This window comes from Draconibacterium halophilum (assembly GCF_010448835.1).
GTDB classification, from domain to species: Bacteria; Bacteroidota; Bacteroidia; order Bacteroidales; family Prolixibacteraceae; genus Draconibacterium; species Draconibacterium halophilum.
Window position 1 is genome coordinate 1,367,672 of sequence record NZ_CP048409.1, and the last position, 461,373, is coordinate 1,829,044.

A 461,373-nucleotide genomic window follows, 5' to 3' on the forward strand; every position below is an offset into this window, starting at 1 on the left:
GCAGTTAAAAGTACTAAATATTTTATGCAGAACAATAAAAATACCAGCACTCCGCATTTATTTTATAATCTATTAAGAATTAGCAACTCTATTCTTTTTTTGTGCTTTCCCCGTAGATGTAAAGCGTGTGGTGTGATAGTTTAAAATCGTTTTTGATACAGGCATCTTCAATTATTTCGCGGATTCGCGGATCATAAAATTCTACAACCGTTCCGTTGCTTGTGTCGATCAGGTGATCGTGCTGAAGTGTTGCAAATGCCTTTTCAAACTGTGCTATGTTTTTACCAAACTGATGTTTAACCACCAGCTTGCAATCAAGCAACAGATCGATAGTGTTATAGAGTGTTGCACGACTTACCCGGTAATTATTATTCTTCATTGAGATGTATAACGACTCAATATCAAAATGCCCCTCGCGACAATAAATCTCGTCAAGAATAGCAAACCTTTCGGGTGTTTTCCGATGTCCGTTCTTTTCAAGATACTCCGTAAACATGTTGCGCACCGTTTCTCTGGTCTTCTGGTTATTCATAATTAAACCAATTTTAAATAGGCCAAAAATAGAAATTTTTTTTATTCTTTTAGAATGAATATAAATTAATCCTCGAGGTTTTCTACACGATTTACGCTATCGATCCCTTTAATCGTTTTTAGTTTGTTGATTAAGTTGTTTAAATCGTTGGTGTTGTGGATGTATAAGAAGAGATCGCCCGTGAATATTCCATCGTGTGTTTCAAATTTTACTGAGCGCATGTTGATGTTATGCCCTTTTGAAATGAGCGTTGTTACTTCGTTTACAATTCCCATGCGATCGAATCCCTGCAAATTTAAGCGGGTAAGGTACGATTGGCGTTTGAATTTTGTCCACTCGGCCTGAATGATTTTTTCGCCCTGGTTGGCAATAAATTTCTCCAGCTCGCGGCATTTTACTTTATGAATAATGACATGGTCATCACTGGTAAGATAACCAACAACGGGTTCTCCCGGAATAGGATTGCAGCATTTGGCGAGCGAAAATTTGATGTTGTCTTGGTTTTCTTTTAAAAGAAATGGCTTTTTCTTATCGATCTTTTGGTTGGCAGGAGTTTCTTCATCTTTGTTTTTGTTGCCCGATCTAAAAGTAATATTCCAGTATTTTACCAGCTTGCTTTCCGATTTTTTCCCGATAATATCTTTTACCTCATTCAATTCCAAAAATCCCATACCTATTTCGGAATACAACTGTTCTTTGTTGTTTAGGTTAAAGTGAGCCGTTAATTTTTTCAGGTTGTTCGATGTTAGTGGTGCATTTATTTCCTTAAAAAGCGTTTCAATAATTTCTTTGCCTTTGTCGGTATGTTTGCTTTTCTCCAGCCTGAAAACATTTTTAATTTTTCCTCTTGCTTTTGGCGATGCTGAGAATTTCAGCCACTCCAGTTTCGGTGTTTGGTTTTCTGAAGTCAGGATCTCTATTTGATCACCATTTTCAAGTATGTGACTGATGGGGACGAGCTTGGTGTTGATTTTTGCACCGATGCATTTATTGCCTAACTCGGTGTGAATTTCGTAGGCAAAATCGACTACCGTTGAACCCAACGGCAACGAGAACATATCTCCTTTTGGCGTAAATACATTTATTTCCGAAGAAAACAGGTTGAGCTTAAAATCGTCGAGAAATTCAAAAGCATCAGAATCGGGACTTTGCAACAACTCGCGTATTCGTTCAATCCACGGATCCAGTTCATTTTCATAGTTCCGAATATCTTTGTAACGATAGTGAGCAGCAAAACCGTGTTCGGCAACATCATCCATTCTGTCTGTTCGGATTTGAATTTCTACCCAATTTCCCTGAGGTCCCATTACGGTAACATGTAACGATTCGTAACCATTCGCTTTAGGCATAGTAATCCAGTCGCGAATCCGGTCGGGTTTGGGTTTATAAATGTCGGTAACTATCGAAAGCACATCAAAACATTGTCGTTTTTCAGATATTCCTTTTTTCGAGTTAACAATTATCCGAATGGCCAAAATATCGTAAACCTCGTTAAAAGCCACCGCCTTTTTTTGCATCTTTTGCCAAATGGAATAGCTGGTTTTCAATCGGTGCGTTACCTTACAATCAATCCCTTCTTCCTTTAGTTGATCGATTATGGGCTTGGTGAATTCATTTATCAGGTAGTTTCGTTTTTCTTCCTGATTGTGCAACAGGTATTGAATTTGCTCGTACTCTTCGGGGTGTTTGTGCTTAAAACTCAGGTCTTCCAGATCGCTTTTTATGGCATGTAAACCCAGCCGGTGGGCCAGTGGGACATAAAGGAAAAGTGTTTCGCCTGCAATTTTAATTTTTTTGTGCGCCGGCATCGAATCCAGTGTTCGCATGTTGTGCAAACGATCGGCTATTTTTATCAGAATAACCCTAACATCGTCTGAAAGGGTCATCAACATTTTCTTTAGCGTCAGTGCATGTTTGGTATCAAAGTCGCCTGAAAGTTTTGTGAGCCCGTCAACGATTCTGGCAGCCCGTATTCCAAACATGTTTTCAATGTCCGATAAGCGATAGTCGGTATCTTCAACAACATCGTGTAACAAGGCAGCAACAATTGATGTGGCTCCAAGGCCCAAATCTACTGCAACAATACGCGCAACAGCAATTGGGTGAATAATAAAAGGTTCGCCCGATTTGCGTTTTATGCCATGGTGCGCTGCATTCGAGAATCGAAATGCTTTCTCGATACGTGCCAGCCGCCCTTCATCAAACTTATCTTTAATGACCTTTAGAAAATCCTGGTAGCGGTCTTCAATATGCCTTATTTCTGCTTTTGTAAAATGTTGCACTTTGCCTTTGTCTGATCTTTAATCTAAACCTGTCTGTAATAAGTTTTGAATATATAAATTCTTTCCTATCCCTGCTTTCTCTCCAGCTAAAATATCTCTTTTTTTGTCTCCTATCAACACTGAGTTAACAGGATCGATATTAAATTCACGAATGGCCTGTAAAATCATTCCCGGTTCAGGTTTTCTACAATTGCAGTTTCCTGTAATTTCAGGATGATGAGGACAGTGATAAACTTTTGTAATTTCTATTCCCTGATACTTAAATTGCTGTACCATCCAATTGTTTAAACGAATGAAATCCTCTCCGGTATAATATTTTCGTGCAATTCCACTCTGATTGGTAACTATGAATAGCATAAAACCCTTGTCGTAATACTTTTTCAGAAGTTCGAAAATGCCCGGAATAAATTCAAAATCTTCAATCCTGAACACATAGTTCTTTTCTACATTAATGGTGCCATCGCGGTCAAGAAAAAGGGCTTTATTTTTTCTGCGACTAGTCATTTTCGAACAACGATTGCTCAACTTTTTCGCAGATGATATGGCCAATTAGCAGATGCATTTCCTGAATTCGAGGTACATTTTCTGATGGTACTTTAAAAATCAGGTCGCTCAAATCGTTTAAATCGCCACCATTTTCTCCGGTTAAAGCAACGGTTGTTAGTCCTTTTCTCCGAGCTGCATGAAAAGCGTTTACAATATTTTTGGAAGTTCCTGAAGTTGATAAACCAATCAGAATATCGCCTTGCTGCCCAAAGCCTTCGATATAGCGACTGTAAACTTTTGTAAAGTCGTAATCGTTTGAAACCGCTGTAACAAATGAAGAGTTAACGTGGCATGCTTCAGCAGGAATAGCTTTGCGCTCCAGCTTAAACCGGCCAGACAATTCGGCTGCCAGGTGTTGTGCTTCTGCCGAGCTCCCTCCGTTGCCGCAAAAAAATGTTTTGTTCCCGTTTATATAAGCTTTTATAATCGTGTTGGCTATGTTGTCGATAACCTGAATAAGTTGTGCGTTTTGCTCAACCTGATTGCAAATTGCCGAAAGTTCTTTAATTTGCTGTAGCGTGTTACTCATTAAAAATTGCTTTTAATTTATTCAGAACAAATTTATCAATTGGGAAAGTAATATCGTCTACTTTTAGGTCTTTTATTTTTGCCCAACGAAAGCTTTGTGTTTGGCCGGCGTCAATTTTAAAGTCAAATGCATACTCCGAGATTATAAATTTTAACGGCGGTTTCAGGTCTGCCAAATAGTAAATGCTTATCAATTGGGCATCATCGTAAAACAGTGCTTTTTGGTAAAAGTCGGTGGTGTAAAAATGTTTTACGTTTTCAATTTGTTGCCCATTACATTCTTCTTCAAACTCTCGTTTTAACCCATTAATCAAGCCTTCTCCAAACTCCAGACCACCGCCCGGGAACTTTGTCATTTTTGTATTCAATTCAAATTCATCAGAAATCAGTAACTCATTCTTTTTGTTGATAACCAACCCGTAAACGCGAATAATAAACTGTCCCATTTCAATTGATTTGTGATTCAAGCCAGGCAATAATTTGTTCCGTTTCGCTAGGTTTAAACCACTTCACTGTTTCATCGCGACGAAACCATGTAATTTGCTTGCGCGCATAACGCCGCGAGTTACGTTTTATGAGCTCAACGGCTTTTTCGCGCGAAATCTCACCATCAAAAAAAGCGAATAGTTCCCGGTAACCAACGGTATTTAAAGAGTTTAAATGTTTTTTGTGATATACACTTTGAGCTTCTGCTTCCAGTCCGGCCTCCATCATTTTATCTACTCTTAAATTTATTCGCTTGTGAAGTATTTCACGATCGCAGTTTAAAGCAATTTTTATAATGTTAAAAGGTCGTTCTTTTGGTGTGTCGGATCGAAACGAAGAATAAGGTTTGCCGGTTTGGATGCTAATTTCCAGGGCGTGAATTATTCGGTTGGGATTTTTCAGATCTACTTTTTTATAGTATTCCGGGTCGAGCGTTTTTAGCTGCAGGCGCAGACTTTCTAATCCTTCTTTTTCCAGTTGTTTTTTTAGCGACGCACGAATTTCCGGATCGGCATCGGGCATAATGTCTATTCCTTTACAAATGGCATCTATATACAACATTGATCCGCCCACCATCAAAAGAACATCATTTTGTTGAAAAAGCTCGCTGATTAGTTTTAGCGCTTCCGTTTCATATCGGCTGGCATTGTAGTTTTCTTCAACCGAGTGGCTTTGTATAAAATGATGCGGAACGGCAGCTAGTTCTTCATTCGAAGGAACGGCGGTTCCGATACACAATTCTTTAAAAATCTGTCGGGAGTCGGCCGATACTATTTCGGAATTAAATTGCTGGGCAACTTTAATGCTCACTTCCGTTTTTCCAATTCCGGTAGGGCCGGTAATTACAACAAGCGTTTTTGGCATGAATGCATGATTTTTGGCAAATTAATGACAAAAAAAAGACTGTTCAAAATAATGAACAGTCTTGGAATTTTTTTAAACATGGATTAAACAGTCGTCTTTCGTGATCAGAAATCGTCCATTTCGCCAAAGATTTCAGTGTAATCTTCGAGTTCTCCAAAATCCATATAAACTTCTTCTTCCTGGATTGACCCAGTTTCAAGTTCAAATTTTTCTTCTCCTAAAACCTGAACGGGGGAATCGCCTTGTTTTAAAGCGACTAATGGCTCATTAAGATTTTTTTCCATAATTATTCCACTTAGTTCTATAAAAAAAGACCTGTCGTTCAAAAAATCGAATGTATAAATGAGATTTTGTCCCTTATTTTGCAGCAAGTCGCTTAACTTTGTTTTTTGCATAATGTAAAATGCTGCTCCATTTATACCTAAGTCTAACATCGAAATCTCAACCAGCTTTCTCCAGCGCTTATTCGACAAGAAGAATGATGCCAGTTGGTGTGACTCAAAACCAACACTTTTCTGTATAATACTATGAAAATCGAAAAATGAATGTTTTTCATCCAGAGCAACTTCCAAACGGAAGTTTTGGGCCTCTTGTGAAACGATTTGAAACTGATATATCATAAATTTCACCTTGAATGAAGTTCAAATTTTACAGGAATTTTTACAAAATCCAAAGTTTTGGAATCAGAATAAATTGAAATTATCTATGAAAAAGGTCTTATTCTGACATTTGGATATTTCTTAACAAAATGTCAAAAGGTTGATATTTAACCTTTTTAGAGGTGTTTTCCGACAAAAAATTGACAATTATGCGAAAGTGAATATCGTGAAATTAAAAAATGTTAAAAAATATTAAGTTAGGAAAAATCGAACATTCGTGTTTGTTGTTCGTCTTATCAAATAAATAGGAATAATGTTGTTTAATGGGCAGTAGTTCAGTTATTTGCAGATGTGAAGCTGACTGAAAGTTTAATATTTTTTCATTATGGCCGTGTTGCCCGAAGCATGTGTCTTTTTCCCGGAGGACCAGGAAGTCGTTCGGAAATATAGCCCGATCGTTGCATTCTTCGACGAATCTCGCCTTTGGAGGTATAAGTAATAAGGTTTGCCTTAGAGTTGCTTATTTCAAAAATTTTCCTGAAAATTTCTTCGTTCCACATCTCTGGTTGTTTGTCAGGTCCAAATGCATCAAAATAGATTACATCAAGCGGTGGAATTTTTTCAAAAGAAAATTGGGTGAGGTCGGTTTTTAGTTTTAGTAAATCGAAATACGGCGAAATGTTTATTTTACGGTTCCACTCACATTGGTGTAAAGCTGAAAAAAGTTCCTCTGCTCGCTCCGAAATCATATTTCCATAGTTCAGTTGTTGTATTTCTGCTGATTCCAGCGGATATTTTTCCAACGAAATAAAAGTAGTTTTCCGCTTTTTGTTTTCTGCTTCAATAGCTGTTAGCAGTGCATTTAACCCTGTTCCAAAACCAATTTCCAGAATTACCGGCTCGGGTGCTTTATTGTGCCGGTATCCTTTTTCAAGGTAAACGTATTCCGATTCGGTAATAGCACCATTAACCGAGTGGTATTGTTCATCCATTTGGGGAATAAACAGGGTTTTTGATCCATCACCGGTGTTTATAATCTTTCTTTCCATGACTTGTAGCTGCCCTAAATTATTATGCTGTAATTGAGTATTAAGCTAAAAAGCAACAGAAATGCAGCTTATATAACTTAAAAAACTAATTTTATCGACCAAAAATAGGAAAAACTATGTTGTTGCGCTTATACAATGAAAATCCAAATCCCCGCGATGTTCGAAAAGTTGTAGATGTTTTACGTGGTGGCGGAGTTATTGTGTACCCAACCGATACGGTTTATGGTATTGGCTGCGACATTACCAACCAAAAGGCGGTTGAAAAGGTGGCTCGTTTTAAAGGAATTCAGGTGGAGAAAAACAATTTCTCGTTTATTTGTAGCGATTTTAGCCATTTGTCGGACTACACCAAACCAATACCCAGCCACATTTTTAAACTTATTCGCAAAAATCTGCCCGGTCCGTTTACCTTTATCCTGAATGCTAATAATAAAGTACCCCGGTATTTTAAAGGGAAAAAAAAGACCGTGGGAATCCGTATTCCTGATAATAATATCATTCGCGAAATCGTTCGCGAGTTGGGAAACCCAATTCTTTCATCGTCGGTACACGATGATGATGAGATTCGTGAATATACAACTGATCCGGAATTGATACATGAAAAATTTGCGGAACTGGCTGAAATTGTTGTTGATGGTGGTTTTGGAGAGTTAATTCCTTCAACAATTGTTGATTGCACATCAGACGAACCAACTTTGGTACGGCAGGGTAAAGGTGAATTGGAATTTTAAATTCTTTTATTCTTTCCAGAATGATGGCGAGAAAAGTACCAAAACAGTAAACAGCTCCAGGCGGCCAAGCAGCATCAGAAATGATAAAAACCATTTCCCGATTGGTTTGATGTGGTAGAAATTTTCTGCTGGTCCAACTGTTCCTAGGCCAGGTCCGATATTTCCTAAGCAGGTAGCAACGGCACCCATCGACGATTCCATATCGGGTTCAATTAATGTGAAAACAACCGTGCTGATTGCAAATATTACAAAGTAGATCATAAAGAATGCCAGCACGTTAGTTACGATTTTCGGGTCGACAGAATGTTTGTTAAACCGAACGGGAATAATGGCATTGGGGTGAACCAAACGTTTTAGTTCGTAGTAGCCGTTTTTCAGCAAAACAACAATTCGCATAATCTTTATTCCTCCACCGGTTGATCCTGCAGAACCTCCAAAAAAGAAGAGTACAAAGATGAGCATGGTTAAAACCGGAGGCCATGTAAGATAATCAGCCGTGGCGTATCCGGTAGTTGTTATTATTGTGAGTACCTGGAATAATGAATCGCGAAATGCTTTTTCAACGCCAAATTCAGTAGAAATTAATAAGCCAATAAAAATAAGGGCTGTAAATCCAAGTGTGAAAAAGCTGTAATATTTAAACTCTTCATCCTTAAAAGCCACCGAAAATTTGCCTTTTATAGCAAAATAAGAGAGGGTGAAGTTGGTTCCGGCAAGGAACATAAAAAGAATAATTACATACTGAATAAATGGTGATGGCCAGTGAGCAATACTTGCCTGTTTTGTTGAGAATCCTCCGGTAGCCATGGTGGTAAACGAATGACAAATGGAGTCGAAAAATGTCATTCCTCCGACCCATAATAACAGCGTTTCGGCCACCGTAAATGCCAGATAAATTACCCAAAGTGTTTTTGCCGTTTGTTTAATTCTGGGGCTGATTTTGTCGGGTGTTGGCCCCGGAACTTCAGCCATAAATAACTGCATGCCACCGATTCCAAATACCGGCAAAATAGCCAGCGATAAAACAATAATTCCCATGCCTCCCAGCCATTGGGTGATACTTCTCCAGAACAATATGCCATGGGGAAGCGCCTCAATATCGTTTAAAATGGATGAGCCTGTTGTTGTAAAACCGGAAATGGTTTCGAAAAATGCATCGGTAAAATTGGGAATGGAACCACTTATTAAATAAGGTAAGCTTCCAAAAAATGAAAACACAATCCAAACCATTGATACGATTATAAATCCTTCGCGTTTGCCAATGTCTTTTTTGGCTTTTGAGGTACCGGCAACAATTAGTCCTCCAATTGCCAGGCTTATTCCGGCAGAAATTAAGAATGCTGTGACATCGGGCTCACCATAAATCAGAGCAACCAGAAGAGCAATGCCCATGGCAATCCCCTCAACAAATAATAAAAACCCAAGTACTCTGAATATGATTTTAAGATTCATTCTCTGGTAGTTTGTCCTTATTTAAAGAATTTCTCCAGCTTTTTTATGCCTGAAGGCAGGGTGAATACAACGACTTTATCGCCTTCCTGAATTTGAGTATAGCCGTGTGCGATGTAGCCCATGTTTCCACGAATCACTCCTCCAATTTTTGCTTCCTCCGGGAAGTCAAGATCTTTTATGGATTTTTGTGTGATTTTAGCACCCGGTTTAGCAATGAACTCAAAAACTTCGGCATCGGAAGCCGTTAAGCATTTTACTTTCGAGATCTCGGCATTAAGTGTAAAACGGTAGATATAACCGGCAGCAATAAGTTTTTTATTAAAAATACTACCAATATCCATATTGTCGGCAAGGTTCATATAGGCTAAGTTTTCAACCTCGGCAACAGTTCTGCGAACACCGTATGTTTTTGCCAGGTGACAGCCTAGAATATTGGTTTCTGAATTTCCGGTGGTTGCCACAAAAGCATCCATTTTTTCAATTCCTTCTTCCCGCAACAAATTCAGGTTTCGGCCATCGCCATTAATTACCAGCACGTTTTCATATTTGTCAGCAATTTTTTCACATTTTTTACGGTCGCCTTCAATAATTTTTATCCGGTAGTTTTCTCCCAGTTTTTCAATTGCTTTTTGGGCAATTCGGCTACCTCCTAAAAACATAATGTTTTTAACCTCAAAAAGTTTTTTGCCGGTTAATTCGTAAACATTGTTTTGCTCGGCCGGAGTGGTAACAAAAAATACAATGTCACCATTTTTTACAAAATCAGTACCATTTGGGATGATGGTTTCGTTGTCGCGGTTAATTGCCACCACTAATAAATGCTGGTTTTCTTGCGATAACTCTTCAAAAGTTTTATTGAGAATGGGTGCATTTTCGCGCACTTTAATTCCCATCATGATGAGTTTTCCGTTTGAAAACTCGATTAACTGACGAGTAGCTGTTTGTTTTACCGATGCAACAATTTCTTTTGCTGCCAGACTTTCAGGGTAAATCAGTTCGTTAATTCCCAGGTTGCTAAGCTTTGCCCTATATCTTTCCTGAAGGTATTCCGAGTTGTTTATTCGTGCAATTGTACGGTTTACGCCCAGGTACGATGCCATTGAACAGGCAAGAACGTTCCGCTCCTCAAATGGGGTAACTGCTATAAATAAATCGGATTTTGCCAGGTCTGTACTTTTTAAATCCTGAAAGGAATGAGCCGATCCCGGAATTGTCATCAGGTCTACCTCACCACTTATCTTCGCTAGTTTCTCAGGAGAATCATCCAGTAAGGTGATGTCATGGTTTTCATTGGTTAACATTCTCGCCAAATGTGTTCCTACTTCACCTGCACCTGCTATAACAACTTTCATCTGATTATAATTGTTAATTATCAAAAGTATTCGATGGAACTCGCTTCTAAATGTCTATTCTCTATGCAAAAAAAATGCATGCGCGTTTCACCTGTCTGTATTATTTAATGAAGCAAAATAATGCATTCTGTTCTTAAACTCCACGGAAAACTCTTTATTATTTCTCGCTTCCACCATTAAATTAACATTCTAAATTACAAAATGCGTACAGTAAATTGTAAGAATTATCCAAATTCTTTTTCAACTCAAATACAGCGAAAGAAAGGCTGTTTTGATCTGGATTGTACGTCTACCAAGCGGTAGTAAATGCTCCTTGAACTGAAAGAATGTGTTGGTTTTTATTGAGAGAAGACATATCCCGGTCGGGATAGTATTTTATATAGCAGCAATCTTCAGGAACTAATTCTTTGCCAATATTTGTTCGACTACTAACGATTATGTCTGGCACTATCTTGTTTGTAGCTGGAATATTATGGGGTTTTAATAAAATATTTTTCCCTTCAAATATAGCTAGTCCTTTGTCGATCAAAAGAAAATCATCGCGGTATGTGGCTCCAGCGGTTAAATAAATGGCGTCTGCTAAACGTTTCTGACGTTTTATGTCTTGCACTGAGCTAAAGTTGTAATCATCAACCGAAAGAGTGTCTTCTGAAATTACATACATTTTGTTTGCTGCAATAAAACAAGCCACTGGTTCTTTTGAGTTTAGCACAATTATTTCGTGCTGATTTATTTGTTTATACCCTGAAAACAGAATTAACGAAGCCAGTAGCACTCCAAACGAAATGGCTGACTTTAGAAACAAGGCTCGCCGAGAATTCAGAAATAAGAAGATGGAAAACAGAATGGCGGATACAAGAAGCAGCTCAGGCATATGCAGCACAACGTCGGGTGTTGATATTGGAAATGATTCGATAGACGATAGCACAAAGTATACTCCTTTTATAATCCATTTTACTGCGGCTGAAATAAGATTAGCCAATAGAGGTATTTGTGAAAAGGCCAACAAACCCAGCCCAAGAGGGATGAGTAGCATGGCTGCCGGAATAACAACAATATTGCTTAATAAAAAGTAGGTTGGAAATTGGTTAAAATAATAGGCAGATAGCGGAAATGTGGCTATTTGGGCCGCAATTGAAACGGTAATCAAATTCCAGAAAAATAAACCAACTTTATTTTTTATGTGCCATAGTCCGGCAATTCGTGGTTGCAGAAAAACAATACCAAAAACGGCCGTGTAAGAAAGTTGAAAGCCTACCTCGAAAAGATTATTCGGATTTACCAATAAAAGTAAACATGCTGAAGCAGCAAGCGTGTTGTAGATGTTGGCTCTTCGGTTAATATTGCCGGCAATAATTATCAGGCTGAACATGGTGCATGCCCGCAAAACGGAAGGTGACAAGCCGGTTATAAAAGCGTAGCACCACAAAAAACCAATGGAAAGTAATACGTAAATAAACCGGCCAGTTCTGTGTTTTTGCAGGAACCCAAAGCAGAATGAAAAAGTAAAGAAAAGTATACCGACATGCAATCCTGAAACGGCCAGTACATGCATGGCTCCAGCTGAAGAGAATACACGTTTTGTCTCCCGGTCAAGCTGGCGTTTGTAGCCAAGTGTAAGCGCCGAAAGAATCTCAGTTTCCTGCGTTCCGATTTCCTGATCGCGGTATATTTTTAGTAGTTTGTTACGAATTGTTTCGGCCCATATAAGAGGAGCGTTGTTTATGTACCCGGTTAAATTCCAGTTTTCAGTTTTTAAATAAACCTGTCGGAAAATGTGTTTCTTCTCCAGGTATTTTTTGTAATCAAATTCGTGGGGATTTCCCCGGTTTTCAATCAGCTCGGGCGATTGCTCAAAAATAATCTGGCTACCCGGTTTCAATTGTTTAATGTTTTCAGCTTTTTCAAAATAAACCAGTATCTTTTCTCGTGTGCCAATCAGTGTATCTTCTGTTTTTATTGAATGTAAAAGGAGTAGGCTTTTGTAAGAGTTGGTTTTTTCCTGAGGTGTTTCCAGTACAGTAGCAGCCATCAACCCGTTTGTTTGCGGAGTAGAAACGTTGTTGTATTGTTCGTAAGTGATGGCTCCTGATAACGCGATCAGCATAAAGGCTATTATCCCAAAAAGCGGAGAAAGATAATAGTTATAGTATTTGTGAATCAGAACCAAACATCCGGTTATACCAAACGCTAAATAAATTAGAACGGTAGCATTTAAGGCTAATACGGAAGCAAGATAAATGCCTGTGGCAAAAGCGACTGTAATTCGTAAGAAGGGTATGTTTTTAAATGTATTTTCCAAAACCTATGCTTGAAGAATTAGCCTTTAAACGAAGGTTTTTTTGAAAAGGTTACATTTATTTTGGAACTTTTATCCGGTAATGTGGCCGAACTTTTCCTTTTGAAATGGCAATTAGCCTGCTTTTTAATAAGCGTTTGCGTAAAGGCGACAAATAATCGACGAACAGAATTCCCTCCAAATGATCGTACTCATGCTGGATTACACGCCCGGCAAATCCTTTGTGCGTTTCAATGTGTTCAACAAAATTTTCGTCCTGGTATTTAATTGTCACCTCATCGGGACGTTCAACATCTTCTCTGATTTCAGGCAAGCTCAAACATCCTTCGTTCATTGTCCATTCTTCGCCTTTGGTTTCAATAATCTCCGGATTGATAAAAACTTTTTTAAAACCCTCCAGTTCCGGTTCTTCGTCGGCACCCGATGATGCATCGATTACAAACATACGAATCGACATTCCAACCTGAGGAGCTGCCAGGCCAACACCATCAGAGAAGTACATGGTTTCCCACATATTCTCAATTATTTCATCAAGTTTGGGATGATCCTTTTTAATTGTTTTGGCCTTCTTTCTCAATAAAGGGTCGCCATATACTGTTACCGGGTATTTCATCTTATTATAATTGTTTATCCATTAAGGTATAAGAAGGAATTCCCACGATATGAATTGTGTGCGTATGTGGCAAAACTCTTGTCGTGGTAGTTTCATTCGTTATTCTTTTATCTTCAATTGCAACTCGCCTCACTGCGTAACAATCTTCTCATTCTTTGAGCATAGATTAAACAGGCTCGTTTCATAATCTAGAGTTGCGTTTTTGTTCTAAATAATTCTGTAAAATAATGGTTGCGCTTATCGCATCAACCAACGCTTTGTCTTGCCGTTTTTGTTTTTTTAGTCCGCCATCAATCATTGTCTGAAAAGCAATTTTCGATGTAAAACGTTCGTCGTAAATCTCCAGCTTCATATCAGGATATATTTGCTGAAACTTTTTTAAAAACGGATTGATAAATCTAACAGACTCAGACGCCTGGTTGTTCATTTGTTTGGGATATCCCACAACCACCGACTCCACCTCTTCCGTTTCGAAATAATCTTTCAGAAAATCCCAAATGGTGTGTGTTGGAATTGTGGTTAAACGACTGGCAATAATCTGCCCCGGATCGGTAACTGCCAATCCTATTCGTTTTTTTCCGTAATCTATTGATAATATGCGCGGCATAGTTTAAATAAAAATCGCGGCAAAAGTAGAGAGAATTGCTTAGAAAAAAAAGTGCTTAAAAGCCTGTCGTTTAGGTGTTGTAACTTTTGTTCTTTCTGCATGCTGCTTTTTTGGCACAGGCTTTGCAATTACAAAGGCAGATATCGATTTTTATTTTGGCGCCAACAGAGCATCGCAAACAAATTGTTGAATTTTAAAATTTATTGTCATGAAAACAACGACATTCAGATTGTTTGCCACGATTATTACTCTGGCGGCAATTACACTAATTACAATAGTTCCGGCCCAGGCTCAGCGCAGGGGAACACAACGAGGAACAGAAAAAAGGGAAGCTCCGAGAAGGAACAGCAGGACAGAGGTGAAAACAAAAAGTGCCTCTAAAACTTATCGGCAGTCAACACCAAAAAGCTCTGATAGAGCTGTACGATCAACGCCTAAAACAACTACGCGCCGTAACAGTGCCAATGTTCGTTCAGGCAACAGGAAATTTAACGATTCAAGATCGGTAAATCGCGATGTTCAGCGTAAACGTAGTTCGAATAGCAATTATAAATCGCAACAAAAATCGTCCAGGTCTTCAAGTAACGTTTACAGAAAAAGCCAACCCCAAAGGGCAAACAAAACCAGAAATGGAAATGTAAACAGACAATCATCGAGAGCGAAGATAAATACAAATAAATCGGGGCCGGCGGTTTCATCCGGAAGACGAACTTCGGGAAACAGGGTTGAAAAAGCTCGCCGTTATTACAATGTAGATACAAAAGACAAACGGTATAGACCGAATAATAGTTATCGGGGGAAAAACCAGAAGTGGAGTAGTCGAAACCGCTCAAAAGCAATGAACTACAACCACCGCGACCGGAAGTATTATTCAAATTACAACTACCGTAATAAAAACCATTGGGATCGTAGTTGGGAGCACTATCGTTGGAACCACAACAGCTGGAGCGATTATTACGGAGGATACCACCCGTACTCATATCGCTATCACAAGCATTATTATTACAATAACCATTACGGTCATGTAATTCGTAAGTTTGTTTATCGTCCCACAGTGTTTATGCACAACCATAATCGGTACTATTGCTACGATGGTCACTTTTTCCGTCACCAAAGAGGAATAGGTTATGTGTTGGTTAATCTGCCATTTGGGTTCACATTTGAACGATTGCCATATGGTTACGAGCAAGTTCATATAAATGGTTACTTATATTTCAGAGTTGGAAACTTGTTCTTTGAATCTTCGGCATATGGTTTTAACCTGGTGCATTACCCCGACCGGTATTACGCATACGACGACAATTATTACAATCAGGGCTACGATAACGATTATTATTATGAGCCTTACTAAGGAGACTAGACCTTGATTTAATACTGTTTTTACAGCACTGCCCGCCATCTATTATTTGGCGGGCAGTTTTTTTGTTGCCAGGCAAAGAAGGTTTTTGACATTTCTATTTTGAGAATATGTTATTGAATCTGTTTTTTTGTCAAACATTTTGTCTATTTTTAATCATCCAAATACAATGGTTATGGCTATTAAATTAAAACGAGATCAACTCCCGGCTAAAAAAGCAGAAAACTGGAAAAATAATTTTAAAGAAGAGTCAGAAAAAACCTTTAACTTGAAGCTGTCTCCAATCATCCTGCAAAAAGAAACCTATAAATCATTGATAGGAGATAATGAAAACCGCCTGCGGGTTTACCTGGGGCTGGAAACTGATAAGGATGGTGATAGATATGTACTTTGTGCTTTTGCTGTTTCTGCATTTCTTCTTGGTAGTGGAGATGTTTATGCCGATTACGAAACCCCTGTTTTTAAACTCAATAAAGTAAACGAGGACTTCACAAATAATACAGATGCTGTTATAAAAAGCGTTCGATTATATCGTCAATGGCGAGCCGGAGAATTAGATGAAACGCATGAAGGAGCAGCTTTTCGGCAATACATTTATCCAAAGGCTTACTTGCTTACCAAATTCGAACTGCACGAACTTTTTAATACGCAAAACCGAGATAAGGTGAAAATTGAATTGGGCATTAAAAAGACCATGGATGTGATGGTAAGTGCGGATTCTAATCAGATGCCAAAATCGGTGGAAGATGGTGGTGGAGACGATGATATTGAAGAGTATAATAGTTCAGGTATTTGTCCTCCATTTTGCGACGAGCGAAGTATTTATAATTCATAACAGTGAAGTTTTGAAATACATAATGATTAATTGGGTATCTATTTTGATACCTTTTTTTATTGGCATTTATCGCTTTAGTCATTTCAACAAGGCTTTACGGTTGGTTTTCTATTTTGTAGTATTTGGTACAATTACAGAAATTGTTACTCGTATATTCATTTATTTGGGAGTTACCAACACAATGCCTGTAATACTCTTGTATTTAATGGTTGTGTTTTTTATACTTGGGCTTTTCTATTCGCTCATATTAGAAGATATTCTTCGTAAACGCTTGGTGATTATTTTGATTATTCTTTTCGAACTTTATTGCTTGGTCAATACCATATTCTTACAATCAATTTATGAGTATCCTGCATTGCCACAGTCCATTAGTAAAATTATTCTTGTTGGCTTTTCTATTTTGTTTTTTTATAAGGTGATGACCGAAGCCCGTATCCCAAATTTATGGAAAGAACCATTGATTTATATAAATCTTGCTATTTTAATTTATTATGCAGGCAACCTGTTTTACTCTTTGCTGTTCAACTTAATTCTTGATTATTCAAGGGAATTTTCAAAGATAACGGTGTACTATTCTGATTTGCTGATGACATTGTTTTATGTTTTAATTGCCATTGGTTTTTGGAAAGCCGATCGCAAGCTGGATCCTATTTAATGGAGAGTATATGTTGTTGCCATAACCGCAAGTCCGAATATTGACTAAATTTTACAGAAAGTTCAATTTTGTTAACTAATTTAGCATTTGTTAAAATATGAATCGTGGAAGGAACCGGGAATTCAGAGTTATTATTCGTGTACTTAATTGGTACAATTGGAATGCTTTTATTAGCAGGCGGTATCTTTTTCTTTTTTATTGCATACCAGAAGCGCTTGCTAAATAAACAGCTCGAGTTAAATCGGGTAGTTCGCAATCAGCAAGAAGAAATTATTAAAAATACCATTCAGGCTCAGGAAAATGAGCGTAAACGTATTGCCCGCGATTTGCACGATGAGGTTGGGGCCATGCTTTCGGTGGTAAAATTAACTGTGGGAAGAATTGAAAAAAAAGCAGAAGCAGAGAGGACAAAAGAATTGGCGAACGAAACCAAAGCCTACCTCGACGATGTAATACTTCAGGTACGTCGCATTTCTCGTTCATTATTACCTCCTTCACTTGAAAAACTGGGATTGTACTTTGCATTAGAAGAGTTGGCAAACTGGGTAAATAAATCAGACCAATTAGTTATTGAATGCTGGAAAAGCGGAGAGCAATTTCGTTTTGAAAGTAAGCAGGAATTGGCTGTTTTTCGTATTGTTCAGGAATTGGTTAATAATGCCATTAAACACGCAGAAGCAGGTCGAATTGCAATTAATATTCGTTTTTCACAACAAAATGTAGCTCTTGTAGTTGAAGATGATGGTAAAGGGTTTTTTATGGAAGAGAAAATGCAAACGGGATTAGGATTAAGAAATCTGGAAAGTCGCTCTGAAATGGCACACGCAAAATTTAAAATGAAATCATTTCCGGGAAAAGGAACCCGGGCAATTATAGCTCTGCAAGTTGATGAATGATACAAAAGTTGATATCGTAGTTACGGATGACCATAAGCTTTTCAGAAAAGGTATGGTCGCCTTGTTAGACGATTTTGAAATTGTCGGGAATATCTATGAGGCCGGAAACGGAAACGAGTTGTTGGAGTTGCTTGAGAAACTGGAAAAAGAACCCGAGTTGGTACTACTCGATATTAATATGCCCGAAATGGATGGTGTTGAAGTAACCGGACATTTGCGGAAAAATTATCCTGATATACGAATTTTAATACTCAGTATGGAGGACACCCCACAACTGGTTGCTCATCTTGTTGGCGAAGGAGTAAATGGTTATTTATTAAAAAATGCAGAGCCCGATGAGTTAGAACTGGCGATAAAAAAAGTAATGAAAAACGATTTCTTCTTTTCGGGCAGTCTGTCGGGAGCCGTTTTGCAGGGATTTAAAAAAGATGTACCAACAGATTCCGGGTTAAAACTAAAACTCACAAAAAGAGAAAATCAGGTTTTAAAGTTGATTTGTGAAGAGTTAACGGCTACGGAGATTGGTGAAAACCTTAGTCTTAGTGCACGCACTATTGAAGGCCATAAATATAATCTACTTGAAAAAACCAATACCAAAAATATTGCAGGACTAGTCATCTTTGCCATAAAAAACAATCTTTATAAAATATAACAAGGAGCACAATTTGTGCTCCTTGTTGGATCCCATCTTCTTACTTTTTATCACCGTGACTCAGGGAAAAGAGACAGTGTTTATTGTAGAACTGTGTTGAAAGTTAGAGGATAAAAAATAATAGAAAAGAAAAGAGAAAACGGATAAAAGCGTTAGGAATGTGAATGTGTCTAACGAATGTGAATTTATTTTACGCTTTATTTCCATTGATGGTATCCTTTAGTTGTTATGACAAAGTTCGGAAAGAAAAATCAAAAAAAATAGCGTAGAATTACTCGATTTTAACCAGGTAATTCTACTTGGTTTTTCTTTTAGATCAAAAAAAAGAGCCACTCCGAAGAGCAGCTCTTTATAATCTTATCAATAATTTTTATTTCAAGTTAGCCTGAGCAGCAGCTACACGTGCAATCGGTACACGATATGGAGAACAACTTACGTAGTCCATTCCAACGCTGTCGCAGAACATTACTGATGAAGGTTCGCCACCATGCTCACCACAAATACCAACTTTAAGATCTGGTTTTGTGCTTCGGCCTTTCTCAACACCAATTTTAACCACTTGTCCAACACCTTCCTGGTCGAGTACCTGGAAAGGATCGTTTTTCAAAATGCCTTTTTCGATGTAGATTGGTAAGAATTTACCGGCATCGTCGCGCGAATAACCAAAAGTCATTTGCGTAAGGTCGTTTGTTCCGAATGAGAAGAATTCAGCATGTTCGGCAACCAAATCAGCGGTCATTGCAGCACGAGGAATTTCAATCATCGTTCCCACCATATAATCGCATTTAGCACCTTTTTCTTCGAATACCTTCTTAGCAGTAGCATGTATAATGTCAGCCTGTAGTTTAAATTCTTTAACAGTACCAATTAGCGGAACCATAATCTCAGGGCGGGCATCAACACCTTTTTGCGTCAGATTAACAGCAGCTTCAATAATGGCGCGTGCCTGCATCTCTGTAATCTCAGGATAAGTATTTCCCAAACGACATCCACGGTGACCTAGCATTGGATTGAATTCGTGAAGATCATCAACAAGTGCTTTTACATCTTCAACGCTAATGCCCATTTCTTTGGCCATATCTTTTTGGTTGGCTTCTTCATGAGGAACAAACTCGTGTAATGGTGGATCAAGTAAACGAATAGTTACTCCGTATCCGGCCATTGCTTCCAAAATCCCTTCAAAATCTTCACGTTGGTAAGGCAATAGTTTATCCAAAGCTTTACGACGATCAACTTCTGTTTTTGCCAATATCATTTCGCGCATTGCCTTAATTCTTTCTCCTTCAAAGAACATGTGTTCTGTCCGGCAAAGACCAATTCCTTGTGCACCAAAGTCGCGGGCAACTTGTGCATCGGCAGGAGAGTCTGCATTGGTGCGAACGGACATGCGTGTAAATTTTTGAGCAAGATCCATTATTTTTGCAAAGTTTCCGCTCATTTCAGGATCCATAGTTGAAACTTTTCCTTCATAAACTTCACCGGTACTTCCGTTTAACGAAATCCAATCACCTTCGTGGTATTCTTTTCCATCAATGGTCATTACACGGGTTTTGTAGTTTATTTTTACAGCTCCTGCACCCGATACACAGCATTTACCCATTCCGCGGGCAACAACAGCTGCATGAGAGGTCATTCCTCCACGAGCCGTTAATATCCCTTTGGCAATGTTCATTCCTTCCAAATCTTCAGGCGAAGTCTCGGTACGAACTAATACCGATTCCGGATAACTTGCAGCTTCGTCGGCGAAGAATACAATCTGTCCTGTTGCCGCACCCGGAGATGCTGGTAATCCTTTTGCCAAAACAGTTGCCGATTTCATGGCAGCAGTATCAAATACCGGGTGAAGCAATTCATCCAGTTTAGCCGCTTCAATTCTTTTTAAAGCCGTTTTTTCGTCAATACGGCCTTCTTCCAACATGTCAACAGCCATTTTTACCATTGCCGCCCCGGTACGTTTGCCGTTACGGGTTTGTAACAACCACAATTTCCCTTCCTGAATAGTAAATTCAAGATCTTGCATATCACTGTAGTGGTCTTCCAGCTTTTGCTGTGTATCATTTAGTTGACGGTACATTTCGGGCATTGCTTCTTCCAGTGACGGATATTTTGAAGCTCTTTCTTCTTCGCTAATGCCTTGAAGTTTTGCCCATCTTTTAGAGCCTTCAAGTGTAATTTCCTGTGGAGTACGAATTCCGGCAACAACATCTTCGCCCTGTGCATCAATTAAATATTCACCGTTAAAAATGTCTTCACCTGTTCCGGCGTCGCGTGTAAATGCAACTCCAGTACCTGAGTTGGATCCCATGTTTCCGAAGACCATTGCCTGACAGTTCACCGCGGTTCCCCATTCGTCAGGAATTTGTTCCATTCTGCGGTAATAAATTGCACGGTCGTTATTCCAGCTTCCAAAAACTGCAGCAACTGCACCCCAAAGCTGCTCCCACGGATCAGTTGGGAAATCTTTTCCAGTAACTTTTTTAACTGCTGCTTTAAAACGTGCAACCAATTCTTTTAAATCGTCAGTCGAGAATTCAGTATCCAACTGAATGCCTTTTTCCTCTTTTAGTTCTTCAATAATTTCTTCAAAAGGATCGATTTCTTCTTTGCTGGCTGGCTTCATGTCCATAACAACATCGCCATACATTTGTACAAATCTACGGTATGAATCCCAGGCAAAACGAGAGTTGCCTGATTTTTTAGTGATACCCTCAACGGCATCATCATTCATTCCCAAATTTAAAACGGTATCCATCATTCCCGGCATAGAAGCCCTGGCACCTGAGCGTACCGACATTAAACATGGATTTTCTTTGCTTCCAAATTCTGTTTCGGTAAGTTGCTCAACCAACGCAACTGCCGCTTCAACTTCTGGCTTTATGAGGTCGAATGTAGCTTGCTGACCTTGTTCGTTGTACATGGTACAAACTTCTGTTGTAATCGTAAATCCGGGAGGTACAGGAACACCAATAAGGTTCATTTCTGCAAGGTTTGCACCTTTTCCTCCAAGAAGGTTTTTCATGTTTGCTTTACCTTCAGCCTGTCCGGCTCCGAAAGTATATACATGTTTTGTCATAAAATTGTAATTTTAGTTATAATATTAGAATTAAAATCATTATTGAAATGGATCGCTAAAGTAACGTTATTTTTCCAATTTAGAAAGTTTTTAAACTGCTTTAAAGCCTGTTTTTGAGGCATGTATCATAATGTATTTAGGTAGAGACCTATTTGTATATGTCTCTTGTGCTTTAGTAGCATTTTGTTTAAATAGGGTCTGTTTCTATTGCTAATGTTTATTTGGTTTGTTATCACCTTCGTTCTTCCGAATTTATAAAAATGCTGGCTTGAAACATAACAAGCAGCAGGTTTAGTTCCTGAGCAACAACTGTTAACATTCTTTAACTTCCGTTGATACGAGTTAACTAAAATCTGCCTTATTTTTGTAATATAGAATTTGAATAGTTTAAGTGTTTTTTCATAGAGAATAGATTTGGTTAGGTTAGGAAACAGAGATGATATTAAACATCTCTGTTTTTTTATGTCCTGTTTTATCAGGATCATACATTCGTCTTTCCTGTAATGATAATGCTGATAAATACACCATCCGGAAGTTATAACATTCTTTAACTTCCGTTGATACGCATTAACAAAAATCTGCCGTATTTTTGTAGCATAGAATTTGAATAGTTTAAGTGTTTTTTCATAGAAATAGATTTGGTTAGGTTAGAAAACAGAGGTGGTGGTTCATCTCTGTTTTTTTATGTCTGCAACTGCCATTTTTTCATACAAAATTCTACTTTCCTGAAATTGTTTCTATATTTTTCTGAGTTGTCGTGACATTCTGTCTGTCAAAGGGTTGTGGTCTGCAAGTTGGTGTAGCCGAGATGCATTTAAAAACATAAAGCCATGAACTTTAATAATTTTACTATAAAATCGCAGGAAGCTATTCAACAAGCTTTTCAAATTGCACAGGGAAACAACCAGCAAGCAATTGAAACCGGGCATCTTCTTCGGGGATTACTTCATTCTGCCGAGAACGTTACCGAGTTTTTACTTAAAAAACTAGATGTAAACGCCACCATTTTTAAACAGGCTCTCGATCAGATAATTCAATCCTATCCAAAAGTTTCCGGTGGAGAACAATATCTTTCTTCTGGTGCGAATCAGGCTTTGCAAAAAGCACTCGCATTGGCACAGGAAATGGGCGACCAATATGTTTCGGTGGAGCACATTTTAATGGCTTTGCTCGATGTAAAAGACAATACCAGCCGTTTAATGAAAGACAATGGTATTTCAAAGAAAGAATTGAAACTGGCCATTGAAGAATTACGAAAAGGATCGAAAGTTGACAGCCAAACAGCAGAAGACAAGTTTAACTCGTTAAATCGTTTTGCCGTAAACCTTAACGAGCGTGCCCGATCTGGGAAACTGGATCCTGTAATTGGTCGCGATGATGAGATCCGGCGGATTTTACAGATACTTTCGCGCCGCACAAAAAACAACCCTATTTTACTTGGTGAGCCGGGTACCGGAAAAACGGCAATTGCCGAAGGATTGGCGCACCGTATTGTGCGTGGCGACGTACCTGAAAATCTGAAATCAAAACAGGTATTTTCGCTTGATATGGGAGCTTTGGTTGCCGGGGCAAAATACAAAGGCGAATTTGAAGAACGTTTGAAAGCTGTTGTAAACGAGGTTATACAGTCTAATAATGAGGTGATTTTGTTTATTGATGAGATACATACCCTGGTGGGAGCCGGGAAAAGTGAAGGAGCAATGGACGCGGCCAACATTTTAAAACCGGCACTTGCCCGGGGCGAACTGCGTGCCGTTGGTGCAACCACCTTGGCCGAGTACCAGAAATATTTTGAGAAAGATAAAGCGCTTGAACGTCGTTTTCAGATTGTCCATGTAAATGAACCGGATACCTTGAATGCCATTTCTATTTTGCGTGGTATTAAAGAAAAGTATGAGAGTCACCATAAAGTGCAAATAAAAGACGATGCAATTATTGCGTCGGTTGAATTATCCCAACGTTATATATCTGATCGTTTTTTGCCCGATAAAGCTATTGACTTAATGGATGAAGCCGCGGCGAAACTACGTTTGGAAATTGATTCTGTTCCGGAAGAACTGGATGAAATTCAACGACGGGTAAAACAGCTGGAGATTGAACGCGAGGCGATTAAACGCGAAAATGATACAAAAAAGCTGAATTCATTAAATGAGGAGATTTCAAATTTAAAAGAAGACCAATCGCGCTTACGAGCTAAATGGCAATCGGAGAAATCGGTGATCGAAAAGATTCAGAAAAACAAAGAAGAAATTGAAACCTACAAGTTTGAAGCGGAGCAAGCCGAGCGACAAGGTGATTATGGCCGTGTTGCAGAATTGCGCTACGGGAAAGTAAAAGAAGTAGAAGCTGAGATTGAAAAGTATCAGGCTGAATTGGAGGAAATGAAAAAAGGAGAAACTCTGATTAAAGAAGAAGTTGATACAGAGGATATTGCTGAGGTTGTGGCTCGCTGGACTGGTATTCCGGTTTCGAAAATGTTACAAAGTGAACGCGAAAAGTTACTTCACATGGAAGACGAATTGCACAATCGGGTAATTGGTCAGGATGAGGCGATAGTTGCCATTTCGGATGCAGTGCGCCGTAGCCGTGCAGGTTTACAAGACGAAAAAAGGCCAATCGGGTCGTTCATTTTTTTGGGAACAACCGGAGTTGGAAAAACTGAGCTGGCAAAAGCTTTGGCTGAATACTTGTTTAACGACGAAAATATGATAACACGGATCGACATGTCGGAGTACCAGGAGAAGTTCTCGGTAACCCGTTTAATCGGTTCGCCTCCGGGATATGTTGGTTACGATGAAGGAGGCCAGTTGACAGAAGCTGTGCGCCACAAACCTTATTCTGTAGTCCTTTTCGACGAAATTGAAAAAGCACACCCCGATGTTTATAATGTATTGCTGCAGGTACTGGACGATGGCCGTTTAACCGATAACAAAGGTCGTACAGTAAACTTCAAGAATACAATTATTATAATGACTTCGAACCTGGGATCGCACATCATTCAGGAGAATTACGAAACGATGAATGACTCCAATGAATTTCAGGTGTTGGAGAAAACGCGGAGCCAGTTATTGGAAATGTTACGGAAAACAATACGACCTGAGTTCCTGAACCGTATTGATGAAACTATCGTATTCACTCCGCTATCGAAAGCAGCCATTAAGGAAATAGTTCGCGTACAGTTTGAGCAAATCGTAAAACGTTTATCGGCAAGCGATCTGAAAATTGAGTTAAGCGAAAAAGCAAACGATTGGTTATCGGGTATTGGATACGATCCGCATTTTGGTGCACGACCGGTAAAACGTGTGCTCCAAAAGTTTGTATTGAATGAATTGTCGAAACGGATACTTTCCGGCAATGTTGATAAGACAAAGCCGATTGTAATCGATTTTGAAAATGAATCCTTGGTTTTTAGAAATTAAGCTGTATTAAAAGAATTCTGCAGGACGGCTCTCGTAAGGGAGTCGTTTTCTTTTTAAAGTAATTCCTTCAACTCGGGAATTGCAGCCTGTAATTGATTAATGGCATCTTCAACCATTTTCGGAACATCGTTCAGATTATTGGCTTCGCACTCCAATTGAATGTTCTTCAGTAAGGTTCCGGTGTTGTCCATTCCAAATGTCATTGCCGACGATTTTGCGGTATGTGCTTCGCGTGCCAGCTTTTCCCAGTCCTCTGCTTTAAGGAATGAACTCATGTTCGTCACAAATTCATCAATCTGTTCCAGAAAAATTTCTGCCATATCCTTTATAAACTCGTTGTCGCCACCTGCAAGTGTTTCAAGCTGAGACGTATTGATGTGTTGAAAAGTATTGCTCATTTTTTGTTTTTGATTGTGGTCAGCAATTTAGCAAAATAATTCAGAAAGCTTTTTGTGCTGTTGCTGATAAAATTCATATTTGTGCTGTTTTTGAATACATAGATTTGCTCAACATTATCTTATAATGGCAGACGGTTTATGAACTATATCCGTTAACAATTGAAAAATAAATATGAAAACAACTGCATTTAATTCGATACACAAAAAAAAGGGCGGCAAATTGGTTGAGTTTGCCGGATACGAAATGCCTATTGAGTACAGTGGCATTAGAGATGAACACATGACAGTGCGCGAGGGCGTAGGCGTTTTTGATGTATCGCACATGGGCGAATTCTGGGTGAAAGGACCGAAAGCTTTGGATTTGGTAGCCAAAATTACATCAAACGATCCGCGAATTCTTACACAAGGGCAGGCCCAGTATAGTTGTTTGCCAAACGGAAAAGGAGGTATTGTTGACGACCTCTTGGTTTATTATTACGAACCTGAAAAATATATGTTGGTAGTTAATGCCGCCAACATTGAAAAAGACTGGAACTGGATTGTTCTTCAAAATGAAGAAGTTGGAGCAGAGCTGGAAAATGCTTCCGACCATATTAGCCAGTTGGCCATTCAGGGGCCTAAAGCAACTGAGGTGCTTCAAAAATTAACCGATGTAAATCTTTCAGAAATAAAATTTTACACCTTCGTAACCGATAAATTTGCCGGTGTTGATGATGTGATTATTTCAGCAACAGGATACACCGGAGCAGGTGGTTTCGAGTTGTATTTCAGAAATGATGTAGCAGAAACGATCTGGAATGCCATTTTTGAGGCCGGTGCAGAAGCAGGCATCAAACCAATTGGTTTGGCAGCCCGCGATACACTGCGTTTAGAAATGGGTTATTGCCTTTACGGAAACGATATTGACGATACAACATCGCCATTGGAAGCCGGTTTGGGATGGATTACAAAATTCAATAACGGGCGTAAATTTATCGATCGCGAATTTTTAACCATGCAAAAAACCGAAGGAATATCACGCAGGTTGCGCGGTTTTGAACTTACTGGAAGAGGAATTCCGCGTAAAGGTTACGAATTGGTAAACTCAGTAGGTGAAACAATTGGTAGCGTAACATCAGGAACCATGTCTCCGGTTTTAAATAAAGGAATTGGAATGGGATACGTTGCCAAAGAATACTCCGCTTTTGGAACCGAAATTTTTGTGAAGATCCGAAATAAAGTAATTCCTGCAGAAATAGTTAAAATGCCTTTTATCTAACCAATAAAACATATTAAAACTAAACTTCGCCGTCTGTTTATTACAGGCGGCTTTTTTTATCCCTCAAGTTTTGGCCGGTTCTATTTAAATTCTTTTTAAATATTACGCCGAAAAAATCATTTATTCTGTAAAACATGGTATTGTTGCTCGGAATAAGATATTTTTGTATGAAACGAGCATGTATAGTCTTTACACACAGGGAAATGATTAATGTACGAGTTGCATACGATGCAATATTAATTAACTATTTTAATCGTATGAAATAACAGATTGATACCGACAATGTTAACAACAAAGAGAGAGGGGAAATGATATCTGTCACCTGTTTTTGTGTTGTTAATCAATGTTTTAAAACTCATAAAAATAAAAATAAACTTGATTTTTCTCATCGGATAAACAATCACTATTTAAGAACTTTATGGTGGTGTTTAAAAGATTAAAAATTTAATTACTCACCTTAATTGTTGTATTATATGAAGAAGCACAATTTTTACGCAGGACCTTCAATTCTGCCCGAATTTACAAAGGAAAAAACTGCTGAGGCCGCTATGAACTTTGCCGGAACCGGACTTTCTGTAATGGAAGTTTCGCACCGTAGCAAAGAATTTGTTGCTGTTATGGATGAGGCAGTTGCTTTGGTAAAAAAATTACTAAAAGTACCGGAGGGTTATTCGGTTCTTTTCTTGCAAGGTGGTGCCAGCACTCAGTTTTTAATGGCTCCATACAACTTAATGGATAAAAAGTCAGCATATTTAAATACAGGTGCATGGTCGAAAAAGGCCATAAAAGAAGCTAAATTTTTTGGCGAAATTGTAGAAGTAGCATCATCGGCTGACACTATTTATAATTATATCCCAAAAGGATACGAAGTGCCATCCGATGCAAGTTATTTCCATTATACATCAAATAATACTATTTACGGCACACAAATTCCAACACCGGATGTTGATGTGCCATTAGTTGCAGATATGTCATCCGATATTTTCAGCCGCCCGATAGATGTATCAAAATATGATTTGATTTATGCTGGTGCACAGAAAAACCTTGGACCATCAGGTGCTACACTGGTAATTGTAAAAGATGATGCGTTAGGTAAGGTTGATCGTCCAATTCCAACGATGTTGGATTATTCTACACATATTAAAGCGGGCTCAATGTTCAATACGCCTTCAACACTTCCGGTATTTGCCTGTTTGCAAACCTTAATTTGGTTGAAAGAAAACGGTGGAGTAGAAGCCATGGAACAAACGAACATTGAAAAAGCGAAAGTTCTTTATGATGAAATCGATCGCAATAAATTGTTCCAGTGCACGGTGCTGGCCGAAGAAGATCGCTCATTAATGAATGTTACTTTTGTAATGACGCCGGAGTTCGCTGAATTTGAGAAGGAGTTTTTGGAATTTGCAACAGCGAAAGGAATGTTGGGAATAAAAGGACACCGCTCAGTTGGCGGATTCAGGGCTTCAATTTACAATGCAATGCCTGTTGAAAGTATTCAGGCTTTGGTAGATGCCATGCAGGAGTTTGAAAAAATGAAGTAAACAAACAATAAACAGATGAAATGCAGGGCAAACGTCCTGCATTTTTTTCACCTACGGTTTTCAAGTTCCGGAGGTGAACCTAAATTTTATGAGTAATGAGAAAAATCTTAATAGCCACAGTTAAACCGTTTGCCCCGGTTGCTGTAAAAAAAATCAGAAAAATTTTTGAGAAAGCAGGTTACGAGCTTCAATTGCTTGAAAAGTACAATGACAAACAAGAACTTCTTCAAGCCATTGCCAATGTTGATGCAGCAATTATCCGTAGCGATAAGTTTGATGAGGAAGTGCTTAAAGCAGGTAAGAAATTGAAGATTGTTGTGCGCGCAGGTGCCGGTTACGACAATGTTGATATTGAAACCGCATCAGCCAGTAACATTGTTGTAATGAATACGCCCGGGCAAAATTCAAATGCAGTAGCCGAATTAGCCATTGGCTTGGCAATAATGGGATTGCGCGAGCAATTTTCAGGTAAGCCCGGTGGCGAAATGCGTGGACGTACTCTCGGACTTCATGGTTTTGGGTACGTTGCCCGAAACGTTTTTCGCATTGCACGGGCCATGGGAATGAATGTAATTGTATACACCCGTTACAGTAAAGGTGATGCCGCTGCAATAGGATTGAAGGTTACAAAATCACTGGAAGATCTTTACGAAAAAAGCGATATCGTTTCTATTCATGTTCCGGCACGTGGCGAGCACATAAAATCGGTAAGCGCCGAAGTGCTTTCGCATTTACAAGATGGCAGTATTTTAGTGAACACTGGCAGAAAAGAAGTCATTAACGAGCCCGACCTGGTAAAATGTATGGAAGAAAAACCGGGCATAAAATACATGTCGGACCTTACGCCGGATTGTGAAGCTGAATTTGAAGAAAAATTCCCCGGAAGATTTTTCTTCACACCTAAAAAAGCCGGAGCACAAACGGCTGAGGCCAATTTAAATGCAGGCTTGGCAGCTGCCCGGCAAATCGTCGATTTTTTTGAGAATGACGACACTACACATCAGGTGAATAAATAGCTTGTTTTGTGGCACTTCCAGAATCTTAGTGCATTCTTTGTGCAACTTAGTGGTTAAAACTTATTGAGCAGAACGCTACGTTAACTCAAAGTTGCACAAAGAATTATTTCTTAAAATAATGTATTAAATAGAGACCGGATTTATATTTTTGGCAATCTAAAATCTGGTTGTCTATAAATTTAAAATCAAAATAATGGCAATTATAAAACCATTCAAAGGACTTCGTCCGCAAAAAGAAATTGTTGAAGAACTGGCATGTCTTCCATACGACGTTATGAATTCGGAAGAAGCCGCTGCAATGGCAGAAGGAAAAGAGAAATCCTTGCTTCGTATCACAAAAGCCGAAATTGAATGCCCGGAAGTGGATGATATTCACTCTGAAACGGTTTACAACAAAGCAGTTGAGAATTTTAAAGCATTCCAGGAAAAAGGCTGGCTGAAAGATGACGCGGATGCCAAATATTATATATATGCACAAACCATGAATGGTGTTACCCAATATGGAATTGTTGGAGCAGCTGCCTGTGCCGATTATGAAAATGGCATTATTAAAAAGCACGAACTTACCCGCCCGGAGAAAGAAGAAGACCGCATGGTTTTAACGCGTTATTTGAACGCCAATATCGAGCCGGTATTTTTTGCATACAAAGCTGTGGCCGAGATCGATATGATAGTGGAGAACATTGTAAAAAGCAAAGCTGCCGATTACGATTTTACTGCTGAAGACGGATTTGGGCACCATTTCTGGGCCATCGACGATGCTGCCACCAACACTAAACTGGAACAACTTTTCGAAGAAAAAGTGCCGTTTACCTATGTGGCCGATGGTCATCATCGAACTGCTGCAGCTGCACGCATTGGTGCTGAAAAAACTTCTCAGAATTCGAATCATACCGGGAATGAGGAGTACAATTACTTTATGGCGGTTCATTTTCCCGATAACCAATTGCAGATTATTGATTACAACCGCGTAGTAAAAGATTTGAATGGCTTATCGGAAATTGATTTTCTTGCTGAACTTTCCAACGGTTTTGATGTGGAAAATATGGGAGCCGATATTTTTAAACCAGCGGCATTGCACGAATTTGGTTTGTATATGGCCGGAAGCTGGTATAAATTAACTGCCAAAGAGGGAACCTACGATGACAACGACCCGATTGGAATTTTGGATGTAACGATTCTTTCTAACCAGGTGCTCGATCCAATTTTGGATATTAAAGATTTACGTACTTCAAAACGTATCGATTTTATAGGCGGTATCCGAGGTCTGGAAGAACTAAAGCGCCGTGTTGATTCGGGCGAAATGAAAGCCGCTTTTGCGCTGTATCCTGTTTCTATGCAACAATTGATAAACATTGCCGACAGCGGAAATATTATGCCACCCAAAACCACTTGGTTCGAACCAAAATTGCGTTCGGGGTTGGTAATTCATAAATTAGATTAAACTTTTTAGGTCATCTGCTCACTATGTGTTGCATTAAACAGTGAGCTGATTACGATATACGCATAAAGTAGTCGTCACCCCGCTAAAATATTTTTGAGATAGCGTGGTGACGACTTTTCATAAAATCCCGATCCGTCATCTGATAGATCGGGATTTTTTATGTCCTTAATTCTTCAAAATCCAAAAAATACCTAACTTCAAAAGCTAAACAAGATCAGCAATGGACATCGACAACATATCTCTATCTACCATTTACAAAAAGCGGAAAAACGACCGCGATATTTTCCAGGAATTAATGCCTACCAAAGTAAAAGAAGTGCTGCTGGTGGCTACGCTTTACGATTCCTATTCCATCGTTCGCGAAGGACAGTTTAGCGACAAGATTTTTGGAGAATACCTTCAACTAAACCTATATGCAGCACCACGTTTTACCAGTGTGCATAATAAGGAAGAGGCAGAGCTGATCCTGAAACATCGCGATTTCGATCTGATTATTGTGATGGCAGGAATGGACAAACATACACCGGTAGAAACAGCACGAGCTATTCGTAATCAACGTCCGAGTATTTCAATGTTGTTGTTGGTAAATAATAATGCCGATTTGCGTTTCTTCCAAAACGAGCGTCGGAAACTTGATTTTATTGATCGCATTTTTGTTTGGAACGGAAACTCAAACGTTTTCATGGCTATGATAAAGTATATCGAGGATAAAAGCAATGTGGCCCGCGATACACAGAATGGTAGCGTGCGGGTTATTTTGCTTGTTGAAGACAGCATTCAATATTATTCGCGGTATTTACCAATGCTTTATACAACGGTAATGACCCAAACACAGGTTTTGGTAGAAGAAGACGCGATAGATGAACTGCATAAAATCTTACGAATGCGAGCCCGGCCAAAAGTAATTTTGGTGGATAATTACGAGGAGGCAGTAAAATTTATAAACAGTTATCGCCGCTACATGCTTTGTGTTATTTCTGATGTGAAATTTGAAAAAAACGGAGTAGAGGATGAAGATGCAGGAATTGAGTTGCTTCAGTTTACAAAGAATACGCGCAAATTTCCGATTCCTTTGTTGTTGCAATCGCACGACATTTCAAACGCTAAACGAGCCAAAAGTGTTGGTGCCGATTTTATCAATAAAAACTCCGAAAGCCTCTCGATGGACATTTTTAATTTCCTGTATCGACGGCTGGGATTTGGCGATTTCATTTTTAAAGGTCTCGATGGACTGCCTATAGCCGAGGCTAAAAATATGGAGGATTTTCAGGAAAAGTTTCGTGAAATCCCCGAAGAGTCGCTGCAGTATCACGGTAGTCGTAACTCCTTTTCAACCTGGTTAATGGCACGTGGCGAAATAAATCTTGCTGAGCTTTTGATGCCTATACAGCTTTCCGATTTTAATTCGCCCGAAGAACTGCGGAAGTTTTGTCTCGATAGTTTCAAAAAAGTACGCTTTGAGCGTTTGCGTGGAACCATCGTTAATTTCGATTCCGAGTTTGTTTCGTCCAGCCGTTTTATTGTGCGCATGGCAAAAGGCTCACTTGGAGGGAAGGGAAGAGGAATTGCATTTATCTGCAATTTTATTGAGAACATCGACCTCGCAAAATTTATCACAGAAATGAATATTCGGATTCCGTCAACATCGGTTATTGGCGCACTGGAGTTTGATAAGTTTATCGAGACCAATAACCTTTACGATGATATTTACTCGTTTAACGATTATAGCGCCATTCGAAAACATTTCCTTGAATCGGAGTTTGATGATAAGATTAGGAAAAGGCTGATGGAGTACCTAAAAAAGATAAAAAGACCTTTGGCGGTGCGCTCGTCGGGTTTGTTTGAAGACTCGTTGCTGCAACCCTTCTCGGGTGTTTATGCAACCTATCTCATTCCTAATAATCATACCGATTTGAAGGTGCGATATCAACAGTTAGAAACAGCCATCAAGTTGGTTTACTCCAGTATTTTTACCGAGTCGGCACAGGCATACTTCGATGCTGTAAATTATAAAATTGAAGAGGAAAAAATGGCGGTGGTCATTCAGGAAGTAATTGGACACGAGTACAACGATAAATATTATCCAACACTTTCGGGAGTAGCGCAATCCTACAATTATTATCCAATTGCCTACATGGAGCCCGAAGATGGTTTTTCAGTAGCCGCCGTGGGGCTTGGAATGTACGTAGTTGGAGGAGAGAATTCATTCCGCTTCTGTCCGAAATATCCAAACCTTAATGCTTCTTCGTTAAAAGATCAGTTGCGCGATACGCAGAAACAGTTTTATGCCATCGATCTTTCAAATCCTGATTTTGATTTAGTGAAAGACGGCGAAGATGCAGCAATTAAAAAATACCGGATAAAAGAAGCCGAAAAAGATGGAACGCTTGAGCATTCGGCATCCACATACATTATTGAAAATGACGATTTGATACCGGGAATTCAAGGACCGGGGCCAAAGGTTGTGGATTTTGCCAATATCTTAAAATACAGTCACTTGCCACTGGCCGACGTGTTGCAGTTGTTGCTGAAACTGTTTAAAGAAGCCATGGGATCGCCGGTTGAAATTGAATATGCCATCGACCTTGAACCAGCCGAAAACGGCAAGCCTACGCTTTATTTGTTGCAGATAAAACCATTGATTCGCACGGAAGAGCAGGTGGAAGTTGATATTGAAATGGTGGAAGACGATAAAGTTTTTATGTATGCCGAGCAGGGAATGGGCAATGGCAAAATTGAAGAAATTCGCGATGTGGTTTATGTCGATCCTGATAAATTTGATAAGATGAAAACCAAACAAATGGCACAAGAGATCAGCAAACTGAATGAGTGGTTCGAAAAACAAGATCGCCCATATATTCTCATTGGCCCGGGGCGCTGGGGGTCACGCGATCCGTATACCGGTATTCCGGTGCTTTGGGCACATATTTCAAAAGCCAGGATAATTGTTGAAATGGGCTTGCCCGATTTTCCTCTCGATGCTTCACTGGGATCACATTTTTTCCACAACGTAACATCAATGAATGTAGGCTATTTTTCGGTGCCACACCATTCGCGAAAAACCAAGCTAAGAATGGATGCTTTGAAAAACCAACAGGTACTTCGCGAAACCGAATTTATAAAACATGTGAAGTTTGATAAACCACTTACTATTTTAATGAATGGGCGAGACAGGCGAGCTTTAATACATTGTTGATGTCGGAGAGTACACAAAAATCACAAGGTTAGTTTGTATTAATATATAAGAGGTTGCAAGTCAGTTAACATTATTTTAACCCCAATTAATAGATCTAATATTTTTATTCAATAAGAATAAGTGGATTAATTGCTTGATATAGTGACCTGTATGGATTTGTTTTTGTGTTTTTTACATGAAATCGAGCTAAAAGAATCATCCCCGTTAACGTTAACGGAAAATATTTAAAACTTATATTTGCCCCCTCAATAGAAAAAATCAAGTACTAATTATACCTGAAAAAATAGGTCATAGATTTTAATAGGATGAAGAAATTAAATCGTACGAATGCAACTGAAACCAGCAGTTATCCAACACGCATACTTCAGTTTGGAGAAGGAAATTTTTTACGTGCTTTTACCGACTGGATCGTTGATAAAATGAACAAAGAGATCGGTTTTAACGCCGGTGTTGATGTGGTTCAGCCACTGCCAAACGGTATGGTTGACATGCTGAACGATCAGGACGGGCTTTTCCACGTTTACCTGAAGGGGATTAAAAACGGGACGCCGGTAACCGAATTTTCGCTGATCGACTGTATCAATAAAGGCATTAATCCATACACCGAGTTCGAATCGTACAAAGAAAGTATACTGAATCCCGATCTTCGTTTTGTGTTTTCGAATACTACCGAAGCCGGTATTAGCTGGGAAGAAAACGACACGCTGGATATGACTCCTCAAACGTCGTTTCCGGCAAAAGTGGCCGCATTGTTATACATGCGCTACAAAGAATTTGGTGGCGACAAATCAAAAGGTTTGATCTTTTTCGCCTGCGAGCTGATCGACAGAAACGGAGATATCCTTAAGAAATTCGTATTGCAACATGCCGAAAAATGGAACCTTGGCAACGATTTTATCAGCTGGGTGAACGAGGCCTGTTGTTTCTGCAGCACGCTGGTTGACCGTATAGTTCCGGGATTCCCAAAGGATGAGATCAAAGAAATTCAGGAGGAACTGGGTTACGAAGATAACCTGGTTGTGGTTGGCGAATATTTCCACCTGTGGGTGATTGAAGCGCCGGAGTGGGTGCAGGATGAGTTTCCTGCTGAAAAAGCCGGTTTGGAAGTGAAGTTTGTAAAAGACATGAAACGTTTCCGCGAGCAAAAAGTACAGGTGCTGAATGGTTGCCACACCGGAAGTTACGCCGTGTCGTACCTGAGCGGAATTGAAACCGTTCGCGATGCCTACGAAAACCTCGAGGTGGGTAGTTTTATGAAAGAACTGGTTTACGATGAGGTATTAACGGTTCTGGATGGAACAGAAAAGGAACTGAAGAAATTTGCCAACAAAATTCTGGAGCGTTTTGCCAATCCTTTTATTCGTCACCAATGGCAAAGTATTGCCTTAAACGCCATGTCGAAATGGGAAACACGTAACCTGCCATCGCTGATCAACTTCGAACAAAAACACGGCATGTTGCCACAAAAGCTGGTGTTCTCGCTGGCGGCAATGATCGCGTATTTTAAAGGCGAGGCCAATGGCGAAGCCTACAACGTTCAGGACGATGAGTGGATCGTTGATTTCTACAAAGAAGCCTGGGCAGAATGCGATGGCCGACCAATTTCGATTTACAATTTGTGCGAAAAAGTATTGAGCCTTGATAAAGTTTGGAAACAAAACCTGAATGATATTCCAAACCTGACGATTACCGTTAGTCACTACCTGTTCCTGATTACGCAGGTGGGTATGAAAAAAGCGGTGAAAGCGGTACTAAGCGAAGACAATCCGCTGATGCAGATTACCATCGATAAAATGAGCAATTAGACAATGTTTTTTTCGCAGATAGCGTTTACGTTAAACAATTGTTTCAGCGAAATCCGCGTCATCTGCGAGAAACTTTTAAGAAAACAGAAATGGCAGACTTTATAAAAATAAATCCAACCGACAATGTGATCATCGCCTTAAAAGATTTTACGGCCGGTGAATCGATTGTCGTTGATGAGCAGGAGCTGGCAATTAAAAATGATGTTCCGAAAGGGCACAAAATTGCACTTACTGCTATTGCCGAAAACGAGGATATTATTAAATATGGTGCGCCGATTGGTCATGCTACACAAGCCATCGAAACCGGAGAACACATACATGTTCAGAATCTGAAAACAAATCTTTCGGGCACCATCAATTATTCGTTCGATCAGAAATTAAACGAAATGGCCGTTGCTGAACGAGAGCTTACTTTTCAGGGTTACAAGCGTAGCAATGGCAAGGTTGGAATCCGTAACGAGCTGTGGATTGTGCCAACAGTTGGTTGTGTGAACGGACAGGCGCAGCAGATCATCGATCTGTTTAAGCAGGAAGTAAATCCTACCGATATTGATGCGGTAGAAGTATTTAAACACAGCTATGGTTGCTCGCAGTTGGGCGACGACCATGTAAATACCCAAAAAGCATTGGCTGATGTGATCAATCACCCGAATGCCGGTGGTGTTTTTGTGTTGGGGCTGGGTTGCGAAAATAACCAGATCGACCACCTGAAAAAGTTCATTGGCGATTTTGATGAAAGCCGTGTGCGCTTTTTAGCGTCGCAGGATGTGGAAGATGAGGTGGAAACCGGACTGGAGATTTTGAAGGAGATCTACGAAGTGATGCACACCGATAAACGTGAGGCTGTTCCAGTGTCGGAACTGAATATCGGTTTAAAATGTGGTGGCTCGGATGGTTTTTCAGGAATTACTGCCAATCCACTGGTAGGTGCTTTCTCCGATTTTCTTGTGGCGCAGGGCGGAACAACCATTCTTACCGAAGTACCTGAAATGTTTGGTGCCGAAACTTTGCTGATGGAGCGTGCTCAAAACAAAGAAGTTTTTGATAAAACGGTGAGTCTGATCAATGATTTTAAGGATTATTACCTGCAACATAATTTGCCGGTTTACGAAAATCCGTCGCCGGGAAATAAAAAGGGTGGTATTTCAACCCTCGAAGATAAATCGCTGGGATGTACCCAAAAAGGTGGTACTGCAACGGTGGTCGACGTGTTAAAATATGCCGAGCCGCTGAAAACAAAAGGCCTGAATTTATTGTCGGCACCCGGAAACGATTTGGTGGCTGCATCGGCACTCGGATTTAGCGGTTGCCAGATGGTACTGTTTACCACAGGTCGCGGAACACCGTTTGGCAGTTTTGTGCCTACCATGAAAATCTCTACCAATTCTGATTTATTCAACAAAAAGAAAAACTGGATAGATTTTAACGCCGGCACTTTGCTCGAAGGCAAAACCATGGACGAGCTTTTGGAAGACTTTGTACAGTATATAATTGAAGTAGCCAGCGGCAAACAATTAAACCACGAAAAAACCGGGTTTAAAGAAATTGCCATTTTTAAAACAGGCGTAACGCTTTAGCAACCATAATTGAGAAGTATTATTTTAAGTCCCTGCAGCCGTTGGTTGCGGGGATTTTTTATTCAGTGAAACCCAAATTACAGGAGAGAAACGAACTGTAATTTGATGGTTGAACTAATCCCGATAGCGGAGCGTATCGGGAATACTGAATTATACTTCGACGCTTGATATTAAACTAAATTACTATTGATACCTCGTTCGCTTGCTAAGAGGTAGTTCATTCTGCCTCCTCAAGTTCCAGCACCTGTCCCGCAGCTTCCAGTTTTGTTTTTATTTCCGCATACTGAAGTTTGTGAATAGGAGTTTCTTCCTCCAGGGCCATTGCAGCAATCAGCGCAGCACTTTGCCCAAGTATCATAAAAACGGGTTCCATTCGAATGGAGCCAAATGCAATGTGCGAACTTGAAACAGCAACCGGAACCAGTAAATTTTCGCATTCATTTTGTTTCGGAAGAATCGATCCTAATGCAATTTGATAAGGCTGATGCGGGTGAACACCAATGTCGCCTTCGTTTTGCACAAAGCCTTCGGGTGTAATGTATCGTTGTGTGTTGTGTGAGTCCATCGTGTACGAGCCCATCCCAATAGAGTGGGGAATCGGTGATTTTCCCAGCACTTCATTCTCTGTCATTACAAATTCGCCAATCATTCGCCGGGCCTCGCGTACATAAATCTGGTGGGGCCAGTTTCCGTTATCGATGGATTCATCTTTAGCCAAACCCCATTGTTTCATTTCATTTTGTATTTCATCAGGTATTCGTGGATCGGTGGCATAAAAATAAAGCAGCCCTTTCTGGTAGTTTTCGTGTTCGCGAATAATCTCTGCCCGCCGCTCGTAACTGGCCTCGGGTAGTCGTAGTTCATGCCAATATTATCGAAACTAAATGGCCCGTGATTGTTTACATCAGTCTTGTGGTTCGGAATCGGATCGAATTTATTAAATGTCTCGCGCCAGCCGTGGTTTAACACCCTAACCAGCAGTTCGTATTGTGCGGGATCGTAATTCTCCGGCTGCTCAAAAGGAACACTGTTGTCGGACACTTTTGTCAGGCACATCCTGAAACAATAGGCCTGGATACGTTTGTCGCCATCGCCTTTTTTACCCGGATCGTCGCTTGAAATATGGGGCAAAACACCACTTGCCGGATCACCGGGTACAACATAAGGACTAATATTCATGTTGCCAAAGTGGTGTCCGTGATGAAGTACCCCCGTTTGTATTCCGTTCCATTGCTCGTTGTACACATCGTTTGCTTCGCGTCCAAGGTGGTAATTCACGCCGGCAGCCGCCATTAAATCACCCTCGTAGGTGGCATCAATAAAAATTTTTGCTTTGTATTTTTCGTCGTTCAGCATGGTTATTGAAACAATACGACCATTTTGTTTTTCCACTCCATTTTCACGGTCGAGCCAACGATCCCGAAAAACACTGATGTTGTTCCCGCTGATAAAATCCTCAAAAACCTGCTCGGCCACATGAGGTTCAAAAATCCACATGGTGCGTTTGTCGCCGTCAATTGCCGGTGTGCCTTGTCCGGTGTTGCCATATTCTTCGCGCTTTTCCCACTGCCAGGCTTCATCGGTTTGGTAATGCGAATACACACGCTGGTAAAATTCTCTGGCAAGTCCGCCAATCACAACTTTATTTCCGGTGTCGGTAAATCCAAGTCCGCTTGATGTTAGTCCGCCCAAATGTTTATCAGGGCAAACAATTACAACCGATTTATTCATTTTTGTAAGTTGAACAGCAGCTGTAACTGCCGCCGAAGTTCCACCATATATTACTACATCGGTAGTTGTCAGCTTTGCATTCTGTTTAGGATTACAAGCGAAAAACAAAAAAATTATGCTAAAGACGAAGGGATGAGCTGTTTAGTTTTCATTGATATTTAGGTTTAGTTAAAAGTAAACGGATGTATCTCGTTAATCTTTGGTAAAGCAATCCGTTCACAGGTTGAATTTAAGTTTTGATTTTGAGGGAACAAAATGTTTACAATAAAATATGAAATAGTCTGAAAATCCTGATGTTAAAAAATTTTCAACCTGTTGTCAAATACATAAGCTAAAATTCCTCATCTCGTTTAGAAATTTATCTTTGTCTATTGCAAAAACTTTTTTTTGTAAAACCGGACTAGAAACCAGAAGAAGAACAAATTTCAATTTAATACTAAACCGTAGCCAAAAGCTACACTAAAATTTATCAATTTATGAGCAGTATATTTTTGATAGTGCCAATTGCCTCGATATTGGCATTGGTATTTGCCTGGATATTCTTCAAATCGATGATGAAGAATTCAGAAGGTACTGACAGGATGAAAGAAATTGCACAATACGTTCGTGAAGGTGCAATGGCTTATCTGAAAAGACAGTATAAAGTGGTAGGAATTGTTTTTGTAATACTCTTTATCCTACTAACAATTATGGCATATTTTGGCGTTCAAAATCCATTTGTGCCCATCGCATTTTTAACTGGTGGTTTTTTCTCAGGCCTTTGTGGATTTTTGGGAATGAAAACTGCAACATTTGCTTCAGCGCGTACAGCACACGGAGCATCTAAATCGTTGAACAAAGGTTTACAGGTGGCTTTCCGTAGTGGTGCTGTAATGGGCTTAATCGTTGTAGGATTTGCCTTATTAGATATTGCAGCCTGGTATTGGTTTTTAAGCGAAGTGGTATTTACACCCGAGCACATGGCGAATGGTGCTAAATTCTTAGGGCTTCATTTTGTTCACGGAAGTGCAGATTATGTAACTAATGGTGTAATCAACGATGCAGGCCAACGAGTAAAATTAATTGAGATAACAGTTACCATGTTAACCTTTGGTATGGGTGCTTCTACACAAGCATTATTTGCTCGTGTTGGAGGAGGTATTTATACAAAAGCTGCTGATGTAGGTGCTGACCTTGTAGGTAAAGTAGAAGCAGGTATTCCTGAAGACGATCCGCGTAACCCTGCAACTATTGCCGATAACGTTGGTGATAATGTTGGTGATGTTGCCGGTATGGGAGCCGACCTTTACGAATCGTATGCAGGCTCTATTCTGGCAACCGCTGCTCTTGGTGCCGCTCTTCCTGTAATAGTTCTTTCTGATACTGGTATCGATCCTATTAAAGCTGTTACAGCTCCTATGATTGTTGCTGCTATTGGAATTATTCTTTCCATCGTGGGAATCTTCATGGTTCGCACCAAAGAATCTGCTACACAGAAAAATTTATTAAATGCGCTATTGATTGGTACCGGAGGAAGTTCATTTCTGATTCTTCTTGCAATGGCCGGAATGGCTTACCTTGGTTGGGTAACCTGGGGAGTTTTCTTTGCTGTTATTATTGGATTGGCTGCCGGTGTTATTATCGGGCAGGCTACTGAATATTATACTTCTGATGAATATAAACCAACAAAAGGAATTGCTGAACAGGCGCAACAAGGACCTGCAACTACTATTATTGACGGTTTAGCTGTTGGTATGTACTCAACCTGGATTCCGGTTGTAACCATCGTTCTTGGAATTATGGGATCTTTCTGGGCTGCAGGTGGTGCAGAACATTTTGCAATGGGTGTTTACGGAATTGGTTTTGCTGCAGTAGGTATGTTATCTACACTGGGTATTACATTGGCTACCGATGCATTCGGACCTATTGCTGATAATGCCGGTGGTAACGCTGAAATGGCTGAACTTCCGCCAGAAGTACGTGAAAGAACAGATGCTTTAGATATGCTGGGAAATACAACTGCTGCAACCGGTAAAGGATTTGCAATTGGTTCGGCCGCATTAACTGCAATGGCGCTAATTTCTGCTTATATGGAAGAAATTAGATTGTGGTTTGGAAAAATAGCAAAAGCCGGCGAAGGATTTGTTACCAAAGGATCATATATATTCTACGAGGATGTCGCTCCGGCTGTGCAGGACGGAATGCAGGCTGTTAAGATTTCCACTGCTTCGGTAAAAGATTTTACAGCTGCTTACGATGTTACGCTTTTTAATCCATTGTTTTTAGGGGGCTTTTCTTAGGTTCAATGATGGCATTTTTGTTTAGTGCGATGACCATGAAAGCTGTAGGTCGTGCAGCAGGTGCAATGGTTGACGAAGTTCGCCGCCAGTTTCGCGACATTCCTGGTATTTTGGAAGGTAAAGCTACACCTGAATATGCAAAATGTGTTGAAATTTCAACCAAAGGAGCACAGAAAGAAATGTTGGTACCTTCATTAGTAGCCATAATTGTTCCGGTTATTGTTGGAGCTACAATGGGTGTTGCTGGTGTTATTGGTCTTTTAGCTGGTGGTTTAACTGCCGGTTTTACGTTAGCCGTGTTTATGAACAATGCAGGTGGTGCGTGGGATAACGCTAAAAAATACATCGAAAAAGGAAACTACGGTGGAAAAGGTAGCGAAGCACATCACGCAGGTGTTGTTGGCGATACCGTTGGTGATCCTTTTAAAGATACTTCAGGACCTTCACTGAACATCTTGATTAAACTGATGACTATGGTTTCGGTTGTAATGGCCGGTTTAACTGTAACATTAAGTTTGCTGTAAGAAACAAGTGAATATAAAATACAAAACCATCTGTTGAAAGGCAGGTGGTTTTTTTATGGGCTTAAGTCAGATCAATTCAGTCGTCGTTCGTATTTTTTTGTAATAACCTCCGTTCAAAACAGAAAACTGTTATTTCGAAAGAGAGCAACGACTGAGAGAGCTTTCTCGAAATGTTTCATTGTGAGTTTGTTGTGGCAAAGAGTTAGTGTGTTACAGAAAAAAAGAAGCAACTGTTTTCTGAATACGGCTAATTTCTTTCGACGGTGACTGCAGCTAAAAACTTTCTTTTGCTTCCTTACGATTTCGCACTTTCTCTATCGCCCATCAAAAAAAATATTTTCATTCTTGAACAAAATATTTCTATATTTAGTTACACTTAAAAAACAAATAGTAAAATCACTAAAAAAACTATAATTATGGCAGATTTATCAACAACCTACATGGGTATCAAATTAAAAAACCCGTTAATTCTTGGAGCAAGCAATTTGGTATCGAAACCCGATGTTATAAAGCAAATTGAAGAAGCAGGAATTGGTGCAATTGTTTACCGCTCGTTATTTGAAGAGCAAGTTCAGCTAGAAAGTCTCCAGCTGGATGAAGAGTTGAGCGAATATGAAGAGCGTAATGCTGAAATGACTGATATTTTTCCGGGATTGAAACATGCCGGACCAAAAGAGCATTTATATAATCTGGAAAAGCTGGTGAAAAATGTTGATGTGCCTGTTTTTGCAAGTCTGAATGCCATTTACGAGCCTACCTGGGTTGAATATGCGAAGGAGTTGGAAAAAACAGGCGTAGCAGGTTTGGAAATTAATCTTTACGCGGTACCCGGATATTTTGAGGTAACCGGCGAATCGATTGAGGAAAAACAGGTGCAAATTGTTAAAGCCGTAAAAAAAGCAGTTAAAATTCCGGTAAGTGTAAAAATGAGTTTGTTTTACACCAATCCCTTGAATTTTATTAAGAAGGTGGACGAAGCTGGTGCTGATGGTTATGTGCTTTTTAATCGCTTTTTTCAACCTGAAATTGATATTGAGAAAGAAGAATATTTCTACCCCTGGGAGTTAAGTAACCCGAAAGATCATATGGTAGGTTTGCGTTATGCAGGCTTGTTGCACGGTAATGTTGAGGGAAGTGTGTGTATTAGTCGTGGTATTTACGATGCCAACGATGTAATAAAAATGCTGCTTGCCGGTGCCGATGTGATACAGATGGTAAGTGCTATTTACCGTAACTCGCCAACAGTAGTTTCAGATATTTTAATGGATATTAATAAGTGGATGGACGATAAAGGATACAAAACGCTTGATGATTTCCGTGGAAAACTTTCGCGTAAAAACATGAAAGATCCATTTGCTTATCAGCGTGCACAATATGTTGATATACTAACAAAATCGGAAGAGATTTTTAAAAAATATCCGATGGTGTAATAATACATTTTTCGTAGCATAAAAAACAGGAGCCCAATGGTTCCTGTTTTTTTGTGCCAGTACCAGGTGTCGTCAATGCGGAATGACAGGTTCTGAGAATTATCAACCGGCTATGGATAGATATTGAAGAATTTGATGTAAGTCTGGATTAGGGACAGTGTAAAAAAACGCTATTTATTATCTGGAGTTATTTAACTAATTCGTAAATAAGTTAAATAGATACTAATGCGTTTAATTCCTATAAATCTTATTCATCAAGTATTTTGCTTTAGGATTTAAGGGTATGATATTTAATATATTGCTGCCCTGTAATTTCCCTTCGGTATTGTACATAAAAGTTGCGATGCTGCTCCTTAAATTGATCAACGATTGGATTTTTATTGCACCATATGAGGATGATTGTAATAAAAATTATCTTAAAAGCAATTCTTTTGTTGAGATTTATTAGCATTAATGATGTTGGTATTTGTAATGTGTGTAGTATGAGCTATATATACATTTTTTGAGACATATATTAGGTAAAATGCTGAGTGAACAATCAGCAATCTTGTAGGTGAAATCAGTAAATATTTTGATTAATAGCTTTAGTTTTTTTGTAAGATTTATGCTATCGGGACGTAGATGATTTTTTCAGTAGAAATGAATTAGTTCAATCTGCCGAAAAGTAAAAAAGCAAACCACAAAAAGTCAATTATGAAGAATGTTTACAAAGTTATTTCAAAACCACATTGTGTCAGGTATTTGAAGTTGTTTCACCAGTATTTATGATACCCTCAATTAAAAATCTGTTTTTTAGATTTTTATGACGAATATTTCTACCAGACTTGCAGTAATTTACAAGGTTTAGGTGTAATAACGACCTATTCCAAAAAGCTATTTAAAGCCAGTATAAGTTGCTGTTAATTAGATCAAAATATTCGACAAGTATTTTTTCTGCAATAAATGAAGTTTAACCTAACTAAAGAATACATACGATGCTTTATGCTGACACAAAAGTTAAGAAACTAAAGAAACAAGTAGTATTGGCAGTTCTTGCCATTGCAGTTGTTTTATTTTCATCAAATGGCACAAAAGCCCAGTCTTTAACAACGAATCCTTCTGGAAATTATGAAGCAGCGTCGAGTAGCGCTGCAGTTAATATAGGTGCAACGGTAACGGTTGGTACCGGATCAGCTCAGTTAAATGCTGCCACTGTAGCTATTTCTGCTAATTATAGTAGTAGCATCCTTTTAAAAATTAATAGCTCAACAAGTAGCCCCTATTTTGATCTTTACAATAAAGCTCAACAGCGAAACTTTCGGTGGGGCTAAATTAATTATGGATGAAAACCAGAGGGGAAGAATTAAAATTGAATAAAACATAATGAAAAAAAATCTACTTCTATTTTGCATTATCAGTTTAAGCCTGTCGTTGCAGGCACAAACGCTAACCATCTCATTGGGTGGGCAAACAGGTACTTCAGGTACAAACTGGACCTCAAGTGGAAGTGATCCTGTAACGATTGAAACAACTTCTGGAGATGCAGTAATTTCTCCTTCTGTAATTGAAAATTTATTAAATGCTGGAAGTAGTGTTGTCGTGCTTTCTTCGCTGGATATCAGGCTATCTGACGCGATAACTAAAACAGGGGGAGGAGCAGCTCTCCTTGAATTTAGAGCAGGGCGAGATCTGTTTATTCAGGCTGATATTACAAGCAGTAATAGTGCATTGAACCTGAAGTTGGATTCGGATAACGACGGAGATAATATTGGGGCAATAACCAACTCTTCAAGTCTGACCACAAACAGTGGATTTATAAACTTTCTTGATGATGTAAGTTTTAATGGAACAAGTGCACAAACCATAAATTCAGGAGCACAATACATAATTTGTGGAGGGGAGGTTATGCTAAGCAATAATAATGGTGTGACGTTTCAAACAGCAGACAATAATGTAACATTTTCGGGAGCTGTCAATTCGGGCAACAGTTATTCGCTTGATGCGACCAGTAGAACCTGGAATGCGGCTCATTCGTTATATAATTCTGATTCGGATTATTTGGCAACCATCACATCTAAAATGGAATTAACCGCTGCAATGGCAGTTGTTCCCTCTGGAGGTGCATGGTTGGGTGGATCGGATAAGGATACAGAAGGGACTTGGAAGTGGGTAACCGGTCCTGAAGCTGGAACAGTATTTTGGACTACCGCACTATCACAAGGAATTAAAGGATATGTTGGAACTAATGGGCATTATGTAAATTGGAATACTGGTGAGCCAAATGATTCGGGCGGAGATGAGGATGCTTTGCAAATACGTAATAACACAGATGGATATTGGAATGATTTACCTACTACTGTGAATGATTTAGCATCTGTTGTTGAGCACGAATTATCGCCTTCTCCGCTTATCGTTGATGCTGGTGACGGTAATGTTATATTTCAAAATTCGGTTGGTGCCGGGAAAGTATTGAAAAGCGTTGATATTACAGCAGCCAACACTATTATTAATGGCGGAGGAATTACCACTGAAAGTGAATCGTCTGAAGGACAACTTTTTTCAGGAAACCTAATTATCGGAGGTGCTGAGGTTGTGCTCGAAATGCTAAATACTTCGTCCTCATTTATTTTGAATTCTGGAAAAACAATTACCAACTCAAACACTGGAGAATCTACTCTGACGATTAAAAATCCCAATAATATCCAGTTTATTTCTTCTAATTCAGTTTCTTCTGCAGACTATCCTTTTAATCTTGTTCTTTGGGCTGATACTGATGGAGACGGAGCCGGTAACATTTCTATAGGAACAAATGGAAGTATATCCACTAACGAAGGCCATCTATGGATGGGCGGCGGTTCTGGTTCTACTACGTGGAATAACCTTACTGTTGGCGATGGTTATGCCACAGGAATTACAGGAACAGGCATTTTGCTGGATGATGTTACTATTAACGCAGATGCAGGAGATATTTCTATTTCTGGTAAAAGTACATCGACGAACGCTGCTTCTCACGGTATTCATTTAAAATATACTGGTTCGTCAACTTTAACTACCAATAGTGGTACAATTACATTACAGGGCGTTGGTGGGCAAAGCACGGCAGCCGAGGCTGCAAATTGTGATGGAATACGCATTGAAGGTACCTTGCAAACAACAAGCGGAACTATTGACTTAACTGGGCTATCAACCGCAGAAGATCAGTCGGAAGGTATTGCTATTGAGTCAACAGGTAGTTTGGCCAGCACAAGTGGCAATATTTTGTTACAAGCCGACAATATTTATTTTTCCGGTGATGCGCGAGCTGCCAGTGCAGGAGAGTTGGCACTTTCGCCGGTAACATCAACGGCAACAATAGGTATTGCCGGTGCGACCGGAACCTTGTCATTACCATCTTCTCGTTTTACTTCAAATTTTACCGATGGCTTTAGCCTGATAACAATAGGTAATGGAGCTCAAAGCGGAAATATCAATCTTAATACGGTGAGTTTTCGCGATAATATGCGTTTGCAAACCTCAGGAACGGTAATCATAGATGCTGCACAAACAGTGACGACTGAAAATATAAAACTACAAATAGATAATAATTTGGATATGGGGACTGGTTCAAAAATAATCAGGTAATCCTTATACAAAACAATATAGTTTGAATATGAAAAAATTGACCACCATTCTTTTGGTTTTATTTAAATGCACAAATCCAACGATATGAAAAAATATTTACTTTTAATTCTTTTCACTTGCTTCTTCGCCTTTGCGCAGGCTCAACCATTTGGTTCATCAGCCTTGTGGTTTGACGACCTTAACGATTACGTTTCTGCAAATTCAGTAAGTGCAGCAATGTCGTCGCAAGGGGCTATGACTCTTGAAGCCTGGATTTATCCTGAAAGTTTTGAGACCCAGGATTTTGTTCTTACGTTCCATGCCGCCGCCCCAGACTATGACAATAGAATATTGTTAGGATTAAAAAGCGGAGTGCTAGTTGCCGGATATAAAACCCCGTCATCATTAGATATAAGTAGTTACGGGACTAATACTTTACCATTAAATCAATGGTCGCATATTGCATGGACCATTGCCGCTAATGGTTCATCTGTAGTATATCTAAATGGTGTAATCGAAATTGATACGTTTACTGTTGATGTTGGAGCCTGGCCTGAATCAGAGGGTACTTTTTCTATTGGACAGGATTATGACGGAGAAAATACTACCGACCATTTCCATGGTCTAATTGATGAGGTTCGCGTTTGGAATGTAGTACGCACACAAACCGAAATACAAAATAACAGGAGTGATGTTCTGTCAAATCCAACTGGTGAAACGAATCTTGTTGCTTATTTTACTTTCGATGATACCAGCAGCGGAACATTAACTGATGAATCAGTAAATAGTAACACCGGGACCTTGCATTTTTACGATGGTGGAGATGGTACTCCCGAAAACGCATACCAAATTGCTTCGGTTACCGACCTTGTTTATTTATCGCAACACACTGGCGACTGGAACAAAAACTTTTTGCAAACCGCCAATATTGATTTTGGAAGCGATGAAACTGTTGTGGACTGGAATGGTGATGGCATCGTTGGTGATGCTGCTGATGCAAATGGTTTTTTCCCCTTAGGTAGTAGCTATCCATCAACCTCAAAATTTACAGGCAATTATGATGGACAAGAATATTCCATTTCAAATTTATATGTCAATAGGACCGGGAGTTACAATGGGTTGTTCGGCTATAATGATGGAGCAACTCTAAAAAGGATTATACTTCTTAATGCACTTGTGAATGGAGGAGATTATACAGCTCTTCTTGTGGGGAACGATATCAATGGAATAATTGAATCATGTTTGGTTTCAGGTACCATAAACGGGAGCAATTATATAGGAGGTCTCGTTGGACAGGCAAATAATGTTTCCTACAATCGATGTGCTGCTAATAACATAACAATTAACGCTGTTAGTTATATTGGAGGGCTAATTGGGAATGTTAATAATACTGCTTCTAATATAACGAATTCCTATGCAACAGGTATTATTAATTCTGGAGTCAGTTATGTCGGAGGACTAATTGGAAACTTTTGGAGTCCATCTGCAGTTACAGTTAATAAATGTTATGCAAGTGTTTCATCTGGTAATAAGGGATTCATAGGTTTTGCCTCAGATTATAATAATGTCTCAAATAGTTATTGGGATGTTGAAGTCGATGGTATTAATGGAAATTCTTCAGGTGATACTAACTATGGAGCAATAGGCAAAAATACAGCCGAAATGAAAAATGCTTCAACCTTTACTAGCTGGGATTTTACAGAAGAAACAGGTGATTGGCAAATCGAAAACGATTACTACATCTCCTATCCTTATTTACAGGCTTTTACTTATGATGCACCGGGGGCGAGTCCGGAAATAAATCCAATACCGGGCTTAGCAACAACACCGGTAACCTGGACCGGAGCAACAGATTCGGACTGGAACACCGCTTCTAACTGGAATCCTGCAGTTGTACCAACAGCAAATGTTGATGCAACAATTCCGGCAAGCGGAGTTACAAATTTCCCGGTGGTGAATTCTGCAACTACTGCAGCCGTTAAAAATCTTACGAATAACTCAACAACAAATAATGCTATAACCGTTCAGGCAGGCGGAAAGCTAACCGTTAATGGGGTATACACTGCTGTTAATGGTGCCAAAATTAAGGTTACAGGAGCACAATAAGTTACTTATCCATTATGACAAACAATAAACATAAAATAAACACTCTATGAAAAAGATTTACAAACTACAACTTCTGAAAAAAGCGTTGCTTCAGGCAGCCTTGTTTTTAGGAGTATTGCTATGTGGGGGAATATCCTCATTCGCACAAACGTACGACCTCCCAATTCAGGGTGGCGACGCTGTTAGGTGTGGAGCTGGCGAATTAACACTGGAGGTTGATTGGTCGGGAGAAACACTGAATCCTGATAATGTAAAATGGTACACCGTACCGTTTTACGGAACGCCTGTTACAACTGGTTTAAGTTATAGTACCGGTTACATTGAGTTTACAAAAACTTATTATGTTGATTATGTTGGTGATGATGGCTGCAGCCAATGCGACCGTTTAATGATTCGGGCAGTAATTAACGATCAGTCCATCGACCCGCAGATTTCGTATAGTAATCTGGTAGTCTGCAATAATCTGGATAAAAATTTTCTTCCTACTATTGTTGGAGCCAGTAATGGTACTTTTACTGTTGATCCATCAACAGGACTTTCAGTTAATGGTACAACCGGAGTATTTAATCCCAATGGTGCAACAGCAGGAAGTTATACCATTACCTTCGATCCGGTAGATGTAATAGGATGCAACACAGCAGCTGTAAGTACCATTGTAACCATTACCGAGGCGTTGGAAGTTCCGGTTATCAGTTATGGTGAATCCGCTGTTTTTTGTTCAACAGAAGAGCCGGTTAGCGTAACTAAAACAGCCGGTGCCGATGGTGGAACATATTCTGCTTATCCCTCAGGCTTAACGATAGATCCTTCAACCGGAACCATTACACCAGAGACCAGTGCTACCGGTAATTATACCGTTTCGTATACTGTTGCCGGTAACGGAGGCTGTTCTCCTGTTGCAGGAATTGCTTCAGTCAGCATCATGCAATTACCGGTGATTACCGCCTTTTCGTATAATACTCCATTTTGTGGATCAACTACAGTTTCCGAAACACCAACTTTAACTATAGAAAATGATTATACTCCGGGTGCGAATCCTTTCAGTTATACTCCGGCAACAGAAGGTGCAACACTTGCCCTGAACACTTCATCGGGAGCAATTGATCCATCAAATAGTGATGCCGGAACCTATACAATTACTTATACTATTCCGGCAGCTACACCTTGTGGCGAAGTTACGGAAACAACAAATGTTGAAGTTTATCCTGTGTCAGCAGCTACAATTTCAACCGATAAAACAACTGAGTTTGTTGGAGAAGCTGCACCGGTAGTAACCATTACCGGTAGTGTTGGGCCAGCTCCATATACATTTACCGGAAGATTAGACATTGGAAGTGGCGAGGATATTATTACAGGAACCGAATTTGAAATGACAACAGCTGATGCCGAAACAGTTTCGGTCGATATTACGCAATCAACTGAAGTGGCTCAGGTTTATACCTATCACTTACTTACTGTAACCGATGCCAATGGCTGTACAGTTGATATTTCAAACGAAACAGTTGTTGTCACAATCAACGATATCCCAAATGTTGATTTTGCTTATGAAGGTTCGCCTTATTGCACCGATGGAGGTATCGCGACACCATCAGGAAGTACCTCAGGTACTTTTAGTTGTACAGATAATAATCTTACTCTGGATACAGAAACAGGGGTAATAACATTGGCAAGCAGTACTGCAGGAACTTATACAGTAACACAAACTTTAAATGGCTATTCTTCTGCAGCCGAAGTAGTTATTACACGTTTGCCGAATGCAAGTTTTGCATATAGTGCAAGCGAGTATTGCCCCACTGCCGGAGAAGTTGCTCCAAGCACAACCAACGATATTGGAATATTTACGGCCAGTGATGCTGTGGTTGTATTTGCCGAAGGAGATGGAGTTGCTCCTGGAACGGTAAACACTCTGTTTACCCCAGCCGGAACTTACGAAATATACAATACCATTCAGGCAGGTAATGGCTGCGATGAGGTAGCAGATACTACAGAAATTACCATAAACGCTTCTCCTAATTATACTGGAAACCGTGCCTATTTTATTTGCAGTGGAGAAACAACATCGATTACGCATGATGCAGATATTGAAGGAGCCTCTTTCTCATGGACCGTTGGAACAATAACTGGTAGCATTACCGGAGCTTCTGATGGTTCTGGTTCATCTATTGAACAGACTTTATTAAATCCATCAAATACAGCTGCCGGAACTGTTGAATACATTGTCACACCATCGGATGCAAGTGGGTGTGGAGATGGCGTACCAACAACAATTGTTGTTACTGTAAATCCGTTACCAGCAACACCAACGGCGGTTGATAATACGGTGACTTACGATGGTATGGAAAAAGTTGCAGGTGCTTCATCTACCGTTTTTGTAGGTGCCGAAAGCGAAGCCGCTGTGATTAACTGGTTTACTTCAGAAACCGGAACAACAACTACTACCTCACCAACCGGAACAGATGCAGGTACCTATACTGCCTGGGCTGAAGCAGAGTTCGAATCTACCGGCTGTATTAGCGCAGGAAGAACATTGGTTACATTAGAAATTACTCCAAGGCCATTAACAGCATCAAGCACAATTGGTGATAAAATTTATAATGGTTCTTCGGTTACCGGAACAGTTAACCTTGGATCTGTTAGTAACCTGGTTTTAGGAGAAGATTTGAACATTATAGCCAGTGCTACAGATTATGCCAATGCGAATGTAGAAAACGGTAAAAGTACAACAATATCCTACTCACTATCAAATGGCACAACGGGCGATGCTTCAAATTACAGTATGGTCGATTTGGCATCAACAGGTAATATTCTTAAGAAAGAATTAACTGTAACGGCAGATGCAAAAACTAAGGTTTACGGAGAGTCGAATCCAGCTTTAACATACCAATATTCAGGTTTTGTTAACAGCGAGACTTCAGTTGTACTGGCTACTAACCCAACAGCAACAACTACAGTTGATGCTACCACTGATGTAGGTACCCAAACCGATGTAATTACTATAAGTGGTGGGGTAGATGATAACTACAGTTTTACTTATGTGGCCAACGACTTCACAGTTACTAAAGCTGAACTAACAGTTACCGCAAATAATATTATTCGTGGGGTTGGAGAAACAACTCCGGCTTATAGTTATACCATGACTGGTTTTAAAAACGCCGAAACTGAAGCAGGTTTGCGATCAGCAACCAACCTTTCGGGAGCGGTTACCTTTACTGATAATACCAGTGGCTCAACAGCAGCAGGAAGCTATACGGTTACTCCTGTCGTTTCAGCCTTATCAGCAACGAATTACACGTTTGCTGCTGCCAACGGAACTTTAACAATATCGAATGTTGTTGTTGAAGCAACCGGTGGTACATCACGCGCTGGGTATGCCTCACTGGATGCAGCTTATAATGCCATTAATGCTGGTACGCATACCGACGTTATTGTTATTCATGTATATACTGATATTTCCGAAGCTACAACTGTTACGCTAAATTCCAGCGGAACAGGGCGGCTAGTTACACTTCGGTAACAATAGTTGCCGAAAACGACGTAACAATTTCCAGTACTTCAAGCCCATTAATGATTTTGGGGAATTAATTGAAAATGTATAACAGCAAAAAATAAATATCATGTATAAAAATATTATCAAAATAACTTTTATTAGCTTCTTGTTGATTTTTATGTTTTCAATAAAGGGCTATTCACAGGCAACAACAGATTTTGTGTTTGTAGAATCGACTGTTGAAGATATTCAGACTTTACAACAGCAGTTTGCCAATAATTCGCAGGTTTATTTTAACTCCAATCCAAAACCTGCTTTGTATGTGTGCGGTCAGATGACAGACGGCCAAACAGTAAATCACTTATTTATCTATGTGCCCACAGAGCCGGGTGTTTTAAAGTTCGGCTCAGGAGATGTCACTTCATCAAACCTTAATGAGCATGCCAACGATCTTGCCTTTTTGGCTGAACATGTTAATGGAAGCATCATTATTCGTAGCGGAGATGTTTTTAGCGGTTCGGCAGGTGAATCATTTAAAGGAAAGCTGGAGGCACTAACCGGGCTTTCAATTTTTATGGAAGAAAATCCGCAACCATTCAGCAAATAATTAGTGATCGTTAAAAATGAATATTATGAAAAGATTATACAAAATGCGTCACTTTTTAAAAGACGAAGTTAGCTTTAAAAGACTTATGCTGCTACTCCTTTTCAGCATAGGAACTTTGAGTAGCGTATTGGCCGGAACAATAAATTTCTCGGCTACATTATCATCAAATCAGCTTTTCTACAGGCCACGGCCCGGATCATCGGTTTGTGGTGGCTATTATGGTACTTTTACCAGTATTAGTGCCAATAGCACCACGCAATATGCTTATGCTACTCAGTCGTTTACAGTTAGTACTGCAGGAAACTATTCAATTACTGTAACAAGTACTACTGCAAGCGACCCCATGTTGTTAATATACAACAGTTTTAGTCCTTCCTCTCCAAATTCTGATTTTAAAGTTGGTGATGATGACAGCGGAAGTGGTTTAAACTCAAGCATTAGTGGATGTAATAATTATTTTGCTGCCGGTACTTATACAATTGTAGTAACCAGTTACAGTTCCTATACACGATCAGGAACGGTTTATTTCAGTATTTCGGGAGATGGAGTTAGTGCCGCATCTGTTAAGCTATTGCCAACAGTAAGTACTAATTCTGCTTCATCAATTTCTTCAACGGGAGCTACTCTGGGAGGTAATGTAACGAATGATGGTGGTGCTACTGTAGCAGCAAGAGGTGTTGCTTATGGAACATCTTCGAATCCAACTACTGGAGCTGGGGTTACTGGTACAACGGGTTCTTTTAGTACAAGTGTTACAGGCCTTACTCCAGGAACAACCTATTATGCCCGCGCATACGCAACCAACAGCGTTGGTACAGCTTATGGTCCGCAAATTTCGTTTACTACACAGAGTTATACTCCACCAAGTGTTACAACTAATACTACAACAAGTATTGGTGAAACTACGGCATCCTTTAATGGTAATGTAACCAATACGGGCGGGCAAAATGTTACCCGGGGCTTTCAATATAGCACCAGTTCATCGTTTAGTGGAGCAACAACCAGAACACTATCCGGAACTCAAGGAACTGGTTCTTTTTTGTATAGCCAAACGGGGCTTGCAGGTTCAACTCGTTACTATGTAAGGGCGTGGGCTAGCAACGATGGCGGAACGACATATGGAAGCTCAACAAGTTTTTATACCGATCATACTGTAACTTATACTGCCGGAAGTAATGGTAGTTTAAGTGGTACAACTACGCAGATTGTAGATCATGGAGGAACAACAAGTTCAGTATCGGCTATTCCTGATGCCGGGTATCATTTTGTTCAATGGAGTGATTACAGCACGAGTAATCCGCGAAGCGATGCAAACGTAACATCAAGTTTTACCCGAACAGCTTCGTTTGCTGTAAACAGTTTTAGGTTTGCGGTGCAACCGACGAACCGTGTAGCTGGAGTTGGCAATACTTTTACAGTTGAAGCCATCGATAATTTGGGTAACCGGGTAATTAATTCCGACCGTGCCATATCTGTGGCAGTTAAGAAGGCCGATGGAACAACCGTTCAAACTTTATCGGGAACTTTATCAAGTGGTGTGGTTACCATCGCCGAACCTACAATTACTTTGACAGGAAATTATTATTTAACTGTAAGTGATGCTGGTGGCGGTACTAACGGAACTTTTAGTGCCCTTAATTCTGCAACATTTACCATTACACCAGCAGCAATTAATTATTTCACTGTTGCAGGAATCACCGATCCGCATGAAGCCGGAGAAACCACAAGTCCTACTGTTACGGCTTACGATGAGTATGATAACGTGAAGTATGATTATACTGGTACAATTACGTTTAGTTCTGATAATGTTAGCCCAAATGTGAATAAACCAACTGTTTTACCTTCTGATTATACTTTTACTTCAATTGATGGAGGTATTCATACATTTACAAATGGCGTTAGTCTTAAAGAATATGGCAGCACTTACTATGTGAAAGTAAATGATATTACCACTACTACGGCTGAAGGCCAACAGGATGATATCTCTGTATACACTGCTGAATTAAATTATTATCAGCTAAAAGCGCTTTCAAACACGGCTACATATCCATCGGATAATAATGTGATTGTGGGAAGCGACTTTTCGGTATTGGCGGAATTATATGATGAATTTGGCAACAAAAAGGTAGACTTTACAGGAGACCTGGATGTTACTTTTTCTACCAATGCTTCGCCATCGCCACTGGGTAATACCATTGTAAAACCTGCAACCGGGGCTAAGACCTTTACTGCAGGTGAAGCAATCATTTCGGGTTTTACATTGTACAATGCTCAGGAAACACCAACCATTACTATTAATGAAACTTTAACGGGGAGTGAAGGATCGACTTCTGTTATTACTGTATGGCCTGAGGAGCTGGATAATTTCCTCATACAGGAATCTCCTACCCAAAATAACGATATTGGCGGTGTTCGACAAACGGCAACCCTACCTTTTAGTGTTACTGTTACTGCACGCGACCAGTACAATAATATTAAGCGTGATTACGAGGGATCTATCAAGTTTAAAGCATCTAATGATTTTATTGTTGATTATCCTACTGGCTTACAGGAATATGATGTAACTGATGGTGGTATTGTAACCTATACTAATTCCATTACTATCCCAACTATCGGTGCCTATTGGTTACGCGTAGGTGATTCATCTGACCCAACAAAAACAGGAGAACTACAAAACATTATTGTTGGGCCATATACGCAAGATGCCAGTTCTTCTGAATTGATATTTGCTAACTATCCTACAGTAACTACTTATCCGTCAACACCAGTAGTAGTAGCCGGAGATTATATTCCGGTAACTATTACTCCGCGCGATGCAGGAAATAACCTTCTATGCGATTGCCAAAACGTTAGCATATTGCTGAACGGAGTGGATGAACATCACGACGGAACAGTAGAAAATGGTGTTCCTGCATTAGTAACTATTCCGGTTGTTGATAATCACGATGGTACCTACAGTGCTTCTGTACGTGTAACCGATATGTCGCAAACCAATGAGATTACTGCTATTGTAAACGGAACCACTTTGTCGACAACGCTAAGTGTTGAAGTTGCAGAACCGGATGTTCCTTCATTGGAAGTGTCAACAATAACACCTGCTGTAAACAGTATTACTACCGATGAAAATACTGTGGTTACTTTGCAGCTGAAAGACCAGTTTGGCAACAACCGAACTACCAATGATGGTAACATAACTTTTAGCACAACTGAAGGTGGTTTTGAAACCAATAATGGCGATGCTACTGACTATGAAGCTACTTATGCCGTCAACGGTGCTTATACTGCTACATTGTATGCCAGTTATGATGCAACAACGCATGGTGTTGGTACTGCAACAATTTCGGCTGAAGCTGACTTTACAGATGATGTAAATCATACAGATGGTGATTTTACGGCGCAACCAACTGTAGATATAACTGAAGGGTTACCCGATTTAACTACAAGTACCATATTAGCCAGTGATGATCAGATTTCTACCGATGAAACTTCTGATATCACAGTTCAGTTAGAAGATCATTTAGGAAACTTAATACAAAACGACCGGGGTACAGTTATTTTGTATACTACACTGGGAACACTGGGAAGTAGTTCCGGAAGTCAAAGTCTGGAAACAACTTATACCAGTGGCGGTGCTTATACTGCAACATTATATGGAACCCAGAATTTACCCGTAAATGGTGTAGGAACAGCCGACTTAACAGCTGAGTTTACAGGCGATGCTTCTGCTCTCTCTGTTTCAGGCACTCTGAATGATGGTGCTTCAACACCATCCAATACAATAGAGCAGGTAGTAATATTTGAAGGTTTGCCAGATGTGACTACTATCGACATCAGCGTGGCTGATGCCGAAATTACTGCCGACGATTCTACAACGGTTACCGTTCAGTTGAAAGACCAGTTTGGGAATTTAATTGTAAACGACCGGGGAACGGTTACTTTATCAACCAGCCTAATTGGTGTAATTGATAATGGAACTTCACAAGGAGCAACAACTATTGAAGCAACATACGATGCGGTTGGCGACAGCGGAACGTACATTGCCACCTTTAAATTGGCTGATGCCGGAACAGGATTAGCGACAATTACAGGAGCAATAACATATAATAATGGAGCAGGCGATGTTACCGAAAATATCGATGATAATGCAACCGTTAATGTTTTGCCAGGTTTGGCTACTCAACTGGCCATTGAAACACAACCGGCACATTCAACTACTGAGGCTATTGCCGGAGTGGCATTTAGTACACAACCTCAGGTAAGTGTGCAAGACCAGTGGGGAAATATTGTTGTTGCCGACGATACAACAACTATTCATGCAGCAACTGGCTCAACCGGCTCTGATGAATTGTTCGGTACTTTATCGGCTACCGTAGTTGATGGTATTGCAACCTTTAGCGGTTTAAATTATGAGGTTGACGAAGACATGAACATCGAATTTACTTCGGGTTCATTAACAGCTGTTACATCAAATACCTTAACCGTAGTTCATAATGTGCCGGACTATATGGTAATAACCGGAACCGGATCGCAAATTGCAGGTACTTCACAGGAAATTACAATTACGGTTTATGACGAATACGACAACGTTGCAACCCGTTTTGATGGAGCAAAATCATTGACATTTAGCGGAGCTACTGGTTCGCCATCTCCTGAATATGTTCCAACTGCTGAAGGAACCGAGTTTGGTTCTGCTACAAGTTTAACATTTGCCGACGGTGTAGCAACTACAGCGATGGTGTTGTATAAAGAAGAAGAGGCTTATATTCAGGCAAACCACTCAGCTGATTTCGTGGATGGTTCTTATACCGGAACTAATTCAATAAGCATTGATGCTACCAATGGAGAAGGATTTGACGATGGGCTTGATGTAAACGTTTCGCAAGCAGGTGCTGCTTATTTGGCGGTAACCGGTAGTGCTACACAAACAGCCGGTGTTGCTCAGGATATTACTATCACCGCCTACGATGCATTTAATAATGTTGCTACTAACTATACTGGAGAAAAGAGCTTAACCTTTAGCGGTGCAGCTTCTTCTGATGGAACACCTTCAGTGAATCCAACAGTTGCCGCAACCGATTTTGGAACTGCAACCAGTGCTACTTTTACTGATGGTACAGTTACGCTGTCAATGATACTTTATAAGGACGAAGCGATTAATGTAGATGTTAATGACGGAAGCATTGATTCGGAGTTTACACACAATTCAACAGGATACGACTACGGATTGGATGTAGATGTAGACAATGCAACTGCTGCATATCTTGCATTAGACAATGGCGACGGAACAGGTTGGACTGAAGGCGCAATTACTGCCGGAGCGGATGTTTCAGTAGGCATTACTGCTTATGACCAATACAATAACGTTGCATTAGATTATGATGGTACTAAATCATTAACATTTGCCGATTCGGGTGACCCAATTAGTCAGCCGTTCTACTTTGTTACTCCAGAAATGGATAACACACAATTTGGAACAGCTACCGATATAACCTTCAGCAATGGAGAGGCAACAGCAACGCTGAACTTATTTACAGTTCGTAATGATAATATTACAGTAAGCGATGGAACAATTAATAGTGAAATTACTATTGTTGAAACGGACTATGATTACTCTTTGGATGCAACAGTAAATCATGCTGCTGAAGACCGACTTTCAGTTCGTTTGGAAACAGCTTCGTCGCCGCTTACAGCAGGCGATGCGAATACTATTGTTGTTACTGCTTACGATGCTTATAACAACATTGCAACCGGATATACCGGAACAACTATTCGCTTTAGCGGAGCATTAAATTCTGTAGATTCCGATGTCCCTGAAGTTGATGCTGTTGATTTTGGCTCGGATACACCACTTGACTTTACTAATGGTATTGCTACAGCAAGCATGACACTTTACGCCGCCGAAGCAGGTATTACAATTGCTGCTGCAGACTGGACCAGTGGTTCGGAGGGAATAAAATCAGAATCTCTTGTTTTTGATAGTAATACTTATGAATATTGTTTGGCTTTAGATGTTGACCACAATAATGCTACTCAATTAAGAATTGATACAGAGCCATCGACTTATGTTCGTGCCGGAGATGCTTTAGCAACACAACCGGTTATCAGTATTCGCGATGCGTATGGTAATATTACCACTGCCGACGATACAACTATAGTTGTGGCAACTATTAATACCGGAACAAGCGAATTGGTAGGTACGGATACAATTACTGCATCGAATGGTACGGTTACGTATACCAACCTGAGTTATGAGGTAATGGAAACAATTTCCATCGACTTTGATGCAAATCCGGAATTAACTACGGTTAATTCGAATAATATTACAGTTGATCACAACGCGACTGATTATTACGTTTACACTTCTACACCTAATTATATTTATGCGGGAGGACAACGCGGTGCTTTTACCGTGAAACGTTTTGATGCATTCGATAATGAGGTGAATAATCTGGTTCTAAGCAACGGCGATGATAGTTCAGATCCTGAAATCGTATATTTATATTCAAGTAGTAGCGATGCCAGCTCTACATTCTTTAATGTAGAAACTGGTGATTCTGCTCTCGATACAATTCGATTTACTGATGGCAGTATTTCTAAAAACTTCTGGTATTTCTCTCAGGATGAGGGAGTACACACAATTTCGGCTTCTGATAATACAACAATTGCTGATGGCGACACAGGAATAGATGATGCCGTATATAACCTGGAGGTGAAGCCAGCTGCTTTGAAAGAATTTATTGTTACCGGGGTAGGAACAGAGGTAGGTGAAGGTTGGACTGAACATTACTATGGAGATCGACAATCTGTTACCGTTGAAGCAATTGATTTTTATGGAAACCGTAAAATTAATTATACAGGTACAATCACCTTTAGTTTAACCGATGCAGAAGCAAGTGAGTATGAAGATGCAGGTTACAACTATCCACACGATTATACATTTACTGCTGCCGATAGCGGAATTCATACTTTCACGGATGCAATTCTTTTTGAACGCCCAACTTTCGAACATCCTCAATATCCTGAAATTGAAGAATGGTGGGTTACTGTGATTGATCAGGATCAACCTACCAAGAATGGTTCTCAGCATAAGATAAAGGTTTTGGCAAGGCCAATTATTATTACAGCTCACAACCAAACCAAACAATATTATGGCGATTTCTATGACTTAGGTAATACCGAGTTTACGGTAACGAGTGGAATAACCAGCTACGTTGATCCAAATATTTATGCTGGAGATGAACAAATCACAAGTGTTACACTAACAAGTTCCGGAACCGCAGAGACTGCAGTTGTTGACGATTATGATATCGTTCCGGACGATGCAACTGGAATAAACGGAATCGATACCAGTTATTATGACATTACCTATGTAAATGGTACACTTACTGTTGAACCACGACCAATTACCATAACAGTTGATGCCGGACAAAATAAAGTGTATAGCAATGATAGTAATACTGACCCAACGTTTACATTCAGTACAGTTTACACCGGCGATGCTTCTAAAGATTCGTTAGTAAACGGCGATGAATTTACAGGAGTACTTACCCGTGAATCTGGCGAAGATGTTGGTTTCTATGATATCTTACAATCCGGACTTGTAATAAGCGATGGTACAGATAAAACTGCCAACTACGCTATTACTTATGAGAAGGATAGTTTGGAAATTACAAGATATCCGTTAACACTTAGCAATTTTGTTGTTGATAATAAAGTTTACGATGCAACTGATACAGCTTATATCAGTTCGTTTGAAACTGACTTAATAAGTGGTGATGAGCTAACTTTTGATACAACAGCTAATTTTGTTAGTCGCCATGTAAACTGGGATGGAAATAGTGGAGTTGATACAACAGTAATCTACGAAGTCACAATTTCGGGAGGTGCCGACGCCGGCAACTATCTATTTGCTACTGATGGCGAAAACGATGGAAGTGCCACAATCTGGATGGACTCTACTATGGCTACCATAAGTCAATATCCGATAAATGTGACTGCTGTTACCGATACGAAAACTTATGATGGAACTAATTCGTCAGACGAAACACCTGTGGTGGACGCCCTCTTGGGCGACGATCTTGTAACAAGTGAAGGATCGCAGGTATACGACAATGAGAACGTGGGCACAGGTAAAACACTTTCTGCTTCAGGTGCTGTAATTAATGACGGAAACAGTGGCGACAACTATGCTATTAGCTATGTTGATGATAATACAGGAGAGATTTCGAAACGTGCGTTGACGGTTTCAGTAGATACCGATCAGAGTAAAACTTACGGTGATATTGATCCTGGTTCATATACTTATTCTATAGCATCAGGTAGCTTGGCAAGCGGTGATTCCTTTACAGGAGAACTTTCCCGCGATGCCGGTGAAACTGTAGCTAGCTATACGGTTAATAAGAATACATTAACGATTGTTAATGGAAGTAGCGTAAACACCGAGTCGAACTACGAGGTAACTTTTGATAATGCCAATACTTTCGATATTGAACAATTAACCGTAACCGTTACAGCTACTGCTAAGTCAAAAGTTTACGGCGAAACAGATCCTGTTTTAACATTTACTTCAACTCCGGCAGTTAACTATGTGTTGGCTAATGACTCAATAGTTGAGTTTACCGGGGCACTCGCTCGTGTATCCGGCGAAGATGTTGGTTTTTATCATATAAATCAGGGAAGTCTGGATAATTCAAACTACAATATTACTTATGAGTTAGACAGTTTGGAAATTCAGCAACTTGATGTAACGGTAACAGCCAATGCCAATCAAGTGAAAACTTATGGAGATCTTGATCCGGCATTAACATACACTTCGAGTCCTGAGGTAGAAACAACACTTGCAAATAGTGAGAGCATTGTTTTCTCCGGAACACTCGACCGTGTTGCTGGTGAAAATGTTGGTTTCTATCACATCGGGCAGGGAAGTCTCGACAACTCGAACTACAACATCACTTATGAATTGGATAGTTTGGAGATCACTCAACTGGATGTAACGGTAACAGCCGATGCAGACCAAAGCAAAATCTACGGTGAAGTGGACCCTGAATTTACATTCGTTTCAAGTCCTGCTGTAGGAGCACAACTTGCCAACGCTGAAGTAATTGGTTTCAGTGGATCACTGGACCGTGCAGCTGGCGAAGATGTAGGTTTCTACCACATCGGACAGGGAAGTTTGGACAACTCGAACTACAACATCACCTACGAATTGGATAGTTTGGAAATCACTCAGTTGGATGTAACGATAACTGCCGATGCAGACCAAAGCAAAACCTACGGGGAAGATGATCCTGAATATACATGGACTTCATATCCGGAAGTTGATTCCGTACTGGCCAATAATTCTGTAATTGGATTTACAGGAGACTTGGATCGTGTGGTAGGTGAAGATGTTGGAGGTTACGCCTATACTTTAGGAACTTTATCAAATACAAACTATAATATTACTTTAACTAGTGCAGAGTTTGAAATTACAGAACGTGCCATTACTCTTGTAGCCAACAACCAGACCAAGACCTATGGAAATGGTCCGGACGCAGGTGCTGGACATACTGATTACTGGACGCTAGGTACTATTGAGTTTACAGTTAGCACAACCGAAGGTGACGGAATGGCCATTGGTGAAACTATTGATGGCGTTACATTTACAAGTGCCGGTGAGGCTCGTTTAGCTGATATTGGAACTTACACCATCTCGATTGATGCAGATAGTGAAAGTGGAAGTGGAGGATTTAAACTTTCAAACTATGATGTAGGCTATGATGATGCTACTCTTACTGTAGAAAAACGGATTCTTCACCTTAGCAACTTTGCAGCTGATAACAAGTTGTATGACGGAACTACCGTTGCAACAGGATTAGGGTTTGATGATGACCGTGTGCCGGGAGATAACCTGTCATTCCAGCGCGATGCTGATTTTGAAGATGCATCAGTAGGTACAGAAAAAGTGGTTATTTACAATAGCGTAAATATTACAGGTGGAGCAGATATGAATAACTATGTACTTGAGGCTAGTAGAGACCACTGGAAAACCGGACCAAACCGTGTTATTTCTGCGGCACCAATAACTGTAACCATTGTAGCTGAAGATAAAGAATACGATGGAAATATAGATGCAACAGTTACTTTATCAGGGAACTTCCGTGGCGGCGACGATGTCCAGTTAACATATGTAAGTGCACTGTTTGAAGATGCTGAAATAGGTGACAATAAAAATGTAACAGTTACGGGAATTGCTCTTGCGGGCTCAGATGCCGAACAATATACATTGGTTTCAACAAGCGGCTCTGCTACAGCAAGTATCGTATCTCTGCAACGGGAGCAAAATCTTGATCTTACTGCAGGATGGAACATAATTTCGGTGGGTATCAAACCGAACGGATCAACTAAATTGATTGATGTCCTTCAGCCACTTATTGATGCAGGAACTCTTCTGAAGGTGATGGACGAGCAGGGAAGAACCATTGAAAACCTTGGTGGAGACACCTGGTTCGAAAGCATCGGTGATCTGTTGTTTACTGAAGGTTACCAACTGAAGGTAAGTGAAAATACATCACTGAATGTTCAGGGACTTCCAGTTGATTTACCAATGGACATTGAATTGGTTCAGGGGTGGAATATGGTTTCCTTCCCTTCCTTAAATGAACAGAACGCAAAAGATGTTCTTCAGGCATTGATTGACGATGGATATCTGTTGAAAGCCATGGACGAGAGAGGTAGTGCTATTGAAGAATTAGCGGGTAGCTGGTATAACTTCATTGGTAATTTTGTACCTGGAAAAGGATATAAGGTTAAGGTTTCGCAAGCTTGTACACTTACTATTAATGAGGTGGGAACAAAATCATTAACAACAGTGCCTGACCTGCTTGCTTCTACAAGCTTTAAGCCTGTATTCTCGGGTAATGGTTTCAATCATATGAATGTTGTACTGACCGAACTGTATGAGACTGGATTTAGAACTGGCGATCAGATTGGAATATTTGATGGCGACGTTTGTGTGGGAGCAGTAACACTTGATGATTACAGTTATTTGAATAACATGATTAGTATCCCGGTTTCATCAAACGATGGAATGGAGCGCGAAGCAAATGGTTTCGTTGGCGGTAATAAATATTCAGTAAGTGTACTGCGCGGTAACCAGAAGCAGGTAGTAGAATTCGACGTAATCGGTGGCCCTGAGCAGTTTGTAATAGGAGCAACATCTGTTATTGCACTGTCTGGAGAATTGGAGATTAACGAGGTGGACGAGCGGAATTCAAATGTTTACGGAGTGAAATTATATCCGAATCCGTTTACCACAATGATGGTGATTGAAGTTGTACAGCCTGAGGGTGATGATCTGGATATTGATATTTATGATATTCAGGGACGAAAAGTAAGAACGATCGATTATGGTATGTCAACCGGACATGATAAGGTTCGCTGGGATGGTAAAAATCAGACTGGAGTATCCGTTAAACCAGGCTTGTATTATATCCGTGTAAATGGAAAATACAGTGGTAATGTTTTAAAACAATAACAAGATATAAATAGTAGAAACCGAAGCAGAAACATTTACGAAGTAAGCTTCGGTTTCATCACACAAAAAAAGAAAAATGATGAAGAAGTTTTTAATAGTTACAGCACTTGTTTGGGCATGCTTACCTTTGTTTGCTCAACATTTTACAGTAGATTATACTTCTCAGCCTCAAACCTACATGAATGTTTATGTTTTTGAAGCACAAATCGGAGGAGTTGACTTGGGTAGTGGCGATGAAATTGCTGTTTTCGACGGCAATATTTGTTGCGGTGTTTTTCAGCTAAACGGAACTTTCTCGGGGCCTGAGCAAATTGCTGCTGCAAAAGCCGACGGAGCTGGCACCGGGTATACCGTAGGGCACGATATCGGTATAAAAATTTGGGATTCCAGCACAGGAACGGAGTACAATGCTACAATTGAATTTACAAGTAACTCGCCTTATAATGTTTTCACCGATAACGAATCGGCATATACAAATATTAGTGTGAAGCTGCAACGTACTATTAATCTTACGGCAGAAGACAAACAATATGATGCCACTTCTGATGCCGTTGTTGGCTACACTGTTAGCGGCGGTAGCGTAGATGGAGATATTACAATTACTGCAGGCAATGGACAGTTTGCTAACAAGAATGTTGGAACCGGCAAAACAGTTACAGGAGATATTACCATCAGTGGCTCTGATGCTGGAAGCTACGAATTTACAAAGGTTGAAACAATAACAGCATCAATCAGTAAAAAGAATCTAACGGTTTCCAATGCAAGTGCATCGAATAAGGTATACGATGGAACAACAAGTGCTTCTATAACAGGTGCAAGTCTTGTTGGTGCCATAAGTGGCGACAATGTTTCAATTGGAAATGCAGTTGGTAATTTTAGCCAGAAAAATGTAGGTACAAACATCTCCGTTACCGCAGCAATTACTTTATCCGGAACAAGCAGAGGTAATTACAGTTTAACACAGCCAACTGGGTTAAGTGCCAATATCACCAAAAAGACCGTTACTGTTAATGCAAACGACCGCAGTAAAGATTGTAACCAAAATGATCCGTCACTTACTTACTCAGTTTCTCCCGGTTTAGTTTCAGGTGATTCTTTCTCCGGACATCTTACTCGTGAGTCTGGCGAAGATTTGGGTGAATACGATATCTTACAGGGAACACTTAGTTTAAATTCAAACTATACCTTGGTGTTTCATGGAGCAACATTTACGATTCGCGACGAGGCTCCCTATTGGACAACGAATTCTTCTGCTTTAAATCGTACAATAGCTTACAGCGATCTGGTAGCTATTGATGAAGCACAGAGTCTTGCTCCGGTTGCTGATGACAACTGTGATTCTGATGTTTCTGATATCGAAAAAACCTCAGGTGTGTTTGTTGCTGATGCCGGTTGTAGTGAGGTAGGAACTTACACAAATACGTGGATAGTAACGGACAATTCGGGAAATGTTAGCACAAAATATACACAGGTAATAACCCTGATTGATGATATTGCGCCGGTTATTCAGGCCGTAGAAGATTTTGATGTTGTAATTCCTGCGGGCAGCTGTGAAACAACAGTTAACTATCCTGAAATTTTGGTAGATGAAGCTTGTATTGCTTCACTTGAATTGTTATCAGGGCGAGGCGCGGAAGCCAGTTATGCAACAGGCGATTGGGAAGAAACATGGGTGGCAATTGATGAAGCCGGGAACTCAGATACGATGACATTCACTATATCAGTAGTATCGGAAAATGAAAACCCGGTGATTGATGCCGTGGAGAATATGCATATAACCACTACAACTCATGACGTTAATACAGTATTAACCGGAATTTATGGAAACGCATGCGCCGCAGGCGAATTATCACTTAGTGCAGTTGCAGATAATGATAATTTGGTATCGTATGTAAATGTTATTTATTGTGGAAACATTTCAAAAGCAATTCTTGAAATCGGGCTTGTAGCCGGAGTTGAAGGTTCTTCGCAAATAGCAATTGCTGTGGAAGACGATCAACAGCGCAAAACAGAAGAGACATTTACTTTATTTGTTGGTGCTACTAATAATGCGCCCTTTTTGGTAACAGGTATCGAAGATGTTGAAGTGAATGCAGATAAAACGGAAAGTATTTATTTAAGTTCAGTTCTGGGTGAGTATTTTGACGATAGCGATAGCGAAGAGTTGAGTTTTTCTGCTTATGAAGAAGGAACAGACGAGTTGCCGGTGTGGGCTGGTTTTTCAAACGATTCGCTGACATTTCAGCCAGCTATTGCTGATACTGGGTGTGTTAATATTGTTATAAAAGCAGTTGATTCGGAAGGACTTTATGCTACCGATACTATTTCTGTTTGTGTTTTAGACTATGTGTTAGGTGCAAACGAAAACGAAGAGAAATCAGCTAATATTACTATCTATCCCAATCCGGCAAACACTCAGTTAACTGTTGATTTGGGAGGTTTTAACGAGAAGTCGGATTTATTTTTATTTGATATTGGTGGAAAGATGCTCATGCAAGAAACATTTCGTTACACTGATAAAATTAAATTAGATATATCGAATTTTGAAGCTGGAATATACTTGGTTAAAACAGTGATAGATGGTGTGAGTGATACACAAAAGCTTGTTGTAAAGCAATAAGCGTATTTAGTTATTATAAAATAAAAGAGCCGTTCTGAAAATTACAGAACGGCTCTTTTTTTTATAGTGTTGCTTTTACAATCCACTAAAATCAACATCGTTGAAGAGAATCGATGGTGTGCGCCACGAAGAGTCATCCCGCACATCGTTACCAATTTCTCCAATGTTTGCCCACAAGGTTTTCATGTTTCCGGTAATGTTCATTTCGGTAACCGGTTTTACAATCTCGCCATTCTCCACTAAAAATCCTTCTATACCATACGAGAAATCACCGGTTGATCCGTTGCTGTTACCTCCGTTAAACCCTGTAACAAAAATTCCCCTTTTTACCGATGCAATTAATGCGTCAAGGTCTTTATTGCCTGTTTCAAAAACAAGGTTTGTTGTTGATCCGCTGTTGGGTTCCATTTCCAGTTTTTTGCCGTAGTAGGTGTCGATGTAATACGTTTTTAAAACCCCTTTTTCAAAAACCGTACGTTTTTTCGTGGCAATTCCTTCGCCGTCAAACAAGCGCGAACCGCGTCCTCCAATAATAAAAGGATCATCAGTTAAGGTTAATTTTTCCGAAGCTACTTTCTCTCCCAATTTATCGATAAGGAAGGAGTTTTTTTGCTGAATTGCAGAGCCGTTTAGTGCATTAATGAGCGGACTGAAAATCCTGCCAACCATACGGTTTTCAACGATCATTGGCATGGTTCCCGACTCAATTTTTTCAGCACCGATTTTATCCAATGCTCTTTTTAGTGCTGTTGTTCCGGTTCCTGTTTTGGTCAGGTCATTGTATTTTATGGCGGTTTCGCTCCAGCCAAATTCGGGACGAGCATCGCCATCGCCTTTTACCGAAACGTTAGTATGTAGGCCAAAATACGAGTTGGCTGTATCGCCCTCAAATCCGTTGCTGTTTACCATTACCCGCGAGTTTAATCCATCGTAATAACTACTGGAAACAGATATGATGCGCTCGTTACTTCCTAAAATTTCCTTCTCGGCAGCAAAGGCAAGCTGTATTTTTTCTTCCGGATCAACGTTCCCAAAATTTTTGTCTAACGAGCCCAAGTCTTGGCCGTTTCCTTTATAATAAAGTTCCGGGTCGGGAAGTGTTCTGAACTCATCTTCCGAAAGGTATTTTGTGCCTTCAATTGCTTCTTCAATAAATCGTGACAGATCTTCTTTGTTTAATCGGCTGGTTGAATGTGATGAGTATTTTTTGTCGACAAATAAACGTATGGAAAGATTGTTTTGGATAGCTTGTTCCAGTTTGTCGATCTTTTCTTCGCGTACCTCAACGCTGCTGCTTTGGCTGTTTGCTATGCTTACGCTTACTTCTTGGGCTCCATTTTCAAGTGCATGATTCATAGCCCATTTTGCCAATGTATATTTTTCTTCTTTTGTCATAATTTGAAAATTAGACGGAAGACTGAAGACAGAAGACCGAAGAATTTTTGTCTTTTTGTTGTCTTGTTGTCATCCTGTGTAAAATTTTAATTCATAATATAAAAGATCATCTTAGCTGCCAGGTTATTCTAAACTGAATACTAAGACTGTCAGCTAAGACTGAACTATGCATTTGTTCCTCCAACAGTCATTTTTTTCACTAAAACAGTTGGCAGACCAAGTGTTACTGGAACCGATTGTCCGTCTTTTCCACAGGTCCAGGTGCCACTGTCGTTTTTGTAGTCGTTGGCAGCCATCGAAATATCGGCCAAAGCCTGCGGTCCGTTACCAACAATATTAATGTCTTTAATAGGAGTGGTGAGTTTTCCGTTTTCGATAATGTAACCCGATTTCACAAAGAATGTGAAGTCGCCGGCACCGATCTTAACTTCGCCGTTGCTGAAATTATCGACATAAACACCATAGTCAACCGCTGCAAAAATTTCTTCGATGGTGTGCGGGCCGTTTTCCATGTAAGTAGAACGCATACGCGGCAGCGGCATGTGGCGGAACGATTCGCGACGACCATTACCGGTTGGTTCAACACCATAATACTTGGCACTAATACGGTCGTGCAGGTAGCTGTTCAACATCCCGTCTTTTACCAGGTAAGTTTTTTGTACGTCGTTACCTTCATCGTCAATGTTTATGGCGCCACGGTCGTTTGGCAGTGTCCCATCATCTATGATGTTTATAAAATTCTCAGCCACTTTTTTATTCAGTTTATCGCTAAAAATAGATGTGCCTTTTCGGTTAAAATCCGCTTCAAATGTATGTCCGATCGCCTCATGCAACAGAATGCCCGAACCTCCGGCACCTAAAACTACGGGCATTTCGCCTGCTTTTGGTTTTCCGGCTTTAAACAACAGGTTGGTTTTATCAACAGCTTCGTTGGCCAGCTCGTCAATCAAATCATCGGTGAGCCATTCGAAACCTTTGCGAACAGAGCGTGCAGAATAAGCATTTTCAATTTGTTCACCTTCTTGCATAACACAAACTGCATAAAAGCTGATCATCGGCCGGTAGTCGTAAGTTAAGCGTCCTTCCGAGTTATAAAACATTACGTAACTGCTTTCATCACTCATTCCGGCATTTACTTTTATAACCTTTTCATCGAGGCCAAATATTTTATCGTTTACCTTTTGTACAAAAGGCACTTTGTCTTTCACCGAAACATCTTCCCACTTTTTCGAAATTTTATAGTAGTTGGCAGGCAGTTTTTCGTTGTATTCGGCAGCAGTAAAATTGGCACTGCTGTTGGCAATATTGGCAGCCATCTTTGCCGCATTGAGCATGTCGTCAATAGCGATATTCTCTGAATAGGCAAAACCGGTTTGGTCGCCTTTTAACACACGGATACCAACTCCAAAATCAATATTGGAATACGCCCGGTTTACTTTCCCGTCTTCAAGAGCTAAGCTGTTGGTAATTTTATGCTCGAAAAACAGATCGGCATAATCGCCGCCTTTATTCATGGCCGTTGCAATAACTTTTTGCAACATCTCGGGAGTCACTTCAAAATGGTCTAAATAACTTTTCACGTCAGCTGAAATTTGTACGTTTTGGCACGATTGCACAAGCGGAGGTAAAACAATACTTCCTGCTGCAAACATACCACTTGTTTATTAAAATTACGTCTGTCAACTTTCATAGTGCATGTATTTGATTTTAATTTTTAATTGTTGTTAAGGCTATATCTCATCAATTAGTAAAAACTCTGAATAAAAAATTACAGAAAGCCCGGTTAACTTCAATTTCCATTTTCAGGATAGTGCTATTATTTTACATAGAATGGGGGGCGATGCGTTTTTTGGGGGTGTAGTATTAAAAAATACAAATAATTGAGTGGGTGTTGGTTGTTTTTAATAGCTTTTAACGTAAAATAAAGATAATATTTCGGGGGGTGTCGTTAATTTTGGGGTGTTTGACAAAAATCTATATTCAATGTAAATTTTGCATTAATTTATTACAATTTGTTAGCAAAATGGTTTTAAAAGTTTCATTTGCTCCTATTTTTGTGATCGACAGATAGAAAAAATCTACATTTAAATAAAATTTATTACATCATGAAATCAAAATTGGAATACATTTGGTTGGATGGTACTGTGCCAACTCAACAATTAAGAGCTAAAACTCGTGTAGCTGAAAACTTTAGCGGGAAATTGGAAGACTGTCCAGTATGGTCATTCGATGGATCTTCTACAAATCAAGCCGGTGGCGAAGCTTCAGACCTTCTTTTGAAACCAGTGTTTATTTGTCCTGATCCGGATCGTAAAAATGCTTACCTGGTACTAACAGAAGTGTTAAATCCTGACGGATCTGCGCACGAAACTAACGGTCGCGCACACATTGAAGAAGAAGATGAAGATTTCTGGTTCGGTTACGAGCAGGAATATTTCTTGTACGATCCGCAAACCCGTCTTCCATTAGGTTTCCCAGCAGGAGGTTTCCCTGAACCACAAGGACCTTACTATTGTGGTGTAGGTGGTTCAAAAGCTTTCGGTCGTGCAATTGTTGAAGAGCATTTCGACCTTTGTTTAGAAGCAGGTTTAAATGTTGAAGGTATTAACGCTGAGGTTGCTGCCGGACAGTGGGAATTCCAGATTTTTGCTAAAGGTGCACACGATGCCGGAGACCAAATTTGGATGGCTCGTTTCATTTTGGAGCGCACGGCTGAAAAATATGGTGTTGATGTTGAATGGCATCCAAAACCACTTGGAAAAGACCTTGACTGGAACGGTTCGGGTATGCACGCCAACTTCTCTAACGGTTTAATGAGAACTTGTGGCGACGAAAAAGTATTTACTGCAATTTGCGAAGAATTCGGTAAAAACATTAAAGAGCATATTGATGTTTACGGAGCATACAACGATCAGCGTTTGACTGGTTTGCACGAAACACAATCAATTCTTGAGTTTAGCTATGGTGTTTCGGACCGTGGTGCTTCTATTCGTATTCCTGTTGGAACTGTAGAAGATGGTTGGAAAGGTCGTTTGGAAGACCGTCGTCCTTCATCAAATGGTGATCCTTACAAAATTGGCGCAAGAATTATAAAAACTGTTCATGCTGCAAAAGTTTAAGACAAAGAAATAATTGCATAATAAAAAGAAACTGTCCTTATTGTGGGGCAGTTTTTTTTGATCAAATTTGTCGTCGCAAAAATTTTTAGCCGATGGAAAAGAAACAAATCGAAATAAAAAGTTACCTGTTTAACGAAACTTCGCACTCGCCATCGTTGATTGATATTATTGGTGAAGATCAATTAAATGATGTGGTGGATTTTTGTTTCATTGAAAATCCCTACTTCCCCGACGAGCAATTACTACGTAAACTGCAGGAGAAATTACCGGAGGTAATTAAAGCTTATCCATCGAGTAATCCGAAGCTAGCCCAACAGGATTTGGCAGCCGTTGTGCACGTAAAACCTGAATACCTTGTTTTGGGAAACGGTGCAACTGAGCTGATTACGATCATCCAAAATAATTTGGTTGAGGAAATGGGAATTCCTATTCCAACTTTTAGCGAATACATCGATAAAATTCAAAACCTTGATAAGGTGAAGCTGTTTCAGCTGCCCGCCAATAATAAATATCAGTTGGATTTGGAAGAATACGCTGATTGGTTGGTGGAAGAAAAACGGTCGTCGGCACTAATTATCAATCCGGGAAATCCTACCGGACAACTCATTTCGATTGAAAAACTTACCGACTTTTTAACCCGGATGAAACATTTAAAACTGGTGTTGCTTGATGAATCGTTTATTGATTTTGCCGACGAAGAAATTCCAAGCCTGATGTCTCAGGTTGAACAGTTTCAGAACCTGATTATCGTGCGCAGTATGAGTAAACATTGTGGTGTTCCGGGATTGCGTTTGGGGTACTGCTGCACCGCCAACGAATATTACCTGAGGCAAATTAGAAATGCTTTGCCCGTTTGGAATATAAATACGTTGGCGGAGTATTTTTTAACGCAGTTAAAAGAGACTGATGTTGAATACCACAAAGCCCGAAAGCATGTTATTACCGATGTTCGTGAATTGCATGAAGCGTTGTGTAAAATCGACGGATACGAAGTTTACCCATCGAACAGTAATTTTATTTTGCTGAAGATAAAATTTGAAATGAGTGCTTACGATTTGCAAATGAAACTACTGCAGGATTTTGGCGTTTATGTGCGCGATTGTTCTAACAAAATTGGGCTCGACGATAAACACATCCGAATTGCTTCAAAAGGCCGTGATAAAGACCAACTGCTTATTCATGCACTAACAGAGGTGGCTGCAACTGTTCAATAAACTAATTCCTGTTTTATTTTTTTACAACTGAATAACTGCCGATTCGCAAACATAAGTTGGAATAATTCCCGAACTGCTGATCTTTATTTTTGCATTGTCGGGCAGCGTATTTCCCGAAAGAACAAGTGCCGTGTCCAGTCCAAATTTATTTCCTCCAATAATATCGGTAAACAGCGTGTCGCCAACCATTAATATTTCTTTTCGTTGGATATCCGGTACATCAACCATTGCACGTTCGTATGCCAGTAGAAACATTTGGGCATCGGGTTTGCCGAAGCGGATGAATTTTTTGCCAAGAATTTGCTCCACCAGATCGGCTAATCCACCAACAGCCACCGAAATGTTGTTTTTGTTAACCGGATAATTTTTATCGGTATTGGCAACAATTACGGTCATGTTTTTATGGCGAAGCAGGTTTATGGTTTTGTCAATATCTTTGTTCCAGTCAAAACCTTCGTCGTCCAAAAAGGCAAAAGATTTAATGTGTTCAAGATCATTCAAATCTACATCGCTAATGGCAATTGTATTTTGTCCGGCTATTTCAAGGTAATGTGCTGATTTTTTTGTTCCTAAATAGGCTACCACTTTGCCGTTAGCCAATTTGGTTTTAAAAAACTCCATCGCCAACATCCCCGACGAGAGAATTTTATCTGTAGTAATATTCGGCATTCCTCTATCCTGATACCACTTTGCCAGCTCATCGGGACTTCGTGACGAGTCGTTGGTTAATACGTAATATGGAATACCTTTCTTTTCCAGGTATGTAAAGGTCTGTTCAATTCCCGGAATAAGGCCTGAATGGTTTTTTAATACACCAAAGGCATCAAAAAACACGGCCCGGTAGTTTCTAACTACACTTCTAAAACTTTTTGTTCTCATATTATTGCAGCATCAGAGTTTTAATGTTTTTAAAATTTTCTCCACCCTGTAATTGGCATCCATGGCAGGGAAGTAAGAATCGTAGGCTTCCTTAATTAGTTTTGTGGAATAATATTTCCTGAAAAAGTAAGGCCCGTCTTTAATTACATAGTTCAGAATAAAAAAGCGATAAACTTCTTTAATTAATTGCACTTCTGGTGGTGTGAGCGGGAATACTTTGTGATATTCTTTGAGAAAAAGCATAAAACGGTCTTCCATTAAGGTGTCAACCATGTAACTAAATACTGTGCGGTCGCCACCATCGGAAACTACGCGGCTGAAAAAATAAAAATCCATTACCCTCGACGACATTCTGAACCAGTCGTAATCCCAGCGCGAATAAAATTTACCGTCGCCGGTTACCGAAAAATTACCAATATTCCAGTCAACCAAAACGGGTATTGTTTCAATTTCGGTGTTGTAATTCACCCGGTCGGCATTTTCAAGAAAATGATCGGCATGACGCAAAATCAGATCCTTGTGCGACTCGTACATTTTTATTTCATCTTTATGAATGGAGCGTTTTAGCCGCTGAATATCGGTTATTACATTTTTTGAAGAGTGCGGTAATTGGTTTGAAACGTTGGTGCAGGCTTTGTGAAATAGAGCCAGCTCTCGTCCCAGTTTTTTAATGTGCTTTGTTTCCAATCTTCGTGGCAATTTATTTCGTATCTGAATGGGGTTGTAAAAAACCACCCAGGCACTGCGCTCTCGTTCGTGGTAACGATAAATAAACAGGTCATTACGTTTTACCAGCGATTGCGCCAGAAACATTTGATAAGGAAACTCGAGATTGTTAGCCAGGTTGTTAATGATGATGTGATCTTCCCGAAAGTCTTCGAAATTACCGTACTCCGAAATTTTCGCAAAAACAGGTTCTCGTTTATAAAACGATAATTTGTAAACATGATTGGTTGAAACCATGGCGCTTACATTAAAAACACCTTTTATTTCGTAGCGGTCGTTGTCAAATTCTTTCCACGCAAGTTTTATTATCTCTCCATAATCCAGTCTCTGCATCATTTCCTTCTTGTTTTTTTCAAAGTTAATCGGTTTTGCATGGCAGTGTTCTTGTTATTTTAAATTATTTCAAAATACCTTTTTAATTCCCACTGTGGATCGTTGTTATCAATCTGCTGACATTCCCATTCGCGTGTAAGGGTGAAATGTTTTACAAATGCCTGGCCAAACAATTCGTTGGCAATTTCCGAATTGGCCATAAGTTTTGTGGCTTTTTCAAGCGAATCAGGTAATACTCCATTTCTCATTTCCAAATAGCCATTTCCTTTGGTGGGAGGGTTTTTTAGCGGTAGTTTATTTTTTACTCCATAAAGTCCGGCCGCCAATGAAGCGCCAAGTGCCAGGTAGGCATTGGTGTCCGAGCCTGGAACTCGTAATTCGATGCGTGTAGATTTTTCACTTCCGGGAATGGCGCGTATCGCACAAGTACGGTTATCAATTCCCCAAGTAAGTGTACGAGGTGCCCAATCGCCGCCGCTCAGGCGTTTGTAACTGTTTGGGTTGGGCGCAAACATGGGCAGTATTTCAGGAAGACATTTTAAAAGTCCGGCAATGTAATGTTGCATGGTTGAACTCATCCCTTCTGTTGATTCTGAATCAAAAAATATATTTTTATTTTTATCTAAATCCCACAAACTTTGGTGAATATGGCCACCACAACCCGGTAGTTTTTCATTCCATTTGGCCATAAATGTGGCCACGAAATTGTGTTGATAAGCAATCTCTTTTACGGCTGATTTTAGTAGCAAGGCTTTGTCGGCAGCTGGTAAAATGTCGTCGTGAATAATAGTTGCTTCTAAAACTCCAGGCCCCGTTTCGGTGTGCAATCCTTCAATTGGTATTTCGAACTTATTTAAAAGTTCAAATAAGTCGTTAAAATAGGGCTGATGGAGAGAACTTCGCAAAATGGAATATCCAAACATCCCCGGCGAAATTGGTTTCAGTTCGGTAAAGTTTGAATCAGAGATTTCAGTTGGTGTTCCCTGAAAATTAAACCACTCAAATTCTTGCGAAAAGACAGGTTTAAAACCCATTTCTTCACTTTGGTGCGCAATGCGTTTTAATAAACTACGCGAACAGGCTGCTTCGGCATATTTCTTATCGCTACTAAAATCACCCAAAAGAAAAGGCGTATTGTTTTCCCACGGAATCTGACGATAAGTTTCAGGGGCAACGCTGGCTTTTGCATCGGGATATCCCGTGTGCCAGCCGGTAATTTTGCTGTTCTCGTAACATTTGTCGTTGCAATCCCAGCCAAATATCACATCGCAAAATCCCAGCCCGTTATCCAGTGCATTCAGAAACTTGTTTTTGTGAATGTATTTGCCACGCAAAATCCCGTCTATATCGGCTACGGCAAACTTTATTTTCGTATAATCTTTTTCCTTTATTTTGGTCAGTATTTCTTGCTTATCCATGGCGTGCATCAAATTTAATTTAACCAGTATTAATGATTAAATATGAATTAAATAAAAAAGGGGCTGACAAATAATTGTCATACAATTATTTGTCAGGGTTAACCTTGACATTGAAAATCATGAAACAAATTTAAGTAAACACGTATCAAACAGATTTTCAATCGTCAACACTTCGTGTGAAAAATTTTGTAAATTTTTCAGGTTAAAATAAACGATGTTTGAGGAAATAACAAATATTGGCATTATAACATTTTAAATTGGAGTTATATTATTTATGTGCTGTTTGGCTAAAAAAGTGAAAAAATTCCAGAATTACCCCTGTTGATTTAAGGCTGCAGTAAACATTTTCTTAAAAAACGTGTATTAAGCATGATAAATGTCAGTAGCGAGTGTGGAAAATGTTATTTTTGAGGACAGACAAAAAAACAACAGACTTAAATAAAATTAATCATGGCACAATTTAGATTTAAAGCACTTGATGAAGTGCTTAACCGTAAGCCGATAGAAATCGAACGCGAGAATAATCTGGTTTCGGATTACTATGGTATGTTGGTATTCGATCAGGCAAAAATGAAAAAATATCTGTCGCGCGAAGCCTACAAAGCGGTTACCGATGCGGTTGAACGCGGAACAATAATTGATCGAAAAATGGCCGACCAGGTGGCGCAGGGAATGAAAGCCTGGGCAATTGAAAACGGCGCCACCCACTACACGCACTGGTTTCATCCTTTAACCGATGGAACTGCCGAAAAACACGATGCATTTATTGTTCATGGTGCCGACGGAAGTGTAATTGAATCATTCTCCGGTACACTTTTAGCACAACAAGAACCGGATGCTTCGTCCTTTCCGAGTGGTGGAATCCGCCAAACTTTCGAGGCCAGAGGTTACACGGCCTGGGACCCTTCGTCTCCGGCATTTATAAGCGAAACAACACTGACAATTCCTACCATATTTATTTCCTATACCGGTGAGGCACTCGATTATAAAACCCCTTTGCTGCGTGCCTTAAATACAATTGACAAAGCTGCTACCGGAGTGTGCCAGTATTTTGATAAAAACGTGTCGCGTGTAACAGCTAACCTCGGGTGGGAGCAGGAATATTTCTTAATTGATGAGGCATTGTACATGGCTCGTCCTGACCTGATGTTAACTGGCCGGACTTTAATGGGGCATGCATCATCAAAAGATCAGCAGCTCGATGATCACTATTTTTCATCAATCCCAACGCGTGTAAATAAATTTATGCAGGATGTTGAGAATGAAGCTTACAAGCTGGGTATTCCGGTAAAAACCCGTCATAATGAGGTTGCTCCCAACCAATTTGAGTTAGCTCCGATTTACGAAGAGGCCAATCTGGCTAACGATCATAACCAGTTGTGCATGGATATTATGCAGAAAATAGCCCGTCGCCATAAATTCCGCATTCTTTTTCACGAAAAGCCTTTTGCCGGAATTAACGGATCGGGAAAACACAACAACTGGTCGTTATCGACCAATACGGGTGTGAATTTGTATTCGCCGGGGAAAAATCCAAAATCGAATCTGCAGTTCTTAACCTTTGTAATCAATACTTTAAAAGCCGTTTTTGATAATCAGGATTTGCTGCGTGCAAGTATTTTAACATCATCAAACCAACACCGTCTGGGAGCCAATGAGGCGCCTCCATCTATAATTTCAGTTTTTCTGGGAACAGAAGTTTCGGCAATGCTGGATCTGATGGAAGAAGCGGTGGTTGACCGTAAAATGACTCCGGATGAAAAAACTGCTTTAAAACTGAATATTGGTCGCATTCCTGAGATTATTCTCGACAATACCGACCGAAACCGTACATCGCCATTTGCCTTTACCGGAAACCGTTTTGAATTTCGCGCTGTGGGGTCGATGGCGAATAATGCTTCTGCTCTGATTGTGTTGAATACGGCAGTTGCCGATCAGCTTAAAAAATTCAAAGCGGAGGTTGATGCACATATCGAAAAAGGAGTGAAAAAAGATGAGGCGATTTTCCAGGTGCTGAAAACCTTGATTATTGATACAAAACCAATTCGATTTAATGGCGATGGTTACAGTGTTGACTGGGTGAAGGAGGCTGAAAAAAGAGGTTTGTCGAATATCGGGAATGTACCGGATTCGCTGGCCGCCTATCTGCGTGAGGATTACATCGATCTGTTCAAACGAAATGGTATTTTCAATAAAACCGAAATTGAAGGAAGGGTAGAGGTTGAATACGAGAAATTTATTATGAAAGTGCAGATTGAATCGCGTGTTCTTGCCGATATTGCCATTAATCATATTGTACCAACGGCAGTTGAGTATCAAACTATGTTGCTCGAAAATGTGAAAAATCTGAAAGAAGTATTTCCGGAAGAGGAGTTTCTGTCGTTGGCAGGTGGCAGGTTAGATCTGATTAGGGAAGTTGGCAGTCATATTTCAGCGATTAAAGCAAAACGTAAGGAAATGATTGCTGCCCGTTCCAAAGCAAATAAAGTGGAAGACGTGATTGATAGGTCAAAAGAATATGATAAAGAGGTGCGTCCGTTTCTGGATGATATTCGCGATCATATCGACCGACTTGAACTAATTGTTGACAATGAGAAATGGCCGTTGCCAAAGTACCGCGAGCTGCTTTTTATTCGATAAAAGAACTATACGAGGATATACAAAGGACTTTCCGTTTTTCGGGAAGTCTTTTTTTATTTCCGTATACTTAAGCAACTAATAATTCGTTAAATAAAAGACGAAATAATTTTATTGGAAATAGTCGGTAAAAAAATTTTACTTTTACTCCCCGAAATTGAATGGGTATGAAGCAGGTTAAACTAGCTGTTTTTGTTATTATAATAGTCTTTTTAAGTGGTTGTGGATCGGCCAGACACGGGCGCGATGCTTTACTTTCGCAAGATATTGGTGAATATTATAAAGCCATTGAAAAGTACCGTAAGGCCAGGAAAAAAGAAAAGAACCGGCAAAAAAGGATCGAATATGCTTATCAATTGGCAGAATGTTACCGGGCCATCGGTCGCTACGATTATGCAGCCCAAAACTACAAGTTTGCCATCCGCTTGGGATATGACGATACCGAAGCACTGTTGCATTATGCCGATATGTTGCGCATAACACAAAAATACGAAGAGGCTTACGAAACTTACCGAACCTACCTCGATTCGGTTCCGGGCGACCAGCGTGCGTTAGATGGTGTTGAGGCCATGCAAAAAACGCAGGAATGGGTAGCCAATCCAACACGTCATATTATAAACCCGATAAAAGAGATTAACTCGCGCGAAAGTGATTTTGCCCCTGTTTTTGTTGGTGGTCGCGACAACGAGATTTATTTTACTTCATCGCGACAAGCATCCACTGGTAAAAAAGAAAGCATGATAACCGGACAAAAATACACCGATATATATCGTGCTACTTTTGGTATACAACGCCAAAAATGGGAAAAGCCAAAGTTATTGGACGAGAACATGATCATTAATACCGGTGAAGAAGAAGGAGCTGTTACATTAAGCTCAACCGGTGAAGAAATGATATTTACACGATGCCGATACGATAAATCGGAACCTTTGGGTGCCGAACTGTATTCCACTTCGCAGTCGCGCGGATCGTGGTCAGGGCCAATAAGACTACAAATTGTTGGCGATAGTATTATTGCTGCACACCCTGCACTGAGTGCCGATGGAATGGAGATTTACTTTGTTTCGGATATGTTAGGAGGCCAGGGAGGAAAAGATATTTGGAAAGCAACGGTTGACGGTGGTAGTTTTGGAAAACCGGTAAATCTTGGCCCGATTATAAATACCGCCGGCGACGAAATGTTCCCTTTTGTGCGCGATAACGGAGAACTTTATTTTGCCTCGAATGGGCACATTGGGCAAGGAGGTTTTGATTTGTTTCAGGCACACCGAAACGAAGATGGAATTTGGGTGGTTGAAAATATGGGATCGCCAATGAATTCGCCCGCCGACGATTTTGGAATTGCATTTGTAACCGGCGAAAACAAAGGGATGTTTACATCAAACCGCAAAGGTTCGCGGGCGATGATATTTACTCGTTTCTTGTTCCGCCAAAAGTGTATCAGATCGAAATTGACGTTTTCAACAAGGAAACAGCGTCGCATCTTGGTGGATCAACCATGCGTATTATCGGAACTGATGGTACAAACTTAAAAGTACGCGCCCGTGGCGGCCGGTTTAAAATGAAATTGAAGCCCGAAACAGAATATGTTTTTGCAGCCTTTAAAGATGGTTTTCTGCGCGACAAAGCTGCAGTGAATACTATTGGCATGGAGGACAGCAAAGATTTTCGTTTTACAATGAATCTTACCCCAACCGATGCACCGATAAAAGTTGATAATATTAATTACGAATTTGGCAGCTGGGAATTACTCGAAAGTTCGAAAGTAGCTTTAGATACGTTGGTTGAGATATTGGTTTTTAACCCAACTATTACCATCGAGCTAATGGCACATACCGACTACGTAGGTAGCGATCAGTTTAACTTCGATCTGTCGCAAAAACGTGCACAAAGTGTAGTGGATTATCTTATTGAAAAGGGAATAAATCCTGACCGACTGGTTGCTAAGGGATATGGCGAAACCTGGCCAAAAACAGTAACCCGAAAATTGGCAAATCAGTACGACTTCTTGAAACGTGGGGATGAATTAACCGAGGAGTTTATTCTGCAATTGCCAGAGGCGCAGCGGGAAATTGCCAGTGGTATAAACCGTAGAACAGAGTTTAGAGTGCTGTCTACCGACTTTATCGAGCGATTTGATGCCGAACCGGAAGGTTAATGGCTCTTCTCGGGTTTCGTTACTGTATCGGATTCCGTTTCAAAGGGTGGTTTTTTTACTTTTCGCGTTGAATAATAATCTGTTTCGTATAGTTTACGCCTTTTTCTTTTTTGTACTGCTTTATCAATTAATTTTAGCGGAACACCTAAAATTGGTAAAAAACTTACAGAACTGGCCTTTGTTCGCATAAGCCGGTTGTGTTCGGTCATTATTGTAGTTGTAGGGTCGCTTTCCGGTTCCATTTTATTGTACTTGCGAGGTTTGTAGTCGTCTAAAAAATCTAGGTTTTTTTGGGCGCGTTTTTGATCGGTCATTTGTCCGGGACTAACCACTACCTCGGGTATTTTTACATCTTCTGACTCTAACATAACCACCGGGCTTTGCAGTAGCTTATACACCTGAATTGAAATACGAAAGTACGAGATGTGAGAAAAGATCAGCGAGTCTCCAGGACTTACAGTTAATTTGAAAATTCCATTGCCTCTCGTAATATCTTTTTCTAATGTTCGCGGATTGATTACATAAACATCGGCAATTGGTTGACCTTTAGTGTCAATTGTTTTTCCTTCGATAATAAAAGTGGAATCTTGTGCGTAGGTATTTATACAACACGTGATGGCTAACAGAATGGTTAATGTTTTCATTTTTGTTTAGTTTTCAGCGTAAAGATCGTGATTACTTGTTTTAAGGTTGCTAAAAAAAAACTAAACTATGTTAATGGGAATTATCAGAAGAAATTCAGTTTAACGAGAAGCAGGAGAATAGGGTATACGAAAATTAAATGTTGATCCTTTTCCAATTGCAGAAGAAAATCCAATGTCTCCTTTTAACAGTTTAACGTTGCCATAGCAAATAGAAAGTCCCAGACCAACACCATCATAAGTCTCTTTTTGTTCGTCATGTGCTTTCTGAAAGCGTTGAAAAATGAATGCTTTTTTATCAGGCGAAATGCCAATGCCAGAATCTTCAACCGCAAATTTTAGCATTTCATCCTCAAGTACATAGCTCAGCTTAATACTGCCTGAAGCTGTATATTTATTGGCATTACTCAGCAAATTCATAATTACCTGGCGTAGTTTGCCGGCATCAGTAATGATGTAACTTTTGTCATCACTAAGTCCTTTCTTTACCTCAAATTTTATCGATTCTTTTACCAGGGGAGAAAAGGCTGCATTAATTTCGTCAATCATAGAATTCAGCGTAAAAGAGTTATCGTACACCTTTACATTACCCGACTCGATCATTGAAATATCCAGCAGCTGGTTGACGATATAAAGCAGCTGGTTCGAACTATTTCTGATGATAGCAAGAAACTGATTTGCTTCTTTTTCGTTAAATTTTTGGGAGTTCAGAATGTCGGAAAAACCAATGATACTGTTCATTGGAGTTCTTATCTCGTGAGAAATATTTTGTAGAAACGATGTTTTTAATTCATTGCTTTTTTTTGCTTCTGATTCGGCTTTGCGTAATTTTTTAAGGTGCGATTTTAACAACAAAAACAAAAGAACTGAGGTGGTTGCCACATAAAACCAGCCTTTATAAGTTTGTAGTTCCGTTAGTAATTCCTGGTCGCTGGAAATAGTCAATAAAAACTTATCGGAGAAAATAATCCAAAGTCCTCCAATCAACAGGTAAAGCAAAGTAATACGATATTCAAATTTTATCTTTTTCATTCCTGCGCAGGTTATTGATGGATTACAGCTTGTTGGTTTATTTAGCTACTTCGCTTTCCATCACTTCTTTCAAACGTTTTATTTGGGCCGGATTTCCCAAAACAAAAAGCTGATCGTTGCGCGAAAGTATCATTTGCGGATCGGGATTAAAAACGTAACGCGCGCCACTTATTTTTATACCAATAATGTTGGCACCTGTTGTTTCGCGCACTTTTAGCTCGGCAATTGATTTGCTCACAAAACGTTGCGCGAGGTTTTTACAGGATACTTCCTCAAGGGTAACATCCTGCGATTTTTGCAGCAGTATATACTCGATAAACTCAACAACATCGGGTTGGTGCACCAGTTTTGCCATTCGCTGCCCTCCAATGCGTTCAGGCATAATTACATTGGTGGCGCCGGCTCGTTTCAATTTCATTTGGCTTTCCAATTCCGATGCGCGACTAATAACGGTTAGTCCCGGGTTCATACTACGAGCAGTCAACACCACAAAAACATTGTCGGCATCGGTTGGGGTGGTGGCAATTAAAGCCCTGGCCCTTTGAATACCGGCTTGTTCCAGCGTATCTTCGTGTGTTGCGTCGCCTTTTATGTATAATATGTTCGGATTTTGGCGTATCCTCGTAATAACGTTATCGCGTTTGTCGAGAACAACAAACTTAACATTGTTTTCTTCCAGTTCCATGGCTGCCTGTTCGCCATTTCTGCCGTAGCCCACAATAATAACGTGGTCTTTTAATTTTGCAATTTTCTTATCCACCCTGTACGTTTTTATATAGTTAGCTAACTCTCCATCGAATATAAATCGTGCCATATTTGAGCCAACATACGCCAAACTACCCAAACTAAAAATAATGAGAATAATGGTAAACAGCATTCCCGTTTCGGTTGGTTCGTGGCCAACATGCTTAAAACCAACAGTTGATATGGTAATAACTGTCATGTACAAACTTTCAAGCAAAGTAAGGTCTTCGATGTAGTAGTAACCGGCGGTCCCAAATAAAAGAATCGAGACCAGCAAGGTAATACCAGCCTTAAGCGTACGGCTCGATACGGCTTGAAATTTATTATACTGTAGATTACTTGTAGGCATGTTAGTCGTCCTGATTTTGTATTGATGAAACCAATTTCACCCCTAAATGGCAATTTAAACATTTTTTTGATTCGCAGTAATAGTTTTTTAGCTGAAGTAAAGCTTGCGAATCAAAAGCTGAACGCGCCTGAATGCCCATATCCGCCCATTTTGAAATGATAGAATTGCTTTCGGCGGGCAGATTTTCCAGAATCTCGAGCGCCCGGTTTTTTAATTCGTGTTTGTTTTGATTTTCGCCGTACACAAACAAAAAAGGAACAATTACATTGATAATCAGGATATGGGCAGCCGTATCGCCCAATTCCTTTGCTTGGGGTTTTTTCGATGTTTTGTTGAAGTTGTAATGTGTATCCCAGTATTCCGAGGCTTTTACTTTAAACAATTTTTTAAGTTCTTCCATGGATTCAATTTCCAGAATCCTGGAAAATAGTCCTTCCGAATGATAAATAAGTGCTGCCAATTGCGAGATTCGAATGGTAGGGAAGTTGGGTGGCCGTAGCCGCATAAATTTCCACAAATGTCCTTCAATTCCTTTCAGTTTGTATTTTTTGTACAAGAAAGAATACTCATCACGTAGGTGGATATAATAATCGTCGCCCAGCAATTGCTGATTCAATAATCCTGAATTTCCAAACAGCAGTGCTTCCAACTGAAAAAGGCTGTTTTTATGTTTTAACAGCGTTTGTATGGAAAGCGATTTTGCCAGCAATTCAAAAGGCACTGCATTAACTTTAAACCCAAACATCTGCGCCAGCACCTGAAAAAATGTTTCTTCCCAATTGTTGTTATTTTGCCTCAGTTGCTCAACTATTGCTTGTGTTTTTGTTTCCAGGCGTTCAATCATCAGCCGGTTAAAACCCAGTTGCAGCACTATCGGATCAACTTTATGAAACTGTTTTTCGCAGGCGATCCATGTCTGGGCATTAATCAACTTCTCGTAATTGTGTTTCAGTTGTTCGGGGTAGTTCAGAATTAGAGTTGGAATAATTTCTCCATTATTTCGGGCGATTGTTGTGTCAGCAGTTTCAACCACATGTAAAATAACATTGTCGTACGCTTTGTCGTTGGTGTGTTCGTGTTTTTGCCAGTCGGATGCTTTTTTATGGATCTCGATATTGCCGGCCCATGTCGTTTCGTTTAGTTTGATCTTTGCATTAAAGAAATCAGGACCGGAGTCGGAATTTTTTCGTCCCTGATCGATAATTTCCAGCTGGTCGCCATCAATGGTTTGTAACTGATTGGTCGTGAAAAGCCTGTTTTGCCAAATGTATTGCAGAAATTCTTCGGGCATATTTTGTGGGTCAGCCATTTGGGAATATTTTTGTTTTCCTTAAAAATAAGGAAAATGTTTGAAATATTTAAAAGTGATGGGGTTTGACTCCAAGTCAGGCTAACACTTTTATTTAATCTTCTGGAAAATATCCCACAAAACAATTCCGGCACTTACCGAAATATTAAAAGAATGTTTGGTACCGTATTGCGGTATTTCAATGCTTCCGTTGCAAAGATCTACTACACTTTGTTTTACACCTTTTACTTCGTTCCCAAAAACCAGCGCTACTTTTTCGCTTTTAGCAGGTTGGAAATCGGGCAACATAATACTGTTTTCAACTTGTTCAATGGCATAAACTTTAAATCCTTTTTGCTGTAGCCTTTTAACTACTTCTTCAGAATGTTCAAAATATTCCCAGTCAACCGATTTTTCAGCGTCAAGAGCCGTTTTTCTGATTTCGTTATTGGGAGGTGTGGCAGTAATTCCACAGAGGTAAATTGTATTAATGAGTAAAGCATCGGATGTGCGGAATACCGAGCCAATGTTGTTGCAGCTTCGGATGTTATCGAGCACCACAACAATAGGAGTTTTTGTCGATTGTTTGTATTCCTCAACGCTTAAACGGCCAAGTTCTATATTTCTGAGTTTACGCATAAATCTGTTTTTTTCAATGTCATCTCGAGGAGAAACCGCTGAAACTACCAATTCACCGGTCCTCTTCTGAAGGGTTGCGACATACACCGGGCACCACCACCACCGCGTGCTAATTCTGATCCGGCAATGGTAACTACACATTTTTTGTAATCATCCACATTTGCTTTTCCGGTTATAATATCGGTGGCAGAAACAACGTCGTAACCGTTGTTGTTCAACTCATCGATGGTGTGCACATTGCGTTGGTAACCGATTATTTTTCCCGGGGCAAAGGCCAAAAAGTTAGCGCCGCTGTGCCATTGTTCGCGTTCCTGAATCCACGGATCGCTGTTGCCGCCGCAGGAAATTGGTTTTAAATCCATGCCCAGTTTTTTCAATGCTTTCGGAAGGTTTGGCATTTCTTCAATGCGGCTTACATTGCCATTATCTATTTCAATGTGAATAGTTTTAAAACGGCTCATTCCAAAAATTACAGGTGGATAAACCATACACTCATCGGTGTTCAGAAATGTAAAAACCATGTCGAGATGAATAAACGACTCGGGCGTTTCTGGCAATTCCTGAACGATAATATGTTGTTTCCTCTTTTTCTGCTTTTTTATATTTTCGATAATGAAGTCAATCCCTTGCGTGCTTGTTCTTACTCCGGTACCGATAACAAAAATATCGTCGCGGGCAATTTGTACGTCGCCGCCTTCTACCATCGATTTTCGGTTAACCATAATTCCCGGTTCAGGATTCCCGGGGGTCAAGACCTGGCTTTTAACGGCAGGATGGTATTTGTATATGGCCTCCATTATAACCGATTCTCTTTCGCGCACGGGATTGGCCATTTTGCCAATTAGCATATTGTCGTTCATCGCCATTGCCGAATCGCGCGTGAAAAACAGGTTGTGCAAAGGGCGGAGTAAAAAGCGCTCGTTGCTCAGGTAGTTGGTGAGGTTGGTTTTCTCCAGCACCACCCCTTCAATTAACATTGCTGCCAGTTGTTTCGAATCAGTATCAAGCATTTGCTGGCACGAGTCGATGTATTCGGTCATGCAGATCTCGTTCAGCAATTCTTTTTTTACTTCGTTGATGGCCAAAATGTCGGCCAGCAGATCCTTCACCTGGTATACCTGCGATACCTTTTTTAGTACCCCTTCAAACTGGGCATATTCGGTCGAGGCTATCGATAGATTTAAAATGTCGCTGTATAAAGCACGTTCGGCATTTGCCGGTGTCATATTTTCAACTTCCGAACCCGGTGTGTGGATAATAACGCCTTCCAGTTGGCCAATTTCTGAATGAACCGATGTTTGCATAATTGCGTATAAACTTTTGTTTTCGGGCTCAAAGATATAAACTTTGCATGGTCCGTAATTGATTAACGAATATTTCATCTGTTTATAATTGTTTATTTTTATGGTAACAGACGTAGCTCGCAGTATTATAATCATGCCGTTGTGTGAAAAATTATCTCAGATTATGCGTATTCGCGCAGACTTTTTGTTATACTCGTTTCGTTCTACTTTTATGTTGTTAAAAATATTTTGGTGAAGAGGCTTTTATTTATATTGATTTTTTTGTTGGGAACCTGGCTTGCCGGAGCGCAGGAAAACGATACCTCTGATGTTTATATTGGTTATGTTGAGGATGGCGACACCATTATTTTTAAGAACATCAAAGAGATACCTGTTTTCCCTGATCGAGAGTTTAAAAACAAGCGGCAATACCGGCGCTATACCCGCTATGTGCGTAAAGTAAAAAAGGTGTATCCTCTGGCAGTGAAAGCACGTGAACTGCTAAAGAAATACGAGCCGGAATATAATGCTCTTGAAACGGGAAAGGAACGACGGAAGCTCATGAAAAAACTTGAAAAAGAATTATTGGCAGAGCACAAAGATGAGCTCAAAAGATGGTCGATTTCGGATGGTCGTATTTTGTTAAAACTGATTAACCGCGAAACGGAGCGAACACCCTACGGGCTGATAAAAGATTTCAGGGGAGGATTTAGTGCTACTTTCTGGCAGGGGATTGCTAAGCTTTTCAGAAACGACTTAAAAGCCGGGTACGATCCTGCCGAAGAAGATCAAGTGCTGGAGGAGATCGTAACTCTGATAGAATTAGGATATTATTAAAATGCGTGAACACATCAGAACTTTTATTGCCTTAAAAATAGCTCCAAATCAGAAAGTGCTGGAATTATTGCAGCATTTTAAAAACCTTTTTCCGAACGACCGGATTAAATGGGTTGACACCGATAATTTTCATCTCACCCTGCGGTTTATTGGCAATACAACACGCGAGCAACTGTATGAATTGGTTGATCGTTTGGAGCTTTTATTTTCTGATCAATCAAAATTTCAGATTACTTTAAAAGGAACCGACTATTTTAAAAGCAAAAACCATCCACGCGTTTTGTTTATAAAACTATGTGAATCGGAAGAATTATTTAAATTGGTTTCGGAGATTGAGTCACAGGTGGTTGCCAGTGGTTTTAAAGAAGAGAAAAAAACATTCACCCCGCATTTAACATTGGGGCGTATAAAATTGGTGGAAAACAGAAATCGTTTTTTTTCGCTATTAGATGAATGGCCAACAATTGAATATCAGAAAATAGAGGTTGCGGAACTAATTTTGTTTCAGAGTATATTAAAACAAACCGGCCCGGAGTACAGGCCAATAAAGACATTCCCGTTAAAATGATTGCAAATACACCAAATCCGCCTTATTATGCGGTTATTTTTACCACACTGCGCAACAACATTGATGACGGTTATGTTGAAATGGCCCGACGAATGGTGGAATTGGCCAAACAACAACCTGGTTTTTTAGGTGAAGAATCAGCTCGCGACGAATTGGGAATAACCGTTTCGTACTGGGAGAGCCTGGAAGCGATGAAAGAATGGAAGCAAAACATTGACCATTTGCAGGCTCAAAAGTTGGGAAAAGAAAAGTGGTATAAAAAATACAAATTAAGAGTTGTCCATGTGGTGCGTGATGCGGAATTTGGATTCTGATCCGGTTTATTTTCCGTTGCCTTTAACGCTAACCATAATGGTGTAAATCAGTATTTTAAAATCGATGTATAACGAAATATTCTTCAGGTACATCATGTCGTAGGTTAATCGTTCCAGCATTTCTTCAACATTCGATGCATAACCATATTTTACTTGTCCCCACGAGGTTATTCCCGGACGCAGTTTGTGCAAGTGTGTATAATGCGGTGCACGTTCAATAATTTGTTTAATGTAAAATTCCCGCTCGGGGCGCGGCCCTACCAGCGACATGGTTCCCATAATTACATTAAAAAACTGTGGAATTTCATCGAGGTGTGTTTTTCGCAAAAAACGGCCAATAGATGTAATTCGTGAATCGTTTTCCGACGATAGTGCCGGGGAGCCATTTTCGGCACCGGCTACCATACTCCGCAGTTTATATATATAGAACGGTTTTCCGTAACGTCCTATTCTTTGTTGTTTGTAAATAATTGGCCCTTTTGATGTTGTTTTTATGATAATTGCCAGCACAATAAAAACAGGGAAAAACAGAATAAGTGCGATAATGGAGAAAAGCACATCCAGCAAACGTTTCATGTTTTCCTGCCAGCCGGGCATTAATCCGTTGCTAATTTTTATTAGTGGACTCCCGAAAATGGTGTTGGTTTTTGTCATTCCGGAAAGCAAATCGTACAAATCGGGAATACCCCAAATGGTGATTTGCCTGTTTTCAATTATCGTGAGTATTTCACTTAGTTGATCGTGCTCGCGTGTTTCCAGAGCCAGAATAACTTCTTCAATATTCTCCTTGTCCAGAATGTCGATAATGTCTGTTATGTGTCCAAGCATTGGCAATTGCTCGCTTAAAACAGAATTGCTGTTCTCATCAAGTTCGATAAAACCAACAAATTTATTCCCCGCCGGCCTCACCTGGCTCGACATTTCGTTGAAAACCTTCAGCGCTTTTTCGTTACTACCGATGATGAGCGTGTTAAAACCAATCTTGCGTTTGTGTATATTGTGAATGGTTTGTGTGGTTAGTACCAGTCGAAAAATATAGGTGAGCGAGAAATGTAATCCAAACAGTGTGAAAATTAAATTGTAGTAATTCTTATACGATCCAATCCAGTCGTCTAATAAAAATGCAAAGAAAATTACAACCACACCAACTGCCGATGTGGAAAAAGTTTGCCCAAGTTCCAGCAGTCGCGACCTACGGTAAATATTGTTATAAAACCCAACAATGTAATAAAATGTAATCCAAAAAGCAGGGATGATCAGTAATCCCAAATAAAATTGCGGAGTGAGCTCAAATGGGACATCCCAGCCATTAAAGTATTGGGGTTCAATAATTTCTTTTCGATATACAAAAAAAGCAGCCCAGGCAAGTGCTGCGGCAAAAAAATCGAAAAATAAATATTTGGCTGTTTGCCACGATTTATTCATGAAAAAGCGATTAAGTCAGGTCGTTTTTGTAATCAGTGTTTAAACGCCCTGTAATGCAAAATATTGCGGCAAAAGTAGTTTTTTGCAGTTAATGAATGGAAAATTGCGAGATCTTTTTATTGATTTTTTGCGCCACGTGCATGGCAATTAAATAATCATCAAGAGTAGATGTTTTTTTGATCTTTCCTTCTATGGCTTGAATAAAAATATCCAGCTCGTCTACTACACAATCTTCATCAAACTCAATAGCTTTATTATCGGAAAGGAATTTTTCTTTGCTGAAATTAAAAGTTGCAAACTGGTTGTCGGAATAAATTCTGACCTTGAAATTCTTCAGCGATTCCAGTTTTCCAAAATTCAGGTTAACAACCGAGGCATCGCTAAACTCAAGACGTACGTTCGTAAATTTAGAGTTGTTATATCCTGGAAAAGTTACGGCGCCAATTTTTTTTGGAGAAATGCCCGTAACACCCAGAAGCATAAGTAACATGGAGTATAGCGATTTCTTTTCTGTAACATCGTTTTCAAAATTGGAATAATCGATAAATGCCGGTGTTTTGATGTTTTTGTTTACCCACTGAATGGCCGGTGAGAAAAAATAAGGATTGGTAACCTGCACTACCGAACGCGACTCATTAATCAGTTTATTCAGCTCGCTGCACTCGTCGATGGTGAGATCCGGATATTCAGCACAAAATATATGCTTTGATTTTTTTACAATATCACGCATAAAATTAAACGGCATAGGCGTTGAATTGTCCATTATAATCACATCGGCGCGTTCAATTAACTCAACCCGGTTAAATTCAGGAATGGAATAATGAAAACCGTTCATTTCTTCGCTCGATCCAACAGATGCTTTCCCAATAATATTGATTTGGGTATTTTTCTTGATTTCCATTACAAATGGTTCAAGAATTCCAGTATTTCCGATTAATCCAACATTCAGCATATTGTGCTATTTAAATGATTTCTATGCAAATATAGAATACAGCCTAACATCTTTTAAAAGTGCCGGTGTTAATTTATCAACGTTAAATGTTAATATTCATTATGTGTAGCTACTGTTGTTGGTAACTATATTCGATTAATTTTGTGATTGAAACCTGAGTTCGATTTTAAATCTTCCCTCAGTTTAAATAAATTTTTAGTAGAAATTGAGTCAGATTTTTGAAGGACTATCGGGATAATTCAAAAAAAATATGAATCGATTTATACAAAAATAAGGAAAATCCGAAGGAAAATACAGAAATGCGCAAGATTTGAACTCAAAATATCTTAAAATAGCCCGCTATTCTTGCGATATTTTCAATCCAAATCTTGCACATTTCTGTATTTCTGAGACAAATATTTAAAACCAAACTCAAGTTTATAGTAACGTAAAAAATGATAAACGAAACATCGCGACATAAAGGCTTGCGCAAGCGTTTGGTCGAAGGCTTGAAAGTAAAAGGTATTCGAAAAGCTTCTGTTTTGGAAGCTATAGGCAATGTTCCGCGCCATTTGTTTATGGATAGTAGTTTTATAAATTTTGCCTATAAAGATCAGGCATTTCCAATTGGTGCCGGTCAAACCATTTCGCAACCGTATACAGTAGGTTTTCAAACTCAGCTGCTTGATGTGCAAAAAGGCGAAAAAGTACTCGAAGTTGGAACCGGTTCTGGCTACCAGGCAGCAGTTTTAGTTGAAATGGGTGCAAAGGTTTTTACTATTGAGCGACAAAAAGAGTTGTATACAAAAACGCATCGATTTCTGCCATCCATTGGGTATAAACCGGCTTGTTTTTTTGGCGACGGCTATAAAGGCCTGCCCGATTTTGCGCCATTCGATAAGATTTTGGTTACTGCAGGAGCTCCATCGGTTCCGCCAGAATTAAAAATGCAGCTTAAAATAGGAGGTAAACTTGTGATTCCGGTGGGCAACGATAAACACCAGGATATGTGTGAGATTATTCGAACCGATGAAAATGATTTCACCATGAAAAAACATGGAGGCTTTATTTTTGTTCCTCTCTTAAAAGGAACCGTAAATTTCTGATATGATAAAAGTTGAAAAATTTGTTGTAAACCCATTGGGTGAAAATAGTTTTGTGTTGAGTGACGACACAAAGGAATGTGTAATTATAGATCCCGGGTTTTATTATGGAGAAGAGCAGGATGAATTAAAATATTACATCGAACGGAACGAGTTGAAACCGGTAAAAATAATCAATACGCATTGCCATTTTGATCATATTATGGGCGTTGATTTCATTCGTGATGAATATAAAATTCCGTTTTGTGCGCATGCCGATGATGCCTTTTGGGTTGATCGCGCTGTTGATCAGGGGAAAATGTATAATTTTGAAATGAACCCGGTAAAACCTATCGACACATTTATTGAGGAGGGGCAGACAATTGAGTTTGGTGAATCTAAATTGGAAGTTATTCATGTTCCCGGTCATGCACCCGGCCACGTTGTTTTTTACAGCAAGAATGATAAGCTTTTAATTGCCGGCGATGTATTGTTTTATGGCAGCATTGGCCGAACCGACTTGCCCGGTGGCGATTTTGATACGTTAATCAGTAACATAAAAGGGAAACTTTTTGCGCTGCCCGACGAGACAAAAGTGTATTGTGGCCACGGCCCGGAAACCACATTGGGATTTGAAAAGGGCAATAATCCGTTTTTAACCTGAATTCCGGTGAGCGCATTCCCCGATGGCTATGCCTGGGGGAAAGCGAACGAGACAATAAAAAAGTCCTTAACGGAATCGGATTCCTGGTCAGATTTGCTGCGAGGAGTTTCATTGTAAATGCGTTAAAATGGTTTAAAATCATTTTTTAAAATCCGTTCAGTTTATATACTTGCACAAAAATTCACACTAAAATAAAAATATCGAATGTCTCAGGATAGATTTGTCACCCGCCATAATGGCCCACGAGGTTTGGAAGTTTCCGAAATGCTTGAATCTGTTGGTGTTTCATCGATGGAGGAGTTGCTTGAGCAAACTGTACCAGCCAATATAAGGTTAAAGCAGCCTTTAAAAATGAATGAAGGATTGTCGGAACGGAAATACTTCCGACGGATTCTTGATCTGGCATCAAAAAATAAAGTATTCAATACGTACATCGGAATGGGGTATTACGACACGATTACTCCGGCAGTGGTTTTGCGTAATGTGCTTGAAAATCCGGTTTGGTACACTTCTTACACGCCTTATCAGGCCGAGATTTCGCAAGGTCGACTAGAGGCCTTGTTGAATTTTCAGACCATGGTTTGTGGTTTAACCGGAATGGACATTGCCAATGCATCGTTGCTCGACGAGGCTACTGCAGCTGCCGAGGCAATGGTGATGATGGCAAATCTTCGCTCGCGAAAAATGGTTAAAGCGGGTGTAACTACCATTTTGGTGGATGATAAAATGTGGCCACAAACCCACGATGTGTTAAAAACCCGTGCACTGCCTTTGGGGTTTGAATTAAAAATTCAGCCAAAAGACGAATTTGTATTCGACGAGAGTGTGTTTGGCGCAATCGTTCAATATCCAAATGCTGATGGCGAAATTCTTGATTATGCCGGGCTGGTTGAAAAAGCGCACGAAAAAGATATAAAAGTAGCTGTTGCTGCTGATTTGATGTCGCTGGCAATTCTCACTCCTCCGGGAGAGTGGGGCGCCGATATTGTTTTTGGTAACTCGCAACGATTTGGAGTTCCGATGGGATACGGCGGTCCGCATGCAGCATTCTTTGCTGCCAGTGAAGCTTTCAAGCGAAATATGCCGGGACGTATTATTGGCGTAACCAAAGATATACATGGCAACAGGGCACTTCGTATGGCGCTACAAACGCGCGAGCAGCACATTAAACGCGAAAAAGCAACCTCAAACATTTGTACGGCACAGGCGCTGTTGGCTATTATGGCCGGGTTCTTTGGTGTTTATCATGGCCCTGAAGGAGTTGTTGGCATTGCCGAGCGCATTCATAATATTGCAGGTTTCCTTGCAGCTGAAATTGAAAAACTTGGATATACTCAGATTAATAAGAATTACTTCGATACCATCCGTTTTGCACTGCCAAAACATGTAATGCGCGAAGATATTGAGTGGTTGTCGCACGAGTTGGAAATGAACTTCCGCTATTTCGAAAATGGCGATGTTGGTATTAGTATCGACGAAACAACCAACCCGCAAGATATTGGCTGGATAATTGAAGTATTCGCAAAAGCCGCCAATAAAAAATGGCAGGTTGCCGAAGAATATCCTGAAGGATTTGAAATTGATGCCGCGTTTAAAAGAACATCGGAATTTATGACCGAAGAGGTGTTTAATAAATACCGCTCGGAAACGGAGATGGTTCGTTACATTAAGCGACTGGCAAAAAAAGATATTTCGTTAACGCAATCGATGATCTCGCTGGGATCGTGCACCATGAAACTGAACGCAGCTACAGAAATGTTGCCGTTGAGCTGGATTGAGTTTAATGGTTTGCATCCGTTTGTTCCTAAAAACCAGGCACGCGGTTACCAGGAAATGATGGAAGAACTGCGGCGTGATTTAGCAGAAATTACCGGAATGGCTGATGTGAGTTTGCAGCCAAACTCAGGTGCCGCCGGCGAGTATGCCGGTTTAATGGTTATTCAGGAGTACCACAAAAGCCGTGGCGAAGGACAACGCGATGTGGTGATCATTCCTTCATCAGCACACGGAACCAACCCTGCAAGTGCGGTTATGGCCGGTACAAAAGTGGTTGTGGTAAAATGCGACGATAAAGGAAATGTTGACATGGGCGATCTGCGGGCTAAAGCTGAAGCGCACAAGGACAATCTCTCTGCGTTTATGGTAACTTATCCATCAACGCATGGTGTTTTCGAGGCGTCGATTATTGAAATGTGCGAAGTAATTCATCAAAATGGCGGCCAGGTTTATATGGACGGTGCCAACATGAATGCACAGGTTGGATTAACAAATCCGCGAATCATTGGAGCCGATGTGTGTCACCTGAACTTACATAAAACATTTGCCATTCCACACGGTGGTGGTGGCCCTGGTGTTGGCCCAATTGGTGTTGCCAGTCATTTGGTAGAATTCCTGCCATCGCACCCAATTATGAATAACGGGCACGTGGGAATAACGGCTGTTTCTGCAGCTCCATGGGGAAGCGCGTCGGTGTTGCCAATTACTTATGGTTACATAAAAATGATGGGTGCTGAAGGATTGACAGAAGCTACAAAACTCGCTATTCTGAATGCCAATTATATTGCCACAGCATTAAAAGATAATTACGGAATTTTATACACCGGCGAAAATGGGCGTGTCGCACACGAACTGATTTTGGAATGCCGCCACCTGAAAGCTTCAGCAGGTATTACTGAAGAAGATATTGCCAAGCGTTTAATGGATTATGGTTTCCACGCGCCAACGCTGTCGTTCCCTGTTCATGGAACGCTAATGATCGAACCAACCGAAAGTGAATCGAAAGATGAACTGGATCGTTTTATTAGTGCGTTAAACTCCATTTTCGAAGAAGTGAAAGAAGTAGAGAACGGTATTGCCGATAAAGCTGACAACGTGCTTAAAAATGCACCTCATACAGCTCAGAGCGTTTGTGCTGATGAATGGACACACGCGTATGGTCGCGAGAAAGCTGCTTATCCGCTCGATTGGGTGCGCGAAAACAAATATTGGGTGCCCGTTGGCCGTGTTGATAATGCCTGGGGAGATCGTAACCTGATTTGTACTTGTGGTTCGCCGGAAGAGTACGAAGCTTTTTCGGACTAAAAAAAATAATTTTATATAAATCGAGGAAGCCGTCTGAATTTTCAGGCGGCTTTTTTATTTTTGCTGTATGATCACATTTCCGAATGCTAAAATAAATATCGGGCTCAATGTTGTTGAGAAACGACCAGATGGTTACCACAACCTGGAAACCATTTTTTACCCGGTAAAATTATCGGATGCTTTGGAGGTGATCGAAGCTGAAACAACAAGCTTTTCTTCTTCCGGAATTAAAATTGATGCTGAACCGGAAAATAACCTCGTTTACAAAGCATATTCCTTGCTTACTGAGGATTTTAATATGCCGCCGATAAAAATGCATTTACACAAAGTAATTCCGTTTGGTGCGGGACTTGGAGGTGGTTCTGCTGATGCGGCTTTCGCATTAAAAATGCTGAACGATTATTTTGGGTTGAGTTTATCTATCGATCAGTTGAAACAATACGCTGCCCGAATTGGAGCCGATTGTCCGTTCTTCATTAATAACAAACCAACATTTGCCCATGGTATTGGCGATCAGTTTAAGTCGGTAAATATTGATTTGTCGAGGTATGAGATTGTAATTATAAAACCTCCGTTTTCGGTTAGTACACCACAAGCTTATAAAAATATAGTACCGGCAAAGCCTCATTTTAATCTGCTTGAAATTGCACAACTTCCGATCGAAGACTGGAAAACGGTAGTAAAAAATGACTTTGAAAAAAGTGTATTTCCGCAATTCCCCGAAGTTGAAAATCTAAAGAATAAGCTCTACGAAGCGGGCGCAGTCTACGCGTCGATGTCGGGAAGTGGCTCGGCGGTATTTGGTATATTTCGCCATTCACCGACAGATTTAGATAGTTTCATACCTGGGGGTATTTTTATTTACCGATAAGCCCGTACGTTTACCGACCCTAAGAACTCATTAACATTTTTTCTATTCTTTTTAACAAAACAAGATGTAACCTTTGTACTCATTAATAGTCATATTAATTGAAAACAAGAAAACAAAAAAGTCCTTTACGAAGGCATTTTGAAAACAAACAATTAGTGAGAAAACAACAAAAAACAGAGAACATGAAAACTAGAAATTATTTAAAAACAGTTGCACTTATAATAGCCGTAATATTTACAGTAGTAACCGCTAATGCAACAGAGAAAGTAACAAAAGCCTCAAGCCATGAGAACATTGTTGAAACATCGTTGAACATTGAAAACTGGATGACCAACGAAGCTATCTGGAATACTTCCGATGTGTGCAATTTTGTTGAAGCACAAGAAGAAACGCTTAATCTGGAAAACTGGATGACCAACAGCGATGTATGGTCTACTTCAACCGACTGGGCAGTTGAAACAACAGAAGCCAACCTTGAGTTGGAAGGCTGGATGACTAACGATTTTGACTGGAAAGTAGAGCCAACTGCAACAGTAGAAACAGAAACTGAAGGAAATTTAAGCCTTGAAGACTGGATGATTAACGAACGAGTTTGGAATATGTAATAAATAGAAAACGCGATTAGTTTTATTTGGATTTTTAAGAGTTGCCGCTTAGTTGAGGCAACTCTTTTTTGTATAAAAAAACCGCACAAATAATTGCGCGGTTTCAGTATGTCTAAACTCGTTTCGAGTTATTTAGTCGGCTTAATTTCCAACATCAGATGACGGTTAGGAATAGTCTGACCTTTTTTGATGTGGATTTTCACGATCTCTCCGTTAAAAGGCATTCTTACCTGGTTTTCCATTTTCATTGCCTCAAGCAATAAAAGTGTTTCGCCTTCTTTCACCTTTTGTTTGGGTTTTATAAAAATATCGATAATGGTTCCCGGAATGAATGAATAAATTTCATTCGGGTCGGGAGATATATAATTCAACCTATTCTCAAATTTCTTTGTATAGGTTGTTTTGTATACAGCTCCCTGAATAACAAGATTTTTAAACTCTTTTTCTTCTGCCATAATAATACAATTTTTTTAGTGGTTTAAAACGGAGGAATTCCATGTTTCTTAGCTGGCATAGAAGAACTCTTGTTTTCAGAAACCTGCAAGGCATGTAATATGCGTGAACGTGTTTCGCTAGGCTCGATTACTTCGTCGATATAGCCCTGTGCAGCAGCAACATAAGGATTGGCAAATTTTTGTTTGTACTCCAGAATTTTTTGCTGACGCATTTCTTCAGGATTCTCAGCTTCTGAAATTTCTTTACGGAATACGATGTTCGCTGCACCTTCTGGCCCCATAACTGCAATTTCGGCTGTTGGCCATGCAAATACAAAGTCGGCACGCAAGTGACGCGAGTTCATAGCAATATAACCACCACCATATGCTTTTCTTACAATTACCGTAATTTTTGGTACGGTAGCTTCACTGTACGCATAAAGAATTTTTGCTCCGTGACGAATCACACCGGCATGCTCCTGGTCAACTCCCGGCAAGTATCCCGGCAGGTCTTCCATGGTAACAATAGGAATATTAAACGAGTCGCAGTAGCGAATAAAACGACCTGCTTTATCCGAGCTGTCGCAGTCCAGTACTCCGGCAAGAACCATTGGCTGGTTGGCAACAAAACCTACTGTTTCGCCGTTCATTCTTCCGAAACCAATAATAATATTTGGCGCAAAATCTTCCATTACCTCAAGGAATTCGGATCCATCAGTGATTCTTTTGATCACCTCTCTCATATCGTAAGGAATTCTTGGATCTGAAGGAACAATGTCTTCCACCTTGGCACCTTTTAATGGCGATTTTGGTTTGTGAGCCAATGCTTTTCTTGAGTTGTTACGTGGAATATAACTGATAAGTGTTTTTATCTGCTCGAAACATTCCAACTCGGTTTGTGCATAAAAATGTGCGTTACCGGTAATTTCGGCATGAACACGGGCACCCCCCAGCTCTTCCATCGAGATCTCTTCGCCAAGTACTGATTTAATTACACTTGGCCCAGTAATAAACATTTTCGAGATGTTCTCAACCACAAATACAAAGTCGGTTAACGCCGGAGAATAAACAGCTCCACCGGCACAAGGGCCAAGTATTACCGAAATTTGTGGAATAACACCAGAAGCCAGTGTATTACGGAAGAAAATTTCTCCGTAACCGGCCAATGAGTTAACTCCTTCCTGGATACGAGCACCTCCCGAGTCGTTGATACCAATTAAAGGAACGCGCATTTTCAGTGCGTGGTCCATAATTTTTGTGATCTTGCGGGCATGCATTAATCCCAGCGAACCTCCTGCAACAGTAAAGTCCTGGGCGAAAACGCAAACCGGCTTATCGTAAATAGTACCGGTACCAATGATTACACCATCTCCGTGTAGTTTTTTGCCTTCCATGCCGAAATCTTTGGCAGCATGCTCAACAAATAAGTCGTATTCGTGAAATGAGTTTTTATCCAACAGGGCCAGGATACGTTCACGGGCTGTGAGTTTTCCCATTTTTACCTGTTTCTCAATGGCTTTATCTCCACCACCTTTTTGTACTTCTTTCTTTCTTTTACGAAGATCGAGTACGTTACTTCTTAGTGACATAAAGTATTTTTTTAGTTATAAATTACCCGGTAGTCGACCGGTGTTATTTTTATTAAGCGTGGGCAAAATTATAATTTTTTTTTATTGCCGTGGGCTTATGTATTGCAGTACTACGGAAATTAAGCAACATAGGTTCAATCACTTCGAATTATTGTATTATATGTTTGAAAAATTGCAGGAATTCAGCCCAATCAAGTATCGTTTGACATGTATAACGATATTACTGATTTTAACGGGCAGCCCAACGGTAAACAAATAATGCCAATATTGCATAGGATATATTTGGGAGCCAAATGGCCAGAATAATAGGAACTGTTCCACTAACGGCAAATACCGTTGAAATTTGCATAAATAATATGTAGGAGAAAGCCAGTAGCAATCCAAGTCCAATGTGCAATCCAAGTCCTCCTTTTACTTTTCGCGATGCAAGTGCAGCACCAATTAATGTTAGAATAAAAGCTGAAAACGGGTTCGCAATTCGTTTATGTTTTTCAATTTCCCATTCAATATAATTTACACCACGCATTTTCATCAACTTAATTTCCTTGAGCAGTGCCGGCGTAGGATAGGTTTCCATCTCATTTCTTAACTGTTGAAAATCTCCTGGTGCCATGTTTAGTGTGGTATCCATTCGGTAACCTTTCTCGAAGGTTTCGTGATCTTCAAAAATATTACGTTTCCAGTAGGAGTTAATTACCCACTTTTCTGTTTCGTCATCCCAGCGAATATTTCGTGCCGTAAGTTTCTCTTTTAATTCAGAGTCTTCAAAACGCTCTAATGTAAAACGCATTCCTACATTGTTGGCATTAAAGCTTTGCATGTAAATATAGGTGCCGGGTTCAATCTGGCGGTGTATATTCCGAGTGGTACCAATGCTGCGGTCTTTAATATACTTGTGCCTAAAATTGATCATTGTTTTATTGGCCGGCGGAATAATATAATTGCCCAGCACAAAAGAGAACAGGGCAATGATGAAAGCGGATACCAGGTAGGGACGCATTAACCGTGCATAAGAAACGCCGTTACTCAGTATGGCAATAATCTCGGTGTTATATGTCATTTTTGAGGTAAAATAAATTACCGCAATAAATGTAAACAGCGGACTGAAAAGGTTGGCAAAATAGGGGATAAAGTTCATGTAGTAGTCAAAAACAATATCCTTAAGCGGAATATCTTTTGAGAGGAATTCATCGAGGTTTTCAGAAATATCGAAAACAATGGCAATACTCAAAATCAAACCAATGGCATAAAAGAAAGTTCCTAAAAACTTTTTCGAGATGTAAAAGTCTATTGTTTTATACCACTTCATGTTTAACTACAGTCTTTCTTTCAGTTTAATAACCATTTCGTTTTTCCAGCCAACAAAATCGCCACTTTGTATTTTTTGGCGGGCTGTTTTTACCAGCCACAGGTAAAATGCCAGGTTATGCTGACTCGCAATTTGCGCGCCAAGCATTTCGTTCGAAATTATTAGGTGGCGAAGATAAGCTTTTGAATACTGGTCGACAAACGATGTTCCATTTTCATCGATGGGAGCGTGGTCGTTTGCCCATTTTTTATTGCGAATGTTTATAATGCCTTCGCTTGTAAATAACATTCCGTTGCGTCCGTTTCGGGTGGGCATTACACAATCGAACATATCAATTCCGCGATGAATACCTTCCAGGATATTTACCGGCGTTCCAACTCCCATTAGGTAGCGCGGTTTATTTTCAGGAAGATCGGCGGTGCAAACTTCCGTCATTTCATACATTTCCTGTTCTGTTTCGCCAACCGACAGCCCTCCGATTGCATAACCATCGGCATCAAAAGTTTTTACGTTGGCCACGGCAGCTTTTCGCAAATCAGTAAATGTATTTCCCTGAACAATGGGGAACAAGGTTTGCGAATAACCGTATTTCGGCTCGGTGCTGTTGAATTGTTTAAAACAGCGTTCAAGCCAACGTTGCGTCAATTCCAACGATCGTTTGGCGTACTCGTAATCAGCATCGCCCGGTGTACATTCATCAAAAGCCATTATAATATCGGCCCCGATGGTGCGCTGAATATCCATCACATTTTCAGGTGTGAATAGGTGGTAGGAGCCGTCGATATGCGATTGGAACCGTGCTCCCTCGTCACTCAATTTTCGGATATCGCCAAGCGAAAATACCTGGAAACCTCCACTGTCGGTTAAAATGGGCCGATCCCAGCGATTGAATTTGTGCAGGCCTCCTGCCTTTTCAATAATATCAATTCCAGGACGCAAATACAGATGATATGTATTCCCTAAGATTATCTGGGCATTGATGTCGTCTTTTATATCGCGGGTGTGAATCCCTTTTACCGATCCGGCTGTGCCAACCGGCATAAATATTGGCGTTTCTATCGCTCCGTGGTCGGTTGTAATTACCCCGGCCCGGGCACGCGAGTTTTCTGCTGTTTTCTGTAATTCGAATTGCATTTGTATAAAATTGCGTGGCAAATATAGCTATTTCACCCGAATTGAACTTGTTTTAAACCCGACTCAGGCTGTTAATAAAAACTAATTACTGTAAACAATTTCAAACTTCTAAAACAAAATGGTACCGGTAATTTTGCTACTATTGCTTAGTTTTTTAATACCGAATTTTCTTCTCTAAATGATTCAGATCTTGTTAGATACTTTTAACGCCTTAACTGCTACACAGTTGGTGGTGCTGATAATAGCTGCTTTATTGTGGCTGTTGCGGCTTTTGTATTTGCTTTTTTTCCCGCTACGTATGCTTGTTAAAATAAACAAAGCTTCGGTTGCAACCGGGAAAGCACCACTTTCCGTGTTGATGGTGGTACGAAACGAAGAAGAAAATTGCCGGGAAACGCTGCCTAGAATGCTGAGTTTGAAAAAAACCGATATGGAGGTAGTGGTTGTTGATGATTTTTCGCAGGATAATACCTTGTCGGTGTTGGGGGTATTAAAGCAACGCTATCAAAAATTGAAAATCTCATCGCTAAGTCAGGAAACACGACATTCCGAAAAGTTATCGCAAAATATTGCACTAAAATCGGCCGAAAAGGATTGGGTATTAGTGTATCCGGTAAGCGCACAAAGTCCCTCGCAAGACTGGCTGGACGAAATGGATAAGTTAACACCAGAACAAGTGCTTTTTAAAGTGGCTTACACAACTGTTGAAGGAAACAAAAACTGGTTCAATAAACTTTACCGGATTGAAAATTTCTTTCAGCAGGTACGAAGTGCTTCTTACTCGCTAAATGGCTTGGCGTTTATTTACAACGAGGAAAATGTGGCGTTTAAAAAAGCTGAATATTTTAAGCGAGGAGGTTATGGAGCAAAAATACAGGAGCCTTATGCCAACCTTGAACTGGTGATCAATCCTTTTATTCGGAAGAAACACGTAGAGTTCTGTTTAAAAGAAAAAAGTATTCTTCAAAAACAGGTTGCAGTTGGTCGTTTAGAGTTTAAAGATTTGGTTCGTAAAAGCATTCGTATTGAGCGTCACCTGAATAATTTAAAGCGTTTTGTATTGCTTGCGGACAGGTTGACACAAACCTTGTATCCACTATTGATTGCATTACTGTTATTAGTCGTATTTCAGCTGTGGCCCGTTGTTGTTGCATTTGTTGTCGTTCATGCACTGGTTTTTATGGTTATCATAAAAATGTTGCAGAATCGTTTGAATGAAAGCAAATTATTCATAACTTCGTTAGTGTTCAGTTTTATAATGCCTTTTTATAAACTTTTTTTCAGGTGGCATTTTAATCGGCAAAATCAAATTCATAAATGGAAAAAAAAGGTGTGATACTATCGGATAAAGCAAGGCAGGACTACGAGCTTGTTAAAGCAGCGTTGGCTGGCGACGATAAAGCTTTTGCCCGATTATTAAACCGTTACAAAGATGCCATTTATTTTATGCTGCTAAAAATGGTGAATAACCGCAGCGATGCCGAAGACCTGACATTGGAGGCATTTGGAAAGGCTTTTAAAAGCCTACATCAGTACTCGCCAACTTACGCCTTTAGCACGTGGTTATTTAAAATTGCATCGAACAATTGCATCGATTTTTTACGAAAGAAAAAAGGTGTGCATGTACCCATTGAAAACAACGGGCAGGATGATAACAGCGAAACGATAAAACTGCGTTCAAAAGAACCCGATCCCGAAGAAAAACTGATTCGTCAGCAAAAGGCCATTTTGTTGCGGCGCGTTGTACGTAAGTTAAAGCCGCGTTATCAAATTCTGGTGGAGCTGCGATATTTCAGGGAGTTTTCGTACGAAGAAATTGCAAAAGAGTTAGATTTGCCGCTCGGAACAGTAAAAGCACAGCTTTTCAGAGCTCGCGAAATGCTGTTTAAAATGATTGAAAGCACCGAGATTGGACGAAAAGATTAACTTTTGTATGGATTTAATTCTAAAGTATTTTCCCCACTTAACCGAAACCCAAATTGAACAGTTTCAACAATTGGAACCTTTGTATGCTGATTGGAATGCAAAAATAAATGTGATCTCACGAAAAGATTTCCCGGAGTTTTACGAACGTCATGTGTTGCATTCGCTGGGTATTGCCCGGTTTATTCGTTTTAACGCAAAAACAAAAATACTCGATGTTGGAACTGGCGGAGGTTTTCCCGGAATTCCACTAGCCATTCTTTTTCCCGAGGTGCAGTTTCACATGGTTGACTCGATAGGAAAGAAAATAAAAGTGGTGAATGGAGTTGCCCAATCGCTGGGATTAAAAAATGTCCGTGCCGAGCAAATTCGTGCTGAAGAGTTAAAAGAAAAGTACGATTTTGTAGTGAGCCGTGCAGTTACCCGTTTGCCCGATTTTGTAAAATGGGTCAGGAACAACATTTCCAAGAAACAACAAAATGCACTGCCAAACGGTGTAATTTATTTAAAAGGTGGTGATCTAACCGAAGAGGTAAAACCATTTGGGAAACGCATATTTTTGCAAGATCTGTCGCAATACTTTGAAGAACCTTTTTTCGAAACCAAAAAAGTCTTGCACTTACCACTATAAGAGGAAAGCCGGTTTGTTAATTCAAACCGGCTTTCTTTTTATTTTTTTAAATTTCTGAATATCGAATGATGATTAACGAATAAAGAATATCGAAGTGAATTTCATGCGATCTAAAATCTAAAATCGTTAATCGAAATTCATCATTCATTAAGTTTTCCTAAAGGTACTCATCGCCAAACGACACGCCCATTTTTCGTGCTTTTTCAATCAATCCAAAATCGGGTTCTACCAAACGTAATTTTCCACCAACTTCAGCCAGTGGCACGGTGGTGAGCTCGTTGGCTTTTACGGCTACCATAGTTCCAAAATTTTCTTCGGCGATACAACGTGCTGCAAAAGCCCCGTAGCGTGTGGCCAAAATCCGATCCATTGGTGTTGGCGAACCACCACGCTGAATGTATCCCAAAACAGTTTCGCGGGTTTCAATATCGGTGTACATTTCAATGGCTTTAGCCACGTGCGACGCTGCCGATTCTCCTTTAGGATGATCGATTCCTTCGGCAACCACAACAATGGAGTAAGGTTTTTTACTCTCGAAACGGCTTTCAATTTTCTTACAAACCGATCGGATATTATACTCCAGTTCGGGCAGCAATATAATATCGCCACCACCGGCAAGCCCCGAATATAGCGCCAGCCAACCGGCATGGTGCCCCATAATTTCGATAATCATTACCCGTTGGTGCGAATTGGCAGTAGTGTGTAAGCGGTCGATGGCATCGGTGGCAATTTGCACCGCCGAATCGAAGCCAAAAGTTACATCGGTTCCCCAAACATCGTTGTCAATGGTTTTTGGTATGCCAACTACATTCATTCCCTCTTGTGCCAGCAGGTTGGCGGTTTTCATGGTGCCGTTACCTCCTATACAAACAATAGCATCGAGGCCCAGTTTTTTGTAGTTTTCTTTTATCTTATGAGGTTTGTCATCGACATCTTTACTGTTTTTCTTGCCTTTGTAGGGTTTCTCGCGCGAGGTGCCCAGTATGGTTCCTCCAAGTGTTAGAATACCGGAGAGCGCCGATTCTTTTAGCTCAATGTAATCGCCGTTTATTAACCCCGAATAGCCGGCGTTAAAACCCAACACTTCCATTTTGTATTCAACTATTGCTGTTTTTCCCACGCCTCTGATTGCTGCATTTAGTCCGGGGCAATCGCCCCCTGCAGTCAAAATGCCAATTCTTTTTGGCTTTGTTGAAGTACTCATAGTATCTAATTTTTTGTGGAAGATGTGTAACGTTGATCTGAAAAACTGTAAGCAACACGTTAATTTCATTGACTTCTGCGAATTTTTCTTCCAAAGCTACAGCTATGCAATAAAAATGGAGCTTTGCCATTGAAAATCAATAAGTCACTCTCTGAATTTTCAGTTAATTTTAAACATCTTCATCCTGTATTTTCTAATTATCTATCGAAATTACAAAAGAACTTTTTAAAAACGGCGCTTATAGCCGGCTAAATCCCTTATTTCATGTTTTCTTTTTTTATGCGAGATAAAAAAACCGTTAACAATTTTTGTACATTCGCATGTCGTTTGAAAAAATGGCATTTTAATCTTTAACCAATTAAATGTAGTAAGAATGAAAAAGTTTTTTTCAATTTTAATGGCTACTGCCTTTGTGTTTTCAATCTCGTGTAAGAGTACAAAAACGGGTAGTTCGGCCGGTTTAAATCAATTATCAAAACAAGAAAAAGAAGAAGGTTGGGTATTGCTGTTTGATGGCAAAACCAGCGAAGGATGGAGAGGTAACAACAAAGATCATTTCCCAACAGGATGGGAAATTGTTGATGGAACGTTGCATTGTAAATCATCGGGACAAGGCGAAGCCGGAGCACGCGATGGTGGTGATATTATTACCACCAAAGAATATTCTAACTTTCACCTGAAAATTGAATGGAAAATTGCAGAGGGAGGAAACTCTGGTATTTTCTATTTAGGAAAAGAGCACGAAGGATGGCCAATTTACAAAACGGCTCCTGAATTGCAGGTGCTGGACAACGAGCGTCACCCGGATGCTTTGTTAGGAAAAGACGGTAACCGCAAAGCCGGTTCGTTATACGACCTGATTCCTGCAAAACCACAGAATGCAAATCCTGCAGGCGAATGGAATACGGTAGAAGTAATTTGCTACGATGGTACTGTAGTTCACAAGCAAAATGGCGAAACGGTTGTTGAATACCACTTGTGGACTGACGACTGGAAAGAGCTGGTAGCCGGATCGAAATTCCCGGGATTAAATCCTGACTGGGCAGATGTTGCAAAAGAAGGTGTTATTGCATTGCAAGACCATGGCGACGATGTTTGGTTCCGCAATATCAAAATTAAAGAGATGAATTATTAAGCATTGCAAAGCTTATAGTTAAAAGCCTGGTAGTTTTCTGCCGGGCTTTTTTTGTTTTTTGGAATTTCATGTTCGCAGTAAATTTCATCTCGACGAGGAAACAGGAGATATCTGTTACATCCTTCGACTTCGCTCAGGATGACTGAGAACTGCGACTGAAAACTGTCAACTGTTATTCCGGATTATACCCCGAATCATTCAATATCTGCTGAAAATCGTAATTCGCCATTAATTCCGGTAAAGTTACTTCGGGATGTTTTTTCATGTATTGCCGCACAATTTGCCAACCAATCCACACCCCGGTTCGTCCGGGCGAGTCGAGCGGAAAACCACTTGTTGATGGCGCGGGATTGATGTAACGGATAATATCCATGCGTTTGGTAGTGTAAAGCATTTCGTGCTCAATAAGGTAAGTCCACATTTGTGGTTCGTTCATTTGGCACCATTCCAGTTGCTGCGTGGTGTAGCCAATTTTCAGCGAGTCTTCCATTTCGGGTAGCATGGCATCAACCAGATACATCAGCTTCCCTTTTTCAACCATATTGCCCAGCAGGTTGGTTGCGCGCTCTTCGTGTTCAAATTCGGTAATGCCCCATGCCAGCGCCACATCCGACAGAATTTTGTCTTTGTGCATGTTTTGAATCTTGTAATGTGGTATGGTGCGTAACTGTCGGTAGTAAAGGCAGTCGCGCCCCAGGTATTTATCCAGGCTAATGCCAATACTATTTTCGGCCGTAACCACCGATTGGTTAAATCCCGAAATGTATGTGTAAATAGTAGGCAACTCTTTCTCGGGAAAATGGTAGCTGTAATATTTAAACGCTTTTGTCAACTTTTTTTCCAACTTTTTTAGGTTGGGAAACACCGAGTCGGTTTTTAGTTTCACCTCACTAATCAGGCTGTCGGTTAAAAACAGGCTCATCATATTCTTAAAATCCTCGTCGCCAATGCCGCCCACCTGAATTACGCGGTAGGTGTACAAGTTGAAAAAATCGGGGTGGGCGTTGCTCAGCTCCGTTAGTGTTTCCAGCGTATCTTTTCCCTCAAGGTTTAAAAGTTGCTCACCAAACCGAACTACTTCCACCTCTGCCTCAACATCCGAAATATTTACTTTTAATGGATTTCGTTTACATGAAAAAAAAATCAGGGCAATTGCACCCATAAAAACCACTGCTTTTGTCCACTTCATTTTACAAGAAATTTAAATCATTACTAAGCGCTATTCCTGGTGTGAACTATTACACCAAGTCTCGTTCTTTTAAGTTTTCTCTTCAAAATAAAAAGATTCACTTAGCTAGGGCTAGGCTCATTTTTTCTTTTTTCGGTAAAACGTTAAAATAACTTCAACTTTTATATCATTTCACACCAGGAATAACACTATCGAAACAATATTATTGCAAAACTGAACTAAAAATTGGAGATTTGCAATCATTACAATGAAAACAAACTTCGGTCTTCGGTCTTCCGACTTCCGTCTAATTTTGAATCATGAAAGTTGCACTGGCCCAATTAAATTATACCATCGGCGATTTTGAAGGAAATGCGTCGAAGATTATTGCCGAGATCAATCGTTTGAAACAAGCGGAAGTTGATTTGGTTGTTTTTTCCGAACTGTCGGTAACGGGTTATTACCCGCACGATTTGTTGGAGAAAAAAGAGTTTATTGCCAAAGCTGATGATGCGGTTGCCAAAATAGCAAAGCACTGCCACGGTATTGCTGCTTTGGTTGGTGCGCCGCGCATTAACCAACAGGAACGGGGTAAACAGCTATTTAACTCGGCTCTATTTCTTGCTGATGGCGAAATAAAAAGCAGCCACAACAAAACGCTGTTGCCTACTTACGATATTTTTGATGAGTACCGCCATTTCGAGCCCAACCGCGAATTTAGTCTGGTAGAATACAAAGGCGAAAAAATTGCGGTTACCATTTGCGAAGATTTATGGGACGAGCAACCAACGGCCAACGAGTTTGGAAAAGACAAGCTTTATTCTACATCGCCAATGGAGGAGTTGGCAAAACTGAAACCCGATTTTGTGGTAAACCTTTCGGCATCGCCATTTTCATACAACCAGGAAGGCTGGCGAAAGAATGTGCTCATTAGAAAAGCCAAAAATTATGGCATACCTATTTTATATTGCAACCAGGTTGGTGCACAAACCGAGTTGGTTTTTGATGGCGGATCGGTATACATCGACTCCACCGGAGAGATTGTAAAAGAGCTGAAATATTTTGAGGAGGACTCTTTGGTCCTCGATACTAAGTCGCTGGGCGAAAAAGAGCTTCAGCAAAAGGTCGACTACATAGAAAAAATACACGATGCGCTGGTGCTCGGCATTCGCGACTATTTTAAAAAGATGGGCTTCAGGCAGGCTACGCTGGGATTGTCGGGCGGAATTGATTCGGCAGTAACAGTGGTTCTTGCCGTTCGTGCTTTAGGTGCCGGGAATGTGCGCGTGCTGTTAATGCCATCAAAATATTCGTCGGACCACAGTGTAAACGATGCCCGCGAACTTGCCGAGAATTTGGGTATTCGTTACGATGTGGTGAATATTCAATCGGCAGTCGACCAGTTTGAGCATGCTCTTACCCCGCTATTCGAAGGCCGCTCGCCCGATGTTGCCGAGGAAAATATCCAGGCTCGTGCCCGTGGAATTTATATGATGGCAATTTCTAATAAGTTTGGTCACATTCTGTTAAATACCACCAATAAAAGTGAGTGCGCCGTTGGTTACGGTACTTTATATGGCGACATGAACGGCGGTATTGCTGTGCTTGGCGATGTGTATAAAATGGATGTTTTTAAACTGTCGCGGTTTATGAATAAAGACGGAGAAGTGATTCCGGAGAATACCATTGTAAAACCACCGTCGGCAGAGTTAAGACCCGATCAGAAAGATACCGATTCGTTGCCGGAGTACGAAGATTTGGATAAAATGCTTTTCAACTATATTGAACTGAATAAATCGCCAAAAGAAATAGCAGCTTTGGGCTATGATGAGGCAGTAGTGCGGAGAGTGATTAGAATGGTGAACATGAATGAGTATAAACGATTTCAGGCAGCACCTATTTTAAGAGTAAGTTCAAAAGCTTTTGGCTTCGGACGAAAAATGCCGCTCGTTGCCCGTTATTAGTTGTGTTATTTTCTTATCAACAGTTTTATAGCATTTTGTTGATGATATTATTTTAAACGGACGTAAAATAAGTGTTAAAAAAGAATCAAATTTAACAATTTTTTTAGCTTTGATGCTGTAAAACATACAGACGGGTATATGTTAAATTCAGATATTGGACTTAGGGATCTGGTTGATAATCAGAAATCAATATTTTATTTGTTGGGGCAGGAAGATAAAGACGATCTGCAACATCATATTTCTCTTTCGCAGTACAAGAAAAATGAATTTATTTACAAAGAAGGAGATAAACCCAATGGGTTTTTGGTACTGATTGATGGCAAGGTTAAGATTTTTAAAGAAGGTGTAGGAGGAAGAGAGCAGATAATTCGCATGACCAAACCTTTGGGGCTGATTGGTTATCGCGCCCTACTTGCCGACGAAACTCACAATGGTTCGGCAGTTACGCTTGAAGAATCGCTTGTTTGTACTATCGACCCTGACTTTATTTTTAATCGTGCCTTAAAAAACTCCGATTTTTCGTTCCGTATAATTAGTAAACTCTCGAAAGAACTCGGTTTCTCCAATGCCCGAACGGTTACTTTAACACAAAAGCATATTCGTGGTCGGTTGGCCGAATCGCTGATTTTACTGAAAGATAAATACGGTTTCGAAAATGATGGCACAACTTTAAAGGCATTCCTGTCGCGCGAGGATATTGCCAATTTGTCGAATATGACTACATCAAATGCCATTCGTACACTATCAACTTTTGCCAGCGAAAAAGTAATTGCTATCGATGGCAGAAAGATTCGGATTTTGGATGCCATCCGCCTGGAGCGCATCAGTAAATTAGGTTAATCGTTTCAACAAAAGTATTCGGAGATGAGGCTATTGCAATAGTCCTTGTTTCGTCATCCTGAACTTGTTTCAGGATCTTATATTGTTAGTGATCTGTTAGCAGATTCTGAAATGAATTTAGAATGACGTTCTTTTCGACTTTTTATACAACCTTACATTTATTCCTGCAAATATACACGTTTAACGCGTTGCGAAATGCCTGTTAGGATTTCATAAGGAATCGTTTCGAGTAGTTGAGCCAACTTTGAAATAGAAATATCTGGCCCAAAAATTTCAACCTTGTCTCCCGGGCTAACTTTCAGGTTGGTAACGTCGAGCATCAGCATATCCATACATATATTTCCGATCATCCTTGCTTCTTGTCCGTTCACAAAAGCACTGCCCAAGCCATTGCCTAATCTTCGGTTAATCCCGTCGGCATAACCCATTGGCACGACGGCTACCCGGCTTTGTTGCCTAGTTTTTCCTTTACGGTTGTATCCAACGGTTTCGCCTGCATTAACAGTTTTAACTTGCGAGACTGTGGTCTTCAGCGTGCTGATTTGTTGTAGCTGTAATCCGGTTTGCGAAATGCCGTAAAGTCCAATACCTAGTCGAACCATATCCATTTGATGATCGGTAAATCGTTCAATTCCTGCCGAGTTAAGAATATGCTTGTCTACTTTATAATCAAAAGCTGTCTCAATTTGTTTGGATAAATGTGCAAATCTTGTAAACTGTTCATGCGTAAAATCATCCAGCTCCGGATCGTCGCTTCCGGCGAGGTGTGAAAAAACCGACTGTATTTTTAAATGCTTGTTGCTTTTTACGAACGAGATCAACTCATCAATTTCTTTTTCCGTTTTCAGACCAAGCCGGTTCATGCCCGTATCAATTTTTACGTGAATGGGGAAGTTGCATAACCCGAACTCTGCAACAACCTTTGCAAATTGATGTAAAAGTTGTGTGCTGTAAATATTGGGTTCCAGATTAAAATCGATAATATTTTGAAAGCTATCGTGTTCAGGATTCATTACAACAATTGGAATGGTAATGCCTGCATTACGCAGCTGAACCCCTTCGTCGGCCACAGCAACTGCCAGGTAATCTACATTTTGATGTTGTAAGAGTCGTGCAATCTCAACATCGCCATTTCCATACGAAAAAGCCTTCACCATTACCATAATTTTTGTTTCCGGGCGCAGCAGTTTTCGAAAAGAATTTAGATTATGTATCAGCGCATTCAAATTAATTTCGAGTACCGTTTGATGTGCCTTTTGTTGCAATAGTGCTGATATCTGCTCAAACGCAAATTGCCGTGCTCCTTTTAACAAAATTGCTGATGATGAATAGTTGCTGCGAATAAAATGTTTTTCAAACTCGTTACGGTCTGAATAAAATTCGCTTTCCATCTGAAAAATATATTGGTGTTTGTACAGCGCTTCGCCAATTCCGGTGAGTTTGTTAATTCCCCATTCCTGCAAAAGCTGGTTTACTTTTGAATACAATTCTGCCGTTTCAATACCTGTTTGATGAATATCGGATAAGATTACATGCTTGTGCAAATGGCTTTGGGCAGCTTGTTGTTTTAGTACCGACAACGCAATGCCCAGCGAGTTCAAATCAGAATTGTAATAATCGTTAATGAGCAAACAGTTGTTAATACCCTGTTTAATTTCAAGGCGCATAGCAATTGGTTCCAGCTTGCTAAATCTTTCCAAAAACACATCCGGAATTTTCTCCAGTGCAACTATTGTAGCAAAACAATGGCAGGCATTTTCCAGTGCTGATTCGTCGGTAAATGGAATTTGAAAGGAGTAGCTTTTATTTCTGGTTTTTGCTTCAATTTTTGTATGGTTTGCCGCTGCTTTGCTTTTAAATTGAATAGTTGCCTCGTCGTTTTCAAACGACCAGTTTATTGGCTCAATATTGTTTCCCAAACAGAATTTTGCAATTGGTTTTGAATAGGGACGATCGAGGCAAAATACTAGTTTTTTTGCATCAACAAAAAGCTGAAGTTTCTCGTTTAGTTTTTCTTTCTTCGATTGGAAATTCTCCTGGTGCGCATCGCCAATGTTAGATAGAATACCAATATTGGGTTGAACAATGGGGGCAAGCTTTTGCATTTCTCCCGGCTCTGAAATTCCTGCTTCTAATAGGGCAAGTTCGTATTGTGCATCCAACAGTAATGCCGATAAAGGAACGCCTACCTGTGAGTTGTAACTCTTCGGGCTTCGTACAATTTTTAATTCAGCCGAAAGCAGATCGTACAACCATTCTTTAACAATTGTTTTTCCGTTGCTTCCGGTAATTCCAATAACGGGCTGTGAAAACTGATTTCGGTTATAAGTTGCAAGTTGCTGTAATGCCAGACCGGTGTCTTTTACTAAGATATAGTTGGCCTTATCATCAATAAAATTCTTATCGGAAATGATAAAAAGTTGCACGCCTTTTTTGCGAAGTTGTGCAATGTAGTTGTGTCCGTTAAAAACAGGGCCGGTTAAAGCAAAAAAAGCAACGTTTTGTCCGCCAAAGAAAGTCCGGCTGTCGGTAATAACTTCTGAAACAGTAAAATCCTGAAACGATGAGGAAGCGAAAAGCTCACCATTTACTACGGCACATATTTGTTTTGCCGTCAGGTTGATCATTATTCTTTATGTGCTTTGTTGTAACAGCTTCGGCAAAGTGGTTCGTAAATGTCTTTTTCGCCCAGCAGAACCACCTGTTCTTTTTCCGAGAGACGATGAGAGAATTGTGCGATACTTCCGCATCGAACACAAATAGCGTGCACTTTGGTAATGTAGTCGGCAACAGCCATTAGTCCGGGAATCGGTCCAAAAGGTGCGCCTTTAAAGTCCATGTCGAGGCCGGCAACAATAACGCGAATCCCCATGTTCGCCAACTGGGTTACCACGTTAATCAGACCTTTATCAAAAAACTGGGCTTCGTCAATTCCAATTACGTCAACTTCGCCGGCCAGCAAAAGAATATTGGCCGAGTTCTCAACCGGAGTAGAGTGGATGGCATTTTCATCGTGCGAAACCACCTCCGTTTCCGAGTAACGTATGTCAACCATCGGTTTGTAAATTTCCACCTTTTGTTTGGCAATTTTGGCACGTTTTAACCGTCTGATCAATTCTTCGGTTTTCCCTGAAAACATTGATCCGGCAACAACTTCAATGGTGCCAACTTTTTTATGGCCGTTTACATCTCTTTCAATAAACATTTATCGTTACTCTTTTTGGTAAGAAGTTTTCTTACAGGGTATTTTTATTTACTACTTTTACAAAAATAAAATTTACAGCCTTTTTTGGGCACTGTGAAGCACGATTAATTTACCAACATCGCGTTAAAAGCTTGGATGAATGGACAATAAAACCTTATTTAAATTTCTGTTTAAAGATATTTCTGAGATAGAAGAACTGTTTGCCGAAAAGGGCACCGAAGGATTTGATGAACTGGAAATGGAATTTATCCGCACTCGTTTTAGCGGGGCAAAACACATTATTCAGTTATTGAGTGAAAAAGATGGGCCTGCGAAAAGAATGGTTGTAACGGAGCCTGTTGTAACAAAAGTAGCCGAAGAACCAGTTGCCACGAAAGTGAAGGAAACCATTGAGCCACAAGCTCCACTTTCGGATAAAGAACAGGAAAGTTTAGCCGCTTTGTCGGATTTTGAAGAAAAGTTAAAACAAGAAGAAAGTAAGCCGGAACCCGTTGCCGAAAAAGAAGCACCGGTAGCGCCTCAAAAAGAAGCTGAAATTGTCGAGGATTCTTCATCGGAAAAAGAAACAGGTATCGATGAAAAAGAAGATGTGGAGCAGATAGCTGATGCGGAAGTAGAAGAACTCAAACAGGAAGAACCAGAAGTTGAAGAAGAGCCTGTTAATGAAGAAGAACCAAAAAAAGAAAGAGAATCAGAAGAAGAACCAGAATCGAGTGTGGCAAATAACCGGATTGGCGATCGTCTTATAAAAGATAAATCAGTTAACGATTTGCTTAGTGGCAACGATGATAAAAAGCTGGAATATAAAATCTCGAATAGTCCGGTAAAAAGTATTCAGGCTGCAATTGGAATAAACGACCGCTATCAATACATCCGCGAACTGTTTAACGGTAGTGCCGAATCTTTTGCAAAAACAGTTGTCGATATTGATAAACTTGACGATATACAACAGGCAGTTGCTTATTTGCAGGAAAACTTTAAATGGAAAAAGAACGAAACCAGCCTGAAATTTGTAAACCTTGTAAAACGCCGATTCCCAAATGGATAACGAAGCAAGATTAATATTGGTTCCAACACCTATTGGTAATCTGCGGGATATCACCTTGCGGGCAGTTGAGGTTTTGAAAGAGGCCGATATTATTTTGGCCGAAGATACACGGGTATCGTCAAAGCTTTTAAAGCACCTTGAAATTGAAAAGAAGCTTTTTGCGCATCACAAGTTTAACGAGCATAAAACCAGCAGTTCAATTGTTTCAAAAATAGAGCAAGGGAATACTGTGGCTTTAATTTCTGATGCTGGTACGCCGGCCATTTCCGATCCTGGGTTTTTATTGGTGAGAGCTTGTGTTGAAAAAGATATAACAGTGGAATGTTTGCCCGGGCCAACCGCGTTAATTCCGGCTTTGGCAGTGTCGGGTTTGCCTACCGAAAAGTTTGTCTTCGAAGGTTTTTTGCCGCAAAAAAAAGGCCGACAAACGCGTCTGAAAATATTAGCTGAGGAGCCTCGAACTATGGTTTTTTACGAATCGCCATACCGCTTGGTAAAAGCGTTGGGGCAATTTGCCGAATTTTTTGGCCCCGAACGAAAAGCATGTGTTTGCCGCGAGCTCAGTAAAATGTTTGAAGAAGTGAAGCGGGGAACAGTTACAGAACTTGCAGAATACTATACGGCACATCCTCCGAAAGGAGAAATTGTTATTGTGGTGGAAGGAAGAGCAAAATAAATAATGGGTGCAAACAAATTTGTGCCCCTTGTTTTTATAGGTATGAAGAAAAAATATACACACATATTTTTCGATTTAGACAATACCTTGTGGGATTTTAAAACGAACTCTAAGTTGGCGATGGAGTTAACTTTTTCTCATTTTAACCTGGAACTTAAAGGGGTGGTGTTTGAGCACTTTTTTGACGTTTACACTGAGCATAATGCTAAACTTTGGGCGGCTTATCGTATGAAGGAAATAGCGAAAAAGGATCTTACGCGACAACGATTTCTACTTACTTTAAAGGCTTTTAAGTTAAACGGTGTGGATCCGGATAAAATGAATACCTTCTACCTAAATGAAATGCCAAAACAAAAAATGTTGATGCCGGGAGCCATTGAACTGCTCGATTTTTTAAAGAAAAAAAAAGTCAAGCTGTTTATTATAACCAACGGCTTTAAAGAAGTACAACATAGAAAAATGCAGCGTTCGGGTTTAGCACCATATTTCGATAAAGTATTTATTTCGGAAGAAGTAAAATGCCCGAAGCCAGGGAAACAAATATTCGAACATGCTATAAAGTCGGCCAATGCAAAAAAAACAAACAGTTTAATGGTTGGCGACGATTGGGATAGTGATATTCGTGGCGCCCTTAACTTTGGCATCGATGCCGTCTATTATAATCCTTTAAAACAGCCGGTTGATATTATAATTGGTGGTGTTAAAATCATTAATTCATTATCGGAGTTACGTTTGGAGTGCCGATAGTCCCGGTATTTTAAAGAACTGGTCGGAATGGAGACGTTTGGATTATCCAGAATTGACACCGGTAACTGAGGCAACCGAACGATGGTCTTTTAAGCAGTTTATTAAAGAGCAGCTGATTAATATTCGTAATTGCATTTTTTTTACCTGGCATGACAAATATCATGCTTCTGGCAAAGTGATCATAGGATTAAAATGAATACTTTTAAATGCCTGATATTCATTGCGGTGTGAAAAAAGTGACTTTTGTCACATGTGTAAAACCCAAGTGGTGTGTTATCTATTTGTCAGTAATACGCAAAAAAAACTTACACTTTCTTTAAAAAATCAAAACTTCTTTTAATATTTGTAATCGTTAAAGAACATTAATACTGTTCTTTTTTAGTTATAGGGTAATGCTGAGTTAAGGGTTTGGGGGAATCCTTTCAGAAATTACAAAAATAAATGCTGTTTAATTATTACTTAAAATTGTTTCTATGAAGGGGGAAATTTTTCAAGTGAAGTTTTATCAATTATCAATTTTTCAATCAATCTGTTTAAAACGGATTGCAATCTGACTGTTATAAACAGATCTGTATCTAGATACCATTGTTATCCAAAGTAGTTTTATGTTGCCGGCTTTTAGTGCGACTATTTTGTGCTATTTTGAGTAACTGTTAAAAAAATTAACAATCAAGAGGCTATTTCAGATCTAACAGACTTTAAAAAACGACTGTAACAAAATATTATTACTGTTTTATTAAATAACTGTTTCTGTGATTGGTAGCGTAAATAATCGAATTAACTTAAGTAAACTCTTGAACAACTATTCAACGAGTTTGACAATAAGATATTGCCGGGAGGTGCTCACTCTACATTTACTCACAATTACCCTTCGTAGAAACTTAAATCCTCCCGGTTTTCTTTTAAATAAAATAAGAATGCTTAATACAATTTTTATAGCGCTTTAATTAAAAACTTAAAATTATTTCTATGAAAAAAATTGCGATTTTTTTATCGATTCTCCTTTTCATGGGTAATTTGGTTGCCTTTGCTCAAACGAAGACATTAACCGGTACGGTTACTTCGGCTGAGGATGATATGCCAATACCCGGGGTTTCGGTATCTGTGAAAGGAACTACCCTTGGTACTATTACCAACATGGATGGTGGATTCGAGTTAAAAGCACCGGATGATGCCAGTACTTTAATTTTTAGCTTCATTGGGATGCGTATACAGGAAGTTGAAATTGGTTCGCAAACCAGTTTCTCTGTAGCAATGCAATCAGATGTAATTGGTATCGACGAGGTGGTCGTAACTGCACTAGGTATTAGCCGCGAAAAGAAAACATTGCCTTATGCTGCACAGGATGTAAAAGCTGAGCAGTTAAACGTATCAGGTGATGCCAACATTAAAAATGCTATTGTTGGTAAAGTAGCCGGTGTACAAATGGTAGGTCAGGCCGGTTCAAAACTTGGACAATCAGGTAAGATTCGTATCAGGGGAGCTATTTCGTTAACTTCTGACTCTGATCCTTTATACGTTGTTGACGGTATTCCTGTTGGCGATCCAAACGTTGTTGATATGAACGACGTTGAATCAGTTAACGTACTGAAAGGGCCTAACGCGACTGCACTTTACGGTCAGCGTGCTGAATATGGTGTAATCATGATCACCACCAAAAAAGCAAAAGCCGGTGGTATTAGTGTTGAAATTAACAGCAATACTACTTTTGATAAAGTAGCTTACTTGCCGGAATACCAAAACCTTTATGGTGGTGGTTACGACGGTGCTGACGAATGGACTACATTGGACTACAATGCCGGTTTTGCAGGAAATGCTTATCCGGAAGAGTGGTCGATTTTTGATGGACGTCGTTTTATCTACAGTGGATATGCTGATGAGAGTTGGGGACCTGCATTCGATGGCGAACCTTATACTCCGTGGTATGCTATGTGGCCTGAAAGCCCATACTATGGCGAAACTACGCCTTATGTAGCACAGCCTGATAACATTAAGGATTTCTACGATACTGGTGTTACCACTAAAAACTCAATCGCAATTAGCGGAGCGGGTGATGGTTACACTGCACGTTTATCTCTAACGAACCTGGATCAGAACGGTATTATTCCGGAATCGGAGTATAAGAAAAATACCATTAGTGGGTCATTTGATTTTGATGCAACCGATAAGCTAAGTGTTGGTGCTAATTTTAACTTCTCAAAATCGTATGTTCAGGGTGATTTCGACGATGGTTATTCAAATCAGGTAACAGGTTCTTTTAACTCATGGTTTGCTCGTAACGTCGACATGGATAAAATGAGAGAGTTAAAAGATTTACAAACAACCGGAGGATACCATGCATCATGGAACTACTGGGGACCTTTCTACTCCACCTACTTTGGTACTGAAAAAGCGGCTTTTTGGTTTAACCCATACTGGTATTTGGGAGAATATCAGAATGAACGCGACAGAATTCGTTTAATTGGTGATATTCATGCAACATACAATGTGAACGAGAATTTGAATGTGAAAGTAAATGCATCTACAAACATTTACAACTACAAACAATTCTGGAAAGTTCCTTACTCGATTGAAGCTGCTGCTGATCCTGCTTTTTATAATGTTTGGAACTCAGGTTTTGGAAACACCAGACAGATGGAGATCGAGAATAACTACAATGGTATGGTAAACTATGCCAACGATTTTGGTGATTTTGATGTTGATGGTACTGCCGGTATCTCATACAGAACAAACTCATACGATCGTTTCAGAGCTAATATGCCAACTGGTAGTAAAACACAAGGTTTAGTATTACCTGATGTATACACCTACAGTAACACTAAACTTCCTGTAACTGCTCAAACTTATAAGTATGAAAAAGAAGTAATGAGTATGTACGCTCGTGTCTCACTGGGTTGGAGAGAAATGTTATATTTAGATGGATCGTATCGTCAGGACTGGAGTTCGGCACTTCCTGAAGAGAAGAACGGATATGGATATCCCTCTATCGGTTCTTCATTCATATTTACTGAACTGATTGAAGATAACTCAATTCTATCTTTCGGTAAACTGCGTGCCGGTTGGGCACAGGTGGGTACCGACCTTGCAGCAATGCGCTTGAATCAGGTTTACCCATTGTCTGGAAGTCCTTATTTGGGAAGTCCTCAGATGTATACCAACAACCAGTTGGTTGACCCGGCTATTGAGCCTGCAATAAACACTTCAATGGAATTTGGTTTCGATCTTAAATTCCTGAACAACAGAGCAGGATTAACTTTCACTTATTTCAACGAAATTCGTGAAAAAGAAATCATCCCAATTACCATGTCTCAAGCAACAGGAAAAACTTCATTCCTAACCAATGCCGGTAAATCGAAACGTGATGGTATCGAGTTGGTATTAGACGGGACACCTGTTCAAACCAATAACTTTGTATGGAATATTGGTGTAAACTTTGCAACAAGTAATCCGGTTGTTGAAGAACTTCCTGGCGACCTTCAGTCGATAAACGCTCCTGGTGGAAACGATGATTGGGGTTTTGTATATGTAGTTCATAAATTAGGTGAAGAATGGGGCCAGTTAAGAGGTCGTGCTATTCGAATTGATGAAGAAACCGGTCAGCAGGTAGTTAATGCTGCAACCGGAACCTTTGCTTATGATACCGACCAGTACCTGGGATCAGTTCTTCCCGATTTTACAGGTGGTATCTTCAACCAGTTTACTATTATGAATTTGGTTAATGTGTCTGCATCAATCGATTTCCAAAAAGGTGGTAAGTTTTTCTCACTTTCTGAAATGTGGGGACAGTACTCAGGATTGTTAGAAGAAACTGCCGGAATTAACGACCAGGGAAATAACGTACGCGATGCTATTGATGATGGTGGTGGTGTTCACGTTGTTGGTGTTGATACCGATGGAAATTCTTACGATCAATATGTAGACTCATACACTTACTTCAGCCAGTTTAACTCTAACACTATTGCATCACCATACGTACACGATGCAAGTTACATGAAACTGCGTGACGTTAGTGTTTCAGTAAACTTACCAAAAAAGTGGTTAAACAGTACTTTCCTGAAAACTGCAACTGTTGGTTTTGTAGGAAGAAACTTATGGATGATCTCTCTTGCTGAAGATAATATACACAACTGGGATCCATCAGAAATGTCGCAAACCTATGGTGAAAATGCCGGTTTACCTGGTACCAGAAGTTATGGGTTCGATGTTAAATTAACCTTTTAATAGATGATAAACATGAAAAAGATATTTATAGCATTATTAAGTATTGTATTGCTGGGTACCGGGTGTGACAACATCGACTTTGGCGATACGAACAAAAACGTGAATGGCCCGGCGGAGGTGAATACTGCTGCCATGCTATCAGGAGCAATGACCAATTTTGGTGACGACAGGGGAAGACCTTACCGTATTACCCCGGCTTTATATACCCAATACCTGGTTCAGTATGTATATAACGACGAAATGTTGTATGCCGACGGTGCAGGTTCTTGGTCGAACTACTATGTTCAGGAACTTTCAAACGTTCAGGAAGTAATCAATGTATTGTCAGATCCTGAGAGTGCGGCAAGCCCTACTGTTTTGGCAAACGGATCGATTGAAAACCAGATGGCTGTTGCCTTGATCTGGAAATCGGTTATTTTTAAACGGGTTACCGATTTATTCGGGAATGTGCCTTATTCTGAAGGATTAAACCCCGATATTCTTACTCCGGTTTACGATTCGCAGCAAGCCATTTACAACGGAATGATTGCCGATGTAAAAGCAGCTCGCGATATGATCGATGCTTCGGCAGCCGGTGCTACCGGAGATGTTATTTACGGTGGTGATATGGAAATGTGGCAGAAATTTGCCAACTCGTTCCTTGTAAACCTGGGTATGCAGTTAACAAAAGCTGACGCTTCGTTGGCACAATCTACCGTAACTGAAGCACTAAGCAGTTCGTTAGGAGTTTTGGAAAGTGCTTCGGAGGATGCATTGTATACTTACGATGTACCGAACGGATTTACCAATCCCTGGAACTGGATGCGTCCTGCCGACTACGGTGTAGCGGCTGAATTTATCAGCGCACTGAAAGGAACTGGTTTCACTTCGAATACAATGATGGACGATAGGATTGAGTATGTTACTGATAATACTTCGGTACCGGGACACGCTTACGGTTTAAGAGATTATCCGGATACTGAAAATACCGCTCCTGTTGCAACAATTGTTATCGATCCTGCAACTCAGCTGCCAATTTTAACTTCTGCTTACACCTACCTGCAGCGTGCTGAAGCTGCTGCTCGTGGCTGGACAAGCGAAGATGCTGGTGAGATGCTGAAAGCTGGTATCATGAGCTCATACGAGCGTGGTGCTGCTCTTTACGGTGTTGAAATTGGCGATGGTGCTGCTTATGCTGATGCACGTATTGCGGATATGGCTACTGCCGGTGATCTTACAGTTATTGCTGAGGAAAAATGGGTAGACCTTTTCCCTCTGGGATACGATTCATGGTCGGAATGGAGAAGAACAGGTATTCCTGCTTTTACTCCTGCTGCTGATGCAGTTAACGATGGTCAGATTCCAAGAAGATATAACTATCCTAACAACGAGCCTTCATTAAACAATGCTGGTTATAGCAGCGGTGTTAGTGCATTGTCTCCTTCTACCGATAACAATACTTCTCGTTTCTGGTGGGATCAATAATCGAAAAAAACGATTAATACGATATGGAAAGAGGTGGCCTTTGGGTCACCTCTTTTTTTGTCTTCCCATTCCAGGTGCGGTTAGAATGAGTTTTAAAGCTTAACAGGGATCACCCGCAAAATCCGGTGGATTATTTTATAGACAGCAAGAGAAGAACTGTAACTTTCTGCCTGCCGGCGGCTTTCATCTTTGCCCCCGACGAAATGTCGGGATTTCTGCTTTGCTCCAACTTGAAGCAAAGACGAAACACGAGGAAGGCATTTCCGAGCCAAGGCTGCTTCTGCTTCTTCCCTTACGTTTTCATAAAACCTAAGTTCAGACGGATGATCTCCTCGCCCACTCGGAGCTTCCCGTTCTCACTAAGGTTTCATTTATCTCATTATAATTGTTAATTTTTAAGGCATTCGATTTAACTCGCAAAATGATTGCCTTACATACAATGCAAGTTTTTGCTTTGCTCGTTTCAACTCCGGGCAACGACCAAAAGAGGCCGTTCCACTGATGCAACGTCAGCTACATCAGAGCGTGGCCTCGTCCGGTGAGCCGGAAAACAAGCGGTGTCGGCGTTCAAAAATTACTGGTGCCCGCCTGCCGGCCGGCCGGTTTGAGGAGGAACGACTGCCTGTCCCGATCGTAGCATCGGGAAGTTTCAGGAATTTTAGACGGCATCGCGTACCTGCCTGCCGGTAGGCAGGGCTTTTCCGAGTGAAGCGGGCGCAGCCTTGAGTTTTGTGTTTACTATTTGGATCAAGCCAAATAGTAAAATCCATCCGATACCTTAACAGCTTCCACACGGTGCAAAAAAACAAGCAAAAAAAGGAGACGCGCACCAGGCAACGTCCCCTCGTTCAACTGTCCCAAAATCAAACCGACCCAATCAGAATGACTCAATTATCTTGTAACCCGAAACCCTCGCAGGGGAAGTCGGTTTTATTCCTCGGCATCATCTTTATTCCAGCGTTTACGAACGGTCTCGTTGTTATCCGCAATAATTTTGGCAACGGTGGCAGCAAATGCGCCGTAGGTTTCGGCCTGGAAACGTTCGGCCGCGCGCAGAAATACGACCAGATCGTCGTTTATCAGGGCAACCACTTCTTTTTTCAGTTCGGTGGCCGTTGGCAGATTGTCTTCAGCGGCCAGTTCTTTAGCATAGCCGGTTTGTGTGTTTTCAAAATCGTCTTGAGCAGCTTGCAGGCTGGCAATGTTCTCGGCAACTCCCGGAAGCAGTGCAATGGCGGCTACCAAATCGGGGGCAGCAAAATCGCCCAGCATCGATACAATGTGCGACGATTCGGTAACATAGCTCTCTTCGGTTATCGACAAACCATATTTGTTAAATACCCTATCAACTTTCAGGGCGGCATTGCGGGTTGTTTCGTCGGGGTGATAGGTGTAGCCTTTTACCAGGTAACCCACCGCACGTGCATCATCATCGCGATTATCATCCTTGCCGGCAAGAATACTTTGTGCTTTCGATTGGTCGATGACATTGCCCAGGGTAGTGTTCCTGTCGTTAATAGCGGTAAACAGAGTATTTAGTGTGCGATCCTCGGTAAATCCCGATTGCTGGTAGGCGTTAAAAAGTAAACGTGTAGTTCCGTGAATGTCGGTTGTTCGACTTGAGGTAATAATTTTTTCAATCATAAATTGAAGGTTTTTTTATTAAACAAAAATTTTATTTGGGCTGATTGCGGAGGCAGTAATAAATGTTGATTATTTTTCGATTGCCTGGGCATTTAGCTTTAGCAATTTACGACGTGATTAACAAAAAATCAATACCCGGGCTATATGTTTTTGAACATAAGAGCTTATTTCTGTAGCCCAATAGCTGCCGGATAATGTTTTTTAGAGGCAATAATAACAAATCAAGCCAGCGAATAGGATTTTATACCAATTTAACTTTGGGATGCCGTATTGGATAGAAGATTATTTTTTGTTTATGCGAGGCGGAAAATTTTTGCATAGGCATAGCTACGGAACAATTTTTCAACGAAGCAGAAGCGAAAAAGAATCGATTTATATGCGGCATATCATGGTTAATTTGGTATTAAACAACAGGCAAATAGAAAAGCATGTACTAGCAGGCTTTGGGGCGGTGTTAAAAGTAAAAAATCACTGCTGGCGCCCTTTTGAGCAATGCTATGCTGACAAACCGAAACTAGCGGTCTTTCGGGCAACGTCATGATGACAAACCGAGACTAGCGGTCTTTTGGGCAATGTCATGATGACAAACCGAGGCAAGCAGTCTTTCGGGCAATGTCAAAACGACAAACCAAAACTAACGGTCTTTTGAGCAATGTCATGATGACAAACCGAAACTAGCGGTCTTTCGAGCAATGTAGAAACGACACGCGGCAAAAGCGTTTTTTTCGTGTAATAAGTACATTACAAAAAACTGTTTTTCCCAATGTCATAAAAAAACGCCTATATTTAATATCGAAAAAATCAAAATTGCCAAATACATTGAATTCGACTCTTGCCTGCCTACCGGTCAGGAAGACAAATACCAAACAGCAAAAGCATCAAAGTATGGCGAGCAAAATAAATTATTTTAGCCATGTACAGATTAGTGGTATATTAGAATGTAAGTTTCATAGCTGTTATAACAATTAGGATTTTAGATAGAATATATAAACCCATAATAAATCATGCCATCAGAAAAAAGACAAGAAGAAAAAACAAGGCTACATTCTCGAAACAAAAACAGGAAAAGATATGATTTAAATGCATTAATAACTTCCAATCCTGAATTAGTAAATTATGTAAGGCCTAATAAGTATGGCGATGATTCAATCGATTTTTCAAATCCTGTTGCTGTAAAAGCGCTAAACAAAGCATTGCTAAATCACTATTACGGAATTAAAAACTGGGATTTTCCTGATGAGAATTTATGTCCTCCAATTCCAGGCAGAGCAGATTACATTCACCATATTGCGGATTTATTAGCTGAAAATAATTTTGGCACAATACCAATTAGTAATAAAATTACTTGTTTTGATATTGGTGTAGGAGCTAGTTGTATTTACCCTGTAATTGGAGTTGCAGAATATAATTGGAAATTTATTGGCTCTGACATTGACCCTAAATCAATAAAATCAGCTAGTACTATTGTAAATTCTAACCCCTCGCTTAATGATAAGATTGAGTGTAGATTACAAAAAAACAGGGAAAATATTTTTACTGGAATAATAGGTAGTGAAGATAAAATCGATTGCTCTATATGTAATCCTCCTTTTCATTCTTCTTTCGAAGATGCTCAAAAAGGAACACGAAGAAAAATCAAGAACCTGTCAGGTAAAAAAGAAAAAACCCCAACACTTAATTTTGCAGGAATTAGCAATGAACTTATATGTGATGGTGGAGAATATAAGTTTATTAATAAAATGGTAATAGAAAGTAAAAAGTTCTCTGAAAACTGTTTATGGTTTTCAACTTTAGTATCTAAACAATCTAATTTAAAAGGTATTTATAAATCGTTAAAAGAAATTGAGGCTAATCAGATTAAAACGATTCCCATGGGAACCGGGAATAAATCTAGTCGGATTGTAGCATGGACATTCTTTACTACTGAAGAACGAAAAGCATGGAGAAAAACCAGATGGAAAACATTAGTTTAGAACTAATGTGAAAAAGGTAATAGCTACAGCATTGCATATCGTTTATGTCCTGTAAAAGACTAAATTCAAGGTTTACAACATCCAATGGACTACGTCTTCCGTTTCTTTTTCTTTGCTGCCGGGAACAATACATTATTTAAAATTAGCCGGTAACCCGGAGAGTTAGGGTGCAGGCTCAGGTCGGTTGGCGGATCGCCAATCAGGTGGCGGTAATCTTCGGGGTCGTGACCACCGTAGAAAGTCCAGAATCCTTTGCCTTTTTCGCCATGAATATAACGGGCTTCATTGGCTGGTTTGTTCTCGCCCAAAACCAGTACATTCGATTTTAGCACCTCTTTGCGGTATGCTGTTGTTTGCCCCATAAAACCTTTAATCAGGTTGTGGTGGTTTTGGCAAAGCATGGTAGGAATTGGGTCCCACTTGGCCGAAAAATCAAACAGCGTAAAGTAGTCGTTTTCGCGGGCTACATGCCGGTGGTCGGTAGCATCAATATTGGAGAACTCGTAAACATACGGGCTCTTTTCCAGCCTAAAATTTTCGAAAGCAAAAGTGTTATGGAAATCGAGTTTTTCATCAACGTTGGCTTCCATTGGGTCGCCATCAAACATGTTCTCGCAAATATCAACACCCACGGCTGCCAGCGAAATATCGTAAGTATCGGTGGCGGCACACATGGCAAACAGAAAACCGCCGTTTTGCACGTATTTCTGTATCTCACGTGTAACAAATGATTTCATCTCCGACACCTTCATAAAACCCAGTTTTTGTGCCAGCTGTTTGTTAATGCTCACCTCTTGCTGGTACCACGGCATGTGCTGGTACGAGCGCCAGAATTTTCCAAACTGCCCGGTAAAATCTTCGTGGTGCAGGTGCAGCCAGTCATAATCGGTCAGGTCGCCGTTTAGAATTTCCTCGTCGTAAATAATATCGTAATTAATTTCGGCGTAGGTTAAAACCATGGTTACCGCATCGTCCCACGGTTGTTTGTTGGGGGGCGAGTACACCGCAATCTTGGGGGCTTTGTTCATCGCCACGGCATCCTGGTTTACATCGGGCTGTGCAATTTCGTTTAATATTCCCGAAGCCTGTGTATCGCTTATCACTTCGAAACTAACACCACGAATCACGCACTCATTTTCAATTTCGGGGTAGTGTTGCATTAAAAAACTGCCGCCCCGGTAGTTGAGCAACCATTTCACCTCAATGTCTTCGTCTAAAACCCAATAGGCAATGCCATACGATTTTAGGTGATCTTTTTGCAACTCGTCCATGGGGATGAGCAGTGACACAGCTCCGGCTTGCATGGAAAGAAAGAGCATTACCGGCAACAGAAATATTTTTATAAGCGTGCGCATGTTGTTTTTTTATTAGTACAGCAGAACGGGTTTTTGGTTCACATTGAGATTCGAATAATGATTAACGAATATTGATTTCAGAAGAAGGCTGCAGCGAGTTTTATTGTCGATATAATTCATCAATCTAAAATCGTTAATCGTAATTCATCATTCTTAACTCCTTTAAAACGGCGCATCGCTGGTTGATGAATTCTGCTTGTCGAAGCCACTGTTTGTTGTCATTCCGGCACCAGCCTTGTCTTCATCGGCATTCATCGATGAGCCAAAAGTTTGTACATTCTGTGAGAAGTCTCCCGGATTGAACTGCGGATCGAGATCGGAGAAACGTGCCATTTCTTTCTGGAAACGCAACGGAACATCGGCAGTGGCACCGTTACGGTGTTTGGCGATGATAATTTCAGCAACACCCAGTAACGAGTTCCCCGATTCGTCTTCGGTAATACCAAAATATTCCGGACGGTGGATAAAACAAACGATATCGGCATCCTGCTCAATCGCTCCCGATTCACGAAGGTCGGATAGCTGCGGGCGTTTGCCTTCGCGCGATTCAACGGCACGGCTCAACTGCGACAGGGCAATAATTGGCACGTCCAGCTCTTTGGCAATGGCTTTTAGCGAGCGCGAGATCATACTTACTTCCTGTTCGCGGCTTCCGCGGGTATCGGTTCCGGCTGTCATCAGCTGCAGGTAATCGACAATAATAATATCTACGTCGTGCTGCATTTTCAAACGGCGGCATTTTGCCCTGAACTCAAAAATCGACAGGGCAGGAGTATCATCGATAAAAATAGGTGCTTCGTCAAGCGTTTTTATACGCTGGTTTAGCTGTGCCCATTCGTAATCTTCCAGTTTTCCGGTTTTAATTTTTTCACCACCCAATTCCGATTCTGCGGAAATTAAACGGTTAACCAGCTGTATCGACGACATCTCGAGCGAAAAAATAGCCACTCCCTTTCGGTGTTCAACAGCCATATTTCGGGCCATGGATAAAACAAATGCCGTTTTTCCCATTGCCGGACGTGCTGCCAGAATAACCAGTGCAGAACGTTCCCATCCCGAGGTAATCCGGTCTATGGCAGTAAATCCTGAGGGAACTCCACTTAAACCGTCAGGCCGGCTACGTGCTGCTTCAATTTGCAGAATGGCCTGGTTCAGCACAGGTTTAATCGGTACGGTTTCCTTTTTTATATTTCCTTCCGACACCTTGAATAATGCAGACTCTGAAAAGTCGATCAGGTCGTCAAGGTCAAGGCTGTCGTCGTATGCTTTTGTCTGTATTTCGGAAGAAACGCGGATTAACTCGCGCTGCATATATTTTTGAGCAATAATACGCGCATGAAATTCGATATGGGCAGCAGAAGCAACACGGCGGGTAAGCTGCGTGATATATCCCGGTCCGCCAACTTCGTCGAGCTGGTCGCGGTTTTTTAATTCCTGTGTTACCATCAGCAAGTCTACAGGCTTTTCCTTACCGGATAGGGTTTTTATCGCGTCAAATATTTTACGGTGCTCCTCTTTGTAAAAACTGCCGCTATCAATGGTGTCAGCAACCGTAACATACGCATCACGCTCCAGCATAAGCGCTCCAAGCACTGCTTCTTCTACATCAACTGCCTGAGGAGGTAATTGACCATATTGGGCGTTAATCTGCTCTATCGTATTTTGTTGTTGATTGGTTTTTTTTCGTTGTGCCATGTTGTTTTTGTGTGCAAATATTTTTTCTGGTCCCCTTCTGTTTAAACGGACATCAAAAATAGAAATTTACCTTGCCGGTAGCAAGCTATTGTGCGCTCTCTTATCAACCAGCGCTATTCACAATTGTTGATAGGTTACTTGCCCAGTCTTTCCTCTATTAGTTGGGTGATGATGCTTTTTAGCGTGCTTCCCATTGCCTCAATCTGCTGTGGTATAAAGCTGGTAGCAGTCATTCCGGGCGTGGTATTCACTTCCAGAAAATAGAATTCGTTGCCTTGCAAAATGAAGTCGATACGCACAATTCCCGAGCATTCGCACAGGTCGTAAATCTTTGATGTCAGTTCCTGGCACGTTTTAAATAAAGGTTCGGGTAAACGGGCAGGCGTAATTTCTTGTGTTGCACCCGGTGTGTATTTCGCTTCGAAATCGAAAAATTCGTTTTGTGGAATCACTTCGGTAACAGGAAATACCACTTTCTCGTCATTTAAACGCACGGCTCCGCAGGTGAATTCATTTCCTTCGATAAATTGCTCAACCAGTGCTTCATTACTTTCTTGCCAGGCTTTTTCAATGGCAGCTTTTACCTCGCTGGTTTCTTTTACTTTGGTAATTCCAAAACTTGAACCACCGGCATTTGGTTTTACAAAAATTGGCAACCCAAGTTCCTTAACAATAGCTTCGGCGTCAATGCTTTCTCCTTTTTTGAATTTCTGTGAACCCGCCATTTTTATGCCGTGCGAGCGCAGGTAATTGTTGCAAAACCATTTGTTAAAAGTAAGCGACGAAGAGTGAACATTGCAGGTGGAGTAAGGGATATCGAGTAGTTCGAAGTAGGCTTGTAAAATCCCGTCTTCGCCCGGTGTTCCGTGAATGGTGATGTAAGCAAAATCAAATTTGATCTTTTCGTCGTTTACGGTAAAACTAAAATCCGATTTATCAATGTCGGCAATTTTTTCTTCGTTCTGAAAAACTTCCCAGTTTTGCCCGCGCATTTGTACCAGCCAGGGAGTAAATTTTTCCGTATCGACAGCTTTTAATACGTTGGCTCCGCTTTTTACGGAAACGATAAATTCCGATGAATCGCCTCCTGCAATTACGGCTATGTTGGGTTTGTTGTTGTTACTCATTTCTGTTTGCTATATAATTTTCCCATTTATCAATTCCGGTAGCCATGTCCTCAGGCAGTTCCGAATTGAATAACATTTTTTCTCCGCTTGTTGGATGAATAAATCCTAGTGTTTTGGCGTGCAACGCCTGGCGGGGGAGTACTTTAAAACAGTTTTGTACAAACTGTCTGTATTTGCTGAAAGTGGTACCGCGTAAAATCTGGTCGCCACCATAGTTGCTGTCGTTAAAAATTGGGTGGTTTAAGTGTTTCATGTGTACCCTTATCTGGTGTGTGCGCCCCGTTTCCAGGCGGCATTCAACCAGCGAAACATAACCAATACGGCGCAATACTTTGTAATGTGTAACGGCATGTTTCCCGTAATCGTTTTCAGGGAATACGGTGAAAACCTGCCTGTTTTTCAGGCTGCGCCCAATGTTACCGGTTATTGTCCCTTCATCTTCTTTTACGCTTCCCCAAACCAGTGCATGGTAGCGGCGCTCGGTTGTTTTTTCGAAAAACTGCAACGCCAGTTTATTTTTTGCCATTTCGGTTTTGGCAACTACCAGAAGTCCCGATGTGTCTTTGTCAATTCGGTGAACAAGGCCGGGGCGTGGATCTTCGCTGTTAAACAAAGGAAGGTCTTTGAAATACCAGGCAAGTGCATTTACCAAAGTACCGGTGTAATTGCCATGTCCGGGATGTACAACAAGGCCCGGTGGTTTATTAATTACGATTAGCTGATCGTCTTCATAAACAATGTTTAACGGAATTTCTTCGGGTATGATTTTTAACTCACGCCGGGGGAAATCCATAACGATCAATATCTCTTCGTTGGGTTTTATCTTGTAATTGGGTTTTACGGGAATTCCGTTTACCCGAATGTTTCCGGCATCGGCAGCAGCCTGTATGCGGCTTCGTGAGGCATTGTCCAGCCTGTTTGAAAGAAACTTATCGATACGCAACGGAGATTGCCCCGGATCAACAGACAAACGATAATGTTCGTACATTTCGTTTTCTTCCTGCTCTTCATTTTCCTGATTGTAATCTACCATTGGTTAAAAATTTCTTTCGTAAGCCTGGTTAATAATTGTGCTGTCGGTGGTTAACCAGATATCAACCGATGAACCCAGGTTTATTTGTTTGGTAAACTGTGGATCCGGCAGTTGTTTCCATATTCTTGCACTTGCCGAGTCTTCGGCAGTTTCGGCTGTATTGTCGTAAATCGTAGCGCCCATATTCAGCATGGCATCGGTAATTGTCGATTCAGCTTCTTCCATCGTAAATCCGGTGAGGTTGGGTAAAGTTGTCTGCATATTTCCCTGGCTCCGTCCAATCTCCAGATCAACATCAGTTCCTTTAACGATTTTGTCGCCTTCATAGATCTCAACAGAACCCTGCGTGGCACTTAATACCAGGTCGTTGTATTCCGATGGTTGGTAGGAAATATTACCCACTTGCAATCCAGTACGTTCAATAAGTGCCTGTGCCTGCCGGAAAGAAATATCAGTTAATCGTGGAAGGATAACTTTTTCGGGCTCGTTAGAGTTTATGGTAAGTTGGATTACGCGGTTTTCCTTTACGTGAGAATTGGCCAACGGCAATTGATCGACCACAGTACCCGGCTCGAAATTTTTGTTGTAAACCGAATCGATTACTTCCACACGCAGCTTATTTGCGCTGGCACTGGCTGTTGCTCCTTCTATGCTGAGGCCTGTTAAAGCCGGAACCGGGTATGATACACCATGTTTAGTGTATAATTTTAAACCTTTAAAGGTTATAAAAAGAAGAAGCGCCACAAGCACAATGGCAATTAATAGGTGCTTAGCAAAAGCACGGCTGGTGATAAATTTTCCTAAACTCATTTTTTGTATGGTACTTATTTAAGAGAACAAAAATAAGCCAAAAAAAGTATGATGAAAGGATTTTGGTGATAAACAAATCTCAAAAAAAATGTTCCGGGCGATCAGTTCTTGAAGAAGGCTTTTTGCAAACATGCATAAACACGAAAAGGTAAAGAACTGAATTCTTTACCTTCCCACTAAATTTAACCAGATAAAATAAATTATCTCTTATGTCTTGGCTCGTCTGAGACGCTAAGTTTTTTTCTGCCTTTTGCTCTACGGGCTTTAATTACTTTACGACCATTTGCAGTCGACATTCTTTCTCTAAACCCGTGTTTGTTCTTTCTTTTTCTATTCGATGGTTGAAATGTACGTTTCATTTCTATAAAGTTTTACTTGTTTCTATTCAGAATTTTCGGACTGCAAAAATAGTGCTTTTTTTAGTTCTTCCAAAAACTTAAACACTTTTTTGTGTAAAAATAGGATTTGTTTCTTTATTTCTAAGAATCAATGTTTTATGCCGATGGGAAATTAAACAGTGCCTTTGGCTCTTAAATTCCCGGCTACTCATTAATTTACTATCGGTATTAACCATTAAAAATTCAATGTTTCGCTATAAGCTTACTTTGAAAAAACAATTGGTATAATGTGCACAAAGAAAAGCATTTAATCCAAAACTAAAAACATCGGTATTTTATATCTGTGCTGAAAGCTTTTGGGCATTGGTGTTGTTTGTTGTGATGCCCGGAACGATAACATCATTTCTCTTTTTTTACAGAAAAGCGAAAACCGATGCCATGCAGATTGATAATTTTTACCGCGGAATCGGCTTTAAAATATTTCCTTAAACGCGAAATAAAAACATCCAGACTGCGTCCCAGAAAATAATCGTCAGATCCCCAAACCTTCTCCAGAATTTCGTTGCGGCTAAGCACTTTGTTTGCATTTTGCGCAAAATAACGGATGAGTTCGGCTTCTTTCAGCGTGAGGTTTCGTGCTTCCCCATTTATTGTTAGCGAGAGGTCTTCGAAATGAAAATCGAATTTCCCAATTTTTAAAATGGTCGACGAATCGTTGCTTATTGGTTGCGACTGGCTTCGTTTCAAAAATATCTTGATTTTTAAAAGCAGCTCTTCCATGCTAAATGGTTTCGGAATATAATCGTCGCCACCAATGGTAAGACCCGTAATTTTATCTTCAGTCATACTTCGGGCCGTTAAGAATATAATGGGAACCTGGTCGTTGGTTCTTCGTATGGTTTCGGCTACCTGAAAGCCATCTATTTTCGGAAGCATCACGTCGAGTACGATCAGATCGAATTTGTTCTTTCCGAAAAGCTCGAGTGCAATTTCTCCATCGGCAGCTACTTCAACATCATAGCCGTGCTCCGTTAAATTGTCTTTTACAATAAAACGAAGTGCTTCGTCGTCTTCAACCAATAATATTCTGAATAAATTGCTGTTCATATTCTACTTTGGAATGGTTAAGCTAAATATACTTCCCCCTTTGGGATTGTCGTTTACTTTAATTTTCCAGTTATGTGCTTTTACAATTTTGTATACATAGTCGAGCCCAAGCCCAAACCCTTTTACGTTGTGCACATTTCCGGTAGGAACACGGTAAAACTTTTTAAAGATTCGTTTTCGGTGTTCTCGCGGAATGCCAATACCGTTATCGATAAAACTAAGTTCATAACTGTTCTGCTTTTGCAAAAGTTTAATCTTAATCCCGGGTGTTTTGTCGCAATATTTTGCAGCATTTTCAAGAATATTCGATACCAGGTTTGAAAAATGGAACCGATCTGCCTGAATCGTACATTCACTGATTTTGGTATTTATCGTGACTTTTGCGCCTTGCCCGGCTTTCGATTCCCCGAAATGATCGATTGCTTCTTCTAAGAACTTGATAAGATTTACTTCCTCCAGATTAAGCAGGATCCGGCTTTTCTCTATCGTTGCTAAGTTAAGTACTTTTTCAACATTTTTCGACAGACGTGTTGTTTGTTCCTGTATAATGTGGGTGTAGTTGAAAAGACGGGTGGGTGATTCCAGAATCTTTTCATCATTAATAACGTTTGCCGCCAGAGCGATTGAGGAGATTGGGGTTTTTAATTCGTGGGTGAGGTTGTTGATGAAGTTTTTCTGAATTTCGGACAATTGCCTTTGGCGGATAATAACCCATAAGGTATAACCAAAGAAAAAGATGACCAGCATTAACAAAGCAGATAAGAAATACCAAATTGAAAGCTGATTAAAAAAGTAAGAAGACCGGTTGGGGAAATGAATGCCAAAATAGTTGGTGTATTCTTCGTTTTGCGGAAACTCGAAGTCCGATGGTTCTTCGTTTTCGTCGATATGTACAAGTGTGGTTTCGTCCATTTGTTCCTGGGTAGGGCTGTAAATTGAAAATTCGTAATCGTAATAAATGTCGTGTCGTTTTAGCTGGGTAGTAAGGTTTTGTTTTAAGAGTTCTTTATCGATTGCTACACCAACATTTACAAGGTAGGTGTTGTTCGATATTACTTCAACCGGCGTAATACTGTCGAAAGTTTCGGTAGTTCCGGTGGCCAGCATTACCTGCCATGCCACTTCTTTTAAAGCCACACTGGCACTTTCCTGAAATTGCTTTTCCGAAAGATTATACGAACTGCGAATAAAAGCAAACTGCACCAAAAATACGCCAACTATTGATACAGTTGCCAACATTATAATGTATTTAAGTGCTTTTCCTTTCATGAGATTTTATTCAAAGCTAAGCTACATAATTTTTTATGTGCCTGCGATAGTTAACAACTCATTAACAAAATATTGAATTCAATTAACAGCAAAACTAGTCAAGCATCTATACATTTGTTTCATATAACGCTCGAAAGAACAAATTTAATTAATAAATTATGAAACGCATTTTACAACTATTAGCAGTTTTTTCACTGGTTGTTGCTTTTAATTCAGCAATGGGCCAGGGAACTCCAAAAATTGTTTTTGAAGAACAATCACACGATTTTGGTTCGTTTAAAGAATCAGACGGTGTGCAGAAAACAACATTTAATTTTACAAACAAAGGAGAAGCTCCATTAGTATTATCTAATGTTCGTGCATCTTGTGGTTGCACCACTCCAAAATGGACACGTGAACCTGTTGCCCCCGGAGAAAGCGGAAGCATCGATGTAAGTTATAATCCTAAAAACCGTCCGGGTTCATTTAATAAGTCGGTAACGGTTAGTTCGAATGCTGAAAACCGTACTGTTGTTCTACGAATTAACGGAAAAGTTGAGCCACGCGAAAAGACATTGGCTGAGAAGTATCCAAGAAAAATTGGTGATTTGAGAGTGAAATCAAACTACCTCTCATTTGCGAAAATTAAAAAGGGCGAAACCGTAACAAAAGAATTGGAATTGGTTAACGATACCGATAAACCTGTTGAAGTAGGATTTCGCACAGTACCAAAACACCTTACCGCTAAAGCTGAACCGCAAACTATTCCGGCAAAAGGCAAAGGTAAATTGGTTGTAACTTATGATTCGGATGCTGCTAATACGTTTGGCTTTGCATCACATCGTATTTACTTGTCGTTAGACGGAAGCAACAATTACAAAAATTCAGTAGGAGTAAGTGCTACCATCGAAGAAGATTTCTCGAAACTTTCACCTGAAGAATTGGCAAACGCTCCTGTCGCTAATTTCAACGAAAAATCAGTTGATTTTGGCGAAATGAATCAAGGCGATAAAAAAGAACATACTTTTACGTTGACGAATAATGGTAAAACTGATTTAATTATCAGAAGAGTTCGTTCATCTTGCGGTTGTACTGCTGTGGCTCCTTCGAAAAAGGTAATTGCAGCGGGTGAAACAGCACCGATTAAAGTTACTTTCGATTCGCGCGGAAAACGTGGTCGTCAGAGTAAATCGATCACTGTTATTACCAACGATCCAAAAACACCAACATCAACATTGCGTATTTCAAGCCAGGTTGTTGTTGCCAGTGCAGGATAAGTTTATTTAAAGTCAATATTTCAGAAGGTGTTGCAGGTGAAACTTGCAGCACCTTCTTTTTTGCTGTACTTTTAAACGATAAATTTAATACCGATGTCAGAAAACAATAAACACCATATAGAAAACGATCCGAAGTACAAAGGATTACTCGTGAATGAGGGAGTTGAAAAGCCGGAAGCGGTTAACAACGATTCGATACAGCGATTTTTGAAAAAGAAGAGAAAATTGCTGTCGGTTGATGAATATGTGAACGGGATTTTAGATGGCGATATCACACTTTTAAGTAAAGCTGTTACTTTGGTTGAGAGCTCGAAATCGGAACATCAACAAATAGCTCAGCAAGTTATACAAAAGTGTTTGCCACACAGCGGCAAATCAGTTCGTATTGGAATAACCGGTGTGCCTGGAGTTGGGAAAAGTACCTTCATTGAGGCACTTGGAAAATACCTGACGAATAAAGGAGAAAAGCTTGCCGTGTTGGCAATTGATCCGAGTAGCGAACGTACCAAAGGAAGTATTTTGGGCGATAAAACGCGAATGGAAGAATTAGCCAGCGACAGCAATGCTTACATTCGTCCCAGTCCATCGGCAGGATCGTTGGGTGGAGTTGCACGAAAAACGCGCGAAATCATTATTCTTTGCGAAGCTGCTGGTTATAATCATATTTTTATTGAAACTGTTGGGGTGGGGCAAAGCGAAACAGCAGTTCATTCCATGACCGATTTTTTCCTGTTGCTAATGTTGGCCGGGGCGGGTGACGAACTACAGGGCATAAAGCGTGGAATTATGGAAATGGCCGACCTGATTACCATAAACAAAGCCGACGGCAACAATCTTGAAAAGGCAGAAATGGCAAAAGTGCAATATAAAAACGCCATTCATCTTTTTCCTTCCAAAGATTCGGGTTGGGCAGCCAACGTGCTAACCTGTTCAGCCTATAAAAAAACCGGTATTGATGCCATTTGGGATCAAATTGAAAAATACAGGGAACAGACTATTGACAACGGGTATTTTTTCCGTAAACGAAACGAACAATCTACCTACTGGATGTATGAAACCATTGAAGAAAACCTGAAAAGAAACTTTTATGATCATCCCGAAATTAAGGAGAAATTGAAAGTGCTCGAAAACTACGTGCTCACCGATCAGATGAGTTCGTTTATTGCAGCTACCGAATTACTAAATACCTACGCAAAATTAAAATAAGCCGAGTTATTTTTTTTAAACAGATAAATAACTGTAGCAAGAAAGCAGGCAAAAAAGATAGAATTTCTCTATGTTTTTTGCCTGCTTCTTTTTAGGAAAAAATTCATACTGTTTACACTTTTAATTGCGTCTTAAAAGAAGTAGATTTGTTAGAACCTTTCTTTATGTGAGGTGTTACTTACATAAATCAAATATCAATAAATTTCAAAATACAATGAATTACGATGTAATAGTTATAGGTAGCGGACCAGGCGGATATGTAGCAGCAATTCGTGCGTCGCAGCTCGGATTAAAAGTTGCTGTTGTAGAAAAGGAAAACCTGGGTGGAATCTGTTTAAACTGGGGCTGTATTCCTACAAAGTCGTTGCTGAAAAGTGCACAGGCTTTTGAGTATGCTGTCCATGCTGCCGATTATGGTGTAGCCATTGAAGGAGAAGTGAAACCCGATTTTGGTGCCATGGTAAAAAGAAGCCGCAACGTTGCCAATGGAATGAGCAAGGGAATTCAATTCCTGTTCAAGAAAAATAAAGTTGAATCGATTTTTGGCTGGGGAAAAGTAACCGATAAAAATACGGTTGAAGTAACCGACGATGACGGCAAAAAGAATTCGTACACAGCTAAACACATTATTTTGGCAACAGGTGCACGTTCGCGCGAATTACCAAACTTGCCACAAGACGGCGAAAAAATTATTGGATACCGCAAAGCACTTACGCTTGAAAAACAGCCTGAAAGTATGGTTGTTGTAGGATCGGGTGCTATTGGCAGCGAATTTGCTTATTTCTATCATTCCATAGGAACCAAAGTTACGCTGGTTGAATTTATGCCGACACTGGTCCCTAACGAAGATGCAGAAGTAGCCAAACAACTGGAGCGCAATTTTAAAAAGTCGAAAATGAAAGTGATGACCGGCTCGTCGGTTGAAAGCGTGGATACTTCGGGCGACAAGTGCAAAGTAACCATTAAAACCAAAAAAGGCGAAGAAGTGGTTGAGGCTGACATTGTTCTTTCGGCAGTTGGAATTGCACCAAATACCGAAAATATTGGCTTGGAAGAATTAGGTGTTGAAACGGATAACGGTCGCGTTAAAGTTGATGAATATTATAAAACCAATGTAGACGGTATTTACGCCATTGGCGACATTCTTGCCGGACCGGCATTGGCACACGTAGCATCGGCAGAGGGGATTACCTGTATTGAAAAAATTGCCGGCCTGAATCCGGAACCAATAGATTACGGAAATATTCCCGGTTGTACTTATACCAGCCCTGAAGTCTCATCGGTTGGTTTAACCGAGGCAAAAGCAAAAGAAGAAGGTTACGAAATTAAAGTGGGTAAATTCCCCTATTCGGCCAGTGGAAAAGCAAGTGCAGCCGGACAAAAAGATGGTTTTGTTAAATTAATTTTCGATGCGAAGTATGGTGAGTTGCTTGGTGCACATATGATTGGAGGTAATGTTACAGAAATGATTGCCGAAATGGTTGTGGCCAAAAAACTTGAAATTACCGGACACGAGTTGATCAAAACCATTCACCCGCACCCAACAATGAGCGAAGCTATTATGGAAGCTGCCGCTGCCGCTTACGATGAGGTGATACACATTTAGATTATATAATTTTTCCAATATAAAGAGCCCGAGGTATTTAACTCGGGTTTTTTTGTACGAGCATATTCGAATAAGTGACGAAGGTGTTCGAAAAAGACATAAAAAGCTGAAAATCAATCTCGAAGTTTTTGTATTTAAGAATAAGTTTTAAATTTGCCGCTCAGGCATCAACTACAGTAACCGTATATTTCTCGGAATTACTATTGTTAAATGAAGGGAAAAAAATCTTTAATAAAAACTTGACATAAATGAAAAAATTGACATTGATTGTGGCATTTTCCATGCTACTTCAACTTGCTTTTGCAGGAGGTTTATTAACTAACTACAACCAAAGTGCACAATATATTCGTATGTTGTCGCGCAATGCAGCATTGGAAATTGATGCTGTTTTCTATAATCCGGCAGGTTTGGTAAAAATGGAAGATGGCTGGCATTTTGCTTTCTACAGCCAAACTATTTTACAAACCCGCGACATCGACACACAATTTCCTACCTTAAATTCAGGTCATTACACAGGAGAAACAACAATTCCTGTCTATCCTGATATATATGCAGTTTACAAAAAAAATAACTGGGCCTATTCAATTGGTATTGGTCCGATTGGAGGGGGAGGTACTGCCGAATTTGCGGGAGGAATCCCAACTTTGGAAATTCCTTTTTCCTTAATTCCCGGGCAATTGTCCGGATTGGGTCAAATTGATCCTGCGCTGGCAGTAACATCTTACGATTTGGATATGGCTTTGGAAGCATCTTCAACATTCTGGGGAATCCAGCTTGGAGCTTCTTATGCAGTAAACGACCAGTTTTCGTTTTATGGAGGATTGCGTTTAATGCCTTCTACAAATAAATACGACGGAGCAATTCGTAACATACAGCTAAACGGAGTTGATGCTGCAACGTGGTTAAATGGTGCATCAGGTCAGGTTAATGGATTTGCAGGACAAGCAAGTGCCGGTGCCGACCTAATGTATGGCACCGCAAGTACTATGCAACCGGTTATTGATGCAGGTTATGGAACTGCAACACTTGCCGACCTAGAGAACGGTGGCGTAATTGATGCTACTACACGTGCTCAAATAGAAGGAGGTTTGCAACTTATAGGTGTGCCGCAAGCGCAAATTAATGTCATGAATGCGCTTCAGGTACAAGGAACATATTCTGCTGCTGGAGATGAATTGACATCTACGGCGACATTACTTTCGGGAACTGCACAAACATTAGCCGGAACCGCCACCCAGGTGGGAGACAAGGAAGTTAAAACCAAACAAAAAGGAATGGGTTTTACACCGATTATTGGTTTTAATTATTCGCCCAACAACGACTGGACTTTTGCATTAAAATATGAGTTTGAAACCAAGCTTACCCTTGAAAATGAGACAGAAGTTGACGACATGGGTTTATTCCCTGACGGAGCCGAATCGTCGAATGATATTCCGGCAATTTTAACTACGGGTATTGGCTATCGCGGTCTCGATTGGTTAGAAGCGCAGCTTTCATTCAACATGTATTTCGATAAAGGTGTTGACTATGGTAACAACATTCGTTATTCAACTTTGGGCGAGCAGGTACATCGCGATATTGAAAGTAATTACACAGAGTTGGCGCTTGGTTTGCAGTTTAATGTAGCCGAAAACTTTGCTTTTAGTGTTGGGGGAATGCGCTCGAAAAATGGCGTAACACCTCAGTACCAGAGCGACTTTAGTTATAGCAACTCATCGTATACATTGGCCGGTGGAATTATGTGGAACATTACGGATAAACTGACTTTTGACGCAGGTGTTGCAAATACTATGTACGAAGATGATACGGTAACTTTTACGCATGCAGGAATTGGCAGCTACGACGAAACTTATGCAAAAACAACCATTAGTATGTCGGCAGGTATTTCATACAGCATTTTTTAAACCAATAACAATATAACGCAAAAGCGGGGTGCAATTTTTGTTCCCCGTTTTTTATTGAAATGAATTTAACCGCCGGTTTAGCTTTATTGAACAAAGACCACCAATGCCTTGTCATTTCGAGCGAAGTGAGAAATCTGTGTAATATTTACCGGACACCAATGGTTTTAAATAAAAAAATCCGATCTGTATTGTTTTTGCAATACGGATCGGATCGTTTTCGAAGCCCAAAATCCGCTAGATAGCTTCGGCTTCAATATGGCAATCAAAGTCCATGTTTACAATAAAGTTCATCGGTGCAGTATTAGTAGTGCCCGAAACTGTAAGCTCAACTTCTTTTGTTGCATTCAGAATTGTAGCAGCTTGCATGAGTACAGCATTATCAACATCCGGGTTTTGAACAGTGTTATTCGCCGAGATATTTGTTAAGGTCACTAAAGTTCCGGCACCTGTCACCGAAATATCGATGGAGTTAATCTCTTCTCCCTCCCCCAGGTTACTGAAAGCTATTTCCATACCGTTAATCTCGATCGCTTTTAACTTGTCCAAATAGTTCGAAATTTCGTCTATATCGCTAAGTCTGATGGTTTGCGATTGCGAAAAAGAAAATTCTGCTTCGGCCGATTTGGATAATTGGGCAGTAGGTTCAACAACAGTAACCGGAATAGCCACCGACAATGTGGTGTCGAACTCAATGGTTTTGATCTCGTCAACTTTGTCGCAAGAGAACAAAAGCGCCGGAATGATTAGCAATAATAAAAATGTGTTTTTCATGTGATTTGTGTTAATTTATTATTCCTGCAATATACGGTCTAATGTAATCCGTGTCAAGAAAAAATAAAGGGCTGGTTTTTCAACCAACCCTTCGGAGAACTAACTAAGCAGCAAAATTAGTGGAATACCTAATCTAGCTGAAATATTTTATTGTAAACCTCATCATCAATAAGTTTGGCGGTAAGCACAAATTCAGTTTTTCCTTCGGCTTTTAAATCCGACAGGTCGAAACGGAACTCGCGGGTAAACCACGCTTCGCACAAATCGTTGTTAGCGTTGTGTCTAATCTCAAATGTTGGAACAGTGGAGCTACTTGCCGTCCATGGATGCATGCGCGCCAAATCTATAGTGTGGTCCTGACATCCTCCGCTGTATGAGATTTTAAAATACAGGCAGTCGCCATCCATATAAGCTGCGTGTAGATGAACCGGATCGCGGGCCAGACTATCGTAATTTTCAAAATAAAGATCGACATACGGCGAGCACGACAACTCTTCGGCGTAAGTTACCTCGCAAGGTACGCCCTGATCGCAGCTTACATAAACATTGTCAAGCTCGGTGTAGGTAACCAGCACCCGCTGTCCCTGCGAAAAAGTAAAACTATCGGGATAGTACAGGGGCTGAACTTTATTGCCGTTATCGAGCTCGATGATAAAACCACAATCGCCGGCACCGGCATAATCTACAACGGTACCTTTTGCATCAAACGATATCGGATCATCGTCCTGACAACTTGTAAATACGATAAGAAATACGGATAGCATTGCGACTAATCGTTTCATGGCTTATAATTTTATGTATAACGCACATCGTTTACATTTATTTTTTACTATTCCTCACTTTGCGGATTTTTAACAGTTCCCATAAAAAGAATTGCATCAGTATCTTTCTCAGTAATGGCATATAAAAACGGGCGGTTTACATTAAACTGCATATTGTGTGGACCTACAGATGTTACAATAACTGCTACAACTGTTACCGCTGCAGCTTCGGTGCCTTTTTCATTTACTTCAATAAAGGTTTTATGTTTTACGTAATCAATTTGTAGATTGCCTCCTTTGCTAATTCCTGTAAAATCGGCACCGTTATTAAACGCAATTCCCATTCCCATATCGGTTAGCACATCGTTTAATGTTATTTCGTATTTGTATTTAAGGCGTGGCAGCTTTAGGTCGATATTGACCGTGTCGGTAAAACCTGCCATCCAGCTTTTCCAGCTGTCAAGACCTAGCTCGTCAACAATATCTTCAACTGTATTTTCTTCTTGCGGAAGAAAAACAAACATGTTATAATTGCCAGCGCCATAAGCCAATTTTACAGCTCTGAACAGATTATTCGAATAATAAGGCAACGACTCGGTCTTTTGCATTGTTGGTACTTGTATGCTTGATCCGTTTTGCAAATAAAAAGGCAAATCTTCGGTGTCGTCTTCTTCAAATTCCGATTGCCATATTCCTTTAAAATAAATGGCATTCAGTAAAAACATTACATGATCGCCGCTAATGTTTTCAAGTATCTTATCAATCTTTTCATGGGTTTTATTGGCCACCCAATCATTGATGGTATTTACTGCCTGCGGAGAGCCGAAATTAAGAGCCTCCACTTCAGCATCATAATAATTCCTGTTTATAGAAACAAAATCGTCTTCAACCGGAAATCCTTCACGATAATAAATGGCATTGGCAATTTCCAGCACAACTTTCGGGTCGAGCGATTGCAGTGCAGCCACAAGTGTTTTGTATGATTCATTTATTTCTTCGGGTGTAAGACCATAAACTTTCAGTGTTTCCTCCATGGCAGTTTTAGTTTCGCCGTTGGCGCCATTGTAGGTCATGGCCAGTGCCAGACTTACGCTTAGTGGCGATACCATAATATTATCGGACTCTACTTCTTCAGCATATATTTTCTGAAAGAGTTCAAGTCCAAATTCATTCTCGGCTTCAATCAGTTCGGCCGATTTTTCATCCAGCTCAATAGTTTTTATGGGATTCGGATCGTCGTTGGTGGTGCTACAAGAGCTTACAACGATTAGGAACAGAAGTAAAAGGAGTGATAAAGAAGATTTCATAATAAAGGTTTTTACAAATTTACAACCAATAGATGCAAATAAACAAGTTAAGGTTGCGTAACAAAGGTTAAAGAATTTCCAACCCAACGCAACCTTTTAAAACAACAGCACATCTAACCAGTGGTTTTAGCTTGAGAGAACTAACAGTTAAAGCAGATGCCAAAAAAAAGATGGAAATCAATACTTTTTTATCTGTACTTTTGGATGTTATTTGCGAAAGATTTTGGAAGACCTGAAAAAAATAATAAACGATTGTGCTTCGGGAAAAAATCGTGCACAGGAACAATTATACCAACTATTTGCACCAAAAATGTTTGGGGTTTGTTTGCGCTATGCCAAAGATAATACCGAGGCGGAAGACAACCTGCAAGATGGTTTTATAAAGGTGTTTCAGAATATTGGCCGCTTTAGGCACGAAGGTTCTTTGGAAGGGTGGATAAGGAGGATAATGGTAAATGTTTCGTTGGAAAAATTTAGGAAACAACATGTTATGCATCCGGTTGAAGATGTGAGTATTTACGAACGGCAAAATGTCTCGGATGATATTCTGGCCGGAATTTCAGCCAAGGAACTGATTGCAGTAATACAGGAACTACCACCTCGTTACCGAATGGTTTTTAACCTTTTTGTTATTGAAGGAATGAACCACAAGGAAATTAGTGAAGAGATGAAAATTACCGTAGGAACATCAAAATCGAATCTGGCACGCGCCAGAGACATTTTGAAACGCCGGGTAAAAGAACTTTATGGAGATATTAAGGAAACAAGAAATTATACAGTTGGATGAGCAAGAAACTAAATATAGACGATTCGATCAGGGAAAAGCTTGATGGCTTTTCGGTTGCACCACCGTCGCATGTTTGGGACAATATTAACACCCAATTAATCGAGCAGCGGAAAAAGCGCCGTCTGGCTTATGCGGGTTGGTTATCCGCGGCTGCAGTTGTCGTACTGGCTTTTATTGCCGGATGGTACTTCAATGACAAAACCGTTGTTGAAGAACCAGCAATGGCTCAACAACAAATTACACCCGAAAGCAATGACGAATCGGCCGTTTCGCCAAACGATAATAGCCTGGAATTAGGAGCTGACCAACTTGCGGAGGCCGAAGACGAAATTAATACTAAAACAAAATTAAACAATACAACTACAATTGCTGAAAGCAAATCGTTTGCGGAGGTGACTCTTGCTGCGGAGCAAAACTATTCTGAAACCGATCAACTTGTGGCCGAACGTGCTCAGGAAAACTACAGCTTGTTGCAACGAATAAAGGCGGAATTTACCACTAAAAACACCAATGTGACTTTAGAACACAGGAGCACTAACACTGAAATTGATAAAAGCTTTGTTGCTGATGAAATGCTGATTGCCGCCAACCTTCGTAATTTGTATGAACAAAAGGAGGAGGAACACGGCTGGATTGTTGGAGCGCATGTTTCACCCGGTTATTCTTCGCACTCGGCAAGTCACAACGATACTTACGCCCGAAATATGACCTATGACAGCGATAATGGCGGAAGCAATGTTGGTGGCGGTATTTCTGTACAATACAAAACCAGCAAGCGTTTGCGTGTTGAGAGTGGATTTTATTATGCCAAAGACGGGCAAAAAGCAAATAACTCATTTAATCTGTTTGCTTCTGATAATGATTTGGTTTATAGTGTAGCACCAGAAGTAGGACCGGGCTTTTCAAATCTAGTTCAAACCGGAAGCAGCGGAATTGCTATGAACAGTACAGCCGGTATAATTGAAATGAAAACAGCGCCACGTGGCGCCAGAATATCAGCGAATTTGGAAAACACCGCCGATGCTGCGGCAAACAGGCTATATTCTGATGGTGAGTTCTCGCAGGTATTCGAATTTGTGGAAGTGCCTTTGTATTTACGTTACAGTGTGCTCGATAAAAAAGTAGGAATTGAGCTGCTTGGGGGAATTAACGCCGGTTTTGTAATTGGTAACAATGCTTACCTTGATAATGATTATGGCGTACAAAACATTGGAAGTACGGCCGATATCTCAACGCTAAATTTCTCAGGGACAATTGGTGTAGGTGTAAACTATATGCTTGGTAAACATTTCTCGTTTGCGCTGGAGCCTCGCCTGAATTATTACCTCAACTCGATTAACTCCAACCCTGATGTTGATTATCGTCCTTACCGGATTGGTGTTTACACGGGTGTTTATTACGAGTTTTAATCTTGGTAAATTCTCAATTCTTTTTTACTGATTTACTTCTCAGTTGTTTTGTCAAACATTATTAAAATGTTGACAAAATGATGATTGTCAGGTGCTAATTTCACCAAAATGTGAAATTTTGCTCTGTTAACAGTTAATTAAGATGAATGCTGAATGACAAGAAAATTTCTTTTGTATTTTTGCCCACTATTCAACACAACCTATACGAATCATCTAATAACCCACAGGTGTTCGTTACACAAGAATAAATAAAATACGGAGTTTAAATTTTTCGAATGAAAACTGGAATCTATATTACAAATACCGAAAGTAACACAGGCAGGTCGCTTGTAACGCTGGGTGTTTTAAAAGTATTACTTTCAAAAGTAAGCAAGGTCGGTTATTTCCGCCCTATCATTAACGACACTCCTAAGGGAGTTCACGATAATCATATTGAAACCATGATATCGTATTTTAACCTCGATATGGAATATAAAGATGCTTATGGCTTTACTATGTCGCAGGTGGTTAAATACAAAAACATGGGACAGGAGGCGCGCCTTATCGATCAGATTATTGATTGTTACAAGCAGCTTAAAGAAAAATTTGATGTGGTTGTGGTAGAAGGTTCGGATTTTGACAGTAAAGGAATATCTTTTGAATTCGACCTGAATATTGAGTTTGCAAAAAACCTTTCGATACCTACAATTTTGGTTAGCTCTGCAAAAGATAAAAATATGGGCAGTGCTATTGCAAATCTCGATCTGGCCATAAAATCATTTGCTGAAAGAGATGTAGTTGTACAATCGGTTATAATGAACCGTGTTGAAGCCGGAAATTGCGATTTGATGAGGGAAGAATTGAGCAAGGTCGTTCCTGCCGAAACTTCGATAGAGATCATTCCTGAAATTAAAAAACTCGGAAGCCCTACAATTAAAGAAATAAATGAAGAGCTTGGAGGTACAGTTCTGTTTGGCGAAAACTTGTTATGTAAGCAGGCCGATCGCTACGATATTGGTGCAATGCAGTTGCGCAACTACCTCGACAGGGTAGAGGAGAACAGTCTGATCATTACTCCGGGCGACCGTTCCGATATTATATTAGCAGCACTTCAGGCCAATGCTTCGGCCAATTATCCGAGCATTGCCGGTATTGTTATAACAGGAGGAATTGCACCTGAACCTCAAATTGTACGACTAATTGAAGGGTTGCCCAATATTGTCCCCATTATTTTGGTTGACGATGTAACTTTTATTGCCGCCAAAAAGATTGCCGATGTAAAACCTAAAATGCATCCGGGAATACCACGGAAAATTGATTTAAGTATTTCGACATTTGAAAAGTATGTGGATACTGATTTCCTGATTGATAAATTCAGGAGTTTCAAAACCGATGTTGTTACGCCACATATGTTCCAGTATAACCTGGTTGCAAAAGCCAAATCGAAGAAACAACATATTGTTCTGCCCGAAGGTAACGATCCCCGTATTCTGCAAGCTGCTTCAAGTTTGGTAGATCAGGGAGTAGTTGAAATAACGCTTTTGGGTAAACGCGACGAAATAGTTACCAAAGCTGCTGAAATAGGAGTGAAAATCAATGGTAATATTAAAATCATAAATCCGGTAGAGTCGGAATACTACGAAGACTACTGGAGAACTTACCACGAACTGCGTAAACATAAAAATATTCCTGAAGATATGGCACGCGATGCTATGGCTGATGTTTCGTATTTTGGAACAATGATGGTTTACAAAGGACATGCTGATGGCATGGTTTCGGGAGCTGCACATACTACAGCACACACCATTATTCCGGCACTTCAGTTTGTAAAAACCAAACCAGGTGTTAAAACCGTTTCATCCGTTTTCTTTATGTGTCTTGATGATCATGTTTCGGTAATGGGTGACTGTGCAGTAAACGTTAGTCCAAATGCCGATCAGTTGGCTGAGATAGCTGTTACATCGGCAGATTCGGCAATCGCATTTGGAATCGATCCAAAAATTGCATTATTGTCGTATTCATCGGGTACGTCAGGCACCGGAGTTGAAGTTGATAAAGTAAGAGCTGCCACCGAGAAAGCTGTTGCTGCACGTCCCGATCTGAAAATTGAAGGACCTATACAATACGATGCGGCAGTTGATCCGACTGTTGGGAAAAGTAAAATGCCAAATTCGCAAGTGGCCGGGCAAGCCAATGTGCTGATTTTTCCGGATTTGAACACCGGTAACAATACATATAAAGCCATACAACGCGAAACCGGAGCACTGGCCATTGGCCCAATGCTACAAGGCTTAAACAAACCGGTTAATGACCTTAGCCGCGGTTGTACTATCGACGATATTTTTAATACCGTTGTTATTACAGCTATTCAGGCTCAGGAAGGGTTTTAAAACGTAAAATCATAATTTTACGATAACAGCTATAACATGTTGGTAGAAATACCAGCGGTTTGCCTGTTACCAGAACTTTAAACGATATATTTAAAAATGAATATTTTAGTAATTAATGCAGGTAGCTCGTCAATTAAGTATCAGTTAATTGACATGAAAACAGAGTTGCCTTTGTCGAGTGGTATTGTAGAACGAATTGGCCTGGAAAAGGGGCTGATCAAACACAAAACATTTATCAATGGTTCGGAAGAAAAGACTGTTGAAGAATTCCCAATCCCTGATCATGGAGTAGGATTAAAACGTGTTGCAGAGTTGTTAATGGACAAGAAGGTTGGCGTTATCAACGATCCATCTGAAATTAAAGCTGTTGGTCACCGTTTGGTGCACGGCGCCGAAACTTTTACTGAAACAGTGGAGATTACCAATGAGGTAAAAGCAAAAGTTAAAGAATTATTCCCTTTGGCACCTTTGCACAATCCGGCGAACCTGATTGGTGTTGAAGTGGCGGAGAAAGTATTTCCAAATGCGAAGCAGGTTGGCGTTTTTGATACGGCTTTTCATCAAAGTATTCCTGAAAAAGCATTCCGTTATGCTTTGCCCGAGAAATTCTATAGCGAATTGCGTATTCGTAAATATGGATTTCACGGAACTTCCCACAAATTTATTTCGGAGAAAGCGATTGAGTATTTAGGAAATCCTGATGCAAAAATTGTAACCATACACCTGGGTAACGGAGCGTCTATGGCTGCCGTAAAAGGTGGCGTATGTGTTGATACAACGATGGGAATGGGACCTTTGAGCGGATTGATTATGGGAACCCGTTCGGGAGATATCGACCCGGCAATTATTTTCTACCTGGCGCAGCAAAAGGGATATTCTGTTCAGGAGATTTCTGACCTGTTGAATAAGGAAAGCGGAATGAAAGGATTAACCGGATTAACTGATATGCGCGATGTGGAAAAACGTCAGAGCGAAGGGGACTCGGTGGCTATTCTTGCGCTGGAGATGTATGCATATCGTGTAAAACAATACATTGGTAGCTATGCCGCTGCCATGAATGGTGTAGATGCTATTGTGTTTACTGCTGGAATTGGCGAGAATGACACATCAGTACGCCAAATGGTTTGCGAAGACATGGATTATTTGGGTATTACCTGGAACGAAGAAAAAGATAAGAACCGAAAAGACGGTGTTCACGAAATAAACGTGGATGGAGCTAAGGTTAAGGTGTTGATTATTCCAACCAACGAAGAGCTGGAAATTGCAAAACAATCGTTGAGTCTGATTGAGTAATTCATACAAAGGAGATATAATAGTGAAAGGCGCATCTTTTTTAGGTGTGCCTTTCTTTTTTATGAGATGAGGCGGATTTAATCTTCTCCTTCTGGCTTAAACTGTTGTGGTTATAATACCATATAAATTTTAGTAACATCAGGATATGATTTTTTGCACATGTGCCTTTATTTACGGTTTTTTTTGGTTGTACATTTCTTGAAACATTAGCTGTACACAGTGTTGTGTAAGAGGATTTATGACAGATTAGATGTGTTTTTGTCCTCTGCCGAACTTTTTCGGCAGGGAAGCAAACGAACTTTTTCAGTTTATGGGTGATTTTAAGGCCCTGTTGAATAGTGTTACTGGCGCATACTATTCGGGTTAAAAAGCTTTTTTATGACTTCAAACAGGTGCTTCTTATTAATTGGTTTCGAAACAAAATCATTGCATCCGACACTAAGCGCTTTGTTTATATCGTCGGTTTGTGCAAATGCCGACTGTGCAATAATTGATACTGATTTGTTAAACTCCCGTATTTTTTTTGTTGCCGTGTAACCATCAATTACCGGCATCTTTATATCCATTAAAATTAGGTTGATATCAGGGGTTTGGCTTGCAATTTTAACAGCTTCTTTCCCGTTTTTAGCAACCAGTAACTCAGTAGCAATATCATTAAGCAAAAGTTTCAGGAGAGCTACTGATACTGCGTCATCTTCGGCAATTAATATTTTCAGCTTATAATTCAACAGACTCCTGTTACTATTTTCATTTTTGTTTCCGTTGGTACTTTCCGCATTTTCAGAGTGTGGAATGGGAAGCATGACAGAAAAGGTGCTACCCTCGCCAAAAGTAGATTCCATACTTATTGTACCATTTAGCATTTCGGTATACGATTTGGTAATTGTGAGGCCCAGTCCCGAGCCTTCAAACACTCTCGAGTCGGCAATATCGGCCTGTACAAATCGTTCAAAAATGGCTTTTTGACGTTCTTCAGGAATGCCAACTCCGGTGTCAGATACATAAAATTTTATTGTTCCATTATCAGCAGTGTAGCCAAATTCAATGGCTCCGGAGGCGGTAAATTTATAGGCATTTCTAATCAGGTTCGTTAAAATGGAGTGTAGCTTATCGGGGTCGGTGTGGAATAAACTAATCGGGTGCCCATTGTTTGCATTTACACTAAAATCGATATTTTTTTTGCGCATCATCGGCTGAAAAAAGTTATACAGATCGTTGATAAATGCGATAAGATTAATGTCCTGCATCCTAAGCAGTACCATTCCCGATTCAATTTTCGAAATATCGATAATATCGTTAATAGTACTAAGCATCCGCTCTCCACTGGTTTGGATGGTGTCGATAAACTCCGAGCGTTGTTTTTCCGACAAATCGGGTTCTTTAAGTAATTCTGTAAAGCCCAGAATACCATTCATTGGTGTTCTTATTTCGTGGCTCATATTTGCCAGAAACGAAGATTTTAGTTTGTCCGTTTCTTCAGCTTTTTCTTTAGCCCGAATAAGCTCGTTTTCTATTCTCTTTTGTTCGGTAATATCTCTAAACTCAACCACGCGAATTTTCTTATTGTTGTAAGGAATCATTCGCCCTGCGAGTCGCAACGGGTATTTTTCTCCATTTTTCCGAAGCCCATAAGTCTCGTAAGGTTGTTCGTATTCTCGTTTAATATTATGCAAAACCAGCTTGCGGTCTTCTTCGGCAATTAGCAGCAATCCATCCATTTCCAGTAGTTCATCGTATGCGTATCCTGTAATGTTGCTTAATCCCTGGTTACAATCTAAAATTTGTCCTTTATCGTGTATGGCAATCCCTCCGAATGAGGCATTATGCAGTGCTTTAAATCTTTTCTCGTTTTGTTCGGCTCTTTGTTTGGCCATTTTTAATGCTTTTACTGTGCGCCTTTTTTCGGTAATATCCTCTTTTACGGCAACAAATTGGGTAATCTGCCCGCTCTTGTCAAAAATTGGTGAAATGTTGGCTTGCTCCCAATAAGATTTCCCGTTTTTTTTCTTGTTTTTTAATTCTCCCTTCCAAATTTGCCCGGATTGTATAGTATCCCACAAGTTTTTATAGAAAAGATTGTCGTGCTTGCCGGAGCTAAGAATGTTTGGCGTTTTGCCAATAACTTCTTTTTTCCGATATCCTGAGTTTCTTTCAAAGTACGGATTTACATACTCAATTTTTCCATTTGCATCGGTTATTAAAATACTTGCCGAGCTTGATTCAACCGCTTTCGACAACATTTCGTTCGTTTGTTCCAGCTTTTTTCTTCGGGTGATATCACTAATAAATCCTTCCAGTAAAATTTCATCGTTGTTATAAACAGCTTTTCCGCGTTCCCAAACCCATTTAAATTCGTTTTGTTTGGTTATTATCCGGTATTCTAATTCAAAACTTCCTTTTGTGTTAATTGCTTTTTGAATCGTATTCCTGATATCATCTCTGTCATCAGGATGAATGATGTCGTCGTAATTTATTGAACCACCCGCTGTCAGTTCATTGGGATGATAACCAAAAAGCTGATAGCTTCCCTCGCTCATAAAATTCATACTCCAGGATGAATCGTTTTTACAGTTATAAGCAACTCCCGGAAGATTATCAAGTAGTCGATTTAGTTTTTCCTTATTCTTTTTTATTTCTTCCTGCAATTGAAAACGTATAGAAACATCGCGAACTGCAGCTATCCTTACTATTTTGCTCTTGTATGGAATGCTACGGGCTTCAATTTCTGCATAGCCAATGGTTCCGTCCTTTTTCTTGGCGCCAACAACAAATGGTTTAGAATTTTCGGTTTGTATGCTTGCAAGCGCTTTATGGTGGTCTTGTTCAACAATAAAACCCGATAACAGATTCTTCCCAACCAGCTCTTCTCGCGAATAACCTGTAATCTTTAGTAGTGTTTGGTTTACTTCAAGAATAGTTCCTTTATCGTGAATTATTATCCCTTCAAATGATGATTCGGAGAGAAAACGAAAATATTCTTTCTGTTCTTCCAGCTGTTTCAGTGACTTTTTTAACTCCTTGTTCTGTTTAAATTTTGATAAAGCATAGGTAATATTGTTTGACAGATCAACAAAGCCAATTTCTTCTTTAGGGTGTATGGCATCCTTGGCCGGAATGGCGGCGCATAATACACCTAATGTTTGTTTATTTTCCTTTATCGGAGCTAGAAAAGGAGTCCAGGTTTTAGTGTCGAGGTTGTTAAGGAGCTCAGCAGGTAAATTAGTAATTACGGATTCGGTTGTATCTGAAATGTCCTGCCGTAGCTTTTCTAAAAGTCCGTTTGATAGGAGCTTTGTATCAATATTGTCGATAATTGAAGCATCTCCGGAGCTGGTAAAGTATTTAATGTGCTGCTCATCATCAAAAAGAGCTATCCAGGCAAAACAATAACCACGTGTATCAACTAGTACCTTACAGGTTTTATCGAGTATGGATTCCGGTTGTTTCTCTGAAATTATTAAACGTTGAATTTTACGTGAGGTATCAATGATTTTATGGAGGTGTGCAATTTTTTGGTCAGCTCGGTTTTTCATTACTTAATTACCTTGGTTTTCTTGAAAAAGAATATGATACTTTACTCCTATCCGGGGTGTAATATAATAAAATTGAGACGTATAAATAGATCTGTGATATAAAAAAAGGTGCCTCATAAATGAAGCACCTTTTGATGTATGATTATTGTTATTCTTATGCCAATAATTCTTTTACCTGGTTGTATACGTTTTCACCGGTATAACCCAGTTTAACATCCAACACTCCGGCAGGAGCAGAAAACCCAAATGATTCAAGTCCAAATACTTTTCCGTCCATTCCTACCAAGCCTTCAAGTGTAACAGGCAATCCGGCAGTTAAGCCAAATTTAGTAATTCCTGCAGGCAGCACTTCTTTTTGGTATTCGGCACTTTGTGAACGGAACAGCCCTTCAGAAGGAACGGATACGATACGGCTTTTTACACCGTCTTTTGCCAGCAACTCGGCACCGTCAACCAATGTACTTACTTCCGATCCACTTGCCAACAGAATTACATCAGGAGTACCTTCGCAATCCTGAAGAATGTAGGCCCCTTTTGCAGCTCCCTGGGCAGTTTCGTAAGTAGTAACGTCTTTAATTCCCTGGCGCGAAAGAATAAGTGCAGTTGGAGTTTCTGTATTTTCCATAGCCATTTTCCATGCGACAGTAGTTTCGTTTCCGTCGGCCGGACGAAGTACCAACATCGAATTTTTGTGGTTGTGGTTTTGTAATTTTTCTAACAGGCGAATTTGTGCCTCCTGCTCAACCGGCTGGTGAGTAGGACCATCTTCTCCAACACGAAAAGCATCGTGTGTCCAGATATATTTTACCGGTAGCTCTTGTAATGCTGCCAAACGGGCTGCTGGTTTCTGATAATCGCTGAAAACGAAGAATGTTCCACTTGCAGCAATAACACCTCCGTGCAATGCCATACCGTTCATAATGGCGGCCATTGTTAACTCAGAAACACCTGCTTGCAGGAATTGTCCGGTAAAGTCACCTTTCTTAAATGAAGTTGTATTTTTTAGGAAACCGTCGGTTTTATCCGAGTTTGAAAGATCGGCAGATGAAACAATCATGTTTTCTACCTCGTTAGCAAATACTGAAAGAACAGCTGCAGAAGCACCACGTGTTGCAACACCTGCTTTTTGCTCAATCTTGCTGTAGTCGATTTCCGGAAGTTTGTTCGAGAAGAAAGCTTTTAGTTTTACGGCTAATTCAGGATTTGCAGCTTCCCATTTTTCTTGTTCTGCTTTTTTCGCTGCAGCTGCTTCAATCAGCTCAGCCTTACGTGCTTCGTAGTATTCTTTAACGTCGTCGAAAATAACAAATGGGTTTTCAGGATCGCCACCCAAATTTTCAATCGATTTTTCGAATGATGCTCCGGCGCCTGATAATGGCTGACCGTGAGATGAACATTGCCCTTCGAAACATTCACCAGCTTCAGTAATGGCTCCTTTACCCATTATTGTTTTACCAATTATCAGGGTTGGTTTTTCAGTTTCTGCCTGGGCATCTTTTAATGCTTTACGAATCGCATCAGCATCGTTACCAACAATTGTAACAACGTTCCAGCCCCAGGATTTATATTTCATTTCAGTGTCTTCATTCGTAACCTCGTCGGTTTCTGTCGATAACTGAATGTCGTTAGAATCGTAGAACATGATCAGGTTGCTTAATCCCAGGTGACCTGCAATTCTCCCTGCCCCCTGTGAAATTTCTTCCTGAACACCACCATCAGAGATGAATGTGTATGTTTTATGCGACATCCATTCGCCAAAACGGGCAACTAAAAAACGCTCGGTAATGGCTGCTCCAAGAGCCATAACATGCCCCTGTCCCAGAGGACCGGAAGTATTTTCGACGCCACGTTCAACGTCTACTTCAGGGTGTCCCGGAGTTACGCTTCCCCACTGACGGAAATTGGCAACATCATCCATGCTGTAAAATCCTGCCAATGATAAAATTCCGTAAAGCATTGGAGACATATGACCCGGATCGAGGAAAAAACGGTCGCGGTTTGCCCATGTCATGTCCGATGGATCGTAATTAAGGAATTCAGAATAAAGGATGTTAATAAAATCTGCTCCACCCATTGCTCCGCCAGGGTGGCCCGATTTTGCTTTTTCAACCATTGCAGCAGCCAGAATACGAACATTATCAGCTGCTCTTACTTCAATACTTTTACTCATTTTTTTCAATTTAATTTCAATTTACTGTAGGCAGGACAGGAGCGCCAAAAATAGTAAAAAACAGGGACTTGGACAGACGCATTGCCTGTTATTAATAATAATTTAGCAATCAGCGGTGTACAATTATAGACAATAAAAAAGGAGAACCAGATTTGAATCCGATTCTCCTTCTCGATATAGTATTTTCCTATGACCTTTGTTGTCTTATGCATTAATCAAACGAACCATAAAGATTCCGTCGATAGCCAACAGTTTTTCTTTTACGCTGTCATTAATTGTGTCGGCATCAACATCGATAATGTTATACGCAATATCATCGCGTTTTTTGTTCAGCATATTATCGATGTTCAATCCCTCGGCAGCCAATACAGTTGAAATCTGGCTTACCATATTCGGAATATTCCGGTTTCCGATCAGGATGCGGCTTCCACCGTTGCGCTCCAATTCTGCTGCAGGGAAATTTACCGAGTTTTTAATATTTCCGTTCTCCAGGTAGTCGCGCATTTGATCAACCGCCATAATGGCACAGTTGGTTTCCGACTCTTTTGTTGATGCTCCCAGGTGAGGAATTGAAATTACGTTATCCAGTTTTAGGCATTCTTCATCAGGGAAATCGGTAATGTATTTAGCTACTTTTCCCGATTCGATAGCAACTTTTAAATCGCTGTGGTCTACTAAACCTCCACGTGCAAAGTTCAGAATTTTAACGCCATCTTTCATCATGGCAAATTTGTCTTTGTTGATGTATCCTTTTGTGTCGGGCAACAATGGAATATTGATGGTAATAAAATCGGCTTTTTGCAACAACACCTGAATACCTTCAACTACTTCTACTTCGCGGCTAAGTTTTAGTGCGTGTTTTACCGACATGTATGGGTCGTAACCAATTACATTCATGCGGAGTGCGGTGGCTGCATTCGCTGCCAAAACACCAATGGCACCCAATCCGATTACAGCCAGCGTTTTTCCTTTTATTTCATGCCCCGCAAAGTTCTTTTTTCCTTTTTCTACTAACGAAGAAACGTTGTCGCCCTCTCCAATTAGTGTTTTTGCCCAATTTGCTGCTCCAATATAATCGCGCGACGATAATAGCATTCCGGCAATTACAGCCTCTTTTACACCATTGGCGTTGGCACCCGGTGTATTAAAAACTACGATTCCTTTCTCGGTGCATTTCTCGATTGGAATATTATTTACACCGGCTCCGGCTCTTGCAACAGCTTTTACCGACGATGGAATTTCAACATCATGCATTTTAAAACTGCGCAAAACAATAGCATCCGGATTTGGAAGTTCGCTTGCAATCTCGTAATTGTCGAGCGGGAATAATTTAAGACCATCGGGGTCAATCTTATTCAGCGTTTGAATTTTAAACATGTAGCTTGCTTTTTAATTGATTTTCTCTGTAGCTGATTAGAGTACCCAAAATCGCAAAATATTGGATAGCATCTGTTTTGGTGACAAATATCAGCATTATATCTATAAATTATAAGCGATTGAAGGGATTAGTTTTCAATATGAAATTAACATTAATGAAACGAGTACTAGAATGGAAATAATTTCAACATTTTGCTTATCGCCTTTTTTGAAAAAACCTCTACGGATATTGAAATGAAAATTTGGACTATCGAATAAAATATACTCCATAATTTACACCAGTAGAAAGAGCTGAGATAGCTTGGATAAGGGCAAAGAAAAAGCCAGACCCTACAGTCTGGCTCATCAACCTTCAACTACTAACCGATTTTATAACCCAAAAAATTATGAAACAATAGTTATGAACTATTATGTCTTTAGATTTTATATCTGCAAATAAAATAATAGAATACTAGTGAGTATGTAATGTAAGTCACAAAAGCCCGGAAAAATCAATAAAATTTCTGGAAAGTGAAACTTTACCCTTTTTTTCAAGCTTTTTTAGTAAGCGAGAGATCACTTCCCGTGATGAATTTAGTTGAAGAGCCAGATCCTGATGTGTACCGGAGAAAGTGTGCACTCCTGATTTTTTATAGCGGTCGACAAAAAACTTGATTAAACGCTCATCGAGTTTTAAAAAGGCAACAGCATCAAGCGTATTCATTAATTCGCGAAATCTGCCCTGGAAGGTCTGCATTACGTATTGTTTCCACAAAGGGTATTTGCTTGTCCAGGTATCAAGCATTTCAACCGGAATAAGCAGCACCTCTGTATCTTCTTCGGCAATGGCATTTACTTCGCTTATTTGGCGGGCCATACAGCATGTTAACGACATGGCACAAACTTCGTCGGCCTGTAGGTAATAAAGTAGTAGTTCGTTGCCGGCTTCGCTGGTGCGCGAAACCCTTATCAGACCTTTTAGCACCATTGGAAAACTGGAAATAAACTGCCCCTCTCGAATTAATGTTTCGTGTTGTGCAAACTTTTTTCTTACGGCAACTTTCAGAATTTCTTCCTGTAGTTCGGGTTCAAGAAAATTGTATCTTGTATAAAAGTCTTCCATGTTAGTAGTTCAATTTCAGCAAATTTAATGTTGTGTCTCATTTATGCAAAATAAAACGATCAAATACGGTAGATATGTAAAATTTTCTAATTGAAATGGTTAGGCATTTACATGGAATAAATTCTAAAGAGCTGTGACAGAAACAAAAAAAGATTCCAAATGAGTAAGGAATCTTTTTCTTTTTATCGTTTTCAATTTCTTTTATTCAAATATGTCTTTCATTTTTTGAAAGAATGACCTTTCCTGTGCTGACGGTCCGCCTTGAAATCCTTCAGAGTCCTGAAGTTTCTCGAGTGCCTTTTTTTCTTCAACACTCAGTTTTTTTGGTATCCAAACATGCACACGAACCAACAAGTCGCCACGGCCATACCCATTCACATCAGGAACTCCTTTTCCGCGCAAGCGAAGAATTTTTTCTGGTTGAGTGCCGGGTTCTATTTTTACTTTTACCTTGCCATCAACCGTTGGAATCTCCGAAGTTGTTCCAAGCGTAATTTCCGGGAACGATAAGAACAGGTTATAAATAAGATTATTTCCATCGCGAACTAATTCCTGATTATCATCTTCGGTAATTACCACCAGCAAGTCGCCATTAATTCCACCTCTTCGTCCGGTATTTCCTTTTCCCGAAACATTCAATTGCATTCCTTCGCCAACGCCAGCCGGAATTTTAATATTAATCACTTCTTCCTCGCGAATAACTCCTTCGCCGGCACAATGGTTACACTTGTCGGTAATCATTTTTCCCTCGCCCTGGCAAGTTGGACATGCTGATGTGGTTTGCATTTGCCCCAACAAGGTGTTCTGAACACGTGTTACCTGACCGGCACCACCGCACGTTCCGCAAGTGGAGTAAGACGATCCGTTTTTAGCTCCTGTTCCGCTACAAGGCTGGCAGGCTACATATTTTTTTACTTTTATCTTTTTCTCAACGCCGTTAACAATTTCCTGGAGGTTCAATTTTACCTTTACACGCAGATCGGAACCACGGCTAACTCTTCGACCGCCTCTGCTTCGACCGCCTCCGCCGCCACTAAATCCTCCGAATCCGCCAAAATGTCCGCCAAAAATATCGCCGAATGCCGAGAAAATATCTTCAACGTCGGAGAATCCGCCTCCGCTGAATCCGCCACCACCGGCGGCACCACCCATTCCGGCATGACCATATTGATCGTAACGTTGTTTTTTCTCCGGATTGCTCAGTACTTCGTATGCTTCGGCTGCTTCTTTAAACTTGTCTTCAGCTTCCTTGTCATCCGGGTTTTTGTCCGGATGGTATTGGATTGCCTTTTTACGGTAGGCTTTTTTTACCTCTTCAGCGGAGGCATCTTTGCTAACTCCTAATACTTTGTAATAATCTCTTTTTGCCATTATTCTTCCTCTGAATTATTATTCTCCGATTACAACTTTGGCAAACCGGATTACCTTTTCGTTTAAGCAATAACCTTTTTGAATTACATCAACTACTTTGCCTTTTAATTCTTCGCTTGGTGCAGGAATCTTTGTAATGGCTTCGTGCAAATCAACGTCAAAATCAGCGTTCTGAGCTTCAATTTCTTTTACGTTGTTTTGTTTTAGAAATTCCTGAAATTTCTTGTATATCAGTGCAGATCCATGTTTTCCTGCATCTTCATCAGCCAACTCTTTCATTGAATCCAGGGCACGCTCAAAATCATCGATAACCGGAAGTATATTTACCAGAACCGTTTCGCCACCCGATTTAATCAGATCGGCTTTTTCTTTAATCGTTCTTCTTCTGAAGTTGTCAAATTCAGCTTGCAAACGCAGGTGTTTGTCCTGAAGTTCCTGTAACTTTTCTCCAAGCTCTTCCAACTGATCTTTCTTATTATCTTTTTTCGATTTTTTCTTCTTACCTTTCTTCTCTTCCGCTTTTTCCTCCTTTTCAGCAGCACTATCTTCAACCTGAGTTGTTTTATCTTTTTCTTCTTCTGTTTCCTTGTTTACTTTTTCTTCTGCCATTTTTCCTTATTTTTCAGTTTAAATAATTAACTGCGAGCGTTTTTTATGCTACGCTGACATATCAAAAATTTTGCCATGCAAATATAAACGACAAATTGGCACTCGAAATCAGTTTCGTGTGCCAATTTGAACGATTTATTCTATTTTTAAACTAAGGCCTTACAGCTCTTCTGCAACTATTTTGTTAAGAGCAGCATCAAGTGCCGGGCCACGTAGCTTTTTAGCAATGATAACCCCATTTTTATCAATAAGGTAATTATCAGGAATACCGCGAACCTGATAGATCATACGATATTTTGAATTCCATTTTTTGAAATCGCAAATGTGATTTGGCCATTCAAGACCATCTTTTTCAATGGCTGCTTTCCATCTTTCGGCCGAGTCGTCGAGCGACACTCCAAAAACTGTAAATCCTTTGCCATTGGTAAATTTGGCATCTTTATATTTTTTATAAGTGGCTACAACATTCGGATTTTCTCGTCGGCATGGGCCACACCACGCAGCCCAAAAATCGATTAATACAACTTTGCCTTGTAAGTCTGATAATTTTATGGTTTCGCCATTCGGGCCTGTACCAATAAGTTCAGGGGCTTTGTTGCCAATATTTAAACCAAGTTCCTGGGCATTTATAAATGTGGTACCCATAAATATGATCGTCGCCAATAAAATAAGTTTTTTCATTTTTTTTCGTATTGATATTTCTAAAAAGTCAAATATAGAATTTTATCTAGTAACACAAAGTTATGATTAATGTTTTAACAAGGCATCTACATTCTTGTGATGTGAGCTCCAAGCGCATTTAAGCGGCGGTCGATGTTCTCGTAACCGCGGTCGATTTGTTCGATATTGTCGATAGTGCTGGTGCCTTTTGCCGACATAGCTGCTATAAGAAGTGCAATTCCTGCACGAATATCGGGCGATACCATTTTTGTGGCGCGTAAGATGTTTTTCCTGTCGAGGCCAATTACGGTGGCGCGGTGCGGATCGCACAGGATGATTTGTGCTCCCATATCAATCAGCTTGTCAACAAAGAATAAACGGCTTTCAAACATTTTCTGATGTATGAGCACGCTTCCTTTTGCTTGCGTGGCTACTACCAGTAAAACACTCAATAAGTCGGGTGTCAGTCCTGGCCACGGTGCATCGGAAATGGTCATTATCGATCCGTCGATATAGGCATCTATCTCATAATGTTCGGTATCTTTTACCAGCAGATCGTCGTCGAGCTGTTCCACCTTTATTCCCAGCCGACGGAATGATTCCGGGATTATTCCCAGGTGTTCAATGCCCACATTCTTAATAGTGATCTCGGAAGCTGTAAGGGCTGCCAAACCAATGAAACTGCCAACTTCAATCATGTCGGGCAGTATGCGGTGTGTGCATCCTTTTAGCGACGAAACACCTTCGATGGTAAGCAGGTTTGAACCAATTCCTTGAATTTTTGCGCCCATTGCTACCAGCATTTTGCAGAGTTGCTGCAGGTATGGTTCGCAGGCTGCATTGTAAATGGTAGTGGTTCCATTGGCCAAAACGGCTGCCATTACAATATTTGCTGTTCCGGTAACCGAAGCTTCGTCGAGCAACATATAAGCGCCGGTAAGTTTTTCGGTTGAAACGGAGTACCACATGTTTTCGCGATCGAAATCAAAGCGGGCTCCCAATTTTTGCAGACCGATAAAGTGTGTGTCAACTCTGCGACGGCCAATTTTATCACCTCCAGGTTGTGGAATAAATCCCTTTCCGAAACGGGCCAATAGCGGGCCAATAATCATTATCGAGCCACGAAGTACTGCTGCTTGTTGGGCGTATTCCGGGCTTTTTAAAAAATCGATGTCGACTTCCGAGGCGTCAAAACTATAGTTGCCTTTTGACAAGCGCTTTGACTGAACGCCCAAACCTTTCAGAATTTCTATTAATTTCAGCACATCCCGAATCTCCGGAATATTTTCGATGATTGTTTTTTCTGCTGTTAACAGGGTGGCACAAATAACCTGAAGCGCCTCGTTTTTTGCTCCTTGCGGTTCAAGGTCTCCTTTTAATTTAAAACCACCTTCAATTTTGAAAGTCGACATGGGGTGTGAGATTATAGCGTATTACCTATTTTTTCTTTTTTGATTTTTTCTTTTTTGGAGTACTAACCAGTGTTTTAACATCGGCAAGCTGAGTACCTTCCGGAACTTTTAATTTACCACCTGAAATTTCTTCCAGATCATTGAAAATCAAACGGTCCTCAACAGCATCTTTATTCCATGAGAGGTACGATTTTTTCATGTGGTTGGCCAATTGCTCAATGATGATGTCACGCTCTTCGCCTTCAAAGCTGTCGGCCTCTTTTATTAAAAGTTCCATGGTTCGCCCATAATGCTTGTACTTTATTCTGTTTTTGCTATACGGAACGGTATTGGGCAATTCTTTTAACGATTCCGGCGTTGGCGGCTCGTAAGGGAAATCAATGTCTAATTGAAAATTCGACATAATGGCCAGGTGGTCCCATAGTTTATGTCTGAATTCCTGAACATCGCGTAAATGAGGGAAAAGGTTGCCCATTACATCGATAACCGTTTGTGCCGATTTGTTACGTTTTTCGCGGTCTTCAATAGTTAACAGGTAATCAACCATGTTTTGTATATTTCTTCCATATTCAGGAAGAGCCATTTTATTTCTCTTTGTATTATAATCCATCTGTAAATGTTTAATGCTAATAATCTAATTTTCAAGTAAATTGGAATTATCTGCGAAATGATGTTACAAAACTAATCATTTCCCGATAAATCCCGAAGTATTTATTTTCATACGATTAAAATTGTTGATTTAATCCGTATTGTATGAAACCCGCACTTTAGTCATTCCTTTGGATGTAACGATTTAACATGCTGGTTTCAATCACTTATTATGTTTTTATTTTCAACTTGGCGAATTTTAGCAGTAATTGTTTTTGAGTACCGGATTTAAAGAATACGGTTGCTTTTATATTGGGTGCAACTCCTTCAATATTAATTACCTTTCCTTCTCCAAAGCGTTGGTGTTCGACAACCATTCCGGTTTGTATTTTTTCCGGTGCATCGCCCTGAAAAGTATTCTGCACTTTGTTGCTTTCTTTTAACGAAACGAGTTTCTTATTGAAAAAGTTTTGCGACTCGCGTGTTTTAAATGCGCCGGGTGCCTGGCGGCGGACAGAATTTTGATGATAACGCTCGGGTTGAATATCGTCATTGCTCTCCGCTCGGCGTGCAGGAGAGACCTGTGCCGCAACACCCGAACTATCAAGAAACTGTCCATCAATATCTTCAAGAAAACGACTTGGTGAACAAAAATCAAGATTTCCCCAGCGGTAGCGTTGGTTGGCATACGAAAACCAGGCATTCTCTTCTGCACGGGTTAGCGCCACATAAAATAGTCGGCGTTCTTCCTCAAGTGCTTCCGGTTTGTTATCGTTATTTTGATTGGATGGAAACAGATTTTCTTCCAAACCCACCACAAATACATTTTTAAATTCCAGCCCTTTTGACGAGTGCACGGTCATCAGTGTCACCTTGTTCTTGTCCTCTTCCTTCTCATTATCCTGATCGGTTAATAGCGCAACATCTTCGAGGTAATTTTCAAGTTTCTCGGGTTCGCCGGTTTCCAGGGCATTAATGCTAAATTCCTGGATACCATTTAGCAATTCCTGAATGTTTTCGTGGCGGCTCAATCCTTCGGGCGATTTGTCGGTATAAAGTTCCTTTAAAATACCGGTTTCTTCGGCAATGGTTTTTGCCGTATCAATAGCATCATTGTTTGCCGACAATTCTCTGAATTTTTCAATCAGCGCAACAAACTTCATTATTTTGCCAACGGTACCTTTATTAAAATTGGCATGATTTATTGTTGGTAAATCGGTGACAATCTTCCAAATTGATGTTTCGTTATTTACGGCTGCCGCTTCTAATTTCGAGAGGGTAGTAGCTCCAATTCCCCGCGCCGGATAATTAATAATGCGCTTTAAAGCTTCGTTATCTGCCGGGTTTATAGTCATTCTGAAATAGGAGAGCAGGTCTTTAATTTCTTTTCGTTGATAGAAACTTAAGCCCCCATAAATTTTGTACGGAATATTTCTTTTGCGCAACGATTCCTCAAAAATCCTCGATTGCATATTGGTGCGGTACAAAATGGCAAAGTCTTCGTATTTGTAATGGTCACGCAACTGCAATTGGGCAATTTCCTGAGCTACCATAAAACCTTCTTCGTTGTCGGTTAAAGCCGAAATAAGTTTTATGGGTTTACCAGTGGCGTTTTCTGAAAACACTTTTTTAGGAATTTGCCGTTTGTTTTTGGCAATTATGCTGTTGGCGGCATTAACAATGGTTTGTGTTGAGCGGTAGTTTTGCTCCAGCTTAAACACTTTATGTTCGGGGTAATCCGATTTAAAATTTAGAATATTCTCGATTCGGGCACCACGGAATGAGTAGATACTTTGTGCATCGTCGCCCACCACGCAAATATTTTTATGTGCCGCGGCCAGCTTTTTTACAATCAGGTATTGCGAGTAATTGGTATCCTGGTACTCATCAACCATTACGTAACCAAAACGTTCCTGGTATTTTTTCAGTATTTCAGGATTATCGCGAAAAAGCAGGTTTGTTTTTAACAGCAGATCATCAAAATCCATTGCGCCGGAAAGAAAACAGCGTTTGGCGTATTCTTTATAAATCTGGACAATTTGCGGCATGCGCATACTTTTGTCGGCCGTGCGGATTTCCGATGAGTTCTCATATGCACTTGGTGTAATCAGGTTATTTTTTGCCATCGAAATCCGACTGGCAACCACACCCGGTTTGTAAATCTTATCATCGAGCTGAAAACTTTTAATGATCGTTTTTATCAAACTTTTACTGTCGGCACTATCGTAAATCGTAAAGTTCGACGGGTAGCCAATGGTTTCGTGTTCAACACGCAAAATACGAGCAAAAATACTGTGAAAAGTACCCATCCAAAGGTAGCGCGCCGTGTTTTCGCCCACCACGCTGGCAATACGTTCTTTCATTTCTCGGGCTGCCTTGTTGGTAAAGGTAAGCGATAAAATACTTGACGGGCGGGCACCCTGTTTCAACAAATTAGCAATGCGGTAAGTTAAAACACGCGTTTTTCCCGATCCGGCTCCTGCAATTACCAGTGCCGGTCCTTCGGTACGAAGAACAGCCTCTCTTTGGGCTTCATTTAAATTTTGAAGATAATCGAACACTATAGATTTCTTTTTTTGCTTTGCAAATATAAAATTCTGATTGATAAAAATGTTTTGACGTCGTTATTAGAGTGGGGGAGATGTCGGTTAAACATTCGGATTTCAATCGCAGTAAAATAACAACTGGCGAACCAAGTTGTTTTGGGCAAAAATAAACGATGTTCGAAGTAAATTGGTGCGAATGCCAGGTCTTTTATTAACAATTTACTGAAGCCTTTAGTATTTAGGCTGCGGTTCACTATTTTTGTCGGTACCACCGATTGGAAATCAAAATAGGACTTTGGTTCAACTATTTCCAAACTCTCTTTGCTTAACCATCGGTATTAACCATTGTAATTTCACAGTTTCGCTTAAGGCTCACTTTGAAAAACAATTGGTTTAACACGCAATTAAATGAAATTTATACGTTAATATTGTATCTTAAAGCGCAATAATTTATGAAGCGAAGTCTTTTTATTGTAACTATTCTGGTGTTTTCTTTTTACGCTCTCCAGGCACAAATAACTTCGCCCGGAGCCGACGCCACCGATGTAACACAATACCCTGTTTTTACAGAAACCGACGATATCTTTATTTTTTGTAGTAACGACTCGTTAAACGATGTAGGAGCTTTAACAGCCAGTACCGAACTGACAGGGACAAAAACATGGTTGTGGGAAAAGTATAATGAAACTACCGGTGTATTCGAGTTAGAATTTCAGGAAAGTACGGATGCCACTTCATCGCAGATAAACGCTCTGGCCGATGGTTGTTACCGAATAACCATTACGCAGGGAGCAACTACCGAAGTAGACCGTGCGTGGGTTTTTAATAACTGGATGTACGCCGGCGGAGAGGTAACTGTATCGAATTGCGAGTATTTCAGAATAGATGGAGAGATAAATTCGGCAGTGCTCACTTATAACGATTTAAGCAGCAATGCTCCTGTTTTTGTGAATAAAGATGTGCAGGTGGAATGGCTGGAAGATGGAGACCGGATTGCATCGGTTTTAAACTTGACGGTTTATGATCCGCCAACAGAAAATACAAACTACAGTTTGCGTGTTTACGATAAATTCGATTGCGATGCACAGTCAACTGTTTTGTACGAATCGATTGTGACTAAAGCCAAATTTACTGCCGATCCGATGAGTGGAGAAGCACCGCTTGATGTTACTTTTTCGAATAATTCGGAAAACGGAACGCCCGGCTATTTTGAATGGTTTTTTTACCACGATCTGAATAAGATAAAAAGAGAATCAGAAGGAACGGAAGAGCCGGTTGACAGTATTATGCTGGTGGCTTACGATGATGCGCCTTTTTATACCTACGAAAATTCCGGAACTTACATGGTAAGGCTGGTATCAAAACATCTTTCCGATTCGCTTACTTGTGTTGACACTGTTTATTTGGAGGATTATATTGAGGTAGATACTTCGTTTATTGCTGTACCTAATGTATTTACGCCAAACGGCGATGGAACCAACGATGAGTTTGTGGTTCAGTTCTGGTCGATGCAAAGTATTGAGATTAACATTTTTAACCGCTGGGGAAAACGCGTGCATTACTGGCAAAGCGGCGATGTTCGGGGGTTTGATGATACCTTCTCCGAAACAGTGTGGGATGGCCGGATAATGGGAGGTCGTTATGCCAGTCCCGGGGTGTATTACTACGATGTTGTAGGCCGTGGACGAGATGGTGAAAAACGCAAAAAACACGGCTTTGTCCATTTGTTTCGTAACAAAGATTAATTAACGGTTTAGGTACTTAAAATTAATTTTCAATTTGCTTTTTATTCTGTAACAACCTCGTTCAAATTATCTGTATTTCGTTTTTGTACACGCATTTCTGACATTGTAAATTTTTGCACAGCAAGTACGTATTAGTTTATTTCTATTCCTTATATTTGCCCCTTCAGGCAAACCTTAATTAATTATTGTGCGTATATCAACGGATTGTATAGCATTGTAAAGCTTGCTGTTCGTTTAATTCCTTACCGAAAAAGTAACAAGTGTAAGGATTCTGCGTTACTTGAATAGTTCAAAGATTTTTATTGGAATTTATTAGAAATATTCGGCCATCGGAGAAATGACCGGCCATTAAATCGAAAATTGTTTGTTGTATGAAAAAGATATTTGCTCTAGTTGTATTGGTTCTTGTTGTTTCCGGCTCGTTTGCTCAAAAGGATATAAATGCCTGGAAACAGGAACAATCATTACCCAATCAATACGAAGTTTTTAAGAAGAACCTTAATTTTTGGAATGGATCTTACTTTTTGGAAGAAGATCAGTTAGATGATTTCTACGAGGCACTGACCGATACCATTGGTTTGTTGGAGAATAATGTGGATCAGAAAAACAGTCAGATCCGAAATTTAAACAGTGAGTTAAGCACGAGAGATGAGCAAATGAGTACCTTGCAACAACAACTTGATGAGAGTTTGAAATTGCAAAATTCAATCGTCTTTCTGGGGATGCCTATTAACAAGAATGCCTACTCGGTTACCATGTATTTGCTTATTGCCGGAGTGCTTGTTTTAGCTGGATTTGTGTTTCTTTTATATAAGCGGAGTCTTGCTGTTACACACCGCACGAAAAAGGATTATGACGAGTTAAAAGAAGAGTACGAAGTGCATAAAAAGAATGCTTTGGAACGTTACACCAAGATAAATATGGAGTTGCACCAAACGCGTTTGGAGCAGAAAAGAGGCTCAATCAAGTCTTGATTGGCAACTTTGCCTACTTTATAAAAGTTTTTTATTAATCATCCTCCCCATATATGATTTCCATGTTGGTTCTCTCAATGTTTTTAGCCTTTGGTGCTGAAGCATTGTAATAAGCAGCTTTGCAGACATTTTATGTTGCTCGGGTCTTGTAATTTGTTGGTTATAGGTTTCCTACAGCCGTGTAGTTGGCCGGAAAACTTTTTTGCCAGCTTGTTGCAGCTCTACGGCAAGCAAAAAAATCTGTTGGCTCGGCTGTTGCAAAGCTGCGGCAAGCAAAAAAACTTGTTGGCTTGCCTGTTGCACGGCTGCGGCAAGCAAAAAAATGTTATGGCTGGTCTCTCGCAGCACTGCATCAGGCAAAAAAATGTTATGGATGGTATGTCGCAAAACTGCGGCAAGTGAAAAAGTCTTGTGACGGGCATGTCGCACAGTTGCGGCAAGGAACAAAACAAAATCCCGATCCGTTAAAAACGAACCGGGATCTTCATTCGAAAATGAGAGCTATTTAATGCGCAATAACCTTTTGCGTTTTACTTATTTTGCCTGATGTAACACGGACAAGATAGTTCCCGAAGCTTTAAACAAAGTTGATTCAAATTGTATTTCGCTTTGCATGTGTACTTCTTTTTGCATAATTAATCGTCCGTTCATATCCAGGATCTGAATTTCCCAATCCTGATTGCCATTGCCAAAACTAACCGTAAAATGATCGGTAACCGGATTTGGATAAACACTGAAATTCAATACCATTCCAAAGTTTTTAACACCAACTTTTGCATCAACTACTACAACAATTGTTTCGGTTAAGGTATCTCCCTGCGATATTGCATCAAATGCAATTATTGATGTTCCAATGCTATCGGAGTTGAAATTTAGGTTCAGTATATCTCCGCTTATATCTGGCTGACTAATATTGGTATTGCCGGCTGATACCAGAGCGAAGCTAAATTCAGCATCAGCATCTTCGTCGTAGAAATAATCGCTTAAAATAAAGCTTACTGTTTCGGCACCTGCTTTGGCAAAAACCGTATCAAATTCAGCAAGGGCAACAGGTTTGTCGTTTATATTTACAACCTCGAGCCATAATGAATCGAGTATTGTAGAAGTTCCATCGCTTATTTCAATGTCGATTTCCTTAGCTCCAACATCTGCGTTCTCCGGAGTTCCGAAAAGCTCGATTGTATACTTTGAAAGTACCTGGTATGAAAGCCAGTCGGGGAGGTTGCCAAGTACGAAGTTGAGCGAGTCTCTGTCATAATCTTCGGCTTTCAAAATAAAGCTAAACAGACTGTCTTCCGTTGCCTGCACTGAGTTTTCGAAATGCGGAACGGGAGCATTGTTTGTATTGGTAACCGAAACAGCGAACAATACTTCGTCTGATAGTTGATCGGTATCAGTAACTTTTGCTTTTACAATAAAATCTCCTGAATAATTTGATGGTGGAGCTATTGTTAGCACCGGAGCACCTTCTTGTAAAGTAACTGAATAATTAGCTGCTATAGTTGGCATGGTGTTAAAAGTCCAGCTCAAATCTTCCATTTCCGTATCCATGTCAGATACATTCAAATTAAGGTTAAGAGAATCGCCTTCGTTCATCGTTTGGTTAGCAACAGACAGCAGATTGGGTGCCATTTTAACAGCGCCAACGTTTAGGTAGTATACTCCGGTAATGCTTTCGTTATTATTCGATACCTGGAATACAACCGAATCGAGCACATTGCTATTATCGGTAGCCGTATAAGAACACCTGTAAGTTGTTAAAATTGATCCGCTGTAGGCATTAAGGCTAAAATTGTTTAGTGTTCCATGTTCCGGATCTTTTAATATCGAAACCTGTACTTGCTCAAACGGATAGGTTTTGTCAATACCGATAAACTCAAGTCCAATTGTTTGTCCGTAACGAAGGTGTGCTTCGTCGTTGATGGTTAACAGCGAATTTTCTTCATTCGGAACTTGTAAGCTCTTGGCGGCACTTAAATTAGTAAGAGTTAATACTTCGGCGAAAGAAGTCAGCTCACCATCAGAAGCACGGAAAACGATATAGTCTTCATTCGTTTCAGGATTGTTAACGGTGAAGTTGTAAGACTGATTTTCAGTATGACTTACTGCGCCTCCTAAAACACTGCTGTTTTCAGGAACAAAAGTGATGTTCAGTTCGTTGTCAGCCGATTCAATATCTGAAATAAAATTGCTGAGATTAAACGAGATAGGACTGGTGTTTTGTGCATCGATTGTTGATGACAAAGCTAGTGGCCGATCGTTAACCGATTCAACCGTTAGGGTTACAGTTGCTATTTGCGAAACACTTCCTTCCAAATCGGTTACACTGAATGTTAGTTCGTCGGTGCCATTGAAATCTTCCTGCGGGCGATAGGTGATTTGGTTGCTGTCTTGCAAAAACTCCACACTGTTTAATGGCGCTGTTTCAATAGTAAAAATCAGGTCTTCAATTGCATCTTCTGCATCAAGGGCCTGCAGTTGAAAAGTGATTACAGAATCTTCGAGCAAGCTAAATTCCTGGCTGTAAGCAACAGGCGGTTCATTTGTTGTGCAGAAAACACTCTGGTTGAAACAAACTACAGGAATTACGATATTCGTACTTTCAACCGTAAGCAGTCTGTTTCCTGTCTCCTGATTGACTTGTGCACCTGTTGGCGCTTCAAAGTTATTCGGATTGCTACTTTCTCCGTTTATAAATTTGTATTCGTACGCCTTGTTTTCTTCAAGTACGATTGTTGAGGTGTAAATGAATTCACTTTCGTTGTTGAGTTGAATTGGATCTGTCCAGTTGTTCCAGCTACCAATTAAATAAACGCCGCTGTCTGACACCAGTTCGTTTTGCATGTCAACCGCAAATGTTACCGCGTAGGTCGGAATTACCACTTCGAAATTGGCGGTCAGAGTTATGTCTTCCTCTGCTGTAAAAGTGTATTCCGCATTAACGGAAACAACAGAGTCGCCGGCTGTCCAGCTCACAAAAGAATAACCATCGGCCGGAACAGCCGAGATTGGTACGCTTTCTCCGGCTTCGTACGTTCCCTCTCCGCTGGTGGTTCCCTGCTCGCTGTTGCTAATGGTTGCCACCTCGTAGAAGTTGGTGCAGGCCAAACAACTGTTAAAACAAACGGTTGCGAGTGTTGAATCCTGCAGTGGAACGGTGAGATACCTGTTGTTTGAATCTCCGGTGGTGCAGTCGGCAAAAAAGTTCTCCCAGGTACTGCCATTTATGAATTTGTACTCGTAAAGCGAGTCGCACAGCAGTTCTATTGTGGCTGAATAAACTGATCCGTTGGCCGATAATTCAGTGGGTGTTGACCAGTTATTCCAGCTTCCCATAACAAAAATACCTGCTGTTGAAATGGTGTCGTTTTTCATATCAACGCTAAAGGTAACTTCTGCCGATGGAGGCACAGGAAGGAAATTAGCAGTCAGCACTGTTTCTTTTGTTGCTGTAAATTGGTAAACCGAATCAGTTGAAGCAATTAAGTCGTTAGTTGTCCAGTTCAGGAAGTAGAAATCTGGATTGGCAATGGCTTGCACTTCAACCGTACTTCCCTCTATGTAAATCCCTGCTCCAGTTAAGGTTCCTGCGTTGTCAGGATTTACCTCGGTACTAATTTCATATTCCGGCGGACAGGCCGTGCAGCGGTTGAAGCAAACCGTTGAAAGAGAGTAGTTGGTATTAGGAGTGGTAAATTGGCGGTTGTTGTCGTTTCCAATTGTACAATCGCCGCTAAAGTTTTCATAAGTAGTGCCATTAATGAACTTATACTGGAATGTTGATCCAATTGTTAGGTCAATACTAGCTGAATACTTATTTTGTCCGGCACTAAGAGCAACTGCCTGCTGCCAGTTGTCCCAGCTACCTCTTACGAATACTCCCGATTGGGCCACTGTTTCGTGTTGCATATCCACATTAAATGTAACCTGAACTGTTGGTATTGTAAAGTTTGCCTGAAGTTGGATGTCGCTGCTAAGAATGAACTCGTAGTTTTCATTGATTGATACAACAGAACCATTAACCGTCCAGTTTGTGAAAATATATGATTCGCTTGCAGTTGCCGAAACGATAATGGTGTCTCCATCGATATATGTTCCATGGCCACTTGTTATTCCCCCTTCAGTAGGACTAACATTGGTTGATACGGTATAAATTGGCGGACAATTTTCGCACGAGTTAAAACAAACCAGGCCAAGCGTTGTGTCTTGTTCCGGAGTGGTAAAATAGCGGTTGTTATTTTGCAGATCAGTACATTCCGCGATAAAATTTTCGTAGGTTTCACCATTTACAAATTTGTATTCGATGTAACTTCCTTCTTCAATGTCTACCTGTGCCGAATAAATTGTACCGTTGCTGGTAAGTGGCACCGATTGTGACCAGTTGTCCCAGCTTCCGCGCACAAGAACCGAATCGGCTGCAGTTTCACTTTGCATATTTACTCTGAATGTAACAGTAACTTTGTTGGGGCGGCGTTGCAGGCCACCGGCTGCTCTTGGTGAAACGCGGTAGGTGTTGTAGCGGTAGGTTTCTACTCCCCAGATATCGTAGAAAGCACCTACTTCCATTGTTGGCTGATAAAGGTAATTGTCGATAATTACCGTATCGCCCGCTTCCGAAACTGTAATGTATTGGTTGAATTCATCCAGTTCAACAACTTCCATGTTCGAAAGTCCCACAAAAACAGATTCGTAATCCTCGCCAATCCACGTTGCATTGATGTACGCCGTGCCAACAACTGGCTGATCGTTACTGTAATCAACTGCCAGTACGTCTTTCAGTTCTGTTAAACCGTTGTACTCATCGGTATAAGCTGTTAACGTTATAAAGTCTCCTTGTGTATAGGTTTTAACTAAAGTTGTATCGTAGACAAATATTCCGTTACGGGCTCCTGTGTCATCCTGAATAAATGCACCGTATTGATTAGTAGCCATAATTTTACCCGTAGTTGTAACTGGTTGCCCAAGGTACGGCGAAACATCTCCGTCGCCCTGAATATCGCTAATGGCAAGGATTGGAGGTTCGGTGCATAGTGCACACTGTGCAAAACAAACCAAATCGAGGGTTGTGTCGTTTTCAGGTATCACAATCATGCGGTTGGCATCGTTTCCGTAGGCGCAGTCTTGCCCGGTAATAATTTCGTATTGTTCCCATAGGTCGGGAGCTCCGTTAATGAATTTGTATTGAATGGTATCGCCAACGGTAAGATTAAGTGTTGAGGAATATACCGTTTCGCTAGCTGCTAATTCCACGGCTTCGGCCGGATTCCAGCTACAGAACGAGCCACTGATATATACGCCATCGTCTGTTAATGGCTGGTTTTTCATATCGACTTGGAAAGTAACATTTGCAGAAGGGAGGATTTCCTGAATGCCACCGGCTGCTCTTGGGCAAACCCGGTAGGTATCGTAACGATAATTTACTATTCCAAAAATATTGTAAAGCTTACCAACTTCCATCGTTGGTTGGTACAGGTAATTGTCGATAATAACGGTATCGTTGGTTTCCGAAACAACCAGGTTTTGGTTGTATTGATCTACGCCAATGGCTTCCACATTTGAAAGCCCCACAAAAACCGACTCGAAATCTTCGCCAACTACTGACGCATCGATATTTATAGCGTATATATCGAAAGGTTCTTCACTCCAATCGGTACTCACAATGTCCTTTAACTCTGTCATTCCATTGTTTTCGGTGGCAGTTGCAAGTACTTCAATAGAGTTGCCTGTCGAATAGTAATTGATCAGGGTGGTGTCGTAAATAAATATGCCGTTTCGTACCCCGGTACTATCCTGCAAAAAGGCACCATATTCATTTATTGCCATTATTTTACCTGCTGTTTTTACCAGCTGGCCTTCGTACGGTGTAATTTCACCGTTGCCCTGTATTTCCTGAATGGCCATATAAGGGGCATTGTATTGTTCGCAACTTGCACAGTATGAAAAGCAGGTTAATGGAAGAATGGTATCATTTTCAGTAACATTAAGCAAGCGGTTTCCGCTATTGAGAACGATGCAGTTGCCAATGGGGATACTTTCCCATCCGTCGACCCCATTCGTAAATTTGTATTGATTCTCTTTTCCTTTTCGAAGTGTTACCGTTCCGGAGTAGATCGTTCCCGACTTATTTAATTGTTGCGGATTCCAATCATTCCAGCTACCACGCAAAAATACGCTGTCGTTTGAAACTGTTTCATTTTGCATATCAACGCTGAAAGTCACATCTACAGTCACTTTTTCGATGTCATTATCACTACCCGGACAAAGCCTGAAAGAATCAAAACAATAATGAACTACTCCGGCAATATTATAGTGTTGGCCAATTTCAAGTGTCGGCTCAAAAAATGAGAAGTCGATAAGTGTAGTGTCAAGGTATGGATCAACAATTATGTATTGTCCATACTGATCAATGTCGGCAACTTCAACATCGTTCAGCTGCACCAAAACACCTTCGTAATCTTCATTCATTTGCCAGGCATCAATATTTATTGGATCTACCCAGTACTGATTTTCGGCAAACTGGTGGAATTGTACCTGGTTTAAACTTGTCCTGTCGTTGTATTCTTCGGCTACTGCAATAAAATGTACTGCATTGCCTACACTGTAATGGTTAATCAAATCCGGTTCGTACACCCAAATACCACTTCTTATATCAGCGGTGTCCTGAATGTAAATACCATCCTGGCTAATAGCCGTAATAACCCCTCGGTTTTTATGTCCTGATCGAGATATGGAGTAATATCTCCTTCGCCCTGAATGGCACGAATACTTACTTGCGGAGCATACCAACTGATGCAGGTACTGCACTCTCCATAACAAACCAGCGGTAAAACGGTAGTTGAGTCGCTCACTGTAATAATGCGGTTATCGTTTCCCGGGGCAGTGCACATGGTATCGGGAATGTTTTCCCAGTTTTCAACACCGTTAAGGAATTTGTACTGGTAGGTTTCGCCAACGTGCAGCGTGATGGTTGTTTCGTAAACGGTTCCGTTTGCAGAAAGCAAAACTGGTTCCTGCCAGTCGGTCCAGTCGCCGCGGATAAACACACTGTCGTTTGAAACTGTTTCGTTTTTCATGTCAACACTGAAGGTGACATCAACAGTTGGATTGGTAAGGTTTTGCAGATCGTCGTTGTCGCGAGGAGCGAGCATAAAAGAATTAAACCTGTAATCCACCACTCCGGTAATATTGTAGAATGATCCTATTTCAAGTTCTGGGGAGAAGAAGTAGTTTGAGATTACAAGGGTATCGCCTCCTTCGTTTTGAACAATATACTCGTTGTAATTGGTGGTATTTATCACTTCCACGTTGGAGAGTTTTGCCATCACTCCCTCATAATCTTCTCCAATGTCTGAAATCTGAAGGTTTAAGGGAGTTGCGGTGTAAGCAGTTTCTGCATTTTGAGAAAACTGAACATTATCCAGCTCGGTAAGCCCGTTATGTTCGGTGGCAGTTGCAATCAAATGAATGTTCTGACCACGTGAATACTGATTGTTAAGTCCGGGACTGTACACCCACAATCCGGAGCGGATGTCGGATGTATCCTGGATGTAGGCTCCAAGCTCGTTAATAGCCGTAATAACCCCCTCGGTTTTTATGTCCTGATCGAGATATGGAGTAATATCTCCTTCGCCCTGAATGGCACGAATACTTACTTGCGGAGCATACCAACTGATGCAGGTACTGCACTCTCCATAACAAACCAGCGGTAAAACGGTAGTTGAGTCGCTCACTGTAATAATGCGGTTATCGTTTCCCGGGGCAGTGCACATGGTATCGGGAATGTTTTCCCAGTTTTCAACACCGTTAAGGAATTTGTACTGGTAGGTTTCGCCAACGTGCAGCGTGATGGTTGTTTCGTAAACGGTTCCGTTTGCAGAAAGCAAAACTGGTTCCTGCCAGTCGGTCCAGTCGCCGCGGATAAACACACTGTCGTTTGAAACTGTTTCGTTTTTCATGTCAACACTGAAGGTGACATCAACAGTTGGATTGGTAAGGTTTTGCAGATCGTCGTTGTCGCGAGGAGCGAGCATAAAAGAATTAAACCTGTAATCCACCACTCCGGTAATATTGTAGAATGATCCTATTTCAAGTTCTGGGGAGAAGAAGTAGTTTGAGATTACAAGGGTATCGCCTCCTTCGTTTTGAACAATATACTCGTTGTAATTGGTGGTATTTATCACTTCCACGTTGGAGAGTTTTGCCATCACTCCCTCATAATCTTCTCCAATGTCTGAAATCTGAAGGTTTAAGGGAGTTGCGGTGTAAGCAGTTTCTGCATTTTGAGAAAACTGAACATTATCCAGCTCGGTAAGCCCGTTATGTTCGGTGGCAGTTGCAATCAAATGAATGTTCTGACCACGTGAATACTGATTGTTAAGTCCGGGACTGTACACCCACAATCCGGAGCGGATGTCGGATGTGTCCTGAATGTAAGCTCCAAACTCGTTAATAGCCGTAATAACCCCTCGGTTTTTATGTCCTGATCGAGATATGGAGTAATATCTCCTTCGCCCTGAATGGCACGAATGCTAACTTGCGGAGCATACCAACTAATGCAAGTACTGCACTCTCCATAACAAACCAGTGGCAGCGTGGTGTCGGTTTCCGGAACAATAAGCAGCCGGTTGTCGTTACCCGGAGCTGTACACGAAGCATCAGTTACTGTTTCCCAGTCGTTTAATCCATTAATAAATTTATACTGGTGCTCGGTTCTAATTGTAAGAGTCGCAGAAATCGAAAACTCGTCCCCGTTTGCAGTCATCATCATCGGTGTCCATTCATTCCAGCTTGCAATCATCATCACGCTGTCTGCACTGAATGATTCATTTTTCATGTCAACCTGGAAGGTAACAACAGATGTTACTTTCTCAATGTCGCTATCACTACGCGGACAAAGCCTGAAAGAATCAAAACGGTAATGAACTACTCCTGCAATATTATAACGCTGACCAATTTCAAGTGTCGGCTCAAAAAACGAGAAGTCGATAAATGTTGTATCCAGGTAAGGATCAACAATAATGTATTGACCATACTGATCAATGTCAGCAACTTCAACATCGTTCAGTTGCACTAAAACACCTTCGTAATCTTCATTCATTTGCCAGGCATCAATATTTATTGGATCTACCCAATAGGGGGTTTCGGTAAACTGATGGAACTGTACCTGGTTTAAACTTGTCCTTCCGTTATATTCTTCGGCTACTGCAATAAAATGTACTGCATTGCCTACGCTGTAATGGTTAATCAAATCCGGTTCGTACACCCAAATGCCACTTCTTATATCAGTAGTGTCCTGAATGTAAACACCGTCTTGATTAATAGCCGTAATAATCCCTCGGTTTTTATGTCCTGATCGAGATATGGAGTAATATCTCCTTCGCCCTGAATGGCACGAATGCTAACTTGCGGAGCATACCAGCTGATGCAGGTGTTGCACTCGCCATAACAAACCAGTGGCAGCGTGGTGTCGGTTTCCGGAACAATAAGCAGCCGGTTGTCGTTACCCGGAGCTGTACACGAAGCATCAGTTACTGTTTCCCAGTCGTTTAATCCATTAATAAATTTATACTGGTGCTCGGTTCCAATTGTAAGAGTCGCAGAAATCGAAAACTTGTCCCCGTTTGCAGTCATCATCATCGGTGTCCATTCATTCCAGCTTGCAATCATCATCACGCTGTCTGCACTGAATGATTCATTTTTCATGTCAACCTGGAAGGTAACATTTACGGTTTGGGCATTAGTTAAGTAGCTAATAATCAGAAAGAGGAGTAAAAGTTGATTTTTCATAGCAATTATTTTGGGTTTTTTATTTCAGAAAGGTGTTTGATTAAATGGCCGAGTTTTGTTTTTTTAGGATATAATGGCAATAAAATATAAATTATGTATCTGTTTTGATAGAGTTAATTGTAATTATCCAGAGCGAAAATTTGCTCACGATTCTACCTTTTTGTTTTTATTAATCTAAAGTTATGGGGGAATGTCGGTAAAGACAAAAAAAAGATGTCTGCTTTTATAAAACAGGACATGTTTGGGAAGTTGTGAGTCGGAAGAATTCTTTATTTAGAATTTTAATACTGGAAATATATAGTGTTGGGGGTAGGCCGGTATTCCGGCCCAACCTTTATTGTTTTGCTCTCATTTCATACGAGTTTTAAACCTATATATTCTCAATGCATGGTGGTTTAGTTTAGTAAATTATAAAAAACAAAATCCCGATCCGTTAAAAACGAACCGGGATTTATTAGTTATAGTAAAATGGATTAGAAAATGGTCTATTCTTCGTCCTGCTCTTCTTCGTACGCTTTAAGCAGTTCTTCCTGTACATCAGCAGGTACTTTTTCGTATCCGTCGAAACTTATGCTGAATACACCTCTACCACCGGTAATCGAACTCAGCGACGTGGTGTATTTGTACATCTCTTTTTGTGGCACTTTGGCAGTAATCTTTTCCATGCCTTGTTCCGAGCCCATACCCATAATCATGGCACGACGTCCCTGCAGGTCACTCATTGCATCACCCATGCGATCCGATGGCACCCAAACATTAAGGTCGAGAATAGGCTCAAGAATTTTAGGCCCGGCATTTTTAAAGGCCTGGCTAAATGCATTACGTCCGGCAAGTTTAAATGAAATTTCGTTCGAGTCAACCGGGTGCATTTTCCCGTCGTAAACATAAACGATAATATCGCGGGCATACGAACCGGTAAGTGGGCCTTGTTCTATTTTTTCCATAATTCCTTTCAGAATAGCCGGTAAAAAACGTGCATCGATTGATCCACCAACAATACTGTTTACAAAAATAAGCTTGCCGCCCCATTCTAACTCGTGCTCTTCAACAGCGCGTACTGAAATTTTTTGTTCCTTATCGCCAAATTTGAACATTTTTTTAGGCTCGGCACCTTCAGTATAAGGCTCAATAATCATGTGTACTTCGCCAAACTGACCGGCACCCCCGATTGTTTTTTGTGGCGGTAATCGGCCTGAGCGGGTTTGGTAATGGTTTCGCGATATGGAATTCTGGGTCTTTGGTATTCCACATCAACTTTATGTACGTTATCGAAGTACCATTTTAATACATTGAGGTGGTATTCCCCCTGGGCATGTATCAGTTGTTGTTTTAGTTCTTTCGAGTATTCAATTACGTAGGTAGGATCTTCGTATTTAATTTTGCTTAATACTTCGCCAACCTTTTCATCGTCAGCGTCGGCAACAGCTTTTGCTGCCACAGTATGACGTGGCGTTGGAAATACAATTGGTGCAAATTCGGTTCCGAGTTCTTTTGCTGCCAATGTTTGGTTAAACCGTGTTTCTTTTAGCTTAACGGTGCAACCCAAGTCGCCGGCATGCAGTTCGTCTACTTTCTCGCGGCTTTTGCCATCGGGCACAAATACCTGCGATAAACGTTCTTTATTGCCGGTTTTCGAGTTGATGAGGTCCAGTCCTTCTTTCACAACTCCCGACATTACTTTAAAATAAGTGATCTCGCCAACGTGTGGCTCAACGGCAGTTTTAAAAACAAAAACGCTTGGTGCTTCCGAAGCATCCATTTTTACTTCTTTACCAGAAATAATTTTAGTCATTTTCTTTTCTTTTGGTGCCGGAGCAATGTTGGTAATAAACTCCATCAGGCGGCCAACACCAATACTTTTCTTCGCAGTTGTACAAAATACAGGGTATAGTGTTAAATCAAGCATGCCAAGCTTAATCCCTTTGCGCATTTCATCTTCGGTAAGTGTTCCTTTGTCGAAGTAAAGCTCCATTAAAGCTTCCTCGTTTTCTGCTGCTTTTTCAACTAATTCGTTGTGCAGTTCTTCGGCCTTTTCAAGTTCGGCTTCAGGAATATCACTGATTTCAGGTTTGCCACTTTCATCTTTGTAGGTGTACATTTTCATTTTAAGTACATCAATAATGGCCGAAAAGTTTGGACCTGCATCAACCGGGTACTGAACAATGGTTGTTTTATTACCAAAGGCAGTTTTACATTGTTCAAGTGTGCTGTCGTAATTCGAATTATCGTGATCGAGTTGATTGAAAACCACAATAAGTGGAGTATTTGCTTTTTTAGCATGGCGTGCCGCAGCTTCGGTGCCGGCCTCAATTCCGTTTGTAGCATTAACAGTAAGTACACCAAGTGCGGTAACGCTTAGCGACGAAACAACACCTCCACAAAGATCGTCCATCCCAGGGGTGTCCATTATATTTATTTTCTTCCCGTTGTATTCAGTGTGCATCAGCGTTGAAAAAACAGAATTGCCATAATCCTGCTCAATGGGGTTGTAGTCTGATACCGTATTTTTTGTACCAACATCACCCTTACGGTTAATTACTCCACCCTCGAGCAGCATAGCTTCTGCAAGGGTGGTTTTCCCACTGCCCGCATTCCCTACTAACGCAATGTTCCGAACTTCATCGGTTTTATAAACTTTCATAGTATATAAGTTTTATTGATTTATTTATACTCGTTTTCTTCATCTTTTTGAAGCGAGGTCATCAAAAATAGTAATAATTTATTAACAATCAAGAGGTAGAAATAAGCATGAAAAGATATATTATCCGACCCTTATTTTCGCCGAAAGTTAATTTGCATTCGTACAGCTTTTTAAGGCACTTTTGTTAATAATTGTTATTGTCTGAAAAGATTATAAATAAGGGGCTTCGGCAAATTATCAGAATAGCATAACGTTTATGTCAATTAAAAAACAGAAGCCCTGTTTTGGCCTGTTCAAATTCTTTCCTGTTTGTTAATTTATTTAGAACGATTAAAAAAAACCATAAAAAAGTCTTTTTAGTCTGAATATTTCATTTAGATTTGTGGTTATGTGATTAAAGTCACAAACAATAGGTTTATAGATATGACAACAGGTTTTTCTTCAATAACAATGCTTAAAATGACATGTATGATGTGTATGTGTTGCGTAGGTATTGTTATGCAGAAGAACTGACCGTGAATTGAAAATATTAACTCGATTAGAAAGGCTCTTCTGTATTTGCAGAAGGGCTTTTTTTATGAAATAACAAAAACCGATTGATGATGCAGTGCTATTAAGAGGACGAGGATTATGACAAAAAGAAGAGCAAACAGGAAAACAGGTGAAAAAAAACGCAGGAGTATTGTAAAAACGCTTTCGTGGCGAACAATTGGAACGATTGATACCATTTTAATCTCATGGATTGTAGTGGGCGATATAAATTTTGCAATTACTATTGGTGGAGTTGAGCTCTTTACGAAAATGGCCTTGTACTTTTTTCACGAGCGTGCCTGGAACAAAATCAACTTCGGACGGGTTAAAGATACACCTATTGAATACGAAATTTAATGATTATGGCAGTTAAGAATTTTTTACCGATTGCAATTGATATTGCCAACCAGAAAATACTGATCGTTGGCGGCGGACAAAGTGCTTACAGTAAACTTAAGATTTTGCAACGCCACAATGCCGAAGTTGAAATACTGGCCATTAAAGTGTGCGATGAAATAAAAAACAGCGACGTGAAATACACGGAAGCACCCTACCATAAGAAATATTTAAAAGACTATTTAATGCTTTATTCCTGTTCCAATAACGAAGAGCTCGACCGGCAAATAGAAAAAGACTGCCGCGAGGAAAAGGTATTAGTTAATATTCATGATAAACCAGATCGCTGTCAATTTGTTTCACCTGCTATCTACCGGCATGGAAATATTTCGGTGGCGGTAAGCTCCAATGGCGAGAATGTTTATGAATCGATAAGAATAAGAAATTTAATAAAAGATAAGTTGCACATTGAAGATTGATTGGGATTATTTCAATTCAGTCTCGTAATTAAAAATCAGAAATGAGTTTAAAAACAAATCCATTAAATGATGCACAGTTAAGTGCTTTAGGCCAGTTGGTTGAAGGCTTGAATAAAGAACAGACCATATGGCTGAATGGTTATTTTGAAGGGCGACTGGCAGCCCTTGGCGGTGTTAAAGTTCCGCTTGCCGAAAGTACAGCAGCTGCTGCTCCGGCACCTCAAAGTACAATTAAGCTTACCATATTGTTTGGTACCGAAACCGGACATTCACAAGGTTTGGCCGAAAAATTAGGAGAAAAGGCTTCGTTTAAAGGAATTGATGCCCAGGTTTTAAGTTTGTACGATTACAATTACAAAAAACTGCATGATGAAGAAAATGTAGCCATAATTGTCAGTACGCATGGAGAAGGAGATCCGCCGGATATGGCCGAAGATTTTTACAAATACGTAACCGGGAAACGCGCGCCACAGCTCGATGGTGTAAACTATTCGGTGTTGGCGCTGGGCGACAAAACGTACAAGCACTTTTGTAAAACAGGCGAAGAGATTGATGAGGCACTTAAGAGCCGGGGAGGTTACCGTATTACAGCAGCCGTAAAATGCGATGTGGATTACGAACAACCATCAGAAACGTGGATGAACAACTTTTTGCTGAATCTTTCACCGGCCGAAACACCGGAGCCTGTTAATGGCAATGCTCCGGCTGCAGTTTCGGAAGGAGGTTTCGGAGAGGAGTTCTCGAAATCAAATCCATACATGGCAACGGTTTTGGAAAAAGTTAGGATTACCGGAAACGATTCAGACAAGGAAGTGTACCATGTAGAACTTTCGCTGGAAGGATCGGGGCTTGAATATGAGCCGGGCGATTCGCTGGGAATTTTCACTAAAAATCCGAAGCCTTTGGTTGAGGATATTCTGGCATTCACTGGTTTTGATCCGGAACAGAAAGTTGATGTTGGTGAGGATGAAATGAGTATAAAAGAAGCTTTGTCGCATCATCTTGAAATTACAATGCTGACTTTTGATCTGCTGAATAAATACCAGGAAAAAACAGAAAATGCTGAGCTGGCAAAATTACTTGCCGACGATGCGGCGCTCGATGAATACTTGTATGGACATGATGTACTCGATCTGTTGGAAGATTACCCCTACGAATGGAACGCACATAAACTGGTTGAGGTGCTCCGCCCGATTCCGGCCCGATTGTATTCTATTTCTTCGAGTATGGAAAGTGTAGGAGAAGAGGTTCATGTAACAGTTTCTGTTGTACGTTACGAACGTAAAAACCGCAAACGAAACGGAGCATGTTCGTCGCACCTGGCCGATAGCATTGAGATTGACGGGCAGATTCCGGTTTACATCGACAAAAATCCGTCGTTTAAATTGCCGGCCAACGGATCTAAAATAATCATGGTTGGCGCCGGAACCGGCGTAGCTCCATATCGTGCATTTATGCAACATCGCGAAAGTTTGGGCATTAAAGGCGAGTCGTGGTTGTTTTTTGGCGACCGTCGTTTTAATTCCGATTTCCTTTACCAAACCGAGTGGCAAAAATTAAAGAAGAACGAAACTCTAACCAAAATAGATGTAGCTTTTAGTCGCGACCAGGAAGAAAAAGTATACGTGCAGCACAAGCTTAAAGAGCAGCAAAGGGAGGTGTTTGATTGGCTGGAGAACGGAGCTCATCTTTATCTGTGTGGCGATATGAAATACATGGCCAAAGACGTAAACAAGGCTTTACTTGATATTATTCAAACCCAGGGTGGTGTTAGTGAAAAACAAGCCGAAAAATATGTGAAAAATTTGAAGCGTGAAAAACGTTTCCAGACCGATGTTTATTAATGATACTCATCTTTTAAAAGAGAATCGCATTAAAAGTTGATAGTCGAACTTATCCCGATAACGAAGTTCATCGGGATAAATAAAATTAAGAGAACGACTGCATTTACCTTCATGTAGTCGTTCCCGAAACTATAACCCAAAAATAATGAGTGAAAATATTAACTGGCAAGAGCTTTCAGAAGTTGAAAAGCTCAAATACGAAAGTAACTTCCTACGCGGAACTTTGCCTGAGAGTCTGTCTGATCCGATTACCGGGGCAATCTCGGATGGCGATACACAAATTTCAAAATTTCATGGCATCTATCAGCAGTCGGATCGCGATATTGACAAGGAACGAAAAAGTCAGAAGCTCGAACCTGCTTATTCTTTTCTTATCCGTTTGCGTATGCCTGGTGGAAAATTTACACCGGAGCAATGGCTGAAGATGGATGAGTTATCGGAGAAATATGCCAACGGTACTTTAAAGTTGACTACACGGCAAACCTTTCAGTTGCATGGCGTTCTGAAACGGAATTTGAAAGCGACCATAAAAGGAATGAATGATAGCCTGATGGATACCATCGCGGCTTGTGGCGACGTAAACCGTAATGTGATGAGCCATGCCAACCCGGCGCAGTCGTCGTTTCATGCTGAAGTGATTGAAACGGCCAAGAAAATAAGCGAACACCTTTTGCCAAAAACCAATGCGTATCACGAAATATGGCTGGATAAAAAACTGGTGGCCGATAGTAAAGAGGAAGTGGAGCCCTTGTATGGTAATCGTTATCTGCCTCGTAAATTTAAAATTGGAATTGTAATTCCTCCGCATAACGATTGCGATGTTTTTTCGCAGGATTTGGGCTTTATTGCCATTATTGAAGACGGAAAAATTGTTGGCTATAATATTGCTGTTGGCGGTGGTTTGGGAACCACTTTTGGGAAACCCGAAACTTATCCGAGAACCGGAACTGTAATTGGTTTTTGTACACCCGATCAGATCATTGATGTAGCAGAAAAAGTAGTTGCGGTACAACGCGATAACGGTAACCGCAAAGACCGAAAACAAGCCCGTTTGAAATACACCATCGACCGAATAGGAGTGGAGGAATTTACTGCCGAGTTAACCAAATATTTAGGATCTGAACTAGAGCCCGAAAGACCGTATTCTTTAGACCGGAACGGCGATGATTTTGGCTGGATAAAAGGCAGCGACAAAAAATGGCACCTTACTTATTTTGTTGAAGGTGGCCGCGTACTCGACCGCGGTGAGTACAAATTAAAAACAGCGCTGCGTGAAATTTCACAAGTAATCGACGGCGACATTATTCTTACCGGAAATCAGAACCTGATCATCTCGGGAGTAAGTACAAAAGCGAAGAACCAGGTTGACGCTTTGCTAAATACCTATGGTGTATCTCCGGAAGATATTTCAGGTTTACGAAAAAATTCTATCGCTTGTGTGGCTTTACCAACTTGTCCGCTGGCTTTTGCTGAGGCCGAGCGTTACCTGCCCGATTTAGTATCTAAAATTGAAACTATTCTGAATGAACACGAGCTCGGCAAAGAAGAAATTGTAATTAGAATGACTGGCTGCCCAAATGGTTGCGGACGTCCGTACCTGGCCGAAATTGGCCTGATCGGGAAGTCGCCGGGCTACTACAACTTATACCTTGGTGGAAGTTTTAACGGATCGCGGTTGAACACGCTTTACAAGCAAACCATAAACGAGGAAGAGATACTGAACGAGCTGCGTCTGATAATTGCTGATTTTGCAGCAAATCGAAAGGATGGTGAGCATTTTGGCGACTTTGTCATCCGCAAAAACTATGTGGAGGAAATTAAAGAAGGCAAGGATTTTAAACACTAATTTGATTGATATTGGATCTCTGGAGCTTTTCTTTCCGTCATTCCGAATTTATTTCGGAATCTAAAAGGTGAAGATGCTGAAACAAGTTCAGCATGACGAGATATCAGAGATAGAGTGATGTTATTAGTATTCGTCCGGAAATGTCGGGCAAGGCAGAAATTAAAACTTAAAAAGCAAGAGAACATGAGAAGAACAGTATCGATATTAGGTTGCGGATGGTTAGGAACGGCATTGGGACGGTCATTTCTCCGAAAAGGTTGGAAAGTTAAAGGCTCGGTAGCTTCAACGCAAAGTTACAACCGACTTGAGGTGAGTGGAATTAGTGCATTTTATGTGAAAGCCAAACCGAAATCGCTGACCGTAGATTACAATAGTTTTTTCAATACCGATGTGCTTATTATCAGCATTCCGCCAACGCGAACCGATTGTGTGGAGGACTCATTTCCACAAAAAATTGAGCAGGTGATTACCAAAGTCGAAGAGCTGAGCATTAAAAAAGTGATTTTCATTTCTTCAACTTCAGTTTACCAGTCGAAAAATACAGAAGTGAAAGAAGGCGATGAAGGAACGCCGGAGAAAGCCAGTGGCAGGGCTTTGCTGAAAGCGGAAAAACTGCTGCTGGAAAACCCGGCATTTCAAACAACGGTAATTCGTTTTGGGGGTTTGATCGGTTACGACCGCAATCCGGCACGTTTTGTACAAGGCCGCAATAAGCCAGTTCAAGATGCTCCTGTAAATCTTATCCATCGCGACGACTGTATAAATATTGTCACTCAAATCATTGAAAAGGATATTTGGGGCGAGGTGTTTAATGCGGCAAGCCCGGAGCATCCCGGCCGAAATGAGTTTTATGCCAAAGCTGCAAAAATTAGCGAATTGCCTGTCCCGGAATTTTCAAAAGAAAAAGGAGATTATAAGGTGATTAACAGCGATAAACTCATTCATGCATTGGATTATAAGTTTGCATATCAGAGTCCAATGGACTATTTAAAAGAAGTGGAAGAGTGGACCTACAGAATTTAGGGATGGAACAGTTGGGTAAAGTATATATTGTAGGTGCAGGCCCCGGACCGGCAGATTTGCTCACCGTAAAAGCGCATAATTGTATTAAAGAGGCAGATGTGATTTTATACGATGCGTTGATTTCGCGCGATGTTCGCGCGCTTTTTCCTGAAAATGCAGAACTTATTTTTGTGGGTAAACGTGCTGGGGACGGGGTAGACGTTACGGAACGGCAAAACTCGATTCACCAAAAAATTGAAAAGTATGCCAAGCAGGGGAAAGTCGTGGTTCGTGTAAAATCGGGCGATCCGATGATCTTTAGCCGGGGAGCCGAAGAAACTTCGTTTCTGGAGGAAAAGAATATTTCTTTTGAATTGGTACCTGGGATTTCGGCGTTTAATGCAGCATCAGCCGAATTTGGTATTCCGTTAACCGACCGGCGAGGAAGCAACTCGCTGCACCTGCTTTCGGGGCGCGATGTTGCCGGAAAACTGTTGAGCGTAAAACAACTGGTAAGTATTCTTGAAAACCGCGGGACTGCCGTAATTTATATGGGAACCAAAGTGCTTGAGGAAATATATGAAGCACTGGACACGGTTCACAGGGAGTGTATTCAGGCTACGATTGTTTCGCGTTCGGGTAGATGGGATGCGCAAAAGGTTAAAGGAACATTGGAAGAAATGGTTGCTTTGAATAGTGAAACTCCGGTAAAAACTCCGGCTTTGATTTATCTGCGAATGGAATGTTGATTTAGCAATATGATTTTCCTTGCTGTATTGCAGTGCCCCCAAAAAATCATGGTAAGATTATTCTGGTTGCTTTTGTCTTCATGCCAGACGGGCAGTTCCTTTTCCGTTCGATGAAAAGGAACCAAAAATCTTGTCAAAAAGTAACCTTTGTGTTTTTTCAATGTGGCGGATTATCCCGACTGACGGATTTTTGACGAGCCCGCACCTGTTTAATACAGATGTTTCATGAGTGGAACGGCCTCTTTTGGTATTTGCCTGGAGTTGAAATAAAATCCTAGTGAGAGCGGGAAGCTCCGAGTAGGCGAGGAGATCACCCGTCCGAATTTGGGTTTTATGAAACGTAGGGTAAAGATCAAAAGCAGCCTTGATCTTTTTGCTTCGTTTTTGCATTAAGGCAAAAATGAAGGCTTCCGGCAGGAGATTTAGCATATTCTTTTGACTCTCAACGGAAAGTGTTATACTCTGTGCTTTTCAAGCTGATCCAGAATGTTATTAAGCGTAAATCGATAACAACGAAATAGCAATAAGAACAACCGCTATAGAATAATAGATAAGAACCTTCTTGAAACGACTCTGACTTTTTGCCGAAAGAAATGAAGAGATTAATCCGAGGTTGGCAATAAAAAGAGCGAACAACATTAGAACAATGTGTTCCACGGGCCACAATCTTTTTGCTACCAAATTATTGCTTTCGTCGGGAATGTACTGAAAATCGAAACCCGCCCCCAGGTTGGTAAACATGATCAGCCCCAAGATAAGTTGCAGGTACAAAGCCACAATAAAAGCAATGGCAACATACTTGTCGGTTTTGGCGTAGGGAAGGTGGTTTTTTATTCCACGAACCGAACGATAAATCAGCGTTGCCGCAAGCAGTAAAAATGATACACTTACAATATCGTGTATAATTTTTACTACGTCGGATGTGATTATAGCGTTCAGATTCGTCATTCCTTAATTTGTTGCTTGTTGTTTATCTATTCCAGTTTGCATTTTTAATCCAGTCGACAACGAATTTAGCATTTTCAACCGGAATGCCGGGAACAAATCCATGACCTACATTAAAAATCCATTTGTTATATTTGGCACCAAACTTAAGATATTCCTGCAATTTTGCTTCAATTACTTTCTGATCAGCAAACAAAATACGCGGATCAAGATTTCCCTGAACGCCCATGTTATGCGGGATCATTTCGCGTGCTTCTTTAATAGGTACTTGCCAGTCGACACTAATAAAATTGGCATCGTCGGGTTGTAACTGTTTTAATCCGGTTCCCAAACCTTTCGGTAAGAAAATGGTTGGAGTCCCAGTTTTCATCACTGCCGCTGATATTTTTCGAACAAACGGCATAATGAGTTCCATGTACAAATCAGCAGGAATAAGTCCGGCGTGTGTTTCAAAAATCTGAAAAGCTGCAACGCCATGTTTTACCTGGTTCAGCGCATACTCAATCGATAACTCGGTAATGGCACCTAACAGTTGTTTTGCCCGATTTTTGTTTTTATAAAGAAGCGAAACCGCATCGGGAAAGGTGTGGTTGGTACCTAATCCCTGAACCATGTAACAAAGTGTGGTAAACGGAGCTCCGCAGAAACCGATCAAAGGAAAATCCGCTGGTTTGGTTTCCTGAATTTTATCGATAACATCATAGATGTAACCCAATTTTGTCGCATCGGGGTTGATGAGTGTCATCGGATCATCCAGATCTTTCAGTGCCTTAGCAAATCGTGGCCCCGAATCCGTGAATGTCAGATCCATTCCCATTGCCTCGGGAATAACAAGGATGTCGGAAAAAAGAATGGCTGCATCCACGCCCAATTCGTGTACCGGAAGCAGTGTAACTTTGGCCGCCAGTTCCGGATCGCGCATCAGTTCTTTAAAACTGTACTGTTTTCGCATTTCAAGGTACGACGGCAAAACTCTTCCAGCCTGACGCATAAACCAAACCGGAGGCCTTTCCGTTTTTTGCCCTTCCAGTGTTTTTATAAAAATTCCTTTTTCCATTTTCCTGATGTTAAGCTAATCGTTTTAAAGCGTTTAAATTGGCTGCAATAATCTTATCGATGTCTTCATCTGAATGTGCATACGAAACAAACAAACACTCAAATTGCGACGGTGCAATGTAAATTCCACTTTCCAGCGAGAGTTTAAAATACTCGGCATAACGAGCAGTATCAGAACTCATCGATTCATCAAATGAGCTTACTTTTTCTTCGTCGGTGAAAAACAAGGTCATCATCGATCCCACACGATTTATAACTGCGCTAATTCTGGTTTCTTTTATATTGTTTCGAATACCTTCTTCCAGCTTTTTCGCTTTTCTTTCCAATTCCTGGTAAAAACCCGAAGTGTTCATAATCATTTTCAGCATCGTGCTTCCGGCAGCCATTGCCAATGGATTTCCCGACAGTGTTCCTGCCTGGTAAACTGGTCCTTCCGGAGCCAGCCGATCCATAATTTCTTTTTTGCCGCCATAAGCGCCAACGGGCAATCCACCACCAATAATTTTCCCCAGCGTGGTAATATCGGGCATTACATTGAAGTATTCCTGTGCACCGCCTTTTGCCAAGCGGAAGCCGGTGATTACCTCGTCAAAAATTAGCAATGCACCATTTTTAGTGGCGATTTCACGCAGGCCTTCCAAAAATCCTTTTTCAGGAAGAACAACACCCATATTTCCGGCAACCGGTTCAACAATTATTGCGGCAATATTTTCGCCATTTTCTTTAAAAAGTTTTTCTACGGAAGCCAGATCGTTATAATCTGCCAATAAAGTATCCTTTGCATTTCCTTTCGTTACGCCCGGACTGTCAGGTAATCCCAGCGTAATAGCACCCGATCCTGCTTTAATCAGAAAACTGTCGCCGTGCCCGTGGAAATTTCCTGCGAACTTTACAATTTTATCCCGACCGGTGTAGCCGCGTGCCAGTCGTGCCGCACTCATTGTTGCTTCGGTTCCGGAGTTAACCATGCGCACTTTTTCTATTGATGGCACCATTTTAACGATCAGCTCTGCCATTTCGGTTTCGTACAAAGTTGGAGCACCGTAGCTGGTTCCTTTTTGTGCGGCTTCGTTAATGGCCGACACAATTTCTGGATGCGCATGACCAAAGATTAGTGGTCCCCACGACGATACAAAATCAGTATACTGATTACCGTCGATATCGACAATTTGTGATCCTTTGGCGCTGTCGATAAAAACAGGATTTAGATTGACACTTTTAAATGCACGTACCGGAGAATTAACACCTCCCGGAATACTTAGCTGCGCTTGTTTGAATGCTTCTATACTTTTTGAAAACTGCATGTTCTATCCTTTAATTCCGTTTAAAATTTTGGCTGCATCAACAGCTGAATATGTAATAATAATATCGGCACCGGCTCTTTTTATCGAGGTGAGAATTTCCATCATTACCCGTGCGCCATCAATCCAGTCTTTCTCTGCAGCGGCTTTTAGCATCGAAAATTCGCCGCTAACATTGTAGGCTGCTGTTGGCATTTTGAATTCTGTTTTTACGCGGTATACAATATCGAGAAATGAAAGTGCCGGTTTTACCATTACAATGTCGGCACCTTCAGCAATGTCGAGTTCTACCTCACGCATGGCTTCGTCTGAATTAGCCGGGTTCATTTGGTAAGTGGCACGGTTGCCAAATTTTGGTGCACTTTCGGCAGCTTCACGGAATGGCCCGTAAAATCCTGATGCGTATTTTGCTGAATACGCCATAATCGGAATTTTCTCGAATTTATTTTCGTCCAATGCTTCACGGATTCGTCCAACACGTCCGTCCATCATATCGCTCGGAGCGATCATATCGGCACCGGCTTCTGCCAGCGAAACTGATTGTGCCGCCAGCGTTTCAAGGGTGGTGTCGTTATCCACATCGCCATCAATTATGGTTCCGCAATGTCCGTGTGTGGTATACTCGCAGTTACACACATCGGCAATAATATACAAATCGGGAAGCTCTGCTTTTATAGCACGAATGGCTTGCTGTACAATGCCATTGTGCTGACAGGCAACAGTTCCGTCTTCGTCTTTTTCGGCCGGAATCCCAAACAAAAGAACTGCCTTCACTCCTGATTCGGCTACATTCTTACACTCCATTACCAGGTTTTCCACCGACAATTGAAAGTTGCCCGGCATTGAGCTGATTGGGTTGCGAACGTTGGTTCCTGCGCAAACAAAAAGTGGCATCACCAGATCATCAACCGACAGTTTTGTTTCGGTTACCATGTCGCGTAAAACCGAATTGTATCTTAATCTTCTTAATCTTGTTTCAGGAAATAGCATAGCGTAGTTTTTATTTTGTTTGATAATAGTCGATTATTGCTTTGTAAAGTCCTTCGGCATTCGAATCTTTTGCTGTAATCAGTGGCTCGGCACCACCTTGTCGAATGGCCTCTGAAGTTGTTTCTCCAATGCTGGCCATCTTTACTTCTGAAATATTCTCGGTGCAATAAAAGTGGCAGAAATTGTTAAAAGTAGATGGGCTTGTAAATACGATTAAATCGTAATGTTCATTTGAAATTGATTTTAGTATATTAAGATCAGTACCCGGTGGTTTTACCGTTTGGTAAGTATTTATGCGTGTTACTGAATTTGCTTTCGATAATTCGGTCTCCAACTTGTCACCGGCCAAATTTCCGAGTGCCAGCAGAATATTTTGGTTTTGAAGACTGTGTTTTTCCTTCAGTTCTTTTAACAGGCCGTCGGATGTATTTTCGTTTGCAGTAAAATAAGGTGCATAACCGTAATAATCTAATTCGGCTGCAGTGTTTTTGCCAATTACGCCAATTTTTAAATCGTTGGGCAAAGTAGTGTTGCCTTTTATTTCTATCAGTTGTTTAAAGAAACTGATAACACCATTTTTACTGGTGAAAATTACCCACTGAAACTGATCGAGTTCTTGCAAACATTTCTCTTCTGCAGCCATAAGTTGCCTCTGTTCAATTTGAATCATCGGCAGCGAAACAACTGAAGCGCCGGCTTTTGTTAGTAGCTCAGGAAGATCATTGTGAATATCTGCCGGACGTGTGGAAATAATCACCTTATCTTTTAACGGAAGCTCCGTTTGAGCCGAAGGTAAATTTTCGTCTCTAATTGCATCAAGAATTTCTTTTCCGCCGGCATTGAATAATTTGTTCGCCAGTTCTTTTGAAATTTCATTGGCATTTTCAACTGGTCCGGTTGCTGTCTCTTTCAGGAATTTACTTCCGTCGATACTGGCAATAAAACCGGTTATTTTTACCTGATCGCCGTCAATTTTACAAGTACTTCCTACCGGAATCTGGCAGCCGCCTTCCAAAGTATTCAGAAACACACGTTCTGCCGAACTTGTTATCATCGTTTCCTTGTGATTGATCTGCGCGATAATAGCTTCAATCTCCAGATCGTTGTCTTTTATTTCAATGGCAATGGCACCTTGTCCACAGGCCGGTATCATGGTTTTCGGATCAAGTATTTCTGTAATCGCTTCATCCATTTCAAGGCGTTGTAATCCAGCTCCTGCCATAATCATCGCATCGCAATAACCTTCATTCATTTTACGAATGCGCGTGTTTACGTTGCCTCTAATCTCAACGATATTAAAATCGGGATTCAGTTTTAGCAATTGTGCTTTGCGTCGTAAACTTGAAGTTGCGATTGTATGCTCCGAAGTCAGTTCCGAAAGTTTTAAATGATCTTTACTTACCAATGCATCGTTAACCGTGCCTCTTTCCAGTACGGCTCCCAGTTTAGTCCCTTCAGGGAAAATTGTGGGGAGGTCTTTTAAACTATGTACTGCCATGTCAATTTCATCGTTGAACATGGCTACTTCCAGCTCTTTGGTAAACAATCCTTTGTCGCCTATTTTTGATAGCGGGACATCCAAAATTTTGTCGCCTTTAGTTTTTATAACGACAATCTCAAATTGCTTTTCAGGGAATTTCTGTACCAGTTCATCTTTTACCCTATAAGCCTGATATAAGGCCAGTTTGCTGCCTCGTGTACCAATGCGAATCGTATGTTTCATGGAGCTATTTTGAACAGGTCGTTAACGAGTTCGATGTATTCTTTTTTACGCCCGTTATCGGTAATCGATTTTACGTTTTTGATCATCAGGCGAATAAATTTGTTGGTGATATGGTCGGCGTACATCGACGCTTCTTCGGTGTTGTCTTTCGACTGTCGTTTGATAAAACCTTCGAGTTCGGCTTCATTTATTTTCCTGAAATTATCACTGATATTTTGAAAAGTCGGAGTCAGATTACGGGTGAATTGCCAATCGCTAAAATCAGTAACAAACTCTGAAATAATAGCTTCTGCTTTTTCAATTTCACCTTTACGTTTGTCAAATGTTTTATCTACAACGGCATTTAAATCGTCGATATCGTTAACAAAAACATTTTCTAATTCTGCTACATCCGGGGCAACATTGTGAGGCACTGAAAGATCAACAAAAAACATTGGTTTATTTTGTCTTTCAATCATTACCTGTTCCACCATTTCTTTTGTAATAAGTGGCTTTTTCGATGCGGTTGATGTAATTACAATATCGTTGTGAACCAATTCATTTTGCAGTTCAGATAAATCTTTTGCCGCACCTTTGTAGCGTTTTGCCAGTTCCTGCGCTTTTTCCGCTGTACGGTTAACGATGGTGAACTTGTCGCAGCCTTTTTTCAACAGGTTTTGTAAAGTTAATTCACCTGTTTGGCCGGCTCCAAGCAGCAATGTTGGATGAGAACCAAGATTATGCAGTTTTTTATTAGCCAGTTCAACGGCAGCGTAGCTAATTGAAACGGCTCCTTTTGAAAGTGCGGTTTTTGTCCGAACCTTTTTTCCTGCTTCAAAAGCTTTGTTAAACAGACGTATTAATGTAGGCGTGCTAACCTGATGTCTTTCAGCAATGGCAAAAGCTTCTTTTAGCTGACCAACAATTTGATATTCGCCCAGTGCCATTGAGTCGAGCCCTGATGCAACGCGGAATAAGTGTTCCGAAGCTTCATCCTGGAATTTGTGGTAGAAATGCGATCCCACACTTTTATCCGCTTTTCTCCATTCAAAAAGCTTTGCGGCTAATGTTGATGTACAATTAAAAATGTCTTTTTCCGAGTAGTCAAAATATATTTCGGTCCGGTTGCATGTCGAAACTACGATTGCACCGTTAATTCCTGCATCGATTAATTGCGGCACAAAACGCTTCACATCTTCTTCGCAAAAAACGAATTTTTCGCGAACTTTTATCGGAGCTGTTTTATGGTTTAATCCAAGTAATCCTATCATGAATAAATCGCTTAAGTCTTGATTTTGAAACAATACTATTAAAACAATCTGTAGGAAATCTGTAGGAAAAATCAGAATTGGCGAGGAAATGAACAAAAGATTGTTTCAGATGTGTTTAATTATTAGAAATACAGTGAGTTATGTTTTTCCTTTATTTTGAGAATCAGGCTTCAAAATTGTTTGTTTCCGGATGAAAAATAATGCTAAAATTGTGCAAGTTATTGGCATAAGAATAAAGGGCCTTAAAACCCGAAACTTCGCATATTTTCTGAACGATTGCAAGCCCCAATCCTACCGAACTGTCAGATGTTGAAGATTTGTAAAATCGTTTAAAAAGGTCGTCAGCATTGCCTTCAATTTTTTTGCCACTGTTGGCTATTGTAAGCCGTTTATCTGTTGCTTTTATTGAAATAGAACCGTTTTTGTGATTGTGACGGATCGCGTTCTTTAACAGGTTGGATATCAATATGTCGGCCAGATATGGATTCATTTCAACAAAATAAGCTTCGTTCGGACTTTCTACCGAAATCTTCTTGCTTGCGATAACGTCCTCGAGGAATGATAGTTGTGTTTCGATGATTTGTGTTAAGTCGACCTTTTTCACTTCAGGAAATTGACGGTTGCCGATTTTTGAAAGAAGCAGCAGGGTATTGGTCAGGCGCGAAAGTTTAGTGGAGGCTTCGTAAGCATCGCTGATCGTTTTAAGTTCTTTTTCATTCATGCAATCAGATTGCAAAAGCAGTTCCATTTTTGAAATAATTACGGCAATTGGTGTTTGCAGTTCGTGCGAGGCATTTTCGGTGTATTCTTTCAGGTTGTAAAAGTCGTCTTTTATCCTATCGGTCATCGCAATAAGCACCTTGTTCAAGTCGTTAAATTCTTTGATGTCGCTTTCTTTAAGCTGAAAATCTTCGTGTGTGTTCAGATCGTATTTTTTTATTTTATTGATGGTGTCGTAAAACGATTCCAACGTTTTTTGCGATATGTGCCGGTTCAGGATCAGTAGGCCTAAAATAAGGGCAACAACCAGAAGTGTCATCGATAAAATAATGCGAACCATTAGGTTGTCGGTTTCAGCGTGTGATTTAAAGATTTTTACCAGATATTTTTGCCCGTTAATCTCCGAAACAAACTGCAGTTGACGATAAGCGCTGTAAACGCCAGTTTCATTGTTCACAATAAGCGTATCGGAATAACCCTCACCCGGATTTAGGTCAGCAGGAATCGGAGTTATTTCAACTTTTTTCTCAAAATCAGTTGGTGCAGTGGTTGCAGAGTGTGCCGATTTTAACTCATTCCGGATGCTGGTTTGTCGCTTTTGTAGCTCAACATTTATGTTTTGGTTTACTTGTTGTCGGAGTAAAAAATAAAAAGCGATAAGCCCTACCAGAAAAATGAAAAGCGAAATGGAGAGGAAGTTGAGACTTATTTTGGTGAGTAGTTTCATATTATTTCCTGGCTAAGGTAAAATAACTGTTCGGAACACAAAGTCTCAAAGACACCAAGGTAAGAGAAAAAGTACAATAGTTTTTTTTGAGGTTTTGCATCATTCTGTTCAGTTTTTACGTATTGTTCGAAATCAGATTTATTCTAAAAATAGTTAAGACAGAAAAGACATTTTTACAACGCTTAATGATATCGAACTTTTATTTCTTCGTGCCTTAGCGTCTTCGTGTTACCGTTTGTTATTTTATCCCTGGTTTAAATCGAATTTATACCCAACGCCGTAAATGGTTTTAATATAATCGGTGCAACCTTTTTTTATCAGTTTTTTGCGTAGGTTTTTAATGTGCCCGTAAATAAAATCGTACGAGTCGGCAATGTCCATATAATCGCCCCAAAGGTGTTGTGCCAAACCGGTTTTGGTAATAACCTTGTTTTTGTTGGCTACAAAAAACTGGAGCAGTTCGTACTCTTTTTTGGTGAGTTGTAACTCGTTTTCGTGTACAAAAACCTGGTGCGAATCGGGCAGGATTTTTATTTCGTTTACGAGAATCTGGTTGTCGCCATCAAAATTTATCCGTCGGTTAATCGATTTCAGGTGGGCATTTAATTCGGCCAGGTGAAAAGGTTTTGTGAGGTAATTGTCGGCACCAATTTCAAGTCCTTCAATTCTGTTTTCTACCGAATCGCGCGCCGAAATAATAATGATTCCCATTTTTTTATTGTCCTTTTTTACCTGCCGGATAAGATCGAGTCCGCTGCCTCCCGGAAGGTTGATGTCCACGAGTATACAATCGTAAAAATGGATTTCAATATGTTCGGCTGCCGTATTGTAATCGTAGGCGGTTTCGCACACATAACCTTCTTCGGTCAGGTACTGAAAAATGGCGTCAGATAAAGCTATTTCGTCTTCTATAATGAGAATCTTCATGCAAACTTCTTTTCAAATTGCAATATAATAACTTTTCAAGCTTATGCTGTTATTTGTTTAAGCTGAGTTCAAATTCTGCTAAAGATGAGACGCAATGTGTACGAATCAAAAACTTTTATAATTATCTTGCGCTATGTTAAAAAATAACTTGTGTTGCCGTATTTATCCGCTTGTAATTATTCTTGTTTCAGCCCTTATTTCAGCTACCATTTTTTATTTTGATGAGGGCGCTCAGGAATTTAGTTTTCTAAGAGAAAAGGGGGCGTTTTTCGATTTCCTGGGTATTAGCCTGGCTATTGCAGTGCTACCAGTTGCATTATTCTATTATTTAAGCGAGAAGGAAAAATTTGAAAATTCAGCGAGGCCATTGTCTTTGCTGGGATTTGTTCCCGCATTAATTTATTTGGTTTTCATCATGCTGTAGTTTATAAAATGGCGCGGCAAAGCTTATGAGGACCTGATTTTTTTTCTATCTTTCCGCAACAAAAGAAAATTATGTCAAAGTTCCCGTTTTATCAACAATTTGATGCAATGGATTGCGGCCCTACCTGTTTGCGTATGGTGGCTAAATACTACGGGAAACATTTCACCACCGAGTTTCTGCGCGAGAACTCCTACATCACCCGCGAAGGTGTTTCATTATTAGGAATAAGCGATGCTGCAGAAGCGATCGGGATGCGCTCGATGGGCGTAAAAATCACCTTTCAGCAATTAAAAAGTGAAGCACCGTTGCCATGCATTGTGCATTGGGGCAGGAGCATTTTGTGGTTGTTTATAAATTTAAGAAAGGCAAAGTTTATGTTGCCGATCCCGAATTTGGACGCATTGAATACACCGAAAAAGAATTTTGCGAAAAATGGCTCTCAACGGTTTCAGGTGGAGAAGAAAAAGGAGTCTGCCTGCTTTTGCAGCCAACACCCGATTTTTACCAAAGCGAAGACGATAAAGTAAAGCGTACCGGTTTTCAGTTTGTATTTAATTACCTGAAACCATACCGAAAGCTCGTTATACAGTTAATTCTGGGTTTTCTTTTAGGAAGTTGTATTCAGTTGGTGTTGCCGTTTTTAACTCAAAGTGTTGTTGATATTGGTATAAATAACCAGGACATTGGTTTTATCTACCTGGTTCTTATAGCGCAACTTGTGTTATTTATTAGCAGGATGTCGGTTGAGTTTATTCGATCGTGGATTTTGTTGCACATCAGTACCCGTATTAATATTTCAATTATTTCTGACTTCCTGATCAAATTAATGAAGTTGCCGTTGGGCTTTTTCGACTCAAAAATGATTGGCGATATTCTACAGCGCATTGAAGACCATGACCGGATTGAGCGTTTTTTAACGGCACAGTCTATTGGAGTTTTGTTTTCTGTTTTTAGCCTGGTGGTTTTTGCTATTGTGCTGGCCATATACAGCTGGACGATATTTTTTATTTTCATTGTTGGTTCGGCACTTTATTTCGTTTGGATTTTTGTTTTTATGAAACGCCGTCGCGAGCTCGATTTTAAACGTTTTAGTAAACTTTCGGAAAATCAGAGCAAACTCATCCAGATTATTAACGGGATGCAGGAGATAAAACTGAACAACTACGAAAAACAAAAACGCTGGGAGTGGGAGCGTGTTCAGGCAGGCTTGTTCAAAGTTAGTGTTAAAAGCCTGTCGCTACAACAATATCAGGATGCCGGTTCGGTATTTATTAATGAAACAAAAAATATTCTCATTATTATCATTTCGGCAACTGCGGTTGTAAACGGCGAGTTAACACTTGGTATGATGCTGGCTATACAATATATAATAGGGCAGCTGAATACGCCGTTGCGACAGCTTATTAGCTTTATGCATACAGCACAGGATGCCAGGATTAGTTTAGAACGACTGGCTGAAATACACGAGAAAAAAGATGAGAACGAAGCCGGGAAATCATATGTAAGAAATCTGCCGGAAAATAAAGGGATATCCGTTAGCGATCTGGTTTTTCAGTATGAAGGGCCGCGTTCGCCAAAAGTTTTAAATAATATCAATCTTGAAATTCCGGAAAAGAAAACCACTGCAATTGTAGGAACCAGCGGAAGCGGTAAAACCACTCTGATAAAATTGTTGCTCGGATTCTATCCGCCGGTGGCAGGCGATATTAAAATTGGAGGGACAAGGTTGTCCAATTATTCACCTCAAATGTGGCGCGACAAGTGTGGCGTTGTGATGCAGGATGGTTTTATTTTTTCCGACAGCATTGCAAAAAATATTGTCGTAAACGACGAACTTGTTGATCAGGAGCGCTTGTTAAATGCCGTTAAAATGGCTAATATTCAAGATTATATTGAAGCGCTGCCGTTGAGTTATAATACAAAAATTGGTCAGGAAGGCGTTGGTTTAAGTCAAGGGCAGAAACAGCGGATATTGATTGCGCGCGCCATTTACAAATCGCCGGAATATTTGTTTTTCGATGAGGCAACAAATGCACTTGATGCCAACAACGAGAAAATGATTATGGAGAACATGGATAAGTTCTCGGCAGGAAAAACAGTGGTTGTGGTGGCGCACCGTTTAAGTACGGTAAAAAATGCCGATCAGATTGTGGTGCTCGATACGGGCGAAATTGTTGAACGGGGAACGCACGAAGAATTGATCGCAAAACAAGGAAAGTATTATCAGCTGGTTAAAAATCAGTTGGAATTAGGTAATTAATTACAAATGGCAGACGATCAGAATAATATAGAAATCCGATCCGGCGAAGTTCAGGAGATACTTGGGGGAGTTCCGTCGCGCGTTGTGCGATATGGAATTCTTGTGTTCGCGGCTATTTTTTCGCTGATCATTCTATTTAGTTTTATCTTTTATTATCCCGATATTTTACGTTCGAACATTGTGGTAACCACCGAAAATCCACCGGCTACATTAGTTGCGCGTGCAACCGGTAAGATAGATCAATTGTTTGTTGAAGATAAAGACCATGTTAAATCCGGCCAAACCATTGCCTTGATTGAAAATCCGGCAAATTATAATGATGTGCTTGAATTAGAGCAAATGATAAATGCCGTTCAGCCGGCTTTTGATACCCTTAATTTTACCGTTTCGGAGCGGTTTAATAAAAGTTTACAGCTTGGGGCAGTGCAAGAGTATTATTCGCAGTTTTTAACCCGTTACGAAGAGTTGAATGAATTCTATCAGCGCAACTACTATACGTTGAAAGAGGAGTCGTACAAGGAACAGTTGAAAAATGCACGGATTCTTTACGACCGGCTTTGGGAGCAAAAAGAGGCCATTAATAAGGAATACCAGATTAAGCTGCGCAATTACGAGCGGCAGAAAAAATTGCTGGCTGGTGATGTGGTGTCTTCAACAGTGCTGGAAGATGCGGAATCAGAAATGTTAAGTAAAAAATCGGAGTTAGATGGCATTCGTTCAACATTGGCCGAAAGACAAATTGGCATAAGCGAACTGGATCAAAAAATCATTGAAAACGAAAAGGAATATCACGATTTTAAAACTCAATATGAATCGGCATTAATTGAGGCCTTTAATAACCTGAAGAGCCAGGCAAGCGACTGGTTTTTAACTTATGTGTTGCGTTCGCCAATTGATGGAGTAGTTACTTTTAATAAGTTTTATGCGGAGAATCAGAATATTGCAGAAGGAGATCGTGTTTTAACCATCGTGCCAGAAGATGTGGGCGAAGTGATTGGTAAGGTAGAACTTCCTGTTCGGGGATCGGGAAAGGTAAAAGAAGGGTTGGATGTAAACGTGAAATTCGACAATTACCCTTACATGGAATACGGTTTGGTGCGCGGTAAAGTAAAAAGTGTTTCGCTGGTACCCGAAGATAGTTTTTATATGGTAGAAATCATTTTTCCTAACGGTTTGGTAACCAATTACAATAATATATTGCAAATGCAAAGTCAGTTAATGGGGCAAGCCGAAGTTATAACCGAAGATCTGCGTCTTATTCAGCGCATTTTTAACCCATTAAAATCGCTTTGGAAGGAAAGGATAAATCAGTGATCTTTGTTCCATCTCAGCTGCAATTTGCATTTAGAAATATTCACCTTATTAATTGTGGGCTGGCGATTGTAAAATTGAATATGAAAGAAATGCTAAGTCCGTTGTTCTTTTTTCCCGGAATCGTCCTTTCTTCGTCGTTCTACAAGCTTCTCTCTCTCAATCCTTTTCAATCTTAATTTTTTCAAAAAAAAGATTAAAACCTATTGTGCTTTGATTAAAATTTGTACTTTTGCGAGCCGTTTTTAGGGGGAAAGTGCGCTTTTTCGTCTCGAAACGATTGATAATTAAGGATTTTTGCATAATTTTGCAGTCCATTTTGAATAAAGATTATTAACTATATAAAAAACAGGTAGTTATGCCAACTATTCAACAGTTAGTTAGAAAAGGAAGACAAGTTAAAGTCGAGAAAAGTAAGTCTCGGGCTTTAGATTCATGCCCACAACGTCGTGGAGTATGTGTTCGTGTTTATACCACTACGCCAAAGAAACCTAACTCGGCAATGCGTAAAGTTGCAAGGGTAAGGTTAACCAATGGCAAAGAAGTGAATGCTTACATACCGGGTGAAGGCCACAATCTTCAGGAGCACTCAATTGTGCTTGTTCGTGGAGGTAGGGTGAAAGACCTTCCGGGTGTACGTTACCACTTAATTCGCGGTGCATTGGATACCGCCGGTGTTGAAGGTCGTCTTCAGCGTCGTTCGAAATATGGTGCGAAAAAACCGAAAAAATAAACAAGTAAAAAGAGTAATTAACTACGTTATTTTCAGTGGTTTGGTTGAGTAAGGAATTCTCTCGATTGTCTTCCGGAGATGAACTGAAGACCGCCTAAGGGCAGCCGATTTAGATAACACTAAAAAGTTTTAAAATGAGAAAGTCAAAACCAAAGAAGAGGATTTTGTTACCAGATCCAAAATTTAATGATGTTCTGGTAACTCGCTTTGTAAACGACCTGATGGTACATGGTAAAAAATCTACAGCTTACAGCATTTTCTACGATACTATGGATCTGATAGAAAAACGCATGAAAGATGCAGAGCAATCACCACTTGAAGTTTGGAAAAAAGCATTGGAGAACATTACTCCAAATGTAGAGGTTAAGAGTCGCCGTGTTGGTGGTGCTACATTCCAGGTTCCAATGGAAGTTCGTCAGGAAAGAAAAAATGCCATCAGCATGAAGAATATGATCATATTTGCCCGTAAACGCTCGGGAAAATCAATGGCTGATAAATTATCTGCAGAGATTATTGCTGCTTTTAATGAAGAAGGTGGAGCATTCAAGAGAAAAGAAGATACGCACAGAATGGCAGAAGCTAACCGTGCATTCGCACACTTCAGATTCTAGTTTAGAGATAGTATAATATAGTTTAGTAAAATTGGTAATAGAAAATAGGTTTAAAAAATGGCTAAACAAGATCTGAAATATACCAGAAACATTGGTATTATGGCGCATATCGACGCCGGTAAAACCACTGTAACAGAAAGAATTCTGTTTTATACGGGTTTGACTCACCGTATTGGTGAGGTGCACGATGGTGCCGCTACCATGGACTGGATGGAGCAAGAGCAGGAAAGAGGTATTACTATTACTTCTGCTGCAACTACTACTTTTTGGAAGCACAAAGAGCAGGAATACAAAGTAAATATTATAGATACACCAGGACACGTTGACTTCACTGTTGAGGTTGAGCGTTCATTGAGAATCCTGGACGGAACTGTAGCATTGTTCTGCGCCGTTGGTGGTGTAGAAGCACAGTCGGAAACAGTATGGCGTCAGGCCGAAAAATATGGTGTTCCGCGTATTGCATTTGTAAATAAAATGGACCGTCAGGGTGCTGATTTCTTTAATGTTTATAAAGAAATTAAAGAAAAATTAGGTGCTAATCCGGTACCAATGCAAATTCCTATTGGTTCTGAAGAAACTTTCGAAGGGGTAATCGACCTCGTTGAAATGAAGGCAATCCGCTGGGAAGATGACGCAACAATGGGAACCAAGTATGTGCTTGATGAGATTCCTGCTGATTTGCAAGAGCAAGCTGAAGAGTGGAAAGAAAATTTGGTTGAAGCAGTAGCTGAAGTTGATGACGAGATCTTAGAACGTTATTTCGAAGATCCAGATTCAATAACTAAAGACGAAATGTTGGCTGTAATCCGTAAAGCAACTTTGGAAGGAGTAATCATTCCAATGATGTGTGGATCAGCGTTTAAAAATAAAGGTGTTCAGCGTTTGCTGGATGCTGTATGTGAGTTCTTGCCATCACCACTTGATAAAGGTGAAATTAAAGGCAAAAACCCTGTAATTGATAAAGAAGTTACACGTAAGCCTGATGCTGATGAGCCATTGGCAGCTTTGGCATTTAAAATTGCTACCGACCCATTTGTTGGTCGTTTGGCATTTATTCGTGTATATTCTGGTAAAATCGAATCGGGTTCTACTGTTTACAACTCGCGTACAGGAAAAAAAGAGCGTATCTCGCGTTTATACCAGATGCACTCTAACAAGCAAAACCCAAAAGATGTTATCGAAGCAGGTGATATTTGTGCTGCAGTAGGTTTTAAAGATATTCGTACCGGAGATACACTGGGCGACCTTAAAAACCCAATCGAGCTGGAAAGCATGGATTTCCCGGAACCGGTAATTGGTATTGCCATTGAGCCTAAGTCGCAAAAAGATGTTGACAAATTAGGAAATGGATTGGCAAAACTGGCAGAAGAAGATCCCACATTCGTTGTTCGTACCGATGAAGATTCAGGTCAGACTGTAATTCGCGGTATGGGTGAACTTCACCTTGAAATTTTGGTTGACCGTTTACGTCGCGAATTCAAGGTAGAATGTAACCAGGGAGCGCCACAAGTTGCCTACAAAGAAGCAATTACTCAGTCGGTTGAATTGCGCGAAGTATTTAAGAAACAGACAGGTGGTCGCGGTAAATTTGCCGATATTATTGTAAAGGTAGAACCTGCTGAAGAAGGAAAAGAAGGTCTTGAATTTATCGATTCGGTAAAAGGTGGACGTATTCCTCGTGAATTTATTCCTTCTGTAGAAAAAGGTTTTAAAGATGCATTGTCAAATGGTCCGTTAGCAGGATTCCCTATCGATAGCCTGAAAGTAACTTTGATTGATGGTTCGTTCCATCCTGTAGATTCAGACCAGTTATCGTTCGAGATTTGTGCTCGCCAGGCATTTAAAAGTGCTGCATCGAAAGCAAAACCTGCACTTCTTGAGCCAATTATGAATGTTGAGGTTGTTACTCCTGAGGAGTACATGGGTGATATTATTGCCGACCTTAACCGTCGTCGTGGCGAAATTGCAAGTATGGATAGCAAAGGTAACGCGAAAGTAATCGAAGCAAAAGTTCCACTGTCAGAACAATTTGGTTATGTTACCGTATTACGTACACTTTCATCGGGTCGTGCTACTTCTTCAATGGAATTTAGCCATTATGCCGAAGTGCCACGAGGTTTGGCCGAGAAAGTGTTGACAGATGTACAAGGAAGAATTGATTTATTATAATAATTTGTAACAATTTTCTCTTATGAGTCAAAAGATCAGGATTAAGCTAAAATCGTACGATCACAACTTGGTAGACAAGTCGGCTGAGAAAATCGTTAAAACCGTAAAAACTACAGGTGCTGTAGTAAGTGGTCCTATTCCACTTCCTACTCATCGCAGAGTTTTCACCGTTTTACGTTCAACCTTCGTAAATAAAAAATCGAGGGAGCAATTTCAGTTGTCATCTTACAAACGTTTGATCGACATTTATAGCTCAACCGCTAAAACAATCGACGCATTAATGAAGCTGGAGCTTCCTAGTGGCGTTGAAGTAGAAATTAAAGTTTGATAATCTAAAGTAGTCGAAAAAAATGGCTGGTATTATTGGAAAAAAAATCGGAATGACATCCGTATTCAGTGTTGAGGGGAAAAACATCCCATGCACTGTGATTGAGGCCGGACCTTGTGTAGTTACACAAGTGAAGACGGCAGAGACCGACGGCTACGAAGCGCTTCAGTTAGCTTATGGCGAGAAAAAAGACAAGCACGCCACTAAAGCTGAAGTTGGCCACTTTAAAAAGGCTGGTGTTTCACCAAAGCGCAAAGTAGTAGAGTTTCATAACACCTATCAGGAAGAGTTTGAAATGGGACAAGAGATTGATGTTAGCATCTTCGAAGAGAAGGACTATGTTGATATCATCGGAGTTTCAAAAGGTAAAGGTTTTCAGGGTGTAGTAAAACGTCACAATTTCCGTGGTGTTAATGATGCTACACACGGTCAGCACAACAGGCTGAGAGCACCTGGTTCTATCGGTGCATCATCATGGCCTTCACGCGTATTTAAAGGTATGCGTATGGCTGGTAGAGACGGTGGTAAGACAATTACTATCGAAAACCTTGAAGTAGTAAAGATTATTCCCGAGAAGAATGTAATAGTGGTAAAAGGTTCGGTACCTGGCGCCAAAGGTTCATACTTAATTATTAGAAAACAATGGAACTAAGTGTACTGAATATAGAAGGAAAAGAAACCGGAAAGAAAGTCACTTTAAACGACCAGATTTTCGGTATTGAACCCAGCGACCACGCCATTTATTTGGATGTAAAACAATACATGGCTAACCAACGCCAGGGTACAAGTAAAACTAAAGAACGGGCTGAAATAACAGGAAGCACCAAAAAGATTAAAAGACAAAAAGGTACCGGTACGGCACGTGCAGGTAGTATCAAGTCTCCTTTATTCCGAGGTGGTGGTACTATTTTTGGTCCACGTCCGCGTAACTACGGTTTCAAGCTGAACAAAAAAGTAAAGCATTTGGCCCGTAAATCAGCTTTAACTTACAAAGCAAACGATAAGAGCATCGTTGTTATTGAAGACTTCAATTTTGAAGCTCCGAAAACAAAAGAGATGGTAGCCTTACAAAGTAATCTGCAAATAGCTGAAAAAAAGGCACTTTTCGTTTTACCAACTGAAAATAATAACATATATTTGTCGTCGCGAAATTTGCGAGACGTATCGGTTGTAACTGCTTCTGAGTTAAGTACTTATCAGATTTTGAATGCAAAAGCGATTGTGCTTTGCGAAGGATCTGTTGCGAAAATTGAAGAAGCATTTAAACTTTAACGGATAAAAAAAATGGAAATATTAGTAAAACCATTAGTTACAGAAAAAATGACCGACCAGTCGGAACGTTTTAACCGTTACGGTTTTGTGGTAGCTCGCGATGCAAGTAAACCTGAAATTAAAAAAGCGGTTGAAGATCTTTATAACGTTTCGGTTGAAAGCGTGAATACCATGGTTTATGGTGGTAAAGTAAAATCGAGATACACCAAAGGCGGTATTATTACCGGTAAAACAACAACTTACAAAAAAGCTATTGTTACTTTGGTTGATGGAGATAGTATTGACTTTTATAGTAATATATAATCGTATAATTAATTAGTATTATGGCAGTAAGAAAACTGAAACCAGTAACTCCGGGTCAGAGGCACAAAGTAATTGGTGCTTTTGATACCATTACTGCATCTACGCCTGAAAAATCATTGTTGGAGCCCATTAAAAAGTCCGGTGGTCGTAATAACCAGGGACGTATGACAATGAGGTATATAGGCGGGGACATAAACGCAAATACCGTATTATCGACTTTATGCGCGATAAAGACGGTGTTGCAGCTGTAGTCGATTCAATTCAGTACGATCCAAATCGTACTGCTCGCATCGCGCTTCTGAAATACGAAGACGGTGACAAACGTTACATGATTGCGCCTAACGGGTTGCAAGTTGGCCAAACTGTAAAGAGCGGTACTGGAATCGAACCTGAAGTTGGGAATTGTCTTCCCCTGGCTGAAATACCTCTGGGTACTTTGGTACACAACATTGAACTTCATCCCGGACAGGGTGGAGTTATGGCGCGTAGTGCAGGTGCATACGCACAATTGACCTCACGTGAAGGTAAATACGCAATTTTGAAATTGCCTTCAGGCGAATCTCGTATGGTACTTACGTCCTGCAGGGCTACAGTAGGTACGGTTGGAAATACAGAACATATCGTTGAGAAATCGGGTAAAGCCGGTCGCTCGCGTTGGTTAGGAAGAAGACCTCGTGTTCGTGGTGTAGTAATGAATCCTGTCGATCACCCAATGGGTGGTGGAGAAGGTAAAAACTCAGGAGGACACCCAAGATCACGAAATGGTATGCTTGCGAAAGGTTATAAAACCCGTTCGAAGAAAAAAGCTTCCAACAAGTATATTGTAGAACGTAGGAAAAAATAAAGAGGAATAAATTATGAGTCGTTCATTAAAAAAAGGCCCTTTTATCGATTTCAAGCTAGAACGTAAAGTTGTAGCGATGAATGAATCGAACAAAAAATCGGTTGTGAAAACCTGGGCTAGAGCATCAGTAATTTCTCCTGATTTTGTAGGACACACTATTGCAGTACATAATGGAAACAAGTTCATCCCGGTATATGTCACCGAAAATATGGTGGGACACCGTTTGGGCGAATTTGCTCCAACCCGTACATTCAGGGGCATGCTGGTAATAAGAAAAGATAGGCATTAATATTTAAAAAGTAAGTACAATGGGTGCCAGAAAAAGACTAGCAGCAGAGAAAAGAAAAGAAGAGAAAAAACAACAATATTTTGCTGTTTTAAGAAACTGCCCTACATCTCCAAGGAAAATGAGGTTAGTAGCCGATATGATCCGTGGAATGGAGGTTAATAAAGCGTTAGATGTATTGAAGTATTCTTCAAAAGAAGCATCGCGCAGGGTAGAAAAACTTCTGCTTTCGGCCATCGCCAATTGGCAGGCTAAAAACGAAGGAGTTCGTTTAGAAGAAAGTGAACTTTACGTATCACAAATCATGGTAGATTCAGGTCGTATTTTGAAACGTTTACGTCCGGCTCCCCAGGGTCGTGCACACCGTATCAGAAAACGCTCGAATCACGTGACTATTTACGTAGACAGTAAAGAAAGTGTTGTTGAAGAAAACCTTAATTAATAGTACATGGGACAAAAAGTAAATCCGATAGCAAATCGTTTGGGTTTCATCAAAGGATGGGATTCAAACTGGTTCGGTGGTGATAATTACGGCGATAAGCTGGTTGAAGACCAAAAGATCAGGAAATACCTGAACGCTCGTTTGGCCAAAGCCAGCATCTCAAGAATCGTTATAGAACGTACCTTGAAGCTGATCACCATAACCGTTCATACTTCGCGACCAGGTATTATTATTGGTAAAGGAGGTCAGGAAGTTGACAAACTGAAAGAAGAATTAAAAAACATTACCAAAAAAGAGGTTCAAATCAACATTTTCGAGATCAAACGTCCTGAACTGGACGCTAAGATCGTTGCAAATAACATCGCACGTCAGCTTGAGGGTAAGATTGCTTACCGTAGAGCTGTTAAAATGTCCATCGCTTCAACCATGAGAATGGGAGCCGAAGGAATCAAGATTTTGGTTTCGGGTAGGTTAAACGGAGCAGAAATGGCACGTGCCGAGATGTATAAAGACGGCCGTACTCCGCTACATACTTTGCGTGCAGATATTGACTACGCATTGGCAGAAGCATTAACAAAAACCGGACTTATTGGAATTAAAGTTTGGATTTGTAAGGGTATGGTATATGGAAATCGCGACCTTTCTCCTAACCTCGGACAAAAGTCCGGACGTGGTGGAAACAGAGGTGGTGGTAACCGCAACCGTCGTAGAAAATAGTGGTTTAACACTCATAATCTAAAAAAGGATGTTACAGCCAAAAAAAGTAAAATTTAGAAGAGTACAAAAGGGCCGAATGAAAGGTAACGCACAACGCGGAAACCAATTGGCATTTGGTTCATTTGGAATAAAGTCGTTGGAAGAGTCGTGGATTACCGGTAGGCAAATTGAAGCTGCCAGGGTTGCGGTAACACGTCACATGCAACGTCGTGGACAAATTTGGATCCGAATATTCCCCGATAAACCGATTACCAAAAAGCCAGCCGAAGTAAGGATGGGTAAAGGTAAAGGTGCTCCTGAAGGATTTGTTGCTCCGATAGCTCCGGGCCGTATTATTATTGAAGCTGATGGTGTTCCGTTAGGAATGGCTAAAGAAGCTTTAAGACTAGCAGCTCAGAAACTACCGGTAAAAACAAAGTTTATGGTTAGACGTGATTATGTTGAAGAATAAAATTAGGTGAATCATGAAAGTAAGTGAAATCAAAGAAATGGCGATCAACGAAATCGTTGAGCGTCTGCAGATTGAAAAAGAAAATCTTGTTCGCCTAAGAATGAATCATGCCGTATCGCCGCTTGAGAATCCTAACAAAATTAAGGAAACTAAAGCAGCCATTGCACGCTTGAATACAATTCTTCGCGAAAGAGAATTAAACGAAAATCAGAAGTAATTCAACGATGGAAAATAAAGTAAGAAATCTCAGAAAGGAGAGAGTCGGGGTCGTTGTTAGTGATAAAATGGACAAATCGATTGTGGTTGCTGAAAAACGCAAGGAAAAGCACCCGATCTATGGTAAGTTCGTTAACAAAACTACCAAGTTTCATGTCCACGATGAGAAAAATGATTGCAACATTGGCGATACAGTAAGGATTATGGAAACTCGTCCTTTAAGTAAAACCAAGTGTTGGAGAGTAGTTGAAATAATTGAAAGAGCTAAGTAATCATGGTACAACAAGAATCAAGATGTTCAGTAGCCGATAATAGTGGAGCAAAAGAAGTTTTGGTGATCCGTGTATTAGGCGGAACACGTAAACGATATGCTTCGTTAGGCGACACTGTTGTGGTTACTGTAAAAAGTGCACTTGCCGGAGGCGAGATGAAAAAAGGTACTGTATCACGCGCAATTGTTGTACGTACGAAAAAAGAAAATCGTCGTCAAGACGGTTCTTATATTCGTTTCGACGATAACGCAGTAGTACTTCTTAACAGCGCAAACGAAATGCGGGGAACTCGTATTTTCGGGCCGGTAGCACGTGAATTACGCGAGAAGAATATGAAAATTATTTCACTCGCTCCAGAAGTATTGTAATAAGAAAAAAGCTCAAAATGCAGAAAAAGTTACACATAAAAAAAGGTGACACTGTGGTTGTGATCGCTGGTAACAGTAAAGGCCAAAAAGGTCGTGTACTGGAAGTGATCCGAAAAACCGACAGAGCAATAGTTGAAGGTGTGAACATGATGAAAAAGCATACCAAACCTAACGCGGAAGCGCCACAGGGAGGTATTGTTGAACAGGAAGCACCGGTGCATATTTCCAACCTTATGTTGGTTGATCCTAAAACAGGTGAAGCCACACGTATTGCAAGGAAATTGAATGACGATGGTAAATTAGTTCGTATTTCGAAAAAATCAGGAGAGGAGATAAAGTAATGGCTTACGTACCAACTCTTAAGAAGAAATATCAGGAAGAAATTATCCCTGCCTTAAAGAAAGAGTATGATTACTCTTCTGTAATGCAGGTTCCGAAATTAGAAAAGATCATCCTTAACCAGGGTGTTGGAGCAGCAATCGCCGACAAAAAACTGATCGACGTAGCAACAACCGAAATGACAATGATAGCCGGCCAGAAAGCCGTACAAACAATGTCAAAAAAGGATATCTCTAATTTCAAATTGAGAAAGAAAATGCCAATTGGCGTGCGTGTTACATTGCGTCGCGACCAAATGTATGAATTCTTAGATCGTTTAATTGCTGTGGCACTGCCACGTATTCGCGACTTTAAAGGTATCGAAAGCAAAATGGACGGTCGTGGAAACTACACACTTGGCGTTCCGGAACAAATAATTTTCCCGGAGATCGTACTTGATAAAGTTAGTAAGATCAACGGAATGAATGTTACCTTTGTCACTTCTGCACAAACCGATGAAGAAGGTTTTGCTTTGTTGAAAGAATTAGGTCTACCATTTAAAAATGTTAAAAAGAACTAGTAATGGCTAAAGAATCAATGAAGGCACGCGAAGTGAAACGTGCAAAATTAGTTGAGAAATACGCCGAAAAACGTGCCAAGCTGAAAGCTGAAGGCGATTGGGAAGGTTTGCAAAAACTACCTAAAAATTCGTCGAGAGTACGTTTGCACAATCGTTGTAAACTAAGCGGACGTCCGAAAGGATATATGCGCCAATTCGGTATCAGCAGGATTGATTTTAGGGAAATGGCCTCAAACGGCTTAATTCCTGGAGTTAAAAAGGCAAGTTGGTAATCGTTAAAAGAAACTTGAAAAATGAGTAAAGTAACAGATCCAATAGCAGATTATCTGACAAGGGTAAGAAATGCAATTATGGCAAAAAACCGTGTAGTTGACATTCCAGCTTCAAACTTAAAAAAAGAAATAACCAAACTCTTAAAAGAGAAAGGTTACATCTTAAACTACAAATTTGAAGAAGGTGTTGGCGTTCAGGGTAATATTAAAATTGCGTTGAAATACAATACAGAAACAAAAGTATCTGCAATAAAAGCGTTAAAACGCATTAGTAAACCAGGTTTGCGTCAATACTGCGATTCCGCAAGTATTCCACGCGTACTAAATGGTTTAGGCATAGCAATAATCTCTACCTCTAAAGGTGTAATTACCGATAAAGAAGCTCGTGAGCAAAAAGTAGGTGGAGAAGTATTATGTTACGTGTATTAATAGGGAGGAACAGTCATGTCAAGAATAGGAAAATTACCCATTTCAATACCAGCAGGAGTAGAAGTAAAAGTTAACGACAATGTTGTTAGCGTAAAAGGACCTCTGGGTGAATTGACTCAGCAAGTTGATCCGTCAATCGATGTTGCAGTAGAAGATGCAACAATCGAAGTTAAAAGAAACGGCGAATCAAAACGCGAAAAGTCAATGCACGGACTGTACCGATCTTTGATCTATAACATGGTGGAAGGCGTATCGAAAGGATACGAAATAAAAATGGAATTAGTTGGTGTAGGTTATCGTGCAGAAGTATTGCCAGATAACGTGCTCGACCTTGTATTAGGTTTTGCTCACCACACTTACCTGCAACTTCCATCAGAAGTAAAAGTAGAGGCTGTATCTGATAAACGTAGTACTCCAAGTGTGACTCTAAAAAGTCACGACAAACAATTAATTGGTCAGGTGGCCGCGAAAATCAGATCATTCCGTAAACCTGAACCTTACAAAGGAAAAGGTATTAAGTTTGTTGGCGAAGAATTGAGGCGTAAAGCTGGTAAAGCCGCTGCAAAATAATTTTTTAAGATTAATTATTATGGCATTAACAAAAGTTCAAAGGCGAGCAAGAATAAAAAGTCGCGTACGCACAGTTGTTTCCGGCACAGCAGAACGTCCAAGATTAAGTGTTTACAGAAGTAACAAACAAATCTACGTTCAAGTTATCGACGATGCACAAGGAACAACTTTGTTGGCAGTTTCATCTTCAGATAAAGGTATCGCAGGAAACAGCGGATCAAAATCTGAAAAGGCTGCGATGGTTGGTAAAGCAGTTGCTGAAAAAGCACTGGCAGCCGGAATTACTGAAGTTGTATTCGACAGAGGTGGTAATTTATACCACGGAAGAGTAAAACAATTAGCTGACGCTGCCCGCGAAGGTGGCCTTAAATTCTAATACATTATGGCGAAAGTAAGTAATAAAGTAAAAACAAGCGACCTGGAATTAAAAGACAGGTTGGTAGCCATTAACCGTGTAACCAAAGTAACAAAAGGGGACGTACATTTAGTTTTTCTGCCATTGTTATCGTTGGAAACGAGGATGGAATTGTAGGTTGGGGCCTTGGAAAAGCAAGTGAAGTAACTACTGCAATTTCAAAAGGTGTTGACGCAGCTAAAAAGAACCTGGTAAAAGTTCCGGTTATTAACGGAACAATACCACACGAACAAATTGCAAAATTTGGGGGAGCTAACATCCTGTTAAAACCTGCTTCATCGGGTACTGGTCTTAAGGCTGGTGGTGCGATGCGTGCAGTACTGGAAAGTGCCGGTATTAATGACGTTTTGGCGAAGTCAAAAGGTTCATCAAATCCGCACAACCTGGTAAAAGCTACAATGACTGCTTTAACCGAGTTAAGGGATGCTTATATGGTGGCAGAACACAGAGGTGTATCAGTGGAAAAAGTTTTTAAAGGATAACAGAGTTATGGCGAAATTAAAAATAACACAAGTAAAAAGTGGTATCGGTTCAACAAAACGACAAAAAGCAACATTGGAGTCGTTAGGGTTGAAAAAATTAAACCAACCTGTTGTTCACGAAGCTACCCCTCAAATTGTTGGTATGGCTAACAAATTGAGTCATTTACTGTCTATAGAAGAAGTGAAGTAATATTTCAAACTATTGAAATTATGAAACGGGTCTTGAGTACTCGAGACCCGTTCCATCTTATTCAATTGAATATAAAAATATTTAATAAGATGAATTTAAGCAACTTACAACCTGCAGAAGGATCGACTAAAACAACAAAACGAATTGGTCGTGGTCAGGGCACAGGCCGTGGCGGCACATCAACTCGTGGTCATAAAGGTCAAAAGTCGCGTTCAGGTTATTCAAGGAAAATCGGTTTCGAAGGTGGTCAAATGCCTTTGCAACGTGTAGTTCCAAAAATGGGATTTAAAAACATCAATCGTGTTGAATACAAAGCGATCAACCTTGATGTATTAGAGAACATTGCTACAAAGAATAACCTGACAGTAATTGACAAAGCATCCTTAATTAAAGCAGGTATCGTGTCGAAAAACGAGAACATTAAAATTCTCGGCGGTGGTATTTTAACTAAAAAATTAGACGTTAAAGCCAACGCATTTTCAAAAAGCGCGAAAGAAGCAATAGAAAAATTAGAAGGAACAACCGAAATACTTTAAACCGTAATGAAACGATTTATAGAGACCCTAAAGAATATTTATAAGATTGAAGATCTAAGGTTCAGAATTGGAACAACAATGTTTTTCCTGTTAATTTACAGGTTAGGTTCGTTTGTTTCGCTTCCGGGAATTGATCCGGCTCAGTTACAAAACCTGCAAAATCAGACTTCTGATGGATTGTTGGGATTGATTAACATGTTTTCGGGTGGTGCATTTGCACAGGCTTCAGTCTTTGCTTTAGGAATTATGCCGTATATTTCTGCCTCAATTGTTATCCAGTTAATGGGTATCGCAGTTCCCTATTTCCAGAGGTTGCAGAAAGAGGGAGAGTCAGGAAGAAGGAAAATTAATCAGATTACACGTTATTTAACCGTGTTAATTCTGATTCCACAAGCATCGGCATATCTAACCAATCTACACATGCAGTTACCCGATTCGGCTTTCGCAATGCAAGGAATATGGTTTAACGCCCCTTCTATTGTGATTTTAACAGCTGGGTCAATGTTTGTATTATGGTTGGGAGAACGTATTACCGATAAAGGAATTGGTAATGGTATCTCACTAATCATTATGATTGGTATTATTGCTCGTTTACCAATGGCCGTGGTTCAAGAATTTGGAGCACGTGTTACTGGTGGAGGTTTAGTAATGTTCCTGGTAGAGTTTGTTATTCTGTTCGTCGTGTTTATGGCATCAATTGCCCTGGTACAGGGAACCCGTAGGATTCCGGTTCAGTATGCGAAACGAATTGTTGGTAACAAACAATATGGCGGAGTACGTCAGTACATCCCTCTGAAAGTTAATGCCGCAGGTGTAATGCCTATCATTTTTGCGCAAGCAATTATGATGGTGCCTATTACCATTGTTGGTGTTGCTAATTCTGAAAATCTGCGTGGTGTGGCGGCTGCCTTATCAAACATCACTGGATTTTGGTATAATTTAACACAATTTTTATTAGTGGTAGCTTTTACGTATTTTTACACAGCTATTACTATTAACCCAACGCAAATGGCAGAAGACATGAAGAAAAACGGAGGTTTTATACCGGGTGTTAAGCCAGGAAAGAAAACTGTAGAATTTCTTGATGCCGTTATGTCGCGTATAACCTTACCGGGTTCCATTTTCTTAGGACTGGTAACAATTATGCCGGCATTTGCTATGATGATTGGGATTAGCCAGTCGTTTGCCCTGTTTTATGGGGGTACATCGCTGTTAATCCTTGTTGGTGTAGTGTTAGATACCCTGCAGCAGATTGAAAGTCACCTCTTGATGCGCCATTACGACGGCTTGATGCAATCAGGCCGAATTAAGGGACGTCCGGGGCTTGGAGGAATGTAAGACAAATTGTAACGAGATTATTGGTAAACAACTTATTCAAAAAAATTTAAAAGAGGATTTTTATGGCAAAACAACCATCCATAGAACAAGATGGAACAATTATAGAAGCATTATCGAACGCTATGTTTCGGGTAGAACTGGAAAACGGTCACGTGATCACAGGACATATCTCGGGGAAAATGCGGATGCATTATATTAAAATTTTGCCAGGGGATAAAGTAAAAGTCGAAATGTCTCCTTACGATTTAACTAAAGGTAGAATTACGTTTAGGTATAAAAACTAAAGATTGTATTTGAAACGAGTCCCGATAAATGTCGGACATCGATACAAAAAATTAAAAAATAATAAAGATGAAAACTCGTGTTTCAGTTAAAAAACGTAGCGAAGACTGCAAAATCATCCGCAGAAAAGGACGTTTGTATGTGATTAATAAAAAGAACCCTAAGTTTAAACAACGTCAGGGGTAATTAATCTTTTAAAAGAAGAATTTTATGGCACGTATAGTAGGTGTTGATATTCCAAGTAATAAAAGAGGTGAGGTTGCACTTACCTATATTTATGGTATTGGCCGCAGCAGGGCTGTCACAATCCTTGAAAAAGCAGGTGTAAAAAGTAACGTAAAAGTTCAGGATTGGAAGGACGAAGATTTAGCAGCTGTACGTGAAGTTATCGGTGATAGCTTCAAAGTAGAAGGTGAGCTAAGATCAGAAGTTCAGATGAACATTAAACGTTTAATGGATATTGGTTGTTACCGTGGTATTCGTCATCGTATCGGTTTGCCGGTTCGCGGACAAAGCACAAAAAACAACGCACGTACCCGTAAAGGTAAACGTAAAACTGTTGCGAATAAAAAAATGGCCACTAAATAAGGAATTTGAGTTATGGCAAAAAAAACAGGATCAAGTAGAAAGAGAACTGTGGTTGTGGAAGCCAATGGTATGGCTCATATCCACTCGTCTTTCAACAATATTATTGTTACGCTGACAAACATGAACGGAGAGGTTATCTCTTGGTCGTCAGCTGGAAAAAAAGGATTCCGTGGTTCGAAAAAGAATACTCCTTATGCGGCTCAGGTAGCTTCAGAAGAATGTTCTAAAACTGCTTATGACCTTGGACTGCGTAAAGTTAAGGTATATGTTAAAGGGCCTGGTAACGGTCGTGAATCTGCAATTAGGGCAATGGCTACCATTGGTATCCAGGTTACTGAAATTGTTGATGTAACACCGCTTCCGCACAACGGTTGCAGGCCACCTAAAAGACGTAGGGTTTAATTTTAAAACGAAAAGGAAATGGCAAGATATAGAGGACCAAAATCTAAAATCGCTCGTAAATTCGGTGAACCAATTTTCGGACCGGATAAAGTGTTCGAACACAAAAATTATCCACCGGGGATGCACGGTTTATCTTCTAAAAGAAGAAAAACTTCGGAATACGGGCTGCAGTTAAAAGAGAAACAAAAGGCAAAATATACCTACGGTGTATTGGAAAAGCAATTCCGCACACTTTTCAAAAAAGCATCAGCTGCTAAAGGTGTTACCGGTGAAGTATTGCTTCAGTTGTTAGAGTGTCGTCTCGACAACGTAGTATTCCGTATGGGAATTGCTAAAACACGTGCCGCGGCACGTCAGTTTGTAACACACAAACATATTACAGTTAACGGAAATTTAGTAAATATTCCATCGTACACGGTTAAATCTGGCGACGTTATTGGTGTTCGCGAGAAATCAAAATCGTTGGAAGAAATTACTGGCTCATTGCAATCTCGCAGAAGCTCACAGTACGAATGGTTAGAATGGGACGGCGAACAAATGGCCGGAAAATTCCTGAACCGTCCGGAACGTGAAGAAATTCCTGAAAACATCAAAGAGCAACTAATCGTAGAGTTGTATTCAAAATAATAAAATTACTTAGAATATTATGGCAATATTAGCATTCCAAAAGCCTGACAAGGTAATAATGTTAGAATCCGATGACAAGTTCGGACAATTCGAGTTTCGTCCCCTGGAACCGGGATACGGTATTACAATTGGTAATGCACTTCGTCGTATTCTGTTATCGTCGTTGGAAGGCTATGCAATTACAACTGTTAAAATTGAAGGTGTTGACCATGAGTTTTCTACGATTAAAGGAGTTATTGAAGATGTAACTGATATTATCCTTAATCTGAAGCAGGTACGTTTTAAAAACGAGGTGGAAGATTTTGACAGCGAAAAAGTATCTATTTCAATCAGCGGACAAGAAGAATTTACTGCTGGCGACATTAACAAATTTATGACCGGCTTCAGAGTATTGAATCCTGAGTTGGTAATTTGCAGAATGGAGTCGGATGTGAAAGTTCAAATGGAATTAAACATCAGCAAAGGACGTGGTTATGTTCCTGCTGTTGAAAACAAGCCGGTTGAAGAAGAATTTGGTGTAATTCCGATCGACTCGATCTACACACCAATTAAAAAGGTAAAATACGCCGTTGAAAACTATCGTGTTGAGCAAAAAACCGACTACGAAAAATTAGTACTCGATATTGCTACCGATGGTTCGGTTCACCCAAAAGATGCGTTGAAAGAAGCAGCTAAAATTCTGATTTATCACTTCATGCTATTCTCGGATGAAAAGATCACTCTTGACACCGACGAGAAATTTGCAAACGAAGAGTTTGATGAAGAAGTACTGCATATGCGTCAGTTGTTAAAAACTAAACTGGTTGATATGGATCTTTCAGTTCGTGCTTTAAATTGTTTGAAAGCTGCGGACGTAGATACATTGGGAGACCTGGTTACCTACAATAGAAACGACCTGCTGAAATTCAGAAACTTTGGTAAAAAATCGTTAACCGAATTGGATGACCTTTTGGATAACATGGGACTGAATTTTGGAATGGATATTTCCAAGTATAAACTTGATAAGGAGTAAAAGGCAATGAGACATAATAAGAAATTTAATCACTTAGGCCGTAAAGCACCACATCGTAAAGCGATGTTGGCAAACATGGCGAGTTCACTTATCGCGCATAAGAGAATTTCAACTACTGTTGCAAAAGCGAAAGCCTTGCGTATGTATGTTGAGCCACTGATTACTAGGGCAAAAGAAGATACTACACATTCGCGCAGGGTGGTTTTTAGCCAGCTGCAAGATAAAGATGCTGTTTCGGAATTGTTCCGTGAGGTAGCTGTAAAAGTTGCTGATCGCCCGGGAGGATACACTCGTATTCTTAAAACCGGTAGCCGTTTAGGCGACAACGCTGATATGTGTATTATCGAATTGGTTGACTTCAACGAAGCAATGTTGGCCGCTAAAGAAGAAGCTGCTGCACCTAAAAAACGTCGTTCGCGTCGTGGTGGTGCAAAAAAGTCTACTGAAGTTGCTGCTCAGGCCGCACCTTTGGCCAAAGCTGAAACTGAAGTAGAACCAAAATCGGATGAAGAAGGTGCAATGGAGAAAGAGGAAAATGCTGTAGCCGCACAAGCTGCACCGTTACCCGATGTTGAAGACGCACCTGAAGAGCCAAAAGCTGATGAGTCAGCTGACGAAGAAAAGAAAGAAGAATAGAGTATTTCTTTACTATATTGAAAAGCCGGATTGCTATTGCAGTTCGGCTTTTTCATAATATAAAAAAATCGGATCCTTAAATGCTTTTAGTGCTACATACAATACCTAAAACCGCTTACCCCACCACTTCTTTAAGCGCTCCAGAATTTTTACTTCAGTAGCATTATTTTGCGGCTGGTAAATGCGGTTATTTTTTATCTCCTGTGGGAGGAAATCCTGTTCTACAAAATTGCCGTCGTAGGCATGAGCGTATTTATAATCTTTGCCGTAACCAATCTCTTTCATTAGTTTGGTTGGCGCATTACGAATGTGCAAAGGCACCGATAGATCGCCGGTTTGTTTTACCAATGCAATGGCATTATCGATGGCTTCGTAGGCTGAGTTACTTTTTGGCGAAGTTGCCAGATAGATGGTACATTCTGATAAAATAATACGCGATTCAGGAGGACCGATTTTATGAACAGCATCAAATGTGCTTTGGGCCAGTAACAGTGCATTTGGATTAGCAAGGCCAACATCTTCGGCAGCTAAAATCAACAAACGACGGGCAATAAATTTTATGTCTTCGCCACCTTCCAGCATTCGTGCCAGCCAATACACGGCTGCATCCGGATCGCCACCACGAATACTTTTTATAAAAGCCGAAATAACATCGTAGTGCATTTCACCTTTTTTATCGTAGTTGGCAAGGTTCTTTTGCAGCTTGTCGGTTACTTTCTTATCGGTAATTACAATGTTGTTCGCATCTTCGCCAAGTGTTACCAGTTCAAGCACATTTAGCAGTTTGCGTGCATCGCCACCTGAATAACGAAGTATGGCACCATCTTCACGCAGTGTTATCTTTTTTTCCTTTAAAACAGTATCTTTTTTAGCCGCCAGTTTGATGATTTTCAATAATGCCGCTTTATCCAAATGCTCCAATATATAAACCTGACAGCGCGAGAGCAGGGGAGAGATCACTTCGAAAGATGGATTTTCGGTTGTTGCACCAATTAGCGTAATTGTACCATCTTCAACAGCGCCCAGTAACGAATCTTGTTGCGATTTGCTAAACCGATGAATCTCGTCGATAAACAATATCGGGTTGGGGCGACTAAAAAACTGTTGCTTTTTGGCTTTGTCAATTACATCGCGGATGTCTTTTACACCCGAATTAATGGCACTGAGTGTAAAAAAAGGTCGTTCAAGGGTATTGGCAATAATGCGGGCGAGGGTGGTTTTTCCTACTCCCGGAGGTCCCCATAAAATCAAGGAGGTAATTCTGCCTGAATCGATCATCTTGCGCAAAACAGCACCTTTTCCAACAAGGTGTTCCTGCCCTATATAATCGTCTAAAGTTTTTGGTCGTAATCGCTCTGCGAGTGGCTGATTCATAATTAAGGCAAAAGTAAAAAGTGTAAAGTCAAAAATGACACGTCAAAAGTAAAAAAACTGCGTGAAAAGTACAGAGCAGTCTCCTGTCTTAATTTGCAATTCTTGAGTTTAACCATTTCTCACAGTCTCAGAAATTCAGTGCTCCCCGTCTCACAATCTCTCCGTCTCAGATCTTAGTTACAATACCGTTTAATAATGTTGTATGCTCCATCGATACCAAGCTCGCCAGCGCGGCTAAGGTCCAGCGCTCCTCCCTCAATATCGTCGAGATAAATTTTTGTAAGTCCGCGGTTAAAATAAGCTTCTGCAAATTCCGGTTCCAGATTAATGGCACGATTCAAATCCTCCACCGCACTTCGGTATTCGCCCAGGCGCAGTTTTATAAACGCACGGTTGTAATAGCCAAAAAAGAAATCGGGATCAAGAAATAGTGTTGCTGCGTAATCATCAAGAATTTCCTGGTACTCTACTGTTGTAGGTTTATCGTTGCTGTTATCTTTTATCTTCCCTTCGTTCAGAGTAAGCGAATTGGGAGAACCGTTTCCTGCTAAAAGTTCCACCTGTTCTTTCAGCTTGTATCGTGTGTTGGCACGTGTAAAATAGGCCAAAGATGATTTTTCATCCAACTCTATAGCTTTATCCAAATCGGCAAACGCATTGTTGTAATCGCCGGTAAGGCTATAAAAAATACCACGATTCAAATAATTCTGAGCATTTTCCTGCACGTCAATTTTTTCGTTAAAAAACAGAATAAAATTCTCGAAAACCGACTGGTAGGTGGTTACCGGTTTATTTGAAAGCGAAAGCAGCGGGTTGTAATTGTTTGATGCATTGAGCTCGTCAATTATGCCATTGTAATACTGGAAACGCTCGTAATCAACAGCATTTTTCTCGAATGCAGAAATAAAGAACATGGGCTGGAGATCGATAACAATATTTTTATTCTGAATCCGGCCATCGTCAACTTCCTGCTCTTCTTCCGGGAGTTCACGCGTTTCTTCAATAACAAGGTCCATTCGCATCCGTCGCCGGCGTTTTTCGGCTTCCAGTTCTTCTTGTCGTTTTTGTTCTTCCGATTTCTCATTAACAACAGTGGCAGTGTTTTGCTGCGACGATTGCTGTTGATTATTTTGTGCCAGTGCCTGGTTATTTGCCTGCGAATTTTGCTGCTGATTATTTTGTGCCGACGATGAATTTTGTTGCTGTTTTTGTTGCTGCTGCTGTTGAGCCAGTTGCTCGGCATTTATTCTTCGCTGGCTCAGATCGAACTGCGGATTAAGCTGGGCAGCAATTTGGTAGTCTTGTTCATATCCCGGGCGGTCTAATATTTCGCGCGCCATGGCTCGGTTAAAGTAGGCGCTAGCCATTTCGGGGTTAAGATTTATCGCCATATCGTAATCCATAATAGCACTTTCGTAGTCTTCCAGTTTGTGTTTTACAATACCACGGTTGTTAAAAGCCAGTGCATTTGTTGGATCAAATTTAATGCTTTGGTCGTAATCGCGCAGTGCCGATGCATAATCATCCAGTTCAAAACGCGCAAGCCCACGGTTGAGGTAGGCAGCAGCATAGTGTGGCCTGATAATAATTACCTGGTTTAAATCGCTAATGGCTCCTTTAATATCGCCATTTACAATTTTTGCATTGCTTCGGTTCATCAATGCATGTGTCGATTTCGGATTCACTTCAAGTGCCTTGTCGTAATCTTCAATGGCACCCTCCATATCTTTTAAGGCGAGTTTTGCTATCCCGCGGTTGTTGTATATCGATTCGTCACTCGGATCGAATTCCAGTGCCCGATCATAATCTTTAATCGCCCGATTGTATTGCCTGAGGTTATGATAGGCCATTCCGCGATTGTTGTATGCACGCGGGTAGTAAGGTTTTATTTCTATTGCCTCATCGTAATCGGCTATGGCTCCTCGGTAATCTTCCAACGAATGTTTGGCCGTTCCGCGATACAAATAGGCTTCTGCCAGGTAGGGTTTAAATTCAATTACAATATTAAAGTATTCGATTGCCCCGGTGTAATTTCCAATTGATATGCGCGTTCTCCCAACTCGTATGAAATGGTTGATGTTCAATTGCGCTTCGGCCAGGAAACTCATCGATAACAAAAGTGTAAAAAGTATGGTAAGCTTCTTCATCTATTAATTTCTTTAGTAAACCAATTCTCAGCATGGCTTACTTTTTCTTTTTTCTAAACAAACAAAAATAGTATTTTCAGAGTTGGAAGTAATATCTGGTTAGTTTTTTTAACGAATTGAGACTCAAATCTAAAATTATGTGTAAACGCTGTGATTGGGGAACAAAAAACGAGTTAATGATAAAGTACCATGATGAAGAGTGGGGAGTCCCGCTTCATGATGACAAAAAGTTGTTTGAATTTTTTGTTCTTGAAGGATTTCAAGCCGGATTAAGCTGGCAGATAGTACTAAACAAAAGAGAGAATTTCCGTAAGGCGTTTGATCATTTCAATCCGCAAAAAGTAGCATTGTATTCTGAAGGTAAGGTTCAGGAGCTCATTCAGGATAAATCAATAATTCGTAATCAGCAAAAAATCAGGGCTTGTGTAAACAATGCGCAACGTTTTCTCGAGGTGCAAAAAGAATTTGGGAGCTTTGATCAATACATCTGGAAGTTTGTGGATTTTAAACCCATTCAGAATTCTTTTGGAAGTATTGACGAGTTGCCAGCCAAAACCGAGCTTTCAGATGTTATTTCAAAAGACTTGAAAACGCGCGGGTTTAAATTTGTAGGATCGACAGTAATTTATGCTCACATGCAAGCCACCGGCATGGTAAACGACCACCTTGTTGACTGTTTCCGTTACAGGGAAGTACAGTAACATTGGGGCCCCAACTTATTACATAACTTTTAATCTGAAAAGCGTGTTCTTATTTTTATTAAGTCTATCTTAAATTCTCTTTTCAAAAAAGAATTAATTGTTAATTTTGAGGCTGATTCAAAAAAAAGAGGGGTAAAATTTAATATTAGATGATGAAGTTGCGTTTGATTTTTACCGTATTAATTACGGTGTTTACACTGAGTGTATTTGCAGAAAGTGATAAGAAGAGTGAGGAGAAGGGCTATGTTTTTGAAGACGAAATTACATTAGCTGCTACATCGGTTAAAGACCAATACCGTTCGGGTACATGCTGGTCGTTTTCCGGACTTTCATTCCTGGAGTCGGAAATGATACGTCTGGGTAAACCAGCGGTTGATCTTTCAGAAATGTTTGTTGTATGGCATACTTATTCAAATAAAGCCCAAAAACATGTACGGGTGCATGGTAATCTGAACTTTTCGGCAGGAGGAGCTTTTCATGATGTAACAAACATGATTCGCGAATATGGAATTGTCCCGGAATCTGTTTATGACGGATTAAATTATGGCGAAGAAAAACATGTACATGGCGAAATGGATAATGTGCTGAAGGAACATGTTGACGCTGTTGTGAAGAACAGAAACAGGAAATTGAGTACAGTATGGCATGAGGCGGTTGAAGGAACATTGAACTCGTATTTAGGAGAGTTGCCAACAAAATTTGAATACGAAGGAAAACAATATACGCCACAGAGTTTTGCCAGCGATTATGTTGGATTAAACATGGACGATTATGTGGAGATTTCTTCCTATACTCATCATCCGTTTTACGACAAATTTATTCTGGAAGTTCCTGATAATTGGTCGTGGGACGAGGTATACAATGTGCCGTTGGAAGATATGGAGAACATTATTGATTATGCATTAGGTAATGGATTTACCGTTGCCTGGGCAACCGATGTAAGTGAAAAAGGATTTGCAACAAGTAACAAAGGTGTTGCTGTTTTGCCAGCCGCTCCGCAAGAGGATATGAGCGATGCCGAAATTGCAAAATGGGAAGCATTACCACAGAAAGACAAAGAAAAAGAGTTGTATAAACTAGATAACCCGGTACCAGAATTGGTCGTTAATCAGGAAATGCGCCAAGCAGCATTTGATGATTACCAGACTACCGACGACCACGGGATGCATATTATTGGAACTGCAAAAAACCAGGAGGGACAAACTTTTTATAAAGTGAAAAACTCGTGGGGCGACTACAATAAATACGATGGTTATTTCTACGCATCGAAACCTTATGTGAATTACAAGACGATGTGCATAATGGTGCACAAAGACGCCATACCCCAAAGTATAAGAGAGAAACTTAAACTTTAATTTTTAAGCCCTTCAGTAATCCTGAGGGGCTTATTTTTTATACCATACTCAGGTTTCCCCTTGCTGCGCATTGGCAGCGTAAAAAAATCGTTTACATTTGATAATTCTTAACAAAATTTGTAGACAAGATCATTTTTAAGGAATAACATGATCAAGTGTAAATTAGCAATGAAGAGTCTTCTTATCACATTTCTTATTTTAACAACTACACTTCAACTTGTTTCGGCACAGGAAGACTGGTCGTGGTGGAACGATGCACATGGCTGGGAAAGTGGTGATCCGGGGTGGAGAAACTGGCTGATCATTTCTCCGAAATATCTTGGACCAAATGCATTGCCGGTTCCGGAGTTAAAGAAAGGGTTTATCGAAGGACATACAGAGTTTGAGCTTACCGTATCAAACCATTTTTTATCGGGCGATCCAACCCAGGATATTTCAGGACGTGCCTACATCCCTTTTGCACAAAACAAAATTGCCATTGAAATGTACGGCGTGTTGTTGGAGCATTATTCTTACACCGAAAAAATAAGAGACGAACGTTTTTCGCGCGATAAAGACGGAAAAGGTTATGCTATTGGCGATTTTTATTTCTCTACACTTATTCAGCTTTTTAAAAACCGTACATTCCCAAATACCATGTTTCGGGCGATACTAAAGACTGCCTCGGGAACAAACTTTGAAGGTGCCCGATATGCTGATACACCAGCTTATTCGTTTGATTTTAGTTTTTCGAAAGATTACGGGCAGCGGGAAACCATGTTATTCAGGCCGCATGCAATGCTGGGGTTTTACAGTTGGCAAACCAACGATGAACTGAATCTTCAAAACGACGCGTTACTATATGGATTAGGCGCTGATTTTCAGAAAAACGACTGGCGTTTTACACCTTCGTGGGCAGGCTATTTTGGTTATAAAAACAATGGCGACAGGCCAATGCAGATGAATCTTGAACTCAGAAAGGAATATAATAAAAAAGCAATAGCCATCAAATACCAACACGGATTACACGATTGGTTGTATAAAACGGTACGATTTTCATTCATTTGGAAACTCAATGGGATGGAGTAAGTTAACCTAGAGCAGAATTTATACCTTTGCCAACGCAAAACAAGATTGTGTTGATGCAGTTTGAAACAGATAAAAACAGATCATGAAAAAGCTTTCACTTGTAATTTGTGTTTGGAATGAAGAGCCAAACATAAAACCATTATCAGAACAAATTAAAGCGGCACTAGAAGGAATTGATTACGAAGCCATTTTTGTGGATGATGGATCTACCGATAAAACACGCGATGCGATCAGAAAAATTAACGACGACAGGTTTTTATTGGTTGAATTAAAAAGAAATTACGGTCAAAGTTCGGCTTTGCAAGCCGGAATAGATCAGGCTAAGGGCGATTTTGTAGCACTGATAGATGGCGATTTGCAAAACGACCCGGCAGATATACCAATGATGCTGAAAATGATCGAAGAAAACGACTGGGATATGGTGGCCGGTGTACGTGCGAACCGTAAAGATGGCATGTTCCTGCGTAAAGTGCCTTCTAAAATTGCCAATTATCTTATCCGCCGTGCTACCGGTATTTACATGAAAGACCTTGGGTGTACGTTAAAGATTTTTACCAACGATATTATAAAAAGCATTCATATTTATGGCGAGCTTCATCGCTATATTCCTGCACTGATAACACTTGAAGGCGCAACAAAAATTACACAGGTTGATGTCAACCATCGTCCGCGCGAGTTTGGACAATCAAAATACAACCTTAGTCGAACAACACGTGTAATGAGCGACCTGGTACTTATGCTTTTCTTTAAAAAGTATCTGCAACGCCCGATGCACTTTTTCGGACAAATCGGAATTTTTACCCTCGCAATTGGTGTGCTCATAAACTTCTATTTGCTGGTCCTCAAAATAATGGGAAATGATATTTGGGGAAAACCGCTTTTATTGCTTGGTGTTTTAATGGTACTTGGTGGTATTCAGTTTATTACAACTGGTATTATTGCCGAGTTGCAGATGCGAACTTATTTCGAATCGCAACAGAAAAAACCATATCGGGTGAAGCGTGTAATACCTGCTAAAGAATATATTTAATGCAATTGTGGCATATTGGCTATTTGTTGATTTATTGTAACTTTAAAAAAATAAAACAACAAAAGCCTACGAGTATGAAAACACGATTTTTTATCGCCTCTATTTTCCTTGTTTGTTTACTGACGTTAAACAGTAATGCACAAGAGCGTTATGTTAAAGGAATTGTAACCACCTTTGACAGTATTGCAGTAATTGGGGCAGAAGTGAAAGTAAAGAGTTCCAAGCAAATAGTTGAAACAGATACGCTAGGGAGATTTGAAGTTAAAGTCGACGGCAATGACAAGTTAAAGGTCTCAGCGAGAGGATTTAATAACCAAAATGTAAAACTTGACGAAAAGACGAAACTGGTAGCTGTTAATTTAAAGCTAAAACCTGGCCAAAAAGCCAGAGAATATGCTATTGGATACGGCTACGTGAAAGATAGTGAACGGTTGAATGCATTGGCTCAAATGACAAACGATGATGTTGACTTTTCGCAATATACCAATATGTACGACCTGATTAGAGGACGTTTTGCCGGTGTGCAGGTGCAAAACAATGGCGATATAATTATACGCGGACAAAATTCCATAAACCTGAGTAGCGCTGCACTGATTGTTGTTGACGGAATGCAGGTGGATAACAGCATAATGAGTACCCTTGTACCTGCCCAGGTAAAAAGTATTAATATAATTAAAGATGGAAGTGCTGCAATTTACGGTTCACGTGGCGCAAATGGAGTTGTACTCATTGAGACTAAAAAAGGAAACGATGATTGATGCTTTAGGTGTTTGTTGGGTTTCCGGAAAATGAAAAAGTGAGATAAGGTTATTGTTAAACAACTGTTTGATGTTGAAATTTTGACATAACGTACATGTTCTTCAAGGAAAGATGCACGAAAATGTTGAAGAGGCACTGGAAATTAATAACTCGATAGAATAACCATAATTGAAAAGCGATGTATTTGTCTATGACAAAGAAAATACATCGCTTTTGTTTTTTACTCTACTAACTCATATCCCATATCCACACCTTTATTTATTGCCGGAATTCCTTCGTCCATCCATTTAGGCATTGGAGCATCTTTTAGGTAATGATCGAAAAACTGGGCCATTCGAATCTGAAAATCGTGCATATCACGCAGTTTTGTTGGCCAGTGGTCGGCTTCGTTGTAATTCAATAACCACGATGGTTTTTGCAAGCGTCTCAGCCCAATAAAAAATTCAATTCCCTGATACCATGGCACGGCACCGTCATCGTCGTTGTGCATAATCAAAATCGGCGTGTTTATTTTGTCGATTGTAAACAAAGGCGAATTTTCCAAATAACGTAGTGGTGCTTCCCAGATCGATTTGCCAATGCGGCTTTGTGTATGTTCGTATTGGAATGATCGGTTTAATCCCGATCCCCAACGAATTCCGCCATAGGCGCTGAACATATTTACCACCGGAGCTCCCGATTCAATAGCTGCAAACATATTTGTACGTGTAGCAAGATAGGCTACCTGGTAACCGCCCCAACTATGACCTTGTGCGCCAATATGCTCTTCGTCAACGAAGCCTTTGTTGATTAACGATGTAATACCGGGCATAACACAATTAAATGCCGATTCGCCCGGATATCCTTCTTTGTAATACACATCGGGATTAAAAATTACATAACCATGACTGGTGTAATAATGATAATCGATGGTTGAACGATTGTTTTCCGGCATGCGGTAGCGCAGTAAATTCTGTGAACTTTTTTCGTAAAAATTCACGATCATCGGATATTTTTTTGTTGGATCAAAATCTTCAGGTTTATGTAAAGTGCCTTCCAAAACCAAACCATCTAGAGAGTACCAGGTTACCAGTTCGGCTGTTCCCCACTTAAACTCTTTCTGCTGAGGGGCAGCATCGCTTATTTGTGTTTCTTTCTTAAAACGAAGGTCTGTTGCAATCAGGTTCGGATAGGTTTCAAAATCTTCCTTGGTGAAAATAATCAGGTCGTCATCTTCAGCTTTTGCAGGTCTTCCCAATCTATAATTCTGACTGAAGACAGCCTCAGGAGCTTTGTTTTTGTTCAAATCAAAAGCATAATAGGCATCAGCACGCGAAACTTCATTATGCCCCGTAAGCAGAACTGTTTCCGATGGATTGATACCTGTGTTAGGTTCGGGGTTAAAACGTACGAGACGATAATTGATCCTTTCTGTTCGTCCATTTTTTGTGAGGTTTATCGGATCAACAGCGTTTATCGGATCAACTTTCCAAAGGTCGTAACGATCATAGATCAATATTGCAACATCATTTTCAAGCCAACCCGCATTTCGGTACGAGCCCGACAGCATTGGGCGATCGTTTAGCTCATCTGCTGCCTGAATTGTTTCAGGTTGTGTAATTTGATATTCTTTACCCGTCGCAATTTCGTATGTATTCCATGTCGTGTCAACAGCATTGTACCAGTACACGAATTTCCCGTCCGGAGAAACGGATGGAGTGGCACGGCAGTCGGTTTTTATTTTTTCAGCTTCCCCGGAGTTGATATCTACCAGGTAGAAATCATTATGATACGGGCCACCTTCCCACATGGTTTGTACTGCATAAGGTTGGTTGCTGTATGCCAGCAATTTATCGGCGTCGCCATTTTGTATTTTTCGTATGCGCGAAAATCGTTCTGTTTCCAGCTGAACTGTTTTTTGCTCGTTGAGATGAACAACTGCCAACCATGTTTTTTTTAAATCTCTTTTTTTATTGTTGAGTTGAACGGTTTGCAAACGCTCTTCGTTCCAGTGCCATACATCAAGCGCCGGAATCTCTTCCTCTAGTTTGGTGGTGTCTTTTTCGGGTAGGATTGGAGCCGTTCCGAAAAACAAGCGTTCGCCGTTATCTGAGAACGAGAGCCTGCCGTTTTCGCTTATTTCCCAGTTCTCAGGAATGGCTTCGTTTGAGTTGTGGGCAATAATTGTTTCATTTTCTCCACCCCAGTAATAAAGATCAAACGATGGTTTCTCGGCATCAGTTGTATCGGCCAAAAAGGCAAGCTGTTTACCATTATCGGCAATGCTGAGTTGCTTGAATTCTCCTTCCGACTCCAAAATCGGGGAAACTTGTTCAGCCTTCAAATCAAAAATATAAACACCGGCAGTAAAAGTACTGTCGCCTTCAGAAATAAAACTAATTAATGGCTGGTCTTTTGCCAGCTCGTAACTGCTAACTGAAGGATATTTTTTCGTTGAACCGGTTTCCAGATTTTTAATGTACAGTGGATTCTTCTTGTCTTTTTTATTTTTTGTCGAATCGTCAGTTTCTTCAGCTTGATAAGCGATCCAGCCCGACCATTCTTCAGGAATTTTTACCGATTTCAGGTTTTCAATTCTCTCGGTTTCATTCTCCATAATATCGAAAACAACCAATTTATCCTGAGGCAGGTCTTCTTTTTTTGTTTTTTTCAATTTAAGGTTACGAATTGTATCAGCCGGAGGAGCTTCTGTAAAAATAAGAAACCTGGAATCGGCTGTAAAATGAGCTTTCGTTCCGTAGTTAAATGATGCAATTTCTTCAGCATCAGGAGTGCTGATTTTCAGTGTAGCATCTCCTTTCCATGGTTCTTCTTTCCATGCAATGTAGTTACCATTGTTTGACAGATGTGTTTCGGTAATTCTGTTCCACTTTAAAATGTCTTCAAAAGTCAGTGGTCGCTTTTCGGTTTGGGCCGATAAACCAGCCGAGATTGTTAATAGAGCGAGTAAAAACAAAAAGATTTTCATGATTATTATAAGTTGTTAGATTTTACCTAATTGGATGAAAAAAACGAATTAAAGATAAAAATAATTCTTGTTGAATACGAATTCAACCGGGTTATGCTCGAAGGAGCGGCTCAAATTGGGGAAGCAAAATACTTTACACTTCGGCCATTAACATTCTGGCTTCACTTTTTAAAATAGCTGGCAGTTGAATATGGCGGCGTTCAATACTTAGTAACCAGTATTTTATTTCATCCGTTTTTAGGGTGTATAAAACTTCACGAAACTGTTCTATCTGATTGTTTGTGTAGGCTTGTTCGTCGATATTTTTATAGTCATCGAGTTCTTCATCATCGTAATATTCAACAACCGATTCATTCATTTTCATCTGGTCGAACTCGCAGATCTCGTGAGCACCGCAGCAGTCTGATGGTGGCGTAACCACTTCTTCCGGTGGTCTCTCTGTTTCCCTATCTTTCTTATTTGCTTTTACCAAAAGAACAACACCAATAATGGTGAGTAATAAAAAGCTAATTCCAATAATCATTTCCATGTTACAAAAATAGCATTTTGAAATAAAAGATTATTTGCTTTGGGGTTAAGGTTAAAATAATTTTAAGTGAGTTTTTCGATCTACTCCGAAAGCCTATAAATTACACCTCGTTCTTTCAGGTATTGGAAGATATAACTTAGATTTCCGGGTTGTGCACCAACTGCTTCGGGAGCGTTAACGCCAATTGAATTGAAAGTGCCATCAAGAACAAGGTTGGCAACCGAAGTGCAGGCGTAGCCTGTTGTTCGTGCCATGGAAATGGTTTGTGTTTGGCGGTCGTATTTATCGAGCAAATGGTAGGTAAACGATTTTTCAGTCCCGTTTTCTACTCCTTTTATAACAATACGCATGATAGTAAAATCTTCCTCGCCGGGTTTTAATTGCCACTTTGGGAAAAGTAACTTGGCAGTAACATCAATTGGTCTCACTTTTATTCCGTTTACTTCAATCGGATCGTACGAGAAAAATCCTGATTCTCTTAAAACCCGCAGGTATTCGATGCATCCTGGGTAGCGTAGCGTTTTTTCAATCATATCAGGCACATTTTTCATGGTTTGCATCAACGAACGCAGACCGTCGGAGTTCCATGATTCAAGCGTGCCAATGCCTTCAAAATCGATTAATTCAGGATCGGAGAGTGCTTCTTTTTCTACCAGTTCGTAGTTTTTTATATAGCGCGCAGGCCGTGTATATTCTTCAATTACATCGATGGGGGAGAATACTGCTTTGTATTCGTAAGGCCATTCGCGAATTACAGGTAAGCCACCAACCAAACAGTCGTAGGATTTTACAGCCATAATTTCGTTGTAATGTCCAAGAATTATATTTCCCATTCCGGGTGCAACGCCACAATCGGCAATTACACAAACTTTATTTTTTTGTGCTAACCCGTTTAACGACAGAAAATCTTCTGGCATAAACGAAATATCAACCATGTTTTTTCCGGCTTCAATCACAGCTTTCATGGTTTGGTAGCCCATAAAACCCGGTACTGCACCAATTACAAGGTCGAACCCTGAAACCAGTGCTTTTAACTTTTCAGGTTGGCTCAGGTCTTCCTGAATGCATTTAATATCCGGAAAATCGGAAAATTTGTTTAAGGCGTTTTTGTCGAAGTCGACACTGGTAACCTGGTGGTTTTTCGATAAGTCCTTGGCAATGGAACTTCCCACAAGTCCGGCACCCAAAACAATAACATTCTTTTTCATCTTATGAGAATTGTTAGTTTTCAAAGGATTAAGATGGAACTCCTATGATGTTAATTATATGCTTCTGAGGCAAAAATTATTACACGGTAGTTTCATCCGGTTTAAATTTCAGGTTGTTTATTTTTAAGCACTAATCATTCTTAGTCAAGCTGGATTAAGCCTTTTTTTAAGGCATATTTTACAAGGTCGGAGTTGGTTTTTAGTTCAAGCTTTTCAAGAATATTTTGCTTGTGCGTACCAACGGTTTTTACGCTGATAAAAAGTTTGTCGCCAATTTCGCGTGTTGATTTTCCTTCGGCAAAGAGCAGGAAAATTTCTTTTTCCCGGTCGGAAAGATTAGAGTAAGAATCGTTTTCATCGGCATTCGAATTTAGGTATCCGTTAATAACAATTTCAGTAATGTCTTCGCTCAGGAATTTTTTACCATCGTGAACCGAGTTTACTGCATCGGTAAGTTGCCGGTAGGTACAGTTCTTTAATAGGTATCCGTCGGCACCTACTTCCAGCATTCCTTTTACATATTGTTTGTCAGAGTGCATCGATACGGCAATGATTTTTACTTCCGGCATTTTTGATTTTAAAATTCGGGTAGCTTCAATACCATTTACTTTCTCCATGGCAATATCAACCAAAAGCACATCGGGTTTAAATGCTTCTACTTTGTCTATTGCTTCTTGTCCGTTTTCGGCCTGGGCAATTACTTCTATATTGTCAGCCGAATGTAAGAGGTTTACTAAACCTTCTCTAAAAAGTTGGTGATCGTCAGCAACTATAACCTTTATTTTCATTTCTTTTTTGTTTTCTGTTAAATAGCAAATCGGGTAGTAAGGTACTATTTAAACCTGTTATTATTAGACTAATTATGATCAAGGGAGTAAGGTATTTCAATTTCGGCTTTTGTTCCTTTTGGCAAAGCCTCAATATTAAAAGTTCCATTTAAACTTTCAATTCGTTCTTCAATACTTAACAATCCAAAACCACCTTTGTTTGAAATGGGTTTCATTTGCGATTTGTCTATTCCAACGCCATTGTCTTCTACAGAAATACAGTACATCCCGTTATTCGTTGATTGTCTTACAGCTACTTCAGTGGCTTCAGCATGTTTGGAAATGTTTGTAAGTAGCTCCCCAACTGTTCGGTACAGAAAAATATTATTCTCTTTACTGAGTTTTGTGTTTTTTTTCTCAGCGATGAGTTTTGTGGTAATATTAGAATCTTTTTCGAATTGTTCTAATTTCCACTGGATGGCGGGCAGTAATCCCAGTTCATAAAGTATTGGCGGACTTAAATCATAGGTTAATCTCCGCGACTCCTCGATGGCCTTATTAAGCAACTTAGAGGTAAATTTAAGTGTGTTTTTTATATCCGGTGAACACAGCTCAATATCAATAGCAGACAGGTTCATAAATGCCAGTCCCAGAGTTTGTCCCAAACTATCGTGGAGGTTATCAGCTATCCGTCTTCTTTCTCGTTCTTCAACCAGCGTAATTTCGGAGTTTAACTTTTTGAGTTGTAATTGGTACGATTTTATGCGGAGAGCAACGTTTATTTGTGCTTTTAATTCAATCTGATCAAATGGTTTTGAAATAAACGAATCAGCTCCTGCATTCAGCCCTTTGGTGCGTTCAACACTATCGCGTCCCAATGCCGATACCATTATAATTGGTATTTGTTTTGTTCTGTTGTGCTTCTTTAACAACTTGCAGGTTTCATACCCGTCAAGGTCAGGCATCATAATATCCAAAAGTATCAGGTCGGGATTTTCCTTCTGAGCAATGCTTATACCATCCTGGCCACTTAATGCGCCCATAAATTTAAAATCGGGGTAATATACTTTTACAATTTGCGAAATAAGTTCCAGGTTGATGCTATTATCATCGATTGCCAGGATTTTTTTCATAAATTCCATTTCATTGTTTGATACTAACATAATGAAAAATCACTTAGGGTTTTACTTTAAAACGTCAATTGTTCTAAAGATAGCAAATGCTTCGGAATTTATGAAGTAAACAGGTTATAAATACTTAACAAAATGTCAGTTAATTGCTGAGTGGTGGCTGGGATGTGTAGATGAAAACAGAGTAATTAGGTTACGGTGTGTTGGTTACGGTTGGAAAGAATGGCAATAATGTTTTGTTTACTGGTTTCTAATCAAGCCATACATAATTCCAATTCCTGCTCCTATATATGTTTGGTTGCTGTTTACAACCAACATCGGGCCTACAGAGCATCCAACGCTAGAGTATAATGGTATTTCTATTTTCGGATTCAAAACCAGACTTAGCTTTTTAGCAGTTTTTGTTTCAAAATTATATTGATTGCCTGAACGAATTAGATTGAATTCCGGTTCGCGAAATGTGGAGATCCCGGGACCGCCTTGAACAATAATACGTATGCTCCTTTTTTGATTGAGATCAAAAATCCGACCGACCATCATGTGCAAATTCTCGGTATTCTCGAATGGTTCGGATGAATTAATAGGTGTTAGGTTTATGCCCGATTTTAAGAATTCGGCAGAAGGCGTGACTGTTGATTTGAAGCTGGCCGTATACCCAACACTAATTGTATATTTATTGTTATACGTATAGTTGAGACCAATATTACCGGCCTGCTGCTTGCCAACAACATATTCTCCCGAGGAATATAAATTATGTGTTTTTGGAACAGCAGACTTGTTGGACCATTGGGCATATGTTCCCAATGAAATCAGACTAAAAACAGTTATTATTAAAAGTGTTTTCATAGGCAAACTAATGTGAGGTCTTAAAGTGCAGTAAGCAATGGGTTTGAAATGCTTACTGAAATATAAAGAACCTGTTTTGATTTAATGATATACTAACACCTACTCTTGTAAAATTAAAGAGTTTGGGATCGCTTATTGAATAGTTGTTGCTGATTTGTGGGGTGCGAACTACCCAAAAAGTATTCAGAAAAATTGTAAACTAACTTTACACCATGTTGTAAAACCCTTGTAATTTCTTTTCCTAAGTGGTTTTGTGGTGATGCTAACTTCGTTACTTTAAGAAGTATATAGATTTTGAAGAATGGGAAATCAAAAATGACTATAAAACTCTCGATGCTGTACAATATCCGAACAAGTTAAAGAAGGATGCAAATATTTCAGCTATTCATCGTCTACTTGATGTTTTATATGATACAAGAAGTTGTCTTGCGTATATGTTGTTTTGCATTAGTAGGTTGCCCATACTTTACTTATAGGTAGTAAGTTGAAAACCGGTGAAATTTTCTGACTAAAATTAGCGAAAGCTGTGAGTTATTTTATAGGCGAATTCAGGTTAGTAGTCTAAAAAAAGCGGAACCATATGGCTCCGCTTTTTAAAATATTGTAGTGCTGGGTAACTATTCCCACTCCGGAAACTGGGTTTTAGCCAAATCCAATGCGGCAATGGTTTTCATATCCGTGTCATCCAGTTCAAAATCAAAAATATTGAGGTTCTCCATCATATGTGCCTTTTGCGATGAACGAGGTATGGCAACAATACCGCGCTGATAATGCCACCTTAAACTTACCTGCGCATTGTTTTTGTTATACTTTTTGCCAATGGCTGCCAGCGTTTCGTTAGTAAACAATCCGTTGCGTCCTTGTGCCAGCGGCGACCAGGCTTCCATTTGTACGCCATAATCCAGCAAGGATTTCCGGGCCTTACTTTGCTGGAAGAAAGCATGCGTTTCAATCTGGTTTACGGCAGGTTTTATGGTAGCATATTTCAATAACTCATCAATCTGGTGATCTTCAAAGTTGCTGATACCTATGGCTTTAATTTTACCCTCTTTATGTAACTCTTCCATGGCTTTCCACGAGCCTTTTACATCGCCACGTGGGCGGTGGATGAGGTAAAGATCGAGGTAGTCGGTGCCCAATTTGTCGATGGATGTTTGAAAGGCCTTTTTAGCGTTTTCATATCCTGAGTCGTCAACCCAAACTTTCGAGGTGACAAACAATTTATTGCGGTCGATTCCACTTTTTTTAATGCCGGCGCCTACTGCTTCTTCGTTGCCATAAACGGTGGCTGTGTCGATAAGCCGGTAACCCAACGAAATGGCATCGGCTACACATTGCGCTCCCATTTCGCCGTTCAGATAGAGCGTGCCAAATCCTAAAATTGGCATTTGTACTCCGTTGTTCAAGCTTACGTTCTCAATTGCTGTTTGTGCAAAGGAGTTACTATTAGCTCCAAATACACTGGAAGTTCCCAGGCCCATTAATCCGGCACCGGCAGCAAAGGTTGCACCTGCGCGAATAAACTCGCGGCGCTGAATTCCATTTGATTGATCTTTTTTGTTCGATTTCTTTTCCATGATTTGATATTAGATTTTGTTGGTATAAAACGTTGGTTATTGTTGACGGAACAATATACAAACAATTGATAGAACTGTTAGTTCAACTTAGCTTTTAGACATCGTGCGTTGAAGGAGAAATTCACCGTAATTCCCGCAAAATTAAACTGAACGCCAGAGCATAAAACTAGGATGTTCTTCTTGATGCTACGTTCGTGGATTACACCAGTGTGGTTTCCGGTTGGGGTAACATTTCACAATCTGTGGAAATAGTACCCGCTTGCAGTTATAGGAGGTGTTGATTATCAGTTGTTTTGGTTATGGCACATTATTTTCATCACATAAATAAACCAGGTATTTTCCTGGGGAAAAATATACAGACTATGAGTGAATTAAAAGAAAAGCATTGTACACCGTGCGAAAAGGAAACAAAACCTTTAAATACTGAAGAGATTAAGCATTTTAAAGAGAAAATAAACGGCGACTGGGAAGTTGTGGAAAACAAGAAGATTAGAAAGAGTTTTTCTTGCGAGGATTTTAACGAAGCCATTGCATTTGCTCAAAAAATTGCAAAGCTAGCCGATGAAGAAGATCATCACCCCGATTTGGGTGTTCATTATGGATCGGTTGACGTAGAAATTAGTACACACAATATTGGAGGTTTGTCGCCCAACGACTTTATTCTGGCTGCAAAAATAGATGATATTTAAATACCATATAGAGCCAAAATTGAGAAATGATTTGAATGTAAGTTAGAAAAAAGGAAAAAAGACAGAATCATGAAATATCGCGTTGAAAAAGACACACTGGGAGAAATAAATGTACCTGAGAAAAAACTTTGGGGAGCGCATACACAACGATCGTTGCAGAATTTCAGGATTGGTACTGAAGCATCGATGCCTAAAGAGATTATTGAGTCTTTTGCGATTATAAAAAAGGCTGCCGCCAGAAGTAATCATAAATTCGGAATTTTATCGACCAACAAAAAACAGCTGATTGAACAAGCCTGTGACGAGATTTTGGCCGGTAAACTAAAAGACCATTTTCCGTTGGTAATTTGGCAAACCGGCTCGGGCACGCATACCAACATGAATTGTAACGAAGTGATCGCCAATCGGGTAAAACAGCTAACAGAAAATGATTTTCAATGGAAAAACATTGAGTTACATCCAATCGATGATGTTAATAAATCGCAATCATCAAACGATACTTTTTCGGCAGCCATGCACATTGCTGCCTATAAAAAGCTGACAGGTTCTCTGTTGCCGGCCCTTAAAGAGCTTCACGATACTTTTAACAGGAAATCGGAGGAATTTAATTCGGTTGTGAAAATTGGCAGAACTCATTTTATGGATGCGGTGCCGATTACTTTAGGACAGGAATTCTCGGCTTATTCAACCCAAATTGAAAAAGGGATAAATGCGTTGAAAAAGACATTGCCCGATTTGCAGGAGTTGCCTTTGGGAGGAACTGCTGTTGGAACTGGATTGAATTCGCCGGTAGGTTTTGATGATGAAATAGTTGACAAAATAAGCGAAGAAACAGGATTGCCGTTTACAAAAGCCAAAAATAAGTTTGCCTTAATTGCGGGGCACGATGCTTTTGTACAATCGCACAGCGCCTTAAAGCAATTGGCCGTTAGTTTACTGAAAATAGTAAACGATTTACGGGTAATGGTTTCGGGGCCGAGAGCCGGAATCAGCGAATTAAAAATTCCGGCAAACGAAGCCGGTTCGTCAATTATGCCGGGTAAAGTAAACCCAACACAAATTGAAGCGCTTTCAATGGTTTGTACGCAGGTTATTGGTAACGATACAACTATTTCGGTGGCCAATTCTTACGGGCATTTTCAACTGAATGTTTTTAAGCCTGTTCTTATTGCCAATTTTTTGGAATCGGCAACATTGCTGGCAGATGCCTGCAATTCGTTCAATACAAATTGTTTGTTTGGAATAGCACCTGACACTGAAAAAATTAAATCGCATGTAAATAATTCGTTGATGTTGGTAACCCCTTTAACGCCTCATATTGGCTACGATAAGGCAGCACTAATTGCTAAATATGCCCATACAAAAAAATGTAGCCTGAAAGAAGCAGCAGTTCAATTGGAGTTGGTAACGGAAGAACAGTTTGATAAATGGGTGAAACCGGGAGAAATGACAAGCCCGAATGTTGCTGCCAAAAAGAACAAATAATTAATTGATAAAACAGCAAGTATGGAACACAAATTAGAGATAATACAAAAAAAGTGGTTAACACATAATGTTATGCAATTTACCCTGAGAAAACCAAAGGGATTTTCGTATAGCGCTGGCCAGGCTGCCGAAGTAACGCTCGATAATCCTGAATTTAAAGATCAATGGGCTCCGTTTACATTTACAAGTTTGAATAAGCATGAGCATTTGGAATTCACCATAAAAGCATATCCAAAACACGAAGGAATAACATTGGCACTATCAAAACTGGAAAAAGGAGATCACATGGTTATTTCTGATCCGTGGGATTCGTTTAAAAATAAAGGTCCGGGTGTTTTTATTGCCGGAGGAACCGGTGTAACTCCGTTTATTGCATTGTTGCGACAAATGGAAGCCGATGGAAAGGTAGGAGGAAGCCGACTACTATTTTCAAACAAAACGGAAGCTGATATTTTTCTTGATGATGAGTTTAAGCGAATTTTGGGAGACAATTTTATGAACGTGTTAACACAGGAAAAAAGGAACCTTATTTCTACGGAAGGATTGATAAAGCATTTCTTAAAAATATGATTGAGGATTTCGATCAGCCATTTTACCTGTGCGGCCCCGAAAATTTTGCAGATGAAATTAAGGGCTACCTAAAAGAACTGGGGGCCGGAGACGACCTGGTTAATATTAGTCTTTAAAAGTAAAAAATGCCGCATTCCGGCATTTTTTTTTGCATAAAAAACCGGTTGGGTAATTGAATGCCGCAACCGGTTAAACAACAATTGATATTGATGTATTAATCTTTAACCCATTCCCGGGCTTCGTCAATGGCCGTAAATTCAAAATATTTTACCTCTCCTGAAATAAATGGCGCAGCCAGATCTGACCACAATTTCTCCCAACGCGATTTCCCAACAACCGCAATTTTTTTCATGTGATTAAAATGTTTCAGGTAAGTTTTTACATCTTCCCAAAATGCTCCTGGTGCTATTCCATCTAAATTATTTAACTGGATATAAAGTTTAACCTTACCAAAATCTTTAACCGCTTTATCAATAAGCGGAGTAATTTTATCGTAATCAGCTTTTGTTAATTTGCCTTCAACTTCAATGGCAATTAGTTCGCGTTTTGTAAGATCTATTATTTTAAACATAGTAATTTGATTTTAGTGTTACTTAATTCCTTCCTTCAATAGTTGTGCATTTATGGCTACTATTATGGTACTTAAGCTCATTAGTACTGCTCCCAACGCCGGACTAATCATTATTCCTTTACTGATTAATACTCCTGCAGCGAGCGGAATAGCAACAACATTATAAGCCGTGGCCCAAATGAAGTTTTGAATCATTTTGCGATGGGTTTTTTCTCCGAACTCCAGCAACGAATAAATATCTTTAGGATTGCTGTTTACTAAAACAATGTCGGCTGTTTCTGCCGCCACATCGGTACCCGAACCTACTGCAATACCAACATCGGCAGCTGCCAGTGCCGGAGCATCGTTTATTCCATCACCTGTCATGGCAACAAATTCACCTTCATCCTGAAAGATCTTCAGTTTGTCCAATTTCTGATCCGGCAGCAACTCTGCAAAGTAGCCGTCGAGTTGTAGTTTATTGCTTACTTTTTTGGCAACATTTATATTGTCGCCGGTCATCATATACAATTTAAGGCCTTTCTTTTTGAGCATTTTTACTGCTTCAAAAGATTCTTCTCTAATCTCGTCGGCAAGTGCGATAACACCGGCCAGTTTGTCGTTTGCCAATACAAAAACTATTGTTTCCACTGTATCGGTTTTTTCCTTTTTTGGAATTTCAATATCATTTTCTTCCAGGTATCCGGGACTAACAACCTTAACTTTTGTACCATCAACATTTCCAGTAATTCCTTTTCCTGTAATGGTTTCCACATCTGAAACCTTAGGGACTTCAATATCTTCCTCTTTAACTTTACGCAGAATCCCGTCGGCCAAAGGATGTTCCGATTCGGCTTCCAAAGCTCCCGACATGGCTAGTATTTCTTGGTCGGTATACGAATCTGACAAGCTCTTAAAACGGGTTACGCCAAAATTTCCTTTAGTAAGTGTGCCGGTTTTATCAAAGACCACAACAGAAACTTTGCGCGAATTTTCGAAAGCAGTGCGGTTACGAATAAGTAACCCCTGTTTTGCCGAAACCGATGTGGAAATAGCCACAACCAAAGGAACTGCAAGACCAAGAGCGTGCGGGCAGGTAATTACCATAACACTGGCCATACGTTCGAGCGCAAAAACAAAAGATTTGCCCAGCACCAACCAGGTTGTGAGTGTGCCAAAACCAACTGTTAATGCAATAATGGTTAGCCAAAATGCAATTTTATCTGCCAGATGTTGCGTTTTCGATTTTTTGCTTTGCGCTTCGCGAACCATCTGAATTACTTTGTTCAGATAAGCTTCTTCACCCACCTGCTCAACGGTGATTTTTAGCGAATTGTTTCCGTTTACCGTTCCGCCAATTACTTTATCATTTTGGGTTTTGCTAACCGGTTTCGATTCTCCGGTTACCATCGATTCGTTTATATTGCTTTTCCCTTCAACTATTTTTCCATCCACCGGAATTTTCTCCCCGGGGCGAACCAAAACGGTGTCGCCTGATTTAAGTTGATCGATTTTTACATCGCGGGTATTATTATCTTCAAATAAATGTGCCTCGGTAGGCATTAAATCAATCAGGCTTTGAAGTGCACCGGAAGCATTTACCACCGATTTCATTTCGATCCAGTGTCCCAGCAGCATGATATCGATTAAGGTGGCCAGTTCCCAAAAAAATGAATCTCCCTTTAACCCAAAAGTAGTGGCGGTACTATATCCAAAAGCCACAGTAATTGCCACTGCAATAAGTGTCATCATTCCCGGCTGTTTTTTCTTCAATTCGTCTGCTAAACCGGTAAGAAAAGGCCATCCACCATAAAAGAATATAATGGCCGATAGCACAAACAAGATGTAACTATCAAAACTGAACTCAATTTCATAACCAATTATTTGTTGAATAAGTGGCGATAAAATAAGTATCGGAATGGTTATAATCGCTGAAATCCAGAATCGTTTACGAAAATCAGCAATCATATGTTTATGGTGTTCAATATGATTGTGGTGGCCTTTATCGTGGTTATCGTTATGACCGTTATGTGAGGAATGATTATGCTTTTTGTTGTTTGAATCCATACTTGCTTGTTTTCGTCCTACGGCATTTTTTGATTGTAGCGTTTTTTATGGCCACAGGATTCTTCCTTTTGTTGAATTGTTTTAGCGGCCGTTACTGAAGAGCGGTAGGGATGGGTAGTACTTCAGCTACTTCTTAAGCCTTCTCGGTGCGTTCAATGGGAATCAGGCTATGAAGTATTGTTGTTAATTGCTCGCGATTCATACCTAATTTTAGCTCCAGGTTATGCAGAAATTCATTTTCGTAACCGTCAATATATGTTAGGTCTTCTTTTGATAACTGTGGGTATTTCTCTTTTAACCCGAGTTTAATAACCGACCAGTTGTTTTCAATTGAATTATTTGTTCTCATAATTAAAAGTTTTAATTCGCTTCATTCACTTGTAGTCCAGAAACGTGCCAATAAATAGTATTGACAGATGATATTTTGAAAACGTCCTGTGCGGCTTGTATACCAAGCCTAATGCAATTCAAAGCGCTGCAGCCAAAAGCTGACTGCGTATAGTTCAGTGTAGAAAGATGTCGCATTATGCGGAAAAAAGGCACAATTTATAATTGCTGATAATGTGGTAGTTTTGTGTTATAATTTTGCAGAAGCATCACTTAATTTTTGCTCATCGCTTTTAACTTCAACAGCTTGTTTGTTTTTGTTTTCCAGGTGACGAACTTGATTCTCGAGCCCTTTAATTGTTTTCTCCTTGTTTCTTATTTCGTGGTTTTTTCTTGCCCGATAAGGGAGCGACAAAAAATAGCTGGTCATGGCTCCAAACGTAACAGCTATTATCAGAACAAGCGATAAATTAGATTCGATGTTCCATTTCCAAAAATTCATGCTGACTACTGATGAATTGTTTAAGGCGAATAATACAACGGCCAGAATGACGAGCAATATTCCTATAAATGTTTTTTGCATGGTAATATGTTTTTAATTCGTAGTTCTCAAGTCTGCAGCGAGCGGGGATCAGTGTGTGCAACTTCACTTTATTTGTAAATCGTGTACATGCTTTATGTAAACAATACGTGTGCCCGGCTTAAACGGTTATACTAATTCAGCAGAAATAGCTGTAAATACAGGTTTTTAGAAGTGTTTCCCGTTTTTATACTTTAGATAAGAATATTGCCGGTTGTAGAAAATTATAGAATAGTGTGGAAAAAATTCACTTAAAAAGGTGCCTTTAAGGTACGAATAACCAACAATTTATGGATGGCATAGTATTTTCATAAACCTTTAATGTTCAATTAAAAACTATTTATATGAAAACGAAAAACATCACATTTAAAACATTTACGAAACAGTTAAGCTGGATATTTATTCTTTTACTTTCTGTTACAATTATTTCGTGTAATTCTTCAAATAAGCAAGACAACAATAAAGAAGAACTGGCAGAAGATCTGCAGGAGGTTCAAGAGGATGTTAATGCTATTTTAGAAAAAGAGAAAGAAGAATTAAAAAAGGAAGTTGATTCTGCAATTACAGATTTTAACGAACAGCTTTACATTTATGAAGACCAATTAAAGCAAGGTACCAAACAGGTAAGTACCGAAACGAAAAATTTGGTAGAAGAGCTCAAAGTTAAACGCGACTCGTTAGCAGTTCAGGTAAACGAAGCTCAGGAACATGGTGCGCAAAACTGGGAAGAATTTAAGGAAGAGCTAAAACACGATACCGAAAATTTCAAGGAAAGTGTTGCTGCATTCTTTGAAGATAATAAGTAAGAAATAACAAAACAATAAAAAATGCCCTGGCGATTTTAATATGCGCCAGGGCATTTTTTATTACTGAACCATTAACTGCCCTTTCATTCCGGCCTGGTAGTGTGCCTTAAACGTACATACATATTCGTAAGTTCCTTTTTCATCGGGAACATTAAATACGATTGAGTCAGTTTCTCCATCGCCCAACATTTCGGTTTTGGCAATTACTTTTCCTTCAAGAGCGGGATCGATATAATCATTATCAGCATGTTGAAGTCCTTTGGTTACAAAGTTCATCCCGTCGGTTCCTTTTTTTAAGAGTACCCAGTTATGTGCCATTTGACTTTTGTCGATGCTACTAACTGTTGTCAGGGTAATTTTGAGTTTCTCGCCTGGTGATGCTTTAATGGTTTCAACAGTAAAACGAAGATTATCGTGTCCCTCCATTTTAATTTCTCGTTGGGCCCATACATTTGCTGCAAAAAAAACGAGCAGCATAGCCAGAGCCACTTTTTTTATCTGTTTCATGGTATTAAATATTTTATTTATGCGATCGTTTATCCCACGGTTATTTTGTTGACTACCTTGTTTACTCCTTTGGTGTTTACCACCTGATCTTCAATTTCTTTCCGGATTGGATCGTTGGCCACACATCCCGAAATGTAAACCACTCCTTTCTCTACTTCTGTTACAATTTTGTGCTCGTCAATTAGGGCACTTTTTTCAAAGGCTTCTTTCAAAGCCTGTTGAATGTGTGTGTCGTTACTTACCTTTTTGGGTGCTACGCGTATTTGATTATCCATATCAATTACTCCTTTAGTAGAGGATGCAATCTTTTCGGCTGCAATGCTTTCGCTTTCGTTTTCTACCTGCCCCGACAATACTACTTTGCCATTATCAACCTCTACCTTTACACTTGTTGGGTTGATGCTTTTTTGCCATTTAAAATACTGATGAATATTCTCTGTAATCTCCTTATCGGAAACGGTCGGTTGGTTGGGTTGAAAATTGACCTGCAGTTCGTTAACCACATTAAAATCTTTGGCAGCTTCGGTAGCATCGCGAAGTGCTTCAATTTTTGCACTGTAACTTGGTACGTGCCCCTGAAGCTGAACGAATCCATCGGTAATACTTACATGTATGTTGTTGATATTTACTGCATCGTTATTCGTTAATCTGTCAATAATGTTTTTCTTAATAATTTCTTCCGGTAATGGTTTCATAATAGTTCTGTTTTTTATGTTCTAATTTAATAGACTACTATATCTGTACCATTTAAGGGTAATATACAAGTATATTCTTTCTGATTGGTAAGTGTCAGGTTGTCAATTTGTTATGTTGCTTCTGTTTGTCGATAGGCATTTAGGTACCGGTAGTGTTGTGGAAAGAATGGCCGCTAACTGTGTAATATTTCAACAGGATGGGGAATAGTGTCGGGTTCAGCACTGTTTCTTGTGTTACCGGCATTGTCATTCCCTGCTCATAATCCTACCTGAACCAGAACAAAAGAACCGACTCGTTATGCTTACACAATATCTTCTGCTTGCCGTTTTGTGGACTTTTGCATTTTGGAATTTGTTTTACTACGTGTAGTTGTATGTTCTTATAAAATGGCTGCCACGGTACACTACTACCGATGTGATGTTCCTTGTTTCGCGTCCGTGGATTGCTCCGCATTATTTGTATTGCCGTGTTTTATTTGTTGCCAGGAGTGTTGGGATAGGCAGAACGCAAAATACGATAACTAATATTTTTGGAAAAGGATTTGACCTGAAAAATAATGATCATATTCTGCGTATAAAAAATTATCGATTTTAATCTTTCGAAGTAGTGTTGTTGGAAAACCTGATTTTTCGCATTTCCCAATAACGATTCAGGCTATGTCGCAGGGAAATCACGAGTTTCTCGATCTGGGTTTGCCTTACGAAGTTGATCCGATTATAATTGAAGGACATAATCCCTTGTTTTATCCGCTGGCAACCACGCTCGATTTTAAATTTCTGAAAAGGAAAGGAATACTGCCGCTCACAATAAGCTGGTATAATGGAGTAGAAAACCAACCTGAGTTACCGGAGAATTATGGAGAATCGGAAATGATGGCCGATATTCCTGCAGCCAGTAACGGCCAAATTGAACAACGCAAACTGAATCCGGGTAAAATTATTTATAGCAAAGATCTGAACTTTAAAGGAGGTTCACACGGTAGTATATTATCAATGCTTTCTTCGAAAAAGGCTGAAAAACTGATGACGCATCTTCCTGAAGTGCCGGAAAGTACTTCAAGCCATTTTAAGAATTTTGTACTGGCTTGTAAAGGCGAAGAGAAAACACGTTTGTTGTTTGAGGTCTCGGTGCCATTTAGCCAGGTATTTGTTTTGGGAACGTTGGCACGGCGTTTAAAAACCAAATTAAAATTTGATCGTGATACCAAAAAAATAACCAACAGTACTTTGGCAAATGACTTGTTACAGGCACAGCCTCCACGTAATGGATGGGAAGAATTTTACCGTTTGTAATTAGTTCACATTTAAAAAAATAGTAAATAACGTTAATGGGGTGAATAATTGTTCCTTATTATTGTAGAGGAATAAAAATGAAACCAAAAATGTATATAATATTATTCTTGCTGGCCACGTTTGCTGCGTATGGAAAAAGCGAAAATTTACCAAGCGAAACTGATTCGGTAGAAACATCGTTTACCAATCCTGTTTGGGACGGTGCCGATCCGTGGATGGTAAAACAGGGCAACGATTATGTTTACTGTTTTTCCAATAACAATGGAATTGCTGTTTCGAGTTCAAAAATTATGACACAAAGAAATGAGGCAGAATACATTTGGAAAGCACCTGCTTCGGGCTGGAACAGTAACTGCGTTTGGGCACCCGAGATTCATTTTATCGGTGGCCACTGGTATGTTTATTATGCTGCCGGCGTTTCAGGACCTCCTTTTATTCATCAGCGAGCAGGGGTTTTGCGCTCGGTAAACGATAATGTTTATAGTGACTATAAAGATATGGGAATGTTAAATACCGGCGACAATCCGGAAGATGTCTCAGAAAACATTTGGGCCATTGATATGACGGTGATGAAACTCAAAGGTAACCTGTATGCCATCTGGTCGGGCTGGCTGGAGCAAATGGATACCGATGCTACCTCGCAGCACCTTTTTATTCAGGAAATGGAAAATCCATATACCTTGAAAGGCAAGCGAGTTTTGCTGTCGTCGCCCGAAGAAAGCTGGGAAACCGGTGGTCCGTTAAATCTGAACGAAGGTCCTCAGGTTTTAAAGCATGATGATCAGGTATTTATCATTTATTCCTGTCGTGAATCGTGGCTGAAAGAATACCGTCAGGGAATGTTACAGCTTAAAGACTCGGATGCCGATCCGCTCGATCCTGAAAGCTGGATTAAAACAGGTCCGGTATTCGAAGGAAATGATTCTGTTCACGGAGTGGGGCATGTTTCGTTTGTAAAGTCGCCGGATGGTACCGAAGACTGGATTATTTATCACACGAAAAAAACAACAGAACCCGGATGGGATCGCGATGTGCGAATGCAGCCTTTTACATGGAACGCCGATGGAACTCCTGATTTTGGGGATGCTGTGAAGGCAGGAAAACCATTAAAGCGTCCCTCGGGAGAAGTAGAAATAGAACAAAATTAAATCAACTAACCCGTTGTGCGGTTTAATTTGTTAATAACCTTATTAATATCTATAACTAAAAAAAGTTATGCATAATCATGATATTCAATATCTTAGAAGTATAAAACACCACATTTTTACTTCTGTTATGCATAACTTGAAATCAAATTACGACAGATTCTTTCTCATTACCAAATCTGTATTTAAAAATCGCATCAACTCTTTCGATAATTTCTATTCGTATAGAAACCGCCCAAAGATGTCTGATTGTCAAATTATTGCGTTCTCTATTACTGGCGAGTCACTCGGAATCGACAGCGAAGCTTTTTTGTGGGCTAAAATCAAAAGCGAACATGCTGATGATTTTCCCAACCTAATCGACCGAAGCAACTTTAACCGCAGAAGAAAACGCCTTTATCCTTTTATCGAAGAATTGAACAAGACTGTAGCCGGCTTTCTCAATGCAGGAGAAGACTGTTTCCTGGTTGATTCGATTCCCATCCCTGTTTGCAAGAACGCCCGTGAACAACGCAGCAGGATTTGCAAAGAAAACTTTGAGACAGCACCAAACAAAGGCTATTCTGCTGTTAATAAAACCTGGTATTACGGCTACAAGCTTCATTTGCTTACCTCTGCAAACGGGGTTTTTCATAGTATGGACTTAAGCAAGGCTAGTGTCCATGATGTTCATTACCTGTCGCAGGTAAAGCATTCTGGGCTAAACAATTGTATCCTGCTGGGAGATAAAGGATATTTATCCAGTTCTCAGCAAATTGACCTGTTTTCTTCCTGCAACGTTAAACTGGAAACCCCCATGCGGGCTAATCAAAAAGCTTACACTTTGTACCCACCTGTTTTTAAAAAGTTTAGAAAAAGGATCGAAACATTGTTTTCTCAACTTTGCGACCAGTTCATGCTTAAACGTAATTACGCCAAAACACTTATTGGATTGTCAGTCAGAATACTCACAAAAGTTACTTCGGTGACTTTACTGCAATACATTAATTTAAAGAACGGTAAACCAATTAATAATTTAAAATATGCCCTGGCAGTTTAAACCGCACAACGGGTATCAACTAATAAAAATGAAATCAAGAAACTTATTTGTAGTATTAATCTTGGCGGCACTTGCTTTTGCCTGTAATCAAAAACCAGCAGAGCAATTGATCTGCGGAAGTCTTAAAGAAGCAGATTTTAAAGCTACGATCGGCGGTAAAGAAACCGGTTTGTACGAGTTGAAAAACGGAGAGCTCACCATGGCTGTAACCAATTATGGTGGTCGAATAGTTAGTTTGCTGGTACCCGGCAAAAACGGAGAAATGGCTGATGTGGTCCTCGGATTTCCGTCAATTGATGCTTACCTGAATGCCAAAGAAGTATTTCACGGAGCATTGATCGGTCGTGTTGGAAACCGTATTGCAAAAGGTAAATTCACCTTGAATGATGTAGAGTATACCCTACCAATTAACAATGACCCTAACCATTTACACGGCGGCCCCGAAGGTTTTCACAATGTGGTTTGGGATGTAAAAGCAGTGAACGACACTTCCATTGTTCTCAGCTATTTGTCGAAAGACGGAGAAATGGGCTATCCCGGAAATCTGAATGCAGAAGTAACTTATACACTTACACCGCAGAATGAGGTTAAGATGGCCTACAAAGCCACAACCGATAAGAGCACTCCGGTGAATTTAACCAATCATGCCTTTTTTAACCTGAAAGGTGAAGCCAACGGAACGATCAATGATCACTTGTTGACGATCAATGCTGATAAGTTTACTGCTGTTGACTCCACATTAATTCCGTTTGGAGAAAATGTACCTGTTGAAGGAACACCATTTGATTTCAGAGAAGCAAAAGCTATTGGTGCTGATTTGGCATTGCAAAGCGAAAACGAACAGCTGCAAAATGGTTTGGGCTACGACCATAATTTTGCCCTGAATAAACCCGTTGATGGCGAAATGACATTGGCGGCAATTGTTGTTGAGCCGGCAAGCGGAAGAAAAATGGAGATATTTACAGAAGAGCCCGGCATTCAATTTTACGGCGGAAACTTTATGGATGGAGCAGATACCGGTAAATATGGAAAGACCTTTGATTATCGTGAGTCGTTTGCTTTGGAAACACAACATTTTCCTGATTCACCAAACCAGCCGGCTTTCCCGTCAATTATTTTAAATCCGGGAGAGACTTATTCTACATCGAGTATTTACCGATTTAGTGTAGCGGATAGTCAATAAAATGTTCGAAGATTAATCAAATCATAAGGAAGTAACTTTTCCCTGCCGGAAAGCGGAAAATCCGGTTTCGGGTAGGGAATTATTGCCAATGACTTAGATTTACTTATTTTAGCGATGTATACCGAAACCAACAACTTTTCAGATGAATATCCCGAAAAAAGTGGATCAGATCTAAAGCAACCGGGTAAATTCAATTGAAGTTTGTTAGGTGGATATTTTTTAACTTAAAACCACGTACCTATCATGAAACAGAATCGTTTTCGCAACTTTTCTCTTGTTTTGCTATTCCTGCTGACGACATTTTTTACGGCTTGTCAGTCGGAGAAAAAGCAACTAAAAATCGAAAATCCTTTACCCGTTGAATTTGGTGACCCATACATTCTTAAAGCGTCGGATGGAATGTACTACATGATTGGAACCGGCGGAGTAACCGACGGTTTTAAAATGTATTCTTCGTCAGATTTGAAAAACTGGAAAGATGAAGGCCGTATATACCAGGGGAATACTTCCGACTCGTGGAATATTGCCAATTTTTGGGCTCCTGAATTGTACGAAAAAGACGGCAAATTTTATTTGTTGTTTAGTGCCGACTGGCGCGAAAATCCTACCAACGAATTAGAAAATTTCCGTATTGGTGTGGCAGTTGCCGATAATCCAACCGGACCGTATACTGACTTGTTCGATCGTCCGATTTTTGATCCGGGCTACCCGGTAATCGACGGAAATCTTTGGTTCGAAAACGATAAAGTATACCTGTATTATTCGCGTTGTTGTTACAAGAACCCTGTTGAAAGCGAAGTGGCCGACTGGGCACGCGAAAAAGGTATGTTCGATGAAATTGAAGAAAGCTGGGTGTATGGTGTGGAACTGCAACCTGATTTTTCGGGAATTATCGCTGAACCTAAACTGTTGTTGCGTCCGCCGTTAAAAATGGACGATCAGCAGGCAGAATGGGAAAGCCGCTCGGTAACTTCTGGCGAGGTAAACCGCCGCTGGACAGAAGGATCGTACCTCTTTAAAAATGAAGATACCTACTACATTATGTATTCGGCCAACTATTTTGGCGGAAAGAATTACGCAGTGGGTTATGCCACTTCCGATTCGCCACTGGGGCCTTTCCAAAAAGCCGATAACAACCCGGTTTTGCAAAAAAATGTTGAGCAGGGGGGAATTGTAACCGGCACCGGACACAACTCGGTAACTGTAGCTCCTGATGGAGAAACAATGATTTGTGTTTACCACGGAAGAACATCGGAAACAGGTGATGAACGTGTTGTATTTATCGATCCGATGGAGATTACCGCCGATGGGAAATTAGTTGTTCACGGACCAACTACAGCAGAAAAATAAGCGAGCGAAAGCTTGGGCGACTTTGAAAACTAAGAATTTAAATCATATGAAGTACTTTGTATTATTTGTTATTTGTGCGGGTTTGTTGTCGGTGAGTACGCAAGCTCAAAAAAGAACAGGCAACAATCATAATCCCGTGTTTGAAGGTTGGTATGCCGATCCCGAAGGAATTGTATTCGGCGATGAATACTGGATTTACCCAACCTATTCGGCACCATACAACGAACAGGTTTTTATGGATGCTTTCTCGTCAAAAGACTTGGTGACCTGGGAAAAGCATGAACGAATTATTGATACCACAGAAGTAAAGTGGGCGTGGCGTGCCATGTGGGCACCGGCCATTATTGAAAAAGACGGAAAATATTTCCTGTTTTTTGCGGCCAATGATATTCAGAGCGATGAGGAAGAAGGCGGAATAGGAATTGGTGTTGCAGATACTCCGGGAGGACCATTTAAAGATTACCTTGGTAAACCGCTGATCGATAAATTTTACAACGGGGCACAACCCATCGATCAGTTTGTTTTTCACGATAAAGACGGCCAGTATTACATGTTTTATGGTGGCTGGCGTCATTGTAACATTGCTAAGCTAAAGGACGATTTCACAGGCTTTGTTCCTTTTGAAGATGGTGAAACGTTCAAAGAAGTTACGCCCGAAGGTTATGTGGAAGGCCCGTTTATGTTTATCCGTAATGGCAAGTATTATTTTATGTGGAGCGAAGGTGGCTGGACCGGCCCGGATTACAGCGTGGCTTATGCCATTGCCGACTCGCCATTTGGCCCTTTTGAACGCGTTGGAAAGATTCTGAAACAGGACCCGGATGTAGCAACAGGCGCCGGACACCACTCGGTAATTCATGTTCCCGGAACCGACGAATATTACATCGTTTATCATCGCAGACCGCTGGGTGAAACCGACGGCAACCACCGCGAAACCTGTATCGACCGCATGTATTTTGATGACGAGGGATTTATCAAACCGGTAAAAATTACATTCGAAGGAGTGAAGGCACGGCCTATAGAGTAATATTGAATCAAGTTTAAACCAACTAATATTTTAAAATGAAACAACGATTTATTGTTCTGATTTTTGCGCTGAGCGCATTAACGAGTGTTGCCCAATGGAAGCCTGCGGGCGACAAAATTAAAACCCCTTGGGCCGAAAAAATCGATGTAAATAATGTGTTGCCTGAATATCCGCGCCCCATTATGGAACGTGCCGACTGGAAAAACCTGAATGGTTTGTGGAATTATGCCATTACGGATGCCGGACAAATGCAACCCGAAAATTTTGATGGTGAGATTCTGGTTCCTTTTGCGATAGAATCAAGTTTGTCGGGTGTTCAGAAAACCGTTGGCGAAACAAAGGAATTGTGGTACCAACGCACTTTTACTGTGCCTTCGTCGTGGAAGGGTAAAAAAGTATTGCTGCATTTTGGTGCCGTTGATTGGAAAGCTGAAGTTTGGATTAACGACATAAAAATTGGGTCGCACAAAGGTGGATACGATGCCTTTTCGTTTGATGTAACACCATTTATTAGCAAATCTGGAGAGCAAAACCTGGTGGTAAAAGTTTGGGATCCTTCGGATAAAGGATTTCAGCCGCGCGGAAAACAGATTGGCAATCCTCACGGAATTTGGTACACTCCGGTTACCGGAATCTGGCAAACGGTTTGGCTCGAGCCTGTAAACGAAAAACACATTACCGATGTTGTTGCCATTCCAAATATCGACAACGCAAGTTTAAAAGTTGATGCCTCAGTTTGTGGTACAACTTTTGGCGATGTTTACGAAGTAGTTCTGAAAGACGGAAATAGTGTTGTTTCAAGTGGAAAAGCTGTTGCCGGACAATCGGTTGAGCTGGCCGTTCCTAATGCAAAATTATGGAGCCCCGAATTACCGTTTCTGTACGATCTGGAAGTAAAACTTATTAGCAATGGAAAAACTGTTGATGCTGTTGACAGCTACACAGCCATGCGCAAGGTTTCAAGCAAACGCGATGAAAACGGAATTGTACGCCTGCAACTGAATAACAAAGATTATTTCCAGTTTGGCCCATTGGATCAGGGCTGGTGGCCCGATGGTTTGTACACTGCACCAACTGATGAGGCATTGAAATACGATATTCAAAAAACCAAGGATTTTGGTTTTAACATGATCCGTAAACACGTAAAAGTAGAACCGGCACGCTGGTATACACATTGCGATGAAATGGGGATTTTAGTATGGCAGGATATGCCAAACGGCGACCGCTCGCCGCAGTGGCAAAACCGAAAGTATTTTGATGGTACCGAGTTAAAACGTTCTCCTGAATCGGAAGCTAATTACCGCACAGAATGGCAGGAAATAATGGACGAACACATGTCTAATCCATCTATTGTTTGCTGGGTGCCGTTTAACGAAGCCTGGGGACAATTTAAAACGGAAGAGATTGTTGAGTGGACCAAAAACCATGATCAAAGTCGTTTGGTAAATCCGGCCAGTGGCGGAAACCATTACCGTGTTGGCGATATGTTAGACCTGCACAATTATCCGGGACCCGATATGTATTTGTATGATGGAAGCCGTGCTACCGTTTTAGGCGAGTATGGTGGAATTGGTCTGGCTCTTGAAGATCATTTATGGGCCACCGATCGCAACTGGGGTTACGTTCAGTTTAAAAACACAAAAGAAGTAACCGATAAATACATAGAGTATGCTGAAGAGTTGTACAAAATGGCAAAGACTGGTTTTTCTGCTGCAGTATACACACAAACCACTGATGTAGAAGGCGAAGTAAACGGGTTAATGACTTACGATCGTAAAGTGATTAAACTGGATGAAGCTCGTGTGCGTGAGATAAATCAGAAAGTATGTAAGGTTTTAGACGAAAAATAGATTTGGGACAAATTCAGTTTGCGAATAGTCTTTTATTTGTTATGGAGTTTAACGTTTAACGTTAAACTCCTTTTTTTTTGATAGACTGGCAATCTGATAATAAAAATGTTTATTCAAAAACCGGTACTGAATTTTGTGTAGAAGGAGATTGTCCTGTTACCTCCGGCCATCCATTAACCCAATGCACCTGGTCCATTAACAATACACGACCTTTATTAGGCGTGCTTCTAATGTATGAATGGTACAGTATCCAGTCGTTTCCGGCGTCGTCTGAGATGATTTCCGAATTGTGGCCGGTTCCAACAAACTTGTTGTTGCCCTGAATAAGAACTTCGTATTCATTATCTAACATCGCTCTCCCTGCTTTATTTACATAGGGGCCAAATAAATTCTCCGAACGCCCCACAACGGTTCTGTAGCTACTGTTGGCTCCTTCGCAACATGAACCAACAGAGGCAAACATGTAGTAATAATTTCCTTTTTTATGGATGTAACATGCTTCAAAGGCTGTGCCTGCAACCTTTCTGGTTGTTGCAGGTTTCATACTCAGTCCGTCATCGTTAAGTTCTAAGGCATAAATTCCAAAAAAACTTCCCCAGAATAAATATTTTTTACCGGCATCTTCAATGTAAAAAGGATCGATAGAATTATGCACTCCAATCTCATTGCTGCGGAATAATTTCCCGTTATCAGTAAAAGGTCCTTCCGGTTTTGTTGCCGTTGCAATACCTATACCACAGGTATTTCCGCCACCCCAAACCGACATTGAATAATACAAAACATACTTTCCGTTGATATAATTAATGTCAGGTGCCCAAATTCCTCCATTAGGTTCCCAGTTCGGGCGGGTTTCATTGGTAAAGGCAGTTCCTAAAACTTTCCAGTTGAGTAAATCTTCAGAACGAAGAATTGGTGTATTGCGAATGTCTTCGGTGGCGTACAAATAAAAATAACCATCCGCGGCCTTTATAATTGTTGGATCGGGTAAACTTGAGGGAATAACCGGATTATTGTAGGTTGTGTTTTTATCCTCATCTGTGGGTTCATCATCAATATTCAAATCGTTTCCGTTTGAACACGCTGTGAGAAAAAGGAAAATCAGGGGGATTGCAAAAAGATAGTATCTCATAATTTTAAAATTTAGTTGATTCGCAGAAACCTTTCGTTTTAGCTTAATTAAAAGCGGAATAAAGAGTATCCGGAATGTTTATAAAGTCTATATGTATAAGCGGTTTATTTTATGAATTTTCTTACGATTCTACTATTTGTTTTAGTAACAAAAGAGATAAGATACAGGCCATTCGGTAAGTTGGCTACATCAATTGTAAGTTGATCATCATATTTTTTGTTGTTGCTGTAAATCGTCTGACCTTTTACATCAATAATTGTAGTTCTAATGATCTGTTGATTGTTTGGTTTGATTTTAATGAAAGAAGTTGCCGGATTTGGGAACACCAGAATATCATCTTCTGCCTGTTCGATTAAACCTGAGATGGCTGTTACCGTGTTTTTAGCATGTAAAAACAGTTGAGAGCTTGGAACTACTTCTCTTTGCTGCTGGGAACTTTCCCATTCGAGAACAACATTTGCTCCTCCAATATCATCAAAAAACTCTACCTTAATATCGTAGCGTTGACCAGCGTTAAGTGTTATCTTGCCAGAGTATGTAACATCGTAGTCATTTAGCCATTTGTCAATAATTAACTCATTGTTTATCCAAACCCTGCGTCCGTTATCTGATGTGATGTAAAAAGTATATTCACCTGAGTATAGCGGTTCTATTTTTCCGGTCCATCGCACTGAAAAATAATCGGCAGGTACCTCTGCTGCAGGATATAGCTCTTCCCAATTAAAGTTCACATTCGGATCAATTCGTTCGAGCAGCTGTGTTTCAAAGTTCATTCCGTCAAAGTACTGACCAATCAATCCGTTTGTGTCAGAAGTAGGTGACTCAGCTTCAAAAAATTTGAAATTATTTATGTTGCAAATGTATCCCGTTCCTTTATAAACCAGGTAGATATTTTGCAGGCCTTTCACATTCTCAACAGGACAAGTAATTGTTGTATAAGTTGACCAATTACCGGTATTGTCAGGTGTGGCAGTCCCTATCAACTCTCCGTTTGGCGCGCCTAACCTTATATCAATGCTATTTCCTGAAGCAAGGCTTGAAATTCTGAACTCAGCAGATTCTGCTCCGGTGGTTCCGAAATCAACATTGTAATAAGCTGTATGATACTCGTTCTGAATTCCTCCTAAGTTAGAAGTCTCATCATCAGGTGTAGGTTGAACAACCATAACACCTTTGAGGTAATCAAAATCCTCCGACTCAATTTTTGAATAAGCATCTTTAACCGTTGTCGTTTTATAAGGACAATTTATCATTAATGATACAGCTGTAGAAGCATTAAAACCCCGATATTCCACCGTTTCTTCGGCTCTTTTACTCCATATTGTAGAGATAATATTTTCAGAGTTACTGTTGTTATAAGCCACCTTCGCATTTAGTTGTAGCCACGGAATGAAATTTGGACGGTTACAGTCAACCACATATTTACGGGCATAACGCATTAAAATTCCTTTAAAACCATCTAAGTCAGGGCCTTCTTCGTACCAGATTACGCTTGAACGAAACATGTTTTCTTCTGTATACCTGGCTATCCGATCGGCAATTTTTAAGTAAGTTGGGTCTTTTGTGTAATTGTAAAGCATGACCGATGCTCCAAGATAAGTTCCCTGATTGTAAGTAGAGCTCCAGTAATTTGTTGCCCCGTCGCCATTAGAATTATAGCTGTCGTACACTTCGCCTGTTTCGGTTACAAGCAGGTTGTTTTTCGACCAATTATATAATTTAACCGCCTTTGTATAATAATCATTGTTGTTTGTTGCTTGCGCTAAATAGCAGCAGGCAACCATTGCCGGACCATTTATACACGAGTTGGTTCCGGGTACGCCCATTTTCCATGTCAGCCAGCTACCGTTGGCATGAATGGCACGATCATACATTTTATCGAACTGGTCTTTTGCTTTGTTTATGTAGGTTTGGTTATTTAAAATTATTCCTGCCCGTACACAGGCTAAAACCATCCAGGTAATGTCGTCGTTAAAGTCATTCCACATCCAGTCATGGCCATATTTAGTAAGAACCTGATTATACATCTCGCTAAACATGGTTGCATATTTTAGGTTTCCGGTCACTTCATAGGCATCAATAACTATTTCCATCATTTCAGCCACTCCCCAATAACCTTCATTGGGAATTATTTCATCGCCTGTCCGTGCATCGTAATATTTTTCTTTCCACGCAGCAAAAATCTTATCTGCAATTTCAGGTGTTGGGGCTGCCTCTCTGTCGTCTTGTTCCTCAAAAAACCAGCTTTCTTTATCTCCTCCGGCTGATTCGCTTAACTCAACATTTGAGCCATCGATGGTTTCTGTTCCCGCAACAGACAGCGCAAAATCTGAATCCGATGCGCATTTTATCGAAAAAGTGCCATCTGTATTTTCAGCAATCTGCCACAAAACTGTAGCATCATTTGTATTTTTATATTGATCGATGTTTAGCTGATTCTCAGGAGGAGTTCCGTTCATGTGAAGTAATTTACCACTTGCTACGTTGGTAAGGGTGAATTGATTGTCGCTAACAGAAGTTAACCGCCATCTCTGCGCATCAGAATCCGTGTCCGTCCATATACACACATTGGCGTTATCAGACATCTCTGAATTAAGCACATCAAGTACTTTGCCCGATGCCTTTGAGGTGATTTTATAAATAGTTCCGGAGTTAACAGAGCTGGATGAGGCATTCTCACTGCTGATTGTTGCATCCGGGGTGGCGGTTTCGAAAGGATAATTTTGAGTGTTATCTACTGCACCGGTAATTGAAGGTGTGCCGGTAGTGATACCTTTTACTTCGTTAGAAAATATGGACAGCCAAAAAAGAATTGCTATTGAAAATAGTAATTGCTGAGGTTTCATGAAATCTTAGGTTATAGGTTTGTTAGGTATAGTTAAATCGAAAGAAGTACTTAAAGTACTTCCTTCGATATTTAACTTATATGAATGTTTCTTGCTCACTTGAAGCAAGAGAGAAGAATAGGTTTTATCTATTGCTTTTCGAGAGTAATTGTTTCGTTCAATGCATCAATTGTTACAATGGCAGGGCCAGCTTGTTCTTCAGTAACCCACCATTTCAGATCATCACCATAACCGGCAGGCGTTGCCTGGATACGATTATCATCCCATATATTTGCGTTAGCAACTATAGGGCGAAGGAAAGGACATCCCCAACCTGCACTTTGATCATTATAGGGCAGTTTGAAATCATTGTTGGCCTGCATTGTACATTCAAGAGTGAAAATACTTGGATTTCTTGGATCCCAACTAAACTCGGTTGAAGATGGCATACTCCATGCAACACCAATTCCGGTACCTACGGCCCAAACATGGCTAAATCCTTTATATCCAAAAATGATCTCTCTGTCGTCTTTGTTTAAAATAATCGAGTACAAACCGGACTTGGTCACGGTAAATTCCATATCAGAACTACTATTCGTTGAATTCTGCACTAATTCGGTAGAACTTGCTCCCATACTCCATGATCCTTTATCCTCAACCAGGGAATTAACGAACTTAAAGGTTCCAATCTGTAAATTTCCTTCCCATTGATATTTATTACCAATGTCTTTGCCTTCGATAATTTCAGTTAGCTTAATCCCATTACTGATTTCCGATCCTTTTGGGTTAGCAGAACCAACCAGGTACAGATTTACCGGAGTGATTTCGAAAGTTGTTACAATTATTTTTGTTGTTGAGATCTCTGGTTTAACAAAGAAATCTCCTTCTGAATAGGCTATTACTTCTGCCTCTATTTCGGCTGTACTTCCAAAATTTATTCCAAGTTCGTAAAGAAGGGTATTCAGGTCGAAGTGTGTAATGCTGTATTCAAAAACACCCTCTTCAACTGGAATTGTATCGGTAGCAGTTGTAAATCCGGGGAGACCTAACTTGAAGTAATACTTAATCTGCCCATTGTTAATACGTTCCTGTGCCTCATCCCAGCTGAATGTAATGGCGATTTCATCCATCATATCCTGTGATAAGGTAATCTCCTCAACGCTGGGAGTCAGGTGCATGCCGTCTTCAACGGTGTCTATTTCAATTTTTACATCGTATTCATCATCGCAACTGCTAAAAAGTAGCATGCCTATTGCGAAGATTACGAATAGTATATTTATTTTTTTCATCTGTTTCAAATTTGTTAAAGTAGTTTTCCCAATTATTCAGATTCTGTCCAGTAAGGTGCTTGTACCAGGTTTGGATTTTTGTCAATCTCATCCTGGTAAATAGGGAACCAGTAATATTTTTTCTGATATACCCTTTTCTGGTATTGCGTGCGCACGTAAAACGCTTTTGGATTTGACGGATCATCCGATTTATCGGTTCCTGAGAAATTCATTCCGTAAAAGTCACCGTCCAACACATCTTCCGCTTCCTTCCAGCGTCTCAGATCATCATAGCGAACACCTTCTCCGCATAGTTCAACACGTCGCTCGCGACGGATAATTTCACGCATTTCGTCCTGGTCGTTCAGATTTACTGCGATATAACCATCTTGTTGAGAAGTTGCATATTGAGGAATACCGGCTCTCTCGCGAATCAAGTTCAGGTAAGTAAGAATTTCCTGATTTCCGGGGCTTACTTCGTTTAGTATTTCGCAATAACTAAGGTAGGCTTCGGCCAGACGGTAAACGATACCCGGACGATATTGCCATGAACCATTTTTAGAATCTGAGTTGGGATGTTTTCTTTTTAACCCTAAATACCCGTTCTGAGGTGCATCGTGGGTATAGTTATTGTCTTTTCCATACTGATAAAAATCAACATTCCGACGGTCCCAGATGTAATAACGTTCGTTCCAAAGAATGGCATTGTAGAAACGTGGTTCGCGGTTTACATACATGTTGAAAGTTCCTGCTTTTGCCGCTACTTTTTCTTTGCCGTCGTACCAGTTCCAGTTATCGGTATTTCTTACATCATCGTTTGTTGAAAAACCACTTTCTGTATAACCCGATTCCGGGTTGATGATAGGCTTGGTTTTATCTCCGTTCTCATAGCCCAAAATTGGCGAAAGACCATTATCCATAAAGAAAGCATCAACTATAGATTGAGTCATCCCCAAACCTCCGTTACCTCCTGCTCCGTATGGCGAAATGTGTCTGTCGAATTCCGTTTGGTTTTGCGGACGTGCAAAAAGAATTTCTTTATTTCCATCGGCATAAGTACGGGCATGCACCCAGGCTGTTGATGCAAATGGATCGATACTGCCATCGTCGTTATACATTTTGTACAACTCATGGCCTGCAGCTTCAGCTTCCTGAATCAGCAATCGGTGTGCCTCCAGGGCTTTTGTCCATTTGTTTTGATCGTATGAGCTGTTGAAAAGCGGAGTGCCTTCTGTATCGGTAAAGTTCGCATAATCCGGGTTGCCGTTTACTAACGGAGACGCAGCAAAAAGTAGCATGCGGGCACGTGCCGCCAAACACATTACTGAAGTAACGCGGCCATATTTTATTGCCTGTGCATAGCTTGCCGGTAAAATTTTGGATGCTTCCAACATTTCATTGTCGCACCATTCAATTATTTCATCGTATGGAACGGGGCCGGTAAGTAGCTCTTCTGTCGAACCATCCGTTGGTGCAATATAGTCGGGTTGAAAAGGGCAAACACCATAACAGTTTACAAACAAACTATAGTAGTAAGCTTGTAAAAAACGACATTCAGCCTGAATGTATTCAACTTCCTGGGCGGTGATTGTAGTTCCGTCAATTGGCACAACATTGGCACGCAAAATATTTGCTGTACGAATGCGTTGAGGAAGATCACCCCAGTAGCTTCCATCCCATTCTGTTGCAGTGTTCCAGTTACCGGTAATTTTAGGAATGGCATCCCATCCCCATTGTTGCCAACGTTCAGAAGGTGTCCAGTCGTCGCCCATAACGCCCCATCCGGTTCGGTTTAAAGAACCCCAGGTTGGGTCGGGTATACCGGAATAAACATAAGCCAGCATACTTTCCATTCTGTCTTTGTCGGTGAAAACCATATCCATGGTTAATTCTGTATCTGATTCTTTATCCAGGTAATCCGTGCAGGAAAACATGGTGCCCAGCAGCAATATCAGGAATGTATATTTTAGTTGTATTTTCATCTTTCTATATTTTTCAGGTGATTTCATCTGTTTATAATTGTTTATTTTTTAAAGTAACAGATGTAACTCCCATGATTATAATCATTCGTATTTTCGTATAATAATTTCTCATGGTCGTTTCATTATCAGAATATTAAGTCGATTCCGAGCATAACCGATTTGAGTGGAGGATATTCAGTTCCGTTGGAAGTTGAAAGTTCAGGATCCCACAATTTGAAATCGGAAAAGGTTAACAAGTTATTTCCGTTGATGTAAATACGACATGCTTTAAACATATCTTTCTTTACCGAAGCCGGAATGTTATATCCGATTTCAATTTGTTTCAAACGCAGGAAGCTCATGTCCTTTTTCCACCAGGTAGAATTTGCATTGTTGTTGTAATTTGTAGCATACGACAAACGTGGATAGAAAACATCCTGCGATGGATTTTCTTCGGTCCAGCGATCGGTATAGTTGGTGAAAATATTTCCCTGAATTCCCTGGCCTGATCCCGGAATAAAGTACTCACTTTCGTCGCCAATAAAGCGGTAAGTGTCTCCAACTCCCTGAAAGAATACACTCAAATCGAAGCCATGTAACGAAATGTTTCCGCCAAATCCGTACACCATACGCGGATCGTTGGTTCCGCCAACATAACCTTTGTCTTTTGAATTGATAACGCCGTCTTCGTTCCAGTCAAGAATTTTAACATCACCGGGGCGTACTTCAGCCAGCTCGTTTTGTGGTAGCTCAGGCAGCAGGTTTCCTGTAGCATCAAAGTCTTCTGCTGTATACAACCCGATTGCCTCATAACCGTACAGTTCGTTTATTGAATGGCCGGTAATATCCTGATGGGTTCCTTGTTGGCCTGCCGGAACATCATATTCAAGAATTTCGTTTTTGGCATAACTTACGTTGGCAAAAAACGAGATGTCGGCATTGTTTAGTTTCTTATTGTATGTAATTGCAGCTTCACCTCCCTGGTTTTTCACTTTTCCGAAGTTGGCATACGGAGTGCTTAACAAACCTGCCTGTGTGGGAATGGTGCGTCGTTGCATAAAAATATTGTCGCGGTATTCATGAAATGCATCCAGTTGAATACGTAATGCAGATCGAACACTGAATTCAATACCTACGTTCTTTTTTGTTACCGTTTCCCAGGTAAGGTTATTTACGCCTATATCGCCCTCCGTAACTCCATCTTTTTGGTAGTCGGCGGTATTACCCCAGTGGTACCCGGCGGCTTCGGTATTCATTGTAGTCAAGTAGGCAAAGCGTCTTTCAGAACCAATCTGGTCGTTACCGGCCTGACCCCACGATGCACGGATTTTTAAGAAATCAATCGTTTCTTTCATGCCAGCCCAGAAATTCTCTTCAGACACCAACCAGCCCACAGCAAACGATGGGAAAAATCCGTAACGTTGTCCCTTGGCAAAGTTTTCCGATCCGTTATATCCGAAGTTAAATTCTCCTACATATTTATTTTTAAACGAATAGGTAGCACGACCAGCTATACCCTGGTTGCGGTAGGGTTGAATACCTCCGTCGTCGTAACTGCGCTGGTTAAATAGTAGTAACCCAGTAAGGTTGTGGGCTTCGTTAAAAGTATGGTCGTAATTCAGAATCCATTCCAGGTAAGTTTGGTTATTTCCATAATCACTTCCTTCTTCGTAGTTCAAAAACTCAGAACCTGAACTTAATAAAGTCAGCTCCAATTCTCCTTCATGATCGCGCGTTGTGGCCGGAAGATAGTAAGTTGGATCTTTACTACGCGTTAACGAGCTATAGCTGTAGTTATCGAAAGAAAAAGACAGTTTTGTGCTTAAGCCCTCGGTAATAAAATCCAGCTTTTGCTCTATGGAAAACAGCGATTCCAGTTTACTGCTGGTATAAACCCCATATCCATACTGGGTAAGATAGGCCCATGGGTTTACCCTTGAACTTCTCACTGGAATTTTTCCATCAGCATAAATGGCAGGGTGTACCATTGGCGGCGTGTCAAAAGCATAGTCCCATACGGTATTTGTTCCGTTCGACTGTTTGCGTAGTTTTTGCAGGTAACCCCCAACGCTCAGTCGCATTGATGTTGTTTTTGTCAGGTTCAAATCTACATTCGAACGCAGGTTATAACGTGTTAAGCCTGTGCTGGTGTCGTACGAAAGCGAATTGTCTCTTTTCATGATACCATCCTCATTATATGCCGAGGCAGTGAGGTTGTAGCGTAACATAGCCGAGCCTCCGTTTACATTCAGGTTTGCCCGGGTGTTGTAAGCATGATCTTTCGAAATAGCCTTTATCCAATCAACGTTTGGATACAATTCCGGATCATATCCGCTTCGGGTGCGGTCAATCGCCAATTGTTCGTAATACGGAACTTTAAATTCTTCTGAAGCCAAATCGTTTAGCAGTTGCATATGATCGGCAGCACCAATGAACTCAGGCATTTGTGTTGGAGCAGTTATAGCATGCTCAACCCGAACATTAACAACAGGTTTCTGAATTTTTCCGCGTTTGGTATTTACCAGAATTACTCCGTTTGCCCCGCGAACACCGTACATGGCACTGGCTGCAGCATCTTTAAGTATCGAGAATGATTCGATTTCTGAAATATCCAGATCATCCAACGAACGTTGAACACCATCAACCAATACCAATGGATTTGTACTTCCGGAGAAGGAAGAAATACCACGAATCCAGAAATTAGACTGGTTGTATCCCGGTTCGCCCGAACGAGTTACTGCAATAACTCCGGCCAGTTTTCCGGCCAAAGTGTTTGAAATATTTTTTGATGAACTAATCTGTAATTCTCCCGGATTGATGTTTTGAATAGCACCAACTACCGAAGCCTTTTTCTGGGTACCGTAACCAACTACCATTACTTCATCCAGATCGGTGGTTGCTTCTTCCAAAACAATGTCGCGAGGAACTTCATTAACCGGAATTTCCTGGTTTTCCATTCCGATAAAAGAGAATGTTAATACGGCATCGTCGGGGGCATTAATACTGTAAACCCCATCCACGTCGGTAATCGTTCCATTAGATGTTCCTTTAATAACCACCGAAACTCCGGGTAAAGGAAGGCCCTTGCTGTCGATAATTCGTCCGCTAACCGGTTTTTGGTCCTGTTCTGCAGGTTCTTCAACCTTTGTCTCTTTTTCGGGAACCAGAACAATTTGCCGGTCGATTATTTTATAGGTCAGATTGGTGTTGGCCAATACTTGTTCCAGAATTTCCGTCACCGATGATTGATCAGCGATCACATCAATTTTTCTGTCCAAATCAACCTGGCTATCCTTGTAAAAGATGTTAAACTCGCTCTGGTCCTGAATTTTTTCAAAAACCTGTTTCACGGTTACATTCCTTAACAGGAACGAAAATTTGGCGCTTTGTGAATAAGAAGTGTTGGCAATAACACTGCTCATTCCAACGAGCAAAAGAAAGATGGTTATCCTCATAATCCGAAGAAATTGGGAACCCACTTTGCCAAAAGAGCAATACGGATACCTCGTTTTACTTTTTTTCATAAATTTGTTTGAATTATAAATTTAAAATGCATTGCCTGGCAGCAATGTTGATTAATTTTACAGCCTGCAGATGTTCCAGCATCTGCAGGCTTTCTCATTTTTTAAGACAAAAACAAGTGGTTTTACATAGGCTTAACTAGTTTAGATTTATGATTAGCTTATTGTTTTCTCTATTTAGTTTAATCTGAGTGGTTTCAGCTATAATGTTCAGCACCTCTTCTGCGGTGTTTCTTAGGTTTAAATTTCCCGAGAATGTTTCTTTTCCAATGGCCGCACTTTGTAATTCTATATCAACATTGTAATAGCGCGATATTTTTTTAAGAATGGTTTCAAGTGGCTCTTTTTCAAGAATCAGGTAGCCGTCGCGCCACGATAAATACTTTATTACATCAACCTGGCTTTCCTCAAAACGTTCCGTGTTGTTGTTGTAAACAATTCGTGTTCCGGGTAAAATTGTTTTTTTCTCGCTATGGAATACTGTATTGTTATTCGCACTGATTTCTATTTTTCCTTCCGCCAGAACAGTACCACTGTTGTTATCATCTTCGTAAGCGTTTACATTAAAAACTGTTCCCAATACTTTGATTTTAAAATCCTTGGTGTTTACATAGAACGGTTTATTATCGATATGTGCAACATTAAAAATGGCTTCACCATCAATGTACACTTCTCGTTTGTTGCCGGTATTCGTTGCCGGGTATACCAATTTCGATCCGGAATTCAGCCATACTTTCGATCCGTCTGCCAACTTAATTTGCGTACGTTTGCCGTAGGGAACAACCAGAGTGTTAAAAACAGGCTTTTTTTCCTCTACCAACTGCGTAATTTTTTGAGTAGAGTCGATGGTAATATTCTCGCCTTTTTCATCGTACAAAATGTTGGATTCCTCTTCGGCAATTAAAACCTGGCGGCCATCCTGCAGAATCAGCTGTGTTGCGGTATCGGGTTGCGAAAGTTGCATGGTTTCAACCAAAATGTCGAAGTCGCTTGTATTCACCGAGCGTTGTACCTGCCACACCGAAAACATAACAATAAGAAATGAAGCAGCCACGGCCCAGCGCGCAAGTGTTTTTTTCCGTTTTTCCCGCTGAATTGAATAACGGAGCTGTTCCCGAACATTTTCTTTCTCCTGAAACGAGGGTGTTTTTTTATAAGAAGTCAGAAAGGAATAAATGGTGCTGGCTAGTTGCAATTCTTCAGCTTCCGAATCATTTTTATTTTCAGTCTCTTCTACGATGGAATCAATGCTGAATTGCTCATCTGCCAGAATATCGTATGCCTTTTTTACTTCGTTGTTATCCATTATGGTTTTAATCTACATCTACATAAAGTGGATGGAAGTAAAAACATAGACAAAAAAATAAAAAATATTTGTCTACACGGTTTGAATTCTGTTTCTAAGTAAAAAAAACAGGAGTATGGAGTTAAACGTTTTTCCCTTTTTAATGGCTTTGCGTAGCTCTTTTAATGTTCTGTATATCATTGTTCTGGCCGATTCAACCGAGATGTTTAACGTGTCAGCGATTTCCGGATAGCTTAGATTGTGTTCAAACTTTAAAGAAAGTGCTTCCTGTTGTTTTTTTGTCAGTTTTTTCATTACCTCGGCAAGTGCCCTGAAATGTTCTTTTTTTGTTTCGTCGGCTATGATTTCATCCTCCAGTGATACTACCGGAGTGTCGTTCGAATGCAATAGTTGCTCATCGTGTAGAAGCGTTTTTCTTTTTGTCCCTTCTTTGTGCAACAAACGCCTTAAAGAACGTAAAAGATAAAACTGAATGTTATCAGTTTTGGAAAGCGTTTTGCGGTATTTGTAAAGATTCAGAAAAAGGTCGTGAATACAGTCTTTTATAAAATCCGTGTCTTTCGAAAAATTAAGGGCATACGAATACAGTTCGTTAAAATACTGGTCGTAGATACGGTAAAACGCATCGTCGTCACCATTCTTAAAACGCTCCCAAAGAAAATATGAAGGATTTTCTTTTTTCGCCATCAGTCCCTAAAATGTAATTGTCCCTGTGAAAATTTGTGCTAATATAATTAAAATGATTTTCTGATATTATCGCTTTGTTTATACCCTGTTATGTATTGTTTGCCTTAATCTGGGCCAATCTTATTCTTCTGTTTTACAAACGTTTCTTATCAATTCACTTGTTGAATCGAATTCAATCTAAACAAAGTTAAGGGGTATTCGGTTTTCTAATCCTTCTGAATTATCAGAAAGAACAATAAGGTGCATCAATTCATATAAACTCTTTTTCGGCTGTAAATTTTGCAATTATTTGCGCTCACTTTCAACAGAAAAGACAAAACTGTCGCCCCGGTAATACCCCAAATTGTATTCAATTGGGCGTTTATTCTCGTCGTACACCAACCTGCGTCGAAAAAGCACCGGATCCTCGTTTGGAATATTTAGTTTCTTTGATAAAAATGGGGTTGCTTTTATTGCACTTATCTCTTCGTAAGAAAGAGAAGCTTTTACGTGGTACTTTTGTTCCAGAATCTCATACAGCGGATTGGCAAAATTTTCATCGCTGCTAATTCCCAGTTCCGGATTAAAATAGGAGATGAAGTATACAAACGGGAAGTCTTTTTTACCACGCAACCGTTCTAAAGTCATCACTTGTTTATCGGGCTTTATATTGAAAAACGAACACACTTCATTGCTGGCTGTTTGCCAACTTACATGAAGTTCAAAATTCTGAACCTGAATTCCCATTGCCTGCATTTCCTGCGAGAAACTATACCAGTTTTTTGCCCGCCCAGATATGCCTTTCGCGGCTACTTTTGTGCCATAACCTTTCTTTCTGATGAGCAATCCTTCGTAAACCAGTTTATTAATCGCCTGGCGTAAAGTATTTCTCGAAATATTGAGTTGTTTTGACAGGTCGACTTCATTAGGAAGCAATTTCCCTTTTTGGTATTCTTCCTGCTGTATCATTTCCCGAAGAAGCGCTTCAGCTTGTATGTGCAGTGGTGTTTGACTTTTATGATCTATGTTCAACCTCATGTTTATACATTTATCTGCGCCCAAAGATACGCTAAACACAATAAAATAAAATATATTCCTCAATATTTTAAGTTTTTGAAAATTTGTATATGTTTGCACAAGGAATTAAATGTATGAACATACGGTGTTATTCGTAGGAGTTTTAAATTTTTTTGGTTATCCTATACTGGTTTAACGAGTAAGAAAGTAAAAATCAATAATAATATGAGAAGCATTTTAGGTTTTATTACAGTGTTGGTGGTAAGTTGTTTTTGTGGAAACAGCTTCGGACAAGAGCTAACAAAATATGTCGACCCAAATATCGGAACCGCCCATTCGCGCTGGTTCTTTTACACGCCGGCAGCGGTGCCGTTCGGACTGGCAAAATTGGCTCCGTCAACCAATGCACATTACGGAAATGAGCAGGGCTGGGAAGCTGTTGGTTACGACGACCGCGACAGTTCAATCGAAGGTTTCGCGAACCTGCACGAGTTTCAGGTAGGAGGAATTGTTTTTGCTCCAACAGTGGGCGAGCTACAAACTGTTCCCGGAGATCTTGACAATCCTGACGGCGGATACCGCTCGCGTTTCGACCGTAAAAATGAATATGCAACAGCCGGTTATTATTCGGTTTGGCTTGATGATTATAAGGTTAAAGCCGAACTGACTGCCACACAACGTGTTGGATTTCATCGTTATACTTTCCCTGAATCAGAGTCGGCCAATATTCTTTTTGATATTGGCAATCAGCAGGGTGAAAGCGGAAAAGTAAAAGATGCGGAAGCTGTTATAACAGCAGATGGGCGAATTGAAGGTTATGTGATTACCGAACCTGAGTACGTAAAAAAATACCAGAAAGGTGCCGATGTTAAAATGTATTTCACGGCTGTTTTAGACAAAAAACCAACAGCATACGGAACTTTTAACGGAACTGATATTTTCAAAAGCGAAAAGAAAATTAACGGTGTTGGTGCCGGAGTTTTTCTTACATTTTCAACCAAAGAAAATGAGGCGGTTACCATAAAAGTTGGTTTGTCATATACTTCAGTCGAAAATGCAAGGCTCAACCTTGAAACGGAGGCTAATAGCCTGACTTTCAACAAGGCTAAAAAAACCAGCCTGAAAACCTGGGAAGATTACCTGGGCCGGATTACTGTTGAAGGGAAAAATGAAGCCGATAAAGTAAAATTTTACACCGGACTTTATCATGTGCTTTTAGGGCGTGGTTTAGCTAGCGATGTGAATGGCGCATATCCGAAAAATGATGGTGAAGTAGGACAAATTGCACTGAATGAAAAGGGAGATCCAGTTCATAACCATTATAATACCGATGCTATCTGGGGTGCTTTCTGGAACCTGACACAATTGTGGACCATTGCATATCCTGAATATTATTCGGAATGGATACAAAGTCAGTTACTCGTTTACAAAGATGCCGGTTGGCTGGGCGACGGAATTGCATGTAGTAAGTATGTTTCGGGAGTGGGAACTAATTTTACAAGCCTGGCAATTGCTGCGGCATACAATTGTGGAATTCGTGACTTTGATGTGGAGCTGGGTTATGAAGCAGCTTTGAAAAACGAAATTGAGTGGAAAGGCCGTATTGAAGGAGCCGGGAAAATGGATGTTCGCCAGTTTGTGGAGCGTGGCTACAGCCCTTACGATGAACGTTATGCCTGGGTAAGCGTTGAAGAAGGATCGGGATTTTCGGCCTCGCACACACTGGAGTATTCGTTCAGTAGCTTTGCAGTAGCTCAATATGCTAAACACCTTGGCAAAACCGACGATTATAAATTGTTGTCCCGCCTGTCAGAAGGATGGAAATTGTTATTCGATGAAGAAACAAAACTGATCAGGCCAAGAGACCTCGATGGTAATTTTATTCAGAACTTCGATCCGTTGGCACCGTGGATTGGCTTTCAGGAAGGGAACGCTATCCAATACACTTTTTATGTGCCGCACCAGCCCGAAGAATTGGTGAAGAAGCTGGGACGGGAAACTTTTAATAATCGACTGGACAGCATTTTTATTGCATCGCAAAAAAATATTTTCGGAGGCGGAAAAGAGGTGGATGCATTTGCAGGCCTGAAAGCATTATATAACCACGGAAATCAACCGAATTTACATATCTCATGGATGTTTAACTTTTCGGGTAGACCCGATCTGACCCAAAAATGGGTACGTGCCATTTGCGACGAATTTTACGGTACAGAAGGAATTCACGGCTATGGTTACGGACAGGATGAAGATCAGGGGCAACTTGGTGCGTGGTATGTAATGGCCGGAATTGGTTTATTCGACGTAAAAGGACTTACTGCTATTGATCCTGAAATGCAGATTGGCAGCCCCTTGTTTGATAAAATTACCATCCAACTTAACCCCGATTATTACAAAGGAAAACAGTTTGTTATTGAAACTGAAAATAACTCGAAAGACAATGTTTATGTGCAGAAAATTGAGTTGGATGGAGAAGTTCAGGGTTCACCATTTGTCAAATTTCAGGATATTGTAAATGGCGGCAAATTAAAACTGAAAATGTCGGGAACGCCTAAAATCAATCAGTAAGTATTTGAACTCAATTCTCTGTTTGCGACCAAAGTCGCGTAAAATGTAAATTAGATAATGGAAAAACGGAAAACAACACAGTTTTTGATGCCTGTTGAAAAAGACGGTGCGGTGGTGAATGGCTACGATATATACCCCTCGTTAAAATTGGGAGGCGATGTAATTTCAACCAATTTGTCGGCACTTGCCGAAAAGCTTAAAGGAGAAAGCACAATTATTATCGACGGCTATGTTGGAGTATACTTCGAAAACTTCAGGTTGTTATTGGATAATGCGCTCACCGCATTGGGAAAAACAACCAACTGGGTAAATGTGGAAACGACCTTAAAGCCTGAAAACGAAATCGATGAACTGATTTCTCCGTTTTTGGGCGAAGAAGATTCGATATTCGGAACGAGGGCAGCCATTAAACTGGAAGATTATTTTGATTCAGAAAAACTGAAAAATATAACAGCTGAAGCAAACGCAGATATTAATGTGATTTATGGTGCCGGAGCTTCTCTTACCGGTCGGGATGGAAAGCTATTGTATATCGATTTGCCCAAAAACGAACTGCAGTTTCGTGCACGTGCCGGGAGTGTAAAGAACCTGGGAGCCAGCCAATGTTTCGACATGAAAAAGATGTACAAACGGTATTATTTTGTCGATTGGGTGGTGCTGAATAAACACAAAAAAGAGATTTTAAATGTCATTGATGTAATCATTGACGGCCAGCATGAGGATGTATATTCATGGATGGATGGCGAAAATTTGCGTGCAGGTTTAAAAACAATGGGTGAGAACTTTTTCCGTGTACGGCCGTGGTTTGAGCCCGGTGTGTGGGGAGGAACCTGGGTAAAAAACAATATCGAAGGTTTAAATTCGGATGTGCCCAATTATGCATGGTCCTTTGAATTGATTACGCCGGAGAATGGGATTGTGTTTGAAAGCTCGCGAAAACTGCTGGAAGTTTCGTTTGATTTGCTGATGTTTGGCGAAGGCGAAGCAGTTATGGGAGCAGCCGATCATACAAAATATGGCGATGAGTTTCCGTTACGTTTCGATTTCCTGGACACTTTCGATGGCGGAAATCTGTCGGTACAGTGCCATCCGCGCCCCGAGTATTGCAAAGAACATTTTGGCGAAGACATTACGCAGGAAGAAACCTACTACATTCTCGACCGGAAAAATGATGCCGCTGTTTATATCGGCTTTCAGGAAGACATAGAGCCTAAGAAGTTCAAAACCGTTTTGTGGGATAGTTACAATACCAATACCGCCATTGATATTACAAAATATGTACAGGAGTTGCCAGCCAAAAAACACGATCTTTTTCTTATCCCACCGGGAACAATTCATGGTTCGGGAATCGATAATTTAGTACTCGAAATCAGTACAACACCATACATTTTCACCTTTAAAATGTACGACTGGGTGCGACCTGATTTAGATGGGAATCCACGCCCATTGAATATCGAACACGGTATGAAAAACCTGTATTTCGACCGGAAAGGGGAGAGGGTAACGAAAGAGTTAGTTTCGCACCCAAACCTGATTCAGGAAGGTGAAGACTGGCAGTTGTACGAACTTCCAACGCACGAAAAACACAGTTACCGTGTAAAACGGTATCATTTCAATACGGAGATAAATGTTGAAACTAAAGGTAAATTTCACGTACTTAGTTTAGTTGAGGGAACTTCTATTGAAGTAGAATCGGAAAACGGACGAAAGGAAACTTTCCAGTTCGCTGAAACCTTTGTGGTGCCGGCTGCTGCAAAATCGTACACCATTCGTAATTCTTCGGCTGCTGAGGCTAAAGTTGTTGTGGCGTTTATGAAATAATGACTATGAACGAAAAATATGCAATAGGAGTAGATGTTGGAGGAAGCCACATTAGCTCGGTTGTGGTTGATGCGAGCTCCGGCAATATGCTTAAAGATAGCCTGGACGAAGTTAAAGTCGACAATCAGGCAACTGCCGACGAGATTCTTGATAAGTGGGTCGCTGCAATCAGTGAATCCATAAAGTCAATCGAGAGAGACAAACTGATTGGAATTGGTTTTGCCATGCCTGGTCCATTCGATTATAAAAACGGTGTGGCGCTGTTAAAAAACGTTGCCAAGTACGACAGTTTGTACGGAATGAATATCGGCGACGAATTAAAGAAACGCCTGGAATTGCCGGATGAAATGCCTTTCAGGTATTCGAATGACGCGCTGTCGTTTGCCATTGGAGAGTGCTGGGGCGGCAAAGCCTCAAATTACAAAAACGTTGTGGCTATTACACTTGGAACAGGTTTTGGCTCCGCATTTCTCACCAATGGAGTTCCCGTAATCGAAGGAGAACGTGTACCTGAAAAAGGCTATGTTTATAATATCCCCTATAAAAACGGAATTGCCGACGATCACTTTTCTACCCGTTGGTTTGTAAATGAATACCAACGCCGAACCGGAATAAATTGTGCGGGAGTGAAAGAAATTACAGATTGCGCTAACGAAGATGAGGATGCCAAACTTCTTTTCGAAGATTTTGGACATAACCTGGCGATTTTCCTGTTGCCACTTCTTACTACTTTTGATGCAGAATGCCTTGTTGTTGGTGGAAATATATCCGGTGCTTACTCCCTGTTTGGTAATGCCTTTCAGGATGTTTTAGAAAAAGAGAAACTAAATATTGATGTAGTAATTTCGGAACTAATGGAATCGGCAGCAATGGTAGGAAGTGCCCGGCTTTTGGATAAAGATTTCTGGACTAAAATGGAGCCTTTGGTGGCTAAAATCTAACGAGCAAAAAACTTATGAGTAAAAGATCGAATTTAGCCGTACTACCGGTTTTGTTTAGCTTCTTTATTATGGGCTTTGCCGATGTGGTGGGCATTTCATCCAGCTATGTAAAGCAGGATTTTGGCTTGAGTGATTCAATGGCCAACCTATTGCCGATGATGGTTTTTCTGTGGTTTGCCGTGTTTTCGGTGCCCACAGGAGTGTTAATGAATAAGCTTGGGCGAAAAAATACCGTATTACTGAGTATTGTTGTTACACTGCTGGCTTTGCTGGTACCATTGGCAAGCTACAGTTATGCAATGGTGTTAATTGCTTTTGCCTTGCTCGGCATCGGAAACACGATTTTGCAGGTTGCATTAAATCCCTTGTTAACCAACGTGGTTAGCGGCGAAAAATTAACCAGTAGCCTGACACTTGGCCAGTTTGTAAAAGCTATTGCTTCTTTTATCGGGCCCATTGTTGCAGGCGTGGCATCCGGCACATTCGGTAACTGGAAACTTATATTTCCATTTTTTGCTTCGGTTACCTTGTTGTCAGGCTTGTGGCTTTTATTGGCCCCGATTCAAAAAGAACAGTCAAGCAGCGAAACGGCCGGTTTTGCCGCAAGTTTTAAATTGTTGAAAGATCCGGTTATGCTGAGTTTCTTTTTTGCAATTGTGGTTTTAGTGGGAATCGATGTTGGGTTGAACGTTACTTTCCCTAAGTTTCTGATGGAACGTATCGTGATGCCGTTGGAGAAAGCCGGATTGGGCACGAGCTTATATTTTGCAGCCCGTACCATCGGTACTTTTATCGGCGCCATTTTATTGATGAAATATTCGGGGCGGAAATTTTACATCGGCAGTGCGGTTTTAGGAATTGTTGCGCTGGTGGTTATGGTTGCTGTTCCCGGTCCGGTTTCGCTGATGTATATAATGATATTTTGTTCCGGACTGGCAGTTGCCAACGTGTTTTCCATCGTTTTTTCGGCAGCGTTGCGCCGAAAGCCGGAGTATGCAAACGAAGTTTCGGGTTTGCTGATAATGGGAGTAGCCGGAGGTGCAATAGTTCCCCCGGTTATGGGTGTGGTATCTGATACTGCAGGACAAACAGGGGCAATGCTTGTTGTGCTTTTGTTATTTGTGTATCTTTTGATAAACGCGTTAAAAATGAAATAGCGGGTAACGCCGGAGCTGTTATTTGGAGCTAACAAACAGGTCGATAAAAAGCAAGGCGAGGAAACCGTATTCGGTTAAATTCTTTTTGATGAATTTGCTTGCTTTGCTTAAATGGTCTTCAACTGTTTTTATCGAAATACCAAGTTCGGCAGCAATTGTTTTATTCGCTAAACCTTGTTCTTTGCTAAGTTGATATATTTTTTTTCGTTGCGGAGGCAGTTGTTCTACCAGGTCGTTGAGCTTGTTGGATAACTGGTTGTAGTTAAACTGCGACTCAGTATCGATGCTATTGGTTATCGATTTGTTTTTCAGGTGTTCCAAATAGTCTTTTTCCGAAAGCTTTTTCCGAAAAACAGAAACGATAGTGTTTTTGGCCACCGTAAATAAATAGGCATCAAGATTTGAGTCTTTCTTTAGTTTGTTTCGGTTCATCCAAACATTAACAAATACTTCCTGAACGATGTCGAGAACCTCTGATTCCGATTTTAGGTATGCCATTGCAAAGCGATACAGCCTCGGGCTATATTCGGCATACAAATCATTAATGGCAGTTTTATCACCATCAATAAATCGATTAATTAGTTTCTCGTTATTCATCTGTCGCTGTTAGCTAGAACTCACAAAACTATAAAATGTTTTCAGATTCTGGCTGAATGAAATGAGGTAGCCTAATGGTTGAGGGAAGAAAAATGAAAAAAATGTAAAACCGAAGCAGGGGTTTTTTATACTTTACACGTTTAACAAGCGAGTACAAGATTATATGAAAGAATATTACAGGAAATATATTGAAAACAATTGCACGGAGGAGGATTTTCAGCAATTTGTTGAATTGTTTGTAAAACCGGACAAAAAGCCGGTTTTGGATGCCAATATGAAAGAGCATTGGAAATTTACAAAAGCTGAGGAAGCAGAAACCCCCGATTTGTCGGATACGCTACACAAAATTCATTACGAAATAAATAGCCAGGAACCACGAGCAGGCAAAACCCAAAAATTAGTGAATTATTTAGCCCGTGTGGCAGCTGTTCTTTTTATTCCGTTGGCTATTGCGTTCTTTTTTACACTAGACAAAACGGATATTAGTGCCGAACTGCAAACGGTTTCAACGCCGTTGGCCTCGAAAACCCATTTTGTTTTACCCGATGGTTCTGAAGTTTGGCTGAACTCAGGTTCTTCCTTAGAATATCCGAAAGAATTCAGCAGAAAAAAGCGTTTGGTTAAACTGAGTGGTGAAGCCTATTTTGATGTTCAGAAAAGCGAAACACCCTTTGAGGTTGTTACCGAGAATGTACAGGTAAATGTACTGGGTACGGCTTTTAATGTAATGAGTTATTCAAATACCAATCCCGAAGTAACATTAGAAAGGGGAAAAGTACAATTGATTTCAAACTCGGGGGAAGAAAAAATTCTGGCACCCGGACAGCAGGCTGTAATTGATGCTGAAAACTCTTCAATTCAGGTGCAAAAAGTGGATACCGAAATTTATTCGTCGTGGATTGATAATAAGTTGATATTCAGAAATGAATCGTTGAAAGATGTTGTTGAACGGCTGGAGCGGTGGTATAATATTTCGATTGAACTGGATGATCAATATATATCAGATAAGAAATTGACGGCAACAATAGAATACGAGTCAATTACAGAAGTGATGGACTTGTTGGAAATAACAATGTCGTTAAAATATGAATACGATAAGAACGAAAGAAAACTGATTGTAAAACCAATAAAATAACAAATCTGCCTATGGAATAAGTAACTTGAACTAAACCTCCAAAAACATAAAGAAGTGGAGAAGCCACCAACTTCCCCACCTCCGAAAAATAATTATCAGAATTATTAATCTTAATACGTCAAATCTATGAAAAAAAAGAGATTGAAGGAAATCCCGTTGTGGAGTTTCTTCTTAAAACTTTTAAGACTTATGAAAGTAACTTTGTTTTTGTTATGTATTAGTGTTTTTTCAGTAATGGCTAAGGAAAGCTATTCGCAGGTAACACGTTTATCGGTTGAACTGAAAAATACGGATGTCAAAAGTGTCCTAGAAGAAATTGAAAATCAAAGCGAGTTTCATTTTTTCTATTCCGGGGATGTAATTGACACAGAGCGTAAAGTGTCAGTTAGTTTTAGAAATACTGACATCGAGAAAATTCTAACAGAAATATTTTATAACACCGGTGTTGAGTATAAAATTGTTGGCAGGCAGGTAGCCTTGTATAAAGGCGAGTTTGATGAATCGAACTTACCGGCGGTTCAGCAACAGGGAGTAACCGGAACGGTTACCGGAGCTGATGGTCTGCCAATTCCGGGTGTTACAGTGTTTGTAAAAGGTACTACCCAGGGAACGGTTACCGACATTGATGGAAATTTCCAGGTAAGCAATGTTGGTCCTGATGCCGTGCTGTCTTTCTCATTTGTAGGAATGCTTTCGCAGGAAGTTGTTGTGGGAAATCAAAGCAATATTTCGGTAGTGCTGGAAGAAGACGCCATTGGTATCGAGGAAGTTGTGGTAATTGGTTACGGTACCATGCAAAAGAAAAACCTGATTGGTTCTGTTGATCAGGTAAACTCAGATTTAATTGAAAATCGTCCGGTTGCAAATGCGGTCCAGGCTTTACAGGGAGCTTCGGCTAACCTTGTAATTCAGCAACGCAGCATGAACCCGAACGATAATAGTATGAATATTAACATTCGTGGTGTAAGTACCATGAATAACAATAACCCATTGGTTGTAATCGACGGAATGATTACAGAAATGGGAAGCTTAAGTAACCTGAACCCGGCTGATATTGAAAATGTATCGGTGTTAAAAGATGCTGGTAGTGCTGCCATTTATGGTTCGCGTTCGTCAAACGGGGTAATTCTGGTTACTACTAAAAAAGGTTCGAAAAGCGATAAACCAATTGTGCGTGTAAGTACAATGACAGGTTTTCAGGATCCGGATGTATTGTTTTCTCCCGTAAAAGGATACGAAAATGCCTTGCTTAAAAACCAGGCTTTAATCAATGTTGGTTCTTCGCCTAAATATACGCCTGCTGAAATCAGAGATTTTCAGCAGAACGGAGATGGACAGTGGTTCCTGGATGGAATTCTGCAATCAGCCTTGCAGCAAAATTACAACGCCAGTATTTCAGGTGGTAACGAAACTTCTACCTACATGGTTTCTGCAGGATATTACAACCAGGAAAGTAACTTCGTTGGCAGTTTCGGAATTGAGCGTTACAACTTCAGAACCAACCTGGTGAGCCAATACGGTAAATTGAAATTAAGTGCTTTAATGGCGTTTAACCGCACCATGCAGAAAGCACCAAATGCCAGCACCGGATTCCTGATCGTCGACGGTTCGCGTATTCCGCCTTACTACACTTACCAGATGAAAGCCGACAATGGCAAGTACCTGATTAACGATGTGCTTTCGCAATTTAACCCGCTGGGGCAATTGGAAGCAGGTGGTTTCCAGAAAAAAGACGATGATAATTTCCTTGGAAGTTTGAATGCGGAACTGGATGTGGCAAAAGGTTTAAAGGCAAAAGCTATGGTTGGACTCGATTTAGGAGCAAACCACCGTTTTATCAGAGCTTTGGAAGTTCCGTTCTACTCAAGCCCAACTGCTGAAAAACCAAACTCGTATGCCAACCAAACCAGGAATACCGAAGATTACAACGAGAAAAGGTACATTCTGAATACACAGTTTTTGTTGGATTATAACCGTTCTTTCAACGAAGATCATAACGTTTCGGGTTTGATTGGTGTTTCGAACGAATCGTATACTCGTCAGGCCAACGAAATAAAAATGAGATATACAGATCCTGATCTTGGATTGCCGCAGTCGGAAACCGAAATCGATCCGTCGAGTTACAATACACCTGCACAAACACAGGAACGCAGTATTTACTCCATCTTTGGTCGTGCCGGTTATAACTACAAAGACAAGTATTACGGCGAATTTAGTTTCCGCTACGATGGTTCTTCAAAATTTGCTGAAGACTACCGCTGGGGATTTTTCCCGTCGTTTACCGGTGGCTGGCGTATGTCTGAAGAAAGTTTCATGGACAACTACAAAAGCAATATCGGCGACCTGAAATTACGTGGATCGTACGGTGTGTTGGGTAACCAGAATGTTGATGATTACTCATACTTTACAACCTACACCGTTTACAACAACAGTTATGGTTTCAACAATGAAGCGGTTTCAGGAACCGGTTTCGATTTTGGAAACAGTATGTTACAATGGGAGCAATCGGCCAACTTTAACATTGGTGCCGATGCTACATTCTTCGATTATAAACTGTCGGTTTCATTGGATTACTTCAATAAACTTACTTCTCAAATCCTGTTAACTCCGGTTGTGCCTTCGGTATTTGGTGGTGCAGTTGCAAAAGAAAATGCAGGCGAAATGAGAAACCAGGGTTGGGAAGCAACAATCAACTACCATGCAAAAACAGGCTCGGTTGACCACAATGTGCGTTTAAACCTGGCCGATGCCAAAAACGAAGTGGTTGATTTTGGTGGTAACGAACAAATTGATTCGAACGACCAGTTGCGTAAACTTATTCGCGAAGGCGAAGCTTTAGGATCGTACTTTGGATATAAAACCGATGGTTACTTTGGCAGTTACCAGGAGATTGAAAACAGTGCATTGCCAATTGGAGCAACTGTTGAACCGGGTGATGTAAAATATGTAGACAAGAATAACGACGGCGTTATCGACGACAAAGACCGTCAGGTTTTAGGAAACGCATTCCCTCGTTATACTTTCGGTTTGAACTACGATGTTACCTGGAAAGGATTTGACTTTGGCGTATTGATTCAGGGTGTGGGTAAACGCGATATGTTTTTGCGTGGTGAGCTTGTAGAGCCTTTCCATGCCAATTATTCATACGTAATGTACCAGCATCAGTTGGATTTCTGGACTCCGGTAAATCCTGAAGCGGAGTGGCCTCGACTGTCGGCTCCCGGGTCATCATCAAACCAGAATAACTGGGGTAGAGCTTCAGATATCTACATTTTCAATGCTGCTTATGTACGCTTGAAAAACATTCAGTTAGGCTACACATTGCCTAAAGAACTCACCGCAAAAGCGGGTGTACAAAAACTTCGTTTGAGTGTAAATGCACAGAATCTGTTTACACTTTCAAATGTTTCTTTTATCGATCCTGAATCGACAGAGTTTGGAAGTAATATGGGAGGAACCGGAGGAACCGGAGCAAACAGCGGCCGGAATTATCCTACGCTTAAGTACTACGGTTTTGGTTTAGAATTAGAATTTTAAAATTAAATGACATGAAGATGAAATTTCTAAAATATAGTACCGGCGTTGCAAGTTTAATTTTAATACTATTTACTTCTTGTAACGATTTGGATTTGGCACCAACAAATAAGTTTACAGAAGCCAATTACTGGTCGTCGCCCGAAAAAGCCAACATGGTTTTAAATATGGCCTACAGTCAGATGTACAATTCGGGTTATTTCTTCTCTACCGAAGCGCTAAGCGATAATATTTATGAAGGTCGTGGATCGAGCTCAGAGAAAATAATTTCTTCGGGACAGGCCGATGCTTCAAACAACCGTTTTGCCAACGAATGGAGAGATTGTTACGGCGGAATTAAAACCTGTCATACTTTTCTCGAAAATGTTGATCGCGTAGAAGGAATGGATGAAGACCTGAAAGCAAGAATGAATGCCGAGGCGCGTTTTATCCGTGCTTATTTGTATTTCCGTTTAACTACATGGTACGGCGATGTTCCGTTATTCGAAACCGATATAACATTGGATGAATCGAAAGAGATTGCACGTACTTCGCACGAAGAAGTGCTGGCTTTTGTGCGCAACGAGCTTGATGCAGTTGCCGCTGTATTGCCAACAAACGAAGAATACGGTGAAGAAGATGCCGGCAGAATTACTGCCGGAGCTGCTGTGGCACTTAAAGCGAGAACATACTTATACAGTAACGATTGGCAAAATGTGGTGAACACTTGCGAAGAGTTGATTAACTCTGATCAGTATGGTTCATACAGTTTGTTCCCATCGTACGAAGGAATTTTCCTTCCTGAAAATGAATATAACGATGAAGTGATCCTGGATTTGGGTTACGTACCGTCGTTGCGCACCTGGGGAGAATACTTTGATTATGCACCACTTTCAGTGGGAGCACGTGTAAATCAAATGGCTCCAACACAGGAATTGGTTGATGATTACCTGATGATGAACGGAAGAACCATTGATGATGCAAACTCGGGATACGACGAGAACGATCCGTATGTTCGTCGCGACCCACGTTTAACAGCAACTGTGGTTTATCATGAATTTCCATGGCGTTTGCCTGACGGAACAATCCAGACCATTTATATCAAACCGGGCACTGCGCCTGATGAATCTGCCGAAGTAGATGAATACAAAGGTCAGGGTACCAACTCTACATCAACAGGTTATTATATGCGTAAGTATTACGATCCGCAGTCGTTGGCAGCCTTTACTTCGGGCCTGAATCTGATTTTGATTCGTTATGCCGACGTGCTGTTAATGTACGCCGAGGCTAAAAACGAATTAAATCAAATGGATGAAAACGTTTGGAATTCAACAATTAAAGCCTTGCGCGAACGTGCCGGATTTTCGGATGCCAGCGCATTAAACTTTGATGCTTCGTTAAGCCAGGCTGATCTGCGTGAGACTATACGCCGCGAACGCCGCATAGAACTTGCTTTGGAAGGTTTACGAATCTTTGATATTCGTCGTTGGGAAACTGCTGAAACTGTTTTGGATGGTAATCCACACGGAGCTCAGTATGGCGATCCAAGTATCGACAACGGTTATATCAGGCTCGATGTACGTTCATTTAATCCTGAACGGGATTATTTATGGGCGGTTCCGCAGTCGCAAAAAGATTTAAATCCAAATCTTGGTCAAAACCCAGGCTACTAATTTAAGTGATTCAAAAAATGAACAATAAACACAAACATATACCGATTATGAAAACACTAATTTTTAAACTTACTATAATAGCTTCTTTGCTTATCGCCTTTGTAGGATGTGAAGACGATGTACTAAGAGATACACGTGTAACAGCGGTACAGACCTTGTATGAACCAGCAGCGGATGCATCAATTGTATTACAAACTTCTGCTTCGGCTGCTGTATATTTCGAATGGGAACCTGCAAAAGCTGAAGACAGCGGAATGGTGCTTTACGAAGTGGCTTTTGATGTTGAAGGTGGCGATTTCTCGGAGCCGATTTACAAAATGGCATCGGATAATAACGGAGGTTACAACCATGCTACAATTTCGCACAAACAATTGAATAAAATTGGTGCGCTGGCGGGTATTGGTTCTGCCGAAAAAGGTAAAGTTATCTGGACCGTTTTCTCTTCAAAAGGAATTAATGATTTGAAAGGAGAGGAAGTACGTACAATGGAGATTACCCGTTTGGCAGGTTTCGCCGATGTTCCTGTTGATGTTTACATTACAGGTGCAGGTTCTGAAGGTGGTAGCGATTTGGCGAACGCAGGTATTATGAAAGGTGTTGCTCCGGGTGAGTTTGAAATTTACACCGAACTTACTGCCGGCGAAGAGTACTTCTTTACCGATGGAAACGCAGGCGACACTCGTCAGTTCTACATCGAAAACGGTGTGATTAAAGAAGGAGCTTCAACAAGTACAGTTGAAAATACAGCAGTTTACCGTATCAATATCGATTTTAATGTTGGTTCTGTAGTAATGACTGAAATTGTTGACTTCCAGTTGCATTTTGCTCCAACTGATGAATACTTATTCTCATTGGAATACCAGGGTGGCGGTATCTTTAAAGCAAGCAACCAGCCGCTTGAATTCAAGCAGGAAGGTTGGGGACGCGATGAGCGTTATAAATTCAGAATGACTGTTAAAGATGCAGATGGTAACGATGCTTACGAATGGTGGGGTACATTGAATCAAACCGATGGCCGCCCAAGCGGAAACGAAGAATATTACTACATGGCACCTGTTGCTGAATCGAGATGGGACGACAAGTGGAAATTCGATGGAATTATGGATATGGCCTACATCGATGTAATTGCCTATTTCTGGGCAGAAGGTCCATATACACACAATGTTATCAAAGTTGGTGATCAATAGATAGAGTTAAGGTAGAAAACTGGGGCAGGGGAAACCTTGTCTCAGTTTATTTTTAAAATTGAGGTATGAGTAAAAGATTGATAGTATTAGCGATAATTGGCCTGTTTGTTTTCCAGGCATGTGAGAAGGATGAAGTTGATCCGGGAAATGGGGGAGGAGAAGAAACTCCAATAAGCTGGGCGGCGGCTGCCGACAGTAGCAGCTCGTCGTTTATCTATTCATACTGGAATCCGGCAGCAGCATATTTTCATTACAATAACCTGAATAACACTGATTTTCACTACTGGCCGCAGGCTCATGCGCTGGATGTTGCCATTGATGCCTACGAAAGAACAGGAGACAATTTTTACCTGACTACCATTGACGATTGGTACGAAGGTGTGAAAGCCAAAAACGGCAACACGTTTTTAAACGTTTTCTACGACGATATGGAATGGAATGCACTGGCCATGTTACGTGCATACAATGCAACCAACCAGGAGCGTTATAAAACCGCGGCTATTTCGGTGTGGGAAGACATAAAAACCGGATGGAACAATAATGCCGGTGGTGGTATTTCGTGGAAAAAAGATCAGCCATACAGCAAAAACGCCTGTTCAAACGGACCGGCCTCTATTTTGGCTGCACGACTTTATCAGAAGTTTGGCAATGAGGAGGATAAAGAATGGGCGCTAAAAATTTACGACTGGGAAAAGGAATATCTTTTTAATCCTGCCAACGGAGCAGTTTATGATAATATTGACAGTCGTACCGGAAATATTCAAAAAGCCTGGATTTTTACCTATAACCAGGGAACATTTTTGGGTTCGGCCCTCGAATTATATAACATTACGGGCGAGAAAAGTTATTTAAACGATGCGCAAAAAGCCGCCGACTATACACTGAATACTTTGGTAAATGGCAGCGACCGACTGTTAAAAGATGAAGGTGCCGGCGATGGTGGTTTGTTCAAAGGAATATTTGTGCGTTATTTTACACAACTCATTCTTCATCCCGATTTATCAGATGGTACCCGGAACCGCTACCTGCAATTTCTGAAATACAATGCAGAAAAACTGTGGCAGGAAGGAACCGATAAAAATAAATTGCTTTACGGAACATATTGGAAAAACAAACCGGGAAGCACCAGCGATTTAACAACGCAAACCAGTGGAGCCATGTTAATTGAGGCCGCCGCTTTATTGGAAGCCGAAGGACTGATTAACCCTTAATCGGATCTTATTTGATTAAAAGAATAACAAAGCAAATGATACGATCGGTATTTATTGGAGTAGCGTTTCTGGTATTGGTTTTATGTTCGGTGCATGCGAAAGGACAATCCTATGTGCTGAAATTCAATACCTCTGAACCCGAAAGTTATATCGATTGCGGAAATTTTGATGAATATGTTTCCGGTGATTTTACCATCGAAACACGGATGTATATAGACAGTTGGGCCGGAAACTACATACTTGCCGATGAATCGTGGAACGCTGCTTCCGGTTCTGTTGGTTTTGCATTTCGGTTTAATTCAAACGGAAACGTAGAAGTAAATGTGGGAACCGGAGAATGGGAAGCCGTTACAAGTTCCGGAAACCAACTCGAAACAGGCAAATGGCAACATGTTGCCGTTTCTGTGAGTACCAACAATGAGGTGAAAATTTTTATAGATGGTATATTGGTTGGCAACGGAACCCTGAGTAAACCAATGATTGCATCGGGAACCCACGTTTTTATGGGCGAAGGTTCTGCGTGGAAAAACCGCCGTTTGGATGGGAAATTATCCGATTTCAGAATTTGGAATACAGCTCGAACTGCAGAAGAAATTAACTTAAATAAAGACATTCAACTCAACGGCAACGAAGATGGCCTGGTAGCCAACTGGCTGTTGAACGAAGGACAAGGCGATTCTATAATTGATCTCACCTCGCAGCATAATCTGAAAAGAGGAGCAGGGACAGAATGGACGCAAAAAGACAATATTCTCGTTAACGGAAGTCTGAAAATTTTGGACAGTGGAAAAGACTCGGTGTTGTTAAGTGTTGCCGGCGAGGATATTACCGATTGGAGCGTGACTGCAGCCCAAATCCCAGGCGAGTTTTTATTCCGGAAAGTTGACGACCAATCTGCATACCTAGTTTATTATGCAGAAACTTCAAGCTATCAAAACGATACAATTTCAATAAAAGCTACAACTGTAAATGCTGCTGATATTGAAGCGCAGGTGGCTGTTGATTTATACGATAATAAATACCAGTACTTTGGTGAAAAATTACTGGATCAGATACAACACGAGTTTTACAACAAAAGCAATGGTTTGTATGCTGAAGCGATTGATGAATCATCAAATTTTAAACAAGCAAGCAGTTTTGTTTGGCCGGCTTCGCATATGTTACGGGCATTAACAAATGCCTGGAAATTAAATCCTGAAAAATACGAAAATCTTCTGTTTAACTACCTGTCGGCTATCGACACGTACAAAGTTACAACAGCGGGAAGAACCGGTTATGCTGTTCTTCCGGGAAATACAGGAAACCGTTTTTACGATGACAACGGACAGCTGATGATGCCGTTCAGTATGATTTATGATCAGGCGCAAGATGCTACCGCTCTTGAAAATCTGAAAGTGGCCTACGAGTTTAACAACGAAATTCGCGACAGCCGCTACGCCATTCCGCAGCACGAAGATCAACTTGGCTTTGGAATGTTATTTTCCATGTCGGTTAATTACACCAGTTACGCCGCTGCCAAATTGTATCATTACACAGACGAAACCCGATACCTAAACGAAGCATTGACTTATTACGAGTTGGAGAATAATTTTGAGGTAAAGATTAAAGATTCGAACACAAAACTGTTTAACCAGGCCAGTTATTACCAAAACGGCAGCTGGTCGCTGAATGGTACAGTTAACGGAAATCAGGCCTGGGGAGGAGGTTATCGGGCCTACCAAACCACGGTTGTTATTCAAAATGCAATTCTTTTGTATCAGTTAACAAACGAACAAAAATACCTTGATGATGCCAACGAAATGATGAACAGTTGTATCGATCGTTGGTATAAACCGGGGCAAGGCTTAAGCGAGATTTCTTTCTGGGGTGGCGATGATATGATAGATGCTTTGTTGGATATGTACCGGGAAACGGCGGATGATAGATTTTATACCATTGCGGCCGATATTATGGATTTTCTAAGTGCCTACAACAGAGATAAGCGTGGTTACTACGCAAGTAGCTATAACGATGTGGATGGAAAATGGAATCTGAACAGAATAAACGAAAATCCTTCAGAAATCGGTATGATGGGGCAGGCTGCTGCCGCTTCATCGTTTTTAAATGTTGCTTACAGCACTTTGAATCCGGTTACTGATGTAGACGAAATTGAAATTTCCGAAAAAAGACAAATGCTAACTATATTTCCCAACCCGGTTTTGGCGGGCGAGGAAATCAGCATTCATTTGCCGGAAAAAACAGAGACCGAATGTGATCTGTATTTTTATAACCAGTCGGGGCAGTTACTGCAAAAGCACAATTCTATAGAGCTAAGCGATGGAGGCAAAGTTTATTTTCGTCCGGATGTAAGCACTCCGGGAGTGTATTTTGTTAAGCTTATTTCGGGGGAGAATACGTACACCACAAAAATATTAATACACTAAATTAGAAATACATAATTTCATATTTGAACCAACTAAAAATGATACGAACAATTCTACTAATTACATTTATTTTTGCAATGGTTGGCTGCCATACGGCAAGTAACCATTCCAGTCCAAATAATCCTGAAAAGCTTACCCAATATGTGAATACGTTTCTGGGTACTGCCCCTTTGCAAGACAGCATCGACTGTGGTTACAATCCGCCAAAAGACTGGCGTGTGTGGGCCGGATTAACTTATCCGGGTACTTCGTTGCCAAATGCCATGGTGCAATTGAGCCCAATTACCGAATGGCACAGCGGAGCCGGTTACGAGTACGAAGACGATGTTATTTTAGCTTTTACACACACCAACAAAGGCCACTGGAATTTGTGTCACATACCGGTACTTCCGGTTACTGACGGTTATACCGCAAATGATTTTGGATCAAAATTCAGCCACGAAAACGAATCGGCTGAACCGGGTTATTACCAGGTGAAACTCGATCGATACGGAATTAACGTGGAGCTTACAAGCACCTTGCACTGCGGTTATCATAAGTACGAATATCCAAAAGGTAAACCGCAAAACATGATTTTGAACCTGTCGAAATCGAACGAACGGGTGCGCGATTGGAATATTGAACAGGAAGGCACCAATGTTATTAAAGGATTTCAGCAAACAGGCGAAAAAATATATTTCTATGCCGAAACCAACCGGACCATAGTAAACCTTGAAACAACCGGCGACGGACGAGATGAAGTCGCCGTTGTTTCTTTTAACGAAGCGGAATCGGACGAACCGCTGGAGCTTAAACTGGCGCTTTCGTTTGTAAGCATCGAAAATGCGAAGCAGAATCTGGAAGCCGAGATAGCGGGGAAAAGTTTTGAAGGAGTGAAGACTGAAGCTTCGCAAACCTGGGAAAATTTGCTTGCAAAAATTAAAGTTGAAGGCGGTACCGAAAAAGAAAAGGAGTTGTTTTATTCCTCGTTGTACCGTTCGTTTTTGTGGCCTGCATTGCGCAGTGATGTAAACGGCGATTTTACAGATGCAACCGGGAAAATTGTAAATAAAGGATTTCGTTACTACACCAATCCTTCGCTTTGGGATACCTACCGCAACAAACTGGTTTTGCTCGGAATGCTTTCGCCCGATGTAACTGCCGATGTTATTCAGTCGTTGATTGATAAAGGCGAAAAAACAGGTTTTATGCCTACCTTTTTTCACGGCGATCATGCAGCACCCTTTATCTCCGGTTCGTACCTGCGCGGAATTCAGGACTATGATATTGAAAGCGCTTACCAGCTGTTGCTGAACAATGCAACAAAAGAAGGAGGTACACGTCCGCATATTGCCGAGTATATCGAAAAAGGATACATTTCGACTCCTGAAGTTCAAAATCCACACGTGGAATCGAAAGCCAAAGCCGGTGTGACCAAAACGCTGGAGTTTGCTTACGACGATTATGCCGTGGCACTTCTCGCAAAAGAACTGAATAAAACTGATGATTATGAGATGCTGATGAAGCGTACTTCAAATTACAAAAACCTCTTTGATCCGTCAACCGGGTTAATGCGCGGACGCCTTGAAAATGGTGATTGGGTATCGGACTTTAACGCAGAATACCCGTATTACGAATACATGTACCGCGAGGCCAACGCCTGGCAGTCGTCGTTTTTTGCACCACACGATACCAAAGGTTTGATTGACTTGTACAAAAGTGAGGCGGAATTCGAGGAAAAGCTGGATTCGTTGTTTTCAATTCCATGGAACAGTTCGCACATTGCCCGCAACGTTTCGTCTTTTATCGGCCAGTATTGCCACGGAAACCAGCCCGATCACAGTTTCCCATATTTGTACACTTTTATCGGAAAGCAGGAAAAATCGCAGATGTACCTCGATAGTATTATGAACCGTTTTTACGGAATGGGCGAGTGGGGGAATGCGCTTTGCGGAATGGATGATGCAGGAGAAATGTCGGCATGGTATGTATTTGCGGCCATAGGAATTTATCCTTACTCACCGGCCGATGCAGAATACATTGTTTCGGTTCCGATTTTTGATTCTGTGAAACTGGATTTGGGCGAAGAATCACAAGTTACCATTACAAAAAAGAATGGGGGGAGAAAGATTAATGATATTACCATTGACGGAAACCAGCTTGACGGGTACTTTGTGTCGTACGATCAACTGAAAACCGGCAATGAATTAATTATTTTAGCCGAATAAGATAAACATCGAAATAGTTATAAAACCAATAATAATGAATTCAAGAAGAGATTTTTTAAAAGCAGGAGCATTAACAGTTGCCGGAATAGGAATTGCCGGAAGTTCATCGGTTTGGGCCGCAACAGGTAGAAAAAACTATGTAAGCAATCGTCCGGCAGCCGGCGAACGTAATTTTGTATCGAAAGCAGTGGAAGAAACAATTGCAGCAGCAAAAGCAAAAATTAAAGATCCGAAACTGGCCTGGATGTTCGAAAACTGTTTTCCAAACACTTTGGACACAACGGTAGAGCATGGTACGCTGAATGGTAAACCCGATACCTTTGTAATTACAGGTGATATTCACGCTATGTGGTTGCGTGATTCTACTGCTCAGGTTTGGCCTTATATGCCACTTGCCAATCAGGATGAAAAATTGAAAACCTTGCTGGCCGGTGTAGTTCATCGTCAAACGCAATGTGTTTTGCTCGATCGTTATGCCAACGCTTTCAACAAAACAAAGGAAGAAGAAGTGCACTGGATGAGCGATATGACCGATATGAAACCCGGTTTACACGAACGCAAATGGGAAATTGATTCGTTGTGTTATACCGTTCGTTTGGCCTACAATTACTGGCTTACTACCGGCGACAAGAGTGTTTTTGATGCCGACTGGCAAAAAGCAGCAGCTTTAATCATAAAAACCTTTAAGGAACAACAGCGCAAAGATGGCCTGGGACCTTATAAATTTCAGCGCGAAACGCCTCAGCAATTAGATACAGTTGCTAATCATGGTTATGGCCGCCCGTTAAAACCGGTGGGATTAATTAACTCAACTTTCCGTCCTTCAGATGATGCAACTACTTATGGTTTCCTGATTCCTTCAAATATTTTTGCAGTTGTATCATTGAAACAAATGGCTGAGATTAGCAATGAAATTACAGGTGATAAGGCATTTGCAAAAGAATGTTTGGCTTTATCAAAAGAAGTGGATGCGGCAATTAAGGAATATGCCATTGTAGAGCATAAAAAATACGGAAAAGTTTATGCTTTTGAGGTAGATGGTTTTGGTAATCATACGTTTATGGACGATGCTAATGTGCCAAGTTTGCTGGCTTTGCCTTACCTCGGCCTGGTTGATAAAGACGATGAAATTTACCAGAACACACGCAAACTGGTTTGGAGCCAGGACAATCCATATTTCTTTAAAGGAAAAGCAGCCGAAGGAATTGGCGGGCCTCACGTAGGTTACGACATGGTTTGGCCGATGAGTATTATTATGCGTGCTATGACGAGCTCGGATGATAAAGAGATAAGCTGGTGTATTAAAACACTGCGCGATACGGATGCCGATACCGGTTTTATGCACGAAACTTTCCATAAAGACGATCCTGCAAACTTCACCCGTTCGTGGTTTGCGTGGGCAAATACTTTGTTTGGCGAGCTTGTTTTAAAATTGGTGAATGAAGGGAAAGAAAATCTGTTGGAGGTTTAAACTCTATCAATTAATACATTAAAAAAACTTAGACCAACCAAAATGAAGTTAAGAAACAACCTGATTTTTAAACAGTTCGTTCTTATGGCTTTTGTGGGAATAGTATTGTTTTCCTGCAGCCAACAATCAACAATACAAATAGAAGAAGCGGGGCTGGAGTTTCGTGCTCCCGCTTACCCATTAATCACCATCGACCCGTATACCAGTGCATGGTCAATGTCGGATAATTTATTCGATACACCAGTAAAACACTGGACCGGCAGAAACCATTCGCTAATTGGCGCGGTTCGTGTCGACGGTGAAACGTATCGTTTCCTTGGCAAAGAAGAAATTCCATTGGAGCCGGTTGTTGCCAATGCCAAGTTTGAAGCCTGGGAAGGAAAATACCTAACGCAGAAGCCTGCATCTGGCTGGGAAAAACCAGAATTTAAAGCTACCTCGTGGAAAAGCGGAAAGGCAGCTTTTGGTACGCCAGGTATGAGTGAAACAGCTACTCCATGGGAAACCGAGCATATTTGGGTACGACGCCAATTTACAATGCCCGAAGTTAGCGAAGCAAGCGATCTGTTTCTGGTGTATTCGCACGACGATGATTTTGAATTATACCTAAACGGGAAAAAAATTGTAAATACCGGCAACCGTGCAAAAAGCGGTGTTATATTAAAGCTGGATAGGAACCTGCTAAACATTGGTGGCGAAAACTCCATTGCAGCGCATTGCTGGGATCGTGGTGGTTTGGCTTATGTCGATTTTGGAATTTTCAAAGAGAGCGATGCAAAACCTGTTTTTACCCAAACTGCGGTTCAAAACAGTGTGAAAATTACCGCCACACAAACCAAGTACGATTTTACTTGTGGCCCGGTAGATTTGCGCGTGGAGTTTGTTTCACCGTTGCTGATGGACGATCTTGATCTGCTTTCACGACCGGTAAACTACATCAATTACGAAGCGGTTTCAACCGACGGGGAATCGCATGAAGTGGAAGTTTATTTCGAAGTTACTCCTGAGTGGGCGGTAAACGAATTAAGTCAGGAAGTAGAAGTTGCAAGTGGAAAAACGGGAAATATTAGTTTCTTAAAAACAGGAACTACCGAACAACCTGTTCTGGAAAAGAAAGGTGATAATATCCGCATCGACTGGGGGTATTTTTATCTGGCATCGCCGGAAACTGAAAACAAAACACTGGCAATTGGCGATTTTGCCGGAATGAAAAAAGCTTTTGTTGAAAGTGGAAAAGTGAATGCAGGACAGGATAAAACTACTGCTGTATTGTCGAAATCAATGCCGGCAATGGCTTGTACTGATGCCATTGGCGAGGTTTCAGCAAAACCTGCAAAAGGATACATAATGCTGGCATACGACGATATTGAGTCGATCCAGTATTTTGGCGATAACTTGAAAGCCTGGTGGACAAAAGATGGTCAGGTAAGTTTTGATGCGGTGCTAACTTCTGCGGCAAACGATTACCAAAATATTATGGAGCGTTGCGATGCCGCTGATAAAGCAATTTACGAGGACGCTTTGGCTGCAGGTGGCGAAAACTATGCACGTTTGTGTTTGCTGGCTTATCGTCAGTCGATTGCAGCACACAAACTGGTAAAAGACACCCAAGGAAACATTCTTTTCCTTTCGAAAGAAAACTTCAGTAACGGTTCAATTGGTACTGTTGACGTAACTTATCCGTCGGCTCCATTATTCCTGAAATACAATCCCGAGTTGTTAAAAGGAATGCTGAACCCGATTTTCTACTACTCAGAAAGCGGAAAATGGACCAAGCCTTTTGCGGCGCACGATGTGGGTACTTATCCCTTAGCCAACGGACAAACATATGGTGGCGATATGCCGGTTGAAGAATGTGGGAATATGCTGATCCTGACAGCGGCTATTGCCGATGTGGAAGGAAATGCCGATTACGCAAATGAGCACTGGGAGGTGCTTACTGTGTGGGCCAATTACCTGATGGAAAACGGACTTGATCCGGAGAATCAATTGTGTACCGACGATTTTGCCGGTCACTTTGCACACAATGTAAACCTTTCGGCAAAAGCAATTATGGGAATTGCCAGTTACGGAAAATTGGCCGAAATGTTGGGTAAAACAGATGTGGCCGAAAAATATACTTCTGAAGCAAAAAGTATGGCGCAGGAATGGATGAAGATGGCCGATGATGGCGATCACTATCGTTTAACCTTTGATAAACCGGGAACCTGGAGCCAGAAATACAACATTGTTTGGGACAAACTGCTTGGTCTTGGAATTTTCCCGTCGGAAGTGGCACAAACCGAAATTGCCTATTACCTGACTAAACAGAACACCTACGGCTTACCGCTGGATAACCGTAGAACGTATACCAAATCAGACTGGATTGTATGGACAGCCACTTTAGCCGACGATACCGAAACTTTCCAGAAATTTATCGATCCGGTTTACGCTTTTGTTACTGAAACACCTGACCGTGTTCCAATGACCGACTGGTACGAAACACCCGATGCAAAACAGGTCGGCTTTCAGGCACGTTCGGTTGTTGGTGGATATTTTATTAAGATGTTGGAGGAATAATAAAAAATTAGTTGAAGACTGGGGCGACTCTTTGATTCTGTTTAAAATAATCCGCAACTCCGCGATAATCCGCTGATAATTTTCACCAGCGATAATGGCTCGGATAAGGATGTAAACACTGCCGGATTGCTTCGCGGGTACAAAACCAATTTGTACGAAGGTGGGGTCCGCGAACCGTTTATTAGCTGGTGGCCGGGTAAAATGTCGAAAAAGAAAGTGGGTACAAAAAACACCAAAACGGTAATGGCCGCAATTGATCTCCCGTTGGCATTTATGGAAATTTCCGGGGCTACTCCGGATGAAAACGTAGATTACGATGGAGAGATGATGCTGGATGCCATTACCGGGAAAAAACAACAAAAAAGATCAAAACCGATATTTTGGATTCGTCCTCCCGATCGATAGTCCAGGTTATGATGGAAACAATGCTCCTGATTTGGCCATTCGTAAAGGAGATTATAAATTGCTTATGGATTTCGATGGATCGAATATTCAGCTTTACAATTTGAAAAAAGATATGGGAGAAACCAGAATTTTAAGGATATACAACCTAAAAAAGTAGAAGAATTGAAAAAAGAGCTGGAAAATTGATTTGAAACTTATCTATTGGACATAAAACTTGATAAATTTGGAAACTAATTAAACCAATAACGTGATTGCTATGAGATTTGAAAAGTGTTTGATTTTAATGCTGATGCTGGCGGTTGTTATTACATCGTGCAGTAGTTATAAAAAACAAAATGTAACAAATTCAGGGAAACCCAACATTGTTATAATTTACCTCGATGATTTGGGCTATGGCGATGTTAGTGCCTATGGAGCAACTGAAATTCAAACGCCAAATATTGATCGTTTGGCCAACAACGGAGTAATGTTTACCGATGGGCACGCGTCTTCGGCAACATGCACTCCAAGCCGTTATGCCTTGCTCACCGGAGTTTATCCGTGGCGAAATAAGGATGCAAAGATTTTGCCTGGAACAGCACCGCTGATTATTGATACCGCGCAGGTAACAATTCCAAAAATGTTGAAAAAACAAGGTTACCATACCGGTATTGTTGGCAAGTGGCATCTTGGTTTAGGAAGGGGCCAGGTAAACTGGAACGAGCACGTCTCTCCCGGCCCAACGAAATAGGTTTCGATTATTCCTACATCATGGCGGCCACACAAGACCGTGTTCCAACAGTTTATCTTAAAAACGGTTTGGTTGAAGGGCTTGATCCGAATGATCCGATCGAGATCAGTTATCAAAAGAACTTTGAAGGAGAACCAACCGGAAAAGATAATCCGGAGTTATTGACTATGAAATGGCATCACGGGCATAACAATTCTATTGTGAATGGTATTCCGCGAATCGGTTTTATGAAAGGTGGAGAGAAAGCAAAATGGAGTGATGTGGATATGGCCGATCATTTTTTAGAAAAAGCACAAGACTATGTGAAGAAACATAAAAGCGTGTCATTCTTTCTATACTACGCTTTGCAACAGCCGCATGTACCACGTACACCAAATTCAAGGTTTGTGGGGGAAACCGATCTTGGGCCGCGTGGAGATGTAATTGTAGAAGCCGACTGGTGTATTGGTGAGTTTCTGAAAACGTTGGAAGATGAGGGAATTCTGGAAAATACATTGATTATTTTTTCGAGCGATAATGGCCCTGTTCTAAATGACGGCTATTATGATGATGCTGTTGAGCGAATTGGAAACCACGATCAGAATGGAGGCTTAAGAGGTGGGAAATACAGTTTGTTTGAAGCCGGAACACGTGTGCCGTTTATTACTTATTGGAAAGGTCAGATAGAGCCTCAAAAATCGGACGCATTAATCAGTCAATTGGATATTCTGGCATCACTTGCAGAGCTCACGGAAACAGAAGTGGAAACCAGAGATAGTAAGGAATTATTGGATGTGTTGATGGGAACGTCAGAAAAAGGCCGTGAAGAACTTGTTTTGGAGGCGTCAACACGTACTGCATTTCGTAAAGACAACTGGTTGATGATTCCACCGTATAAAGGACCAGCAGTTGCAGAACAGGTAAATATTGAGTTGGGAAATTCCAGTGAGTTTCAGCTTTATGATTTGAGTAGTGACATTAGCCAAAAGCAGAATCTTGCAGGTAGTAATCCTGATCAGCTTGTAAAAATGATTGAGCAATACAAAAATATCGTTGGAGATATGAATTCAGATGTGGAAGCATTGGAACTGAAATAATTTTTTTGCGATATGCGGTAAATGGAAGATTCGTTGTCTGAGACCTTCTGTTTTCTTGATATCAAGAGGCTGAATTGAACCGTCGGGCTCTTGATTTTAAAATACCTTAGGAACCTGTATTTAGTTTTATTTTATTATATTTTGTCGAACTGTATGGTATGACTTCTTTTTTTTGTTGTAATGTGCACTATTACAGCGTTTTAGAAGTTTTAAGTATGCCTTAAATAAAATTTATGATATTGTAAGATAAACGCATGAATAAAATAGAACAACTATTCCTAATTATCTTGTTGACGGCATTGAGCTTTCAACATGCTAATGCCCAATTTTCAATTGCTGACCATGATCGGGTCGTATCTATCGTTTATGATATTGAAAACTCGGCACTAGATTCCATTGCGGCGCATTTGTTAGCTCAGGACATTGAGGTGGTTACCGGTAAGCGGCCGGAAGTTTATAGCACGTTGGAAGGTGTAGGGGGAAATGTAATCGTAATCGGCGATATTTCTTCCAAATTGATTAGTAGTTTTATTGACACCTCCAGACTTTCCGGTCAGTGGGAGATGTACGGATGGGTTTTTAAAAACGCACCGGCAGAAGGCATTGACCAAGCCATGTTTGTAGTTGGAAGCGATGCACGGGGAGCCGCTTTTGGGGTCTTCGAATTATCGGAACAGATTGGCATATCTCCCTGGTATTGGTGGGCGGATGCGCCTATTGAGCAACAGGATGTTTTATTAATAAACAATAAGGATGTCTATTCCAATGCGCCAACTGTCAAATTTCGGGGTATTTTTATCAACGATGAAGGCTGGGGACTTGAGCCCTGGGCATCTAAAACATTTGAACCATCTGTCGGCAATTTGGGGCCTAAAACCTATGCCAAAATTTTTGAATTGTTACTCCGCCTAAAAGGTAATGCTATTTGGCCGGGGATGCATCCCAATACGCGTCCCTTCTTCACCGTGCCGGGCAACCTGGAGACCGCCGATAAATGGGAAATTGTAGTAGGTACATCGCATGCCGAGCCTATGCTTCGCAATAATGTGGGTGAATGGGATCAAAAAACAATGGGGCGTTTTAATTATCAATCTAACGCATCGTCGGTTTCCAATTACTGGGAGCAGCGCGTAAAGGAAAGCAAAGGAGTAAATGCGATTTACACTGTTGGGATGCGGGGCGTTCACGACAGCGGCATGGAAGGTTTCGGCTCCATGAATGAAAAAGTAAAAGGGCTTGAAAAAGTAATTTCCGATCAGCGGGAATTGCTAAGTAAACATATTAATGAAGACGCATCAGAAGTTCCACAATCGTTTACTGCTTATAAAGAGGTGCTTGAAGTTTATGAAAGCGGGTTAAAACTCCCGGAGGATATAACCATTATGTGGCCCGATGATAATTACGGTTACATCAAGCGTTTTTCAACCCAGGCTGAGCAGCAACGATCCGGAGGTGCCGGATTCTATTACCACTTGTCATACCTTGGGTCACCTCACCCGTATATTTGGCTTTCCCCCATGACTCCTGCATTGGTATGGCGGGAATTGACCCGTGCATCGCAGTATAATATGAATGAAATATGGATTGCTAATGTGGGAGGTTTGAAACGCCGCGAATGGCAAATGGAATTCTTTATGGATCTGGCCTGGGATATCAACTCCTGGGAGCCTGAGAATATCCAAGACTATTTCGAAACAGTAGCATCAAGAGACATCTCAGAAAAATACAGTAAGCAGATTTCAAACATGATGTGGGAATATTACCGTCTTGCAAACGAGCGGAAGCCGGAGTTTATGGGTTTTAATGAACCGCAATGGAACGGTTGGCCACCGATACGTGATCCCTTATATAGCTTGTGGAATTACAACGACGAAGTGGAGACAAGGATGCTTCGCTATCAGGAAATACGGTCAAGAGCTCAGCAAATAATGGCAAAGGTTCCTCAGGAGGCTCAGGATACCTATTTTCAGTTGGTTTATTATCCTATTGCAGGTGCTGCAGGCATGAACGAAAAATTGCTGTATGCATACAAAAGCAGGGAGTACGCCAAACAAGGCCGTGCGGTTGCAAACGCAATGAGTGATTCGGCTTTTGCAGCGTTCGAAGAGATCAAAAAGCTCACGCATTATTATAACAATGAACTTGCTAATGGCAAGTGGGAACATGTTGTGGATTATAGTCCAAGTTATAAAAAAGGCTCGCTGGTCTTTTGGGAGCCGATCACCAGGCGTTTAGAAACAGCCAACCAACAAGGATTTGGGGTGGCAATTGATGGCCAGGCAGAACCATTAGAGCCTATTCAGGGAATGCAGCCCAACATTTTTACTCGCGAATCAAAATTGGCGATGAATGCCGCTGAAGTGAAAATATCCGGTGAAATGGAAAGAGGAAAAGATGCCAGTGGTGCTTTTATAACCTGGCCGGAAGATGGATCCAATCGCCAAATTCAAGAGCCGTACTACGATGTAATTCCTTACGAAATAGAAAGTTCCACCAAGGCGGTGTTTGAATTTAATTTTGAAGATGCGCCAGGTGGTATTCATACGCTCAATTTATCGGTAGATCACCCAGACAGCGACAGCGACTCGTGGTGGGTAACACTTAACGACAAACCACCGTACAGTGCTGGTGATTCTGTTGGGCGAATTCAGCGGCTGAAGGCACACGATTTTGTTTTGAAACCCGGTTTAAATAAGCTAACGATTCATCCCCGCGAGGATGGTGGGAAATTGTATGGAATTGAGTTTATTCAGGAATCACAGCAATTTTCCCCTCAGTATACCGATAAAAATCGTCTGCCAACATTTAACCGCTACACACAACAACGCCATTTTATTGATGTTTACAGCAGGGGCCAGGAACCTGAACAGTGGACGGCCAAGACCAGTTCTCCTTGGATTGAGCTGAGTGAAAACGAAGGTGAATTGCACGGTGATCAGGATCGTATTTGGGTAAGCATCAACTATGATAAGGCGCCATCCGATGAGGATATTAATGGTTATGTTGAAATATCAAATGGAGAACAACGCTACCGGGTGGCTGTATCTGCCATCAATCAAAAATCAGATTTACAACCAGGTTTTTTTGTTGAAACGGATGGCGTAATTTCTATGAATGCGAATGAGTTCTGCGATATAAAGGAGGGCAATGTAGCCTCATTTAAACCATTAATAGGACTGGGACGTAGTGGTTCAGCCATGTTGCAGCAACCTACAAATGGATGGTACATTGAGGATTTATCTCAGGTACGCGAAAAAGCTCCAGCCCTCGAATATGACATTGTTGTTACTCAAGGGGGAAATGCTAAAGTTATCGTCGAGGCAGTTCCGGCATTCCCATTGCAACCATCGCAACAATTGAGATGTGCCGTATGTATTGGAGATGGAAAGCCTCAATGGATCAACTTCGAGATGAGCGGGCAAGATTGGAGCGACAATGTTTTGGAAAGTCGTATGATTGGAACCGGACAGCTAAATCTTGACCCCGGCCCCTACCGGCTGAAGTTGTGGGGGACAGATCCTTCTGTAAACGTTGACCGTATACTGATTGATTTTGGCGGATTGAAGCAATCGTACACCGGTCCAAAATCGACAAAGATGGTGGAGCGTTGAAGTTAATTAGCTAATTTCGAATCAAGGTTTAATTTCTATTTTTTATTCACCCGATTTTTACCTATAAAATATAAGCGATATAGAAAACAGATCCGATCCGTATTCAATTAAAAAATACGGATCGGATCTTTAGAATCACGTTCTGAACGCTTATTGTCTTGCCGCCTTCAAACCTTCAGTAGTCGTGTAATATTTTACAATCATATTTGGTACTTCCCATTCAGGTAGTTTCCCGTCAATCAGGTATTGCAGGTATTTTTCAGTAACCTGTCCAAAGTGTGCTTCGTGGCCAACTTTGTATTTGTCAGGAATATTCATTACCCATTTTTTGTCGCCAATTTTTTCCACCGAAATGCCGGGGTAGGTTTCTGCTAATCCTGTTACTGCATTATTCAGGCTACCGGCAAATTCCATAGGGTCAACCTCTGTAGCTTCAATATACAATTGTGGTTTATAACCTTCCTTTTCTCCCTGAACGATTTCAAGGTTACACTTTGTTCCGCGCATAATGGAGTAGTGTGTATCACCGGCGCCTTCAGGTGCTACAAAATTCCAGATTACCGATGCTTTGGCATGAATACCTTTTAGCCTGTAATTGATTTCTCCGTTTGAATAAACTTTTAAAATATCCCCGTCAACGTCTTTTTTCAGGTATTCCGGATATTCATCCAGGTAGGTTACTTTTTTAAACATTTCAGGGGTAAGGTCGGTGGTCCAGCGCCTTGCCGAAACAATTTCAACATCTTCTTTCGATAAAATCACTTCGGGGAAAGCTTCCCACTGGATCAAATCAACAAGGTGTGTGTTTACATCCACAATTCCTTCGCCCTGTTGTTTGGTATCGAAAAACCATGCGGGACGCTTTAACGGATTTCCCGAAACATATTTAAAAAAGTGGTGAACACTCTCTTTGGTAATAGCCGGTTTTTCTTCCGTTCCTAACTGAAGTGTTCCAAAAACTTCGGGCAGTTGCGATAACTCGCGCTGGATGAGTGTTGTGATTTCATGACGTTCGGTCATAATATCATATAATAGCACGCCTTTTTCTTCTGCCACCCGGAAAGCTTTTTCCAGTTTCGGAAACTCTTCCGGAGTGATAACCATTGGTTTATCAGCCAGCACATTTATCCCCGCGTCAATTGTTTTAAAAATGTAATCGGTTTTTTTAGCGTTGTTTCCGGCAGTAACCATTACATTCCCGGGTTTTTCCGCTATCATCTTTTCAAAGAAATCAGCGCCTTTATACACTTTCTCTTCCCACGAAGTTGGATTTTCTTCCCGCGTGTTAAATCCTTCAATTCGTTTCAGGTGATCCACCACATCTTCGCCATCGGGCGCATAAACATTAACTACAGAATCAACCTGGTCGTACATCGATTTTTGCACCAGCGCGGCATGAAAGTGACCCGGATCAAGAGTCATAATTTTCACCTCGTCTTTTGCTCCGGTAAACCTGTTTTTTTCTTTTTCGGTTTCAGTAGATTTTTGGCTTCCACCCGAACACGCTGAAAACAGAATTACGAGTGCCACAGCAGCTGTTGATAGATGTTTCATGAATTATTTTTTAGTTATTAGATTTCCGTTAGCGTACACGCAAAATTATACTTTTAATTCTGTTTAGAAAGGGAATTAGAGAAAAGATAACTTTAAAGAAAGTTCTGCCCAAAGCTAAATTTGCCACTAAACTTCTCGTAAAGCCACAAAGTTCTAAAATATCCAATGACCAGAGATTTCTGTCAATCTACCTTCAATCTTTTCTCCTACGGTTCGATGTAATATTTTACATTACAGTCGTAATCAGTGTAACGAATGTTCAGTTTTTATTCTAAAATTTAGTATTGCTAACAAGTTTTTTTCCCATCAATATCTTTAAAGTCGACATCGTATTTTTTATTGTTGTTAAGCGTAATTGTAGCACCAAGTGGTGACAATGATGCCGTTATATCATTAATTTCTATGTTTTTAATTGGTGATAATTCTTCGGTTGTCCACTCGCTGTCGTCGGTTTTATGCAACAGGGCTGTAATCATCAGTTCCATAGGTGGGTTTTTCTGCAAACGTTTTTTGTACGCAAAAATTACGGAACTTTCATCGGCTTCAGCATTTCGGTTCTTATGCGTCATCGAGTCCAACTTGTCCCAGCCACTGTAGCTAATAAGTGCCACCTGGCGACCTTTTATTTTAGCTGTAATAATTTGGTTTCCATTCAATTCAAATGTCTTTATCTCGGCTTTCTCACCTGAAATATGAGGTAGACCAAAATGTCCTAAGGTCAGTTCGTACTCAAAGGCCAAACGCGACCTGTCAATGCGAATAACACCTCCTGGAATGGTAATATCGGCGAGATCGATGATATAACCAACGCCATTATTGGGCGGGCGGCGCATAATAGCCTGGCGATATAAAATATTGTTTTCAACACCATTAAACAGCATGTTTTGCGAGGTGGTATACTGCTGGTTTTCTTCTGAACTATTGTTAACCGTTAATCCGGTTAAATAAAAGTTTACGTCATCTCCCCGCACATCTCTGGGGTCCTGGCTGCGGAAACTGTATTCCATTGAAGTACCTCCCTTAGGATTTTGATCCTCCCATGGGAAATGCGTATTGTACGTAAGTTTAGAATAGTTGGGGTCGTCGTAATAGACTTTACCCGGAATAATTTCTGATGTGCCGGTTTTACCATGGTTTACCAGCACCAATCCCGGATGTTTCAGTACTACTTTATTTGATTTTTCGCCCAGTGTTTCCCACATTCCTTCGTTTTCGGTTGCTGTCCAAAACGGCGAATCTTCGGGCAGAGCCAGGCAAATAAATGGTAGGAACATTAGAAACGGACTACCAGAACAGCTGTAGTTTTGAACCATGTATTCTTTTTGTCCGTAAAAGCCCAAACTTGGCACATCGTTGCAGAAGAATTCTTCGCGGCTAACAAATTGTAACAACGAACCGGTGCAGAGTCTTCTGGCCCATCCCGGATCGAGTTCGGTTTGCTCTTTTAGCATAAAGGCGACAGGAAAAGCGCCTGAAACCCAGGTACGATAACAAATACTTCTTGACCACATATTTATGTAACCATCGCGACCAAAGAAACTGGTAATACATTTCATGAGTTTTTTGGCTGATTCCTCAATTATTGCCCCGATTTCGGGGTAAAACTCATCGCCAAAAGCCCTGTTCCAAATGGTTGTATACACAATAAACAAGCTAATGGAGTAGTAGTTATAGGTTTGTTCCAGGTACCAACCGTCGCCGGAGTGATATGAAGCTACCCAAAGTAAGTGGCTTTTTAGCAGTTCGTCGTCAATTGGGTAACCTTGTTTTTTTAAGAAAGAGAGCGTGACGATATTAAAAATTCGCCAGTTGTTTTGTGTGGTTCTGTGATGCGCCCATTTTGTAATACATTCGAGCATATCGTTTTTTTCCGACTCGCTGTATAACGGCCAAATGGTATCTGGTAAAAGCAAAAGGGTTTTAAACAGACCCCCAAACTCGCAGGTAAACTGATAATTTGAATCGGGTAAATCCTCGGGAAGTGGCAAAGAGTTTGAGTTTCCGGGAGTAAAAGTGCGGTAAATATGCAGTTTGTAATAATCGCGCAGTTTTATATTATTGATTTCTACTTCAGGATCGTTGTGAATCAGTGGTCCGGCTATTGTAAAAGTCCTTTCCAGCGCTTCAAATTCGGCCGAGCGATAGCGCCAATCCGGCGCATTGGGTTGAGGATAAGTTTTTCCGGGAATTATAGGAAAAGTTAGCGGTGTTTCTATCGAATCGACATGTTTGAAAGCACGGGTAAGCATATATTTGGCTAACTCGATGTAATGCTCTCTGGTCATTCCTGTGTGCGGACTTTGCGTGAAATTGGGATTTTCTACTTTAAAGGCGTTAGTCATAACAGATTTTGTTTAGTTGTAAATAGGTTTCAATACTCTTATTGTTTGCTTAAAAATAAATCAATTTAGTTACAGTAGTTAAATCTTATACCACTATTGGTGAAAAGATAATCATTCTATAAAACTGACAAACGTTCAACAGCCTGGCAGAGCGTGCATTATATAGGCTAACATGGATTTACATTTTGAGGAAAAACAAGAATATAGAAGTTCTTCTTTTAGCAAAACTTGCTTAGGCGGCAAGTATATTTATTAGGGTAATTGGTTTATGGTATATATATGAAAAGGTACCTTTTAGGTACCATGCTGGTTAAGAACAGCGCTGCCCAATAAGGTTGGACAGCGCTTTGTTCTAACCAAACTAATTAACTATAAAAAAATCTAATAACCATCGTTTTGTCTCATTTCGTTGGTAACACGAGTTAATTGATTTGCAGGAATAGGACGTAGCAAATGATATGATTGAACATAGTTATTGCTCTGGCCTTCCGGATTGTACATGGTATAGCGTTCAATTAACTTACCAGTACGTTTCAGGTCGAACCAACGTTTCTGTTCTCCGCTAAATTCTCTTGAACGTTCGTCAAGGATGAAGTCGATTGTCGCATCTGCTGCAGTAATCATCATTTCGCTTTCTTTTCCCGGATAAGCTGCTCTTTCGCGTACTGCATTAATATAAGGTACTGCCTCGCTTGCTTTGGTCTCGTTAATCAAAGCTTCGGCTAAAAGCAGGTAAGTTTCCGATAAACAATAAACGATCAGGTCGCGCGATCCTTCGGCATAGTTAACCGATGGACGTTTGTTGTCTTCCTGTTTGTAAGGAGTAGGGAAGATGTTGATACTATTGTTATCCGTGCCATCGGTGGTGTACCAAGACCACTCTTTACCTTTAGCATCAGGATGCCAGCTATACAAGTTTGAACCTGATTTAACGCCTGGTAATCTTGCTTCAATTGCATCTACCTGTGCCTGAGTAAGGTTTTCGCCTGTAAGATATATTGCGGTATCGCCTACGGCAGCACCTGCCGGTAACGCATCGCCGGTAGTATTGTAGTACCAAACTTTTTGGAATCCTTCGTTAAAACGTGAGTCAACATCGTAACTGCCATTAACCCGGAAATTGTTTAACAACCATCCTGTTGGGCGGTAGCGAATCCATGGACGACCATAACCGTGCCCAAGTGCACGAACTAAGCCCGATGCATATACTTCATACCAAGGGCGAAAGTGTAAATGTGAACGGTTTCCCAGAGGTGTTAAGATCGGATCTTCGTCATACTGAACCGACCATAAAATCTCAGGATGTTGTTCATTGTCGTGATCGTAACGCGCCAGTGGATCTGCATCAAGTGCTAAACCATAATCGTCGATAACCGACTTTAATAATGGAACAGCAGTACCACTGTTGCCATTTGTTATATGAACCAGACCAAGCATGTGTTTGGCTGCAGCTTGTGTTGCCCGGCCAAAATTAGATTGAGTAACAGGCAAATGAGTTACGGCAAATTCAAGGTCAGCAATAATTGCATCGTAAACTTGCGCTGCCGGAGTTCTAACCGCTTCCAGTTCTACACCCTGTGTTTCTTCTAAGGTTAAAGGCACATCGCCATAACTTTGAACAAGAATAAAATAATAGTGAGCTCTAAGAAAACGCGCTTCTGCTATTTTTGGATTCTTTTCATCATCTGTGAGCTCTTCCGAAGCTGTTGCTCTGTCAACCACGGCGTTGCAGGTATTAATGGCCTGGTAAAAATTAGTCCACACATGCCACATTATTCCATTTTCTGCGTTCAAACCGGCACCATATCTGTCTATATCCCAGTCGCCTCCATGGCCACCATGTGTATACTCATCAGTTCCGAACACCGAGAATTTATTACCTTCTTCTTGTGCATAGTACGTTCTTAAGAACGAATAAGAGGCGTTTACACCTGCATCTAAACCGTCAATAGTATTTAGGTATTCAGATGTAACTCCTGATACAATTTCCTCGTCCAGCGTGTCGCACGAAATAAATGCGACCGTCAGCGAGAAGAATAATATTAGATATTTTATTTTTTTCATTTTCCGATAATTTAAAAGTTCCTAAAAATCAACATTAACACCTACTGAAAACATTTTAATATCAGGTGTATCTGCACCTATTTCCCCATCATACGATTCCGGGTCGATACCGTTTTTCGATAATTTTGAGAATACGAAAGGCGTATCAGCATTGATATAAACTTTCATAGATTTTACACCAACTATTGATAAAGTACCTTCCGGAAGGTTGTAGCCCAATTGGATATTCTTAACTTTTAAGAAATCTCCTTTTTGGTACCCTCTTGTTGATCCAAAACGTGGGCCTTCTCTTGTTCCGTCAGCTTTTGGATGCTCATTAGTTGGATTGTTTTCTGTCCAATAATCAACAGCCAGGTTGTTGTAACGACCTTGTAATGTTGAGTTATTAACTTCAAACTGGTTGTAGATAGTTTGACCGAAAGTACCAAATAACAGGAATGAAAGCTCAAAATCTTTGTATTGCATTCTTGATCCCAGTCCCATTGTTAAAGTAGGAATATTCGATCCTAAAATCTGACGGTCATCCTGGTTTATTATATCGTCACTATTTACATCTCGCACTTTTATTTCACCCGGAGTAGCCTGGTAAACTGCAGCTGCGTCTTCTTCTCCCAATTGCCAGATACCAAGTTTATCGTAGTCGTACCAAACGGTTAATGATTCGCCAATAAACCATTGATTACCCACGTCGTCTCTTTTGTCTCCGTATAAATCAATAATCTTTTCTTTGTTGCCAAAAAGATTCAGGTCGGCTGTCCAGGTGAAATCAGAATTGTCAACCAGTCGCGCATTCAAAGAGAACTCCCAACCGGTATTTTGAGTTTCACCAACGTTGGTCAATATGTTATCAAAACCAGAAGTGATTGGTAACTTTCTTTCTAACAACAGATCAGTTGTATTTGTCTGGTATACCTCGAAACTACCCGCTATTGATTGCCCAATTCCAAAGTCGACACCGATATTGGCAGTAGCCGATGATTCCCATTGTAGGTCAGGATTGGCAATTTCTCCAGGGCGGTAACCAAAACCTGATCCGCCTGCAAAAGAATAAGTTGTGCGAGACAACCCCCACGAGTTTGGTATGGATCGATACCTGTATTACCGGTTACTCCGTAACTGGCACGTAATCTCAAATCAGAGAATAAATTTTGATTCTCCATAAAACTTTCGTTACTAATTTTCCACAAGGCAGCGGCTGATGGGAAGAATCCCCATTTATTACCCTCTGCCAAACGTGAAGAACCATCGTAGCGACCGGTAAGTGTAATTAAATACTTGTCTTTTAGGCTGTAGTTAATACGTCCCATAAAAGACATAATGCCCCATTCGCTAAGGTACGAATCATACTCTCTTACAGTCTCAGCAGTTCCAAGATTATGGAATAACTGGTGTTCGTAAGGTAAGTCTTCTACATCAAGACGAGTTTCTTCCCAGTTCGATTCCTGAACACTAAATAATCCGGTAGCTTTAATGCTATGGTCTTCGTTAATGTCTTTTACATAGGTAAGGATGTTTTCGAAAGTTGTAACAAGCTCATTCACATGAATTTTTCTAGCACGTGGTGAGCTGTACTGACGAGCTGAAGATAAACTTCCTTCAAATAAACCATCCCTGTTCTTTTGATAGTCAACACCATAATTCATACGGTAGTTAAGGTTGGTGGTAATGTCAATTTCTCCAAAAATATTAGCAAAAACCCTAAAGTCATCTGCTTCATTAATCACTGCATTATCAGCATAATCAGCTAATGGATTCCAGCGTAATGGGTCGGAAGCAGGTTGGTAAATAATATTACCTTCTTCATCGTATGGTTCGGCAAGCGGAGAGGCAGCCAGAGCGCTTCCGTATCCATTTGTACCTACGTTTTGTAACTTGTCGGAGATTTGAGTAGATGTTCCCACCTTTACTCTGCTTGAGATTTTATGGTCAAGGTTTAACCGGAATGTCTTACGGGTGAAATCCTGCGTTTCGATAATACCTTGTTCGTTGTAGTAGTTAACCGACATGGCGAATGCAGTTTTTGCATTTCCACCTCTAACACCAACCTGGTGACTTTGCTTATAACCGTTAGAAATAACCAGGTCTGCCCAATCAGTAGAAACACCTCTTTCAAAGGCATTCTGGTCGGCATCAGTTATTGAATACCCACCATCAACTTTTAATTGGTAAAACTCAGGTCCGGTCATCATGGTTGGTTCTCCAAGCGGACTGGTAACTCCATAGTATCCATTATAAGATACCGTTGTTGGCATATTACCACCTCGTGTTGTTGTAACAAGAATAACACCGTTTGCACCACGAGAACCATAAATGGCTGTGGCAGATGCATCTTTTAATACCTCCATCGATTTGATATCTTTTGGGTTGATATCATTGATGTTTCCACTGTAAGGAATACCGTCAACAACAAATAACGGATTGTTATCAGCTGTTAATGAACGACGTCCCCTAACGCGGATTGTAACACCATCGCCAGGACGTGATCCTGATTGTAGTGCAACTACCCCGGCAGCACGTCCCTGTAGGGCATTTCCTGCACTGGTAACTGGCATTTCCTGAATGTCATCAGTAGTTACAGACGAAATTGCCCCTGTAATACTTCCTCTTTGTTCAGTACCATAACCAATTGCAATTACTTCATCAAGACCAATTGCATCTGGTTGAAGAGTTACGTTAATTGTAGTTTGATCTGAGATTTCAATCTCCTGAGTAATCATTCCGATATAAGAAAATATCAGAGTACTTTGCTCCGGGACTCCACTAACTGTATAATCACCATCAACACTGGTTACTGTACCAATTGTTGTCCCTTGAACAAAAACAGATACCCCTGGAAGAGGCTCGCCCGATTCGTCTGTTACCTTACCGGTAACAGTTTTTTGTGCCATAGCGCTACTTGCCGTAACGATTAACACAGCAAAAAATAAAAGAAGTTTTTGCATAAACATTTAGTTTTAGTTTAATTAATTTTAGAAATAAAAGTAGTTTCTCTTTTAAGAATTAATTGAGGATGGTGTATTTTAACTTAGGTATTAAATACACTACATCGTGATCAGGGAGATCGATAGTTCGTTTCTTTTTTCATAATTAAGTAGTTTAGTTAATGACTTAACTCATTTCAAGAATGAATATAATTTGTTAATATTTAATTGCAATCGATTGCATGACAGACTGCAATCGATTGCATTAAGACAAATTTAGGTTAAAATCTATTAGGACGCTAGTAGGAAATTTGCGAATACTGATGCTGAATTTGCAAAATGGCTGTTTCTCTGATCTTCTCCTATTATTCTTAATTGTTTATTAATAAATACGTAATGAGTGTGTTTTTATTTGTTTCATTTTCAGAATTCCAACCATTTGCTATAGTGTAGTTTGCTTACAATTCAATGGGTGAATCATCGCACTCTATATCCCCAATAGCATATTGAATACCATCCAGATAAAATTTTAACAAATTTTCTTTCTCGAAGCTCTGTGCATTATGCGAAGGCGAAACATAGAATACGCGCCCTTTTCCATGTTTTTTTATCCAGGCCACGTAACGAATATTCTCCTCAATTGGTTGTCTCTTCCCTTCAAGTTTGTCGGTGTCCATGTAAAGTAGTGGTCTGAAGTTTTTCTTTTCGTATGCCTTATTAAATAGGTAGGGCTCATCGATATGAACAAAACTTTTACCGTTAAAAGCTTTCGTTAAAGGATGATCGGGGTCGCAAAGTTCCAGGGATATTTCTTGTTGTCTTGGGTGATAATCAAAACTGCCACCTATCATTTCGCTAAAAGGCATTGAATTATTTTGCATTACAATAGCACCGTGAGTAACGATTAAACCTCCTCCGTTTTTTACGTATTCAATCAGGTTGTTTTCCAACTCTTTTGCTTTTTTCTTTTTTTGTTCTTCGCTTAAACTTTTGTCTTCATCAAGCAGGTCGAGAATAAGATCGCGGCGAGGACCAATAGAACAGTTGTTATTGAGAACGACTGCATCGTATTTCGCTAAGTTCGCAGCTTCCAAACAAAAAACATCCTGGGTTATTTCGGATTCATATGCTCCCGATTTTTCACCTAACACACGTATTACCTGCGAAGTGTGTGGAGTAACCCAGTGATTAAACCCCGTGAACTTATCAAAAACAAGTATTTTTCGCGATTTGGAAGGAGTCGCTTCGGGAGCGTCAGGTGCAAGTGTTTCTATTTTTTGTATCCAATCTTCCGTAACATCAAATGGTTCGTGTTGTGCGGAAGAAATAATCGTTGTTGCAAAAAATAATGCAATTAGAAGTGATAACCTGTTCATGTTGTATTTTTTAAGTATAACTGTGCTGTCTTATTTATTTTTTAAACCCCGGACAATTGCCCGGGGTTTTGTATATCATCCGGATAAGGATAATGCTTATTCGCTTGTAATATAATTACTACGATCTTTTAATATAATCTGTTCCGTAAGGATAACGCTGTGGACGACTCAGCATAGAATTGGCCAGATCGTTGTTTATAAAACGTTCGGTTACCGGATCCCATTCCAGAATTCCCGGAATTTTCATAGCAATGTGGCTAACCAAACATACCGAACATGCCCGGTGACCAATTTCTGCAGGTGAGATTGGATCTTTTCTTGATTTTATACAATCCAACCAGTTTCCGTGTTGTTCTTCGCTTACATAAAGTTTTATTTCGTCGTCGCCAATTTTCGAACGTAAAATAGCCTCGTCACTTGCATCCAGTGCTTTTGTCGACCCTTCAGGAATTGGATCGGAAGCTGTTGCACGGTATGCTCCGCGGGTTACAAAAATCCATCCGTCTTCTCCTTCGTAGCGAATTCCGTTAGGGAAGCCACCGCTGGTATAAACAGTAATTCCATTTGCATATTCCTGTTTTACCATAAAATCGCCATGTACGTTCCAGTCGCCCGATTTTGGAAATTGCGCTACAGCTTCAACCGAAATTGGTCCGGTATATTCGGTATCCATTCCCCAGGCTGCACTGTCGTAGTGATGCTGCCCCCATCCGGTTATCATTCCTGCTCCGTAATTCTCATGGCGCAACCATCCCGGACGTCCATATCCTTTATGCGGATGCACAAGCTTTTCTTTGTATTCTACTTCAGGAGTAGATCCCAACCACATATCAAAATTCAGGTTGGCCGGAACCGGACCTGTTTCAAATATCGGTCCTGAGGGATCGCCGGGTAATCCAATTTTTACGGTATGTATTTTTCCAATTCGACCATTACGAACCAGTTCTGCCGCCCTGCGGAATTGTGATGACGAACGTTGCTGGGTGCCCATTTGTAAAATAGTACCCTGACGGTTAATAATATCGCTTAATAAGCGTCCTTCGGCAACGGTAAGCGAAGTTGGTTTTTGCAGGTAAATATCTTTCCCGGCTAAAGCAGCTTCAATTGCCGGCTGAGAGTGCCAGTGATCCGGTGTACTAATAATTACCGCATCAATATCAGTATTGGAAAGCATGTCTTTATAGTCGTCATACATTTTTACGTCAACCGGATTTGAACTACCAGTTTTATTCTTGTAAAAATCTTCAACAAGTTTTTTACCGTCTTGCATACGATTGCTGTCTACATCCGATACGGCAATTAATCTAGCAACATCGTGTTGCATCGTTCCGGGCATATCGTGTCCACGTGCAATACGTCCGCATCCAATTTGGCCGATATTAATTTTATTACTTGGTGCGCTCGCTCCAAATACCGACGAGGGGACAATTGTTGGAATTACCATAGCTCCGGCAGTTGTGGCGGCTGCATTTCTTAAAAAATTTCTTCTTTTCATATTTAAGTTTTATTAGTTATATATTGATGTAGTTATTTCAATTCGGCTTTTGGAACGCTTGCAAAACTATTCCAGTATTTTTCAGCAGTTTCTGCATCAAGCTTTCCATCAAAGATAATCATACGATATTTTAATGTATAGGTTTTCTTTGGATCAAGTTTCCAGTCATCATGTCGTATCGGAACGAACTCAAAATACATATCACCACGTCCGCCATTTGAATCAATAGGCCAAACGCGCATTGGTTCGGGATGCATTCGGTTTGACGGGTGGCTCATAAAAAGTATTCCTGAGCGCCCTTCTTCAACATCCGATTCGCCTTCCACCAGGCACCAGCGTGCATACGAGCCGTCAGCATCAATTCGTGTTTTTCCATCTGAAGTAAGTACGGTGCAATTGTCTTTGTGCCAGGTTTCTGTTGCACGGAAACCAATTCCACCACCATAGCGGTAGGCATCAAGCAAAATTCCGTTTTCCAGCGGACTGTTTAGCGAAGTGGTGTAATCTACCATCCAAATATCTTCGCCAATATTCCAGGCGCGCACATCCAGCATTTCATTCATCGCAATCTGGTCTTCACCGCGAGCGCCATAATCAATGTGCTGTTGCAACGATTCAAATCCACTAAATACGGCACCTTCAGCTTCCGAAAGAAATCCTGCAAACTTAACGGTTCCTTGTCCGGCTTTCAGGTTCCAGAAATCTACGGCCCTGTCGCCGATGTGGGTTTTGGTCCATGGCCCCAAATACCGTAATGATGGTAGTGGTCGGGTGCCTGAATGCGTGTCAGAACTTTTCCTCCGGGTGAGGTTAATGGATGAATATAGCCCGAACGTTTATAAAGCGGATCAACACCTTTTGGTGGCAATGTAACAGCATGTCTGTACTTTAGAATCGTTTTGTCGCCCACCTGAAAACATAAATCCTCGCTATCTTTTTTAAGCGAAACAGCTGCGTTTTCTGTTGCCGTTTTTTCTTCTGTTTTCAATATAAAATCGCGTACTGTTCCTTTTGGGGTTTCATCATTTAATAAGAACCAAAGGCGAGCCGAATGTCCTGTTTCAAGCTGGCAGGGGAGAGCCGTTTCTTTATCGTTTATAATTTCATATAATGCAAGGGTACCGTTATCGGTGTTGTAATTAACTCTGTTTAATGGAACTGATACCGGGGTGTTTATACGATCTTCAGTAAATTCAACACTAAATTTCAGGATTTGTTGGGCAAACAGTGTTTGAGTTATAAGAATGAGTGCACTTAATACTACTATTTTCATTGTAATTCGTTTTATTGGTAAATGTAGAATGGATAAATTCATTTTAGATTATGCTTCTTTCATATTTAATTTGTTTAGCTGTTGTTTTTATGATGTGGTTACCCAAAGCAAATCTTAATTGTAGTGTTGGCAACAAGCAGTTTTGACGGGGTGAATAATTGAGTAGTGTTAAGGTTTCTTGTCTGAAGCGTATACACTGGCGGTTGGAAGTTATACCTCTTAGTGCTATGTGCAGATTTTCTGCATAGACAGAGAGTAAGCTAATGTTGCGTCGTTTATCAGTCATAAGTTAGCTGCTGAATAGTAGCTTCAAATTTACAGATATAGACAATTCAAACATAGTACATATTTTGCAAGTGTTTGTATTTGTTTAGCAATTTTGTATTTTTGATATTATCCTAATAAGCGGACTATGAAATTAATGCACGAGCAAATTGATTTTCCCGGAAAATCAGTTGTTATAGCTAGAATGCAAGAAAAACAGTGTTTTACCTATCCCTGGCATTTTCATTCGGAGTACGAAATTATTTATGTTTTAGATGGTTATGGGACACGTTTTGTGGCTGATAGCATTGAAGAATTTGATTCGGACGATTTTGTTTTAATGGCCAGCAATCTGCCACATTTCTGGAAAACTGATGCTTCATACCATGAAAAGAAAAATCATAAAAAATTAAGTATATCGTATTGCAGTTTCCTAATGAGTTTTTCAAAGAGGCAATTTTGGATTATCCTGAGTTTTACCGGATAAAAGAACTGTTGAAAAGGTCGGTCAAGGGAATTTGCTTTTCTAAAGAATTTGCTAAAAAAGCGAGGAAAAAGGTAGTAAAAATTGCGCGTTCGAATGGTTTTGAACGCCTGTCGCTTACGCTAAAGTTGTTGGATTTCATGGCACGATCAACGGAGTATCGATTACTGGCCGGTCAGTATTATCAACTGGACAGGCACAATTTTAACAGCGACCGCTTAACCAAAGTTATGCACTTCCTGAATACGAATTACTTAAAGAAAGTTGAATTAAAAGATGTAGCAGCCGTTGCCAATATGCATCCCTCTGCATTTTGTCGGTATTTTAAAGAGCACTCAGGGAAATCACTTTCTGAATTTATTAACGAAATACGCATTGGGTATGCTTGTCGCTTACTTTTGGAAGGAAAAATGACTGTATCGCAAATCTGTTTTGAGTGTGGATTTAATAACCTATCAAATTTTAATCGGACATTTAAAAAGAATACGGGGTATACACCGACTTCTTATTTTGAAGAATTTCAACGAAAATAGATGGCTATAGAGAACTTTTGGGTTTAGCCGGAAGTGCTCGTTGTAAAAGTTAAGGCCATTCCAACAAAATGCAGAAATGGCCTTAGTTGTATTTTTTTAGCAGATTCTAAATTTTGAGCATCTGCTTTTTCTCCAGAATTTGGATAGATTTTAATAAACTACACATTGATCCGCTGTGCCATTTTTTGAGCCGTTAAAGCCAATTCCGTGGCGAGAAAACAATGATCCTGTGTCATGGCTGTTTCAGTACGATGAACAACGTCGTTAACAAGTTGATCGCCATAAGGCATATAAACCTGCGAGCAATCGTAGTATTTCACTTCTTTTTTGTTTACCAGAAATAGGTGATTTCCACCTTCCCGGCCGGCAATATCAACATACTTGCGCATCTCAATATAACCTTCGGTACCCAGAATAAAGGTTCTGCCGTCACCCCAGGTTGGCAGCCCTTCAGGCGTAAACCAGTCGATTCGGATATACCCTGTTGCATGATCGCTTCGAACACTCATATCTCCAAAATCCTGGTAGTTGGGATAATCTGTTGTGTTAAAATTAGCGATCTGTGAGAAATTGACATCAGCTTTTTGGGAGCTGGTATAAAACAAAAACTGGTCGCATTGGTGCGAGCCGATATCCGTAAGAATTCCGCCTGCTTTTTCAGGATAAAAAAACCAGTCAGGGCGACTTTCCGGTCGCATGCGGTGAGGTCCAAGTCCAACGGTTTGAACCACTTTGCCAATGGCGCCCTGCTGTACCAGTTCGCCTGCTTTTACTGATGCCGGATTTCCAAGTCTTTCGCTATACATTATGGAATATATTCTTCCGGTTTTCTTTTGTACTTTTTTTACTTCATCAAACTGTTCAAATGTGGTAATCCCGGGTTTATCCGACATGTAATCTTTGCCAGCTTTCATTACCCGAATGCCAAGTGGCGCTCTTTCTACCGGAATAATTGAGCTTGCAACCAGCTGAATGGATTTATCTTCCAGGATTTCTTCTTCGCTTTTTGCAACCTTAACATCGGGGAAACGACTAGTGAACTGCTTTAACAAATCAGGTTCTTTTACATATACTGAAACTAACTCGCCGCCACCTTGTAAAAGGGCGCCCACCATTCCGTATATGTGGCCGTGATTTACACCAATTACGGCAAACTTTATTGATTCTTTGGGAGCCGAACGCTTTTCAGGTTGGAGAATAATTTCCTCAGGATGCGAAGTGGAGTGAAGTCCCTTACTATACATGTCGTAAGGCAAGAGAGATGCAGCAGTAATTCCTGCTGCCGATGCAAATGATCGTTGGATGAAATTTCGCCTGTTAAAACTCATATTTTAGGTTTTTAAGTTTAAAATGGATAGCTAAACTTACAATATTTATTTTGAGTTTTTGTACCGATTTTAATTGAATAGGAATTAAAACAGATTCTTGCGGCAGCTTGTTTATTCATATTTGGCATCGCCGATTCTCTAAAGAAAAATCTTGTCAGCTCTGTGGTTATGTCATTTATTAACAGCTAGTAACAAGCATTTATTGGAGTAAAACAGGGGTTTTTATTAACGGTAATCTATTCTAACACGAGTAAAACTTGCGCCACTGATTATGGTGAAAACAGCTTTATATTTGTAATATCAAACAACTAATCTAAAAAAATAAAATATGAAGAATTACTTTCAAACTAAATTTAAAAATCCTTCCGGGCTCGGCTCCATTACTGATTGACACCGACCAGCTGACTATTCCTAAAATGTTAAAAAAAGAGGGCTATCACACCGGAATTGTAGGTAAGTGGCACCTTGGTCTTGGACAGGGCGATGTGGATTGGAACGAGAGCGTATCACCCGGCCCCAACGAAATAGGTTTCGATTATTCCTACATCATGGCGGCCACACAAGATCGGGTTCCTACTGTTTATCTCGAAAATGGAATGGTTGACGGACTCGATCCAAATGATCCTATCGAGATCGGTTATCAAAAGAATTTTGATGGAGAGCCAACCGGAAAAGATAATCCGGAATTGTTAAAAATGAAATGGCATCACGGACACAACAATTCAATCGTGAATGGAATTCCTCGAATTGGTTTTATGAAGGGCGGAGAGAAAGCCAAATGGAGCGATGTGGATATGGCTGACCATTTTCTGGAAAAAGCACAAAATTACGTGAAGAAACACAAAAACGAAACTTTCTTTTTGTATTATGCCTTGCAACAGCCGCACGTTCCTCGTACGCCAAATCCGAGGTTTGTGGGCAGTACGGATCTCGGTCCACGTGGCGATGTAATTGTGGAAGCCGACTGGTGTATCGGCGAATTTCTAAAAACCCTGGAGGAGACAGGAATTCTGGAAAATACACTCATCATTCTTTCCAGCGATAATGGTCCGGTATTAAACGATGGCTATTATGACGATGCAGTTGAAAGAATTGGAGATCATGATGCAAAAGGAGGCTTGAGAGGTGGGAAATACAGTTTGTTTGAGGCCGGAACTCGTGTGCCTTTCATGGTTTACTGGGAAGGTAAAATTAAACCGGTAAAGTCTGATGCGCTTGTATGTCAGCTTGATTTAATGTCGTCGCTTGCCGAACTTGTTGGCAGCAACGAAAAAGGACCCGACAGCCAGGAACTGCTCGATGTGTTTATGGGAAAAAGCCGGAATGGTCGTGAAGAATTGGTACTTGAGGCTACTTCGCGCACTGCGCTTCGTAAGGGGGACTGGATAATGATTCCTCCGTATAAAGGGCCGGAAATTGCTACACCGGTGAATATCGAAATGGCAAACTCTCCGGAGTTTCAATTATACAACCTTGATGATGATATCGCCCAGCAAAAAAATCTGGCTAAAAGCAATCAGGATAAACTGGAGAAGATGATCACGGATTATAAAGCGATTGTTGGATCCCAAAATTCAGACATCGAACCTCTCGAATTAAAGTAGCGAGGACTTGCTGGTATATTCTGTAATTAGCTTGCTGAATATACCAGCATTAAATCAGGCACCCAAACAAAAATGAGCACTACCCCATTATCGGATGTAAACCACTTTAGAAGTCCAGGTCAAAGTTTATTTATAGTTAACTAAAGCATTATTTTTAAAAAATCAAAGTGCTCATGATCATAATTCCTAAAGAAGATAGCAATTGTATTTTGTAAATTGCAATCGATTGCATAGATTTGTAGCAAACTTAAATAGCTATGTATAAATCAATATTTATTTTATTGGCCACTTTTCTGCTAAGCGGATCAGTTGTGGCACAGAAATCGGGGAACGAAAAACTTTTTAAAGATCGTTACATTAAGAAAACGATGAAGAAAGCTTTGGACTGGCAGTTAGAAAATCCAAAGCACGAATTATATGACTGGACTAACGGTGCTTTTTATGCCGGGGTGTTTGCAGCTTATGAAACAATCGGCTCGAAAAAGATCTGGAACGCAATGTACGAAATGGGAGAGGCCAACGACTGGAAACCCGGCCCGCGTCTGCATCATGCCGACGACCATGTGATTTGCCAAACCTATATCGACATGTACAGGGTTTCGGGCGAAAAGAAAATGATTGAACCTTTCGTTGAAACAATGGACAAGTTTATAGCAACGCCTTACGAAGCCGATGGTATTTTCGAAAAAACCTGGTGGTGGTGCGACGCGCTGTTTATGGCACCTCCGGCGTTTGTAAAGCTGGGAATTACTCTGGACGAAGATAAGTACCTGAAACTGTCGGATAAACTCTGGAAAGAAACTTACGACTTGCTTTATGACAAAGAACATCATTTGTATGCACGCGATATGAGCTACAAATGGAACGAACCCGGAATTGAAGAAAAGCGGGAAGCTAACGGGAAGAAGATTTTCTGGTCGAGAGGAAACGGTTGGGTAATGGGCGGTTTGGTTCGCGTATTGTCTGAATTGCCAAAAGACTATCCGAACCGCGATTTTTATATCAAGAATTATAAGGAGATGGCTGCCAAAATTGTATCGCTACAGCAGGAAGATGGATTGTGGCGCTCCAGTTTGCTCGATCCGGATTCGTATCCGGGAGGAGAAGCTAGTGGCTCAGGATTTTTCTGCTACGCTTTGGCATGGGGAATTAATAATGGCATTCTGGATAAAGAAACCTATTTGCCGGCAGTTGAAAAGGCATGGGTAGGATTGAACGGTCTGATTCAGCCCGACGGACATGTTGGTTGGTGTCAACCTATTGGTGCCGATCCGCGAAAAAACTTTGTAGCCGATAGTTGGGAAGTATACGGAACAGGCGCATTTTTACTTGCCGGCAGCGAAGTGATAAAACTAGATGAGTAGATTTTAAAGGATGAGCGGGTAAATAGATGCTGCACCGATAAGTTTCTGCAAATACCTGTAAATATTTCCAATTCAATTTGATATGGCTTTTTCTCAGCAATCGCAACGAGTTAAATATGACCTGTTAATCCTGGAATAGTGTTCTTTAGAATTCTCTTTGCCTTTGATGAGGAAAAGTCATCTTTTTTTTAGACCAATTGAAACGTTTAGTGAGAATTGAATAGGTACCTGATTCTTTTATAAGGTCTAATAGTGTAGCAACCATTGGTTTTCAGCTTAGCGAGACCTTTTTTTAAACCGAACAATTAACCAATAAATTATGATACAAAGACTCTTTATCGTCATCCTTTTATTCATGGTTGGATTTGCAGGAAAAGCGCAAGTCAACGATGTAACAACTCCCCTCCACCTCATGCAGCCTGATTATCCGCATGCCTACGGAGCACCTGAAACTAAGGACATTGAACAGGTATTGTCGCGGGTTTACAATTACCTTGATGAGGTTACACCTGCTCAACTGGTCGATAAAGAATCTGGAGAACTGATTAGCGATTTGACGAAAGTAGATCAGAATAGTATCATGAAACCGGGCGATTTTCGCCTGAACAGTTACGAGTGGGGTGTTACTTATGCCGGTATGTTATTGGCAACGAAGAATACCGGCGATGAAAAATATGCTGCTTATACTTTCGAGCGATTAAAATTCCTGTCTAAGTCTCTTGACGCTTTTGCTGATTTCGAAGAGAAAAATCCGGACACAAAGTTTCAACTGTATCGTTCGCTGCATCCACATGCTCTGGATGATTGTGGTGCAATTTGTGCAGCTATGATCAAAGCTACCAAATCCCGCGAGGTAGAAAACCTGGATTGGATCATTAATAACTACATCGATTATATCAGTAATAAACAATTCCGCCTGCAAGATGAAACCCTTGCCCGCAACAGGCCGCAACCCAATTCCATTTGGCTCGACGATCTGTTTATGAGCATTCCGGCCCTGGCTCAAATGGGAAGTTACAGTGGCGATACAAAATATTTTGATGATGCCGTAAAACAAGTATTGCAGTTTTCAAAACGAATGTTTAACTACGAAAAAGGCCTTTTTATGCACGGCTGGATTCAGGAAATGGATGAACATCCGCAGTTTCACTGGGCACGAGCCAACGGCTGGGCGGTAATGACTTTGGTTGAATTATTGGAAGTTTTGCCGGAAAATCATCAGGGCCGCGATCAGGTTCTGGAATTGTTACAACGCCATATTCGTGGTTTAGCCAACTACCAGCATGGAACCGGTTTTTGGCATCAGCTAATTGATAGAAACGATACTTACCTGGAAACTTCGGCAACAGCCATTTATACATATTCAATTGCCCGTGCAATTAACCGGGGATATGTTGACGCAAAAGTTTATGGTCCGATGGTTTGTCTGGCATGGAATGCTGTGGCAAGCAAGGTAAACGACGCAGGTCAGGTGGAAGGAACTTGCGTAGGAACCGGAATGGGTTTTGATCCGGCATTTTATTATTACCGGCCGATTAACGTTTTTGCAGCACACGGTTATGGTCCTGTTGTACTGGCAGGTGCCGAAATGATAGAACTGGTAAAAACACACGATATTCGCATCAACGACAGTGCAAACATGTTGTACGAAGAAAACGAACCTCAATCGTGGAAATTTGATTTTGGAAATGAAAAAGCAAAAGAGGGCTTTTCTCAGGTTACCGACCGCACAATATATGCTGAAGAAGCCGGATTTGGAATAATTCCATTTGGCGAGGTAAAAGCGTTCAGTGAAAAGGGTGAAGATGTAGCGTCAAATGACGGACTAAGTTCAGATGCACCGTTTTATTTCCAAATTGATGTGCCGGAGGGGCGCTACAAAATCACCCTCGAATTGGGTAATACTGACAAGAAATCAGCCACAACAGTAAAGGCCGAATCGCGAAGATTGATGCTTGAAAATGTTGAAATAAAGAAAGGTGATGTTGTTACCAAATCCATTCTTGTTGATGTGCGTTCGCCCCAAATTAATCCAACAGAAAGTATACGACTTAAATCGCGGGAGTTGCCCTATAAAAACTGGGATAAAAGTCTGACTCTTGAGTTCAACGGTAAAAATCCATCAGTTCGATCGATTGAAATTCAAAAAGCCGATGATTTCCCTGTAATTTTTCTGGCCGGCAACTCAACGGTTACCGATCAGGAAAATGAACCCTGGGCATCGTGGGGACAGATGTTTCCTCGTTTTCTTAAACCGGAAATTGTGGTGGCCAATTTTGCTGAATCAGGTGAGACTTTGAAAGCATTCAGAGCAGAAAATCGTCTGAAAAAAATACTAAGCGTGATGAAACCCGGCGACTATCTGTTTTTGGAATTTGCACACAACGATCAAAAACCGGGAAGTAGCCATGTTGAACCTTTTACAACGTACCAGGACGAGTTGCGCTATTTTATGAATGAAGCCAGAAAGAAGGGTGGAAAACCGGTTTTGGTTACTTCAACAAACAGGCGTAAGTTCGATGAAGAAGGAAAAATTGTAAATACGCTTGAAGAATACCCGGATGCCATGCGGCAACTAGCCAGGGAAGAAAATGTTCCGCTGATTGATTTGAATGCCATGAGCAAAGAATTTTACGAGACACTTGGCGTTGAAAATTCAACAAAAGCGTTTGTACATTACCCGGCTAATAGTTTCCCTAACCAAAGAAAAGCGTTGGCCGATAATACGCATTTCAATCCCTATGGGGCCTACGAACTGGCAAAATGTGTAGTGCAGGGAATAATGGATCAGGACATGGATTTGGCAGCGTATATCGTAGATGATTTTGGAAGTTATGATCCGTCAGCACCTGATGCGTTTGCAGGATTCTTTTGGCCCGACAGCCCTTCGTTGGAGTTACTTAAGCCAGATGGAAACTAGAAAAAATAGAACTTAGTTGAGAGCGGAGCACTTACATCTGTTCTCAAATTTTAAATAATTTATAGAACCCGGAAAATTTAGAACAGATGAAACAATACAACCTGATTCTTTCCATACTGCTCAGCACTCTCCTGTTTTCCTGTACCCAGGAAAAGAAAAGCGAGTTGGTACAACGACTGGAAGAAATTTTTTACAACGATTCTTTTGCCACTGTTCCGGGAACCGAATTTAATGTAGCCGATTACGGTGCCGTTGCCGATGGGAAAACACTGGCAACCGAAGCCATTCAGAAAACCATTGATGCCGCTGCCGAAGCAGGCGGTGGTAAAGTCACCTTTCCGGCAGGAACTTATTTGTCGGGAGCGCTTTTTGTGAAATCGAATGTGGAGTTGAACATCAGTGAAGGTGCAATTATTCAGGCGATTCAGGATAACAGTCATTACCCGCGTTTATGGACACGAATTGCCGGAATTGAAATGAAATGGCCTGCAGCGCTTATTAACGTTTACGATGAAAGCAACGTGCGCATTACCGGAAAAGGGGTGATAGACGGCAATGGAAAATACTGGTGGGATAAATTTTGGGGCGACCCGAGATACACTGGTGGAATGTGGGGCGAATACAAAGAAAAAGGTATTCGCTGGGCCGTTGATTACGATTGCGAACGTGTACGTCCGGTAGTGGTGTGGGAATCGGAAGATGTGTTGTTGAAAGATTTCACTGTAAAACGGGCCGGTTTCTGGACCGTTTCGCTCACCTACAGTACCCGGGTTCATGTTGACGGGGTAGTTGTACGCAACAATATTGGTGGCCACGGACCCAGCTCCGATGGCATAAACACCGACTCATCAAAAGATATTCTGGTTGAAAATTGCGACATCGATTGCAACGACGATAACCTGTGCATAAAAGCCGGGAAAGATGCCGATGGTTTACGCGTTAATCGCCCGGCCGAGAATATTGTTTACCGAAATTGTATCACACGTTCAGGTCACGGGCTGATCACCTTAGGAAGTGAAACTTCCGGAGGCATGCGAAATATTGAAGTTTACGGATTAGAGGCCATCGGAACCAACATTGGTATTCGTTTTAAGTCGGCAAAAGTACGGGGTGGATTAATTGAGAATATTCATTTTCACGATATAAAAATGATAGATGTGGCCAATCCTTTTCATTTCGAATTGAACTGGTACCCGGAATACAGTTATTGCACCATTCCCGATAATATTCCTGAAGAAGAAATAAAAGACCGATGGCGGGTGTTAAGTCAGCGTGTAGAACCGGCTGAAAAAGGCATTCCCGAATTCAGAAATATTACACTGAGCAATATTAAAGTGGAAAAGGCAGAACGGGCTTTTTATGCCAATGCCTATCCCGAAAAACCAATTCACGATATTCACTTTAAGGATGTTTCTGTTGAAGCCAAAGAAAGCGGGAAACTAACGTACGCCAGCAACTGGACTATGGAAAATGTATTGTTGAAAACGGTTTCAGGCAAGCCTGTTGAGTTGGAAAATTCTGAAAACATTGAGCAACCGGAGATCGTAAGAATTGAACAGCCGCAACCGGAAGAAAAGAAGGAACTAACCCTAGATCAGCAAATCAGGAATATCAACCCCAATGCCGATGTAGTTATAATTCCTGTTAATCCAACGGCCAACCAGGCGCTTGTTGATGGCGATACAACTGAGTTCTCAGAAAATATAAAAGTGTATATTTTAAAAGCCGAAGATGCGGTTTTGAGTTACTACGAACCGCTTGGAGATGGTTTTTATTACACGCCGGTCGAGGTGGCTGTTAAAAATAACGGAACTACTCTTGAAATAACAGGTCAGAAAGAGCATCAATATACTTTTATTGTTAACCACGATGAGGAGCCCGAAGATATCAACGAGGCAGATCAATGGGAATATGATAGTGATCGCCGGCAAATAAATATTGAAAAGAAAGGAAAATCGTTCACATTAGACATAGAATAAAACCAAAATAATGAATAGAATTCAACCATTTCTAACCGTACTGCTTTTTTTAATCCTGGCAGTTAGCAGTCAGGCACAACCCGAAACGAGGCAGGTAAAATACCTGTCGGGTACCGACAATGAAAACACTGAAACATGGGAGTTTTACTGTACTGCCGGCAGAAATAGCGGCCAGTGGTCTACCATCGAAGTGCCGTCGCATTGGGAACAACAGGGTTTTGGCAACTACGATTATGGCCGCGATTATCGTACTTATGGTAAAAAATTCAGGTATTCACAAGAAAGTGGGTTGTACCGATACAATTTTGATGTACCCGGAGATTGGAAGGAAAAAACTGTTTTTATTGTTTTTGAAGGATCGATGACCGATACCGAAGTGAAAATTAATAGCGAATTGGCTGGTCCGGTTCATCAGGGATCGTTTTACCGTTTCCGCTACGATATTTCGGATAAACTAAAATTCGGCGAAACAAACCAGCTGGAAGTTAAGGTCGATAAATGGTCAGCGAATCATTCGGTAAACCGTGCTGAGCGTTATGCCGATTACTGGATTTTTGGCGGAATTTTTCGCCCGGTTTATCTCGAAGCTTCTCCTCAGGAAAGTATTGACAGGGTAGCAATTAATGCTGAATCTGACGGAACTTTTGAAATGGATGTTTTTCCCCTCGGTATCACTGATAAACAAAGTATTAGTACAGAAATTATTGATGCAGAAGGAAATGTAGTTCAACGTTGCGAAACTACAGTAAATAAAGGCGATTCGCTGGTGCAGTTGTCGTGTGATGTAAATGCACCAAAACGATGGACCGCAGAAACTCCAAATCTATATACCGCAAAAGTTCAGCTTAAAAACGGGGGTGACGCGGTTTATGAACTGACACAAAAATTTGGTTTCCGAACCATCGAAATACGTCAGGGCGACGGCATTTACCTGAATGGTGTTAAAATAAAATTGAAAGGCGTTAATCGCCATGTTTTTTGGCCCGAAACGGGTCGCTGTGTTAATCCTTCACTCGATCTTCAGGATGTAAAACTGATGAAGGAAATGAACATGAATTCGGTTCGTTGTGCGCACTATCCACCCGATCAGGCATTTCTTGACTACTGCGATTCGCTGGGATTGTATGTGTTGGATGAACTGGCCGGCTGGCAAAATGCCTACGATACCGAATCGGGTGAAAAGCTGGTTCGCGAATTGGTCATCCGAGATGTAAATCATCCTTCAATAATTTTCTGGAGCAACGGAAACGAAGGTGGAACCAACACGGATCTGGATAATGATTATGCCATTTATGATCCTTCAAACCGACCGGTGATTCACGCACATCATCGCCCCGGAAATGATTATAACGGAATTGATTGTAATCACTACGAAAACTATTACAGCTCGAAAAAAATATTGGATGAAGGTCTGATTTACCTGCCCACCGAGTTTTTACACTCGCAGGACGATGGTGGGGGTGCCGCCGGATTAAGCGACTTTTGGGAACTTTTCTGGTACTCCGAACGATCAGCAGGTGGTTTTACCTGGGTATTTTCTGACGAAGGAATTGTGCGTACCGATTTGGGTGGAAAAATTGATGTGAACCGGGTAAATGCACCCGATGGAATTCTGGGACCGCATCGCGAAAAGGAAGGCAGTTATTATGCCATGCGTGAGATTTATTCACCTGTTAAAATCTTCATGGAAAAACTTCCGGAAGATTTTAACGGAACGATAGAACTGGAAAATCGTTATCATTTTACCAATCTGAATAAAGTGCAATTTAACTGGGAACTGGTTTCGTTCAGTTGGCCACAACAAAGGGGTGCCGGACACAAAGTTATGAAAAATGGCAGGGTACAAAGTCCTGATGTTGCACCAACACAAAAAGGGGAATTGAAGGTAGAACTTCCCGACAATTACAAGAATTACGATGTACTTTATTTGAGAGCATTCGATCCTGCAGGTGAAGAAATTTTCTGCTGGAGCTGGAAAACCAACGAAAACACCAACCAGGTTCTTGGTTTGGTAGAGAAAAGTCTTTCGGCAGAAGAGAAAGAGCAACTGAAAAAGTTGAAAGCTCAGGGAGTTGAAGAAGACAATATTTTACCAATTAGCGCCAAAGAGGGCGACGAAAATGTTAGTGCAACTGTTGAACTAAAGGAAGATGAAAAAAGTATTTCCTTAAAATCTTCGGGAATAGGTGTTACTTTTAGTAAAGAGAACGGTACCATTCTTACTATTTCCAACGATTTTGGATTGCCAATTCCACTAAATAACGGGCCGGTATTGGTGAGTGGCGAATCGAAAGTAGTTGATATTAAAACGACGAAAAACGACGACGGCTACAAACTCGAATTCTTGTATGAAGGTGATTTGAAATTCATTAAATGGACAATGTATAACAGCGGCTGGCTGCAGATGGATTACGAATACCAGGTGGAAGGCGAACAGTATTTCACCGGTATCAGTTTTGATTTTCCGGAGTCGGATGTAATCAGCGCCAAATGGCTGGGTAAAGGACCTTCGCATGTATGGAAAAACCGTTTGAAAGGCGGGCGTTTGGATGTGTTTGAACGGCTTTATAACAATGTATTGCCGGGAACAAATACCTGGGATTATCCACAGTTTAAAGGCTATTTTGCTGACGTATCGTGGATGGAATTTAATACCGTTTATGGCAAATTTACGGTTGTTGTCCAGCAAGACGACCTGTTTGTTCGTTTGTTTGATTTCTATGGAATCTCGGGGCCAAAAAATTACCCGGAGCTACCTCTTGGAAACATTTCTTTCCTCGATGGAATTCCGCCAATTGGAACAAAACTCGCCATGGGAATCAGCAATGATACCTGGAATCTCGGTCCTGAAGGGAAACTAAATGTGATGGAAGAACCCGTAAAACGAACCTTGTATTTTTATTTTGGATTGCTACAGTAGAAATCCCAAAAATCGATTAATAGAATGAAAAGAATTGCGAGTATACTGTTTGTATTCATACTGGCTATTGGCTGTATAAAAATGAAAGATGAAAACCAAAAGCCGACAATTTATACCATAGGCGATTCAACCGTTAAAAACGGACAAGGCGACGGAGCCGGTGGTTTATGGGGTTGGGGCGACCCTCTTGTTCAGTATTTCGATACAAGCAAAGTAAGTCTTGAAAATCATGCGCTGGGTGGAACCAGCAGTCGAACTTACCGCGATAAAGGACTATGGCAGCCCGTTCTCGATCAACTAAAACCCGGCGATTATGTATTGATGCAATTTGGGCACAACGATGCCGGTGCTGTTAACGATACAATCCGTGCACGTGGCACCATTAAAGGTATTGGCAATGAATCCGAAGAGATTGATAACCTGCTTACCGGTAAACATGAAACTGTACATTCCTATGGTTGGTATATGCGCCAGTATATTCGCGAAACAAAAGCGAAAGGAGCAATTCCGGTTGTCATGTCACCTATTCCACGAAACGACTGGAACAACGGTAAGGTTCCGCGCAATAAGGAATCCTATGGCGGATGGGCAAAAAAAGTGGCCGAAGAAGAAGGTGCTTTTTTCATCGATCTGAATGAAAAAATGGCCTCGGAAATGGAAAAACGAGGTGAAGAAAATGTGACTGAAATATTGTTTTTTAGTCGCGACCATACCCACACTTCAGCAAAAGGAGCAGTTTTGGCCGCCTCCCTGATTGCAGAGGGACTGAAAGAACTGAAAAAATGTAAACTCAGGAATTATTTACTGGATGATCCTAAAATTGATTTCCCGGTTAAAAAGAAAGTGCTCATTATTGGCGATTCAACCGTGGCCAATGGAAACGATAGTATTGTTGGTTGGGGGCGCGAACTGTGGGCTTTTATGGATACCAGCCGGATTGAAGTGATCAACAGGGCACGGGGTGGCAGAAGCAGCCGCACCTACATTTACGAAGGACTTTGGGACGAAGTGCTCAGTCAACTGAGTTCCGGCGATTTCCTGCTCATTCAGTTTGGTCATAACGATGGCGGTCATATCGATCAACCAAAATACCGGGGCTCGCTTAAAGGAATAGGAGATGAAACACAGGATATTCTGAGACACGATTCTATTCCTGAAACCGTGCATACCTATGGTTGGTACATGAAAACGTACATCACTCAGGCCAAAGAAAAGGGTGTCTCTGTAATTGTGCTTTCCATGATTCCACGAAACATATGGGAAGTTGGAAAAGTAGCACGTGTTGACGATAGTTATGGTGGCTGGGCCAAAGAATCAGCACAACTAAACGATGCGTTTTTTATTGATTTAAACAATACCATTGCTGATAAATACGAGATAATGGGACCGCAGAAAGTTGATGCGTTTTTCCCCGGAGATCATACTCATACCAATGCTAATGGAGCACGGTTTAATGCAAAAACACTAGCAGAAGAAATCGGAAAGCTTCGATCATGTTTGCTAAGAAGATATTTGAAATAGTAATAAAGGATAGAAAAATGAGAATAGAAGCCTCAATATTGATTGTTTGCTTACTGTTGCTATCAGCAGGACTGCAAGCTCAGAAACTTCCTTCAAAAGAGGAAGTGCTTGAAAAAATGGAGTTAACGAATGAGTACCTGATGAAAAAATGGCCCGATCCGGGAGTAAACGTAATTACCAACAGGGAGCGTCCGAGTAACCTTTGGACACGCGCCGTTTATTACGAAGGTTTAATGGCACTCTATGGGATAAAACCGGAACCAGAATACAAGCAATATGCCATTGAATGGGGCGAGTCGCACGATTGGGGTTTACGTAACGGCTACAAAACACGTCATGCCGATAATCATTGTGCGGGTCAGACTTATCTTGATTTGTATAAAATGGATCCTCAGTCGGAACGGATGAAAGATATCAAGGCATCGATTGATCTGATGATGAAAACCGATAAAATAGATGATTGGGACTGGATTGATGCCCTGCAAATGGCTATGCCCATATTTGCAAAACTGGCTGTCATTACCGAAGATGATGAATATTCGGAAAGAATGTACGAAATGTATAGGAATACAAAAATAACGCAGGGCTTGTACAACAAAAAGGACGGATTGTGGTGGCGCGATGCCGATTTTCTGCCGCCCTACAAAGAACCTAATGGCGAGGATTGCTACTGGAGTCGTGGTAATGGCTGGGTGGTAGCCGCACTGGTTCGTGTAATGGATATTTTGCCTGAAGATGACCCGCACCAAAAAGAATATTTGAAAACATACAAAGAAATGATGAAGGCTATTTTACCACTTCAGCGCGAAGATGGTTTCTGGAATGTAAGCTTGCACGATCCTAACCACTTTGGAGGCAAGGAAACCACCGGCACAGCATTGTTTGTATATGGTATGGCATGGGGAGTAAATAATGGGATATTGAAAGAGAAAAAATATATGCCGGCAATTGTAAAAGGCTGGAATGCTATGGCCGAACAGGCCGTTCACGAAAACGGCTTTTTGGGCTATGTACAAGGCACAGGAAAAGAGCCGAAAGACGGTCAACCTGTTACTTATACCAGTAAACCCGATTTTGAAGATTATGGTTTGGGGTGTTTTTTATTGGTAGGTTCTGAAGTTTATAAATTAAAATAGTTTTGAAATGAGTAGCTTGAATAGTTACACCAAAGTATATAACTAAACCGCCGCGAGTTACACATTAAACCATTGAAAACCGACAAATTTTAATAGAATGAAACGAACTCATCTACTTATCCTTTTCGCATTTCTTTTTATAAGTCAGTCTTGTACCGATTCTGCTCAAAAGGAGGCTTCAGCTGAATGGCCTGAAATAACTGCAGAAACCAAACCATGGACACGCTGGTGGTGGCACGACAGCGCTGTGAATCCTAAAGATTTAACTGCCAATATGGAAGAATTGCAGGAAGCCGGATTTGGTGGGCTGGAAATCACTCCTATTTACGGGGTGAAAGGGCACGAAAACAAAGCCCTGAAGTTTCAGCGGGAGGAGTGGATGAAAGCCCTTGAATTTACCTTGAAGGAAGGAGAACGACTTGATCTAGGCATCGATCTGGCCAATGCTTCCGGCTGGCCTTTTGGCGGTCCCTGGATTCAGGCTGATAATGCAAGTAAGAACATTAAGTTTAAAACATACTCATTAAATGGTGGCGAAAGTTTAAATGAGAAAATTAAACTTATTCAGCAACCTCTGGTTCGTGCCGTGGGGCATCAGGTTGATATTTCCGAGGTCAAATTTCCGATCAGCAGTAATACTAATTTGCGGGAACTGGCGCTGGATCAGGTTCGTTTTGAAAAACCACTGCCCCTGCAAACGCTAATGGCATACGGTGAAAATGATGAAGTTCTTGATCTGACAGATAAAGTTGGAGAAGACGGCACATTAAACTGGGAAGCACCCGAAGGCAACTGGCAATTGTACGCTTTGTTTGAAGGCTGGCACGGTAAAATGGTAGAGCGCGCCGGTGAAGGGGGAGAAGGAAATGTGATCGATCATTTCTCAGAAGAAGCGACAAGAACATTTTTAAAGGACTTTGATGATCATGCTGGAAATGTTGATATATCGGGATTACGAGCATTCTTTAACGATTCATACGAAGTGGATGATGCATCTGGCCAGGCCGACTGGACACCTCAGTTTTTTGAAGAATTTGAAGCCCGTCGCGGTTACGATTTGAGGACCCAACTACCGGCATTGTTTGGTAATGACACGGAAGATACCAACGCCCGGGTGCTATGCGATTACCGCGAAACCATTTCTGATTTATTATTGGAAAAATTTACCGTAGTTTGGGCCGATTGGTCTGAAGCGCACGGGGCAATAATCCGGAATCAGGCACACGGTTCGCCGGCAAATATTCTCGATTTGTATGCAGCTAGTCATATTCCGGAAACCGAAGGCACCAACCCAATGCGGATAAAAATGGCTACTTCGGCCGGGCATGTTTCCGGAAAACCACTGATTGCCTGTGAGGCAGCCACCTGGCTTGACGAACATTTCAGGGCGAATCTGGCTGACGCCAAGCAGAACTTCGATCGTTACCTGTCACATGGTGTCAATCATATTGTATATCACGGAACGCCTTATTCGCCGCAGGATGCCGAATGGCCGGGCTGGATGTTTTATGCAGCCGTTCATTTTGCGCCCACAAACAGCCTGTGGCCCGATATGAAAGCGCTGAATGATTATGTGGCCAATTGTCAGTCATTCATGCAAAATTCAACACCCGACAACGATATTTTACTTTATTTCCCGATTTACGATGCCTGGTCGGAAAGAGGACGTGAAATGCTTCGTCATTTTGGCGCATCAAGAGAGGATTTAACAAAAGACATTAGTGAGTTCTTATTGGACAAAGGCTATACTTTTGATTATATCTCCGACAAGCAAATTAAACAGCTACAAGTTGAGGATGATCAGATAAAAGCACCCGGAGCAAACTATAAAACGATAGTGGTTCCTACAACCCAATACATTCCGTTGGCAACAATGGAGAAACTTATTCAACTGGCTGAGAATGGTGCAAAAATAGTTTTTGAAGATCACTTACCCGCCAGTGTTTCGGGAATGTTCGATTTAGAAAACCGCCAGAAAAAATACCACGAACTGACTTCTTCGCTGGAATTTGAAAAACAAGAAAACTTATCGAGTGCACAAATCGGTAAAGGAGAAATATTGCTTGGTGATGAACTTGACATGATGTTACAAAAGGTACAGGTTTATCCGGAAGAATTAGCTGGTAAAGGCTTGTGGTTTAACCGGGTGAGTCGCGAAGATGGTGTTTGCTATTTTATCAGTAACTGGGGCGACCAAACTATTGATGAGTGGGTGACATTGCAAAGACCGGCAACGGAAGCTGTTTGGTATAATCCCATGAATCGCGCATCTGGCAAAGCAAAATTGAAAAATTCTGACAAATCCAAATCACAGGTTTATGTACAACTTAAACCGGGAGAAAGTATGATTCTGCAATTCTATAAAAGTGATGTTGATTTGGAAGATTATCCGGTTTGGGAAGAGCAGAATCAAAAGTATGTTGTGGAAGGAGAGTGGACAGTTTCGTTTGAAAAAGGAGGACCAACATTACCGGAAACGTATATAACTACCAAACTTACATCGTGGACAGAACAATCGGATGAATTGCAGAAGTTTTCAGGAACGGCGAGTTATAAAACAACGTTCGAAAAACCTGAAGGCGATGCACCCGCCTATATCCTTGATTTAGGTGAAGTTCATGAATCTGCCACAGTTTATATGAACGGAGAAAAACTGGGTACTTTACTCGGTCCGGTATTTCAGATCACAATTAGTACCGAAAGTTTGAAACCAACAAATGAACTGGAGGTGAAAGTCTCGAACCTGATGGCCAACCGGATTATCAGTATGGATAAAAGCGGAGAAAATTACAAGAAGTTCTATAACATTAACTTTGCCGCCAATAAACGTGAAAACGTTGGCCCCGACGGGCTTTTTACGGCAGTTAACTGGGAACCACTGAAATCGGGATTGGTTGGACCGGTAAGTTTGTCACCGGTTTCTGAGACCGATCTTTAAACGCGAAGCATTAGTCATTTTATTTATAATTTGATGGAAAATTTTTAATTCCAATTAATTTCGCAGAACAAATTTCTTTACATCGTTTGCAAACCTTTCCGATTCTTCCATATCAGGGAAATGGGCACTTTTTTCATAAAGTAAAAGGTTGCTATTTGTCAATACCTTATTTAACTCAATTCCGGTTTGAAATCCACCATTTTTATCAAAGATTCCGGAAATAATCAGGCACTCCGTATCCAGGCCTCTTACCGATTCCAGTAAATCGCCTTTGCTGTTTTCGAAAATCACATTTTGAAAATGAACCGTACCTTCGCTAGGCAATTTACTTTCTTCCCACATTTTGCGATTTAGGTTTGCAATGTATTGATTTACAAACAGAAAACTGTCGACAACTGATTGAGGAACTATATTCCATATGGAAAGGAATTTTTCTTTTACCGATTTATCTTGTTTGAGAATTTCTTCAATTTCGTGTCGCAGATGTTGATTGGCAATGGAATAAAAGCCCTGTAGTTGAACTAAAAAAACGGATGTTGAAAGTTCTGCCGGACTGGAAATTATTAATTGCTTTACGCGTTTTGGGTGCGCTTTTGTATACCGTAACGACAATTCTGCTCCAAACGAATACCCCAGCAAAGTCATTTCTTCTAATCCAAGACTTTCCCTTAAACAATCCAAATCGCTAATAAGTGTTGTAATAGTATAATCATTGGTGTCTTTGGCTGCTTTGCTTCTGCCGCATCCTCTCTGATCGTAATAAACAACAGGTGCAAATTTTTCCAAATGGGGGCCAATAGTTTTTTCGAAATTATAATTGTTTCCTCCTGGGCCGCCATGCACAATAATGATTGGTGTCGTTTTGTTTTCAGCACCGGAAATCTTTACATAGTGTTCAATGCCATTCAACGTAAAAAAACATTCTTGGTTATTGAGTTTATCGTTTGCCCCTGCAACGTTTGTTGCTATAAGAAGGATAAAAAACAATGATGTGGATACCAAATTTTTCATTTATATTTTATTTGAATTTGTTATAAGAACAAAGTTATTTTGTGCACACCATTAAATAAATTAAGGAATTACGAGCGTGTATAATTAGAGTATAAAAGAGCCGTTTTTGAGGTTAAACCCGCATTATGCATAAAACAAATCTATTCTGCGTTGAAACTACTTCAAAACAAGTCGTTTCACTAACTTTCTTCAACTCACTATAACGGTACTATGCCTAGTTTCAGTAAGCTCTTGTTTTACCTTGCCTAAAGGGCAGGTAGGTTGTATTTTAAATGCTCATCACGAAGTTTTAATGCATAAACCGGGTTGAACGATAAGCATTAGAAATATACTTTTTAACGAAACAGAAGAAAGAATTAACTATTCAGCCACTTTTTGAAGTTAGCGGAACGGTCGATACTAACAATCGTATCAAATTCATCTTCAGCTTTTGGTTTCAAATTTAGTTTTACCCGGCCACGGGAATAAGCAACCATCTTTGATATGGAATTTATATTTACCAGATATTTTCGGTTAATTCTAAAAAACGATACTGGATTTAACATGCTCTCCAGTTTATCTAGCGTGTATTCAACCGGATAGGTTTTTCCTTCGAAAGTTCGCAGGTAAGTTCCTTTCTCCTGAACAAAAAAATAGGATACTTCTGCTACTTCAACTTTTGTTATCTTATCTCCAATTTGAATCAGGAACCGCTTTTTAAATCCTGATTCCTTGCCTTGTATATTTGTCAGTAAAGATTCAAAGTCGATGCTAAAAGCAGATTTTAAATTATGAAATTTATTCAGGCTTTCAACCAGTTCACTTTTCCTGATGGGTTTTAACAAGTAGGCGATACTATTTACTTGAAAGGCTTTTATGGCATATTGGTCGTAGGCTGTTGTAAAAATAACGGGTGTATTTATAGTTACTTGTTCAAAAATGCTAAAACTAATCCCGTCCGAAAGCTGAATATCCAGAAAAATGAGATCGCAGGTGTGATTTAAAAACCATTTTATCGATTCGTTTATTGAACCCAGTTTCCCCACAACATTTACTGATGGATTTATTTCCAGTAACATTTGTTCGAGCTTATCAGCGGCAAAAATTTCGTCTTCAATTATTAGAATGTTCATCGTTTTCTGGCTTTAATAGTGGAAGTTTTGCTACATAATGGTTTGTCTCTACTTTAAATTCGGGTTCAAGCTTACCAATAAGTGCATATCGTTTTGAAAGGTTTTTTAATCCTAATCCAGTTGAAATTCCTTTCGAAATTTTTGGTTGAATATTGTTTCTTACGATTAATGAAAAATTGTCATCCTTAATATCAATGTGCAAAGGTTTCGCTTCGTTAATAATGTTGTGTTTCATTGCATTTTCCAGAACTACCTGTAACGATAAAGGGGGAAGAAACCAATTCAACAACTCAGCCGAAACATTTACCGAATAAGTGAGATTTTCGCCGTAACGAATTTGCTGGAGAAAAAGGTACGACCGCATAAATTCGAGTTCTTTTTCCAATGTAGTAACCGGTTGTTCTATCGTTTCTAATACATACCTGTAAATCATCGAAAATTCGTCAATAAATTGTTGCGCTTTGGAAACGTCTTTGTTTATTAATCCTGAAAGCACATTTAGGCTGTTAAACATAAAATGTGGATTTATCTGGCTTTTAAGAACTTCAAATTTTATTTGCGATAATTCATCTTTTAAGGTATCTGCCATTTGTTTGGCTTGTTTACTCTCTACGTACGAAATCCAACCTTCAAAAAAGGAAATAATAAAGAGATTAACCACAGCATAAATAAGCGCATTATTAAATAATACATTACTCAATTCATGTTTGTATGGTTTCATTGAATGCGCAAACATGGTAACCACAATTGAAATTATTACGGCAATTGAAAGGGCTGCGATTAATTCTATCGTTATTCTTGGAATTATTTTTCTACCCCATGGGAATTTCTTATTCAAATGGTAAATTACAAATAAGTCGGGGTATGCAATTAAAAAGCCGGCTATCAAACTAAGCAGTGTTCCTCTAAACATTCGTATAAGAAAGTGTTCTAAACCATCCAGCGAATAATATCCACTATAATGATTATAAGAAATCACAATTAATTGTATTCCAATAACGAAAATAAGGAGGAATACAAACAAGCGTTTAAACGAAAAAAACCGATGAATTTTCTGAAGGAACATACACAAATTTTAAAGCATTAAATATACGACAAAACACATTGTTCTTCCATTTTCAAAAGATTATATTGAATCTCTTTCTCGGTGCAATATTTAAAATAAATTACTTTTCCCATAATTCGGAACTGGAAGTATTTATCCATTTTTACAATTATTAGTTAACCGCTTTTTGAAAATTGACAGGTTGGATTTGTAGTATCTCTGAATTTAATAGTCAACATTGACGCCCATACTTAATAACTCCTGTATTTGATTTTGGTCAATGTTGTTCCCAATAACATCAGCAAATTCCAGATTTTCTAATTCAAAAAGTGGCGACAAATCTCTGATATTATTATTGGATAAGTACAAGTTTTTTAACCCGACCAAATTACTCAATGCATCAATATTCTCCACTTGGTTATCAGAAACATTTAACTCTTCTAAAAACGAAAGTGCTGATAAAGGGTCCAAATCAGAAATGAAATTGTCAGATAAATCAAAATTCTTCACGTGAATACAATATTCGGCACCTTTCAGATTATCTATTGCTGACGATGACAATTCTAATTCATCCATATCTTCGAGGTAATAAAATGGAAAATCAATGTCCATATTCTCGAATACCCTTTTTTTAATTGCTGTGTAAAAATTACATCCTTCCGTGGCTGTATTATATGATTCTTTTTCTTCCAAATTATCCACAACAGTAAATCCTTTTGAACTAAAATCCCACTCGTAAACGGGCGAATAATCAACGTCTTCGTAACTGTTTAAAGAACTGGCAATTTCATCAATGCGGGCAAGAAGCAAAATATGTGAAAAGCCCAGCAGTTTTTCGTAATTGCTTTGTTCGGCAAGTTGGTTAATTTCATTTACCTGAAGGGAACAGCGGTCAGGATGATAAAGCATCATAAACTTTGAAAATCCCTTTCCTTGCGTTGAAATTTCAATTTGCACCGAGTCGCTAATTATTTCTGCAATTTTTCTAAGTATTGAAAATTGCTGGTTTTTGTACAACTCAATTAGTGTAAGCGAAATCCGATTAAGGTTTTCAACGGTGTAGGCATTTAATAATTTCTTATGTAATTCGTTAATAGTCATCTTTATTCTATTACTAGCAATAATAATTTACAGAAAATTAAGGTCTTCTATATAAACCTAAACGATTGACGCACATACGAAATGGAAGTTACACAAAAATGGGAAAAAGGGAACCCAAATTTATGAGTTCCCCAACTAATAACAGGCTTAGAATTTTTTGAGGATTCCGAACCTAACTTGAACATAGTTTAATTCCAATGGCACATTTACTCCTTCGTTTTCGACGTCTCTGTTTAAGGCATTAAACTTTACGCCGGGTGTTAAACTCCAGTTTCTCCCCAGGTTAAATTCTAATCCACCGGCAAGTTGCCAACCTAATCCATGACCACTATCCATAATTATTTTTCCATCCGAGTTTTCAATTTCAATGTGGTTGTATAAACCACCAGCTCTCAAATAATACGAAAGAGGTGAATTACCCAATGGGTGTTTAAACTGTAGGCCAAGAATATAACCTGTTTCTTCAAAACAAACATCGGCCCCGGCAAACGAGTTGTCAGCTCCAAACAGGTTCCACCCCCAACCACCATAAAATCCGGTGTGCGGTAAAAACCGGTAATGAAAGACTCCTTCAAATCCAAATCCTGGATTTAAATCGGCATCATTTAATTTGCTGGTTGCAAACGATGCCCCACTATTTAATTCAAATCCCCAGCGATTTTCTTTTTCCTGTGCACTGCTGTATAGTGACAAGATAATAAGCACAATTGTTAAGAGTAATACTTTTGTTTTCATTGCTTTTCAATTTTCAATTAAATGTCGGTTCAAAAGTAAATAGCATCAGTGTGTATTAAAATAATAAGCTGCTAAACAGGTCGTTTTCAAGGTTGAACCTGTGAATTTGTACTTTGAGTCGGTGAATAAGCTTTCTGTCTATTCGCTTATTCTAGAACTGGTTTTTTTAAGCAAGAGGAGGATGAGTTTTCAAAGTAACTCTATTGAAAAATAGGGGTGTAGCTGTCGTTTGCAACGAATATTTTTGAATTAGTTATTTGAATTATTAACAGGAAGTGTTTCCATCATGTTTCCACTTGGAGGAATTTATGAGAGAGGATAAGAATTAAAAAGCTGATAATCAAGACTATTAAATTGTTGAAAATCAGCTGTTTGGTGCCCAGAACAAGACTCGAACTTGCACGGGAAAATTTTCCCACAAGGCCCTCAACCTTGCGTGTCTACCAATTCCACCACCTGGGCATTATTTTTTTGAACGTGCCTGCAAAACTATAAAATTTATTGAAACCTGATAGACTCGATTTGTTTTTTTACCGTGCGTTTCTGCTTATCGTTTTAATGGTAGGCTATTATTTGTTTCTTTCGTAGATTTCTTCTAATTCTACCTTTGTTATTACATCATCAACAACGGTTACCTTGTAATGCGATGTTTTTCTCACCTGTGGTGTAACCATCGGATCAAGCGTAAGTTTATGCTGGCTAATCTCGGTACTTTTCAGCATTTCAACTTTTTCAAAAATGTAAACATCACCGCTTTTTTTGTTAAAAACTGTTTTTGCTTCACCAAGTTCCTTCTCCATTGCCGACAACGGTTTGCCAATATATGTTTTTTGCAGCATTCGTTGCGAGCCGCACGACACCATAACAACTAAAGCAACAATAAATAATAAAGCTCTCATGTACTATAATTTTGCCTAAAGAAAACCAGAAAAATTAAATTGGCTGCGTTTTTAATCCTATTTAACGTTTTTGGTGTTAAAAAATGGTTGTCTTATTGTTATAACATAGCCATCATGCCAGTGATTATTTTTTATCTTTGCAGCGTGTTATACAACATGTTCTTAAATTAATAGTTCGCTGCAACATGATCCAATTCTTTAAAACTCAAAGTAACAGTATTATCGCAGTTTATTCTGCACAGCCCTTGGGCGACGAAAATACAGAAAAACTGGTATGGTTATTTTCCGGAGCCAAAAGTTTAAAACCTCAGCAAATCGATGGTTGGTTTGTTGGCCCACGTAAGGAAATGCTTACTCCGTGGAGTACCAACGCCGTTGAAATCACCCAAAATATGGGTATTGAAGGTATCCGCCGTATGGAGGAGTTCTTCGAGGTAGAAAATGAAAATGCAAAACATGATCCGATGCTTCAGGTTATTTATCAGGGGCTCGATCAACAGGTTTTTGCGATCGACAAAGAACCCGATCCGATTCTGAATATTGAAGATATTGCAGCGTATAACGAACAGGAAGGATTGGCTTTAAGCGATGACGAAATTCAATACCTGAATTCGGTGTCGAAAGAAATGGGACGCCCGCTTACCGATGGCGAAGTTTATGGTTTTGCCCAGGTAAACTCGGAACACTGTCGCCACAAAATATTTAACGGAGTTTTTATTATTGATGGAAAAGAAATGGAATCGTCGTTATTCCAGATGATTAAAAAGACATCGAAAGAGCATCCGAATAAAATTGTTTCAGCTTACAAAGACAACTGTTCGTTTGTTCAGGGACCGGTTGTTGAGCAGTTTGCTCCGAAAACACAAGATAAACCCGACTTTTTTGAAGTAAAAGATATTGAAACGGTTCTTTCATTAAAGGCCGAAACACATAACTTCCCCACAACAGTTGAGCCTTTTAACGGTGCAGCAACCGGAACAGGTGGAGAGATTCGCGACCGTATTGCCGGTGGAAAAGGTGCTTTGCCAATTGCCGGAACGGCGGTTTATATGACATCGTATCCACGTACCGAAGCACAACGTTCGTGGGAGCAGGCAACCGAAGAACGTGATTGGTTGTACCAGACTCCTGAAGAAATTCTGATTAAAGCATCAAACGGTGCCAGCGATTTTGGTAACAAATTCGGTCAGCCACTTATTACAGGATCACTGCTTACTTTCGAGCATTTCGAGGACTTTGTGAAATATGGTTACGATAAAGTAATCATGCTTGCAGGTGGTATTGGTTTTGGAAATAAAAAGGATAGTCTGAAAGACGAACCGGTAAAAGGCGATAAAGTGGTATTGCTTGGTGGCGATAACTACCGCATTGGAATGGGCGGTGGAGCTGTTTCGTCGGTAGCAACCGGTGAGTTTGAAAATGCCATCGAGTTGAATGCCGTGCAGCGTGCCAACCCCGAAATGCAGAAAAGAGCTTACAATGCCATTCGTGCATTGAGTGAAGCCGATGATAATCCGATTATCTCAATTCACGACCACGGTGCAGGTGGACACCTTAACTGTTTATCGGAGTTGGTTGAAACAACCGGAGGAAAAATCGATACATCGAAATTACCAGTTGGAGACCCAACACTTTCGCAAAAAGAAATTATTGGTAACGAGTCGCAGGAAAGAATGGGACTGGTTATGAAGCCTGAACATGTTGAATTGCTTCGTAAAATTGCTGAGCGCGAACGTGCACCGATTTACGAAATCGGTGAAACAACAGGCGACATGCAATTTACTTTCGAAAACTCAACGACCGGCGAAAAATCAATCGACTGGCAGTTGGGATACATGTTCGGAAATCCTCCGAAAACAATTATGGAGGATGAAACCATCGTTCCTGAATTTGACGAATTAGAATACAACTGGGAAGAAATATACGATTTGGTAGAGCAAACCATTCAGTTGGAGTCGGTGGCAAGTAAAGACTGGCTGACCAACAAGGTTGACCGCTCGGTAACCGGACGAATTGCCAAACAGCAATGTGCCGGCGAATTGCAATTGCCACTGAATAACTGCGGTGTAATTACACTCGACTACCAGGGGAAAGCCGGATTGGCAACAGCAATCGGTAACGCGCCGGTAGCCGCACTTGTTGATGCTGAAAGAGGTTCTGTGCTTGCAATTGCCGAGTCGCTGACAAATATTATCTGGGCGCCAATGCCTGATAAAATCAAAAGTGTATCATTGAGTGCCAACTGGATGTGGCCGGCTAAAAATCCGGGAGAAAATGCCCGTATTTACAACGCAGTAAAAGCAGCCAGCGACTTTGCCTGTGCCTTGGGAATAAACATTCCGACAGGAAAGGACTCAATGTCGATGACACAGAAATACAAAGACGATGTGGTTTTGGCACCGGGTACGGTTATCATTTCATCGTCGGGCGAAGTTACCGATGTGAAAAAAGTTGTTGAGCCGGTATTGGTGAACGACGAAAGCAAAGAGATTCTATACATCGACCTGTCGTTTATGGAACGTGCGCTGGGCGGAAGTGCTTTTGCACAGTCGATCAATAAACTCGGAAAAGTTGCTCCAACAGTTGCAGATCCTGCAAAATTTGTGACGGCATTTAATAAAGTTCAGGATCTTATCGAACAGGAACTTATTCTTGCCGGACACGATGTGGCTTCGGGAGGTTTGATCACTACTTTACTTGAAATGTGTTTCGCCAACGTAAAAGGCGGAATGAAAGTAGATGTTACTGCTTTTGAGGAAGAAGATCTGGCGAAAATATTGTTGGCGGAGAACCCCGGAATTGTTATTCAGTGTGCTGATAACGATGAGGTGAAAAAGCAACTGACAGAAGCAGGAGTTGAGTTCATGTCGTTAGGTTTCCCTGTTCCTTACCGTAAAGTGAGGGTGATGAACCGGACTATTGAAGCCGACTTTGATATTAACTCCTTACGCGAAATGTGGTTTAAAACATCGTATTTGTTAGACCGCAAACAAAGTGGAGAAGAAAAAGCGCTGGAACGTTTTAAAAATTATAAAGATCAGGCCTTAAAATTCAACTTTAAAGAGTTCTCAGGTAGGGCTGCAGATTTGGGAATTGACTTGAAACGCCGCACAGAATCGGGTGTTAAAGCTGCAATTATTCGCGAAAAAGGTGTTAACGGTGATCGTGAAATGGCGTACGCTATGTACCTGGCCGGTATGGATGTGAAAGATGTTCACATGACCGACCTGATTGCAGGACGTGAAACACTGGAGGACGTGAATATGATTGTTTTTGTTGGTGGTTTTTCGAACTCCGATGTACTTGGTTCTGCAAAAGGCTGGGCCGGAGCTTTTAAATTCAACGAAAAGGCACGCGTGGCTCTGGAGAAATTCTACCAACGCGAAGATACGCTGAGTTTAGGTGTTTGTAACGGTTGTCAGGTAATGGTGGAGTTGGGAGTTGTTTATCCGGAGCATAGCATTCAACCAAAAATGTTGCATAACGAATCGGGCAAATTCGAGTCGTCGTTCCTGAATGTTGATATCCAGAATAACAAATCGGTGATGTTGGAGAATATGGCCGGAATGAAACTGGGTATTTGGGTAGCACACGGTGAAGGTAAATTCTACCTGCCGTTTAACGAAGATCAGTACAATATTCCGATGAAATACAGCAACGAAGGTTATCCGGGTAATCCAAACGGATCGCATTTTAATGCCGCTTCCTTATGTTCCGACAATGGCCGTCACCTGGTAATGATGCCTCACCTGGAGCGTGCTTTCAAACCGCATCTTTGGGCAAATTACCCTGCCGATAGAAAAGCAGATGAAGTTGCACCATGGATTCAGGCTTTTGTAAATGCCAAAAACTGGATTGAAGAGAAAACAAAATAGATAATTGGTTAAGACCTAAAAAAGCCGCTTTTCTATTCAGAAGCGGCTTTTTTTATGAGGTAATGTGTCTATACTACAATCATTTTTTTACCGAGATCATCAGCAACTTCTTTCCCTTTAAACATTTCTACAATTTTTAGGGCAAAATGAATTGCTACTCCGGCACCTTTTCCGGTAACAATTGTACCACTTTGCACAACAGTATTTTCTGAAATTTCGGCACCTTTTAGTTCCGATTCAAAACCAGGATAACAAGTAGCAGTTTTACCTTCCAATAAGCCCAGATTCCCGAAAACAAGTGGTGCAGCACAAATGGCACCCAGTGGTTTGTCGCTTGCATGGAAATCAAGTATTTGTTTTTGTAAACCTTCGTGTGCCTGCAAATTTCGGGCTCCGGATACGCCTCCCGGAAGTACGATCATATCAATGTTGGTGTAATCAAGGTCTTCAAACATTGTATCGGCTTTTACCGTAATATCGTGGGCCCCGTTAACTTCCATCGATTTGTTCATCGATACAACATCCACATCAAATTCGGCACGTCTAAGTACATCAATAATACTTATGGCTTCAATTTCTTCAAATCCATCGGCTAAATGAACTGCTATTTTTTTCATGATAATCTATTTTAAATTACAATATTACCGCTTTGTCATCCTTTGCCCTTCATGTCTTACACTGACATTTTTCCTAAAAGAGGTGAGCGAATAGGGTATTTATATTTTATAAAAATAAAAAAAGGTCTTCAATTTTGAAGACCTTTTAAAAACCAATACACGTTTTATCTATTATTAATTTTCTGAATATTCATGTAAAGCCTTTTCCAATTTTTTACGTGTAAAAAATATACGGCTTTTAACTGTACCTAAAGGTAATCCCAGTTTCTCTGCAATTTCTTTGTATTTGTATCCTTCTAAAAACATGCGGAAAGGAATACGATATTCGTCTTCTAAAGCATTAATGCTCTTGTTTATTTCTTTTGAACTGTAGAACGAATCCGGCGCAGGATAAACTTTGTCTTTCGAGAACATTAGATGGAAATCGTTGTTTGAACCATCAAAGGTGTTCTTTGTTTTTACATTTCTACGGTAATCATTAATGAAGGTATTCTTCATAATGGTGTAAATCCACGCCTTGAAATTCGTGTTTTGCGTAAACTTATCACGATAAGTTAGTGCTTTCAGGAAAGTCTCTTGCAGAAGGTCATCTGCTCTTTCCGAGTCGGCAGTTAAACTTAGTGCGTAATAATGCAATTTTTCACTCAAACCGAGTAATGCGTTGTTAAATTGAATCTGAGTCATGGCGTTTTATTTTTAATTTGTCTAAACAAATTTAAGTCAAAGTTGTCTCTATTTGCAAATAAAACCTGATATAAGTCAGTTGATTCTATCTATACAGGATAAAGATTCTCTATTGTGGCTAACGCATTGGTAAGTTAAAGGTTACGAAATGCTCTGTTAAGTCTGTGTTTTCATCGCAAATACGTTTGGTCGTGGAAGTTGAAATAACAGTGCAAAGTGTATATTTGTCGTTCGAATTTGTGGCAAGATGAGTCGATAATCAATAAATACTAAAGCGTCTTGCCTAATAAAATTCAAACAGATACATAATGAAAAATTTAAATTTTAATCATGATGCGCAATCTGTTTTAACTTTCAGAGAGTGGGGAAGGAAGAACTATTCTTCTTTTCTAACTGTCAGGAAACAAATAGTTATTTCCGTATTATCGGTGGTGTATTTTCTATCTACTCCGATAATTACAATGGCTACTGTTCAAGATACTTCTGAAGTTAAAATGGAGTACGACCTCGATGAGATCGAGGTGAGTGCGCAACGAACACCTGCACTGTATTCGCAGGTGGCACGGATAATTTCCGTGATTGAGAGAAAAGAAATTGAGGCGGCACCGGCTCAGAGTGTTCAGGACCTGTTAGAGTATATTGCAGCAATTGATGTGCGGCAACGGGGAACTGAAGGAGTACAGGCGGATGTGAGTGTTCGCGGTGGTACTTTCGACCAAACCTTAATCCTGTTGAACGGCATCAACATCACCGACCCGCAAACCGGCCATCACAATTTAAATCTTCCGGTAAGTTTAGCCCAAATCGAGCGAATCGAGATTCTCGAAGGACCGGCTGCACGTGTTTACGGACCCAATGCTTTTTCGGGTGCTGTTAATATTGTAACACGTCAGTCGGCAAATTCTGAGATTTCAGCAGCAGTTTCGGGTGGTAGCTTTGGTTATTTCGATGGAAATTTATCCGGTTCGTTTTCAACCGGCAAAATGCAGCACATGCTTGCTTTTAACGGAAAACGATCGGACGGTTACACCAATAACACCGATTTTGATGAACTGAACGGATTTTATTCCAATCAATTGAATACCGAAAAGGGTGTTTTGAAGTTTCAGCTGGGCATTTCGGAAAAAGGATTTGGAGCCAACAGTTTTTACACACCAAAGTATCCAAACCAGTATGAAGCCACAAATACATTTTTCACTTCGCTAAAATGGGAAGGAAACGGAGCATTGCACCTCACGCCGGTGGTTTATTACAGGCGCCATCAGGATCGATTTGAATTGTACCGAACCGATAAGTATCAACCAACGAAAGATGGTTACAACGTTTGGCAGAACGATACTTTACCGGGATGGTATACCGGACACAATTATCACCTCACCAATGTTTATGGTGCAAACCTGAACTCGTGGGTAAAATGGGCCGGTGGAAAAACTGCTTTTGGTGTAGAATTCCGCCGCGAGCAAATTTATAGTAACACCCTTGGGTTGGATATGGACGAACCCAAAGACGTTCCGGGAGAAGATGCACAATTTACAAAATCCGATGACCGCAACATTGTTTCGGGATTTTTGGAGCACGCCTTATACATTCAAAACTGGACTTTCACTGCCGGATTGATGGCGAATTATATTTCAGGAAGCGATTTAGGATTAAATGTTTTTCCGGGAATTGATGTAAGTTATAATGTGTCGGATGCTGTTAAATTATACTCCAGTTATAATACATCATTGCGTATGCCAACTTTTACCGACTTGTATTATGATGGTCCGTCGAATATTGGTAACCCCGATTTGAAACCTGAAAAATCGGCCACTTTTGAAGGTGGTTTGAAATTAAATTCAGGATTGGTTCGTGGGCACGCCGTAGTCTTTTACCGTCGCGGAAAAGATATTATTGATTGGGTGAAAGAAGAACCGACATCAGAGGTTTGGCAACCACAAAACCTTACCGAAATAAATAATTTGGGAACGGAAATTCAGGCGCATTTGCTATTCCGCAATCAGTATGGAACCCAATATCCCAATGTACAAATCAGTTACTTATATAATAATGTTGAAAAAGGGAATGCTGATTTTGTATCAAATTATGCCCTGGATAACCTAAAACACAAACTGGTTGGTTCGGTGAGCGAGCAATTGGTTAAAGGTTTGCAACTCGATTTGCGTTTTGTTTTTCAGAATCGGGAAGGAACTTACACCCAGTTTGAAGATAAAATGCCAGTAGGAGAAGTTGCCTACAATCCGTTTTGGATATTCGATGGAAAGCTGAATTACCAACGCAATAAGTTCACCATATTCACTTCGATAAACAATATTTTCGATAAACAATACAACGATATTGGTAATGTTATCCAGCCGGGCCGATGGTTTAAAACAGGTGTAATCTATAAAATTGGATTTAATTAAGTTGATTTAACGCTTGATTTAAGTTCTTAAAAATTAATATTTTGAGCCGGGAGTTTAAACCAATAGTAAAACTCCCGGCTTTAACTATCTATCTCTTACTTTTAGGAATCTACAAAAATTGTATCTTCGCCGAAAATTAGATAATCATGTTAAAAGGGATATTAGCAATTTCAGGACATTCGGGACTTTTCAAAATGGTTGCCGAAAGTAAAAACAGCATTATTGTTGAATCGTTGGATACAAAAAAACGTATGCCGGTTTATTCAACCGCGAAAGTATCGGCATTGGAAGATATAGCCATTTACACTTACGATGACGATGTGCCATTAAAAGATGTTTTTAAAGCCATTTCTGACGCAGAAGAGGGAGGAGCATCAATTTCTCCTAAATCTTCAGGAAATGAGTTGAAAGCCTATTTTGAAAAGGTATTGCCAGATTACGATCAAGATCGCGTTTATGTTTCCGATATCAAAAAAGTATTGGTATGGTACAATGCTTTGCAGGAAAAAGATATGCTTGATTTCTCAGAAACGGAAGAGGACGAAACTACAGAAGAGCAGGCAGATTAAAACAATTTGTAATTGTTAACAGCTTTAGGATTTCTGGGCGAATCGTTTTGCTCTACAAGAATATCAAAAAGTTTTGCAGTGGCCAGTGCATCGCCGGCAGCGCGGTGCCGGCCATTAATTTCAACCCCCAATTCAGCGCATAATTTGCCCAACGAGTACGATTTATGTCCCGGAAGCAATTTGCGCGACAACTTTACAGTACACATTGTCTTCCGATGATAATCGTAACCTAAACGTGCATACTCTTCTTTTATGAACTTATAGTCGAAACTTGCATTGTGGGCAACAAAAGTGCGCCCCACGGTCATCTCAATAATTGTTTTTGCCACCTGGTAAAATTTTGGAGCCGTTCTTACCATCTCATTATTTATCCCGGTTAGTTCGGTAATGAAAAAAGGGATGTCCATTTCCGGATTGATAAGGGTAGAATAGGAATCGGTAACCTCTTGTCCATTGTGCTGGTAGATTGCAATTTCGGTGATTTTACCGTTTTTATAACTCTGTCCGGTTGTTTCTATATCGATTATTGAAAACAAAATGTTTAATATCTTGAATTATTTGAACTTAAATCTTTAAATTTGTAAAAAATATTCTTAAGCATGAAATTAAGACATGTCACTTTTTTTGATACGTGGAAATTAATTTCTAAATTGCCCTTAGAATTCAACAAACAACAAAAATAATTTCAAAACTATGAAAAAATTTACTCTTTTCTTATTTGCATTGGTTTTATCCTTTGGAGCTTCCATTGCACAAAATTCCGATAATAAATGGGCCATTGGTGTAGGACCTGGTATTGACTATAACATTGAAATAGACCATACAGGTATACTCGGTAATTTTTATGTTAGCCGCTATCTGAGCCCAAGGTTCGATTTAATGCTCGATAACAGAATGTCTTTCTCCGATCCTGGGATTGATGTTTTTGCATCATTGTTAAACCTGCGCTTAAAACTGTATAACGATGATATGGCTATTCAGCCTTACCTTTTTGGTGGTCCTGGATATATGTGGGATAACGATGAAAGTGATATCACCTTTGACTATGGTGCCGGAGTAAAATTCCCTGTGAGTGATAAAACCTCTCTGTTTCTTTCTGCTTCATATGTTAATAGCATTGAGGGATGGCATGCAGGCGAACCGGAAATGGGTTGGACAGACGAACATTTTATGGTTACCAGTGTACTTGAATTTGCTTTGGGTAAACCAAAAGACGAAGATGGTGATGGTGTAAAGGATAGAAAAGACGAATGTCCTGGTACGCCTCCTGGAGTACAAGTAGATGAAAAAGGTTGTCCTATCGACACTGACGGTGACGGCGTTCCTGATTATAAAGACGACTGTCCAAATGAGCCTGGAACAGCTGCTTTAGCTGGTTGTCCGGACAGAGACGGTGACGGAATTGCTGACAAAGACGACGAATGCCCTGATACTCCTGGATTGGCAAAATTTAATGGCTGTCCTGATACTGACGAAGACGGAGTACCAGATCCAAAAGACAAGTGTCCTGACACACCAAAAGGATGTCCTGTTGACGCTGACGGTTGTCCACTTGATTCAGACGGCGATGGTGTAATTGATTGTGAAGATGATTGTCCAACGGAAGCAGGTCCTGCATCAAATAACGGATGTCCTGACTGGGTAGAGCTGGATCTTTCAAACATCAACTTCGATTTTGATAAATCAGAGCTGAGACCTGAAGCAAAAGCAGAATTGGATAGACTGGTTCAAACTTTGGATGCTTCTAAAGAATACGAAATTGTTGTTGGTGGGCACACCGATAATATCGGTACCGATAGATATAATATGGGTCTTTCTGAAAGACGTGCACAAGCAGTTGTAAAATACTTACTTATGAATGGTGTGAACAATGCTTATGTAGGATCGAATAATTATGGTGAGGAAAAACCACTGGTTCCGAATACTTCAAGTAGCAACAGACAGAAAAACCGTAGGGTTGAGTTTGAAGTTGCTAAAGCAAGGAAATAAAAATTTAACTAAAAGATATGTGAAAAGCTCTGTCATTTGGCAGGGCTTTTCTCGTTTATGGCTGTAATATATTATATTTGCGATCTCAAAAAATATCAGCTTTATTATGAGTATTGAAAGTTTAATTCAGAAAGCAACCGTAGAAGCAATAAAGTCTTTATACGGAGCAGATTTACCTGAAGAGCAGGTACAGGTTCAGAATACCCGAAAAGATTTCGATGGCGATATCACCGTTGTGGTGTTTCCTTTTTTACGATACTCAAAAAAAGCACCAGAGCAAACGGCCGAAGATATTGGAAAGTATCTTGTTAATACTGTTGAAACGGTAGAAAACTTCAATGTTATAAAAGGTTTTTTGAATTTAGAGATTAACCAAAATTATTGGCTTGAAGTGCTGAAAAGTAGTTACGATAATTCGGATTTTGGATTAAAGCCGGTAACCGATAATAGCGAGTTGGTTATGGTTGAATATTCATCGCCAAACACGAACAAGCCACTTCATCTTGGCCATATCAGAAATAACCTGTTGGGATTTTCTATTTCTGAAATATTAAAAGCCAATGGTAAAAAGGTGGTAATGACCAACATTGTTAACGATCGCGGTATACATATTTGTAAATCGATGTATGCCTGGCAACAATGGGGCCATGGCGAAACTCCTGAAAGCTCGGGAATGAAAGGCGACCACCTGGTTGGAAAATACTACGTTGAATTTGACAAACATTATAAAGCTGAAATTGCTGAACTGGTTGAAAAAGGCATTCCAAAAGAAGAAGCTGAAAACCAGGCTCCTTCAATTGTTGCTGCCCGCGAATTATTAAGAAAGTGGGAAGCAAAAGATGAAGAGACAGTTGCATTGTGGAAAATGATGAACAACTGGGTGTACGTAGGTTTTGATGTTACTTATAAAACACTTGGAGTTGGGTTTGACAAAATTTACTACGAATCGGACACCTATCTTGTAGGAAAAGAAGAAGTATTGAGAGGCCTGGAAGAAGGAACTTTTACCAAGCGTGAAGATAATTCGGTATGGGCTGATCTTACCGCAGATGGTCTCGATAAAAAAATACTTTTACGTAGCGATGGTACCTCGGTGTACATGACCCAGGACATTGGTACGGCCAAAATGCGTTTTAACGATTATTCGATCGATAAAATGGTATATGTGGTGGGTAACGAACAAATCTACCATTTTCAGGTTCTGGCAATTTTGTTAGACAAACTAGGATTTAACTGGGGAAAAGATTTGTACCACTTTTCGTATGGAATGGTTGAGCTACCATCGGGTAAAATGAAATCGCGTGAAGGAACTGTTGTCGATGCCGATGATTTGGTAGAAAACATGGTTGAGGTGGCTCGCGAAATGTCGGCAGAGTTGGGCAAGCTCAATTCTCTGACAGGTGAAAATGCTGAAGATACCTTTAAAATGATTGCCCTTGGTGCATTGAAATACTTTATTTTAAAAGTAGACCCACGTAAAAACATGATGTTCAATCCTGAAGAATCGATTGATTTTAATGGAAATACCGGGCCATTCATTCAGTACACTTATGCACGTATAAAATCAGTTTTGCGCAAGGCTGCCGATCAGAATATTACCATCGATGAAAATGTTACAGTTGAATCTCTTTCGTCAAAGGAAAAAGATTTGTTGAAACGTATTTCGTTGTTTCCTGCGGCGGTGGAAGAAGCTGGCGACAATTACAGTCCGGCGGTTATTGCTAACTACTGTTACGAACTGGTAAAAGAATTTAACCAGTTTTATCACGATCATTCAATACTTGGAGAAGGCAACGATGATATTAAAAACTTCCGTTTGGTGCTGGCATCGGCGGTGGGGCAAGTGGTGCAGAACGGCATGGCCTTGCTGGGGGTTGAAATGCCGGAAAGAATGTAGAATCAAAATAAGGAAATAAAAAAGGAGGCCATCTTCAAAGCCTCCTTAATGTCTTTGCAATTGGATGTTGCACTTCTGATTTAATGGTTGAAAGAGGTTTGCACTTCCTTCCTTGTCCACTTATATATTCTGAAAAAACATGAAAGGTAACCTTTAAATTTTGAGAGAAGTTACTATTTATAAACGTTCTAATTGAAAGGTTTTGGAGATTAGGGGGTTACAAAAAATCCCCCCAACGCTTTATTAAAACGTGTTTACAGCTTTCAGCAATTAGAGAATCGTTTACTGCGTTTTTAACTTTTGGATCAAACTCATCAGCATAAAGCAGCGTATATACTTCGTGTATGGATAGGGCCTGTTTTTTATCAATCAGTTGAATGACGTCTCCAGGTTTTACATGGCCGTTTTTCAATATCCTGACATAAACTCCTGAAAAGCCGGAATCAATAAATTGGCGCACAATATTGTTGTTATCAAATCTGAATTGAAGTTTAAAACAAGGTTGGCGTGGTTGGGTAACCTGTATCAAGGCTTCTCCAATTTTGTACGTGTCGCCAATATTTATTTCCTTTTCGTTCAGGCCTTCTACTGTAAGGTTTTCGCCAAACATTCCCCAGGGCATTTCTAAGTTTGGGTAAAGTTTTTTCCAATAATTGTAATGGTCAGCGGCATACAAATAGCAAGCTTTATCAATTCCTCCATGATGTTTTCTGTCCATCACATGGTCGTGTTGTACATCCTCTTTTCCAAGGCTTATACCTTTCCCGACAGCGTATTTGTATAAGCCAGTTGTTACTTCTCTACCATTCCACTCAATAGTTTTTGGTTTGGCAATATTTGTTGAGATGATTTTCATTGTTTTGTCATTTCGAACAACGTGAGAAATCTATTTCAAGTTAAATGCAAAGAAACAGATCCTTGAATCATTCTTCCTTGCCTAACGGCAGGCAGGCTTAAAGATGACCAAATGAACTGCTAACTGAGACTGTCAACTGATCAAGCGATTTTCCGTTCTTTTTTAATATTCTCGTAGGCTTGGTTAACTTTTTGGAATTTTTCTTTTGCAGCATTCTGAACCTCTTCTCCCAGGTTGCTTACTTTATCAGGATGGTATTTCATTGCCATACGGCGGTAAGCTTTTTTCAATTCTTCTTCGTTGGCCGAGCGTTCAATTTCCAGGATCTTGTAGTCGCTATCGGTGTTTGGAACAAACATTGCCTGGATAGATTCAAAATCGTTATTCCCGATGCCCATTTGATTGCAAATATGCGAAATCAGCTTTTGCTCTTCCACATCAACTTCACCATCGGCTTGTGCAATACCAAACAGAAAATGAACCAGCTGGAGGCGAGCCGAATAGTTCATATTTGACTTTATCTGTTGGCAAACTTCATTTACCGGGATGGTTTGATTCAACAGGTCGCGCAACATTTTTACAGCTTCCTGTGCCGAGTCTTCACCAAAATTATGCACCATAAATTTCTTTACATAATCGAGCTCTGATTTTAGCACTTTCCCATCGGCTTTCATTACTGCGGCAACCAATACCAAAAGGCTCATTACATACCCGCCGGTAGTTGTTCTGCCCGAGTAGCCTGTTCTTGTTCCACGTTTTACGGCTTCTTGTCCACCATCAATCATCGAACCTATTGTAAATCCTAAAATTGCTCCCAGCGGGCCGCCAAATGCCCAGCCAAGGCCTCCGCCTATCCATTTACCAAATTTTGCCATGTTCTTTTAGTTGTTTATCAATTTCTATTATCTGAGGAATGAGTAATGTTTTGTTATCGTTTTTTATTTCCAGTGAAGCGAGTTTGAGTTTTTGCTCATCGTTCCATTGTTTGTTTATTCGTTCTTTTACGGCTTCAAAAGTTGAACCATCTCGCTGAACAACACGATCAATTCTCATATTTTCAGGTGCAGTTACCACAATGGTGTAGTCCATCATTTTATAGAATCCACTTTCAAAAAGAATAGCCGCTTCATGAATAACATAGGGACTGTCTCGCTGATCTGCCCAGGTCATAAATTCTTGCCTTACTACGGGATGGATTAAACCGTTTACTTTCTGCATCTCTGTGCTATCTGTAAAAATGATGCCAGCCAGTTTTTTTCGGTCAATTGTGCCGTTTGGTGAATAAATGTCGGGACCATAGCAGTCAATAAGTCCGTTTTTTATTTTCGGATGCGAATTAACCAATTTTTTAGCCCATGTATCAGCCTCAAAAACAGGAGCTCCCAGTAGCTTGAAAACTTGGCAAATTACCGATTTCCCACTTCCAATTCCTCCTGTAATCCCAACCTTTAAAGTCATATGTCTTAATAAGTTTCAATGAGGTATTCCACCGATTCGGGAGTAAAGCGTGTGATCTTAACAAAAGAAGGTTTCTCTGTTATTTTCACCGTTAATCGGCTTTCGCTGTCACGAATAGAAGCATAATCAACGATAGCCCGAAAATCAGCATCCGAAATATTATCGAATTGACTCAGTCCTACGAGGCAATTCAAAGTAAGTTCCGAAGGGAAAAGTTTGATCTTCACATCGGCAGGTTTATTGATAACCTGTATAGGAAGGCGAACTTGTTTTTCCGTATATTTTTCAACTTCAATTTGCAAAAGTACCTCTGCCGGAACAATTGTGGTGGTTTCGGAATGTCGCAGTTTTATCTTGCGGTTTATCGCTTTATCCACTTCTTTGAAGGTACGTTTTTCAGTTAAAAGAAAACGAACTGTGTCAACCACTGATGCCGGGCCGGTAATTTTAACTTCCGCAGGTTTTACCTGTACCGAATTTTTCAGATTGAACTGCGGTTTAAAATTAATTGAAATATTTGCTTTTACCGGAACCGTTTTGGTTTTTAAGCTATCGAGCACAATTCGTATGATATCAGGATTTACCTGTTGAAGGCTTATTTCGCTACTTATCTGGCTCGAAATACGACGGTTTAAAGTATTGGTTGCTACCATGTAGGTACCATTGTTCGACTCCAGATTTCGGGTAATATTTGTTAGGTTTAAAATAATAGGCGAATAGGAAAAATTTAGTTTATGGCGCAAAAGTGTAAATCCATGAGCATCAACTTTTAAATCGAGTTTTTCGGGAGGTTTGTTGGTTAAGAACTGGCGGTTGGGTGGACTTACATACCGAACCGGATAGGAAATGGTTGTGGAATAATCTTTTTCCAAAGCATTTAAAAACCACAGGACTGTGGCAATGAATAGGCATATAAAAAAAACGACAACCCGCTTGTCGTTTTTAAGTTGCTCAAGTTTTAAATAGCTTGCTATTTTTTCAATGTTCTTGTTCATTCCTATAAAACAGTAAAATTAACGAAAAATAGCAATTAATACCGACATCAAAAACGAAGCTTGCAAAATTCCTCTAACAAGCTTCGTTTTTTTTAAATTGGAAAGTGTATTACAAGTTCAAAAATGCAATTCAGTTTAATTTCCCGGGATACTGGAAGTTAAAGGTGTGTAATTCGAGTCATCAATAACAATTGTATTTCCAACTGAAATATCGCGGGCAGAGAACAGTCCTAATATACGCCTTCCATCGTTAGAGTGTAAGTTACTCGGCACATTTGCCGGTGGTACACTAAAAGGGCTTCCTGCCCAGGTTTGGTCGCTCAGGCTCCAATAAAAATCGTAAGCTGCTTCCGAAATTGATAGCTGTTCAACTACAATTGTATCTCCCGGATGAAGTTTTTTGTCCTCCTCTTCGTCTTCCCAGTCAAGGAGTATAAGCATGTCGTAAATATAATTGCCGTCTACCAGTTCGTCGCTGGCATAAGCCAGGTCTTCACCGTCGTTTAAAAACTCACCGTTTATATAAATATCCCATTTATAATAATGTCCCAAACCGGGTGTTTCCTGCGAATTAATGAAAATACCCAGGTACTCATAATCGCCACGGTCGCTAAGATTTACTTTAACCGTATCGAGTGTTTCAACTTGCTGTAAATACTCCTCTCCGGTAATAATTGTACCATCCGGAGTTGTTATTGTTAAGGTATAAGTGCGGCCCGGAACTCCCGGATAACTGGTTCCTGAAGGAAGTAAATAAATTCCTGTAGACCCCTGTTCTTCGAGTGTTACTGTATTTGGCGAATCGGCATTATCGCTTAATTGAACCACGGCATTGTTGATCACCGGGTTTTGTGCCGTTTGATTTACTGCTAGCGAACGTTCTAGTTTTACGTAAACATTGTTTTCTGCTTTTGTATTGATGTACGCTTCAACGGCTATCAGGTCAATATCTTCTTCGTTCAGCTCAACATCAACCACATCTTCGCAGGAGGTGAGTGCAACGATAGCAAATAGCAGAATGATAATTCCTTTTATTATTTGTGCTGTTTTCATGACTTCTAAAATTTAACGTTGTAAGTGATTGATGGGATTGGAGCTCCGATAATTGACAAACGGACAAATTCTGTTTGATTAGGATTATCTTCGTTTTCGCCTGGAGTAATTGAATAGGCATTTCGTCGCCCGTAAACATTGTACACCGAAACATTTATCGATTGTTTAAAACGTCGGTTCTCATTCTTTTTAAAATCGTAGGTGAACGACAGGTCTAAACGGTTGTAATCCGGAATTCGGTTACTGTTTCGGGCCGAATATTCATAAACCTGATTTCCCTGAACATTGTATTTCGCAACGGGGTACGATGTTGGATTACCGGTTGCATAAACAAAATTTGTTGCAAAATTCCATCGGTCATTTAATTGGTAACTCGCCACCAGCGAAAGATCGTGTGTGCGATCGTACGACGATGGGTAAGGATTTCCATTGTTTATGCCAGGAATTTCGCGTTCAGTTTTCGACCAGGTATAACCCACCCAGCCGGTAAATTTTCCTTTCGATTTTTTCACCAACGCTTCCAATCCTTTCGATTCGCCCGAACCGTGCAGCAGCTCGGTTTCAATGGCATCGTTCAGAAATAGTTCGGCTCCTTCAATGTAATCCAGCACATTTTGCATGTCTTTATAATAAATCTCAACCGATGTTTCCCATGTGTTTTGCTTAAAGTTTCGGAAATAACCAAGCGATACCTGGTCAACTTTAAGTGGCTTTATGTATGTACTCGATGGTAGCCAGATGTCGAGCGGAGTAGGAGATTGCGTGTTGGAAATGAGGTGCAGGTTCTGTACCATCCGGTTGTATGATCCTTTTACCGAACTGTTTCGGTCGAGCGTGTATTTCATACTTAAACGCGGCTCCAGGTTCACAAATGCATCCCCAATTTTATCCTTCTTTCCGTAGCTAATCGTTTCTATAATCTCATTTTTATCGGGGTTTTCCGGATCCAGATATATATTTACTTCGCCTTTACCAACTTGTTGAAAATGGCTTAAACGTAAGCCGTACTGCACCGAAAAACGATCAGATATCTTCTGTTCGTTCGAAAGATAAACCGAGCTTTCCATTGCATTGTAGTGGGCCAGTTCCATATTGGAAAACATTGAATTGTCTCCGTTAGTGGTGATCTTGCCCGGACGGAATTGATGTTTGATCGTATTCACCCCAAACTTTACCGTGTTTTGTGGATTCGCAAACCAGGTAAAATCTGCTTTCCCATTGTAGTCTTTTATTCTCGATGACCAGTTGAAATTATCGGCATTTTCTCCGGGAACGCCAAGATTGTAATCGTAGTTGGAAAAGATGGCCGAAATATTCATAAAAATCTTATCGCCAAAAATGTGATTCCAGCGGGCGGTAGCAGTGGCATTTCCCCAATGCATATACATTGATTCGCCCAGCTCAAAAACATCTTCGCCCATATAACCCGAAAGATAAATGCGGTTATTGTTGTTGATAACAAGGTTCGATTTCCCATTCAAATCGTAGAAATACATGGTGTTTTCTTCCAGTTCTTCCAAACCGGCTGCTTTACCCAAAATATCGTAATAAGTCCGGCGTCCGGCAAGCAGGAAGCTCCATTTGTCTTTGATGATCGGTCCTTCCAATGTCAAGCGGCTGGATAGGTTTCCTATTCCGCCATCGAACCCAAACTGTTTGGAGTTGCCATCCTTTTGTCGGATATCGATTACCGACGATGCTTTTCCTCCGTATTGGGCCGGAATACCACTTTTGTACACCTGAATGTCTTTAATGGCATTTGAGTTAAATACCGAAAAGAAACCCATAAGGTGCGAGGCATTGTAAACCGGTGCTTCATCTAAAATCATCAGGTTTTCGTCGGGGCCACCACCACGAACGTATAGGCCCGAACTAGCTTCGCCGCCACTTTGAATTCCGGGTAACAGCTGAATGGTGCGGATAATATCCACTTCGCCCATAAATGCCGGAAGTTTTTGAATGGTTTTAACCGGAAGTTTTTCCATTCCCATTTCAATACGTTCAACATTGGCATTGGCAGCTTCGCCGTTTACTACGATCTCTTCCATTACTTCGGTATTTTCTTCTAACGAAAGCGAAATATTAAGACTTTCACGGGCATCAATTTTTTGTTTAATGGTTTGGTACCCAATAAACGAAATCTGAAGCGTGTAGCTTCCTTCGGGAATTGTAAGCGAGTAAAATCCGTAGGCGTTTGATGCGGTGCCTTGTTTCAGTTCTTCAACATAAACCGTAGCACCAATCAGCGCTTCTCCGTTCGAGGCGTCTCTGAGGTAACCACTTAAAGTAATGTTTTGCGCTTGTACTGCAACTCCAATAAAAAGGAGAAGGAGTAACATCATTGTTTTCATCATTTTTTGGCTTTATTTCTGTTTGTTTTCTGTTCCGGATGCTTGGCTTTGCATCCACATTGTTTTCTAGCTCCAACAAAAATAGTACATCGCTTAAATCTGTTTTCTTAAATTCGACCAATTTACGTTTTTAGTCGACAAGCGATACGATTCCATATTTTTGCCGTTTTCTACAAGTACTGACAGTAAAAAATGAGAAGGGTTACAATGATGGGAGTTTTTTTTATTAATGCTGGATTAAAATCTGCTGCGAGTGCATAAGCCCGTTGGAAGTAACAGTTACAATATAATAGCCATTGATGAGGTCCTGAACAGGAATACGTTCATTACTATAGGTGGTTTTATATACCTTTTTTAGCTGACCATTTAAATTCTGAATTTGTATGCATAATTGCTGGTTATATTTTAAATTGGGCTGGAAAAACTGAAACGATTCAGAAGCAGGATTGGGAAAAATATAGGCCGATTGGGAAGAAAAATGGCTGGTTATATCGCGCCAGTCGCGAATGCCGTTGTGGTTTGAATCGGTTGGTGAACAATTACTGGCCGTTGAGTTTTGCCAGTTATAGCCTTTAATCATTTGGTCAAAAGCATCATCGAGCCCATCGTTATCATAGTCAGAAAACAGGAGTTGAATACCAGCCTTGCCATCTGTATTTAGGTTGAATGCCTCAACCAAATCACTTCTTCCATCTGCATCCGAATCGGTGTCTAACATATCAGGTATTCCATCTCCGTCGGTGTCCACCGGGGTGTAGCAAGTTCCTCCCATTTCCAGATCATAAGCATCGTCCCATCCATTTTTGTTGGCATCAATGTTTAAAGGAGCAATGTAGTTGTGTTCATTTTGCCATTCAATGTTATCGGTAATTCCATCGTTATCACTATCAATGTCGAAATTGTTTGGAACACCATCGTTATCCGTGTCCAGCCCCATTCCATCCAAATTGTCAGGAAGACCGTCGTTGTCGTTATCGCGATCAGCAAAGTTTGGCACCTCGTCCAGGTCTTCGTTTTCTGTTATTTTAATAAATACATTTCCCAAAGCTTTGTACTCATTTTCGGTAAGTTCTTTAATGTAATACTGAAAACTTATGGTATCTATAGAATTTGAAGGTAGCTGCAAACTAAAGTTGCCATCTTTATCCATTAACAAAAATGCCTCTCTCGGCGAAGCTGCAAATAAGATCTCTATTTTATCTCCATTCGGATCATAGTCATTTACCAGTACATTTCCGGTTACTGTCAAGTCGTATCTGGCAACATGAATAAATGTATCGTTTTGTGCCACAGGTGGAACACTCCAACCATTTTCGAATGTAGTAAGTTTCGGTGCTCCCTTACCATTAAAAAGAATGAATAATAACAAAACGAAGAGGGAACCTGATTTCAATATTTTGCCCCGTAATTTCAATTGAGTTTGTTTACGTACAATTTAGACATATATGGGGGTATGCATTAATGCAAGAAGCTGAAATTGAGGGTTGGGAGTATTGGTTTATGGGGATTGTTTTGCCTAGAAGGAATAAGTGTTATTGCGGTACTAATGCGCGTTTTGCACTTGTGGTAGCGTAATTGCCGAGGGCTTGCTAAGAAATTATATTTTATGGGGTCTGATTCTTCTATTTTGATTGTGATGAATTTCGAATAATCAGTTCTGTATTCATCATTATTGTTTCGAAAGTTTTGGGTTTCACTTTACCATTTATTTGTTTAATCAAAAGCTCGGCTGCTTTTTGGCCCATTTCAAAACCGGGCTGTTTTACTGTTGTAATTGATGGTGTTACCAATTCGCTGAAGGGTTCGTTGCTAAATCCCACAATAGCAATTTCTTCAGGCACTTTTATTCCGGTTTCATTTAAATGAATAATGGTACTTAAGGCTGTTGTGTCGTTGGCACAAAAAATAGCGTCAGGGCGTTGTTTTCCGGCAAGTATTTTTTTTATGGCATTAAGTCCGTCTGCCCGGGTAAGACTGTTGTGTAGAATATGATTTTCGTTTATCTCCAGCCCGGCATCGCTAATTGCTTTACGGTAACCGGCTTCTCGTTTGGCATAGATTTGCAGGTTGAGCGGTCCTCCAATGTGGGCAACTTGTTTCCTCCCTTGTTCAATAAGGTGCTGAGTGGCCCGGTATGCACCACAAAAATCGTCGACAACAATTTTATGTGCCGGTATTTCATCAACAATCCGATCAAAAAAGACAAGCGGTATATTTCTTTCCGAAAATAGTTTCAGGTGATCGTACGACTGAGTTTCCATTCCAATCGACACTATTAATCCATCAACACGGTTAGAATATAAAGTGTGCGCAATGTTGCATTCTTTTTTAAGATTATCGTTCGATTGTGAAATTGTAACTGCAAATCCTTGCCTGTAAGCAACATCTTCGATACCGGAAATTACAGATGAAAAAAAGTGCCGATTTATTAACGGAACAATTACGCCAATGGTATTGGTACGTCGGGTGCGTAAATTAGCAGCCATTACATTTGGGCGGTAACCCATTTCTTTTGCCGTCTTTTTTATCTTCTTCCGGGTTGCTTCACTAATTAAAGGATTATCTTTTAATGCACGTGAAACAGTAGAGGCTGATATATTTAGCTTTTTGGCTATATCGTGAATTGTAATCTCAGATTTTTGCACTTTGGTATTTTATTTAACGACAAAGTTAACAATATTTTTTAATCAATGCAATCGATTGCATTTCTGTTTGTTTCTTCTTACATTTGCATCAATAAATCGATTAAGAATTAAAAAATAAAATAGTATGGCAACAATTTACGAAAGAAGATTTGCTTATCATCCTGAGGATTTTAAGAATTACGATACCGAAAAAATAAGAAAAGAGTTTTTAGTGGAAAACCTTATGGAAGAAGGTAATGTGCGCATGGTTTATTCATCGATAGAGCGTTACATTGTTGGCGGTGCAGTTCCTGCAGGCGACGAACTTCCGCTGGAAGCGATTGACCCTTTAAAAGCAGAATATTTTTGCGAACGTCGCGAAGTTGGAGTAATGAATGTTGGCGGTTCGGGAACTATTACAGTGGATGGAACGGATTATAAAATGTCGTATAAAGATGCTTTATACATCGGGCGCGGCAGTAAAGAGGTTACGTTTAAATCGGACGATGCAGCCAAACCTGCTCATTTTTATTTTAACTCGGCACCGGCACACAAAGAATATCCAACGAAGCAAGTAAGTTTGGCCGATGCCAACGTGTTGCATCTGGGAAGCCTCGAGACATCGAACGAAAGAAATATTAACCAGTTAATGATTAATACCGTTGTTGATACTTGTCAGTTACAAATGGGAATGACAGAGTTGAAGCCGGGAAGTGTTTGGAATACCATGCCGGCACACCAGCACTCGCGCCGAAATGAGGTGTATTTCTATTTTGAAGTTCCCGACGAACAGGCAGTTTGTCACTTTATGGGTGAACCACAGGAAACACGTCATATTTGGATGAAAAACGAACAGGCCGTAATTTCGCCTGAATGGTCGATTCACTCCGCTGCCGGAACATCAAACTATATCTTTATCTGGGGAATGGCAGGCGAAAATCTCGACTACACCGATATGGACATTATTCAACCGCAGGAACTGAGATAAGACAAAAAAATCAATCAACAAAATATTATTGAAATGATACAAGAATTATTCAGCCTTAGCGGAAAAGTTGCGTTAATAACCGGTGGAACCCATGGTATTGGAATGGCCATTGGGAAAACACTAGGGCAAGCTGGTGCAAAAATCTGTGTTAACGATATTTCTGAGGAGAAACTACAGGAATGCAAAGCAGAGTATGCCGAAGCTGGCATTGATGTGTATACGCTAAAATTTGATGTTACCAACGAAGAAGCCGTTGATAAAGGAATTTCGCAAATAGAAAAGGAACTTGGCGATATTGATATTCTGGTAAATAACGCCGGAATTATTAAACGTATTCCTATTTTGGATATGCCGATTGCCGATTATAAACAGGTTATTGATATTGACTTGGTTGCCCCGCTTATTGTTGCCAAACGAGTTGCACCTAAAATGATCGAAAATCGTTCAGGAAAAATCATAAATATGTGCTCGATGATGAGTGTTTACGGACGCAATTCTGTTTCGGCTTATGCTTCGGCAAAAGGAGGCTTGAAACTGTTAACGGCAAATATGTGCTGCGAGTGGGCAAAGTATAATGTGCAGATTAACGGAATTGGCCCTGGTTATATTGCTACAGCACAAACAGCTCCAATTCGCGAAGGGGGCCATCCATTTAACGATTTGGTGATGACACGCACACCGGCCAACCGTTGGGGCGAACCCGAAGATATTGGAAATGCTGCTTTATTCCTGTCATCAAAAGCTGCCGATTTTGTAAACGGCCAGGTACTTTATGTTGATGGTGGTATTTTAGCCAACTTCGGATACGTAAAAGGCGAAAACGATATTTAATAGTTATTCTTACTAAGAGTGTGTTAGAAACAGGATAAACCAAGTGGCGGCTTGTTTCTGAGACACTCTTATTTTATACACCTAAATCTAATCCAAAAATGAAGACTATTATGCCATTTGGTATTTTATTACTGATGCTGTTTGCCTCGTGTACGCAGCAACCTGCAATTACGCTAAAAAATCCACTGGCCGAAACACGAACCGATGAGGTAATCGTATTTTCCCGCGAGGAAATTGCAAACAAAATTGCTTTGGAAGAAGGCAAACTACCGGTTTTTAAGAACGGTGATAAAACGATTGCAAGCCAGGTTGACGATTTGGATGGCGATGGAAATTGGGATGAAGTAGTGTTGCTAACTGATATGCAAGCCGATGAAACCATTAAAGCAACAATTGAGTTAGCTGTCCAAAGCGATTATCCCAATATCAATAAACGAACCAACCTCCGTTTAGGAATAATTCAGGAAGACGGATCGTACAAAGAGGTGGATAATTATAAAGCTGTTCCGGTGAGTGAACCATTTAAAATTATTGCTCAGGGTGAAGGGGTGACCTGGGAAAATGACAAAATTGCCTTCAGGGTTTATTTTGATTGCCGAAATGTAAAAGACCTGTTTGGCAAGAGAAAACCGGTAATGGTAGCCGACGATGTTCATACGCCCGGATTTGGTAATTACCACGAACTGGCCGAATGGGGAATGGATGTACTACACTGTGGCAGCTCGCTGGGTTCGGGAGGAATTGCTTTGCTGAGAAATGATTCGTTGATTCGGTTGGGATCGACCGATGTGTATGAATACCAAAAAATTGTTGAAGGACCTATTCGCTCAGTTTTCGACCTTAAATATTCGGGGTGGAATGTTAACGGCGAAGAAATGGAAGCCGTGGAGCGCATTACCATTTATCCCGGGAAATACTGGTTTGAATCGGATGTTACCGTTTATGGATGTTCTGAAGATGATCAGATTGTAACAGGCATTGTTACTTCGCAATTAAAAAACGAACCATTCCGTTTTGAAGCAGCTGACTTTACCTGCATTGGCACACACGATGTGCAGTCGTTAAATAACGACGAACTGGGGATGGCAGTAATCGTTCCCAAATCGGAAACCGGTACAATTGGCCGTACGAGCGATATCAACTGGTTTCAGAAAGGCTTTGTTACCGTGAAAGAAAAAGGCTTCAGTAATATTATTTCCGAAACCTATTTCATCGCACAAGAGTGTAAAGACGCAACTCCTGCCAAGCACTATTTCTTCTCGGTTTGGGGATTGGATAAAGACCAATGGAAAACCGAAGATGGGTTTCGGAAATACATTACTGAAGAGGCCGAAAAACTTTCGTCACCTGTTCAGAAGATGTAGAGTGGATTATTTTGTCATTTCGACGAAGGGAACTACTGCGAAATCTGTTTCTTTGGTGAGATTTCTCCTCATCCTTCGTCGAAATGACAATATGATTTGGTTCCGGCTGAAAAATATTTATTTCAAAAACTTTAGTGTTCCCCCTTTTTGCAAATCAGTGTGATTTATTTTCGTAGCACTTTCTTTTCGGTTTAACTTAACCAAGGAGAAAACCGATGAAGACGTCGCTCCGTCAGCTTCTAATACAAATTTGCCCCCCGGATAATAGTTTTCATCCAGGTTAAGTGTAACCTGTTCAAATATTGGAGACGATAACTGGTATTCGTTACTTCCCGGACACATCGGATAAAATCCCATTGCGCCAAAAACGTACCACGCCGAAAGTTGGCCGGCATCGTCGTTGCCCGAAAGTCCACCTCTGCCTAATCCATATTCGGTTCTAAGAATGTATTTCACCGTTTTTTGTGTTTTGTCCCAATCGTTGCTAAAATTAAACAGGAAAGGAATATGATGACTTGGCTCGTTGCCGTGCCAGTACAGTTCGTCGTCAATCAGTTTGTTCAGTTTTTCACTAAACGTATTTTCGCCACCCATTAATCCGATTAAACCTTCAACATCGTGCGGAACAAACCATGTATAATGTTTGGGTGTACCTTCGGTTATAAAGTAGTGCTTTGCATTTGGATTAAAGTCTTCGAAAAAACTGCCATCGGCAAATTTGCCGTTTACCCAACCCTGGGTTTCATCGTATACATTTGAGTAGTTGTACGATCGTGCAAGCAGATCATTGTAGTCGTCATTTTTTCCTAATTTTTGAGCTATCTGTGCCACGCACCAATCGTTATAGGCATATTCCATTGTCCTGGAAACCTGCTCGTTGGTATGAAAGGCATCGGCTACCACATCGTCTAAGGGAACAAATCCAAACTCGATATAAGATGTTAAAGCACGTCTCCCTTTTCCATCTTTATAGGCTTCTTCATCCGGCGTTTCATAGGCATTTTTCCGCATATATTGGTAAGCCTTTTCCAAATCAAAATCAAAGCCTTTCATGGCGGCATCGCAAAGTATTGCGGTGCTGTGGTCGCCAATCATTGCCGAGGTGTAATTGTTCCACATGGGAAAAATAGGCAGCCAGCCACCGTCTTCGGCTTTTGCAACAAGCGATTTTACCATGTTGTTATACTCTTTTGGGGCTATAAGGCTCAGTAATGGCATTTGCGCCCGAAAGATATCCCAGTTTGAGAAGTCACCGTAATAATCAAAGTCACTGTTGTTTTGGGTTTCGTATTGTTTTGAAAAAGCCGGGTAATCGCCATTTACATCGCTCATTAAACGAGGGTGAAATAATGCATGATAGATGGCCGTGTAAAACTTGGTGAGTTCCTCTTCGTTTTCCGATTCCACATCAATGCGTCCCAGATAATCGTTCCAGGTGTCTTCCATTTTTTGTTTTGTTGCTTCAAAATCCCAGTCGGCAATTTCTGTCTCCAGATTTTTACGTGCATTATCAATGCTTGTAAACGAGGTCCCAACTTTTAGTTTTACCGGCGTATCTCCATCCAGGTTAAAGGTTACATAAGCTCCAATCTGTTTTTGATCTTTACGCTCGGTAGTACCATGTTCGTATTCAAAATCGCCCCAGGTGCCGTATTTTACAATCTCCTGGTCGAATTTGGCAACAAAATATCCTGAAATGCCTGCTGGTTTGTCCTGTCCGCTGTAAATTCGGTAAGCAGGATTATATCCATAAACTTCCTGTTTTTCCAGGTCGATTTTGATATATCCTTTTCCTTCGTCACTGTTTATATCAAACATAATGGTTGGGTTTTTCTCGTCTAACCATGAAAAACGAAAAAAGCCACAACGTTTAGTGCTTGTCATTTCTGTCATTATGGTTTTTGCCGGGAAAAGAAATGAGGCGTAGGCCGGAGACAAATTTTCCGTTTTCATTAACGTCATTGTTTGACGTTGCACCGGCTGAAAGCTAAAATTGGTACCCAATTGTGTTGGGAAAATAGTAAAAGAACCATAGTCCTGCGTGCACGATCCGCTTAGCCAGTGGCTTGCCCTAAAACCTTGTATCATTGTTTGACCGGTATAAAAAGGTGCAATACATTTTTGCTCGTTGTCGTAAATTTGTGGCGTCCATTGTGTCATTCCGAAAGGAGCTGTAACCGCCGGAATTGTTTGTCCGTTACTTACATGATCGCCGGGGTGTTGTTGCGCGGCAATTGTTGAGGCAGGTCCTGTTCCAATAAGCGGATCGACATAGCTGAGGTAATTTTTTTCAGTCTTTTGTGAGCAGGAAAATAAGAGTACAAGTAGAAGCAGATAACAGTTCTTCATTTTAGTTAGTTTTGTTTTAGTAAGGCCAAAATTATAATTTTCGAAAAATTCTGATGGCAATTTTTCGTTTAAATTGAAAGCAGTTGTATCCATCCCTGTATGATTTCACCGGTTTCAGGATCAAGTTGTGAGCCGTACATACTGTGAGGAATAGAATAAACAATCAACATTACTATTGAAGCTACTATCGTAAATACCGGGCGTTCCTTCTTCCGGTTCATTACAAAAGCCAATATCCAGAAAATAAATGCCACTAATGTCTTATTATCGGTTAAATCCCAGGCAAATGGTACTCCTGCCCAGGCTTCGCCAAAAGCATGTAGTTGAACTATTGGCCCCAGAATCATACCTCCAATGAATAAAGCAACTAAAGTAACAGTAGTATAAAATTTATACCGTTGATGCCTGAAAATAGCCATAATTCCGGCCAGGTTACCCAACAGCATAGCAAAGAACATGAAAAAGATATGCGGTGCTAAAATCGATGAAGGAACGGCTCCTTTAAAACGTATTACAACCGGTGTTTTATCCATATATGTTTTTGTTCCGTTTGAGTCGGTAATCTCGAAATAGTATTGAATTTTTCCTGCGGCCGGCTGTTCGGGTACCGTTGCAAACCATCCTTTTTCTTCGGTAAGGTTAAAAACCTTATTCATCAGGTACGAATCAACAGGCTGTTTTTTGTAAACAAAGTCAACCGATTGGTATGGATCATCGGACAGGAACTTTTTATAGAAAAATCTGGCTTCAATATTGTTGTCGTCAATAGCCAGTTTTACCTCAGTATTGCTGTCTATTTCTATACTGCGTACCAATTTTACTTCGTAATTGGTGTTATTAACTTCTACCAACAATTTTTTATCGTAGGTGGGGCCTGTTTTTCGTTGATAAATAACCGCAGCAAGTGTAATAACAACAGCTAGTAGCCAATAGAAAACTTTTTTCATTTTTTGGTAATTTTGAATAGCAATACAATAATAAAAGGATTTTCTGAATAAAACACTCCTTAAAAGAAGACATTAATTTCACTGGTAAATGAGCTTATTAATTGTACTAGCGGGTGTTGCGATTCATTTTCTTAATGTAAAAATAACAATTATGTTTTTTAACACATCGTGTACTTTTCCAATGTTGAAATGAAAAATATACTTTAGCATTCGAATCAAAGATATTTAACCTGTATTTTTGATTCAGAACTAAAACTAACGAAGATTCTATTTTACTAACTAACTAATTAATTAAACTTATGGATAAACCACACTGATCCTTATAAGGAATTGTAGGTTCGCTACAGTTCAATCCAGAATAATTTTTTATTCAAATTTCTATTTATTAATACCAAAACTTAAAATCTATGGAAAAAAATCCTTTAAGAGGTTTTTTAACCTTGCTTATGATGTCTGTATTCATGGCATTTTCTCTAGGTTCTTATGCGCAATCAGCTGTTACCGGTACTGTTACCGATGAAGAAGGCGTAGGGATACCTGGTGTGTCGATTGTGGTTCAGGGAACCACTCAGGGAACAATTACCGACATTGAAGGTAATTACACCTTAACGTTACCTGAAGGTGCAGAGAAATTAACTTTTTCTTACATCGGGATGTTAACACAACAAGTTGAGATTGCAGGGCAATCAACAATTAATGTAGTGATGAAAGCCGATGTGATCGGTGTTGACGAGGTGGTTGTTGTGGGTTATGGAACCCGCATGAAAGAAGAACTAACCGGAGCTGTTTCAACCGTATCTGCTGAAAGCCTCGAAGCTACATCGGAAGTTAGTGTTGCTAACCGTTTGCAAGGGCAAGTAGCCGGAGTTACAGTAACTACTGCTAACCGTCCGGGTGCTGAGGGAACCATTCGTATTCGCGGAGTTGGAACCATTAACGATCCGAATCCATTGTACATTATTGATGGTGTACCTGCAGGACCTGGAAACAATATCCCTCCGGGTGATATCGAAAGTATTTCAGTATTGAAAGATGCTTCTTCTGCTGCTATTTATGGTACAAGAGGTGCAAATGGGGTAATTATTATTACCACCAAAAGAGGTCGTGCAAACCAACAACCCGAATTAACGTATCTGTTAAAACCGGTGTTGTTAATGCAACTAACAAGTACGACATGCTCAATACTACGGAATATGCCGATGCACTTTGGATGTCTTTTGCCAACAAAGGAGACGATCCTATACATGCACAGTATGGTTCTGGTTCCAGTCCGGTTATTCCAGACTATATTTTACCTAACGGTGCAATGAATGGAGAGGTGGATGAATCCACTTACGGCTTTCCAGACAATGTTATTTTTAAAGCAAACAAACAGGGCACTGACTGGTACGACGAGATTTACCAAACCGGTATTGTTCAGGAATACGACCTATCAGTTGTAGGTGGTGGTAATAATTCCACTTATGCCTTTTCTGCCAATTATCTCGATGAAGAAGGTTTGGTAAAATACACCAATTTCAAACGTTACACCATGCGTATGAATTCGGATGCCAAATTTAACGATTGGTTAAAGGTAGGAGAGTCGCTTCAGGTTGCTTATATCGATGAATACGGTCGTTTTACGGACAACGCTGAAGACAGCCCTATTTCGCATGCTTACCGTGCACAGCCTATTATTCCGGTTTATGATATTAGTGGTGTAAATTTTGCCGGATCAAAAGCTCCTGAAATGGGTAATGCCGAAAATCCATTGGCAATTGCTTACCGTTCACGAAACAACAACGGTAAATGGATGCGTATTTTAGGAAATGCATTTGCTGAAGTTACCTTAGCCGAAGGGCTTACTGCCAAAACATTATTTGGAGCAAACTGGGGACAGTGGAATTATAAAGGATACATCATCCCAAATTACGAGCACTCTGAACCAAACAAAATCAATGGTGTTGATGCAAATTCAAACTACGAGCTTCAATGGAACTGGTCGAATACCTTGAATTACAGCAAAACTTTTGCTGATGTTCATAGAATCAACGTATTGTTAGGTACAGAAGCAGTAGAAAGCAAGTGGCAGTCGTTAAACGCCAGCCGCCGTGTATATTTCTCTGAAGATCCTAACTACATGCAGTTGGATTCAGGTGAAAGTAATAAAGAAAACAGCGGTAATGCAGAAGAATGGTCACTGTTCTCGGTATTTGGTCGTATAAACTACGATTTTATGGGTAAGTATTACCTCGAAGGAACTGTTCGTCGTGATGGCTCTTCACGTTTCAGCCCCGACAATCGTTATGCTACTTTCCCTGCTGTATCAGCTGCATGGGCAGTCTCAGAAGAAAGTTTTATGCAAAATACCAGTAGCTGGTTAGATTTACTAAAACTTCGTTTAGGATGGGGGCAATCGGGTAACGACCGTATTGGGAATTACAACTATTTCTCAACTTATTCAACCGACCCATACCGGGCTTCGTATGATATTAACGGAACAAATACAAGTGCCGCTTCAGGTTTTAAACCGGCCACATTGGGTAGCGAAGAAGTAGTTTGGGAAGCCACTACCACCTATAACTTTGGTCTTGACGCCAATATGCTCGATAATCACCTGGCATTCTCTTTGGATTTGTGGCAACGCGATACCAAAGATATGCTATTCAGGGAGCCTATTCCTCATGTTATGGGTATTGCAACTGCACCTTTTGTAAACGTTGGGGAGATGCGTAACCGCGGATTTGATTTTGAAGTGGGTTACAACAATGCCAGTGCTGATGGTAAGTTAACTTATTCAGCCAACCTGACCTTGTCGCACTACAAAAATGAAATTACAAAGCTTTCAGAGAAAAATCCGGATCAGATTATTGATGGAACTGATGAACGACAGAAAGTATACACACGTTTTGCTGTAGGATCAGAATTCCCGGCTTTTTATGGTTATGTGGTTGAAGGCATTTTCCAAAATCAGACAGAAGCTGATGGTCATCCACCTTATGCCGGAACAATTGGCGGCTACAACCAGCCCGGTCACTTCAAATATCAAAATGTTGATAACACAACGATGATGGTTGACACTGACGGCGATGGTGAAGCAGATACCGAAATGCAGGTGATAGACGACAAAGACAGAACCTGGATTGGAAGTCCTCATCCGGATTTAACAGCCGGTTTAAATCTTAATTTGGGTTATAGTAATTTCGATTTAAACATGTTCTTCTACGGAAGTTTTGGTAACGAGATGATAAACTATGTTCGGCGTTGGATTGATTACGGTCAGTTTAACGGTGGTTTAAGCGAGGATGCATTATATGATTCATGGGGAAGCCCCTATTTGGATAACAATGCAGATGCTTCGCTTCCGATGTTGGATTTTGAGCCCATTTCGCAAGAACCATCAACTGCATTTGTTGAAGACGCTTCGTACTTAAGACTTAAGTCATTGCGATTGGGATATACGTTCCCAAAATCAACACTCGACAGAGTAGGTATTCAAAAACTGCGCATTTATGCACAGGTGTCGAATGTATTCACGATAACAGGTTACAGCGGCCTCGATCCTGAAGTAAATGCTTCGGGTACCGCAATGGGATTAGACAGAGGGGCATGGCCAACGCCACGCCAGATTATGTTTGGCGTAAACCTGGGTTTATAAGAATTAATTCAATATGAATATTAAACAGAGAAGTATTATGAAAAAACTATCAATATTAATGGTCATCGCGATTTTACTGACCATGTCATATTCTTGTTCTGAAGAGTTTCTGACCAAGGAACCTCCTGGTTCGACTTCAGAAAATGTATTCTACGATGCAAAGGGTATTGACGCACTTTTAATCGGAACTTACGCAATGGTTGGAGGAAGTTCTTTATGGGAAATTAGCTGGGGAGCTTCTATCCAAAACTGGACTTACGGTTCGGCAGCATCAGATGATGCTTATAAAGGATCGGAATTTACCGATCAGGTTGTTGTTAATGACATCGAACGCTGGGAAGTATTACCATCAAATAACTATCCGGGCGATAAATGGCAGTGGGCATTTGGTATGGGAGTTGACCGTGCCAACAAAACACTACGTGTAATTAACGGAACTGAAGAGGCTGGTACAATTACTGCTGATGAGGCTGCCGCTTTCAGAGCACAGGCTCGTTTCTTGCGTGCCTTGTTTTACTTTGAAGCGCGTTTGGTTTTCGGAGATTATATTCCGCTATTAACGGAAGAAACTGAAGATCCAAGTGCCGTGCCGAATGAGAATGCCGATGGAGCAGTTCTTAGTTTTATCATCGACGATTTGACATATGCTGCAAGCAATTTACCATCAACTCAGGCGCAGGTGGGCCGTGCCACTAAGTGGGCTGCAAAAGCTTTAGCTGCCAGAGCGTATCTGCAAGACCTTAAATATTCAGACGCAGAACCTCTATTGGACGAAATCATTGCTAGCGGCCAATTCTCATTGGTTGATGAGTTTATTGATAACTTCAACATTGCCACAAACAACAATCAGGAGTCTATTTTCGAAATCCAGGCAAACGTAAACGATATCAACGAATCGTTAAATGCTGAAATGGGTATCGGTTTAAACTGGCCTCATGGTGGTGATATTGGTATGTGCTGTGGTTTCCATCAGCCATCGCAAAACCTGGTTAATGCCTATAAAGTTAATGCAAACGGACATCCTATGTTCGATTCGTTTAATGATTCGGATTTGGCAAACGATGCAGGGATAGCATCGGAAGAAACATTTGTGCCTTTTACCGATGTGGTAGATCCACGATTGGATTATACTGTAAGCCGACGTGGTATTCCTTATAAAGACTGGGGAATTAACCGTGGAAGTAACTGGGTTCGTAAACAAACTGACGGAGGCCCTTATTTACCTGTAGCTAAGCCTTTCTTTAAAAAAGATGAGCGATACAATCTGTCAACCACAACAGGTTGGCAAACAGGTATTAATGCAAATAACTATCGTTATTTGCGTTATAGCCATATTATTCTGTGGAAAGCTGAGTGTAGAGCTGCTGCTAATGATCCTGGCGGTGCATTAACTTATGTTAATATGATTCGTAACCGGGCAAAAAACAGTACTCCTGTTATGGGTAAAGTAATGCTCACGCAATTACCCCTTCGGTATATCCATGGGGCGATGAAGGCGATGTTGACTGGACACAACCTGCTGCCAATTACAAGGTGGAGCCTTACGTTTCATTTGCCGACGGTGCTGAAGCGATGAAAGCGGTACAGTGGGAGCAACGTCTTGAATTTGCTACGGAAGGTATACGTTTCTTCGATCTCCGTCGTTGGGATAATCTTCCGAATAAAATTGGTGGACAGAGTATGGCTGATATCCTGAATGGTTTTGCCACTGCCGATTTACGCACACGTCCTTCTTTCATGAAAGATGCCAGTTTTAGCGAAAACGATAAGTACATGCCAATTCCACAATCTCAATTAGATCAACAACCTGGCGTTCTTGTTCAACGTCCGGGGTATTAATATTTAGTTTGGTTAGAGCTATATGAATATTTAAAGAGGGGCTGAAAAGTCCCTCTTTTTTTTGCGCACAAAATTAAATTTGCCGAAATAAAAACTTGATCTATCTTTACGGCTCAAATCGCATCATGCGAAAAAAATAGTAGGAATACCGGGAGTTTTTATTCCGAACACCAATTTCAACTTTTAGAATGGCACTGAATTATCTTTTCATTTTCTTTTTTGTAATCGCATTTATTATTGCTCTTGTAAAACTTGTGTTTCTGGGCGATACACAGGTTTTTACCGACATGGTTCAAGCCACTTTTGATATGGCTAAAACCGGTTTCGAAATATCGCTGGGATTAACCGGTGTGCTTACCCTGTGGATGGGGATTATGAAAATAGGAGAGAAAGGCGGAATTGTTCATGTGTTCTCAAAAGTAATTGGGCCGTTTTTTAATAAGCTGTTTCCTGAGCTGGGGAAAGAACATCCGGCACATGGATCAATTCTGATGAATATTGCCGCCAATATGCTAAACCTTGATAATGCTGCAACACCAATGGGTTTGCAGGCCATGAAAGAAATGCAGGAAACCAACCCGAACAAAAAGACTGCATCGAATGCGCAAATTATGTTTTTGGTGCTGAATACTTCGGGGCTAACGCTGCTGCCCATAAGTATTATGGTTTATCGTGCGCAGCTGGGGGCTGTAAATCCTTCCGATATATTTATTCCTATTCTGCTGGCCACGTATTTTTCCACCATTGCCGGATTGATTTCTGTGGCTATCTATCAAAAAATAAATTTGCTAGATAAAGTAATTCTGGCTTACCTCGGCGGATTAACGGCGATTATAGTTGGTATCATCTGGTACTTTTCAACGCTCGATAAAGATGCCATTACACAGGTATCGAATGTAGCCAGTAATTTTATTCTGTTCACCGTAATTGTGGCCTTTATTCTGATGGCCTTATTTCGAAAGGTGAATGTTTACGAGGCTTTTATTGAAGGGGCAAAAGACGGCTTTAAAACGGCGGTGAAAATTATTCCTTATCTGGTAGCTATTTTGGTTGCTATTGGAGTGTTCCGGGCTTCGGGGCTATGGACTGGGTGGTTGCCGGCGTAACCTGGAGCTTTGAGCAAATGGGAGTAAACGCCGATTTTACCCCGGCCTTACCAACTGCCTTAATGAAACCCTTGAGTGGAAGTGGTGCCCGCGGAATGATGGTGGACGCCATGACAACATACGGCGCCGATTCGTTTGTAGGCCGCGTGGCAAGTACCGTGCAAGGGGCTACCGATACTACCTTTTATATTCTGGCGGTTTATTTTGGTGCTGTTGGAATTAAAAACACCCGCTATGCCGTTGTATGCGGTTTAATTGCCGATTTTACGGGTATTATAGCATCGATATTGCTGGCGTATCTTTTCTTTTATTAGGAATTGCCCGGGCAACAGGAAAATCTGTTCGGGGAGCACTTAATGTTGTCGGTGAGCAACAAAAAGTGTCAGGGGAAAGCTAAACTTTGCCGGTGAGCCCATAAAAGTGTTCGGGGAAGGCTCATTGTCGTTGGTGGGCACAAAAAAGTAAGCGGGGAGACCCTAATTGTCTCGGTGGGCTGAACAATCAATCGGGGAGAGGGTAAACCTCCCGGGGAGACATTAAAGTGCCCGGGGAAGGGTCAACCCTACCTGGGGACCAGTAAAATCAGGGGTTTTAGGATTTGGAATAAAACGAATTATCCAGTTTTAGAGAACCTGTGTACAACTACTTAGCAAACTAATCTATCGAGTCGTAAACAATCACTTTATTCCACAAGTGCTGGTTTTCCTCTACAAATTTCAGGTGAATCGGATCAACCTGGTACGAATCCTGGTCGGCCTGACTATCGAATAGTACCATAAACGACACCGAATAGGAATGGTCTACCACATCACGGTCTTCTGTGGATGCCGGAAAACCAATGTGACTCAGTTTTATGGTTTTAATTTTGGTGAGTTGGTTTAGAGCTTCAACCAGTTGTTTTTTATGCTGCTCGTTTGCAGGTTCTTTTAACCAGAAAAACACATGATGTATCAGCGCATTCTTAAGTTTTACTTCGCCGGCTGTGGCACTTTTGGTAATAGGAAGCAAGGCCGAAAAGGTAACTCCCGCAACAGCTTTTTTTAAAAACGATCGTCGGTTTTTCATTTTATATTTTATTTATGGTTTGTTTAATCAGAACGAGTTTTGTCAACAGCGATTCCAGTAAATCAAGCCGCAACATATTGGCACCATCCGATTTTGCTTCGGCCGGATTTGGGTGTGTTTCAATAAATATTCCATCGGCACCAACGGCAATTCCCGCGCGTGCAACCGTTTCAATCAATTCCGGTTTGCCACCGGTAACACCACTGGCCTGGTTGGGTTGCTGCAGCGAGTGGGTAATATCTAAAACAACCGGCACCTTCATTTCTTTCATCACCGGAATTCCGCGGTAATCCACCAACAAATCCTGGTAGCCAAAAGTTGTCCCCCGTTCCGTTAGGGCAATGTTATTGTTTCCGCTCTCACGTACTTTGTTAACAGCGAACTGCATGGCGTCGGCCGAGAGGAACTGCCCCTTTTTTATATTTACCAACTTGCCGGTTTTTGCCGCAGCTACCAAAATATCAGTTTGGCGGCATAAAAAAGCCGGTATCTGCAATACGTCAACATATTCGGCGGCCATCGCAGCTTCGTTGGCTGTATGAATGTCGGTAACCACGGGAATATTAAACGATTCGCTCACTTTTCTCAGTATCTTCAATGCTTTTTTGTCGCCAATTCCTGTAAACGAATCGAGGCGCGAACGGTTGGCTTTTCGGTAGGAACCTTTAAAAATGTATGGAATCTTTAATTTTTCGGTAATGGCAACCACTTTTTCGGCAATTTCCATTGCCATCGTTTCACTTTCAATGGCACACGGACCGGCCATTAAAAAGAAATTATCGCTTTCGGTATTTTTAAGTTTATCTAGTTGTGGAATCATGGAATTACTTTTTGTGCTAAAAGTAATAAGAATGTTTGGGTTATGGTTGAGACAGGTATATAAAACACAAATGGGAACTATTTTGTTACAAATAGCTCCCATTCACTTTCAAGCAACCGAAGTTACTTTTGGTGCCAGGCTACGGTTATTACGACCGGCTTCAGCTTTTTCTTTCGAATCGGCTTTTGCCCTTACTTTCCGGTTTGGCTTTCTACGGCTAAACCTTCCGGTTGTTCTTTTGGTAATCGCGCTTACCTTCCTGAACGAAGTGTCTGTCAGTGTATTCGGTTAATCCCTAAGGATGTCCCCTTTCCAATCAACGGGATTGAGTTGCCTCGTTTTCGTTGTGCAGTTTTGCAGCTGAAACCTTGGTTTCTGTACTTCCTGCCTGATGACTCAATCTTGAAAGAACTTCTGGAACTTCTTTCAGATGATTGCCTGAACTTTGATATTCCAGAATATCGCGTTCAAACTTCAGCTTTTTCATTGTGCCGCCCCGAGGGGTGGGATGAAATGGTTCCGGTTCCGACTAAGAAACTTTCTCCGTTTCCACAATTTCCAAGCAGCCTTTTATCGCTCACCTGATAGATCAAATATACAGCGAAAAATGAAAAATACAAGTGATATTCAGTCGTTTATATTCACCATGAATTAACCGTGGTTATTAACAATTGTTAATAAGGTCGTTTTGTCTTTTATCAGTGGTTTAGCTTTATTTAATCCACAACCATTGGAACTTGATCGGATCTGCTTCGCTTGGTTGAATACTGAGTTTGATGGTGTAAAAACCAGGTTCGGGGAAATCGATTGTACCTATTTTGTTCGATTCGAAATTATCGATATGCCAATCCTGATTGGGTTCGGCAACTGTTTGTCTGGTTGGATGCACCGAATGATATAACGATTGCCCGGCAGCTTTTAGAAGAATCTGGCTGTTATTTCTGTTGCCCTGAAAGCTATAAGATACATCCACTCTTTTTTTGCCCGGTTGGTCGACGTATATTTTCCAGTTAAAGTCAGTAACGCCATTCGCTGCCACAAACGCCGGAATTGTTCCGTATTTTGAAGGAGGCGTAATTTCCATTGATTGAGGTTGCGGATTTTGATTTCCGGGAAGCAATGAATAACCATCGTCAGTTGTTTTGGCAACAATTCCATCTGTAATTTCGGGTTTCGATTCGTATTCAGCAACAAGCACTGATACGTATGGATCGGGTTGGTCTGTGGGCAGGCTAATATATGTAAATGCGTTGGAGTGCGAAAAGGAGAGTGGTGATTTTTGTTTATCTGCCAATAGATAGATTTTTTTAGGCGTTGTGGTAATTCCGGAAAGATTCAGGTGATCGGTTAATGGCCAGTTATAAACATGGAGGAACAATTTAAAGGTGTTTCCATCCTGTTTGCAGGTTATTTTTCCCCAATCGTGTAGGTCTTTGTTTAAATCGAAAGCTTCTGCTCCATAAATCGATGCGCCGTTTATCTGCAGCCATTTTCCCATTTCAAGCATGCGCTGGGAAATTTCGTAAGGTACATCACCGTTTGCCCGAGGTCCGATATTCAGCATAAAATTACCATTCAAACTAACATTCCCAATTAAGGATTTTAATAATGTTGACGTTGATTTCCATTGCGAATCGGACGAATGAAATCCCCATGAATGCGCAACTGTTGCCGGTGATTGCCAGGGGAAATTTTCCTTTTTGTTACCAAGCTGGTTGTCGCCCAGGGTTTTGTAATCAATGTCGGGATCTTCTTCAATCGACAATCCTAAACGTGAATTCACCAGACAGTTGGGCTGTAATTCGCGTATCAATGATTTTAGCTGCAATAATTGTTCTTTGGTAACAATACTTTCAGAATGATGGATCCACATATCAAACCACAGCATAGATATATCGCCATAATTGGTCAACAGCTCGGTGATTTGTGGTATTACTTTCTCTTGCCAGTAGCGGTCGTAATCGTTTTCTGATAATTTGTAAATCTCGCGGCTATGGTCCCAGCCAAGTGGGTGCTCCCAGTCAACCCAGTGAGAATAGTACAGACAAAGTTTAATGTCGTGTTTTTTGCAGGCTGCAGCCATTTCGGCAATAATATCGCGTTTTGGATTGGTGTAATTCCCAAGGTCGTAATCGCTTACCTTGCTGTCCCATATTCCAAAACCATCGTGGTGCTTGGCTGTAATGGTGATGTATTTCATCCCTGACTTTTTGGCCAGAATTACCCACTCTTCCGGATCAATTTCGTCCCATTGAAAGCGGTCAAGGAGCGTAACATATTCGTCGGGATCAATACTGTTTCTGTACAAGATCCATTCAGCATAGTTGTTATCATTACGAAGTTTTTCGCCTTTCCAGTAACCTTCGGCACCACTGTAAACGCCCCAGTGTATAAACATTCCAAAGCGTGAATCGGTAAACCATTGGGCGCGTTCATTGGTATCTTTCTGGCTCCAGGAAGTCAGGTAGCAAAGCAGGCAACCGAAGACAATCAGGTTTTTCATAGTTGGTTTATTGATTTTGATGTGCAGCTTTTAGCTGAATAGTTGCTTGTCTTTATGACAAGCGGTTTTTAAAATCTTGATACTTAAACTTCCGCACAATGCGTAGTTCGTCATCTTTTGTCCAAATGGCGATTGCCGGATGATTTACACCATTAAACATGGTGGTTTTTACCATGGTGTAGTGAATCATATCGAGGAAAATAATTTGTTCGCCAATTTTTAATTCGCGGCCAAAGTCGTATGCTTCCATAAAATCACCTGCTAAACAGCTTCCACCTCCTAAACGGTAAAGGTGTTGACTTTCTTCAGATGGATCTTTTGCGTCAACAATTTTTGGACGATAAGGCATTTCCAGCGTATCGGGCATGTGGGCTGTAAACGACACATCGAGAATAGCCGTTTTAACGCCTTTGTGTTCCACAATATCCTGAATGGTTGCTACCAACACGCCGGTTTCCCATGCAATGGCACTGCCGGGTTCCAGAATCACTTTTACATCGTATTTTTCTCGGAAAGCGGTGAGAAGTTGAATTAAATGCTGGTGATCGTAACCTTCGCGAGTCATTAAATGACCGCCACCCATATTTACCCATTTTACCTGGTGCAGGTATTTGCCATATTTATTTTCCAGGTTTTCCAATACTTTTTCAAGACTGTAAGAATCCGATTCGCACAACACATGAAAATGAATGCCTTCAATTCCTTCCGGCAATTCTTCGGGCATTTCATCGCTGCCAACTCCCAATCGCGATCCCGGTGCACTTGGATTGTACAGATCGGTACCCACATCAGAGTATTCAGGATTCACGCGAATTCCACAAGAAATTTTATGACCGGCCGTTTGTGTGCGTTGGTGATACTTTTCAAACTGCCTGACTGAGTTAAAAACAATATGGCTGCTGTAGCTCATCAATTCGTCAAATTCATGATCGAGGTACACCGGCGAGTAAAGATGTGCGCGTGTTTTCATTTCCTCGAAACACAAACGCGCTTCGTACAACGAGCTGGCTGTTGCACCTTTTAAATATTCGCGAACAATGGGAAATGCGCTCCACATGGCAAATCCTTTAAAGGCGAGAATGATTTCGATTCCTGCTTTCTGCTGAACACGATTAATAAGTTCCAGGTTATTACGAAGCAGTTTTTCATCGAGAACAAAAGTCGGTGAAGGTATTTCTTTATAATTCAAAGTCGATAATTTTAGCGGTTAAATAAAAAGCCCCAAGCTCATGACTCGGGGCTCGTAGCTCATATCTTGTTACAATTCCAGATCGCCGTTAATTTCTTCGTTCCATGGCAAACCGTGTTCACCGATTTTCTCCATAAATGGATCAGGATTAAATTCTTCAACGTTAAATACACCTTCGCCTTTCCATTTTCCGGTAAGCACCATCATGGCACCCAGCATTGCCGGAACACCGGTTGTGTAAGAAACGCCTTGCGTTCCCGTTTCTTCAAAAGCTTTTTTGTGGCTGCAGTTGTTCCAAACGTAATATGTTTTTTCTTCGCCGTCTTTTATTCCTTTAATTCGGCAACCGATTGATGTTTCGCCGGTGTAATTATCACCCAGATCGCCCGGATTTGGCAGCACCTCTTTCAGGAATTCCAACGGAATAATGTCAACACCTTTGTATTTTACCGGATCAATGCGGCTCATACCAATATTTTCAATCACGCGAAGGTGAGTTAGGTATTCGTCGCCAAAAGTCATCCAGAAACGGGCGCGTTTTAAACTTGGGAAGTTTTTGGTCAACGACTCCAGTTCTTCGTGATAAAGAACGTACGAATTGCGTGCTCCGATATTTGGGTAATTCAACGCCTTTTTTATTTCAAAAGGTTTGGTCTCTACCCACTGCCCGTTTTCCCAGTAGCGGCCGTTTTGAGTTATCTCGCGAATATTGATCTCCGGGTTAAAATTAGTGGCAAATGCTTTTCCGTGGTCGCCGCCGTTGCAATCCACAATATCGAGGTAGTGCATTTCATCAAAATGATGTTTAGCTGCGTGTGCCGTGTAAATACTGGTCACTCCGGGATCGAATCCACAACCCAATACCGCCATAATACCTTTTTCTTTAAAACGATCGTGGTAGGCCCACTGCCAGCTGTACTCGAATTTGGCTTCATCTTTAGGCTCATAATTGGCCGTATCTAAATAGTTTACGCCGGTTTCCAGGCAGGCATCCATAATTGGAAGATCCTGATAGGGGAGCGCAACATTGATAACCAGTTCCGGTTGAAATTCTTTTATCAGCGCAACTGTAGCTGCAACATTATCGGCATTTAACGAGGCCGTTTTAATTCGTCCTTTACCAACTTCTTTTGCTATTACATCGCACTTCGATACGGTGCGGCTGGCCAATAGAATTTCTGAAAAAACTTCCGGATTATCCGCACACTTGCTGGCTACTACACGGCCAACACCTCCTGCTCCAATTATTAATACTTTACTCATGTTTTTCTTTACTCATTTTAATTCAATAACATAAACTATATTCACCCGAATATTGTAATTTCGTGTGAGCATTACAAATAATCAGAGACAAATTAAGCATTTTTTTTGATGAGTGAAACTTTCGAAAATAAAGATTTTAACCCAAATAGAGTGGGACTAAAAAACGGCAATTTTATTGGTCTTCCGTATGATGAGGATTCTGCCGAAGTTGTGCTGCTTCCGGTGCCCTGGGATGTTACGGTTTCGTATGGCGAAGGAACAGCACTGGCACCTGCAAAGATTCTGGAAGCATCATCACAATTGGATTTATTTGATCCGGATGTAAAAGATGCCTGGAAACGTGGAATTTATTTTCAGCCCGTAAGCGAAGCGGTTTTGGAGATTCGAAACAAGTTGCGACCCAAAGCAGCGCGCTATATCAATTTTCTGGAGAATGGCGGAACTATTTCGGAGAATGAGACGTTGCAACAAAACCTGTTGGAGATCAACCAGCAATGCGAAGCCATGAACTTTTTTGTTTATCGCGAAACAACGAAATTACTTGACGCCGGAAAAATAGTAGGCTTGGTTGGTGGCGACCACAGTACTCCCTTAGGGTATTTTAAGGCGTTATCGGAAAAATACGATCGTTTTGGGGTGGTTCAGATTGATGCACATCTCGATTTGCGAAGTGCTTATGAAGGATTTACGTATTCACACGCTTCTGTTTTTTACAATGCCGTACAAATGCCCGAAATTAAAAAACTGGCTCAGGTTGGAATAAGGGATTGTTGCGATGAGGAAGTTGAGTTGGCAGAAAAAGACGATCGGATAGAAGTATATTTCGACCAGAAATTGAAAGAAGAGCAATTTAAAGGGGCCACCTGGGACGAACAATGCGACGAAATTATTAGCGAATTACCCGGTAATATTTACATCAGTTTTGATGTGGATGGACTGAATCCGAAACTTTGCCCGCAAACAGGAACGCCTGTGCCGGGAGGATTGGAGTATAACCAGGTTGTTTTTCTGTTTAAAAAGATTTTGGAGAGTGGCCGCCGGATTATTGGTTTCGATGTGTGCGAAACCGGAAATGCCGAGTGGGATGCCAATGTTGCAGCCCGAATCATATATAAACTCAGTTGTTTGGCCGGATAATTTTGATTGGTGCTACTTATTGTCTTACTTTGAAAAAAACGTTTCTATTTATAGGGAACAGTAAAATAGAACAGTGTTTTCGTTGATTTCATTTTTGGGTGGAAATATTCAAAAAAAATATTTTTATTTGCGCTTCGAAAGAAAAACGAAAAACACTAATAATTTATAGGGTTACTAGATGAAGAATACTTATTTTGATTTGATTGAGCAAAGCTATTATTTTCCACAGGAAGGCTTTGATTTAAGAGGTGATTCGCTTACATTTCATGGAATCTCATTAAAATATCTGATTAAAAAATATGGTACTCCGTTTAGGTTTATTTATCTGCCAAAAATTGGGGAACAAATAAAGAAGTCGCGTAACCTGTTTAATAAAGCCATTAAAAAGAATAATTATGATGGCAAATATTATTATTGTTATTGCACCAAATGCAACCACTTTTCGCACGTGGTTAACGAAGCCTTAAAACACAATGTAAACCTCGAAACTTCGTCGTCGTACGATATTGATCTTATCCTTCATCTATTTAAGGACAAAAAGATTGACAAGAACCGGAAGATTATTCACAACGGTTACAAAACTCAGGAGTATCTTAAAAAGATTATCGATTTGCAACGGTTGGGTTTCAAGAATAACATTGTTATTCTTGATAGTATTAATGAGCTGGAACGGATTGAAAAACTGGCCAACGGCGAGACCGTAAAAGTGGGAATTCGCATGGCGATTAATGAAGAATCGCAGTCGGCGTATTATACTTCTCGGTTAGGAATACGGCATACAAAAATTCCGGATTTTTTCGAAAAAAATATTAAAGGGAAGAAAAACATTGAACTAAAGATGCTTCACTTTTTTGTTGATTCGGGCGTAAAAGACAGCCTGTATTTTTGGGGGGAGTTTCAAAAAGCATTAAAGCTATACATCGACCTGAAGAAACAATGCGACTCGTTGGATTCTTTTAACCTGGGAGGTGGCTTTCCAATACGAAATCATTTGGGTTTCGAGTATGATTATGAGTACATGATTAAAGAAATTGTTGCCAACATTAAAACAGCTTGCTCGGCTGAGAATTTGCCCGATCCGGATATTTACACCGAATTTGGAAAATATACTGTTGGCGAAAGTGGAGCCATAATTTTCGAGGTGTTGGAGCAAAAACAGCAAAACGATACCGAAAGCTGGTACATCGTTAATAACAGTCTGATGAATACCATTCCGGATGCGTGGTCTATTTTCGAGAAATTTATTTTGCTACCCATAAACAAGTGGAACAACGAATACAAACGCGTAAACATTGGCGGTATTAGTTGCGACCACTCCGATTATTACAACTCGGAAGACTTTAATCAGGAGGTGCTTTTGCCTTCGTATGCCGATGAGGATAAAGAGCCGTTGTACCTTGGCTTTTTCCACACCGGAGCATACCAGGATGCTATTAGTGGATACGGCGGGATAAAACATTGTTTGATCCCCTCTCCGAAACATGTAATTATCGATCGCGACGAAAAGGGTAACTTCTTCGATTATGTTTATCGTAATGAGCAGTCGGCCGATGAAATGTTTAAGATTTTGGGATACACCAAAGACGAGGAATAGTCACAGTCTTCTGTCATTTCGAATGAGGTACGAATGAGAAATCTGTTTCAATTGTGAGAGATTTCTCGTCTCCCGAAGTTCGGGATGGTCGAAATAATAATTCCTTTTCTGGCTGACGTTGTGTGTGTTACTTGTATATGTAATTGGCAGCAAAGCGAGAAGATTGTTCCCGGGCTTTAGTTTGCACAGTTGTGATTGTGGATAGTGTGGTCGAATCAATCTCTGTACCTCAGAGGCAATAAACCAAACATTCAACCTTTTTACGGCAACTGTGTTTTTCTTAAAAAAACAATATGTCAGTTACTGAAATTATAAAAAACCGAAGGGCAACACCGCCCCGTTTATTTGCCAAGAAAGACTTACCAAACGGCTCGGTAGAAGAGCTGTTGAGAAGTGCCAATTGGGCACCCAACCATAAAAAGACGGAACCTTGGCGGTTTAAAGTGTACCGTGGCGAAGCCAAAGCAAAGTTGGCTGCCGATGCGAAAGCTTTACTGCTTGAAAAACAAAAGGAAGGCTACCCGGTTGCTCCTGAAAAAATAGAAAAATTTGCATCCACTCTGGAGCGTGTACCTGTTGCCATTGCAGTTATATTGCAGCCTGATCCAGCGGGACGTTTGCCCGAATGGGAAGAGCTTGCGGCGGTATCGATGGCCGTACAAAATATGTGGCTAACCGCAACCGAAATGGATTTGGCAGCATTTTGGGCAACACCAACTTTTATTGAGTTGTTTGATGAATTGCTTGAACTGGAGAACAACCAAAAAAGTCTGGGTTTCTTTTATGTTGGCCAGGTAATGATGGATTTTCCTTCGCCGGGACGACAAGACTGGAAGGACAAAATTGAATGGAAAGAATGAATTTGTTATCTTCAGCTTTTCAAATCATCTGAATCATGCGAATAGTGGGGATATTTTTATTACTAGTTCTGGGGTTAACTGCACAGGCACAAACCAATCAGGATGTATCAAACTTGGTTGACGGGAATGATTTTCCAAATCCGGTTTTTATTTCGCCCGATCCGCCAAAGCCCATTAAAGGCTGGGAGATGACAACCGTTTTGGAAGAAAAGGTGTTACAGGGAGAATATCCCGGAGATATTATCAAATTTCGTTTCAAAGGAACCGCAATTGGAATATTGGTTTACTCTGATAATACTTCTGGAATTATTGAATACAGTATCGATGGACAGCCCTGGTTCGAACAAGATGTTTATTCAGATAATGAAAAACCCGAATTAAAAAGTTATACCCTGGATAAAGATTTGAAAAACAGAAAGCACACGTTACAGATCAGGGTTATTGAAAAAAAGAATCCTGAAAGTTCAGGGAGCAGCATTGCATTAAGATCATTCTATTTTAACAAAGAATAAAAAAGGAGCTTCATTTGAAGCTCCTTTTTCTTGAGTTCTATTTTATATTTTCAAGCACATCAACCAAATGTTTCCAGAATTTCTCGGTAGTCGAAATATCTAAACGTTCATCGGGAGAGTGAGCTCCAAGAATAGTTGGGCCAAAGGAAACCATGTCAAGTCCCGGATATTTTTCAAGGAATAATCCGCATTCCAATCCGGCATGAATCGATCTAACAATTGGTTTTTTCCCAAATAGTTTTTTGTATGAATTTACAGTGATTTCCACAACTTTTGAATCCGGATTTGGAGTCCAGCCCGGATAACCGTCGCTGTGTCTTATAGCAGCCCCGGCAAGGTTGAAAACCGATTTTACGGTTTCTGCGGCATAATACTTACGTCCTTCGATTTCGCTGCGCTGACTGGTGGTTACTACTATTTTATTGTCGTCGGTAAATTTAACCGAAGCCAGGTTTGTTGAGGTTTCCACCATATCTACCATGCGTGAGCTCATTTCCAAAACGCCATGCGGACAGGCATAAACAGCATTTAAAAGTTTGTTTTGCGTATCGGTATCAACAACAAAAGTTGGTAGCTCGGTTTCTGTACAACTGATTTCCAGTTTTGGCTCGGCAAATTGAAATTCATCTTTTATCGAAGCCGCCATTTTATTGAATGAAGCCAACACATCATCTTTTTTATCAGCAGGAATTGTAATAATTCCGTATGCTTCGCGGGCAATGGCATTGCGTAAATTACCTCCATTGAACTCTGCGAGACGGATTTCAAAATCCTCGTTCCAGTTCCATAAAAAACGGTTTAGGATTTTGTTGGCATTTCCACGGTTTTTGTGAATATCGTCACCCGAGTGGCCTCCCAAAAGTCCGCTTACCGAAATTATCAGGGCTATTGAGTTTTTATTTATCTCTTCCAGCTGGTAATCAAAGGTAGCAAGTGTATCAACTCCACCGGCACAACCAATAAACAACTCACCTTCATCTTCCGAATCGAGGTTTAGCAAAACCGAGCCCGATAAAAAGCCGGGTTGCAGGTTAAAAGCACCGGTTAATCCGGTTTCTTCATCAACGGTAATCAGACATTCAATCGGGCCGTGTTTTAATTCGTTTGAAGTCAGTACCGCCAATTGGGCTGCAATACCAATTCCGCAATCGGCTCCCAATGTTGTTCCGTTGGCTTTTACCCAACCATCGACAATTACTGGTTCAATGGCGTCGCTATCAAAATCAAATTCCTTGTCCGAATTCTTCTCACAAACCATGTCCATGTGGGTTTGCAGAATAACGGTTGGTGCCTGCTCCATGTCTTTAGTGGCAGGCTTCTTAATCACTACATTTCCGATTTTATCGGTGTTTGCTTCCAGTTTATTTTCCCAGGCAAAATCAAGTAAATATTGTCTTATTTTTTCCTCTTTCTTCGATGGCCGTGGTACCTGGCAGATTTCTTCGAAATAGTTAAAAAGAGGTTGTGGTTTTAACGCTGCTAATGTTTTCATTTTCTAGAAATTTAGAACTACAAAGTTGGAAAAACGAAAGGAAAAATTTGTTGACGGATGACAGGTCTGATACCGGTTTGTTAATAGGTGTGTTTTCCGCTGTTCCATTCATTTTTGCTTAATAACTTTTCTCCCGACTCTTTTGCCCCGTTTTCAATTTCAGTTCCCATCGAATCGTTCCATCGATTGAGATAACCAAACAAAGCAACCACGCCGGTAATCTCTACAATTTCACCTTCATCCCAATATGTTCTTAAGTTTTCTGCAATTTGGTCGTCAACACTATTGGGAATAATGGAAGCTGCGAAAGCAAAATCCAGTGCTGCCCGTTCGGCTTCGGAAAACGCAGGATGTGTTTTGTATTCCCAAATATTTTCCAGTTGTTCCTGTTCAGCACCGTAACGTTCTGCAGCTCGTATGGCGTGTGCCTGGCAATAACGGCAACCTGCGGCATTGCTGCTAATGTAGGCGATCATTCGTTTTAAGGCACTGGTAATTCGTCCCTGGTTTTCCATCACAGCCTTGTTCATTTCAATAAAAGCATAGGCAATACGCGGCCGGTGATGCATGGTTTTTACGCTGTTGGGGCAGAATCCAAGTGTCTCTTCGTAAAACGTTATCAATTGCTGTAATTCAGGATCAGAATCTCCCGTTTTTGGAGTTACAAGTGGTTGTTTCATATTCGATAAGCAGGTTTTATTTATTAATGGTGCCGCGTTGACTTAATAAAATCGCAAACGGTCGGGTTCCCGGAAATTCCGACATAATAATAATCAGGATTACAGTGATGGGGACACTTAACAACATGCCCGAAATTCCCCAGATAACTCCCCAGATTGCGAGTGTTAAGAAAACAACCAATGGGCTAATATTTAAACTGTTACCCATTAGTCGAGGCTCAATAAAGTTTCCAACCACCAACTGAATAGCACCAACGATTGACAGTACCAGTATTCCGGGAGTGAATTCGCCAAACTGCAAAATGGAAAATACAGCTGGAAATATGGTTGCAATAAGCGATCCTATTGTTGGAATAAAGTTAAGAACAAAGATGAGGAATGCCCAAAATAGAGGCGCATCGATGCCAATAAAAAGCAAGGCAAAGTAGCTAAGGAAACCGGTTAATAGGCTGGTTAGTGTTTTTAAGGCGATGTAATTTCCAATGGAATGATCTATTTTTCTAACCAGTGTTTTTACATGATCGTACTGTTCTTTTTCCGGGTACATGGCTTTCAGCTTTTTTGGAAATAACGGTTCTTCCAGGAGTAAAAACAAAAGATATAGAAATACTGTAAAAGCATTACCAAATAAGCTTGTTAATGTGCTGAACAGCGATGATAGAATACTTCCGAAATTCAAATCTTTGGCAAAATCTCCGGCCATATTCATAATGTCAATATCAAATTTCTGGTTAATCTGTTGGGCAATTTTATTTACGTTGGCTTCGTATTCGGGAAGCGTTGTAGACAATATTTTGATGTTTTGAGATATCATGGTAACAGCTAAAGCTAAAAAACCAAGCAATACCAGTGTTGAAAATAGGGTAGTAATCCATTTGGGCAGCCGTCCAATGAAATTAACTTTTTCCAGTAATTTTTTTATTACCCGGATAAGAAACCAAAACAGGATGGCCAAAATGAAAGGAATAATGATGGATTGTGCGTAGATACAAACCACTACAATCGTGATTACGATAAGGAAAATGTAAATCTTTTTGCTTGTTTCCATGAGGTAGAAATTAATTGGGGAAAATACAAAAAACTTCGTTGCTCGTTTGTTATGGCTATCGCAAACTTGTTCAGATAGGAACAAAAAATTTTATATAGGCTTAAAAATTAAGCGACCAACTGAACTTTTGTTTTCCTGGTATTATCCTCAAGTTCATATCAGCAACTGATTTTTGCCGATTCTTTCACTCCCCATTCTTCTTTCATGGCAATTCCAAGTTTTTCCAGCTCTGTTAAAACAGGCTCATAAATACTTTTTGAAACCGGAATATGAACGCCTGTGTCGGTAATCTTGCCGTCCAGGATCATTTTAACAGCAATGGCGGCCGGTAATCCAACAGTTCTCGCAATCGATGTATTTTCTTTAGTTGCAAAATCAAGCAGACGTGATTTAACAACTTCGGTGCTTCCATCGGCATTTTCAACTAAAAACGAGTGAAGCATAATAACCATATCGCGGGCACCTTCGGGCAACATCATTTTTTTGAGCATCAGGTCGGCAACCAGATCAAAGTTCGATCCTTCATCCATTGATGGCATGTACCCACTAAAAAGCCCCAACCACTCCATCGCAGTAATTGCCGGACTGTCTATCGGCAGTTGAAGACGTTCGGCAGCCTTTTCTTTAATGTTGGCTGGATAAACTTCAAGCTGGCGCGCCATAATTCTTTTGTAGCTTTTTCCGGCAAAACTTTGTGTATCGTGAGTGATCAGACCGAGTGTTTTAATGGCATCCATAATTTCGCACCAATCGGGGTAACGAAAAGTTCCGCGATACATCGTAGCAACATCTTTCAGTCCATAAATATCGACGTAAGCCAACGAATCGCGATTCGGGTAAACTTCCATTTCTCCAACTTCGGGGAAATCTATTTTCAATGGATTTTTAAAAAGGTCTTCAGTCGGGAGCTCAACAATTTCGCCGCCTTTTAAATATTTGGCACCGTTATTTCCGGCCATAATCACACCTTTTGGCGACCACGAGAATTTGTATTTAAATGGATTGTCAGTTTCTTCGGGTGCTGCCAGCGCGCCACACAACGAGTAAAATTCTTTAATCTTACCACCTTTGTCTTGCACTTTGTCAATAATTCGCATGGCAGTCATGTGGTCAAAACCCGGATCAACACCGATCTCATTCAGAATAATAATTCCGGCTTCTTTGGCATCGGCATCCAGTGCTTTCATTTCATCCGACACATACGATGTGGTTACCATGTTCTTTTTGTGTTTAATACACAGTTTGGCTACCGTAACATGATGCGCATAAGGAAGCAGGCTTACTGTTAAATCATGAGTTGCAACTAGCTGATCCAATTGATCAATGTCGTCGATGGTCCATTGCAGGGCTTTACCGTTTGTGCGGTTTCTGATTAATTTTTCGGCTTTTGTAAGTGTGCGGGTGGCAATTGTTAATTCTATATTGTTGTCAAGAATATAATCGGCAAGTGGTTTGGCTACCATCCCGGCGCCAAGTAATAGTACTTTCATTTTTTCTGTTTTCTGTTTGTTACCAATTAATTAAACGAAATATCTTAGATTTCGTTCGATTAATTTCATCCTGAAATTTTTCTGAGATTATTGTCCTGTTATAAAATTACAGGCTCTTTTTTGGATTCAATAAACTACTTTTTTCAGCCCCTTAAGTTGCTAAAAAAATATTTAACAAAAGATGATATCTGCCAATTTTATAAATTATCTTAAAAATCATGGACTTGTGGTATAAAATTTCATAAATTGGGCACATGATACAATCGTATTCATGTCCTGTATTTTTCTATCAAGGCATGCCAGAGTGCCTCGATGATGATACGGTTTCACATTAGCTGCAACCGCAGTTATTTTTATTCCATAACTCTTATTGACGCTTGTCAATACTTTACTGTATTAATTCCTTTCAAATCGGTGTGTCGATAAGACGGATTCGGAATGAAGCGCAACAGCCGTACTACATGGTTCGTATACAACTGTGTATGTGCTATTGTGTGTATTATGAAATTTTCAATATGAACTTTTAATATCAAAAAAGATGATTAGTACGAAGGAGTCATTGAATATTGCAGAAATGATGCGTGCTTACGATTTTACGCCCGAAACAATACAAACCATTAATAACGAGGAACTTTTGCCTGTCGGTTTAGTTCGGCGTTTACAAAAATGTTATCCTCAGTATTCCCAATTTTCAAAACAAAAGGAACCACTTTTTATAGGAAAAACACATTACTCCGGATTAAACGGTTTTCGCGAAATTTTGCAGGTGCTAAAAGAAAATGGAGTAGAGATCGACAACATAAAGGAACGCGAGTTTTTTCTTGAAGTTTACCGTTTTATGGCTACCAAACATATTCTGAATACAATTGATTGGAGCAACTATAAAAATGATCCGAATTATTACCTCGTATTTCCGCAGCCTGATATGATTAACAAAGCGGATGTACAGAAATACCTGGACGCCGGCAGCGATGATGAACGACGAAAAGTTGTTGAAGCCTACCAGTTAAAAACCAATCCGCACGATGGGAAACAGAAACTAAACAAACCTTTCCTTTATAACGATGAGGGGCAGCTGGAAATTCTGGAAGGAAGCCAGCACAAATACCCGCCAATTAAACTGATTCTGGATGCCGGAACTCAAAACTGTTTTGCCTTTTGTACTTATTGTTTTCGTCATGCACAGGTTCGTGGCGACGAAGATATGTTTGTTCAGCGCGATATCAGCCAGGTGCACAACTACCTGAAGCAACACAAAGAAATTACCGACATTTTAATTACCGGAGGAGATGCAGGTTATATCTCTTACAGGCGTTTAAAAGAATACCTAACTCCTATTTTGGAAGATGAGGAACTTCTACATATCCGTACGCTACGGATCGGTTCACGAGCTATTACTTTTCATCCTGAACATTTGCTTACCGACCAGTTTAAAGAAATACTGGAACTGCTGAGAATGACCGTTGAAAATGGCATTCAGGTGGTTTGGATGTCGCATACATCAACCCCGCGGGAGCTGATGAATCCTGGGGCAGTCGCCGCCCTTCAGCGACTAAAAAAATACGGTATTAAAGTGAAGAGCCAAAGTCCGATTATGAACACCATTAGTTTGTATAAGGATGAAAATGGGAAAGTAGATGTGGATCGATCGGCACAAAACTGGATCGATTTAGGCAATATTATGGCAATGGTCGGAATTGGTTTCCATTCGATGTACTGCGCACGGCCAACGGGCGAGCATCATCATTTTACAACTCCATTGGCCGATATCACAAAAGTATTCAATAAGGTTTATCGTGGTTTGGCATCGATAAATCGTCCGTCGCGTTACATTACTATGACTTCCTCTGCAGGAAAAACTTCATTAATGGGAACAACTGAGATTAATGGTGAAAAAGTGTTTGTGCTCAAATTCAACGAAGCCAGGAACATGGAATGGATGGATCGCGTATATTTTGCTGAGTACCACGAGCAGGAAAATACGATAGAAAAGTTAAAGCCTTACAAGGCTGACAAGTATTTCTACGAAGATGAACTGGAAGAGATTGAGGGCAGATTGGAAGAAGCATTAAGAAAGGAATCGTTAAAAACGGTGAGTCATGATTAACAAGATCGTGAATTCGGCAAAAGAAGCGGTTGCCGGCATTTTCGACGGAGCAACCGTAATGATAAGTGGGTTTGGTGAAGCCGGTAGCCCGGTAGAATTGATTCATGCGCTGGTTGATCAGGGAGCAAAAAACCTGACCGTGGTGAGCAACAACGCCGGAAGCGGACATGTTGGTTTGGCAGCCCTTATCGAAAACCGGCAGGTTAAGAAGATCCTCTGCTCTTTTCCACGTACAGCAATTTCTGTTGTTTTTCCCGAGTTGTACCGGGCCGGCGAAATAGAATTGGAACTGGTGCCACAGGGAACCTTAGCCGAACGCATTCGTGCAGGCGGTGCTGGAGTTCCGGCATTCTATACGCCCACAACCGTAAATACTCCTTTGGCAGAAGGAAAAGAAATACGCGAGTTTGATGGCAAACAATATGTTATGGAAAAAGCCATTCAAGCTGATTTTGCTTTGGTGAAATGTGCAACGGCAGATAAATACGGCAACCTGATTTACAACAAAACAGCCCGCAATTTTGGGCCGGTAATGTGTATGGCAGCCAAAACAACAATTGCACAGACCAAAGAGGTGGTTGAACTTGGAAGTATTAATCCGGAACATGTAATAACACCGGGAATTTTTGTTAATCGTGTAGTGGAAATTTCCAATCCGGCAGATGAATCGAAACTGGTTGCAGAAAATGTAAAATACCATGGAATCAAACAATAAAATTACAGGTTGGAGCACTAGCGAAATGGCGCAAAAAGTTGCTATGGACATTCACGATGGTGCCTATGTAAATCTTGGGATCGGGATTCCCGAAATGGTGACCGGTTTTATACCCGAAGGTCGCGAAGTGATTTATCATACCGAAAATGGTTTGCTTGGAATGGGAAAGGTTGCCCAGAGTGGCAGTGAAGATCCGGAGTTAGTAAATGCCGGAAAAAAATATGTCACAGCCATTCCCGGAGCGGCCTATTTTCATCATGCCGACAGCTTTGCCATGATACGTGGCGGGCACATCGATATTTGTGTGCTTGGGGCTTACCAGGTTTCGGAAGAAGGAGATCTGGCCAATTGGTCTACCGGAAATCCAAACGATATTCCCGCAGTGGGTGGTGCCATGGATTTGGTCGCCGGAGTGAAAACCATTTTTGTTATTACAAAACACACGACTAAAACCGGCGCTTCAAAAATTGTAAAATCCTGTACCTATCCACTTACCGGAAAGAATGTAGTTAGCAGAATTTATACGAACCTAAGTATTCTGGATGTAGTGGATAAAAAGTTGTTTGTCAGGAAACTGGCGCCGGGTGTAAGTTTTGAGTACCTGCAACAGCAAACCGAGGCAACTTTAAATCAATAGTAAAGCAAGGGCGATGTCACAAAAATTAAGCAATAGCGAAAAATTATACCGGCAGGCACAAAAAGTACTTTCCGGGGGAGTGAGCAGAAATACTGTTTTCAGACAGCCTTATCCGAATTATGCCAACACAGCTTCAGGGTGTTATATAACCGATATTGAAGGTACAGTACGAACCGACTTTGCCAATAACATGGCTGCTTTGATTCATGGGCATTCATTTCCACCCATTGTTGATGCCGTGATCAGCCAGCTAAAAAAAGGTACGGCTTACACGCTGGCATCGGAGATTGAGCTTTCGTTTGCCAAACACCTTATAAAAAGGGTACAAAGTTTTGAGCGTATACGTTTTGTAAACTCCGGAACCGAGGCAGTCATGGCTATGATAAAAGCCTCAAGAGCTTACACCGGAAGGGCAAAAATTGCCAAAGCCGAAGGTTCTTATCATGGTACCTACGATTTTGCAGAAGTAAGTCAAACTGCAAACCCCTCGAATTGGGGAAATATCGATAACCCAAGCAGTGTTCCGCTGGCTCATGGTACGCCACCGTGTGTCTCTAACGATGTGGTGATTTATCCGTATAATGATGTAGAACGAACATTGGCAATTCTGGATAAACAAGCAGCAGATATTGCTTGCGTTATCATTGATCCGGTGCCGCATCGTGTTGGTATGGTGCCGGGTAATCAGGAGTTTGTGGAGGCGGTTTACAACTGGACTCGCGAAAATGGCGCTCTTATGGTTTTTGATGAAGTGATCACTTTTCGGGTGAAATACGGTGGAGCTCAGGAGAATTATAAAGTTAGCCCCGATCTTACATCATTGGGAAAAATTATCGGCGGAGGGTTTCCCGTTGGTGCAGTAGCCGGAAGAGAGGAAGTAATGAAAGTATTCGATCCGCATGAAAAAAATCTTCTGTTGCCACACTCCGGAACCTTTTCTGCCAATCCGATAACGATGACAGCCGGTTATACGGCTATGCAATATTTTGATAAAAAAGCGGTAACAAAACTGAACAGGATAACAGACGGTGCCATAGGTCAGATTCGCGAGGTAATAAAACTACTGGATATTCCGGTTTCTATTACCGGCGCTGGCTCCATGTTTCGGATGCATTTACGGCCAACACCACCTAATACTTATCGCGAAGCCTATGAAAATCAGGAGGTAAAAAAATTGATAAACGAGTTGCTCGATTATATGTATTACAAGGAGAATATCCTGATGATCAATACTTTTTCGTGTATGCTTTCAACTGTGATGACACAAAAAGAAATCGATCAGTTGACGGAAGGATTGTATCGGGCTTTTAAAGCGTTAAAACCTAAAATTGAAAAACTAAACAAGATATAGCTATGAATGAAGTTTTTATTTGCGATGCAATACGTACACCGATTGGGAGATATGGAGGGGCTTTGTCATCAGTAAGAGCCGATGATTTAGCGGCCATTCCCATAAAAACTTTGCTGGAGCGTAACGATCAGATCGATCCGGCAGCTTTTGATGATGTGCTAATGGGATGTGCCAACCAGGCCGGAGAAGACAACCGAAACGTTGCACGAATGGCCTTGCTTTTGGCTGGAATGCCTGAATCGGTTCCGGGGGTAACAGTCAACCGTTTGTGTTCTTCAGGAATGGAAGCCATTGGAATGGCAGCGCGGGCTATAAAAGCCGGTGAGGCAGAGCTGATGATTGCCGGCGGCGCTGAAAATATGTCGCGATCGCCATTGGTAATGCCTAAAGCTACACAGGCTTTTTCCCGTAATGCTGAAATATATGACTCCACCATTGGTTGGCGTTTTGTGAACGACAAGTTTCAGGAGAAATATGGAACAGACCCGCTTATTTGCACCGCAGAAAATCTGGCCGATGAATTTAAGATCAGTCGCGAAGATCAGGATCGATTTGCACACAATAGTCAGTTAAAAACGGCTGAAGCCCAGCAAAACGGAGCACTTGTACGTGAAATAATTCCAGTTTCTATTCCTCAACGGAAAGGAGCCCCGATACTAATTGAAAAGGATGAACACCCACGATTGACATCGCTTGAAAAGCTGGCCTCCTTAAAATTGGTTTACGGAGAAGGAACCACGGTAACTGCCGGCAATGCCTCGGGAATTAATGACGGTGCAGCGGCTGTAATTGTAGCTTCGGAAGCGGCAGTTAAGAAGTTTAATCTAACTCCGAAAGCCAAAATTCTGGGTACTCAGGCTGCCGGTGTGCCACCACGTACTATGGGAATCGGACCGGTACCGGCCACCAACAAGCTTTTGAAACGGCTGGGAATGAGTCTGGACCAAATGGATATCATCGAATTGAATGAAGCATTCGCAGCACAATCGCTGGCCTGTATTCGCGAGTTTGGAATGGCAGACGACGATCCACGACTAAATCCATTAGGCGGAGCAATTGCACTAGGACACCCGCTGGGAATGTCGGGTGCACGTTTGGTTACAACAGCCTTGTATCAGCTGCAAAATTCAAACTCAAAATATGCACTTTGTACCATGTGTGTTGGTGTTGGACAAGGGGTTTCAATGGTTTTGGAGAAGGTGTAGGTTGCTTCACCTCCTATGTCGGTTGCCAATGACAGATTTTAATAAGTCGTTAAATATGAGTAAAATACCACTTTATGCATTATTGTCATTTCGACGAAGAATGAGGAGAAATCTTTCACAAAAGGAACAGATTTCTCATTCGTTTCCCTCATTCGAAATGACACCCCTGCATAATCTGTCATTACCTAATTATGGCAAAAACAAAATTTTGGTGGACTCTCGCAATGACGGATTGAGTTGAGTCAAGGATGCTACCAGAGAAGTTGTCATTGCGATGGAGGAGGAGCGACGACTGAAGCAATCTTGAAAATTGATTTAGATAATTATAAACAACTAAAAATAAAGACAATGAAAATTGACATCTCTAAAGAATTAAAACAATTAGGAATCAGTGAAGTAAATAATGGAGTTTGCACTGGAGTGGAATGGAAAACAACCTCTGGCGCTATTGTCGAATCGTTTTCTTCATCTGATGGAGAATTGATTGCAACAGTGAATCAGGCAACTGCTGCCGATTACCACGAGGTTGTGGGAAAAGCTAAAGATGCTTTTAAGGTGTGGCGCATGGTGCCGGCTCCTAAACGTGGAGAGCTAGTACGCCAGATCGGCCTGGAACTTCGAAAATATAAGGAGCCGCTTGGTAAATTGGTTTCGTACGAAATGGGTAAAATTTACCAGGAAGGCCTGGGTGAGGTTCAGGAAATGATCGATATCTGTGATTTTGCCGTTGGTCAGTCGCGTCAGCTTTATGGTTTTACCATGCATTCGGAACGAGAAAAACACCGTATGTACGATCAGTATCATCCACTGGGAATTGTGGGGGTGGTTTCGGCCTTTAACTTCCCGGTTGCTGTTTGGGCGTGGAACGCAATGATTGCAATGGTGGCCGGCGATGTGGTAATCTGGAAACCTTCATCAAAAGTATTTCTGTGTGCTATTGCGGTTCACAATATCGTGGCAAAAGTTTTAAAAGAAAATGATGTTCAGGAGGGTGTTCTGAATTTGGTTGCAGCAGGTTCGCGCGAATTGGGCGATGAGTTTTTTAGCGATAAAAATATTCCGTTGGTATCGTTTACAGGCTCAACAAAAATTGGTAAAAAAGTTGGCGGACTTGTTGGTCAGCGACTTGGGAAAACCATTTTGGAACTCGGCGGAAACAATGCCATCATAATTACTCCTGAAGCCGATCTTGAAATGGCACTTCGTGCAGTTGTATTTGGAGCTGTGGGTACTTGCGGCCAGCGTTGTACTTCTACGCGCCGGATTATTGTTCACGATTCGGTTTATGAAGAGTTTAAAAATCGTCTGATTGCCATTTACGAGCAGTTACCCATTGGCCACGCTTTGGATGAAAATACACTGGTTGGTCCGCTGGTTGATCGTTGGGCTGTTGACACCTACCTGGCCGCCATCGAAAAAGTAAAAGCTGAAGGTGGAACTATTCTGATCGGTGGAGAAGTGCTGTCAGGAGAAGGATTTGAATCAGGTTGTTTTGTAACACCATGTATTGCCGAAGTGGAGAATCACTATGAAATTGTTCAGGACGAAACATTTGCACCATTGCTATATATGGTTCGCTATTCGGGATTAAATGAAGCTATTCGTTTGCACAACGATGTGCCGCAAGGATTGTCGTCGGCCATTTTTTCAACGCACATGTTGGAAACCGAAAAATTCCTCTCACACGAAGGTTCCGATTGTGGAATTGCGAACGTAAATATTGGCACATCGGGTGCCGAAATTGGTGGTGCTTTTGGTGGCGAAAAGGAAACTGGAGGTGGTCGCGAGTCGGGTTCCGATGCATGGAAAGCCTACATGCGCAGACAAACAAATACCATAAATTACAGTACAGAGCTACCATTGGCTCAGGGAATTGAATTTAATGTCTAGTATAGCAGATGGTAATACCCTCACTTTAAGTGAGGGTATTACTAAATAAAAAAGTATGAAGAACATATTAATTTTTGGAGCGGGCAGATCGAGCGTATTTTTGCTGACTTACCTGGCCGAGCGTGCATTAAAATACCGATGGCACATTAAAGTTGTAGGTGCCGAAGAAAGCGATTTTGTAAAAAGGTTAAAATTGTCATTTTCAATTTTAAATGTCCGCGATGAGTTTGCCCGCGACCAGGAAGTACGCGAGGCAGATTTGGTGATTTCTATGTTGCCGGCACGCTTTCATAAACTGGTGATGCAGTCTTGTCTGAAATTCTCGAAAAGTTTGTTTACTGCTTCGTACGAAAGTAAAGAAATGCAGCTGGTTGAGGATGAAGTAAAAAGTAAAGGACTGCTGTTTTTAAACGAATGTGGTTTGGATCCCGGACTGGATCACATGTCGGCAATGCGCGTGATTAACCATATTAAGCAGGAAGGCCATAAACTGGAGGCTTTTGAATCGTTTACCGGCGGTTTGGTTGCACCCGAATCGGATGATAATCCGTGGCACTACAAGTTTAGCTGGAATCCTCGCAATGTGGTTTTGGCAGGGCAGGGTGGCCCGGCACAATTTATTCAGAAAGGAAAAGTGAAATACATTCCCTACAACCGTTTATTCCGTAGAACAGAACTCATTAAAATTGATGATTACGGCTGGTTTGAAGGTTATGCCAACCGCGATTCGTTGAGTTATATCGGGAAATATGGATTGCAGGAAGTGCCCACGGTTTATCGGGGAACCTTGCGTCGTCCTGGTTTTTGTAAGGCCTGGAATGTGTTTGTTCAGCTGGGTGCTACCAGCGACGATCATTTCATCGACAATGTTGAAGACATGACTTATCGGGAGTTTATCAACTCTTTTTTATATTATCATCCGGCTGATACAATTGATTTGAAACTATACCATTCGATGCAAATTTCCATGGATTCAGAGATCGTTCCAAAGTTGGAGTGGCTGGGTATTTTTGAGAAAAGAAAAATCGGCTTAAAACGTGCCACACCGGCTCAGGTGATGGAAAAATTACTTTCGGAGAAATGGCAGTTGATGCCCGATGATAAAGACATGATAGTAATGTGGCACAAATTTGAATACCTCGATCGGAACACAAAGGAGAAGGTGGAGAAGAACAGCTCGCTGGTGGTTATCGGCGAGTCGGGAGAAAAAACGGCTATGGCAAAAACAGTGGGTTTACCGCTTGCAGTTGCTGCCAAGTTGTTTCTTACTAAAAAACTTAACCAGAGTGGAATTTGTATTCCAACTCAACCGGAAATTTATGAACCGATTTTGGACGAGCTGGAAAAATTTGGAATAAAATTCACAGAGACGGAGAAACGATTGGTAGTAAAACAAGATTCCGAATAAGAGACAAAATATTTCCTCATTTTATCAATCTCAGAACCGATAAAACGGCACAGTGGTCGGAAGCAATTTCATCGCAAATAACTTTGGTTTCTATCACTTGCCACTTATCTGAAGGCCTGAAAAAGATATAGTCTATTTTTATTTCCGGATCGTTGGAAGGATAAGTTAAAGCTCCTTCTGTATCGCTCGCTGTCCAATATTTTTTTAGCATTGAAATTGGTTCGCTGTTGGGCGTGGCATTTAAGTCGCCGGCTAAAATTGACGGATACTTGCAAGAAGCAAAAGTTTCATTGATCGTTTTTACCTGGTCAATTCTGTCTGTGCTGGTTTCCTGGTGCTCCAAATGCGTGCCTATAAAACTGATGGTATCGCCCGATTCCAGTTGCACCAGCACCTGTAGTGCTGTGCGGGGTTCATTTTCCGGCGAATGGGGAAGTGGAACATTACGGCTCGTCAGGATCGGCATTTTTGTCAATATTCCTTCTCCGTATCCTCCACCATCATAGGGCATTGCAATACCAAATAGTGGTGCCATTTTTGTCCTCCAACCAAGCTCCGTTACCAGGTCGTATTTTCGGGCACGATTGGTTTTAAAATCCACTTCCTGCATCGCTACGAGGTCGGGATTTGTATTTTGAATTACCGAGGCAATTTTATCCAGATCGAAATCATCTTTGGCAGTAGCGCCGTGCAGAATATTGAAAGTTAATACACGAACGGTGATGTTTTCATCATTGTTGTTCTGCCCGTAAATTGTGCTAAAAGTTAGTATAGAAATAAGTACGCAAAGTAGCCGTTTTGTCCTTTTCATCGATCATTATTTAGATAGGTGAAGGTAGATTAAATTTTTGAAATTGCATTTTTAAATTAACTTTGATAGCAAACAAACTTTACCTAATATGATGACCAACAAGATCAACTTTTCCGCACTTATTTTTCTATTTATGGTGTTCGTGTCGTGCCAGAGTGAGCAACAAAACTGGACACATTTTCGTGGTTCGAATATGGATGGACATGCCAATGTTGAAACTGCCCCGCTGCACTGGAGCGATACTGAAAATGTTGTTTGGGAAGTGCCGGTGAATGGTCTGGGCTGGTCGTCGCCGGTGGTTTACGGAAACCAGGTTTGGGTAACTTCGGCCGAAAAAGAAGGGACAGCTTTTTATGCACTTTGTTTCGATTTGGAAACAGGGAAGCTGCTGAACGAACAAACAGTATTTACGGCAGAAGATCCGCAACGAATTCATGGAACCAACTCCTACGCTACACCAACTCCATGCATCGAAAATGGGCGGGTTTATGTGCATTACGGAAGTTTCGGAACAGCCTGTATCAACACCAAAAATTTTGAAGTAATCTGGCAACGCAACGATATGCCATGCGATCATATGCAGGGACCAGCATCATCACCAATTCTTTACAAGGATATGTTGATTGTGCATTTGGAAGGAACCGAAGATCCATACGTGGTAGCTCTAGATAAAAAAACAGGTGAAACAATATGGAAAAGTGTTCGCCCAAAAGAAATATACGATCCTTTGGAGCCGGTTTATCGCAAGTCGTATCAAACGCCAATTGTGGTGAATGTAGACGGGCAGGATTTGCTGATAAGTAATTCTGCTTTTATGTGTTTTGCCCACGATGTAAATACCGGCGAGGTGGTTTGGACTTTTGAGTATGGCTATGATTCTACCGTTAGTCAGCCGCTTTTTTACAATGGTTTGGTGTTTGTAAATTCAGGCTGGATCTTTCTTGATGGGAGACCGAGTTTTACCCGCCAGTTTGCCATCGATCCAACAGGGGAGGGCGATGTAACCGAATCGCATCAGGTATGGATGTACGAAGATGAGGTGCCGCAAATTCCAACTCCTGTTATTGTTGATGGGCTTATGTACATGGTGCACGACCGTGGAATGGTTACTTGTTTGGATGCCATGACCGGCGAGGAAGTTTGGAAGGAAAGACTAAAAGGCAATTTTAATGCATCGCCTATTTATGCGGGTGGAAATATTTATTTTATTAATGTAAAAGGTTATTGTACGATTGTAAAACCCGGCGATTCGTTTAATAAAGTTGCCGAAAACGATATCAATGAAACTGTAAAAGCAGTGCCGGTATTTGTGGGCGACAAAATGCTTTTACGAACACAAAAGCACCTTTTTTTATTCAAATAAAAGATTTTTTTATAAAAAAGGCTTCCGAATTGGCCCGAAATAGGGAGTAATTACTCCGTGCTGTTGAAAAATGCAACACCTGTTGAAAAATACAACATTCACATAACGTGCACTGAATCAGTCTAAAAAGTCATTTAATAAAAAAACTGTTTAAAAATTCAACACTTTGTTTTGTCGGAAATGTTGCAAAAATGGCACCTAATGTACTGTATGTGAGCGCATTGAATTGTTTGGTATCAAAGTTGATTTAAGCGTTTTTAGCTGGAAAAGAATCCGTAAAGGGATTCAAAGCCTTGCAAAAAACCTATAAAATAAATTCAACAATGAGAACCAAGATTTTAATAACCGTAGTGCAGCTCCTGCTAATAGTTGGCGGTGCGAGAAGCCAAAACGCCGGAAATCCGGTGATGAACGAACCTGTAAAAATTTTCACAACGCCTGAAATGCGAAACCTTACCGAAGGATGGATAACAGCATACCGGGAGATCAACACCGACTTTAATTATGAACTTACACCAATCAGTTTTGCCGAAATCAATAAAATAAAAGGTGAACAATCGGTTGGCATTGTAATGCAGCAACCTGGTGCTAAACCTTCTGCGGGAGGGATGTGGCAAGTAACGCTTGGCCGTGAAGTGATTGTTACTGTTTTTAACGGCGAAAATCCATTTGCTAAAGAATTGGCTAAAACAGGTATTTCGGCCAAGGAACTGGCAGCAATTCTGAAAAATTCGAAAGCCCAAAACCGAGGCTCAATTGCGGGGTATGAAAACCGCCAAGGCCTTAACTTTTATGTTTTAGATGAACCCGAAGTTAAGCATTCAGTAGCAAAGTTTCTGGAAGTCGACGCTGGCGAGGTCAATTCTGTGGAAGCACTTTCGCAGGATAATTTTCTGACAGCTGTAAAAAATGATAAAAATGCTATTGGATTTTGCAGGTTGTCGTCGATTGTTGATGCTGACCAGCAACGTTTTGCCGAAAATATCCGGCTTCTTCCAATCGATCGTAACCAAAACGGGCGCTTGGATTATTTTGAAAATATTTACACCAATTCGGACCAGTTTGTGCGTGCGGTGTGGATTGGGAAATATCCGCATTCAATGATTTATAATATTTATGCTGTTTCTTCTGCTTTTCCCGAAAACGCCGAGATTAATAATTTTTTGAGCTGGATAAGCTCTGCGGGGCAGGCATTTGTTGAGCAAAACGGATATACAGAATTGGTATATGCGGAAAAACAGTCGAACCTGAAAAAGTTGACTCCTCCCGTTTTGATGGCACAGGTAGAAACAACAAACTCTACAAGATCATCCGTATTACTTATAGTTATTGCAGCCGTTTTAGGGCTTATTTTGGTGTTTGCTGTTATTCGCTTTTTTATTCGAATGCGGAAGGTGAAAGCTCCGTTACTGAATAAAACAAGGTATGTGAAAACCTTAAATGAAGCATCGCTTGCTTTTCCAAACGGTCTGTATTTTGATAAATCGCATACATGGGTTTTTATGGAGGAAGGAGGCAGGGTAAGAATGGGGATTGATGATTTTATTTCTAATGTTACCGGCGATTATACCCGACTGATCATGAAAAATCCGGGCGAAAAAATAAAACGAATGGAACCGTTAGTGACCTTGATCAGAAAAGGAAAACAAATTACGTTGAATTCTCCTGTTTCTGGTACTGTAAAAGAAATAAACGAAAGTCTGGTAGCCGATCCGTTTCTCATCAATAATGAGCCGTATGGAGAAGGTTGGGTTTATAAAATAGAGCCTTCGAACTGGTTAAGAGAAACACAATTCTTTAAAATGGGCAGTAGCTATCGGGAGTGGATTACTGGAGAATTCAGCCGCCTGAAGGATTTTTTGGCCTGTTCGCTTCATATCATGAATATGGAAGAGGGAAAACCGGCCTTTCAGGAAGGAGGAGAACTTATGCGTCATCCATTAAAAGATCTGGATCCAAAAGTATGGGAAGATTTTCAGAATTACTTTATCAATGTAGCTGACGCGCATTAGTACTAAATATCCATTTAAATTAACGAACCATGAGTATAAACAGAAGAAGTTTCTTCAAAGTGCTTGGAGTAACCGGGGCAACCTTTGCTTTTGGAAAAGAAGCGCAGGCAAAGACCTCCAACGAAGATGTGACAGAATTCAAAGCCGTTCTTTACGATTCAACCCGTTGTATGGGCTGCCAGTCCTGCGAGTTTGCCTGTGCCGAAGCACACGGGCTCCCTATGCCTGAAGATTACCCTGAAGCCGGGGTATTGCGAAAAACCGACGAAACAAGGCGAACAGTGGTAAATGCGTATGAAACGCCGCAAGGCGAGGTATATGTAAAACGCCAGTGCATGCATTGTAACCAACCGGCCTGCGATGCCGCTTGTTTAACACAAGCTATGCACAAAACAACACAGGGCCCTGTAATTTGGCGCGAAAAAAAATGCATGGGTTGCCGCTATTGTATGGTGTCGTGTCCTTTTGATATGCCAAAGTTTGAATACAACAGCCCTAACCCGAAAATAACAAAATGCGACATGTGTTTCGATCGCCAGCAAGAAGGTAAGTTGCCTACTTGTGTTGAAAACTGTCCGGCTGAGGCGCTGGTTTTTGGTACACGACGCGAATTAATTTCCGAGGCTCACCGAAGGATTAGTGAAAATCCGGATGCCTATTATAACCATATTTACGGGGAGACCGAAGCCGGAGGAACTTCATTTCTGTACCTGTCGCCGGTACCTTTCGAAGAACTTGGATTTAATACCAATGTGCAGAATTCATCATACCCTGCACTTACCAAGGGATTTTTATATAGTGTGCCTGCTGTTTTTGTACTTGTTCCTTCGCTACTTCTGGGCCTCAATAAAGCAACAAATTCAAACCTAAATAAAAACGAAGATCATGACTAGTCCTACATTTCCGCTAAAAAAAGAAAAGAAGCCCGTTTGGCGCTTTTTAGTAGATGAATTGAAACCTAGAGGTAAATGGTTAACACCTTTTAATATTATTTCAATTCCGGTAATTCTCGTTGGGCTGGCCATTATAGTGTACCGGTTTATTAACGGCATTGGAGCCGTATCTAATGTTACCCAGGAAATTCCATGGGGACTGTGGAAAGGATTTAATGTAATTACAGGTGTGGCCTTTGCAGGTGGTGCATATGTTCTCACTTTTGTAGTGTACGTTATGCGTGTTCAAAAATTTCATTCCATTGTGCGTGTAACGGTGTTAAATGGTTTTCTGGCCTATGTTTTCTATGCCGGCGCGTTAGTGCTCGATTTGGGAAAACCGTGGAACATTTTTAATCCGATAATTGGAAATAATTTTGGTGCCAACTCCGTACTATTTTTAGTAGCCTGGCATTTTTTGCTGTACATCGTCGCCCAGCTAATTGAGTTTTCGCCTGCCATTGCCGAGTGGCTGGGGGCACGCCGCATTCATAAAATTCTATCGGGCTTAACGCTGGGTGCGGTTATTTTTGGGATTACCTTGTCGACCCTCCACCAGTCGGGTCTTGGAGCACTTTTTTTAATGGCTAAAGAAAAAATTCATCCATTGTGGTATTCCGAATTTATTCCACTGTTGTTTCTTGTTTCCAGTGTTTTTGCAGGTCTTTCAATGGTAATATTCGAGGGGTCGATCAGTGGCAGAGTCTTTAGCGATCAGATTACCGAAAAAGACAAAAAGAACAGGAGAGAAATTGTGCTGAGCCTTTCACGAATTTGTGGATTCAGCATGTTTATTTACCTGTTTTTGCAGGTACTTGTCTTTGTTCACGGTCACCGATGGGCATACTTAAATTCGCCGATGGGTTACTGGTTTTTGCTCGAAATGCTTGGTTTTGTAGTGTTGCCCATGCTCTTTTTTATTCAAAGTTTCAGGGCCTCAAGCATTACCTGGGCACGGGTCGCTGCAGTTATTACTATGGTGGGAATTGTATTGAACCGGCTAAACGTATCAATCGTTGCATTTCGTTGGGATTCAGCGGCACATTACGTTCCATCGTGGATGGAAATTGTAGTTTCGTTTACCATAATATTTATAGAAATTTGGATTTTTAGATGGATAATTACCCGCATGCCTGTGTTGCGCGAATCGCCTTCGTGGGCTAAAAGCAACCATAATTAAATCCTATAATAATATTTAAAACTCGTTAAAATGGAAGCATATACTTATTCAAACATATTTGAAACTAAAGGGATTGAATACATCATTGTTATTACATTTCTTTTAGTGCTAATCCCATTCTGGTTATTTGTCAGTAAGAAGCATAAAACTGTACAGTTTATCCGGCAAGGAATACGGGTACTTACAGCAAATTTGCTGCGCATACCTGAAGGCCTGTTTTTTAGCCGCAACCATACCTGGCTTTATCTCGAGAAATCGGGGCAGGCAAAAGTGGGTATCGACGATTTTCTGCAAAATGTACTTGGAGAAATAAGTGTACTACCGGTAAAGACTACCGGCGACACAGTAAAAAAGGGAGAGTTGCTGGCGTTCGTAGAACAAGGTGGAAAACAGCTGCACATTAAATCGCCTTTGTCGGGGCAGGTTGCCAGCATAAATACTATGCTTATTGAAAACAACGGTGAACTGTCGGGAGACGATGTTGAAGATGACTGGCTGTATTCAATTGTACCGCGAAACTGGCAAGCTGAAACAGCAGGTTTTTTGCTGGGCGCCGAAGCCAAGGGGTGGTTCTCAGATGAAATTACCCGTTTAAAGGATTTTTTGGGCCGAAGCCTGGCTACCAGTTCAGGTGGTGCGCAACCGGCGGTTGTCTTCCAGGAAGGAGGTGAGTTGCAGCCAAACCCGCTTGCGGATCTTGATGCCAGTGTTTGGGACGAATTTGAAAAGGAGTTTTTAAACTAATCGGGCGAAAAAAGCAGCTTCTTGTTAACCCCCTTGTTCTTTTTCGTAACTTGTGGTGCCTTAAAAAAACGCCAATTTACTGACTTGTGATGAAAGAAAATTACGCCAAAAGCCATACTTCGAATAAACGCAAAAATTCCTTTCTTTTATTCTTAAAACGATATTTCAGCTTTCGTTCGTCCATTTATGCCCGGGTGGTCTATATTATTGGTATTCTGGCCGTTTTCCTTTTTATTTCATACGGTATTATCTTTAAAGCAGTTTATGAAAATTACCTGCAAGACGTTATCCGCCAGAGGGGCGATAATATCGGATCAATTGTTGAAGGTTCGCTCTACTATTCAATGTTGAAAAACGATAAAAGCGCCCTGCAAAGCACACTCGATATTATAAATACCATGCCTGGTATCGATGAGGTGAATATGTACAATAATCGTGACAGCTTGGTGTATTCAACTTATGTGGAGTCTGACTTGCCCGATAATGCCAGTCCAAATTGTGTGGTGTGCCACAGTAATTTCTCCGAGATGTTCCCGGCCAAGCAAAAAGTTTACCGCATAATCGACTTGGAAAGCGCCTGCAAAATGAACCAACCCGATATGGAGCACCGGCAACTTTTGGTACGGACACCCATCGTTAACGAACGCTCGTGTTATGTAAGCGAATGCCATGCGCACAGTGCCGACGAAGAAATACTGGGGTCGCTCATCATAAAAGTACCCTTGTCGGAGCTCGATTCGGCTGTTAACAAATCGTCGGCCGAGTTTTTTCTATTAGCAATTGTAGTAACAATTCTCCTTGTTTCATTGCTGCTGTTTTTTACACGTAATAAAATTCGGCGGCCTTTAAACGAAATAATCACAGCAAGCGAGGCCGTATCGAAAGGGGATAGGAGCCGCCGGCTGGAAATTAAACCGCATTTGTTGGAAGACATGCGTTCGGTATCCCTGGCATTTAACAACATGCTCGACAACCTGGATGCCGCCAACCGCGAACTTGAAAACTGGTCGCATCAGTTGGAGTACAAGGTGCAACTAAAATCGGAAGAGCTCGCTGGAATTCAAAACGAACTGATACATATTGAGCGTATTACCTCGTTGGGAAAATTGTCCTCATCGGTGGCTCACGAGATCAATAATCCGCTTTCAGGAATTCTTACTTACAGTAAATTGGTGGCCAAAAAACTGGCTAAGCTCGATATGCCCGAAACGTCAAAAGAGCCAATGTTGAAATACCTGAAGGTGATTGAAACAGAATCGAAACGTTGCGGCAATATTGTAAAAGGACTGTTGGATTTTTCGCGAAAAGACCAGGAGAACTTTGAGCAACATTCGCTGAATCATATTCTTAAAGAATCACACAGTTTAATGGCACACCAGATGCACATAGCCGGCATTAATTTTTATACTGATTTTTCAGCCACATCGGATTTAATTCGTTGTAATGATAACCAGATAAAGCAAGTGTGTGTGGCCTTGCTGGTAAATGCACAGGAAGCGATTGCCACGAACGGCGAAGTATTGATTAAAACATCGAATCCGGATGCGGAACACATAAAAATGGATATTGTAGACAACGGAGTGGGAATAGCCACGGAAGATATTTCACGTATTTTTCAACCGTTTTATTCTGCCAAACAAAAAGCCAGTGGAATCGGATTAGGATTGGCTATCGTTCACGGGATTGTGGAAAGCCATAAAGGAAAAATCGAGGTGGTTTCAGAACCCGGAAAAGGAACTACCATGTCGGTTGTATTTAATTTGATAATAAAAGAAGATCAATAATATGAAGACAAGCATTTCCATACTTATAGTTGATGATGAAGAATCGGTTCGTGATTCGCTCTGTAACTGGTTTCTAGAGGATGGATACGAAGTAGATAGTGCCGGCAATGCTAAAGAAGCGCTTGCAAAACTGCAGTCGGAAAATTTTGACATTATTCTGGCGGATATTAAAATGCCCGGGATGGACGGATTGGAGATGCACCGGCGGATTAAAGAACTCGATAGCTCGGCTATTGTTATTGTGATGACGGCTTTTGCATCGGTTGAAACTGCTGTTCAAGCCCTAAAAGATGGAGCTTTTGATTACATCACCAAACCGTTTGATCCGGATGATCTTTCACATCTAATCCGCAATGCTGCCCGTCAGATCTCGTTGAGTAGTGAAAATGAGACGCTTAAAACTAAGATTGTTACGCTGGAGAATATTGAAGATATTGTTGGCAACAGCGATGGTATGATTAAGGTGCTAAAGGAAGTGGAAAATGTAGCAGTATCAAGCTCATCAGTAATAATTACAGGTGAAAGTGGAACAGGAAAAGAGTTAATTGCACGCGCTATTCATTCCAATTCGCCGCGTAAGTTTTTTCCAATGGTAACAGTTCATTGCGGTGCTTTGTCGGAAGATTTGTTGGAGAGTGAGTTGTTCGGACACGAAAAAGGTGCTTTTACAGGGGCGATGTTTAACCGCAAAGGGCGTTTTGAAATGGCCGATGGCGGTACCATTTTTTTGGATGAGATAGCTACAATTTCAATGAAAATGCAGGTTGAACTTTTGCGGGTGCTCGAATCAAAAACCTTTACCAGGGTTGGCGGGAACAAAGAGATAAAATCAGATTTCAGAATTATTTGTGCAACAAACAAAGACCTTAAGAAAATGGTTGCCGAAGGTTCTTTCCGCGAGGATTTATATTACAGACTAAATGTGGTTAACATTACCATTCCTCCGCTACGTGATAGAAAGGAAGACATTTCGACACTGGTAAATTATTTTATCAAAAAATACTGTACCTCCATGAGCCGCGATTTGATTACCATCGGACAGGCAGCGTTGCAACGACTCGAAGAATATCATTTCCCCGGGAATGTTCGTGAGCTGGAAAATATGATCGAACGTGCCATTGTGGTGGGAAACGGAAAGGAGATTAGATTAAAAGATTTGCCTTTGGAAACCGATATGGTTAGCTATTCGAACGACAGTTTGAATGAACTGGAGAAAAAATACATTCAGAAAACATTGGAGAAATACGACTGGAATATTAGTCGCTCTGCCAAAGTGCTTCAGATCGACCGGGTAACGTTGTACAATAAAATAAAGAAACATCAGCTTAGTTCTCCAAAAAAATAATGATGCCGGGCTTTTATTACTACATGCAATAAGTTCGTTTGCGTAATATAAAACACTAACTTTTTGAAAGAAAAAGGGATAACACTTGTTGTTCAGGGCAAATTCGAGAAAAAGATCCTCGACCAAATTGCCCGGGATGTTGAAACGGCTTTTGGCTGGCCGGTTTCTGTTGTTCTTTTAACACATGCCATTCTTCCATGTTTTGATGCAACCAGAAAACAATACGATGCCAACTGTTTACTGGAACTCATACATAATCAATACTCGGCTAACTCAATCAAAACCATCGGGCTTTTCCATGTCGATCTTTTTATTCCCATTTTAACCTACATTTTTGGGCAGGCACAGTACAACGGAAGCACCGGAGTTGCCTCGGTGTATCGCTTAAGAAACGAACAATATGGTATGCCGGGAGATGAACAACTGCTTTACGAGCGATTCCAAAAAATAGTTATTCATGAACTCGGTCATGCGTTTGGGCTTGTTCATTGCCACGTGCCAATTTGTGTTATGCGCCCCGGAACTTATGTAGAAGACATTGACCAGAAAAAGCCGCAGTTTTGTAATAAATGCAGCAAACAGCTGGAGGCTGCGCTCTCTTCTTTCTGACTTGGAGGACTTGGTAGTAGGTTATTCTAATGAAATAAACAGTGAAAGTCTGCAAAGTACCGGCGTTTAGTTTCAGAAAGTTGTTGAAAATGATATTAATGAGACAGTAAAAGCTGTGCCGGTATTTGTTGGAGATAAAATGCTTTTACGAAGCGATAAGTTTTTGTATTTGATTCAGTAATATTATTCGGTATTAAAACAAAAAGGATGTCATCTATTCAATACGATGACATCCTTTTTGTTTTCCATATGTCAGCGTTGCTTTACATTCCCATGGCACTTCCGGCTATTTCTATAATTTGTTGAAATTGCTGGATATTCTGCAGGTCGAGTGTACCCGTAATATAAATGATCATGTTATTACTGACCAAGAGAAATTCATTCTCATTTTTACCATCTTTTTTATAAAATGATATTTTCGAATGTTGGTCCCTTTGCGTCATTAGCCGCGTGTAATCCTTCAAGTTTGCATTATCCATAACTATATTATAGAGTTCTTCGCCAAGCTCCCTGTGGTTGTTTCCTCCCGGCTGAATCATTTTTAGTTGATGAAGTTTGCTGATATAGTCCTTAAATTCGGGACTCATGTCTCTGGATTCTGACAGCATTTTAAACATGTCTTTGGTAACTTCAAAGTACGAAATGTCTTCGCGGCTGTCAATTAGTTTAAAGGCCTGGTCGATGCTTTTACTGCCATTTTGTGCCAGGCTGCAGAAACTAATGAGTAGAAAAAATAAGATGAATTTTGTTTTCATACGATTAAATTGTTTGTGAAAAAAGCATCGTATGGAATTCGCATTCCACAGCTGATGATTTCGATTGGTGCGATCCCACTTTTATGCTCATTTCATGATTAATTGATTTTAAGATCTTTAATTGGGTTGTCAAATTGAATATTTATGTTTTTCAATGACTGTACTTCGCTTAATGGAGCGTTGATTATTTTTGAGTATTCAAGATTGGCAAGACAGGTATTCATTTCTTTCGAGAAATGCCATAAAGCCAATTTGGTATTTTCTTCTATTTCAGATAGCTCATTCTCTGTCAATGTCAGCTGTTTTTCTTGGGTAGTGTGATTTAGACCAAAAAACAAAAGGCTCACCACCAGTAGGATCGAGGCTGCATAGGCAATCAAACGTTTTGTTTTTGTAAAGCGTTGTTTTTTATGCTGTTCTACTTTTTCGAATGGATTAAAATCCGGGACATCTGCATTTATCCGATCATTCAATTTTTGGTACGATTGGATAAAATCCTGTTCCACTGAATTTTCTTTGTCAATATTGCTGAGATCTTTCAGATTGAAATCTTTTTCAAGAAAGTGGTTTGTTTTATCATTACACATTGGCTAGTTCCTCCTTAAAAATTTCAAATAATTTTTTTCTTCCTCTCGAAACATGCACCCTGACGGTGTTTGTGTTTTGGCCCATAATCTCACTTATTTCATCATAGTCCAAGCCCTGAAAATCTTTTAATTCTATGGCCATTCGCTGTTGAACCGGTAGCTGATGTAATTCCTGTTTCAGCTTCTCTACAAAATCTATGGCATCAAATCGTGATTCTTCCAGCGATTCGTGAATGTTAGTCTGAAGGTAGTTTTGGTGGTGTTTTTGTTTTCGCAGTACATCGAAACAATGGTTTTTTATTGTGTTCAAACAATAGCTTTCAAGGTTTTGTGCTTTATCCATTAAACGTCTGTTTTTCCACAACTTTAGCACCACCTCCTGAACCGCATCCTGAGCTTCGTTGCTGTCTTTTAAAATGCTAATGGCAAACCTGAATAGTTTGTCTTTTTGTTGTATAATGAGTTTTTCAAAATCGCTGCTTGTCATCCTTTACGGGCTCTTGCTTTTTATGAATTACGATTGAGTTCAAATTTCATAACACGGCTAAGGTAAAAAAATGAAAGAATTGTACCGGTGCGCCGGAAATGGATGACACTCATCCTGTATTTTGGGAGATTTCAGTCCAATTCTGTTCGGTCCGCGTCATCAGCGTTCGATCCAACATTAAATTTCCATTCATTTCAGTACAACTATCATTTTATACATTAAAACTTTCTTACATTTGCGCGCCGATTCCGGAGAGAGTTTTTGAAATCATAAATAATTGATTAAAAACAAATAACGCGATTCGGTGTTGGTAAAAATGGATTAGAAAAAAGAAAATGACAGAAATCAGAAACATTGCAATTATTGCACACGTCGACCACGGTAAAACTACTTTGGTTGACCGTATACTTCACCAGGTAAAATTGTTCCGCGAGAACCAGGAGGTTCAGGAACTTTTTCTGGATAACAATGACCTGGAACGCGAACGTGGAATTACCATTCTATCGAAAAACGTTTCGGTACGCTACAAAGACACAAAAATTAATATCATCGACACTCCCGGGCACAGCGACTTTGGAGGCGAGGTAGAGCGGGTATTGAACATGGCTAACGGTGTTTTGCTGATTGTTGATGCTTTTGAAGGACCAATGCCACAAACACGTTTTGTGTTGCAAAAAGCCATCGAGCTTGGACTAAAACCAATGGTGGTGGTAAACAAAGTTGACAAAGAAAACTGTACGCCCGATATTGCCCAGGAAAAAGTTTTCGACCTGATGTTTAGCCTTGATGCCACTGAAGAGCAGTTGGATTTCCCAACGGTTTACGGATCGGCAAAAGCGGGTTGGATGGGGCCCGACTGGCAAACACCAACTGAAGATGTGGTTTATTTGCTCGACCAGATTTTGGAACATATTCCGGCCTCAACACCCAAGGACGGGACCTTGCAAATGCGCATTACTTCGCTTGATTATTCGTCGTATACCGGCCGAATAGCAGTGGGAAAAGTAACACGTGGAGAATTGGTTCCGGGATCGCGTGTATCGTTGGTAAAACGCGATGGAAGTATTGTTAAAACGGTTGCCAAAGAGTGTTATCTGTTTGAAGGTCTGGGAAAAGAGAAAACAAAAGATTCAATTCCGTCAGGCGAAATTTGTGCTGTAATGGGGCTGGAAGGTTTTGATATTGGCGACACTGTTGCCGATGCAGAGGAGCCGGAAGGATTGACTCCGATCCAGGTAGACGAGCCAACAATGAGTATGACTTTTGTGTCGAATAACTCACCATTTTTTGGTCGGGACGGTAAGTTTGTAACTTCACGACAAGTGCGAGACCGCCTGTTTAAAGAAACAGAAAAGAACCTGGCCTTACGAGTTGAAGAAACCAATTCGGCTGATTCGTTCCTGGTATACGGCCGTGGAATTCTTCACTTGTCAATTCTGATTGAAACGATGCGCCGCGAAGGTTACGAATTACAGGTGGGACAACCACAGGTAATCGTTAAAGAAATTGATGGTAAAAAATGTGAGCCGATTGAGTCGCTAACCGTTCAGGTTCCCGACGAATTTTCAGGAAAAGTAATTGAGTTGGTTACTGCCCGCAAAGGTGAAATCTCTAATATTGAAGTAAAAGACGAACGTGCGCATTTGGAATTTTTTGTTCCATCGCGTGGATTGATAGGTTTACGTAACCAAATGCTAACAGCTACCGAAGGCGAGGCGATTATGGCTCACCGACTGAAAGGTTACGAACCATGGAAAGGCGAGCTGGGCGTGAAACGTAGTGGCGCTCTAATTTCGCTTGAAAAAGGAACTGCTATCGCATACTCTATTGATAAGATGCAGGATCGTGGTCGTTTCTTTGTTGAGCCTGGAGAAGAGGTTTATGCTGGTCAGGTAATTGGAGAATATACCCGTCAGGATGATTTAACCATAAATATTATTCGCACCAAAAAAATGTCGAACATGCGTTCTTCCGGTGCCGATGAAAAAACAGCGATTGCTCCGGCCATCAAATTTTCGTTGGAAGAAGCAATGGAATACATTCGCAACGATGAATACATTGAGATTACGCCACATTTTATGCGTATTCGTAAAATTCATCTCGATGAGCATGAGCGTAAACGCCGTGCAAAAGCTATTAGTGAATAAGAAATACATTGAAATATATTTTAAGGCAGGTTAATTAACCTGCCTTTTTTTGTTTTATTTTTTTATTCAGACATATGTTCCAATAGCTGATTCCCGGTCTTTTAGTTGTTAATAATTTCTAAACGACTTGTGAATATACCTTACTATTTAGATAGCTAATAAATTGTATGTGAGCATTGGTAATGTGGGGTTTTGGTTCTATTTTTAAAGCAAAACTAAATGATAAAGTAATGATTAGAAAATGTTTATTTCTTGTGTCGGTAATGCTTTTTTCAGTGCCAATTTTATTCGCTCAGGAACCTACTGTTTGGCGGGGCGAAAAAAACGGGATTTATCCTGAGACTGGCCTTTTAAAGGAATGGCCGGCCAATGGCCCTGCAATTTTGTGGACTACCGAAGGATTAGGCGAGGGACACTCATCGCCGGTTTTTGCCAATGGTAAAATATACCTGTCGACCATGATCGACGGTGAAGGTTTTATATTCATTTTCTCACAAAATGGAGAAGTGATCAAAAAAGTTTCATACGGAAAAGAATTTGCAGAAAGTTATCCGGGAACACGTTCATCTGTTGTGGTAGTAGGCGATTTAATGTATCAGTACAGTGGTTACGGAGTGCTGACTTGTATGGACTCGGAAAGCGGAGAGGTGAAATGGCGCAAGAATGCCTTTGAAGATTTTGATGGCGAGAATATTCGTTGGGGAGTAACAGAAACCGTTCTTGTGGATGGCGATGTGGTGTATTTAACTCCGGGCGGAAAGAAAAATAATGTTGTGGCGCTCAACCGTTTTAATGGTGATCTCATCTGGACATCGGCAGGAAAAGGTGAAACTTCTGCCTATTGCACACCGTTACTGGTTGAACTTCCGGCACGGAAATTATTGGTAACACATACAGCCGACCATATTATCGGGCTTGATGCCAAAACCGGAGAATTGTTGTGGGATTTTGAGCATACCAACCGATGGAGTGTTCACCCAAATACTCCGCTCTATTATAATGGCGATTTATTCGGCTTTAGTGGCTACGGGAAAGGTGGTGTAAAACTCGACCTAAGCGACGATGGCAGCAGCGTTACTAAACAGTGGACCAAAGAGGAGCTCGACAGCCGCATGGGTGGAATGGTTGTGGTTGACGGATACATCTACGGCTCGGGAGATAACGCTCGTGAGTGGCGTTGTGTTGACTGGGAAACCGGCGAAGAAAGATACGTGTCGAAAGACATTGCAAAAGGCGTTACCATTTATGCCGACGGAATGTTGTATTGCTATAGCGAACGTGGTGAATTGGCCTTGGTTGAAGCCACTCCCGAAAGTTTCAATATTGTTAGCCAAACAAAAGTTGAACTGGGTTCGGCTCAGCATTGGGCACATCCGGTTATCAATAATGGCCGCCTGTTTGTTCGGCATGGCGATGTACTGATTGCCTACAAAATTAAATAAGCAGGATTCTTGCCAAATACTCGCTACTTAAAACCTAATTATTCCAACTAAAATTTAATAACCATGAAGATTACATTAACACTTTTAATTGCTGCATTTGCAATTTCATTAAATGCTCAGGTTACGCAGTGGCGTGGGCCAAACCGCGATGGTCATTTCACCGAAACAGGTTTACTGAAGGAATGGCCGGAAGATGGACCTGAACTGCTTATGCAAGTTGAAAAAATAGGAAAAGGATACTCGTCGGCGATTGCCGAAGGTGATATGATTTATACATCAGGAATGATCGATACGATGGATTACCTGACTGCAATAAATCCGGATGGATCGTTTAAATTTCAGGTGCCTTACGGACGCTCGTGGAATAAATCGTTTCCCGATACGCGAAGTACTCCCGTGGTTGATGGCGATCGCATTTATGTGCAAAGCGGAACCGGCCGGGTAGTTTGTTTGAATAAAGCAACAGGTGAAGAGGTTTGGGCTGTGGAAGTAGATAAGGATTTTGAAACCGAATACCATATTTGGGGTAACTCGGAAACACCGCTGGTGGTTAATAACCTGGTAATTTGTACACCGGCCGGAAGCAAAACAAGTGTTGTTGCTTTTGATAAAATGACCGGAGATTTGGTGTGGCAAAGCGAATCGGTTGGAGGAGCAAGAGCTTATGCCTCGGCATCGGTTTACGAGTTTAACGGGCATCGTTATATTCTGGCTGTTACTGGAAAAGAGTTGCTGGCGCTGGTTCCCGAAACGGGAGAAATTGTCTGGCATTATCAATATTTTGATCCGGAGAAATGGGATCAGCCAAATGGTCTGATATGGACCAATACACCTGTGTTTAAAGACAACCAAATTTTTATTACCATGGGATACGATTACCCTGCGGTTATGCTGGAAATGGATTCAACAGGAACATCGGTAAGCGAAAAATTTGTCGATCACACTTTTGATAACCACCACCACGGCGTAATTCTTACCGATGGTTATTTGTACGGATCGAATTGGTTCGATAATAAACGCGGAAAATGGATTTGCATGGATTGGGAAACCGGTGAGATAAAGTATGTAGCCGATTGGGACACAAAAGGCTCAATCGTAATGGCCGATGGACTACTATACTGTTACAACGAACGCGGAAACGTTGGACTGGTAAAACCTGATCCTGATGGTTTTGAAGTGATCAGCGAATTCAGGATCAGAGAAGGAGCCGGACCACATTGGGCGCATCCTTTTATTAGCGATAAAAAGTTGCTCATCCGGCATGGCGATGCATTAATGGTGTATAATATCGCTGAATAAAAAGTGCTGGTACAGGCATGTATTTAAAATAACTCTAATTAAGCGCTGAGGGGTGTTAATGGTTTGTTAACTCCCCATATTCTTCTTTAAAAAGACTATTTTTAAATTTTACGGTGTGTAAAATGAATGCTGTGAAATATAAAAAATTGTAACATCGGTCAGATGAGATTAACCTTAACAATAATAGCAATTATTTTTGCCTTTAATTTATTCGGACAAGATTTGATTGAGTTTAGGGGTGTGGATCGTTCGGGGTATTATCCCGACACAGGCTTGCTAAAACAATGGCCGGAAAGCGGTCCAGAATTGTTACTGAAGATTGAAGACATCGGCAAAGGTTTTTCCACACCCATTGTGGCTAATAACAACATCTATGTAACCGGAATTAAAGAAGATACAATTGATATTCTGTCAGCCTTTAATTTTAATGCAGAACTGTTGTGGGATATACCCTACGGACGTTCGTGGACCCGATCTTACATTGATAGCAGAAGTACACCAACTTATTCCGATGGAAATCTCTATGTGTCAAGCGGTACAGGACAGTTAGCCTGCGTTGATGCCCAAACAGGAAAACTGATTTGGGAAGTAGACGCGGTACAGAAATACGCAGGTGAAATACACCGCCATGGCGATGCTGAAGCTCCTTTAATTGTTGATGATTTGGTGGTATACCTCGTTGGTGGTGAGCAAAATACGATGGTGGCATTTAATAAATACACAGGTAAAGAAGTGTGGCAATGCAAGAGTCTTGGAGGAGCGAAATCATATGCATCTCCATCGTTAATTGTACATAACAACCGTAAAATAATTCTTGCACAAACAACTGATAATCTAATTGGTATTGATGCCGAAAACGGTTCAATTCTTTGGAGTTTCAACCTCATTCAATATCATACAAAAGCCAGGGGGTAGGAGGAAATACAAATCCGCCCTTGTTCCATAACGGCGAAATATTTGTAACAAGTGGTTATGATCATCCCGGGCTGATGTTTTCCCTTTCTGACGATGGAAATGAAATTGAACTGAAGTGGCAGAACGAGACACTCGATAATCATCACGGTGGTGTTGTGATGGTTGACGGCAATATATACGGAGCCAATTGGCAGCACAATGCAAAGGGAAAATGGGTTAGTGTAAACTGGGAATCAGGTAGAACAAATTGGGAAACTGAATTTGTAAATAAAGGTTCCATAATTACAGCTGATAACATGTTATACCTCTACGAAGAGAAGAGGGGCAATGTTGCCTTGGCACAACCTTCTACCGATGGTTTGAAAATTGTAAGCAGTTTTACTATGGAAGAAGGAGCAGGTCCGCACTGGGCACATCCTGCCATTTATAATGGAAAACTGTTTATCCGCCATGGCAATGTATTAATGATTTATAATATTAGTGAATAACTATATTTTTGACATTCTATTTTTACAGAAATTAATGACTAAAAGAACCATAAATATCATTCTAATCTCAATCGGTACCATTGGGTTTATTTCAATCTTTTGGTGGTTAAACGCCGATCCTACCAAAGATTTTACCGTAAATCTCGAAGGTTCAGATAACAGGGGAAAGGGAGTTCCTCCACAAGACGTTAATATTGGCGAACATTTTGAAGAACTGGCTTCTGATTATCAGGAACTGGAGGAAACGTGGACCAACTTCCGTGGAGCCGACTTTGATAATATTTCAAAATCGCCGGTAAAACTGATGGAAAGTTTTGGGCCGGAAGGTCCGAATATTCTTTGGTCGAAAGAATTAGGTGAAGGACATTCAGGAGGTGCAATTTACAAAGGATTGGCTTATGTACTCGACTACGATGAAGAGGAGCGGGCCGATATTTTACGCTGTTTTTCAGTAGTTACCGGAGAAGAGCAGTGGCGGCGTGGTTACGATGTGGCTATTAAACGAAATCATGGAATGTCAAGGACTATTCCGGCAGTTACCGAAGAGTATATTGTAACCATTGGGCCAAAGTGCCACGTAATGTGCCTCGATCGTGAAACCGGCGATTTTCGCTGGGGACTCGATGTGGTGAAAGAGTACGGTAATGAAATTCCGTTTTGGTATACCGGGCAATGTCCGCTGATTGATGACGGCGTGGCCATTATTGCTACTGGTGGCAGTAAAATGATGGTTGCCATTGATTGCGAAACCGGCGAAAAGCTTTGGGAAACACCAAACCCAAATGGCTGGAAGATGTCGCACTCATCGGTTATGCCTTATACTTTTGGTGGACGGAAAATGTATGTTTACAGTCCGGTAGGAGGATTACTGGCAGTGGCTGCCGATGGCCCCGATGCCGGACAAGTCTTGTGGGAAACTTCGCAGTGGAACCACTCGGTTATTGCTCCGTCGCCGGTTTGTATGCCCGACGGAAAGATATTTATGACAGCCGGTTATGGTGCAGGAAGTATGATGTTACAGCTCTCCGAAAATAATGGTGCTTTTTCGGTTGAACCACTTTATGAATATGCCCCAAAAGAAGGTTTGGCATGCGAGCAGCAAACACCAATTTTATGGAATGGGTACCTGTTTGGTATTGTGCCCAAAGATGGCGGCGCCAACCGAAATCAACTAATCTGCGTAAATCCTGATGATACGAGAAAAGTAGTGTGGACGAGCGGTAAGGATACCCGTTTTGGCCTCGGCCCGTATTTTATTGCCGATAATAAAATGTTTATTCTGAGCGACGATGGTACTCTGACAATTGCGCGACCCAGCACTGATAAATACATTCAGTTGGAACAGGTAACAGTTATTGAGGATGGCCACGATGCGTGGGCGCCGTTTGCACTGGCCGACGGTTACTTATTGTTGCGCGACTCAAAAACAATGATTTGTATCGATTTGAATGTGAATAGCTAGATATTGTATTAACACAATCATAATTTCATGAAAAACAAAGGAATCGTAATATTTCTGATTGTACTGGCGGTGGTTATCGTTGGTGTAATTGTAGTCGATTGGTACTCAAAACGTCCGGATAATATGGAGGCCAATAAATTTGAGTACAACGTTGACGAGTTTCGTAATGTTCCGGAGGAGTTGGTGAAATACAAAGAAACCCGGAATTTCAACCTGGGCTTTGTTTTGGCAGAGGCGCTCGAAATCGCCAATAACAAAATTTACGCAGTTGGCGATCAGGAACTGAAGATCGTTGATTTTTCGGGAACACTGCTTGGAGAGGTTGGTTTTTTGGACGAACCTCACGGATTGGATGTTGTTGGCGACACCATTTATGTGGTTTTCGAGAGATTTGTGTGGATTGTTGATGAAACCGGTACAACAATAAATAAATGGCAACTTGATGGCGACGACACGTATTTAACTGCTGTTGCGGTTGAGGGAGATGATATTATGGTTGCCGATGCCGGAAACCGACGCATCCTGCGTTTTAATCATCAGGGAGAAATTGTGAATGAATTTGAGGGTAAAACCGATGACGATTTAGCGCATGGATTTATTATTCCAAGTCCGTATTTCGATCTGGATATAAATGTTTATGGCGATTTATGGGTAGTCAATCCGGGTATGCACACATTAGAAAATTACACGAAGGAAGGACGCTTGCGCGAGTTTTGGAAAGCTTCGGGTAACCAAACTGAAAATTTTAGCGGATGTTGTAATCCTGCTCATTTTTGCTTTTTGCCCGATGGTCGTTTTGTGACCAGCGAAAAAGGTTTGGTGCGTGTGAAAGTATATAAACGTTCGGGTGAGTTCTCAGGAGTTGTAGCACCTCCAACAAAATTCGATAAAAAAATTGAAGGTCAGGCCCCCGACATTGCTGTCGACAATGATGGTAATATTTATGTACTTGATTTCGATAGAAATGTTTTGCGTGTTTTTGAGCCAAAAATTTCAGAATAGACAATATTATTGAGATGAAACGAAAAGAATTTATAAGAACAACAGGCCGACTTTTACTTCTTGGAGGAATTACCGCTTCTACCGGTTATTTGTTTGTGAATAAAAAAGTGTCTGCTTCTTGTTCGCTGTCCCCAACTTGTGATAATTGTGGCAAATTTCAGAAATGCGATTTCCCGCAGGCAAAGGAGGTAAAAGATGGAAAAGAATAGCAAATCACAAAGCCGCCGGAAATTTATCCGAAATGGGGTAAGAGCTTCGTTATTGTTGTCGTTGGGCGCAGTAAGTCTTTCGGCGTTGAAAAAGGTAAGTGGCGATGGGTACGTTTGGCAGATCGACCCGTTTAAATGTACACAGTGCGGACGCTGTGCAACGGAGTGTGTTCTAAATCCTTCAGCGGTGAAATGTATCCACGCTTTTGATTTGTGTGGTTACTGCGACTTGTGTGGTGGTTACCTGAAACCGGATGCCAACTCACAAAGTACGGCTGCCGAAAATCAATTGTGTCCCACGGCTGCAATCGAACGTCGTTTTATTGAGGAGCCTTACTTCGAATATCATATTGATGAGGACTTGTGTATTGGTTGCGCAAAATGTGTAGCCGGTTGTACTTCGTTCGGAAATGGATCAATGCACCTGCAAATCATGCACCATATTTGTGTTGATTGTAACGAATGTTCCATCGCACGGGTTTGCCCGTCGGATGCCATTAGCCGGGTGAAAGCCAGTGAAGCCTACAATGTGAAAGGCGATTTTACAAACAAACCTGAAGCCTGATTTTTTAAAATGAGAGATCAACTGAACCAAAATAGTTACGAGCCACGAGTTACGGGCCGCAAGCAAAAGCGATTCTTCGGATTTAAGTTAAACTCAGTGTTTTTCACTTTTGCCTTTTTACTTTTCACTTTTGCCTTTAATCTTTTGTCTTTTAACTTGTCTGCACAGAAACAACGTTTTCCCAAACCCGAGTTTGATACAGGCTACGAACAACCATCGCCGGTAACGCCCGAGCCGCGTGCCCTGGCAATGGAATATTTCGATGTATTTATGCTGTTGGTGGTATTGTCGGCAGCAACATATTTTGCTTTGAAGAGCCGTTCGCGACAAGGAGTTTTATGGCTCTCGGTTTTCACATTAGGTTATTTTGGATTTTACCGTCTCGGTTGTATTTGCAGTATCGGTGCCATACAAAATGTTACGCTCACCTTTTTCGATTCGGCTTATGCCATTTCTCTTACGGCCTTATTGTTTTTTATACTGCCACTTTTGTTTACGCTCTTTTTTGGGCGAACGTTCTGCGCTGGTGCCTGTCCTTTAGGGGCAATCCAGGATTTAGTGGTTGTAAAACCGATAAGCTTGCCGAAATGGTTGAATAAAACATTGGGATTAATTCCGTATTTATACCTGTCGCTGGCAGTACTTTATGCCGCAACCGGAACTGATTTTATAATCTGTAGGTACGATCCTTTTATTGGGATTTTCCGTATGGATGCCACATTTCTGATGATCGTTTTAGGCATTGCTATTTTGCTTATGGGGATGTTTGTTGCCCGTCCGTATTGCCGTTTTTTGTGCCCATACAGTGTGCCATTAAGTTGGATGTCGCGTTTCTCAAAACATCATATAACCATTACGCCGTCAGAATGTATTCAGTGTAAATTGTGCACGCATTCGTGTCCTTTTGATGCTATTGATTTTCCAACCAACGAAAAAGAAGTAGTGAAATCCGGGCTGGGAGCAAAACGATTTTTAACCTACGCCTTGGTCATTCCATTGTGGATAGCGTTAGGTGTGTTTGTTGGGGCAAAATCGCATACTTTCTTATCAAAAGCAAATCAGGATGTTTACCTGGCAGAATTGCTGATAGAGCATCCTGAATTGAAAAACGATCCCGATAATATTGACGTGCAAACATTTCTTGCTTCAGGAAAATCGATGGATGAGCTGGTAAACGAAGCCACTGTAATTCGTGAGAAATTTTATATCGGAAGTATGATTGCCGGCGGATTTATGGGATTGGTAATTGGTATAACCTTATTGAATACGGTTGTGTTTCGAAAACGACAGGATTATGAACCGCATAAAGGAAATTGCTTTAGTTGTGCAAGGTGTGTAGACTATTGCCCGGTGGAAAAATAAGATTGAATATAAAAGAAGAACCAAAATAGAATGAACAACCAGGATAAACTTAAACTCTCGCAGAACATTGCCATAATTGCAGGTATTTTCTGCTCGGCTGTTGCACTGCTGCTATTATTAAATTTTTGGCAGATGACAAAAACCGATCCTATTGAAAGTAAGGCATTGGAAGCGTTGGTTGAGCGTCTTAAAGACGATGCCAACAACGAGGAGCTAAAAGAGGAGATTCGCAATTTCGATTTGCTGGCCCGAAAGGCCTATTTTAACAGCCAGTGGCAAGTTGAAACAGGCGCTTATATGTTGCTGTTCGGTGCTATAGTTTTGGCATTTGCGCTGCGGATTTATTATGGTGCAAAAAGTAAAATTGAAGAGCCGGAGAAAGTGCTGGAAAACGAAATAGCCAGCCGGATAATTGCACAAAAAGGAATTATAATAGTAGGAGCAGCAGTAATGGTTTTGGCGCTCCTGGCTTCCTTTCTTTCGGTAAACCAGCTAAAATCGTACGATGCAGCAGCGTTGGTGGCCGAAAACGAATCGCCGGCGGATGAAGATGCTGTGGAGGTTATTAATGTAGCTCCGGCACAAACTTCAGCAAACCAAGTTTCAGAAGAAGCACCTGCTGGTGAGAATACTGCTTCGGAAAATGTTGCCAAAAATACTTCAACGGAGACTCAACCGGAAGAAATTATTGCCGAGGAAGCTGTTTCGGAAACACCGGTTACACAACCAAAAGCTACAGCTACAACATCAGGACCTTCGCTTGCCGAACTGCAGAATAATCATAACTCGTTCCGTGGTCCTCTGGCACAGGGAATAATTAGGCACGATAACATTCCAACAGAATGGGACGGTGCTACCGGAGTAAATATAGTTTGGAAAGCGGAAGTGCCGAAACATGGATTCAATTCACCAATAATCTGGGGAGATAAAATGTTTGTTGCAGGCGGGAATAACGCCAGTCGCGAAGTGTATTGCTACAACCGCAACGATGGTAAATTACTGTGGACCGGGATTGCTGATAATATCTCAGGATCGCCGGCATCACCACCGCGTGTAACAGATGATACCGGGCTTGCGGCACCAACATTAACCACCGACGGAAATGCTGTTTTTGCCATTTTCGGAACAGGTGATGTAATTGCTTTTGATATGAATGGGAAACGTTTGTGGGCAAAAAACTTAGGTGTGCCTGATAATCATTACGGACATTCATCGTCGCTGATAACCTGGGACGGAAAACTTCTGATTCAGTACGATACCAACCGGGGTGGAAAAGTTATGGCACTAAGCAACCAAACAGGAGAAACGGTTTGGGAAACACAACGTAATTCAAAAATTTCATGGGCAAGTCCGGTATTGGCCGAGGTTGATGGCAAATACCAGTTGTTGTTAACTGCCGACCCGATTGTTGCCGGATATGATGTGGAAACCGGAGAAGAACTTTGGTCGGTTGAATGTATGATGGGTGAAGTTGGCCCATCGGTTGGTTATGCCGACGGAATTGTAGTGGCAGCCAACGAGTATGCACGAATGGTAGCTATTGATATCCGTACGCAGGAAACACTATGGGAAGACGATTTCTACCTGCCCGAAGCATCCAGTATTTTAGCGCACGACGGATTAGTATTTATTGCAACAAGCTACGGTGTTTTTGTGTGTTACGACCTGAAAGACGGGGAGCTGCTTTGGGAAGATGATTTCGGCTCGCCAGTGTACTCGTCACCCGTTTTTGTAGATGGAAAAGTGTATCTTATGGACAACGATGGTGTGATGCGTATATACGAGTTTTCAAGGGAATTGAAAAAGGTAGGCGAAAACGAATTGGGAGAAATGTCAGGTCCTACGCCGGCTTTCGCCGATGGACGAATCTACATCAGAGGAGAGAAACATGTGTTTTGCATTGGAAAGTAAATTAAAAATGTCATTCCAAGAGAAGAGAGGAATTTGTCACAAAGAAGTTAGAAGTGCAAGATTACTCAGTCGTTGTGATTTCAAAATGGAAGAAGGGAAATAGCATAAATGACAGAAGAAAATAAAAATATCGACCAGCTGATACAGGAAAAAGGCAGTACCAAAAAGAGCCTGATTCCTATTCTACAAGCTATCCAAAAGGAGTACAATTATTTGCCTGAGGACTTATTGAGGTTGGTGGCGGAGAAAACAGAGATTAGCCTGGCCGAGATTGTAGGCGTGGCCAGTTTTTACTCGCAGTTTCGTTTGCAGCCGGTTGGCGAGCACATGATAAAAGTGTGTGTAGGAACAGCGTGCCATGTTAAAGGTGCGGGACAGGTTTACGATGCTTTTCGTCGCGAATTAAAATTGGAAGAAGGGCAGGAAACCGAGGAGTCAGGAGAATACACTTTGGAGCAAGTGGCTTGTTTAGGTTGCTGTACCCTGGCACCTGTTGTTCAAATTGATGAAACTACTTATGGTCATGTGGCTTCCGATCAGGTTGGCCAGGTAATTGCCGATTTTGAAAGTCTGAAAGGAACAAAAAGCGCGAAAAAAGCACGAAAAGCTGATGGCTCTGAAATTCAGGGTGAGATACGAATCGGGCTTGGATCGTGTTGTGTAGCCAGTGGAAGTAAGGAAATTGAGGAGGAAGTTGAACATGTGGTAAACGACAGTGGTTTGCGCGTTAGCATGAAACATGTGGGTTGTGTGGGAATGTGCCACCAGGTGCCTCTGGTAGAGGTGGTGCCAAACGAAGGAGAAGCTACACTTTACGCCAAAGTTAAACCCGAAGACGTAAAAAATATTGTAGAAAGCCATTTTCAGGCACCGGGCTTATTTACCCGCTTAAAAAATAAATTGTTGCACACGGTTGAGGACATCCAGACCGACCGTAACTGGGATGGAATTGAGCGCTACGAAATAAGTATGCGCGAAAAACCGGTGGCTTCATTTTTAGGAAAACAGATTCCCATTGCTACCGAATACCGTGGAATTATTAATCCACTTGATATTAATGAATACCTGAAACGCGGAGGTTTTTCTGCCCTCGAAAAGGTGTTGAACAAAATGGCACCCGATGAGGTGATTCGGGAAGTGAAAGATAGTGGTGTTCGAGGTCGTGGTGGTGCCGGATTCCCAACAGGTATAAAATGGGAACTGGTAAAAAAGCACGAAAACGATATAAAATATATCATCTGTAACGGCGATGAAGGTGATCCGGGAGCTTTTATGGATCGTATGTTGCTTGAATCGTATCCATACAGGGTAATCGAAGGAATGATCATTGCAGCTTATGCAACGGATATTCATCAGGGGTATTTTTATATCCGTGCCGAGTATCCGCTGGCGGTAAAACGTATTCGCGAAGCCTTGAAAATCTGTGAGGCTAAAAATTATTTGGGTAAAAATATTTTGGGCAGTGGTTTCGACCTTGATCTTCAGATTTACGAAGGTGCCGGTGCTTTTGTTTGTGGCGAAGAAAGTGCACTTATTGCTTCTATCGAAGGAAATCGTGGTTTCCCGAGAATGCGCCCGCCATTTCCGGCAGAAAGCGGTTTGTGGGGAAAACCAACCCTGGTTAACAACACTGAAACCCTGGCGCAGATTTCCTATATTCTTCGTGAAGGAGCTGAAGGATTTTCAAAAATCGGATCAGGGAGAAGCACCGGAACAAAGGTTTTTTCTCTGGCCGGTAAAATTGCCCGTGGCGGACTGATTGAAGTACCAATGGGAATTACCATAAAACAGGTGATTGAAGAAATTGGTGGCGGAATTGCCAACAGTAGAACCTTTAAAGCGGTGCAGATTGGTGGCCCGTCGGGTGGTTGTATTCCGGCCGCACATTCTGATACGCCAATTGATTTTGAATCGTTGGGAGAAATGGGTGCCATGATGGGATCGGGAGGACTTGTAGTGCTCGACGACACCGATTGTATGGTTGATATTGCCCGTTATTTCCTATCGTTCACTCAGGAAGAATCGTGCGGGAAATGTACGTTCTGCCGTGTTGGAACAAAACGAATGCTTGACATTCTGGATGGTATTGTTAGCGGAAAAGGTAAAAAAGGCGACATTGAAGAGTTGGAACACCTGGCCGGCTGGACAAAAAAAGGAAGTCTTTGCGGACTGGGGAAAACGGCTCCAAACCCAGTGTTAAGTACCTTGAGGCATTTCAGAGATGAATATGAAGCACACATTAACGGAACATGCCCGACCGGCAAATGTGCTAAGCTGATCACTTATTCGGTAAACGACGAGTGTATTGGTTGTACCAAGTGTGTGCAAAAATGTCCGGTTGATGCCATTCCGTTCACACCGCACGAGAAACATAGCATTGATACTGAACTGTGTATAAAATGTGATGCCTGCCGGGCCGTTTGTCCGGTTGATGCAATCGATGTGAAATAATAAACCCTGGCGTCTTAACGCCAATGCGAGAGATATAGATGATAAAAATAAAAATAAATAACAAAGTAGTTGAAGTAGAAGAAGGAACTTCGGTGATGAAAGCCGCGCAGCAAATGGGATTCGAAATTCCCAATATGTGTTGGCACGACGAGCTGGAGCACTTTACTTCCTGCATGCTTTGTATGGTTAAAGATAAAAAGAACGGTCGGCTTTTTCCAAGCTGTTCGGTAAAATCGGTTGACGGAATGGAAATTAGTACCGATGATCAGGAAATTGCCGATTCGCGAAAAACAGCATTGGAATTGCTTTTAAGCGAACATGTTGGCGATTGTGAAGGTCCGTGCCAGATCGCTTGTCCGGCACACATGGATATTCCGCGCATGAACCGACTGATTGCTGTCGGAAAGTTTGATGAGGCATTGGCAGTCGTAAAAAGAGATATTGCCCTGCCTGCTGTTTTGGGTCGTATTTGTCCGGCTCCCTGCGAAGGTGCCTGCCATCGGAAAACGGTTGATGAGCCTGTTTCAATTTGTCTGTTAAAACGAATTGTGGGAGACGATGGCGTTGAACCAACGGTTCCTGAAGTTGATAAGACCGGTAAGAAAGTTGCTGTAATTGGTGCCGGTCCGGCAGGATTAGCGGCTGCATATTACATGCAATTGAAAGGAATTGATGTAACTCTTTTTGATAAAAATGAAAAAGCCGGCGGTTTACTTCGCACGGAGTTAAGTGAAGAGGTTCTGCCGATGGATGTTTTGGATGGTGAAATTGAAGCGATCTTAAAAACCGGTGCTGAATTTCGTGGAGGTGAGTCGATCGGAGTAGCCCAATTTAATCAGCTAAAAAAGGATTTTGATGCGGTAGTTCTCGCATGCGGCACAGTTACTGATGATTCAGAAAAATATGAATTGAAAGCCGGACCAAAGGGAATTGTAGCCGACAGAAATACCTATCAAACTTCTGATGAGAAAGTTTTTGCCATCGGTAATGTTTTGCGCTCATCGCGACTGGCAATTCGCTCGGTTGGTCAGGGGAAAGAAGTGGCTTTTTCGGTCATGCAATTTCTGGCCGGACAAGAGATAAAAGGAGAGCCGCGTTTATTCAATTCGCGTTTTGGAAAGATGGTAAAAGAGGAGTTTACTGAATACCTGAAAGAGTCGGTAGAAGGTAAGCGTAGAATACCGGAACAGGGAAAGAACGCTGGTTTTACCCGCGAAGAAGCCATTGCAGAAGCAAAAAGGTGCTTGCATTGCGATTGCCGTGCCATTGATGATTGTAAGCTGCGCGAATACTCCGATCAATATCAGGTGGATCAGAAGCGGTTTAAAACCAGCGAGCGCCGAAAGATTACAAAAGAGATCAACCACGATTTGGTGGTGTACGAGCCGCAAAAATGTATCAAGTGCGGAATTTGCGTTCGCCTAACCGGAAAATATCAGGAGAAGTTTGGTTTTTCATTTATTGGCCGGGGTTTTGATGTGGAAATTGGTGTTCCGTTTAACGAAGACCTGAAAAAAGGATTAACCGAAACGGCACGAAAAGTTGCTGAAGGTTGTCCAACAGGAGCAATCTCGTTAAAAGATGTCATTTCGACGACGGAGAAGGAGAAATCTGTTGATAAAAAGATTGAAGAGAAATAATATGAGAAGACTACTATCAATTATAATTGCAATATTTTGGGTGTCTATTTTGTCTGCTCAGCCTTCTGATTCGTGGCCAATTTTTCGCGGCGATCAGCATCTGACAGGAGTTTCAAAAACAACATTGCCTGATTCTCCAAAGCTATTATGGACTTTCGAAACCGGAGATAATATTAAGTCAGCGCCGGTGGTTGCCAACAATAAAGTGGTAATCGGTTCCACCGATGGTTTTGTGTACTGTCTGGATACTTCTGGGGAATTATTGTGGAAATTTAATACTGAAAACTCAATTGAGGCTCCTGCTTTAATTTTGGATAACACGGTTTATATAGGAAATCTTGATGGATTTTTATTCGCTCTCAATCTCGACAATGGTGAAAAACTTTGGGATTACGAGTGCGAAAACCAAATTATAGGCTCAGCAAACTGGTGGACAGAAAACGGTACGACCTATATTTTTATGGGCAGTTACGATTACTACCTCCATTGTGTGGATGCCAAAAGCGGTGAGTTGAAATGGAAATACGAGTCGGATAATTTTATCAATGGAGCAGCAGCCTGTGCCAATGGAAAAGCCATATTTGGGGGCTGCGACGGATATCTTCACGTGGTTGATGTTATAACTGGCAAGCTGGTAGAAAAAATTGATGTGGCAACTTATGTGGCCGGATCGGTTGCCATTGAAAACGATAAAGTTTATGTTGGCGATTACGATGGCCGCTTTTTTCAGGTAGATATCGAGAATGACAAAACAACTTGGGTGTGGTCGGACGAAAAAACCAATTTGCAGTTTATTGCTTCGCCTGCTTTAATTGGCGATAAAGTTTTAACGGCTAACCATAACAAATTTTTGTACTGTTTCGATAAAAATACAGGAGATAAACTTTGGGAATACAACACCGGGCGGCAGGTGGAGGCCTCTCCGGTAATTGTTAAAAATAAGGTAGTTGTGGCCAATATGCGCGGCGATCTGGCTATTGTGAACCTTTCAGACGGAAAGCCTGTTTGGACATATGAACTGGGAAGCCAAATCATTAGTAATCCTGCAGTGGCCAACGGTCAGCTTTTTGTGGGAGCATACGATGGAAATATTTATTGTTTTGGCGAGTAGAAGTCCCTCCTAACCTCCCCGTGGGGGAGGAACCGGATAGGGCACAAAACTTATAAAATTAATATTGTACAATTCTCCCCCTTTGGGGAGTCAGAGGGAGCTTTAAATGAATATAATTCAAATCATACCCGGATCAGGTGGTAGCTTTTACTGCGGTAATTGTCTGCGCGACAGTAAATACGTTGATGCGTTACGAAAACTGGATCATCAGGTGGTAAAGGTCCCCATGTATCTGCCACTTTTTTCCGATGAACACGACATCTCCGATATCCCGATCTTTTATGGAGCCATCAGCACTTATCTCAAGCAGGTTTACCCGATTTTCAGAAAAGCACCTGCTTGGTTCGATAAATTCTTGAATTCCAAACCGATGATGAAAATGGCAGCTTCCATGGCCGGATCAACCCGTGCTAAAGGCTTGGAAGACATGACCATTTCAATGTTATTGGGCGAGCATGGCGAACAAAAAGAGGAGCTGGATAAAATGGCCGATTGGATTGCTGAACATTGCAAACCCGATGTCATTCATATTTCGAATGCTTTGTTACTGGGGTTGGCAAAACGACTAAAAGAAAAAGTTGGTGTTCCGGTGGTTTGCTCACTTCAGGACGAGGATGTTTGGGTGTATGCCATGCAACCACAGTTTCAGCAGCCAATCTGGGATTTAATGCACGAGCGTGCAGCGGATGTGGATGCACTGGTTGCCGTAAGCAATTATTTTGCCGATGAAATGAAAAAGCGCATGCGTTTGGAAGATAACAAGGTGCACACATTTTACCTGGGAGTTGATGTAGAGGATTACCCTTATATTCCGGTGAAAGAGAAACCGAAAAATGTTGGATATATTTCAAGAATGTGCCATAAAGATGGTTTCGATATTGTGGTAGATGCCTTTATTGAGTTGAAAAAGCAAGAAGGTTTTGAAGAGGTAAAATTGATTGCAACCGGAGGTTTGACCGGCGATGATAAAAAGTTTTTTAAAGAGCAAAAACATAAACTTAAAGAGGCTGGTTTACTACATCAATTTGAAGTGGTAGAAGCATTTGAAGGTGCAGCCCGTCACGATTTTTTTAAGAAAGTTGCGATGGTCTCTGTCCCTGTTCGAATCGGCGAGGCATTCGGAATGTATTTGTTGGAAGCTATGGCATCTGGTGTTCCGGTGGTGCAACCAGCTTTGGGCGCCTTCCCTGAGATAGTAGATGTTTCAGGTGGAGGAATGATTTATTCGCCAAATACGCCGGAAAAACTCAGTGAAAGCTGGGCTGGATTATTAAATGATCCTGAAAAATTAGAACAGCTGAGTCAGGCCGGTTACGAAGGAACCAAAGCAAATTTTAATATCCATAATCATGCAGCCGAGATTGTTGAGTTGTATGAAGATTTAAAGAAATAGTCTCTGCGAAATCTCGGTGTTCTCAGTGGTTAAAGAAAATTAAACCACAGAGGACGCAGTGAAGACACGGAGAAAACCTAAGATAAAATGCTACTACAACTAAAAAACATATCAAAAGGATACGGAGAAGCAGGAACTCACAGTTTTCGACCCGTATTAAAGGAGTTGAATCTTGAACTGGAGAAAGGGCAAAAAGTGGCGATAATCGGGCCAAGTGGTTCAGGAAAAACAACCTTGCTGAATTTGGTTGGCGCATTGGATACGCCCGATTCCGGAGAAGTTTTGTTTAACGGAACCAATATTACCGGATACACTTCAACGCAATTGGCGGCATTTCGTAATCAGAATCTTGGCTTTGTTTTTCAGTTGCACCATTTAATGCCACAACTGAATTTATGGGAGAATGTGTTACTACCGCTTTTACCGCAAGGAAAAGTTACTAAGGAACAAAAAGACTGGGCGGAATATCTGATCAAAAAAGTCGGCATTTCAGATCAGCGTAATCAGAAACCATCCGAAATGTCGGGAGGTGAGTGCCAACGCACTGCTGTGGTTCGTGCGCTAATCAATAAACCTGAGTTGATTCTTGCCGATGAGCCAACCGGCGCACTCGATGAGGCCAATGCCAATGCACTTTCTGAGCTACTTATACAACTCAGCGAAGAGGAAGGCGTAACGCTGGTTACAGTAACTCACTCAGCAGAGTTAGCCCAAAAAATGGATACAAAATTCACACTAAGAAACGGAAAACTGGAAAACGAATAGTTTCCCCTTTAGGGGAAATGTCCAAAGGACAAAGGGGTATGACCAAATTTCAATACATAATAAAATCTTTTCTTCACTATTTTAAAGCCAATTTGTTGGTGGCAATTGGTGTGGCTATCAGTACGATGGTGTTAACCGGCTCACTGGTGATTGGCGATTCGGTAAGGCACAGTTTAACCCAGGCAACTTTTTATCGGTTGGGCGAAACAACACATCTGGTTGCGGTTAAAGAGCGCTATTTTCGTCAGGAAATGGCTACGGAGATGGAAACTGCAAATCCTGATCTGAAAGCTACTTCGGTGCTTTTATTGGAGGGAATGGCTGTAGCCGATGGCGGTCAGGAACGCGCGAATAAAGTTCAGGTGGTTGGCGTTAATACCGATTTTGAGGAGATCGCAAACACTCCGTTTTTTACAGAATTACAAAATAACGAAATTGCCATAAGCGAAAACCTGGCAGAGCGCTTGCAAAAAGGCGCCGGCGATAATATCCTGGTTCGGATAAAGAAAGCCAGTTTAATTCCGATGAATGCTCCGTTTGTATCGGCAGAAGAAACAAGTGTGGCCCTGCGTGCAACCATAAAAAAGGTGGTTGGCAAAGAGGAGTTGGGGCGCTTTAGTTTGAAAAACTCGCAGACGGCACCATACAATATTTTCATATCGATTGAACGTCTCAACCGATTAATGGAATTTGAAGGAAAGGCGAACCAGATTCTGGTTTCTACAGAGCTGAAAACAGAAGTGGTTTCTGAAGTAGTGAATAGCTGTTTAACACCCGCCGATGCAGGATTAACGTTGAAGAAATTAGATATTGGACGAGAGGTGGAAATTTCTACCGAGCGGGTTTTTATGGAACCAAAAATTTCGGATCTGCTTGGAAGTTTGCCCGGTGCAGATATGATCCTGACCTACTTTGTTAATGCGATCGACCATAATCAATCTTCGGTTCCCTATTCATTTGTGTCGTCGGTGACCGAGCCAAAGCTGAGACCAAACGAAATAATTTTGAACCGTTGGGCCGCAGATGATTTTAATGCGAATATAGGAGATACTATTCGTTTGCAGTATTTTGAGATTGGTCCCTTGCGCCAGTTGGTGAATGAAGAAGCCAGCTTTATTTTAAAAGATATTATCCCGATGGACTCGCCATTGGCCGATCCAACGCGGGTGCCACATTTGCCGGGGTTGTCAGATGCCGGTCATTGCCGCGAGTGGGAAGCCGGTGTTCCCATTGATTTGGATGCCATCCGCGAAAAAGACGAAAAATACTGGGACGATTACAAAGGCACGCCAAAAGCTTTTATTTCAACAGAAAGTGCGCTGCGTTTGTGGTCGAACCGTTTTGGTGATTTTACAGCTGTGCGTTTTCCTGTTGCTTCATTTAATGAGGAGGAATACAAAAAAGAATTTGCCGCAGCTATTTTGCCTGCCGATTTGGGAATGGTGGTAGAACCAATTCGCCAACAAGGAGTTCATGCGGCTCAAAACGGAACTGATTTTAGCGGATTATTTATTGGCCTGAGCTTTTTTATTCTGGTGGCTTCAATTATTCTAACGGCTTTGCTTTTTCGTTTAAATCTTGAAAGTCGCTCCACGCAAATTGGACTGCTGGTCGCTCTTGGTTTTCAGCAAAAACATATTCGCCGTTTTTACCTGTCCGAAGGTTTTGTGGTTTCTCTGTTTGGCGCAATTGTCGGGCTTGTGATTTCCTGGTTTTATACCCAGCTGATTTTTCGTATTCTAAATTCGTTATGGTTTGATATTGTCCGTACCAATGTACTCGAAATTCAATTGATGCCCACTACTCTGGTTATTGGATTGCTTATTAGTTTGGTCGTTTCGCTGGTTGCCATTGCCGTTTCATTACGGCGCTTTCAAAAACAAAAAGCTGTTGATCTGCAAAAACAGGTTGCAGTAAAAGAAAAGCATCTAAAAACAAGCATCCTGAGCGGAGTGTTGTGGGGGACGTTGGTATTGTCGGTCGTAGTATTTATAATTCAATTGATGGCAGAGCAAGCCGATGCTTCGATGTTTTTCATGTCTGGCGGATTAATGCTGGTTGGTTTGCTGTTGCTGTTCAGAAAGTTGCTGATGAAGCGGGAAACTAAAAAGGCCCGCGAATTTCAATTCAAACAGCTGCCAGCCATTAATCTTACCCGAAATATCAGCCGGTCGATTACCATTGTTACGCTTTTTGCATTGGGCACGTTTATCGTTATTTCAACCGGTTCGTATAAAATGGATCTCATTGCCGGGGCAAACAAAAAGACGAGTGGCACAGGAGGCTTTCTGTATTTTGCAGAAACAACGATGCCCGTTCTTTTCGATATTAATAACGAGAATAAAAAGGCAGAAGAAGGAATGTACGAAGATTTTAATGTGGTACAGTTTCGGAAAGTGGATGGCGACGATGCCAGTTGTCTGAATCTGAATCGCATTGCACAGCCTGCAATTTTGGGGGTTGATACCGAAAATCTGGCCGGGCGATTTGATTTTGCTGCACAAATGAAAGGGCTGGAAATTGATCCGTGGCAAAGTCTGGAAACTGATTTTGATGACGGAACCATTCCTGCCATTGCCGATCAAACCGTTATTCAGTGGGGCTTGGCATGAAAATGGGTGATGTTTTATTGTACCAGAACGAATTGGGCGATACATTAAAGTTGAAATTGATTGCCGGAACAAAACCATCTGTATTTCAAGGCTACATAATTATTGCAAATAATCATTTTCTGAAAAATTATCCAAGCAGTTCAGGATCTAATATCTTTTTGGTGGGAGGAGCTGCCGAAAATGAAACCGCTATTGGCGAAGAGTTACAATTGGTTTTTCGCGATTATGGCTGGGAAATGGAAAGTGCGGCTAAACGACTTGTTGAGTTTTATTCGGTCACTAATACTTATTTATCGATATTTTTGGCGCTGGGAGCACTGGGTTTGATTTTGGGAACGGTTGGTCTGGCAGTGATTCTGGCCCGGACCATTTTGGAGCGCCGGCGCGAAATCGCCCTGATGCAAGCCATTGGATTCACAAAAAAATCGGTCTTTAAACTACTGATAAACGAATACTCCTTGCTGCTTTTATCGGGTGTTTTAATTGGATTTATTACGGCAGTGGTGGCCACCTTGCCGGCATTTCTGTCGACAAATACCGATGCTTCTTTTTCAACAGTAGCAATTGTTGTAACGCTGATTCTTGTAAATGGTGTAGTTTGGATTACCGGATTGAGTTGGTTCTCACTGCAAAAGAAATCATTGATCAATGATCTAAAAACAGAGTAGTTGGGGCGGAAATTTACAATTTAGATCCCGAAAATGGTTTGTTCTTCGTTAAATGTAAACAAATTGTTGTATTGCACTTTTCATTAAAACTTTTCAGAATGAGCAATTGTTGCAGAGGTAAAAGTTATATAAATGCCAGTAAATATACCGGAAACAGCTCAAAAGAGAGTAGTAATTATAGGTGCAGGTTTTGCCGGTTTGCGCTTAGCCCGAAACCTTTATAAACACAATTTTCAGGTCGTACTGATTGACCGAAATAATTATCACCAGTTTCAGCCTCTTTTTTACCAGGTGGCAACATCGGGGCTGGAGCCAAGTTCCATTTCATTTCCGTTGCGAAAAGTATTTCAGAAATCTGAAAATGTATTTATCAGGATTGCCGAGGTTAGAAGAATCATGTCTGAAAAGAAGTTGATTGACACAACATTGGGCACAGTTTGGTACGATTACCTGATAATTGCAACCGGAGCTACCACCAATTTTTTTGGTATGGAAAGTTTTGAAACCAACAGTATCCCAATGAAATCGGTTTCTGAAGCTTTGTTTTTACGGAATACTTTGCTTGAAAATTTCGAAAAAGCAGTCACCATTCGTGATGAGGAAGAAGTTAGGCGTCTGCTAAATATTGTGGTGGTTGGCGGTGGCCCGACTGGCGTGGAGGTTTGTGGTGCGCTGGCTGAAATGAAAAAGTTTGTTTTGCCTAAAGATTACCCCGGGCTTGATTTTAACCTGATGAATATAACTTTGGTGGAAGCTAATCCACACCTATTAGCCGGAATGACAGAGGAAGCAGGCAAAAAGGCGCTTAATTACCTTGCCAATTTGGGTGTTGAAGTAAAACTGAATCATAAAGTTGAAAAATACGATGGAAACACGGTGGAGCTGGTAGGTCAGGAGGATCTTGAAACCCGGTCGCTTATTTGGGCCGCAGGCGTAAAAGGACAAATGCCCTCCGGAATTAAAAAAGAAAATGTGGTTCGTGGAAATCGTATAAAAGTGGATACCTATAACCAGGTTGACGGATACGAAAATATTTTTGCCATCGGTGATATTGCCTACATGGAAACAACTGATTATCCGCAAGGGCATCCTCAGGTTGCACAGGTAGCTTTGCAGCAGGCAAGTTGTCTGTCTGAAAATTTTAAAAAGATGCAGAAGGGTAAGAGTCTGGTCTCATTTAGATATCGTGATAAAGGCTCAATGGCAACTGTTGGACGAAACAGGGCAGTGGTTGATTTGCCTCGTTTACGATTTTCCGGTTTTCCGGCCTGGTTGGTTTGGATGTTTGTGCATTTAATGTCGATTGTGGGCGTAAAAAACCGCCTGGTAATTTTTATTAACTGGTTATGGAACTACATGACTTACGACCAGTCGCTTCGCTTAATTATCCGGCCTTCAGCAAAAAGTGTTGAGTGGCAAAAACGTCAGAAATAATCTAATTTTTCCTGTTTGATTCCATGTAAGTGATTTTTTTCAAAAGGTTGTTCTGTTAATTTATTTTAGGCTGAACTTCATTCGTTTTTAATTCTCCCGGAGAATCACGTGTCGTAAATATTTCATTTTAACAATAACTGTCTTAATTTTACAAGTTCGGTATAACATTCAGAAACAATGGAAGAGCAGAACGAGAAATTTATGCGGGCGGCAATTACGCTTGCACAACAGGGGATGGATGGTAATCATGGTGGCCCGTTTGGTGCCGTGGTGGTAAAGGACAATAAAATTATCGGAAAAGGATACAATCAGGTAACTTCATCAAACGACCCCACTGCACATGCCGAAGTAGTTGCGATACGGGAAGCGTGTAAGGTTTTAAATACTTTTCAGTTGGAAGGATGTACGATCTACACCTCTTGCGAACCGTGCCCGATGTGTTTGGGCGCCATTTATTGGGCCCGGCCTGATAGGGTCGTTTATGGAGCAACGAAAGAAGATGCGGCAGGAGCGCAATTTGACGATCAGTTTATTTACGACGAATTAGAAATAGAATTGGAGAAAAGGCAGATAAAGTTTGAAAACCTGATGCGGGATGAAGCTCGTGTGGTTTTTGAGGCGTGGAACGAGAAGGAGGATAAAAAGGAATATTGAGAATAAACGCTTACCTCGGTATTTTTCTTATTTTTATTGTATGACCGGCGAGAAAAGAGACCACACAAAACGCATTGAAGAACTGGAACAAGAGCTTTCGCGGTTAAAGCTGGATCTGGAAAATTCCAAATTTCAGGAAGAACAAGAGCGAGAGAAACGCCTGTTTTACCAGCTAATTGCGGAGTTTGCCTTTGCCTGGGAACTTTGGTTTAAACCCAATGGTAATATAAAATACTGCTCGCCTTCGTGTTACGATCTTACTGGATATACCGCAAATCAAATTATTGCTTCGCCCGGAATTGCAGCGTTGTTGGTTTATGATGCCGACAAAGAGAAGTACAGCAACTTTTTAACAGGGGCTTTAAATCAAACACTGGTTAATCAAACGCTTGAATTTCGTGTACTTACCCGTACCAAACAACTTCGTTGGTTTATGATGAATGTGCGCGGCGTGTACGATAAAATTGGAAAGTATCTTGGCATTCGGGCGTCGGTAATTGATATTAGTCGTTTAAAAGATGCGATGGGCCATATCTCGGAGCTGGAGCGGTCGAAAGAATTTGACAGCAGAAATAAACAGCGACTGCAAACTGAACTGGAGTTAAAAGACCGTGAGCTGGTTTCGTTTTTATTGCAGCTATCTCAGAAAAATGAGTTGTTGACGAAAGCCGTGCATCTAATTCAGTCGAATGAGTTTAGCCAAACTAAAAAGCCTGCTTTAATTCTTCAGCAACTCAAAGATATGTTGCAGGCCAATGCTGTTCAGCCGGTCGATTGGTCGATGGTAGAAAATCAGGTGGAAAAAATTCATCCGGGTTTTCTCGATCGTTTACAAAAACGACATGCCGTGGTTTCGGTGAACGATAAAAAGTTGTGTTCTTACATTCGATTGGGTCTGTCGAGTAAAGAAATTGCTGGTCTGCTGAATATTACTTCCAAAAGTGTGGAAATCTCGCGCGTACGATTACGTAAAAAACTGGGCATTAAAACCCAAATCCGTCTGGTAAAATATCTTGAGCAATTGTAGTATTAGGTTATTTGTTTGCTGCTTGTGTGTTGTTGTAGTGCTTTCGTGGTTTGCAACATGTACATAGTGAGCACATTGAGAATGCTGTGTTATGTTGTTGTTGGGTAAGTGTGTGTTGTTGTTAGGTTTTGTGTGCTAGCGATCTATTTTATTTCCAATAACTTTGGATTTCAAAATGGTCCACTTATGACACAAAACACAGCAAACAATTACCGAAGTTTATATGATGAGGAAATAGGACAACTGGTTCATCAGGGATGTTCTTCTTCCGATTGGAGTTTAATAAAAGTATCACACGATTTTATTCCCGATTGTATTGAGAACTGCAAGTTTTCAGGCCGTATTCGCTTAAAAAGTTTTTCCGGATCGGTTAAACTGGTCGGGGGGATCACCTTTAAAACAGGTATCTACAATGCATGGTTGCATAACTGCGAGGTTGGGAAAAATGCCTTGATTCATAATGTGCGAAGCTACATTGCCAATTACCGGATTGAAGAGAATGTTGTCATTCATAACATTACAACCCTTGCCGTTGATGGCGCAACATCATTTGGTAACGGAGTGGTTGTTGAAGCAATAAACGAAGGTGGAGGACGCGATATCCCGATCTATGACTTTCTCTCGGCACACGTTGCTTACATGATGTCGTTATACCGACACCGGCCCGAAGTGGTGCGCTCGCTAAAAAATATGGTTGCCGATTATACTAAATATGTAAGCAGCGAAATGGGAGTAATCGGAGCCGATTCCAAAATTCTGAATTGCAATACAATATTAAACGTAAAAACCGGACCTGCTACCACTGTTGATGGGGCAAAAAAGTTGCATAACGGTAGTGTTAACAGCAATTTCGAAGCACCGGTTATGATTGGAGAAGGCGTGATAATGGAGGACTTCATTGTTAGTTCGGGATCAAAAATCGCTGATGCTACATTGGTTTCGAAATGTTTTATTGGTCAGGGCTGTACTTTGGATAAGCATTATTCAGCTGAAAACTCTTTGTTTTTTGCCAACTGCCAGGGATTTCATGGCGAGGCATGTTCAATATTTGCAGGGCCTTACACGGTTACACATCATAAATCAACCTTGCTTATTGCCGGTATGTTTTCGTTTTTAAATGCCGGAAGCGGATCGAACCAAAGTAATCACCTTTATAAGTTGGGGCCTATTCACCAGGGAATTATGGAACGTGGTGCAAAAACCACCAGCGATTCTTATTTGCTTTGGCCATCGCGAATTGGGGCATTCTCGTTGGTAATGGGGCGCCACTACAAACATTGCGATACTACTGATTTCCCATTCTCGTACCTAATTGAGAGTAAAGATGAAAGTATTTTGGTTCCCGGCATCAACCTGAAAAGTATCGGAACAATTAGAGATACACAAAAGTGGCCTAAACGCGATAAACGAAAAGATTCGAACCTACTCGATCTGATCAATTTTAACTTACTGAGTCCTTACACCATTGACAAAATGATTAAGGGGCGGGAAAAGTTAATTGAAATCCGAAAGTCTTCAGAAGACAAAACCGAGGTTTATACTTACGACCGGATGAAAATTGAAAAACATGCGCTCGACAGGGGAGTTCAGCTCTATGAAATGGCAATTTGGAAATTTTTGGGGAACTCATTGATTACGCGTTTAAATGGAGGCACATATAAAACAAATACCGAAATGCGCGAAGCACTGCAGCCTGATACAAAGTTTGGAAAGGGTTATTGGGTGGATTTAGCCGGAATGATTTGTCCGTTCCAGGCGCTCGACCAGTTGCTTTATTCGGTAGAAAATGGTGTGGTGCAGTCGCTTGAAGAAGTGAATTCGGCTCTGGCAATGATGCATAAAAATTACTATAATTATGAGTGGACCTGGGCCGTAGCCGTGCTGGAAAGTTTCTATGGAAAAAGTATTTCCGAATTTGAAGCCTCAGATGTAATTAACATTGTGAAGAAGTGGAAAGAAAGTGTGCTGGGTATTGATCGCTTTTTGTATGAAGATGCCCGGAAAGAATTTTCGATGAGTAAAATGACCGGTTTTGGTGTTGACGGGCAGAACGGGGCACGTGAACTTGATTTTACCGAAGTGCGCGGCGAGTTTGAAGATGATGAAACGGTGAAGGAGATAAAAGGGCACATGCAGAAAAAGGAACGACTCGGTAGTCGGGTCATTGAGCAGATGATTCAGGTACGAGAAAGTAAGCAAACAGTTGAAAATAATAGTTAAAACCCAAAGAAAAGAATATGTGTGGAATTGTAGGATACATTGGCGATAAGAAAGCATTCCCGATTTTGATCGGAGGATTAAAACGATTGGAATACCGAGGATATGATTCGGCTGGAGTAGCGCTGTTAAATGGCTCGTTGGAGAACTATAAGAAGAAAGGAAAGGTTTCAGATCTTGAAGATTTTGTAGTTGGTAAAACTGATGACGGTACTGTTGGAATAGGACATACACGCTGGGCAACACACGGCGAACCCAGCGATAAAAATGCGCATCCGCATGTTTCCATGCATGGGCATTTTTCACTCGTTCACAATGGTATAATTGAAAACTATGCGCAACTGAAAAGAGACCTGGAAACACATAATTATCGTTTTGAAAGTGATACCGATACCGAAGTGCTCGCCAATCTGATCGAGTATTTTTATTTGCAGGATGATGAGATAACATCGGAAGCAGCTGTGCAACTGGCTTTGTCGAAAGTAGTGGGTGCCTACGGAATTGCAGTGCTTTGTAAAAAGGAAAGCGAGAAAATTGTAGTGGCCAGAAAAGGCAGTCCGCTTGTGGTTGGGCTCGGCAATGGCGAATATTTTATTGCCAGCGATGCTTCGCCCATTGCGGAATACACGAACCAGGTGGTTTACCTGAATGACGAAGATATTGCCATCTTAAAAAAGGATGGTTTCACCTTGAGTAATGTTCGGAATAATCCGGTTTCGCTGAAGATCAGTAGTATTGATATGGAGATTGGAGCATTGGATAAGGGCGACTACGACTATTTTATGCTGAAAGAAATACACGAGCAGCCAAAAACCATTGAAGAGACTTTTCGGGGACGTTTGCAAAACAATTATTCAGAAATTGTTTTAGGAGGTTTGCTCAATGTTTTTCCAAAATTGGAAGCTGCCCGCCGTATTGTTATCATTGGCTGTGGAACATCGTGGCATGCCGGCCTGATTGCTGAATACCTCTTTGAAGAATATGCGCAGGTTTCGGTTGAAGTGGAATATGCTTCGGAGTTTCGGTACCGAAAGCCGGTCTTGTCATCGCAGGATGTGGTGATTTTAATTAGCCAGAGTGGCGAAACGGCCGATACTTTGGCGGCTCTGGAGCTGGCAAAATCTAAAGGGGCAACGGCGATAGGAATTTGTAATGTGGTGGGGTCGAGCCTGGCGCGCGAAACCGAGGCCGGCGTTTATACACACGCCGGAGTTGAAATTGGCGTAGCCTCAACAAAAGCCTTTACGGCGCAGGTTACGGTGCTAACGATGATTGCTCTGAAATTAGCCAAACGCAAAGGAACCATCAGCGGCGAAGACTATAAAATGCTGGTAAAAGAGCTGGCTGAAGTTCCCGAAAAAGGGCGTGCCATTCTGGCAGACGGTGAAAAAATCAAAAATATTGCAGAAAAATATCAGAAAGCGGTAAATGCGCTTTACCTCGGGCGCGGATATCTGTTTCCTGTGGCGCTCGAAGGGGCTTTAAAACTAAAAGAAATCTCATACATACATGCCGAAGGATATGCCGCTGGCGAAATGAAACACGGGCCAATTGCGCTGGTGGATAATAATTTGCCGGTAGTTGTAGTTGCTCCTCAGGATGATTATTACGAAAAAGTAGTGAGCAATATTCAGGAAGTAAAAGCACGAAAAGGGAATGTTATTGCCATTGTAACTGAAGGAGACAAGGGGGTAAAAGAATTGGTAAACGATAGTATTGAAATTCCAAAATCGCATCCCGCTGTGGCGCCATTGCTGGCGGTTATTCCTTTGCAGTTAATGGCCTATCATATTGCGTTGTTAAAGGGTTGTAATGTTGATCAGCCGCGTAATTTGGCGAAATCGGTAACCGTGGAGTAATACGTAAAGACGTTCGGATCGGGTATCTCCTCCGAAACAGAATGCAGTATTTCGTCCGGTTAACGATGTTACAGGTTCGATGGTCGATAAAATTAGATGCATTAAATCATTTGCGTAACTTTACTAGGAGATTATTTAATGACTTTAAAACCTGTTTGTAGATGAACGGCAAAATAGCAATACCCAAAAAGTTCTATTTTATCTTGTTTGCTTCGGTTATTGCTATTTGCCTTTTCTCGTTTACCATCGGCCGCGAACTTTATGCCGATAAAACCGAAAGCATCTTTTCATTTGGAGTCATTCATTTTTCGGGCTACTTATTCTTTTTATTAATGCCGGTTGAGTTGGCATTTATCTATTATTTGCCTTATTACTCCGGATTTGATTTAATTGCAACGGCTTTGGTAACCGCAATTACAGCACAGTGTATTGATTATATTATTGGTCAGCTTCTGCGGCCCAAAAGAATTATTGAATTAATGGGACAAAAGAGGATCATAAAGGCCGAGCGTAAAATTCAGAGATACGGTTTGCTCACCATTTTTATATTTAACCTATTTCCGCTTTCGTCGCCGGTAATTGCATTGGCTGCCGGTATGTTACGCTATAATTTTCGACGATTTCTTGTGGCAAGCATGTTGGGGCTTTTTCTAAAATACATGTTAATCTTTTTGTGTTTTTCATAATTCTCGACTCAAATAACCCGATGTTCGATTACGTTTCAAAGAATTTGTCAAATTATGAGTAATGGAACAAGAAAGGATTTTGTGCTTATAAATTTAATGTAACTTTGCCGCCGGATTTTTAAAAACAAAAAATTATGAAAGCATTTGTATTTCCCGGTCAGGGAGCTCAATTCCCGGGAATGGGAAAGGATTTATATGAAAATTCTGCTGAAGCAAAGGCATTATTCGAAAAAGCAAATGATATTTTAGGTTTCAATATTACTGCTATTATGTTTGAAGGTGAAGTTGAAGACCTGAAACAGACAAAAGTAACCCAACCAGCTATATTTTTGCACTCGGTATTGTTGGCAAAAACCTTAAAGGATTTTGCTCCTGATATGGTTGCCGGTCACTCGCTGGGAGAATTCTCGGCACTGGTTGCCAACGGAACACTGAACTTTGAAGACGGGTTGAAGCTGGTTGCTCAGCGTGCAATGGCTATGCAAAAAGCCTGCGAGGTTGAGCCATCTACAATGGCAGCAATTGTTGGTTTAGAAGATGCAGTTGTTGAAGCGGTTTGTGCCGAAATCGATGATGTTGTTGTTCCTGCAAACTACAATTGCCCGGGGCAATTGGTAATTTCCGGTTCTGAAGCCGGGATTGACAAGGCTTGTGAGTTGTTAACAGAAAAAGGGGCAAAACGTGCACTGAAACTGGTTGTTGGTGGAGCTTTCCACTCGCCGTTTATGGAGCCTGCCCGCGAAGAGCTGGCTGCTGCCATTGAAGCCACAACATTTAATCAGCCAACTTGCCCGGTTTACCAAAATGTTGATGCAAAACCGGTAACTGATCCTGCTGAGATCAAGGAAAACCTGATTGCGCAGCTAACTGCTCCTGTTAAATGGACGCAGATCGTAGAAAATATGATTGCCGACGGTGCTACTTCCTTCACCGAAGTTGGTCCGGGGAAAGTACTACAGGGACTGGTTAAAAAAGTTGACCGTAAAATGGAAACGGCTGGTGTGAATAGTTTCGAGGGATAGTAGATATTTGTCTATCTGAAGGTTACCCAAATAAGGATCCGATCCGTTTATATTTAAAATAATACGGATCGGATCCTTTGTTTTTGCAAGTTTGGTTAATCCATATGTTTTTGCAGCATCCGGTAGATGGTCGATTTCCCGATACCTAATTTCGATGCTACCAGGCGTACATTTTGATTGTATTTATTCAAAAAGAATTTTACAATCTCGTTGTTGTATTCCTCCAATGTTTTTTCCTGCGAAAGTAGGTTTTGTACGCTTTCGTCAACGTTCATGTTTAAATGACTTGGTTTTATCATGTCGCGGCTGCACATTACACAAGCCAGTTCCATAATTGCTTTCAGCTCGCGAATATTTCCCGGATAATGATAGTTAGATAACATTTGTTTCGCTTCCGACGTAAGGGTTTTTTGTTCCATGTCATTTTCCAGGCAAAACTCATCAACAAAAAACTTGGCCAATAAAATTTTGTCGTTGCCACGTTGGCGCAAGGGAGGAATTTCAATAGGTAAACCCAGTAAACGGTAGTAGAGGTCTTGCCTAAATTGATCGTCGCCCGATAAGGTAGCCAGATTTTTATGCGTGGCAGTTATAATTCTTACGTCAAGTGGGATAACATCGTGTCCTCCCAGTCGTACCAATTCTCTCTCTTGCAAAACACGCAGAAGTTTAGCCTGCAGGTTGATGTTCAGATCGGCAATTTCATCCAGAAAAAGTGTTCCGCCGTTTGCTGCTTCAAACTTTCCGATCTTTTGAAAATCGGCACCTGTAAAAGCTCCTTTTTCGTGCCCAAACAATTCGCTTTCAATCAGTCCATCAGGAATGGCAGACACGTTTACCGCGACAAATGGTTTAGCGCTTCGTTTCGAATTATAATGAATTCCTTTTGCTACTAATTCCTTACCGGTTCCTGTTTCTCCTGAAATGGAGACAGAAATATTGGTTTGTGTTGCCTTGTTCATTAATTCAAAAACATGCTCAATCTCGCGACTGTTCCCTTTTATCAGGTTTTTGAAGTTGTACTTTTCCGCAACAGCTTCTTTTAAGTTGGTGTTCTCGGTTTGAAGTTGATCTGTTCTGTATATATTTCTAATTATGTTGCTCAGCTTTTCCCTTGTATCGGGAGCCTTCATAATGTAATCGTAAGCACCATTTTTCATCAGCTCAATTGCTGTAGAAATATCGTCTTGTGCTGAGATTACGATCACATGCGTATCCGGTATCTTCTCCTGAATTTTGGCTAATACCTCTTTCCCTGTCATATCGGGAAGGGTGTAGTCGAGTGTTACCACATCGGGCTTTTCGTTCATTGCATGAATAAAATCTGTTCCGTTGTGAAACACTTTTACCTGCAACTGATCATCTAAAAGCTGTTTCTTTAATACACGCGCATAAAGTACATTGTCTTCAACGATGTATACTTTGTAGTTGTTTTTGAGTTTTTGGTTGGCCATTGTTTTTATTTAGAGTTTTTAAAAATAGTGAAATGTGAGAATTAATCAAATAAAATGTCCAAATATTGGAAAATATAAAGTGAGGATTCCCATTGTTAAATTATTTGTCTCTTTTTTCTGTGTTTTAGCAGGAATCTGTAAATCTTGGTTGTTGCATTTTTCATGATCTAGAAAGTCTGTTACAATCCATTTTAGGTGTTCTAGCAAGTTGCATTTTTAGACAATAATACTTCCCAATATGAAACTTCGTCTTCTGGAGGTAAAGCTGTTTCGGGGCTGAATGTTGATTTAAAAACAGAGAGGTAAAAAGAGTTGTATTAAATTGTTCGATAAATTAAACGAACGATGACAGGTAATTCTAAAATGTATTGTTAAATTTAAACAAACGAAATTCAAATTAGAAAAGAATGAATTATTCCGCATTTCATAAACTAAGTTATGGCTTGTATTTAATAGCTACCGAATTGAACGGCGAAAAAGCCGGGTACATTGCAAACACGGCTTTTCAGATTACTGCCGAGCCATCAAAAATTGCTATAAGTTGTAACAAAGATAACTACTCAGCCCAAAAAATTATTGATAGTAAAAAATTCTCTATTTCTGTTCTGAAGAAAGAAGTTGATACTTCGTTGATCGGGAAATTCGGATTTATGTCGGGGGCTGATATTGATAAGTTTCAGGGAGTGAAAACCACAGTGGCAAAAACCGGAGCCCCGATTGTTGTTGATTCAGCAGTTGCTTGGTTCGATTGCGAAGTGATTGATTATACCGATATTGGCTCGCACTATTTGATTACTGCCGAGGTGGTTGATGGCGATAAACTTTCGGATGAAGAGCCGCTAACATATGCTTATTATCATGCCAAGTACAAGATGCGTTCGCCTAAAAATTCGCCAACGTACATTGATAAAGACAAGCTGGAGGATGAGCCGGAACCGGTTGAATACGAAGAAGTATCAGAAGAGCCGGAGGAAAAGACGAAGAGCGAAGATGGAATTTACTCCTGCAATATATGTGGCTTCCAGTACAACCCTGAAGAGGGTGATCCTGCGCTTGGAATACCTCCGGGAACGCCTTTTGAAGATTTGCCTGAAGACTGGAAATGCCCGATTTGCAACGCTTCAAAAGACGATTTTACAAAAGTGTAGTATACTTTGAATATTATAATGTCCGATGGGTACCATCGCAAAATGGTTTATTTTTGGAATGTTTGCACTGGCAAAGCCAAACTTCCTTTTTCTCATCGATGCTGAGTGGAAGTGGAGTGAATTCTGAACCCTGATGAGAACCGTCGCAAAAAGGTTGGTTTTTACTTTTTCCACAAGCGCACCAATAATAAGTGCCGGGTTCAAGCGTAAGAGCTTTTGGAGCTTTTTCAGCTATCTCAGGTTTTTGCATGTTTTTTATTTTAGTGTTTATTAAAGATACAACTATGTTACGTAATATTTTGTTTAATTGCCTTTTTCTTTTCCTTTTTATAACCGTTGGAAACGCACAGGAAAAGCAACTGTTTTATGTGGGTACCTTTACTGCTGAAGGTGCTGAGGGAATAAATTATTGTAGTTTAAATACTAAAACGGGTGATATTGATTTGCTGACCACCTTTAAGGGAATCGATAACCCATCGTTTTTACGCTTAGGCCCTGAAAAGGAATTTCTGTACGTAGTTTCGCGAACAACTCCTGAAGTAGAGCAATCGGGTGGTTATGTGGTAGCCTATAAACTTGACAAGCGGGGAGGGCTTCACTTTTTAAACAAGCAGATCTCTCACGGAAGTGGGCCGTGTCATGTTGATGTTTCGCCCGACAGAAAATATGTAGCTATAGCAACTTACGGCGGAGGTACAACTTCGATTTATCCGGTAAAAGAAGATGGCAGCCTCGATAAAGCTCTGGCAGTTGTGCACAACACGGGAAAAAGTGTGCATCCTAATCAGGGGCAGCCACATGCGCATTCCATAAAATTCTCAGCAAATGAACCGAGCATTTTTAGTGCAGACCTGGGGACTGATCAATTAAATATTTTTCACTTTCAAGATGGGAATCTGGGGCGTTACGAGCAGGAGTTTGTAAAATTGCCGGCCGGTTCGGGGCCAAGGCATTTTGTTTTTCATCCAACCGAAAATATAATTTATGTAATAAACGAGCTAAACTCAACCATTTCGGCAGTTAAAAAAGAAGGAGATCAGTGGTCGATGTTTCAAAATATTTCAACCTTGCCAAAAGATTTTGATGGAGAAAGTTATTGTGCCGATATTCATCTCTCAAAAGACGGGAAGTATTTGTATGGATCAAACCGCGGGCACAATTCAATAGCTGTTTTTAAGGTAAAAGCCGATCAGGAACTTACATTTTTAGGAACAGTTCCGGTTGAAGGTGACTGGCCACGAAATTTTGGAATAACACCCGATGGGAAATGGATGTTGGTTGCCAATCAGCGTAGTCATAATATTACTGTATTTCAGATTGATCAGGAAACCGGAATGCCAAAATACAGCGATAAGCAAATTGCATTACCGGCTCCGGTTTGTATCGAGTTTTTGTAGATTAGAATTCTAGTTCTAGCTCAGTTTTGTGCTGATTAGTTTGATAAATTCTTCGCGGGTAGCTACTTTTTCAAAAGCACCGACAAAATCAGAAGTAGTAGTTATGGAATGTTGTTTTTGAACACCACGCATTTGCATACATAGGTGCTGGGCTTCAATAACTACAGCAACTCCCAGTGGTTTTAGTGTGTCTTGGATACAGTCTTTTATTTGAGTTGTTAATCGTTCCTGTACCTGCAACCTGCGGGCAAATACATCAACAACACGGGCAATTTTACTTAATCCGGTAATTGTTCCGTTTGGGATGTAGGCAACGTGCGCCTTCCCAATAAACGGAAGCATGTGGTGTTCACACATCGAATAAATCTCTATATCTTTTACAATTACCATTTGGCGGTAGTCTTCTTTAAACATGGCTGATCTTAATATTTCAACAGGATCGATTTCATAGCCCTGTAATAAAAATTGCATGGCTTTGGCTACTCTTTCCGGTGTTTTATTCAGCCCCTCGCGCGATGGATCCTCTCCAACTATTTGCAAAATTTCTTTGTAATGGCTGGAGAGTTGCTCGGTTGCTTGCTCGTTGTAGAGGTCAGTTCGCTGGTATCCGTTCGAGTTGTTATTCTTTAATGAACACATTGTTGTTAGAATTTTAATAGGTACAAAGATTAACTTTTTTTTATAAAATCAGTATGAATGTATATATGGATTTGAAAAAGAGGGAGATTAGAACTTGCTTTTATGCAAGAGTGAAATACAGATATAGTGCTGCATTGGACATTGTTTAAAGGAATATCGGAGACAAAAAATACAAAATTAAATTTATGCAGATTTTGATTGTAGCAGCTACTACAATGGAAATAAAATTGATTGTAGATGAGCTGGAAAAAGTAGAGGAAGAAAGTCATTTTGTAAAAACTTACCGATTTGAAGATTTGAATATTGATATTTTGGTATCAGGTATTGGAAGTTCGTTCGCTACATTTCATTTAACCAACGCACTTCGCGAAAAAAAATATGATGCTGTTATTAATATAGGATTAGCCGGAAGTTTAATCCAGGAGCTTGAAATAGGAGAGGTAGTAAATGTGGTGAGCGAAGAATTTGCTGATCTGGGAATTGAAAAACAACACGAATTTTTAACACTCTTTGAATCGGGACATATTGGTATCAATGATTTTCCGTTTGAAAATGGTTTGTTAAAAGCCAGCAATTCAAATGGCTGGATAAAACTGAAAAAGGTAAAAGGAGTAACCACAAATAAAAGTTACGGGCGCGACACCAGTATAGCCGAAATGCGCGAAAAATTTACAGCCCACGTAGAATCAATGGAAGGAGCTGCTGTTTTTTATGTTTGTAACTGGATGGGCGTAGATTGTTATCAAATACGATCGATCTCAAACTATGTAGAACCCCGCGACTCGGCAAAATGGAATATCCCATTGGCACTTGTACATTTGAAAGATGCTTTGTCAGCCATATTAAAACAGGTGCCGGCACCAGTGGGTTGAAGCAGTTTGCCACAATTTGTCTCGTTTTACTCCAAATCGCTTAAAAGAAATTGAGTTGGAAGTAAGTATTTTTCGATCCCTAATGCTCGTTTTTTCATTTTTTTACTGCGATAAATCACCGTTTATTCACTTTTTATTTAAAAATTAGTCAGCAAAGCAACCAAATTCACTTCAATTGCATCTGTTTATGTGTAATTTTTTGGCTATTGTAAAAAGTTAAATTTATTTTGCCAAGCGTACAATAAAAACCAGGGTGGTTAGTTTGTTATTACAAAGCCACATTTTCAGAAAACAGAGTTTTTTGCTGTACCAAACGAAACCGCGTTAAAATGATAGTTGTAACAGGAGCAGCCGGATTTATCGGAAGTTATTTAGTAGGAAAACTCAACAAAGCAGGATACAAAGATCTGATTCTGGTTGACAAGTTTGATGACCCTTGGAAAGATTTAAATCTTCTGAAAAAAGATTACCGGGAATACATTGATCGGGATGAGTTTTTTAATTGGTTAATTAAAAATGCACAGGATGTCGATTTTATTTTTCATCTGGGGGCACGTACCGATACAGTGGGGCAAGAACCCGAGCTCTATCAGCAATTAAACTTAATTTATTCACAACGCCTCTGGAACATTTGTTCCGAAATTCAGGTACCACTTCTTTACGCTTCATCGGCTGCTACATATGGTAACGGCGAAGATGGTTTTTCGGATGAGCATAGAAAAATTCAGGATCTGCGACCATTAAATCTTTATGGCTGGTCGAAACACGATTTTGATGTGTGGGCGCTTAAGCAGTTTCGTACGCCTCCGTTTTGGTCAGGAATGAAATTCTTTAATGTTTACGGGCCAAACGAATACCACAAAGGCCGTATGGCATCGGTAATATTGCATGCTTATAAAACAATTAAAGAAACCGGACATATGCAGTTGTTCCGTTCGCACCATAAAGCATATAAAGATGGCGAGCAAAGCCGCGATTTTATTTATGTCGAAGATATTGCCGATGTGATGATGTACTTTATGGAGAACCAGGATAACTCAGGTATATATAATGTGGGAACCGGAAAAGCCCGTTCCTTTCTGGATCTTACCAAAGCAGTATTCAGCAGTATGAATAAAACCCCCATGATCTCATTTGTTGATACTCCTGTTGATTTGCGTGGTAGATACCAGTACTTTACCGAGGCCGAAATGCAGAAATTACGCGATGCCGGTTACAAAAAACCTTTTGTTGAATTAGAAGAAGGCGTTAACGAATACGTAAGCAAGTTTCTGCTGGAAGAAGCCTGTTTTTAAGTTTTGGTTTCGTTATTTTCCCGAATAGTTTTAATTTTACCTCAAACAGCGATTGATGAAAAAGATTTTTCTTCACTTTCTTTTTATTGCTATTGTGGCAGCCGATCTAATCGGTGAGTATATGCAGAACCCTCAAATTAATCATATTTCAAAGCCTTTACTTTTAATATGGATTGCCGGTTATTTCTTTTTGCATTCAAAAAATATCGATAAAAGGATTTTGTTATTTGCCGGTACAGCCTTTCTTTTTTCATGGATTGGCGATCTGTTAATGATGTTTGCTGCCGATTTTACCTATTTTGTACTCGGAATTGCATCCTTTCTGGTGGCACAAGTGGTGTATGTATTTTTGTTTCTGCGCACCATTGATATTTCGGGTAAAAAGCCGTTTTTGAAGAAGAAACCGATGTGGCTGACTCCTTATTTGGCTTATGGACTGATTGTTTACATTGTGCTGTTTCCGCAATTGGATTTGGTGTTGCGGATAGCCATTTTTGTGTATATGGTGGCTATTTTAACCATGTCGGCTATGGCGCTAAACCGTTTAGGTAACGGTCATCCCATCAGCTTTAGTCTGGTCTTCGTTGGGTCGTTGTTTTTTGTTTTGTCTGATTCGTTGATTGCTGTCAACCGTTTTCTTGTGGCAATTCCTTACGAGGGTTTGTTTATAATGACAACTTACATTGCTGCTCAGTACTTAATAATGTTGGGATTGTTAAAGCAGTACGAATAAAAAAATCCCGACTTGCCAGCCGGGATTCTCATTCGATATATTTTCAAAGTTTTAAGCGAATACTTTACTGTTTGCACTAATAATTTTATCGATAAAGATAAGTACCGAAATGGCTATCGTAATTCCGGCAATACTTAACGGCAATGTTCCCATTTTGCTGAAAAACGATTCGTAGCCTTCGCTTAATCCTTGACCGGCTTCAGGTAGCAATTGCCCGATTTGGCTGTCGGCTTGCATTCCGGGGGTGTTTACAAGGAAAATGGCTGCAAGTAACACCATAAAAAGAATGGAGATGATCCAGAATCCTTTTCCAAGTATCTTTTCCGATTTAATTCTTTCAAGCACACTATCTTCCTCAAAAATCTTATTCATTACATTCACTGTAAAATCCGAACCGGGTTTTTCCAGTTCTATTTTTTGTAGTAATGCTTTTAATTTTATGTCTTCCAGTTCATTCATAATATAGAGTATAACTCGTCTTTCATTAATTCATTTAAAATAGTATAGAGCTTTTTACGCGCTCTGTAAAGCTTCACTTTTGTATTGCTTTCCGATAGTTTCGTCACTTTGCTGATCTCTTCAATCGATTGTTCTTCGAAATAATACAAAAGTATCAGTGTGTATTCATCTTCCGGTAGTTTTTCCATGGCGGTTTTTATTGCCTGTGCCCTGTTTTCTTCCGGAATGCCATCCAGGTTCATTTCTTCAGTTTCATCGGCTATTTGCACATCGTCGGTCGATGTAAAATGTATTTTCCGTTTTCTGACTTCCGAAATACAATTGTTATAAGTAATTCGGTACATCCAGGTCGAAAATTTTGCAGTGCCTTTGAACGTGTGCAGCGATTTGTAAGCCTTGATAAAACTTTCCTGTGCCATTTCTTCGGCATCTTCACGATTTTTAAGAACTTTCATTGCAATGGAAAAAACGATATCCTGGTATCGTTCAACGATGTACGAAAAGTAATTGGTCTGTCCGGCCTTTACTTTTTCTATATAATAGCTATCGTCTTTTTGCTCCATTTGTCCTTTTGACGTAAATATGATTGGTTGGTTACAAGTTAAAAAGAATAAATTTAATTTGTAGGAAATCGTTTCAGGTTGGCTTATACATATTATTATCTAAGAATAGATTTTATGAATTAAAAAAATACTGAAAAGTTGTAACCGCAGAAACAATGTCGCGTCAAAAGAGCGAAAACAGAAATTAAAACAATTTAAAAATTAATATCATGGAAGGATTATTTGTACCAATCGGTTTTTTTCTGGCAATATTCGCCATTTTGTATGTATACTGGACAACACGCACAAAAGAGCGTTTGGCGCTGGTAGAAAAAGGGCTCGATGCCGGAATATTTAAAGGTGAATGCTCGCAGCTTTCGCTGGTGAAGTGGGGAATCTTTTTAATTGCAGTAGGTTTGGGTGTAGTTGTCGGATTTGCGTTATCAAACATAATGGATGAAGTAGTTGCCTTCTTTACTGCAATCCTGGTTCTTGGAGGAGTTGGCTTAATTGTAGCTTACTTTATAACTTCAAAACTATTAAAAAAGAAAGAGGAATAGAAAAGAGGAGAATACAATAGAAAAGCGGATGAGTTGTTCAACTCATCCGCTTTTCTATTGCCGGAAAACCAAGGTACTTCCTTTCTCCGGTTTTTTGTGGAGGTAATTCGTGACGTTTTTTTTTAGTCTCTAATTTTGTGGAGATGAAACCTGAGCATTTGTTTACTTCTCCAAAATTTTGAAAACGAAAATTGACGGCTTATTTTCTTCACCGCAGTTTTGGAAATACAGTATTATTCCGAATAAAATCGAATCACTTTCCGAATAGCTTCCTGGCAAACCGGACAAAAACCTTCGGCTTCGTTGGTATGCATGCGGCAATCGATATGCGGACTGTAGATTCCTTCGGCCATATAACCGCCTCCTTCGTAAACCCCAACGGTATTTTTGTATTTGGCTTTTCGTGGTGTTGGAACCGGAGTGTCTTCATCAATCCTGTTTTTCCACTTCTTATCGAAATCAACCAGAGTGGTAATGTTCGGCTCCCAGGGCTCAATTTCAAGGTTGTAGAAATCTTCGTAAGCTACGGCCGAGTTGTAATATTCATCGCCCAATCCGCCAAAACCGTGGCCAAATTCGTGCACAATAATTTTTGGTGTCAGTTCATTGTCGGCAGTGCAAACGGTAACAAAATTGTAAAATCCGCCGCCGCCGTATCGCTCGGTATTTACCAACACATAAATCTGATCGAAAGGAACACTAGCTGCTGCATCATAAACCTTTTCCATGTCGCTTGTTGTTAGATAGCGCGGCAAATCAAAAGTGTAATAACTGGTGTTAAAATAAGTGTTCTTATAAATGTGTTCACCCGGAACGTCGGTTCCCGAATCTTCCGAAACGGCAAATACGGCACGCACATTAAAGTTGGCTTTCTCCGATTTAAAAGGTTCGGTATCGAATAAAAAACCAGAAACTTTTTCCGCGTCAGCATAAAAAGCTTTCATTTCGGCAGCGGTGTAACCTTCGGCCAAAATGGCGATATCTACCTTTTTTGCCGGATCGCCGTTGTTAACAATGTCCTTTGTTTTAAAACCGGGCGTTTCTTCCTTTAAAATAAAATAGTCTTTCGGGTCGATATCGGTAGTGTAAATTGTTTTAAACGTTCCGTCCCATTGGCGGGCATCAATTTCCAAGCGTACATCGTTTTTCGGAAATGGGAAAAGTGCTGCCTGGTAAAATGTTTTATTGTTTGTTTTGGCATCGGCAGTGGTTTGCCATTCCTGAAAAAGGGTGCTAAATCCTTTGCTGTATATTAGCTCGTCGGTTTTCAGATCGAAAACCCGGTAGCGGTAACTTCCATAGTTAAACACGTCGATGAGGTTTGTTTTCGATCCGCCCCAAAACGGCTCTTGTTTCATTTGCTGCGGATACACCACTACTTCCCTGCTATTGCCGCCCAGTAGAAAATCGAAGCGGAAAGTCTGATCTTTAAAATAGGTATTGAACCTGGGCTGTGCAAAAGTAAAAAAGGGGAGTATTAAGAGAATAAAAGCAAACTTCAACTTCATTTTATGTTCATTTATTATTTTTGGATGAAAATAAGGAATCAGTAAGAGACAAAGTATGACTTATGCATTAACTTTTCTATAAACAATTTTAAGTTGCTAATTTTATTCAATTCGCACAAGCCAGGGAGGTTTTTATTCTCAACTATTAATAATAAATTGCCGGAAGTATTACTAGAAAGGTTAACATTGGGGTCTTTTAAAATAAACCAGAAAACAATCTTTGATATATGAAAATCATTTACAGCTATTTGCTTGAACAAATCCGGGAGATCGGGACAATGGATTTTTTGGCAAAACCCTTAGCCGCATTAATCTGTATAATGCTTATTGTTTTTGTGGCTTGGTTGGCCCATTTTATTACCCGGAAGATCTTTTTGGTGATTGTACAACGTATTGCCCGCCGTACAAAAACACACTGGGATGATATATTAGTTGAAAACAGGGTTTTTAAGGGGCTGGCACATTTGGTTCCTGCATTTATCTTGTTTTACACCGCCGATTTTTCTTATCCGAACATTCATCAGGAAGTGGGTGAACTTGCCCCGGAGGTTTATAAGTCACTGTCGCAAGATTATTATTGGGGACTTGCTGATTTGTTGTTGAAAATATCGCGCATTTACTTTATCTCAATTATTGTTTTTGTTGCAGGTTCTTCACTAAATGCCGGATTACAGATATATAATACAACCGAATTTGCACATAGTCGCCCGATAAAGGGTTACGTTCAGTTGTTGAAAATCTTTGTGTTTTTTATGGCAGGCATCCTGCTTATTGCTGTTTTGCTTGGAAAAGACCCAACTGCATTGCTGGCAGGATTGGGAGCAATTGCCGCAGTTCTGCTTTTGGTTTTTCGCGATACGATACTTGGTTTTGTTGCTTCCATTCAGTTGTCGGCAAATGATATGGTGAAAATTGGCGACTGGATTCAAATGGAAGCTCACAATGCCGATGGTACGGTTATCGATATTTCTTTAAATACAGTGAAAGTTCAGAATTGGGATAAAACCATTACTACCGTTCCAACATATGCTTTGGTTTCCGAATCATTTTTTAACTGGAAAGGCATGGAAGAATCGGGTGGTCGGCGTATAAAACGTTCGGTTTCCATTGATACCAACACCATTAGATTTTGCGATACAGCGATGTTGAGTCGCTTCGAAAAGTTCGATTTGATACGGGGGTATGTTCAGGAAAAGGAAAGAGAACTGAAAGAATATAACAAAGGGAAAAATCTTGCGGAAGAGGATTATATTAGTGGGCGCCATCAGACCAATATTGGTATTTTTAGAAAATACCTGGAAGTGTATTTGCGTCAGCATCCAAAGGTGAAACAAGATCTAACTTTTTTAATCCGCCAGCTGCAACCAATTGGTAAAGGGTTGCCTATCGAAATATACGTATTTAGCAACGATCAGGAATGGGCCAATTATGAAACCATTCAGGCCGATATTTTCGATCATATATTTGCTGTTATTCCTGAGTTTGAACTGCGGGTTTTTCAAGAGCCTTCCGGTGCTGATATTGAAAAGATTACACTTCGTTAATTGTTAATGCAAGTGTTTAGTTTTTATCAAGTTGAAAAAATCTTGTGCTTACAATTCGTAAGTAATTATATGTTTTAAAGCATCTGAGATTAGTGATTGTGAATTTTATCTACATTTGTGCTATAATTTGAAACTAACTCAGAATATTTGAAACATGAAGTCGAATGATTTTTTAGAGGAGAAAGCAGCCGATATTGATGAGCTGGATGAAAAGATATTAAAGCTGATTACTAAAAATGCCCGAATACCTTTTCTTGAAGTTGCCCGTGAATGTGGTGTTTCTGGTGCAGCTATTCATCAGCGTGTTCAGCGCTTATTAAATATTGGTGTTGTACATGGAAGTGAGTTTGTGGTTAGTCCGCAAAAATTAGGTTACAATACCTGCGCATATATGGGAATATATCTTGATAAGGCAAGGTTTCATACACAGGTTGCCGAAGCCTTAAGAAATATTCCGGAAGTTGTTGAGTGTCATTACACAACAGGTGCTTATGCTATTTTTGTTAAAATACAAACAAAAACAAACAAGCATTTAAAACGCCTGATCGATGAGCAACTTCAGGATATTGAGGGAATTGCCCGCACTGAAACATTTATTTCTTTGGAAATGGATTTTAAACGACAAGTACCTATTAAATAAAAAAAAGGCCGGTTTTAACCGGCCTTTTTTTATTTAATGCTTGACGTATTTTTTTTAATCTTCCAGGTAGGCAAAATTGTATGATTCATCGTGTTGGCTAATATCCAAACCCACCTTCTCTCCATTGGGTGAGATTCGCATCGGAACAATCATGTCTGTAATTTTATACATTAACATTGAGCCACCAAATGTGAAAATTCCCACAATAACCAGTGCCAGTAAATGATAAAGGAAAGTTGTGATTTCTCCGTGAATCAATCCAACTTCATTTGCAAATACAGCGGTAAATAACATCCCTGTAATACCTCCCATTCCGTGAGCAGGGAATACATCCAAAGTATCGTCCAGTTTCGATTTTGTTCGAAGAGTGATAGCGTAGTTACTAATTATAGCCGCAATTACACCAATAAATATACTCGATCCAACATTTACAAATCCGGCAGCTGGTGTAATGGCAACCAAACCTACAACAAGTCCGATTGCAGCACCAACCGCTGATGGTTTTTTACCTTGAGCAGCGTCGAAGAATATCCAGGTTAACATAGCAGCTGCCGATGCTGTATTGGTGTTTACCAAAGCTGCTGCAGCAACAGAATCGGCTGCCAAAGCAGAACCTGCATTAAAACCAAACCAACCAAACCAGAGCATGCCTGCACCCAATAAAATGTATGGAATATTTGCCGGCTTAATTTCTTTGTTGGCATCTTTTCTTCTTCCGAGAAAAATGGCACCTGCCAAAGCCGCAAAACCTGCCGACATATGTACAACTGTGCCTCCGGCAAAGTCGAGAACTCCCCAGTTACGCAAGAATCCGTTTGGATGCCAGGTCCAGTGTGCCAGCGGTGCATAAATAAATAAAATAAAGAGCACCATAAACAACATGTAGGCTCTGAAACGTACTCTTCCGGCAAACGATCCGGTAATAAGAGCAGGAGTTATGATCGCAAATTTTAGCTGGAACATTGCAAATACTGCAAATGGAAACGTTGGCGCAAAATCGGGATGAGTACCACCTCCAACACCTTGGAACATAAAATAGGTGAACGGATTACCAAATAACCCAAAACCTTCAGCTCCAATACTCTCGCCAAAGGCAATGCTAAAACCAACTACAACCCACAGCACGCTTACAATGCCCATGGCAATATAACTTTGCAGCATGGTGGAAATAATGTTTCTTGACTGGGTCATTCCTCCATAGAAAAAAGCAAGGCCCGGGGTCATTAATAATACCAATCCCGTTGCGGTTAACATCCAGGCGGTATCTCCGGCGTCAAGGTTAGAAGTGTCTATCTCTCCGGCTCCGGAAGGCATAATCACTCCCAGAGCGGCTACAATTACCAATAAGGCCAGAATAAACCACCAACTCGTTGAATTCTTCATGTCTATAATTTTTAAGGTTACTTTTTAAGTCCGTTCAACACATAACAACTCAAAATTTCGTATTGAAATTGAGTGGTTTTTAAGTGCTGAATGAAAGCTATCTAATACTGTCTTCGATTTTTATTGCTGTCTGTTTTTATAAAAATCCGGGATAAAAGTATTAAATCACATTGAAATTAGCATTGAATGTAGAATAATGAAAGATAAATGTGTTATAAATTAACAAACTGATAATATTTTTTCGGCTTTTGAAAGTCTGGGCAACTTTGTTTTAATTTTGTTACTATATTGTGTTTACGCTCACTTTACTTTGAAATAATGTTAGATTTTTGATACTTTTGTGGAAAATTGTTAAAGATGACTTTGAGGAATAATTTAGACGACTGGGATTTAAAAATTCTGGATATAATTACAAAGAACGCAAGAATACCTTTTAAAGATGTTGCAAAAGAAGTGGGAATCTCACGTGCAGCAGTACATCAACGAGTAAACCGAATGGTTGATTTGGAAGTGATTGTTGGATCCGGCTATCACATCAATCCCAAAAAGGTTGATTTTAAAACCTGCACCTACATTGGTATTTTCCTCGAAAAGGGAGGGTTGTTCAGCGAGGTTGTAAAAGGGCTGGAAGAAATTTCTGAGATAGTAGAGTGTCATTACACCACAGGTGCCTATGCCATTTTTGTTAAGGTTTATGCCAAGGATAATGAGCACCTAAAAAATATCTTAAGCGGAAAAATCCAAAAAATTCAAGGTGTTGCCAGTACCGAGACTTTTATTTCTCTGGAAGAGTCATTTAAACGAACGATTCCTGTTCATGCCTGATTTCGTTGTCTGACTGCTTCGAAAACCATTAAAGCAGCAGATACCGAAACATTTAAAGATTCGATCTGTCCCAGGATTGGGATTTTTAATTGTTCATCGGCAAGTTTCAGAATCTGGGCAGAAACACCCGTGTCTTCTGATCCCATAACAATGGCTAGTGGCGATTTCATATCGGCATTGCTGTAAAGTGTGTCGCCTTTTTCGGTGGCTGCAACAATCTTAATGCCCGAGTCTTTCAGAAAACGAACAGAGTTATAAAGGTTATTTGTTTTGCAGATGGGGATGTTGTGAATGGCTCCTGCCGATGTTTTTACCGCATCGGCACCAATTCGTGCCATACCTTTTTCAGGGATAATAATAGCCTGAACACCGGCGCATTCTGCCGAGCGGGTAATAGCTCCGAAGTTGCGTACATCAGTTATCTGATCTAAAACAAGAAGAAGTGGAGTTAAGCCTTTTTCGTAAATTCCCGGAATTACAGTTTCAATATTATCAAATTCGATGGGCGAAATAAAGGCCAGAACACCTTGGTGGTTTTTTCGTGTAACACGGTTAATCTTCTCGATTGGAACGTACTGAACGCCAATTTCATTTTCTTTTATCAATTGCTGAAGTTCTGCAATCAACTCGTTCCGCAAACCCTTTTTTATCAGTACTTTGTCGATAGTTTTGCCTTTTTTTATAGCCTCTATTACTGCTCTTGTTCCAAACAGAAAATCATCGGTGGTTATTCCTTTTTGTCTCATTTAATTTTGAATTTACCAGGTTTTTTTTGCTTTCCAGTTTTCCAGTTCTTCGTGGGCATTTTCCCAGTTAAGCATACTTTTTTCCAGGTGCGATTTTAATTGCTCGTACTGCTCAAAAACCGAATGGCTGTCAATATTTTCCGGGTTGGCAAGCAGTTTATCCATTTCTTCTATTTCATTTTCCTGTTTTGCAATCTCTTCCTCGGTTTGGGTTACACTTTTTTCCAGCCGCGAAATAGTGCGGTTTATCTCTTTCTTTTCTTCAAACGAAAGCTCGTCTTTTTGTTTTTCCGAAGTTACAACTTTTCTGGCTTTTGCATTTTGCTTCTTGCCTTCTAATTCTTTCATCGACTCCATTTTCTTTCTGTAAAGAAAATCGAAGATGCCACCCAGGTGTTGTTTTGCCTTTTTATTTCTGAACTCGTAAATGCAGTTCACCAGTCCATCAAGAAAATCACGATCGTGAGAAACAATAAGTACTGTTCCCGAGAAGTTTGCCAATGCATTTTTTAAAATCTCTTTCGAGCGCATGTCGAGGTGGTTGGTTGGCTCGTCGAGAATAAGGAAGTTAACCGGCTCCAACATTAATCGTATCATAGCCAGGCGCGACTTCTCACCACCACTCAGTACTTTTACTTTTTTATCGATGTCTTCGCCGCGGAATAAAAATGAAGCAAGAATATCCCTGATCTTTGTTCGGATATCGCCCACGGCAATTTCGTCTATAGTTTCAAAAACCGTTAGATCTTCTTTTAATAGTTGCGCCTGATTTTGGGCAAAATAGCCGATTTTAACATTGTGCCCCAGTTTGATTGTACCATCGTGTTCCAGCTCGTTCATAATAATCCGGGCCAGTGTTGTCTTTCCTTCTCCGTTTCGGCCCACAAATGCTATTTTCTCTCCATTCTCAATGGTAAGGTCGATGTCGTCGAGCACATGAAGTGAATCGTAATATTTACTAATGTTTTTGGCTTCAACCACAACACGTCCCGAGCGTGGTGCCGGAGGGAAGTTAATTTTTAGTGCTGAATTATCTTCTTCCTCAATTTCCAGCCGATCCAGTTTTTCAAGTTGTTTTACCCTTGATTGTACCTGCACTGCTTTTGATGCTTTGTACCTAAAGCGTTCAATAAAACGCTCGGTTTCCTCAATCAGTTTTTGCTGATTGTTGTAGGCGGCCAAATTGATTTCACGCTGTTCGGCTTTCCAGTCAATGAATTTAGAATAATTCATTTTTTGATCGGTAATTTTCCCCAAAGAAATTTCTATCGTGCGGTTACAAACAGCATCCAGAAAAGCTTTGTCGTGCGATACCAGAATAACCGCACCACTATATGTTTTCAGGAAATCTTCCAACCACTGGATCGACTCAATGTCGAGGTGGTTGGTGGGTTCATCCAGTAAAAAAACATCGGGCTTTTTTAGAAGCAGTTTTGCCAGTTCAACGCGCATTCGCCAACCGCCACTAAATTCCGAGGTCATTCGCTCAAAATCAGTTCTTTCGAAACCAAGTCCGAGAAGTGTTTGTTCCAGTTCCGCTTCGTAGTTGTCGCCACCTAAAAGTTGGTAGCGTTCGTTGAATTCGGTGACCTGGTCGAGTTTCTTCAGATAATCATTCGAGTGGTAATCTTCGCTTTCGGCAATCTCCTGATTTAAACCGGCTATTTTTTTTTCAATAGTTAAAAGTTCCTCAAAAGCCTGTGTAACTTCATTTTTAAGGGTGCGTGTATCCGAAACTTTCATTTGCTGTGGTAAATAACCAATGCTTGTTTCTTTCGGAACAGCCAGCACTCCGGAAGTTGGCGTTTCAGTGCCTGTAATAATTTTTAGCAAGGTGCTTTTTCCGGCTCCGTTTTTACCAATCAGTCCAATACGGTCTTTCGGGTTCACGAGGAAGCTGATTTCTTTAAACAGTTCGAAACCGCCAAAACTGAGATTTATTTTATCTATCGAGATCATTCTTTACAAAAATTGCCCAAAGATAATTAATTCGTACAGACGGGGCAGTGCAAAACGGAAGTGAGATTTTTGATTTTGATTTGTATGGCCGATCAACTTTGTTTTTCGATGCGAGATAACACTTATTGTGGTTTGATAAATAGGTGGTTAGGGTTGTTTTTTCGACTAACTGTGCTTAAAAAAGAGTGTTGATATTCTGGCAAATGGGAAGAAATAAAGTCAACGAAATAATTAAAATACTAAATAACACCATTTGGTATTTAAATATTTTGTAACTTGTTAGTAGTAAATTTTAAAAGATAAATTATAAGGGTAGAACTCTGTATCTTGATTGGTTTATGTTTAGGGGTTTGTATAATTATCAATCATCTTCCAAAAAGCGTCCATAAGTGTTCTACCCTTTTCTTTCCTCTACTACCTAAATAAACATATTTTTTTAATCTTCTGTAGCAGAAATTAGTGGGTACGAAAGTGTACGTGCTACATTTGAGGGCATAACCTCCATTTAATGTGCGATTTGCCACATTGGAGTCGTTCGAGTTATTAAATAAAGGAAACTATCTTATAACCATTCAATCAAGTTGTTCCGATTTGAGTGGATATAACCACAATGTTTTTTAGATTATCGGTCATGAATCATAACATACGAATTACGAGTTAAAAATTGTTTTATGCCAATTGATTTACAAAAATCGACTTCAAAAAAAAGCCGGGAATAAATCCCGGCTTCAATATTCTCTACTTTTTGATCGACCATCCTGTTTTTAATCCAAAAACAAACCAGCCCAGATAGAGGGCACCTACAGCAAAAATTGTATCGCCAATTGCTCGTAGCCAGCGTATTGTTTCCAAAGTTGGGCTTTCTAAAAATTCTGCCGACCGCGCATACCAAAGACCGTGTTTTACGCTGGCAACTGTTTGTGCCAGGCCAACAGGCAGAACGCTAAGTACAACCATTAGCAAGAGGCCGATATTCATCATCCAAAATGCATTGCGTATTGTTTTTTCTTTCCAAACTGTATTTAAATCCATATCTCGTAAAACAAAAAGCATGAGTCCGATTCCCAGCATTCCGTATACTCCAAATAAAGCAGTATGACCATGAACCGGAGTGGTGTTTAGCCCCTGCATGTAATACAAAGCAATTGGTGGATTGATTAAAAATCCAAAGATTCCGGCACCCAGAAAATTCCAAAATGCTACTGAAACAAAGAAGTATATGGGCCATTTGTAGGCGGTCACCCATTCTTTAGCTTGGCTCATTCGTATGTTATGATAGGCTTCAAAGCCCATTAATACCAGTGGAACTACTTCGAGTGCACTAAACGATGCTCCAAGAGCGAGTACTGCAGTTGGAGTACCCGTAAAGTACAGGTGGTGGAAAGTTCCGACAATACCACCCGACAAAAATATAATGGTAGAAAACAGCACACTTGATGTTGCAATTTTTGTCTGAATCAGCTGCATTCGCACAAACAGGAAGGCAATTGCAACTGTGGCAAAAACTTCAAAAAATCCTTCTACCCAAAGGTGAACAACCCACCAACGCCAATATTCGGCAATAGCAAGGTGGGTCTGTCGTCCCCACATTAAGCCTGCTGCATAAAACGCAGCAATAGCAACAGATGCGATTAAGAACATGGTTAGCAAATGTCTATTTTCATTCTTGGCTTTTATAGCCGGCCAAATTGCGCGCCCCATTAAAAATAACCACAACACCAAGCCAATAAGAAGGAAGATCTGCCAGAACCTGCCCAGGTCAACATATTCGTAACCCTGATGGCCGAACCAGAAATTTTCTACGAGTCCCAGCTTCTGCATAACTCCCATCCATTGTCCGGCAAGCGAACCAACAACAATAATCAGCAAGGCGATAAACAAAAAGTTTACACCAAAACGCTGGAACTTTGGTTCTTTTTCTGAAATAGCAGGCGCAATAAAAAGTCCGGTGGCCAGCCACGACGTTGCTATCCAAAATATAGCCAGTTGTATGTGCCAGGTTCTTGAAATAGAATAGGGGAGAACATCGGCCAGGGGTAAGCCATAAAACCCCAGACCCTCAACTCCATAATGTGCCGTTATTACTCCCATAAAAATTTGTACAAGAATAAGTGCTGTCACCACCCAAAAGTATTTTAAGGTTGCCTTCATCGATGGCGTGAGTTTGGTCCCTGATAGAGGATTTACCTTAGGGATATTATGATTGGCCTCTTCTTCTCGATTAGTGGCATAATACCAGCCCAGTAGTCCGATTCCGAAAAGTAAAATAATTACACTAAATCCTGTCCACAAAAGCAAGGCTCCTGTTGGTTCATTCCCGACTAGTTTTTCTGGAGGCCAGTTATTGGTGTAGGTGATATCTTTCCCGGGGCGTTCGGTAACTGTAGCCCAGCTTGCCCAGAAGAAAAAAGCATTCATTTTATCCATCCGTGCTTTTCCTTTTATCGAATTGGCCGGAATGGCATAGGCTTCTCTAAAATGTGCCTGTTCGGGATCGTTCATGAACAAGCCAGAGTAATGCGCACTGTTACTTTTAATAGCTTGGGCCCGAACTTTTGAAATAACAACACTTTCCGAAGCTTGGTCGTAGGTGTTTTTTCTTAGTTCGTTCTGTAAGCGTTTTTGTAGAAGTGCCTGTTTTTCGTCTTGCAGATCATCGTAAGACTGCGAAAACTCGGCCAGCGACCAGGTATCTAAAATGAAGAGGGCTTCTTTATGTAACCAGTCGGCTGTCCAATCGGGGGCTTTATATGCACCATGTCCCCAAATCGTTCCAACTTCCTGTCCACCCATTGATTGCCATACATTCTGTCCATCTTTAATATCAGCCGAGGTAAATACAACTGTACCATCTGGCGTAATTACTTTTTCAGGAATGGGAGGTGCTTGTCGGTAGATTTCCCTGCCAAAATAACCAAGTATTCCAAACGAAATTACCATGACAAGGATAAAACCGATCCAAAGTTTTTTTGAATTCATATATCTTGATTTAATGTTTGTTATTACAAATGTATAATAAAATTATAAAAAGACCCGGTTGTCCTTTTATGGAATATTCTTATCTTTGACAAAAAAATTAATAGCTATGGAAATAAGAAAAGAATTAACCGTAGGACAGATTGTAAAAGAGAATTACAAAACAGCTCAGATATTCGATCGGAACAACATCGATTTTTGTTGTGGAGGCGGTATCAGTCTTGAAAAAGCCTGTGAACAAGCAAATGTCAATATTGATTCGCTGTTACCCGAATTGGAAGCTACAGTGCAGGCAAACGACCCTGATTCAAGATACATTGACGCGATGGAATTGAACGAATTGTGCGATTACATCGAGAAAAGACATCACTCCTATGTTCGTGAAACTATTCCTTTTTTGGAGGCCAAGCTCAATAAACTTTGTGACGTGCATGGCGAAAATCACCCGGAACTTTTTAAGGTTCGTGAATTGTTTGAAACGGCAGCAGGTAACCTTACAGCACATATGCAAAAAGAAGAGTTGGTACTATTTCCATATATTAGGCGTTTAGTCAATTTTAAAAATGGTACCACTTCCAATACGGCTGAATTTGGTGGAATTGATGCACCCATACAAGCTATGCTGGACGAGCACCAGGCGGAAGGCGAACGATTTTTTGAAATTGCCGAATTAACATCTAATTATACCTGTCCGTCAGATGGTTGTAATACTTATCGCATTACTTATCAGACCTTAAATGATTTTGAGCAGGATTTACACCGACATATTCATTTAGAGAACAACATTTTATTTTTGAAAGCATTAGCTTTGGAGAAAGAAATTATTTCGAAAAAATAAGCTTATGTTGGCTAAAAGTACTGAATATGCAATTCGCTCGCTGGTTTTTGTTCAGCTCAGAAACTGGGAAGGGAAACGACCGGGTGTTATAGAAATTGCAAAAGAAATTGAAGCGCCGTCAGCGTTTTCAGCAAAAATACTACAAACACTAACCCGGCACCGGTTACTTGATTCGGCTAAAGGCCGGGGAGGTGGATTTTTTTTTAACAGCGAACAGAAAGAATTGACGCTGTACCAGGTAATTCATGTACTGGAGGGCGATGCCTGTTTTCATCGATGTGGGTTTGGGTTAAAATCATGTAACAATGATAATCCGTGTCCGTTACATGAACAGTATAAGGAGGTACGCGATAAATTTTTCGATATCGTTAAGGAAGAAACTATTCAAGCCCTGTCGGAGAAAATCAGAAAAGGTGAAGCTGTTTTAAACAGAGGGATTGTTTAAAAAGTTTTTTTGTCTACTAAATCTGACTTGATTCACTGTTAAAAGAATGTTTGGGTGGCGATTAAAAGAGTATGGAGAGACGACAGTATAAACACCTGCATTGCCTGTAAGATGTGCAATCTTTTTGCGCCGCGGGTATTTAAAGTATTTGATAAAATGATTGTGGTGCCCGGGCTTGATTACCATTTATACGAACATGAAATAAAAGAGGCGGCGGAGAATTGCCCGGTACAAATTATAAAATTTGAGGAGTAGGTTATGAGTGAACTAATTAACAATTCGAAATACAGAAAGGAACAATTAAAGCAGTTGATTTTAAAACTGCATGAGGGAGAATCTGCAGAAAGTGTGCGGAAAGAGTTAATTGAATCGTTAAAAAACATCCCATACGGCGAGGTGGTGGAAGTAGAGCAGGAATTAATGCAGGAAGGCTTGCCCGAGGAGGAAGTGCTGAAACTTTGCGATGTTCATGGTTCAGTGCTCGAAGGGAATGTAGATTTGTCAGGGGCAAAGACTATTCCTGAAGGACATCCGGTTGATGTGTTTCAACACGAGAATGTTGAATTACGAAAAGTGGCTGAACAGGCAAAACAACAGCTTAATCAATTGCCAGATGTGAGCGAAGAAGATTTCAAAAACTATGTGCTGAATCTGGAGAGTCTTTTTAATCAGTTAATGGACGTTGATAAGCACTATCAGCGAAAAGAGTATTTAGTATTTCCTTATCTCGAGAAAAATGAAATTACCGGACCACCAAAAGTAATGTGGGGTAAACACGACGAAATCAGGGATCAGCTGAAAGCATGTATTGGCATTCTGAAAACACCGGGCCTTAAACCTGAAGATCTGTTTGATTCACTCGAACTGTTGTTTTATGTAGCTATCCAGGGTTTGGTTGATATGATTCAGAAAGAAGAAGAAATTTTATTCCCAATGGCTATGGATGTGCTAACTACTGAAGATTGGTGGAATATTCACAAGCAAACATTAGAATATGGATTTGCACTTTACGATCCAAAAGCAGATTGGAAGCCT

Annotated in this window: 364 protein-coding genes, 1 tRNA gene and 5 pseudogenes (1 of these 370 running past the window's edge); 219 read left to right on the plus strand and 151 right to left on the minus strand. The window is 40.6% G+C overall.

What is annotated here, in order from left to right; genetic code table 11:
• Positions 1-88: 88 nt before the first annotated feature.
• From G0Q07_RS05565 to mnmD, 8 genes are all read right to left on the minus strand, one after another.
• Positions 89-532: a Fur family transcriptional regulator gene (locus tag G0Q07_RS05565; RefSeq protein ID WP_163345150.1), complete on the minus strand. Its 444-nt coding sequence runs from the start codon at positions 530-532 to the stop codon at positions 89-91.
• A gap of 65 nt (positions 533-597) precedes the next feature.
• Complete coding sequence (locus tag G0Q07_RS05570; RefSeq protein WP_163345151.1) at positions 598-2,814, minus strand: RelA/SpoT family protein; 2,217 nt, start codon at positions 2,812-2,814, stop codon at positions 598-600.
• 18 nt (positions 2,815-2,832) lie between these two features.
• Entirely contained in the window at positions 2,833-3,318 is a 486-nt protein-coding gene (locus G0Q07_RS05575; RefSeq protein WP_163345152.1) for a D-glycero-alpha-D-manno-heptose-1,7-bisphosphate 7-phosphatase, read from the minus strand.
• Positions 3,311-3,889 carry a D-sedoheptulose-7-phosphate isomerase gene (locus G0Q07_RS05580; RefSeq protein WP_163345153.1) on the minus strand — a complete coding sequence of 193 codons (579 nt, stop codon included), beginning with the start codon at positions 3,887-3,889 and terminating at the stop codon, positions 3,311-3,313. The genes G0Q07_RS05575 and G0Q07_RS05580 overlap by 8 nt, the downstream gene beginning before the upstream one ends.
• Positions 3,882-4,334, minus strand: coding sequence for an NUDIX domain-containing protein (locus tag G0Q07_RS05585; RefSeq protein WP_163345154.1), 453 nt, complete (start codon positions 4,332-4,334; stop codon positions 3,882-3,884). The genes G0Q07_RS05580 and G0Q07_RS05585 overlap by 8 nt, the downstream gene beginning before the upstream one ends.
• 1 nt (position 4,335) lies before the next feature.
• Entirely contained in the window at positions 4,336-5,238 is a 903-nt protein-coding gene (miaA, locus tag G0Q07_RS05590) for a tRNA (adenosine(37)-N6)-dimethylallyltransferase MiaA (RefSeq protein WP_163345155.1), read from the minus strand.
• 104 nt (positions 5,239-5,342) lie between these two features.
• Positions 5,343-5,858, minus strand: a complete 516-nt coding sequence (locus G0Q07_RS05595) for a plasmid pRiA4b ORF-3 family protein (RefSeq protein ID WP_163345156.1) — start codon at positions 5,856-5,858, stop codon at positions 5,343-5,345.
• A 362-nt stretch (positions 5,859-6,220) separates the two neighbouring features.
• Positions 6,221-6,886: a tRNA (5-methylaminomethyl-2-thiouridine)(34)-methyltransferase MnmD gene (mnmD, locus tag G0Q07_RS05600; RefSeq protein ID WP_163345157.1), complete on the minus strand. Its 666-nt coding sequence runs from the start codon at positions 6,884-6,886 to the stop codon at positions 6,221-6,223.
• Positions 6,887-7,002: 116 nt separating this feature from the next.
• On the opposite strand from mnmD, the gene G0Q07_RS05605 reads away from it, so the two are divergent.
• Positions 7,003-7,617 (plus strand): L-threonylcarbamoyladenylate synthase, encoded by a 615-nt coding sequence (locus tag G0Q07_RS05605; protein WP_163345158.1) that lies wholly within the window; start codon positions 7,003-7,005, stop codon positions 7,615-7,617.
• A gap of 6 nt (positions 7,618-7,623) precedes the next feature.
• Here the strand turns inward: G0Q07_RS05605 and G0Q07_RS05610 are convergent, their stop codons facing one another.
• The 5 genes from G0Q07_RS05610 to ruvX form a co-directional block, all read right to left on the minus strand.
• Positions 7,624-9,069, minus strand: coding sequence for a TrkH family potassium uptake protein (locus G0Q07_RS05610; protein ID WP_163345159.1), 1,446 nt, complete (start codon positions 9,067-9,069; stop codon positions 7,624-7,626).
• A 17-nt stretch (positions 9,070-9,086) separates the two neighbouring features.
• Entirely contained in the window at positions 9,087-10,421 is a 1,335-nt protein-coding gene (trkA, locus tag G0Q07_RS05615) for a Trk system potassium transporter TrkA (protein WP_163345160.1), read from the minus strand.
• 289 nt (positions 10,422-10,710) lie between these two features.
• Positions 10,711-12,723: a ComEC/Rec2 family competence protein gene (locus G0Q07_RS05620; RefSeq protein WP_163345161.1), complete on the minus strand. Its 2,013-nt coding sequence runs from the start codon at positions 12,721-12,723 to the stop codon at positions 10,711-10,713.
• 55 nt (positions 12,724-12,778) lie between these two features.
• Positions 12,779-13,333 (minus strand): peptide deformylase, encoded by a 555-nt coding sequence (gene def, locus G0Q07_RS05625; RefSeq protein WP_163345162.1) that lies wholly within the window; start codon positions 13,331-13,333, stop codon positions 12,779-12,781.
• Positions 13,334-13,514: 181 nt separating this feature from the next.
• A complete protein-coding gene (gene ruvX / locus G0Q07_RS05630) occupies positions 13,515-13,940 on the minus strand; it encodes a Holliday junction resolvase RuvX (protein ID WP_163345163.1) in 426 nt (141 codons plus the stop codon).
• A gap of 208 nt (positions 13,941-14,148) precedes the next feature.
• Between ruvX and G0Q07_RS05635 the strand changes: the two genes are divergently transcribed.
• From G0Q07_RS05635 to G0Q07_RS05655, 5 genes are all read left to right on the plus strand, one after another.
• On the plus strand, positions 14,149-15,291 hold the full coding sequence (locus G0Q07_RS05635; protein ID WP_163345164.1) for a hypothetical protein: 1,143 nt from the start codon (positions 14,149-14,151) through the stop codon (positions 15,289-15,291).
• A gap of 181 nt (positions 15,292-15,472) precedes the next feature.
• Positions 15,473-16,132, plus strand: a complete 660-nt coding sequence (locus tag G0Q07_RS05640; RefSeq protein ID WP_163345165.1) for a hypothetical protein — start codon at positions 15,473-15,475, stop codon at positions 16,130-16,132.
• 10 nt (positions 16,133-16,142) lie between these two features.
• The gene (locus G0Q07_RS05645) at positions 16,143-16,787 is read left to right on the plus strand and encodes a hypothetical protein (protein WP_163345166.1); all 645 of its coding nucleotides are present in this window, start codon (positions 16,143-16,145) and stop codon (positions 16,785-16,787) included.
• 104 nt (positions 16,788-16,891) lie between these two features.
• Positions 16,892-17,683 (plus strand): sensor histidine kinase, encoded by a 792-nt coding sequence (locus G0Q07_RS05650; RefSeq protein WP_163345167.1) that lies wholly within the window; start codon positions 16,892-16,894, stop codon positions 17,681-17,683.
• The gene (locus G0Q07_RS05655; protein ID WP_163345168.1) at positions 17,676-18,335 is read left to right on the plus strand and encodes a response regulator transcription factor; all 660 of its coding nucleotides are present in this window, start codon (positions 17,676-17,678) and stop codon (positions 18,333-18,335) included. The genes G0Q07_RS05650 and G0Q07_RS05655 overlap by 8 nt, the downstream gene beginning before the upstream one ends.
• 370 nt (positions 18,336-18,705) lie before the next feature.
• Here G0Q07_RS05655 and ppdK read toward each other — a convergent pair whose 3' ends face one another.
• Positions 18,706-21,408, minus strand: coding sequence for a pyruvate, phosphate dikinase (gene ppdK, locus G0Q07_RS05660; RefSeq protein ID WP_163345169.1), 2,703 nt, complete (start codon positions 21,406-21,408; stop codon positions 18,706-18,708).
• Between the two features lie 830 nt (positions 21,409-22,238).
• On the opposite strand from ppdK, the gene clpB reads away from it, so the two are divergent.
• Positions 22,239-24,827 (plus strand): ATP-dependent chaperone ClpB, encoded by a 2,589-nt coding sequence (gene clpB, locus G0Q07_RS05665; protein ID WP_163345170.1) that lies wholly within the window; start codon positions 22,239-22,241, stop codon positions 24,825-24,827.
• 53 nt (positions 24,828-24,880) lie between these two features.
• Here clpB and G0Q07_RS05670 read toward each other — a convergent pair whose 3' ends face one another.
• A complete protein-coding gene (locus G0Q07_RS05670) occupies positions 24,881-25,225 on the minus strand; it encodes an Hpt domain-containing protein (protein ID WP_163345171.1) in 345 nt (114 codons plus the stop codon).
• Between the two features lie 172 nt (positions 25,226-25,397).
• Here G0Q07_RS05670 and gcvT point away from each other — a divergent pair, with 172 nt between their 5' ends.
• The 7 genes from gcvT (at position 25,398) to G0Q07_RS05705 (ending at position 37,062) form a co-directional block, all read left to right on the plus strand.
• Entirely contained in the window at positions 25,398-26,483 is a 1,086-nt protein-coding gene (gene gcvT / locus G0Q07_RS05675; RefSeq protein WP_163345172.1) for a glycine cleavage system aminomethyltransferase GcvT, read from the plus strand.
• Between the two features lie 473 nt (positions 26,484-26,956).
• The gene (serC, locus tag G0Q07_RS05680) at positions 26,957-28,024 is read left to right on the plus strand and encodes a 3-phosphoserine/phosphohydroxythreonine transaminase (RefSeq protein ID WP_163345173.1); all 1,068 of its coding nucleotides are present in this window, start codon (positions 26,957-26,959) and stop codon (positions 28,022-28,024) included.
• A 95-nt stretch (positions 28,025-28,119) separates the two neighbouring features.
• On the plus strand, positions 28,120-29,040 hold the full coding sequence (locus G0Q07_RS05685; protein ID WP_163345174.1) for an NAD(P)-dependent oxidoreductase: 921 nt from the start codon (positions 28,120-28,122) through the stop codon (positions 29,038-29,040).
• 193 nt (positions 29,041-29,233) lie between these two features.
• Positions 29,234-30,484 carry a DUF1015 domain-containing protein gene (locus G0Q07_RS05690; RefSeq protein WP_163345175.1) on the plus strand — a complete coding sequence of 417 codons (1,251 nt, stop codon included), beginning with the start codon at positions 29,234-29,236 and terminating at the stop codon, positions 30,482-30,484.
• Between the two features lie 220 nt (positions 30,485-30,704).
• Positions 30,705-33,680, plus strand: coding sequence for a PEP/pyruvate-binding domain-containing protein (locus G0Q07_RS05695; protein ID WP_163345176.1), 2,976 nt, complete (start codon positions 30,705-30,707; stop codon positions 33,678-33,680).
• Between the two features lie 305 nt (positions 33,681-33,985).
• Complete coding sequence (locus G0Q07_RS05700) at positions 33,986-35,485, plus strand: tagaturonate reductase (protein ID WP_163345177.1); 1,500 nt, start codon at positions 33,986-33,988, stop codon at positions 35,483-35,485.
• Positions 35,486-35,574: 89 nt separating this feature from the next.
• Positions 35,575-37,062, plus strand: a complete 1,488-nt coding sequence (locus G0Q07_RS05705) for a UxaA family hydrolase (RefSeq protein WP_163345178.1) — start codon at positions 35,575-35,577, stop codon at positions 37,060-37,062.
• Between the two features lie 217 nt (positions 37,063-37,279).
• Here the strand turns inward: G0Q07_RS05705 and G0Q07_RS20645 are convergent.
• Positions 37,280-38,793 (minus strand): annotated as a pseudogene (locus G0Q07_RS20645) (FAD-dependent oxidoreductase).
• A gap of 476 nt (positions 38,794-39,269) precedes the next feature.
• On the opposite strand from G0Q07_RS20645, the gene G0Q07_RS05715 reads away from it, so the two are divergent.
• The 10 genes from G0Q07_RS05715 (at position 39,270) to G0Q07_RS05755 (ending at position 66,940) form a co-directional block, all read left to right on the plus strand.
• Positions 39,270-41,072, plus strand: a complete 1,803-nt coding sequence (locus G0Q07_RS05715) for a sodium-translocating pyrophosphatase (RefSeq protein ID WP_262887993.1) — start codon at positions 39,270-39,272, stop codon at positions 41,070-41,072.
• 5 nt (positions 41,073-41,077) lie between these two features.
• On the plus strand, positions 41,078-41,596 hold the full coding sequence (locus tag G0Q07_RS21010; protein ID WP_262887994.1) for a sodium/proton-translocating pyrophosphatase: 519 nt from the start codon (positions 41,078-41,080) through the stop codon (positions 41,594-41,596).
• 416 nt (positions 41,597-42,012) lie between these two features.
• Positions 42,013-43,026 (plus strand): dihydroorotate dehydrogenase-like protein, encoded by a 1,014-nt coding sequence (locus G0Q07_RS05720; protein ID WP_163345179.1) that lies wholly within the window; start codon positions 42,013-42,015, stop codon positions 43,024-43,026.
• Between the two features lie 974 nt (positions 43,027-44,000).
• A complete protein-coding gene (locus tag G0Q07_RS05725; RefSeq protein WP_163345180.1) occupies positions 44,001-44,336 on the plus strand; it encodes a hypothetical protein in 336 nt (111 codons plus the stop codon).
• Positions 44,337-44,388: 52 nt separating this feature from the next.
• Positions 44,389-46,626, plus strand: coding sequence for a lectin-like protein (locus G0Q07_RS05730; protein ID WP_163345181.1), 2,238 nt, complete (start codon positions 44,389-44,391; stop codon positions 46,624-46,626).
• Between the two features lie 84 nt (positions 46,627-46,710).
• Positions 46,711-48,711, plus strand: a complete 2,001-nt coding sequence (locus G0Q07_RS05735; protein WP_163345182.1) for a LamG domain-containing protein — start codon at positions 46,711-46,713, stop codon at positions 48,709-48,711.
• 46 nt (positions 48,712-48,757) lie between these two features.
• Positions 48,758-52,225: an MBG domain-containing protein gene (locus G0Q07_RS05740; protein ID WP_163345183.1), complete on the plus strand. Its 3,468-nt coding sequence runs from the start codon at positions 48,758-48,760 to the stop codon at positions 52,223-52,225.
• Between the two features lie 100 nt (positions 52,226-52,325).
• Complete coding sequence (locus tag G0Q07_RS05745) at positions 52,326-52,805, plus strand: DUF4347 domain-containing protein (protein WP_163345184.1); 480 nt, start codon at positions 52,326-52,328, stop codon at positions 52,803-52,805.
• 25 nt (positions 52,806-52,830) lie between these two features.
• Positions 52,831-64,320 (plus strand): MBG domain-containing protein, encoded by an 11,490-nt coding sequence (locus G0Q07_RS05750; RefSeq protein WP_163345185.1) that lies wholly within the window; start codon positions 52,831-52,833, stop codon positions 64,318-64,320.
• Between the two features lie 76 nt (positions 64,321-64,396).
• Positions 64,397-66,940: a YDG domain-containing protein gene (locus tag G0Q07_RS05755; RefSeq protein WP_163345186.1), complete on the plus strand. Its 2,544-nt coding sequence runs from the start codon at positions 64,397-64,399 to the stop codon at positions 66,938-66,940.
• Positions 66,941-67,015: 75 nt separating this feature from the next.
• On the opposite strand, the gene G0Q07_RS05760 is transcribed toward G0Q07_RS05755, so the two are convergent.
• Both G0Q07_RS05760 and G0Q07_RS05765 read right to left on the minus strand, forming a co-directional pair.
• Positions 67,016-68,335 (minus strand): TldD/PmbA family protein, encoded by a 1,320-nt coding sequence (locus G0Q07_RS05760; protein ID WP_203532679.1) that lies wholly within the window; start codon positions 68,333-68,335, stop codon positions 67,016-67,018.
• A 164-nt stretch (positions 68,336-68,499) separates the two neighbouring features.
• The gene (locus tag G0Q07_RS05765) at positions 68,500-69,987 is read right to left on the minus strand and encodes a TldD/PmbA family protein (RefSeq protein WP_163345187.1); all 1,488 of its coding nucleotides are present in this window, start codon (positions 69,985-69,987) and stop codon (positions 68,500-68,502) included.
• A gap of 453 nt (positions 69,988-70,440) precedes the next feature.
• On the opposite strand from G0Q07_RS05765, the gene G0Q07_RS05770 reads away from it, so the two are divergent.
• Positions 70,441-71,454: a glutamine synthetase beta-grasp domain-containing protein gene (locus G0Q07_RS05770; RefSeq protein ID WP_203532680.1), complete on the plus strand. Its 1,014-nt coding sequence runs from the start codon at positions 70,441-70,443 to the stop codon at positions 71,452-71,454.
• A 92-nt stretch (positions 71,455-71,546) separates the two neighbouring features.
• Positions 71,547-72,668, plus strand: coding sequence for a pyridoxal phosphate-dependent aminotransferase (locus tag G0Q07_RS05775; protein ID WP_163345188.1), 1,122 nt, complete (start codon positions 71,547-71,549; stop codon positions 72,666-72,668).
• Between the two features lie 21 nt (positions 72,669-72,689).
• On the opposite strand, the gene G0Q07_RS05780 is transcribed toward G0Q07_RS05775, so the two are convergent.
• Genes G0Q07_RS05780 through G0Q07_RS05790 form a run of 3 tightly spaced genes read right to left on the minus strand, consistent with a single transcriptional unit; the run spans position 72,690 to position 76,024 of the window.
• Positions 72,690-73,547 (minus strand): HAD-IIA family hydrolase, encoded by an 858-nt coding sequence (locus tag G0Q07_RS05780; protein WP_163345189.1) that lies wholly within the window; start codon positions 73,545-73,547, stop codon positions 72,690-72,692.
• Between the two features lie 12 nt (positions 73,548-73,559).
• Positions 73,560-74,609, minus strand: a complete 1,050-nt coding sequence (locus G0Q07_RS05785) for an aminoglycoside phosphotransferase/kinase family protein (RefSeq protein ID WP_203532681.1) — start codon at positions 74,607-74,609, stop codon at positions 73,560-73,562.
• Positions 74,610-74,665: 56 nt separating this feature from the next.
• Positions 74,666-76,024, minus strand: coding sequence for a glutamine synthetase family protein (locus tag G0Q07_RS05790; RefSeq protein ID WP_163345190.1), 1,359 nt, complete (start codon positions 76,022-76,024; stop codon positions 74,666-74,668).
• Positions 76,025-76,474: 450 nt separating this feature from the next.
• Here G0Q07_RS05790 and G0Q07_RS05795 point away from each other — a divergent pair, with 450 nt between their 5' ends.
• The 3 genes from G0Q07_RS05795 to G0Q07_RS05805 all read left to right on the plus strand — a co-directional run bounded on the left by G0Q07_RS05795 (position 76,475) and on the right by G0Q07_RS05805 (position 80,819).
• Positions 76,475-78,664, plus strand: coding sequence for a glutamine synthetase III family protein (locus G0Q07_RS05795; RefSeq protein WP_163345191.1), 2,190 nt, complete (start codon positions 76,475-76,477; stop codon positions 78,662-78,664).
• Between the two features lie 164 nt (positions 78,665-78,828).
• Entirely contained in the window at positions 78,829-80,193 is a 1,365-nt protein-coding gene (locus tag G0Q07_RS05800; RefSeq protein ID WP_163345192.1) for a PD40 domain-containing protein, read from the plus strand.
• Complete coding sequence (locus G0Q07_RS05805; RefSeq protein ID WP_163345193.1) at positions 80,160-80,819, plus strand: OmpA family protein; 660 nt, start codon at positions 80,160-80,162, stop codon at positions 80,817-80,819. Before G0Q07_RS05800 ends, G0Q07_RS05805 begins: the two co-directional genes overlap by 34 nt.
• Here G0Q07_RS05805 and G0Q07_RS05810 read toward each other — a convergent pair.
• The 6 genes from G0Q07_RS05810 to G0Q07_RS05835 all read right to left on the minus strand — a co-directional run bounded on the left by G0Q07_RS05810 (position 80,816) and on the right by G0Q07_RS05835 (position 86,894).
• A complete protein-coding gene (locus G0Q07_RS05810) occupies positions 80,816-81,463 on the minus strand; it encodes a peptidase associated/transthyretin-like domain-containing protein (RefSeq protein ID WP_163345194.1) in 648 nt (215 codons plus the stop codon). The two genes, G0Q07_RS05805 and G0Q07_RS05810, sit on opposite strands and share 4 nt — an antisense overlap.
• 99 nt (positions 81,464-81,562) lie before the next feature.
• The gene (locus tag G0Q07_RS05815; protein WP_163345195.1) at positions 81,563-82,492 is read right to left on the minus strand and encodes a sensor histidine kinase; all 930 of its coding nucleotides are present in this window, start codon (positions 82,490-82,492) and stop codon (positions 81,563-81,565) included.
• A gap of 37 nt (positions 82,493-82,529) precedes the next feature.
• Complete coding sequence (locus tag G0Q07_RS05820) at positions 82,530-83,585, minus strand: potassium channel family protein (protein WP_163345196.1); 1,056 nt, start codon at positions 83,583-83,585, stop codon at positions 82,530-82,532.
• A gap of 1 nt (position 83,586) precedes the next feature.
• A complete protein-coding gene (locus G0Q07_RS05825) occupies positions 83,587-84,894 on the minus strand; it encodes a DUF2851 family protein (RefSeq protein WP_163345197.1) in 1,308 nt (435 codons plus the stop codon).
• 90 nt (positions 84,895-84,984) lie between these two features.
• On the minus strand, positions 84,985-85,512 hold the full coding sequence (locus tag G0Q07_RS05830; protein WP_163345198.1) for an RNA methyltransferase: 528 nt from the start codon (positions 85,510-85,512) through the stop codon (positions 84,985-84,987).
• Between the two features lie 44 nt (positions 85,513-85,556).
• On the minus strand, positions 85,557-86,894 hold the full coding sequence (locus G0Q07_RS05835) for an arginine deiminase (protein ID WP_246222995.1): 1,338 nt from the start codon (positions 86,892-86,894) through the stop codon (positions 85,557-85,559).
• A gap of 153 nt (positions 86,895-87,047) precedes the next feature.
• Here G0Q07_RS05835 and G0Q07_RS05840 point away from each other — a divergent pair, with 153 nt between their 5' ends.
• From G0Q07_RS05840 to G0Q07_RS05850, 3 genes are read left to right on the plus strand one after another with little or no spacing between them, the layout of a single operon-like run.
• Positions 87,048-87,632, plus strand: coding sequence for a DUF4294 domain-containing protein (locus tag G0Q07_RS05840; protein WP_163345199.1), 585 nt, complete (start codon positions 87,048-87,050; stop codon positions 87,630-87,632).
• Position 87,633: 1 nt separating this feature from the next.
• Positions 87,634-88,200, plus strand: coding sequence for an RNA 2',3'-cyclic phosphodiesterase (thpR, locus tag G0Q07_RS05845; protein WP_163345200.1), 567 nt, complete (start codon positions 87,634-87,636; stop codon positions 88,198-88,200).
• Positions 88,197-88,514, plus strand: a complete 318-nt coding sequence (locus G0Q07_RS05850; protein WP_163345201.1) for an antibiotic biosynthesis monooxygenase family protein — start codon at positions 88,197-88,199, stop codon at positions 88,512-88,514. The genes thpR and G0Q07_RS05850 overlap by 4 nt, the downstream gene beginning before the upstream one ends.
• Positions 88,515-88,520: 6 nt before the next feature.
• Here G0Q07_RS05850 and G0Q07_RS05855 read toward each other — a convergent pair whose 3' ends face one another.
• Together G0Q07_RS05855 and G0Q07_RS05860 are read right to left on the minus strand one after the other, a co-directional pair.
• Positions 88,521-89,939, minus strand: a complete 1,419-nt coding sequence (locus G0Q07_RS05855) for a sugar transferase (RefSeq protein WP_163345202.1) — start codon at positions 89,937-89,939, stop codon at positions 88,521-88,523.
• A gap of 88 nt (positions 89,940-90,027) precedes the next feature.
• Positions 90,028-90,891 (minus strand): Gfo/Idh/MocA family oxidoreductase, encoded by an 864-nt coding sequence (locus G0Q07_RS05860; protein WP_163345203.1) that lies wholly within the window; start codon positions 90,889-90,891, stop codon positions 90,028-90,030.
• Positions 90,892-91,325: 434 nt separating this feature from the next.
• Between G0Q07_RS05860 and G0Q07_RS05865 the strand changes: the two genes are divergently transcribed.
• The 5 genes from G0Q07_RS05865 to G0Q07_RS05885 all read left to right on the plus strand — a co-directional run bounded on the left by G0Q07_RS05865 (position 91,326) and on the right by G0Q07_RS05885 (position 97,173).
• The gene (locus G0Q07_RS05865; protein WP_163345204.1) at positions 91,326-91,976 is read left to right on the plus strand and encodes a protein-L-isoaspartate(D-aspartate) O-methyltransferase; all 651 of its coding nucleotides are present in this window, start codon (positions 91,326-91,328) and stop codon (positions 91,974-91,976) included.
• A gap of 1 nt (position 91,977) precedes the next feature.
• Positions 91,978-92,616 (plus strand): MBL fold metallo-hydrolase, encoded by a 639-nt coding sequence (locus G0Q07_RS05870; RefSeq protein WP_163345205.1) that lies wholly within the window; start codon positions 91,978-91,980, stop codon positions 92,614-92,616.
• Between the two features lie 204 nt (positions 92,617-92,820).
• A complete protein-coding gene (gene gcvP / locus G0Q07_RS05875) occupies positions 92,821-95,697 on the plus strand; it encodes an aminomethyl-transferring glycine dehydrogenase (protein ID WP_163345206.1) in 2,877 nt (958 codons plus the stop codon).
• Positions 95,698-95,764: 67 nt separating this feature from the next.
• Complete coding sequence (ispE, locus tag G0Q07_RS05880; RefSeq protein ID WP_163345207.1) at positions 95,765-96,568, plus strand: 4-(cytidine 5'-diphospho)-2-C-methyl-D-erythritol kinase; 804 nt, start codon at positions 95,765-95,767, stop codon at positions 96,566-96,568.
• Between the two features lie 182 nt (positions 96,569-96,750).
• On the plus strand, positions 96,751-97,173 hold the full coding sequence (locus G0Q07_RS05885; protein ID WP_163345208.1) for a hypothetical protein: 423 nt from the start codon (positions 96,751-96,753) through the stop codon (positions 97,171-97,173).
• A 128-nt stretch (positions 97,174-97,301) separates the two neighbouring features.
• On the opposite strand, the gene G0Q07_RS05890 is transcribed toward G0Q07_RS05885, so the two are convergent.
• The 4 genes from G0Q07_RS05890 to tgt form a co-directional block, all read right to left on the minus strand.
• Positions 97,302-97,628, minus strand: coding sequence for an acetyl-CoA carboxylase biotin carboxyl carrier protein subunit (locus G0Q07_RS05890; RefSeq protein WP_163345209.1), 327 nt, complete (start codon positions 97,626-97,628; stop codon positions 97,302-97,304).
• Between the two features lie 23 nt (positions 97,629-97,651).
• A complete protein-coding gene (locus G0Q07_RS05895; RefSeq protein WP_163345210.1) occupies positions 97,652-99,196 on the minus strand; it encodes an acyl-CoA carboxylase subunit beta in 1,545 nt (514 codons plus the stop codon).
• Between the two features lie 229 nt (positions 99,197-99,425).
• Positions 99,426-100,505 carry an LptF/LptG family permease gene (locus G0Q07_RS05900; protein WP_163345211.1) on the minus strand — a complete coding sequence of 360 codons (1,080 nt, stop codon included), beginning with the start codon at positions 100,503-100,505 and terminating at the stop codon, positions 99,426-99,428.
• Between the two features lie 6 nt (positions 100,506-100,511).
• Entirely contained in the window at positions 100,512-101,639 is a 1,128-nt protein-coding gene (gene tgt / locus G0Q07_RS05905; protein WP_163345212.1) for a tRNA guanosine(34) transglycosylase Tgt, read from the minus strand.
• A 178-nt stretch (positions 101,640-101,817) separates the two neighbouring features.
• On the opposite strand from tgt, the gene G0Q07_RS05910 reads away from it, so the two are divergent.
• Genes G0Q07_RS05910 through rsmG form a run of 3 tightly spaced genes read left to right on the plus strand, consistent with a single transcriptional unit; the run spans position 101,818 to position 104,193 of the window.
• Entirely contained in the window at positions 101,818-102,975 is a 1,158-nt protein-coding gene (locus G0Q07_RS05910) for a glycosyltransferase (RefSeq protein WP_163345213.1), read from the plus strand.
• Positions 102,957-103,565, plus strand: a complete 609-nt coding sequence (locus G0Q07_RS05915; RefSeq protein WP_163345214.1) for an RNA polymerase sigma factor — start codon at positions 102,957-102,959, stop codon at positions 103,563-103,565. Before G0Q07_RS05910 ends, G0Q07_RS05915 begins: the two co-directional genes overlap by 19 nt.
• Before the next feature lie 7 nt (positions 103,566-103,572).
• A complete protein-coding gene (rsmG, locus tag G0Q07_RS05920; protein WP_163345215.1) occupies positions 103,573-104,193 on the plus strand; it encodes a 16S rRNA (guanine(527)-N(7))-methyltransferase RsmG in 621 nt (206 codons plus the stop codon).
• A 157-nt stretch (positions 104,194-104,350) separates the two neighbouring features.
• On the opposite strand, the gene G0Q07_RS05925 is transcribed toward rsmG, so the two are convergent.
• Positions 104,351-105,397, minus strand: coding sequence for an ATP-dependent 6-phosphofructokinase (locus G0Q07_RS05925; RefSeq protein ID WP_163345216.1), 1,047 nt, complete (start codon positions 105,395-105,397; stop codon positions 104,351-104,353).
• Between the two features lie 373 nt (positions 105,398-105,770).
• Here G0Q07_RS05925 and G0Q07_RS05930 point away from each other — a divergent pair, with 373 nt between their 5' ends.
• Entirely contained in the window at positions 105,771-106,532 is a 762-nt protein-coding gene (locus tag G0Q07_RS05930; RefSeq protein ID WP_163345217.1) for a 3-keto-disaccharide hydrolase, read from the plus strand.
• Between the two features lie 172 nt (positions 106,533-106,704).
• Here G0Q07_RS05930 and gldB read toward each other — a convergent pair whose 3' ends face one another.
• Positions 106,705-107,721 carry a gliding motility lipoprotein GldB gene (gene gldB / locus G0Q07_RS05935; RefSeq protein ID WP_163345218.1) on the minus strand — a complete coding sequence of 339 codons (1,017 nt, stop codon included), beginning with the start codon at positions 107,719-107,721 and terminating at the stop codon, positions 106,705-106,707.
• A gap of 299 nt (positions 107,722-108,020) precedes the next feature.
• Here gldB and G0Q07_RS05940 point away from each other — a divergent pair, with 299 nt between their 5' ends.
• Both G0Q07_RS05940 and G0Q07_RS05945 read left to right on the plus strand, forming a co-directional pair.
• The gene (locus G0Q07_RS05940; RefSeq protein WP_163345219.1) at positions 108,021-109,664 is read left to right on the plus strand and encodes an NAD+ synthase; all 1,644 of its coding nucleotides are present in this window, start codon (positions 108,021-108,023) and stop codon (positions 109,662-109,664) included.
• A 138-nt stretch (positions 109,665-109,802) separates the two neighbouring features.
• Entirely contained in the window at positions 109,803-110,504 is a 702-nt protein-coding gene (locus G0Q07_RS05945; protein ID WP_163345220.1) for a Crp/Fnr family transcriptional regulator, read from the plus strand.
• Between the two features lie 158 nt (positions 110,505-110,662).
• Here G0Q07_RS05945 and G0Q07_RS05950 read toward each other — a convergent pair whose 3' ends face one another.
• Positions 110,663-113,131, minus strand: a complete 2,469-nt coding sequence (locus tag G0Q07_RS05950; protein ID WP_163345221.1) for a bifunctional UDP-N-acetylmuramoyl-tripeptide:D-alanyl-D-alanine ligase/alanine racemase — start codon at positions 113,129-113,131, stop codon at positions 110,663-110,665.
• A complete protein-coding gene (locus tag G0Q07_RS05955; RefSeq protein WP_163345222.1) occupies positions 113,131-113,709 on the minus strand; it encodes a thymidine kinase in 579 nt (192 codons plus the stop codon). The genes G0Q07_RS05950 and G0Q07_RS05955 overlap by 1 nt, the downstream gene beginning before the upstream one ends.
• Before the next feature lie 139 nt (positions 113,710-113,848).
• On the opposite strand from G0Q07_RS05955, the gene G0Q07_RS05960 reads away from it, so the two are divergent.
• The 5 genes from G0Q07_RS05960 to G0Q07_RS05980 all read left to right on the plus strand — a co-directional run bounded on the left by G0Q07_RS05960 (position 113,849) and on the right by G0Q07_RS05980 (position 121,865).
• The gene (locus tag G0Q07_RS05960) at positions 113,849-114,757 is read left to right on the plus strand and encodes a hypothetical protein (protein ID WP_163345223.1); all 909 of its coding nucleotides are present in this window, start codon (positions 113,849-113,851) and stop codon (positions 114,755-114,757) included.
• On the plus strand, positions 114,750-115,433 hold the full coding sequence (gene rsmI, locus G0Q07_RS05965; protein ID WP_163345224.1) for a 16S rRNA (cytidine(1402)-2'-O)-methyltransferase: 684 nt from the start codon (positions 114,750-114,752) through the stop codon (positions 115,431-115,433). The genes G0Q07_RS05960 and rsmI overlap by 8 nt, the downstream gene beginning before the upstream one ends.
• A 42-nt stretch (positions 115,434-115,475) precedes the next feature.
• Complete coding sequence (locus G0Q07_RS05970) at positions 115,476-116,180, plus strand: YjjG family noncanonical pyrimidine nucleotidase (RefSeq protein ID WP_163345225.1); 705 nt, start codon at positions 115,476-115,478, stop codon at positions 116,178-116,180.
• Positions 116,181-117,149: 969 nt separating this feature from the next.
• Positions 117,150-120,401 carry a SusC/RagA family TonB-linked outer membrane protein gene (locus G0Q07_RS05975; protein ID WP_163345226.1) on the plus strand — a complete coding sequence of 1,084 codons (3,252 nt, stop codon included), beginning with the start codon at positions 117,150-117,152 and terminating at the stop codon, positions 120,399-120,401.
• Positions 120,402-120,413: 12 nt separating this feature from the next.
• Positions 120,414-121,865, plus strand: a complete 1,452-nt coding sequence (locus G0Q07_RS05980; RefSeq protein WP_163345227.1) for a SusD/RagB family nutrient-binding outer membrane lipoprotein — start codon at positions 120,414-120,416, stop codon at positions 121,863-121,865.
• 930 nt (positions 121,866-122,795) lie between these two features.
• On the opposite strand, the gene G0Q07_RS05985 is transcribed toward G0Q07_RS05980, so the two are convergent.
• Entirely contained in the window at positions 122,796-123,509 is a 714-nt protein-coding gene (locus tag G0Q07_RS05985) for a DUF6261 family protein (protein WP_163345228.1), read from the minus strand.
• A gap of 1,004 nt (positions 123,510-124,513) precedes the next feature.
• On the opposite strand from G0Q07_RS05985, the gene rlmF reads away from it, so the two are divergent.
• Positions 124,514-125,482, plus strand: coding sequence for a 23S rRNA (adenine(1618)-N(6))-methyltransferase RlmF (gene rlmF, locus G0Q07_RS05990; RefSeq protein WP_163345229.1), 969 nt, complete (start codon positions 124,514-124,516; stop codon positions 125,480-125,482).
• Positions 125,483-125,571: 89 nt separating this feature from the next.
• Here rlmF and G0Q07_RS05995 read toward each other — a convergent pair whose 3' ends face one another.
• From G0Q07_RS05995 to G0Q07_RS06030, 8 genes are all read right to left on the minus strand, one after another.
• Positions 125,572-126,837, minus strand: a complete 1,266-nt coding sequence (locus tag G0Q07_RS05995; RefSeq protein ID WP_163345230.1) for an asparagine synthetase B — start codon at positions 126,835-126,837, stop codon at positions 125,572-125,574.
• 162 nt (positions 126,838-126,999) lie between these two features.
• On the minus strand, positions 127,000-128,532 hold the full coding sequence (gene dnaB, locus G0Q07_RS06000) for a replicative DNA helicase (RefSeq protein WP_163345231.1): 1,533 nt from the start codon (positions 128,530-128,532) through the stop codon (positions 127,000-127,002).
• A gap of 134 nt (positions 128,533-128,666) precedes the next feature.
• On the minus strand, positions 128,667-129,659 hold the full coding sequence (locus G0Q07_RS06005) for a D-alanine--D-alanine ligase (RefSeq protein ID WP_163345232.1): 993 nt from the start codon (positions 129,657-129,659) through the stop codon (positions 128,667-128,669).
• Positions 129,652-130,692, minus strand: coding sequence for an RluA family pseudouridine synthase (locus tag G0Q07_RS06010; RefSeq protein WP_163345233.1), 1,041 nt, complete (start codon positions 130,690-130,692; stop codon positions 129,652-129,654). The genes G0Q07_RS06005 and G0Q07_RS06010 overlap by 8 nt, the downstream gene beginning before the upstream one ends.
• A gap of 3 nt (positions 130,693-130,695) precedes the next feature.
• Positions 130,696-131,502 carry a PASTA domain-containing protein gene (locus G0Q07_RS06015; RefSeq protein WP_163345234.1) on the minus strand — a complete coding sequence of 269 codons (807 nt, stop codon included), beginning with the start codon at positions 131,500-131,502 and terminating at the stop codon, positions 130,696-130,698.
• Between the two features lie 200 nt (positions 131,503-131,702).
• Complete coding sequence (rpmH, locus tag G0Q07_RS06020; RefSeq protein ID WP_163345235.1) at positions 131,703-131,861, minus strand: 50S ribosomal protein L34; 159 nt, start codon at positions 131,859-131,861, stop codon at positions 131,703-131,705.
• 378 nt (positions 131,862-132,239) lie between these two features.
• The gene (locus G0Q07_RS06025) at positions 132,240-132,947 is read right to left on the minus strand and encodes a response regulator transcription factor (RefSeq protein ID WP_163345236.1); all 708 of its coding nucleotides are present in this window, start codon (positions 132,945-132,947) and stop codon (positions 132,240-132,242) included.
• Between the two features lie 3 nt (positions 132,948-132,950).
• A complete protein-coding gene (locus G0Q07_RS06030; protein ID WP_163345237.1) occupies positions 132,951-134,216 on the minus strand; it encodes a sensor histidine kinase in 1,266 nt (421 codons plus the stop codon).
• Positions 134,217-134,374: 158 nt separating this feature from the next.
• On the opposite strand from G0Q07_RS06030, the gene G0Q07_RS06035 reads away from it, so the two are divergent.
• The 4 genes from G0Q07_RS06035 to G0Q07_RS06050 all read left to right on the plus strand — a co-directional run bounded on the left by G0Q07_RS06035 (position 134,375) and on the right by G0Q07_RS06050 (position 140,188).
• Complete coding sequence (locus tag G0Q07_RS06035; RefSeq protein WP_163345238.1) at positions 134,375-135,472, plus strand: DUF1573 domain-containing protein; 1,098 nt, start codon at positions 134,375-134,377, stop codon at positions 135,470-135,472.
• 93 nt (positions 135,473-135,565) lie between these two features.
• The gene (gene meaB / locus G0Q07_RS06040) at positions 135,566-136,678 is read left to right on the plus strand and encodes a methylmalonyl Co-A mutase-associated GTPase MeaB (protein ID WP_163345239.1); all 1,113 of its coding nucleotides are present in this window, start codon (positions 135,566-135,568) and stop codon (positions 136,676-136,678) included.
• A 214-nt stretch (positions 136,679-136,892) separates the two neighbouring features.
• On the plus strand, positions 136,893-138,284 hold the full coding sequence (gene lpdA / locus G0Q07_RS06045; protein WP_163345240.1) for a dihydrolipoyl dehydrogenase: 1,392 nt from the start codon (positions 136,893-136,895) through the stop codon (positions 138,282-138,284).
• Positions 138,285-138,532: 248 nt separating this feature from the next.
• The gene (locus tag G0Q07_RS06050) at positions 138,533-140,188 is read left to right on the plus strand and encodes an OmpP1/FadL family transporter (RefSeq protein WP_163345241.1); all 1,656 of its coding nucleotides are present in this window, start codon (positions 138,533-138,535) and stop codon (positions 140,186-140,188) included.
• Between the two features lie 234 nt (positions 140,189-140,422).
• Here G0Q07_RS06050 and G0Q07_RS06055 read toward each other — a convergent pair whose 3' ends face one another.
• From G0Q07_RS06055 to G0Q07_RS06065, 3 genes are all read right to left on the minus strand, one after another.
• Positions 140,423-140,959, minus strand: coding sequence for a hypothetical protein (locus tag G0Q07_RS06055; RefSeq protein ID WP_163345242.1), 537 nt, complete (start codon positions 140,957-140,959; stop codon positions 140,423-140,425).
• Positions 140,960-141,087: 128 nt separating this feature from the next.
• Complete coding sequence (locus tag G0Q07_RS06060; protein WP_163345243.1) at positions 141,088-141,741, minus strand: NigD1/NigD2 family lipoprotein; 654 nt, start codon at positions 141,739-141,741, stop codon at positions 141,088-141,090.
• A gap of 47 nt (positions 141,742-141,788) precedes the next feature.
• Entirely contained in the window at positions 141,789-143,027 is a 1,239-nt protein-coding gene (locus G0Q07_RS06065; RefSeq protein WP_163345244.1) for a serpin family protein, read from the minus strand.
• A gap of 223 nt (positions 143,028-143,250) precedes the next feature.
• Between G0Q07_RS06065 and G0Q07_RS06070 the strand changes: the two genes are divergently transcribed.
• From G0Q07_RS06070 to G0Q07_RS06085, 4 genes are all read left to right on the plus strand, one after another.
• Positions 143,251-143,814, plus strand: coding sequence for an RNA polymerase sigma factor (locus tag G0Q07_RS06070; protein ID WP_246222996.1), 564 nt, complete (start codon positions 143,251-143,253; stop codon positions 143,812-143,814).
• Positions 143,811-145,223, plus strand: a complete 1,413-nt coding sequence (locus G0Q07_RS06075; protein ID WP_163345245.1) for a porin family protein — start codon at positions 143,811-143,813, stop codon at positions 145,221-145,223. The genes G0Q07_RS06070 and G0Q07_RS06075 overlap by 4 nt, the downstream gene beginning before the upstream one ends.
• A 275-nt stretch (positions 145,224-145,498) precedes the next feature.
• Complete coding sequence (pta, locus tag G0Q07_RS06080) at positions 145,499-147,592, plus strand: phosphate acetyltransferase (RefSeq protein ID WP_163345246.1); 2,094 nt, start codon at positions 145,499-145,501, stop codon at positions 147,590-147,592.
• Between the two features lie 96 nt (positions 147,593-147,688).
• Positions 147,689-148,885, plus strand: coding sequence for an acetate/propionate family kinase (locus tag G0Q07_RS06085; protein WP_163345247.1), 1,197 nt, complete (start codon positions 147,689-147,691; stop codon positions 148,883-148,885).
• Positions 148,886-149,226: 341 nt separating this feature from the next.
• Here the strand turns inward: G0Q07_RS06085 and G0Q07_RS06090 are convergent, their stop codons facing one another.
• From G0Q07_RS06090 to G0Q07_RS06135, 10 genes are all read right to left on the minus strand, one after another.
• On the minus strand, positions 149,227-152,418 hold the full coding sequence (locus G0Q07_RS06090) for a hybrid sensor histidine kinase/response regulator (protein WP_163345248.1): 3,192 nt from the start codon (positions 152,416-152,418) through the stop codon (positions 149,227-149,229).
• A 154-nt stretch (positions 152,419-152,572) separates the two neighbouring features.
• Entirely contained in the window at positions 152,573-154,588 is a 2,016-nt protein-coding gene (locus tag G0Q07_RS06095) for a transketolase family protein (RefSeq protein WP_163345249.1), read from the minus strand.
• Between the two features lie 204 nt (positions 154,589-154,792).
• Positions 154,793-155,965 (minus strand): phosphoglycerate dehydrogenase, encoded by a 1,173-nt coding sequence (locus tag G0Q07_RS06100; RefSeq protein WP_163345250.1) that lies wholly within the window; start codon positions 155,963-155,965, stop codon positions 154,793-154,795.
• A gap of 472 nt (positions 155,966-156,437) precedes the next feature.
• Positions 156,438-157,067: a Crp/Fnr family transcriptional regulator gene (locus G0Q07_RS06105; RefSeq protein WP_163345251.1), complete on the minus strand. Its 630-nt coding sequence runs from the start codon at positions 157,065-157,067 to the stop codon at positions 156,438-156,440.
• A 201-nt stretch (positions 157,068-157,268) separates the two neighbouring features.
• Positions 157,269-158,438 (minus strand): molecular chaperone DnaJ, encoded by a 1,170-nt coding sequence (dnaJ, locus tag G0Q07_RS06110; protein WP_163345252.1) that lies wholly within the window; start codon positions 158,436-158,438, stop codon positions 157,269-157,271.
• A gap of 18 nt (positions 158,439-158,456) precedes the next feature.
• Positions 158,457-159,047 (minus strand): nucleotide exchange factor GrpE, encoded by a 591-nt coding sequence (locus G0Q07_RS06115; RefSeq protein ID WP_163345253.1) that lies wholly within the window; start codon positions 159,045-159,047, stop codon positions 158,457-158,459.
• 159 nt (positions 159,048-159,206) lie between these two features.
• A complete protein-coding gene (locus G0Q07_RS06120; protein ID WP_203532682.1) occupies positions 159,207-159,728 on the minus strand; it encodes a peroxiredoxin family protein in 522 nt (173 codons plus the stop codon).
• An 86-nt stretch (positions 159,729-159,814) separates the two neighbouring features.
• On the minus strand, positions 159,815-161,119 hold the full coding sequence (gene murA / locus G0Q07_RS06125) for a UDP-N-acetylglucosamine 1-carboxyvinyltransferase (RefSeq protein WP_163345254.1): 1,305 nt from the start codon (positions 161,117-161,119) through the stop codon (positions 159,815-159,817).
• A 25-nt stretch (positions 161,120-161,144) separates the two neighbouring features.
• Positions 161,145-161,729 carry a DUF4290 domain-containing protein gene (locus G0Q07_RS06130; RefSeq protein ID WP_163345255.1) on the minus strand — a complete coding sequence of 195 codons (585 nt, stop codon included), beginning with the start codon at positions 161,727-161,729 and terminating at the stop codon, positions 161,145-161,147.
• A gap of 208 nt (positions 161,730-161,937) precedes the next feature.
• On the minus strand, positions 161,938-164,268 hold the full coding sequence (locus G0Q07_RS06135; RefSeq protein WP_163345256.1) for an ATP-dependent helicase: 2,331 nt from the start codon (positions 164,266-164,268) through the stop codon (positions 161,938-161,940).
• Between the two features lie 437 nt (positions 164,269-164,705).
• On the opposite strand from G0Q07_RS06135, the gene G0Q07_RS06140 reads away from it, so the two are divergent.
• The 3 genes from G0Q07_RS06140 (at position 164,706) to G0Q07_RS06150 (ending at position 167,481) form a co-directional block, all read left to right on the plus strand.
• On the plus strand, positions 164,706-165,998 hold the full coding sequence (locus G0Q07_RS06140) for a T9SS type B sorting domain-containing protein (RefSeq protein WP_163345257.1): 1,293 nt from the start codon (positions 164,706-164,708) through the stop codon (positions 165,996-165,998).
• Positions 165,999-166,369: 371 nt separating this feature from the next.
• Entirely contained in the window at positions 166,370-166,972 is a 603-nt protein-coding gene (locus G0Q07_RS06145) for a hypothetical protein (RefSeq protein WP_163345258.1), read from the plus strand.
• 185 nt (positions 166,973-167,157) lie between these two features.
• The gene (locus G0Q07_RS06150) at positions 167,158-167,481 is read left to right on the plus strand and encodes a hypothetical protein (protein WP_163345259.1); all 324 of its coding nucleotides are present in this window, start codon (positions 167,158-167,160) and stop codon (positions 167,479-167,481) included.
• 25 nt (positions 167,482-167,506) lie between these two features.
• Here the strand turns inward: G0Q07_RS06150 and G0Q07_RS06155 are convergent, their stop codons facing one another.
• From G0Q07_RS06155 to G0Q07_RS06175, 6 genes are all read right to left on the minus strand, one after another.
• Complete coding sequence (locus G0Q07_RS06155) at positions 167,507-173,602, minus strand: InlB B-repeat-containing protein (RefSeq protein WP_163345260.1); 6,096 nt, start codon at positions 173,600-173,602, stop codon at positions 167,507-167,509.
• 14 nt (positions 173,603-173,616) lie between these two features.
• A complete protein-coding gene (locus G0Q07_RS06160; RefSeq protein ID WP_246223025.1) occupies positions 173,617-175,365 on the minus strand; it encodes a hypothetical protein in 1,749 nt (582 codons plus the stop codon).
• On the minus strand, positions 175,311-176,234 hold the full coding sequence (locus G0Q07_RS06165; protein ID WP_163345262.1) for a hypothetical protein: 924 nt from the start codon (positions 176,232-176,234) through the stop codon (positions 175,311-175,313). Before G0Q07_RS06165 ends, G0Q07_RS06160 begins: the two co-directional genes overlap by 55 nt.
• A gap of 14 nt (positions 176,235-176,248) precedes the next feature.
• Positions 176,249-176,758, minus strand: a complete 510-nt coding sequence (locus tag G0Q07_RS06170; RefSeq protein WP_163345263.1) for a hypothetical protein — start codon at positions 176,756-176,758, stop codon at positions 176,249-176,251.
• Positions 176,759-177,243: 485 nt separating this feature from the next.
• Positions 177,244-177,852 (minus strand): translation factor GTPase family protein, encoded by a 609-nt coding sequence (locus G0Q07_RS20650; protein WP_246222997.1) that lies wholly within the window; start codon positions 177,850-177,852, stop codon positions 177,244-177,246.
• 38 nt (positions 177,853-177,890) lie between these two features.
• Entirely contained in the window at positions 177,891-179,399 is a 1,509-nt protein-coding gene (locus G0Q07_RS06175) for a GTP-binding protein (RefSeq protein WP_246222998.1), read from the minus strand.
• 630 nt (positions 179,400-180,029) lie between these two features.
• Here G0Q07_RS06175 and G0Q07_RS06180 point away from each other — a divergent pair.
• The 6 genes from G0Q07_RS06180 (at position 180,030) to cobA (ending at position 186,186) form a co-directional block, all read left to right on the plus strand.
• Positions 180,030-180,287 (plus strand): DUF2061 domain-containing protein, encoded by a 258-nt coding sequence (locus G0Q07_RS06180; protein ID WP_163345264.1) that lies wholly within the window; start codon positions 180,030-180,032, stop codon positions 180,285-180,287.
• Positions 180,288-180,292: 5 nt separating this feature from the next.
• Positions 180,293-180,745, plus strand: a complete 453-nt coding sequence (locus G0Q07_RS06185) for a precorrin-2 dehydrogenase/sirohydrochlorin ferrochelatase family protein (RefSeq protein ID WP_163345265.1) — start codon at positions 180,293-180,295, stop codon at positions 180,743-180,745.
• A gap of 41 nt (positions 180,746-180,786) precedes the next feature.
• Entirely contained in the window at positions 180,787-182,589 is a 1,803-nt protein-coding gene (locus G0Q07_RS06190) for an assimilatory sulfite reductase (NADPH) flavoprotein subunit (protein WP_163345266.1), read from the plus strand.
• A gap of 145 nt (positions 182,590-182,734) precedes the next feature.
• Positions 182,735-184,435, plus strand: coding sequence for an assimilatory sulfite reductase (NADPH) hemoprotein subunit (cysI, locus tag G0Q07_RS06195; protein ID WP_163345267.1), 1,701 nt, complete (start codon positions 182,735-182,737; stop codon positions 184,433-184,435).
• Between the two features lie 183 nt (positions 184,436-184,618).
• Positions 184,619-185,458, plus strand: a complete 840-nt coding sequence (locus G0Q07_RS06200; protein ID WP_163345268.1) for a Rossmann-fold NAD(P)-binding domain-containing protein — start codon at positions 184,619-184,621, stop codon at positions 185,456-185,458.
• On the plus strand, positions 185,440-186,186 hold the full coding sequence (cobA, locus tag G0Q07_RS06205) for a uroporphyrinogen-III C-methyltransferase (RefSeq protein WP_163345269.1): 747 nt from the start codon (positions 185,440-185,442) through the stop codon (positions 186,184-186,186). The genes G0Q07_RS06200 and cobA overlap by 19 nt, the downstream gene beginning before the upstream one ends.
• Before the next feature lie 492 nt (positions 186,187-186,678).
• On the opposite strand, the gene G0Q07_RS06210 is transcribed toward cobA, so the two are convergent.
• The 8 genes from G0Q07_RS06210 to G0Q07_RS06245 all read right to left on the minus strand — a co-directional run bounded on the left by G0Q07_RS06210 (position 186,679) and on the right by G0Q07_RS06245 (position 195,825).
• Entirely contained in the window at positions 186,679-187,134 is a 456-nt protein-coding gene (locus G0Q07_RS06210) for a hypothetical protein (protein ID WP_163345270.1), read from the minus strand.
• 22 nt (positions 187,135-187,156) lie between these two features.
• Positions 187,157-188,188, minus strand: coding sequence for a uroporphyrinogen decarboxylase (hemE, locus tag G0Q07_RS06215; RefSeq protein WP_163345271.1), 1,032 nt, complete (start codon positions 188,186-188,188; stop codon positions 187,157-187,159).
• A gap of 10 nt (positions 188,189-188,198) precedes the next feature.
• Positions 188,199-189,491: a glutamate-1-semialdehyde 2,1-aminomutase gene (hemL, locus tag G0Q07_RS06220; protein ID WP_163345272.1), complete on the minus strand. Its 1,293-nt coding sequence runs from the start codon at positions 189,489-189,491 to the stop codon at positions 188,199-188,201.
• A gap of 3 nt (positions 189,492-189,494) precedes the next feature.
• Positions 189,495-190,478 (minus strand): porphobilinogen synthase, encoded by a 984-nt coding sequence (hemB, locus tag G0Q07_RS06225; protein WP_163345273.1) that lies wholly within the window; start codon positions 190,476-190,478, stop codon positions 189,495-189,497.
• A gap of 10 nt (positions 190,479-190,488) precedes the next feature.
• On the minus strand, positions 190,489-192,201 hold the full coding sequence (gene hemC / locus G0Q07_RS06230; protein WP_163345274.1) for a hydroxymethylbilane synthase: 1,713 nt from the start codon (positions 192,199-192,201) through the stop codon (positions 190,489-190,491).
• Complete coding sequence (hemA, locus tag G0Q07_RS06235) at positions 192,198-193,451, minus strand: glutamyl-tRNA reductase (RefSeq protein WP_163345275.1); 1,254 nt, start codon at positions 193,449-193,451, stop codon at positions 192,198-192,200. Before hemA ends, hemC begins: the two co-directional genes overlap by 4 nt.
• A 163-nt stretch (positions 193,452-193,614) precedes the next feature.
• Complete coding sequence (locus G0Q07_RS06240; RefSeq protein WP_163345276.1) at positions 193,615-194,898, minus strand: sensor histidine kinase; 1,284 nt, start codon at positions 194,896-194,898, stop codon at positions 193,615-193,617.
• A 243-nt stretch (positions 194,899-195,141) separates the two neighbouring features.
• Entirely contained in the window at positions 195,142-195,825 is a 684-nt protein-coding gene (locus tag G0Q07_RS06245; RefSeq protein WP_163345277.1) for a response regulator transcription factor, read from the minus strand.
• Positions 195,826-195,958: 133 nt separating this feature from the next.
• On the opposite strand from G0Q07_RS06245, the gene G0Q07_RS06250 reads away from it, so the two are divergent.
• The 38 genes and pseudogenes from G0Q07_RS06250 to rplQ all read left to right on the plus strand — a co-directional run bounded on the left by G0Q07_RS06250 (position 195,959) and on the right by rplQ (position 217,509).
• Positions 195,959-196,249 carry a hypothetical protein gene (locus G0Q07_RS06250; RefSeq protein WP_163345278.1) on the plus strand — a complete coding sequence of 97 codons (291 nt, stop codon included), beginning with the start codon at positions 195,959-195,961 and terminating at the stop codon, positions 196,247-196,249.
• Positions 196,250-196,383: 134 nt separating this feature from the next.
• A pseudogene (locus tag G0Q07_RS20655) lies at positions 196,384-197,582 on the plus strand (ABC transporter transmembrane domain-containing protein); the annotation flags it as partial.
• A gap of 78 nt (positions 197,583-197,660) precedes the next feature.
• Entirely contained in the window at positions 197,661-198,509 is an 849-nt protein-coding gene (locus G0Q07_RS20660) for a peptidase domain-containing ABC transporter (RefSeq protein ID WP_246223026.1), read from the plus strand.
• A 6-nt stretch (positions 198,510-198,515) separates the two neighbouring features.
• On the plus strand, positions 198,516-199,823 hold the full coding sequence (locus G0Q07_RS06260) for an HlyD family secretion protein (RefSeq protein ID WP_163345279.1): 1,308 nt from the start codon (positions 198,516-198,518) through the stop codon (positions 199,821-199,823).
• Positions 199,824-200,178: 355 nt separating this feature from the next.
• Positions 200,179-200,553 (plus strand): 30S ribosomal protein S12, encoded by a 375-nt coding sequence (rpsL, locus tag G0Q07_RS06265; protein WP_163345280.1) that lies wholly within the window; start codon positions 200,179-200,181, stop codon positions 200,551-200,553.
• A 134-nt stretch (positions 200,554-200,687) separates the two neighbouring features.
• Entirely contained in the window at positions 200,688-201,164 is a 477-nt protein-coding gene (gene rpsG, locus G0Q07_RS06270; RefSeq protein ID WP_163345281.1) for a 30S ribosomal protein S7, read from the plus strand.
• A 57-nt stretch (positions 201,165-201,221) separates the two neighbouring features.
• Complete coding sequence (gene fusA / locus G0Q07_RS06275) at positions 201,222-203,333, plus strand: elongation factor G (RefSeq protein ID WP_163345282.1); 2,112 nt, start codon at positions 201,222-201,224, stop codon at positions 203,331-203,333.
• Between the two features lie 22 nt (positions 203,334-203,355).
• Positions 203,356-203,661, plus strand: a complete 306-nt coding sequence (gene rpsJ / locus G0Q07_RS06280; protein ID WP_038558987.1) for a 30S ribosomal protein S10 — start codon at positions 203,356-203,358, stop codon at positions 203,659-203,661.
• A gap of 22 nt (positions 203,662-203,683) precedes the next feature.
• Positions 203,684-204,313 carry a 50S ribosomal protein L3 gene (rplC, locus tag G0Q07_RS06285; protein WP_163345283.1) on the plus strand — a complete coding sequence of 210 codons (630 nt, stop codon included), beginning with the start codon at positions 203,684-203,686 and terminating at the stop codon, positions 204,311-204,313.
• Positions 204,304-204,933: a 50S ribosomal protein L4 gene (rplD, locus tag G0Q07_RS06290; protein WP_163345284.1), complete on the plus strand. Its 630-nt coding sequence runs from the start codon at positions 204,304-204,306 to the stop codon at positions 204,931-204,933. Before rplC ends, rplD begins: the two co-directional genes overlap by 10 nt.
• Positions 204,934-204,945: 12 nt before the next feature.
• On the plus strand, positions 204,946-205,236 hold the full coding sequence (rplW, locus tag G0Q07_RS06295) for a 50S ribosomal protein L23 (protein WP_163345285.1): 291 nt from the start codon (positions 204,946-204,948) through the stop codon (positions 205,234-205,236).
• A 20-nt stretch (positions 205,237-205,256) separates the two neighbouring features.
• Complete coding sequence (locus tag G0Q07_RS21390) at positions 205,257-205,487, plus strand: hypothetical protein (RefSeq protein ID WP_449504575.1); 231 nt, start codon at positions 205,257-205,259, stop codon at positions 205,485-205,487.
• Positions 205,457-206,080, plus strand: a complete 624-nt coding sequence (gene rplB, locus G0Q07_RS06300; RefSeq protein WP_449504577.1) for a 50S ribosomal protein L2 — start codon at positions 205,457-205,459, stop codon at positions 206,078-206,080. Before G0Q07_RS21390 ends, rplB begins: the two co-directional genes overlap by 31 nt.
• Positions 206,081-206,093: 13 nt before the next feature.
• Positions 206,094-206,362 (plus strand): annotated as a pseudogene (rpsS, locus tag G0Q07_RS06305) (30S ribosomal protein S19).
• Positions 206,363-206,388: 26 nt separating this feature from the next.
• On the plus strand, positions 206,389-206,808 hold the full coding sequence (rplV, locus tag G0Q07_RS06310; RefSeq protein WP_038559005.1) for a 50S ribosomal protein L22: 420 nt from the start codon (positions 206,389-206,391) through the stop codon (positions 206,806-206,808).
• A 6-nt stretch (positions 206,809-206,814) separates the two neighbouring features.
• Positions 206,815-207,525 (plus strand): 30S ribosomal protein S3, encoded by a 711-nt coding sequence (gene rpsC / locus G0Q07_RS06315; protein ID WP_163345287.1) that lies wholly within the window; start codon positions 206,815-206,817, stop codon positions 207,523-207,525.
• A gap of 28 nt (positions 207,526-207,553) precedes the next feature.
• Positions 207,554-207,976, plus strand: a complete 423-nt coding sequence (gene rplP, locus G0Q07_RS06320) for a 50S ribosomal protein L16 (protein WP_163345288.1) — start codon at positions 207,554-207,556, stop codon at positions 207,974-207,976.
• Positions 207,977-207,989: 13 nt separating this feature from the next.
• Positions 207,990-208,193, plus strand: a complete 204-nt coding sequence (gene rpmC, locus G0Q07_RS06325; RefSeq protein WP_163345289.1) for a 50S ribosomal protein L29 — start codon at positions 207,990-207,992, stop codon at positions 208,191-208,193.
• A gap of 7 nt (positions 208,194-208,200) precedes the next feature.
• A complete protein-coding gene (gene rpsQ, locus G0Q07_RS06330; RefSeq protein WP_163345290.1) occupies positions 208,201-208,464 on the plus strand; it encodes a 30S ribosomal protein S17 in 264 nt (87 codons plus the stop codon).
• Between the two features lie 2 nt (positions 208,465-208,466).
• Positions 208,467-208,832 carry a 50S ribosomal protein L14 gene (gene rplN / locus G0Q07_RS06335; RefSeq protein WP_163345291.1) on the plus strand — a complete coding sequence of 122 codons (366 nt, stop codon included), beginning with the start codon at positions 208,467-208,469 and terminating at the stop codon, positions 208,830-208,832.
• A 17-nt stretch (positions 208,833-208,849) separates the two neighbouring features.
• Complete coding sequence (gene rplX, locus G0Q07_RS06340; protein WP_163345292.1) at positions 208,850-209,173, plus strand: 50S ribosomal protein L24; 324 nt, start codon at positions 208,850-208,852, stop codon at positions 209,171-209,173.
• Positions 209,173-209,730, plus strand: coding sequence for a 50S ribosomal protein L5 (rplE, locus tag G0Q07_RS06345; protein WP_163345293.1), 558 nt, complete (start codon positions 209,173-209,175; stop codon positions 209,728-209,730). The genes rplX and rplE overlap by 1 nt, the downstream gene beginning before the upstream one ends.
• A 2-nt stretch (positions 209,731-209,732) precedes the next feature.
• Positions 209,733-210,002 (plus strand): 30S ribosomal protein S14, encoded by a 270-nt coding sequence (rpsN, locus tag G0Q07_RS06350; RefSeq protein ID WP_163345294.1) that lies wholly within the window; start codon positions 209,733-209,735, stop codon positions 210,000-210,002.
• Positions 210,003-210,023: 21 nt separating this feature from the next.
• Positions 210,024-210,431, plus strand: coding sequence for a 30S ribosomal protein S8 (rpsH, locus tag G0Q07_RS06355; RefSeq protein WP_163345295.1), 408 nt, complete (start codon positions 210,024-210,026; stop codon positions 210,429-210,431).
• A 15-nt stretch (positions 210,432-210,446) separates the two neighbouring features.
• On the plus strand, positions 210,447-211,001 hold the full coding sequence (gene rplF, locus G0Q07_RS06360; protein WP_163345296.1) for a 50S ribosomal protein L6: 555 nt from the start codon (positions 210,447-210,449) through the stop codon (positions 210,999-211,001).
• Positions 211,002-211,020: 19 nt separating this feature from the next.
• Complete coding sequence (gene rplR / locus G0Q07_RS06365) at positions 211,021-211,377, plus strand: 50S ribosomal protein L18 (RefSeq protein ID WP_163345297.1); 357 nt, start codon at positions 211,021-211,023, stop codon at positions 211,375-211,377.
• 6 nt (positions 211,378-211,383) lie between these two features.
• Entirely contained in the window at positions 211,384-211,533 is a 150-nt protein-coding gene (locus G0Q07_RS21395; protein ID WP_449504578.1) for a hypothetical protein, read from the plus strand.
• Entirely contained in the window at positions 211,506-211,898 is a 393-nt protein-coding gene (locus tag G0Q07_RS06370; RefSeq protein WP_449504580.1) for a ribosomal protein S5, read from the plus strand. The genes G0Q07_RS21395 and G0Q07_RS06370 overlap by 28 nt, the downstream gene beginning before the upstream one ends.
• A 7-nt stretch (positions 211,899-211,905) precedes the next feature.
• The gene (gene rpmD / locus G0Q07_RS06375) at positions 211,906-212,088 is read left to right on the plus strand and encodes a 50S ribosomal protein L30 (protein WP_163345298.1); all 183 of its coding nucleotides are present in this window, start codon (positions 211,906-211,908) and stop codon (positions 212,086-212,088) included.
• Positions 212,089-212,177: 89 nt separating this feature from the next.
• Positions 212,178-212,624, plus strand: coding sequence for a 50S ribosomal protein L15 (gene rplO, locus G0Q07_RS06380; RefSeq protein ID WP_163345299.1), 447 nt, complete (start codon positions 212,178-212,180; stop codon positions 212,622-212,624).
• A 6-nt stretch (positions 212,625-212,630) separates the two neighbouring features.
• A complete protein-coding gene (secY, locus tag G0Q07_RS06385) occupies positions 212,631-213,962 on the plus strand; it encodes a preprotein translocase subunit SecY (RefSeq protein WP_163345300.1) in 1,332 nt (443 codons plus the stop codon).
• 62 nt (positions 213,963-214,024) lie between these two features.
• Positions 214,025-214,246, plus strand: coding sequence for a translation initiation factor IF-1 (gene infA / locus G0Q07_RS06390; protein ID WP_038559066.1), 222 nt, complete (start codon positions 214,025-214,027; stop codon positions 214,244-214,246).
• A gap of 67 nt (positions 214,247-214,313) precedes the next feature.
• Positions 214,314-214,430: a 50S ribosomal protein L36 gene (gene rpmJ / locus G0Q07_RS06395; RefSeq protein WP_074780216.1), complete on the plus strand. Its 117-nt coding sequence runs from the start codon at positions 214,314-214,316 to the stop codon at positions 214,428-214,430.
• Between the two features lie 24 nt (positions 214,431-214,454).
• Positions 214,455-214,832 carry a 30S ribosomal protein S13 gene (gene rpsM / locus G0Q07_RS06400; RefSeq protein ID WP_163345301.1) on the plus strand — a complete coding sequence of 126 codons (378 nt, stop codon included), beginning with the start codon at positions 214,455-214,457 and terminating at the stop codon, positions 214,830-214,832.
• Between the two features lie 12 nt (positions 214,833-214,844).
• Positions 214,845-215,234 (plus strand): 30S ribosomal protein S11, encoded by a 390-nt coding sequence (gene rpsK / locus G0Q07_RS06405; protein WP_163345302.1) that lies wholly within the window; start codon positions 214,845-214,847, stop codon positions 215,232-215,234.
• 18 nt (positions 215,235-215,252) lie between these two features.
• Positions 215,253-215,861, plus strand: a complete 609-nt coding sequence (gene rpsD / locus G0Q07_RS06410) for a 30S ribosomal protein S4 (RefSeq protein WP_163345303.1) — start codon at positions 215,253-215,255, stop codon at positions 215,859-215,861.
• Positions 215,862-215,880: 19 nt separating this feature from the next.
• Positions 215,881-216,873, plus strand: a complete 993-nt coding sequence (locus G0Q07_RS06415; RefSeq protein ID WP_163345304.1) for a DNA-directed RNA polymerase subunit alpha — start codon at positions 215,881-215,883, stop codon at positions 216,871-216,873.
• Positions 216,874-216,879: 6 nt separating this feature from the next.
• Complete coding sequence (gene rplQ, locus G0Q07_RS21400) at positions 216,880-217,509, plus strand: 50S ribosomal protein L17 (protein ID WP_163345305.1); 630 nt, start codon at positions 216,880-216,882, stop codon at positions 217,507-217,509.
• 105 nt (positions 217,510-217,614) lie between these two features.
• Here rplQ and G0Q07_RS06425 read toward each other — a convergent pair whose 3' ends face one another.
• Together G0Q07_RS06425 and G0Q07_RS06430 are read right to left on the minus strand one after the other, a co-directional pair.
• The gene (locus G0Q07_RS06425; RefSeq protein WP_163345306.1) at positions 217,615-218,883 is read right to left on the minus strand and encodes a replication-associated recombination protein A; all 1,269 of its coding nucleotides are present in this window, start codon (positions 218,881-218,883) and stop codon (positions 217,615-217,617) included.
• Positions 218,884-219,056: 173 nt separating this feature from the next.
• Positions 219,057-221,030 (minus strand): tetratricopeptide repeat protein, encoded by a 1,974-nt coding sequence (locus G0Q07_RS06430; RefSeq protein ID WP_163345307.1) that lies wholly within the window; start codon positions 221,028-221,030, stop codon positions 219,057-219,059.
• A gap of 137 nt (positions 221,031-221,167) precedes the next feature.
• Between G0Q07_RS06430 and G0Q07_RS06435 the strand changes: the two genes are divergently transcribed.
• The 5 genes from G0Q07_RS06435 (at position 221,168) to G0Q07_RS06455 (ending at position 225,942) form a co-directional block, all read left to right on the plus strand.
• Positions 221,168-221,731, plus strand: a complete 564-nt coding sequence (locus tag G0Q07_RS06435) for a DNA-3-methyladenine glycosylase I (RefSeq protein WP_163345308.1) — start codon at positions 221,168-221,170, stop codon at positions 221,729-221,731.
• Positions 221,732-221,880: 149 nt separating this feature from the next.
• The gene (locus tag G0Q07_RS06440; protein ID WP_163345309.1) at positions 221,881-223,086 is read left to right on the plus strand and encodes a C1 family peptidase; all 1,206 of its coding nucleotides are present in this window, start codon (positions 221,881-221,883) and stop codon (positions 223,084-223,086) included.
• A 168-nt stretch (positions 223,087-223,254) separates the two neighbouring features.
• The gene (locus G0Q07_RS06445) at positions 223,255-224,154 is read left to right on the plus strand and encodes a hypothetical protein (RefSeq protein ID WP_163345310.1); all 900 of its coding nucleotides are present in this window, start codon (positions 223,255-223,257) and stop codon (positions 224,152-224,154) included.
• Positions 224,155-224,236: 82 nt separating this feature from the next.
• Positions 224,237-225,184 carry a glycosyltransferase family 2 protein gene (locus G0Q07_RS06450; RefSeq protein WP_163345311.1) on the plus strand — a complete coding sequence of 316 codons (948 nt, stop codon included), beginning with the start codon at positions 224,237-224,239 and terminating at the stop codon, positions 225,182-225,184.
• A 74-nt stretch (positions 225,185-225,258) separates the two neighbouring features.
• Entirely contained in the window at positions 225,259-225,942 is a 684-nt protein-coding gene (locus tag G0Q07_RS06455) for a TonB-dependent receptor plug domain-containing protein (RefSeq protein ID WP_163345312.1), read from the plus strand.
• 221 nt (positions 225,943-226,163) lie between these two features.
• On the opposite strand, the gene G0Q07_RS06460 is transcribed toward G0Q07_RS06455, so the two are convergent.
• The 7 genes from G0Q07_RS06460 to G0Q07_RS06490 all read right to left on the minus strand — a co-directional run bounded on the left by G0Q07_RS06460 (position 226,164) and on the right by G0Q07_RS06490 (position 234,968).
• A complete protein-coding gene (locus G0Q07_RS06460) occupies positions 226,164-228,911 on the minus strand; it encodes a S9 family peptidase (RefSeq protein WP_163345313.1) in 2,748 nt (915 codons plus the stop codon).
• Positions 228,912-229,044: 133 nt separating this feature from the next.
• On the minus strand, positions 229,045-229,440 hold the full coding sequence (locus tag G0Q07_RS06465; RefSeq protein ID WP_163345314.1) for a hypothetical protein: 396 nt from the start codon (positions 229,438-229,440) through the stop codon (positions 229,045-229,047).
• Between the two features lie 80 nt (positions 229,441-229,520).
• Complete coding sequence (locus G0Q07_RS06470) at positions 229,521-230,648, minus strand: saccharopine dehydrogenase family protein (RefSeq protein WP_163345315.1); 1,128 nt, start codon at positions 230,646-230,648, stop codon at positions 229,521-229,523.
• A 140-nt stretch (positions 230,649-230,788) separates the two neighbouring features.
• Positions 230,789-231,436 carry a response regulator transcription factor gene (locus G0Q07_RS06475; RefSeq protein ID WP_163345316.1) on the minus strand — a complete coding sequence of 216 codons (648 nt, stop codon included), beginning with the start codon at positions 231,434-231,436 and terminating at the stop codon, positions 230,789-230,791.
• A gap of 68 nt (positions 231,437-231,504) precedes the next feature.
• Entirely contained in the window at positions 231,505-232,548 is a 1,044-nt protein-coding gene (locus tag G0Q07_RS06480; protein ID WP_163345317.1) for an ATP-binding response regulator, read from the minus strand.
• 237 nt (positions 232,549-232,785) lie between these two features.
• On the minus strand, positions 232,786-233,391 hold the full coding sequence (locus tag G0Q07_RS06485; RefSeq protein ID WP_163345318.1) for a hypothetical protein: 606 nt from the start codon (positions 233,389-233,391) through the stop codon (positions 232,786-232,788).
• Positions 233,392-234,008: 617 nt separating this feature from the next.
• Positions 234,009-234,968, minus strand: coding sequence for an aldo/keto reductase (locus tag G0Q07_RS06490; protein WP_163345319.1), 960 nt, complete (start codon positions 234,966-234,968; stop codon positions 234,009-234,011).
• Between the two features lie 362 nt (positions 234,969-235,330).
• On the opposite strand from G0Q07_RS06490, the gene G0Q07_RS06495 reads away from it, so the two are divergent.
• From G0Q07_RS06495 to G0Q07_RS06505, 3 genes are all read left to right on the plus strand, one after another.
• A complete protein-coding gene (locus tag G0Q07_RS06495; protein WP_163345320.1) occupies positions 235,331-235,657 on the plus strand; it encodes a 4a-hydroxytetrahydrobiopterin dehydratase in 327 nt (108 codons plus the stop codon).
• A 69-nt stretch (positions 235,658-235,726) separates the two neighbouring features.
• On the plus strand, positions 235,727-237,142 hold the full coding sequence (fumC, locus tag G0Q07_RS06500; protein ID WP_163345321.1) for a class II fumarate hydratase: 1,416 nt from the start codon (positions 235,727-235,729) through the stop codon (positions 237,140-237,142).
• A 21-nt stretch (positions 237,143-237,163) separates the two neighbouring features.
• Positions 237,164-237,712 (plus strand): FAD-binding oxidoreductase, encoded by a 549-nt coding sequence (locus G0Q07_RS06505; RefSeq protein WP_163345322.1) that lies wholly within the window; start codon positions 237,164-237,166, stop codon positions 237,710-237,712.
• Positions 237,713-237,926: 214 nt separating this feature from the next.
• On the opposite strand, the gene G0Q07_RS06510 is transcribed toward G0Q07_RS06505, so the two are convergent.
• The 4 genes from G0Q07_RS06510 to G0Q07_RS06525 form a co-directional block, all read right to left on the minus strand.
• Positions 237,927-238,283 carry a SpoIIAA family protein gene (locus tag G0Q07_RS06510; RefSeq protein WP_163345323.1) on the minus strand — a complete coding sequence of 119 codons (357 nt, stop codon included), beginning with the start codon at positions 238,281-238,283 and terminating at the stop codon, positions 237,927-237,929.
• An 18-nt stretch (positions 238,284-238,301) separates the two neighbouring features.
• Positions 238,302-240,329: a copper-translocating P-type ATPase gene (locus G0Q07_RS06515; protein ID WP_163345324.1), complete on the minus strand. Its 2,028-nt coding sequence runs from the start codon at positions 240,327-240,329 to the stop codon at positions 238,302-238,304.
• Between the two features lie 133 nt (positions 240,330-240,462).
• Entirely contained in the window at positions 240,463-240,678 is a 216-nt protein-coding gene (locus G0Q07_RS06520) for a general stress protein CsbD (RefSeq protein WP_163345325.1), read from the minus strand.
• Between the two features lie 228 nt (positions 240,679-240,906).
• A complete protein-coding gene (locus tag G0Q07_RS06525; protein WP_163345326.1) occupies positions 240,907-241,239 on the minus strand; it encodes a LapA family protein in 333 nt (110 codons plus the stop codon).
• A 341-nt stretch (positions 241,240-241,580) separates the two neighbouring features.
• Here G0Q07_RS06525 and G0Q07_RS06530 point away from each other — a divergent pair, with 341 nt between their 5' ends.
• Positions 241,581-242,042 (plus strand): hypothetical protein, encoded by a 462-nt coding sequence (locus G0Q07_RS06530; RefSeq protein ID WP_163345327.1) that lies wholly within the window; start codon positions 241,581-241,583, stop codon positions 242,040-242,042.
• Positions 242,043-242,102: 60 nt separating this feature from the next.
• Here the strand turns inward: G0Q07_RS06530 and G0Q07_RS06535 are convergent, their stop codons facing one another.
• Positions 242,103-242,549, minus strand: a complete 447-nt coding sequence (locus G0Q07_RS06535; RefSeq protein WP_163345328.1) for a plastocyanin/azurin family copper-binding protein — start codon at positions 242,547-242,549, stop codon at positions 242,103-242,105.
• A 29-nt stretch (positions 242,550-242,578) separates the two neighbouring features.
• On the minus strand, positions 242,579-243,244 hold the full coding sequence (locus G0Q07_RS06540) for a BON domain-containing protein (protein ID WP_163345329.1): 666 nt from the start codon (positions 243,242-243,244) through the stop codon (positions 242,579-242,581).
• Between the two features lie 657 nt (positions 243,245-243,901).
• On the opposite strand from G0Q07_RS06540, the gene G0Q07_RS06545 reads away from it, so the two are divergent.
• The 7 genes from G0Q07_RS06545 to G0Q07_RS06575 all read left to right on the plus strand — a co-directional run bounded on the left by G0Q07_RS06545 (position 243,902) and on the right by G0Q07_RS06575 (position 252,131).
• Complete coding sequence (locus G0Q07_RS06545; protein WP_163345330.1) at positions 243,902-244,537, plus strand: hypothetical protein; 636 nt, start codon at positions 243,902-243,904, stop codon at positions 244,535-244,537.
• An 89-nt stretch (positions 244,538-244,626) separates the two neighbouring features.
• Complete coding sequence (locus G0Q07_RS06550; RefSeq protein WP_203532683.1) at positions 244,627-245,685, plus strand: glycoside hydrolase family 43 protein; 1,059 nt, start codon at positions 244,627-244,629, stop codon at positions 245,683-245,685.
• Between the two features lie 238 nt (positions 245,686-245,923).
• Positions 245,924-246,721 (plus strand): IS982 family transposase, encoded by a 798-nt coding sequence (locus G0Q07_RS06555; RefSeq protein WP_163344491.1) that lies wholly within the window; start codon positions 245,924-245,926, stop codon positions 246,719-246,721.
• Between the two features lie 28 nt (positions 246,722-246,749).
• Positions 246,750-247,904: an aldose epimerase family protein gene (locus tag G0Q07_RS06560; protein ID WP_163345331.1), complete on the plus strand. Its 1,155-nt coding sequence runs from the start codon at positions 246,750-246,752 to the stop codon at positions 247,902-247,904.
• Positions 247,905-248,147: 243 nt separating this feature from the next.
• Positions 248,148-249,254 (plus strand): glycoside hydrolase family 43 protein, encoded by a 1,107-nt coding sequence (locus G0Q07_RS06565; RefSeq protein WP_163345332.1) that lies wholly within the window; start codon positions 248,148-248,150, stop codon positions 249,252-249,254.
• A gap of 46 nt (positions 249,255-249,300) precedes the next feature.
• Positions 249,301-250,281, plus strand: coding sequence for a glycoside hydrolase family 43 protein (locus tag G0Q07_RS06570; RefSeq protein ID WP_163345333.1), 981 nt, complete (start codon positions 249,301-249,303; stop codon positions 250,279-250,281).
• A gap of 35 nt (positions 250,282-250,316) precedes the next feature.
• Entirely contained in the window at positions 250,317-252,131 is a 1,815-nt protein-coding gene (locus G0Q07_RS06575) for a glycoside hydrolase family 2 protein (protein ID WP_163345334.1), read from the plus strand.
• Between the two features lie 109 nt (positions 252,132-252,240).
• Here G0Q07_RS06575 and G0Q07_RS06580 read toward each other — a convergent pair whose 3' ends face one another.
• The 8 genes from G0Q07_RS06580 to G0Q07_RS06615 form a co-directional block, all read right to left on the minus strand.
• The gene (locus G0Q07_RS06580) at positions 252,241-253,260 is read right to left on the minus strand and encodes a family 43 glycosylhydrolase (RefSeq protein WP_163345335.1); all 1,020 of its coding nucleotides are present in this window, start codon (positions 253,258-253,260) and stop codon (positions 252,241-252,243) included.
• Between the two features lie 104 nt (positions 253,261-253,364).
• On the minus strand, positions 253,365-256,106 hold the full coding sequence (locus G0Q07_RS06585) for a glycoside hydrolase family 76 protein (RefSeq protein ID WP_163345336.1): 2,742 nt from the start codon (positions 256,104-256,106) through the stop codon (positions 253,365-253,367).
• 128 nt (positions 256,107-256,234) lie between these two features.
• Positions 256,235-257,374, minus strand: a complete 1,140-nt coding sequence (locus G0Q07_RS06590) for a SusE domain-containing protein (protein ID WP_163345337.1) — start codon at positions 257,372-257,374, stop codon at positions 256,235-256,237.
• Positions 257,375-257,406: 32 nt separating this feature from the next.
• Complete coding sequence (locus G0Q07_RS06595; RefSeq protein ID WP_163345338.1) at positions 257,407-259,335, minus strand: RagB/SusD family nutrient uptake outer membrane protein; 1,929 nt, start codon at positions 259,333-259,335, stop codon at positions 257,407-257,409.
• A 125-nt stretch (positions 259,336-259,460) separates the two neighbouring features.
• Positions 259,461-262,769: a TonB-dependent receptor gene (locus G0Q07_RS06600; RefSeq protein ID WP_163345339.1), complete on the minus strand. Its 3,309-nt coding sequence runs from the start codon at positions 262,767-262,769 to the stop codon at positions 259,461-259,463.
• 205 nt (positions 262,770-262,974) lie between these two features.
• On the minus strand, positions 262,975-264,141 hold the full coding sequence (locus G0Q07_RS06605; RefSeq protein ID WP_163345340.1) for a FecR family protein: 1,167 nt from the start codon (positions 264,139-264,141) through the stop codon (positions 262,975-262,977).
• Between the two features lie 72 nt (positions 264,142-264,213).
• Entirely contained in the window at positions 264,214-264,828 is a 615-nt protein-coding gene (locus G0Q07_RS06610; RefSeq protein ID WP_163345341.1) for an RNA polymerase sigma factor, read from the minus strand.
• Between the two features lie 285 nt (positions 264,829-265,113).
• Complete coding sequence (locus G0Q07_RS06615; protein WP_163345342.1) at positions 265,114-265,845, minus strand: GntR family transcriptional regulator; 732 nt, start codon at positions 265,843-265,845, stop codon at positions 265,114-265,116.
• Between the two features lie 204 nt (positions 265,846-266,049).
• Here G0Q07_RS06615 and G0Q07_RS06620 point away from each other — a divergent pair, with 204 nt between their 5' ends.
• From G0Q07_RS06620 to G0Q07_RS06635, 4 genes are read left to right on the plus strand one after another with little or no spacing between them, the layout of a single operon-like run.
• Positions 266,050-268,389 (plus strand): GH92 family glycosyl hydrolase, encoded by a 2,340-nt coding sequence (locus tag G0Q07_RS06620; RefSeq protein ID WP_163345343.1) that lies wholly within the window; start codon positions 266,050-266,052, stop codon positions 268,387-268,389.
• 57 nt (positions 268,390-268,446) lie between these two features.
• Complete coding sequence (locus tag G0Q07_RS06625; RefSeq protein ID WP_203532684.1) at positions 268,447-270,210, plus strand: class I mannose-6-phosphate isomerase; 1,764 nt, start codon at positions 268,447-268,449, stop codon at positions 270,208-270,210.
• A 5-nt stretch (positions 270,211-270,215) separates the two neighbouring features.
• Positions 270,216-271,151, plus strand: a complete 936-nt coding sequence (locus G0Q07_RS06630; RefSeq protein WP_163345344.1) for an ROK family protein — start codon at positions 270,216-270,218, stop codon at positions 271,149-271,151.
• 14 nt (positions 271,152-271,165) lie between these two features.
• Positions 271,166-272,308 (plus strand): MFS transporter, encoded by a 1,143-nt coding sequence (locus G0Q07_RS06635; protein WP_163345345.1) that lies wholly within the window; start codon positions 271,166-271,168, stop codon positions 272,306-272,308.
• A gap of 18 nt (positions 272,309-272,326) precedes the next feature.
• On the opposite strand, the gene G0Q07_RS06640 is transcribed toward G0Q07_RS06635, so the two are convergent.
• Positions 272,327-272,905 carry an RNA polymerase sigma-70 factor gene (locus G0Q07_RS06640; protein ID WP_163345346.1) on the minus strand — a complete coding sequence of 193 codons (579 nt, stop codon included), beginning with the start codon at positions 272,903-272,905 and terminating at the stop codon, positions 272,327-272,329.
• A 163-nt stretch (positions 272,906-273,068) separates the two neighbouring features.
• On the opposite strand from G0Q07_RS06640, the gene G0Q07_RS06645 reads away from it, so the two are divergent.
• The 13 genes and pseudogenes from G0Q07_RS06645 to G0Q07_RS06700 all read left to right on the plus strand — a co-directional run bounded on the left by G0Q07_RS06645 (position 273,069) and on the right by G0Q07_RS06700 (position 296,106).
• Complete coding sequence (locus G0Q07_RS06645; RefSeq protein ID WP_163345347.1) at positions 273,069-274,040, plus strand: FecR family protein; 972 nt, start codon at positions 273,069-273,071, stop codon at positions 274,038-274,040.
• 126 nt (positions 274,041-274,166) lie between these two features.
• Complete coding sequence (locus G0Q07_RS06650) at positions 274,167-277,577, plus strand: TonB-dependent receptor (protein ID WP_203532685.1); 3,411 nt, start codon at positions 274,167-274,169, stop codon at positions 277,575-277,577.
• An 11-nt stretch (positions 277,578-277,588) separates the two neighbouring features.
• A complete protein-coding gene (locus tag G0Q07_RS06655; protein WP_163345348.1) occupies positions 277,589-279,226 on the plus strand; it encodes a RagB/SusD family nutrient uptake outer membrane protein in 1,638 nt (545 codons plus the stop codon).
• 47 nt (positions 279,227-279,273) lie between these two features.
• Positions 279,274-280,413: a SusE domain-containing protein gene (locus G0Q07_RS06660; RefSeq protein ID WP_163345349.1), complete on the plus strand. Its 1,140-nt coding sequence runs from the start codon at positions 279,274-279,276 to the stop codon at positions 280,411-280,413.
• A 65-nt stretch (positions 280,414-280,478) separates the two neighbouring features.
• Positions 280,479-281,624: a glycoside hydrolase family 76 protein gene (locus tag G0Q07_RS06665; protein WP_163345350.1), complete on the plus strand. Its 1,146-nt coding sequence runs from the start codon at positions 280,479-280,481 to the stop codon at positions 281,622-281,624.
• Positions 281,625-281,659: 35 nt separating this feature from the next.
• On the plus strand, positions 281,660-284,047 hold the full coding sequence (locus G0Q07_RS06670) for a LamG-like jellyroll fold domain-containing protein (protein ID WP_163345351.1): 2,388 nt from the start codon (positions 281,660-281,662) through the stop codon (positions 284,045-284,047).
• A gap of 38 nt (positions 284,048-284,085) precedes the next feature.
• Complete coding sequence (locus G0Q07_RS06675) at positions 284,086-286,254, plus strand: GH92 family glycosyl hydrolase (protein WP_163345352.1); 2,169 nt, start codon at positions 284,086-284,088, stop codon at positions 286,252-286,254.
• A 34-nt stretch (positions 286,255-286,288) separates the two neighbouring features.
• Complete coding sequence (locus tag G0Q07_RS06680; RefSeq protein WP_163345353.1) at positions 286,289-287,725, plus strand: glycoside hydrolase family 125 protein; 1,437 nt, start codon at positions 286,289-286,291, stop codon at positions 287,723-287,725.
• A 42-nt stretch (positions 287,726-287,767) separates the two neighbouring features.
• Entirely contained in the window at positions 287,768-290,284 is a 2,517-nt protein-coding gene (locus G0Q07_RS06685) for a glutaminase domain-containing protein (RefSeq protein ID WP_246222999.1), read from the plus strand.
• 66 nt (positions 290,285-290,350) lie between these two features.
• Positions 290,351-290,689 (plus strand): annotated as a pseudogene (locus G0Q07_RS06690) (sulfatase-like hydrolase/transferase); the annotation flags it as partial.
• A 256-nt stretch (positions 290,690-290,945) separates the two neighbouring features.
• Entirely contained in the window at positions 290,946-291,419 is a 474-nt protein-coding gene (locus G0Q07_RS20240; protein WP_203532686.1) for a sulfatase-like hydrolase/transferase, read from the plus strand.
• Between the two features lie 20 nt (positions 291,420-291,439).
• Positions 291,440-292,495 carry a sulfatase-like hydrolase/transferase gene (locus tag G0Q07_RS06695; protein WP_203532687.1) on the plus strand — a complete coding sequence of 352 codons (1,056 nt, stop codon included), beginning with the start codon at positions 291,440-291,442 and terminating at the stop codon, positions 292,493-292,495.
• Between the two features lie 254 nt (positions 292,496-292,749).
• Positions 292,750-296,106: a glycosyl hydrolase 115 family protein gene (locus G0Q07_RS06700; RefSeq protein WP_163345354.1), complete on the plus strand. Its 3,357-nt coding sequence runs from the start codon at positions 292,750-292,752 to the stop codon at positions 296,104-296,106.
• A 150-nt stretch (positions 296,107-296,256) separates the two neighbouring features.
• Here the strand turns inward: G0Q07_RS06700 and G0Q07_RS06705 are convergent, their stop codons facing one another.
• From G0Q07_RS06705 to G0Q07_RS06745, 9 genes are all read right to left on the minus strand, one after another.
• A complete protein-coding gene (locus G0Q07_RS06705; RefSeq protein ID WP_163345355.1) occupies positions 296,257-297,660 on the minus strand; it encodes a putative oxidoreductase C-terminal domain-containing protein in 1,404 nt (467 codons plus the stop codon).
• A 287-nt stretch (positions 297,661-297,947) separates the two neighbouring features.
• Entirely contained in the window at positions 297,948-300,002 is a 2,055-nt protein-coding gene (locus G0Q07_RS06710; RefSeq protein WP_163345356.1) for a DUF2264 domain-containing protein, read from the minus strand.
• Positions 300,003-300,383: 381 nt separating this feature from the next.
• The gene (locus tag G0Q07_RS06715) at positions 300,384-302,066 is read right to left on the minus strand and encodes a RagB/SusD family nutrient uptake outer membrane protein (RefSeq protein WP_163345357.1); all 1,683 of its coding nucleotides are present in this window, start codon (positions 302,064-302,066) and stop codon (positions 300,384-300,386) included.
• A 21-nt stretch (positions 302,067-302,087) separates the two neighbouring features.
• Entirely contained in the window at positions 302,088-303,071 is a 984-nt protein-coding gene (locus G0Q07_RS20670) for a TonB-dependent receptor domain-containing protein (protein WP_246223028.1), read from the minus strand.
• On the minus strand, positions 302,993-305,008 hold the full coding sequence (locus G0Q07_RS06725; RefSeq protein ID WP_163345359.1) for a SusC/RagA family TonB-linked outer membrane protein: 2,016 nt from the start codon (positions 305,006-305,008) through the stop codon (positions 302,993-302,995). The genes G0Q07_RS20670 and G0Q07_RS06725 overlap by 79 nt, the downstream gene beginning before the upstream one ends.
• A 437-nt stretch (positions 305,009-305,445) precedes the next feature.
• Positions 305,446-306,363 carry a ThuA domain-containing protein gene (locus G0Q07_RS06730; protein ID WP_163345360.1) on the minus strand — a complete coding sequence of 306 codons (918 nt, stop codon included), beginning with the start codon at positions 306,361-306,363 and terminating at the stop codon, positions 305,446-305,448.
• Positions 306,364-306,481: 118 nt separating this feature from the next.
• Positions 306,482-307,858 carry a Gfo/Idh/MocA family protein gene (locus G0Q07_RS06735; RefSeq protein WP_163345361.1) on the minus strand — a complete coding sequence of 459 codons (1,377 nt, stop codon included), beginning with the start codon at positions 307,856-307,858 and terminating at the stop codon, positions 306,482-306,484.
• A gap of 32 nt (positions 307,859-307,890) precedes the next feature.
• On the minus strand, positions 307,891-308,604 hold the full coding sequence (locus G0Q07_RS06740; protein ID WP_163345362.1) for a DUF6807 family protein: 714 nt from the start codon (positions 308,602-308,604) through the stop codon (positions 307,891-307,893).
• A complete protein-coding gene (locus G0Q07_RS06745; RefSeq protein WP_163345363.1) occupies positions 308,562-309,131 on the minus strand; it encodes a DUF6807 family protein in 570 nt (189 codons plus the stop codon). The genes G0Q07_RS06740 and G0Q07_RS06745 overlap by 43 nt, the downstream gene beginning before the upstream one ends.
• Before the next feature lie 412 nt (positions 309,132-309,543).
• On the opposite strand from G0Q07_RS06745, the gene G0Q07_RS06750 reads away from it, so the two are divergent.
• Together G0Q07_RS06750 and G0Q07_RS06755 are read left to right on the plus strand one after the other, a co-directional pair.
• Positions 309,544-309,882 (plus strand): AraC family ligand binding domain-containing protein, encoded by a 339-nt coding sequence (locus tag G0Q07_RS06750; RefSeq protein ID WP_163345364.1) that lies wholly within the window; start codon positions 309,544-309,546, stop codon positions 309,880-309,882.
• Between the two features lie 137 nt (positions 309,883-310,019).
• The gene (locus tag G0Q07_RS06755) at positions 310,020-310,412 is read left to right on the plus strand and encodes a helix-turn-helix domain-containing protein (RefSeq protein WP_163345365.1); all 393 of its coding nucleotides are present in this window, start codon (positions 310,020-310,022) and stop codon (positions 310,410-310,412) included.
• 158 nt (positions 310,413-310,570) lie between these two features.
• On the opposite strand, the gene G0Q07_RS06760 is transcribed toward G0Q07_RS06755, so the two are convergent.
• Positions 310,571-311,740: a Gfo/Idh/MocA family protein gene (locus G0Q07_RS06760; RefSeq protein ID WP_163345366.1), complete on the minus strand. Its 1,170-nt coding sequence runs from the start codon at positions 311,738-311,740 to the stop codon at positions 310,571-310,573.
• A gap of 401 nt (positions 311,741-312,141) precedes the next feature.
• On the opposite strand from G0Q07_RS06760, the gene G0Q07_RS06765 reads away from it, so the two are divergent.
• The 8 genes from G0Q07_RS06765 to G0Q07_RS06800 all read left to right on the plus strand — a co-directional run bounded on the left by G0Q07_RS06765 (position 312,142) and on the right by G0Q07_RS06800 (position 328,122).
• Positions 312,142-313,344, plus strand: coding sequence for a sulfatase-like hydrolase/transferase (locus G0Q07_RS06765; RefSeq protein WP_262888011.1), 1,203 nt, complete (start codon positions 312,142-312,144; stop codon positions 313,342-313,344).
• Positions 313,345-313,601: 257 nt separating this feature from the next.
• On the plus strand, positions 313,602-314,708 hold the full coding sequence (locus tag G0Q07_RS06770) for a glycoside hydrolase family 88/105 protein (RefSeq protein WP_203532688.1): 1,107 nt from the start codon (positions 313,602-313,604) through the stop codon (positions 314,706-314,708).
• Between the two features lie 319 nt (positions 314,709-315,027).
• Positions 315,028-317,628 carry a glycoside hydrolase family 88 protein gene (locus G0Q07_RS06775; protein ID WP_203532689.1) on the plus strand — a complete coding sequence of 867 codons (2,601 nt, stop codon included), beginning with the start codon at positions 315,028-315,030 and terminating at the stop codon, positions 317,626-317,628.
• An 86-nt stretch (positions 317,629-317,714) separates the two neighbouring features.
• Positions 317,715-319,607 (plus strand): glycoside hydrolase family 28 protein, encoded by a 1,893-nt coding sequence (locus tag G0Q07_RS06780; RefSeq protein ID WP_163345368.1) that lies wholly within the window; start codon positions 317,715-317,717, stop codon positions 319,605-319,607.
• Positions 319,608-319,617: 10 nt separating this feature from the next.
• Complete coding sequence (locus G0Q07_RS06785; RefSeq protein ID WP_203532690.1) at positions 319,618-322,527, plus strand: glycoside hydrolase family 2 protein; 2,910 nt, start codon at positions 319,618-319,620, stop codon at positions 322,525-322,527.
• A 24-nt stretch (positions 322,528-322,551) separates the two neighbouring features.
• A complete protein-coding gene (locus G0Q07_RS06790) occupies positions 322,552-324,048 on the plus strand; it encodes a rhamnogalacturonan acetylesterase (protein ID WP_163345369.1) in 1,497 nt (498 codons plus the stop codon).
• A 17-nt stretch (positions 324,049-324,065) separates the two neighbouring features.
• Complete coding sequence (locus G0Q07_RS06795) at positions 324,066-325,184, plus strand: glycoside hydrolase family 88/105 protein (protein WP_163345370.1); 1,119 nt, start codon at positions 324,066-324,068, stop codon at positions 325,182-325,184.
• 97 nt (positions 325,185-325,281) lie between these two features.
• Positions 325,282-328,122, plus strand: a complete 2,841-nt coding sequence (locus G0Q07_RS06800) for a glycosyl hydrolase (protein ID WP_163345371.1) — start codon at positions 325,282-325,284, stop codon at positions 328,120-328,122.
• Positions 328,123-328,176: 54 nt separating this feature from the next.
• Here G0Q07_RS06800 and G0Q07_RS06805 read toward each other — a convergent pair whose 3' ends face one another.
• The 7 genes from G0Q07_RS06805 to G0Q07_RS06835 all read right to left on the minus strand — a co-directional run bounded on the left by G0Q07_RS06805 (position 328,177) and on the right by G0Q07_RS06835 (position 334,025).
• The gene (locus G0Q07_RS06805) at positions 328,177-329,133 is read right to left on the minus strand and encodes an alpha/beta fold hydrolase (RefSeq protein ID WP_163345372.1); all 957 of its coding nucleotides are present in this window, start codon (positions 329,131-329,133) and stop codon (positions 328,177-328,179) included.
• A gap of 356 nt (positions 329,134-329,489) precedes the next feature.
• Complete coding sequence (locus tag G0Q07_RS06810) at positions 329,490-330,245, minus strand: LytR/AlgR family response regulator transcription factor (protein WP_163345373.1); 756 nt, start codon at positions 330,243-330,245, stop codon at positions 329,490-329,492.
• Positions 330,226-331,311, minus strand: a complete 1,086-nt coding sequence (locus G0Q07_RS06815) for a sensor histidine kinase (RefSeq protein WP_163345374.1) — start codon at positions 331,309-331,311, stop codon at positions 330,226-330,228. Before G0Q07_RS06815 ends, G0Q07_RS06810 begins: the two co-directional genes overlap by 20 nt.
• 204 nt (positions 331,312-331,515) lie before the next feature.
• Complete coding sequence (locus G0Q07_RS06820; RefSeq protein WP_163345375.1) at positions 331,516-332,391, minus strand: leucine-rich repeat domain-containing protein; 876 nt, start codon at positions 332,389-332,391, stop codon at positions 331,516-331,518.
• 147 nt (positions 332,392-332,538) lie between these two features.
• Positions 332,539-333,126, minus strand: coding sequence for an outer membrane beta-barrel protein (locus G0Q07_RS06825; RefSeq protein ID WP_163345376.1), 588 nt, complete (start codon positions 333,124-333,126; stop codon positions 332,539-332,541).
• Between the two features lie 373 nt (positions 333,127-333,499).
• Positions 333,500-333,588: transfer RNA gene (locus G0Q07_RS06830), tRNA-Leu, on the minus strand.
• A gap of 107 nt (positions 333,589-333,695) precedes the next feature.
• Positions 333,696-334,025, minus strand: coding sequence for a hypothetical protein (locus G0Q07_RS06835; RefSeq protein WP_163345377.1), 330 nt, complete (start codon positions 334,023-334,025; stop codon positions 333,696-333,698).
• A gap of 185 nt (positions 334,026-334,210) precedes the next feature.
• Between G0Q07_RS06835 and purL the strand changes: the two genes are divergently transcribed.
• Positions 334,211-337,900, plus strand: a complete 3,690-nt coding sequence (gene purL, locus G0Q07_RS06840) for a phosphoribosylformylglycinamidine synthase (protein WP_163345378.1) — start codon at positions 334,211-334,213, stop codon at positions 337,898-337,900.
• Positions 337,901-337,968: 68 nt separating this feature from the next.
• Here the strand turns inward: purL and G0Q07_RS06845 are convergent, their stop codons facing one another.
• Positions 337,969-338,517 carry a DJ-1 family glyoxalase III gene (locus tag G0Q07_RS06845; protein ID WP_163345379.1) on the minus strand — a complete coding sequence of 183 codons (549 nt, stop codon included), beginning with the start codon at positions 338,515-338,517 and terminating at the stop codon, positions 337,969-337,971.
• A 174-nt stretch (positions 338,518-338,691) separates the two neighbouring features.
• Positions 338,692-339,201 (minus strand): RNA polymerase sigma factor, encoded by a 510-nt coding sequence (locus G0Q07_RS06850; protein WP_163345380.1) that lies wholly within the window; start codon positions 339,199-339,201, stop codon positions 338,692-338,694.
• Between the two features lie 308 nt (positions 339,202-339,509).
• On the opposite strand from G0Q07_RS06850, the gene G0Q07_RS06855 reads away from it, so the two are divergent.
• Complete coding sequence (locus tag G0Q07_RS06855; RefSeq protein WP_163345381.1) at positions 339,510-341,606, plus strand: TonB-dependent receptor plug domain-containing protein; 2,097 nt, start codon at positions 339,510-339,512, stop codon at positions 341,604-341,606.
• 146 nt (positions 341,607-341,752) lie between these two features.
• Complete coding sequence (locus tag G0Q07_RS06860) at positions 341,753-342,175, plus strand: DUF5606 family protein (protein ID WP_163345382.1); 423 nt, start codon at positions 341,753-341,755, stop codon at positions 342,173-342,175.
• Here G0Q07_RS06860 and G0Q07_RS06865 read toward each other — a convergent pair.
• Positions 342,172-342,711: a 3'-5' exonuclease gene (locus G0Q07_RS06865; protein ID WP_163345383.1), complete on the minus strand. Its 540-nt coding sequence runs from the start codon at positions 342,709-342,711 to the stop codon at positions 342,172-342,174. The two genes, G0Q07_RS06860 and G0Q07_RS06865, sit on opposite strands and share 4 nt — an antisense overlap.
• A gap of 157 nt (positions 342,712-342,868) precedes the next feature.
• Here G0Q07_RS06865 and G0Q07_RS06870 point away from each other — a divergent pair, with 157 nt between their 5' ends.
• Together G0Q07_RS06870 and argS are read left to right on the plus strand one after the other, a co-directional pair.
• Positions 342,869-344,164 carry an OmpA family protein gene (locus G0Q07_RS06870; RefSeq protein WP_163345384.1) on the plus strand — a complete coding sequence of 432 codons (1,296 nt, stop codon included), beginning with the start codon at positions 342,869-342,871 and terminating at the stop codon, positions 344,162-344,164.
• Positions 344,165-344,270: 106 nt separating this feature from the next.
• Positions 344,271-346,061, plus strand: coding sequence for an arginine--tRNA ligase (gene argS, locus G0Q07_RS06875; protein ID WP_163345385.1), 1,791 nt, complete (start codon positions 344,271-344,273; stop codon positions 346,059-346,061).
• Positions 346,062-346,278: 217 nt separating this feature from the next.
• On the opposite strand, the gene G0Q07_RS06880 is transcribed toward argS, so the two are convergent.
• The 8 genes from G0Q07_RS06880 to G0Q07_RS06915 all read right to left on the minus strand — a co-directional run bounded on the left by G0Q07_RS06880 (position 346,279) and on the right by G0Q07_RS06915 (position 355,419).
• Positions 346,279-346,917 (minus strand): MOSC domain-containing protein, encoded by a 639-nt coding sequence (locus G0Q07_RS06880; RefSeq protein WP_163345386.1) that lies wholly within the window; start codon positions 346,915-346,917, stop codon positions 346,279-346,281.
• Positions 346,918-347,057: 140 nt separating this feature from the next.
• Positions 347,058-347,792, minus strand: coding sequence for a TerB family tellurite resistance protein (locus G0Q07_RS06885; RefSeq protein ID WP_163345387.1), 735 nt, complete (start codon positions 347,790-347,792; stop codon positions 347,058-347,060).
• Positions 347,776-348,375 (minus strand): dephospho-CoA kinase, encoded by a 600-nt coding sequence (gene coaE / locus G0Q07_RS06890; RefSeq protein WP_163345388.1) that lies wholly within the window; start codon positions 348,373-348,375, stop codon positions 347,776-347,778. The genes G0Q07_RS06885 and coaE overlap by 17 nt, the downstream gene beginning before the upstream one ends.
• 5 nt (positions 348,376-348,380) lie before the next feature.
• Positions 348,381-349,370, minus strand: a complete 990-nt coding sequence (locus tag G0Q07_RS06895) for a YbbR-like domain-containing protein (RefSeq protein WP_163345389.1) — start codon at positions 349,368-349,370, stop codon at positions 348,381-348,383.
• 135 nt (positions 349,371-349,505) lie between these two features.
• Positions 349,506-350,423 (minus strand): DUF4249 domain-containing protein, encoded by a 918-nt coding sequence (locus G0Q07_RS06900; protein ID WP_163345390.1) that lies wholly within the window; start codon positions 350,421-350,423, stop codon positions 349,506-349,508.
• A gap of 5 nt (positions 350,424-350,428) precedes the next feature.
• Entirely contained in the window at positions 350,429-352,777 is a 2,349-nt protein-coding gene (locus G0Q07_RS06905) for a TonB-dependent receptor (RefSeq protein WP_203532691.1), read from the minus strand.
• A gap of 223 nt (positions 352,778-353,000) precedes the next feature.
• Positions 353,001-354,188 carry a T9SS type A sorting domain-containing protein gene (locus G0Q07_RS06910; protein ID WP_163345391.1) on the minus strand — a complete coding sequence of 396 codons (1,188 nt, stop codon included), beginning with the start codon at positions 354,186-354,188 and terminating at the stop codon, positions 353,001-353,003.
• 208 nt (positions 354,189-354,396) lie between these two features.
• Positions 354,397-355,419 (minus strand): LacI family DNA-binding transcriptional regulator, encoded by a 1,023-nt coding sequence (locus G0Q07_RS06915; protein WP_163345392.1) that lies wholly within the window; start codon positions 355,417-355,419, stop codon positions 354,397-354,399.
• Between the two features lie 124 nt (positions 355,420-355,543).
• Between G0Q07_RS06915 and kduI the strand changes: the two genes are divergently transcribed.
• From kduI to G0Q07_RS06930, 3 genes are all read left to right on the plus strand, one after another.
• A complete protein-coding gene (gene kduI / locus G0Q07_RS06920) occupies positions 355,544-356,386 on the plus strand; it encodes a 5-dehydro-4-deoxy-D-glucuronate isomerase (RefSeq protein ID WP_163345393.1) in 843 nt (280 codons plus the stop codon).
• A gap of 33 nt (positions 356,387-356,419) precedes the next feature.
• Positions 356,420-357,217 carry a gluconate 5-dehydrogenase gene (locus G0Q07_RS06925; protein WP_163345394.1) on the plus strand — a complete coding sequence of 266 codons (798 nt, stop codon included), beginning with the start codon at positions 356,420-356,422 and terminating at the stop codon, positions 357,215-357,217.
• A 98-nt stretch (positions 357,218-357,315) separates the two neighbouring features.
• Positions 357,316-358,581 (plus strand): DUF4861 domain-containing protein, encoded by a 1,266-nt coding sequence (locus G0Q07_RS06930; RefSeq protein ID WP_163345395.1) that lies wholly within the window; start codon positions 357,316-357,318, stop codon positions 358,579-358,581.
• A gap of 117 nt (positions 358,582-358,698) precedes the next feature.
• Here G0Q07_RS06930 and G0Q07_RS06935 read toward each other — a convergent pair whose 3' ends face one another.
• Positions 358,699-361,023 carry a GH92 family glycosyl hydrolase gene (locus tag G0Q07_RS06935; RefSeq protein WP_262887996.1) on the minus strand — a complete coding sequence of 775 codons (2,325 nt, stop codon included), beginning with the start codon at positions 361,021-361,023 and terminating at the stop codon, positions 358,699-358,701.
• Positions 360,999-361,877, minus strand: coding sequence for a hypothetical protein (locus G0Q07_RS06940; protein WP_163345397.1), 879 nt, complete (start codon positions 361,875-361,877; stop codon positions 360,999-361,001). Before G0Q07_RS06940 ends, G0Q07_RS06935 begins: the two co-directional genes overlap by 25 nt.
• Before the next feature lie 461 nt (positions 361,878-362,338).
• On the opposite strand from G0Q07_RS06940, the pseudogene G0Q07_RS06945 reads away from it, so the two are divergent.
• The 6 genes and pseudogenes from G0Q07_RS06945 to G0Q07_RS20680 all read left to right on the plus strand — a co-directional run.
• A pseudogene (locus G0Q07_RS06945) lies at positions 362,339-362,962 on the plus strand (TonB-dependent receptor plug domain-containing protein); the annotation flags it as partial.
• Positions 362,963-363,000: 38 nt separating this feature from the next.
• Positions 363,001-365,514 (plus strand): SusC/RagA family TonB-linked outer membrane protein, encoded by a 2,514-nt coding sequence (locus G0Q07_RS20675; RefSeq protein WP_246223029.1) that lies wholly within the window; start codon positions 363,001-363,003, stop codon positions 365,512-365,514.
• A 37-nt stretch (positions 365,515-365,551) separates the two neighbouring features.
• A complete protein-coding gene (locus G0Q07_RS06955) occupies positions 365,552-367,090 on the plus strand; it encodes a RagB/SusD family nutrient uptake outer membrane protein (RefSeq protein ID WP_163345399.1) in 1,539 nt (512 codons plus the stop codon).
• Positions 367,048-367,353 carry a RagB/SusD family nutrient uptake outer membrane protein gene (locus tag G0Q07_RS21015; RefSeq protein WP_163345400.1) on the plus strand — a complete coding sequence of 102 codons (306 nt, stop codon included), beginning with the start codon at positions 367,048-367,050 and terminating at the stop codon, positions 367,351-367,353. The genes G0Q07_RS06955 and G0Q07_RS21015 overlap by 43 nt, the downstream gene beginning before the upstream one ends.
• Positions 367,354-367,541: 188 nt before the next feature.
• Positions 367,542-368,459 (plus strand): nucleoside recognition domain-containing protein, encoded by a 918-nt coding sequence (locus G0Q07_RS06965; RefSeq protein ID WP_246223000.1) that lies wholly within the window; start codon positions 367,542-367,544, stop codon positions 368,457-368,459.
• Positions 368,435-368,773, plus strand: a complete 339-nt coding sequence (locus G0Q07_RS20680; protein WP_246223001.1) for a spore maturation protein — start codon at positions 368,435-368,437, stop codon at positions 368,771-368,773. Before G0Q07_RS06965 ends, G0Q07_RS20680 begins: the two co-directional genes overlap by 25 nt.
• Positions 368,774-369,113: 340 nt before the next feature.
• Here the strand turns inward: G0Q07_RS20680 and G0Q07_RS06970 are convergent, their stop codons facing one another.
• Together G0Q07_RS06970 and kdsA are read right to left on the minus strand one after the other, a co-directional pair.
• Positions 369,114-369,524, minus strand: a complete 411-nt coding sequence (locus tag G0Q07_RS06970) for a Dabb family protein (protein WP_163345401.1) — start codon at positions 369,522-369,524, stop codon at positions 369,114-369,116.
• 1 nt (position 369,525) lies between these two features.
• A complete protein-coding gene (kdsA, locus tag G0Q07_RS06975) occupies positions 369,526-370,344 on the minus strand; it encodes a 3-deoxy-8-phosphooctulonate synthase (protein WP_163345402.1) in 819 nt (272 codons plus the stop codon).
• On the opposite strand from kdsA, the gene G0Q07_RS06980 reads away from it, so the two are divergent.
• The gene (locus G0Q07_RS06980; protein ID WP_163345403.1) at positions 370,343-370,636 is read left to right on the plus strand and encodes a hypothetical protein; all 294 of its coding nucleotides are present in this window, start codon (positions 370,343-370,345) and stop codon (positions 370,634-370,636) included. The two genes, kdsA and G0Q07_RS06980, sit on opposite strands and share 2 nt — an antisense overlap.
• Before the next feature lie 24 nt (positions 370,637-370,660).
• Here G0Q07_RS06980 and G0Q07_RS06985 read toward each other — a convergent pair whose 3' ends face one another.
• The 4 genes from G0Q07_RS06985 to G0Q07_RS07000 all read right to left on the minus strand — a co-directional run bounded on the left by G0Q07_RS06985 (position 370,661) and on the right by G0Q07_RS07000 (position 375,299).
• Positions 370,661-370,831 (minus strand): hypothetical protein, encoded by a 171-nt coding sequence (locus tag G0Q07_RS06985; RefSeq protein WP_163345404.1) that lies wholly within the window; start codon positions 370,829-370,831, stop codon positions 370,661-370,663.
• 225 nt (positions 370,832-371,056) lie between these two features.
• Positions 371,057-372,847, minus strand: a complete 1,791-nt coding sequence (locus G0Q07_RS06990; protein WP_163345405.1) for an alpha-L-fucosidase — start codon at positions 372,845-372,847, stop codon at positions 371,057-371,059.
• A gap of 52 nt (positions 372,848-372,899) precedes the next feature.
• On the minus strand, positions 372,900-374,036 hold the full coding sequence (nspC, locus tag G0Q07_RS06995) for a carboxynorspermidine decarboxylase (protein ID WP_163345406.1): 1,137 nt from the start codon (positions 374,034-374,036) through the stop codon (positions 372,900-372,902).
• Positions 374,037-374,105: 69 nt separating this feature from the next.
• Positions 374,106-375,299 carry a saccharopine dehydrogenase family protein gene (locus G0Q07_RS07000; RefSeq protein ID WP_163345407.1) on the minus strand — a complete coding sequence of 398 codons (1,194 nt, stop codon included), beginning with the start codon at positions 375,297-375,299 and terminating at the stop codon, positions 374,106-374,108.
• A 108-nt stretch (positions 375,300-375,407) separates the two neighbouring features.
• Here G0Q07_RS07000 and G0Q07_RS07005 point away from each other — a divergent pair, with 108 nt between their 5' ends.
• From G0Q07_RS07005 to G0Q07_RS07020, 4 genes are all read left to right on the plus strand, one after another.
• Positions 375,408-376,436: an agmatinase family protein gene (locus G0Q07_RS07005; protein ID WP_163345408.1), complete on the plus strand. Its 1,029-nt coding sequence runs from the start codon at positions 375,408-375,410 to the stop codon at positions 376,434-376,436.
• A gap of 178 nt (positions 376,437-376,614) precedes the next feature.
• Positions 376,615-378,030: a type III PLP-dependent enzyme domain-containing protein gene (locus G0Q07_RS07010; protein WP_163345409.1), complete on the plus strand. Its 1,416-nt coding sequence runs from the start codon at positions 376,615-376,617 to the stop codon at positions 378,028-378,030.
• A gap of 293 nt (positions 378,031-378,323) precedes the next feature.
• Positions 378,324-378,890, plus strand: a complete 567-nt coding sequence (locus tag G0Q07_RS07015) for a nitroreductase family protein (protein WP_163345410.1) — start codon at positions 378,324-378,326, stop codon at positions 378,888-378,890.
• 35 nt (positions 378,891-378,925) lie between these two features.
• On the plus strand, positions 378,926-379,402 hold the full coding sequence (locus G0Q07_RS07020; RefSeq protein ID WP_163345411.1) for a hypothetical protein: 477 nt from the start codon (positions 378,926-378,928) through the stop codon (positions 379,400-379,402).
• 37 nt (positions 379,403-379,439) lie between these two features.
• On the opposite strand, the gene G0Q07_RS07025 is transcribed toward G0Q07_RS07020, so the two are convergent.
• The 4 genes from G0Q07_RS07025 to G0Q07_RS07040 form a co-directional block, all read right to left on the minus strand.
• Positions 379,440-380,894 carry an aminoacyl-histidine dipeptidase gene (locus G0Q07_RS07025; RefSeq protein WP_163345412.1) on the minus strand — a complete coding sequence of 485 codons (1,455 nt, stop codon included), beginning with the start codon at positions 380,892-380,894 and terminating at the stop codon, positions 379,440-379,442.
• Between the two features lie 80 nt (positions 380,895-380,974).
• Positions 380,975-381,574, minus strand: coding sequence for a carboxymuconolactone decarboxylase family protein (locus G0Q07_RS07030; RefSeq protein ID WP_163345413.1), 600 nt, complete (start codon positions 381,572-381,574; stop codon positions 380,975-380,977).
• 16 nt (positions 381,575-381,590) lie between these two features.
• Complete coding sequence (locus G0Q07_RS07035) at positions 381,591-382,622, minus strand: AI-2E family transporter (protein WP_163345414.1); 1,032 nt, start codon at positions 382,620-382,622, stop codon at positions 381,591-381,593.
• Between the two features lie 158 nt (positions 382,623-382,780).
• Positions 382,781-384,112 (minus strand): saccharopine dehydrogenase C-terminal domain-containing protein, encoded by a 1,332-nt coding sequence (locus G0Q07_RS07040; RefSeq protein WP_163345415.1) that lies wholly within the window; start codon positions 384,110-384,112, stop codon positions 382,781-382,783.
• A 538-nt stretch (positions 384,113-384,650) separates the two neighbouring features.
• On the opposite strand from G0Q07_RS07040, the gene G0Q07_RS07045 reads away from it, so the two are divergent.
• The 7 genes from G0Q07_RS07045 to G0Q07_RS07075 all read left to right on the plus strand — a co-directional run bounded on the left by G0Q07_RS07045 (position 384,651) and on the right by G0Q07_RS07075 (position 393,425).
• Positions 384,651-386,219 (plus strand): hypothetical protein, encoded by a 1,569-nt coding sequence (locus G0Q07_RS07045; protein ID WP_203532692.1) that lies wholly within the window; start codon positions 384,651-384,653, stop codon positions 386,217-386,219.
• Complete coding sequence (locus tag G0Q07_RS07050; protein ID WP_203532693.1) at positions 386,212-386,934, plus strand: 3-oxoacid CoA-transferase subunit A; 723 nt, start codon at positions 386,212-386,214, stop codon at positions 386,932-386,934. Before G0Q07_RS07045 ends, G0Q07_RS07050 begins: the two co-directional genes overlap by 8 nt.
• Positions 386,918-387,571: a 3-oxoacid CoA-transferase subunit B gene (locus G0Q07_RS07055; protein ID WP_163345416.1), complete on the plus strand. Its 654-nt coding sequence runs from the start codon at positions 386,918-386,920 to the stop codon at positions 387,569-387,571. The genes G0Q07_RS07050 and G0Q07_RS07055 overlap by 17 nt, the downstream gene beginning before the upstream one ends.
• A 13-nt stretch (positions 387,572-387,584) precedes the next feature.
• Entirely contained in the window at positions 387,585-388,922 is a 1,338-nt protein-coding gene (locus G0Q07_RS07060; RefSeq protein WP_163345417.1) for an aspartate aminotransferase family protein, read from the plus strand.
• A gap of 2 nt (positions 388,923-388,924) precedes the next feature.
• Positions 388,925-390,127, plus strand: coding sequence for a 3-oxoadipyl-CoA thiolase (pcaF, locus tag G0Q07_RS07065; protein ID WP_163345418.1), 1,203 nt, complete (start codon positions 388,925-388,927; stop codon positions 390,125-390,127).
• A 348-nt stretch (positions 390,128-390,475) separates the two neighbouring features.
• Positions 390,476-392,017, plus strand: coding sequence for an L-piperidine-6-carboxylate dehydrogenase (amaB, locus tag G0Q07_RS07070; RefSeq protein ID WP_163345419.1), 1,542 nt, complete (start codon positions 390,476-390,478; stop codon positions 392,015-392,017).
• Between the two features lie 55 nt (positions 392,018-392,072).
• Positions 392,073-393,425, plus strand: coding sequence for a saccharopine dehydrogenase C-terminal domain-containing protein (locus G0Q07_RS07075; protein WP_163345420.1), 1,353 nt, complete (start codon positions 392,073-392,075; stop codon positions 393,423-393,425).
• Positions 393,426-393,441: 16 nt separating this feature from the next.
• Here G0Q07_RS07075 and G0Q07_RS07080 read toward each other — a convergent pair whose 3' ends face one another.
• On the minus strand, positions 393,442-394,236 hold the full coding sequence (locus G0Q07_RS07080; RefSeq protein WP_163345421.1) for an endonuclease/exonuclease/phosphatase family protein: 795 nt from the start codon (positions 394,234-394,236) through the stop codon (positions 393,442-393,444).
• Positions 394,237-394,324: 88 nt separating this feature from the next.
• Here G0Q07_RS07080 and G0Q07_RS07085 point away from each other — a divergent pair, with 88 nt between their 5' ends.
• The 8 genes from G0Q07_RS07085 (at position 394,325) to G0Q07_RS07120 (ending at position 404,205) form a co-directional block, all read left to right on the plus strand.
• Positions 394,325-395,599 carry an outer membrane protein assembly factor BamB family protein gene (locus G0Q07_RS07085; protein ID WP_163345422.1) on the plus strand — a complete coding sequence of 425 codons (1,275 nt, stop codon included), beginning with the start codon at positions 394,325-394,327 and terminating at the stop codon, positions 395,597-395,599.
• Positions 395,600-395,922: 323 nt separating this feature from the next.
• The gene (locus G0Q07_RS07090) at positions 395,923-397,611 is read left to right on the plus strand and encodes a hypothetical protein (RefSeq protein WP_163345423.1); all 1,689 of its coding nucleotides are present in this window, start codon (positions 395,923-395,925) and stop codon (positions 397,609-397,611) included.
• Positions 397,612-397,640: 29 nt separating this feature from the next.
• Positions 397,641-398,504: a 4Fe-4S dicluster domain-containing protein gene (locus G0Q07_RS07095; RefSeq protein ID WP_163345424.1), complete on the plus strand. Its 864-nt coding sequence runs from the start codon at positions 397,641-397,643 to the stop codon at positions 398,502-398,504.
• Complete coding sequence (gene nrfD, locus G0Q07_RS07100; RefSeq protein ID WP_163345425.1) at positions 398,497-399,723, plus strand: NrfD/PsrC family molybdoenzyme membrane anchor subunit; 1,227 nt, start codon at positions 398,497-398,499, stop codon at positions 399,721-399,723. Before G0Q07_RS07095 ends, nrfD begins: the two co-directional genes overlap by 8 nt.
• 30 nt (positions 399,724-399,753) lie before the next feature.
• A complete protein-coding gene (locus G0Q07_RS07105) occupies positions 399,754-400,467 on the plus strand; it encodes a glycine cleavage system protein H (RefSeq protein WP_163345426.1) in 714 nt (237 codons plus the stop codon).
• Between the two features lie 89 nt (positions 400,468-400,556).
• Positions 400,557-402,251 (plus strand): HAMP domain-containing sensor histidine kinase, encoded by a 1,695-nt coding sequence (locus G0Q07_RS07110; protein WP_163345427.1) that lies wholly within the window; start codon positions 400,557-400,559, stop codon positions 402,249-402,251.
• 1 nt (position 402,252) lies between these two features.
• Entirely contained in the window at positions 402,253-403,596 is a 1,344-nt protein-coding gene (locus G0Q07_RS07115) for a sigma-54-dependent transcriptional regulator (RefSeq protein ID WP_163345428.1), read from the plus strand.
• A gap of 63 nt (positions 403,597-403,659) precedes the next feature.
• Positions 403,660-404,205 carry an archaemetzincin family Zn-dependent metalloprotease gene (locus G0Q07_RS07120; protein WP_163345429.1) on the plus strand — a complete coding sequence of 182 codons (546 nt, stop codon included), beginning with the start codon at positions 403,660-403,662 and terminating at the stop codon, positions 404,203-404,205.
• Between the two features lie 263 nt (positions 404,206-404,468).
• Here the strand turns inward: G0Q07_RS07120 and G0Q07_RS07125 are convergent, their stop codons facing one another.
• The 3 genes from G0Q07_RS07125 to G0Q07_RS07135 form a co-directional block, all read right to left on the minus strand.
• Complete coding sequence (locus G0Q07_RS07125) at positions 404,469-404,960, minus strand: DUF4252 domain-containing protein (RefSeq protein ID WP_163345430.1); 492 nt, start codon at positions 404,958-404,960, stop codon at positions 404,469-404,471.
• Positions 404,961-405,058: 98 nt separating this feature from the next.
• Positions 405,059-405,433, minus strand: coding sequence for a hypothetical protein (locus G0Q07_RS07130; protein WP_163345431.1), 375 nt, complete (start codon positions 405,431-405,433; stop codon positions 405,059-405,061).
• A gap of 106 nt (positions 405,434-405,539) precedes the next feature.
• The gene (locus tag G0Q07_RS07135; RefSeq protein WP_163345432.1) at positions 405,540-406,034 is read right to left on the minus strand and encodes an RNA polymerase sigma factor; all 495 of its coding nucleotides are present in this window, start codon (positions 406,032-406,034) and stop codon (positions 405,540-405,542) included.
• Between the two features lie 335 nt (positions 406,035-406,369).
• On the opposite strand from G0Q07_RS07135, the gene typA reads away from it, so the two are divergent.
• The 25 genes from typA to fabD all read left to right on the plus strand — a co-directional run bounded on the left by typA (position 406,370) and on the right by fabD (position 438,375).
• The gene (gene typA / locus G0Q07_RS07140; RefSeq protein ID WP_163345433.1) at positions 406,370-408,181 is read left to right on the plus strand and encodes a translational GTPase TypA; all 1,812 of its coding nucleotides are present in this window, start codon (positions 406,370-406,372) and stop codon (positions 408,179-408,181) included.
• A gap of 230 nt (positions 408,182-408,411) precedes the next feature.
• The gene (locus tag G0Q07_RS07145) at positions 408,412-409,623 is read left to right on the plus strand and encodes an outer membrane protein assembly factor BamB family protein (RefSeq protein ID WP_163345434.1); all 1,212 of its coding nucleotides are present in this window, start codon (positions 408,412-408,414) and stop codon (positions 409,621-409,623) included.
• Positions 409,624-409,686: 63 nt separating this feature from the next.
• Positions 409,687-410,922, plus strand: a complete 1,236-nt coding sequence (locus tag G0Q07_RS07150) for a PQQ-binding-like beta-propeller repeat protein (protein WP_163345435.1) — start codon at positions 409,687-409,689, stop codon at positions 410,920-410,922.
• Positions 410,923-411,084: 162 nt separating this feature from the next.
• A complete protein-coding gene (locus tag G0Q07_RS07155) occupies positions 411,085-411,837 on the plus strand; it encodes a PQQ-binding-like beta-propeller repeat protein (RefSeq protein ID WP_163345436.1) in 753 nt (250 codons plus the stop codon).
• Complete coding sequence (locus G0Q07_RS07160; protein ID WP_163345437.1) at positions 411,792-412,325, plus strand: PQQ-like beta-propeller repeat protein; 534 nt, start codon at positions 411,792-411,794, stop codon at positions 412,323-412,325. Before G0Q07_RS07155 ends, G0Q07_RS07160 begins: the two co-directional genes overlap by 46 nt.
• Before the next feature lie 34 nt (positions 412,326-412,359).
• Positions 412,360-413,787 carry an outer membrane protein assembly factor BamB family protein gene (locus G0Q07_RS07165; RefSeq protein ID WP_163345438.1) on the plus strand — a complete coding sequence of 476 codons (1,428 nt, stop codon included), beginning with the start codon at positions 412,360-412,362 and terminating at the stop codon, positions 413,785-413,787.
• A gap of 27 nt (positions 413,788-413,814) precedes the next feature.
• A complete protein-coding gene (locus tag G0Q07_RS07170; protein WP_163345439.1) occupies positions 413,815-414,789 on the plus strand; it encodes an NHL repeat-containing protein in 975 nt (324 codons plus the stop codon).
• 14 nt (positions 414,790-414,803) lie between these two features.
• The gene (locus tag G0Q07_RS07175; protein WP_163345440.1) at positions 414,804-414,998 is read left to right on the plus strand and encodes a hypothetical protein; all 195 of its coding nucleotides are present in this window, start codon (positions 414,804-414,806) and stop codon (positions 414,996-414,998) included.
• Positions 414,985-415,563, plus strand: coding sequence for a 4Fe-4S dicluster domain-containing protein (locus G0Q07_RS07180; RefSeq protein WP_163345441.1), 579 nt, complete (start codon positions 414,985-414,987; stop codon positions 415,561-415,563). The genes G0Q07_RS07175 and G0Q07_RS07180 overlap by 14 nt, the downstream gene beginning before the upstream one ends.
• A 9-nt stretch (positions 415,564-415,572) precedes the next feature.
• On the plus strand, positions 415,573-416,925 hold the full coding sequence (locus G0Q07_RS07185; RefSeq protein WP_163345442.1) for a 4Fe-4S binding protein: 1,353 nt from the start codon (positions 415,573-415,575) through the stop codon (positions 416,923-416,925).
• 30 nt (positions 416,926-416,955) lie between these two features.
• Complete coding sequence (locus G0Q07_RS07190) at positions 416,956-418,836, plus strand: outer membrane protein assembly factor BamB family protein (RefSeq protein ID WP_163345443.1); 1,881 nt, start codon at positions 416,956-416,958, stop codon at positions 418,834-418,836.
• A 108-nt stretch (positions 418,837-418,944) separates the two neighbouring features.
• Complete coding sequence (locus G0Q07_RS07195) at positions 418,945-421,287, plus strand: NAD(P)H-dependent oxidoreductase subunit E (protein WP_163345444.1); 2,343 nt, start codon at positions 418,945-418,947, stop codon at positions 421,285-421,287.
• 38 nt (positions 421,288-421,325) lie between these two features.
• Positions 421,326-422,927, plus strand: a complete 1,602-nt coding sequence (locus G0Q07_RS07200; RefSeq protein ID WP_163345445.1) for an FAD-dependent oxidoreductase — start codon at positions 421,326-421,328, stop codon at positions 422,925-422,927.
• 1 nt (position 422,928) lies between these two features.
• Positions 422,929-424,038, plus strand: coding sequence for an outer membrane protein assembly factor BamB family protein (locus G0Q07_RS07205; protein WP_163345446.1), 1,110 nt, complete (start codon positions 422,929-422,931; stop codon positions 424,036-424,038).
• Positions 424,039-424,144: 106 nt separating this feature from the next.
• A complete protein-coding gene (locus G0Q07_RS07210) occupies positions 424,145-425,431 on the plus strand; it encodes a glycosyltransferase family 4 protein (protein WP_163345447.1) in 1,287 nt (428 codons plus the stop codon).
• A gap of 87 nt (positions 425,432-425,518) precedes the next feature.
• Positions 425,519-426,196 carry an ABC transporter ATP-binding protein gene (locus G0Q07_RS07215; RefSeq protein WP_163345448.1) on the plus strand — a complete coding sequence of 226 codons (678 nt, stop codon included), beginning with the start codon at positions 425,519-425,521 and terminating at the stop codon, positions 426,194-426,196.
• Between the two features lie 38 nt (positions 426,197-426,234).
• Positions 426,235-428,808, plus strand: coding sequence for an ABC transporter permease (locus G0Q07_RS07220; RefSeq protein WP_163345449.1), 2,574 nt, complete (start codon positions 426,235-426,237; stop codon positions 428,806-428,808).
• Positions 428,793-429,476, plus strand: coding sequence for an FtsX-like permease family protein (locus tag G0Q07_RS07225; RefSeq protein ID WP_163345450.1), 684 nt, complete (start codon positions 428,793-428,795; stop codon positions 429,474-429,476). Before G0Q07_RS07220 ends, G0Q07_RS07225 begins: the two co-directional genes overlap by 16 nt.
• Before the next feature lie 132 nt (positions 429,477-429,608).
• Entirely contained in the window at positions 429,609-430,910 is a 1,302-nt protein-coding gene (locus tag G0Q07_RS07230; RefSeq protein WP_163345451.1) for an NAD(P)/FAD-dependent oxidoreductase, read from the plus strand.
• A gap of 177 nt (positions 430,911-431,087) precedes the next feature.
• Entirely contained in the window at positions 431,088-431,564 is a 477-nt protein-coding gene (locus G0Q07_RS07235) for a nucleoside deaminase (protein WP_163345452.1), read from the plus strand.
• Positions 431,565-431,604: 40 nt separating this feature from the next.
• Entirely contained in the window at positions 431,605-432,591 is a 987-nt protein-coding gene (locus tag G0Q07_RS07240) for a PAS domain S-box protein (protein WP_163345453.1), read from the plus strand.
• Between the two features lie 186 nt (positions 432,592-432,777).
• Positions 432,778-434,811: a DUF4954 family protein gene (locus G0Q07_RS07245; RefSeq protein ID WP_163345454.1), complete on the plus strand. Its 2,034-nt coding sequence runs from the start codon at positions 432,778-432,780 to the stop codon at positions 434,809-434,811.
• 17 nt (positions 434,812-434,828) lie between these two features.
• The gene (gene glmS / locus G0Q07_RS07250) at positions 434,829-436,667 is read left to right on the plus strand and encodes a glutamine--fructose-6-phosphate transaminase (isomerizing) (RefSeq protein ID WP_163345455.1); all 1,839 of its coding nucleotides are present in this window, start codon (positions 434,829-434,831) and stop codon (positions 436,665-436,667) included.
• Positions 436,668-436,828: 161 nt separating this feature from the next.
• Entirely contained in the window at positions 436,829-437,353 is a 525-nt protein-coding gene (locus G0Q07_RS07255; RefSeq protein WP_163345456.1) for a DedA family protein, read from the plus strand.
• A gap of 134 nt (positions 437,354-437,487) precedes the next feature.
• Positions 437,488-438,375 (plus strand): ACP S-malonyltransferase, encoded by an 888-nt coding sequence (fabD, locus tag G0Q07_RS07260; protein WP_163345457.1) that lies wholly within the window; start codon positions 437,488-437,490, stop codon positions 438,373-438,375.
• Between the two features lie 95 nt (positions 438,376-438,470).
• On the opposite strand, the gene G0Q07_RS07265 is transcribed toward fabD, so the two are convergent.
• The gene (locus G0Q07_RS07265; protein ID WP_163345458.1) at positions 438,471-439,829 is read right to left on the minus strand and encodes a sigma-54-dependent transcriptional regulator; all 1,359 of its coding nucleotides are present in this window, start codon (positions 439,827-439,829) and stop codon (positions 438,471-438,473) included.
• A gap of 407 nt (positions 439,830-440,236) precedes the next feature.
• Between G0Q07_RS07265 and G0Q07_RS21185 the strand changes: the two genes are divergently transcribed.
• Entirely contained in the window at positions 440,237-440,977 is a 741-nt protein-coding gene (locus tag G0Q07_RS21185; RefSeq protein ID WP_163345459.1) for a flavin reductase, read from the plus strand.
• A 13-nt stretch (positions 440,978-440,990) separates the two neighbouring features.
• On the opposite strand, the gene G0Q07_RS07275 is transcribed toward G0Q07_RS21185, so the two are convergent.
• Entirely contained in the window at positions 440,991-441,227 is a 237-nt protein-coding gene (locus G0Q07_RS07275) for a CDGSH iron-sulfur domain-containing protein (RefSeq protein WP_163345460.1), read from the minus strand.
• Between the two features lie 34 nt (positions 441,228-441,261).
• On the opposite strand from G0Q07_RS07275, the gene G0Q07_RS07280 reads away from it, so the two are divergent.
• The gene (locus G0Q07_RS07280; RefSeq protein ID WP_163345461.1) at positions 441,262-442,374 is read left to right on the plus strand and encodes a lactonase family protein; all 1,113 of its coding nucleotides are present in this window, start codon (positions 441,262-441,264) and stop codon (positions 442,372-442,374) included.
• Positions 442,375-442,389: 15 nt separating this feature from the next.
• Here G0Q07_RS07280 and folE read toward each other — a convergent pair whose 3' ends face one another.
• Positions 442,390-443,013 carry a GTP cyclohydrolase I FolE gene (gene folE / locus G0Q07_RS07285; RefSeq protein ID WP_163345462.1) on the minus strand — a complete coding sequence of 208 codons (624 nt, stop codon included), beginning with the start codon at positions 443,011-443,013 and terminating at the stop codon, positions 442,390-442,392.
• Positions 443,014-443,198: 185 nt separating this feature from the next.
• On the opposite strand from folE, the gene mqnB reads away from it, so the two are divergent.
• The 3 genes from mqnB (at position 443,199) to G0Q07_RS07300 (ending at position 445,913) form a co-directional block, all read left to right on the plus strand.
• Positions 443,199-443,885, plus strand: a complete 687-nt coding sequence (gene mqnB, locus G0Q07_RS07290) for a futalosine hydrolase (protein WP_163345463.1) — start codon at positions 443,199-443,201, stop codon at positions 443,883-443,885.
• 329 nt (positions 443,886-444,214) lie between these two features.
• Entirely contained in the window at positions 444,215-445,180 is a 966-nt protein-coding gene (gene rfaD / locus G0Q07_RS07295; RefSeq protein ID WP_163345464.1) for an ADP-glyceromanno-heptose 6-epimerase, read from the plus strand.
• A 55-nt stretch (positions 445,181-445,235) separates the two neighbouring features.
• The gene (locus G0Q07_RS07300) at positions 445,236-445,913 is read left to right on the plus strand and encodes a lysoplasmalogenase (RefSeq protein ID WP_163345465.1); all 678 of its coding nucleotides are present in this window, start codon (positions 445,236-445,238) and stop codon (positions 445,911-445,913) included.
• Between the two features lie 51 nt (positions 445,914-445,964).
• Here the strand turns inward: G0Q07_RS07300 and G0Q07_RS07305 are convergent, their stop codons facing one another.
• Together G0Q07_RS07305 and G0Q07_RS07310 are read right to left on the minus strand one after the other, a co-directional pair.
• On the minus strand, positions 445,965-446,372 hold the full coding sequence (locus tag G0Q07_RS07305; RefSeq protein ID WP_163345466.1) for a hypothetical protein: 408 nt from the start codon (positions 446,370-446,372) through the stop codon (positions 445,965-445,967).
• Complete coding sequence (locus G0Q07_RS07310) at positions 446,369-446,935, minus strand: RNA polymerase sigma factor (protein ID WP_163345467.1); 567 nt, start codon at positions 446,933-446,935, stop codon at positions 446,369-446,371. The genes G0Q07_RS07305 and G0Q07_RS07310 overlap by 4 nt, the downstream gene beginning before the upstream one ends.
• Before the next feature lie 209 nt (positions 446,936-447,144).
• On the opposite strand from G0Q07_RS07310, the gene G0Q07_RS07315 reads away from it, so the two are divergent.
• The gene (locus tag G0Q07_RS07315) at positions 447,145-447,474 is read left to right on the plus strand and encodes a DUF6249 domain-containing protein (protein ID WP_163345468.1); all 330 of its coding nucleotides are present in this window, start codon (positions 447,145-447,147) and stop codon (positions 447,472-447,474) included.
• A gap of 233 nt (positions 447,475-447,707) precedes the next feature.
• Here the strand turns inward: G0Q07_RS07315 and G0Q07_RS07320 are convergent, their stop codons facing one another.
• On the minus strand, positions 447,708-448,982 hold the full coding sequence (locus G0Q07_RS07320; RefSeq protein WP_203532694.1) for a M64 family metallopeptidase: 1,275 nt from the start codon (positions 448,980-448,982) through the stop codon (positions 447,708-447,710).
• A 227-nt stretch (positions 448,983-449,209) separates the two neighbouring features.
• On the opposite strand from G0Q07_RS07320, the gene G0Q07_RS07325 reads away from it, so the two are divergent.
• Together G0Q07_RS07325 and G0Q07_RS07330 are read left to right on the plus strand one after the other, a co-directional pair.
• Entirely contained in the window at positions 449,210-450,526 is a 1,317-nt protein-coding gene (locus tag G0Q07_RS07325) for a mechanosensitive ion channel family protein (RefSeq protein ID WP_246223002.1), read from the plus strand.
• A 154-nt stretch (positions 450,527-450,680) separates the two neighbouring features.
• Positions 450,681-451,166, plus strand: coding sequence for an Lrp/AsnC family transcriptional regulator (locus G0Q07_RS07330; protein ID WP_163345469.1), 486 nt, complete (start codon positions 450,681-450,683; stop codon positions 451,164-451,166).
• A gap of 54 nt (positions 451,167-451,220) precedes the next feature.
• Here the strand turns inward: G0Q07_RS07330 and G0Q07_RS07335 are convergent, their stop codons facing one another.
• Complete coding sequence (locus tag G0Q07_RS07335; protein ID WP_163345470.1) at positions 451,221-452,549, minus strand: ammonium transporter; 1,329 nt, start codon at positions 452,547-452,549, stop codon at positions 451,221-451,223.
• Positions 452,550-452,906: 357 nt separating this feature from the next.
• On the opposite strand from G0Q07_RS07335, the gene G0Q07_RS07340 reads away from it, so the two are divergent.
• Positions 452,907-453,374, plus strand: coding sequence for an Lrp/AsnC family transcriptional regulator (locus G0Q07_RS07340; RefSeq protein ID WP_163345471.1), 468 nt, complete (start codon positions 452,907-452,909; stop codon positions 453,372-453,374).
• On the opposite strand, the gene rlmB is transcribed toward G0Q07_RS07340, so the two are convergent.
• The 3 genes from rlmB to G0Q07_RS07355 form a co-directional block, all read right to left on the minus strand.
• Positions 453,365-454,120 carry a 23S rRNA (guanosine(2251)-2'-O)-methyltransferase RlmB gene (gene rlmB / locus G0Q07_RS07345; protein WP_163345472.1) on the minus strand — a complete coding sequence of 252 codons (756 nt, stop codon included), beginning with the start codon at positions 454,118-454,120 and terminating at the stop codon, positions 453,365-453,367. The two genes, G0Q07_RS07340 and rlmB, sit on opposite strands and share 10 nt — an antisense overlap.
• Positions 454,121-454,132: 12 nt before the next feature.
• Positions 454,133-456,079: an ABC-F family ATP-binding cassette domain-containing protein gene (locus G0Q07_RS07350; protein ID WP_163345473.1), complete on the minus strand. Its 1,947-nt coding sequence runs from the start codon at positions 456,077-456,079 to the stop codon at positions 454,133-454,135.
• Between the two features lie 738 nt (positions 456,080-456,817).
• Positions 456,818-459,058, minus strand: coding sequence for a nitric-oxide reductase large subunit (locus G0Q07_RS07355; protein ID WP_163345474.1), 2,241 nt, complete (start codon positions 459,056-459,058; stop codon positions 456,818-456,820).
• Positions 459,059-459,164: 106 nt separating this feature from the next.
• Here G0Q07_RS07355 and ric point away from each other — a divergent pair, with 106 nt between their 5' ends.
• The 4 genes in view from ric to G0Q07_RS07375 are tightly spaced (at most 54 nt apart) and all read left to right on the plus strand, a layout consistent with a single transcriptional unit that may run on beyond the window.
• Positions 459,165-459,893, plus strand: a complete 729-nt coding sequence (ric, locus tag G0Q07_RS07360) for an iron-sulfur cluster repair di-iron protein (RefSeq protein ID WP_163345475.1) — start codon at positions 459,165-459,167, stop codon at positions 459,891-459,893.
• A gap of 4 nt (positions 459,894-459,897) precedes the next feature.
• Positions 459,898-460,338, plus strand: a complete 441-nt coding sequence (locus tag G0Q07_RS07365; protein WP_163345476.1) for an RrF2 family transcriptional regulator — start codon at positions 459,898-459,900, stop codon at positions 460,336-460,338.
• A 54-nt stretch (positions 460,339-460,392) separates the two neighbouring features.
• The gene (locus G0Q07_RS07370) at positions 460,393-460,593 is read left to right on the plus strand and encodes a ferredoxin (RefSeq protein WP_163345477.1); all 201 of its coding nucleotides are present in this window, start codon (positions 460,393-460,395) and stop codon (positions 460,591-460,593) included.
• Positions 460,594-460,596: 3 nt separating this feature from the next.
• Positions 460,597-461,373: the 5' portion of a DUF438 domain-containing protein gene (locus tag G0Q07_RS07375; RefSeq protein WP_163345478.1), read on the plus strand. It continues 465 nt past the right edge of the window; the window shows 777 of its 1,242 coding nt (coding positions 1-777); its start codon is at positions 460,597-460,599; the stop codon falls past the right edge of the window.

Bases quoted from the DNA above. Each gene is read 5' to 3' on its own strand.
- secY (WP_163345300.1), top strand. From the start codon at position 212,631: ATGAAACGATTTATAGAGACCCTAAAGAATATTTATAAGATTGAAGAT.
- G0Q07_RS07330 (WP_163345469.1), top strand. From the start codon at position 450,681: ATGAAGTCGAATGATTTTTTAGAGGAGAAAGCAGCCGATATTGATGAG.
- G0Q07_RS05775 (WP_163345188.1), top strand. From the start codon at position 71,547: ATGGAAAAGAAACAAATCGAAATAAAAAGTTACCTGTTTAACGAAACT.
- G0Q07_RS05720 (WP_163345179.1), top strand. From the start codon at position 42,013: ATGGCAGATTTATCAACAACCTACATGGGTATCAAATTAAAAAACCCG.
- G0Q07_RS07200 (WP_163345445.1), top strand. From the start codon at position 421,326: ATGATAAAAATAAAAATAAATAACAAAGTAGTTGAAGTAGAAGAAGGA.
- G0Q07_RS06815 (WP_163345374.1), bottom strand. From the start codon at position 331,311: ATGTTCCTTCAGAAAATTCATCGGTTTTTTTCGTTTAAACGCTTGTTT.
- G0Q07_RS06770 (WP_203532688.1), top strand. From the start codon at position 313,602: ATGTATAAATCAATATTTATTTTATTGGCCACTTTTCTGCTAAGCGGA.
- rpsK (WP_163345302.1), top strand. From the start codon at position 214,845: ATGGCAAAAAAAACAGGATCAAGTAGAAAGAGAACTGTGGTTGTGGAA.
- G0Q07_RS06880 (WP_163345386.1), bottom strand. From the start codon at position 346,917: ATGAAAATCATCTCAACAAATATTGCCAAACCAAAAACTATTGAGTGG.
- G0Q07_RS06455 (WP_163345312.1), top strand. From the start codon at position 225,259: ATGAAAACACGATTTTTTATCGCCTCTATTTTCCTTGTTTGTTTACTG.
- G0Q07_RS07060 (WP_163345417.1), top strand. From the start codon at position 387,585: ATGTCACAAAAATTAAGCAATAGCGAAAAATTATACCGGCAGGCACAA.
- G0Q07_RS06965 (WP_246223000.1), top strand. From the start codon at position 367,542: ATGGCACTGAATTATCTTTTCATTTTCTTTTTTGTAATCGCATTTATT.
- G0Q07_RS07230 (WP_163345451.1), top strand. From the start codon at position 429,609: ATGCCAGTAAATATACCGGAAACAGCTCAAAAGAGAGTAGTAATTATA.
- G0Q07_RS07325 (WP_246223002.1), top strand. From the start codon at position 449,210: ATGAAAATCATTTACAGCTATTTGCTTGAACAAATCCGGGAGATCGGG.
- G0Q07_RS06935 (WP_262887996.1), bottom strand. From the start codon at position 361,023: ATGGATACAACTGCTTTCAATTTAAACGAAAAATTGCCATCAGAATTT.
- G0Q07_RS06540 (WP_163345329.1), bottom strand. From the start codon at position 243,244: ATGAAACCATTACCGGAAGAAATTATTAAGAAAAACATTATTGACAGA.
- G0Q07_RS07015 (WP_163345410.1), top strand. From the start codon at position 378,324: ATGTCAGTTACTGAAATTATAAAAAACCGAAGGGCAACACCGCCCCGT.
- G0Q07_RS05800 (WP_163345192.1), top strand. From the start codon at position 78,829: ATGAAGCAGGTTAAACTAGCTGTTTTTGTTATTATAATAGTCTTTTTA.
- G0Q07_RS06630 (WP_163345344.1), top strand. From the start codon at position 270,216: ATGAACGAAAAATATGCAATAGGAGTAGATGTTGGAGGAAGCCACATT.
- G0Q07_RS05805 (WP_163345193.1), top strand. From the start codon at position 80,160: ATGCGTATTATCGGAACTGATGGTACAAACTTAAAAGTACGCGCCCGT.
- G0Q07_RS05585 (WP_163345154.1), bottom strand. From the start codon at position 4,334: ATGGGACAGTTTATTATTCGCGTTTACGGGTTGGTTATCAACAAAAAG.
- G0Q07_RS06520 (WP_163345325.1), bottom strand. From the start codon at position 240,678: ATGAGAACAAATAATTCAATTGAAAACAACTGGTCGGTTATTAAACTC.
- G0Q07_RS06055 (WP_163345242.1), bottom strand. From the start codon at position 140,959: ATGAAAAACACATTTTTATTATTGCTAATCATTCCGGCGCTTTTGTTC.
- G0Q07_RS06010 (WP_163345233.1), bottom strand. From the start codon at position 130,692: ATGGTAGATTACAATCAGGAAAATGAAGAGCAGGAAGAAAACGAAATG.
- lpdA (WP_163345240.1), top strand. From the start codon at position 136,893: ATGAATTACGATGTAATAGTTATAGGTAGCGGACCAGGCGGATATGTA.
- G0Q07_RS06505 (WP_163345322.1), top strand. From the start codon at position 237,164: ATGGAACACAAATTAGAGATAATACAAAAAAAGTGGTTAACACATAAT.
- G0Q07_RS06245 (WP_163345277.1), bottom strand. From the start codon at position 195,825: ATGAAGATTCTCATTATAGAAGACGAAATAGCTTTATCTGACGCCATT.
- G0Q07_RS07175 (WP_163345440.1), top strand. From the start codon at position 414,804: ATGAAACGAAAAGAATTTATAAGAACAACAGGCCGACTTTTACTTCTT.
- G0Q07_RS07305 (WP_163345466.1), bottom strand. From the start codon at position 446,372: ATGAATGAACTGGAAGACATAAAATTAAAAGCATTACTACAAAAAATA.
- rpsC (WP_163345287.1), top strand. From the start codon at position 206,815: ATGGGACAAAAAGTAAATCCGATAGCAAATCGTTTGGGTTTCATCAAA.
- G0Q07_RS06725 (WP_163345359.1), bottom strand. From the start codon at position 305,008: ATGCAAAAACTTCTTTTATTTTTTGCTGTGTTAATCGTTACGGCAAGT.
- G0Q07_RS05885 (WP_163345208.1), top strand. From the start codon at position 96,751: ATGAAAACTAGAAATTATTTAAAAACAGTTGCACTTATAATAGCCGTA.
- G0Q07_RS06130 (WP_163345255.1), bottom strand. From the start codon at position 161,729: ATGGATTATAATACAAAGAGAAATAAAATGGCTCTTCCTGAATATGGA.
- G0Q07_RS05810 (WP_163345194.1), bottom strand. From the start codon at position 81,463: ATGAAAACATTAACCATTCTGTTAGCCATCACGTGTTGTATAAATACC.
- G0Q07_RS05925 (WP_163345216.1), bottom strand. From the start codon at position 105,397: ATGAGTACTTCAACAAAGCCAAAAAGAATTGGCATTTTGACTGCAGGG.
- G0Q07_RS05770 (WP_203532680.1), top strand. From the start codon at position 70,441: ATGAAATCAAAATTGGAATACATTTGGTTGGATGGTACTGTGCCAACT.
- G0Q07_RS06835 (WP_163345377.1), bottom strand. From the start codon at position 334,025: ATGAGAGCTTTATTATTTATTGTTGCTTTAGTTGTTATGGTGTCGTGC.
- G0Q07_RS05695 (WP_163345176.1), top strand. From the start codon at position 30,705: ATGGACATCGACAACATATCTCTATCTACCATTTACAAAAAGCGGAAA.
- trkA (WP_163345160.1), bottom strand. From the start codon at position 10,421: ATGAAAGTTGTTATAGCAGGTGCAGGTGAAGTAGGAACACATTTGGCG.
- pcaF (WP_163345418.1), top strand. From the start codon at position 388,925: ATGAATGAAGTTTTTATTTGCGATGCAATACGTACACCGATTGGGAGA.
- G0Q07_RS06735 (WP_163345361.1), bottom strand. From the start codon at position 307,858: ATGAAAAGAAGAAATTTTTTAAGAAATGCAGCCGCCACAACTGCCGGA.
- G0Q07_RS07075 (WP_163345420.1), top strand. From the start codon at position 392,073: ATGAAGAACATATTAATTTTTGGAGCGGGCAGATCGAGCGTATTTTTG.
- G0Q07_RS06790 (WP_163345369.1), top strand. From the start codon at position 322,552: ATGAAAAGAATTGCGAGTATACTGTTTGTATTCATACTGGCTATTGGC.
- G0Q07_RS07195 (WP_163345444.1), top strand. From the start codon at position 418,945: ATGACAGAAGAAAATAAAAATATCGACCAGCTGATACAGGAAAAAGGC.
- G0Q07_RS05995 (WP_163345230.1), bottom strand. From the start codon at position 126,837: ATGCGCACGCTTATAAAAATATTTCTGTTGCCGGTAATGCTCTTTCTT.
- cysI (WP_163345267.1), top strand. From the start codon at position 182,735: ATGAGTGAAAATATTAACTGGCAAGAGCTTTCAGAAGTTGAAAAGCTC.
- ppdK (WP_163345169.1), bottom strand. From the start codon at position 21,408: ATGACAAAACATGTATATACTTTCGGAGCCGGACAGGCTGAAGGTAAA.
- G0Q07_RS07045 (WP_203532692.1), top strand. From the start codon at position 384,651: ATGATTAGTACGAAGGAGTCATTGAATATTGCAGAAATGATGCGTGCT.
- rpsQ (WP_163345290.1), top strand. From the start codon at position 208,201: ATGGAAAATAAAGTAAGAAATCTCAGAAAGGAGAGAGTCGGGGTCGTT.
- G0Q07_RS05855 (WP_163345202.1), bottom strand. From the start codon at position 89,939: ATGAATAAATCGTGGCAAACAGCCAAATATTTATTTTTCGATTTTTTT.
- G0Q07_RS06180 (WP_163345264.1), top strand. From the start codon at position 180,030: ATGACAAAAAGAAGAGCAAACAGGAAAACAGGTGAAAAAAAACGCAGG.
- G0Q07_RS05895 (WP_163345210.1), bottom strand. From the start codon at position 99,196: ATGTCACTAAGAAGTAACGTACTCGATCTTCGTAAAAGAAAGAAAGAA.
- G0Q07_RS06955 (WP_163345399.1), top strand. From the start codon at position 365,552: ATGAAAAAACTATCAATATTAATGGTCATCGCGATTTTACTGACCATG.
- G0Q07_RS05575 (WP_163345152.1), bottom strand. From the start codon at position 3,318: ATGACTAGTCGCAGAAAAAATAAAGCCCTTTTTCTTGACCGCGATGGC.
- G0Q07_RS06445 (WP_163345310.1), top strand. From the start codon at position 223,255: ATGAAGAGTCTTCTTATCACATTTCTTATTTTAACAACTACACTTCAA.
- G0Q07_RS06660 (WP_163345349.1), top strand. From the start codon at position 279,274: ATGAAAACACTAATTTTTAAACTTACTATAATAGCTTCTTTGCTTATC.
- G0Q07_RS06550 (WP_203532683.1), top strand. From the start codon at position 244,627: ATGTATATAATATTATTCTTGCTGGCCACGTTTGCTGCGTATGGAAAA.
- tgt (WP_163345212.1), bottom strand. From the start codon at position 101,639: ATGCAATTCGAATTACAGAAAACAGCAGAAAACTCGCGTGCCCGGGCC.
- G0Q07_RS06535 (WP_163345328.1), bottom strand. From the start codon at position 242,549: ATGAAACAGATAAAAAAAGTGGCTCTGGCTATGCTGCTCGTTTTTTTT.
- G0Q07_RS06620 (WP_163345343.1), top strand. From the start codon at position 266,050: ATGAGAAGCATTTTAGGTTTTATTACAGTGTTGGTGGTAAGTTGTTTT.
- G0Q07_RS07365 (WP_163345476.1), top strand. From the start codon at position 459,898: ATGTTGGCTAAAAGTACTGAATATGCAATTCGCTCGCTGGTTTTTGTT.
- G0Q07_RS06695 (WP_203532687.1), top strand. From the start codon at position 291,440: ATGGCGGCCACACAAGACCGTGTTCCAACAGTTTATCTTAAAAACGGT.
- G0Q07_RS06900 (WP_163345390.1), bottom strand. From the start codon at position 350,423: ATGAAAACAGCACAAATAATAAAAGGAATTATCATTCTGCTATTTGCT.
- G0Q07_RS06745 (WP_163345363.1), bottom strand. From the start codon at position 309,131: ATGAAAATAGTAGTATTAAGTGCACTCATTCTTATAACTCAAACACTG.
- G0Q07_RS06845 (WP_163345379.1), bottom strand. From the start codon at position 338,517: ATGAAAAAAATAGCAGTTCATTTAGCCGATGGATTTGAAGAAATTGAA.
- rpmD (WP_163345298.1), top strand. From the start codon at position 211,906: ATGGCGAAATTAAAAATAACACAAGTAAAAAGTGGTATCGGTTCAACA.
- G0Q07_RS07000 (WP_163345407.1), bottom strand. From the start codon at position 375,299: ATGAGTAAAGTATTAATAATTGGAGCAGGAGGTGTTGGCCGTGTAGTA.
- G0Q07_RS07105 (WP_163345426.1), top strand. From the start codon at position 399,754: ATGGAAGCATATACTTATTCAAACATATTTGAAACTAAAGGGATTGAA.
- G0Q07_RS06090 (WP_163345248.1), bottom strand. From the start codon at position 152,418: ATGAAAAACCGAGCTGACCAAAAAATTGCACACCTCCATAAAATCATT.
- rpsJ (WP_038558987.1), top strand. From the start codon at position 203,356: ATGAGTCAAAAGATCAGGATTAAGCTAAAATCGTACGATCACAACTTG.
- G0Q07_RS21390 (WP_449504575.1), top strand. From the start codon at position 205,257: ATGGCAGTAAGAAAACTGAAACCAGTAACTCCGGGTCAGAGGCACAAA.
- G0Q07_RS07090 (WP_163345423.1), top strand. From the start codon at position 395,923: ATGAGAACCAAGATTTTAATAACCGTAGTGCAGCTCCTGCTAATAGTT.
- fabD (WP_163345457.1), top strand. From the start codon at position 437,488: ATGAAAGCATTTGTATTTCCCGGTCAGGGAGCTCAATTCCCGGGAATG.
- G0Q07_RS05685 (WP_163345174.1), top strand. From the start codon at position 28,120: ATGAGAAAAATCTTAATAGCCACAGTTAAACCGTTTGCCCCGGTTGCT.
- G0Q07_RS07340 (WP_163345471.1), top strand. From the start codon at position 452,907: ATGACTTTGAGGAATAATTTAGACGACTGGGATTTAAAAATTCTGGAT.
- G0Q07_RS05820 (WP_163345196.1), bottom strand. From the start codon at position 83,585: ATGCCTACAAGTAATCTACAGTATAATAAATTTCAAGCCGTATCGAGC.
- G0Q07_RS06755 (WP_163345365.1), top strand. From the start codon at position 310,020: ATGGCACGATCAACGGAGTATCGATTACTGGCCGGTCAGTATTATCAA.
- murA (WP_163345254.1), bottom strand. From the start codon at position 161,119: ATGTCGACTTTCAAAATTGAAGGTGGTTTTAAATTAAAAGGAGACCTT.
- G0Q07_RS06475 (WP_163345316.1), bottom strand. From the start codon at position 231,436: ATGAAAATAAAGGTTATAGTTGCTGACGATCACCAACTTTTTAGAGAA.
- G0Q07_RS06805 (WP_163345372.1), bottom strand. From the start codon at position 329,133: ATGAAAAATTTGGTATCCACATCATTGTTTTTTATCCTTCTTATAGCA.
- G0Q07_RS06065 (WP_163345244.1), bottom strand. From the start codon at position 143,027: ATGAAATCTTCTTTATCACTCCTTTTACTTCTGTTCCTAATCGTTGTA.
- rpmH (WP_163345235.1), bottom strand. From the start codon at position 131,861: ATGAAACGTACATTTCAACCATCGAATAGAAAAAGAAAGAACAAACAC.
- amaB (WP_163345419.1), top strand. From the start codon at position 390,476: ATGAAAATTGACATCTCTAAAGAATTAAAACAATTAGGAATCAGTGAA.
- hemB (WP_163345273.1), bottom strand. From the start codon at position 190,478: ATGCTATTTCCTGAAACAAGATTAAGAAGATTAAGATACAATTCGGTT.
- G0Q07_RS05730 (WP_163345181.1), top strand. From the start codon at position 44,389: ATGAAAAAAAATCTACTTCTATTTTGCATTATCAGTTTAAGCCTGTCG.
- G0Q07_RS07110 (WP_163345427.1), top strand. From the start codon at position 400,557: ATGAAAGAAAATTACGCCAAAAGCCATACTTCGAATAAACGCAAAAAT.
- G0Q07_RS06715 (WP_163345357.1), bottom strand. From the start codon at position 302,066: ATGAAAAAAATAAAATATCTAATATTATTCTTCTCGCTGACGGTCGCA.
- G0Q07_RS07080 (WP_163345421.1), bottom strand. From the start codon at position 394,236: ATGAAAAGGACAAAACGGCTACTTTGCGTACTTATTTCTATACTAACT.
- hemC (WP_163345274.1), bottom strand. From the start codon at position 192,201: ATGAAACATACGATTCGCATTGGTACACGAGGCAGCAAACTGGCCTTA.
- G0Q07_RS05870 (WP_163345205.1), top strand. From the start codon at position 91,978: ATGATAAAAGTTGAAAAATTTGTTGTAAACCCATTGGGTGAAAATAGT.
- rpsD (WP_163345303.1), top strand. From the start codon at position 215,253: ATGGCAAGATATAGAGGACCAAAATCTAAAATCGCTCGTAAATTCGGT.
- rplQ (WP_163345305.1), top strand. From the start codon at position 216,880: ATGAGACATAATAAGAAATTTAATCACTTAGGCCGTAAAGCACCACAT.
- G0Q07_RS06925 (WP_163345394.1), top strand. From the start codon at position 356,420: ATGATACAAGAATTATTCAGCCTTAGCGGAAAAGTTGCGTTAATAACC.
- G0Q07_RS06675 (WP_163345352.1), top strand. From the start codon at position 284,086: ATGATACGAACAATTCTACTAATTACATTTATTTTTGCAATGGTTGGC.
- G0Q07_RS05970 (WP_163345225.1), top strand. From the start codon at position 115,476: ATGAAGAAAAAATATACACACATATTTTTCGATTTAGACAATACCTTG.
- G0Q07_RS06430 (WP_163345307.1), bottom strand. From the start codon at position 221,030: ATGAAGAAGCTTACCATACTTTTTACACTTTTGTTATCGATGAGTTTC.
- G0Q07_RS05565 (WP_163345150.1), bottom strand. From the start codon at position 532: ATGAATAACCAGAAGACCAGAGAAACGGTGCGCAACATGTTTACGGAG.
- G0Q07_RS06640 (WP_163345346.1), bottom strand. From the start codon at position 272,905: ATGAATAACGAGAAACTAATTAATCGATTTATTGATGGTGATAAAACT.
- G0Q07_RS07135 (WP_163345432.1), bottom strand. From the start codon at position 406,034: ATGACAAGCAGCGATTTTGAAAAACTCATTATACAACAAAAAGACAAA.
- G0Q07_RS07165 (WP_163345438.1), top strand. From the start codon at position 412,360: ATGACTAAAAGAACCATAAATATCATTCTAATCTCAATCGGTACCATT.
- G0Q07_RS21185 (WP_163345459.1), top strand. From the start codon at position 440,237: ATGAATTATTCCGCATTTCATAAACTAAGTTATGGCTTGTATTTAATA.
- G0Q07_RS06800 (WP_163345371.1), top strand. From the start codon at position 325,282: ATGAAACGAACTCATCTACTTATCCTTTTCGCATTTCTTTTTATAAGT.
- G0Q07_RS07050 (WP_203532693.1), top strand. From the start codon at position 386,212: ATGATTAACAAGATCGTGAATTCGGCAAAAGAAGCGGTTGCCGGCATT.
- G0Q07_RS06795 (WP_163345370.1), top strand. From the start codon at position 324,066: ATGAGAATAGAAGCCTCAATATTGATTGTTTGCTTACTGTTGCTATCA.
- G0Q07_RS05900 (WP_163345211.1), bottom strand. From the start codon at position 100,505: ATGAAGTGGTATAAAACAATAGACTTTTACATCTCGAAAAAGTTTTTA.
- dnaB (WP_163345231.1), bottom strand. From the start codon at position 128,532: ATGGCACAACGAAAAAAAACCAATCAACAACAAAATACGATAGAGCAG.
- rpsL (WP_163345280.1), top strand. From the start codon at position 200,179: ATGCCAACTATTCAACAGTTAGTTAGAAAAGGAAGACAAGTTAAAGTC.
- G0Q07_RS06490 (WP_163345319.1), bottom strand. From the start codon at position 234,968: ATGGAAAAGAAATCGAACAAAAAAGATCAATCAAATGGAATTCAGCGC.
- pta (WP_163345246.1), top strand. From the start codon at position 145,499: ATGAAAACTGGAATCTATATTACAAATACCGAAAGTAACACAGGCAGG.
- G0Q07_RS07035 (WP_163345414.1), bottom strand. From the start codon at position 382,622: ATGGAAACAAGCAAAAAGATTTACATTTTCCTTATCGTAATCACGATT.
- G0Q07_RS06730 (WP_163345360.1), bottom strand. From the start codon at position 306,363: ATGAACAGGTTATCACTTCTAATTGCATTATTTTTTGCAACAACGATT.
- G0Q07_RS07335 (WP_163345470.1), bottom strand. From the start codon at position 452,549: ATGAAGAATTCAACGAGTTGGTGGTTTATTCTGGCCTTATTGGTAATT.
- G0Q07_RS06700 (WP_163345354.1), top strand. From the start codon at position 292,750: ATGAATAAAATAGAACAACTATTCCTAATTATCTTGTTGACGGCATTG.
- G0Q07_RS21395 (WP_449504578.1), top strand. From the start codon at position 211,384: ATGGCGAAAGTAAGTAATAAAGTAAAAACAAGCGACCTGGAATTAAAA.
- G0Q07_RS05595 (WP_163345156.1), bottom strand. From the start codon at position 5,858: ATGATATATCAGTTTCAAATCGTTTCACAAGAGGCCCAAAACTTCCGT.
- G0Q07_RS07155 (WP_163345436.1), top strand. From the start codon at position 411,085: ATGAGATTAACCTTAACAATAATAGCAATTATTTTTGCCTTTAATTTA.
- rplP (WP_163345288.1), top strand. From the start codon at position 207,554: ATGTTACAGCCAAAAAAAGTAAAATTTAGAAGAGTACAAAAGGGCCGA.
- G0Q07_RS06705 (WP_163345355.1), bottom strand. From the start codon at position 297,660: ATGAAACATCTATCAACAGCTGCTGTGGCACTCGTAATTCTGTTTTCA.
- G0Q07_RS06440 (WP_163345309.1), top strand. From the start codon at position 221,881: ATGATGAAGTTGCGTTTGATTTTTACCGTATTAATTACGGTGTTTACA.
- rplW (WP_163345285.1), top strand. From the start codon at position 204,946: ATGGAAATATTAGTAAAACCATTAGTTACAGAAAAAATGACCGACCAG.
- G0Q07_RS05815 (WP_163345195.1), bottom strand. From the start codon at position 82,492: ATGAAAAAGATAAAATTTGAATATCGTATTACTTTGCTTTACCTGTTG.
- G0Q07_RS05740 (WP_163345183.1), top strand. From the start codon at position 48,758: ATGAAAAAGATTTACAAACTACAACTTCTGAAAAAAGCGTTGCTTCAG.
- G0Q07_RS07320 (WP_203532694.1), bottom strand. From the start codon at position 448,982: ATGAAGTTGAAGTTTGCTTTTATTCTCTTAATACTCCCCTTTTTTACT.
- rplV (WP_038559005.1), top strand. From the start codon at position 206,389: ATGGGTGCCAGAAAAAGACTAGCAGCAGAGAAAAGAAAAGAAGAGAAA.
- folE (WP_163345462.1), bottom strand. From the start codon at position 443,013: ATGTGTTCATTAAAGAATAACAACTCGAACGGATACCAGCGAACTGAC.
- G0Q07_RS05700 (WP_163345177.1), top strand. From the start codon at position 33,986: ATGAAGAAATTAAATCGTACGAATGCAACTGAAACCAGCAGTTATCCA.
- G0Q07_RS06470 (WP_163345315.1), bottom strand. From the start codon at position 230,648: ATGAAAAAGAATGTTATTGTTTTGGGTGCCGGACTTGTGGGAAGTTCC.
- G0Q07_RS06085 (WP_163345247.1), top strand. From the start codon at position 147,689: ATGAATATTTTAGTAATTAATGCAGGTAGCTCGTCAATTAAGTATCAG.
- G0Q07_RS06905 (WP_203532691.1), bottom strand. From the start codon at position 352,777: ATGATGAAAACAATGATGTTACTCCTTCTCCTTTTTATTGGAGTTGCA.
- G0Q07_RS06775 (WP_203532689.1), top strand. From the start codon at position 315,028: ATGATACAAAGACTCTTTATCGTCATCCTTTTATTCATGGTTGGATTT.
- G0Q07_RS07040 (WP_163345415.1), bottom strand. From the start codon at position 384,112: ATGAAAGTACTATTACTTGGCGCCGGGATGGTAGCCAAACCACTTGCC.
- G0Q07_RS07150 (WP_163345435.1), top strand. From the start codon at position 409,687: ATGAAGATTACATTAACACTTTTAATTGCTGCATTTGCAATTTCATTA.
- rpsG (WP_163345281.1), top strand. From the start codon at position 200,688: ATGAGAAAGTCAAAACCAAAGAAGAGGATTTTGTTACCAGATCCAAAA.
- G0Q07_RS06860 (WP_163345382.1), top strand. From the start codon at position 341,753: ATGTTAAAAGGGATATTAGCAATTTCAGGACATTCGGGACTTTTCAAA.
- G0Q07_RS06485 (WP_163345318.1), bottom strand. From the start codon at position 233,391: ATGAAAACACTTTTAATAATAACTGTTTTTAGTCTGATTTCATTGGGA.
- G0Q07_RS05725 (WP_163345180.1), top strand. From the start codon at position 44,001: ATGCTTTATGCTGACACAAAAGTTAAGAAACTAAAGAAACAAGTAGTA.
- G0Q07_RS06570 (WP_163345333.1), top strand. From the start codon at position 249,301: ATGAAGTACTTTGTATTATTTGTTATTTGTGCGGGTTTGTTGTCGGTG.
- mqnB (WP_163345463.1), top strand. From the start codon at position 443,199: ATGCAGATTTTGATTGTAGCAGCTACTACAATGGAAATAAAATTGATT.
- G0Q07_RS06565 (WP_163345332.1), top strand. From the start codon at position 248,148: ATGAAACAGAATCGTTTTCGCAACTTTTCTCTTGTTTTGCTATTCCTG.
- rpmJ (WP_074780216.1), top strand. From the start codon at position 214,314: ATGAAAACTCGTGTTTCAGTTAAAAAACGTAGCGAAGACTGCAAAATC.
- glmS (WP_163345455.1), top strand. From the start codon at position 434,829: ATGTGTGGAATTGTAGGATACATTGGCGATAAGAAAGCATTCCCGATT.
- G0Q07_RS06435 (WP_163345308.1), top strand. From the start codon at position 221,168: ATGTGTAAACGCTGTGATTGGGGAACAAAAAACGAGTTAATGATAAAG.
- G0Q07_RS06575 (WP_163345334.1), top strand. From the start codon at position 250,317: ATGAAACAACGATTTATTGTTCTGATTTTTGCGCTGAGCGCATTAACG.
- rplN (WP_163345291.1), top strand. From the start codon at position 208,467: ATGGTACAACAAGAATCAAGATGTTCAGTAGCCGATAATAGTGGAGCA.
- G0Q07_RS06600 (WP_163345339.1), bottom strand. From the start codon at position 262,769: ATGAGGATAACCATCTTTCTTTTGCTCGTTGGAATGAGCAGTGTTATT.
- G0Q07_RS06855 (WP_163345381.1), top strand. From the start codon at position 339,510: ATGAAAAATTTAAATTTTAATCATGATGCGCAATCTGTTTTAACTTTC.
- G0Q07_RS06555 (WP_163344491.1), top strand. From the start codon at position 245,924: ATGTCTGATTGTCAAATTATTGCGTTCTCTATTACTGGCGAGTCACTC.
- coaE (WP_163345388.1), bottom strand. From the start codon at position 348,375: ATGACTTTAAAGGTTGGGATTACAGGAGGAATTGGAAGTGGGAAATCG.
- rlmB (WP_163345472.1), bottom strand. From the start codon at position 454,120: ATGAGACAAAAAGGAATAACCACCGATGATTTTCTGTTTGGAACAAGA.
- G0Q07_RS07275 (WP_163345460.1), bottom strand. From the start codon at position 441,227: ATGCAAAAACCTGAGATAGCTGAAAAAGCTCCAAAAGCTCTTACGCTT.
- G0Q07_RS06760 (WP_163345366.1), bottom strand. From the start codon at position 311,740: ATGAGTTTTAACAGGCGAAATTTCATCCAACGATCATTTGCATCGGCA.
- G0Q07_RS05760 (WP_203532679.1), bottom strand. From the start codon at position 68,335: ATGACAAAAGAAGAAAAATATACATTGGCAAAATGGGCTATGAATCAT.
- G0Q07_RS05890 (WP_163345209.1), bottom strand. From the start codon at position 97,628: ATGGCAGAAGAAAAAGAGTTTAAAAATCTTGTTATTCAGGGAGCTGTA.
- G0Q07_RS05655 (WP_163345168.1), top strand. From the start codon at position 17,676: ATGAATGATACAAAAGTTGATATCGTAGTTACGGATGACCATAAGCTT.
- G0Q07_RS06030 (WP_163345237.1), bottom strand. From the start codon at position 134,216: ATGAAAGGAAAAGCACTTAAATACATTATAATGTTGGCAACTGTATCA.
- G0Q07_RS07125 (WP_163345430.1), bottom strand. From the start codon at position 404,960: ATGAAAACAAAATTCATCTTATTTTTTCTACTCATTAGTTTCTGCAGC.
- G0Q07_RS07205 (WP_163345446.1), top strand. From the start codon at position 422,929: ATGAGAAGACTACTATCAATTATAATTGCAATATTTTGGGTGTCTATT.
- G0Q07_RS06175 (WP_246222998.1), bottom strand. From the start codon at position 179,399: ATGAAAGTTTATAAAACCGATGAAGTTCGGAACATTGCGTTAGTAGGG.
- G0Q07_RS20660 (WP_246223026.1), top strand. From the start codon at position 197,661: ATGCATACAGCACAGGATGCCAGGATTAGTTTAGAACGACTGGCTGAA.
- G0Q07_RS06605 (WP_163345340.1), bottom strand. From the start codon at position 264,141: ATGGATAACAACGAAGTAAAAAAGGCATACGATATTCTGGCAGATGAG.
- G0Q07_RS05640 (WP_163345165.1), top strand. From the start codon at position 15,473: ATGGCTATTAAATTAAAACGAGATCAACTCCCGGCTAAAAAAGCAGAA.
- G0Q07_RS06190 (WP_163345266.1), top strand. From the start codon at position 180,787: ATGAGTTTAAAAACAAATCCATTAAATGATGCACAGTTAAGTGCTTTA.
- G0Q07_RS07355 (WP_163345474.1), bottom strand. From the start codon at position 459,058: ATGAATTCAAAAAAACTTTGGATCGGTTTTATCCTTGTCATGGTAATT.
- gcvT (WP_163345172.1), top strand. From the start codon at position 25,398: ATGAAAACAACTGCATTTAATTCGATACACAAAAAAAAGGGCGGCAAA.
- G0Q07_RS05755 (WP_163345186.1), top strand. From the start codon at position 64,397: ATGATGAAGAAGTTTTTAATAGTTACAGCACTTGTTTGGGCATGCTTA.
- G0Q07_RS05745 (WP_163345184.1), top strand. From the start codon at position 52,326: ATGTATAAAAATATTATCAAAATAACTTTTATTAGCTTCTTGTTGATT.
- G0Q07_RS07240 (WP_163345453.1), top strand. From the start codon at position 431,605: ATGACCGGCGAGAAAAGAGACCACACAAAACGCATTGAAGAACTGGAA.
- G0Q07_RS07255 (WP_163345456.1), top strand. From the start codon at position 436,829: ATGAACGGCAAAATAGCAATACCCAAAAAGTTCTATTTTATCTTGTTT.
- G0Q07_RS07280 (WP_163345461.1), top strand. From the start codon at position 441,262: ATGTTACGTAATATTTTGTTTAATTGCCTTTTTCTTTTCCTTTTTATA.
- G0Q07_RS06750 (WP_163345364.1), top strand. From the start codon at position 309,544: ATGAAATTAATGCACGAGCAAATTGATTTTCCCGGAAAATCAGTTGTT.
- G0Q07_RS06495 (WP_163345320.1), top strand. From the start codon at position 235,331: ATGAGTGAATTAAAAGAAAAGCATTGTACACCGTGCGAAAAGGAAACA.
- G0Q07_RS06025 (WP_163345236.1), bottom strand. From the start codon at position 132,947: ATGAACAGCAATTTATTCAGAATATTATTGGTTGAAGACGACGAAGCA.
- G0Q07_RS06895 (WP_163345389.1), bottom strand. From the start codon at position 349,370: ATGAACAAGAACATTGAAAAAATAGCAAGCTATTTAAAACTTGAGCAA.
- fumC (WP_163345321.1), top strand. From the start codon at position 235,727: ATGAAATATCGCGTTGAAAAAGACACACTGGGAGAAATAAATGTACCT.
- G0Q07_RS05930 (WP_163345217.1), top strand. From the start codon at position 105,771: ATGAAAAAGTTTTTTTCAATTTTAATGGCTACTGCCTTTGTGTTTTCA.
- G0Q07_RS06075 (WP_163345245.1), top strand. From the start codon at position 143,811: ATGAGCAAGAAACTAAATATAGACGATTCGATCAGGGAAAAGCTTGAT.
- G0Q07_RS06260 (WP_163345279.1), top strand. From the start codon at position 198,516: ATGGCAGACGATCAGAATAATATAGAAATCCGATCCGGCGAAGTTCAG.
- G0Q07_RS06170 (WP_163345263.1), bottom strand. From the start codon at position 176,758: ATGAAAAATCAACTTTTACTCCTCTTTCTGATTATTAGCTACTTAACT.
- G0Q07_RS05605 (WP_163345158.1), top strand. From the start codon at position 7,003: ATGTTGTTGCGCTTATACAATGAAAATCCAAATCCCCGCGATGTTCGA.
- G0Q07_RS06970 (WP_163345401.1), bottom strand. From the start codon at position 369,524: ATGAAAAACCGACGATCGTTTTTAAAAAAAGCTGTTGCGGGAGTTACC.
- G0Q07_RS05835 (WP_246222995.1), bottom strand. From the start codon at position 86,894: ATGAAATATTCGTTAATCAATTACGGACCATGCAAAGTTTATATCTTT.
- G0Q07_RS06650 (WP_203532685.1), top strand. From the start codon at position 274,167: ATGAAAAAAAAGAGATTGAAGGAAATCCCGTTGTGGAGTTTCTTCTTA.
- G0Q07_RS05975 (WP_163345226.1), top strand. From the start codon at position 117,150: ATGAAAAAAATTGCGATTTTTTTATCGATTCTCCTTTTCATGGGTAAT.
- G0Q07_RS05785 (WP_203532681.1), bottom strand. From the start codon at position 74,609: ATGATGCAGAGACTGGATTATGGAGAGATAATAAAACTTGCGTGGAAA.
- G0Q07_RS06105 (WP_163345251.1), bottom strand. From the start codon at position 157,067: ATGGAAGACTTTTATACAAGATACAATTTTCTTGAACCCGAACTACAG.
- typA (WP_163345433.1), top strand. From the start codon at position 406,370: ATGACAGAAATCAGAAACATTGCAATTATTGCACACGTCGACCACGGT.
- rplC (WP_163345283.1), top strand. From the start codon at position 203,684: ATGGCTGGTATTATTGGAAAAAAAATCGGAATGACATCCGTATTCAGT.
- G0Q07_RS07245 (WP_163345454.1), top strand. From the start codon at position 432,778: ATGACACAAAACACAGCAAACAATTACCGAAGTTTATATGATGAGGAA.
- rpsN (WP_163345294.1), top strand. From the start codon at position 209,733: ATGGCTAAAGAATCAATGAAGGCACGCGAAGTGAAACGTGCAAAATTA.
- G0Q07_RS06885 (WP_163345387.1), bottom strand. From the start codon at position 347,792: ATGGCAAAATTTGGTAAATGGATAGGCGGAGGCCTTGGCTGGGCATTT.
- G0Q07_RS07350 (WP_163345473.1), bottom strand. From the start codon at position 456,079: ATGATCTCGATAGATAAAATAAATCTCAGTTTTGGCGGTTTCGAACTG.
- serC (WP_163345173.1), top strand. From the start codon at position 26,957: ATGAAGAAGCACAATTTTTACGCAGGACCTTCAATTCTGCCCGAATTT.
- G0Q07_RS06820 (WP_163345375.1), bottom strand. From the start codon at position 332,391: ATGACTATTAACGAATTACATAAGAAATTATTAAATGCCTACACCGTT.
- G0Q07_RS06685 (WP_246222999.1), top strand. From the start codon at position 287,768: ATGAAGTTAAGAAACAACCTGATTTTTAAACAGTTCGTTCTTATGGCT.
- hemE (WP_163345271.1), bottom strand. From the start codon at position 188,188: ATGGAAAAAGGAATTTTTATAAAAACACTGGAAGGGCAAAAAACGGAA.
- meaB (WP_163345239.1), top strand. From the start codon at position 135,566: ATGTCAGAAAACAATAAACACCATATAGAAAACGATCCGAAGTACAAA.
- G0Q07_RS20240 (WP_203532686.1), top strand. From the start codon at position 290,946: ATGAGATTTGAAAAGTGTTTGATTTTAATGCTGATGCTGGCGGTTGTT.
- rsmG (WP_163345215.1), top strand. From the start codon at position 103,573: ATGGATTTAATTCTAAAGTATTTTCCCCACTTAACCGAAACCCAAATT.
- rpsH (WP_163345295.1), top strand. From the start codon at position 210,024: ATGAGTAAAGTAACAGATCCAATAGCAGATTATCTGACAAGGGTAAGA.
- G0Q07_RS06665 (WP_163345350.1), top strand. From the start codon at position 280,479: ATGAGTAAAAGATTGATAGTATTAGCGATAATTGGCCTGTTTGTTTTC.
- G0Q07_RS06545 (WP_163345330.1), top strand. From the start codon at position 243,902: ATGTCGCAGGGAAATCACGAGTTTCTCGATCTGGGTTTGCCTTACGAA.
- G0Q07_RS07115 (WP_163345428.1), top strand. From the start codon at position 402,253: ATGAAGACAAGCATTTCCATACTTATAGTTGATGATGAAGAATCGGTT.
- G0Q07_RS05940 (WP_163345219.1), top strand. From the start codon at position 108,021: ATGAAAGTTGCACTGGCCCAATTAAATTATACCATCGGCGATTTTGAA.
- G0Q07_RS07005 (WP_163345408.1), top strand. From the start codon at position 375,408: ATGAGTGAAACTTTCGAAAATAAAGATTTTAACCCAAATAGAGTGGGA.
- G0Q07_RS07190 (WP_163345443.1), top strand. From the start codon at position 416,956: ATGAACAACCAGGATAAACTTAAACTCTCGCAGAACATTGCCATAATT.
- G0Q07_RS05580 (WP_163345153.1), bottom strand. From the start codon at position 3,889: ATGAGTAACACGCTACAGCAAATTAAAGAACTTTCGGCAATTTGCAAT.
- G0Q07_RS05670 (WP_163345171.1), bottom strand. From the start codon at position 25,225: ATGAGCAATACTTTTCAACACATCAATACGTCTCAGCTTGAAACACTT.
- rplB (WP_449504577.1), top strand. From the start codon at position 205,457: ATGCGCGATAAAGACGGTGTTGCAGCTGTAGTCGATTCAATTCAGTAC.
- G0Q07_RS06825 (WP_163345376.1), bottom strand. From the start codon at position 333,126: ATGAAAACAAAAGTATTACTCTTAACAATTGTGCTTATTATCTTGTCA.
- G0Q07_RS05960 (WP_163345223.1), top strand. From the start codon at position 113,849: ATGGACAATAAAACCTTATTTAAATTTCTGTTTAAAGATATTTCTGAG.
- rpmC (WP_163345289.1), top strand. From the start codon at position 207,990: ATGAAAGTAAGTGAAATCAAAGAAATGGCGATCAACGAAATCGTTGAG.
- G0Q07_RS07215 (WP_163345448.1), top strand. From the start codon at position 425,519: ATGCTACTACAACTAAAAAACATATCAAAAGGATACGGAGAAGCAGGA.
- G0Q07_RS05915 (WP_163345214.1), top strand. From the start codon at position 102,957: ATGGAAAAAAAAGGTGTGATACTATCGGATAAAGCAAGGCAGGACTAC.
- G0Q07_RS05860 (WP_163345203.1), bottom strand. From the start codon at position 90,891: ATGCTGAATGTTGGATTAATCGGAAATACTGGAATTCTTGAACCATTT.
- G0Q07_RS06450 (WP_163345311.1), top strand. From the start codon at position 224,237: ATGAAAAAGCTTTCACTTGTAATTTGTGTTTGGAATGAAGAGCCAAAC.
- G0Q07_RS07185 (WP_163345442.1), top strand. From the start codon at position 415,573: ATGAGAGATCAACTGAACCAAAATAGTTACGAGCCACGAGTTACGGGC.
- G0Q07_RS06655 (WP_163345348.1), top strand. From the start codon at position 277,589: ATGAAGATGAAATTTCTAAAATATAGTACCGGCGTTGCAAGTTTAATT.
- G0Q07_RS05705 (WP_163345178.1), top strand. From the start codon at position 35,575: ATGGCAGACTTTATAAAAATAAATCCAACCGACAATGTGATCATCGCC.
- G0Q07_RS06050 (WP_163345241.1), top strand. From the start codon at position 138,533: ATGAAAAAATTGACATTGATTGTGGCATTTTCCATGCTACTTCAACTT.
- G0Q07_RS06095 (WP_163345249.1), bottom strand. From the start codon at position 154,588: ATGAGTAAAAGTATTGAAGTAAGAGCAGCTGATAATGTTCGTATTCTG.
- G0Q07_RS07265 (WP_163345458.1), bottom strand. From the start codon at position 439,829: ATGGCCAACCAAAAACTCAAAAACAACTACAAAGTATACATCGTTGAA.
- G0Q07_RS06510 (WP_163345323.1), bottom strand. From the start codon at position 238,283: ATGTTTAAAATAATAGATCTTACAAAACGCGAACTAATTGCCATTGAA.
- G0Q07_RS06515 (WP_163345324.1), bottom strand. From the start codon at position 240,329: ATGGATTCAAACAACAAAAAGCATAATCATTCCTCACATAACGGTCAT.
- G0Q07_RS06980 (WP_163345403.1), top strand. From the start codon at position 370,343: ATGGAATTACTTTTTGTGCTAAAAGTAATAAGAATGTTTGGGTTATGG.
- ric (WP_163345475.1), top strand. From the start codon at position 459,165: ATGGAAATAAGAAAAGAATTAACCGTAGGACAGATTGTAAAAGAGAAT.
- G0Q07_RS06590 (WP_163345337.1), bottom strand. From the start codon at position 257,374: ATGAAAAAAATAAATATACTATTCGTAATCTTCGCAATAGGCATGCTA.
- G0Q07_RS06465 (WP_163345314.1), bottom strand. From the start codon at position 229,440: ATGGAAATGATTATTGGAATTAGCTTTTTATTACTCACCATTATTGGT.
- G0Q07_RS05985 (WP_163345228.1), bottom strand. From the start codon at position 123,509: ATGATTGAAAAAATTATTACCTCAAGTCGAACAACCGACATTCACGGA.
- G0Q07_RS05795 (WP_163345191.1), top strand. From the start codon at position 76,475: ATGGCACAATTTAGATTTAAAGCACTTGATGAAGTGCTTAACCGTAAG.
- G0Q07_RS06870 (WP_163345384.1), top strand. From the start codon at position 342,869: ATGAAAAAATTTACTCTTTTCTTATTTGCATTGGTTTTATCCTTTGGA.
- G0Q07_RS06670 (WP_163345351.1), top strand. From the start codon at position 281,660: ATGATACGATCGGTATTTATTGGAGTAGCGTTTCTGGTATTGGTTTTA.
- G0Q07_RS06425 (WP_163345306.1), bottom strand. From the start codon at position 218,883: ATGAATCAGCCACTCGCAGAGCGATTACGACCAAAAACTTTAGACGAT.
- G0Q07_RS21010 (WP_262887994.1), top strand. From the start codon at position 41,078: ATGATGGCATTTTTGTTTAGTGCGATGACCATGAAAGCTGTAGGTCGT.
- G0Q07_RS05690 (WP_163345175.1), top strand. From the start codon at position 29,234: ATGGCAATTATAAAACCATTCAAAGGACTTCGTCCGCAAAAAGAAATT.
- G0Q07_RS06940 (WP_163345397.1), bottom strand. From the start codon at position 361,877: ATGAAAAAAGTTTTCTATTGGCTACTAGCTGTTGTTATTACACTTGCT.
- G0Q07_RS06460 (WP_163345313.1), bottom strand. From the start codon at position 228,911: ATGAAAATCTTTTTGTTTTTACTCGCTCTATTAACAATCTCGGCTGGT.
- G0Q07_RS05735 (WP_163345182.1), top strand. From the start codon at position 46,711: ATGAAAAAATATTTACTTTTAATTCTTTTCACTTGCTTCTTCGCCTTT.
- G0Q07_RS06610 (WP_163345341.1), bottom strand. From the start codon at position 264,828: ATGGCGAAAAAAGAAAATCCTTCATATTTTCTTTGGGAGCGTTTTAAG.
- fusA (WP_163345282.1), top strand. From the start codon at position 201,222: ATGGCTAAACAAGATCTGAAATATACCAGAAACATTGGTATTATGGCG.
- G0Q07_RS06120 (WP_203532682.1), bottom strand. From the start codon at position 159,728: ATGAAAAAACTTATTTTATTGGCGACGATCATATTTATGGGTACCACA.
- miaA (WP_163345155.1), bottom strand. From the start codon at position 5,238: ATGCCAAAAACGCTTGTTGTAATTACCGGCCCTACCGGAATTGGAAAA.
- G0Q07_RS06200 (WP_163345268.1), top strand. From the start codon at position 184,619: ATGAGAAGAACAGTATCGATATTAGGTTGCGGATGGTTAGGAACGGCA.
- G0Q07_RS05910 (WP_163345213.1), top strand. From the start codon at position 101,818: ATGATTCAGATCTTGTTAGATACTTTTAACGCCTTAACTGCTACACAG.
- G0Q07_RS06710 (WP_163345356.1), bottom strand. From the start codon at position 300,002: ATGACTAACGCCTTTAAAGTAGAAAATCCCAATTTCACGCAAAGTCCG.
- rplR (WP_163345297.1), top strand. From the start codon at position 211,021: ATGGCATTAACAAAAGTTCAAAGGCGAGCAAGAATAAAAAGTCGCGTA.
- G0Q07_RS05715 (WP_262887993.1), top strand. From the start codon at position 39,270: ATGAGCAGTATATTTTTGATAGTGCCAATTGCCTCGATATTGGCATTG.
- G0Q07_RS05635 (WP_163345164.1), top strand. From the start codon at position 14,149: ATGAAAACAACGACATTCAGATTGTTTGCCACGATTATTACTCTGGCG.
- G0Q07_RS20680 (WP_246223001.1), top strand. From the start codon at position 368,435: ATGGACTGGGTGGTTGCCGGCGTAACCTGGAGCTTTGAGCAAATGGGA.
- G0Q07_RS06185 (WP_163345265.1), top strand. From the start codon at position 180,293: ATGGCAGTTAAGAATTTTTTACCGATTGCAATTGATATTGCCAACCAG.
- gcvP (WP_163345206.1), top strand. From the start codon at position 92,821: ATGTCTCAGGATAGATTTGTCACCCGCCATAATGGCCCACGAGGTTTG.
- G0Q07_RS07180 (WP_163345441.1), top strand. From the start codon at position 414,985: ATGGAAAAGAATAGCAAATCACAAAGCCGCCGGAAATTTATCCGAAAT.
- G0Q07_RS06625 (WP_203532684.1), top strand. From the start codon at position 268,447: ATGGAAAAACGGAAAACAACACAGTTTTTGATGCCTGTTGAAAAAGAC.
- rplX (WP_163345292.1), top strand. From the start codon at position 208,850: ATGCAGAAAAAGTTACACATAAAAAAAGGTGACACTGTGGTTGTGATC.
- G0Q07_RS06005 (WP_163345232.1), bottom strand. From the start codon at position 129,659: ATGAGTAACAACAACAAACCCAACATAGCCGTAATTGCAGGAGGCGAT.
- G0Q07_RS06930 (WP_163345395.1), top strand. From the start codon at position 357,316: ATGAAGACTATTATGCCATTTGGTATTTTATTACTGATGCTGTTTGCC.
- G0Q07_RS06560 (WP_163345331.1), top strand. From the start codon at position 246,750: ATGAAATCAAGAAACTTATTTGTAGTATTAATCTTGGCGGCACTTGCT.
- G0Q07_RS06115 (WP_163345253.1), bottom strand. From the start codon at position 159,047: ATGGCAGAAGAAAAAGTAAACAAGGAAACAGAAGAAGAAAAAGATAAA.
- G0Q07_RS05950 (WP_163345221.1), bottom strand. From the start codon at position 113,131: ATGATCAACCTGACGGCAAAACAAATATGTGCCGTAGTAAATGGTGAG.
- G0Q07_RS07020 (WP_163345411.1), top strand. From the start codon at position 378,926: ATGCGAATAGTGGGGATATTTTTATTACTAGTTCTGGGGTTAACTGCA.
- G0Q07_RS06585 (WP_163345336.1), bottom strand. From the start codon at position 256,106: ATGAAACCTCAGCAATTACTATTTTCAATAGCAATTCTTTTTTGGCTG.
- argS (WP_163345385.1), top strand. From the start codon at position 344,271: ATGAGTATTGAAAGTTTAATTCAGAAAGCAACCGTAGAAGCAATAAAG.
- G0Q07_RS06635 (WP_163345345.1), top strand. From the start codon at position 271,166: ATGAGTAAAAGATCGAATTTAGCCGTACTACCGGTTTTGTTTAGCTTC.
- ruvX (WP_163345163.1), bottom strand. From the start codon at position 13,940: ATGCCGCGCATATTATCAATAGATTACGGAAAAAAACGAATAGGATTG.
- G0Q07_RS07010 (WP_163345409.1), top strand. From the start codon at position 376,615: ATGAAGAATACTTATTTTGATTTGATTGAGCAAAGCTATTATTTTCCA.
- G0Q07_RS07145 (WP_163345434.1), top strand. From the start codon at position 408,412: ATGATTAGAAAATGTTTATTTCTTGTGTCGGTAATGCTTTTTTCAGTG.
- nrfD (WP_163345425.1), top strand. From the start codon at position 398,497: ATGACTAGTCCTACATTTCCGCTAAAAAAAGAAAAGAAGCCCGTTTGG.
- G0Q07_RS06100 (WP_163345250.1), bottom strand. From the start codon at position 155,965: ATGTTTAAAATTCAAACGCTGAATAAGATTGACCCCGATGGTCTTAAA.
- kduI (WP_163345393.1), top strand. From the start codon at position 355,544: ATGGCAACAATTTACGAAAGAAGATTTGCTTATCATCCTGAGGATTTT.
- G0Q07_RS07095 (WP_163345424.1), top strand. From the start codon at position 397,641: ATGAGTATAAACAGAAGAAGTTTCTTCAAAGTGCTTGGAGTAACCGGG.
- G0Q07_RS05830 (WP_163345198.1), bottom strand. From the start codon at position 85,512: ATGCGTAAACTCAGAAATATAGAACTTGGCCGTTTAAGCGTTGAGGAA.
- ispE (WP_163345207.1), top strand. From the start codon at position 95,765: ATGATCACATTTCCGAATGCTAAAATAAATATCGGGCTCAATGTTGTT.
- G0Q07_RS06850 (WP_163345380.1), bottom strand. From the start codon at position 339,201: ATGACTCAGATTCAATTTAACAACGCATTACTCGGTTTGAGTGAAAAA.
- G0Q07_RS07220 (WP_163345449.1), top strand. From the start codon at position 426,235: ATGACCAAATTTCAATACATAATAAAATCTTTTCTTCACTATTTTAAA.
- G0Q07_RS06580 (WP_163345335.1), bottom strand. From the start codon at position 253,260: ATGAGATACTATCTTTTTGCAATCCCCCTGATTTTCCTTTTTCTCACA.
- G0Q07_RS05980 (WP_163345227.1), top strand. From the start codon at position 120,414: ATGAAAAAGATATTTATAGCATTATTAAGTATTGTATTGCTGGGTACC.
- G0Q07_RS20650 (WP_246222997.1), bottom strand. From the start codon at position 177,852: ATGTTCAAATTTGGCGATAAGGAACAAAAAATTTCAGTACGCGCTGTT.
- G0Q07_RS05945 (WP_163345220.1), top strand. From the start codon at position 109,803: ATGTTAAATTCAGATATTGGACTTAGGGATCTGGTTGATAATCAGAAA.
- G0Q07_RS05765 (WP_163345187.1), bottom strand. From the start codon at position 69,987: ATGTTTGCAGCAGGAAGTATTGTTTTACCTCCGCTTGTGCAATCGTGC.
- G0Q07_RS07030 (WP_163345413.1), bottom strand. From the start codon at position 381,574: ATGAAACAACCACTTGTAACTCCAAAAACGGGAGATTCTGATCCTGAA.
- G0Q07_RS06250 (WP_163345278.1), top strand. From the start codon at position 195,959: ATGTTAAAAAATAACTTGTGTTGCCGTATTTATCCGCTTGTAATTATT.
- G0Q07_RS05865 (WP_163345204.1), top strand. From the start codon at position 91,326: ATGATAAACGAAACATCGCGACATAAAGGCTTGCGCAAGCGTTTGGTC.
- G0Q07_RS05955 (WP_163345222.1), bottom strand. From the start codon at position 113,709: ATGTTTATTGAAAGAGATGTAAACGGCCATAAAAAAGTTGGCACCATT.
- hemL (WP_163345272.1), bottom strand. From the start codon at position 189,491: ATGCAGTTTTCAAAAAGTATAGAAGCATTCAAACAAGCGCAGCTAAGT.
- purL (WP_163345378.1), top strand. From the start codon at position 334,211: ATGATCCAATTCTTTAAAACTCAAAGTAACAGTATTATCGCAGTTTAT.
- gldB (WP_163345218.1), bottom strand. From the start codon at position 107,721: ATGAAGTGGACAAAAGCAGTGGTTTTTATGGGTGCAATTGCCCTGATT.
- G0Q07_RS06595 (WP_163345338.1), bottom strand. From the start codon at position 259,335: ATGAAAATACAACTAAAATATACATTCCTGATATTGCTGCTGGGCACC.
- G0Q07_RS07085 (WP_163345422.1), top strand. From the start codon at position 394,325: ATGATGACCAACAAGATCAACTTTTCCGCACTTATTTTTCTATTTATG.
- rsmI (WP_163345224.1), top strand. From the start codon at position 114,750: ATGGATAACGAAGCAAGATTAATATTGGTTCCAACACCTATTGGTAAT.
- rlmF (WP_163345229.1), top strand. From the start codon at position 124,514: ATGCCATCAGAAAAAAGACAAGAAGAAAAAACAAGGCTACATTCTCGA.
- G0Q07_RS06680 (WP_163345353.1), top strand. From the start codon at position 286,289: ATGAATTCAAGAAGAGATTTTTTAAAAGCAGGAGCATTAACAGTTGCC.
- G0Q07_RS05790 (WP_163345190.1), bottom strand. From the start codon at position 76,024: ATGGATAAGCAAGAAATACTGACCAAAATAAAGGAAAAAGATTATACG.
- G0Q07_RS06480 (WP_163345317.1), bottom strand. From the start codon at position 232,548: ATGAAAAAAATCCTGGCAATCGATGATAATAGCATCAACCTGGAACTT.
- thpR (WP_163345200.1), top strand. From the start codon at position 87,634: ATGCGTGAACACATCAGAACTTTTATTGCCTTAAAAATAGCTCCAAAT.
- G0Q07_RS07310 (WP_163345467.1), bottom strand. From the start codon at position 446,935: ATGGAGCAAAAAGACGATAGCTATTATATAGAAAAAGTAAAGGCCGGA.
- G0Q07_RS07025 (WP_163345412.1), bottom strand. From the start codon at position 380,894: ATGAAAACATTAGCAGCGTTAAAACCACAACCTCTTTTTAACTATTTC.
- G0Q07_RS05825 (WP_163345197.1), bottom strand. From the start codon at position 84,894: ATGGCTGACCCACAAAATATGCCCGAAGAATTTCTGCAATACATTTGG.
- mnmD (WP_163345157.1), bottom strand. From the start codon at position 6,886: ATGGAAAGAAAGATTATAAACACCGGTGATGGATCAAAAACCCTGTTT.
- G0Q07_RS06140 (WP_163345257.1), top strand. From the start codon at position 164,706: ATGAAGCGAAGTCTTTTTATTGTAACTATTCTGGTGTTTTCTTTTTAC.
- G0Q07_RS05610 (WP_163345159.1), bottom strand. From the start codon at position 9,069: ATGAATCTTAAAATCATATTCAGAGTACTTGGGTTTTTATTATTTGTT.
- G0Q07_RS06530 (WP_163345327.1), top strand. From the start codon at position 241,581: ATGAAAACGAAAAACATCACATTTAAAACATTTACGAAACAGTTAAGC.
- rplF (WP_163345296.1), top strand. From the start codon at position 210,447: ATGTCAAGAATAGGAAAATTACCCATTTCAATACCAGCAGGAGTAGAA.
- G0Q07_RS06145 (WP_163345258.1), top strand. From the start codon at position 166,370: ATGAAAAAGATATTTGCTCTAGTTGTATTGGTTCTTGTTGTTTCCGGC.
- infA (WP_038559066.1), top strand. From the start codon at position 214,025: ATGGCAAAACAACCATCCATAGAACAAGATGGAACAATTATAGAAGCA.
- G0Q07_RS07315 (WP_163345468.1), top strand. From the start codon at position 447,145: ATGGAAGGATTATTTGTACCAATCGGTTTTTTTCTGGCAATATTCGCC.
- rplD (WP_163345284.1), top strand. From the start codon at position 204,304: ATGGAACTAAGTGTACTGAATATAGAAGGAAAAGAAACCGGAAAGAAA.
- G0Q07_RS06240 (WP_163345276.1), bottom strand. From the start codon at position 194,898: ATGAAACTACTCACCAAAATAAGTCTCAACTTCCTCTCCATTTCGCTT.
- G0Q07_RS05750 (WP_163345185.1), top strand. From the start codon at position 52,831: ATGAAAAGATTATACAAAATGCGTCACTTTTTAAAAGACGAAGTTAGC.
- G0Q07_RS06810 (WP_163345373.1), bottom strand. From the start codon at position 330,245: ATGAACATTCTAATAATTGAAGACGAAATTTTTGCCGCTGATAAGCTC.
- kdsA (WP_163345402.1), bottom strand. From the start codon at position 370,344: ATGATTCCACAACTAGATAAACTTAAAAATACCGAAAGCGATAATTTC.
- G0Q07_RS07300 (WP_163345465.1), top strand. From the start codon at position 445,236: ATGAAAAAGATTTTTCTTCACTTTCTTTTTATTGCTATTGTGGCAGCC.
- G0Q07_RS06035 (WP_163345238.1), top strand. From the start codon at position 134,375: ATGAAACGCATTTTACAACTATTAGCAGTTTTTTCACTGGTTGTTGCT.
- def (WP_163345162.1), bottom strand. From the start codon at position 13,333: ATGAAATACCCGGTAACAGTATATGGCGACCCTTTATTGAGAAAGAAG.
- G0Q07_RS06985 (WP_163345404.1), bottom strand. From the start codon at position 370,831: ATGAAAAAGCTGAAGTTTGAACGCGATATTCTGGAATATCAAAGTTCA.
- G0Q07_RS06990 (WP_163345405.1), bottom strand. From the start codon at position 372,847: ATGAAAAACCTGATTGTCTTCGGTTGCCTGCTTTGCTACCTGACTTCC.
- G0Q07_RS06015 (WP_163345234.1), bottom strand. From the start codon at position 131,502: ATGAGTTTAGGAAAATTTATCACCAGCCGTGCTTTTGCTAAGCACCTA.
- G0Q07_RS07055 (WP_163345416.1), top strand. From the start codon at position 386,918: ATGGAATCAAACAATAAAATTACAGGTTGGAGCACTAGCGAAATGGCG.
- G0Q07_RS06210 (WP_163345270.1), bottom strand. From the start codon at position 187,134: ATGACGAATCTGAACGCTATAATCACATCCGACGTAGTAAAAATTATA.
- rplE (WP_163345293.1), top strand. From the start codon at position 209,173: ATGGCTTACGTACCAACTCTTAAGAAGAAATATCAGGAAGAAATTATC.
- rfaD (WP_163345464.1), top strand. From the start codon at position 444,215: ATGATAGTTGTAACAGGAGCAGCCGGATTTATCGGAAGTTATTTAGTA.
- G0Q07_RS06415 (WP_163345304.1), top strand. From the start codon at position 215,881: ATGGCAATATTAGCATTCCAAAAGCCTGACAAGGTAATAATGTTAGAA.
- G0Q07_RS06780 (WP_163345368.1), top strand. From the start codon at position 317,715: ATGAAACAATACAACCTGATTCTTTCCATACTGCTCAGCACTCTCCTG.
- clpB (WP_163345170.1), top strand. From the start codon at position 22,239: ATGAACTTTAATAATTTTACTATAAAATCGCAGGAAGCTATTCAACAA.
- G0Q07_RS06060 (WP_163345243.1), bottom strand. From the start codon at position 141,741: ATGAAACGATTAGTCGCAATGCTATCCGTATTTCTTATCGTATTTACA.
- G0Q07_RS07235 (WP_163345452.1), top strand. From the start codon at position 431,088: ATGGAAGAGCAGAACGAGAAATTTATGCGGGCGGCAATTACGCTTGCA.
- G0Q07_RS06645 (WP_163345347.1), top strand. From the start codon at position 273,069: ATGAAAGAATATTACAGGAAATATATTGAAAACAATTGCACGGAGGAG.
- G0Q07_RS06615 (WP_163345342.1), bottom strand. From the start codon at position 265,845: ATGAGGTTGAACATAGATCATAAAAGTCAAACACCACTGCACATACAA.
- G0Q07_RS05850 (WP_163345201.1), top strand. From the start codon at position 88,197: ATGATTGCAAATACACCAAATCCGCCTTATTATGCGGTTATTTTTACC.
- dnaJ (WP_163345252.1), bottom strand. From the start codon at position 158,438: ATGGCAAAAAGAGATTATTACAAAGTATTAGGAGTTAGCAAAGATGCC.
- hemA (WP_163345275.1), bottom strand. From the start codon at position 193,451: ATGATAGGATTACTTGGATTAAACCATAAAACAGCTCCGATAAAAGTT.
- G0Q07_RS07210 (WP_163345447.1), top strand. From the start codon at position 424,145: ATGAATATAATTCAAATCATACCCGGATCAGGTGGTAGCTTTTACTGC.
- G0Q07_RS07170 (WP_163345439.1), top strand. From the start codon at position 413,815: ATGAAAAACAAAGGAATCGTAATATTTCTGATTGTACTGGCGGTGGTT.
- rpsM (WP_163345301.1), top strand. From the start codon at position 214,455: ATGGCACGTATAGTAGGTGTTGATATTCCAAGTAATAAAAGAGGTGAG.
- G0Q07_RS06785 (WP_203532690.1), top strand. From the start codon at position 319,618: ATGAATAGAATTCAACCATTTCTAACCGTACTGCTTTTTTTAATCCTG.
- G0Q07_RS06525 (WP_163345326.1), bottom strand. From the start codon at position 241,239: ATGCAAAAAACATTTATAGGAATATTGCTCGTCATTCTGGCCGTTGTA.
- rplO (WP_163345299.1), top strand. From the start codon at position 212,178: ATGAATTTAAGCAACTTACAACCTGCAGAAGGATCGACTAAAACAACA.
- G0Q07_RS05780 (WP_163345189.1), bottom strand. From the start codon at position 73,547: ATGAGAACAAAAAGTTTTAGAAGTGTAGTTAGAAACTACCGGGCCGTG.